General features: G+C 36.0%; 399 protein-coding genes and 3 tRNA genes (2 of these 402 cut by a window edge). 262 read left to right on the top strand and 140 right to left on the bottom strand.

Translation table 11 applies throughout. From position 1 onward, the window contains the following. The 17 genes in view from rfbB to RNZ47_RS02675 are tightly spaced (at most 43 nt apart) and all read left to right on the top strand, a layout consistent with a single transcriptional unit that may run on beyond the window. Nucleotides 1-85, top strand: the 3' end of a protein-coding gene (gene rfbB / locus RNZ47_RS02755; RefSeq protein WP_311936013.1) for a dTDP-glucose 4,6-dehydratase. Its footprint begins 923 nt before the window's first position; the window shows 85 of its 1,008 coding nt (coding positions 924-1,008); the start codon falls outside the window, past its left edge; the stop codon is at nucleotides 83-85. Between the two features lie 43 nt (nucleotides 86-128). Continuing rightward, nucleotides 129-989 (top strand): glucose-1-phosphate thymidylyltransferase RfbA, encoded by an 861-nt coding sequence (rfbA, locus tag RNZ47_RS02750; protein WP_311936010.1) that lies wholly within the window; start codon nucleotides 129-131, stop codon nucleotides 987-989. A gap of 1 nt (nucleotide 990) precedes the next feature. Further along, nucleotides 991-1,539 carry a dTDP-4-dehydrorhamnose 3,5-epimerase gene (rfbC, locus tag RNZ47_RS02745; RefSeq protein WP_311936008.1) on the top strand — a complete coding sequence of 183 codons (549 nt, stop codon included), beginning with the start codon at nucleotides 991-993 and terminating at the stop codon, nucleotides 1,537-1,539. Next, nucleotides 1,532-2,317, top strand: a complete 786-nt coding sequence (gene rfbD, locus RNZ47_RS02740) for a dTDP-4-dehydrorhamnose reductase (protein ID WP_311936005.1) — start codon at nucleotides 1,532-1,534, stop codon at nucleotides 2,315-2,317. Before rfbC ends, rfbD begins: the two co-directional genes overlap by 8 nt. Nucleotides 2,318-2,330: 13 nt before the next feature. Then, entirely contained in the window at nucleotides 2,331-4,145 is a 1,815-nt protein-coding gene (asnB, locus tag RNZ47_RS02735; protein WP_311936002.1) for an asparagine synthase (glutamine-hydrolyzing), read from the top strand. Between the two features lie 14 nt (nucleotides 4,146-4,159). Beyond that, the gene (locus tag RNZ47_RS02730) at nucleotides 4,160-4,597 is read left to right on the top strand and encodes an FAD synthase family protein (protein ID WP_311936001.1); all 438 of its coding nucleotides are present in this window, start codon (nucleotides 4,160-4,162) and stop codon (nucleotides 4,595-4,597) included. A gap of 38 nt (nucleotides 4,598-4,635) precedes the next feature. After that, on the top strand, nucleotides 4,636-5,889 hold the full coding sequence (locus tag RNZ47_RS02725) for an oligosaccharide flippase family protein (protein ID WP_311935998.1): 1,254 nt from the start codon (nucleotides 4,636-4,638) through the stop codon (nucleotides 5,887-5,889). Nucleotides 5,890-5,897: 8 nt separating this feature from the next. Further along, nucleotides 5,898-7,103: a CDP-glycerol glycerophosphotransferase family protein gene (locus tag RNZ47_RS02720; protein ID WP_311935995.1), complete on the top strand. Its 1,206-nt coding sequence runs from the start codon at nucleotides 5,898-5,900 to the stop codon at nucleotides 7,101-7,103. Between the two features lie 26 nt (nucleotides 7,104-7,129). Then, nucleotides 7,130-8,398 carry an O-antigen ligase family protein gene (locus tag RNZ47_RS02715; RefSeq protein ID WP_311935992.1) on the top strand — a complete coding sequence of 423 codons (1,269 nt, stop codon included), beginning with the start codon at nucleotides 7,130-7,132 and terminating at the stop codon, nucleotides 8,396-8,398. Continuing rightward, nucleotides 8,385-9,632: an O-antigen ligase family protein gene (locus RNZ47_RS02710; RefSeq protein ID WP_311935990.1), complete on the top strand. Its 1,248-nt coding sequence runs from the start codon at nucleotides 8,385-8,387 to the stop codon at nucleotides 9,630-9,632. Before RNZ47_RS02715 ends, RNZ47_RS02710 begins: the two co-directional genes overlap by 14 nt. Then, nucleotides 9,629-10,672, top strand: coding sequence for a glycosyltransferase family 4 protein (locus RNZ47_RS02705; RefSeq protein WP_311935987.1), 1,044 nt, complete (start codon nucleotides 9,629-9,631; stop codon nucleotides 10,670-10,672). Before RNZ47_RS02710 ends, RNZ47_RS02705 begins: the two co-directional genes overlap by 4 nt. After that, entirely contained in the window at nucleotides 10,669-11,817 is a 1,149-nt protein-coding gene (locus tag RNZ47_RS02700) for a glycosyltransferase (RefSeq protein WP_311935984.1), read from the top strand. Before RNZ47_RS02705 ends, RNZ47_RS02700 begins: the two co-directional genes overlap by 4 nt. A gap of 1 nt (nucleotide 11,818) precedes the next feature. Next, nucleotides 11,819-12,853, top strand: coding sequence for a GDP-mannose 4,6-dehydratase (gmd, locus tag RNZ47_RS02695; RefSeq protein WP_311935981.1), 1,035 nt, complete (start codon nucleotides 11,819-11,821; stop codon nucleotides 12,851-12,853). Next, a complete protein-coding gene (locus RNZ47_RS02690; protein ID WP_311935979.1) occupies nucleotides 12,837-13,733 on the top strand; it encodes a GDP-mannose 4,6-dehydratase in 897 nt (298 codons plus the stop codon). Before gmd ends, RNZ47_RS02690 begins: the two co-directional genes overlap by 17 nt. A gap of 18 nt (nucleotides 13,734-13,751) precedes the next feature. Further along, nucleotides 13,752-15,152, top strand: coding sequence for a nucleotide sugar dehydrogenase (locus RNZ47_RS02685; RefSeq protein ID WP_311935976.1), 1,401 nt, complete (start codon nucleotides 13,752-13,754; stop codon nucleotides 15,150-15,152). A gap of 5 nt (nucleotides 15,153-15,157) precedes the next feature. Beyond that, the gene (locus RNZ47_RS02680) at nucleotides 15,158-16,144 is read left to right on the top strand and encodes a UDP-glucuronic acid decarboxylase family protein (RefSeq protein ID WP_311935974.1); all 987 of its coding nucleotides are present in this window, start codon (nucleotides 15,158-15,160) and stop codon (nucleotides 16,142-16,144) included. 2 nt (nucleotides 16,145-16,146) lie between these two features. After that, nucleotides 16,147-17,499: an undecaprenyl-phosphate glucose phosphotransferase gene (locus RNZ47_RS02675; protein WP_311935973.1), complete on the top strand. Its 1,353-nt coding sequence runs from the start codon at nucleotides 16,147-16,149 to the stop codon at nucleotides 17,497-17,499. Here RNZ47_RS02675 and RNZ47_RS02670 read toward each other — a convergent pair. From RNZ47_RS02670 to RNZ47_RS02660, 3 genes are read right to left on the bottom strand one after another with little or no spacing between them, the layout of a single operon-like run. Then, nucleotides 17,496-18,659, bottom strand: coding sequence for a glycosyltransferase family 4 protein (locus tag RNZ47_RS02670; RefSeq protein WP_311935970.1), 1,164 nt, complete (start codon nucleotides 18,657-18,659; stop codon nucleotides 17,496-17,498). The two genes, RNZ47_RS02675 and RNZ47_RS02670, sit on opposite strands and share 4 nt — an antisense overlap. Further along, nucleotides 18,660-19,754, bottom strand: coding sequence for a non-hydrolyzing UDP-N-acetylglucosamine 2-epimerase (gene wecB / locus RNZ47_RS02665; protein ID WP_311935967.1), 1,095 nt, complete (start codon nucleotides 19,752-19,754; stop codon nucleotides 18,660-18,662). Continuing rightward, entirely contained in the window at nucleotides 19,751-21,070 is a 1,320-nt protein-coding gene (locus tag RNZ47_RS02660; RefSeq protein ID WP_311935964.1) for a phenylacetate--CoA ligase family protein, read from the bottom strand. Before RNZ47_RS02660 ends, wecB begins: the two co-directional genes overlap by 4 nt. A gap of 92 nt (nucleotides 21,071-21,162) precedes the next feature. Here RNZ47_RS02660 and purD point away from each other — a divergent pair, with 92 nt between their 5' ends. Next, nucleotides 21,163-22,434 (top strand): phosphoribosylamine--glycine ligase, encoded by a 1,272-nt coding sequence (purD, locus tag RNZ47_RS02655; protein ID WP_311935961.1) that lies wholly within the window; start codon nucleotides 21,163-21,165, stop codon nucleotides 22,432-22,434. A gap of 1 nt (nucleotide 22,435) precedes the next feature. Here purD and RNZ47_RS02650 read toward each other — a convergent pair whose 3' ends face one another. Then, entirely contained in the window at nucleotides 22,436-22,663 is a 228-nt protein-coding gene (locus RNZ47_RS02650; RefSeq protein WP_311935958.1) for a DUF6341 family protein, read from the bottom strand. Between the two features lie 70 nt (nucleotides 22,664-22,733). On the opposite strand from RNZ47_RS02650, the gene RNZ47_RS02645 reads away from it, so the two are divergent. Beyond that, on the top strand, nucleotides 22,734-23,657 hold the full coding sequence (locus tag RNZ47_RS02645; protein WP_311935956.1) for a DUF6427 family protein: 924 nt from the start codon (nucleotides 22,734-22,736) through the stop codon (nucleotides 23,655-23,657). Here RNZ47_RS02645 and upp read toward each other — a convergent pair. Then, a complete protein-coding gene (gene upp, locus RNZ47_RS02640) occupies nucleotides 23,646-24,305 on the bottom strand; it encodes a uracil phosphoribosyltransferase (RefSeq protein WP_311935951.1) in 660 nt (219 codons plus the stop codon). The two genes, RNZ47_RS02645 and upp, sit on opposite strands and share 12 nt — an antisense overlap. A 75-nt stretch (nucleotides 24,306-24,380) precedes the next feature. Between upp and RNZ47_RS02635 the strand changes: the two genes are divergently transcribed. After that, a complete protein-coding gene (locus RNZ47_RS02635; protein WP_311935949.1) occupies nucleotides 24,381-24,989 on the top strand; it encodes a DUF4254 domain-containing protein in 609 nt (202 codons plus the stop codon). A 67-nt stretch (nucleotides 24,990-25,056) separates the two neighbouring features. Beyond that, a complete protein-coding gene (locus tag RNZ47_RS02630; RefSeq protein ID WP_311935947.1) occupies nucleotides 25,057-26,079 on the top strand; it encodes a glycosyltransferase family 9 protein in 1,023 nt (340 codons plus the stop codon). A gap of 179 nt (nucleotides 26,080-26,258) precedes the next feature. Here RNZ47_RS02630 and RNZ47_RS02625 read toward each other — a convergent pair whose 3' ends face one another. Continuing rightward, nucleotides 26,259-27,317 carry a 2Fe-2S iron-sulfur cluster-binding protein gene (locus RNZ47_RS02625; RefSeq protein ID WP_311935945.1) on the bottom strand — a complete coding sequence of 353 codons (1,059 nt, stop codon included), beginning with the start codon at nucleotides 27,315-27,317 and terminating at the stop codon, nucleotides 26,259-26,261. A 120-nt stretch (nucleotides 27,318-27,437) separates the two neighbouring features. Between RNZ47_RS02625 and RNZ47_RS02620 the strand changes: the two genes are divergently transcribed. The 12 genes from RNZ47_RS02620 (at nucleotide 27,438) to atpG (ending at nucleotide 38,783) form a co-directional block, all read left to right on the top strand. Beyond that, nucleotides 27,438-28,916, top strand: coding sequence for a DUF5687 family protein (locus RNZ47_RS02620; protein ID WP_311935942.1), 1,479 nt, complete (start codon nucleotides 27,438-27,440; stop codon nucleotides 28,914-28,916). Between the two features lie 11 nt (nucleotides 28,917-28,927). Next, nucleotides 28,928-29,635: an ABC transporter ATP-binding protein gene (locus tag RNZ47_RS02615; protein WP_311935939.1), complete on the top strand. Its 708-nt coding sequence runs from the start codon at nucleotides 28,928-28,930 to the stop codon at nucleotides 29,633-29,635. A gap of 301 nt (nucleotides 29,636-29,936) precedes the next feature. Continuing rightward, nucleotides 29,937-32,495: a type IX secretion system periplasmic lipoprotein PorW/SprE gene (gene porW, locus RNZ47_RS02610; RefSeq protein ID WP_311935937.1), complete on the top strand. Its 2,559-nt coding sequence runs from the start codon at nucleotides 29,937-29,939 to the stop codon at nucleotides 32,493-32,495. A 13-nt stretch (nucleotides 32,496-32,508) separates the two neighbouring features. Continuing rightward, a complete protein-coding gene (locus RNZ47_RS02605) occupies nucleotides 32,509-32,940 on the top strand; it encodes a bactofilin family protein (protein WP_311935934.1) in 432 nt (143 codons plus the stop codon). After that, the gene (locus RNZ47_RS02600) at nucleotides 32,888-33,139 is read left to right on the top strand and encodes an AtpZ/AtpI family protein (RefSeq protein ID WP_311935932.1); all 252 of its coding nucleotides are present in this window, start codon (nucleotides 32,888-32,890) and stop codon (nucleotides 33,137-33,139) included. The genes RNZ47_RS02605 and RNZ47_RS02600 overlap by 53 nt, the downstream gene beginning before the upstream one ends. Next, complete coding sequence (locus tag RNZ47_RS02595; RefSeq protein ID WP_311935928.1) at nucleotides 33,140-33,538, top strand: hypothetical protein; 399 nt, start codon at nucleotides 33,140-33,142, stop codon at nucleotides 33,536-33,538. A gap of 127 nt (nucleotides 33,539-33,665) precedes the next feature. Next, on the top strand, nucleotides 33,666-34,751 hold the full coding sequence (gene atpB, locus RNZ47_RS02590) for a F0F1 ATP synthase subunit A (RefSeq protein WP_311935924.1): 1,086 nt from the start codon (nucleotides 33,666-33,668) through the stop codon (nucleotides 34,749-34,751). Between the two features lie 20 nt (nucleotides 34,752-34,771). Further along, nucleotides 34,772-34,978, top strand: a complete 207-nt coding sequence (atpE, locus tag RNZ47_RS02585) for an ATP synthase F0 subunit C (protein ID WP_007647348.1) — start codon at nucleotides 34,772-34,774, stop codon at nucleotides 34,976-34,978. A 173-nt stretch (nucleotides 34,979-35,151) separates the two neighbouring features. Beyond that, entirely contained in the window at nucleotides 35,152-35,646 is a 495-nt protein-coding gene (locus tag RNZ47_RS02580; RefSeq protein WP_311935918.1) for a F0F1 ATP synthase subunit B, read from the top strand. Between the two features lie 7 nt (nucleotides 35,647-35,653). Next, nucleotides 35,654-36,190 (top strand): ATP synthase F1 subunit delta, encoded by a 537-nt coding sequence (gene atpH, locus RNZ47_RS02575; protein ID WP_311935914.1) that lies wholly within the window; start codon nucleotides 35,654-35,656, stop codon nucleotides 36,188-36,190. Nucleotides 36,191-36,232: 42 nt separating this feature from the next. Next, on the top strand, nucleotides 36,233-37,813 hold the full coding sequence (gene atpA, locus RNZ47_RS02570; RefSeq protein ID WP_311935911.1) for a F0F1 ATP synthase subunit alpha: 1,581 nt from the start codon (nucleotides 36,233-36,235) through the stop codon (nucleotides 37,811-37,813). A gap of 109 nt (nucleotides 37,814-37,922) precedes the next feature. Further along, nucleotides 37,923-38,783, top strand: a complete 861-nt coding sequence (gene atpG / locus RNZ47_RS02565) for an ATP synthase F1 subunit gamma (protein WP_311935907.1) — start codon at nucleotides 37,923-37,925, stop codon at nucleotides 38,781-38,783. Between the two features lie 81 nt (nucleotides 38,784-38,864). Here atpG and RNZ47_RS02560 read toward each other — a convergent pair whose 3' ends face one another. Further along, nucleotides 38,865-39,329, bottom strand: coding sequence for a hypothetical protein (locus RNZ47_RS02560; RefSeq protein ID WP_311935903.1), 465 nt, complete (start codon nucleotides 39,327-39,329; stop codon nucleotides 38,865-38,867). Between the two features lie 260 nt (nucleotides 39,330-39,589). Between RNZ47_RS02560 and RNZ47_RS02555 the strand changes: the two genes are divergently transcribed. The 7 genes from RNZ47_RS02555 to RNZ47_RS02525 all read left to right on the top strand — a co-directional run bounded on the left by RNZ47_RS02555 (nucleotide 39,590) and on the right by RNZ47_RS02525 (nucleotide 46,628). Beyond that, nucleotides 39,590-40,096 (top strand): hypothetical protein, encoded by a 507-nt coding sequence (locus tag RNZ47_RS02555; protein WP_311935900.1) that lies wholly within the window; start codon nucleotides 39,590-39,592, stop codon nucleotides 40,094-40,096. A 58-nt stretch (nucleotides 40,097-40,154) separates the two neighbouring features. Continuing rightward, nucleotides 40,155-41,615: an oligosaccharide flippase family protein gene (locus tag RNZ47_RS02550; protein ID WP_311935897.1), complete on the top strand. Its 1,461-nt coding sequence runs from the start codon at nucleotides 40,155-40,157 to the stop codon at nucleotides 41,613-41,615. Nucleotide 41,616: 1 nt separating this feature from the next. Then, nucleotides 41,617-42,051, top strand: a complete 435-nt coding sequence (gene dut / locus RNZ47_RS02545) for a dUTP diphosphatase (RefSeq protein ID WP_311935894.1) — start codon at nucleotides 41,617-41,619, stop codon at nucleotides 42,049-42,051. A gap of 107 nt (nucleotides 42,052-42,158) precedes the next feature. Next, nucleotides 42,159-43,178, top strand: coding sequence for a sugar phosphate nucleotidyltransferase (locus RNZ47_RS02540; protein WP_311935891.1), 1,020 nt, complete (start codon nucleotides 42,159-42,161; stop codon nucleotides 43,176-43,178). A 92-nt stretch (nucleotides 43,179-43,270) separates the two neighbouring features. After that, nucleotides 43,271-44,632 carry a tetratricopeptide repeat protein gene (locus RNZ47_RS02535; protein WP_311935887.1) on the top strand — a complete coding sequence of 454 codons (1,362 nt, stop codon included), beginning with the start codon at nucleotides 43,271-43,273 and terminating at the stop codon, nucleotides 44,630-44,632. Next, nucleotides 44,632-45,399: a lipoprotein insertase outer membrane protein LolB1 gene (gene lolB1, locus RNZ47_RS02530; protein WP_311935885.1), complete on the top strand. Its 768-nt coding sequence runs from the start codon at nucleotides 44,632-44,634 to the stop codon at nucleotides 45,397-45,399. Before RNZ47_RS02535 ends, lolB1 begins: the two co-directional genes overlap by 1 nt. 2 nt (nucleotides 45,400-45,401) lie before the next feature. Then, nucleotides 45,402-46,628, top strand: coding sequence for a murein hydrolase activator EnvC family protein (locus tag RNZ47_RS02525; protein ID WP_311935883.1), 1,227 nt, complete (start codon nucleotides 45,402-45,404; stop codon nucleotides 46,626-46,628). Between the two features lie 45 nt (nucleotides 46,629-46,673). Here the strand turns inward: RNZ47_RS02525 and RNZ47_RS02520 are convergent, their stop codons facing one another. Then, nucleotides 46,674-46,886: a DUF6515 family protein gene (locus RNZ47_RS02520; protein WP_311935881.1), complete on the bottom strand. Its 213-nt coding sequence runs from the start codon at nucleotides 46,884-46,886 to the stop codon at nucleotides 46,674-46,676. Between the two features lie 232 nt (nucleotides 46,887-47,118). On the opposite strand from RNZ47_RS02520, the gene RNZ47_RS02515 reads away from it, so the two are divergent. The 3 genes from RNZ47_RS02515 to RNZ47_RS02505 all read left to right on the top strand — a co-directional run bounded on the left by RNZ47_RS02515 (nucleotide 47,119) and on the right by RNZ47_RS02505 (nucleotide 54,572). Further along, a complete protein-coding gene (locus RNZ47_RS02515; protein ID WP_311935878.1) occupies nucleotides 47,119-47,820 on the top strand; it encodes a CoA transferase subunit A in 702 nt (233 codons plus the stop codon). Between the two features lie 97 nt (nucleotides 47,821-47,917). After that, nucleotides 47,918-48,577: a 3-oxoacid CoA-transferase subunit B gene (locus RNZ47_RS02510; RefSeq protein WP_311935876.1), complete on the top strand. Its 660-nt coding sequence runs from the start codon at nucleotides 47,918-47,920 to the stop codon at nucleotides 48,575-48,577. Nucleotides 48,578-49,262: 685 nt separating this feature from the next. Next, nucleotides 49,263-54,572: an immunoglobulin-like domain-containing protein gene (locus RNZ47_RS02505; RefSeq protein WP_311935873.1), complete on the top strand. Its 5,310-nt coding sequence runs from the start codon at nucleotides 49,263-49,265 to the stop codon at nucleotides 54,570-54,572. 75 nt (nucleotides 54,573-54,647) lie between these two features. Here RNZ47_RS02505 and RNZ47_RS02500 read toward each other — a convergent pair whose 3' ends face one another. The 12 genes from RNZ47_RS02500 to RNZ47_RS02445 form a co-directional block, all read right to left on the bottom strand. After that, nucleotides 54,648-55,586 carry a 2-hydroxyacid dehydrogenase gene (locus RNZ47_RS02500; RefSeq protein WP_311935870.1) on the bottom strand — a complete coding sequence of 313 codons (939 nt, stop codon included), beginning with the start codon at nucleotides 55,584-55,586 and terminating at the stop codon, nucleotides 54,648-54,650. A 58-nt stretch (nucleotides 55,587-55,644) separates the two neighbouring features. Then, the gene (locus RNZ47_RS02495) at nucleotides 55,645-56,010 is read right to left on the bottom strand and encodes a cupin domain-containing protein (protein WP_311935866.1); all 366 of its coding nucleotides are present in this window, start codon (nucleotides 56,008-56,010) and stop codon (nucleotides 55,645-55,647) included. Nucleotides 56,011-56,214: 204 nt separating this feature from the next. Then, on the bottom strand, nucleotides 56,215-57,588 hold the full coding sequence (mgtE, locus tag RNZ47_RS02490) for a magnesium transporter (protein ID WP_311935863.1): 1,374 nt from the start codon (nucleotides 57,586-57,588) through the stop codon (nucleotides 56,215-56,217). Between the two features lie 60 nt (nucleotides 57,589-57,648). Continuing rightward, the gene (gene rsmA / locus RNZ47_RS02485; protein ID WP_311935860.1) at nucleotides 57,649-58,446 is read right to left on the bottom strand and encodes a 16S rRNA (adenine(1518)-N(6)/adenine(1519)-N(6))-dimethyltransferase RsmA; all 798 of its coding nucleotides are present in this window, start codon (nucleotides 58,444-58,446) and stop codon (nucleotides 57,649-57,651) included. A 146-nt stretch (nucleotides 58,447-58,592) separates the two neighbouring features. After that, entirely contained in the window at nucleotides 58,593-58,850 is a 258-nt protein-coding gene (locus RNZ47_RS02480) for a hypothetical protein (RefSeq protein WP_311935857.1), read from the bottom strand. Between the two features lie 9 nt (nucleotides 58,851-58,859). Continuing rightward, nucleotides 58,860-59,183 carry a DUF4286 family protein gene (locus RNZ47_RS02475; protein ID WP_311935854.1) on the bottom strand — a complete coding sequence of 108 codons (324 nt, stop codon included), beginning with the start codon at nucleotides 59,181-59,183 and terminating at the stop codon, nucleotides 58,860-58,862. A 49-nt stretch (nucleotides 59,184-59,232) separates the two neighbouring features. Continuing rightward, nucleotides 59,233-59,745 (bottom strand): GNAT family N-acetyltransferase, encoded by a 513-nt coding sequence (locus tag RNZ47_RS02470; RefSeq protein ID WP_311935853.1) that lies wholly within the window; start codon nucleotides 59,743-59,745, stop codon nucleotides 59,233-59,235. 68 nt (nucleotides 59,746-59,813) lie between these two features. Then, entirely contained in the window at nucleotides 59,814-61,583 is a 1,770-nt protein-coding gene (locus tag RNZ47_RS02465) for a tetratricopeptide repeat protein (RefSeq protein WP_311935850.1), read from the bottom strand. A gap of 338 nt (nucleotides 61,584-61,921) precedes the next feature. Then, nucleotides 61,922-62,047, bottom strand: a complete 126-nt coding sequence (locus RNZ47_RS02460; RefSeq protein WP_311935847.1) for a hypothetical protein — start codon at nucleotides 62,045-62,047, stop codon at nucleotides 61,922-61,924. A 254-nt stretch (nucleotides 62,048-62,301) separates the two neighbouring features. Beyond that, nucleotides 62,302-63,573: a serine--tRNA ligase gene (gene serS, locus RNZ47_RS02455; RefSeq protein ID WP_311935845.1), complete on the bottom strand. Its 1,272-nt coding sequence runs from the start codon at nucleotides 63,571-63,573 to the stop codon at nucleotides 62,302-62,304. A 414-nt stretch (nucleotides 63,574-63,987) separates the two neighbouring features. After that, entirely contained in the window at nucleotides 63,988-65,298 is a 1,311-nt protein-coding gene (locus RNZ47_RS02450; protein ID WP_311935842.1) for an HTTM domain-containing protein, read from the bottom strand. Continuing rightward, entirely contained in the window at nucleotides 65,288-66,226 is a 939-nt protein-coding gene (locus tag RNZ47_RS02445; protein WP_311935839.1) for a bifunctional riboflavin kinase/FAD synthetase, read from the bottom strand. Before RNZ47_RS02445 ends, RNZ47_RS02450 begins: the two co-directional genes overlap by 11 nt. A gap of 83 nt (nucleotides 66,227-66,309) precedes the next feature. On the opposite strand from RNZ47_RS02445, the gene RNZ47_RS02440 reads away from it, so the two are divergent. Then, the gene (locus RNZ47_RS02440; RefSeq protein WP_311935837.1) at nucleotides 66,310-69,375 is read left to right on the top strand and encodes a reprolysin-like metallopeptidase; all 3,066 of its coding nucleotides are present in this window, start codon (nucleotides 66,310-66,312) and stop codon (nucleotides 69,373-69,375) included. 180 nt (nucleotides 69,376-69,555) lie between these two features. Here the strand turns inward: RNZ47_RS02440 and pth are convergent, their stop codons facing one another. The 3 genes from pth to RNZ47_RS02425 all read right to left on the bottom strand — a co-directional run bounded on the left by pth (nucleotide 69,556) and on the right by RNZ47_RS02425 (nucleotide 72,127). Further along, on the bottom strand, nucleotides 69,556-70,122 hold the full coding sequence (pth, locus tag RNZ47_RS02435) for an aminoacyl-tRNA hydrolase (protein ID WP_376717808.1): 567 nt from the start codon (nucleotides 70,120-70,122) through the stop codon (nucleotides 69,556-69,558). Nucleotides 70,123-70,510: 388 nt separating this feature from the next. Further along, the gene (locus tag RNZ47_RS02430; protein WP_311935832.1) at nucleotides 70,511-71,158 is read right to left on the bottom strand and encodes a 50S ribosomal protein L25/general stress protein Ctc; all 648 of its coding nucleotides are present in this window, start codon (nucleotides 71,156-71,158) and stop codon (nucleotides 70,511-70,513) included. A gap of 27 nt (nucleotides 71,159-71,185) precedes the next feature. Continuing rightward, the gene (locus RNZ47_RS02425; protein WP_311935829.1) at nucleotides 71,186-72,127 is read right to left on the bottom strand and encodes a ribose-phosphate pyrophosphokinase; all 942 of its coding nucleotides are present in this window, start codon (nucleotides 72,125-72,127) and stop codon (nucleotides 71,186-71,188) included. A gap of 144 nt (nucleotides 72,128-72,271) precedes the next feature. Between RNZ47_RS02425 and RNZ47_RS02420 the strand changes: the two genes are divergently transcribed. From RNZ47_RS02420 to RNZ47_RS02345, 16 genes are all read left to right on the top strand, one after another. Then, nucleotides 72,272-72,353 (top strand) — tRNA-Leu (locus RNZ47_RS02420). A 242-nt stretch (nucleotides 72,354-72,595) separates the two neighbouring features. After that, entirely contained in the window at nucleotides 72,596-73,843 is a 1,248-nt protein-coding gene (locus RNZ47_RS02415) for a site-specific integrase (protein WP_311935826.1), read from the top strand. A 346-nt stretch (nucleotides 73,844-74,189) separates the two neighbouring features. Further along, the gene (locus RNZ47_RS02410) at nucleotides 74,190-74,477 is read left to right on the top strand and encodes a helix-turn-helix domain-containing protein (protein WP_311935823.1); all 288 of its coding nucleotides are present in this window, start codon (nucleotides 74,190-74,192) and stop codon (nucleotides 74,475-74,477) included. Nucleotides 74,478-74,544: 67 nt separating this feature from the next. Continuing rightward, nucleotides 74,545-75,750, top strand: a complete 1,206-nt coding sequence (locus RNZ47_RS02405) for a primase-helicase family protein (RefSeq protein WP_311935820.1) — start codon at nucleotides 74,545-74,547, stop codon at nucleotides 75,748-75,750. Between the two features lie 209 nt (nucleotides 75,751-75,959). Beyond that, on the top strand, nucleotides 75,960-76,814 hold the full coding sequence (locus tag RNZ47_RS02400) for a DUF8464 domain-containing protein (protein ID WP_311935816.1): 855 nt from the start codon (nucleotides 75,960-75,962) through the stop codon (nucleotides 76,812-76,814). Then, nucleotides 76,798-77,313 carry a mobilization protein MbpA gene (gene mbpA / locus RNZ47_RS02395; protein WP_311935813.1) on the top strand — a complete coding sequence of 172 codons (516 nt, stop codon included), beginning with the start codon at nucleotides 76,798-76,800 and terminating at the stop codon, nucleotides 77,311-77,313. The genes RNZ47_RS02400 and mbpA overlap by 17 nt, the downstream gene beginning before the upstream one ends. Next, the gene (locus RNZ47_RS02390) at nucleotides 77,310-78,170 is read left to right on the top strand and encodes a relaxase/mobilization nuclease domain-containing protein (RefSeq protein WP_311935809.1); all 861 of its coding nucleotides are present in this window, start codon (nucleotides 77,310-77,312) and stop codon (nucleotides 78,168-78,170) included. The genes mbpA and RNZ47_RS02390 overlap by 4 nt, the downstream gene beginning before the upstream one ends. 16 nt (nucleotides 78,171-78,186) lie before the next feature. Continuing rightward, nucleotides 78,187-78,498: a DUF6730 family protein gene (locus tag RNZ47_RS02385; RefSeq protein ID WP_311935806.1), complete on the top strand. Its 312-nt coding sequence runs from the start codon at nucleotides 78,187-78,189 to the stop codon at nucleotides 78,496-78,498. 177 nt (nucleotides 78,499-78,675) lie between these two features. After that, nucleotides 78,676-81,402: a hybrid sensor histidine kinase/response regulator transcription factor gene (locus RNZ47_RS02380; protein ID WP_311935803.1), complete on the top strand. Its 2,727-nt coding sequence runs from the start codon at nucleotides 78,676-78,678 to the stop codon at nucleotides 81,400-81,402. A 353-nt stretch (nucleotides 81,403-81,755) separates the two neighbouring features. After that, entirely contained in the window at nucleotides 81,756-83,084 is a 1,329-nt protein-coding gene (locus RNZ47_RS02375; RefSeq protein ID WP_311935800.1) for a sugar porter family MFS transporter, read from the top strand. Between the two features lie 4 nt (nucleotides 83,085-83,088). Continuing rightward, entirely contained in the window at nucleotides 83,089-84,708 is a 1,620-nt protein-coding gene (locus RNZ47_RS02370) for a glycoside hydrolase family 32 protein (RefSeq protein ID WP_311935797.1), read from the top strand. Nucleotides 84,709-84,719: 11 nt separating this feature from the next. After that, nucleotides 84,720-87,821: a SusC/RagA family TonB-linked outer membrane protein gene (locus RNZ47_RS02365; protein ID WP_311935794.1), complete on the top strand. Its 3,102-nt coding sequence runs from the start codon at nucleotides 84,720-84,722 to the stop codon at nucleotides 87,819-87,821. 18 nt (nucleotides 87,822-87,839) lie between these two features. Continuing rightward, nucleotides 87,840-89,537: a RagB/SusD family nutrient uptake outer membrane protein gene (locus tag RNZ47_RS02360; RefSeq protein ID WP_311935791.1), complete on the top strand. Its 1,698-nt coding sequence runs from the start codon at nucleotides 87,840-87,842 to the stop codon at nucleotides 89,535-89,537. A 19-nt stretch (nucleotides 89,538-89,556) separates the two neighbouring features. Continuing rightward, nucleotides 89,557-90,972, top strand: a complete 1,416-nt coding sequence (locus RNZ47_RS02355) for a DUF4960 domain-containing protein (protein WP_311935787.1) — start codon at nucleotides 89,557-89,559, stop codon at nucleotides 90,970-90,972. Nucleotides 90,973-90,981: 9 nt separating this feature from the next. Beyond that, nucleotides 90,982-92,523, top strand: coding sequence for a glycoside hydrolase family 32 protein (locus RNZ47_RS02350; protein WP_311935783.1), 1,542 nt, complete (start codon nucleotides 90,982-90,984; stop codon nucleotides 92,521-92,523). A gap of 146 nt (nucleotides 92,524-92,669) precedes the next feature. Next, complete coding sequence (locus tag RNZ47_RS02345) at nucleotides 92,670-93,554, top strand: carbohydrate kinase family protein (RefSeq protein ID WP_311935780.1); 885 nt, start codon at nucleotides 92,670-92,672, stop codon at nucleotides 93,552-93,554. 470 nt (nucleotides 93,555-94,024) lie between these two features. Here RNZ47_RS02345 and RNZ47_RS02340 read toward each other — a convergent pair whose 3' ends face one another. Next, nucleotides 94,025-94,936 carry an ABC transporter ATP-binding protein gene (locus tag RNZ47_RS02340; protein WP_311935777.1) on the bottom strand — a complete coding sequence of 304 codons (912 nt, stop codon included), beginning with the start codon at nucleotides 94,934-94,936 and terminating at the stop codon, nucleotides 94,025-94,027. Nucleotides 94,937-95,035: 99 nt separating this feature from the next. Continuing rightward, the gene (locus RNZ47_RS02335) at nucleotides 95,036-97,192 is read right to left on the bottom strand and encodes a prolyl oligopeptidase family serine peptidase (protein ID WP_311935773.1); all 2,157 of its coding nucleotides are present in this window, start codon (nucleotides 97,190-97,192) and stop codon (nucleotides 95,036-95,038) included. A 93-nt stretch (nucleotides 97,193-97,285) separates the two neighbouring features. On the opposite strand from RNZ47_RS02335, the gene RNZ47_RS02330 reads away from it, so the two are divergent. Further along, on the top strand, nucleotides 97,286-98,242 hold the full coding sequence (locus RNZ47_RS02330; RefSeq protein ID WP_311935769.1) for a M28 family metallopeptidase: 957 nt from the start codon (nucleotides 97,286-97,288) through the stop codon (nucleotides 98,240-98,242). An 11-nt stretch (nucleotides 98,243-98,253) separates the two neighbouring features. On the opposite strand, the gene RNZ47_RS02325 is transcribed toward RNZ47_RS02330, so the two are convergent. The 5 genes from RNZ47_RS02325 to RNZ47_RS02305 form a co-directional block, all read right to left on the bottom strand. Further along, complete coding sequence (locus RNZ47_RS02325) at nucleotides 98,254-100,707, bottom strand: MG2 domain-containing protein (protein WP_311935766.1); 2,454 nt, start codon at nucleotides 100,705-100,707, stop codon at nucleotides 98,254-98,256. A gap of 181 nt (nucleotides 100,708-100,888) precedes the next feature. Continuing rightward, entirely contained in the window at nucleotides 100,889-101,878 is a 990-nt protein-coding gene (locus RNZ47_RS02320; protein WP_311935764.1) for an aspartate-semialdehyde dehydrogenase, read from the bottom strand. A 135-nt stretch (nucleotides 101,879-102,013) separates the two neighbouring features. Beyond that, nucleotides 102,014-102,415 carry a large-conductance mechanosensitive channel protein MscL gene (gene mscL / locus RNZ47_RS02315; RefSeq protein WP_311935761.1) on the bottom strand — a complete coding sequence of 134 codons (402 nt, stop codon included), beginning with the start codon at nucleotides 102,413-102,415 and terminating at the stop codon, nucleotides 102,014-102,016. Between the two features lie 70 nt (nucleotides 102,416-102,485). Beyond that, on the bottom strand, nucleotides 102,486-103,592 hold the full coding sequence (gene alr, locus RNZ47_RS02310; RefSeq protein ID WP_311935758.1) for an alanine racemase: 1,107 nt from the start codon (nucleotides 103,590-103,592) through the stop codon (nucleotides 102,486-102,488). Further along, nucleotides 103,585-104,232 (bottom strand): thymidine kinase, encoded by a 648-nt coding sequence (locus RNZ47_RS02305; protein WP_311935755.1) that lies wholly within the window; start codon nucleotides 104,230-104,232, stop codon nucleotides 103,585-103,587. Before RNZ47_RS02305 ends, alr begins: the two co-directional genes overlap by 8 nt. A gap of 105 nt (nucleotides 104,233-104,337) precedes the next feature. On the opposite strand from RNZ47_RS02305, the gene RNZ47_RS02300 reads away from it, so the two are divergent. From RNZ47_RS02300 to RNZ47_RS02285, 4 genes are all read left to right on the top strand, one after another. Further along, nucleotides 104,338-105,096: a DUF8457 domain-containing protein gene (locus RNZ47_RS02300; protein ID WP_311935751.1), complete on the top strand. Its 759-nt coding sequence runs from the start codon at nucleotides 104,338-104,340 to the stop codon at nucleotides 105,094-105,096. Between the two features lie 134 nt (nucleotides 105,097-105,230). After that, the gene (gene rsmI / locus RNZ47_RS02295; RefSeq protein ID WP_311935748.1) at nucleotides 105,231-105,902 is read left to right on the top strand and encodes a 16S rRNA (cytidine(1402)-2'-O)-methyltransferase; all 672 of its coding nucleotides are present in this window, start codon (nucleotides 105,231-105,233) and stop codon (nucleotides 105,900-105,902) included. A gap of 45 nt (nucleotides 105,903-105,947) precedes the next feature. Further along, nucleotides 105,948-107,048, top strand: a complete 1,101-nt coding sequence (locus RNZ47_RS02290) for an alkaline phosphatase (protein WP_311935746.1) — start codon at nucleotides 105,948-105,950, stop codon at nucleotides 107,046-107,048. A 26-nt stretch (nucleotides 107,049-107,074) separates the two neighbouring features. After that, the gene (locus tag RNZ47_RS02285) at nucleotides 107,075-107,650 is read left to right on the top strand and encodes a uracil-DNA glycosylase family protein (protein ID WP_311937471.1); all 576 of its coding nucleotides are present in this window, start codon (nucleotides 107,075-107,077) and stop codon (nucleotides 107,648-107,650) included. 96 nt (nucleotides 107,651-107,746) lie between these two features. Here the strand turns inward: RNZ47_RS02285 and kbl are convergent, their stop codons facing one another. Both kbl and RNZ47_RS02275 read right to left on the bottom strand, forming a co-directional pair. Beyond that, nucleotides 107,747-108,943, bottom strand: coding sequence for a glycine C-acetyltransferase (kbl, locus tag RNZ47_RS02280; protein WP_311935743.1), 1,197 nt, complete (start codon nucleotides 108,941-108,943; stop codon nucleotides 107,747-107,749). Nucleotides 108,944-108,949: 6 nt separating this feature from the next. Beyond that, nucleotides 108,950-109,909 carry an NAD-dependent epimerase/dehydratase family protein gene (locus RNZ47_RS02275; RefSeq protein ID WP_311935740.1) on the bottom strand — a complete coding sequence of 320 codons (960 nt, stop codon included), beginning with the start codon at nucleotides 109,907-109,909 and terminating at the stop codon, nucleotides 108,950-108,952. A 167-nt stretch (nucleotides 109,910-110,076) separates the two neighbouring features. On the opposite strand from RNZ47_RS02275, the gene RNZ47_RS02270 reads away from it, so the two are divergent. The 6 genes from RNZ47_RS02270 to RNZ47_RS02245 all read left to right on the top strand — a co-directional run bounded on the left by RNZ47_RS02270 (nucleotide 110,077) and on the right by RNZ47_RS02245 (nucleotide 117,615). Next, the gene (locus tag RNZ47_RS02270; protein ID WP_311935736.1) at nucleotides 110,077-110,538 is read left to right on the top strand and encodes an Lrp/AsnC family transcriptional regulator; all 462 of its coding nucleotides are present in this window, start codon (nucleotides 110,077-110,079) and stop codon (nucleotides 110,536-110,538) included. Nucleotides 110,539-110,741: 203 nt separating this feature from the next. Then, nucleotides 110,742-112,445 carry a GMC oxidoreductase gene (locus tag RNZ47_RS02265; RefSeq protein WP_311935734.1) on the top strand — a complete coding sequence of 568 codons (1,704 nt, stop codon included), beginning with the start codon at nucleotides 110,742-110,744 and terminating at the stop codon, nucleotides 112,443-112,445. A gap of 4 nt (nucleotides 112,446-112,449) precedes the next feature. Next, the gene (locus RNZ47_RS02260) at nucleotides 112,450-113,007 is read left to right on the top strand and encodes a gluconate 2-dehydrogenase subunit 3 family protein (RefSeq protein WP_311935731.1); all 558 of its coding nucleotides are present in this window, start codon (nucleotides 112,450-112,452) and stop codon (nucleotides 113,005-113,007) included. A 10-nt stretch (nucleotides 113,008-113,017) separates the two neighbouring features. Next, on the top strand, nucleotides 113,018-114,592 hold the full coding sequence (locus RNZ47_RS02255; RefSeq protein ID WP_311935728.1) for a discoidin domain-containing protein: 1,575 nt from the start codon (nucleotides 113,018-113,020) through the stop codon (nucleotides 114,590-114,592). A 314-nt stretch (nucleotides 114,593-114,906) separates the two neighbouring features. After that, nucleotides 114,907-116,856, top strand: a complete 1,950-nt coding sequence (locus RNZ47_RS02250; RefSeq protein ID WP_311935725.1) for a sensor histidine kinase — start codon at nucleotides 114,907-114,909, stop codon at nucleotides 116,854-116,856. A 3-nt stretch (nucleotides 116,857-116,859) separates the two neighbouring features. Further along, nucleotides 116,860-117,615, top strand: a complete 756-nt coding sequence (locus tag RNZ47_RS02245; RefSeq protein WP_311935722.1) for a LytR/AlgR family response regulator transcription factor — start codon at nucleotides 116,860-116,862, stop codon at nucleotides 117,613-117,615. A gap of 288 nt (nucleotides 117,616-117,903) precedes the next feature. On the opposite strand, the gene RNZ47_RS02240 is transcribed toward RNZ47_RS02245, so the two are convergent. Further along, complete coding sequence (locus RNZ47_RS02240) at nucleotides 117,904-118,794, bottom strand: DUF6607 family protein (RefSeq protein WP_311935720.1); 891 nt, start codon at nucleotides 118,792-118,794, stop codon at nucleotides 117,904-117,906. A 104-nt stretch (nucleotides 118,795-118,898) separates the two neighbouring features. On the opposite strand from RNZ47_RS02240, the gene RNZ47_RS02235 reads away from it, so the two are divergent. Genes RNZ47_RS02235 through RNZ47_RS02225 form a run of 3 tightly spaced genes read left to right on the top strand, consistent with a single transcriptional unit; the run spans nucleotide 118,899 to nucleotide 122,081 of the window. Continuing rightward, on the top strand, nucleotides 118,899-120,983 hold the full coding sequence (locus RNZ47_RS02235; RefSeq protein WP_311935717.1) for a TonB-dependent receptor plug domain-containing protein: 2,085 nt from the start codon (nucleotides 118,899-118,901) through the stop codon (nucleotides 120,981-120,983). A 13-nt stretch (nucleotides 120,984-120,996) separates the two neighbouring features. After that, complete coding sequence (locus RNZ47_RS02230; RefSeq protein ID WP_311935714.1) at nucleotides 120,997-121,629, top strand: HmuY family protein; 633 nt, start codon at nucleotides 120,997-120,999, stop codon at nucleotides 121,627-121,629. Nucleotides 121,630-121,631: 2 nt separating this feature from the next. Beyond that, nucleotides 121,632-122,081, top strand: a complete 450-nt coding sequence (locus tag RNZ47_RS02225; RefSeq protein ID WP_311935711.1) for a DoxX family membrane protein — start codon at nucleotides 121,632-121,634, stop codon at nucleotides 122,079-122,081. A 150-nt stretch (nucleotides 122,082-122,231) separates the two neighbouring features. Here the strand turns inward: RNZ47_RS02225 and RNZ47_RS02220 are convergent, their stop codons facing one another. The 11 genes from RNZ47_RS02220 to RNZ47_RS02170 all read right to left on the bottom strand — a co-directional run bounded on the left by RNZ47_RS02220 (nucleotide 122,232) and on the right by RNZ47_RS02170 (nucleotide 134,742). After that, nucleotides 122,232-122,858: a carbonic anhydrase gene (locus RNZ47_RS02220; RefSeq protein WP_311935708.1), complete on the bottom strand. Its 627-nt coding sequence runs from the start codon at nucleotides 122,856-122,858 to the stop codon at nucleotides 122,232-122,234. Between the two features lie 2 nt (nucleotides 122,859-122,860). Then, complete coding sequence (locus RNZ47_RS02215; RefSeq protein WP_311935705.1) at nucleotides 122,861-124,726, bottom strand: SulP family inorganic anion transporter; 1,866 nt, start codon at nucleotides 124,724-124,726, stop codon at nucleotides 122,861-122,863. Between the two features lie 123 nt (nucleotides 124,727-124,849). Continuing rightward, a complete protein-coding gene (locus tag RNZ47_RS02210) occupies nucleotides 124,850-125,131 on the bottom strand; it encodes a hypothetical protein (RefSeq protein ID WP_311935703.1) in 282 nt (93 codons plus the stop codon). Between the two features lie 62 nt (nucleotides 125,132-125,193). Continuing rightward, nucleotides 125,194-125,952: a tetratricopeptide repeat protein gene (locus tag RNZ47_RS02205; protein WP_311935700.1), complete on the bottom strand. Its 759-nt coding sequence runs from the start codon at nucleotides 125,950-125,952 to the stop codon at nucleotides 125,194-125,196. A 52-nt stretch (nucleotides 125,953-126,004) separates the two neighbouring features. Beyond that, nucleotides 126,005-127,777, bottom strand: a complete 1,773-nt coding sequence (locus tag RNZ47_RS02200) for a BatD family protein (protein ID WP_311935696.1) — start codon at nucleotides 127,775-127,777, stop codon at nucleotides 126,005-126,007. A gap of 183 nt (nucleotides 127,778-127,960) precedes the next feature. After that, nucleotides 127,961-128,794: a tetratricopeptide repeat protein gene (locus tag RNZ47_RS02195; RefSeq protein ID WP_311935693.1), complete on the bottom strand. Its 834-nt coding sequence runs from the start codon at nucleotides 128,792-128,794 to the stop codon at nucleotides 127,961-127,963. Nucleotides 128,795-128,974: 180 nt separating this feature from the next. Further along, nucleotides 128,975-130,009, bottom strand: a complete 1,035-nt coding sequence (locus tag RNZ47_RS02190; protein ID WP_311935690.1) for a vWA domain-containing protein — start codon at nucleotides 130,007-130,009, stop codon at nucleotides 128,975-128,977. 73 nt (nucleotides 130,010-130,082) lie between these two features. Continuing rightward, the gene (locus tag RNZ47_RS02185; RefSeq protein WP_311935686.1) at nucleotides 130,083-131,087 is read right to left on the bottom strand and encodes a vWA domain-containing protein; all 1,005 of its coding nucleotides are present in this window, start codon (nucleotides 131,085-131,087) and stop codon (nucleotides 130,083-130,085) included. Then, the gene (locus RNZ47_RS02180; protein ID WP_376717814.1) at nucleotides 131,087-132,721 is read right to left on the bottom strand and encodes a BatD family protein; all 1,635 of its coding nucleotides are present in this window, start codon (nucleotides 132,719-132,721) and stop codon (nucleotides 131,087-131,089) included. Before RNZ47_RS02180 ends, RNZ47_RS02185 begins: the two co-directional genes overlap by 1 nt. 74 nt (nucleotides 132,722-132,795) lie before the next feature. After that, a complete protein-coding gene (locus RNZ47_RS02175) occupies nucleotides 132,796-133,662 on the bottom strand; it encodes a DUF58 domain-containing protein (protein WP_311935681.1) in 867 nt (288 codons plus the stop codon). Between the two features lie 78 nt (nucleotides 133,663-133,740). Beyond that, the gene (locus RNZ47_RS02170) at nucleotides 133,741-134,742 is read right to left on the bottom strand and encodes an AAA family ATPase (RefSeq protein ID WP_311935677.1); all 1,002 of its coding nucleotides are present in this window, start codon (nucleotides 134,740-134,742) and stop codon (nucleotides 133,741-133,743) included. Nucleotides 134,743-134,975: 233 nt separating this feature from the next. Here RNZ47_RS02170 and RNZ47_RS02165 point away from each other — a divergent pair, with 233 nt between their 5' ends. Continuing rightward, nucleotides 134,976-135,728: an SDR family NAD(P)-dependent oxidoreductase gene (locus RNZ47_RS02165; protein ID WP_311935674.1), complete on the top strand. Its 753-nt coding sequence runs from the start codon at nucleotides 134,976-134,978 to the stop codon at nucleotides 135,726-135,728. 42 nt (nucleotides 135,729-135,770) lie between these two features. After that, nucleotides 135,771-136,904 carry an ATP-binding protein gene (locus tag RNZ47_RS02160; protein WP_311935671.1) on the top strand — a complete coding sequence of 378 codons (1,134 nt, stop codon included), beginning with the start codon at nucleotides 135,771-135,773 and terminating at the stop codon, nucleotides 136,902-136,904. 207 nt (nucleotides 136,905-137,111) lie between these two features. On the opposite strand, the gene amaB is transcribed toward RNZ47_RS02160, so the two are convergent. Next, entirely contained in the window at nucleotides 137,112-138,665 is a 1,554-nt protein-coding gene (gene amaB / locus RNZ47_RS02155) for an L-piperidine-6-carboxylate dehydrogenase (protein WP_311935667.1), read from the bottom strand. Between the two features lie 121 nt (nucleotides 138,666-138,786). Between amaB and RNZ47_RS02150 the strand changes: the two genes are divergently transcribed. Beyond that, complete coding sequence (locus tag RNZ47_RS02150) at nucleotides 138,787-139,836, top strand: isoaspartyl peptidase/L-asparaginase family protein (protein ID WP_311935663.1); 1,050 nt, start codon at nucleotides 138,787-138,789, stop codon at nucleotides 139,834-139,836. 210 nt (nucleotides 139,837-140,046) lie between these two features. Continuing rightward, entirely contained in the window at nucleotides 140,047-140,421 is a 375-nt protein-coding gene (locus RNZ47_RS02145; RefSeq protein ID WP_311935659.1) for an endonuclease domain-containing protein, read from the top strand. Between the two features lie 140 nt (nucleotides 140,422-140,561). On the opposite strand, the gene RNZ47_RS02140 is transcribed toward RNZ47_RS02145, so the two are convergent. Beyond that, nucleotides 140,562-141,047: a CAP domain-containing protein gene (locus RNZ47_RS02140; protein ID WP_311935656.1), complete on the bottom strand. Its 486-nt coding sequence runs from the start codon at nucleotides 141,045-141,047 to the stop codon at nucleotides 140,562-140,564. Between the two features lie 351 nt (nucleotides 141,048-141,398). Here RNZ47_RS02140 and RNZ47_RS02135 point away from each other — a divergent pair, with 351 nt between their 5' ends. Beyond that, nucleotides 141,399-146,969, top strand: coding sequence for an alpha-2-macroglobulin family protein (locus RNZ47_RS02135; protein WP_311935652.1), 5,571 nt, complete (start codon nucleotides 141,399-141,401; stop codon nucleotides 146,967-146,969). Between the two features lie 138 nt (nucleotides 146,970-147,107). Next, the gene (locus RNZ47_RS02130) at nucleotides 147,108-148,163 is read left to right on the top strand and encodes a glycosyltransferase (protein ID WP_311935649.1); all 1,056 of its coding nucleotides are present in this window, start codon (nucleotides 147,108-147,110) and stop codon (nucleotides 148,161-148,163) included. Here RNZ47_RS02130 and RNZ47_RS02125 read toward each other — a convergent pair. Next, nucleotides 148,137-149,174, bottom strand: coding sequence for a sensor histidine kinase (locus RNZ47_RS02125; protein WP_311935647.1), 1,038 nt, complete (start codon nucleotides 149,172-149,174; stop codon nucleotides 148,137-148,139). The genes RNZ47_RS02130 and RNZ47_RS02125 overlap by 27 nt on opposite strands. 12 nt (nucleotides 149,175-149,186) lie before the next feature. Beyond that, entirely contained in the window at nucleotides 149,187-149,867 is a 681-nt protein-coding gene (locus tag RNZ47_RS02120) for a response regulator transcription factor (RefSeq protein WP_311935644.1), read from the bottom strand. A 205-nt stretch (nucleotides 149,868-150,072) separates the two neighbouring features. Between RNZ47_RS02120 and RNZ47_RS02115 the strand changes: the two genes are divergently transcribed. The 4 genes from RNZ47_RS02115 (at nucleotide 150,073) to RNZ47_RS02100 (ending at nucleotide 153,214) form a co-directional block, all read left to right on the top strand. Then, nucleotides 150,073-150,414: a T9SS type A sorting domain-containing protein gene (locus tag RNZ47_RS02115; RefSeq protein WP_311935641.1), complete on the top strand. Its 342-nt coding sequence runs from the start codon at nucleotides 150,073-150,075 to the stop codon at nucleotides 150,412-150,414. Between the two features lie 106 nt (nucleotides 150,415-150,520). Beyond that, nucleotides 150,521-151,435, top strand: coding sequence for a T9SS type A sorting domain-containing protein (locus RNZ47_RS02110; RefSeq protein WP_311935638.1), 915 nt, complete (start codon nucleotides 150,521-150,523; stop codon nucleotides 151,433-151,435). Nucleotides 151,436-151,556: 121 nt separating this feature from the next. Next, nucleotides 151,557-152,537, top strand: coding sequence for a LuxE/PaaK family acyltransferase (locus RNZ47_RS02105; RefSeq protein WP_311935635.1), 981 nt, complete (start codon nucleotides 151,557-151,559; stop codon nucleotides 152,535-152,537). A 38-nt stretch (nucleotides 152,538-152,575) separates the two neighbouring features. Continuing rightward, nucleotides 152,576-153,214 (top strand): hypothetical protein, encoded by a 639-nt coding sequence (locus tag RNZ47_RS02100; protein ID WP_311935633.1) that lies wholly within the window; start codon nucleotides 152,576-152,578, stop codon nucleotides 153,212-153,214. A gap of 119 nt (nucleotides 153,215-153,333) precedes the next feature. Here RNZ47_RS02100 and tyrS read toward each other — a convergent pair whose 3' ends face one another. After that, nucleotides 153,334-154,629, bottom strand: coding sequence for a tyrosine--tRNA ligase (tyrS, locus tag RNZ47_RS02095; RefSeq protein ID WP_311935631.1), 1,296 nt, complete (start codon nucleotides 154,627-154,629; stop codon nucleotides 153,334-153,336). A gap of 155 nt (nucleotides 154,630-154,784) precedes the next feature. On the opposite strand from tyrS, the gene RNZ47_RS02090 reads away from it, so the two are divergent. Continuing rightward, nucleotides 154,785-155,792, top strand: a complete 1,008-nt coding sequence (locus RNZ47_RS02090; protein ID WP_311935629.1) for an NAD-dependent epimerase/dehydratase family protein — start codon at nucleotides 154,785-154,787, stop codon at nucleotides 155,790-155,792. On the opposite strand, the gene RNZ47_RS02085 is transcribed toward RNZ47_RS02090, so the two are convergent. Genes RNZ47_RS02085 through RNZ47_RS02075 form a run of 3 tightly spaced genes read right to left on the bottom strand, consistent with a single transcriptional unit; the run spans nucleotide 155,761 to nucleotide 158,458 of the window. After that, nucleotides 155,761-156,381, bottom strand: a complete 621-nt coding sequence (locus RNZ47_RS02085) for a DUF4296 domain-containing protein (protein WP_311935627.1) — start codon at nucleotides 156,379-156,381, stop codon at nucleotides 155,761-155,763. The genes RNZ47_RS02090 and RNZ47_RS02085 overlap by 32 nt on opposite strands. Next, nucleotides 156,378-157,724, bottom strand: coding sequence for a dihydroorotase (locus RNZ47_RS02080; RefSeq protein WP_311935624.1), 1,347 nt, complete (start codon nucleotides 157,722-157,724; stop codon nucleotides 156,378-156,380). The genes RNZ47_RS02085 and RNZ47_RS02080 overlap by 4 nt, the downstream gene beginning before the upstream one ends. An 11-nt stretch (nucleotides 157,725-157,735) precedes the next feature. Then, nucleotides 157,736-158,458 (bottom strand): polyprenol monophosphomannose synthase, encoded by a 723-nt coding sequence (locus RNZ47_RS02075; protein ID WP_311935621.1) that lies wholly within the window; start codon nucleotides 158,456-158,458, stop codon nucleotides 157,736-157,738. Nucleotides 158,459-158,577: 119 nt separating this feature from the next. On the opposite strand from RNZ47_RS02075, the gene RNZ47_RS02070 reads away from it, so the two are divergent. The 3 genes from RNZ47_RS02070 to RNZ47_RS02060 all read left to right on the top strand — a co-directional run bounded on the left by RNZ47_RS02070 (nucleotide 158,578) and on the right by RNZ47_RS02060 (nucleotide 160,415). Then, nucleotides 158,578-159,222 (top strand): DUF4271 domain-containing protein, encoded by a 645-nt coding sequence (locus RNZ47_RS02070; RefSeq protein WP_311935618.1) that lies wholly within the window; start codon nucleotides 158,578-158,580, stop codon nucleotides 159,220-159,222. A gap of 26 nt (nucleotides 159,223-159,248) precedes the next feature. Beyond that, nucleotides 159,249-159,998 (top strand): uroporphyrinogen-III synthase, encoded by a 750-nt coding sequence (locus tag RNZ47_RS02065; RefSeq protein ID WP_311935614.1) that lies wholly within the window; start codon nucleotides 159,249-159,251, stop codon nucleotides 159,996-159,998. 102 nt (nucleotides 159,999-160,100) lie between these two features. Continuing rightward, nucleotides 160,101-160,415 (top strand): hypothetical protein, encoded by a 315-nt coding sequence (locus tag RNZ47_RS02060; protein WP_311935612.1) that lies wholly within the window; start codon nucleotides 160,101-160,103, stop codon nucleotides 160,413-160,415. 71 nt (nucleotides 160,416-160,486) lie between these two features. Here the strand turns inward: RNZ47_RS02060 and pckA are convergent, their stop codons facing one another. Together pckA and RNZ47_RS02050 are read right to left on the bottom strand one after the other, a co-directional pair. Then, nucleotides 160,487-162,103 carry a phosphoenolpyruvate carboxykinase (ATP) gene (pckA, locus tag RNZ47_RS02055; RefSeq protein WP_311935611.1) on the bottom strand — a complete coding sequence of 539 codons (1,617 nt, stop codon included), beginning with the start codon at nucleotides 162,101-162,103 and terminating at the stop codon, nucleotides 160,487-160,489. A gap of 60 nt (nucleotides 162,104-162,163) precedes the next feature. After that, nucleotides 162,164-162,562: a DUF423 domain-containing protein gene (locus RNZ47_RS02050; RefSeq protein WP_311935609.1), complete on the bottom strand. Its 399-nt coding sequence runs from the start codon at nucleotides 162,560-162,562 to the stop codon at nucleotides 162,164-162,166. Nucleotides 162,563-162,742: 180 nt separating this feature from the next. On the opposite strand from RNZ47_RS02050, the gene RNZ47_RS02045 reads away from it, so the two are divergent. Continuing rightward, nucleotides 162,743-164,107: a saccharopine dehydrogenase family protein gene (locus tag RNZ47_RS02045; protein WP_311935607.1), complete on the top strand. Its 1,365-nt coding sequence runs from the start codon at nucleotides 162,743-162,745 to the stop codon at nucleotides 164,105-164,107. A 13-nt stretch (nucleotides 164,108-164,120) separates the two neighbouring features. Here RNZ47_RS02045 and dinB read toward each other — a convergent pair whose 3' ends face one another. After that, complete coding sequence (dinB, locus tag RNZ47_RS02040) at nucleotides 164,121-165,218, bottom strand: DNA polymerase IV (protein WP_311935604.1); 1,098 nt, start codon at nucleotides 165,216-165,218, stop codon at nucleotides 164,121-164,123. A 75-nt stretch (nucleotides 165,219-165,293) separates the two neighbouring features. On the opposite strand from dinB, the gene RNZ47_RS02035 reads away from it, so the two are divergent. The 3 genes from RNZ47_RS02035 to RNZ47_RS02025 are packed head-to-tail and all read left to right on the top strand — an operon-like array spanning nucleotide 165,294 to nucleotide 167,213. Continuing rightward, the gene (locus RNZ47_RS02035) at nucleotides 165,294-165,764 is read left to right on the top strand and encodes a CYTH domain-containing protein (RefSeq protein WP_311935601.1); all 471 of its coding nucleotides are present in this window, start codon (nucleotides 165,294-165,296) and stop codon (nucleotides 165,762-165,764) included. A gap of 19 nt (nucleotides 165,765-165,783) precedes the next feature. Further along, the gene (locus RNZ47_RS02030; RefSeq protein WP_311935598.1) at nucleotides 165,784-166,338 is read left to right on the top strand and encodes a YciI family protein; all 555 of its coding nucleotides are present in this window, start codon (nucleotides 165,784-165,786) and stop codon (nucleotides 166,336-166,338) included. Beyond that, on the top strand, nucleotides 166,338-167,213 hold the full coding sequence (locus RNZ47_RS02025; protein WP_311935595.1) for an endonuclease/exonuclease/phosphatase family protein: 876 nt from the start codon (nucleotides 166,338-166,340) through the stop codon (nucleotides 167,211-167,213). The genes RNZ47_RS02030 and RNZ47_RS02025 overlap by 1 nt, the downstream gene beginning before the upstream one ends. Before the next feature lie 58 nt (nucleotides 167,214-167,271). Here RNZ47_RS02025 and pbpC read toward each other — a convergent pair whose 3' ends face one another. The 4 genes from pbpC to RNZ47_RS02005 all read right to left on the bottom strand — a co-directional run bounded on the left by pbpC (nucleotide 167,272) and on the right by RNZ47_RS02005 (nucleotide 171,330). Beyond that, nucleotides 167,272-169,623 (bottom strand): penicillin-binding protein 1C, encoded by a 2,352-nt coding sequence (gene pbpC, locus RNZ47_RS02020; protein ID WP_311935592.1) that lies wholly within the window; start codon nucleotides 169,621-169,623, stop codon nucleotides 167,272-167,274. 170 nt (nucleotides 169,624-169,793) lie between these two features. Next, nucleotides 169,794-170,153 (bottom strand): endonuclease domain-containing protein, encoded by a 360-nt coding sequence (locus tag RNZ47_RS02015; protein WP_311935590.1) that lies wholly within the window; start codon nucleotides 170,151-170,153, stop codon nucleotides 169,794-169,796. A 121-nt stretch (nucleotides 170,154-170,274) separates the two neighbouring features. Beyond that, entirely contained in the window at nucleotides 170,275-170,589 is a 315-nt protein-coding gene (locus tag RNZ47_RS02010) for an antibiotic biosynthesis monooxygenase family protein (RefSeq protein ID WP_311935588.1), read from the bottom strand. A 15-nt stretch (nucleotides 170,590-170,604) separates the two neighbouring features. Then, on the bottom strand, nucleotides 170,605-171,330 hold the full coding sequence (locus RNZ47_RS02005) for a YqjF family protein (protein ID WP_311935586.1): 726 nt from the start codon (nucleotides 171,328-171,330) through the stop codon (nucleotides 170,605-170,607). A 268-nt stretch (nucleotides 171,331-171,598) separates the two neighbouring features. On the opposite strand from RNZ47_RS02005, the gene RNZ47_RS02000 reads away from it, so the two are divergent. Both RNZ47_RS02000 and RNZ47_RS01995 read left to right on the top strand, forming a co-directional pair. Beyond that, nucleotides 171,599-173,401, top strand: coding sequence for a T9SS type B sorting domain-containing protein (locus RNZ47_RS02000; RefSeq protein ID WP_311935584.1), 1,803 nt, complete (start codon nucleotides 171,599-171,601; stop codon nucleotides 173,399-173,401). 301 nt (nucleotides 173,402-173,702) lie between these two features. Beyond that, a complete protein-coding gene (locus RNZ47_RS01995; protein WP_311935582.1) occupies nucleotides 173,703-175,064 on the top strand; it encodes a Kelch repeat-containing protein in 1,362 nt (453 codons plus the stop codon). On the opposite strand, the gene RNZ47_RS01990 is transcribed toward RNZ47_RS01995, so the two are convergent. From RNZ47_RS01990 to RNZ47_RS01980, 3 genes are all read right to left on the bottom strand, one after another. Further along, nucleotides 175,053-175,448, bottom strand: coding sequence for a hypothetical protein (locus tag RNZ47_RS01990; protein ID WP_311935580.1), 396 nt, complete (start codon nucleotides 175,446-175,448; stop codon nucleotides 175,053-175,055). The two genes, RNZ47_RS01995 and RNZ47_RS01990, sit on opposite strands and share 12 nt — an antisense overlap. Nucleotides 175,449-175,500: 52 nt before the next feature. Then, nucleotides 175,501-176,520 carry a phenylalanine--tRNA ligase subunit alpha gene (pheS, locus tag RNZ47_RS01985; protein WP_311935578.1) on the bottom strand — a complete coding sequence of 340 codons (1,020 nt, stop codon included), beginning with the start codon at nucleotides 176,518-176,520 and terminating at the stop codon, nucleotides 175,501-175,503. Between the two features lie 141 nt (nucleotides 176,521-176,661). Further along, complete coding sequence (locus tag RNZ47_RS01980) at nucleotides 176,662-177,018, bottom strand: hypothetical protein (RefSeq protein WP_311935576.1); 357 nt, start codon at nucleotides 177,016-177,018, stop codon at nucleotides 176,662-176,664. Nucleotides 177,019-177,083: 65 nt separating this feature from the next. Here RNZ47_RS01980 and RNZ47_RS01975 point away from each other — a divergent pair, with 65 nt between their 5' ends. The 13 genes from RNZ47_RS01975 to RNZ47_RS01915 all read left to right on the top strand — a co-directional run bounded on the left by RNZ47_RS01975 (nucleotide 177,084) and on the right by RNZ47_RS01915 (nucleotide 200,951). Then, a complete protein-coding gene (locus RNZ47_RS01975) occupies nucleotides 177,084-177,599 on the top strand; it encodes a CvpA family protein (protein WP_311935574.1) in 516 nt (171 codons plus the stop codon). 313 nt (nucleotides 177,600-177,912) lie between these two features. Beyond that, a complete protein-coding gene (locus RNZ47_RS01970) occupies nucleotides 177,913-180,744 on the top strand; it encodes a GEVED domain-containing protein (protein ID WP_311935572.1) in 2,832 nt (943 codons plus the stop codon). Between the two features lie 341 nt (nucleotides 180,745-181,085). Continuing rightward, the gene (locus RNZ47_RS01965) at nucleotides 181,086-183,875 is read left to right on the top strand and encodes a helix-turn-helix and ligand-binding sensor domain-containing protein (protein WP_311935570.1); all 2,790 of its coding nucleotides are present in this window, start codon (nucleotides 181,086-181,088) and stop codon (nucleotides 183,873-183,875) included. 215 nt (nucleotides 183,876-184,090) lie between these two features. After that, on the top strand, nucleotides 184,091-187,108 hold the full coding sequence (locus tag RNZ47_RS01960) for a SusC/RagA family TonB-linked outer membrane protein (protein WP_311935568.1): 3,018 nt from the start codon (nucleotides 184,091-184,093) through the stop codon (nucleotides 187,106-187,108). A gap of 5 nt (nucleotides 187,109-187,113) precedes the next feature. Beyond that, nucleotides 187,114-188,670 (top strand): RagB/SusD family nutrient uptake outer membrane protein, encoded by a 1,557-nt coding sequence (locus RNZ47_RS01955; RefSeq protein ID WP_311935566.1) that lies wholly within the window; start codon nucleotides 187,114-187,116, stop codon nucleotides 188,668-188,670. A 23-nt stretch (nucleotides 188,671-188,693) separates the two neighbouring features. Next, nucleotides 188,694-190,478 (top strand): LamG domain-containing protein, encoded by a 1,785-nt coding sequence (locus RNZ47_RS01950; RefSeq protein ID WP_311935564.1) that lies wholly within the window; start codon nucleotides 188,694-188,696, stop codon nucleotides 190,476-190,478. A gap of 159 nt (nucleotides 190,479-190,637) precedes the next feature. Next, the gene (locus RNZ47_RS01945) at nucleotides 190,638-192,014 is read left to right on the top strand and encodes a glucoamylase family protein (protein WP_311935562.1); all 1,377 of its coding nucleotides are present in this window, start codon (nucleotides 190,638-190,640) and stop codon (nucleotides 192,012-192,014) included. After that, nucleotides 192,011-193,378 (top strand): glucoamylase family protein, encoded by a 1,368-nt coding sequence (locus tag RNZ47_RS01940; protein ID WP_311935560.1) that lies wholly within the window; start codon nucleotides 192,011-192,013, stop codon nucleotides 193,376-193,378. Before RNZ47_RS01945 ends, RNZ47_RS01940 begins: the two co-directional genes overlap by 4 nt. 54 nt (nucleotides 193,379-193,432) lie before the next feature. Beyond that, complete coding sequence (locus RNZ47_RS01935) at nucleotides 193,433-194,185, top strand: carboxylesterase family protein (protein ID WP_311935559.1); 753 nt, start codon at nucleotides 193,433-193,435, stop codon at nucleotides 194,183-194,185. Nucleotides 194,186-194,191: 6 nt separating this feature from the next. Further along, a complete protein-coding gene (locus tag RNZ47_RS01930) occupies nucleotides 194,192-196,450 on the top strand; it encodes a glycoside hydrolase family 3 N-terminal domain-containing protein (RefSeq protein ID WP_311935558.1) in 2,259 nt (752 codons plus the stop codon). A gap of 79 nt (nucleotides 196,451-196,529) precedes the next feature. Further along, nucleotides 196,530-197,444: an alpha/beta hydrolase gene (locus RNZ47_RS01925; protein ID WP_311935557.1), complete on the top strand. Its 915-nt coding sequence runs from the start codon at nucleotides 196,530-196,532 to the stop codon at nucleotides 197,442-197,444. Next, nucleotides 197,444-199,111 carry a sulfatase family protein gene (locus RNZ47_RS01920; protein ID WP_311935556.1) on the top strand — a complete coding sequence of 556 codons (1,668 nt, stop codon included), beginning with the start codon at nucleotides 197,444-197,446 and terminating at the stop codon, nucleotides 199,109-199,111. The genes RNZ47_RS01925 and RNZ47_RS01920 overlap by 1 nt, the downstream gene beginning before the upstream one ends. Beyond that, nucleotides 199,101-200,951, top strand: a complete 1,851-nt coding sequence (locus RNZ47_RS01915) for a family 43 glycosylhydrolase (RefSeq protein WP_311935555.1) — start codon at nucleotides 199,101-199,103, stop codon at nucleotides 200,949-200,951. Before RNZ47_RS01920 ends, RNZ47_RS01915 begins: the two co-directional genes overlap by 11 nt. Nucleotides 200,952-200,958: 7 nt before the next feature. Here the strand turns inward: RNZ47_RS01915 and RNZ47_RS01910 are convergent, their stop codons facing one another. Continuing rightward, nucleotides 200,959-202,062, bottom strand: a complete 1,104-nt coding sequence (locus RNZ47_RS01910; protein ID WP_311935554.1) for a formylglycine-generating enzyme family protein — start codon at nucleotides 202,060-202,062, stop codon at nucleotides 200,959-200,961. Nucleotides 202,063-202,252: 190 nt separating this feature from the next. On the opposite strand from RNZ47_RS01910, the gene RNZ47_RS01905 reads away from it, so the two are divergent. From RNZ47_RS01905 to nadD, 3 genes are all read left to right on the top strand, one after another. Further along, complete coding sequence (locus tag RNZ47_RS01905; RefSeq protein WP_311935553.1) at nucleotides 202,253-203,110, top strand: YicC/YloC family endoribonuclease; 858 nt, start codon at nucleotides 202,253-202,255, stop codon at nucleotides 203,108-203,110. Between the two features lie 78 nt (nucleotides 203,111-203,188). Next, entirely contained in the window at nucleotides 203,189-203,776 is a 588-nt protein-coding gene (gmk, locus tag RNZ47_RS01900; protein WP_311935552.1) for a guanylate kinase, read from the top strand. Nucleotides 203,777-203,853: 77 nt separating this feature from the next. Then, on the top strand, nucleotides 203,854-204,432 hold the full coding sequence (nadD, locus tag RNZ47_RS01895; RefSeq protein ID WP_311935551.1) for a nicotinate (nicotinamide) nucleotide adenylyltransferase: 579 nt from the start codon (nucleotides 203,854-203,856) through the stop codon (nucleotides 204,430-204,432). Nucleotide 204,433: 1 nt separating this feature from the next. Here the strand turns inward: nadD and RNZ47_RS01890 are convergent, their stop codons facing one another. Then, nucleotides 204,434-205,045 carry a hypothetical protein gene (locus RNZ47_RS01890; RefSeq protein WP_311935550.1) on the bottom strand — a complete coding sequence of 204 codons (612 nt, stop codon included), beginning with the start codon at nucleotides 205,043-205,045 and terminating at the stop codon, nucleotides 204,434-204,436. Nucleotides 205,046-205,264: 219 nt separating this feature from the next. Between RNZ47_RS01890 and RNZ47_RS01885 the strand changes: the two genes are divergently transcribed. The 4 genes from RNZ47_RS01885 (at nucleotide 205,265) to RNZ47_RS01870 (ending at nucleotide 208,550) form a co-directional block, all read left to right on the top strand. Next, complete coding sequence (locus RNZ47_RS01885) at nucleotides 205,265-206,002, top strand: lysophospholipid acyltransferase family protein (protein ID WP_311935548.1); 738 nt, start codon at nucleotides 205,265-205,267, stop codon at nucleotides 206,000-206,002. 11 nt (nucleotides 206,003-206,013) lie between these two features. Then, the gene (locus RNZ47_RS01880) at nucleotides 206,014-207,006 is read left to right on the top strand and encodes an acyl-ACP desaturase (protein WP_311935546.1); all 993 of its coding nucleotides are present in this window, start codon (nucleotides 206,014-206,016) and stop codon (nucleotides 207,004-207,006) included. A 67-nt stretch (nucleotides 207,007-207,073) separates the two neighbouring features. Then, complete coding sequence (locus RNZ47_RS01875) at nucleotides 207,074-207,733, top strand: HD domain-containing protein (RefSeq protein WP_311935544.1); 660 nt, start codon at nucleotides 207,074-207,076, stop codon at nucleotides 207,731-207,733. A 274-nt stretch (nucleotides 207,734-208,007) separates the two neighbouring features. Next, a complete protein-coding gene (locus tag RNZ47_RS01870) occupies nucleotides 208,008-208,550 on the top strand; it encodes a CIA30 family protein (RefSeq protein ID WP_311935542.1) in 543 nt (180 codons plus the stop codon). A 26-nt stretch (nucleotides 208,551-208,576) separates the two neighbouring features. Here the strand turns inward: RNZ47_RS01870 and RNZ47_RS01865 are convergent, their stop codons facing one another. Further along, complete coding sequence (locus tag RNZ47_RS01865; protein WP_311935540.1) at nucleotides 208,577-209,650, bottom strand: PA0069 family radical SAM protein; 1,074 nt, start codon at nucleotides 209,648-209,650, stop codon at nucleotides 208,577-208,579. Between the two features lie 231 nt (nucleotides 209,651-209,881). Between RNZ47_RS01865 and RNZ47_RS01860 the strand changes: the two genes are divergently transcribed. From RNZ47_RS01860 to RNZ47_RS01845, 4 genes are read left to right on the top strand one after another with little or no spacing between them, the layout of a single operon-like run. Next, nucleotides 209,882-210,835, top strand: coding sequence for a DNA adenine methylase (locus tag RNZ47_RS01860; RefSeq protein ID WP_311935538.1), 954 nt, complete (start codon nucleotides 209,882-209,884; stop codon nucleotides 210,833-210,835). Between the two features lies 1 nt (nucleotide 210,836). After that, nucleotides 210,837-211,613 (top strand): DpnI domain-containing protein, encoded by a 777-nt coding sequence (locus RNZ47_RS01855; RefSeq protein ID WP_311935536.1) that lies wholly within the window; start codon nucleotides 210,837-210,839, stop codon nucleotides 211,611-211,613. Then, nucleotides 211,610-211,783 (top strand): DpnD/PcfM family protein, encoded by a 174-nt coding sequence (locus RNZ47_RS01850; RefSeq protein WP_311935534.1) that lies wholly within the window; start codon nucleotides 211,610-211,612, stop codon nucleotides 211,781-211,783. Before RNZ47_RS01855 ends, RNZ47_RS01850 begins: the two co-directional genes overlap by 4 nt. A gap of 26 nt (nucleotides 211,784-211,809) precedes the next feature. Next, nucleotides 211,810-212,628, top strand: coding sequence for a DNA-methyltransferase (locus RNZ47_RS01845; protein ID WP_311935532.1), 819 nt, complete (start codon nucleotides 211,810-211,812; stop codon nucleotides 212,626-212,628). Between the two features lie 81 nt (nucleotides 212,629-212,709). Here RNZ47_RS01845 and RNZ47_RS01840 read toward each other — a convergent pair whose 3' ends face one another. The 5 genes from RNZ47_RS01840 to RNZ47_RS01820 all read right to left on the bottom strand — a co-directional run bounded on the left by RNZ47_RS01840 (nucleotide 212,710) and on the right by RNZ47_RS01820 (nucleotide 217,659). Further along, entirely contained in the window at nucleotides 212,710-213,492 is a 783-nt protein-coding gene (locus RNZ47_RS01840) for an enoyl-CoA hydratase/isomerase family protein (RefSeq protein WP_311935531.1), read from the bottom strand. After that, a complete protein-coding gene (locus RNZ47_RS01835; RefSeq protein WP_311935529.1) occupies nucleotides 213,479-214,984 on the bottom strand; it encodes a sensor histidine kinase in 1,506 nt (501 codons plus the stop codon). Before RNZ47_RS01835 ends, RNZ47_RS01840 begins: the two co-directional genes overlap by 14 nt. 128 nt (nucleotides 214,985-215,112) lie before the next feature. Then, on the bottom strand, nucleotides 215,113-215,673 hold the full coding sequence (locus RNZ47_RS01830) for a CopD family protein (RefSeq protein ID WP_311935527.1): 561 nt from the start codon (nucleotides 215,671-215,673) through the stop codon (nucleotides 215,113-215,115). A 3-nt stretch (nucleotides 215,674-215,676) separates the two neighbouring features. Continuing rightward, entirely contained in the window at nucleotides 215,677-216,708 is a 1,032-nt protein-coding gene (gene hemH, locus RNZ47_RS01825; RefSeq protein ID WP_311935525.1) for a ferrochelatase, read from the bottom strand. Between the two features lie 51 nt (nucleotides 216,709-216,759). Beyond that, nucleotides 216,760-217,659, bottom strand: a complete 900-nt coding sequence (locus RNZ47_RS01820; protein WP_311935524.1) for a helix-turn-helix transcriptional regulator — start codon at nucleotides 217,657-217,659, stop codon at nucleotides 216,760-216,762. A gap of 188 nt (nucleotides 217,660-217,847) precedes the next feature. Between RNZ47_RS01820 and hemA the strand changes: the two genes are divergently transcribed. The 21 genes from hemA (at nucleotide 217,848) to RNZ47_RS01715 (ending at nucleotide 235,218) form a co-directional block, all read left to right on the top strand. Further along, complete coding sequence (gene hemA / locus RNZ47_RS01815; RefSeq protein WP_311935522.1) at nucleotides 217,848-219,113, top strand: glutamyl-tRNA reductase; 1,266 nt, start codon at nucleotides 217,848-217,850, stop codon at nucleotides 219,111-219,113. Further along, entirely contained in the window at nucleotides 219,106-220,683 is a 1,578-nt protein-coding gene (gene hemC, locus RNZ47_RS01810) for a hydroxymethylbilane synthase (protein WP_311935521.1), read from the top strand. The genes hemA and hemC overlap by 8 nt, the downstream gene beginning before the upstream one ends. A 105-nt stretch (nucleotides 220,684-220,788) precedes the next feature. After that, a complete protein-coding gene (hemE, locus tag RNZ47_RS01805) occupies nucleotides 220,789-221,820 on the top strand; it encodes a uroporphyrinogen decarboxylase (protein ID WP_311935519.1) in 1,032 nt (343 codons plus the stop codon). A 120-nt stretch (nucleotides 221,821-221,940) separates the two neighbouring features. Then, on the top strand, nucleotides 221,941-222,699 hold the full coding sequence (locus RNZ47_RS01800; protein ID WP_311935517.1) for an EI24 domain-containing protein: 759 nt from the start codon (nucleotides 221,941-221,943) through the stop codon (nucleotides 222,697-222,699). Beyond that, nucleotides 222,689-223,231, top strand: a complete 543-nt coding sequence (locus RNZ47_RS01795) for a GNAT family N-acetyltransferase (RefSeq protein ID WP_311935515.1) — start codon at nucleotides 222,689-222,691, stop codon at nucleotides 223,229-223,231. The genes RNZ47_RS01800 and RNZ47_RS01795 overlap by 11 nt, the downstream gene beginning before the upstream one ends. Nucleotides 223,232-223,233: 2 nt before the next feature. Further along, entirely contained in the window at nucleotides 223,234-224,136 is a 903-nt protein-coding gene (hemF, locus tag RNZ47_RS01790) for an oxygen-dependent coproporphyrinogen oxidase (RefSeq protein WP_311935513.1), read from the top strand. Between the two features lie 61 nt (nucleotides 224,137-224,197). After that, on the top strand, nucleotides 224,198-225,190 hold the full coding sequence (gene hemB / locus RNZ47_RS01785) for a porphobilinogen synthase (protein WP_311937469.1): 993 nt from the start codon (nucleotides 224,198-224,200) through the stop codon (nucleotides 225,188-225,190). Between the two features lie 98 nt (nucleotides 225,191-225,288). Further along, complete coding sequence (locus tag RNZ47_RS01780) at nucleotides 225,289-226,578, top strand: serine hydrolase domain-containing protein (RefSeq protein WP_311935510.1); 1,290 nt, start codon at nucleotides 225,289-225,291, stop codon at nucleotides 226,576-226,578. A 46-nt stretch (nucleotides 226,579-226,624) separates the two neighbouring features. Further along, nucleotides 226,625-227,743 carry a CNNM domain-containing protein gene (locus tag RNZ47_RS01775; protein WP_311935508.1) on the top strand — a complete coding sequence of 373 codons (1,119 nt, stop codon included), beginning with the start codon at nucleotides 226,625-226,627 and terminating at the stop codon, nucleotides 227,741-227,743. Nucleotides 227,744-227,827: 84 nt separating this feature from the next. Beyond that, entirely contained in the window at nucleotides 227,828-228,310 is a 483-nt protein-coding gene (locus RNZ47_RS01770; protein WP_311935506.1) for a methylated-DNA--[protein]-cysteine S-methyltransferase, read from the top strand. Between the two features lie 53 nt (nucleotides 228,311-228,363). After that, nucleotides 228,364-229,521: a serine hydrolase domain-containing protein gene (locus RNZ47_RS01765; protein ID WP_311935504.1), complete on the top strand. Its 1,158-nt coding sequence runs from the start codon at nucleotides 228,364-228,366 to the stop codon at nucleotides 229,519-229,521. After that, the gene (locus RNZ47_RS01760) at nucleotides 229,511-230,224 is read left to right on the top strand and encodes a 3'-5' exonuclease (RefSeq protein ID WP_311935502.1); all 714 of its coding nucleotides are present in this window, start codon (nucleotides 229,511-229,513) and stop codon (nucleotides 230,222-230,224) included. The genes RNZ47_RS01765 and RNZ47_RS01760 overlap by 11 nt, the downstream gene beginning before the upstream one ends. 22 nt (nucleotides 230,225-230,246) lie before the next feature. After that, the gene (locus RNZ47_RS01755; RefSeq protein ID WP_311935500.1) at nucleotides 230,247-230,657 is read left to right on the top strand and encodes a response regulator transcription factor; all 411 of its coding nucleotides are present in this window, start codon (nucleotides 230,247-230,249) and stop codon (nucleotides 230,655-230,657) included. Between the two features lie 77 nt (nucleotides 230,658-230,734). Beyond that, nucleotides 230,735-231,106: a VOC family protein gene (locus RNZ47_RS01750; RefSeq protein ID WP_311935498.1), complete on the top strand. Its 372-nt coding sequence runs from the start codon at nucleotides 230,735-230,737 to the stop codon at nucleotides 231,104-231,106. Nucleotides 231,107-231,269: 163 nt separating this feature from the next. Further along, a complete protein-coding gene (locus RNZ47_RS01745) occupies nucleotides 231,270-231,731 on the top strand; it encodes a DUF4199 domain-containing protein (protein WP_311935496.1) in 462 nt (153 codons plus the stop codon). 5 nt (nucleotides 231,732-231,736) lie between these two features. After that, a complete protein-coding gene (locus RNZ47_RS01740) occupies nucleotides 231,737-232,201 on the top strand; it encodes a DUF1801 domain-containing protein (RefSeq protein WP_311935495.1) in 465 nt (154 codons plus the stop codon). Continuing rightward, nucleotides 232,198-232,584 (top strand): VOC family protein, encoded by a 387-nt coding sequence (locus RNZ47_RS01735; RefSeq protein ID WP_311935493.1) that lies wholly within the window; start codon nucleotides 232,198-232,200, stop codon nucleotides 232,582-232,584. The genes RNZ47_RS01740 and RNZ47_RS01735 overlap by 4 nt, the downstream gene beginning before the upstream one ends. Before the next feature lie 157 nt (nucleotides 232,585-232,741). Next, a complete protein-coding gene (locus tag RNZ47_RS01730) occupies nucleotides 232,742-233,506 on the top strand; it encodes a sulfite exporter TauE/SafE family protein (protein ID WP_311935491.1) in 765 nt (254 codons plus the stop codon). A 118-nt stretch (nucleotides 233,507-233,624) separates the two neighbouring features. Beyond that, nucleotides 233,625-234,086, top strand: coding sequence for an NINE protein (locus RNZ47_RS01725; RefSeq protein ID WP_311935490.1), 462 nt, complete (start codon nucleotides 233,625-233,627; stop codon nucleotides 234,084-234,086). Between the two features lie 181 nt (nucleotides 234,087-234,267). Further along, a complete protein-coding gene (locus RNZ47_RS01720; protein ID WP_311937466.1) occupies nucleotides 234,268-234,591 on the top strand; it encodes an ArsR/SmtB family transcription factor in 324 nt (107 codons plus the stop codon). Nucleotides 234,592-234,696: 105 nt separating this feature from the next. Continuing rightward, nucleotides 234,697-235,218 (top strand): DUF6428 family protein, encoded by a 522-nt coding sequence (locus RNZ47_RS01715; protein ID WP_311935488.1) that lies wholly within the window; start codon nucleotides 234,697-234,699, stop codon nucleotides 235,216-235,218. 131 nt (nucleotides 235,219-235,349) lie between these two features. Here RNZ47_RS01715 and RNZ47_RS01710 read toward each other — a convergent pair whose 3' ends face one another. The 3 genes from RNZ47_RS01710 to RNZ47_RS01700 are packed head-to-tail and all read right to left on the bottom strand — an operon-like array spanning nucleotide 235,350 to nucleotide 238,958. Beyond that, a complete protein-coding gene (locus RNZ47_RS01710; RefSeq protein WP_311935486.1) occupies nucleotides 235,350-237,179 on the bottom strand; it encodes a lysophospholipid acyltransferase family protein in 1,830 nt (609 codons plus the stop codon). Between the two features lie 22 nt (nucleotides 237,180-237,201). Further along, nucleotides 237,202-238,452 carry an aspartate kinase gene (locus RNZ47_RS01705; RefSeq protein ID WP_311935484.1) on the bottom strand — a complete coding sequence of 417 codons (1,251 nt, stop codon included), beginning with the start codon at nucleotides 238,450-238,452 and terminating at the stop codon, nucleotides 237,202-237,204. A 23-nt stretch (nucleotides 238,453-238,475) separates the two neighbouring features. Then, nucleotides 238,476-238,958, bottom strand: a complete 483-nt coding sequence (locus RNZ47_RS01700) for a GNAT family N-acetyltransferase (protein ID WP_311935482.1) — start codon at nucleotides 238,956-238,958, stop codon at nucleotides 238,476-238,478. A gap of 120 nt (nucleotides 238,959-239,078) precedes the next feature. Between RNZ47_RS01700 and fbp the strand changes: the two genes are divergently transcribed. Further along, nucleotides 239,079-240,086, top strand: coding sequence for a class 1 fructose-bisphosphatase (fbp, locus tag RNZ47_RS01695; protein ID WP_311935481.1), 1,008 nt, complete (start codon nucleotides 239,079-239,081; stop codon nucleotides 240,084-240,086). Nucleotides 240,087-240,270: 184 nt separating this feature from the next. On the opposite strand, the gene RNZ47_RS01690 is transcribed toward fbp, so the two are convergent. After that, nucleotides 240,271-241,737, bottom strand: coding sequence for a glutamate synthase subunit beta (locus RNZ47_RS01690; RefSeq protein WP_311935480.1), 1,467 nt, complete (start codon nucleotides 241,735-241,737; stop codon nucleotides 240,271-240,273). A gap of 4 nt (nucleotides 241,738-241,741) precedes the next feature. Next, entirely contained in the window at nucleotides 241,742-246,256 is a 4,515-nt protein-coding gene (gltB, locus tag RNZ47_RS01685) for a glutamate synthase large subunit (RefSeq protein WP_311935478.1), read from the bottom strand. A 457-nt stretch (nucleotides 246,257-246,713) separates the two neighbouring features. Between gltB and RNZ47_RS01680 the strand changes: the two genes are divergently transcribed. From RNZ47_RS01680 to RNZ47_RS01670, 3 genes are read left to right on the top strand one after another with little or no spacing between them, the layout of a single operon-like run. Then, nucleotides 246,714-247,763, top strand: coding sequence for an outer membrane beta-barrel protein (locus RNZ47_RS01680; RefSeq protein WP_311935476.1), 1,050 nt, complete (start codon nucleotides 246,714-246,716; stop codon nucleotides 247,761-247,763). Nucleotides 247,764-247,823: 60 nt separating this feature from the next. Further along, entirely contained in the window at nucleotides 247,824-248,162 is a 339-nt protein-coding gene (locus RNZ47_RS01675) for a P-II family nitrogen regulator (RefSeq protein WP_311935474.1), read from the top strand. A gap of 27 nt (nucleotides 248,163-248,189) precedes the next feature. Continuing rightward, nucleotides 248,190-249,494, top strand: coding sequence for an ammonium transporter (locus RNZ47_RS01670; RefSeq protein WP_311935472.1), 1,305 nt, complete (start codon nucleotides 248,190-248,192; stop codon nucleotides 249,492-249,494). An 87-nt stretch (nucleotides 249,495-249,581) separates the two neighbouring features. On the opposite strand, the gene RNZ47_RS01665 is transcribed toward RNZ47_RS01670, so the two are convergent. After that, nucleotides 249,582-250,037, bottom strand: a complete 456-nt coding sequence (locus RNZ47_RS01665; RefSeq protein ID WP_311935470.1) for a GNAT family N-acetyltransferase — start codon at nucleotides 250,035-250,037, stop codon at nucleotides 249,582-249,584. A 47-nt stretch (nucleotides 250,038-250,084) separates the two neighbouring features. Continuing rightward, on the bottom strand, nucleotides 250,085-252,676 hold the full coding sequence (locus RNZ47_RS01660; RefSeq protein WP_311935468.1) for a phosphoenolpyruvate carboxylase: 2,592 nt from the start codon (nucleotides 252,674-252,676) through the stop codon (nucleotides 250,085-250,087). 282 nt (nucleotides 252,677-252,958) lie between these two features. On the opposite strand from RNZ47_RS01660, the gene RNZ47_RS01655 reads away from it, so the two are divergent. From RNZ47_RS01655 to nadB, 3 genes are read left to right on the top strand one after another with little or no spacing between them, the layout of a single operon-like run. Next, nucleotides 252,959-254,773, top strand: coding sequence for a hypothetical protein (locus RNZ47_RS01655; protein WP_311935466.1), 1,815 nt, complete (start codon nucleotides 252,959-252,961; stop codon nucleotides 254,771-254,773). A gap of 36 nt (nucleotides 254,774-254,809) precedes the next feature. Then, the gene (nadA, locus tag RNZ47_RS01650; RefSeq protein WP_311935464.1) at nucleotides 254,810-255,736 is read left to right on the top strand and encodes a quinolinate synthase NadA; all 927 of its coding nucleotides are present in this window, start codon (nucleotides 254,810-254,812) and stop codon (nucleotides 255,734-255,736) included. 5 nt (nucleotides 255,737-255,741) lie between these two features. Beyond that, on the top strand, nucleotides 255,742-257,298 hold the full coding sequence (gene nadB / locus RNZ47_RS01645) for an L-aspartate oxidase (RefSeq protein WP_311935462.1): 1,557 nt from the start codon (nucleotides 255,742-255,744) through the stop codon (nucleotides 257,296-257,298). A gap of 47 nt (nucleotides 257,299-257,345) precedes the next feature. On the opposite strand, the gene RNZ47_RS01640 is transcribed toward nadB, so the two are convergent. Further along, nucleotides 257,346-257,678 (bottom strand): single-stranded DNA-binding protein, encoded by a 333-nt coding sequence (locus tag RNZ47_RS01640; protein ID WP_311935460.1) that lies wholly within the window; start codon nucleotides 257,676-257,678, stop codon nucleotides 257,346-257,348. Nucleotides 257,679-257,857: 179 nt separating this feature from the next. Between RNZ47_RS01640 and RNZ47_RS01635 the strand changes: the two genes are divergently transcribed. Together RNZ47_RS01635 and RNZ47_RS01630 are read left to right on the top strand one after the other, a co-directional pair. Next, complete coding sequence (locus tag RNZ47_RS01635; protein WP_311935458.1) at nucleotides 257,858-258,388, top strand: GNAT family N-acetyltransferase; 531 nt, start codon at nucleotides 257,858-257,860, stop codon at nucleotides 258,386-258,388. Between the two features lie 36 nt (nucleotides 258,389-258,424). Next, a complete protein-coding gene (locus RNZ47_RS01630; RefSeq protein WP_311935456.1) occupies nucleotides 258,425-258,775 on the top strand; it encodes a hypothetical protein in 351 nt (116 codons plus the stop codon). 5 nt (nucleotides 258,776-258,780) lie between these two features. On the opposite strand, the gene RNZ47_RS01625 is transcribed toward RNZ47_RS01630, so the two are convergent. Then, nucleotides 258,781-259,248 carry a CBS domain-containing protein gene (locus RNZ47_RS01625; protein ID WP_311935454.1) on the bottom strand — a complete coding sequence of 156 codons (468 nt, stop codon included), beginning with the start codon at nucleotides 259,246-259,248 and terminating at the stop codon, nucleotides 258,781-258,783. 167 nt (nucleotides 259,249-259,415) lie between these two features. On the opposite strand from RNZ47_RS01625, the gene RNZ47_RS01620 reads away from it, so the two are divergent. Beyond that, complete coding sequence (locus RNZ47_RS01620; protein WP_311935453.1) at nucleotides 259,416-260,129, top strand: tetratricopeptide repeat protein; 714 nt, start codon at nucleotides 259,416-259,418, stop codon at nucleotides 260,127-260,129. A 72-nt stretch (nucleotides 260,130-260,201) separates the two neighbouring features. Here RNZ47_RS01620 and RNZ47_RS01615 read toward each other — a convergent pair whose 3' ends face one another. Then, on the bottom strand, nucleotides 260,202-262,292 hold the full coding sequence (locus tag RNZ47_RS01615; RefSeq protein ID WP_311935452.1) for a M13 family metallopeptidase: 2,091 nt from the start codon (nucleotides 262,290-262,292) through the stop codon (nucleotides 260,202-260,204). A gap of 119 nt (nucleotides 262,293-262,411) precedes the next feature. Beyond that, nucleotides 262,412-262,936 carry a hypothetical protein gene (locus RNZ47_RS01610; protein WP_311935450.1) on the bottom strand — a complete coding sequence of 175 codons (525 nt, stop codon included), beginning with the start codon at nucleotides 262,934-262,936 and terminating at the stop codon, nucleotides 262,412-262,414. A gap of 156 nt (nucleotides 262,937-263,092) precedes the next feature. On the opposite strand from RNZ47_RS01610, the gene RNZ47_RS01605 reads away from it, so the two are divergent. Both RNZ47_RS01605 and RNZ47_RS01600 read left to right on the top strand, forming a co-directional pair. After that, on the top strand, nucleotides 263,093-264,055 hold the full coding sequence (locus tag RNZ47_RS01605; RefSeq protein WP_311935448.1) for an NAD-dependent epimerase/dehydratase family protein: 963 nt from the start codon (nucleotides 263,093-263,095) through the stop codon (nucleotides 264,053-264,055). Between the two features lie 71 nt (nucleotides 264,056-264,126). Beyond that, the gene (locus RNZ47_RS01600) at nucleotides 264,127-264,717 is read left to right on the top strand and encodes a HupE/UreJ family protein (RefSeq protein ID WP_311935447.1); all 591 of its coding nucleotides are present in this window, start codon (nucleotides 264,127-264,129) and stop codon (nucleotides 264,715-264,717) included. A gap of 190 nt (nucleotides 264,718-264,907) precedes the next feature. Here the strand turns inward: RNZ47_RS01600 and RNZ47_RS01595 are convergent, their stop codons facing one another. Continuing rightward, nucleotides 264,908-265,501, bottom strand: coding sequence for a TPM domain-containing protein (locus RNZ47_RS01595; protein ID WP_311935445.1), 594 nt, complete (start codon nucleotides 265,499-265,501; stop codon nucleotides 264,908-264,910). 364 nt (nucleotides 265,502-265,865) lie between these two features. On the opposite strand from RNZ47_RS01595, the gene RNZ47_RS01590 reads away from it, so the two are divergent. From RNZ47_RS01590 to RNZ47_RS01580, 3 genes are all read left to right on the top strand, one after another. Further along, nucleotides 265,866-266,297, top strand: coding sequence for a deoxycytidylate deaminase (locus tag RNZ47_RS01590; protein ID WP_311935443.1), 432 nt, complete (start codon nucleotides 265,866-265,868; stop codon nucleotides 266,295-266,297). Continuing rightward, complete coding sequence (locus RNZ47_RS01585; RefSeq protein ID WP_311935442.1) at nucleotides 266,297-267,889, top strand: S41 family peptidase; 1,593 nt, start codon at nucleotides 266,297-266,299, stop codon at nucleotides 267,887-267,889. The genes RNZ47_RS01590 and RNZ47_RS01585 overlap by 1 nt, the downstream gene beginning before the upstream one ends. A 103-nt stretch (nucleotides 267,890-267,992) precedes the next feature. Then, the gene (locus RNZ47_RS01580) at nucleotides 267,993-271,217 is read left to right on the top strand and encodes a T9SS type B sorting domain-containing protein (RefSeq protein ID WP_311935440.1); all 3,225 of its coding nucleotides are present in this window, start codon (nucleotides 267,993-267,995) and stop codon (nucleotides 271,215-271,217) included. 2 nt (nucleotides 271,218-271,219) lie between these two features. Here the strand turns inward: RNZ47_RS01580 and RNZ47_RS01575 are convergent, their stop codons facing one another. The 3 genes from RNZ47_RS01575 to RNZ47_RS01565 form a co-directional block, all read right to left on the bottom strand. After that, complete coding sequence (locus RNZ47_RS01575) at nucleotides 271,220-271,825, bottom strand: NAD(P)-binding domain-containing protein (protein ID WP_311935438.1); 606 nt, start codon at nucleotides 271,823-271,825, stop codon at nucleotides 271,220-271,222. Nucleotides 271,826-271,982: 157 nt separating this feature from the next. Continuing rightward, complete coding sequence (locus RNZ47_RS01570; RefSeq protein ID WP_311935436.1) at nucleotides 271,983-272,186, bottom strand: hypothetical protein; 204 nt, start codon at nucleotides 272,184-272,186, stop codon at nucleotides 271,983-271,985. A gap of 62 nt (nucleotides 272,187-272,248) precedes the next feature. Then, entirely contained in the window at nucleotides 272,249-272,836 is a 588-nt protein-coding gene (locus tag RNZ47_RS01565; protein WP_311935435.1) for a MarC family protein, read from the bottom strand. A 273-nt stretch (nucleotides 272,837-273,109) separates the two neighbouring features. Between RNZ47_RS01565 and RNZ47_RS01560 the strand changes: the two genes are divergently transcribed. The 5 genes from RNZ47_RS01560 to RNZ47_RS01540 all read left to right on the top strand — a co-directional run bounded on the left by RNZ47_RS01560 (nucleotide 273,110) and on the right by RNZ47_RS01540 (nucleotide 278,239). Further along, nucleotides 273,110-273,673: a DUF3109 family protein gene (locus RNZ47_RS01560; protein ID WP_311935433.1), complete on the top strand. Its 564-nt coding sequence runs from the start codon at nucleotides 273,110-273,112 to the stop codon at nucleotides 273,671-273,673. Between the two features lie 402 nt (nucleotides 273,674-274,075). Beyond that, nucleotides 274,076-275,350, top strand: a complete 1,275-nt coding sequence (locus RNZ47_RS01555) for a ribonucleotide-diphosphate reductase subunit beta (RefSeq protein WP_311935432.1) — start codon at nucleotides 274,076-274,078, stop codon at nucleotides 275,348-275,350. 2 nt (nucleotides 275,351-275,352) lie between these two features. Continuing rightward, entirely contained in the window at nucleotides 275,353-277,146 is a 1,794-nt protein-coding gene (locus tag RNZ47_RS01550) for a ribonucleoside-diphosphate reductase subunit alpha (RefSeq protein ID WP_311935430.1), read from the top strand. A gap of 112 nt (nucleotides 277,147-277,258) precedes the next feature. After that, nucleotides 277,259-277,786, top strand: a complete 528-nt coding sequence (locus tag RNZ47_RS01545) for an RDD family protein (RefSeq protein ID WP_311935429.1) — start codon at nucleotides 277,259-277,261, stop codon at nucleotides 277,784-277,786. Nucleotides 277,787-277,801: 15 nt separating this feature from the next. Then, nucleotides 277,802-278,239: a nucleoside deaminase gene (locus RNZ47_RS01540; protein ID WP_311935427.1), complete on the top strand. Its 438-nt coding sequence runs from the start codon at nucleotides 277,802-277,804 to the stop codon at nucleotides 278,237-278,239. Between the two features lie 6 nt (nucleotides 278,240-278,245). On the opposite strand, the gene RNZ47_RS01535 is transcribed toward RNZ47_RS01540, so the two are convergent. Beyond that, the gene (locus RNZ47_RS01535) at nucleotides 278,246-278,965 is read right to left on the bottom strand and encodes a DUF6503 family protein (protein WP_311935425.1); all 720 of its coding nucleotides are present in this window, start codon (nucleotides 278,963-278,965) and stop codon (nucleotides 278,246-278,248) included. A gap of 267 nt (nucleotides 278,966-279,232) precedes the next feature. Between RNZ47_RS01535 and RNZ47_RS01530 the strand changes: the two genes are divergently transcribed. Next, complete coding sequence (locus RNZ47_RS01530) at nucleotides 279,233-281,002, top strand: Na/Pi cotransporter family protein (protein WP_311935422.1); 1,770 nt, start codon at nucleotides 279,233-279,235, stop codon at nucleotides 281,000-281,002. A gap of 181 nt (nucleotides 281,003-281,183) precedes the next feature. Here RNZ47_RS01530 and RNZ47_RS01525 read toward each other — a convergent pair whose 3' ends face one another. Further along, nucleotides 281,184-283,547: an inorganic phosphate transporter gene (locus RNZ47_RS01525; RefSeq protein WP_311935420.1), complete on the bottom strand. Its 2,364-nt coding sequence runs from the start codon at nucleotides 283,545-283,547 to the stop codon at nucleotides 281,184-281,186. Between the two features lie 69 nt (nucleotides 283,548-283,616). Further along, complete coding sequence (locus RNZ47_RS01520) at nucleotides 283,617-284,813, bottom strand: porin (protein WP_311935418.1); 1,197 nt, start codon at nucleotides 284,811-284,813, stop codon at nucleotides 283,617-283,619. Nucleotides 284,814-285,210: 397 nt separating this feature from the next. Here RNZ47_RS01520 and RNZ47_RS01515 point away from each other — a divergent pair, with 397 nt between their 5' ends. Next, the gene (locus RNZ47_RS01515; protein ID WP_311935416.1) at nucleotides 285,211-285,534 is read left to right on the top strand and encodes a toxin-antitoxin system YwqK family antitoxin; all 324 of its coding nucleotides are present in this window, start codon (nucleotides 285,211-285,213) and stop codon (nucleotides 285,532-285,534) included. Nucleotides 285,535-285,666: 132 nt separating this feature from the next. On the opposite strand, the gene RNZ47_RS01510 is transcribed toward RNZ47_RS01515, so the two are convergent. Both RNZ47_RS01510 and RNZ47_RS01505 read right to left on the bottom strand, forming a co-directional pair. Further along, nucleotides 285,667-286,875, bottom strand: a complete 1,209-nt coding sequence (locus RNZ47_RS01510) for a beta-helix domain-containing protein (RefSeq protein ID WP_311935414.1) — start codon at nucleotides 286,873-286,875, stop codon at nucleotides 285,667-285,669. 42 nt (nucleotides 286,876-286,917) lie between these two features. Next, nucleotides 286,918-289,761, bottom strand: a complete 2,844-nt coding sequence (locus tag RNZ47_RS01505; protein WP_311935412.1) for a TonB-dependent receptor — start codon at nucleotides 289,759-289,761, stop codon at nucleotides 286,918-286,920. 159 nt (nucleotides 289,762-289,920) lie between these two features. Here RNZ47_RS01505 and RNZ47_RS01500 point away from each other — a divergent pair, with 159 nt between their 5' ends. From RNZ47_RS01500 to RNZ47_RS01485, 4 genes are all read left to right on the top strand, one after another. Beyond that, on the top strand, nucleotides 289,921-291,261 hold the full coding sequence (locus tag RNZ47_RS01500; protein ID WP_311935410.1) for a deoxyguanosinetriphosphate triphosphohydrolase: 1,341 nt from the start codon (nucleotides 289,921-289,923) through the stop codon (nucleotides 291,259-291,261). Between the two features lie 239 nt (nucleotides 291,262-291,500). Continuing rightward, nucleotides 291,501-292,178: a tRNA (guanosine(46)-N7)-methyltransferase TrmB gene (gene trmB / locus RNZ47_RS01495; RefSeq protein WP_311935408.1), complete on the top strand. Its 678-nt coding sequence runs from the start codon at nucleotides 291,501-291,503 to the stop codon at nucleotides 292,176-292,178. Further along, a complete protein-coding gene (locus RNZ47_RS01490; RefSeq protein WP_311935406.1) occupies nucleotides 292,178-292,807 on the top strand; it encodes a LysE family transporter in 630 nt (209 codons plus the stop codon). Before trmB ends, RNZ47_RS01490 begins: the two co-directional genes overlap by 1 nt. A 2-nt stretch (nucleotides 292,808-292,809) precedes the next feature. Further along, entirely contained in the window at nucleotides 292,810-293,139 is a 330-nt protein-coding gene (locus RNZ47_RS01485) for an MGMT family protein (protein ID WP_311935404.1), read from the top strand. 52 nt (nucleotides 293,140-293,191) lie between these two features. Here the strand turns inward: RNZ47_RS01485 and RNZ47_RS01480 are convergent, their stop codons facing one another. Next, a complete protein-coding gene (locus tag RNZ47_RS01480) occupies nucleotides 293,192-294,514 on the bottom strand; it encodes a Fic family protein (protein ID WP_311935402.1) in 1,323 nt (440 codons plus the stop codon). 220 nt (nucleotides 294,515-294,734) lie between these two features. On the opposite strand from RNZ47_RS01480, the gene RNZ47_RS01475 reads away from it, so the two are divergent. From RNZ47_RS01475 to RNZ47_RS01465, 3 genes are all read left to right on the top strand, one after another. Continuing rightward, the gene (locus tag RNZ47_RS01475) at nucleotides 294,735-295,871 is read left to right on the top strand and encodes an Mrp/NBP35 family ATP-binding protein (RefSeq protein ID WP_311935400.1); all 1,137 of its coding nucleotides are present in this window, start codon (nucleotides 294,735-294,737) and stop codon (nucleotides 295,869-295,871) included. Nucleotides 295,872-295,874: 3 nt separating this feature from the next. After that, nucleotides 295,875-296,120, top strand: coding sequence for a NifU family protein (locus RNZ47_RS01470; RefSeq protein WP_311935398.1), 246 nt, complete (start codon nucleotides 295,875-295,877; stop codon nucleotides 296,118-296,120). Between the two features lie 79 nt (nucleotides 296,121-296,199). Then, nucleotides 296,200-296,532, top strand: a complete 333-nt coding sequence (locus RNZ47_RS01465; protein ID WP_311935396.1) for a 2Fe-2S iron-sulfur cluster-binding family protein — start codon at nucleotides 296,200-296,202, stop codon at nucleotides 296,530-296,532. 78 nt (nucleotides 296,533-296,610) lie between these two features. Here the strand turns inward: RNZ47_RS01465 and RNZ47_RS01460 are convergent, their stop codons facing one another. The 7 genes from RNZ47_RS01460 to RNZ47_RS01430 form a co-directional block, all read right to left on the bottom strand. Then, on the bottom strand, nucleotides 296,611-297,813 hold the full coding sequence (locus tag RNZ47_RS01460; RefSeq protein ID WP_311935395.1) for a glycoside hydrolase family 18 protein: 1,203 nt from the start codon (nucleotides 297,811-297,813) through the stop codon (nucleotides 296,611-296,613). An 11-nt stretch (nucleotides 297,814-297,824) separates the two neighbouring features. Next, a complete protein-coding gene (locus RNZ47_RS01455; protein ID WP_311935394.1) occupies nucleotides 297,825-298,733 on the bottom strand; it encodes a metallophosphoesterase family protein in 909 nt (302 codons plus the stop codon). A 117-nt stretch (nucleotides 298,734-298,850) separates the two neighbouring features. Further along, the gene (locus tag RNZ47_RS01450) at nucleotides 298,851-300,029 is read right to left on the bottom strand and encodes an acyl-CoA dehydrogenase family protein (protein WP_311935392.1); all 1,179 of its coding nucleotides are present in this window, start codon (nucleotides 300,027-300,029) and stop codon (nucleotides 298,851-298,853) included. A gap of 119 nt (nucleotides 300,030-300,148) precedes the next feature. Then, complete coding sequence (locus RNZ47_RS01445) at nucleotides 300,149-300,862, bottom strand: tRNA1(Val) (adenine(37)-N6)-methyltransferase (RefSeq protein WP_311935391.1); 714 nt, start codon at nucleotides 300,860-300,862, stop codon at nucleotides 300,149-300,151. 81 nt (nucleotides 300,863-300,943) lie between these two features. Then, nucleotides 300,944-301,468, bottom strand: a complete 525-nt coding sequence (gene rimM / locus RNZ47_RS01440) for a ribosome maturation factor RimM (RefSeq protein WP_311935389.1) — start codon at nucleotides 301,466-301,468, stop codon at nucleotides 300,944-300,946. Between the two features lie 173 nt (nucleotides 301,469-301,641). After that, the gene (locus RNZ47_RS01435) at nucleotides 301,642-302,160 is read right to left on the bottom strand and encodes a 30S ribosomal protein S16 (RefSeq protein WP_311935387.1); all 519 of its coding nucleotides are present in this window, start codon (nucleotides 302,158-302,160) and stop codon (nucleotides 301,642-301,644) included. Between the two features lie 144 nt (nucleotides 302,161-302,304). Beyond that, nucleotides 302,305-303,366 carry a lactonase family protein gene (locus RNZ47_RS01430; RefSeq protein ID WP_311935385.1) on the bottom strand — a complete coding sequence of 354 codons (1,062 nt, stop codon included), beginning with the start codon at nucleotides 303,364-303,366 and terminating at the stop codon, nucleotides 302,305-302,307. Nucleotides 303,367-303,535: 169 nt separating this feature from the next. On the opposite strand from RNZ47_RS01430, the gene dnaE reads away from it, so the two are divergent. Together dnaE and RNZ47_RS01420 are read left to right on the top strand one after the other, a co-directional pair. After that, nucleotides 303,536-307,924, top strand: a complete 4,389-nt coding sequence (gene dnaE / locus RNZ47_RS01425) for a DNA polymerase III subunit alpha (RefSeq protein ID WP_311935383.1) — start codon at nucleotides 303,536-303,538, stop codon at nucleotides 307,922-307,924. A 23-nt stretch (nucleotides 307,925-307,947) separates the two neighbouring features. Then, nucleotides 307,948-309,621 (top strand): ATP-dependent nuclease, encoded by a 1,674-nt coding sequence (locus RNZ47_RS01420; RefSeq protein WP_311935381.1) that lies wholly within the window; start codon nucleotides 307,948-307,950, stop codon nucleotides 309,619-309,621. A 9-nt stretch (nucleotides 309,622-309,630) separates the two neighbouring features. On the opposite strand, the gene RNZ47_RS01415 is transcribed toward RNZ47_RS01420, so the two are convergent. From RNZ47_RS01415 to RNZ47_RS01385, 7 genes are all read right to left on the bottom strand, one after another. Next, nucleotides 309,631-310,236, bottom strand: a complete 606-nt coding sequence (locus tag RNZ47_RS01415; protein ID WP_311935379.1) for a MarR family winged helix-turn-helix transcriptional regulator — start codon at nucleotides 310,234-310,236, stop codon at nucleotides 309,631-309,633. A gap of 55 nt (nucleotides 310,237-310,291) precedes the next feature. After that, on the bottom strand, nucleotides 310,292-310,555 hold the full coding sequence (locus tag RNZ47_RS01410) for a DUF2024 family protein (protein ID WP_311935378.1): 264 nt from the start codon (nucleotides 310,553-310,555) through the stop codon (nucleotides 310,292-310,294). Between the two features lies 1 nt (nucleotide 310,556). Beyond that, nucleotides 310,557-310,793, bottom strand: a complete 237-nt coding sequence (locus RNZ47_RS01405; RefSeq protein WP_311935376.1) for a hexameric tyrosine-coordinated heme protein — start codon at nucleotides 310,791-310,793, stop codon at nucleotides 310,557-310,559. Further along, on the bottom strand, nucleotides 310,794-311,510 hold the full coding sequence (locus RNZ47_RS01400) for a hypothetical protein (RefSeq protein ID WP_311935374.1): 717 nt from the start codon (nucleotides 311,508-311,510) through the stop codon (nucleotides 310,794-310,796). A gap of 141 nt (nucleotides 311,511-311,651) precedes the next feature. After that, a complete protein-coding gene (locus tag RNZ47_RS01395) occupies nucleotides 311,652-311,885 on the bottom strand; it encodes a thioredoxin family protein (RefSeq protein WP_311935372.1) in 234 nt (77 codons plus the stop codon). A gap of 231 nt (nucleotides 311,886-312,116) precedes the next feature. After that, on the bottom strand, nucleotides 312,117-312,440 hold the full coding sequence (locus RNZ47_RS01390) for an ArsR/SmtB family transcription factor (protein ID WP_311935370.1): 324 nt from the start codon (nucleotides 312,438-312,440) through the stop codon (nucleotides 312,117-312,119). Beyond that, complete coding sequence (locus RNZ47_RS01385; RefSeq protein ID WP_311935368.1) at nucleotides 312,430-312,861, bottom strand: SRPBCC family protein; 432 nt, start codon at nucleotides 312,859-312,861, stop codon at nucleotides 312,430-312,432. Before RNZ47_RS01385 ends, RNZ47_RS01390 begins: the two co-directional genes overlap by 11 nt. Before the next feature lie 341 nt (nucleotides 312,862-313,202). Here RNZ47_RS01385 and trxA point away from each other — a divergent pair, with 341 nt between their 5' ends. The 5 genes from trxA to RNZ47_RS01360 all read left to right on the top strand — a co-directional run bounded on the left by trxA (nucleotide 313,203) and on the right by RNZ47_RS01360 (nucleotide 317,266). Next, nucleotides 313,203-313,520, top strand: a complete 318-nt coding sequence (trxA, locus tag RNZ47_RS01380) for a thioredoxin (protein WP_237240951.1) — start codon at nucleotides 313,203-313,205, stop codon at nucleotides 313,518-313,520. 84 nt (nucleotides 313,521-313,604) lie between these two features. Continuing rightward, a complete protein-coding gene (locus RNZ47_RS01375) occupies nucleotides 313,605-314,144 on the top strand; it encodes a ClpP family protease (RefSeq protein ID WP_311935364.1) in 540 nt (179 codons plus the stop codon). A 94-nt stretch (nucleotides 314,145-314,238) separates the two neighbouring features. Next, a complete protein-coding gene (locus RNZ47_RS01370; RefSeq protein WP_311935362.1) occupies nucleotides 314,239-315,168 on the top strand; it encodes a DUF58 domain-containing protein in 930 nt (309 codons plus the stop codon). 194 nt (nucleotides 315,169-315,362) lie between these two features. After that, nucleotides 315,363-315,436: transfer RNA gene (locus RNZ47_RS01365), tRNA-Asp, on the top strand. A 327-nt stretch (nucleotides 315,437-315,763) separates the two neighbouring features. After that, nucleotides 315,764-317,266 carry a hypothetical protein gene (locus RNZ47_RS01360; protein WP_311935361.1) on the top strand — a complete coding sequence of 501 codons (1,503 nt, stop codon included), beginning with the start codon at nucleotides 315,764-315,766 and terminating at the stop codon, nucleotides 317,264-317,266. 334 nt (nucleotides 317,267-317,600) lie between these two features. On the opposite strand, the gene RNZ47_RS01355 is transcribed toward RNZ47_RS01360, so the two are convergent. Both RNZ47_RS01355 and RNZ47_RS01350 read right to left on the bottom strand, forming a co-directional pair. Continuing rightward, nucleotides 317,601-318,152: a hypothetical protein gene (locus RNZ47_RS01355; protein WP_311935359.1), complete on the bottom strand. Its 552-nt coding sequence runs from the start codon at nucleotides 318,150-318,152 to the stop codon at nucleotides 317,601-317,603. A gap of 229 nt (nucleotides 318,153-318,381) precedes the next feature. Continuing rightward, nucleotides 318,382-320,307: a helix-turn-helix domain-containing protein gene (locus RNZ47_RS01350; RefSeq protein WP_311935357.1), complete on the bottom strand. Its 1,926-nt coding sequence runs from the start codon at nucleotides 320,305-320,307 to the stop codon at nucleotides 318,382-318,384. 366 nt (nucleotides 320,308-320,673) lie between these two features. Here RNZ47_RS01350 and glgP point away from each other — a divergent pair, with 366 nt between their 5' ends. Then, complete coding sequence (gene glgP / locus RNZ47_RS01345) at nucleotides 320,674-322,317, top strand: alpha-glucan family phosphorylase (RefSeq protein WP_311935355.1); 1,644 nt, start codon at nucleotides 320,674-320,676, stop codon at nucleotides 322,315-322,317. Nucleotides 322,318-322,481: 164 nt separating this feature from the next. Here the strand turns inward: glgP and RNZ47_RS01340 are convergent, their stop codons facing one another. Then, on the bottom strand, nucleotides 322,482-324,632 hold the full coding sequence (locus RNZ47_RS01340) for a prolyl oligopeptidase family serine peptidase (protein ID WP_311935353.1): 2,151 nt from the start codon (nucleotides 324,630-324,632) through the stop codon (nucleotides 322,482-322,484). Nucleotides 324,633-325,238: 606 nt separating this feature from the next. On the opposite strand from RNZ47_RS01340, the gene RNZ47_RS01335 reads away from it, so the two are divergent. The 11 genes from RNZ47_RS01335 (at nucleotide 325,239) to RNZ47_RS01285 (ending at nucleotide 338,133) form a co-directional block, all read left to right on the top strand. Next, on the top strand, nucleotides 325,239-325,724 hold the full coding sequence (locus RNZ47_RS01335; protein WP_311935351.1) for a sensor histidine kinase: 486 nt from the start codon (nucleotides 325,239-325,241) through the stop codon (nucleotides 325,722-325,724). After that, nucleotides 325,700-325,993, top strand: coding sequence for an ATP-binding protein (locus RNZ47_RS01330; protein WP_311937463.1), 294 nt, complete (start codon nucleotides 325,700-325,702; stop codon nucleotides 325,991-325,993). Before RNZ47_RS01335 ends, RNZ47_RS01330 begins: the two co-directional genes overlap by 25 nt. Nucleotides 325,994-326,055: 62 nt before the next feature. After that, complete coding sequence (locus tag RNZ47_RS01325) at nucleotides 326,056-329,418, top strand: PAS domain S-box protein (protein WP_311935349.1); 3,363 nt, start codon at nucleotides 326,056-326,058, stop codon at nucleotides 329,416-329,418. A gap of 66 nt (nucleotides 329,419-329,484) precedes the next feature. Next, a complete protein-coding gene (locus RNZ47_RS01320) occupies nucleotides 329,485-329,877 on the top strand; it encodes a response regulator (protein WP_311935347.1) in 393 nt (130 codons plus the stop codon). A gap of 5 nt (nucleotides 329,878-329,882) precedes the next feature. Beyond that, the gene (locus RNZ47_RS01315) at nucleotides 329,883-333,977 is read left to right on the top strand and encodes a sigma 54-interacting transcriptional regulator (protein ID WP_311935345.1); all 4,095 of its coding nucleotides are present in this window, start codon (nucleotides 329,883-329,885) and stop codon (nucleotides 333,975-333,977) included. Between the two features lie 184 nt (nucleotides 333,978-334,161). Beyond that, entirely contained in the window at nucleotides 334,162-334,575 is a 414-nt protein-coding gene (locus tag RNZ47_RS01310) for a DUF7793 family protein (protein WP_311935343.1), read from the top strand. Then, complete coding sequence (locus tag RNZ47_RS01305; protein WP_311935342.1) at nucleotides 334,575-335,000, top strand: DUF7793 family protein; 426 nt, start codon at nucleotides 334,575-334,577, stop codon at nucleotides 334,998-335,000. The genes RNZ47_RS01310 and RNZ47_RS01305 overlap by 1 nt, the downstream gene beginning before the upstream one ends. Continuing rightward, entirely contained in the window at nucleotides 334,987-335,421 is a 435-nt protein-coding gene (locus RNZ47_RS01300) for a PAS domain-containing protein (RefSeq protein ID WP_311935340.1), read from the top strand. The genes RNZ47_RS01305 and RNZ47_RS01300 overlap by 14 nt, the downstream gene beginning before the upstream one ends. Nucleotides 335,422-335,472: 51 nt before the next feature. Beyond that, nucleotides 335,473-337,317 carry a PAS domain S-box protein gene (locus tag RNZ47_RS01295; protein WP_311935338.1) on the top strand — a complete coding sequence of 615 codons (1,845 nt, stop codon included), beginning with the start codon at nucleotides 335,473-335,475 and terminating at the stop codon, nucleotides 337,315-337,317. Then, nucleotides 337,314-337,757: a response regulator gene (locus tag RNZ47_RS01290; RefSeq protein WP_311935336.1), complete on the top strand. Its 444-nt coding sequence runs from the start codon at nucleotides 337,314-337,316 to the stop codon at nucleotides 337,755-337,757. Before RNZ47_RS01295 ends, RNZ47_RS01290 begins: the two co-directional genes overlap by 4 nt. A gap of 232 nt (nucleotides 337,758-337,989) precedes the next feature. Then, nucleotides 337,990-338,133: a DUF5679 domain-containing protein gene (locus tag RNZ47_RS01285; protein ID WP_311935334.1), complete on the top strand. Its 144-nt coding sequence runs from the start codon at nucleotides 337,990-337,992 to the stop codon at nucleotides 338,131-338,133. A 203-nt stretch (nucleotides 338,134-338,336) separates the two neighbouring features. Here RNZ47_RS01285 and RNZ47_RS01280 read toward each other — a convergent pair whose 3' ends face one another. The 6 genes from RNZ47_RS01280 to RNZ47_RS01255 all read right to left on the bottom strand — a co-directional run bounded on the left by RNZ47_RS01280 (nucleotide 338,337) and on the right by RNZ47_RS01255 (nucleotide 349,724). After that, nucleotides 338,337-339,434 carry an acyltransferase family protein gene (locus RNZ47_RS01280; RefSeq protein WP_311935332.1) on the bottom strand — a complete coding sequence of 366 codons (1,098 nt, stop codon included), beginning with the start codon at nucleotides 339,432-339,434 and terminating at the stop codon, nucleotides 338,337-338,339. Nucleotides 339,435-339,437: 3 nt separating this feature from the next. Beyond that, nucleotides 339,438-340,160: a LytR/AlgR family response regulator transcription factor gene (locus RNZ47_RS01275; protein WP_311935331.1), complete on the bottom strand. Its 723-nt coding sequence runs from the start codon at nucleotides 340,158-340,160 to the stop codon at nucleotides 339,438-339,440. Next, nucleotides 340,157-341,221 carry a sensor histidine kinase gene (locus RNZ47_RS01270; protein ID WP_311935329.1) on the bottom strand — a complete coding sequence of 355 codons (1,065 nt, stop codon included), beginning with the start codon at nucleotides 341,219-341,221 and terminating at the stop codon, nucleotides 340,157-340,159. Before RNZ47_RS01270 ends, RNZ47_RS01275 begins: the two co-directional genes overlap by 4 nt. A 46-nt stretch (nucleotides 341,222-341,267) precedes the next feature. After that, the gene (locus RNZ47_RS01265) at nucleotides 341,268-344,573 is read right to left on the bottom strand and encodes a VCBS repeat-containing protein (RefSeq protein WP_311935327.1); all 3,306 of its coding nucleotides are present in this window, start codon (nucleotides 344,571-344,573) and stop codon (nucleotides 341,268-341,270) included. Nucleotides 344,574-344,677: 104 nt separating this feature from the next. Further along, the gene (locus tag RNZ47_RS01260) at nucleotides 344,678-346,591 is read right to left on the bottom strand and encodes a SusD/RagB family nutrient-binding outer membrane lipoprotein (protein ID WP_311935325.1); all 1,914 of its coding nucleotides are present in this window, start codon (nucleotides 346,589-346,591) and stop codon (nucleotides 344,678-344,680) included. A 13-nt stretch (nucleotides 346,592-346,604) separates the two neighbouring features. Continuing rightward, nucleotides 346,605-349,724, bottom strand: a complete 3,120-nt coding sequence (locus RNZ47_RS01255; RefSeq protein WP_311935323.1) for a SusC/RagA family TonB-linked outer membrane protein — start codon at nucleotides 349,722-349,724, stop codon at nucleotides 346,605-346,607. A gap of 555 nt (nucleotides 349,725-350,279) precedes the next feature. Between RNZ47_RS01255 and RNZ47_RS01250 the strand changes: the two genes are divergently transcribed. From RNZ47_RS01250 to RNZ47_RS01235, 4 genes are all read left to right on the top strand, one after another. Further along, nucleotides 350,280-351,287 (top strand): LacI family DNA-binding transcriptional regulator, encoded by a 1,008-nt coding sequence (locus RNZ47_RS01250; protein ID WP_311935321.1) that lies wholly within the window; start codon nucleotides 350,280-350,282, stop codon nucleotides 351,285-351,287. Nucleotides 351,288-351,673: 386 nt separating this feature from the next. Beyond that, nucleotides 351,674-351,826, top strand: coding sequence for a hypothetical protein (locus RNZ47_RS01245; RefSeq protein WP_311935320.1), 153 nt, complete (start codon nucleotides 351,674-351,676; stop codon nucleotides 351,824-351,826). A 114-nt stretch (nucleotides 351,827-351,940) separates the two neighbouring features. Further along, a complete protein-coding gene (locus tag RNZ47_RS01240; protein WP_311935318.1) occupies nucleotides 351,941-353,776 on the top strand; it encodes a tetratricopeptide repeat-containing sensor histidine kinase in 1,836 nt (611 codons plus the stop codon). A gap of 10 nt (nucleotides 353,777-353,786) precedes the next feature. Next, nucleotides 353,787-354,461, top strand: a complete 675-nt coding sequence (locus RNZ47_RS01235; protein ID WP_311935316.1) for a response regulator — start codon at nucleotides 353,787-353,789, stop codon at nucleotides 354,459-354,461. 275 nt (nucleotides 354,462-354,736) lie between these two features. On the opposite strand, the gene RNZ47_RS01230 is transcribed toward RNZ47_RS01235, so the two are convergent. Continuing rightward, nucleotides 354,737-355,240 carry a DUF456 domain-containing protein gene (locus RNZ47_RS01230; RefSeq protein ID WP_311935314.1) on the bottom strand — a complete coding sequence of 168 codons (504 nt, stop codon included), beginning with the start codon at nucleotides 355,238-355,240 and terminating at the stop codon, nucleotides 354,737-354,739. Between the two features lie 140 nt (nucleotides 355,241-355,380). Between RNZ47_RS01230 and RNZ47_RS01225 the strand changes: the two genes are divergently transcribed. The 4 genes from RNZ47_RS01225 to RNZ47_RS01210 all read left to right on the top strand — a co-directional run bounded on the left by RNZ47_RS01225 (nucleotide 355,381) and on the right by RNZ47_RS01210 (nucleotide 360,088). Beyond that, nucleotides 355,381-355,746, top strand: a complete 366-nt coding sequence (locus RNZ47_RS01225; RefSeq protein WP_311935312.1) for a BlaI/MecI/CopY family transcriptional regulator — start codon at nucleotides 355,381-355,383, stop codon at nucleotides 355,744-355,746. After that, nucleotides 355,743-358,199: an energy transducer TonB gene (locus tag RNZ47_RS01220; protein ID WP_311935311.1), complete on the top strand. Its 2,457-nt coding sequence runs from the start codon at nucleotides 355,743-355,745 to the stop codon at nucleotides 358,197-358,199. Before RNZ47_RS01225 ends, RNZ47_RS01220 begins: the two co-directional genes overlap by 4 nt. A 2-nt stretch (nucleotides 358,200-358,201) precedes the next feature. Then, nucleotides 358,202-359,344 carry a tetratricopeptide repeat protein gene (locus RNZ47_RS01215; RefSeq protein ID WP_311935310.1) on the top strand — a complete coding sequence of 381 codons (1,143 nt, stop codon included), beginning with the start codon at nucleotides 358,202-358,204 and terminating at the stop codon, nucleotides 359,342-359,344. Between the two features lie 267 nt (nucleotides 359,345-359,611). Next, entirely contained in the window at nucleotides 359,612-360,088 is a 477-nt protein-coding gene (locus tag RNZ47_RS01210) for a hypothetical protein (RefSeq protein WP_311935309.1), read from the top strand. Between the two features lie 193 nt (nucleotides 360,089-360,281). Here the strand turns inward: RNZ47_RS01210 and RNZ47_RS01205 are convergent, their stop codons facing one another. The 3 genes from RNZ47_RS01205 to RNZ47_RS01195 all read right to left on the bottom strand — a co-directional run bounded on the left by RNZ47_RS01205 (nucleotide 360,282) and on the right by RNZ47_RS01195 (nucleotide 363,322). Next, on the bottom strand, nucleotides 360,282-361,148 hold the full coding sequence (locus tag RNZ47_RS01205) for a hypothetical protein (RefSeq protein ID WP_311935308.1): 867 nt from the start codon (nucleotides 361,146-361,148) through the stop codon (nucleotides 360,282-360,284). A 78-nt stretch (nucleotides 361,149-361,226) separates the two neighbouring features. Continuing rightward, nucleotides 361,227-362,351, bottom strand: coding sequence for a glycosyltransferase (locus tag RNZ47_RS01200; protein WP_311935306.1), 1,125 nt, complete (start codon nucleotides 362,349-362,351; stop codon nucleotides 361,227-361,229). Nucleotides 362,352-362,353: 2 nt separating this feature from the next. Then, on the bottom strand, nucleotides 362,354-363,322 hold the full coding sequence (locus RNZ47_RS01195) for a lysylphosphatidylglycerol synthase domain-containing protein (RefSeq protein WP_311935305.1): 969 nt from the start codon (nucleotides 363,320-363,322) through the stop codon (nucleotides 362,354-362,356). A gap of 40 nt (nucleotides 363,323-363,362) precedes the next feature. Here RNZ47_RS01195 and RNZ47_RS01190 point away from each other — a divergent pair, with 40 nt between their 5' ends. The 8 genes from RNZ47_RS01190 (at nucleotide 363,363) to RNZ47_RS01155 (ending at nucleotide 369,192) form a co-directional block, all read left to right on the top strand. Continuing rightward, nucleotides 363,363-363,992, top strand: a complete 630-nt coding sequence (locus RNZ47_RS01190) for an outer membrane beta-barrel protein (protein ID WP_311935303.1) — start codon at nucleotides 363,363-363,365, stop codon at nucleotides 363,990-363,992. Beyond that, entirely contained in the window at nucleotides 363,992-364,546 is a 555-nt protein-coding gene (gene ruvC / locus RNZ47_RS01185) for a crossover junction endodeoxyribonuclease RuvC (RefSeq protein ID WP_311935301.1), read from the top strand. The genes RNZ47_RS01190 and ruvC overlap by 1 nt, the downstream gene beginning before the upstream one ends. Further along, nucleotides 364,546-365,691, top strand: a complete 1,146-nt coding sequence (gene hemW, locus RNZ47_RS01180) for a radical SAM family heme chaperone HemW (RefSeq protein WP_311935300.1) — start codon at nucleotides 364,546-364,548, stop codon at nucleotides 365,689-365,691. The genes ruvC and hemW overlap by 1 nt, the downstream gene beginning before the upstream one ends. Nucleotides 365,692-365,703: 12 nt before the next feature. Beyond that, nucleotides 365,704-366,453, top strand: coding sequence for a cyclase family protein (locus tag RNZ47_RS01175; protein WP_311935298.1), 750 nt, complete (start codon nucleotides 365,704-365,706; stop codon nucleotides 366,451-366,453). Then, nucleotides 366,454-367,062 carry a DUF4230 domain-containing protein gene (locus tag RNZ47_RS01170; protein ID WP_311935296.1) on the top strand — a complete coding sequence of 203 codons (609 nt, stop codon included), beginning with the start codon at nucleotides 366,454-366,456 and terminating at the stop codon, nucleotides 367,060-367,062. It abuts the gene before it with no gap. Between the two features lie 82 nt (nucleotides 367,063-367,144). Further along, nucleotides 367,145-367,507 carry an MmcQ/YjbR family DNA-binding protein gene (locus tag RNZ47_RS01165; protein WP_311935295.1) on the top strand — a complete coding sequence of 121 codons (363 nt, stop codon included), beginning with the start codon at nucleotides 367,145-367,147 and terminating at the stop codon, nucleotides 367,505-367,507. Between the two features lie 182 nt (nucleotides 367,508-367,689). Then, a complete protein-coding gene (locus RNZ47_RS01160) occupies nucleotides 367,690-368,490 on the top strand; it encodes a hypothetical protein (RefSeq protein ID WP_311935293.1) in 801 nt (266 codons plus the stop codon). A 123-nt stretch (nucleotides 368,491-368,613) separates the two neighbouring features. After that, nucleotides 368,614-369,192: a PhnA domain-containing protein gene (locus tag RNZ47_RS01155; RefSeq protein WP_311935290.1), complete on the top strand. Its 579-nt coding sequence runs from the start codon at nucleotides 368,614-368,616 to the stop codon at nucleotides 369,190-369,192. A gap of 55 nt (nucleotides 369,193-369,247) precedes the next feature. On the opposite strand, the gene RNZ47_RS01150 is transcribed toward RNZ47_RS01155, so the two are convergent. Both RNZ47_RS01150 and RNZ47_RS01145 read right to left on the bottom strand, forming a co-directional pair. After that, entirely contained in the window at nucleotides 369,248-369,391 is a 144-nt protein-coding gene (locus tag RNZ47_RS01150) for a hypothetical protein (protein ID WP_311935288.1), read from the bottom strand. A 1-nt stretch (nucleotide 369,392) separates the two neighbouring features. Beyond that, nucleotides 369,393-370,238 carry an AraC family transcriptional regulator gene (locus tag RNZ47_RS01145; RefSeq protein ID WP_311935286.1) on the bottom strand — a complete coding sequence of 282 codons (846 nt, stop codon included), beginning with the start codon at nucleotides 370,236-370,238 and terminating at the stop codon, nucleotides 369,393-369,395. Nucleotides 370,239-370,433: 195 nt separating this feature from the next. On the opposite strand from RNZ47_RS01145, the gene RNZ47_RS01140 reads away from it, so the two are divergent. From RNZ47_RS01140 to RNZ47_RS01105, 8 genes are all read left to right on the top strand, one after another. Further along, nucleotides 370,434-371,360, top strand: a complete 927-nt coding sequence (locus RNZ47_RS01140; protein WP_311935284.1) for a dihydrodipicolinate synthase family protein — start codon at nucleotides 370,434-370,436, stop codon at nucleotides 371,358-371,360. A gap of 164 nt (nucleotides 371,361-371,524) precedes the next feature. Further along, on the top strand, nucleotides 371,525-371,788 hold the full coding sequence (locus tag RNZ47_RS01135) for a DUF1272 domain-containing protein (RefSeq protein WP_311935282.1): 264 nt from the start codon (nucleotides 371,525-371,527) through the stop codon (nucleotides 371,786-371,788). Between the two features lie 35 nt (nucleotides 371,789-371,823). Then, nucleotides 371,824-373,407 (top strand): aldehyde dehydrogenase (NADP(+)), encoded by a 1,584-nt coding sequence (locus RNZ47_RS01130; RefSeq protein ID WP_311935280.1) that lies wholly within the window; start codon nucleotides 371,824-371,826, stop codon nucleotides 373,405-373,407. Then, nucleotides 373,408-374,418 carry a 4-hydroxyproline epimerase gene (locus RNZ47_RS01125; protein ID WP_311935277.1) on the top strand — a complete coding sequence of 337 codons (1,011 nt, stop codon included), beginning with the start codon at nucleotides 373,408-373,410 and terminating at the stop codon, nucleotides 374,416-374,418. An 88-nt stretch (nucleotides 374,419-374,506) separates the two neighbouring features. Next, nucleotides 374,507-376,765: a S9 family peptidase gene (locus RNZ47_RS01120; protein WP_311935274.1), complete on the top strand. Its 2,259-nt coding sequence runs from the start codon at nucleotides 374,507-374,509 to the stop codon at nucleotides 376,763-376,765. Further along, the gene (locus RNZ47_RS01115; RefSeq protein WP_311935271.1) at nucleotides 376,766-378,013 is read left to right on the top strand and encodes an NAD(P)/FAD-dependent oxidoreductase; all 1,248 of its coding nucleotides are present in this window, start codon (nucleotides 376,766-376,768) and stop codon (nucleotides 378,011-378,013) included. It begins immediately after the preceding gene. 3 nt (nucleotides 378,014-378,016) lie between these two features. After that, entirely contained in the window at nucleotides 378,017-379,309 is a 1,293-nt protein-coding gene (locus tag RNZ47_RS01110; protein WP_311935269.1) for an aminopeptidase P N-terminal domain-containing protein, read from the top strand. A 9-nt stretch (nucleotides 379,310-379,318) separates the two neighbouring features. After that, nucleotides 379,319-380,539: a M24 family metallopeptidase gene (locus RNZ47_RS01105; RefSeq protein ID WP_311935266.1), complete on the top strand. Its 1,221-nt coding sequence runs from the start codon at nucleotides 379,319-379,321 to the stop codon at nucleotides 380,537-380,539. Between the two features lie 5 nt (nucleotides 380,540-380,544). Here RNZ47_RS01105 and RNZ47_RS01100 read toward each other — a convergent pair whose 3' ends face one another. Further along, on the bottom strand, nucleotides 380,545-381,612 hold the full coding sequence (locus RNZ47_RS01100; RefSeq protein WP_311935264.1) for a proline racemase family protein: 1,068 nt from the start codon (nucleotides 381,610-381,612) through the stop codon (nucleotides 380,545-380,547). After that, nucleotides 381,605-382,564: a bifunctional Delta(1)-pyrroline-2-carboxylate/Delta(1)-piperideine-2-carboxylate reductase gene (gene lhpI / locus RNZ47_RS01095; protein ID WP_311935262.1), complete on the bottom strand. Its 960-nt coding sequence runs from the start codon at nucleotides 382,562-382,564 to the stop codon at nucleotides 381,605-381,607. The genes RNZ47_RS01100 and lhpI overlap by 8 nt, the downstream gene beginning before the upstream one ends. Nucleotides 382,565-382,701: 137 nt before the next feature. Between lhpI and RNZ47_RS01090 the strand changes: the two genes are divergently transcribed. After that, complete coding sequence (locus tag RNZ47_RS01090; RefSeq protein ID WP_311935260.1) at nucleotides 382,702-384,024, top strand: S28 family serine protease; 1,323 nt, start codon at nucleotides 382,702-382,704, stop codon at nucleotides 384,022-384,024. 6 nt (nucleotides 384,025-384,030) lie between these two features. Here the strand turns inward: RNZ47_RS01090 and RNZ47_RS01085 are convergent, their stop codons facing one another. Together RNZ47_RS01085 and RNZ47_RS01080 are read right to left on the bottom strand one after the other, a co-directional pair. After that, nucleotides 384,031-384,504, bottom strand: coding sequence for a GNAT family N-acetyltransferase (locus tag RNZ47_RS01085; RefSeq protein ID WP_311935257.1), 474 nt, complete (start codon nucleotides 384,502-384,504; stop codon nucleotides 384,031-384,033). A gap of 3 nt (nucleotides 384,505-384,507) precedes the next feature. Next, nucleotides 384,508-384,939 carry a YybH family protein gene (locus RNZ47_RS01080; RefSeq protein WP_311935255.1) on the bottom strand — a complete coding sequence of 144 codons (432 nt, stop codon included), beginning with the start codon at nucleotides 384,937-384,939 and terminating at the stop codon, nucleotides 384,508-384,510. Between the two features lie 214 nt (nucleotides 384,940-385,153). On the opposite strand from RNZ47_RS01080, the gene RNZ47_RS01075 reads away from it, so the two are divergent. Next, the gene (locus RNZ47_RS01075) at nucleotides 385,154-385,441 is read left to right on the top strand and encodes a hypothetical protein (RefSeq protein WP_311935253.1); all 288 of its coding nucleotides are present in this window, start codon (nucleotides 385,154-385,156) and stop codon (nucleotides 385,439-385,441) included. Between the two features lie 3 nt (nucleotides 385,442-385,444). Here the strand turns inward: RNZ47_RS01075 and RNZ47_RS01070 are convergent, their stop codons facing one another. From RNZ47_RS01070 to RNZ47_RS01050, 5 genes are all read right to left on the bottom strand, one after another. Further along, nucleotides 385,445-386,545, bottom strand: a complete 1,101-nt coding sequence (locus RNZ47_RS01070) for a DUF4407 domain-containing protein (protein WP_311935251.1) — start codon at nucleotides 386,543-386,545, stop codon at nucleotides 385,445-385,447. Between the two features lie 140 nt (nucleotides 386,546-386,685). Beyond that, complete coding sequence (locus RNZ47_RS01065; protein ID WP_311935249.1) at nucleotides 386,686-389,109, bottom strand: M56 family metallopeptidase; 2,424 nt, start codon at nucleotides 389,107-389,109, stop codon at nucleotides 386,686-386,688. Nucleotides 389,110-389,112: 3 nt separating this feature from the next. Next, complete coding sequence (locus tag RNZ47_RS01060; RefSeq protein ID WP_311935247.1) at nucleotides 389,113-389,478, bottom strand: BlaI/MecI/CopY family transcriptional regulator; 366 nt, start codon at nucleotides 389,476-389,478, stop codon at nucleotides 389,113-389,115. A 121-nt stretch (nucleotides 389,479-389,599) separates the two neighbouring features. Then, nucleotides 389,600-390,463: a DMT family transporter gene (locus RNZ47_RS01055; RefSeq protein ID WP_311935245.1), complete on the bottom strand. Its 864-nt coding sequence runs from the start codon at nucleotides 390,461-390,463 to the stop codon at nucleotides 389,600-389,602. Between the two features lie 183 nt (nucleotides 390,464-390,646). Further along, nucleotides 390,647-392,035, bottom strand: coding sequence for a dipeptidase (locus RNZ47_RS01050; RefSeq protein ID WP_311935243.1), 1,389 nt, complete (start codon nucleotides 392,033-392,035; stop codon nucleotides 390,647-390,649). A 116-nt stretch (nucleotides 392,036-392,151) separates the two neighbouring features. Here RNZ47_RS01050 and RNZ47_RS01045 point away from each other — a divergent pair. Further along, a tRNA-Leu gene (locus tag RNZ47_RS01045) sits at nucleotides 392,152-392,233 on the top strand. 149 nt (nucleotides 392,234-392,382) lie between these two features. On the opposite strand, the gene RNZ47_RS01040 is transcribed toward RNZ47_RS01045, so the two are convergent. Beyond that, the gene (locus RNZ47_RS01040) at nucleotides 392,383-393,540 is read right to left on the bottom strand and encodes a baeRF7 domain-containing protein (RefSeq protein WP_311935241.1); all 1,158 of its coding nucleotides are present in this window, start codon (nucleotides 393,538-393,540) and stop codon (nucleotides 392,383-392,385) included. A 499-nt stretch (nucleotides 393,541-394,039) separates the two neighbouring features. Between RNZ47_RS01040 and RNZ47_RS01035 the strand changes: the two genes are divergently transcribed. After that, nucleotides 394,040-396,379, top strand: coding sequence for a patatin-like phospholipase family protein (locus tag RNZ47_RS01035; protein WP_311935239.1), 2,340 nt, complete (start codon nucleotides 394,040-394,042; stop codon nucleotides 396,377-396,379). Nucleotides 396,380-396,503: 124 nt separating this feature from the next. Here the strand turns inward: RNZ47_RS01035 and RNZ47_RS01030 are convergent, their stop codons facing one another. The 6 genes from RNZ47_RS01030 to RNZ47_RS01005 all read right to left on the bottom strand — a co-directional run bounded on the left by RNZ47_RS01030 (nucleotide 396,504) and on the right by RNZ47_RS01005 (nucleotide 403,237). Further along, nucleotides 396,504-397,676, bottom strand: coding sequence for an MFS transporter (locus RNZ47_RS01030; RefSeq protein ID WP_311935237.1), 1,173 nt, complete (start codon nucleotides 397,674-397,676; stop codon nucleotides 396,504-396,506). 110 nt (nucleotides 397,677-397,786) lie between these two features. Then, nucleotides 397,787-399,034: an amidohydrolase family protein gene (locus tag RNZ47_RS01025; protein WP_311935235.1), complete on the bottom strand. Its 1,248-nt coding sequence runs from the start codon at nucleotides 399,032-399,034 to the stop codon at nucleotides 397,787-397,789. Between the two features lie 205 nt (nucleotides 399,035-399,239). Next, nucleotides 399,240-400,124, bottom strand: a complete 885-nt coding sequence (locus RNZ47_RS01020) for a pirin family protein (RefSeq protein WP_311935233.1) — start codon at nucleotides 400,122-400,124, stop codon at nucleotides 399,240-399,242. Between the two features lie 51 nt (nucleotides 400,125-400,175). Continuing rightward, nucleotides 400,176-401,111, bottom strand: coding sequence for a ClpXP adapter SpxH family protein (locus RNZ47_RS01015; protein WP_311935231.1), 936 nt, complete (start codon nucleotides 401,109-401,111; stop codon nucleotides 400,176-400,178). Nucleotides 401,112-401,196: 85 nt separating this feature from the next. Beyond that, nucleotides 401,197-401,580, bottom strand: a complete 384-nt coding sequence (locus RNZ47_RS01010) for a nuclear transport factor 2 family protein (RefSeq protein WP_311935229.1) — start codon at nucleotides 401,578-401,580, stop codon at nucleotides 401,197-401,199. Between the two features lie 145 nt (nucleotides 401,581-401,725). Further along, nucleotides 401,726-403,237 (bottom strand): catalase, encoded by a 1,512-nt coding sequence (locus RNZ47_RS01005; RefSeq protein ID WP_311935227.1) that lies wholly within the window; start codon nucleotides 403,235-403,237, stop codon nucleotides 401,726-401,728. Nucleotides 403,238-403,655: 418 nt separating this feature from the next. On the opposite strand from RNZ47_RS01005, the gene RNZ47_RS01000 reads away from it, so the two are divergent. The 13 genes from RNZ47_RS01000 (at nucleotide 403,656) to RNZ47_RS00940 (ending at nucleotide 420,498) form a co-directional block, all read left to right on the top strand. Next, the gene (locus tag RNZ47_RS01000) at nucleotides 403,656-406,442 is read left to right on the top strand and encodes an aconitate hydratase (protein WP_311935225.1); all 2,787 of its coding nucleotides are present in this window, start codon (nucleotides 403,656-403,658) and stop codon (nucleotides 406,440-406,442) included. Between the two features lie 25 nt (nucleotides 406,443-406,467). Beyond that, nucleotides 406,468-406,851 carry an arsenate reductase family protein gene (locus RNZ47_RS00995; RefSeq protein WP_311935223.1) on the top strand — a complete coding sequence of 128 codons (384 nt, stop codon included), beginning with the start codon at nucleotides 406,468-406,470 and terminating at the stop codon, nucleotides 406,849-406,851. Between the two features lie 135 nt (nucleotides 406,852-406,986). Further along, on the top strand, nucleotides 406,987-408,327 hold the full coding sequence (gene mgtE / locus RNZ47_RS00990) for a magnesium transporter (RefSeq protein ID WP_311935221.1): 1,341 nt from the start codon (nucleotides 406,987-406,989) through the stop codon (nucleotides 408,325-408,327). A 256-nt stretch (nucleotides 408,328-408,583) separates the two neighbouring features. Then, the gene (locus tag RNZ47_RS00985) at nucleotides 408,584-410,071 is read left to right on the top strand and encodes a potassium/proton antiporter (RefSeq protein WP_311935220.1); all 1,488 of its coding nucleotides are present in this window, start codon (nucleotides 408,584-408,586) and stop codon (nucleotides 410,069-410,071) included. A gap of 139 nt (nucleotides 410,072-410,210) precedes the next feature. Next, nucleotides 410,211-411,665, top strand: coding sequence for a cardiolipin synthase (gene cls, locus RNZ47_RS00980; protein WP_311935219.1), 1,455 nt, complete (start codon nucleotides 410,211-410,213; stop codon nucleotides 411,663-411,665). Between the two features lie 155 nt (nucleotides 411,666-411,820). After that, a complete protein-coding gene (locus RNZ47_RS00975) occupies nucleotides 411,821-412,660 on the top strand; it encodes a helix-turn-helix domain-containing protein (protein WP_311935218.1) in 840 nt (279 codons plus the stop codon). A 419-nt stretch (nucleotides 412,661-413,079) separates the two neighbouring features. After that, nucleotides 413,080-414,678 (top strand): histidine kinase dimerization/phosphoacceptor domain -containing protein, encoded by a 1,599-nt coding sequence (locus RNZ47_RS00970; RefSeq protein ID WP_311935215.1) that lies wholly within the window; start codon nucleotides 413,080-413,082, stop codon nucleotides 414,676-414,678. 373 nt (nucleotides 414,679-415,051) lie between these two features. Next, nucleotides 415,052-415,450 (top strand): GlcG/HbpS family heme-binding protein, encoded by a 399-nt coding sequence (locus RNZ47_RS00965; RefSeq protein ID WP_311935213.1) that lies wholly within the window; start codon nucleotides 415,052-415,054, stop codon nucleotides 415,448-415,450. 110 nt (nucleotides 415,451-415,560) lie between these two features. Beyond that, nucleotides 415,561-416,556 (top strand): NADP-dependent oxidoreductase, encoded by a 996-nt coding sequence (locus RNZ47_RS00960; RefSeq protein WP_311935210.1) that lies wholly within the window; start codon nucleotides 415,561-415,563, stop codon nucleotides 416,554-416,556. 3 nt (nucleotides 416,557-416,559) lie between these two features. Then, the gene (locus tag RNZ47_RS00955) at nucleotides 416,560-417,069 is read left to right on the top strand and encodes a GreA/GreB family elongation factor (RefSeq protein ID WP_311935208.1); all 510 of its coding nucleotides are present in this window, start codon (nucleotides 416,560-416,562) and stop codon (nucleotides 417,067-417,069) included. 182 nt (nucleotides 417,070-417,251) lie between these two features. Further along, the gene (locus RNZ47_RS00950; RefSeq protein WP_311935205.1) at nucleotides 417,252-417,719 is read left to right on the top strand and encodes a Dps family protein; all 468 of its coding nucleotides are present in this window, start codon (nucleotides 417,252-417,254) and stop codon (nucleotides 417,717-417,719) included. Nucleotides 417,720-417,803: 84 nt separating this feature from the next. Further along, complete coding sequence (locus tag RNZ47_RS00945; RefSeq protein WP_311935203.1) at nucleotides 417,804-418,940, top strand: universal stress protein; 1,137 nt, start codon at nucleotides 417,804-417,806, stop codon at nucleotides 418,938-418,940. 472 nt (nucleotides 418,941-419,412) lie between these two features. After that, nucleotides 419,413-420,498, top strand: a complete 1,086-nt coding sequence (locus tag RNZ47_RS00940) for a mechanosensitive ion channel family protein (RefSeq protein ID WP_311935200.1) — start codon at nucleotides 419,413-419,415, stop codon at nucleotides 420,496-420,498. A 31-nt stretch (nucleotides 420,499-420,529) separates the two neighbouring features. Here RNZ47_RS00940 and RNZ47_RS00935 read toward each other — a convergent pair whose 3' ends face one another. After that, nucleotides 420,530-421,162 carry a response regulator gene (locus RNZ47_RS00935; protein WP_311935198.1) on the bottom strand — a complete coding sequence of 211 codons (633 nt, stop codon included), beginning with the start codon at nucleotides 421,160-421,162 and terminating at the stop codon, nucleotides 420,530-420,532. A 131-nt stretch (nucleotides 421,163-421,293) separates the two neighbouring features. Next, nucleotides 421,294-424,332 carry a two-component regulator propeller domain-containing protein gene (locus RNZ47_RS00930; protein ID WP_311935197.1) on the bottom strand — a complete coding sequence of 1,013 codons (3,039 nt, stop codon included), beginning with the start codon at nucleotides 424,330-424,332 and terminating at the stop codon, nucleotides 421,294-421,296. A 152-nt stretch (nucleotides 424,333-424,484) separates the two neighbouring features. Between RNZ47_RS00930 and RNZ47_RS00925 the strand changes: the two genes are divergently transcribed. From RNZ47_RS00925 to RNZ47_RS00900, 6 genes are all read left to right on the top strand, one after another. Further along, nucleotides 424,485-425,357 (top strand): SDR family oxidoreductase, encoded by an 873-nt coding sequence (locus RNZ47_RS00925; RefSeq protein WP_311935194.1) that lies wholly within the window; start codon nucleotides 424,485-424,487, stop codon nucleotides 425,355-425,357. Nucleotides 425,358-425,616: 259 nt separating this feature from the next. Next, complete coding sequence (locus RNZ47_RS00920) at nucleotides 425,617-426,552, top strand: nuclear transport factor 2-like protein (RefSeq protein WP_311935192.1); 936 nt, start codon at nucleotides 425,617-425,619, stop codon at nucleotides 426,550-426,552. 93 nt (nucleotides 426,553-426,645) lie between these two features. After that, nucleotides 426,646-427,167: a RidA family protein gene (locus tag RNZ47_RS00915; protein WP_311935190.1), complete on the top strand. Its 522-nt coding sequence runs from the start codon at nucleotides 426,646-426,648 to the stop codon at nucleotides 427,165-427,167. 23 nt (nucleotides 427,168-427,190) lie between these two features. Then, entirely contained in the window at nucleotides 427,191-427,601 is a 411-nt protein-coding gene (locus tag RNZ47_RS00910; RefSeq protein WP_311935188.1) for a nuclear transport factor 2 family protein, read from the top strand. 371 nt (nucleotides 427,602-427,972) lie between these two features. After that, on the top strand, nucleotides 427,973-428,218 hold the full coding sequence (locus tag RNZ47_RS00905) for a hypothetical protein (RefSeq protein WP_311935186.1): 246 nt from the start codon (nucleotides 427,973-427,975) through the stop codon (nucleotides 428,216-428,218). Nucleotides 428,219-428,258: 40 nt separating this feature from the next. Then, nucleotides 428,259-430,301, top strand: coding sequence for a protein-disulfide reductase DsbD family protein (locus RNZ47_RS00900; protein WP_311935184.1), 2,043 nt, complete (start codon nucleotides 428,259-428,261; stop codon nucleotides 430,299-430,301). Between the two features lie 132 nt (nucleotides 430,302-430,433). On the opposite strand, the gene RNZ47_RS00895 is transcribed toward RNZ47_RS00900, so the two are convergent. Both RNZ47_RS00895 and RNZ47_RS00890 read right to left on the bottom strand, forming a co-directional pair. Further along, nucleotides 430,434-432,566, bottom strand: a complete 2,133-nt coding sequence (locus RNZ47_RS00895) for an FUSC family protein (protein ID WP_311935182.1) — start codon at nucleotides 432,564-432,566, stop codon at nucleotides 430,434-430,436. A gap of 219 nt (nucleotides 432,567-432,785) precedes the next feature. Continuing rightward, nucleotides 432,786-434,375: an FMN-binding glutamate synthase family protein gene (locus RNZ47_RS00890; protein WP_311935181.1), complete on the bottom strand. Its 1,590-nt coding sequence runs from the start codon at nucleotides 434,373-434,375 to the stop codon at nucleotides 432,786-432,788. Between the two features lie 395 nt (nucleotides 434,376-434,770). On the opposite strand from RNZ47_RS00890, the gene RNZ47_RS00885 reads away from it, so the two are divergent. The 28 genes from RNZ47_RS00885 to RNZ47_RS00750 all read left to right on the top strand — a co-directional run. After that, entirely contained in the window at nucleotides 434,771-435,604 is an 834-nt protein-coding gene (locus RNZ47_RS00885; RefSeq protein ID WP_311935180.1) for an META domain-containing protein, read from the top strand. A gap of 49 nt (nucleotides 435,605-435,653) precedes the next feature. Continuing rightward, complete coding sequence (locus tag RNZ47_RS00880) at nucleotides 435,654-436,466, top strand: SDR family oxidoreductase (RefSeq protein ID WP_311935177.1); 813 nt, start codon at nucleotides 435,654-435,656, stop codon at nucleotides 436,464-436,466. Nucleotides 436,467-436,516: 50 nt separating this feature from the next. Then, complete coding sequence (locus RNZ47_RS00875) at nucleotides 436,517-437,578, top strand: 2,3-butanediol dehydrogenase (RefSeq protein WP_311935175.1); 1,062 nt, start codon at nucleotides 436,517-436,519, stop codon at nucleotides 437,576-437,578. 34 nt (nucleotides 437,579-437,612) lie between these two features. Continuing rightward, nucleotides 437,613-438,086, top strand: a complete 474-nt coding sequence (locus tag RNZ47_RS00870) for a Dps family protein (RefSeq protein WP_311935173.1) — start codon at nucleotides 437,613-437,615, stop codon at nucleotides 438,084-438,086. 51 nt (nucleotides 438,087-438,137) lie between these two features. Continuing rightward, nucleotides 438,138-438,443 carry an HPF/RaiA family ribosome-associated protein gene (locus RNZ47_RS00865; RefSeq protein ID WP_311935171.1) on the top strand — a complete coding sequence of 102 codons (306 nt, stop codon included), beginning with the start codon at nucleotides 438,138-438,140 and terminating at the stop codon, nucleotides 438,441-438,443. A gap of 160 nt (nucleotides 438,444-438,603) precedes the next feature. Beyond that, on the top strand, nucleotides 438,604-439,422 hold the full coding sequence (locus RNZ47_RS00860) for a universal stress protein (RefSeq protein WP_311935169.1): 819 nt from the start codon (nucleotides 438,604-438,606) through the stop codon (nucleotides 439,420-439,422). Between the two features lie 51 nt (nucleotides 439,423-439,473). Then, nucleotides 439,474-440,112: an HdeD family acid-resistance protein gene (locus RNZ47_RS00855; protein WP_311935167.1), complete on the top strand. Its 639-nt coding sequence runs from the start codon at nucleotides 439,474-439,476 to the stop codon at nucleotides 440,110-440,112. 7 nt (nucleotides 440,113-440,119) lie between these two features. Continuing rightward, nucleotides 440,120-440,560, top strand: coding sequence for a GNAT family N-acetyltransferase (locus RNZ47_RS00850; protein WP_311935166.1), 441 nt, complete (start codon nucleotides 440,120-440,122; stop codon nucleotides 440,558-440,560). A 178-nt stretch (nucleotides 440,561-440,738) separates the two neighbouring features. Further along, nucleotides 440,739-441,641, top strand: coding sequence for a DMT family transporter (locus RNZ47_RS00845; RefSeq protein WP_311935164.1), 903 nt, complete (start codon nucleotides 440,739-440,741; stop codon nucleotides 441,639-441,641). A gap of 231 nt (nucleotides 441,642-441,872) precedes the next feature. Then, complete coding sequence (gene ureA, locus RNZ47_RS00840) at nucleotides 441,873-442,175, top strand: urease subunit gamma (RefSeq protein WP_311935162.1); 303 nt, start codon at nucleotides 441,873-441,875, stop codon at nucleotides 442,173-442,175. A gap of 16 nt (nucleotides 442,176-442,191) precedes the next feature. Then, nucleotides 442,192-442,566 (top strand): urease subunit beta, encoded by a 375-nt coding sequence (locus RNZ47_RS00835; protein WP_311935160.1) that lies wholly within the window; start codon nucleotides 442,192-442,194, stop codon nucleotides 442,564-442,566. Further along, entirely contained in the window at nucleotides 442,563-444,290 is a 1,728-nt protein-coding gene (ureC, locus tag RNZ47_RS00830; protein ID WP_311935159.1) for an urease subunit alpha, read from the top strand. The genes RNZ47_RS00835 and ureC overlap by 4 nt, the downstream gene beginning before the upstream one ends. 25 nt (nucleotides 444,291-444,315) lie before the next feature. Then, the gene (ureE, locus tag RNZ47_RS00825; protein ID WP_311935157.1) at nucleotides 444,316-444,822 is read left to right on the top strand and encodes an urease accessory protein UreE; all 507 of its coding nucleotides are present in this window, start codon (nucleotides 444,316-444,318) and stop codon (nucleotides 444,820-444,822) included. A gap of 65 nt (nucleotides 444,823-444,887) precedes the next feature. After that, nucleotides 444,888-445,607 carry an urease accessory protein UreF gene (locus tag RNZ47_RS00820; RefSeq protein WP_311935155.1) on the top strand — a complete coding sequence of 240 codons (720 nt, stop codon included), beginning with the start codon at nucleotides 444,888-444,890 and terminating at the stop codon, nucleotides 445,605-445,607. Between the two features lie 19 nt (nucleotides 445,608-445,626). Further along, nucleotides 445,627-446,268, top strand: a complete 642-nt coding sequence (gene ureG, locus RNZ47_RS00815; protein WP_311935153.1) for an urease accessory protein UreG — start codon at nucleotides 445,627-445,629, stop codon at nucleotides 446,266-446,268. Further along, nucleotides 446,268-447,068, top strand: a complete 801-nt coding sequence (locus RNZ47_RS00810; protein ID WP_311935152.1) for an urease accessory protein UreD — start codon at nucleotides 446,268-446,270, stop codon at nucleotides 447,066-447,068. Before ureG ends, RNZ47_RS00810 begins: the two co-directional genes overlap by 1 nt. 4 nt (nucleotides 447,069-447,072) lie before the next feature. Then, nucleotides 447,073-447,774: an urease accessory protein UreH domain-containing protein gene (locus RNZ47_RS00805; protein WP_311935151.1), complete on the top strand. Its 702-nt coding sequence runs from the start codon at nucleotides 447,073-447,075 to the stop codon at nucleotides 447,772-447,774. A gap of 375 nt (nucleotides 447,775-448,149) precedes the next feature. After that, nucleotides 448,150-449,454, top strand: coding sequence for a Na+/H+ antiporter NhaA (gene nhaA, locus RNZ47_RS00800; protein WP_311935150.1), 1,305 nt, complete (start codon nucleotides 448,150-448,152; stop codon nucleotides 449,452-449,454). A gap of 207 nt (nucleotides 449,455-449,661) precedes the next feature. Further along, nucleotides 449,662-450,144 carry a GbsR/MarR family transcriptional regulator gene (locus RNZ47_RS00795; RefSeq protein ID WP_311935149.1) on the top strand — a complete coding sequence of 161 codons (483 nt, stop codon included), beginning with the start codon at nucleotides 449,662-449,664 and terminating at the stop codon, nucleotides 450,142-450,144. A gap of 12 nt (nucleotides 450,145-450,156) precedes the next feature. After that, entirely contained in the window at nucleotides 450,157-451,299 is a 1,143-nt protein-coding gene (locus RNZ47_RS00790; RefSeq protein ID WP_311935148.1) for an efflux RND transporter periplasmic adaptor subunit, read from the top strand. 39 nt (nucleotides 451,300-451,338) lie between these two features. Beyond that, nucleotides 451,339-454,470 carry an efflux RND transporter permease subunit gene (locus RNZ47_RS00785; RefSeq protein ID WP_311935147.1) on the top strand — a complete coding sequence of 1,044 codons (3,132 nt, stop codon included), beginning with the start codon at nucleotides 451,339-451,341 and terminating at the stop codon, nucleotides 454,468-454,470. 25 nt (nucleotides 454,471-454,495) lie between these two features. Next, nucleotides 454,496-455,908, top strand: a complete 1,413-nt coding sequence (locus RNZ47_RS00780) for an efflux transporter outer membrane subunit (RefSeq protein WP_311935146.1) — start codon at nucleotides 454,496-454,498, stop codon at nucleotides 455,906-455,908. Nucleotides 455,909-456,062: 154 nt separating this feature from the next. After that, nucleotides 456,063-457,157 carry a sensor histidine kinase gene (locus RNZ47_RS00775; protein WP_311935144.1) on the top strand — a complete coding sequence of 365 codons (1,095 nt, stop codon included), beginning with the start codon at nucleotides 456,063-456,065 and terminating at the stop codon, nucleotides 457,155-457,157. Between the two features lie 2 nt (nucleotides 457,158-457,159). Beyond that, nucleotides 457,160-458,488: a sigma-54-dependent transcriptional regulator gene (locus RNZ47_RS00770; RefSeq protein ID WP_311935142.1), complete on the top strand. Its 1,329-nt coding sequence runs from the start codon at nucleotides 457,160-457,162 to the stop codon at nucleotides 458,486-458,488. A gap of 512 nt (nucleotides 458,489-459,000) precedes the next feature. Then, on the top strand, nucleotides 459,001-460,299 hold the full coding sequence (locus tag RNZ47_RS00765; RefSeq protein WP_311935140.1) for a Glu/Leu/Phe/Val family dehydrogenase: 1,299 nt from the start codon (nucleotides 459,001-459,003) through the stop codon (nucleotides 460,297-460,299). A 26-nt stretch (nucleotides 460,300-460,325) separates the two neighbouring features. Beyond that, complete coding sequence (locus tag RNZ47_RS00760; protein ID WP_311935139.1) at nucleotides 460,326-460,745, top strand: GreA/GreB family elongation factor; 420 nt, start codon at nucleotides 460,326-460,328, stop codon at nucleotides 460,743-460,745. Nucleotides 460,746-460,756: 11 nt separating this feature from the next. Further along, the gene (locus tag RNZ47_RS00755; protein WP_311935137.1) at nucleotides 460,757-461,176 is read left to right on the top strand and encodes a hypothetical protein; all 420 of its coding nucleotides are present in this window, start codon (nucleotides 460,757-460,759) and stop codon (nucleotides 461,174-461,176) included. A gap of 70 nt (nucleotides 461,177-461,246) precedes the next feature. Continuing rightward, nucleotides 461,247-461,373, top strand: the start of a protein-coding gene (locus RNZ47_RS00750; RefSeq protein ID WP_311935135.1) for a hypothetical protein. 203 nt of this gene lie beyond the right edge of the window; only the first 127 of its 330 coding nucleotides appear in the window; it begins with the start codon at nucleotides 461,247-461,249; the stop codon falls past the right edge of the window.

The following is a 461,373-nucleotide window of genomic DNA, read 5'->3' as shown; positions in this document are numbered from 1 at the left end:
CGAACTGGGTTGGCAAGCACACGAAAGTTTTGAAACCGGCATACTTAAAACCATTAATTGGTATATTAAGAAATACAACGTTTAATTTAAAGAGATTTCCACTTTCGTGGAAATGAAAAAAATAATTGATGAAGGGTATCATTTTAGCAGGAGGTTCGGGCACGCGTTTGCATCCACTAACCAAAGTGGTTAGTAAACAACTTATGCCTATTTACGATAAACCCATGATTTATTATCCGCTTACCACGTTAATGTCTACGGGAATACAAGAAATTCTAATTATTTCCACTTCAAAAGACACCCCAAAATTTAAGGAATTATTGGGCGATGGAAGCGATTACGGTTGTCATTTCCAATACGCCATTCAAGAGGAGCCAAACGGATTGGCCGAAGCATTTATTATTGGAGAAGAATTTATAGGAAACGATAGCGTAGCCCTTATTTTAGGCGATAATATATTTTATGGTTCAGGTTTAAACAGCATTTTACGAGCTAGCGTTAATCCAATCGGAGGTATTATTTTTGCGTACCATGTTAACGATCCACAGCGCTATGGCGTTGTTGAGTTCGATGACCAAAACAAAGCGGTTTCAATTGAAGAAAAACCAAAACAACCAAAATCTAATTTTGCGGTTCCGGGCATATATTTTTATGATAATAATGTAGTTGAAATTGCAAAGAACATAAAACCGAGCCATAGGGGCGAACTAGAAATAACAGATATTAATAAAGCTTATTTAATTAAAGGAGCGCTTAACGTAGAAATTTTAGATAAAGGCACAGCTTGGTTAGATACTGGTACTTTCGCATCGCTCATGCAGGCTTCTCAATTTGTACAAGTTATTGAGGATCGCCAAGGTCAAAAAATAGGATGTATTGAGGAAGTGGCATATAAAATGGGATATATTGACAGTATTCAACTAAATAAACTAGCACAGCCACTACTTAAAAGCGGCTACGGCGAATACCTTCAACAATTAATAGATTAACATGACGGTTGAAGAAACAAATTTAAAAGGCTGTTTTGTAATAGCGCCTAATGTAATTGAAGACGAAAGAGGTTATTTTTTTGAAAGTTTTAACAAAGCTCAATTCGAAGCTAAAACAGGAATTGCCACCAACTTTATTCAAGATAACCAATCGCAATCCTCAAAAGGGGTTTTAAGAGGACTGCATTTACAAACTGGAGCGTTTGCTCAAGCCAAACTTGTTAGGGTAATTAAAGGCAAAGTTTTAGATGTCTGTGTAGATTTAAGAAAAGATTCGCTAACCTTTGGAAAACACTTTTCAATAGTTTTAGACGCTATAGAGCACAATCAACTTTACATTCCTAAAGGATTCGCCCACGGTTTTTTAGTTTTGGAAGACCAAACTATTTTTTCTTATAAATGTGATAATTATTATAATAAAGCTTCAGAAAGAGGCATTATTTATAACGATAAAACATTAAATATCGATTGGGGTTTCCCAACGGAAAACTTAATGCTTTCAGAAAAAGACAAAGCGCTACCAACACTAGAGGCTTACCTAAATGAATAAACGAGTTTTAGTAACAGGAGCCAATGGGCAATTAGGAAAAACCACTAATGAGTTATTCGCTAAAAACGAATACGGCCTAGAATTTACTTTTGTTACTAAAGCAGAATTAGATATTACCAAAGAAGCCGATTTAAAACCGTTTTTTAAAAATAACAAGTTTGATTATTGTATAAATTGTGCCGCTTACACCAATGTGGAGCAAGCAGAAAAAACACCTGAAATAGCCTATAAAGTAAATGCCGAAGGTGTAAAGTATTTAGCTGAGGCTTGCAAAGAAACCGATACGGTATTAATCCATATTTCAACAGATTATGTTTTTGATGGCGAGAAAACAGAGCCTTACACAATCAAGGACATCCCAAATCCTATTAACGAATATGGTAAATCAAAACTATTGGGCGAGCAACATGTTCAAGATATTTTAGATGACTACTTTATAATAAGAACCTCGTGGCTGTACAGTAAACAATACGGACATAACTTTTATAAAACCATTTTAAAAAAGGCTAAAGCAGGAGAAGCTTTACTAATAACTGATGATCAACTAGGTTGTCCAACAAACACTGAGAACCTAGCAAAATACATAATAAGTCTAATTGCAATCAAATCAAAAGATTACGGAATAAAACATTTTTGTGATGAAGGAGAAATGACTTGGTATGGTTTTACAGAACAGATTTTAAAAGAAATTGGTTTGTTTAATAAAGTAAACCTTGCCAAGGCAAAGAATTATCGTACTTTTGCACGCAGACCAAAAAGAAGTGTTTTATTAAAATAAATTTTTAGATTTAATGTGCGGAATAACGGGAATCTATTCTAAAAAAAATATTCAAAATATTAAAGAAAGAGTTTTAAGGATGAATACCTCTATAAAACATAGGGGGCCTGATGCCGAAGGAGTTTATGGAGATGATAATCTTGTACTTGGGCACAGACGATTAAGTATTATAGATACAAGAGAGGTTTCTAATCAACCAATGCATTCCAACTCTAACTATTGGCATGTAGTGTTTAATGGAGAGATTTATAATTTTAAAAAAATAAAATCAAAGCTTAATTACAGTTTCAAAACAACCTCAGATACAGAGGTCATTTTAGCGGCCGTAGAAGAAAAAGGAATTGATTGGTTTATTGAACAAGCTAATGGTATGTTTGCAATTGCTTTGTATAATTCTGAGACTAAAAATTTGTACCTAGTAAGAGACAGGTTGGGGATAAAGCCCCTTTACATTTATAATGATGGCGAACATTTAATTTTTTCATCAGAGATAAAAGCCATCCTGTCTAGTGGCTTGGTGGATGCACAATTTAACGAAGAAGCAGTAGACGAATATTTGGCAAATAGGTACATACGCTCCCCTTATACATTCTTTAAAAACATCTTTCAAGTACAACCCGGAACATATTTACTGGTTGATAAAAACCTGTCTTCAATTGAAAACAAATATTGGGACATTCCACAAGTATTTAATATGTCCAAGGAGTATAATGAGGGTAGAATTCTAAGTGGGTTAGACGAAGAGTTAAATAAAGCGATTAAATATAGGCTTATTGCCGATGTGCCATTAGGAACTTATTTAAGTGGAGGAGTTGACTCTAGTGTCATTACTGCAATTACGGCTATAAATAAAAAGGAAAAAGTTAACACGTATACAATTGGATTTAAGGAAATTAATGAGTTTGAGTATGCAAAGATGATTGCTGAAAAATATGATACCGAACACCATGAAATCTTAATGCATAAAGAAGATTATATGTCTAATTGGGAGCGCCTAATTAAATTCAAAGATGCACCACTAGGTGTGCCCAACGAAATCCCGTTAGCTGTAATGTCTAGTAAACTAAAAGAAAAAATTACTGTTGTATTATCGGGCGAAGGAGCAGACGAATTGCTAGGAGGATATGGTAGGATTTTTAGATCACCATTTGATTATTCCAATAAAGAAACTAATAAATCATTTTACGATTACTTTATTTCAAAATACGAGTATGTACCCAGGTCTATGCGAGATGAATTAATTAACACACCTAAAAACTACAGACACAAGTTTGATAAAGAAATAAAGGAAAGTTTTGATTCTAGCTCTAAAGAAGAAAGTGTTTTCAAGTTTTTTCATAAATACCATGTAAAAGGATTATTACAGCGGGTTGACATGACAACGATGCAAACCTCAGTAGAAGCTAGAGTACCCTTTTTAGATCATAATTTAATTGAATTTTCATATCGTAATATTCCTTACGATATGAAACTACGTTGGATAAATGACGAAGCGGAGAATAAAGCAAAGTCTATGAGTGCTGATCAATATAGCGAAACCTTGGACACACCAAAATATTTACTCAGGAAATTATCTTACAAATATTTGCCCGAAGAAATCATTGAGCGAAAAAAAATAGGATTTCCTGTGCCTTTAACAGAATGGTTTGATAACCTAGAATCTCTAGCCAAAGAGCTTTTACCAAAAGCCAATTGGTTAAAAGAGGGTGTTGTTAACGATTTAATAGAAAAAAGTAAAACCGAATCTAGAGCAGGACAAATACTCTGGATGTTTATTAATATAGAATTATTTAAAAGTAACTACTTCAATAAGCAGTGGAAGTGGTAATATAACATTAGCTTATGTACAAAAGAGGAGACGAAAAAACAACGATAGGATACACGTCTGGGGTGTACGACTTATTTCATATTGGACATTTAAATTTAATAAAAAATGCTAAAGGATTATGCGACAAGCTAATTGTTGGAGTAACATCTGATGAGTTAGTTGCTTATAAAAACAAAAAAGCCGTAATAGGCCACCAAGAGCGCATGGAAATTGTTAGAAACATTAAACATGTTGACGCAGTTGTTCCCCAAAACGATATGGACAAATTCAAAATGTGGGAACGCCTAAAGTTTGATGTCATGTTTGTTGGCGATGACTGGTTTGAGAGTGAAAAATGGAAAGAACTTGATGAAAAATTTAAGGCCGTTGGAGTAAAAATTGTGTACTTTCCATATACCAAAGGAACATCTTCTACTTTAATAAACGAAACTTTAAAGAAGCTAAGAGAGTAGGTTTTTTCATGCAGGAGCTATAAATTTAACTTATTAAAATGAAGCTTGTAACATTTAAACATGTTTTAGTAAAAAATTTTTTAGCTCTTTCTACTTTACAAGGAGTTAACCTTATTCTACCATTTGTAACTTTGCCCTATTTAACTAGAGTGCTAGGGGTTTCTAATTATGGGGTTGTGGTAATGGTTTATTCTATTATGCAGTTTTTAAATGTGATTTGTGATTATGGTTTTAATTTATCAGCTACAAAAGATATTTCATTACACAGAAATGATAAGTTAAAAGTTAACACTATTTTTAGCAGTATCCTAATTATTAAAGTATTGTTGCTAATAATATCATTGGCTATTTTATTAATATTAACCAATCTTATACCTGTTTTAGCAGGGAATCGATTGGCCTATTTTTGGGGTTTTGGTATAGTAGTTGGCCAAGCAATAACGCCAACATGGTTATTTCAAGGTATGGAAAAAATGAAATATATTACCATAGTTAATTTAGTTTCTAAGTCGCTTTTTACACTTTTAATTTTTGTATTTATAAAACATTCAAGCGAGTTTATATTCGTACCCTTATTGTATTCTATTGGGTTTGTTCTTGCAGGAGTATTATCATTATTTTTTGCTTATAAAGAATTTGGAGTTTCCTTTTATTTATCTAAATGGAAAGATATAAAAGAAGAATTAAAAAACAGTACCCAATACTTTTACTCTAGGGCTTCGGTTGCTCTATATACCTCAAGTAATAATTTTATTGTAGGTTTAGTTCTTGGAGAATTTTATGCAGGAATTTTTGGAGTTGCTGAAAGGTTGTTTACAGCAATGACAGTAATTTATAGCCCATTATCTGATGCAATTTACCCATATATGGTTAAAAAAAAAGACTTAAAACTGTTTAAAAAAATATTTATTTCTGCAATGGTTTTTAATCTACTAGTTTGTTTAATTACCGTAATTTTTTCTTCCGAAATAGTTAATTTTGTTTTTGGAGAAGGATACCAAGAAAGTGCTATGTTGTTAAAATATTTTTGCTTTTTAGCATTAATTATTGTGCCAGCGACTTTTATTGGTTACCCATTACTTGGTGCATTTGGTTTTGAAAAATACGCCAACTATAGTGTTGTTGTAGCATGTATAATTCATGTAACTATTTTAATTTTTATAGCTTCTTTCCTTACTATATATTCAATGGTATTATTATTAATTTTCACTCAAGTTATTGTTTTAAGTATAAGATCTGTAGGTGTTATTAAACTTTTTAAATTAAATTTATTAGGTAATAAAAAAAACTAGATGTTTTAATGAAAACAGCTCTCAGACGATTAAAGATAATATTAAAAACAGTGATAGGGCTGCCTATTTATTATATTTCTATTTTTTTTCCAAAGAAAAAAGGTCTAATTGTAATCGGGTCTTCATTAGGAAAATATTTTGCAGACAATTCAAAGTATTTTTACTTAAAGTACTATAACAGAGACAAGAGTGGTTTAAATCTAATTTGGCTAACAAAGAGCAGAGATGTTGTTAGAGAACTAAATTCAAAAGGTTTACCAGTAAAATTCTTATATTCTTTTGGAGGCGCTTATACAGCCTTAAGAGCGTCAAAAGCCTATTTGTCTCACCAATTAGACGATATTAATGGAGCCTTAATTGGAGGAGCAAAAATTGTTCAATTATGGCACGGGATGCCGTTAAGAAAAATTGGGTATGGAGGGGATTGGATGGACGACAATCTTTCTGGCAAAGTAAAACTTTTTATTTCCAAATGGTTGCCATATGCATATTATATGAAGTGCGATGTTTTAATGGCACCCTCTAAAAGAGCAAAGGATAATTATGTAGAACCATTTTCTAAGTCATTTAGAAATAATAAGATAGAAGATAATATTGTATTATCGCAACAGCCTAGAACATTCTGTTTTGAAGAAACCTTTGAATTAAGCGAAACTTTCTTTCCAGAAAAGAAAATGCTTTTAGAGCTTAGGAGTAAATATAAATGCATTATTTCATGGTTGCCAACCCAAAGAAAACAATTTAATAAAACAATAATAGACGTAATTAAAGACTCTGGGTTGAACATGAAAAAAATGGATGCTTTTTGTAGAAAAACGAATAGTATATTTGTGATTAAAGCTCATTTTTTAGATTTTGACTTACTTAAAGGAATTACAAAAGGATTTAACAATATTTTAATATACCCAAACTCTGACCCATATCCGTTACTTAAATTTACTGATGTATTAATAACTGATTATTCAAGTGTTTTCTTTGATTTTTTGTTATTGGATAGACCAATAATATTTATGTGTCATGATTTAGAAGAGTACACCAATAAAGCTCAGTTTTACTATGACTTTGAAACCTTGGAGATTGGGCCAATATGTAGGTCATGGAAATCAACAATCAAAGTTATCTCAAATATTTCTGAAGATAACGATGATTTTGCAAAAAAAAGGAATAATAAATTTAATATGTTTGGATTTGTGGAATACTTTGACACTGTATAGTAAAAAAAATATTTAATAAGTCAATAATGAAAGTCAAAATTGCTACATTTTTTTGCTTGTTCTTGTTTTTCCTGCCTTTTACGCAAGCTCTTACACTGAATGTGGGATTCCCTTTAAAAGTGTCAGAAATATTACTAATAGTAATGATTGGAATATACTTTTTTATTGGGTATGTGCCTAAAGAATATTTACACTTTATTATAAATAACAAGGCCATATTTCTTTTCTTATTATGGGCACTTCTGTCATTTATGATAAATAGCTTCTGGCAGTATGATTATCCTTTAAAACAGATACCATTCAGAATAAGTGCTATTGGAGATAGTTTTTTAAGGTTTTGTTATATAATTTTAAATATAACAGCTTTTTTTATTAGTATATATTTTATTTCAAGAAACAAAAGGATTTTAAAGTTTTGGGTTTTAGGAGCTGTTATTGCAAGTTCATACTCATGGTATTTGTTTGTTTTTTCAGCGCTCGGGTTACCTTATATAAAGCTATTTGGGATGGAATCAAATCCCCAAAATTTATTTGGGATAATTAGATGTGGCACTTTTAAAGAAGGTAATTTTTTCGGCCTATTTTTAATATTATCTTCATTAATTGCCTTTTTTAGAGGTAAAACAAAAGTAGGTTGGTTTTTAATGTTTACAATTATTACAACTATGTCCACGATTTCTATTGTAAGTGGGTGTTTAACATTGGTTTATATTTACAGAAAAAAAATGTTCACAGGCAAAATTTTGATTGTTTACCCTTTAATTTTAATGGCGGTTATTTTTTCTGCAAAAACAGAGTTTTTTCAGCGTTATGTTAAAGGAAAAATATTTCAACCTGTTAGTCATCTTACTAATGATAACTTTTCTAAAGTAGATAGATATCTTACTGGTAGAATTGCTTTTAAACAAGGTTTATATAACCCATTTATTGGTGTAGGTCCATATAACTATGCGCTTCATTATGATTATTATAATGATTATGAAACCGTAGTAAAAAACCCATCTAAATGGTTTGATAATTATATTGCAAGAACTAATAAGAGGGCTATAACAAACAATGTATATTTAGAAGTATGGTCTGAGTATGGTGTAGTTGGGTTTGTTTTTTTTATGTTTTTTTTAGTAAAAACCTTATTTGTGGCAATCAAAAATAAAAATGATTTTATAACTGGAGGAGTTATTGCTATTTTGATTTCTTTTAACGCATTTCCTTCTTTTATAATGTTATTCATTTGGGTTTATTTAGCTATACCTTATGCATTTAACTATAACAAACGGGTAAATGAAAATCCCTAACTACGTATTAAAAGCAAGCAAGATATTCTTGTACTTGTTAGCTCTACTTCCTTTACTCTCTTTACCTTTGGTTAGTATAGCAATCATGCTGTTCGTTTTTTTTTCTATAATTTCTTTTAGATTAACTAACCAAGAAAAAAACACAATGGTCAAAAAGGAATGGTTTTTGTTTTTTTTATTTACAACTCCTTTTTTGTTTTATTTGATTGCTTTAATTTGGACTGAAGACTTATCACTCGGCATTAAACTAATTGAAAAGAATTTATCGTTTTTAGTAATTCCGTTTACGGTTTTTATTTTAAAACCCTTTAAATCACATCTGCAAATAAAAAACTTCATTAAAACGTATATTATATCATGTTCTATTTCTGTAATTTTTACAATATTATATATACTCATTAATCTTAAAAGTATTTATAATCAACAAAACACTTATTTTATAAATATAAAACTTAGAGAGACTATTGAATTGACGCCAATTATTGGAGAACATGCTATATATTTTTCACTAATTTTAGGAATAGGATTATTATTGCTTTTTTACAACAGATTCAAAAATCGTAGACTTAATATTTTTTTGTTTTTGATGTTAACAATTGGAATTGTTATTGCGAGCTCTAGAGGCGTGATTATAGCCATATTGATTGTTGGGGTTTTATTAGCTTATCAAGAAATCAAAAATAAAAGGAAATTAGTTATAATAATAGTGTTGTCAATCTCAGGTTTTGCTGTTTTAGCTTACGTATCTCCTATTAAAAAACGAGTAATTGAAATTGTTAATACCAAGTACATTTATCCTAAAGGAGACTACTATAATTCGTTTAACTTAAGGATGGCCATTTATAATTGCTCCTTGTCGTTAATTAATGAATCGGCAATTATAGGCTTTGCTCCAGCCGATTTACAGCAAAAATTAAATGAGTGTTATAAGAAATTTGATACTAGTGCATTTCAAAAAACTAATTACAATACCCACAATCAGTATCTAGATTATATTTTATCATTCGGAGCAATAGGTTTTATTTTAATTTTATTCTCATTTGCATATTTTTTAAAAATTGCAATTGTAACCCAAAACAATGAGTATTTTAATTTTTTAATCTTAATGTATATTGCGTTTTTAACTGAAAATATATTAGTTAGAAACACGGGGATAGTTTTATTTGTAATGTTTAATTGTTTATTTGCTTATTCTACTTTATTAAAAAATTTTAATTTAAATATCAAACAATGATAGTGATTAATGCTAGGTTTTTAACTCAAAAGATGACAGGCGTTCAAAGATATGCTTTTGAAATATGCAATTTGTTACCAAAAAAAATAGGAAATAAAAAAATTGTTTTGGTTGCTCCAAAAGCCACAATAATAAATAAATTAGATAACGATATAGATATTGTTTTTTATGGTAATTTAAAAGGGCAACTTTGGGAACAGATTAGTTTACCAATATTTTTAAACAAGAATAAAAACCCCTTGTTAATTAATTTTGTTGGTATAGCACCGGTATTTTATAAAAGGAAAGTAATGTTTTTATACGATTTAGCTTTTAAACATTATCCAGAATGGTTTTCTTATTCATTTCAAAAACCATATAATCTTTTGATACCCTTAAGTTTAAAGAACTCTTTGAAGATTATTACAGACAGCAATTATGTTAAAGAAGATATACATAAAGTATACAAGATTAGCAATGATAATATTTATGTTATATATGCAGCACCTTCAGTCAAGTTTAAGAATTTGAATTTAAAAAAAGAAAAATTTATTTTAACCGTATCTTCAATCGATCCTAGAAAAAATCTTCAAAGAGTTATCAAAGCATTTAATGAATTGAATTCAGACTATAAACTCGTTATTGTGGGATCAAAAAGCAAAACGTTTTCAAATATTGAATTAAACGAAAAAAAGTATAATAGAAACATTATCTTTACAGGCTATTTAAGTGATGAAGATTTAATTAAACTTTATAATAGAGCGGAAGTATTCATTTATGCCTCTTTGTTCGAAGGTTTTGGCATTCCTCCATTAGAGGCTCAAGCCTGCGGGACTGTTTGTGTTGTATCTAACACAACTTCATTACCAGAAGTATATGAGGATTCAGTAGAATACTGCGATCCGCATTCTATTGAAAGTATTAAAAACGCGATTAAAAAACTATTAATTGATTCGAATAGAAGAAATCAATTAAAGAAAAAAGGAGAAAAGAATGTTAATCGATTTAGTTGGAATGATTCGACAAATAGGTTAGTTAAAAAAATAGAAGGCATTTTATGAAAAAAGCATTAATTCACGACTGGTACACCGTATATGGCGGAGCAGAAAGGTGCGTTGAGAGTTTTACGAATATTTGGAGTGATTTTGATCATTTTTCTTTAATTGATAATTTATCACAAAAGCATAGAGATATCATTTTAAAGGGTAAACAGACAAAAAATTCTTTTATCCAAAAGCTTCCATTTGGAAAAACAAAATATAGGAGCTATTTACCATTTTTTCCTCTTGCGATTGAGCAGTTAGATTTAACAGATTATGACTTAGTTATTTCTTCCTCATCTTCCGTTGCAAAAGGAGTTTTAACGAGACCTAATCAACTACATATATCTTATGTTTATTCTCCTGTAAGATATGCATGGGATTTGTACGCACAATACATCAAAGAGGCCAAGTTAGATAAAGGAATTAAAGGGTTCTTTGCTAGATATTTCTTGTTTAAATTAAGACTATGGGATTATTCGACAGCAAATAGACCAGATCATTATATAGCAATCTCTAATTATGTAGGAAAAAGGATAAAAAAAATTTATAATAAAGAATCTATTGTAATTTATCCACCAGTTGATACAGAATCGTTTACAATAACTAAACAAACTAGTGACTATTATATTACATGCTCAAGAATGGTTCCTTATAAAAAGATTGATTTAATTGTGGAGGCTTTTTCTAAGACGGATAAAAAATTAATTGTTGTTGGAGATGGTCCTGACTACAAAAAAATAAAAAAACTAGTAAGCCCAAATATTAATCTAAAAGGATACGTTGAAAAGGAAGAGATGCAAGAATTGATTAAACGAGCAAGAGCCTTTATCTTTGCAGCTGAAGAAGATTTTGGGATTGCTCCGATTGAGGCTCAGGCTTGTGGAGTTCCTGTAATTGCCTTTGGAAAAGGGGGAGCTCTTGAAACTATTAAGGGAGTGTTTCCAAGTGAAAGCATGATTTCCGAAACTGAGACTGGAGTATTTTTTGACAATCAAAAGGTAAACTCACTTTTAGAAGCTTTAAATTATTTTGAAAAAAACGAATCATTGTTTAATAAAGAAGTTATAAGAAAAAATGCGGAGCGATTTAGCATTAAAAGATTTGAAAATGAATTTAAAGAAACAGTAGAAAGATTATATAATAATTGGAAAGAAATAAAATAAAATGAAAAAAGCATTAATTACCGGAATTACAGGTCAAGACGCTGCATATTTAGCTGAACTTTTACTTGACAAGGATTATAAAGTTTATGGGACATATAGAAGGACAAGTTCGACTAACTTTTGGAGAATTGAAGAATTGGGCATAGACCAACACCCAAATTTAACCTTATTAGAGTACGATTTAATTGATTTATCTAGTGCGTATAGAATAATTTCAGAAATCGACCCAGATGAAATTTATAATTTGGCCGCACAGAGTTTTGTGGGTGTTTCTTTTACACAACCAATTGCCACAGCTCAAATTACAGGGGTTGGAGCTATGAATTTACTTGAAGCTATAAGAACAATTAACCCTAAAATTAAATTTTATCAAGCCTCAACATCTGAAATGTTTGGAAAAGTCCATGCAATTCCTCAAAATGAGAATACACCATTTCACCCAAGAAGCCCATACGGTGTTGCAAAAGTATTTGCGCATTGGGCAACACTAAATTATCAAGAGTCTTACGGTTTATTCGCCACTAGCGGTATTTTATTTAACCATGAATCTCCATTAAGAGGTAAAGAGTTCGTAACAAGAAAAATTACTGATGCAGTAGCAAAAATTCATTTAGGAAAACAAAGTCATTTAGAATTGGGTAATTTGGATGCTAAAAGAGATTGGGGATATGCTAAAGAGTATGTTGATGGGATGTATAAAATGCTACAAATTGACGAACCAGGAACTTTTGTGTTAGCTACAAATAGAACGCAAACTGTTAGAGATTTCGTTTCATTAGCCTTTAAAGCTATTGATGTGGATGTTGAATGGAATGGAAAAGAAGAAAATGAAATTGGTCTAGATGTAAATACTGGTAAAACACTAATTAAAGTAAATCCAAAGTTTTACAGGCCAGCTGAGGTGGATTTGCTAATTGGAGACGCCTCTAGAGCCAATGATAAACTAGGTTGGAAACCTAAAACAACGCTTCAAGAACTTTGCGACATGATGGTTAAGAAAGATATTGAAAGAAATCAAAATGGAGGAACGTTCTAAGAAAAAAGTATTTATAACAGGTATTAATGGTTTTACAGGACTTCATCTAGAAAAACATTTATTGGAAAAAGGATTTGAAGTTTTTGGAACTACATTTAGAAAAACAGATAATCCCAATCACTATCCTTGTGATATTTTAAAAGAGGAACGGATTAGTGATATTTTGGTGACGATTAAACCCGAATATATTATTCATTTGGCAGCTATCTCCTTTGTTGCTTCTAAAGACAAACAAAACATTTATAATGTTAATGTTTTTGGCACTATAAATTTACTCGAAGCAATAAATAAATTAGACTATATTCCTAATAAAATTCTAATTGCAAGTAGTGCTGCTGTTTATGGTAATATTGAAGGTGAATTAGATGAAACTTTATGCCCGCAACCCGTTAACCATTATGGGAACAGTAAATTGGTTATGGAAAATATGACAAAAGCTTATTTTAATAGTCAGAACATAATTATAACTAGACCTTTTAATTATACAGGTGTAGGGCAAGAGTCACATTTTTTAGTTCCTAAAATTGTATCGCATTTTAAAGAAAAAAAAGCTAATATTTCTTTAGGAAACATAGATGTTTATAGAGAGTTTAATGATGTCGATTATGTTATAGAATGTTACACAAAGCTTTTAATCTCTAACTTAAAATCAGATATTATTAATGTTTGTAGTGGTAAAGCAGTAAATATAAAGTATATAATTAGCGCAATGGAAAATTTGGCGAATTATAAAATAAACGTCAATGTAAATCCTGATTTCATTAGAAAAAACGAAATAAAAACACTTACTGGTTCAAACAAAAAATTAATTTCAGTTATTGGAGATTTTTCAAATAATTATCAAATACAAAACACATTAAAAAAAATTTACAAACATTAAAATTTTTATTTAATTAAGATGAAAATAAATAACATCTGCTGTATAGGCGCAGGTTACGTAGGTGGCCCAACCATGGCGGTAATAGCCAAACAATGCCCAAACATAAAGATTACCATTGTAGATGTTAACGAAGCAAGAATAGCGGCTTGGAACTCCAAAAACCTTGATGAGCTACCCATATTCGAACTAGGTTTAGCCGATATTGTGAAAGAAACCAGAGGCAAAAACCTTTTCTTTTCTACAGAAATAGATAAAGCCATAGATGAGGCCGAAATGATATTTATATCGGTAAATACGCCAACTAAAACCTACGGTAAAGGAAAAGGGATGGCGTCCGATTTAAAATATATTGAATTGTGTGCCCGACAAATCGCCAGAGTGGCGAAACAAGACAAAATTGTTGTAGAAAAATCTACACTTCCCGTAAGAACAGCATCTGCCATAAAAAGTATTTTAGATAATGTGGGTAATGGTGTTCAATTTCAAATTTTATCTAATCCAGAATTTTTAGCCGAGGGTACTGCGGTGCAAGATTTATTAAACCCGGACCGTGTACTAATTGGGGGAGATGAATCTACGAAAGAAGGAGAAATAGCCGTTAAGGCATTGGTAGATATTTATACCGAATGGGTCCCTAAAAACAAGATTTTAACAACAAACGTATGGTCTTCAGAGCTTTCAAAACTCACTGCTAACGCCTTTTTAGCGCAGCGTGTTTCATCAATAAATGCCATGTCAGAAATTTGCGAGAAAACTGGCGCAGATATTAAAGAAGTTTCAAAGGCTATTGGAATGGATTCTAGAATTGGGCCTAAATTTTTAAATGCTTCGGTTGGTTTTGGTGGATCATGCTTTCAAAAAGATATTTTAAATCTTGTGTATATTGCAAAAAGTTATGGATTGAACGAAGTGGCAGATTATTGGGAACAGGTCATTATTATGAATGACCACCAGAAAAATCGCTTTTCTGATAACATTGTAAGTACATTATACAATACCGTTTCCGGTAAAAAAATAACCTTTTTAGGTTGGGCGTTTAAAAAAGATACGAACGATACCCGTGAGTCCGCTGCCATAAAAGTAGCCGATAACCTTTTAAATGAGCAAGCTAAAATAGAGGTTTATGATCCTAAAGTTTCCGAAGAAAGAATCTATGCAGATATAGCTAATTTAAATACACGATCAGCAAAAGAAAACAAAACCTTGTTAACAGTAAAAAAAGATCCCTATCAAGCTTGCAATGACGCACATGCCATAGCTATTTTAACTGAATGGGATGAATTTAAAAACTATAATTGGGAAAACATTTATAATAACATGCCAAAGCCGGCATTTATATTTGACGGAAGAGGAATTTTAAATAAAGAGATAATTGAGGGTATTGGTTTTATCTACTACAAAATAGGTAGCGGAAATTAAATAACATGAAAAAAGTTTTAATAACAGGTGCGGCGGGATTTTTAGGCTCTCATTTATGTGACCGATTTATTTCTGAGAGGTATAAAGTTATAGGAATGGATAACTTTATTACTGGCGACAAAAAAAACATACAGCATTTAGATTCTAATCCAAACTTTGAGTTTGTTGAACACGATGTGACCCAGTTTATCAAAATTGAAGGCGAATTAGATTACATTCTACATTTTGCATCTCCGGCTAGTCCTATCGACTATTTAAAAATTCCAATACAAACCCTAAAAGTGGGGTCTTTAGGAACGCATAACCTGTTAGGATTGGCTAAAGCTAAAAAGGCACGAATACTCATTGCCTCAACATCAGAGGTATATGGCGACCCTTTGGTACATCCGCAAACCGAAGATTATTATGGTAATGTAAACAGCATTGGCCCGCGAGGTGTATATGATGAAGCAAAGCGCTTCCAAGAATCAATTACTATGGCATATCATAGATTTCACGGATTGGAAACACGGATTGTTCGTATATTTAACACCTACGGACCAAGGATGCGACTTAATGACGGACGAGTTATTCCCGCGTTTATGGGGCAAGCTTTAAGAGGAGAGGATTTAACCGTTTTTGGCGATGGTATGCAAACCCGTTCGTTTTGTTATGTTGATGATCAAGTTGAAGGCATTTACAGGTTACTGTTAAGTGATTATGCCTACCCTGTTAATATTGGAAACCCTAATGAAATTGCAATTAAAGATTTTGCCGAAGAAATAATTAAACTAACAGGAACAGCACAAAAAGTGATTTATAAGGACCTGCCAGTAGACGACCCCATGCAACGCCAACCCGACATTACTTTAGCAAAAAAACTATTGGGATGGGAGCCGAAAACAGGAAGAGAAGAAGGTATGAAAATAACTTTTGAATACTTTAAATCTTTATCAAAAGAAGAATTATTTAAAAGCGAGCATAAAGATTTTAAAGGTTATATTAATAAGTAGCAATGGATTATAAACGTGGTAGATATTCAAATTTAATGAAACCATTATTTGGTTTTATAGATTTAAGCATTATTATTTCTACTCTTTTATTTTTTGAGTTAAACCTAACAAACATTTACCTTTTTGTAGGCTATTTGTCTATGCTATGGATAATCATTTCTTTTAAAAATCATTTTTATGAAGTCCAAAGGCACACTAGAATAATTCAGGTTATACCGCTTTTGGTAACACAGATGCTTTTTTTTGCCGTAATTATGTATGCTTACATAGGTGTATTTAAACAACCCAATATAAGCAGATTAGGATTGGCTCAATATTTGGCTACGGTTTTTGTGTTAATCTCGGTGGTTAAAATATTGACTTTTATTTTACTTAAAAGATATAGATCTGTTTTAAGAGGAAATACCAGAAATGTTATCGTTATAGGAAAAAACGAAAAAACCAGACAGTTAATAAAAACGTTCAATAATAGACTTGATTTTGGATACAAGTTTATGAAGCAGTATAATACAAATAAAGAAGGGTTTTCACTGCACGAATGTTTTAATTATGTTATTGACAATGATATTGACGAAATATACTTTTCAATAGCAGAACTCTCTAATAAACAAATAAATAGATTGATCGATTTTGCTGATAATAACTTGCGGGAGTTAAAGTTTATTCCTGACAACAAAGATATTTTTACTAAAAAACTTAAGTACGAATATTATGATTACATCCCAATTTTATCTTTACGGTCTATACCTTTACAGGAATCTTTAAATAAATTTATCAAGCGTTTATTCGATATTTTATTTTCTTCGTTTATCATTGTTTTCGTCTTATCGTGGTTAACCCCGATTTTAGCCATTTTAATAAAGCTTGAATCTAAAGGGCCTGTGTTTTTTAAGCAATCTAGGAATGGCTTTAATTATGAGGAGTTCGATTGCTATAAATTTAGGTCGATGACGCCAAATAAGAACGCTCATTTGCATCAAGCCACTAGAGGCGATCAGCGAATTACCAAGATTGGAAAATTTATTCGCAAAACAAGTATAGACGAATTGCCCCAGTTTTTTAATGTATTATTTGGCGATATGTCTGTTGTTGGTCCACGACCTCACATGGTTAGCCATACCAATATGTATGCCCAAAAAGTTGATAAATTTATGGTTCGTCATTTTGTTAAGCCTGGAATTACTGGATTAGCGCAAGTAAGCGGATTCAGGGGAGAAATAGAAAAGGATAAAGACATTATAAACAGGGTAAAATATGATATTTTTTATATAGAAAACTGGTCGCTGCTATTAGATATAAAAATTATTGTTCAAACATTTTTAAATGCCTTGAAAGGGGAAGAAAAAGCATATTAAACATGCGCCACTAAATGGTTTAACTGTGTGTTAAAGTCAAAGTTTTTAAGAGCTGTTTTCTTTATTTTTTGCTTTAGTTCTAAATCTATTTCAAACGGTTTAATCTTTGCAATTATTCTATTCAAATCATTATAATTACCAGGTTTTGCAATACAACCTAGCGCGTTATCTTTAATAATGGTTTCGCCTTCACCGCCACCAAAGTAAATTATGGGCAAACCTAATCGCGCATATTCAAATATTTTTGAAGGCATCGAACCATAAATTCTGTTTAGTAACGGAATGATGGTTACATCATATTGTAACAATGCCTTGTGAAGCTTATCTCTAGCTACTTCACCATGGTAAAAAATGGGAAGGTTTGGGTTAGAGTTTAAAAAGCTTTTAATTTTGTCTTGTTCTGAGCCGTTGCCATAAATATGAAACTCGATATTACTATAATCTAGATGCTTTATAAGCTTATAAATACCTTGGGCAACACCAAGCAACCCAGCATATACCAAGGTCAATTTTTCTTTAGATATTTTTTTTTGAATAATTTCAGGAGGCGAAAAATCTGGGTAATTTCGATACAAAAAGGTTTCTTTCTTTGGGAAAATAGATTTTACATGTGCAATAATTTCTTCGCTTTGCCCTAGAATCAAATCAGCATTGTTATAGTTGAATCGTTCAATATATTCAAGGATTTTGTAGCTAAAATTCTTTTTTAAAGCACCCAGTTCCAAGCCAGCAATAGGCCATAAATCGCTTACATTCAAAATGATCTTGCGTTGTTTTGACCCTAAAAATAACACGCTAGTAAAGGCAACTAGCAAAGGCGGAGATTGAATAATGACGGTTTTCGGTATTTTATTCCACATAAAAAACCAAATTAAACTAAAACTGTAAGAGAGCATTGCTAACAATCGCAACACCTTGTTTTTTGAGTTGCTCGCGTAAATCCATAATCTAAAAATTTTAACACCTTTTTCAGTTGAAATATGCTTAAACTCACCTTTGTAGTCGTTGAATATTTTCCCGGTAGGATAATTGGGCAAAGGCGTAATTACCGACACGTTAAAGTTGCGCTTTTGAAGCCCATCGGCTAAATGAAAAATTCTATTGGATGCCGCACCGGTTTCTGGAGGGTAATAGCTGGTTATTATTAGAATATTCTTCATTTATAGGCTATAAATTTCAACCAAATGATTTACAATTCGTTCGGCAGCTTTTCCATCCCAAAGTTCTGGAATTTTACTTTGTTTCCAGTTACCAGAAAGCAAATTCTCAAAAGCAGATTTAATTTTTGAGGGATCATTTCCAACTAAAACATTTGTACCTAGCTCACAAGTTTCGGGGCGTTCGGTGGAATTCCTAAGCGTTATACAGGGCACATCCATAACCGTAGTTTCTTCGGTTATGCCACCTGAATCTGTTAAAACACCAAAAGCGTTTTTTACCAAATAATTAAACTCTAAATAACCCAAGGGTTCAATATAATGCAGGTTTTCAAAATTCAGCTTAAGCCCTTGCAGTAACTTTTTTGTTCTAGGATGCACAGGGAAAACAATAGGAAAACCTTTTCCTAAGGTAGCAATTTGTGTAATTAGGTTTTTTAACTGTATTTCTTCGTCGACATTATTTGGCCTATGAAGCGTCATCACCAAATAATGCTTTTTCTTTAAGTTTAAATCTTTCCAAATTGAAGGTTGTTTCAGCCTGTTTTCGTTTTTACGTAAAGTATCAATCATCACGTTTCCAACAAAAAAAATATTTTTTTCCAATACGCCCAACTGCTTCAAGTTGTTATTTGCGTATGTTGAGGTTGTAAAAAAATAATCAGTTAAGCTGTCGGTTACAATCCTGTTTATTTCTTCGGGCATATTCATGTCTCCCGACCTAATACCAGCTTCAACATGTGCTACTTTTACGCCTGCTTTTTTAGCCACAATGGTACAGGCCATGGTTGATGTAACATCGCCCACAACCATCACCAAATCGCATGGATTTTGTTGTAATTCCTTTTCAAAACCAATCATAATGGCCGCGGTTTGTTGGGCTTGCGTGCCGCTTTTCACCTCTAAATTTGTATCTGGAAAAGGAATATTAAGTTCCTCAAAAAAAGTATCGCTTAAATTTTTATCATAATGCTGACCGGTATGGACTAATCTGTAATTAATATTAAAACCTTCTTTTTTTTTCTGTTTTATAGCTTTAATTATAGGTGCAATTTTCATAAAGTTTGGGCGTGCGCCAGCTACAATAGTAATGTTCATTGTTTTTTTGGTATTAAAGATGAAAACTGTTTGAGCTTACCACTTTTTGAGCGTTGTAAATGCGTTTTCTTTTCAAAAAATATATGCAATCCTTTTTCAAGATAACGCTCCATTTCTGTTATAATTATAGCTTCTTTTTCTTTTGAAAGAGTCTTATCGCTCACATACAAAATTTTAAACGTATCAAGCTTTTGCTGCTCAATTACAAACTCTTTTACATGGCCATCGTCCTGAATAATGCTTTTGGTAATATAGTAAAAAGTAAGTCCTGCCGCTTTTTTTCCGCTGGGTAAAATAGCCATATCATTGGTTCTGCCCACTAGTTTTTCAAGAATGGGCTTTTTAAAGGTGCTTTCTTTTGAAAGTATGCCAATATCGCCAATATCGTAACGAATAAATGGTTGCGACTTATTGTAAAGTGACGTGATAACCAACCGGCCTTCTTCACCTAATGGCAACACGCTATTCTGTTCGTCTAAAACCTCTACAAAAAGGGTTTCGCTATTCACTTGCCATTCGTTTTTTGGGTTTTCAAAAGCAATTAAATCCAATTCAGAAGCCCCATATTCATTAACAACAGGCACTCCAAATTGGGTTTCCATAAGTTGTTTATCGTCATCAAAAAGCATTTCGGAAGTTACAATACAAACTTTTATGGAACCGCAAACGCTTTTTAATACCAGATTTTTGCCTTGTAAATATTTAGCAAACTGTACAATGGGGTTGGTATAGCCATTTATATATTCAATAGGTTTTGTCTTAAAAGTTGATAGCCATTTATAAAAAGCCGCTTCGCTTAAATCGAACACATTAAATCGAGTTCTGTTGCTTACAAAATCTTTTAATTTTTCTGTGTAATATCCTTTTTTATCTAACGGAATACCGTAAAATCGCGCTTGCTTCGAGGTGTTGAAATCAATATGATACCAGCCAAATCTATCTTGAATAACAGCCCAAGTTAAGGCATGGCAAAACTTGTCTTTTGAAAAAACAAACGGTGTTCCCGAAGCGCCGGATGTTTTATCGATATAAATATTGTTTTTTGAAAAACCATCAGATAAAAGCGATGGTAAAGGCTGCTGCAAATCCTGTTTGGTCATCACGGGAATGCTATTCCAATCCAATGGATTAGCATTTTTTGCAAAGTTTTTATAAAACGAATTGTGTTTTAAATGATATGATACAATATCTTGTTTTCTGGTTTCCAGATAATCTTTAAAGGCATTATCATCTTTATTTTGAATAAATTTTAAATGATTTTTAGCTTCCTTTATGGGGAAGCCTTTTAGTTTTAACGAAAGATCGAATAGTTTCAAAAGAAAAGATAATTTTTGTAAAGTAAATAAAAAAAAGTCGTGTTTTAGTAGCATTAGTTTTATTTTTGTTTTCGAAAAAAAACCACACCACGATGAACATTTTAATATTAGGTTCTGGCGGAAGAGAACACACTTTTGCTTGGAAAATCGCCCAAAGTCCGTTATGTCAAAATCTTTTTGTTGCTCCCGGAAACTCCGGAACCGCGAAAATAGCAACCAATGTAAATATTGGTGTAACCGATTTTGAAGCCATTAAAACTTTGGTTTTAAATGAAAATATCGATATGGTCGTTGTTGGGCCAGAAGACCCTTTGGTTAAGGGTGTTCACGATTTCTTTTTGAACGACGCTAGCGTAAAACATGTTTCGGTTATTGGTCCACAACAAAAAGCGGCTGAATTGGAGGGCAGTAAGGAATTTGCCAAAGAATTTATGTTTCGCCATAATATTCCAACAGCAGCCTACCAGAGTTTTACAAAAGATTCAGTGGAAAAAGCTTATGCGTTTTTAGAAACCTTAAATCCGCCTTACGTTTTAAAAGCCGACGGATTAGCGGCGGGAAAAGGCGTGGTTATCCTTAATGATTTGGACGAAGCAAAAGCCGAACTAAAAAGCATGCTTGTTGATGCTAAGTTTGGTGCGGCCAGCACAAAAGTGGTTATCGAAGAATTTTTAGACGGCATCGAGTTGAGCTGTTTTGTGTTAACCGATGGCAAAAACTATAAAATCTTACCAACCGCTAAAGATTACAAGCGCATTGGCGAAGGCGATACAGGCTTAAATACAGGCGGTATGGGCGCGGTGTCTCCAGTGCCTTTTGCTACAGATGAATTCCTGAATAAAATTGAAGAGCGCATCGTAAAACCAACTATTAAAGGATTTAAAAAAGACCATTTGCCCTATGTTGGTTTTGTGTTTATCGGTTTGATAAAAGTTGGTAATGACCCCAAAGTTATTGAGTATAATGTTAGAATGGGCGACCCGGAAACCGAAGTGGTATTACCGCGTTTAAAGAATGATTTTGTTGAAATCCTTCAAGCGATGGCAAATCAAACATTAGATAAAATAAATATTGAAATTGACGAACGTGCGGCAACAACCATCATGTTGGTGTCTGGTGGTTATCCGGAAGCTTATGAAAAAGGAAAGGAAATTTCTGGTGTTGAAAACATAACTGATTCCATACCTTTTCATGCGGGCGCCATTATTGAAAATGGTAAAATAGTAACCTCAGGCGGACGGGTTATGGCTATTACATCATACGGAAACACCTATAAAGAAGCCATAAAAAAATCTTACCAAAGTATAGAAAAACTACATTTTGATAAGATGAATTATCGTAAAGATATTGGTTTCGATTTATAAATTATAAATACGAATGCGAAGAGATGCTTTTATCTTCTTCATTATTATCATTAAATATTTTAAGTTGCTTCATCCAGTAAAGCATGGCAACAAAACATATTACGATAAAAATCCAGGATACAATATTTGCCATCCACCAATTGTCTAGCTCCAAAGCTCTTAAAGCATCGAAGGGTGCAAAAAGCACATCGACAAATAAATCTTGTATAGCGTAAAAGAAATCTTTCATGTGTATTTTATTATTTTCTAACCGAAAATTTAGTTAGTATATTTACATAGCAAAAATACAAAAACAGTTAATGATTACAAGCCTTTTTAAAAAATCTAAGCCAATTAATTTTGCTATTGTTTTTTTTATTATGCTTTTTGCTTTCATTGTACTTAACATAAAGTACGTAAAAGCACCTGTTACAGGGACTTTCTTTATAAAAGAAACATTTTTGTTTTTAGTGAGTTACGTGTCTGTTTTGGCCCTTAGTTTTATTGTTGGCAAAAATAGTTTGACCCAAAAGAGCAATTACGAAATTGTATTGTATAGCTTGTTTTTGTTGGCTCTTCCGCAAACGGTAAGCCATCCGGATATTATTTACGCTAACTTTTTTGTGCTGCTTGGTTATAGACGAATTATAAGCTTACGCTCTCAAATAAACGTCAATAAAAAATTATTCGATGCGGCCTTTTGGATTGCCATTGCAGCTCTGTTTTACTTTTGGGCCATATTGTTTTTTGTGCTTATTATTATCACATTGCTTCTATACACCGATAACAATATTAAACATTGGCTGATTCCTTTTACCGGATTATTAACCGTTTTTTTAATTTCAATTAGTGTTTCGATAATTTGGGACGACAGTTTTTTTGGAATTTTCAGTAGTTTACCCGAATTGAGTTACAATTTTAACAATTACAATTCAGCGCAATATGTAATTATAATAACCATGCTTCTTTCTTTTGGGGTGTGGGCATCCATTTTCTATATAAAAAACATAAAGCAGAAAAAGAAAGCGTTGAGGCCTTCGTTTTACGTGGTGCTTTTTGCGGTACTTATTGGGTTTTTAATTATAGTTTTTGCACCAAATAAAGACGGCAGTGAGTTTTTGTTTTTATTTGCACCCTTAGCGATTATAATTGCCAATTACATTGAAATCATTCAAGAAAAATGGTTTAAAGAGTTGTTTCTTTCAGCTATAATTTTAGTGCCTTTTGTAATTTTATTGCTGTAGTTTTTTGCCAAAAGCCAAATCGCCGGCATCACCGAGCCCCGGAACAATATAACCTTTTGCGTTTAAGGTTTTATCGATGGTCGCAATCCATAAATGGGTGTTTTCATCAAAGGATTTCGAAACGTAATCTACACCTTCTTGAGCGCCAATAACGCTAACCAAATGGACTTCTTTAGGCGTGCCAAAAGGCTTTAAGGCCTCAAAGGTAGCAATCATGGACTGACCCGTTGCCAACATAGGATCGGCAAGAATTAAAGTCTTGTTTTCCAAATCTGGGCAGGCTAGATATTCCACAATAATCTCAAAGCTTTCAGGGTTTTCTTTGTGGTGTCTGTAAGCCGAAATAAAAGCATTTTCAGCTTTATCAAAATAGTTTAACAGCCCATTGTGCAAAGGCACTCCAGCTCTTAAAATAGAGCACAAAACAACATCATTTTCCAACAAATCCATAGTGCTACTCGCTAAAGGGGTTTCAATTTCTGAAGCTTTATAATTTAAAGATTTACTCAATTCGTAAGCTAAAACCTCGCCTGTACGTTCAATGTTACGCCTAAAACGCATGCTATCTTTTTGAATATTAGCGTCTCGCATTTCAGAAATAAAAGTATTTAATATAGAGTTCTGTTGCGATAAATCATGAATATGCATCGTGTGTTTTTTGTGGTTTTCAGGTAGTAAAGTTAATTATTTAGAAGTATATTTACACTTTAAAATCAATACATTATGTTTACAAGTAAAGCCAATAAAATTTTTAAGGAAGTTATAGAGAAGTACCACATTATCAATACGGTTGATCAACCTTTTGAGAACCCGTACAACAAAGATTCGCATTTAATCGAACATTTATTGTACAGAAAAAGTTGGATTGATACTGTGCAATGGCATTACGAAGATATTATTCGCGACCCACAGATAGACCCTGTTGCAGCATTGACACTAAAGCGTAAAATTGATGCATCAAATCAAGACAGAACCGATATGGTGGAATACATTGATAGCTATTTTCTTGAAAAATACAAAGATGTTACCGTAAAAGACGATGCCACGATTAACACCGAAAGTCCTGCTTGGGGCATTGATAGGTTGTCTATTTTAGCTTTAAAAGTATACCACATGAATGAGGAGGCTACGCGTAATGACGCTTCCGCGGAACACAGAGCAGCTTGTCAAACAAAATTAGACGTATTGTTAGAGCAACGTGTGGATTTATCAACGGCTATCGATACGCTTTTAAGCGATATTGAAAAAGGCGATAAATACATGAAGGTTTACAAACAAATGAAGATGTACAATGACGATGAATTAAACCCTGTGTTGCGTTCGCAGAAATAGAGCAACATAGCCAATTAAAATCGTTATGTCAGTCTGAGCTTGTCGAAGACTTTTTCTATTGAAGCTCATGTCTAATAAACTAAAACACATCCTGGTTATTCGTCTATCGGCCATGGGCGATGTGGCTATGTCCGTTCCGGTTTTACGCGCTTTGGAACAACAGCATCCCGAAGTTAAAATAACTGTTTTAACAAAAGCATTTTTTAAACCTTTTTTTAGGGATTTACAAAACGTTACTGTTTTTCCGGCTGATGTTAAAGGTGAACACAAAGGCGTTTTCGGACTTTATAAATTAGCGCGACAACTCAATAAAGACAATCGTTTTTATGCCATTGCGGATTTACACAGCGTTTTAAGAAGTAAGATTTTAAAAAAGTTTTTGCACTGCAAACGTTTTGTTTCCATTGACAAAGACCGAAAAGAAAAACGACTTTTAACCAAAGGAAAAATATTCAAACAACTTAAAACCACACACCAACGCTATGCCGATGTTTTTGAAACCTTAGGCTTTCCGTTGGATTTAACAAACCCTAAATTTCCTGAAAAAGCGGCATTAAATAGAAAACTCCAAAATATTTTAGGAGATGTTTCAAAGAAAAGGATTGGCATTGCTCCTTTTGCAACCTACGAAAGTAAAATGTATCCTTTGGACGCCATAAAACAAGTGATTGAAACGCTTTCAAAAGATTATAAAGTGATTTTATTTGGCGGTGGAAATTATGAAACCGAACTTTTGAATACGTTTGAAACCGAGTTTGACAATACTGTAAATGTCTCAGGGAAATTGACACTTGATGACGAAATGGATATCATTTCAAATTTAGACGTGATGCTTTCAATGGATTCGGGTAACGCCCATATCGCCGCTATGTTGGGCATAAAGGTGGTTACCATTTGGGGTGTTACGCATCCGTTTGCCGGTTTTGCACCGTTTAATCAACCTGAAGATTATGCATTACTTGCAGATAGAAACCAATATCCAAAAATACCAACTTCTATTTACGGGAATAAATACCCGGAACATTACAAAGAAGCCTCACGAAGTATTGCTCCAAAAGAGATTACTGAAAAAATCAAATCTATCATCTAAATGTGATTTGCCATTCCTGCGAATCCCGTTAGCTATCGGGAAGGAATCTATTTTAAATTTTCTAACGTCTAAGAGCGAAGCGGTCTAAAGTCTAGCGCTTTTAAATTATAGTTAACAAAATTAAGTCCGCGATTTAAGTTCTCACCCTTCGGGGGAGATGTCCGCAGGACAGAGGGGGCTTAAACATCATCATAATCAACAGTTAATGTTGGCGTTGTAGGGTGCGCTTGACAGGTTAAAATTAAACCTTCGGCAACTTCACTTTCGGTTAGAATATTATTTTGTCGCATTGTGGCTTCACCTTCTTTTATGCGCGCTAAACAACTGCTGCATATACCGCCTTGGCAAGAATAAGGCGCATCTAAATCTTCATCCAGCGCAGCTTCGAGTACGCTTTGTTTGGCAGACATTTCGAAAGTCGTCGATTCATCATCAACAATAACGGTAATTTTTGTCTTTCCGCTTGCGGTAACCGCTTCTTCTTCTATTTCGGCAGGTTTTGCTGCTTTAAATAGCTCGAAATGAATGCGGTCTTTGTCAATATGGTGTTCGGTTAAAACATCTTTTACCGTGTGAATCATAGCTTCTGGTCCACAAAGATAAAAGGCATCAACCACAACATGTTTATGCTCGTTTTTCATCACATAATTAACCGTGCTTTTTTCAATTCTGCCAAAAATAGCATCATCTTCATCGGCTTGACTAAACACAAATTGTATTGAAAAACGGTCTTTGTATTGGTGCTGGAGCTCTAAAAGTTCGTTTAAAAACATGGTGTCTTTTGTGGTTTTATTGCCAAAGACCAAAATAACCTTGCTATAAACCTCTTCTTCCAAAGCGCATTTTATAATGCTTAAAATGGGCGTAATACCGCTTCCTGCCGCAAAAAGCGCGATGTTTTTGGTTTTGGAATCGTTGGGCACAAAAACAAATCGACCCTTTGGAGGCGCAACCTCTAAAGTGTCACCGGCTTGTAATGTGGTGTTGGCATAGGCCGAAAAGGTACCGTCTTTAACCTCTTTTACCGCTACTTTTACCTCGCCACTTTTAGGCGAAGAACAAAGTGAATAATCGCGACGTACTTCATGGCCGTCAATCTCCGATTTTAGAGTAATATATTGCCCCGCTTTAAAAGCAAACGTTTCTTTTAAGTGCTCTGGGACATTAAAACTAATGCTTATCGCTTTAGAGGTTTCCCTTTTTATTTCTTTTATGGTGAGTTTATAAAATGATGACATATATAAATTTTTGACAAAAATAGTGAAGTTGGTTTTTAAATTTTAACTTTATTTGTAACAATTGCGATAAAAGGCTTACTAACCCATTGAACCAAATTTAAAAATATAACCAGCCAAACTATGATTAAACATTTTATAAATTTAGAATGGAAAGCTTTTTTTAGGTCTGCCAGCTTTGGCAAAAGTTTAGCCATTAAAATATTAATGGGCTTTTTCACGCTGTATTTTATGGTTATGTTTCTGTTTATAGGATTTTTGATGGATAAAATCTTAAAGGAAATATATCCGGATTTAGATCCGTTGGTTGCTTTTAACGGCTTGTTGTTTTTCTGGATAATTGGCGATTTGTTGATTCGATTCTTTTTTCAAAAACTACCGGTAATGAGTGTTAAACCTTTACTGACACTGCCCGTTAAACGAAAATCTGTGGTCAATTTTGTTTTGGGAAAATCGGCATTGTCATTCATTAATTTTTTACCATTATTCGCCATTGTTCCTTTTGGGCTCAAATTAATAGCAAACGATTACAACACATCAGCCGTTTTAATTTGGATGTTTGTTATTGTGCTCATTACGCTAATAAATAACTTTTTAAATTTTATTATTGAAAGCTTATCGGCTAAAACCGAACTGTCATTTTTACCCATTATTGTATTTGCTGGTGCTTTGTTCGGTTTAAATCATTTTAATATTATAAATATTGCGGGAGCGCTTTCAAATGGCGTCACTTACATAACTGAAAATCCGGTTTTATTAATCGTTCCTATTTTATTACTGACAGCCTTATACGCTTACAATTTTAAAATACTAAAACAAAAACTGTTTTTAGACAGCGGATTAAAAGCTAAGATTAAAGAGGTAAACACCTCAAATATGGAGTGGACCAAAAACTTTGGCGACATTGCCCCTTTTATGCAACTGGATTTAAAACTGATTTGGCGCAACAAGCGAACAAAATCCTCGGTTTGGATGGTTTTAATTGGCCTTTTGTACGGTTTGTTTTTCTATCCGCAACCCACCTATCAAAACCTACCTTGGTTTTTTATGTTTATTGGTGTGTTTTCAACGGGTATCTTTTTAATCAATTTCGGGCAGTTTATTCCCGCTTGGGATAGTGGTTATTATAAACTCTTGATGAGCCAAAACATTAAATACGAGCAGTATTTAAAATCGAAATTTACCTTAATGGCGGTAAGCGTTATTATTTTGTTTGTTCTTGGTATTCCGTATGTCTTTTTCGGATGGAAAATTTTATTGGCTCATTTTGTAGCTGCCATTTATAACATAGGTGTTAATACGCATGTTATTTTGTACGGCGGATCTTTTAACCGCAAGAAAATCGATTTAAACCAAAAAGCAGCCTTTAATTATCAAGGTACAGGTGCGGTACAATGGCTTATTGGCATTCCGCTTTTAATATTGCCAATGGGTATATTTGCGCTATTTTACTTTTTAATAGGGTTTGAAATAGCTTGTTTGGTACTCGCTTTATTGGGCGTTATTGGTATTGTTTTTCATCAAAAATTAATGAAAATCATTACTCTGAAATACACAAAATCAAAATACAAAATGATCAATGCCTTTGATCAAGACAACTAAAAGAAAACATTATGATTACAACATCAAATCTTTCAAAAAAATACAGCAACAATATTGTTTTAAATATTGAAAAATTAGACATTCCCAAAGGCCAAAGTTTTGGATTGGTAGGAAACAATGGCGCTGGAAAAACCACGTATTTTAGTTTGCTGTTGGATTTAATTCAGCCCACAACCGGATATGTTAAAAACAACAATATTAAGGTAAATGAAAGTGAAGATTGGAAACCCTTTACATCAGCTTTTATTGATGAAAGTTTTTTAATTGGTTATTTAACGGCCGAAGAATATTTTTACTTTATTGGTGAATTACGCGGACAAAACAGAGCCGATGTTGATAGATTGGTAAGCCAGTTTGAAGATTTTTTCCACGGGGAAATCCTCGGGCAGAAAAAGTATTTACGCGATTTAAGTAAAGGCAATCAGAAAAAAGCAGGCATTGTTGCGGCACTTATTGGCAACCCGGAAGTTATTGTTTTAGACGAACCTTTTGCAAACCTGGATCCCACAACACAAATTCGATTAAAAGGCATTATTAAGGATTTAGCCGAAAAACAAGGCGTAACCGTATTAATTTCCAGTCATGATTTAATGCATGTAACCGACGTTTGCGAACGCATTGTAGTACTTGAAAAAGGCGAAATAGTTAAAGATTTAAACACAAGCGAAGCCACTTTAAAAGAACTTGAAGCACATTTTTCGGGAACTGAGGCTGTTTAAAATTATAACACGGAGTCCCGCTGGGTTTTCGCAGAGATACACGGAGCGTTTTCAGAATGTTATCAAAATCACTGTGTTAATTCATGTTTTACTATGTATTCCTCTACGAGTCTCTGTAAAAACTTTGTGTGTCTCTGCGAAACAATCCATAATCATACAGTGTCCACTTTGCGCCTTAGCGTCTTTGCGCGAGCATTTTATAACTGCAATTTATAGCTAAATCCAAAAAGATGCTTATTTTTACGGTTACATATAATAATAACTAGAGTTTATAGTTATTTATTAGACTAAATAACCACCGTTGAAAACATCTATCAAAGCCATACTACTTATAGTTTTTTCTACTGTTTTAGCAACCAGTTGTTCTAGAAAAAAAGACAATTTTGTTAGCCGAAATTATCACGCCGTTACTGCCGAATTCAATGCGCTTTACAATGGCTATTTAGCTTTAGAAGAAGGCAGAAACACCCTTAACGAAGGGTACGCCGATAATTATTGGGACGTGCTTCCCATCGAGCGCATGCAAATTCAAGAAGACATTGTATTGCCCGGGCAGTCTAAAAACGAGAACTTTAATAGAGCCGAAGAAAAGGCGGTAAAAGCCATTCAAAAACACAGTATAAATATTGATGGCAAAGAAAAAAATCCGCAAATAGATGAAGCGTATTTGCTTTTGGGAAAAGCCCGTTATTTCGACCAACGCTTTGTTCCGGCATTGGCGGCATTCAATAATATTCTGAATAAATACCCAACGAGCGACAAAATAAATCAAGTTAAAATTTGGCGCGAAAAGGCCAATATCCGGTTGGACAACAATGAAGTGGCCATAAAAAAGTTGAAACGGTTGTTGGCCGATGAAGAATTAAACGATCAAGATTTGGCCGATGCCACGTCTATTTTGGCACAAGCGTATTTAAACACCAAATCTGTTGACAGCGCCATTACGCAATTAAACATTGCCGCAAACGCCACGAAAAACAACGACGAGCGCGGGCGTTATCGTTTTATCCAAGGGCAACTATACAATCAATTAGGTTATAAAGACAGTGCCAACATCGCGTTTGATAAGGTTATAGGGCTCAATAGAAAAACACCGCGTATTTACATGATAAGTGCCCATATTGAAAAAGTTAAAAATTTCGATTATGAAAACGGAAACAAACTGGCGCTTTTGGAACACCTTACGGCACTTGAAGAAAATAGGGAAAACAGACCCTTTTTGGATAAAATTTACCATCAAATTGCCGAATATCATTTAAATAATCAATCGGATTCTTTAGCGGTAAACTACTATAATAAATCTTTGCGCACCAATTCGCAGGATAAATTGTTGAGAGCTAAAAATTACCAAACTTTGGGCGACATGAATTTTGATACATCCAAGTATGAAATCGCAGGTAATTATTACGACAGCACGATGACGAATTTGGAGTTAAACTCCAAGCCCTATCGCATTATTAAAAGGAAACGCGATAATTTGGAAGATGTTATTTATTACGAAAACATAGCCCGTGTTAACGATAGTATCTTGCAATTAGTGAATTTTTCGGAAACCGAACGATTGGAGTACTTTGAATCCTTTGTTGAAGCTTTAAAAGAAAAAGCCGAAGAAGATGAAAAACAAGCCGAAGCTGCCGAACGGAATACAGGTTTGGCTACGGTTAACAATACCATTGGTGGACAGTCGCAAAACAGGGGAACACCAAACGAAGCGACCCTATTTTATTTTTACAACCCAACCACGGTGGCCTATGGCAAAAACGAGTTTATTAAAATTTGGGGCAACAGAACTTTAGAAGACAATTGGCGATGGTCCAACAAAGCAAATTCCAACACCGGAAATAGTGCTTCGGATGTTAATATCGTTGATTTGGCTTCAGATGAAGAACGGTTTGATCCGCAGTTCTATATCTCTAAAATTCCTTCCGAAGAAAAGGCCATCGACAGTATTTCAAAAGACCGGAATTTTGCCTACTATCAATTGGGTCTTATTTACAAGGAAAAATTCAAAGAATACGATTTAGCAAAAAGCAAGTTCCAAAACCTAATGAATAGCCAACCGGAAGAGCGGTTAATAGTGCCTTCAAAATACAATCTATATAAGATTTATGAATTGTTGGGCGAAAACGATGAGGCTTCCATTGCCAAAAACGAGATTATTACAAACCATCCGGAATCGCGCTACGCCACCATTTTAAACAACCCGGATTTAGCGAATTTAAAAGACGAGCAGAGCCCTGAGCGGGTTTACGAAAAGCTGTTTGCGCAACATGAAAATCAGGAATATGCTACAGTCATTTCAGCATGCGAAACCTATATCAATGCCTTTGATGGCGATCCCATTGTGCCAAAATTCGAGCTTTTAAAAGCCACGGCCATAGGCAGGTTGTTTGGTTATGAGGCTTACAAAAGAGCCATTAATTATGTGGCGATAACCTTTGCCAATACGCCAGAAGGCCAGCAAGCCGAAAAAATGGATACAGAGATTTTACCAAAAATGGCGAGCTCCGATTTTATTGAAGAAACCGATGATGCTTCAACCAACTTTAAAGTGGTTTATAAATTTGAAAACACAGAAATTGATGAAATTGAAGCGTTCCAAAAAACTTTGGATTCTGTTTTAAAAAACATAAAATATTACGATTTAAAAACATCGGTCGATGTTTACAGCCCAAATACAAGACTCGTTGTTATTCATGGTTTAAAAAGTGCTCAAGTTGCTAAAACTTTCGACCAATTATTAACCAAAGAAGACAGCCGAAAAATAACCGAACCTTATTTTGCAATATCATCTGCAAATTATCAAATCGTTCAGATTCATAAAAATCTGGATACGTATTTAAACATTAGTAATAATTAAAATTAATAGCATTATGTTCTCTGATAATAAAAAAGACAAACACATGGTAGAAGGAACATCCAGTCAAAATATAATATCCCAAGGCACTAAAATTGTTGGCGACTTTAATAGCGAAGGCGATTTTAGGGTAGATGGAATTATAGAAGGAAATATAAAAACCACAGGAAAAGTAGTTGTGGGTAAAGCAGGTTTTATAAAAGGCACCCTGCAAGGCACCGATGCCTATTTTGAAGGTAAATTTTCAGGAAAATTATCGCTGTCGGGCACCCTTACATTAAAAGCAGCAGCACACATTGAAGGCGAAGTGGTTGTTGGCAAACTAGCCGTTGAACCAGGGGCAACCTTTAATGTAACCTGTGTTATGAAGGGCTCTGTAAAAGATATGAACAAAAGTGGACAAGGACCGCAACAACAAAAAAAGTCAGAACCAGAAAAAACAGCTTAATACTTACGCGCGTTATTCTAGTATTGTTTTTCAAATGTTTGCCATTATTGGCATAGGTGCTTTTGTTGGTGTAAAACTCGACGATGCATTTCCAAACAAGCATAACCTTTACACTATTATTCTATCTTTAGTGTTTGTAATTTTTGCGATTGTTTTTGTAATAAGACGTATTATTGCAATCTCAAAAGAAGAACAATAAATGAACAATCTTTTTAAAAAGAGAGAGCTAAACTTTCTGGTGCAACTCATAGTGTTGAGTGCTTTGTTATTTGGTATCCACGCCTATTTAAACTTGCATTTTGCAAAAAACGCTGTTTTGTTTTTTCCGCTATGGCATATTTATATGTTTCATTTGGTTACCGTTGTAATAATCTATACGCTAATTAACTACCGCGAATCGATTGGCAAAATCGAAGTGTTCAATGCATTTGTTTTGGGCATGCTATTAAAAATGGTGTTGGCCATGGTGTTTTTGTTGCCGTGGATTTTATCAAAACCTGAACAAAAAGCATACGATCTCGCCAATTTTTTTGTTCCCTATTTTATTTTTCTTGCATTTGAAGTGTATGCTGTAACTAGATTACTTCAAAAAAAGTAGGCGTCCACCGCTAATTTTCAATAAAAAACCGTATTGACAAATAATCATTAAATTATTATTTGTCAATTAACTTTATGTGCGTACATTTGCACGGAATTTAAAGCAAGGTATTTTTAATCAAAATAGAATGACATTAAACACCTTTAAAAGCGTATTTTTTTCTGCATTATTTATGGCCACATCATTTGGTGGCTATGCGTCGGAAAACCAAGAGAACGAGAACGATAAAGAGTTCAATGCCAAAGAGATGATTATGCATCACGTTAAGGATGCTCATGAATTTCATATTCTTGATTGGAATGGGAAGCCAATTTCGATTGCTTTGCCTATTATTTTATGGACAGACCAAGGTTTGGTTACCTTTATGTCCAGCGAATTTCATCATGACGACTCTGGGTCGCACATCGTTGAAAAAGACGGTTTGAGATTTGTAAAATACCACGAAAAAATTTATCAACTAGATGCCAACGCACAAGCTGTAGCTTTTGATGCCGAGCATCACCCTACAAACGCTAGCAAGCCAGCGGATTTTTCTATCACAAAAAACGTGTTCATGATGTGGGTGTCGGTTATCGTATTATTGCTCGTGTTTATTTCTACCGCTCGGGTTTATAAAAAATCTAGCACTAAAATCCCAACAGGAATTGCAGGTTTTATGGAACCTTTAATTGTTTTTGTTCGCGATGAGATTGCAAAGCCTATGATTGGCGATCATAAATACAAAAAGTACATGCCCTATTTATTAACCGTATTTTTCTTTATATGGCTTAATAATATTTTTGGGTTAATACCTATTGTTAACGGTGCCAACGTAAGTGGTAATATTGCCTTTACATTAACTTTGGCGGTGTTTACCTTTTTGGTAACAAACTTTAGCGGCAACAAAAACTATTGGAAACATATTTTCTGGATGCCCGGGGTTCCTGTGCCAATGAAAATTTTCTTAATGCCCATAGAAATTGTGGGGATGTTTGTAAAACCAATCTCGTTAATGATTCGTTTATTTGCAAACATTACAGCAGGACATATTATTATTTTAGCCTTAATGTCCTTAATATTTATTTTTGAGACCACATGGGTATCTCCGGTATCGGTAGCGTTCTCATTATTTATCGGATTAATAGAAATTGTAGTAGTAGCAATTCAAGCATATATATTTACCGTGTTGTCTGCCCTGTATATTGGCATGGCAACCGAAGAAGCACATCATTAATTAATTTAAATTTTATAACTATGACTATTACAGGAATCGCAGCAATCGGAGCTGGTTTAGCAGCAATTGGAGCTGGAATGGGAATTGGAAGAATCGGTGGTTCTGCTATGGATGCCATGGCACGTCAACCGGAAATCCAAGGAAAAATCCAAACTTCAGCGCTTATTTTAGCAGCTTTCGTAGAAGCAGTAGCACTATTTGGTGTTGTTGCTGCATTAATCGTTTAATTATGATTACAAAGTACAGAGGTAACGGTTGGTTGCCTCTGTATTTTAATTAAAGCTTCTATAACCTTAAGGTTTATCCGTAAGGAACAACATGGAAAATAATTTTTAAATTTGGGGCAATCCTCAAAAAATGAAACCCATACGTGGGATTATAAAACTAAATAAATTAAGAAATGGATTTAATTACACCAGGTTTAGGACTTGTATTTTGGACAGTAATTACATTTTTGTTTTTACTTATTATCTTAAAAAAGTTTGCTTGGAAACCTATTCTTGGAGCGGTTAGCGAAAGAGAAGAAGGTATTAAAAAAGCATTGGCTTCAGCTGAAGATGCTCGTAAAGAGATGGAAAACCTTCATGCCGATAACGAACGCATTTTAAAAGAAGCACGAGCAGAACGCGAAGCTTTGTTAAAAGAAGCGCGCGATATTAAAAATAAAATGATCGACGACGCCAAAGGCGAAGCGCAAAACCAAGCGGATAAAATAATTACCCAAGCTCAAGCTGCAATTGAAAGCGAAAAGAAAGCCGCTATGGCAGAACTTAAAAAACATGTTGCGGATTTATCCATTGAAATAGCTGAAAAAGTAGTGCGAAAAGAACTTTCCAACAAAGACAAACAAGTTCAATTGGTTGAGTCTATGCTGGTTGAAGCAAAATTAAACTAATAGTATCATGGCAGGAGCAAGAGCAGCAATACGTTACGCAAAAGCAGTTTTAAGTTTAGCATCTGATAAAAATACAACCGAGGTTGTAAATAAAGACATGAAGCTAATAGCCAAAACTATTGCAGAGAGCACAGAGTTAAACAATGCGCTTCAAAATCCTGTAGTGAGTTCTTCAGTTAAAAAAGCCATTTTATTAGATGTTTTTAAAGGTTCTAATGAAATGACAAAAAATTTAATCGATACCCTAATTACAAATAAAAGATTACCGCTTTTACAAGAAGTCGCTTTAAAATACAATCTTTTATTCGACGAATTAACAGGAACTCAAGTGGCCCAAGTAACTACCGCTATACCTTTAACAGACGATTTAAGAGTTAAGGTGTTGGCTAAGGTTAAAGAGCTTACAGGAAAAGATGCTGAAATTAAAAGCATTATAGACGAAAGCATTTTAGGAGGCTTTATCTTGCGTGTTGGAGATATTCAATACAATGCAAGTATTGCAAACAAATTAAATAAGTTAAAAAGAGAATTTACATTAAACTAAAATAATTCAGAGTTCTAAATTCTGGGTTCAAAATTAATAAAGATGGCAGAAGTAAAACCAGCTGAAGTATCAGCAATCTTAAAACAACAACTGGCAGGATTCAAGGCTACAGCATCTTTAGATGAAGTAGGAACAGTATTAACTGTTGGTGATGGTATTGTACGTGCCTATGGACTTTCAAACGCTCAATATGGTGAGCTGGTAGAATTTGATGGCGGTCTTGAAGGTATTGTACTTAACCTTGAAGAAGACAACGTAGGTATTGTATTATTAGGACACTCTAAAGCAGTTGCCGAAGGTTCTACGGTAAAACGTACGGGCAGAATCGCTTCTATTAACGTAGGTGAAGGTATTGTTGGTCGTGTTGTTGATACATTAGGGACACCAATAGATGGAAAAGGCCCTATTGCCGGTGAAACTTACCAAATGCCCTTAGAGCGTAAAGCGCCTGGGGTTATTTATCGTGAACCGGTTACCGAGCCCTTACAAACCGGAGTTAAAGCAATTGACGCAATGATTCCTGTTGGACGTGGACAACGTGAGCTGGTAATTGGAGATAGACAAACTGGTAAAACAGCCGTTTGTATTGACACCATTATAAATCAAAAAGAATTTTACGATGCAGGCGAGCCTGTATATTGTATATATGTTGCAGTTGGGCAAAAGGCATCAACAGTAGCTTTAATAGCTAAAACCCTGGAAGAAAAAGGAGCATTAGCTTATACTACTATTGTTGCTGCAAATGCATCAGATCCTGCGCCAATGCAAGTTTATGCACCAATGGCCGGAGCTGCAATCGGTGAGTATTTTAGAGATACGGGTCGTCCAGCTTTAATTATCTATGACGATTTATCTAAACAAGCGGTAGCGTATCGTGAGGTATCTTTATTGTTACGTCGCCCACCAGGACGTGAGGCGTACCCTGGAGACGTTTTCTATTTACACTCACGTTTATTAGAGCGTTCTGCAAAAGTGATTAATGATGATGCGATTGCTAAAGAAATGAACGATTTACCAGATAGCTTAAAGCCCATGGTAAAAGGTGGAGGTTCGTTAACCGCTTTACCAATTATTGAAACGCAGGCAGGTGACGTATCAGCTTATATTCCAACAAACGTAATTTCCATTACCGATGGACAAATTTTCTTAGATGGTGATTTATTTAACTCTGGTGTTCGTCCGGCAATTAACGTAGGTATTTCGGTATCTCGTGTTGGTGGTAACGCTCAGATTAAATCAATGAAAAAGGTATCAGGTACTTTAAAATTAGACCAAGCGCAATTCCGTGAGTTAGAAGCTTTCGCAAAGTTTGGATCTGATTTAGATGCCGTTACTTTAAACGTAATCGAAAAAGGAAAACGTAACGTTGAAATTTTAAAGCAAGCACAAAACGATCCGTTTACAGTTGAAGACCAAGTAGCTATTATTTACGCAGGGTCTAAAAACTTATTGAAAGATGTTCCTGTTGAAAAAGTTAAAGAATTCGAACGTGATTATATAGAATTCTTAAACGCAAAGCACAGAGATGTTCTAGATACTTTAAAGGCAGGTAAATTAACTGATGAAGTTACAGATACATTAACAGCTGTGGCTAAAGATTTATCGGGAAAGTATAGAAATTAATAAAAAGGCCCATCGCAGCCTCCCCGAAAGGGAAGAGTTGTGAGATGGTGCTTGTATTTTAACATAATCAATTAATCCCTTCCCTTTGGGGAGGTTAGGTGGGGCTAATATGGCAAACTTAAAAGAAATACGTAACAGAATATCCTCGGTATCTTCAACGATGCAGATTACCAGTGCCATGAAAATGGTATCGGCTGCAAAGTTAAAGAAGGCACAAGATGCTATTACCGCAATGCGCCCTTATGCAGATAAGTTGACTGAGCTTTTACAAAGCTTAAGTGCCACTTTAGATGCAGACTCTGGAAGCAAATTTTCCACGCAACGCGAAGTAAACAATGTTTTAATTGTTCCTATTACATCCAATAGAGGCTTATGTGGCGCTTTTAATTCTAATATTATTAAGCAAACACAACATTTAATTAGCAATGTATACGCTGGTAAAAAGGTTTCGGTAGTTGCAATTGGAAAAAAAGCAAACGATGCGTTTGTAAAACAAAACATGGTTATCGCCAATAAAAGTGAGGTTTTTGATGATTTGACTTTTGATAATGTGGCAGAAATCGCTGAATCGTTAATGGAGAAATTTGTTGCCGGTGAGTTCGATAAAATCGAAATTGTTTACAACAAGTTTAAAAATGCGGCAACTCAAATTGTAATGACTGAGCAATTTTTACCAATTGTTCCTATTGAGGGTGAAGCAAATAACAATTCAGATTATATTTTTGAGCCATCGAAAGTTGAAATCGTTGAGGAGTTGATTCCTAAATCGTTAAAAACACAATTGTATAAAGGTATTAGAGACTCTTTTGCAAGCGAACACGGTGCGCGAATGACAGCAATGCACAAAGCAACGGATAACGCCACAGAATTAAGAGACCAGCTTAAATTAACGTACAACAAAGCGCGTCAAGCTGCAATTACCAACGAAATCCTTGAAATTGTTGGAGGTGCGGAAGCTTTGAATAATTAGATTACGATTTTTTTATTCACAACATTATAGACCTTTCATTAACATTTAGTGAGAGGTTTTTTTATTGCTGTTTGATTTTGATTAACACTTATCGCTTGCCAGTGTGCAACGTTTACGCCCATGTTTTTTTACAAGGCTACACCATTTTCCAGTTTTACTCTTACAGTAATCATTCTGCAAGACATCATCTACCTCGTGGCAACATTTGTCATTGCTTAAAGCTAGAAACCCTATTTCTTTAGCTAATGCTATTGCATTTGCTGCCTTATGCCCAACATCTTCTATTGTACAGGCAAACAATTCTCTTATTGTAACTTCCCCAGCATCAATCATTAAATTTTTTAGAATCTCGAATACCTTGCTATCTGGTGCAGCATCTTCAAGGCTTTCATAAAGTTCGCTGTCTGATACACCCCGACACTTGCATGCAGAATTAGAAGTATTACCTGATTGACCATTGTTTCGTGCGTAAGCTACTTTTTCCTCCACATGTTGAAGACGTACCGTCAATTCACCAATGTCTTTCCCTATTTTGTACTTTCCCATAATTAAAAATTTGAATTAAAATAAAGTGTTACCATATTTTTGAAGAGGTAGCCATGTCTAGATTATGGGAATAAAGCAACTCTTAAAATTAAGAAATATATTTCAATAAATAAATAACTATTTGATTATTATGTGTTTAAATGCCGGTATTTAGTTTTAAACATTTCGACTGACTCATTTTTCTTTCAAAAATCCAGTTTTCTGATTTTTTTTATGGCATCAATTTTGAAACCGTATCTTTATAATTCTATAATTAAGCCATGAAACTTTTAAAGCATATTTTATTCTCATTTTTATTGTTGGTCATGATGTCTAGCTTTTCGCAATGTTCCGGTGTCCCAAAGCTAGAAAAGAAAACCTCAATAAATTTTGGAGATGTGTATTCTCAAAAATGGACCTCAGGCATTAAAGAAGGTGGTTCGGGCATCAAGTTGTTTATTCCAGTTACAAAGTCAAATAAAAACCTGCAATTAGACTCGGTTTATTTTAGAGGAAAAGTTACAAAACTCTTATTGTCGCATGACGGTTTGCGTTATGTTGGCATATTCAAAAAGAAAGAAAAACGGAGCTACAATGTTGTAATGAGCAGCGATCCACTTGAAGAATACGGCAACGAAACACCACCAATACCAAAGAAAATCCCGTTTGACTTAAAAGCAAGCGAATGTATTGTAAGTTATAAAGAAAATAAGAAAACCAAATACATTAAAATCGATCAGATTAACGAAAAACCAATGGCATCATATCCAAGCGTACCGCCGCAATAATATATCTTTGGTTTACGTTAGCTAAAAACGTATTTTTAGCCCTATAAATAACCAATCGTTGAGCGGACTCAAATCACTTTTTAAGCAAACATTTATCTACGGATTAGCCACAGTGCTACCCAGAATGTTGAGTTTTTTATTGGTAAGGTTGCACACTGATGAAAGCGTTTTAAAATCGGTTGCCGACTATGGCGATGTGTCCCTCATATTTTCCTATTTTGTATTATTCAATGTGGTTTTAGCCTATGGCATGGAAACCGCCTTTTTTAGGTTTTTCAATAAAGAGGACGATAAATCCAAAGTCGTCGGAACCTCTTCCGTATCCTTAATAATTACGTCTTTGCTCTTCTTTGTTTTGGCCATAGCTTTTCAAAACCAGATTGCAAATGCTATTGATATTAAAGCAGAATACATTCATTTAGTCATTTGGATTTTATTGTTAGATGCTTTGGTTATCATCCCTTTCGCTTGGTTACGCGCCAAGGCCAAACCAATAAAGTACGCGGTAATTAAAATATTGAACATAGTGATTAACCTGGGATTGAACCTATTTTTGCTATTATGGTTAAAAGATTTAGCTACGGAGTCTTCTGTATTCGCATCGGTTTATCAACCGAATTACGAAATTAATTACATATTCATTGCCAATTTAGTGGCTAGTGCGGTAACGTTGTTATTGATGCTTCCGTTTTATTTTAAAGTAAAATACACTTTCAACACAGCGCTTTGGAAACAAATGATGCGTTATGCTTTTCCTGTTTTAATTGCTGGAGTAGCATTTTCGGTGAACGAAACTTTTGATAGAATTTTATTGGATAAACTATTGCCCGAAAACATAGCCAAAACCGAAATTGGAATGTATTCGGCCTGTTATAAATTGGCGTTGTTTATGACGCTTTTCGCAACAGCTTACAGATTAGGGATTGAACCCTTCTTTTTTAGTCATGCCAAAACAGAAAACCCACAAAAAAACTATGCCAAAATCTTGGAGTTCTTTGTTATTTTTGGTTCGGTAATTTTATTGACGGTGGTTGTTTTTGCCGATGTTTTAAAAGTTATTTTTATTGGAGACGAGGCCTATTGGGAAGCCATGTGGATTGTACCCATTGTTTTGCTGGCAAATTTCTGTTTGGGTATTTACCACAATTTATCGGTGTGGTACAAGATAACCGATAGAACAAAATTCGGGGCGTACATTTCGGTTTTCGGAGCTGTATTGACGCTTTTGCTCAATTTCTGGCTCATACCAATAATAAGTTACAAAGGCTCTGCAATTGCAACCCTAGCCGCCTATGCTTGCATGATGTTGGCATCGTTTTATTTCGGAAGAAAATATTACCCCATTCCTTATAATTTGAAAAAAATCGGAATGTATTTAGCGCTTTCCGTTGGGTTATCAAGTCTATCATTTTATCAATTTAGAGAAAATTATAGTGTTGGAATAGCATTGTTAATCGTATTTTTGACAATCATTTATTTTTCAGAAAAAAATCAAATTAAACAATTATTAAAGCGTTGATATGCAAATTAAAATAATAAACAAATCCAATCACGATTTACCGCACTACGAAACCATAGCATCGGCAGGCATGGATTTACGCGCAAATATTTCAGAATCCAGAACATTAAAACCCTTGGAACGCAGTATTGTTGGCACAGGTTTGTTTATAGAACTGCCTATTGGTTTTGAAGCTCAAGTGCGTCCGCGGAGTGGGTTAGCAGCAAAAAAAGGCATTACCGTTCTAAATGCTCCGGGAACCATTGATGCCGATTACAGAGGCGAAATTGGCGTGATTTTAGTAAATCTTTCAAATGAAGACTTTGTTATCAATAACGGCGAGCGAATTGCGCAATTGGTTATAGCAAAACACGACCGTGCCGAATGGATTGAAGTCGAAGAACTTTCTGAAACCTCTCGTGGCGAAGGCGGTTTTGGGAGTACAGGAACGAAGTAATTGACGAATTACGATTAACGATTTTTGATTTCAAAACAGGAAAACATTCGTGTATTCGTGGCTAAAACAAATTAACAACTAAACAAAAAACGACTTAACTCTAAAAGATGAAAATAATAGTTCCCATGGCAGGGCGAGGTTCTCGTTTACGCCCACATAGTTTAACCGTTCCAAAGCCTTTAATTCCGGTGGCAGGGCAACCCATTGTGCATCGCTTGGTTAAAGATATAGCTAAAATTTTAAAACAACCTATTGAAGAAATCGCTTTTGTTTTAGGCGATCCAGCTTGGTTTGGCGACGATGTTGTGAAAAGCTTGGAAGCATTGGCAGAAAGCTTAGGCGCCAAGCCTTCTATTTACCGTCAGGATTTGCCTTTGGGAACCGGTCATGCCATTATGTGCGCAAAACCATCACTTTCGGGGCCGGCAGTTATCGCTTATGCCGACACTTTAATTAGAGCCGAATTTGATTTAGACCCTAAAGCAGATGCCGTTATTTGGACCAAACAAGTTGAAAACCCGGAAGCTTACGGTGTGGTAAAACTCAATGCCAAAGAAGAAATTGTTGAGCTTGTTGAAAAACCCAAAACCTTTGTAAGCGACCAAGCGGTTATTGGCATTTATTATTTTAAAGATGTTGGTGTTTTAAAAGGAAAGCTACAAGAAATTCTTGATGAGAACGTTATGAATGGTGGCGAGTACCAAATTAATGATGGTATAAAACGCATGATGGCTGAAGGGAAAATATTTAAAACGGGCACTGTTGACGAATGGATGGATTGCGGCAATAAAGCCATAACTATAGAAACCAATCAGCGGATGCTAGGGTTTTTAAAAGCTGATGGCGACGAGCAATTGGTATCAAATTCAGCCAAATTGGAAAACTCAAATATTATCGAACCATGCTTTATTGGCGATAATGTAACGCTTAAAAACAGTACGGTTGGACCATTTGTTTCCATTGGAAACGATAGTGTTGTTGAAAATTCAACCGTTAAAAATAGCTTAATTCAAACCCAAACAAGCATTAAAAATGCTAATTTAGACCATGCCATGATTGGTAACCACGTAAAGTACGATGGTAATTTTACCAGCATAAGTATTGGCGATTATTCCATATTGGAATAAATTCCTGTGTAAACAGGAATCTTATAAAACTGACTTTGGAATACTATTTGGAAACACAATGTTATGATGAGCGCAATCGAAGCATCTTTCTTATGAAACAAAAATTACACATATTGGTTTTCATTTTCGGATTGTTTCTCTTTCCGCAGGTAAATTACGCCCAAGTCGATTTTAACAAAAAACCAGATGACGATTTAGGCAATGTAGATGATAAATTTCAGGAATTGTTCTATGAAGCTTTAAAACAAAAAGGTATCGAGAATTACGACCGATCTGTTGAAGCGTTGTTAAAATGCATCGAAATAGATAATTCTGTACCCGTTTTATATTTCGAATTGGGTAAAAACTACAACAAGCTTAAAAACTTTGGTGCGGCTGAAGATGCGCTTAAAAAAGCTGTAAAAATAGAACCCGATAACGAATGGTTTTTGGATGAATTGTATGGGTTTTATGCTTCTCAAAACGAGTACGATAAGGCAATAAAAACAGTAAAGCAACTGGTTAAATACCACCCCGATTACAAAGAAGATTTGGCATCGTTGTATGTGCAGACAAAAAAGTATAATGATGCTTTAAAGGTTTTAGATGAATTGGATGCCGAGTTTGGAATATCGGTGGCCAGAGACCTGATGCGCAATCAAATTTACGAGGCAACGGGGCGCAAAAAAGACCAAATTAAAAACTTGGAATCCCGCGTTGAAAATAACCCAGACAAAGAATCGAATTATTTAGCGCTTATTTTCCGATACAGCGAAAACAACGACAAAGAAAAAGCATTTGAAACAGCCAAGGAATTGCTTAAAATAAATCCGAAATCGCAAATAGTACATTTAGCCTTGTACAAATTTTATTTAGATGATAATGCTACCGATAAGGCCATTGAATCGATGAAAATAGTTTTAAAAAGCAGCCAAATAAAACCGGAGGCCAAACTTAAAGTGTTGTCGGATTTTGTGAGTTTTGTTCGTGAAAATCCGGAATATGAATCCGATTTGGTTGAAGTTACCGCTTTGGTTGGCGATAGCAATAATGGTAAAACCTTGGTTGAATTGGCACAGTATTATTTAAAAAAAGGCGATAAAACAAAAGCCTTAAAATACTACGAGGATGCTTTGGCTTTGGAAACCAATAACTTTCAAATTTTGCGTAATGTGTTACTGCTTTATATCGATTTGAAACAGTTTGATTTGGCTTCGGAAAAAAGCAGTAAAGCTCTGGAAAAATATCCGTCGCAACCCATATTTTATTTAATAAATGGCGTTGCCTTAAATGGATTGAGTCAATCTGAAAAAGCAGTAGAAATTTTAGAATCTGGATTGGATTATATTATTGAAGACACCAAAATGGAAGCCGATTTTTACAGTCAATTAAGTAAAGCTTATACCTCATTAAACAATACAGCTAAGGCAAAAACGTTTGCTGATAAAGCGAAACAATTAGAAACTTCAAATTAATGCACAGACCTACTTATATTATTTTTACGCTGGTTACATTGTTAATGTTTAGCTGCAAATCGAGCAAAACAATTAGTACTGGTGAAGCAAATTATGACTTATCCACAAGGCAATTAATAAATGAAAACGCCAAACAAGCAGCGCGTTTTAAAACACTGCAGGCAAAACTTAAAATAAGCTATTTTCAAGACCAAAAAGAACAAACGCACGCGGTTTCGTTTAGAGCGAAAAGGGATGAGGTGTTATGGATAAGCGCCACTTTTTCGGTTATAAGGGCCAAAGTTACCCCGGAAAAAGTAAGTTTTTACAATAAGTTGGATAATACGTATTTTGAAGGCGATTACGAGTATTTAAGTGATTTATTGGGAACGGAACTGGATTTTAAAAAAGTACAGAATCTGTTGCTTGGCGAAGCGTTATTTAATTTAAAAGAAGAGGCTTATAAGTCCAGTGTAGATAATGGCGTTTACGTGCTTCAACCAAAAAAACAACGCGAATTATTTGAGATTTTCTTTTTGTTGGATCCGTCGTATTTTAAGGTAAAATCACAGCAAATTTCACAACCAAAAACATTTAGACATCTACAAATAGATTATTTGGCGTACCAAGAAGTTAATGGACAAACGCTTCCGCTACACACCAAAATTATTGCTGTTGATGCGAATGAAGAAACCATTATTAAATTGGAATTTAAAAACGTATCGTTAAATGAAGACTTGCGTTTTCCGTTTAAAATACCATCTGGTTTTAAAGAAATTAAGTTATAACATTGAACACAAAAAAAACATATATATTTTTAACTCTGCTGGTTTTTTGCCTGTGCTGTGCTTCGGGGTTTTCTCAAAATAACAAACAAAAAGAACTGGAAACACGCCGTCAAGAATTAAGGCGCGAAATCCAAAAAATCAATGAACTGCGCTTAGAAAACAAGTCAAAAGAAAAATCGCAATTATCGTTAATTGAAGATTTTAATTATAAAATAAACGTCCTAAACAACTTAATTAAGGTTACCAACCAGCAAGCCAATTTAATTACCAGGGAAATTAGTTCAAATCAAAAGAAAATTACAAAGCTTAGAGACGAATTAAAACAGCTTAAAGAAGATTATGCGGACATGATTGTAAAGTCGTACAAAAGCAAAAACCAACAAAGTAGGATTATGTTTTTGCTGTCTTCAAACGATTTTAAACAAGCTTACAAACGACTGCAATACATAAAACAATATAGCGACCACCAAAAGCAACAAGGCGAAACCATAAAAGCGAAAACAAAAGAATTACAGGATATTAACACCAATTTGTTAAAGCAAAAAGAAGACAAACAAAAGTTAATTGCCGAAAATAAAGTAACTCAAAAATCATTGGAAGCCGAACGCAAACAGCATCAGGTTTTAATGCAATCCATTAAAAACAACATCAATCTTTATACAAACCAAATTAATAATAGAGAGCGTGAAGCCAGAAAAATTGATGCCGAAATAGATAAAATCATAAAAGCTGCCATTGCAAAATCGAATAAAAAGGCAGGCAAATCCTCTAACTCAAAAACCTTTGCCTTAACCCCAGCCGGTAAAGCTTTGGCTAAAGATTTTGAATCGAATAAAGGCAAGTTGGGTTGGCCTGTTGAAAAAGGCATTGTAAAAGTACGTTACGGCACGCAACCCCATCCTATAAATAGATCGTTAACCATTAAAAGTAACGGGGTTAGAATTGCCACCGAAAAAAACGCTAAGGTTAGGGCTGTTTTTAGTGGCGAAGTAATTGGTGTTGTTGCCATGAAAAACATAAACCCGCTGGTTATGATTCGCCATGGAAACTACATTACCACCTACAAAAACCTATCTAAAGTTTATGTAAAAGAAGGTGATAAAGTTACCACTAAACAGGAAATAGGCGAGGTTTTTACCAATAAAAGAACCGGTGAAACGATATTGAGTTTTAGTATCTCGAAAGAAAGCAGCACCCAAAACCCAGCGTCTTGGATTTATAAAATGTAAAACGGTCGTCATGCTGCCTCAATAGTTCAGCCTCATTTTATTTGCTTACACTCTAACAATCACAAATCCTTTTCTTGTTTTTCTGTAATGGTTTCCGTTCCAAAAATAGTAGCGCTTGCCTTTTACCCTTACAATTTTGTAATGTTTTGGCGCCTTTTTAATAACCGTAACCTTTGCAGGTCTGGTTTCTACATAGGTTGCACACGATGTTGCACTTAGCATAAATAATACTGAAAATAAAATAACTGAAGTTCTCATAGCAATAGAGATTTTGGGTTAATAGTATTAATTGGACTTGCCAAAAGTTTAAAAGTTTAATAGGAAGGTTTTTTGAAAATTATAATCAACTCCTTAAGCCCAACCTTGTGTTAAAGCTAAAATTTCTACCTGCATAACATAAGTCGTATAAAAACGATATGGTAAAAGAATGGCTATTATTTAATATTATTATTCAATTATTCGTAATTTTAGACGACAAAAATTATTGATAATGATAAATAAAAAAGTGGCTAATGTTCAAGAAGCACTTCAAGGCATCAAAGATAATATGACTTGTATGTTTGGAGGTTTCGGACTTAGCGGAATCCCTGAAAACGCCATAGCTGAAATAGTAAAAATGGGCACCAAAGGATTAACCTGTATTTCCAATAATGCTGGAGTTGACGATTTTGGATTGGGCTTATTGTTGCAAAAACATCAAATAAAAAAAATGGTGTCCTCTTATGTGGGAGAAAACGATGAGTTTGAACGACAAATGCTTTCAGGCGAATTGGATGTAGAGTTAATTCCACAAGGTACATTGGCAGAACGCTGCAGAGCGGCGCAAGCGGGTTTCCCTGCTATTTACACCCCAGCGGGATACGGAACAGAGGTTGCCGAAGGCAAAGAAACCAGAGAATTTAACGGAAAAATGTATGTTTTGGAACATGCTTTTGATGCCGATTTTGCCTTTATAAAGGCTTGGAAAGGCGACGCGGCAGGCAATTTAATTTTTAAAGGCACTGCTCGAAATTTCAATCCTAATATGTGTGGCGCTGCAAAAATAACCGTCGCTGAAGTTGAGGAATTGGTCCCATTGGGAACTTTGGACCCCAATCAAATTCATATCCCTGGAATTTTTGTACAACGCATATTTCAAGGTGAAAGATATGAGAAACGGATTGAGCAACGCACCGTTAGACCAAAAAATTAAGTGATGTTATTCCTGCGAAAGTAGGAATCCACTTTTTAAAATTTAGATTCATTTAAAAAGATTCCCATTTCCATGGGAATGACAAAATAAAATATAGATGTTAGATAAAACAGGTATTGCAAAGCGAATAGCCAAAGAAGTGAAAGACGGCTATTATGTTAACTTAGGAATCGGGATTCCTACTTTAGTGGCCAATTATGTAAGAAACGATATTGAAGTTGAATTTCAAAGTGAAAATGGCGTATTGGGTATGGGACCATTTCCTTTTGAAGGCGAGGAAGATGCCGATGTAATTAACGCGGGCAAACAAACCATTACCACTTTACCAGGAGCTAGTTTTTTTGATTCTGCCTTAAGCTTTTCCATGATACGGGGGCAACATGTAGATTTAACCATTTTAGGCGCTATGGAAGTTGCAGAAAACGGAGACATTGCCAATTGGAAAATTCCGGGACGTATGGTAAAAGGCATGGGAGGCGCTATGGATTTGGTGGCAAGTGCAGAAAATATAATTGTTGCCATGATGCACACTAATAAAAAAGGAGAGTCTAAATTGTTAAAAATATGCTCGTTGCCATTAACCGGTGTGGGTTGTGTAAAAAAGATAGTAACTAATATGGCCGTGTTGGAAGTAACCGAAAAAGGCTTTAAACTTTTAGAACGTGCACCGGGAGTTTCAGTTGAAGCGATTAAAAAGGCTACTGAAGGTACTTTAATTGTTGAAGGCGAAATACCGGAAATGATTTTCGATGAATAAAAACAATAGATAAAACGCATTAAATGTTAAAATAAATTGCATTTCGTCGAATTAATGTGTTTTTAATCTGATAAATTAAAAATTTGTTCCATATTTACATCAGCAAATTTACCAAATCAATTTATATAGATTTTTCCAAATCTACCATAAACTTAACCTAAATAATTATGGAATCAAATCTACCTGAACAACCCACTTTTAGAGATAGTAAACTAAAAGAAGCGCTCCAAGAAAATTTGCGGTTTTTAAAAAGTTTGCTTTATCTAACAAAAAAAATATTTATGCTTTAGCATAAATATTTTTTTTTGCCCAATCTGTATTAGTTTTTCTTCATCTGTCAATTTCTTCATTTCTCTTTTTATTTAAGATAGTTATTTGATTTCATCACCAATCCGGTTTATTTCAATAACAGGAATATAAGGGTTATCAATTCTTAAAAACACCTTTTTTTGGTAGTAGCGCTCAAGTAATATAAGCCATTTTTAACTCCAATTCACTGTGTTACAACCCAAAAGACCTAAATCAAAATTATCCTTCAAAAGGACAAAGTAAGTTGTTTCTTCAAAAGCGTTATGGGTAATCCGTAAAAAACTACATGAAATGAAGATTGTCTATAAAAATCACTTTTAGTCTTAAAAAAACATTTATTTTTCAGAGCAATTTTTAATCAAATAACCAAACCCGAATGAAAAAACTATTACTATCACTCCTAATTCTATTCAATGTTACTTTTGCTTTTTCTCAAAGCAATGATGTACAAAAAGCAGAAAAATACTTATCTACTAAAGGTGAGTTAACATTTACTTTTAAAGTTAATAGCCAGAAAGAAATCGACAATTACTCAAAGGATTTTTCTATAGTAAATTACGATTCAAAAACCAAAACCGTTAAAGCTTGGGCAAACAAAAATCAGTTTAGAGCCTTTCAAGCTAAACATATACCTTTTCAAGTTCCCGAGAGCGAAAATGAAATGGATGCAGATTTAATTTATGATAGTAAATCTAAGAATTCAAAAGGTAGTCTTTCAGCAAAAGGACTTGCTAATACACTTAGCTTTCCGGTTGCTAATTACCCAACCTATGCCCAATATGCCCAACAAATGCAGGATTTTGAAAACGACTACCCTACTTTGGTTGATAAATTCAGTATTGGAACAACCACTCAAGGTGATAAAGAATTACTCTTTGTAAAAATTTCTGATAATGTTGGTACCGATGAGCAAGAGCCTAAACTTTTGTTTACCTCTTCAATGCACGGCGATGAAATTGCAGGGTATCCTATGATGTTAAGTTTAATAGATTATATTTTAACGGTATATTCCAATCCTGGACATGCCGATCATGCCAGAGTGAAAAACTTGGTAGAAAATACTGAAATATGGATAAACCCTAACGCCAATCCAGATGGTACTTACCACAATAGTCCATCAAACACCTCGGTAGCAAATGCTAGAAGAGGTAATGCCAACAATGTGGATTTAAACAGGAATTATCCAGATAATGTACAAGGGGCACATACCGATGGCAATGCTTATCAAACAGAAACCTTGGCTTTTATGGCTTTGGCCGATGCCAATCATTTTGTGATTTCAGCGAATTTTCATGGTGGGACTGAATTGGTAAATTATCCTTTCGATAATGCCTATGTAAGTCAGTACACCCACCCTGATGGAAATTGGTTTGAATTTACTGGTGTAGAATACGCAATGCATGCCCAAAATGACAGTGATGCCTTAGGCGATACCACTTACATGACCGCTGATGATGACAGCAATGTTTATCCGAGTCCGGGTGTAACTCATGGTGCTGAATGGTATCGTGTTTACGGTGGCAGACAAGATTTTATGAACTTTTACCATCAATGTAGAGAGATTACCGTTGAATTATCGGACACTAAAATTTTACCCGAAAGCCAATTGGTAAACTACTGGCTTTACAACCGCGATGCCTTGCTAGATTACTTAACCCAAGGCACCTATGGTTTTAGGGGCACCGTTAAAGATGCTAATACTAACAATCCTATTGATGCAACAGTAACCATTGTTGGCCATGATGCTTATGGGTCGCATACCGTAACAGATATTTCTCATGGGGATTATTACAGACCGATAAAAGCAGGGACTTACGATATTCTTTTTGAAGCACCTTGCTACCAACCGGTTACTTTAACGGGGCAAACCATTTCAGATTACCAAACGCTTGCATTGGCAGATGTTTTGCTAACTCCAATTGGTGCTGTTGCCCCTACAGGCTTGTCCGCTTCTAATTTAGGAGCAACCACAGCGTCTTTAAGTTGGGACGCTACCTCTGGGGCAACTTACGATTTAAGGTATAGAGAGGATGGGAATTCAACTTGGACAGATGTTAATGGGCTATCTAGCGCCTCTACCAATTTAACGGGATTAACTGCTTTAACACAATACGAGGCACAAGTAAGAAGTAATTGTAATGGCGGGAGTAGTTCCGCTTATAGTGCTTCCATAAATTTTACGACCACAAATGTACAGTTGAATTATTGTAATTCTGCAAGTACAAATGTTAATGACGAATATATTGGTAGGGTTCAGCTAAACACCATTGACAACAGCTCGGGTGCACAGTTTTATACTGATTTTACAAGTGTTTCAACCACATTGACGAAAGATACGCAATTTACAATAACAGTAACACCAACTTGGACGGGAACAACTTATAACGAAGGTTATTCCGTTTGGATTGATTATAATATTGATGGTGATTTTGATGATGCAGGCGAACAAGTTTGGACTAATGCTAGAACTAAAACAACACCAGTAAGCGGAAACTTTACCATACCATCTACAGCGGTTGAAGGCTCTACAAGAATGCGTGTTTCCATGAAGTATAATGCAGTTCCAACCTCTTGTGAAACATTTCAATATGGTGAAGTTGAAGATTATACCGTAGTTATTCAAGGATTGGTTGACACCACCGCACCGGTAATCACCTTAAACGGAGCAGCGACCATTAACTTAAACGTTGGCGATGTTTACACTGAACAAGGTGCCACAGCGAACGACAATAAAGACGGTGATATTTCGGCAAGCATTGTTGTAGGCGGCGATGTGGTTGATACCAACACAGCGGGCACTTATGTTGTGACCTATAACGTAAGCGATGCCGCAGGAAATGCAGCCACCCAAGTTACCCGAACGGTAAACGTAATTCCCGATACCACCGCACCGGTAATCACCTTAAACGGAGCATCGACCATAAACTTAAACGTTGGTGATGTTTATAACGAACAAGGTGCCACGGCAATTGACAATAAAGATGGCGATATTACGGCAGGCATTGTTGTAGCCGGCGATGTGGTTGATACCAACACAGCGGGCACTTATGTTGTCACCTATAACGTAAGTGATGCCGCAGGAAACACAGCGACCCAGGTTACCCGAACGGTAAACGTAATTCCCGATACCACCGCACCGGTAATCACCTTAAACGGCGCATCGACTATTGACTTAAATGTTGGTGATACGTACACTGAACAAGGTGCCACGGCAAGTGACAATAAAGACGGCGATATTACGGCAAGCATTGTTGTAGCCGGCGATGTGGTTGATACCAATACCGCGGGCACTTATGTTGTTACCTATAACGTAAGCGATGCCGCAGGAAATGCAGCGACTCAGGTTACCCGAACGGTAAACGTAATTCCCGATACCACCGCACCGGTAATCACCTTAAACGGAGCATCGACCATTAACTTAAACGTTGGCGATGTTTACACCGAACAAGGTGCAACAGCGAACGACAATAAAGACGGCGATATTTCGGCAAGCATTGTTGTAGGCGGCGATGTGGTTGATACCAACACAGCGGGCACTTATGTTGTGACCTATAACGTAAGCGATGCCGCAGGAAATGCAGCCACCCAAGTTACCCGAACGGTAAACGTAATTCCCGATACCACCGCACCGGTAATCACCTTAAACGGAGCATCGACCATAAACTTAAACGTCGGTGATGTTTATACTGAACAAGGCGCAACAGCGAACGACAATAAAGACGGCGATATTACGGCAAGCATTGTTGTAGCCGGAGATGTAGTTGATACCAACACAGCGGGAACTTATGTAGTAACCTATAACGTGAGCGATGCAGCAGGAAATGCAGCGACTCAGGTTACCCGAACGGTAAACGTAATTCCAGATACCACCGCACCGGTAATCACCTTAAACGGGGCATCGACCATCAACTTAAACGTCGGCGATGTTTACACCGAACAAGGTGCCACGGCAATTGACAATAAAGATGGCGATATTACGGCAGGCATTGTTGTAGCCGGCGATGTGGTTGATACCAACACAGCGGGCACTTATGTTGTCACCTATAACGTAAGCGATGCCGCAGGAAATGCAGCGACTCAGGTTACCCGAACGGTAAACGTAATTCCCGATACCACCGCACCGGTAATCACTTTAAACGGAGCAGCGACCATTAACTTAAACGTTGGCGATGTTTACACCGAACAAGGTGCAACAGCGAACGACAATAAAGATGGCGATATCACCGCAAGCATTGTTGTAGCCGGCGATGTAGTTGATACTAATACCGCGGGAACTTATGTAGTAACTTATAACGTAAGCGATGCCGCAGGAAATGCAGCCACCCAGGTTACACGAACGATAAATGTAGCAGAGGTTCCTAATGGATGTACAGGAGGTATTTCGTCATTTCCATATACGGAAGGTTTTGAGAATACTTTAGGCGCATGGACACAATCGACATCCGACGATATAAACTGGACCGTTGATGCCAACGGCACACCATCAAATAACACCGGACCAGCTAGTGCGGTTCAGGGTAGTTATTATGTGTTTGTAGAAGCTTCATCACCTAATTATCCTAGCAAAAGAGCTATTTTAAACTCACCATGCTTTGATTTGAGTGGATTAACAGAAGCCACATTCAGCTTTAAATATCATATGTATGGATCTTCAGATATGGGAACCATAGACTTGGAAGTTAGTACCGACGAAGGTAGTACTTGGACAAGTATTTGGAGTCAAACAGGCAATAAAGGAAACTCATGGCAAACTGCAAATGTCGATGTATCGGCTTATACAGGTGGCGGTATTCAATTACGATTCAACAGATTTGTTGGAGGCACTTGGCAAGCAGATATAGCTATTGATGATGTTAGCATGGTTGAAGGAGGCATAGTAGTATCGGCATGTTCTGGCGGAATAACGTCGTTCCCTTATACCGAAGGATTTGAGAATACTTTAGGTGCATGGACACAATCCACATCCGACGATATAAATTGGACCGTTGATGCCAACGGTACACCATCTGGAAGTACAGGACCAGCGAGTGCTGTTCAAGGAAGTTATTACATTTTTGTTGAAGCATCGGGCAATGGCACAGGATATCCTAACAAACAAGCCATTATTAATTCGCCTTGTTATGATTTAAGTGGGCAATCTTCAGCTACATTTAGCTTTAGCTACCACATGTATGGTGCTTCTGACATGGGAACCATTGCTTTAGAAGCAAGTAACGATAATGGCCTAAGTTGGACAAGTATTTGGAACCAATCTGGTAACAAAGGCAACTCGTGGCAAACGGCAAACGTAGATTTAGCTGCGTATGTAGGCAACAGTGTTCAGTTACGTTTTAACCGAGTAACGGGAAGCACTTGGCAGGCCGATATTGCTTTAGACAATATTAACTTAACCGCATCATCAGCCTTGGCCAAAAACAATTTAAACGATAAATTGTTGGATGTAAATACCAATACTTTAAATACGTTTAAGCTGTTTCCAAACCCAGTAAAAGGAGATGTATTGAACATCAAACTATCAAAGGGAACAAACCTATCCTACAAAATTATAAATATGTTGGGACAGGTTGTCAATACAGGCAAAACCACTAAAGAAGTTAAGGTAAACAACTTAGAGGCTGGTGTGTATTATATAGAAGTAAATGATGGTAATACAACCATGACAAAAAAGTTTATAAAGCGTAAATAGCTTAACCTTTTTAACCTTGGGAAAAGTCCAGATAATAGTTTTTATCTGGACTTTTTTTATTTTAAGAAATCTTAGTTAAGAAAGTGTAAAGGCTTTAATTTTATCGACAATGGTTTGTGCCAATTTTTCTTTGCTTTCAACCGTCCAACCCGCGACGTGTGGTGATAATAAAACGTTTTCAGCTTGTATTAAATACCGAAACGGTTCTGGCATGGTTGAAGAAAACAGGTTTTCGAACGATGCTTTTTCGTACTCTAAAACATCCAGTCCCGCGCCTAAAACCTTACCCGATTGTAATGCGGAAACCAAATCTTTGGTCACGACACTTTTGCCCCGTGCCGTATTAATTAGCCAAAACGGTTTTGTAAATTGATTGATAAAAGCACCATCAATCATATTAATGGTTAAAGGTGTTTCCGGTGTGTGCAAACTTAAAACATCGGCACGTTGTTGCAGTTCTTTTAACGAAACCTGTTTTGCATTTTTATCGGCGACATGGTCTTTAATATCGTAACATAAAACCGTAACATCAAAACCAAGTAGTTTTTTTGCAAAAGCCTTACCCATATTGCCGTAGCCAATAAGACCAACCGTTTTTCCGTCGAGCTCTAAACCACGGTTTTCTTCGCGCAACCATTTGCCTGCTCTAATTTCTTTATCGGCTTTATTCAATTTATTAAATAACGCTAGCAACATGGCTAAGCTGTGCTCACCAACGGCATTTCTGTTGCCTTCGGGTGCGGCTATTAATGCAATTCCTTTTTGTTCGGCATAATCGCAATCTATATTTTCCAGACCTGCACCAACACGACCAATAAACTTTAAGTTGGTTGCGGCATCTAAAAACGATTTGTCGATTGAAAACCGACTTCGAATAATAAACCCGTCGTATTGATGGATTTTGGCTTTAACGGCTTCTTTTGATGAGGTATAATCTTCATGGTTTGTAAAGCCCAAATCGTTGAGTTGGTTAATTAATAGTTCGTGATTGGTGTCTAAGTGTAGAATTTTCATTTTAAAACATTAAAAGAAGATGCAACATCCCGATAGCTTTCGGGCGCGCATGACGTTACTATATTTTTGGATATTCGGTTTGAGTTTTTTCGTGTTGTACGTTTCCAGTGTGCGCCGTATTTAGTTTTTCGAATAGTAGCACATGGACTTCTTCGTTGTTTTTTGTACACGGATTGTGCTCTACGCCTTTTGGAACCACAATAATTTCGCCGGTATTTACAACTTCGGTTCGGTCTCTAAATTGCATGTATAAGGTGCCTTTTATAACTTGAAAAAGCTCGTCTTCATTGTCGTGGCTGTGCCATACAAATTCGCCTTTAAGTTTTGCCAATATAACCTGCATATCGTCGACCACGGCAATTTGATGTGGGTGCCAGTTTTTTAAAAATTTTGAAAACTTTTGTTTGATATTTATTGCCTTCATTCTACAAAATTACGATGTTTTGCGTTAGGGATTGATGCGGCATCCTTTTTTGTGCTTAACTATAAAGTTTAATATAAAATTTACTTTAAAATATATTGAAATATTTGATGAGATACTGAAACAATTTCGGCACAAGAAAGATATAGCGGAAAGCCCGACCACGTGCCCTGAGCGCAGTCGAAGGGTTGGGGTAACGCCCAAAGACTAAAACCCCAATATTAATTTGGCTATTAAAAAATACATTAAAATACCAAACACATCGTTGCTTGTTGTAATAAAAGGGCCTGTGGCCACGGCGGGGTCTATGCCTCTTTTATCTAAAAAAATAGGTATAAATGTGCCAATTAAGGCTGCCATAATAATGACCGAAATTAGCGCGATACCAATAGTGATTGAAACAATGTACGGTGTGCCAAATAAAAAATGGGTAATAATTAGTGCGATGATGGCAATGGCGAAACCGTTAACAACGCCCAGAAAAAATTCTTTAAAAAGCCGTTTTATAATGTTGCCGTCCACACTGTCGTTTGCCAACCCCTGTACGACGATGGCTGACGACTGTACGCCCACGTTTCCTGCGGTTGCCTGTATAAGCGGCACAAAACTGAGCAACACGATAAACGAGCCCATGGCTTCGTTAAAATACTCGATGATGCTGGCTGCTCCCAAACCACCAAACATGCCTATAAGTAGCCACGGTAAACGTGCTTTGGTTAGTTTTAAAATGCTATCGTCGGCCTCCACATCTTGGGTAATACCAGCTGCCAATTGGTAATCTTTTTCGGCTTCTTCTTTTAATACGTCTACAATATCGTCAATGGTGATTCTGCCTAATAATGTTTGTTTATCGTCTACCACAGGAATAGCTTCCAAATCGTATTTTGCCATGATTTTTGCTACATCTTCTGCGTTGTCGTGTACATTGACATAATCGACATTGACTTTTACCAAGTCTGATATTTTTTGGTCGCTTTTGGCGACTATTAAATCTTTTAACGACAGACGGCCAATGAGTTTTTCTTCTTTATTGACCACATAAATGGAATGCACCCGTGTAACTTCTTTGGCTTGCCCTCGAATTCGGCGCATGCATCCGGCAACGGTCCAGGTTTCGTAAACTTTAACCAACTCTTTTGCCATAAGCCCACCGGCTGTATCCTCATCGTAAGCTAAAAGTTCTGTGATTTCCGCTTTGTGCTCAAGGTCTTCAATCCTGTTGATAACTTCTTGCTGACGCGCTTCGGGAAGTTCTGAGATAATATCTGCGGCGTCATCGGTGTCTAACTCCTCAACTTCTTCGGCGATTTCTTGTGCCGATAGATTTTTTAATACTTTTTCCCGATTGTCTTCATCAAGCTCCATCAGTATTTCTGAAGTCGTTTCAGAATCCAACAGCTTAATAACATACATGGCTTCTTCCAGATTTAATTCATCTAGAATTTCGGCTATATCGGCGTAGTGAAACTCATTGAGTAGCTTGCGGAGTTCCTTATCGTTATTAACTTCAATAAGTTGTTCTACTTGCCCAACAAGTTCTTTTGTTAGCTCAAATTGTATGTTTTCTTTTTCTTCGGACATGAGATTTAAAACTTCTCGATACTATTTCAAAACTCATTTTGAAATCACTCGAAGTGACATTTAACTTTTATCGTTTTCAATTAATAGCGTAAGCTCAATAAAGGCTTCTACACTTAATTGTTCCGGACGCTTGCCAAATATAACATTTGCTTTTAAATTATCGGATAAATTGAAGATTTTTAAACTATTGCGAAGTGTTTTTCTGCGTTGTTGAAAGGCTGTTTTTACTGTTTTAAACAGTAATTGTTCGTTACAGGGCAGTGCGTAGTTTTCTTTTTTTGTGAGCCTTAAAACCCCGGATTCTACTTTTGGTGGCGGATTAAAAACCGATGGCGGAACGGTAAACAAATACTCGGCACTATAAAAGGCTTGCGTTAAAACCGAAAGAATGCCATAAACTTTACTGCCTTCTTTTGAGCAGATGCGTTGCGCCACTTCTTTTTGAAACATGCCTGAAAACTCTGGAATTTGGTCGCGCATTTCCAACGTTTTAAAAACGATTTGCGTTGAAATATTATAGGGAAAGTTACCAATAATAGCAAAGGGCTGGTTTTTAAAAACGACGTTTAAATCGAATTTTAAAAAATCTTCTTCTATGATTCTTGGTGCTAGATTTAGGTAATTGGCTTGTAAATATTCAACCGATTCGGTATCGATTTCTATCACATAGGTTTCAATCTCTTTTTTAAGCAAATACTTGGTTAAGACGCCCATTCCCGGGCCAATTTCAAGAACTTTTTTATAGTCTTTCAACGATAAAGTATCCGCAATTTTTTGTGCCACAGATTCGTCTTTTAGAAAATGTTGCCCTAAATGTTTTTTTGCTTTTACTTGATGTTGGTTTGGTTTGTATGCCACGAATTTGCGAATGTTTTTATGTTGTTTACGAAGATAGAAAACTATGTTTCGAAAAGCTTAATGCACATGAAGATTTTTTTGTCTCGCAAAGACGCAGAGACGCAAAGTGTAATATTTAATAGATTTCTATTATTTTTTTTAAAAAATCAGTTAGTGGTTTCGTATAACTTGGGGTTAAACCCAGCTATTGTAGAAACAATAATAACTAAAATTATAAAAAATGTGATTCCTAAATAAAAAGCTTTATATCTATGTTTTTTTAATCCCGTTTTTGGATTTACTTCATTTAAAATATCTGAATAAGCAATCTTTCTTCCCTTAATTTTATAATATAAATACAAAATTGTTCCTCCCGTATATGTTATAATTAATTGTTTTACAACGATATTGTATAATTGCTCCATTAATATTATCTACTTAAAATTAACCGTATATTCATCTACAATTTGTAGCTCGGTTCTGAAAGCCAGCATTTTATCTCCGAATTTCTTTAGGCCCTCAATCCTAAGTTTTTCAGCATCGTCTCGATAATAGGCATCTAAAGCTTCGCGCGAATACGAGCGGTATTGAATGGAATAGGTTTGTCCGCCCATGTCTTCTTCAACCAAAACCTTGGTTAAGGTAGCTTTTTCAAATTTCCCAGTGCCCAATACTTGCGGAATGTGTGCTTTAATCCACAGCAACCATTCGTCGTGAATGCTTTCGTCTATATTTACGGTTACGTTGTATATATACATTTTTATTCGGTTTTGGATTCCTGCGTCTGCAGGAATGACAGCGTTTTGTTTATATTGTTTTTGCAAATAACAGGAGTTCTTCGTCATCATCAAAAGGATTTACCCTTTTTTCGAAAAGCAGCCCTAGTTTTTCTAATAATTTAATTGAATTCCGGTTATCTGGATTTGTTATGGCTACAATTTTTTTAAGATTGAATTTAAACTTGGCAAGTTTTATAATTTCAACCGATGCTTCAAAACCCAAACCTTGGCCTTCGTAGTCTTCCAAAAATGCAAATCCAATATCAACATCATCTAATTTATCGCGTTTCGCCAAGCCACAAGTGCCAATGGGCTTGTTGTTTTTCTTCAGGGTTAGTTTATAAAAACCAAAGCCGAAATCTGCATAACTTTTTATGGTTTTATCTTGTAAATACAATTCGGTATCGGCAATATTTTTAAGGTTTTTATCCCCAATATATTTTAGGCAGTTGGGTGAATTTGCCAATTGCAAAAAGAAAGGCGCATCAAAAAGTGTGAATTTTGAAATCAATAAGCGTTCTGTTTCGGCTATAATCATCATTAATTTAAAATTCCAAAGTTGGCTGGTTTTTAGTTTTTGGGATTTGGAATTTGATCATTGGGTTTTATTCAATTTATGGCATCGCCCCGTAATGCGCGGTATTTTTTTCGAGCTTCAACAAAATAAATACTATCGGCATGATTAAAAATAATTTGCTCGTATAAGGCTTTTGCTTTTTCCGGTTCGTTCAAATATCGCTCATAAATATGTGCTAGTTTATAATAGGCATCGTCCACCAGAATACCGCCTCTGTAATTGGCGATTATTAATTCGTAATTGGCCTTTGCATTTTCAAATTCTGCCTTTTTTTCAAATAATTGAGCTTGTTTGAAAAGCGCCTGAGCGATGATAGGCTCGGTTTTATGGTTTTCCAAAATGGTATTTAAAGTAGAAATGGCTGTATCGTTTTTGTTTTGAAATTCCAGTAAATCGGCTTTCGCATATAGTTTTAATGCCGTATGTAGGGAGTCTTCGTATTTATTATCAGTAATCAATAATTTTAAATCGAGCGCATCGTTGGCAATAAGTTGCGAGGTTGAGGCTTTTAAAATTTTAAGCTGTGATTCGGCCCATTTAAAATCGCCCTTATAATAACTGGTTTTGGCCACTTTATACCGCGCTTCCTGCGAAAGCGTGCTGTTTTTTAGGTTGCGCTGTATTTGGGTGTAATAAATCAATGCTTTGTTAAATTTTTCCTGAAGCACTAAAACATCGCCCAGTTCCAGTTTTACCTCGCCCTTTTCAAATTCGGTAAGTGGAAGTTCTAGCGTGTTTTCTAAAAACTCGATGGCCGTTTGGGCTTCGTCTTTATAAAAGGCTAAAAAATGCGCATAGGAAATCTGTAGTTTTAAGGTTTGCGGAAACATGCCAAATTCCTTAAACAATGCTAAATATGTATGGTTTATAGCCTCGTAATCATCAGGGGTACTTGCTTTGGTTTCAAGCTGCAACAGGCTGTAATGGGCATGTAGTTGGGTTTCTAAATCTTGGGCGGTTTCAATTAAAAACGTATAGATTTCTTTGGCAATTTCGTTGGCGTTTTCATTGGCGGCAATACTTGCCAATTCTTCAATTCTACTTAAGCTTTCCGGTTGTCGGTTAAAAATGGCTTTCTCTTGGATAAATGCTTTTTTAAAATCTTTTTGCTGAATAAATAACCAACTCAACATTTCGTTCCAAAGTAAATTGGGCTGTTGTTGGGATTTTTTAAGTAGAATTTTTTTGAATAAAATATTGTTTTCATTCGCACTGTTTTCACTTATAAAATCGTTGATAAACCGTTTGATGTTATTTAAAGCCACAGGATTTTTTTCGGCAAATTCAATATAGCTGACAAACATTTTTTCAACATTTCCTTGTTCGCCGTATATTTTGGCAAGCTGAAATTTAAAATTTAATTCCGGCTTTAAAACCATGGCCTTTTCGTACACCGTAATGGTTTCGTTTAACAACGTATGGTTTTGAAAACTGCGCGCCACCGAAAATGCATTATTTACGTTGTTATCTAAACTATTGATGGCCTTTTGATAGAATAAATTTGCGTTTTCCAAATCGTTTTTAAGTTGGTAATTATATCCCAACTCAACAAAAAAAGCAGGGTAATTTATGCGATTTATTACGCTTAAAAGAAACTCTTCGGCTTCGTTGTATTGCTCTAATTGCTGATGCGTACTTACAAGTTGATTGATGTAATTTATGTTTAAAGGCGATTGTGCATATAATCGTTTATACTCGTAAAGCGCTTTTTCAAAATCCCCTTTATTAAAATAGTCTTTTGCCAAAACATCCTCTTGCGAAAACAGACTGGTGCAAAAAAGTAAACATAAAATAAAAAGCATCCTCATGACGTAAATATAGCGAATGTGATGGTTAGTAATTGTTGAAGTTTTCTTAAATTTTATATTTGGTTAAAAAGAGGAAGAACTTTTAAGAGATCCCGATTCTCATCGGGATTAATTCAACTAACTGATTTTTGGTCGTTAAAAAACCTCCATAAATTAGAGTTTCATTAAAAAAATGCCCGAATAAAAATTCGGGCATAAACCAATCAACAATACCTTTGCTATTAACAACCGTTAATTTGAAAGTAATATTACTCAAGATTGGGGACTGTCTTTAATTCTCGAAAAAACGAGAACGACTACTAAAAAGAAAATTTAGTTTTTTAAGCAAATATTTACTTGCTTACCACTGCCGCAGTAGCCTTATTTTCAGTTTTAATTATTTCGAAATCTGAAAATAATACTTTACCGGCAACCAAAACTAATGCAATTAAAAGCAATAAGCGTTTAATATTTTTCATGGTAGGTTAAGTTTAATTTTTTGGTTGAAGCTAACTTCTATAATATATTTCGATTTGCAAAGAAAATCCATGTAAATTCGTTAAACAACATGAAATATTTGCATTTCGTCGAGTTATTTTAAAAAATGAACTTCAATTTGTAGGTTTTTATTTATATTTCTAGATTAACGTTTATTATATAGTTCTCGATACAATTCCAATTAAAAAATTGGAATCACTCGAACTGACAGCTGTCTATAAAATCAAAACTGATTTTAATCAATAATCGAAAATCCGGTGTACGATTGCAACACTTCAGGAATTACAATACCGTCTTTGGTTTGGTAGTTTTCTAAAATGCCGGCAAGTACTCTTGGTAACGCTAAAGCACTTCCGTTTAGTGTGTGCGCCAATTCGTTTTTTCCATCACTGTATTTAAAACGCAATTTTAAACGGTTGGCTTGAAAGGTCTCAAAGTTAGAAATAGACGAAATTTCCAACCATCGGTCTTGCGCTGTTGAGAATACTTCAAAATCGTAAGTCAATGCCGCTGTAAACCCTAAATCGCCACCGCAAAGCCTTAAAATCCGGTACGGTAATTTTAACTCTTGCAAAATGGTTTTTACGTGGTTTACCATGCCGTCTAATGCTTCGTAAGATTTTGTTGGATGCTCAACCCGTAAAATTTCAACTTTATCAAACTGGTGCAATCTGTTTAAACCTCTAACATGTGCGCCATAACTTCCGGCCTCGCGACGAAAACACGGCGTGTAACCAGTAATGCCAATTGGCAATTCGCTTTCGTTTAAAACCACATCTCTAAAAATATTGGTTCCCGGTACTTCGGCCGTTGGTATCAAATACAAATTATCCTCGGTAACGTGGTACATCTGCCCTTCTTTATCGGGGAGTTGCCCCGTACCAAAACCAGAAGCTTCGTTAACCAAATGTGGCAATTGATATTCCGTGTATCCAGCCTCGGTATTTTTATCTAAAAAATAGGCGATTAAAGCGCGTTGTAATCGGGCACCTTTTCCTTTATAAACCGGAAAACCTGCGCCCGTAATTTTATTTCCAAGTTCAAAATCTATAATGTCGTATTTTTTGGCTAACTCCCAATGCGGCAAGGCGCCATCGTGTAAAACCGGTATATCGCCTGCTTTAAAAACCTCTTCGTTATCTTCATCTGAATTTCCAGATGGGACAATCTCATTTGGTACATTCGGGATTTTATATAACAACTCATTTAATGCTTCAACTTTGTTATTAAGTGAATCATTAAGGGTTTTGGATTTATCTTTTAACGCACTCGTTTTTTCTTTCAGGGCATTTGCCTTTTGCGCTTCGCCAGATTTGTATAAGTTCCCAATTTCTTTTGATAGCGCGTTCGATTCCGCCAAAGTATTGTCCAATTCAGTTTGAATACGTTTTCTGTCTTCATCAAAAGCAATAACCTCATCAATCATTTTTGAAGCATCAATGTTTCGTTTTGCTAATCGTGCAATTACCAAATCTTTGTTTTCTCTAATAAAAGGGACTTGTAACATGGGTGAAAAATTTAAGGGACAAAAGTACATGATTTTTTTCATTTTTTAGTTTCTTAAAACCAAATGAAATAAAATTATGTACTAATAAAATGGTTACTAAAGTAAAGCTGAATTTTGTACTTTTTTAAGACAAAAATTTAGCATTTTACTGAAGAAATTTAATGAATTACAGATAGAGTAAAACGATGTTTTTCAGATGATTTTTTTGGGCGTTACCCCGAAAAAGGGGTCGGGCTTTCGGCAGTCGCTTCCTCCTGCGTCGGCGAGCTCCAACAAATGCCTCAATCCCTAACGCGAGACAGTCTACATTGGGCAGTTATCAGTAAGCAGTCAGGTATAAAATCTCAAATGTTTTAGCTTTTTTCTTTTTCCATGAGTAGCTATCCCTCCCCTTTGGGGAGGCTAGGAGGGACTTTACTTATAAGGTAAAATCCAATCGTTGTGTTTAAAATAATTCCAAGGCACATGGGCCAAATCAACATTTGGGTTTATGAGTTGTTTATATGGTTTTCCGTTAACGCTCACTTTACAATTTACGTAAACAGCAACCTCTTGTCCGTCTTTTTTAAACAGGGCCTTTAGTTTTTGCGAAAACTGCCAAATAGCATCTGGTTTTGTGCTTGCCAAACGTTTTTGTTTTGGGCTTAAATAATCGTCTAAATTTACGGGGTAACTTTTGCCGGTATTCTTGTTTTCAACCCGGTATGTTGTGCTTCCGCTTTTGGCCCTAAGCATCATGCGCCACGACAGGCGGTGCCCTTCTTCGGTCCAAAGTACATCGTCTTTTATAAAATGATGCCGCAGCGGCAATCCTATTTGAATCAAAAAATATATGGCAAACAACGTAATAAGTTGGGTTTTGTATTTAGGCATGATAACCTCGTTCAATTCATAAAAAACCTTCTTTTTAAAAAATAACTTTTGAATGGTTTTCGGGTCGAAAAAAAACACGGTAAAAGCCAATGCCAAATACGGAAAAATGCCAATTTGAAACACAAACGAGTTAAACAGATGAAAAAATATAGCTGTTATAAACGCCCATTTTCTGGTGGCTTTAAATAATAGCAACGGAATAATTAAACCATCGAACACAATACCGCCGTAAGCCAACACAAAATGCATCCATTTTTGTTGGAGCAGTTCACCTACTAAAACATAGTTCTGTTTGCTTTTCATGAGCAATTCCATAACCGAAGCATCCAACCAATCGGGGTATAATTTGGCTGCCGACGCATAGGTATAAACAATAAAAAGTTGAAGTACAAACACCCATTTGCACCATTGGGGCATGGCATAACTTTTAAGTTTTGGGTTTTGTTTGACATCGATTGAAGCATACCTATTTGCGGGCATAAAAACCATAATGCTACTTATAAGCATCAATAAATAATAATGGTTATTGTACGACGATTTTTGCATGAAATACGTTGCAGACCACATAATTGTAAAACCTAAAATGCTTAGGCGATATTTGTAACCCAGCATGATGCCTAAAGCAAATATGCTCATTACGGCATAATACCAATACATACCGCTACCCGGTAAGGGTTGCAACCACTCGAAACTGATAAACGAAAACGTGAATTTGGGGTCGATAAAAACCCGTTTTACCCAACCAGTATAAATGGCGCCAATAGATTCTATAAAGCAAAGCAGCCCAAAAAAGATTCTAAAAATGATTAAAGCCGAATTATCAATATGTTTAAATAGCCATTTATCTAGCATGATGTTTCGCAATATACACCAAGGCGGTTTCCCTATCTTTTGCCAGTTGGTTTTTTAAGGCCTCAACCGATTCGAATTTTTGTTCGTCGCGAATGCGTTCGTACAGATCTATTTGGATGGTTTTGTTATAGATATCTTTATTGAAATTGAAAAAATGCACTTCAATGCTTTCGGTATTTCCAGCTACAGTTGGATTCATGCCTATATTCAGCATGCCGAATACTTTTTTGTTGTTGATGGTTGAACTCACAATATAAGACCCGTATTTTGGTATGAGTTTATAGTTTTCTTCAACCTTAATATTTGCGGTGGGGAATCCTAATTTCTTGCCTAAACCCTTGCCTTTAACAACGGTTCCGGTAATCATAAAATTATAGCCTAAAAACATATTGGCTTTTGCCATTTGGCCTTCGTTTAAAGCTTTTCTGATTTTGGTTGAACTTACGGCCACATCGTTAATGTCTTGTGCTGAAATTTCCTCAACTTCAAAATCATATACTTTTCCAAAGCGTTTTAAATCGTCGATATTGGCATTTCTGTTTCTGCCGAATCTGTGGTCGTAACCAATTATTACTTTTTTGGCATGTAGTTTATCGACCAGAATTTGCTTAACAAAATCCTCGGCGGAGAGCCTTGAAAACTCTTTGGTAAATTTTTTAATAAGCAAGTAATCCAATCCTAAGGCGTCTAATATGGCATGCCGCTCATCAATGGTGTTAATTAATTTAATAGAAGAATCTTTTTGCAAAACCATACGCGGATGCGGAAAAAAAGTAAGGATTACAGATTTTAAGCCTTCTAATTTCCCAGCATTAATTAAGCGCTTAACAATTTTTTGATGCCCAATATGTACGCCATCAAAAGTACCAATGGTAACAACTGTAGGTGCCTGTGCCTTATATGATTCAATATTATTTACACTGTTCATTTAACAAATAAAATTGCAAATCCCATCTTAAAAAATTAGATTTGTTAGCAATCCGATAAAAAAATTGCTCGAAAAAAATGTTTATGAAAACAAAACTACATTATGTTTTATCAATAGCAATACTTTTGTTTATATTTTCGGCTACGGCCCAAAATACGACATGGAAAAAAATTGAGCATATTGAAAACTCAGAAAGTTTAACAAAACTTAATCTAAATAATGATACCGTTCATTTATTCGAACTGAATGCTTCGTTATTGCACCAAGAGGTATTATCTACGCCGTTACGAAACGCCCAAAAAAAGGCATCGGCTAAAACAATTAGTATTCCTGGTTTAAACGGGGAACTTGAAAGTTTTAGCCTTTTTGAAGCTCCTGTTTTTTCACCAGAGCTTACCGCAAAATACCCTAACATTAAATCGTATTTAGGGGTGAGCACTAAAGACCCTAAAACGCGATTGCGTATGAGCGTTTCCCCTCAGGGTGTTCAAACCATGATATCTTATGTTGATAAACCAACGGTGTTTATGCAACCCGTTAAAAAGGGAAGTAATGAATATGTTTTGTATGCAAAACATTCTAAAAACAAATCGACCGACCGTTTTGAATGTAATACCATTGATGAGTTAAATGAGACGTTTAATAAATCGAGTAAATCCAAAGTCAACGAAGGTGGAGCGAATAACCAAACGTTGCAAAAATTTAGAATAGCCGTGTCAACCACTGCTGAATATACAAACTACCACGATGATGGAATCCCAGGAAATGGAAATGCCGTTGCCGATGCGCTTGCTGCCATTAACGCTACTTTAACACGGGTAAATCAGGTTTTTGAAACTGATATGGCGGTAACTTTTGAGCTTATTCCAAATAACAACTTAGTTGTTTATACAGATACCGCTACAGACCCCTATTCTGAAGCGAATGTAGGTGCAGACTCAGATAATTCAAACAACTTAAACGGATGGAGCCTTCAAGTTCAAAACACATTAACCACGGTACTTGGAAATTCAGCTTACGATATTGGCCACTTATTTGGCGCTTCTGGTGGCGGTGGTAATGCGGGTTGTATTGGTTGTGTTTGTAGAGACGATACGGCCAGCACAACAGACAAAAACAAAGGCAGTGCTTTTACTTCTCCATCTAACGGCATACCGGAAGGCGATACTTTTGATATTGATTATGTAGCCCACGAAATAGGCCATCAAATGGGGGCCAACCACACATGGGCTTTTTCTACGGAGGGAACTGGAGTAAATTCAGAACCCGGCAGCGGCACAACTATAATGGGTTATGCCGGAATTACAGGTGCTGATGATGTTGCCCTAAACAGCGACGATTATTTCCACTACCATAGCATTAAGCAAATACTGGATAATTTAGCCACAAAAAGCTGCCAAACTACCGAACCTATTACTAACAACCCACCAATTGCAGATGCTGGGAACGATTACAATATTCCCAAAGGTACAGCCTATGTTTTAAAAGGTGCTGCAACCGATGCTGATGGGAGTGATAACCTTACCTATTGCTGGGAACAAATTGATAGCGGGGTAACAAATTATCAGAATTTTGGCCCAACATTACCTGGTGGTTCTATGAATAGGTCCTTACCTCCAACTGGATTTGCCGACAGATATATTCCTAAATTTTCGAGTGTAGTTAGCGGTAACACAACCCAAACAGACCCTGTTTTAGGGAGCGATTGGGAAACCGTTTCAACAGTAGCAAGAACTTTAAACTGGGCACTAACAGTAAGAGATAGATCGCCTTCATCTGCTGTTGGCGGACAATCGAGCTTCGATACAATGCAAATAAATGTTGAAGATGTGACCCCTTTTACGGTAAACAACCCCGTTGCATGGACACAAGGTACCAGCCAGACGGTAGAATGGGAAGAAGGGCAAACAACAAACGGCACTATAAATTGCCAAACGGTGAATATTAAATTATCTACTGATGGTGGCCAAAAATTTTTAACAACTATAGCTACAAATGTGCCCAATAACGGATCGTACACTTTTACGGTTCCGGCAGTTGCCAATACCGATGAAGCAAGAGTATTAGTAGAGGCTGCCGATAATATTTTCTATGATGTTTCTGATTTTGATTTTTTAATTTCAACAGATCCTGATTTTTTAATGGTAAATGAAACGCTAAGCCCTATTGCCTGTAGCGACAACTCAGCTACTTTTACTTTTGATTTTGTTGCTACCAATGGTTTTTCGGAAAACACGGTGTTTAGCGCTTCAGGAAACCCCGGGGCTTCAACCGTTTCCTTTTCGCCAACGACCAGGAGTTCTTCTGGGCTTGTAACCATGACCGTTTCCAATTTAGATGTACCGCAGAATGATTATACCATAACCATAACGGGAACACCTAGTGTATCTTCTCCTAAAAACAAAAATGTTGCGCTTCCGTTTTATAATGGCAATTGTACATCTGTAGCGAATACAGATTTTGATACGAGTACTACTTTAGTAGAGTTTAATGCCATTAATAACGCTTCTACAAAACCTTCGGGTTATTCTGATTACACTTCTATGTCCACAAATGTAAATAGAAATAGTAGTTACAATTTAACCGTAAACGTTAACACTGCAGGAAGTTATACGACGAATACTACGGTTTGGGTGGATTGGAATCGTGATTGTGAATTTGATGATATTACTGAAGGCTATGACTTAGGAACGGCCAATAACGTAACTGATGGAGTCACATCAAATTCAGCATTAAGCATAACAATCCCCAATGATGCTGTTTTGGGTAATACCCTAATGCGCATATCTACAAAATGGGATGGCGAAGGGATTCCTGTGGCATGCGAAAATGGTTTTGATGGCGAAGTGGAGGATTATATACTTAACGTGCAAGCATCGTTAGCTGTTGAAGAATTTGGGTTTGAAAATTTCATGGTTTTCCCCAACCCAAACATAGGCGAGTTTACCATAAAACTGAACAGCTCGCTATCTCGTAATGTTGATATTGAGGTTTATGATTTAAGAGGACGAACAATTTATAAAAGCACCTACAAAGATGCTGGCGATTTTAATAAAAAAGTGAATTTGAACAAGGTTCAATCTGGAATGTATATTTTGAATGTAAGCGATGGGTTACGAACATCTACTAAAAAGATAATTGTTGAGTAAATAAAAGTCAATTCATAAAAAAGGACTGACACTGAAAAGTCTAATTCTTGGTTATACGGAGTACTTCGACTGCACTCAGCACAAACTTTGTCCAAATATTTTAACTTATTGACAATCAAGATCGGTTTCGACAAGCTCAACCTGACCAATTAAATTAAAAAGACATTTTAGACAGCTTTTTTATTTTCCATTAAATGAATTCATGGTATGGTTAACACCTGCCAACACAAAAGATTTTATGAGCTCAACGGATTTCTCTAAACGCTCATTGAGGTTTTTGTTTTCATCGTCGGTCCATTCGCCCAAAACATAATCTACTTGCCGGCCTTTGCTAAAAACATCGCTTATGCCAAACCTAAACCGGTTGTATTTTACGGTGTTTAATTTGTCTTGAATATCTTTTAGTCCATTATGTCCGCCATCGCTTCCCTTGGTTTTTAAACGGATGCTTCCGAAGGGTAAATTTAAATCGTCGGTTATAACCAGTAGGTTTTCTAAAGGGATTTTCTCTTTTGTTAACCAATACAAAACGGCTTTTCCGCTTAAATTCATATAGGTATTGGGTTTTAAGAAAATAAATGTTCTGCCTTTTAATTTGTATGTCGCCATGTCTCCCAGTTTATTGGTTTCGAAAACCAAGTTTTCTTTATCGGCAAAATAATCCAAAACCTTAAAACCAATGTTGTGCCTGGTATTTTGATATTTTTCGCCAATATTTCCTAAACCTACTATTAAGAATTTTTTCATGGGATCTTGTTGTGCTGTTTTGCTTTTCTTTTTAAATATGTTTGATAAAAACTGCCACATGCTATTTTTATTTTTTAGCTAAAATACATAAACATGCCAAAATATGGGTGGTTACTTTGTTTTGGGCTGATTTGCCCGCGTTAGGGATTGATGCGGCATCCTTTTTTGTGCTTAACCAACCATAAAGTTTGTTTTAAAACGTTTTTTACAATGTGGGAAACAAACTTGATGAGATACTGAAACAAGTTCAGCACAAGAAAGATATAGCGGAAAGCCCGACCTGCCACCTTGAGCGGAGTCGAAAGGCAAGGGTAACGCCCAAGTTTTAAACATAAAAAAAGCACCCTGAACGAAACAGGATGCTTGTAAGGATTATGTTTAAAGTAATTTATTCTTTTGCTGCAGCAGCATCGTCGGTTTCGGTTGCCGGAACATCTCCTGCTTCTTCGCCTTCTGCTAATTCTTCATCATCTTCTTCGTCTTCGATAGCTACTCTGGATGTGCTTACTCGACAAACAACCGTGTTGTCGTTATGTAAAAAAGTGTACCCGTCGGTTGGTAAATCGCCAACTGCAATTTTATCGCCAATTTTTAGAGGTGTGATATCTATTTCTATAAAATCGGGCAAGTTTGCTGGAAGTGCTTTAATACGTAGCTTTCTGTTGGTTCTTCTTAAAACACCACCGTTTTTAACACCTTTTGAGTTACCCACAAGTTGTACGGGGATATTAAGGGCAATTTCTTTGTCTTCGAATAACTGATAGAAATCTACGTGTAAGATTCTGTCTGTTACCGGGTGAAATTGAATGTCTTGAAGTACTGCGTTTAAAGTTTCTCCGTTGTCCAACTCAATCACAACTGTATGCGCATTTGGCGTGTATACAAGTTTAGAGAAGGCTAATTCTGGTGCAGAGAAATGCACTGGTTTGTCTCCTCCGTATAGTACGCAAGGAACCTGACCAGCATTACGTAAGGCTTTTGTTGCTTTTTTGCCCACGCTTTCTCTTTGAGATCCGTTGATTGTAATTGATTTCATTTTTCTATTTATATATTAATTATTAATTTACATTACAAATTGAGAACTAATGGATTTATTATGATGCACTTTATGCATAACGTTTGCAAATAAATCGGCACAGGTTAATACCCTTACTTTATTACTTTTTTGTGTTAAGGGAATTGAATCTGTTACTATTAATTCTTCTAATTTTGAATTTTCTATTTTATTATAAGCGTCACCAGATAAAATAGGATGTGTACAAATGGCTCTTACACTTAAAGCACCACGCTCCATCATTAAATCTGCTGCCTTGGTTAGTGTTCCTGCTGTATCTACCATATCGTCAACCAGAACCACGTTTTTGCCTTCCACGTTACCAATGAGTTCCATATGGGAAATTACATTAGCCTTTGCGCGTTGTTTGTAACAAATAACCACATCGCTTTCTAAAGCCTTGGAATAGGCATACGCTCTTTTTGAGCCACCCATATCTGGCGAAGCGATGGTTAAATTAGGCAGATTTAAGCTCTTTAAATAAGGCAGGAAAATGGTAGATGCAAATAAATGATCTACGGGTTTTTCAAAAAAGCCTTGAATTTGATCGGCGTGCAAATCCATTGTTATAATTCTGGTAGCGCCTGCAGCTTCAAGCATTTTAGCTATTAATTTTGCTGCAATTGGCACTCTGGGTTTATCTTTTCTATCTTGTCTTGCCCAGCCAAAATATGGCATTACTGCTGTAATGTGTCTCGCCGATGCGCGTTTTGCAGCGTCGATCATTAACAGTAATTCCATTAAATTTTCAGAACTCGGATTGGTAGATCCTATAATGAAAATTCGTGTCCCTCTAATCGATTCTTCATAAGAGGGTTGAAATTCGCCATCGCTGTAAGTTGAGGTAATTACATTTCCTAAACTTGTGCCATAGGCTGCAGCAATATTTTTAGCTAGTCCTGTGCTTTGTGAACAGGTAAAAATTTTAGCTTCGGTAATAGCGTCGGGCATGGTTAACTTATTGTTTTATAGCGCAAAAACGGCACTTTATTTTTAACGAGGTGCAAATTTATGCATTTATTTTAACCTAAAAAGTATATTGTCGAGTATTTTTATGAATTATATGGAAAATATATATATTTTTGCGGTCTAAATGCTCAAGTGGCGGAATTGGTAGACGCGCTGGATTCAAAATCCAGTTTCTTCGGAAGTGTGGGTTCGATTCCCACCTTGAGTACTTTTTAAACACCAAATTATAATAAAAAGCCTGTAAATCAATGATTTACGGGCTTTTTAATTTTATTTGATGTCATATAATAGCATAAAATACCATTTAAAAAGGGGCTAATTCGGTGTCACTAAATTTGATTTTTCAACTGACACCGAATAGCTTATAAGCGTTTGTATTTCAGTTAATTATGAAAAGTATTGTTTGTTGAATTTTTAGTATATTAAAGTCTAAAATAACAACTGACACCGATGAACAATTCATTATCAATTTTGTTTTACATTAAAAAGAGTAAAGCGGATAGCCTTGGGAAGGCTAATATCTATTTAAGAATAACGGTTGATGGTAAACGAGCGGAATTTAGTATTCGACGCAAAATAACCCCAGCTAGATGGAGCAATGAAACAGGCTTAGCCAAGGGAAACTCTAGTGAAACGCAGGAGCTCAATAGATATATTTCGTCAATAAAAAACAAATTATATCAATGCGAACAGCGTTTTATTGACAAGGGAATACCAATTACATCTAAAAAATTACGTGATGCCCTTTTAGAAAAGGAGACCAAATTTAAAATGCTGATTGAGGAATTTGAGAATCATAATAACCAAGTTGAAAAACTAATAGGGATTGATTTTGCTCCAAATACATTGATAAGATATAAAACAACGTTAAATCACTTAAAAAAGTTTCTGTTAAATGAGTATAACATTAAGGATATTGCATTGAATCAAATAGACAATGTCTTTATTAATAGATTAGAATATTATTTTAAAACATCGGAAAATTGTGGACATAATACCACATTTAAATATATTTCAAATTTAAAAAAGATTGTCAGGATCGCATATAATAATGGTTGGATTAAAAAGGATCCTTTTGTTCATTATAAAACAAAGTACAAAACTGTAGATAGAGAGTTTCTAACGGAACAAGAAATTCAAACCCTGATTGAAAAGGATTTCAGAATTGAAAGACTGAATCAAGTCAAAGATATTTTCATATTTTGTTGCTATACAGGTTTAGCATATATTGATGTAAAAAAATTAGTGAATAGTCACATTGTTTTAGGAATTGATGGAGAATATTGGATTAATACAAAAAGGACTAAAACAGATAGTAAAATAAACATTCCACTTCTTCCAAGCGCCTATAATATTATTAAGAAGTATCAAAATTTCTCTGAGATTATAGATGATGACAAAGTTCTACCAGTATTAAGTAACCAAAAAATGAATGCATATTTAAAAGAAATTGCTGTTATCTGTGAAATAAATAAAAACTTAACATTTCACTTGGCACGACATACTTTTGCAACTACTGTAACGCTTACTAATGGTGTTTCAATAGAATCGGTAAGCAAAATGCTTGGTCACAAATCATTAAGAACTACCCAGCACTATGCCAAAATTCTTGATAAAAAGGTAAGTGAGGATATGAATGCATTGAGGATAAAAATGAGTGGAGTAAAACAAACAAACTCTAATAAATCAATAAAATAATGGGTAACTATAAATGCCACAATAGAAATTAATAGTAAATCTGCGTTTTTCTATTCCATTATTTACAAAAATCCTCGAATTCCATTGTTAATAACTCAAAACACCCTCAAATCGGTCATTTTCTGATATTTAGTTTGATGTCATTTGATATCATATAACATCAAAAAAAAATAGAGAATAATCTTATGATGGTATATGGTCTAATTTGTTGTTTTATAATTAGTTGTGAATAACTAATTGAAATTCTTTTTTCTTTCAATAGCCACGTTTTCTACCTTTATTTCTATAATCCCATAAGGGAAAACAAAAGCGCTTTTGTTCATTTTATTAACCTAAAGCAATAAAAATGGACACTATTTTAATTCTTGAACGATTGGATCGTTTAGAAAAACTACTCATAGGAAGTAAAGAGGTATTGACCTTTGATGAAGCCAGTGATTATACGGGCATATCCAGAAGTTATCTTTACAAACTCACAGCTTCTAAAAAAATTCCACACTCCAAACCCAATGGTAAGATGGTTTTTTTTGATAAAAAGAAACTTGTGGATTGGTTACTCCAACATAAGCGAGAACCCGAACTAAAAATAAAGGACAACAACCAAGCAGGTAATCTAGCAAAAAAGAATGTCTAAACTTTTTTAAGACAAAATCAAACGGTCTAACAATCTGCTGTGATTTCTCATGGCATAAACACTTCTTATGAAACAGATACCTTATATACGTGTGGGAACGTCCTATTATAAACGCGTGAAAGCCCCAACTATAGCTGGTCACTTCAATGAAATCTTGGTGCATTGGAACATGGAGACCATCAAACAGGACCATGGCAAAGACCACTTAAGCAAAATCCCAAAATATGATGGCTTTACCTGTATTCCAAGCCATGTAGATTTCAAACAGGAATATTTAGGGTTCTATAATATCTATTCCCCGTTGGGTAAAGCGCCCAAAGAGGGAAATATTACGTTGTCCCTCAAATTCGTAAAACACATTTTTGGAAAGCATTACGAACTGGGATTGGACTACCTCCAATTGTTATATCTAAAACCCATCCAAGTACTTCCCATATTATGTTTGGTCTCCAAGGAACGCTCCACGGGAAAAAGTACCTTTTTAAAATGGCTCAAGGAAATCTTTGAGAACAACCTGACCTATTTGACCAATGACAGTTTTAGCAGCCAGTTCAATGCCGATTGGGCAAACAAGCTGTTGATATGCATCGATGAAGTTCTGTTCAATAAGGAAGAGCTCACGGAACGCATCAAATACCTAAGTACCACCAATATCAATAAATTGGAGGCCAAGGGCAAGGATAAGCGTGAAGTTGAGTTCTTTGGCAAGTTTATCCTGTGCAGTAACAATGAAGATAGTTTTATAAAGATAGATGCCAATGAAACCCGGTTTTGGGTAATCAAGATACCATCAGTGGAAAAAGAACAAACCGACTTTCTTGAAAATCTGGTTGAAGAGATACCTGCTTTCCTTTATTATCTAACAAACAGAAAATTACATTCAAGGCACTTAACCCGGATGTGGTTTACGGCCCAACAAATCAAAACAGCGGCCTTGATAAAGTTGGTCCAGAATAACCGCAACCGGGTTGAAAAGGAACTGGCAAGTATTCTGATCAGCGTGATTGAAAAATTTGATTTGAACGAAGTACACCTCTGCCCCATAGATGCCCTTTACGTTCTGAACAAGACACGGGTGAAAACAGATTTGACGCAGCTTCGAAAATTGCTGAAAATAGATTGGAAACTTACTAACCAATCCAATTCGAATAAATATCAAAAAATGGTCATTTGGAGTGATGGAGATATCAATCTAACAGATGGAAAAGGACGCTATTTTACGGTGAAAAAGGATTTCTTGACCAAAAATTTTGATGACACGATGACGGAATGAGCTAACACCACTGTTTATAAGGGCTAAGGCTGTCATCAAACCGTCATCAAACTGTCATCAAAAAAAATAATGATGACGGAAAAACGATTAAAAAACACTTAAATGATGATGTGATGACAAAATGATGACAAGGAAAACCCAGTAAGGATAAGGGTTTAGAGGTTGCTGTCATCATATCATCAAAATAACACCTAAAAACACATTGGCTTATGAAAAGAAAAATAAATTGTGAAACAGCCCGTAATTTTCCAGTGGAAAAAGCACTGGAAAAATTAGGGCACTTTCCCAATCGCACAACGGAACAAGAAGCTTGGTTTCTGAGTCCATTTCGGTCAGAAACCCAAGCCTCTTTGAAAGTCTCCAGAACTAAAAACAGATGGTACGACCACGGCGAAGGTGTAGGTGGTAATGTAATTGATTTGGTATGCAGGATTTTAAGATGTACAATAAAAGAAGCGCTGTCCTTTTTAGATGATGATAATGCTATCGGTTCTATCAAACGGCACCCCTTTGGCAATACCTTGGAATACCAGATTCAAATTATAGAAGTGAAGGAATTAGAACATCTTGCCCTGCTCCAATATTTAAGTTTAAGAAGTATACCCATAATAGTTGCCAAAACCTATTGCAAAGAAGTATGGTATAACTATAGGGATAAAACGTTTTTTGCTGTGGGCTTAAAGAACCATAAAAGCGGCTGGGAATTAAGAAACAGGCTTTTTAAAAATAGTAGTAGCCCAAAATCCTATACAATCATTCAAAACAAAAACAAACAACTAATTCTATTGGAAGGAATGTTTGACCTATTGTCCTTGGCTACTTTGGATACAAAACTTTTGAACACCTCGGATATACTCGTTTTAAATTCCCTGGCTTTTATTAGGGACGCTGAAAAATATTTTGAAACATATGATTTGGTACACCTTTATTTGGATAGGGATGCAGCTGGACTTAAGGCTACCAAGTATATAATTGATAAGCACAATCATGTTTTGGATAAAAGTAATAGATATGAAAACCATAAAGATTTAAACGACCTATTAAGCCATGAAAAAGGAAGATGAAAATGATTTTTATTTTAAAGAAGAAACAACACGGACACTAAAGATTCCTACTGAAGTACTCGGTCAATCTGATAGTTTGGAACTTGATTTGGAAAAAGATCTATCGGAAAACGAAAAGCTTTTGGGTAGGAATTCGAGATGTGTGCCTGTGGACACATTCTCGTTTGCTCCCCTTGGTCGCAAAGTAAAAAAAGTGTTTAAGGGGAAAGGTGACCTCGTTAAGTTTCGATGTTCCGTATATGAAAAAAAGCTGCTAAAAGTAAAGTCAAGTCGTAGTGGATTGACCTTAAGCGAATATATCCGACGTAGCTTATTTGGTCAGGAAATCACGGAACGATTTTCAGATGAACATATTGAAATATATAAAATGCTTATTAAATATCACAATAATTTTAAGTCCATTGGAAACATGTACAAAAAACGAAATCCGAAGCTTACCCAAGAAGTATATGATTTAGCAAATGACATCAAGAAACATCTTAAAAAATTTCAACCATGATAGGCAAAGGCAAAAGCATATCACACACCATGGCATCCATGTCCTATGGATGGAATCAGGAAAAGGATGCTGAAGTGGTCCTCAAAGAATTTCTGCATGGTGATACACCCAAAGAAATCACCCAAGAGTTCAAAATGCTCCAGGACCAAAATTACCATTGTACAAAAAACACCTTGTCTTTTGTTTTAAGTCCGACCATTCAAGATGGCAAACGGTTGGGAAAGGAAGAGCTGCATGCCATTACCAAACGCTTTATACATGAAATGAAATTGGGGGAACGACAAGCCATCGCCTTTGTACATCAGGACAAAGAGCATAAGCACATCCATCTATACGTCAACCGTATTGATTTTAGAGGGGCTGCCTATAACGATAGCTTTATTGGGAAACGGAGTCAACAGGCTGCTGAGAAAACTGCGGAACACATGGGATTGACCACCGTAAAACAGATCCAATTTGAAAAGGAGTTCAATCTAAAGGAAATACGAACTGAAATCAAGCGGCGGCATGATCTGACCATGAAACAGTTCCAGCCCAAATCCTTTGATGATTATGTAAAAGCCATGCAGGTAAATGGGGTTAAGGTCATCCCGACCATTAATAATCAAAACAAGCTACAGGGCTTTCGGTTTGAATTTGATGGTCATAACTTAAAAGGTAGCGAAGTACATCGTAATATGTCTCTTGGTAATATTGGAAAACAGATATCAGGTATCCACGGGGCAAGAATATTAAAGGAAAACAATGTAAGCGTCACACTAGCTAGTAAGGTGGTTGATTTGACACCGAGTTTGGCTCTTAAAATCACCAAGTTCATTATTAAAAAAGCCATCAAAGGGATGGATATAGGCTATTAAATAAAACAGGATAATCATGACAAAACTAGAAGAATTATCTGCTTTATTGGTCAACGAGCTTCATGAATTTAATAAGAACATTGAAAAATTGGAATCAATCAGCCAGCAATTAAATGACCTGAAAATCCAAATGGATATGTCGGAATATAAAACTCTCTTTGCTGACCATCAAAAAGAAATAACGACACATAAAAGCATGATAGAAGGTTTTGAAAGCCGCTTTAATGATAAAATTAAGGAGGCTAAAATTTATCCTACTTGGGCGGTGGTGGTTTTTATAATTGCCCTGTTGTTTGGTTTTTGTTCAATAATTTACGGAGCTATCTAAAAAGTGTTTAACAATTTATTGTTTTTTTAAACATCTTTTTAGATGTTATGATTCATAATTGTCAATATAAAAGGGGTAGTGTTAAAAATACTTTTATTAATTTTCGAATAAAATAAATATCAGGGAATAGTTCCACTAAATATTTTTTACATTCGATAAACATACCATAATAAAAAAATGAAAGAGATTAACTTGTCAAATATTTCAAAATCAATCTTTCTTATAGCTGTAATTTTAATTTTAGGATGTTCTAAAGGTTCAGAACCAAAAAAGTACAAAATAGGATTTTCGCAATGTATTAGTACTGATGATTGGAGAAAATCAATGGATCATGAAATGAAAGTGGAAGCTTCATTAAATGAAGAAATAGATTTAAATATTTTTCAAGCTAATGGAAATATAGAACTTCAAAAATCACAAATTGAGTTCATGATAAGTAATCGTTTTGATGTAATTATTGTTTCTCCTCTAAGTTCAGAACCATTAGTTCCAATAATTGAAAAAGCTTATGATAAAGGGGTTCCTATTATTATTGTAGATCGTAAAATTAATTCACAAAAATTCACAGCATATATTGGAGCCAATAACATTGACGTTGGTCGTACTGCCGCAAATTATATAGCTTCACAAAATGAAAAAAAAATCAATGTTTTAGAATTAAGAGGAGGTGATGATTCTTCACCAGTTATAGAACGACATTCTGGGTTTAATCAAGTAGTTAACAATGAGCCAAATATAACTGTTTGTTGTAGTATTAAAGATGGAGATATTGGCCGAAGAATACCTCAAATCATAGATTCTTTAAATGTGAAACCAATTAACTATGTCTTCGCATTTAATGATGGAATTGCTTACAATACTTGGAAAATTTTTAAATCTAAAGGAATTGAAAAAACTATCAAATTTATTGGTGTAGATGGTTTAAATGGTGAAAATAATGGTATTCAATTAGTACAAAAAGGGATATTGGCTGCAACTATATTATATCCAACAGGTGGTGATGAAGCCATAAAAATTGCCATAAAAATTTTGAGAAAAGAAAAGGTTCCCAAAAACAATATATTGAGTACCACCGTAATTGATTATAGAAATGCTGAAATTATGAAAAATCAGTATGATAAAATTAATAAACATCAAAATGACATAGAAATTCAACAAGAAAAAATAAAAAAACAAGAACAAACATATACCACGCAAAATAAAACATTGAAATTGGTTCTAGGATTGTTAATCATTAGTATATTTTTAATAATACTTACTATTTATTCATGGAGTTTGATTAGAAGAAAAAAACGCCAATTAGAAATAAGCAATAAAAAGATTCTAGTTCAAAGAGATCAGATAAAGACCAGTAATGATGCTCGGTTAAATTTCTTTACAGGATTATCGCATGAGTTTAAAACACCAATTACTCTTATTTTATCATCTATTGAATCCATAATTGAAGATAATATTAAGAGAGATTTTAAACTAAAAAACGAATTGGGTTTAATTTTTAATAATTCCAAGAGATTACTTAGACTAATTAATCAATTATTGGACTTTAGAAAAGTTGAAGACAGAAAATTTATTTTAAGAGCCTCAGAAACAAATATCTTCAATTTTACTAATAGTATCTATAGGGATTTTGAGCGTGAAGCCATAAAGCGTAATATAGATTTTCAAATACATAGTAATAATGAAGATTTGCTTGTTTACATAGATAGAAATCTAATGGATAAGGTGTTTTTTAATTTGTTATCAAATGCCTTTAAATTTACCCCAAATAATGGGAAAATTTCTATTGATATTATAGATAATAAGACTACCAATTTTGTCAATATTCATTTTAAAGATTCAGGAATAGGTATTCCAGAAAATGAACTAAAAAATGTTTTCAAACCCTTTTTTCAAGGTTCAAATAATAATAATCTTAGTTCTGGTATTGGATTACATATTTCTAAAGAGTTTATTGATCTTCATAAAGGAAAGATTGAAATCAAGTCTAATAATGGTGTTGAGATAATTATAGTGCTTTATAAAGATAGAACTCACCTCAATAGTAATCAAATTGTTTTTGAATCCGATAACCTTGAAAGTCCTAATTTAAATTTTATTACAGATTATGATGATGATTTTACACCTATAATCCTCAATAAAAATGAAAGCGAGAGATTTAGTATTTTGATTATTGAAGATAATTCTGATTTAGTAAAGTTTTTAAGAAATAAACTATCACAAGTATATGAGATACACGAATCGGATGGTCATGATGGAATTGAGAAAGCTTTCGAAATCATCCCCGATATTATAATTTGTGATGTTAACTTACCTATTAAAAATGGTTTTGAAATTTGTGAAATTTTGAAGAAAGATTTAAGAACTTCTCATATCCCAACCATTATTCTAACAGCACTAAGCAATAAAGAATCATATATTAAAGGTTTAGAGTCAGGTGCAGACTTGTATTTAACTAAACCGTTTAGTTTATCTATACTGTTCCAATCTGTAAAAACCTTATTGTATAATAGAGAAAAACTAAGATATTATTATATTAATAATATTCATAAGTTAAATGAGAACCATGATTTTATTGCAACTGAACAGGATTTCCTTCATAAAATGAATGCTATAATAGGTGTGAACCTTGATAACTCTAATTTCACAGTTGAAATTTTAGCTGAAGAACTTGGAATATCAAGAGTGCAGTTATACAGGAAAATAAAAGCTATTTTGGATATTAAAGTTAGTGATTATATCCAAAATATAAGATTAGAAAAAGCAGAGGAAATGCTAAAGAATAATTTAGATCTATCCATTTCTGAAATTGCTTATTCTACAGGATTTTCTTCTCAGACTTATTTTTCTACCAGTTTTAAAGTCAAATTCGGGGTAACACCTAAGCGTTTCAGAGATAAGTTATAAACCAATTTTAACTTCAAATTATATATTCAATACTATTTGAGCTATTTGGGTTGTAAGTTATTATTTTGATTAAGATTAATTGAGGGTTCAATAACATCTAGGTCAAAATTTTATCATATTATAATTTCCTGTTATTACTTCTATGTAACATTTCTTTAAAAACCACTTTAGAAATGTAAAAAAAGTATCTTCTAAAACATGTTTTTAATTAGTAACTAATTGTTTTTTAGGTAGTTGTGTTTTTTTTATTAAATTTTTATTCTATGTAACAAATTTTAACCCTATTTCATTTATGGCTGCATAAATTGCCATTGGGAAATCAAAATCCCAAATAACTAAACTAAATACACCACATGAACAGAAAGATATTGATATGGTCTATTACCGCAGCTTTGGCTGGTTTCCTTTTTGGATTTGACACAGTAGTTATATCGGGCGCAGAAAAAAAATTACAACTATTATGGGGTTCTTCAGATATGTTTCACGGTGTTATTGTTATAGGAATGGCACTTTGGGGGACTGTAATTGGAGCCTTTTTTGGAGGAATACCAACTAATAAATTAGGAAGGAAAAACACCTTAATCTGGATAGGTGTACTATATACCATTTCAGCCATTGGTTCTGGTTTAGCAAACGACCCTTGGACATTTGCTGTTTTTAGATTTATTGGAGGCTTAGGCGTAGGAGCTTCAACTATTGCGGCACCAGCATATATATCTGAAATTGCGCCAGCGAAGGATAGAGGTAAACTAGTGGGTCTTTATCAATTTAACATTGTATTTGGTATTCTTATAGCCTTTTTATCAAATTACTTATTAAATAATGTGGGCGAAAACGCTTGGCGTTGGATGATAGGTGTCGAAGCTTTTCCTGCTGCTATTTACACAATATTTGCTTTAACAATTCCCAAAAGCCCACGTTGGTTACTTACCAAATTTAGAAATAGCGAAGCTATAGGAGTACTTAAAATTATTAATCCAGATCAAGATCCAGAAAAGCTCATGTTAGAGATTAAGGATGAGATGGAAAACACCGTGCCTAACGAAAATATATTTCTTAAAAAATATAGATTCCCTTTGATTTTGGCTTTTTTAATAGCTTTCTTTAATCAACTATCAGGTATTAACGCATTATTGTATTATGCTCCAAGAATTTTTGAAGAAGCAGGTCTTGGTGAAAGTACAGCCTTATTAAGTAGTATAGGAATAGGAGTTACCAATATGATTTTTACACTGTTAGGTATTATTCTAATAGACAGATTAGGACGAAAACAATTAATGTACATATGTTCATTTGGTTATATAATTTCATTGAGTCTAGTTTCTGCTGCCTTTTTTTTTAGTTGGGAAGGTAGCATTGTACCCATATTACTGTTCATGTTCATAGCATCACATGCTATAGGACAAGGAACTGTGATATGGGTATTTATTTCAGAAATTTTCCCTAACCATCTAAGAGGCTTTGGGCAATCATTTGGTAGTTCAGTGCATTGGGTGCTGGCAGCAGTTGTGCCTTCTTTGGTCCCCATATTATTTTCTACCATTGGAGCAGGCATGGTATTCTTGATTTTTGCCATAATGATGGTACTACAATTACTATTTGTGATTTTTATGATGCCAGAAACTAAAGGAGTATCTCTGGAAGAATTAAGCAATAAACTAATTAAAGAACGAAATATATAAGCCTATGAAACGTATTAATAATCCAAAATTTGTCATAACTATTTTGTTGTTATCATTATTTGTTAGTTGTAAAAATAAGACAGAAGAAAGTCAAATTACAGAAAACAAATCAGATAAAACAACATATTCAGAAGAAGATCTTTATCGCCCAAACTTTCATTTTACACCTAAAAAAGGTTGGATGAATGACCCAAATGGGATGTTCTATAAAGATGGGTTTTATCATTTATATTTTCAGCATTATCCAAATGGAAATACTTGGGGGCCTATGCACTGGGGGCATGCCATAAGTACAGATATGGTAACATGGAAAGAAATGCCTATAGCAATATACCCAGATGAAAAAGGGTATATTTTTTCAGGAAGTGCTGTAGTAGATATTAATAACAGTTCAGGGTTTTCCAAAGATGGTATTGTGCCTATAATAGCTATGTTTACATATCATGACATGGATGCTGAAAAGGCAGGAAAGACAAATTATCAATCTCAAGCTATTGCATATTCTTTAGATGAAGGTCAGACTTTTATCAAATATTCTGAAAACCCAGTAATTAAAAATCCAGGAATAAGAGATTTTAGAGATCCTAAAATGGTTTGGGATTCAATTCACGAAAAATGGCTAATGGTATTGGCTGCTGGGCAAAAAATTATGTTTTATAGCTCTCAAAATTTAAAAGATTGGAAACAGGAATCGGATTTTGGTACTGGTATAGGCGGACATGGTGGTGTTTGGGAATGTCCAGATTTCTTTCCCTTGAAAGTTCAAGGAACAAATGAGGTTAAATGGGTGCTGTTAGTTAGTATTAATCCAGGTGGTCCAAATGGCGGAAGTGCCACTCAGTACTTTGTGGGCGATTTTGATGGTAAACAATTTAAAATAGATCCATCATTTAAGAATGACTTAAATAAAAAAGAGAACAAATCTATTTGGATAGATTATGGAAGAGATAATTATGCAGGAGTTACATGGGCCAATATCCCAGATGCGGATGGTAGAAAATTATTTATGGGATGGATGTCTAACTGGGAATATGCCAATGCAGTACCAACTGAAACATGGAGAAGTGCTATGACGGTGGCAAGGACAGTTGAACTTCAAAAAGTAAATTCTAGTTATAAACTTTTGTTTAAACCTGTTAAGGAGCTAACCAATTATAGAGGCACTAAACTTGAAATGGAATCAGTAACAATAAATGGAAGTACCAAAATTATTGATTCAAAGTCAATCAATTTATCAAGTGCAGAAATTTATTTTCAAATTCCAGACTTAAAAAACAGTAGTTTCACCTTTAAGCTTACAAATATACAAGGGGATACTTTGGCTTTCGGTTATGATAATAGTAATAAAAACTTTTTTTTAGATAGAAGTAAATCTGGCAAAACTGAATTTTCAGAAAAGTTTGCAAATCGTTTATCCATGGTTAAACGAACATCGCTAAATCCAGATTTGTTTGGTACAATTATCCTCGATAAAACATCAATTGAATTATTTTTTGATAATGGAGAAACAGTAATGACAGAAATATTTTTTCCGAACTCTCCATTCGAAAAACTAAGTATAGAATCTAAAGACCAAGAGTTTACTCTTGGCAGCATTGAAATTCACAAACTAAATATTAACTAAATTAAATTAAAATGAAATTAAAACAACTTTTATTTCTGCCTGTATTTGCTCTTATGAGCGTTTGGGCACAAGCTCAGGTAAAAGGTACTGTTACCTCACAAGAGGACGGAATGCCTCTACCCGGAGTGTCTGTTATTGTATCTGGCACTACGCAAGGAGCTGCTACAGATTTTGATGGTAATTATGTGTTGGAAAATATTGATACAAATGCGATATTGGTTTTTAGTTATATAGGCTATAAGACAGTCAATATTCCAGTAAATGGGCAAAAAACAATTAACATTAAGTTAGAAATAGATAAAAATGAGTTAGATGAAATTGTAGTTGTTGGGTATTCAAGCCAAAAGAAGGCAGACATTACTGGTGCTGTGGCGGTAGTGGATATGGAAGAACTTAATAAACAAGTTGAACCAAACCCAATAAAAGCATTACAAGGACGGATTCCTGGGGTTCAAATTAGCACAGATGGATCACCTAGTGGGGGAAATACAGCCATATTAATTCGTGGTGTTGGAACTCTAAATAATACATCACCCCTATTTGTTATAGATGGTGTACCTACAAAATCTGGTATGCATGAGTTAAATCCTAATGATATAGCTTCCATACAGGTTTTAAAAGATGCTTCTTCTGCGAGTATTTATGGGTCAAGAGCATCCAATGGCGTCATTATTATAACGACAAAGCAAGGTAAAAGTGGAAGGGTTAGGATTGAATTTAGTTCATTCCTAACAGCATCTTCTTATGCTAATAGACTAGATGTTTTAAATTCTAAAGAATACGGAGAAGTGCTTTGGCAAGCCAATATAAATGATGGATTAAATCCTAATAATAACAATTTGAGTTATCAATTTGATTGGAGTTTTGACTCAGATAATAATGCTGTATTGGATTTTATTTCAGTCCCGGAGTTTTTGGATGATGAACAAACTTTAAAGTCAGCTGATACAGATTGGTATGATGAAATATCACAAACAGGGATTGCTAATTCTTATAATTTAAATGTTTCCAATGGAACTGAAAAAGGAAATTATTTGTTCTCAATAGGATATTTAGATAATGAAGGTATTGTAAAGAATTCAAATTTTGAACGTATTTCTGCACGTCTAAATACCAGCTTCAAACTTTTTAATAATAAACTTGAAATAGGCGAGAATTTATCTATAAATAAAACAGAAGAACTTCAAATCCCTGGAGTATTAGATTTAGCGTTGAAAGCATCTCCTATTATTCCAGTAAGAACTGTTGATGGTGAAGGATGGGGTGGCCCAGTTGGAGGTATGAATGATAGACAAAACCCTGTACGTTTGTTGGATGCCAATAAATATAACGGTTATGAATATCATAGATTATTTGGTAACGTTTTTGCTAATCTGCAACTCGCAAAAAATTTAAATTTCAAAACTAATTATGGATTGGATTATAGCAATTTCTATAAAAGATCATTACAGTTTAGTTATGAGTCAGGTTATTTAAGGAATGACCAAAATGCAGTTAACATTGAGAACTTTAGAAGCTCCAAGTTTACATGGACTAATACGTTAAATTATAAGATTAATTTAAAAAAGCATAACATAGAAGCTTTTATTGGTACAGAAATGTTTAAGGATAAATTTGAAAATCATTTTTTAAGAGCTGAAGATTTTACCATTGAAACTCCTGACTTTATGTTCCCAGATGCTGCAACTGGAGAAAAGTTTAATACTGGGTCAGCCACAGCATATACTTTATTGTCATATTTTGGAAAAATAAGTTATGATTTTGATGGAAAGTACCTATTTTCTGCAACCATAAGACATGATGGGTCGTCAAGGTTTGGAAAGAATAATCAGTTTGGAACATTTCCAGCATTTTCCGCAGGTTGGAGAATTAGTAATGAAACATTTATAGAAGATAACTTCTCCAAAATATCTGATTTAAAATTAAGAATGGGATGGGGGCAGACTGGAAATCAAGAAATAGATAATAGTGCTATCTATTCATTATATCTTGCAGATTATGCTGGAGGGGATCCAACATGGTCAACTTCTTATGGAACTGCTTATGATATTTTTGGGCAAGGAACAGGTTTGTTACCATCAGGGTTTAGATCAATTCAAATTGGTAATGACAACTTAAAATGGGAAACTACTACTCAAACAAATTTTGGTCTTGATTTTGGTTTTTTTAATCAAAAACTCTATGGTTCAATAGATTATTACAAAAAAGAAACAGAAGATATTTTGGTTTTACCACCGTATCTAGCAGCAATTGGTGAAGGTGGAAATAGATGGGTAAATGGCGCCAGCATGGAGAATGAAGGTCTTGAATTTTCAATAGGTTATAGAAATGAAACTTCGGGAGGTTTTACTTATGAAATCAATGCAAATATTTCTTCCAATAAAAATAAAATAACCAAGCTTCCAGAGGAGGTGAAAAATAATTATGGTGGCAATGGCGGTGATGATAATATTTTAGGTAGACCGTTAAATTCCATGTATGGTTATGTTGCAGATGGATTGTTTACAACTAATGAACAGGTGTTGAACTCTGCTGAACAACAAGGAAAAGGTTTAGGGCGCATTAGGTATAGAGATTTAGATGGCAATGGTGTTATTAATGATGACGATAGAACATGGATAGGAGTACCATATGCAGATTTTGCCTATGGCTTTAACATAAATCTGGAATATAAAGATTTTGATTTTACTATGTTTTGGCAAGGTATTGGAGAAGTTGATATTGTAAATCAGCTAAAGTATCAAACAGATTTTTGGAGTGTAGATGATATTGGTTCAAACAAAGGTTCTCGTCTTTTAAATGCTTGGTCACCAAGTAATACCAATTCTACTATACCAGCATTGACAACTATTGATTCAAATGCTGAATCTCGTTTCTCTACCTATTTTATAGAAAATGGCAGTTATCTTAAGTTAAGAAATATTCAATTGGGATATTCTTTACCTAAAACTATTTTGGATAAGTATGCAGTTAACAAATTTAGAATTTACCTAGGGGTTCAGAATTTGTTAACAATAACATCTTCTGGTTTCACTGGTGTTGATCCTGAAAATGCTGGGTTTGGATACCCATTACCTTTAACATCAACCCTTGGTTTTAACATAACATTTTAAACAATAAAAATATTAATCATGAAGAATATAAAATATTTATTTGGACTTATTCTATTAGTTACGGCTAATGGATGTTCCGATTTTTTAGAAGAAAGTCCAAGATCGGTTTTATCTGAAGAAGATTTAGTAACTCCAGAAAATATTGATGGTTTTGCCACTGCAGCTTATGCGGCATTAGGTAACGATCACTATGATATTCCATTCAGTTTATGGCCTTATGGAAATGTAAGGTCTGATGATGCCTACAAAGGAGGCAGTGGACCTAATGATATCCAAGTATTTCATTTTTTTGAAATATCTGAAAATATACGTACGGACTTTGGAGAGTTAGATAGATTCTGGTTTAATAGCTATATAGGCATTTCTAGAGTTAATCGTGCAATCAGAAATTTAGAAAGTATTAGTGAAAGCGATTTTCCTATGAAAGAAACTAGGATTGCTGAAATGAAATTTTTAAGAGGACATTTTTATTTTATGCTAAAGATAATGTTCAAATACGTACCCTACATTACTGAGGATGTGCCGGTTGAAGAATACGGTTCCATATCCAATAGAGATTTAACCAATGATGAGTTGTGGGATGCGATTGCGATGGACTTTGAAGCTGCAAAAGATGGACTTCCAGTGTCTCAACAGGAAATAGGTAGAGCAAATAGAACTGCTGCATATGCCTATTTGGCTAAGGTGCGATTATATCAAGCTTATGAACAAGATGAAAACCATAATGTAACTGGTATCAACCCATCTAAATTACAAATGGTAATTGATGCTACTAATAATGTGTTAGGTCAGGGGGCTCTTGAGTCGGATTTTGCAAATAACTTCTTGCCAGGAGAATATGAAAACGGGGTAGAATCAGTTTTTTCCATTCAGTTTACTGACAGTGATAACACGTTGCATGGCAGGCTAAATTATTCTGATGTATTGGCAACGCCACAAGGCTTAGGGTGTTGTGATTTTCATAAGCCTAGTCAAAACTTAGTTAATGCTTTTAAGACAGATGCTAATGGTGTTCCTTTATTTGACACTTACAATGAATCTAATGTTGACTACGATAATTTAAATAATGTACAGGTAGATCCTCGTTTGTATCATACTGTGGCCATACCTAATTTACCATTCAAATACGACAATGACTACATATACATGGAAGGCTGGAATAGAACCCCAAGCACATACGGTTATTTTGCTTCATTAAAAGAAAATGTGTCCCCTAACTGCGGAAGTTGTTTTGTTAATATAGACCCATTTTATGGTAACTCAAAAAACAGAATTCAAATTAGATATGCTGATGTTTTACTGATGCGAGCTGAAGCATTAATTGAACTTGGGCAGCACAATGAAGCTTTACCTATAATCAATCAAATAAGAAGTAGGGCTTCGCAGAGCACAAACTTTATTGGTTATGCAACAAATTTAAATATAAGTCCATATATAGATGGCGTTAACTGTACATGGACCCAAGAGTTTGCAAGAAAAGCATTAAGGTGGGAACGCCGTTTAGAGTTTGCCATGGAAGGTAGTCGTTTCTTTGATTTGGTTAGATGGGGAATTGCAGAAGAGACTCTTAATAAATACTACTTAGAGGAAAGTGAGGAAGTAGAGTATTATGAAGGTGCAAATTTCAACTCTGGCGTAGAAGAATACTGTCCAATTCCTCAGGCACAAATTAATTTCAGTCAAGACGTTTACAAACAAAATAAAGGATATAATTAATCTATTAAAAAATAATATTATGAAACATACATTAAACATAATAAAGATAACAATACTAAGCTTATTTATTATTATAAATTATTCATGCTCTCAAGATCGTGAAATAGAAGCTGCTGCTGATGCTATAGTTCCTTCAGTAGAAAATTTAAATGTTGAATTAGTTGGTGATATTGCTACCGTAACATGGAGTAATCCAACATATACAGGAAATGTTACGACAGTATTAAAACACAACAACGGATTGGAATTACTCGATTTTTCAAAATCAAGTTATGAATTTGAAATTCGTGAAGTTAATATAGAATACTTTTTTACTCTAAAATTAAAAGATAATGATACAGGAAACTTCTCGTTAGGAGAAACAGTTAGCTTAACCAGAGAAGGACCACAACCAGTTTTAAATTTTGCTGGCACACAAGAAGAAACTAACGTTATTTTGACCTGGGGTATCCAAGACACCAATATTACTGGTATAAAATTAACAATTGATGGTTCTGAAGTGATTGATTTGCCTAGTAATGCTACAACATACACACTTGAAAATGCTGAGCTTAGAGAATATAGTTTTAGAATAAACACGATTAATTCACAAAATCAAGAATCACCATCTAGAAACTTAATTTTTAAGGTTGGGAAAACTAAAATAGGTTATCTAGGTTTAGCAGCAGATGTTGCTTCAATTAGTGATGATGATGAAATGGCATCAGCTGCATGGCTTTTCAAAAATTATCCGGATGCGGAATATATCTCATTTGCAGATCTAGAGGCAGGAAAAGATTTAAGCGATTTTAGAGTGCTTTGGTGGCATTATGACAAAGATGATAACAACCCAGAACTTCCAGCTGAAGCGTTAACATCAAATGTGGTTTCTGCAATTACTAATTTTCATGCTAATGGTGGTGGTCTTTTACTTAATACCCATGCTATTGAATATTTATGGACCATTGGAAGAATTACAGATAATATAGGGAAACTTAAAGGAGCAGGTGCTGGATTTTCTAATGGAGACACATGGTCTGTTGGGATAAATATTGGTCTTGTGCATGATGAAAGCACTCATCCGGTTTATCAAGGATTAGATATTATACAACCAGATGAGCGTAAAATCATTCCATTAATAGGGCCAGGATACAGAGAGGATCATAATTTCGTGTTATGGATAGGAGATTATTATGGTATAGGCAATGCTAATGAGCAGGTGTATGCGAATTTATTTAATGACGCAAAACTTAGAATTCTTGGAGTTTGGGATGGCATTAGAGATTATTGGATGATGGCTAATTTTGAAGCAATGCCAAAAGCCGAATTTGAGGGCACTGCTATTGCTATTGGAATAGGTGCTTTTGAATGGAATCAAAACGACGGAACAAACCTCTATCAGGATAATATTGAGACTATAACAAAGAATGCATTAGAATACCTAAAAACTAAATAACTAACAACTATGAATTTAAAGAAAGTATTTAGTGCTTCAACACTGTTTTGTTGTTTACTAATGTTAATGAATTGTGATAACAATGATGATTTTTCGTCAAATTCAACAGCGCAGTTAGTAACTGTTGGGGATGAAACATATCGACCTGAATTTCACTATTCACCAGAGGAAAATTGGATGAACGATCCAAACGGTATGGTTTATTATAAAGGAGAATATCATTTGTTTTATCAGTATAATCCAAATGCTACAGTTTGGGGGCCAATGCATTGGGGTCATGCTGTTTCTACAGATTTGGTTAACTGGAATGAACTTCCAATTGCATTGTATCCTGACGATTTGGGTAATATTTTTTCTGGAAGTATAGTTGTCGACAAGAACAATACTGCTGGTTTTAAGACAGGCAGTGAAAGTCCTTTGGTAGCGATTTTCACCCACCAAAACCCATTGAATAATGAGCAAACTCAAAGTTTAGCTTACAGTAATGATAGAGGGAGAACTTGGGTGAAGTATCAAAATAATCCCGTTTTAGTTAATAATGATATTGTTGACTTTAGAGATCCAAAAGTGTCCTGGCATCAAGAGACACAAAAATGGGTTATGGTTGTAGCTGCTGGTGATGAAATTTTATTTTATTCATCACCTAATTTAATTGATTGGGAATATAAGCAGGGTTTTGGAATTGATTTAGGTGCGCACGGCGGTGTATGGGAGTGCCCAGATTTGTTTAAGATCAAGGATGAAAATGGACAGGAAAAATGGGCATTATTGGTTAGTATTAATCCAGGAGGACCAAACGGAGGTTCTGGAACTCAATATTTTTTGGGTGATTTTGATGGAGAAATATTTACCACCACACAAGAAAGTACTTTGTGGTTAGATTACGGAACGGACAATTATGCTGGTGTAACTTGGAGTAATGAGCCAAATAATAGAAATTTATTCATGGGATGGATGAGTAATTGGTCATATGCTCAAAATGTTCCAACCTATAGTTATAGAAGTGCAATGACATTCCCAAGGACGTTACATTGGCAAAAAAATAATGGGAAAAGCATAATTGTAAGTAAACTGCCAACGGAGATGATCTATGCAATTGGTGGTAAAGTTGTTGAAAACAATAATGCTGGAAGTAGATTTGAATTGCTGAATGATGAAACATTGGGAGAAGGTAAATTCTACCTAGAAACTACTATAGATTTTAGTGCTATTAATGAAGCAAAAATTGAATGGGGTAATAAAAGCTCAAGCGTTGTTATAAAATATAACAAAATTAAAGGTGAATTAATCTTAAATAGAGCAGAATCTGGATACAAATTTAACAACTTGAATAGTAATATTTTAAAATGTCCATATGTGTTACCTGATTCGAATCAGTTAAAAATAAATATGCTGGTCGATAAGTCTTCAATGGAAATTTTTCTTAATGATGGTGAACGGGTTATAACAGCTTTGGTATTTCCATTAGCACCTTTTAAAAATTTAGAGATTACTGCTAACGAGGAAATACAATTTATTGAACAGATTAAAATTAATAAATTGTCAAAGTAGCCTTGCTTAAAAAGGCAGCATTAAAATATTTACCGTTAAAAGAACAAAGTAATAATATAGAGTTTGAGTTAGTTTTTTTATTTAGTTATTTAAATTCCAGAAGATATTAGTGGTTTTAATATCTTCTGGATTAAATTAATATTGATATGTCAAAAATCACATGTTTCGGAGAAGTGTTGTGGGATGTATTCCCAACCCATAAAAAAATAGGAGGTGCACCTTTAAATGTTGCAAATAGATTGCAATCATTAGATAATGAGGTTACTATGATCAGTGCTATAGGTAATGGAGAAAATGGTGCTAAATTGCTTAACTATATTAAAGATGTTGGTATTGATTCAAGTTGTATACAAGTACATAATGAATATAAAACCGGAAAAGTAAAAGTGATGCTGAACGAAAAGGGGTCTGCTTCTTATGACATTAAATATCCAAGAGCTTGGGACAAAATCAGATTAACAGAAGTGAATAAAAAAGCTGTAAAAAGCTCGGATGCATTTGTTTTTGGGAGTTTAGTGGCAAGAGATGATAGTTCTAGAAGCACCTTATATGGCCTCATTGAGTTAGCGAAATACAAAATATTCGATTTAAATTTAAGACCACCTTACTATACAAAAGACGTTTTGTTTCATTTAATGGATAAGGCCGATTTTATTAAGTTTAATGATGATGAACTTTTTGAGGTATGTAAATACATGGGCTCTAAATTTAATTCGCTGGAACAGAATCTTATGTTTATTTCAGAAAAAACAAATACAAAACAAATCTGTGTAACAAAAGGGTCGCATGGAGCTGTTTTGCTATACGACAATAAATTATATTACAATAGTGGTTTTCTTGTAAAAGTTATTGATACTGTAGGTGCAGGAGATTCATTCTTGGGCACTTTAATCAGTCAATTATTAAATAATGTAAATCCTCAAAAAGCAATAGATTTTGCTTGTGCCGTAGGGGCATTGGTGGCGCAAAGCGAAGGTGCGAACCCAGTTTTGTCGAGATCTGATATTGATGCTTTTATAAACCCACATTGATAACTGATTAAGTTCAGAATTAAATACAAAAATGATTTCTTAATAGAAAAAAGAAAAAATTTAGCTTAGCTCAGACAAACGAAGAACCTTATCCAAATTATCACAGGTATTTTAAAATATTATTATAATTAAGTTTATAACAGAAGGATGCAAATTCAATTAAAATCATGTCAAATTCAACTAAATGAGTTAAATTATTGTTAAAAAGGGGCTAATTCGGTGTCAGTAAATTTCACACCCTCTTAAAGACCTTTAAAAACACAGGTTTTCCCATTTTTGGTTAGTTCCACCTTGAGTACCAAAAAACCCTGTTAACATTTTGTTTTACAGGGTTTTTGCTTTTTATAAAGTTGCAATGTAGTAACATTTCCGCATAATATTTTGTTTTGGAGGGTATGCCTAAATCAAAAAAAATCAATATTTTCTTGCTATAACAGAGGGTTGGCATAAACTAGAACATGTTTTAAAGACTATGAGGATGTTAACAGGTAGACAACTTGATTTGCGTTTAGCTGTATTTCACTTTCAAAAAACACAGTGTCACCGTTAAAATCGGCTTCAATCAAATAGCAATAGCCTTTAAAATAGCTTTGTTTTACGGTGGCTTTTAAATCGGATTTATCCACCACTTTAAGCTGATGCGCGTAAACAAAGGCATCGTCTATAACATTAAATTCATCGAAAAAAGAAGCGATTAATTTATTTTGAGGCGTTTTGTACAACTGTTGTGGTGTATCGTTTGCCATAATGCTAGTGGCATGCAAAACAATCATACGGTTCGAAAAAGGCAATACATCATCTTTATCGTGGGTAGCCACAATGCAAGCGATGTTTTTTTCTTTTAAATATTTAAATAAACTTCGGCGTAAAGACTGTTTTTTAAAATTATCAATGTGGCTAAATGGTTCATCCAACAAAATAATTTCGGGCTGTTTCGCAATGGCCCTTGCCAAAGCGACGCGTTGTTTTTGCCCGCCACTTAATTCTTTAACCAAAATGTTTTTAAAGGCTGTTAATTCAACAACCTCTAAAAGCTCATCAATCCGGTTCTTTTTTTCTTCGGGATAAAAGTTTGAAAGATAAGCGCCAATGTTTTCGGCTACGGTAATAAACGGCATTAAATCGAATTCTTGGGCGACGTATTTCATGTATTCCGGACCAATAACAAGATTGTGTTTCGGCCCCAGAATCTCTTCATCTTTCCAAAATATTTGTCCATCGTTTAAATCGTAGGTACCGTACAACAACTTTAACAGCGTACTTTTGCCCGAGCCGCTTTCACCAATAATAGAAACGTGTTCACCGGGGTTTACTTTAAAAGAAATGCCTTTTAAAATGGGTGCTTTTTTATATGAAAATGTTATGTTTTTAACTTGAAGCATAGCGCAAAAATAACATAAAAACCGTTCCTCTTTTTAGAAAAACGGTTTTTGATTAACTTTATAATGAGACACTTTGGTTACGCTTAGCGTGACACCTAATTAGCCTTTTATTTTTTCTTTGGTTTTACTTGGCAACACATCAAAGCCCATGTTGTAAAGCGTGAAGCCGAAAATGTCGGCATACTGCTCAATGGTTTTGCTAACCGGTGTTCCCGCACCATGGCCGGCATCGGTTTCAATACGAATTAACGTTGGGTTTGTTCCCGCTTGTTTGTTTTGTAATTCGGCAGCAAATTTAAAACTGTGCGCCGGCACCACCCTGTCGTCATGATCGCCAGTGGTTATTAAAGTTGCTGGGTATTTTACGCCTTCTTTTACGTTATGTAATGGGGAGTAACCTTTAAGATATTCAAACATGTCTTTACTTTGTTCGGCCGTTCCGTAATCGTAGGCCCAACCTGCTCCAGCTGTAAATGTATGGTAACGCAGCATATCTAAAACACCAACGGCAGGTAATGCCACTTTGGCTAAATCCGGGCGCTGTGTCATAACCGCACCAACCAATAAACCACCGTTTGAACCACCACGAATGGCCAAATAATCAGATGAGGTATAGTTGTTTTCAATTAAATATTCACCTGCAGCTATAAAATCGTCAAATACATTTTGCTTTTTCATTTGCGTGCCTGCATCGTGCCAAATTTTACCGTATTCGCCACCTCCACGTAAATTAGGAACAGCAAGTATGCCGCCTTGTTCCATCCAAACGGCATTGGCAATACTAAACGACGGTGTTAAACTGATATTAAATCCGCCATAGCCATATAAAATGGTTGGGTTTTTACCATCGATAATCAGGTTTTTATGATGTGTGATCATCATGGGTATTTTAGTGCCGTCCTTTGAGGTGTAAAACACTTGATTGGACACATAATCGTTACTATCAAACGCAATGGACGGTTTCCAATACGATTGGGTTTCACCGGTTTCCGGATTGAATTTATAAAGGCTTGAAGGTGTATTGTAATTGGTAAACGAATAATATAATTCCTTGTCCTTCTTTTTGCCTCCAAAACCATTTACAGTACCCAAACCTGGCAGTTCAACATCTCTTATTAACTCGCCTTTATAGTTGTATTGTTTTACTTTAGAAAGCGCATCAACCATATATTTGGCAAAGAAATACCCGCTTCCGGTTGAAGGGTTTAAAACGTTTTCAGTTTCAGCGATAAAATCCACCCAGTGCTCTGGTGTTGGATTAGAGGCATCAACCATTACTATCTTTTTGTTTGGTGCATTTAGGTTTGTTACCAAAAATAGCTTGCTATCTTCGTTTTCAATAATAAAAGTATCGCTATCGGTATGATCTAAAATGGTAACAAGTTCACTTTTAGGATTAGATAAATCCTTTATAAACAACTTGTTTCCAGAAGTAGATACTTTAGCCGAAATAATTAAATAGCGGTTGTCCTCGGTTACGCTGCCCGAAACATATCGGTGTTTTTCTTCTGCTGTTCCACCAAAAATTAAAGCATCTTCTTTTTGAGGAGTTCCTAATTTATGGTAATATAATTTGTGCTGATCGGTTTTGGCAGAAAGTTCGCTGCCTTTGGGTTTATCGTAACTTGAATAGTAAAACCCTTCATTTTTATACCACGAAATACCGCTGAATTTTACATCTTTAAGCGTGTCTTCAACCACTTCTCGTGTTTCAGGATTCATAACAATAATTTTCCGCCAATCGCTACCACCTTCAGAGATGGAATAGGCCAGCATATCACTGTCTTTTGAAAAGCTTAGGCCACCTCCCAATGAAATGGTGCCATCTTTAGAAAATGTATTCGGGTCTAAAAACACCTCGGCTTCTTCAACGCCTTTTTTTCTGTAATAAACATTTTGATTCTGTAAACCGTTATTTTTTGAAAAATACGTGTATTCGCCTTCAATAAACGGGGCGCCTATTTTTTCGTAGTTCCATAGTTCAGATAAACGCTCTTTTAATTCGTCCCTAAACGGAATGTTATCTAAATACGCATAAGTACTTTGGTTTTGCGTTTTTACCCATGCTTCGGTTTCTTCACTTCTATCGTCTTCCAACCAACGGTACGGGTCTCTAACTTCTACGCCAAAGTATGTGTCAACGGTATCTACCGTTTTTGTTTCAGGATAATTCACAACTACATTTTTTTCTTCTTTTCCATTTTTACAACCTACAGTAAGTGTAAGTGTGCAAATAATAACTAATATTTTTTTCATGATTGATAAATAATTAATCTCCAAAAATAAGCAAAACAAACCAAAGTTTATGGCTACTTGTTATATATTTGAAGCTATTAAAAATGAGAGATTATGAATAAGGTTTTACTGTGTTTATTGATTGGCGTTTTAAGCGTAAGCGTGTTTTCACAGGCTGAAATCACAGAAAAGGAATTAAAAGACCACATGTTGTTTTTAACATCTGAAAAAAATGCAGGTCGATATCCCGGAGGAAAAGCCAATAGACGCGTTGTTAATTACTTAAAAAAGGAGTTTAAAAACATAGGTGTTACACCTTTTGATATGGGTTATAAGCAACCTTTTAATGCGACGTTAAGAGTTGAAAAAGGTGTGGATAAAAAGCCAGTTGTGAAAACGTGGAATGTGGTTGGTTTTATTGAAGGTAACGATGCTACGCTTAAAAATGAATATATTGTTTTGGGCGCACACTACGATCATTTGGGTTTGGGTGGTCCATCGTCAAAATCCGATAAAAAGAATACCATTCATTACGGTGCCGATGATAATGCAAGCGGAACAGCAGCCTTATTGGAAATTGCCGAAAAAATTGCAAGTCAAAAACAGCTTTTAAAACGCAGTATTATTTTTATTGCTTTTGGTGCCGAAGAACAAGGGTTGTTAGGGAGCAAGTATTTTGTTGATAATCCTCTAGTGCCATTATCTCAAATTAAATTAATGATTAACATGGATATGGTTGGCAGAATGAATAAAGAAAAGCACGTTTATATGGGCGGTGCGGGTACATTTCCCGGTGGTGTTAATTTTATGCAAACCTTGGGCGAATCCTTAAACTTAACACCCATTGTGCATGCCGGTTCTGTTGGCGGATCCGACCATGTGTCGTTTTACAAAAAAGGCATTTCGGTTTTAGGGATGCATACGGGCGGACATCCGCAATACCATAAACCAGAAGACACGATTGATCTAATAAACTTCGAAGGCCAAAAACAGGTGTCCGAATATATTTTTAAAACGATTATGAAGCTTGCTACTACCGATTATAAAATGGAGTTTTTCAAGCAAGATTAAATATCAACAATTCATTTAACATCAAAATAGGCTTCAGCTTTAAAAGGCGTTCCCTTGGATGTAATGCCTTCTAACAAAATCTTATAAGTTGCCGATTTATGGCCGGTTTTAAATGCTATTTTACACGAATGGGATGGTTCCAGTTTTAAATCAGGATTCCAATAGAGTGTAGATGAGTCATTTTCATCTTGATTAAACTTTCTAGCTTGGTAATAGCCTGGGTGATAAAAACTAATCGATACATTTCTATTATTTGGGATATCATTTTCTTCTGAGCCGTCAAAGGTATAAAAAGCTATAACACCAACACCGCCTCTCACACCATAAATAGCAGCTTGAGAGGGTTGTATAATATCAACGAAATCTATATCCTGAATTGACATTGAAGTAACAAAATCATAATCTGTAGGAAACCCATCGACTAAAAACAACGGTCTTGGGTCATTATATTCTTCTTTTTCTTCTCCAGGAGTACCGATTTTGAATGGGTCTACTGTATCAACCATATTTATGCGCCTCCCTCTAATTATTATAAAATTACCAATTACATCAAACCCTGGGATTCTACCTTGTAAAGCATGAAGTGGATTTGTAGCTGTTGGTGAAATGCGCAAATTTTTAAAATCTAAAGTGCGCGATGGGCTTACATATAAAGCTGCCTTTCTTTTTTCAGCATATCTATCCAACCGTTTTTTTTCGGCAATTAGCTTTATTTCGTTTAATTTAATTTCGCCTTTTCGTGGCGCAAATTCAGTATTTCTATGTTGTTTTATTTTAGGCTCTAAAAGCGCATTGCCCTTGGTTGTTGTTTTTTCGGGAATAGGCTTTATGTGCACCGGGGGCGGGATAAATGAGTCCAACTCAACAATAAAGTCCCTGCTATAATTTCTGGCATTTAATCTTTTGGCTTTTACTGCAACAAAAGTCCGTTGGTCAAAATTAAGGTCATTGAAGCTAAAACGACCTAAACTGTCCGTTATCGTTTTATCGTGTCCAATCTCATTGCCGTTTTTATAGGTAACCGTTACATGGGCTTTTACCGGTTTGTTTTTGTGCACTTCTTTAACCGTTCCTTTTAGGCTAAAACCGGATTCGGGCAAAAATTTCAAGTCATTGCCCCCAATATTGTCTTTGGAAAAAAGTTGGTTGCTCTTTTGAGCTATTAATATTTGGTGTACGGTTTTTTTGCTTACTGAATCGTTGGCGAAATAAGAACCAAACCGCTCAAAATCGTCTCTTATTTCGGGATTGAAAAGTAATTGGGATTTTATGTCCGGGCCCGAACCCTTGTTTGTTTCGGGATTGACTTCGGTAACGGAAACGGACATGTCCGCCTTTAGGCTTTCGTCCAATAATTGATCGAAACTTATTTCAATTTCGGCCAGCTCATGGGCTTCATAGGTTTTTTTTGAGGGCGTAACAATTGCTTTTTGTTCTAGATTTTCAGAATCGATAAAGGCGAGTTCTTCGCTTAAAACCGTTCCGTTTTTATCTACAAGCTGGAACCGGATTAAGCCGTATTCTACATCGGATTTTGGCAAATCAACGGCGGCCACGGCGTTATTCCCATTTAATCTGGCTTGACAAATAATTTCCCCTTTCTGAAAGCCCGACAGTTCGAGGCCGTCCATACCATTGGGCAATGACGAATACACATTTGCCCTGTAGCTATTATGTGTTTCATCGATTCTAATGGTGGCGCCGTGGTCCTTAACGGGCGGCAAAGGGTAGCCGTGTTTTACGCCATTATGGGAAACGATTGCGGTATAGCTCCTGCCCTTTTGGGGGATAAACTGGAAGCTTCCCAACCCGAATTTAGTGGTTTCAAAATGTAGGGTTTTAGTATTGGTGTCATCAAAAACATCGCCTTTTACATGCACACCTTTTTTCAAAGAGTTGGTTGCTTTTACAACGATTCTATTTAAAAAACCGCCAATCATATTGCCGCCTTCCGGGGAAAAAGCAATAAAGGGTGTTGCCGTTGCCATATGGGTGTTAAAACCATTATTTGGCCCTGTGACGTTCACGTAAATGTTTTTCCTAAAGAAATGGGAGCCATCAAAATTCCTCATAAAATTGGTATAGGCCCTTATGGTATAAGCGCCGTCCATGGCATCTTCGGGCAATTTAAAATCGCCCTTTCCGGCACCTTCGTTCATCTTAATTGTTTTAGAGTCAATTATGGTGTTGTTTGGGTCTATCAAATCTACGTAGGTTACTTTGCTTGCAGTTCGGGGCGCATGGTTTTTGGTGCCGACCAAATATACTTTGTACCAAATGTTTTCACCTTGATTGTAATGGGTTTTGTCAAAATGGATGTATATGTTTTCTTTTGAAACCGAAGCAGCTTTGTACTTGATATCGGCAACCAAAAATCCGGTGTTATTTGGAAAAACGGTTAGTGATAACAGAATGACAAACAGGTTGATACTTATCGGGCCTAGAGAAGCGAAGTGTGGTTTCATTGAACGTGTTTTTTGGCTTGGATATGGTTATTGTACTACAAAAATAGTTCCGAAAAAAAGTACGGTAAAAGGTTGATTTTTAATACAATTATGTCTAAATATATCGAATTTATTTTTATTAAAAAAGTCCTTGTAATTTTTACAAGGACTTTTTTAATAATATAATTTTAAAGTTAAAAACCTAAACCAGCTTGTTTTCAACTAAATATTCAGCAATTTGAATGGTATTGGTCGCAGCGCCTTTGCGTAAGTTATCGGCAACAATCCACATGTTTAAAGTGTTTGGTTGCGTTTCGTCCCTTCTCAGTCTGCCCACAAAAACATCATCTTTGTCGTGTGCATAAATTGGCATAGGGTATGTGTTCGTATCTGTGTTATCTTGTAAAATGATTCCAGGAGTTTCGTGTAGCATTTTACGAACATCGGCCAAATCAAAATCTTTTTCAAACTCCACATTAACCGCTTCCGAGTGTCCACCGGACGTTGGAATTCTCACCGCCGTAGCTGTTACGGAAAAGGTTTTGTCGTTAAATATTTTTTGAGGCTCGCGGGCTAGTTTCATTTCTTCTTTGGTGTAACCGTTGGCTTCAAAAACATCGCAATGTGGCAAGGCATTTCTTCCGATAGGATACGGATAAGCCATTTCGCCATCAACACCGGCAATTTCGTTTTCCAACTGTTTTACGGCTTTTACGCCCGTGCCAGATACCGATTGATACGTAGAAACCACAACACGTTTCATTTTATATGCGTTATGTAGTGGTGCCAATGCCATCACCATTTGAATGGTTGAGCAATTGGGGTTTGCAATAATCTTATCGGCTTTGGTTAACTCTTTGGCATTAATTTCCGGAACCACTAATTTTTTGGTCGGGTCCATTCTCCAAGCCGAAGAATTATCGATAACCGTAGTGCCCGCTTCTGCAAATTTTGGAGCCCACTCCAAAGAGGTTTCGCCTCCGGCAGAAAAAATAGCGATATCTGGTTTGGCTGCCAAGGCATCGGCTAAACCAATAACGGTGTGCTCTTTATCTTGATATCTTAGTTTTTTGCCCACAGAACGTTCTGAAGCAACCAACAACAATTCACTAATTGGAAAATTACGCTCTGCTAATACTTTTAGCATCACTTCGCCAACCATTCCAGTGGCGCCTACAACAGCTACTTTCATTTTTATTTTTTTAAAATAATGACTGCGACAAAATTAAGTATTAATTCTATTTTAAAACATATAAAAAGCCTTTGTTTACATAAAACAAAGGCTTTTTGACAACAAAAAACAAAATGTTACTTATTTAACAATTTGTTATTTTTTTAGCAAATCTCTGATTTCAGCTAATAAATCTTCTTGCGATGGTCCTGCAGGAGCTTCTGGAGCAGGCTCTTCTTTCTTCTTCATTTTATTCACACCTTTTACAACCATAAACATAACGAAGGCTACGATAATGAAATCGATAACATTGGTTAAAAAAGTACCGTATTCTAAAAACACTTCGCCAACGGTTTCGCCAGTATCGTTAACTGTGCCGTCTTGTAATTTATAGCGTAAATCTTTAAAGTCGGAATTGAAAATCAAACCGATTAAAGGCGAAACTATGCCTCCCGTAAAGGCGGTAACCACTTCTTTAAACGCAGCACCCATTACAAAACCTACCGCAATGTCTATAAGGTTGCCCTTCATTGCAAATTCTTTAAACTCTTTTAACATAATTTTAAATTTTTAGTTAGTAGGTTACTAATTTAGTTAAAAAAATTAAATGTTAACAAATGTTAAAAATCTATTGAATAATAACGCGTTTAATTCTTTGCGAAATGGCCGTTAAAAGCTCATAAGAAATGGAGTTTGTAGTTTCGGCTAAATTTTCGGCGGTGTGTTTTCCATCAAAAACAATTACTTCGTCGCCTTCTTTACAATCAATATTGGTGATGTTTACCATAATCATATCCATACAAACATTGCCAATAATTTCGGCTTTTTGCCCGTTTACGGTTACAAAACCTTTGCCGTTACCGTATTGTCTGCCAATGCCATCGGCATGACCAATAGGTAGCGTTGCCGTTTTTAAAAAGGCATCACTTTTAAAGGCCCGATTATAACCTACGGATTCCCCTTTTTCAATCGAATGAATTTGAGAAATAACCGTTTTTAAAGTCGCAATGGGTTTTAAATACTTGTTTTCTTTATTCGAATTTCCAAAACCATACAATCCAATGCCGCTTCGTACCATATCAAAATGGGCTTCGGGATAATTTAATAGACCCGAGGTATTGCAGACATGAAGTATCGGTTTGTAACCCATAGTATTTATGAAGTTTTCAGAAATCGATTTGAAGCTTTCAATTTGATTTAAGGTGAATGCTTTTTCATTAAAATCCTCACTGGCGGCTAAATGCGAAAAAATGGATGTTACTTTTACCGAAGGCGATTCTTTTAATTTTGATGTGATATAATCTACATCATTTTCCCAAAAGCCCAATCGGTTTAAACCCGTATTAAACTTAATATGAATGGGATAGTTGGTTTGTTTTTCCGCGGAAGCGATAGCTATAAATTCGTTTAAAACCTTGGCATTGTACAAGCTAGGTTCTAAGCCATGTTCAATTAAGGTTTTAAAATTCACAGCCTGCGGATGCAATATCAAAATGGGTTTTGTAATGCCCGCATGCCGCAATGCCACGCCTTCGTTTACGTAAGCCACGGCAAAATAATCCACATGGAGTTCTTGCAGGCAATTGGCTATTTCGCAGGCATCGCTACCATATCCAAAAGCTTTAACAACAGCTAAAAATTGAGTGTGCTTATTAAGTTTCGATTTTAAATGCTTAAAGTTGTGTTTAAGGGCTTTTAAATCGATTTCAAGTAGGGTTTCTTGCGCTTTAGGCATTGGAGTTTTTGGGTTTAGAAGTAATTTCCTCAGCGTCGTTAACCTTCATGTTTCGCACTTTATCGCGCATCATGGCTTTGTAATATGCGGCTCTACTTAAGGGCTCATATTCATCAACTTCGCCTAAAAGTACCAGGCTATCGCTTTTGGCTTTCCGGTAACTGTATTGTGCCAAATTCCCCGTTCGGGTGCAAACAGCGTGTACTTTGGTAACATATTCGGCCGTTGCCATAAGATTTGGCATGGGCCCAAAAGGGTTGCCCTTAAAGTCCATATCCAATCCGGCAACAATAACGCGAATGCCTTTATTGGCCAAATCGTTGCAAACACGTACAATTTCATCATCAAAAAACTGGGCTTCATCAATACCAACTACATCGCAACCATCGGCCAAAATTGGGATGTTGGCTGCGGCAGGAACCGGTGTAGAGCGGATTTCGTTCGCATCGTGAGACACCACCATAGCATCGTCGTAACGCACATCGATAGCGGGTTTAAAAATCTCCACTTTTTGTCGAGCAAATTGCGCGCGCTTGAGCCTTCGGATGAGTTCTTCGGTTTTTCCAGAAAACATGGAGCCACAAATAACTTCAATCCAACCAAATTGTTCTTTATGATTTACTGTATTTTCAAGAAACATTTCGTAATTTTAACACTAAAACAAAGGAATTTTTCGTTTGTATAAAGGTGGCGCAAATTTATTAAAAATCAAAAGGCTAAATAGCAATAATTTTAAAAAATATAAATGATGAAGAAGAAGTTAGAGTCGGATCTCATTAGTATAGCACATAGAATTCTTAAATTAAAAGGAAAGGAAGACGTTTTAAAAATGCACGCAGAAGCCGTTGCACTTTGCGAAAAACTGGCGGTTTTAAAGTTTGCACACGAAAACTTTGAGGACGATATCCCGTCCATTGGCAACGATTCCTCTTTTTTCGATATGTTAGATACGGCGTTTAACAATAAGGTTAGCGACAATATTGAGGTAGAAGACAAGGTATACATTAATCTCGATGACTATGAAAACGAGGCCATTACAGAGCCCTTAATGGAGACCATTAAAGATATGGTGGCGCATATGCCACTGGAGAGTTTAGAAGTCGATCCGGTTTTTGAAGAAGCCATTCCGCCTAAGCCATCTGTAAAATCGGCAACCCAACGCGAAAACGATTTTGAAACCATAACCTCTGGTTTTGAAGAAACACCGGTTTTCGAGCCCATTTCAAAATCGCAAAATGGCGGCGAAAAAAAATCGTTAAACGATAAGCTAAAAAATGGCGGGCTCAACATTGGGCTAAACGACAAAATAGCTTTTATCAAGCATTTGTTTAACGGCAAAAGCGAAGATTACGATCGCGTATTGTCGCAATTAAACACAACCGCATCCCTTAGCGATGCCAAACGATTTATTGAAGATATTGTAAAACCAGATTATAACTTTTGGGTAGATAAAGAAGAGTTCGAAGCACGATTTATGGAAATTATAGAAAGTAAGTTTCTTTAAAATTTGGGTGTACCCACGCCAAAAAAAGCGTGGTCGCGCTTTCGGTAGTCGCTTTTTTGTGTTGCATAGGTGCAACAACACAAAAAGAGCTCCAACAATACCTTAATCCCTAACACAGCAGCAACGATTATTACATGAGTAAACTATACATCGTACCAACACCCATAGGTAATTTAAAAGACATTACATTTCGAGCTATCGATGTTTTAAAAGCAGCCGATTTAATTCTCGCCGAAGACACGCGTACTTCAGGGAAACTGTTAAAACATTACGAGATTGGAACCCACATGCAATCGCACCACATGCACAACGAGCATAAAACGGTAGAAAGCGTCATTCAAAAAATAAAAAGCGGCACTACGGTAGCACTAATTAGCGACGCCGGAACACCGGCCATTTCAGACCCCGGGTTTTTGTTAACCCGTGCTTGTATCGAGCATAATATTGAAGTGGATTGTTTGCCCGGAGCCACCGCCTTTGTACCGGCTTTGGTAAATTCAGGATTACCAAACGACAAGTTTGTTTTCGAGGGGTTTTTACCCGTTAAAAAAGGCCGGCAAACCCGATTATTGCTTTTAGCCGAAGAAACCAGAACTATTATTTTTTACGAAAGTCCGCATAAATTGGTTAAAACACTGGGTCATTTTTGCGCGTATTTTGGCGAAGACAGGCAAGTATCGGTGTCACGAGAATTAACGAAACTGTACGAAGAAACCATTCGCGGAACCGCTAAAGAAGTTTTAGAATATTATACCAATAAGCCTCCAAAAGGCGAGATTGTTATTGTAGTTGGCGGAAAGAAATAAAAACAAAAATTTAATATTTATTATAAAATTCAAAACATAAAACCCATGAAATATTATAAAATATCGTCTGTATTGTTAATTGTTTTTGTGTTTACAATTGGTTTTAAGCCCGTAGAAGTGGAGCATAAGAAAACAATTAAAACACCTAAAAATGTTATATTGTTAATTGGAGACGGGATGGGGCTAACCCAGGTTTCAAGTAGTTTTTATTTTGGTAATGAAAGCTCAAGTTTTGAGCGCTTTAAACAAATAGGGTTTATCAAAACGTCTTCCAAAAGCCACTTGATTACCGATTCGGCAGCTGGAGCCACGGCTTTTTCAGCAGGTATAAAAACCTACAATGGCGCTATAGGAGTAGACCAAGACGCTTTGTCAGTACCGTTAATAACCCATAAAGCCGCGCAAGCAAAAGTAGTAACCGGGGTAATAAGCACTTCTTCGATAACGCATGCAACACCTGCTTCATTTTTCGCTCATGTTAAAAGTAGAAATATGCAAGAGGAAATTGCGGCTCAACTACCGGGGTCTGAAATAGATTTTTTTGCGGGAGCTGGTAATGATTTCTTTTTTAAAAGAAAGGATAACTTAGATTTGGGAGCACTTTTTTCTGAAAACGGATTTATTGTCGATACCGTTTCTTTGCAAAAACCTCAAAATTTTAATTTAGATAAAAAATACGGCTATTTATTGGCACCAAAACATATGCCCAAAATGAGTGAAGGTCGTGGTGATTTTTTAAGTCAAGCCACCCGATTAGGTGTCGAGTATTTATCTCAAAACAATCAAGGTTTTTTCCTTATGGTAGAGGGCTCCCAAATAGATTGGGGCGGACATGCCAACGACTCCGAGTATATTGTTGAAGAAGTAAAGGATTTTAGCAAAGTTATTGGTGAAGTCCTTGATTTTGCAGAGAAGGATGGCAACACGCTCGTTATTGTAACTGCAGACCATGAAACGGGAGGTTATACACTTGCTTCCGAAAATGGAGATTATAATAAAATTAAAGGAAGCTTCTCAACAGGAGGGCATTCGGCTACTTTAATTCCAGTGTTTGCGTATGGCCCCGGTTCAGAGAGCTTTCAAGGTATTTATGAAAACCATGCTATATATCATAAAATTATTCAATTAACCAATTGGGGTAAATAAGCGAACAATTAATCAATTTAATCATGATGGATGTTTTATTGAACAATATAAAACAATGCACCATTTGTAAAGCCCATTTGCCATTGGGACCACGCCCTGTGGTATCGGCACATCCAGATTCTAAAATCGTGATTATCGGTCAAGCTCCGGGAATCAAAGTGCACAGTACTGGAATTCCGTGGGACGACCCAAGCGGCAAACAATTACGGAAATGGCTCGATGTTACCGATGAAGATTTTTATGATGAAAAAAAATTTGCCATTATCCCCATGGGATTTTGTTATCCGGGAAAAGGAAAATCGGGCGATCTGCCACCACGACCAGAGTGCGCACCACAATGGCACAAGCTCTTGTTTGACGAACTTAAAAATGTAGAGCTTATTATTTTAATTGGCATGTATGCCCAAAAGTATTATTTGCAAAAAGACGCAAAGAAAACATTAACCGAAACGGTTAGAAATTATAGAGAGTATTTACCCAAATATTTGCCCTTGCCACATCCGTCGCCGCGAAATCGGTTTTGGCTAGCGAAGAACCCGTGGTTTGAAGTTGAGGTATTGCCGGAGTTGAAAGAACGGGTAAAACACATATTGACAACTTGATAAATATTCAAAAAACATTATCAATACGTGTTTGTTTTTCTGCTTTTAAATAAATTACAGTTTCCTGTTTAGCCAACTTAATTAAACTGTTTGTATTTAATTTATTACCCCTAGTTTTTTGCCCACTTTTGTAAATGCTTGTATGGCTTTATCTAAATGTTCTTTGGTGTGTGCTGCCGATAATTGCACTCGTATTCTCGCCTTGTTTTGTGGCACAACGGGATAGAAAAATCCAATAACATAAATACCTTCTTCCAATAATTGATTGGCCATAACTTGAGAAAGCTTTGCATCATACAACATTACAGGAACGATGGCGGCGCCGGCACCTACCAAATCGAAACCGGCAGCTTCCATTTGGCTTCTAAAATAATTTGTGTTTTCTTCTAGCTTATCGCGCAACGAGGTGTCTCTTTCCAAAATTTCAAAAACCTTCAATGAAGCGCCAACTATAGCGGGCGCCAATGAATTTGAAAACAAATAAGGCCTTGAACGTTGACGCAGCATTTCTATAATTTCCTTTTTACCTGTTGTAAATCCGCCCATGGCACCTCCCAAAGCCTTTCCAAGAGTTCCGGTAATAATATCCACTCGTCCGAGTACATTTTTTAACTCTATGGTACCACGCCCTGTTTTACCAATAAAACCAGAAGCATGGCATTCATCAACCATTACCAAAGCATCATATTTATCGGCTAAGTCACAAATTTTATCTAATTCCGCCACAATCCCATCCATGGAGAACACACCATCTGTAACAATTATTTTAAAACGATGGTTTTGCTTATTGGCTTCAATTAATTTGGCCTCCAAATCTTCCATATCATTATTGGCATATCTGTATCGAGCTGCCTTACACAAACGAACGCCATCTATTATTGAAGCGTGGTTTAAAGCATCTGAAATAATGGCATCTTCATGCGTTAACAACGGCTCAAAAGCACCGCCATTGGCATCAAAAGCTGCAGCGTAAAGAATGGTGTCTTCACAATGGAAAAACTCAGCTATTTTGGTTTCCAACTGTTTGTGTATATCTTGGGTTCCGCAAATAAAACGTACGGACGACATCCCAAAACCGTGCGTATCCAAAGTGTCTTTGGCGGCCTGAATCACTTCTTTGTTATTGGATAAGCCCAAGTAATTGTTAGCACAAAAGTTAATAACCTCCTGTCCTGTTGAAATCTTTATAACGGCATCTTGTGGTGTTGTTATAATGCGCTCTTCTTTAAATAAACCCGAGTCTTTTATATTTTGTAATTCTTTTATTAAATGATCCTTAATGCTTCCGTACATACTTGGTTATATTTTAGTTGTTAATTGGTAATAGGTTTTTATGTTTTTAATCATTTCTTTGGTTATTAAAGATAAGTCATATTTTGGTTTCCATCCCCAATCTTTTCTAGCTGCAGAATCATCGACACTATCTGGCCATGATTTTGCTATGTCCTGTCTGAAATCCGGTTTGTAGTTTATTTCAAAATTCGGATAAATCTCTTTAATCGAATAGTATACTTGTTCCGCTGTAAAACTCATTCCCGCAAGGTTATACGAAGTTCTTATTTTAATATCTTCGGCAGGAGCGTCCATGAGTTCAATAGTAGCTCTAATGGCATCGTCCATAAAAATCATGGGTAACATGGTTGTGGCTTCTAAGAAGCAGTCAAAACACTCTTCTTTAACGGCTTTGTGGTAAATGTCTACGGCATAATCCGTTGTGCCGCCTCCCGGTAGCGACTGGTAGCCGATAACCCCCGGATATCTTAAAGAACGTATGTCCATACCATACTTTTTATGGTAATAATTCACCCAGTTTTCTCCGGCGGCTTTACTCATTCCATATACTGTTAAAGGTGTTAAATTTGATGCTTGTGGCGTATTGACACATTCAATCTCATCACCAAAAACAGCAATTGAACTTGGGTAAAATATCTTGTTAACACCGTGTAATCTAGAAACCTCTAAAACGTTGAACAAAGTACTCATATTGATGTCCCACGTTTTTAGTGGAAACTGCTCTCCTTTGGCCGATAAAATAGCCGCTAAATGATATACTTGGGTTATGCCGTATTTTGATACGCAGCCTTGAAGCGCATCAAAATCTGTGACATCCAAAACCTCGAAACATCCTTCAAAATTCGGACTTTTTCTTAAATCTGAAGCAATTACATGATCAAAACCGTATTTTTCTTGTAAAGCTTTTGTTAGCACCGTACCTAATTGGCCACTAGCACCTGTTATTAAAATTCGCTCTGTTTTCATTTTGACAATTTTAAGCAGGGTAAAATTAATAAAAACAGCAATAATAAGATTGAAACACCTGTGTTTTGGGTTGAAATAAGTAATTTTAACTTCAATTATAAATTATCGCCTTTCTTTTATCTTTATTTTATATTTTTAAACCTTTAAAAAGTAATTTTATCTGCCTTATGGAAAAACTTGACGATATAGACCTTAAAATTTTAAGAATCCTTCAAAAGAATTCCAAAAAAACAACCAAGGAAGTTGCCCAAATGCTAAACCTCACTGCATCCCCGGTTTATGAGCGCATAAGGCGATTGGAAAACAAGGGTTATATAAAAAAATATGTGGCGCTGCTTGATAAAATTCAATTAAACCGACCTATTACGGCCGTGTGCATGGTGTCATTACGGTATCATAATGAGGGATTTATTGATAAATTTGAAAGCCAAATTAAAGAACTCAAAGAAGTTCAGGAATGTTATCACATGGCAGGAAAAGTAGATTTTTTTCTAAAAATAAACCTTCAAAGCTTAGATGCCTATCATGAGTTTGTAAGGCTTAAACTATCCAAGATTGAAAACATTGGTGTACTTGAAAGTTATTTTGTTTTAAAGGAAATCCATTCCACCACCGAATTTTTCATATAATCACAAATAGTATTCATTTTATAACTTTTTTGGTGCTTTCTAATTTCATTTAATCTTTTCATTATTATAAATATTTTCAAGCTAGGGTTGTTAATGTAAAAGGTTCGGTTTTGGTGATTTTAAGTAGTATAAAATTCCTATTTTTAGACCTTCATAATAATATTTGGAAATAGAGTTGACATTACCATTTAATTACAAACAGAATGCCCTATAGTAATACTAATAATACTTTTGACGCCATAGTGATAGGCACAGGGATTTCTGGTGGATGGGCAGCAAAAGAGCTTTGCGAAGGCGGATTAAAAACCCTTGTTTTAGAGAAAGGCAGACCTGTTGAGCATATTGTTGATTACCCTACCGCCAACAAAGAAACATGGGAATTAGAGTTTAGAGGAACCCCCAGTTTAGAAGACCAAAAAAACCAACCCAAACAAGCAAGAGCGGGATATGTTACAAATCAAGGCACTAAGCATTGGTTTGTTAACGACTTAAAACATCCTTATAACGAAACCAAAAGGTTTGATTGGATTAGAGGCTATCATGTGGGTGGCCGCTCCTTAACTTGGGGACGACAAGCTCTAAGATTGAGCGATCTCGATTTTAATGCCAACAAGCTAGACGGTTTTGGTGTCGATTGGCCCATACGCTATAAAGACATTGAGTCTTGGTACACCTATGTTGAAAAATATATTGGCGTATGCGGCGAAAAATTAGGCTTACCGCAATTACCGGACGGTTACTTTTCCCCACCCATGGCACTTAATGTGGTTGAAGAAGAATTCAAATCGCAAATTCACAAGCATTATACCGATAGGACTTTAACGATAGGGCGGTTTGCGAATATTACTGGAAATGAAACCTACGAAGGCAGATACAATTGCGCCTATAGAAACAAATGCATGAGAGGTTGCCCTTTAGGGGGTTATTTTAGTAGCAACGCTTCAACCTTACCGGCAGCCGAAAGAACCGGAAACATGACTTTGAGACCATATTCCAATGCCTATGAAATTATATACGATGAGCGCTCTAAAAAAGCCATTGGAGTTAAAATTATAGATACCCAAACCAAAGAAAAATTAACGTTTTATGCGAAGGTTGTTTTTTGTTGTGCCTCTACGGTGGCGTCAACGAGTATTCTGCTTCAATCGAAATCCAAAAGATTTCCAAATGGGTTAGGCAACGATAGCGGCGAACTGGGGCACAATTTAATGGATCATCATTTTAGAGTGGGCGCTACCGCAGATTACGATGGTTTTAAAGATGTAACTTTTGTTGATAATAGACCGGCAAGTTTCCATATTCCTCGATTTCAAAATCTGGGAGATAAAGCGACTAAAAAGGATTATTTGCGAGGTTATTTTTTTCAAGGAACAGCAACTAGAGGCGATTGGCGTCGAGCTATAATGGAACTCAGTTATGGGCTTGATTTAAAAGAAACGCTTAAAAAACAAGGCCCATGGCAAGTTGGTATGACGGGGTTTGGCGAATGTTTGCCGTATCATGAGAACAAATTAACGCTCGACTATAACAAAACAGACGCATGGGGATTGCCCACTGTAACCTTTGACTGCGAGTTTAAGGAAAACGAAAAATTAATGCGGGCACACATGCAGTCCGAAGCCGTAGAAATGCTAACCAAAGCTGGGTTTAAAAATGTAAAAGGATACGATGGAGCTTTTGCGCCCGGGCATGCCATTCACGAAATGGGAACCGCCAGAATGGGTAAAGATGCAAAAACATCGGTATTAAATAAATACAATCAAATTCATGCCGTACCTAATGTTTATGTAACCGATGGTTCTTGCATGACCTCTTCCGCAAGTCAAAACCCGTCATTAACCTATATGGCATTAACCGCTAGGGCAGCGCATCACGCCATAGCCGAATTTAAAAGCGGTAAATTTTAAGGATATGGATAGAAGAAAAGCAATAAAAAATATAGCACTGGCTTTTGGCTGTACCGTGGCAACGCCAACTTTACTGAATGTTGTAACTGCCTGTACCGATAACTCGGTCACCACAAATTATTTGTTTTTATCTAAAAGTGAAGCGGAATTGGTTAAGCGTTTAACGGAAACCATTATGCCTAAAATGCATTTTCCATTAGTTGAAACAATGAATCTCACGGTATTTTTAGACCAGATGTTTTACCACACCGAAAACGATAAGAGCAAAGAAAACTTCCGAAAAGGCAGTAAAGCATTCGAAAATGAACTATCGCTTAATCACAACAAAAAAGTAAATAAAATAAGTGACGAAGACTTTATAGCATCGTTTAAAACATATTTTAATCCTGAAAAAGAAGATGCTGTTTTCAATTTATTAAACGATGATATTAATGAGCTAAGTCCCGGTAAAAAAACAGAATATACTATGTACACCTTTCTAACAAAAGTGCGTAATTATTGCCTGTTTGGATATGCTACTTCTGAAGCTTTTTCAAGTGAAACTAATTTTTACACCACATAGATCATTTAAAATGAAAAAACCTATTATTCTATTAATAATCCTTGCTACATTAACGTTTTATGGATGTCCAAAAAACATCCAAAACGCAAAGGATACCACTTCAGGAGTCAATTTAAAAAACACTACAAGAACGGATAACGAATGGAGGAATCAAGCCAACAAATTAAATGTTATTTATTGGGTACCAAAAGGCGTAGATACCGTTCCTGGGTATTCTAAAAGAATAAGCGACATTCTACTTGATTTCCAAGAATATTGCGCCAATTATATGGAAAAGGAAGGCTTTGGGAGGAAGTCTTTTGGATTGGATTTAAAAGAGAATAACCAAGTTAATATCATAACCATATATTCTAAAAATGGTAAAGAAACCTATCCATATAGAGGCGGAGGTTCTGTTATAAACAAAGAGCTACAGGCGTATTTTATAGAAAACCCAGATAAAAAACACAGCGATCACTCTTTAGTCATTTTACCTTCAATATCCGGAGACCCATTAAACCCCGGCGGCGTTCCTTTTTATGGATTGGGCACCTTTTGCTATGCGCTTGATTATCCAGAAATGAAATTGGAGCACTTGGGAACATCCGGTAAATATGGCGCATTGGCAACCAAATGGATTGGTGGCTTGTACCACGAATTGGGCCATGGTTTAAATGCGCCGCATAATAGTGAAAAAAAGAGTGAAAGAGACTCTAAAGGTACGGCATTAATGGGTGCCGGTAATTACACTTATGGTAAATCGCCCACATTTATTACAGGAGCTACTGCGGCAACATTTTCTAATAGTCAAGCCTTTAGCAACGAGGTTCGCACAGATTGGTATGGTCCAACCAAAAATAAACTCACACAACTAAAAGGTAAAGTAGAAGATGGAAAAATTATTATTTCCGGTAATTTTAAAAGTGATGTGCCCGTTACAGACATTGTGGTTTGGCACGACCCTTACCCAGCAGGAGGCAATAAAGATTATGATGCAATTGCGTGGAACACAAAACCCGTTGGTACGGACAGTCTGTATGTAGAAAATTCATTATCAGAATTTTTTAAATTGGAAGGCGAATACCAGCTCAGAATCCGTTTTTATCACGAAAACGGAACGCAGAACACCTACAGTTATGAGTATGAATTTAAAAATGGTGTTTCTAATATAGAAGTCATCGATAGCAAAAAAACAATCCATCCAACAAACTGGAAAATTATTGAAGTCAACAGTCAAGAAGAAGATGGACCAGCAAGTAATATATTAGACGGTTACCAAGATACCTTTTGGCATACCGAATATAGAAATAGCCTACCTAATTATCCGCATTATTTTGTTTTAGACAGAAATGAAACCACTGCCATAAATGGTTTTGCTTTTGGCAATCGGGACAATTTAAACGGCGTTATAAAAGACTTCGAAATTTGGGGTAGTAACACCAATGGTAACTGGCAAAAAATAGGCGATTATAGCTTGAAAAGACAACAAAACCACCAATTTATAGACTTGCCAGATAACACTACTTATAGGTATTTTAAAATAAAAATTATAAACGGCCATGGCGATTTTAAATACACGCATTTGGCAGTTTTAGCTACTTATTAATCAAGTCATGTAATACTTAAACACATTTAATAAGCTGATTGAAAAAATTTTTGAATTTAATTTGTCAGGTTGAGTCTGTCGAAACCGAACTGGATTATCAATACGTTAAAATATTTCGACAAAGCCTGTGTTGAGTGCCGTTGAAGTACTCAATACGATATAGAATTAGACTTTTCAGACAGCTTCTTTTATATGCCTATTAACATTAAGAATCTATGCAACTTACCACACTTGTTTTGCAGTTTGCCCGAAACTGGTTTTTTAAAACCAACCGTTACCGTTCTTTTGTGGTGTAAACAAGTGAATATGTCATTATGAAAAGAATAATAGCACTTATTTTAATTTTTGTTGTAACCCAACTAATTATTCAGTCAAACAATCGATTATCATTGTCTAATAGAGTGGCAATTGAAAATTATAAAAACCCCAAAGATGATAATTGGGAATATATAAAATATCGGCTATTTGATGGAAAAACAGAGTCTGTTTATAAAATTAATCCTCTTATGGATGATGGGCCAATATTATTAGAACTTAACAGAGCTACAAAACTAGATAGTATTGCTGTACAAGAAATAATGGAAGACTTAAGGGCTCTACTTCCGCTCAAAACTATTGAATATTTAGATGATTATGCAGGCGAAAAAATTTCCAATACAAGTAAATATAAAAATGATTGGGAGAAAAAAATTAAGGATATTCCGTACCATAGATTACGATATTCTGTTGTACCATTAAGTTTTGAAATAGCAGATAGGTCAACATTTGGTGCCAAAATAAAAACAGTATTATCCGATGGAAGTAGCATTGAAAGGTCTAATAAGATTAAAGAAGAAGGTTTTAAAAGAGAACCTAATAGTGTTTGGTTCTTTTTTAAAGATTCTATTTCATACGAAAAAAGAAAACAATACATACAATATGAGTTTTTGAGAACGCTTTGTTTTATTCATCCTAATGATTTAAATTCATATGCTGATATTGCTAATAAGGGGGTGTATTTTTCTCAAGATTATGTGCCTCAATACGCTAAATTTAATGAGCAAGATAAATTTTTACTTCAAAAGCTATATTCAGAAAATTTTAATGAACAATTCAAGGAGTATATGTACGCAAATTATCCTTGGAGGTATGCGAGTAATTTTTTAAACAAAAAATTAACGAAAGCAAAAGCGTTAATAATCATTGTAGGAGTAGGAATTTTGGTTTTCATCTTACTCTTTGGGTATTTTCAAAATAAGAAATTCAAGTATTCGTTTTTAAATTATTTTTATCCGATATTATTTATAATGTTGAATCTTGCGTATTTCATACAAATTTATGGTTATATAATAGATATAAACTCTACAATCACCTGGATAGAATCTCTATATATGATTGTTGGTGCAACTGTCTTTACTGTTATAATTTCTTTATCATTATGGTTATTTGACAACCTCATAAAAAAGCAAAATCTGAATTTCACTTTACAATTGGTTTTAAAAGTTATATTTACTTTTGTTGCTTTTAATATTCCAATGTTAGCAGTTGGAAAAGGTATTATACAAAACTTTCAATTTCAAGAATCTTATGCTCCAATACTATTTATATGGATTGCACTAGCTTTTGGAAGAGGTTTACTCATCTACCTAAATCACATGGCCCAATCTCTAGTAAACGAAAAAGACGTAGAATTAAGCCGATTAAAAGAAGCAAACACCCAATCGGAATTAAAATTATTACAATCGCACATCAATCCGCATTTTTTGTATAATGCTTTAAATTCCATTGCAGGTTTGGCGTATAAAAGCCCGGAGAAAACAGAAAAAATGGCCTTGTCCTTATCTAATTTATTTCGCTATTCCATTAATAAAAAAGGGCAACAAATGAGCACCGTAAAAGAAGAAGTGCTTATGGTGCAAAACTATTTAGAGATTGAAAAAATCCGTTTTGGCGAGCGATTAACATTTATTTTAGAGGTTGAGAAAACGCTGGAAAATGAAGCAATACCCATGTATATTTTACAACCTTTGGTTGAAAATGCCATAAAACACGGTGTGTCCCAAATTAGAGGCGAAGGCCTTATTGTATTGGAGATTAAACAGGAAGACGACAATTTATTAATTCGAGTTATCGATAATGGTCCTGATTTTGAAAATGGATTGGTAAGTGGCCACGGCTTGCAAACGGTTTACGATTTATTGCGTTTAAGTTATGGCGACAAAGCATCTTTACATTGGGAGAATGCACCTGCAAAACATATCTCGATTATAATTCCAAAAAATTAAATAATGCAAAAAATATATAAAACCATTATTATTGACGATGAGCCACCAGCACGGGAACGCTTGCTGAAATTATTGAAAAGTTTCCCAGACACCTTTCAAGTCATCGCCCTTGCAGAAGATGCTATTGACGCTCAAGAAAAAATTGAAGTGCTAAAGCCAGACCTTATTTTCTTGGATATTGAAATGCCAGAAGTATCGGGTTTTGATTTATTGAAGCGTTTAAAAACCATTCCAATCGTTATCTTTTGTACGGCTTACGACCAGTATTCCTTAAAAGCGTTCGACACCAATAGTATCGATTATTTATTAAAACCCGTAAGTTTGGAGCGATTGCAACAATCGGTCAACAAATTAAAACTGTTTAGTGACCATACAACCTCGCAAAATGTTTTGGCTTTATTAGAAGAATTAACGTCTAAAAAAGAAGCCAAAAAAATGACTTCCATTACCGTAAAAAAAGGCGATACGCTCATTATTATAAAACTGGAACATATCAGCTATTTTAAAGCAGACGACCGCTATGTGGCGCTGCATACCAAAGATGGGCGTTATTTAATTGAAGATTCTTTATCGGGTTTAGAACAAAAACTACCGGACTATTTTTTAAGAGTGCACAAGGGCTTCATTATTAATACGGAGTTTGTAAAAAACGTTCAAAAATATTTTAATAGCAGATTCATTATCACCTTAAGTGATTCAACAGCCATAACCACGGGCAGAAGTTATAATGATGCTGTAAAACGTTGGATGAATTTGTAATATGACCTCAAAATCATCCCAAATAAATAATCAGAATGATTGTCCGTAATGTAACATAATTAGTTCGTCACCCTGAACTTGTTTCAGGGTCGCATGCCACAAATAGCATGGTTTTTTGCCACAAATACACGAATAAAACCAAAAATAATTATTCGTGTATTGGTGGCATTTTTAAAACCTTTTACAGCATACCTTTCCATGTTATAATAATTCCAAAATAATATATTATAAAAGATGGTATTTACATCTTCCCAATGGTGAAAATATGCTGCTTCAAGATCAACTAAACTAATTCAAAAACGTATTGATTATGGCTCTAATATCTTTTCTGCTAGCCTTATTATCTAAAGCGAATAAATGCTGATGCAACATTTTGCCATCAACTTTACTTTTTAATTTCACTTCCTTGTTTTCCGCAAAAACCTTATCCCATTCTTGCTTTACTTTTTTCCAAACTTTATTGTTTTCTTTCCACCAATCTCTGGCAACTTTACATTTTTCATCAGCTACTTTGGTGTATATATTATAGCCTTTTTCTTGGGCTAAAAGGATGTCGTCTTTACCGGTTTCCCTTATAATTTTGTCGTTATCTTGTTCGTGCAACCAACCATAGTCTGTAAGTTTTACGGCATTGCCTCTGGCCAAAATGTTGTAATCGCTTCTTTTTGAGTATTCACGTCTGGGAAGCGGTGCATCGGTTCTGTTTTCCCAAAAACGCTTTCCATCAACATGAACCCAAGTAGCCGATCCGGAATACCTCGGGCTATCATCTACTTGATACACTTTTTGTGCCCATTGCCCCTTTACCTGTTCTTCTGAAAGTTCTTTAACGCGCCATGTGTTTTTGGCGGTATAATCAAATACGTTTTGGTTTTGAAACTGCCAATCTTGTCGCCAATGTTTTATAATCATGGTATCGTTTACAACCAACAAGTGCTGTATGCTTATTTCATCATCTTTATCGGTTATCAATTCTGCCCATTCTAATGCGTGGGCTCTGTAATCATAAGCTTTTTCGTAGGCGATATCCGGTGAAAACGTTTCGGCGTATTTAAACTTAATTTCATAGCAACCGCACATATCTTTTATCGCTTTCTGGTCTTTTTCTTTTTTGGTTTGCCCATATGTTACTAGAGAAAATGTTAAAAGTAATAATGGTAAAAGTGTTAATCGTTTCATTTTAAATGGTTTGTTTTTTATGATTAAAAAAAATTGAAAATTTATTTATTCTTATTTAGACTGAATAAAAATAACCTATATATTTGCGACAAATTTAATCAAGAATGATTCTAAATAAAAAATATTTTTGCATTTATTTTTCGCTTTTTTTTCTCAGTTATTCGGTTTCCCAAGAATCCATAAACGTTTTAACCGATTCAACTAAAACTGAAAATTTAGATGAGGTTATTATCACGGCTACAAGAACCATTAGGCAATTATCGTCGTTACCAATGCCTGCACAAATCATTTCGAAAAAAGACATAAAGCGCTCAAATTCAATACGATTAAACGATATTTTAAACGAGCAAACCGGACTGATTACCGTTCCGGATTTTGGTGGTGGAGAAGGGATTCAACTCCAAGGTTTAGACTCGCAATACACCTTAATAATGGTTGATGGTGTACCACTTGTTGGGCGATCTGCCGGGACTTTAGACCTTAGTAGAATTACCGTTGGCAACATCAAACAAATAGAAATCGTTAAAGGGGCATCGTCCAGTTTATACGGTAGCGATGCGCTTGGAGGCGTTATAAATATTATTACCGAAACGCCAAAAACAGGTTTTAAAGGTGATATAAATTATAGGATAGGCACGTTTAATACCAACGATTTAAGTACTACAATCAATTACAAAAACAAGAAACTTAAAGCTGGTATTTTTTTAAACAGATACATTAGCGATGGTTATGATTTGAATAAAAATGATGATTTAAACACTGTTGATCCATTTAAAAATTACACTATAAATACCAAAGTGACTTTTGATTTTTCTGAGGCGACCAACCTGTTTATCGCTGGTAAATATTACACCCAAAATCAAGATTACAACGCATCATCAACCTTAAAGGGCGAAAGCGCTATAAACGAGTGGAATACGCATTTGAAATTAAGCCATGCCTATTCTGAAAAATGGAGCAGTTATTTTGAATTTTATACCACACAGTATAAAGCTAAAGATTTTTTGAATGACGAAAACGGTAGCAGGTTTAGCGATAGTTATTACAACCAATTATTAATTCGCCCTGAAATTCGAAGCACTTATAAGCTAAACCATGCAAATAACTTTATTGGCGGTTTGGGGTTTAATCACGAAACTTTAAATAGAACCGGTTTTATGGTGCAACCCGAGTTTAATTCGCCATATGTTTACCTGCAATATGACGGCGATTTAACCGAAAAGCTCAACCTTATTTTGGGCGCACGTTTTGATAGCCACAACAAATACAAATCGCAATTTAGTCCCAAAGCGGCGATACGCTATGAGATAAACGATAAGTTCGCTGTAAAAAGTTCGGTTGGATACGGTTTTAAGGCACCAGATTTTAGGCAACTGTATTTTAATTTTACCAATGCCACGGTGGGCTACACGATTTTAGGATACAACGCCGTGTCTACAACCATTCCAGAGTTAGAATCGCAAGGTGAAATAGCGAATATTGTTGTTCCTATTTCAGAATTTGAAGCGGAATTGCATCCAGAAAATTCAATAAGCATAAATGTTGGGCTTGATTATAAACCATCTTCTGCCATTAAATTGGAATTAAATCTGTTTAGAAATCATATTGACGATTTAATCGATACCCGGGTTATTGCAACTAAAACCAATGGCCAAAATGTGTTTAGCTATTACAATGTGAATCAGGTTTATACCCAGGGATTAGAATTTAATGCCACTTGGAAACCCGTAAATCAAATAAAAATATCGGGCGGTTATCAATTATTATTTGCCAAAGATGAAACTGCCGAAAAAGCATTTAAAAACGGACAGGTTTTTGCCCGCGAAAATCCCAGCTCGCCATCGTTTCAACTTAAAAAGCAGGATTATTTCGGTTTGTACAACCGCTCCCGACACATGGCAAATCTTAAGCTGTTTTATAACATACCCCAATGGGATTTAGACACCAACATAAGAGGAACTTACCGAAGTAAATACGGGTTGTTTGACGCCAACGGGAACACCTATTTAGATGTTTATGACGATTTTGTTGATGGCTATGCCATTATCGATTTCGCTCTTAACAAAACCATTTATAAAAACTACCAATTAGGTTTTGGGGTTGATAATCTATTCAATTTTACAGACACACAAAACATCAGCAATATTGCTGGCAGAATTATATACGGAAAATTAAATATTCAATTTTAAATACATAAACACTATGAACACCATTAAAACAACTCAACTCGTAATTTTATTAACAATATTTATAGGCTTCACATCTTGTAGCGATGATGATTCCCCACCATTATTAGAGGTAGCATCCGAAAGCGTTACCAATTTACACGCCCCACAAACAGGTGGTCAAGGCCAACCCGTTTCGGGCACATTTACAAAGTTTAATTTTGCAACAGGACAAACAACAACTAGCGATACCAATTGGGATATTGCCTTTAGAGGCACTTCGATTATTGTAAATGGCGGAACAACTTTAGGAACAACCGACGAGCCAAACCGTACAGGAAACGCAGCGGTGTACATTGCCAACGGAACCATGGCTTCTGTAACAAATGTTGACACAGCTTTATTTGAACAAGATTCCGATACGGGTTATGCCATTTCAACAGGAAGCGGCAATAGCTGGTACACTTACGCTGGTCCGCCAACACATTTGATTACGCCAACACCAGGGAAAATATTGGTTTTTAAAACGCACAATGGGCTTTACGCCAAAGTTGAAATTTTAAGTTATTATAAAGATGCACCGGCAAACCCTGATGCTTATGCAGATGAAACACCGTACTATACTTTCAACTATGTTTTTCAACCTAATACGGGTGTAACTACTTTTTAAACATGAAAAAATCAATTAATATTTTAGTTATTGCATGTCGTCTTTTTTTAGGAGGATTTATGATTTATGGAGGGATTCAAAAATTCAACAAACCAATGCCCGAACCCATTGAAGTTGTTGAAAAAGCTCAAAAATTTGCAGCACCTGAAAAGGTTAACACCCTGCAAAAAATCCTTTATATAAATGGCGCAAAACAAACAGGCTATTTTTGGGAAGTTTTAGGTATTTGCGAATTATTATTCGGATTGCTTTTAATTATTCAAGGCACAGGATTTATTGGCGCTTTGTTTTTGTTGCCGATAACCTTGCACATTTTCTTATTTCATTTGTTTTTAGAACCAGATGACATTGAAGAGCTTGTACAAACGGGTGCTTTGTTTGCCATTAACATTGGTTTGGTAATGCGCGAAAAAGAAAAATGGAAACATTTACTTTGGATAAAACCCATTTAAGTTAATCATAAAGAGGCTGCCTGAAAAGTCAATTTCTACTCTTAATGTCACATTGAGCGCAGTCGAAATGCATTGGTTTTTATATCATTAAAACTTCGACTGCACTCAGTTTGACACAAAAAAACCACTCGAAAGAGTGGTTTTTTTGTTTTAATCTAAATGATAAATTTCCATAATATCCTTTAAATATTTTTCGAAGTCAATCTTCAAATCAATGAGTTTTCCAGTGCTAATATCAAACACCCAACCATGTACTACCAAGCCTCGATCTCTGAACGCCTTTTGTACGGCTGCTGTTTTAATTAAATTAACACATTGTTCCTGTACATTAAGCTCTACAAGTCTGTCATATTTTTTATCTTCATCTTCTATGGCATTTAATTCGTCTTTATGAATTCTATACACATCGCGAATGTTACGCAACCAGGGGTTTAAAATACCTAAATCTGCCGATTGCATTGCCGCTTTTACACCACCGCAAGCATAATGCCCGCAAACTACAATTTGTTTAACTTTTAAATGGTTAACCGCATAATTAACAACCGACATTACGCTTAAGTCTATGCTTATAACCATATTGGCTATGTTGCGGTGTACAAAAACCTCGCCCGGACCAAGTCCCATTAAATCTTCGGCAGTAACCCTACTATCGCTGCACCCTATATATAAGAGTTCTGGGGTTTGGCCTTTACCGAGTTCTTCAAAATAATTGTCTTGAACATTTAGTTTATTTTTAATCCACTTTTCGTTGTTCTCAAATACTTTTTTTAAATCCATTATTAATAGTTTTTTTCGTTAACATTTTGTTTGATCCATTTCACACAGTCTTCAAATTTAGGGAAAATATGTGCTTCTGGAATAAAGTCCGGGATAATATCAATACGTTCCATCATATATCGTGGCTGTTTCAATAAGCCCACAAAAAGAACTTCAATATTTTTCTTTTTTAAATCTTGCAGCATGTCTTCCATGGCATATAATCCCGATTGATCCATGTACTGCATGCGCCCTAATCGCATAATAACATAAGTTGCCGTATCTGGAATTTGCAAGGTAAGTTGTTGAAATTCGCTTGTGGATCCAAAAAACAAGGGCCCTTTTAAATGTTTGATAAATACGTGTTCTTTTAAATGATCTGGAAAATTAATTTCGTCTTTCCACACTTCTTCTTTAAGTGTTTTTACATCGCTTCGGCCAGCCGTTAAATCGCCTATTTTTTTCATAAACATCAATGAGGCAATTACCAACCCAATACCTACGGCGTAAACCAAGTTCCAAAAGGTTGAAAGTAACAATACGATTAACATTATTACCACTTCCGAGCTTAGTTTTAAGGTGCCTAGTTTTATGTCTTTTGGCAAACTTGGTATGGCTTTTAAGCCTTTATAATCCATCACGCCAATACCTACGGTAATTAAAATTCCTGCTAAAACCGCTGCCGGAATTTGTGATGCAATGGGGCCTAAACCGAGTAAAATAATAAACAGCAAAACACCGGCAATCATGCCCGATAGTTTTGTTTTTCCACCCGAAGTAATATTTACTACCGTTCTAATTGTTGCTCCAGCCCCAGGAATCCCACCAAATATAGCGGCAACACTATTACCAATACCTTGACCGACCAATTCTTTATTCGGTTTGTGTTTGGTTTTGGTCATATTATCGGCAACCACACTTGTAAGCAACGAATCAATGGCACCTAATAATGCCAATGTAAGTGCTGTAAAAATATACGGTGAAATACTGTTGAATGTAAAGGATGTAAATATTTCTAAGTTTGGTACAGGGAGGCCGCTTGGGATTTCTTCAATTGGTCTGTAATTTAAGCCAAAGCCAACTGCTATTCCAGACATTACAATTAAAGCAACCAATGTACTTGGAACAGCTTTTGTAATGCGCTTAAACCCGTAGATTATAAAAATGGTTCCTAAGGCTAAAAGCAATTCTAACCAATTTATGTTCTGTAGCGCACGAGGCAAGGCTTTAATAGCGCCAAGTGCACCTGATGCTTCTTTGGCTGCAAGTGTTTGCGATTCTTTTAAAATAGCCTCTTGCGAAACCTCTCCCGCTCTTGCAATGGTTTCTTTAAAATCCTCGAGAACCAAAATACCCTCGCCGGCTTCTTCCTTTAAAATGTTTTCGAGAATAACCTCTTCGGCCTGTGGTTTAAATTGGTTTACAAATTCTACATCTTCTTTTGGATAATAACCTATAGACGGTAAAATTTGAGTGAGTAAAATAATAACCCCGATGGCTGTCATAAATCCGGAAACTACCGGATACGGAATGTATCTAATGTACTTTCCAAGACCCAAAGCACCTAAGCCAATCTGCATTAATCCCGCAAGTAAAAATACGGTTAAAATAACGGGTAAAGCTTTGTTTACGTCACCATCGTTAGTAGCGATAATACCTGCAATTACTACCATACTTACCGCCGTCATTGGTGCTGTTGGTCCAGATATTTGGGTGTTTGTTCCGCCAAAAAGAGCGGCAAAAAAGCTGATAAAAATGGCGCCGTACAATCCAGCTGTTGGCCCTAATCCTGAGGAAACCCCAAAAGCCAGAGCTAATGGTAAGGCTACAATTCCGGCCGTAATACCGCCAAAGGCATCACCTTTAAAATTTGAAAAAAAGTTTTTCATTGTTTTTTATAATTGATTTACTTTTTAGTAAATATTTTGATTACCGTGGCTACTATCAATAAAATATGATAGCTATTTCCATGGTTGTTTGTTTGAACAAGGTTTTGTTCTGAAATTAAAAAACTATGAAATAAACTCGGGAGGTGGAGAAATAAGGTTTAAGTGTGGTTTGGGGTAGTTTTTAAAGTAATACCCTAAATTGTTTTCAATGGAAGTAAAAGCTAAGTCGGATTCGTTGCCTTTTTCATTTGAAAATACAATTTTGAATCCTTTTTCCTCTTCTTCAGCAGTCGAGAAAATTATGGAAACATCAATAGTGTCATCAACTATGGTTATAACCGTTGGTGCAGCTATAAACGCTATAAAGATTATTGAAAAAAATATTGATATTCCTTTTTTTGACATTCAAATGATGCTTTTATGGGCGCAAATATAGCCTTTTTTACTTTTATTTTGTTTTATATAAATTAAAAATCATTCAACAATTTAATATCGTTGGAAGAAATCCATCCAGTTTTGCCATCGGCCAGTTTAATTTTTTTCCATTCATTTACGGTATCTAAAACCTGAACTTTAGTGCCTTCGTGCAGTCTAAAAGATTCTTCGCTTCTGGAGTTCGGCTCGCTTTTTACTTTGCTTTCCTGTGCAAAAACAATGGCGGGTTTATTCTTTTTATCGATATTAAATTTATGAAAGGCAAACGTTAAAGAAACACACATTAAAAACAAACTGGTTAAACTGCCTATAAAAGCGAGACGTTTGTTTATGGTTGAATACGCAAAATAATAGATTAAAAATAGTATGACAAAACAGAGCACCAAAGCAACCGATATTTTTGCCCAAACATCGTAAGCCATCATGTTTGTTGTGCTTTTGATGAATTTGGAAATACCGGATTCCGGAACAACATCAATAGCATCAATGGTCATGTTTTTTGCAAAAGCCATGTTGTTTTTTATTTCATCGTCATGAGGCGACAGCAGTAAGGCTTTTTCGTAAAAGTAAATACTGGGCGCTATGTTATTTAATTTATAATGCGCATTGGCTAAGTTAAAATACAGTTCGGTAGAGTGGTTTCCCGTCTCTAAAATGGCGGTGTATTTATCTATGGCTTCGGCATATTTCCCTTGATTGTACAGGGTATTTGCTTCCTCGAAAAGTACGTTGTTTTGAGCTACTGAAACTACAGATAGTAAAAATATTAGTATGTGAATTAGTGGTCTCATTTATAATTTTATAATAAAAATGGATTCCTGCCTTCGCAGAAATGACAAATCTTTATCTAGCTTGTTTATCAATTAACGAAATGGTTTTTGCGGCCTTTTCATAATCTTGCTGCATTTCTACATTGGTAATTGGTGTGTAACGTGCCAATTCGCAGTTTTTAATAATGCTTACAAAATCTGAAATTACAATGTCATCTACTTGTTTGTCTTTTAATAAATCAATCACTTTATCTTTACTCAAATCGCTGGTTTCTATATGCAATTTGGCTTTCAAATAATTGTGCAACGCTTTTTCCAAGGCAATATAAAAAGCTTCTTTATTTCCCAATGCTTTTTTGGCATTGCCTAAATATTTTTTGGCTAATCTATCGGCTTTTCTTATTCTGTTTCCGTAAACATCGGCATCTCGGGTTGCTTTTTTCTTTCTGATAATTATGGCCAACGGAATGGCTAAAAACGGCAACAATAAGGCACTCCAAAATAATGGTGTTTTAAAGAAATATGTCGATTTTATAGATGAAAAACTCGTATTTGTTTTTATAAATGCGAATTGGTCGTTGTTTAAAACTACACGCTGTTTCCCTACATTTATACTAGTTGTATTGGAATTTGAATCGTTATTAAGCGGACCTTCCAAAACGTCGATTATAATTTCATCAGAGGATAATCTTTTATAGCTTTCGGTCTTTAAATCGAAATATGAAAATGAAATACTAGGTATGGGATATTTACCTTTATATTGAGGCACAACAGTGTAACTGTCGGAGATATTCCCTTGCATACCAGACAGGTTTGTTTTAACATTTTCGGTGTGTTCTGGCTCGTAAACCTCTAATGAACTTGGTAATGATACTTTAGGTAATTTAAACAATTTTAGGTTGCCTTTTCCGCTTACACCAACCTTTACTTGAAACGATTCTGAAGCATCCAATTCGGTTTTTGAAGCCGATACATTAAAGTTAAAATCACCAACTGCTCCAGTAAAATCTACTGGTTTTCCTTTTTCCGGTAAGGGTTTAACATGGATTGTTTTACTACCGGCCGAAACGGTTCTATGTGCCCGTGTCATTAATCGACTTCCAAAAATGTCGCGTCTATTTGTTGGCACTTGCACCGTAATATCCAAACTTAAAGGCTCTAAGTTTAATTTACCTGTTTTCTGTGGATAGAGTACTGTTTTACGTAACACTAAAAAGCGATAATCTTCACCTTTATACGTGCCATTTTGGACTTTTTGCCCTTTCATGTCTATGTTCTGACTCCAAAAATCGTTATATCTTGGGCTATCAATTTCGCGCCAATTATCCACGCCTGTGTTTGGTGAAACATACAATTTGTAAACAACCGTAATGGCTTCGTTTAAATACGGGTTTGTTTTCGAAATTTCGGCGACCAAATGGATGTTTTCCGAAGCGACATAATTTGGGTCGTTAGGGTCTTTGGGTTTATCAACGGCGGCCGTAACTACAATGTTTACGGGCAAGGTTTTATAGGTCTCGTCATCAACAGAAATCGTGGCTTGATTAATTGTAAAATTGCCCTGTTTTTTAGGCGCCAAAAAATAGCTGTATGTTTTTTTATACGATCGAACGCCATTAATCCACGAGTTGCTTACCGATTGGTTTGGACCGCCAACAACCGTAAACCCACTAAAGCTTGGCGGGTTAAAGTTGTCGCCATCTTGATTCATTTCAAAATCGACACGCAAACGCTCGTTTACGCCTAATTTCTTTTTACTAACCTTGGCTTCAAACTTTACCTGCGAAAACGTAAAGCTTGTAACAAACATTAGTATTAAAATGGATATGTATGTTTTTAATTTCATTTTTCTTTTCAAAATGGATTCCTGCCTGCGCGGGAATGACAATAATGATTTACTGTTTCTTTAATCGTTTCAACTTCGGTCATGCAACTTTTAACTTTTTCATACCTACAAGGTTTTTAAAACCTTGCAGGAAACGACCACTAAAAGCAGGTTTCAACTTCCAGCTACCAACTTCTAGCTTCTTTACCAGTCCTTTTCGGTTTTTACTTTAACGCCTTTCTGTTTTTCGGCATTCATTTTTTCTTGCACCTTTTTTTCTTGGTTATTCATGGCCTCCAATAAACTCTTTATTTGTTGTGGCGATAATTGTCCGGGTTGCGGCTTCGGTTTTTGCTGTTCTTTTTTCTTGTCGTCTTCTCCTTTTCCTTTGTCTTCTTTTTCGTCTTTAGGCTTTCCTTCGTCGTCTTTTTTGTCGTCGCCTTCTTTTTTATCCTCGTCGCCTTCGTCTTTTTTATTGTCTTTGTCTTCGCCCTCTTTATCCTTGTTATCTTCGTTCTCTTTCTTTTCCTGGTCTTTGTTCTCGTCTTTGTTATCCTTGTTTTCGTCGTCTTTATTCTGGTCTTTTTGCTGCTCTGCACATTCCTTTGCCAATCCTAAATTATAGCGTGTTTCATCGTCGGCAGGGTTGTTTCTCAAGGCACTTTTATAGGCCTCAACCGCTTCTTTGCACTTTTTGTTCTGCATTAAAATATTGCCGATATTATGAAATGCCTTGTGCTTTTCGGCTTTCGATTCTGCATTTTCGGCCGCTTGTTGATGACGGTATAAGGCTTCCTCATAATTCCCTTTTTTGTAATACGAATTTCCTAAGTTGTATATGCCTGCAACACTTGTTGGTTGCTCCGATATGGCTTTTCTGTAGGCCATTTCAGCCGAAACAAAATCGTCTTCATTTACTAAGGTATTGCCTTCGTACACATAGTTATTGGCTTTTTTTAATGCCATTAACTGCTCTTTTTCCTGTGCAAAAGAAAAGGCTGTAAACAAGGTTAATATAAATATGGTTATGTGTTTCATTTTTATCGATTCTAAATTCTAATATAGAAAACCTTTCAGTTTAAGTTCGTTAAAAATTTTATAAATGTTTATTAATAATAGCTTAATTCATCTGGTTTTCGCTTTACTGAAACAAGTTCAGCACAGGTCGTGGAAATTACAATTTCAACGGCTGATTTGAAACATGTTTCAAGCGATACTTTACAAGTTTTCGTTAAACAGATTCAATTTTTTCAACCATGCTGTTTTGCGTTCTAAAAGAAAAATATCCAAAAGCAAAAAGAAAATACCAAAGCCCAAAAACCATTGAAATTGGTCTTTATATTCGGAAAATTGTTTGGCTTCAAACTCGGTTTTATCCATTTTATTTAGTATTTCCCTAATGTTTTCAACCACATCGCTGGTGTTTTTTCCGTTAATATAAGCGCCTTTGGCTTCTGCGGCAATGTTTTTAAGCGTTTCTTCGTTTAGCCGTGTAATAACCGTTTCGCCTTGGCTATCCTTTTTATAATTTAAAATAATACCATTGCGTTTTTCGGGAATGGGACCGCCCTTTACATCGCCAACGCCAATGGTAAAAATCCGAATACCTTCTTTATTAGCTTCTTCGGCAAGTGCAACGGCACCTTCGCCGTGGTCTTCGCCATCCGAAATAATAATGAGTACACGGTTGGTTTGCTGCTCGTCATCAAAATAGGTTTTCGCCAATTTAATGGCCTCGTCAATGGCCGTTCCCTGCGATGATAGCATATCGGTATTCATGTTGTTTAAAAACATTTTGGCCGAAGCATAATCTGTGGTTATGGGCAATTGCGGAAATGCTTTTCCAGCGTAAGCGATAATACCCACGCGGTCGCTTGCCAAATTATTTATGATTTGCGTAACCAATTGTTTCGATTTTTCCAGTCGGTTTGGAGCAATATCTTCGGCGAGCATACTTTTTGAGACATCGACGGCAAAAACAATATCGACACCTTCGCGTTTAACGGTTTCTAACTTTGTTCCGATTTTCGGGTTTACCATAGCCAAGGTCAAACATGCAAATGCCAAACTTAAAACCACTATTTTTAAAATGGATTTGAACAACGACCTATTTGGACTTAATCTTTTAAGCAGCTTTTTGTCGGCAAACCTATTCTGTGCTTTGTGTTTCCAGATTTGAAGCACAAAAAAGAACAGGATTATTACCGGAATAATTCCCAGTGCCCAAAACCATATTTTTTCTTCTAACTGCATGCTTTTAAAAATTCCAATAATTAAATTCCAAATAACAAAAATTTAAAGGTTTTCGCTTTCGCGGAAACAAACTCTATACAAAACTTCTAAAAAAGGTAAAGCGCAATAGCAATTCCAAAAGCAATAATGCTCCTGCTAAAAGGACTAATGAACGATACTTTTCTTCGTAATTATAAAATTTGAACTCTTCAATTTCTGTTTTTTCAAGCTTGTTTATTTCACTATAAATTTCTTCTAACTTCTTGTTGTTGGTCGCCCTAAAATATTTTCCGCCCGTAACTTGGGCAATTTCTTTGAGCAATTCTTCATCTATTTCAACTTGTGCACGTGCATATTGAAAATTACCATTTGATAATATACTCACGGGAGTTAGCGCGGTGCCATTGGTTCCTATACCAATCGTGTATGTTTTTATATCGTATTCCAAGGCTAATTCGCTGGCTATTTTTGGGTCTATAAACCCGGAATTGTTAACGCCATCGGTTAATAAAATAATAACCTTACTGGAAGCTTTACTGTCTTTTAACCTGTTAACCGAGGTTGCCAACCCCATGCCAATGGCCGTGCCACCTTCAATAATCGTATTGTATTTTATATCTGCCAAGGACCTTAGTACTATCGATTTGTCGCTTGTAATGGGTGTTTTGGTAAAGCTTTCGCCGGCATATTCAACCAAGCCAATTCTGTCATTTGGTCTGCCTTTAATAAATTCGGCTGCTACTTTTTTTAAGGCTTCCAATCGATTTGGCGATAAATCTTTAGCCAGCATACTTGCCGAAACATCAATGGCCATCACAATATCAATACCTTTGGTGGTTTTCGTTCTTGTTGATACATCAACCGTTTGCGGTCTAGCAATGGCAGTTATTAATAAGGCCAAGGCAATCAATCTGAAAACAAATAGCAAATGCTTTACTTTTGGCAACCACGAATTTGTGGTTTTAAAACCTTTTAAGCTCGATATTTTTAATTCGGCTGTTTGCTTTTTATGTTTTAGCACATACCACAATATGGCTAAGGGCAACAGTAGCAGCAACCAAAACAGTTCTTTATTTAAAAATTGAATTCCCTCAAACATTATTCTTCTGCTTCTTTTAGTTCTACTGAATTTAAAATACGCTCAACCATTTGGTCTGCATATGTATCATTTTCTGCGCTTGTAATTATAATTTGTTGCAAAACGCTATTCGAGGCAAACTGAAGCATGGTATAATTTCCACTTTGAAGTTTTTCAGAAGTGAGGCTTGGTATTTTTAATGTCCCCGATGTTTTCAATCCTTCGGCACCGTTTGGCGTTGTAAATTTATCTCTTAAAACCACAATGTCTTTGGCGCCTTTTGCTTCAAAGCCTTTAAGGCTGTTTTCTGAAACCTTTTCTAAATCTATGTTGTTTTCTCCAGCATTGTTCAACACGGTTGTACTTACGGTTACCGAAAAGAAATCCAAAAGCGTACCGTAGCTAAACGCCGAAACGGACACGTTGCTTTTTTCTTCCTCGGTCATAGGCACCTCAACGCGCTTTAAAACTTTAGGAGTTGAAATGGTTATTGGCGGAAACCCGTAAGCGCTGGTTACCCAATTACCTTCTAAAAGCTCTTTGCTTTCGTGCCCGATAATGGTGTCTTTAACATAGCTGAAACCGTATTTTAAGCCAAAACCAACAAAGGTTGCCATGAGTAAAAACACGCCAATAGCAATGGTAACCATAACTTTTTTACGCTTCTTTTTGCGCTCTTGTTCTTCTTTATATTTTATATCTAGCAGCTTCTCTTCTTCGGTTGGTTCGGGCAATGCTTCCTTAACATTATCAATTTCAATATCAATGGTATTTCTATCTAATTTAGCCAATTCAACGTCTGGAGCGGATTTAGCGAATTTTACTAAATCGGCACGTTTTAAAATGCTTTCAAGTTTTTTAATATCGTCTTTACTAATATCAACCTGGTTGCCATCTTTTAGTAAATTAAGTCGGCTTATCAATTCGTCCGTGGTGCTTTCTAAAGCGCGGTCGTAAACTTTTTCATCAAGATATTTTCTGATGATAAATGTGAGCTCAGAATAGTAATCCTTAAAGTTTTCGTGTTCTAAATAATGGCTTTCGTCAAGCTTTTTTAATGCTAATTTTGCTCTGTCGTAAGGTGGCAATAAGGCAATTTGTTCTTCCTCTGAAAGTGGTTTTTTCCGCCAAATAAACCAATAGATTAAAAACCCGATAATGCTAATTATGAGAAGTGTTAGCAGTACATATTTCCACCAATTACTTCCGCTTTTATACACCTCAATAATGGGTTTGATATCGTACAAGCCTTGTTTTGTGGTATCGACAACAATATTGTGCACCTCAACTTTTAACGAATCGGTAAAAATGGTTTTATCGCCAATAATAATTTTTTGCCTCGGAATGGTGTACGAGCCCGAATCGAATTGTGTTAAACCGTATTTTTTTATAAGATTGAATTTGTCGTTGTTTTTTAAGGTATCCACTTTATAGGATTCAATCATTTCCAAAGGCGAAAAGGTTTGGCCTTCGGGAAACACAACTAATTTTGTAGAGTCGGTTTCCACTTGAATACTGTAAGTGATTTGCTCTCCGATTTTTATAGAAGTTGAATCGATTGCCGAAGTAACTTGGGCAAAAGTGAAAAAAGAGCATAGAAAAAAGAAAAGAAAGCTAGAAACTCGAAGCCTGAGGCCTGAATTTTTCTTGCGCATATCTTTTATATTTATCTTAATTTTATTTTCCATTTTTGCTTTCTTCATGCTTGTTGCTTCGCATTTCGTGCCCATTACCCTCTTCTTTTAAAATAGCCCAACAACTTTTTTACGTAGCTTTCATCAACACGACAATCAATTATTCCTGCGCCCGATTTAGTAAAGGCATCCGTATAATAATCTACTTTTTCCTGATAGAACTTTCCGTAATTACGTCTTACTTTTTTTGATGCCGTATTAACCAGCATCAACTCGCCTGTTTCTTCATCCTGCATTTGTACCATACCTAAATTCGGCAGGTCTTCTTCACGTTTATCGTACACGCGAATGCCAGTAACATCGTGTTTTCCAGAAACAATTTTCATGGTTTGCTTATAGTCGTCTGCAATAAAATCGGACAGCACAAACACAATGGCTTTCTTTTTCATTACGTTCGATAAAAATTTTAAAGCCTCAGCAATATTAGTTTGTTTGCTTTCTGGTTTAAATTCAATCAATTCGCGAATAATGCGCAACACATGCGAACGTCCTTTTTTTGGCGGAATATAAAGCTCTACTTTATCCGAAAATAAAATGAGCCCAATTTTATCGTTATTTTGGGTTGCCGAAAACGCCAAAGTTGCTGCAATTTCGGTAACTACTTCATTTTTAAACTGCTCTTGCGTACCGAATAATTCGGAGCCCGAAACATCAACCATAAGCATCATGGTGAGTTCGCGCTCTTCTTCAAAAACTTTTATATAAGGTTCGTTGTAACGCGCGGTTACGTTCCAATCGATATTTCGAACATCGTCTCCAAATTGATACTGGCGTACTTCAGAAAACGTCATACCGCGCCCCTTAAAGGTAGAATGGTATTCGCCTCCAAAAATATGATCAGACAACCGCCGTGTCTTAATCTCAATTTTTCGTACTTTTTTTAGTAATTCTTTAGTATCCATGTTAGATATTCAAGGTTAAATATTAAAAGTTCAAGGTTAGGCTAACTTTAAACTTTGAATTTAAAACTTTGAACTTTTTTAAGGTACCTCAATCTCGTTTACAATTTTGTTGATGATGTCTTCTGAAGTTACGTTTTCGGCTTCAGCTTCGTAAGTAATGCCAATTCTATGCCTTAAAACATCATGCACAACGGCACGAACATCTTCAGGAATTACATAACCACGACGCTTAATAAAGGCGAAACATTTTGCCGCTGTTGCCAAATTGATACTGCCACGGGGCGAGGCTCCAAAAGAGATTAGTGGTTTTAAATCGGCGAGCTTATATTTTTCAGGATAACGCGTCGCGAAAATGATATCGAGGATGTATTTTTCGATTTTCTCATCCATATAAACCTCACGCACTACCTCTTGGGCTTTTAATATTTGCGCTACCGAAACCACAGGATTCACTTTATCCCAAGCGCCTTTTAAATTGGCGCGCATAATAAACTGCTCTTCGTTTAATTTGGGGTAATCTATAACGGTTTTTAGCATAAAACGGTCTACCTGAGCTTCTGGCAACGGGTAAGTTCCTTCTTGTTCAACCGGGTTTTGTGTTGCCATTACCAAGAATGGTTTATCTAAAATAAACGTTTCATCGCCAATGGTAACTTGCTTTTCTTGCATCGCTTCCAGTAAGGCCGATTGCACTTTTGCCGGTGCTCTGTTAATCTCATCGGCTAAAACAAAGTTTGCGAAAATAGGCCCTTTTTTAATCGAGAAATCGCTAACCTTCATGTTGTAAATTAAGGTTCCCGTAACATCGGCCGGCAATAAATCTGGTGTAAATTGTATTCGGCTAAAACTGCCATCAACCGCCTGTGACAACGTATTAATGGCCAATGTTTTTGCTAATCCGGGAACACCTTCAAGCAGAATATGCCCTTGGCCCAATAAGCCAATTAGCAAACGTTCAACCATGTGCTTTTGGCCCACGATAACCTTGTTCATTTCCAGCATCAGCAAATCAACAAAAGCACTTTCTTTTTCAATTTTCTCGTTAATTGTTTTAATATCAATTGTACCTGTCTCTTCCATTATTTTGTTTTTTAAAAACTCGAATATACCATTCTTATTTTGAGCATTGCAAATTGTTAAAATTTTTATTGTAATGCTGTTAAAAATTGGTTAAAAGTTCAGCCAAATGTAATGATTACGGCGTTTAACATATAATTATGATAAGTTTATTGTAAATGTTGCTTTTCAACTAAAGTCTATTCAAACTGTTTAAGTATTTTTATAGATGAAAAACGCAAAATATCTTACTTAAAATGACAAAAACAGCCCTAATTACCGGAGCAACAAGTGGTATTGGTGAGGCCACGGCTTACGAATTTGCAAAACACGGCATTCGTTTAGTGCTTTGCGGAAGACGATTAGAACGCTTAAACACCATAAAAAAAGCATTGGAACGTTTAACCCATGTGCATATTTTAAATTTTGATGTTCGCGATAGAACCGAAACGTTGAAGGCCATCGAATCGCTTCCAAAAGAATTTAAAACCATTGATATTCTTATTAATAACGCTGGAAATGCCCACGGATTGGATCCTATTCAATCTGGGAGTATAGACGATTGGGATGCCATGATGGACATTAACGTAAAAGGTTTGCTTTATGTGAGCAAAGCCGTAATTCCGCAAATGACCGAAAGACAATCGGGACATATTATCAATATTGGCTCATCGGCAGGTAAAGAAGTGTATCCTAAAGGGAATGTGTATTGTGCCAGCAAACATGCGGTTTTGGCCATTACCGAAGGCATGCGTATTGATTTGAATCCGTTTGGAATAAAAGTAGGCGCTATAAATCCGGGTTTGGTTGAAACCGAATTTTCGCTGGTACGATTTAAAGGGGATGCCGTTGCCGATACCGTGTACAAGGGCTACAAAGCCTTGCAAGCCGAAGATGTTGCTGAGATTATATATTTTACCATTTCGCGTCCGCCACATGTAAATATTGCCGATTTGTTGGTGTTTTGTACGGCGCAGGCGAGTTCAACTCTGGTAAAAAAAGAACTTTAGAATTTAAACAATGAGATTCCCGCTTTCGCGGGAATGATAGCTATGATTAACAAACGTCTCCTTATAAAACACCTTTTGGCTCATAACGATGAGAACAGTTTTTACGATAAAAAACGTAAAATTGATATTAGCCAAAAAGAAGGAAAAGCGAAATTTTTAAAACACATTTGTGCGCTCTCAAACAGCAATCCAAAAAACAACTCGTACATTGTAATTGGTGTTGAAGATGAGGACAATAATATTGTTGGAGTCGATTTTTTTGACGATAGCAAAATCCAAAACCTTATTAATGCCTATTTAAGTCATCCGCCCATTGTTCAGTACGAAAACATTCCGTTTCCGCATTTGCCCGACGATAAAGTTGTGGGTTTGGTAACCATTCGTCCTACCGGAAAAATCACCTCTTTGCGCAAAAACATTTGGAAATATTATGGCGGTTCGGTGTTTTTTAGAGATGGCAGCATGAGCATGCCTAAGGTTTTTGATATTGAAATAAAAGACATCAATTCTAAAATTGTCGAGGCTATCGAGAACCATGCGCAAAACAATATTGAACACACGCTCGATGCTGTTTTTCATTTTATGAACACGCGAAAAGACTACAATGCGCAATATAAAGTGTTTAAAGAGTATTTTGTGGTGTGTTGGTCTGCCCAAAAAAAGCTAGTAAAAGGCGAAGCTTTTTTTTCACGGGTTGATATTGAATTGATTAACGAGCAAGTGCGTTTGTTTTTTTCGGTGTTGGATGAGGTTTCAATTTCTATTGATTCGAATAGTTTTAAAATTATTGAATATGTAAACCTTGGGCTTCAAAACACCAACAAATATTATCCGTTGGAAGAAACCATCATAAGTTTTGAAGATAATGCCAATTATAATATTGAAACCAAATTATTGTTCGAGCCACCACAATTTGACAAAAAAGTATTGCATCATATTTACAATGCCAATAATGCCATTTTGGAAAAGCTTAAAAAAGGACTTCCGTTTACAAAAAATGAAGAACAGGATTTAAAAAATTTACCGGTTACGTATTTAATTTGTTACCTCAATCTTTTCCATGACGCTATTGATAAACTAAACGAAGTAAAACCCTACCTTAGAGCCTATAGTGAAGAATTATACAGCCTTTATAAAGAGTCGTTACGGATTTTAAGAAAGGTGAAATACAGTTAATTATCTGTTGATAAAATTAATGTTAATTTAACTTTCAGCTCTTGTATAACAGATTATTTATAAGCATTTTTGCGGTGCTATTAATCTTTAATTAGATATAAACCTTGTTTCTGTCAGAAAATTTCTGGAATTGAGACAAGGTTTTTTTTTAAACAAAAAAAGCTGCATTTAAATGATGCAGCTTTTACTTTATTAGTTGTTTATTGCTTAAAGATCAAACTTAATTCCTTGCGCTAAAGGCAATTCATCAGAATAGTTTATGGTATTTGTTTGGCGTCTCATGTACACTTTCCAAGCATCGGAACCCGATTCGCGTCCGCCACCGGTTTCCTTTTCGCCTCCAAAGGCACCACCGATTTCAGCACCCGAAGTCCCTATATTTACATTGGCAATACCACAATCTGAACCAGCATACGACAAGAATTTCTCTGCTTCTTTCAGTTCGTTTGTCATAATGGATGAAGATAAACCTTGAGCAACACCGTTTTGTTTTTCAATGGCATTTTCAACATCCCCAGAATATTTCATTAAATATAAAACGGGCGCAAAGGTTTCGTGCTGCACAATTTCAAAATGGTTTTCGGCTTCAATAATGGCGGGTTTTACATAGCATCCGCTTTCGTAACCTTCGCCACTTAAAACACCTCCTTCAACCAACACGTTTCCGCCTTCAGCTTTTGCTTTTTCAATAGCAGCTAAATAGGTAGTAACGGCATCTTTATCAATTAAAGGGCCAATATGATTTTTTTCGTCTAACGGATTTCCAATGGTTAATTGTTTGTAAGCACCAACAATGGCGTCTCTAACTTTATTGTAAACCGAATCGTGAATAATTAAACGACGCGTTGATGTACAACGCTGTCCGCAAGTCCCAACAGCACCAAATACAGCACCAGGAACTACCACTTTTAAATCGGCCGTTGGTGTGATGATAATGGCATTGTTACCTCCCAATTCCAATAACGATTTACCAAAACGTTCGGCAACTGTTTTTCCAACAATGCGTCCCATTCTAGTTGAACCCGTTGCAGAAACCAACGCGATTTTTTTATCGGTTGTCATAAACTCGCCCACTTTGTAATCGCCATTTATAATACACGAAATACCTTCGGGCAAGTTGTTGTCTTTTAAGATTTCTGCAATAATATTTTGACAAGCCACAGCGCATAACGGCGTTTTTTCTGAAGCTTTCCAAACGCAAACATCGCCACAAATCCATGCTAAAGCGGTGTTCCACGCCCAAACAGCAACGGGGAAATTAAATGCCGAAATAATACCAACCACACCTATGGGGTGCCATTGCTCGCGCATAACGTGCCCTGGACGTTCCGATGGGATGGTTTGGCCGTTTAACTGTCGAGATAATCCAACCGCAAAATCACAGATGTCTATCATTTCCTGTACCTCACCGTAACCTTCTTGCAAAGATTTACCCATTTCGTAAGACACCAATTTTCCTAAAGGCTCTTTTAAATCCCGTAATTTGTTTCCAAATTGACGCACAATTTCTCCGCGTTGAGGTGCAGGTACGTCTCTCCAAATTTTAAAAGCCTTGGTTGCAGCATCCATGACTTTGTCGTAATCTGCTCGCGATGTCGTTTTTACTTTTCCAATTAATTTTCCATCAACTGGCGAATAAGATTCTATTATTTCACCGTTGGAAAAATGATTTGAACCTGTAGATGTGCCATCATTTACTGCATGTACACCCAATGTTTTTAGCGTTTCTTCAATTCCGAAATCAGTTATCACCGCTCCCATATATTTTTGTTTTAATATTATTATTCAAATTATTTGCGAATATACTAATTTCTAGTGTTTGTTTTCCTCAATTTTATATTAAAATACTATCTTTAAAACCACTCAATACATCTATATCGTTATGAAAAAAATCATCTTTTTATGGTCTGTTTTATTCATTCTTAGTGCTTGCAAAAACGCCGAAAATAACACGGAAAAAACCACTGAAACTCCCAAACAAGAATTCGCTATAATCATTCACGGTGGTGCGGGCACAATTTTAAAAAAGAACATGTCTGCCGAAATGGAAACCGCTTATAAATCAAAATTAGAAGAGGCAATTCGCGTGGGTTATGATATTTTAAAAAATGGCGGAAGCAGTTTGGATGCCGTAACCAAAACCATAAATATTATGGAAGATTCGCCGCTTTTTAACGCGGGGAAAGGGGCTGTTTTCACGAATGAAGGAACGAACGAACACGACGCATCAATAATGGATGGAAAAACCTTAAATGCTGGTGCTTCCGCTGGAACAACAACGGTTAAAAACCCCATTGATTTGGCACGGGCGGTTATGGATAAATCGCCTCATGTGATGCTGTCTGGAAAAGGGGCGGACACTTTTGCCGAAGAACAAAGTTTACAAATTGTTGACCCAAATTATTTTTATACCGAAAGCCGATTTAAATCCCTTCAAAATATAAAAGACAAAGAAAAAACAGAATTGGATCACGACGGTAAAATTTCGTTTTATGATGCCGATATTAAAAATTCAAAATTTGGAACCGTAGGTTGTGCGGCACTCGATAAAAAGGGGAATTTAGCTGCCGGAACTTCAACGGGTGGCATGACTAACAAACGCTGGGGGCGTATTGGCGATTCGCCCATAATTGGCGCTGGCACTTATGCCAATAATAATACCTGCGCCGTATCGAGCACGGGTTGGGGCGAGTATTTTATTCGTGGCATGGTGGCTTATGATATTTCTGCGCTTATGGCCTATAAAGGCTTGTCGCTTAAAGCCGCTTCAAAAGAAGTCATTCAAAATAAACTAACTAAACTTGGTGGCACTGGCGGTATTGTTGCCATCGATAAAAACGGAAATATGGTTGCCGAATTTAACACGGCTGGCATGTACAGAGCGACGATGAATGATAAAGGGGAGTTAACTATTGGGATTTATAAAGAATAATCTGTAGCCTTATAGATTTAGCAAGTGGCTTTTATAACTACAAAAACCCACCCCTAGCCCCTCCTAGGAGGGGAACTTGTCAAACATATTATTATTATTATTAAGTTCGTTATGAAAATTTGTAAATTACTGTACTAAAAAAAACAAAACTCTAAAACTTCCCATAAAGCTTTTCCCCTCCTTGGAGGGGATTAAGGGGTGGGTCATAAAATGAGAAAAATAATACCCTACAATCCAAATTTAGTTCCACTTGCGAAAAACCTTCGCAACAATATGACTTTGGGAGAAATAACCTTATGGCGTGAAATAAAGCGAAGAAAGACAGGGGTAAGATTCAGCAGACAAATTCCCATAGATAATTTTATAGTTGATTTTTATTGTAAAAATCTTATGTTAGCAATTGAAGTAGACGGTTCTATCCATTTTGAAGAAGGTCATCAAGAAAATGATGCTGAGAGACAAAAGCGTTTAGAGTCACTTGGAATTACAATGATTAGGTTTAGTGATTTAGATGTTAAAAACAATCTTGGTTGGGTGCTAACTGAAATTGAAAAAACAATTGAGGCGTTAAAAACCCACCCCTAACCCCTACGAGGAGGGGAACTTGTCAAGCATAGGATTAAGTTCGGTATGAAAATTTGTAAACCCCCCACATGGCTTTTTCCCTCCTTGGAGGGGAGTCAATCTTAATAGGTTATTAATATTAATGTAAAACTTTTAAAACGTTACTGTTTTAAAAAAAGCTGGGTGTAATAATACTGTCCAACATCATTTTTAACGGCACTAATACCAATATGTGTAAAATCGCCTTCAATATTTTCGCGATGCCCGCTGCTATTTAACCAAGCTTCCATAACATCTTTTGCAGACCTTTGTTTTGCTGCAACATTTTCGCCTGCGCGTTTAGCGTTTTCCTCATCAAACAATCTATTGGCCCTATCATCAAAATGGTCATGGCTTATATCGCTTTGCGTTATCATATAGCGGGTGTGTTCTTCGGCTAATTCCCTGGCTAGGTAATTTATAGCAAGTGGTTCTTTACCAATATCCGCCCTATGCGAATTAACTAATTGGAATATATTTTCTTCAATGGTAAGTGCTTCAAGCCTTTCATTAGCTTCTGCGGAATCATCTTTGGAGCATGAAACCGTGCAAGCTAATACTGCAAAACACAGCAAAACAAACCAGTTTCTTAAATAGTAGGTTTTCATTAAAATACAATTTTGGGTATTTCAATATACGGTAATTGTTCGTTTAAAGGTTGCTAAGCGGTAAAAATTCGAATGATAATTTCCAAATACGTGACGTTTATCGTGTGTTTTGTTTATTTTTCGAAACATCAACCTAAAAACCTTAAGACTTATTTAACATTTTTAAAAAGCCTAAACACCAAAAATTGAACGTAACTTTATTAACGAGAAACATCGTATGTGAAAAATATCTTTATCCTACAAAAGCTATTTCGATGTTACATTTGACAGATAATATCATTAAGGATCTACAAATGAAACTGCTTACGCTTTCTTTTTTAGTTATTTTGTTCATTTAAAATCCATCAATCTATGTCATTAAAAAAGCTTTTTGCTATCGTATTGATTCTTGCGTTAGCGGCATCCTGTAAAAAGAAAGTAGTTGAAACCGATAATCTTTTCAAATTTCGAGATTACATAAGTTACACCACGTCGGGCATTGCTTCGGTTGCAAATCCCATTCAAATTAATTTAGCTAACGAGGTTGAGGGTTGGGAAATGGGTGCGGAAATCACAGATAAAATTGTGATCATAAAACCGCATGTTGAAGGCAAATTAACGGTTGCCAATAAACACACTTTACTTTTTACACCGGACGAACATTTAGAGCCCGCAACAGAATATACCGTAATGGTAAAACTTAGGGATATTTATAAAAATATGCCCGATGGTTTTAAGGATTACACGTTTCAGTTTAAAACCATTACGCCCAATTTTAATGTGGTCACCAACCATTTGCAATCGTACAGCAAAAATTGGCAATACCTTGAGGGCGTTATAAAAACTGCCGATGTTATATCGATTAACGATGCAAAAACCTTGGTTGAAGCCTCTCAAAACGGTAAAAAACTAAATCTTGTTTTTAATGAAGCGAATGAAAATTCTAAGTTTTTCGAGTTTAAAATTGATAGTATTAATCGCCAAATTGAAGACAGCAAAATTGATATAACATGGAACGGAAAATCTATAAACGCATCAAACAAAGGTAAAAACACGATTGCGATTCCGGGAATAAATAATTTTACGATTGTAGACGTCAATGTGATTCAATCGCCAGAACAACATCTATCCATCAACTTTTCCGATCCGCTTAAAAAACAACAAAATTTTGATGGTTTAGTTAGCATTCAAAAGATAAAAAACCCGAAATACATCGTTGATGGCAATGTGCTAAAAGTGTATCCGGACAGCAAATTGGTGGGCAATATTCAAGTGGATGTATTCCAAGGTATCAAAAATACCGACGAGTATAAATTAAAGAACCCCTTTTCAGAAATTATTGCTTTTGAAGATTTAAAACCGCAAGCTCGATTGATTAGCAACGGCACCATTTTACCCAATTCCGAAGCCTTAAAATTCAATTTTGAAGCCGTTAATTTAAGTGCTGTTGATGTTAGGGTAATTAAAATTTTTGAAGATAATGTGCTTCAATTTCTACAGGATAATAATTTAGACAGCGACAATAAATACGACATAAAAAAGGTTGGTCGCCGTATTGCAAAACAAACCATTCAATTGCAAACATCGGCCGAAAATACAGGGAAATGGAAGGCGTACAGCATCGATTTATCAAAGTTTTTTAAGGCCGATGCCGGCGCTATTTATCGTGTGGAATTGAGTTTCAACAAAAGCTATTCGTTATACGACTGCGAGGCAAATGCTAACATTACAAATACCGAAGATGATGAATACGACGATTATTACGAAGACGATTACTATGAAGCTGATTTTAACGAAATATCGCCTGAAGAAGAAGATTTAAAAGAGGAAGCCTATTGGGACAATCTCGCGTACCGCTACAAAAACTACTCCTATAATTGGCGTGAGGAAAACAACCCATGTCACGATGCCTATTACAATGAGCGCAAAATAGTGTCTCAAAATTTATTGGCTTCAAACCTTGGAGTCATTGCAAAACGGGGTTCGAACAACTCGTATTATTTTGCGGTGACCAATATTTTAAATACCAACCTCGAGGCCAATGCGAAAATTACGTTATACAATTTTCAGCAACAGGAAATCGCCAGCAGAAACACCGACGAACAAGGTTTAATTACCATCGACTCTGAAAAACATGCAAATTTCGCCATCGTTTCAAAAGGACAAAACACCACCTACGTAAAACTACAAGATGGCAATTCGTTGTCGTTAAGCAAATTTGATGTTTCCGGAAATCGTTTGCAACGTGGACTCAAAGGCTACATTTATGGTGAGCGCGGGGTTTGGCGACCGGGAGACAGCTTGCATTTAACCTTTATGCTAAATGATACCGATAACAAACTTCCCAAAGGACATCCGGTTAAAATGGAAATTACAAATCCCAACGGGAAATTGGTTTATAAAAACGTAACCAACGATAATCTCAATAACTTTTACAAATTCACTGTTCCCACTTCAACCGAGGATAAAACAGGCAATTACAACGCCAAAGTTTCGGTTGGTGGCGCCATATTTTACAAAGGATTAAAGGTTGAAACCGTTAAACCAAACCGATTAAAAATCAAGGTAGATTTCGATAATGAAGTTCTAACCAATGATGCCCCACTAAAAGGAACTTTAGATGTAAAATGGCTTCACGGTGCACCCGGAAAAAATCTTAAAGCTGAAATTAAGGCGAAGTTTACACCATCGTACACCAGTTTTAAAAACTATAAAAATTACGTTTTCAACGACCCTACGCGTCAATTCAGTACCGAGGAAATCAATGTTTTTGAAGGCAATGTTGATGCCGATGGTTTAGCAAAAATAAACAGCAAATTAAATGTTGGCAAAAATGCCCCGGGCATGTTAAACGCCCAATTTTTAGTGCGTGCTTTCGAAAACGGAGGCGATTTCTCGATGGATGCCTTTACAAAACCCTACGCGCCTTATAAGTCGTTTGTCGGTTTGCGTTCACCCGAAGGAAACGCCTATGGTTCGTTTTTTACAGATGAAAACCAAACCTTCGATGTGGTGGTGGTCGATGCTTTTGGCAAGCCCATAAAACGCGACAACCTCGAAGTAAAAGTCTATAAAATTGAATGGCGTTGGTGGTGGAATTCCTCTTACGATAACCTATCAAGTTATGTATCCAGCAGTTATCACAAACCGTATTTAAGCTCTAAAATAAATACAGATGCCAACGGAAAAAGCACCTTAAACATCAACATTCCCGATAACGATCGCGGGCGCTATCTGATACGGATTATCGACCCCAAAAGCGGTCATGCCACAGGAAGAACGGCGTATTTCTACAAAAACTGGTGGACCAATTCCAGTTCCGGCGATAAAGAAGCAGCAAAAATGCTTGTGTTTTCCGCCGATAAAGAAACATATAATGTTGGGGAAACGGCAAAAATCACCTTTCAATCGGGTAGCGAAGGTCGTGCTTTGGTAAGCATTGAAAATGGTACCGAAGTGTTGGATTACAAATGGGTAAAAACACAGCAAGACGAAACTACGGTTAATGTGCCCGTAACTCCAGAAATGGCCCCCAATGTATTTGTAAATATTTCACTTTTGCAACCGCATGCTATTTCGGCAAACGATTTGCCCATTCGCTTATTTGGTGTAATTCCAATTATGGTCGAAGATCCAAACACCAAATTGGAACCGCAGCTAAAAATACCCGATGTGCTGCGCCCAAAAGAAACATTTCAAGCAAATATTTCAGAAAAAAACAACAAAGCCATGACTTACACCATTGCCATGGTTGAAGAAGGTTTGCTCGATTTAACACGCTTTAAAACCCCAAATGCTTGGGACGAATTTTACAAACGTGAAGCCTTGGGTGTAAAAACCTGGGATGTTTTTGATGATGTTATCGGTGCGTATTCAGGTAGTATCGACCAAGTATTTGCCATTGGTGGCGACGGCAATGCGGCTGGCGGAAAAAACAAAAAAGCGAATCGGTTTAAGCCCGTGGTTACCTATTTAGGACCTTTTCATTTGAATGCGGGCGAGAAAAAATCGCATACCCTAACACTGCCAAATTACATTGGCGCAGTGCGTGCCATGGTTGTTGCTGGCGATAATAAAAACGAGGCTTACGGAAGCACAGATAAATCCGTTGAGGTTAAAAAGCCTTTAATGGTTTTGGCAACGCTTCCGCGGAAATTAAGCCCGGGTGAAAAAGTAACGCTTCCTGTTACCGTTTTTGCGATGGAACCCAAAGTAAAAAACGTTGCTATTAGTTTGAAATTGAGTGATGGCATTTCAGTTGTTGGTGAGAATTCAAAAACTTTAAGCTTCGCAAAACCAGACGAGCAAATGGCCTATTTTCAACTCGACGTTAGCAAAGCAAAAGGCATCAATACCGTTGAAGTTATTGCCACGGGAAATGGCGAAAAATCAACTTATAAAGTAGAATTGGATGTCGTAAACCCAAACCCGATTACATCAAAACCCATTGATAAAGCTTTAGCTGCGAACGCAACTGAAACTCTAGCGTTTTCAACCTTTGGTGTTGTTGGGACAAACTCCGCTACTTTAGAGTTTTCAACCTTACCGCCAATGGATTTTTCACGCAGGTTGCAATTCCTCATTCAATATCCGCATGGGTGTTTAGAGCAAACCACATCGAGTGTGTTTCCGCAGTTATTTTTAACCGATATTTTCGATTTAACACATCAGAAAAAGCAAGAGATTCAAACCAATATTGAAAATGGTATTAAACGATTGGCACATTTTCAAAAACCAAATGGCGGCATGAGTTATTGGATGGGTGAAAACATTGTAAATGATTGGAGCACCAGTTACGCGGGTCATTTTATGATTGAGGCTGAAAAGAAAGGATTTGCTTTACCGCTAACCTTTAAAAGCAACTGGATTGCTTATCAAAAACAAGCGGCGAGCCAATGGCGACCAACTTACCGAACTTATAATTCGGATTTGGCGCAAGCTTACCGATTATATACCTTGGCTTTGGCAGGAAATCCGGATTTGGCAAGTATGAACAGACTTCGCGAATTCACCGAAATATCGAACGAAGCCAAATGGCGACTCGCGGCGGCCTATGTTTTAGCGGGACAAAAAGAAGCAAGCGATAATATTTCGCAATCCGCTAATATCGAGTTTAAACCCGTTAAATATAATTATTATACCTATGGTTCGAGAGACAGAAATCGGGCCATGGCCTTAGAAACCATGGTGCTTACCAAAAATCCAAAACAACGTGAATTAGCAGAGTACATCGCCAAGGTCTTATCGAGCAACCGTTGGATGAGCACGCAAACCACAGCCTATAGTTTATTGGCGATGGCAAAAATGGTAAACGCCAATGGCGGAAAAGCCTTAAATATAAATTACACCATTAACGGTAAAATAGAAAATATCGATACCAAAAGTGCCATTGCACAACGCGAATTGCAAGCAAACGATGGTTCGAATAACCTGTCTTTTACAAATCAAAAGGACAATGTGGTTTATGTGCGTGTTTTAAATTCAGGGAAATTACCGCTTGGGCACGAGCTTGCCGAACAACGTGGTTTAAGCGTATCGTACGCCTACAAAGATTTAAAAGGCAACAACATTGATGTTTCCAAACTGCAACAAGGGCAGGATTTTGTGGCCACAGTGCGTGTTAGTAATTTGAAAAATGAACAGGTTAACGATGTGGCATTAACGCAAATTTTTCCTTCGGGATGGGAAATTGTGAATACCAGATTTACCGCTTTTGGCAGCAGCACGACAAGCCAAGCGCGATTTACAGATATTCGTGATGACCGCGTAAACTTTTATTTCGATTTGCCCGAAAAAGGAAAACACAGTACGAAAACCTTTAACGTGATGCTGAATGCAGCCTATTTAGGCACCTATTATTTACCAGGGATTCAAGCGGAAGCCATGTACGATAATGAGTATTTGATTAGGACTAAAGGACAATGGGTAATTGTTGAGAAATAAAACACTCACAATCGTTACGGACGAGAACAAGAATCTGTAATTGTTATAACAACCAAAAATAACTTGATCAAAATTAATATGGCTAATATGTGGGTTCGGAATTGCAGTCGAAGGATTTAAGCAAAGCCAAAATAAAAAATGAAAAAACGAATATTGGTTGCACCGTTAAATTGGGGTCTTGGGCATGCCGCCAGATGCATACCCATAATTAAGGCGTTAATAGCTTCTGGTTTTGAGCCTATTTTGGCGAGCGATGGTAATGCGTTATTGCTTTTACAAAAGGAATTCCCAGATTTAATTCCCATAGAATTGCCAGCATACCATATTACTTATGCTAAAAAAAAGCAGCATTTTAAATTGAAGCTGTTAAGGGATGCGCCAAAGCTTATCAAAACGATTAAAGCCGAAAAAAAAACCATTGCACAAATTGTAGATAGCCATCAAATTTCGGGGATTATTTCCGATAATCGATGGGGTGCTTATTGCGAAAAAATACCATCGGTTTTTGTAACGCATCAACTGAATGTTTTAAGCGGAAACACAACCTGGTTGAGCACTAAAATGCATCAGAAATTGATGCGAAAGTTTGATGTATGTTGGGTTCCCGATACCGCAGAGGCTATTAATTTAAGCGGAAAGTTAGGGCATGCAGACGCGTTTAATTTTCCAATTAAATATATGAGACCGTTGAGCCGATTTGAAAAACGGAATGTTCCCATTACAAACGCTGTTTTGCTACTGCTTTCTGGCCCTGAACCTCAACGCAGTTTACTTGAAAAGCAGCTTCTTCAAGCATTTAAAAACTTTGATAAAACCATTGTTTTTGTAAAAGGCGTTGTTGAAAAAGAGCAAACCATTCAAGTTATTGGAAATATGACGATTTACAATTTTATGACTTCCGAATTGCTCGAAAAAACCATAAACGAAAGCGATTTGGTGATTGCCAGATCGGGTTACACCACCATTATGGATTTGGCTAAGCTCGATAAAAAAGCTTTTTTTATACCAACGCCGGGGCAATTTGAACAGGAATATTTAGCGAAACGATTAACCGATTTAAACTTGGTACCAAGCTGTAATCAAAAAGATTTTAAAATAGATAAGCTTAAGAGTGTTGAAAATTTTAAAGGCTTAAAAACCTTAAATTACAACACAGATTTTAAGGATTTATTTAGCCTTTTCGAGCGTAAATGAAAACTCGCTGCCAACACCAAATTCGCTTTCAACATATATTTTTTCGTTGTGCGCTTCAATAATATGCTTTACAATAGATAAGCCCAAGCCAGAACCGCCAACTTTTCGGTTTCCGGTTTTATCGACTCTAAAAAACCGTTCGAACAAACGGGAAACATGCTTTTTTTCGATGCCTTCGCCATTATCGGTAATGCGCACAATAGCCTTGTTTTTTATTAAATTTTCTATACTAACCTCAGTCGTGCCTTTTTCTTTGCCGTATTTTATGGAGTTTACAATAAGGTTTGCCAACACTTGCTGTATACGTTCCTTATCGGCTTTAACTAATACAGGTTTTGTATAATCGGTATCGAACATGAGGGTGATGTTTTTTTTGTGTGCTCGCATTTCAAACATATCAAACACATTGTTTACCAATTCTACAATATCGAACACTTCAAGATTCAGACTTAAATCGCCAATTTCCAATTTGGTAATCATGTCTAAATCCTTCACGATATAACTGAGTCGTTCCACACCTTTATTGGCGCGTTCCAAATATTTTTTTCGTATGTTTTTATCATCAATAGCGCCATCTAAAAGCGTTAAAATATAACCCTGAACTGTAAATAAGGGCGTTTTTAACTCGTGCGAAATATTGCCCAAAAACTCTTTGCGGTATTTTTCTCGAACTTTTAGCGTTTCTATTTCCAGTTTTTTATCGCGTGCAAATTTATCTATCTCTTTGGTAAGCGTGCCCATATCGGTAGTGATAGAGCCTCTGGTTAAACTGGCCGATTCCAAAAGCGTTAAGTCGTCGTATATTTTTTTTACGCGCCTATAGATAAAGCGTTCAACGCGTAATTGAATCACAATAAACGAAAACACATAACTGGCCGAAGCAAATGCCAAAATAAGCACCCAATTAATGGTGTAAAAGGCAAATAAAAAAACACTCAATAAGAGCGTTATAAAAAATGTAATAAACAGCGATGTTTTAATCGCAAAACGATATGTTCTTTTTAATTTCAAGTACTAAAAGTATTAATCTACAAACTTATAACCAACACCTTTAACGGTTTTAAAGCTATCGTCACCTATTTTTTCGCGTAGTTTACGAATGTGCACATCTATGGTTCTTCCGCCAACCACAACCTCATTGCCCCAAACTTTGTCAAGAATCTCGTCGCGCTTAAAAACTTTTCCTGGTTTTGAGGTTAATAAAGATAGCAATTCAAATTCCTTTCGGGGTAAAATAATTTCCTTTCCTTTTAAAATAATTTTGTAGGCATCTCTATCAATTACCAAATTACCAATTTTAACCTTAGCAGTTTTGGTTTCTTGTTTAAACCTGCGCAAAAGAGCTTTTACCTTGCTTATTAAAACTTTTGGTTTTATGGGTTTTGTAATATAATCGTCGGCACCAGCATCAAAACCTGCAACTTGCGAATAGTCTTCGCCCCTTGCCGTTAAAAAGGTAATAATGGTGTCTTTTAAATCTGGGTTTTTTCTGATGATTTCACAAGCCTCAATGCCGTCCATTTCGGGCATCATCACATCTAAAATAATTAAATGGGGAAGCTCTTTCTTAGCTTTTTTTACGGCTTTTGCCCCATTTTCGGCGGTTATAACTTGATAGCCTTCATTTGATAAATTATAGCCAACAATTTCTAAAATGTCGGGCTCGTCATCAACTAAAAGTATTTTTAAATCCTTTTTATTCATTGTAAAAACAATAGATTATATGATTAAATCGGAGTAAAGATAAAACTAATAACGTAACATTATTGGTTAAGCAAAAATTAATAACATTTAGATAATCTATAGTTTACACGGATTTAACCTTTCGATAAAAGGGTGAAATCTTTAACACTTTTTTGGTATGGATTTTGACGTAAATTGTTTAATTTTATAAGATTGAAAGTTAACTATGGAAAAAAACTACTTTTTTACTACACTTTTTGTTTTAATGTTTTTTGTAACCCAACCAGGGTTTGCACAAGCGGGCAACACTAATTTACCTGCGCAACAAAACATTGAAGGACTTTCTATTTACCCTAATCCTGTTAATAACGGTAAGCAGTTTATATATATTACATCAAAAAACAGTTTAACTAAGAAAATTGAAATTTTTAATGCCTTAGGCAAGCGAATTTTATCGGCTGTATTAATTGGCAAGGAATTAAATATCTCGAAATTGAGTACAGGCGTTTATATTTTAAAAATCACCGAGGGCAACATAAGCGAAACCCGAAAATTAGTGATAAAATAATTATAATGTTATTTCATCGAAAAAAATCAACCTATTAGGTTGATTTTTTGGTTTATACGCAAAAGTCTTTTTATTTTAATAAACTAATTAATTAATCCCTTTTATTATGAAAAAACTTTACTTTTTATTTTTATTATTTTGCTCTTTCTGTTTTGCGCAAGTAACTTTACCACATAACGATGGTTTTGCCTATGCAGATGGCAGTCTTATTGGAAATGGTGGATGGGTTAATCATAACGGTACATCTGGTGACCTTTTGGTTTCTGCTGGTAAGGCTATAGTTCAACATGGAGCACCCAGTGAAGACGCAAAAATTGATTTTACAGCTGTTTCTGGATGTGTTTATTTCGGGCTGGATTTTTCGGTTGACGATTTAGGAGCGCCATACAGCGGTGCAGACAATGAATACTTTGCACATTTTATGGTTGGAACAGGTAGCTTTAGAGGTCGTCTCGATATTGTGCCACCTTCAGCTAGTGGAGATTATTCTGTGGGTATTGCAACGTCAAGTGGTACAGCAGATGCAGTTTGGGCTACAGATCTCACTTTTGGCGTAACATACCGCGCCATTGTTAAATATGACCAAGATTCTAATCAAGCACAACTTTGGATTAACGCCACATCTGAAGGCGATACGTCTATATTGGGAGCAGATGAAACTGATCCCGGTAATGCCATAAACGCATTTGGACTTCGTCAATCTGATTCTTCTGAAAACGAAACTGTTCGTGTTGATAATCTTTATTTAGGAGCAACATTTGGTGCCGTTTTATCAGCTAAAAACAAACAAATAGAAGGTTTCAGCATGTATCCTAATCCAACAAATAAAGGTTATGTAAACATGTCTAGCAGAAGCAACTCAATTATGGAAGTATCGGTTTACGATATTCTAGGGAAACAAGTGGTTAATACAACTGTAACCAATAAAGGATTAGACGTTTCCAGTTTAAATGCTGGCGTTTATATTATGAGGGTGGCTCAAGACGAGGCTTCAATCACAAAAAAAATTGTAATACTATAAACGTTTAAACTTATATTTTAAAAGCGTTGCAAGTAGCAACGCTTTTTTATTTTATATACTTTTGCCTAGGTTTTCGATATAAAAATTATAAAACCATTTTACTCGAACTTACTATAATTAAATGATAGACCATAACGCCATTTTTAATATTAAAAATCAAACAGAGTTTGAAGATTTGGCATTGCAAATTTTTGGGCATCAGTTTAAAAACAACCGTGTTTATCGCTCATTTTGCGATTTACTTTACAAGCATCCTAGTGACGTTAAAACCATTCGAGACATTCCTTTTTTACCCATTCAGTTTTTTAAATCGCACAGCATATTAAGCAGTAAAGCCCATATTGAAACCAGCTTTACAAGTTCGGGCACTACAGGGAGTTTAACAAGTAAACACCATGTAACCAACTTAAAAGTTTACGAGCAAAGTTTCACAAAAGGTTTCCATCAGTTTTATGGCAATATTGAAGATTATGTGGTTTTAGCTTTACTGCCTTCGTATTTAGAGCGCGAAGGTTCCTCATTAATTTACATGGTTAATACCATGATTTCGCAATCCAACCACGCTGAAAGTGGTTTTTATCTCAATAACTTTTCTGAATTAAAAGACACCTTAATTAAGTTAAATGCTGAAGGGAAAAAAGTACTGTTAATTGGAGTTTCTTTTGCTTTATTGGATTTAATCGAAACCTATCAATTCCAACTTAAAAACACCATTATTATGGAAACAGGTGGGATGAAGGGCAGACGAAAGGAATTGATTCGGGCCGAATTACACAAAAAATTAAAAGCTGGTTTTGGCGTTAAAACAATACATAGCGAATACGGCATGACCGAACTTTTAAGTCAGGCTTATTCTAAAGGTGAGGGTGTTTTTAATTGCCCCAATTGGATGCGGATATTAACACGAGATACCGAAGATGCTTTGACTATTCAAAAATCCGGAAAATCGGGTGGCATAAATGTTATAGACTTAGCCAATGTAAATTCCTGCGCCTTTATTGCGACCCAAGATTTGGGAAAAACTTTTAGCAATGGGTCTTTTGAAGTGATTGGACGTTTTGACAACTCCGATATTAGAGGTTGTAACTTGATGGTGTTATAACTTTATTTTGTGTATTAAACCTTACTTTTTTAATTCAAATGAAAATAGTATTATTCATATCTCTTTTTTTGTTTTCAATAATTGGTTATTCACAAAAGAAGCTTGTGAAATATTATAATGAAAAGGGTGTCGAAGTTTCAAAAAGTATATTTAAAAAAAGCATAAATTATAAGGTAAACTTAGATGCTTATTTTGAAAATGACACTACTAAAAACTATATTTTAATACCAAGATCTGTTGTTGGTAAATTAAATCCTAAAGAATTTATTGCTCTTAAAAATCATTTAAATAGAATAAGTCGTTTTAAGTTAGACACAACTAAGTTTATTGTAATCAATTACTTGTCTTCAATACCAAAAAAATCTAAAAACACTAAGCCAAACCCTTATTGGAATGCATTTGGTAAGGAGTATTTAAGAAAAATAGATAGGATTGATAACATTCAACAATACTCAATTTACAATCCAGAAAATGACCATTTAAAGTACTTCCATAAAAATAGATTTAATTGGTTAGCAGATGAGCATGATTTTATAAAAAACATGTTTTTTCCTTATGATGTAATGTATGGGAACTTCCTAATTATAAGACCTAGTGGTGTTTTTGTTTACTATTTAGGCGAGCATAGTGAGTATCAGATTTTAGAAACCACAAAGAAATTTTTAAATAAAGACTAGTTTTCTGTAAGATTACCGCAGTTATTACGACCAAACCGACAGCTAAGAAAAAGAAAAATTTAGTTTTTTAGTTGGTTGGTTAAAGAAAGCCTAGGTTTTATCCTAGGCTTTCTGTTGTTTTATACAATTCGCAAAACAAAATAATTCTTCTTGCCACGTTGCAGCAATACAAATTTGTTGTTAATCAAATCTATTGCGGTGATTTTGTAATCGTCTTTCACCTTTTCTTTATTTACTGCAATAGAGTTTTCCTTTAAAGCCCGACGCGCTTCCCCATTAGACTTTAAAAACCCGCCTTGTTCTGCCAATGCCGCAATAATATCCAAGCCGTTTTCAATTTCAGATTGTGCGATTTCTGTTTGTGGCACACCATCAAAAACATCTAAAAAAGTTTGCTCATTCAATTGCTTTAAATCTTCGCTTGTAGATTTTCCGAACAATATGGCGCTGGCTTTTATGGCATTGTCTAAATCGTCTTTAGAGTGTACCATCGTTGTTACTTCTTCGGCCAAACGTTTCTGTAAAACCCGTAAATGTGGCGCTTCTTGATGGGCTTCAATTAAAGCTTCAATTTCTGCTCGGGTTAAAAAAGTAAAGATTTTAATATATTTTTCGGCATCAACATCGCTAGTGTTCAACCAGTATTGATAGAATTTGTATGGCGAAGTTCTTTCGGCGTCAAGCCAAATATTTCCGCCTTCGGTTTTTCCAAACTTGGTGCCATCGGCTTTGGTAATTAATGGCCATGTTAAGGCGTATCCTTTTCCAGAATCAACACGACGGATTAATTCTGTACCCGTGGTGATATTGCCCCACTGGTCGCTGCCACCCATTTGAAGGGTACAGTTTTTATCTCGGTAAAGGTGTAAAAAATCGTAGCCTTGTACTAATTGATAAGTGAACTCTGTAAAACTCATACCTACCGATGACTCTGATGATAAACGCTTTTTCACCGAATCTTTGGCCATCATATAATTTACGGTAATATGTTTACCAACATCGCGAATAAATTCCAAAAAAGAAAACTCTTTCATCCAGTCGTAATTATTAACAATAATAGCGGCGTTTTCAGCATCGCTATCAAAATCCAAAAATCGCGACAATTGCTCTTTAATAGCGTTTTGGTTATGTAAAAGTGTTTCTTCGTTAAGTAAGTTACGCTCTGCCGATTTCCCCGAAGGATCACCAATCATGCCCGTAGCGCCACCAACTAGCGCAACGGGTTTGTGTCCCGCCAATTGAAAATGTTTAAGCCCCATAACACCCACCATGTGCCCAATGTGTAAAGAATCTGCCGTTGGATCGATGCCCACATAAGCCATACGCATGGCCTCTAACAAATGTTCTTCTGTCCCAGGCATACTGTCTTGTATCATGCCTCTCCACGTTAATTCTTCAACAAAATTCTTTCTCATTACTCTATATATTTTATAAACTTTGGCAAAGATAAAAATACGTGCATAATTACGCTTGTATATTGAATAATTCTTTGGATTAAAAGACGGAAGACCAATGACTGAAAACTAATTTATTCCCGCTATCTATTTGAATTATTCATTACTTTAGTGCCATGATATTAGTTACGGGTGGCACCGGTTTGGTTGGTGCACATTTACTTTATAAACTGGTTAGTAATAACGAATCGGTTCGCGCTATTTACAGAACCGAGCGTAAGCTTAACAATGTAAAACAGGTGTTTTCGGGTTATACCGAAGCATATGAATCGTTGTTTAATTCCATTGAATGGGTTGAGGCCGATATTTTGGATATACCCTTATTATCCGATGCTTTTGTGGATGTTACCCATGTTTACCACTGTGCCGCTTTTGTGTCTTTCGAACCCAATAAATATCACGAGTTACGGCGTACAAATATTGAAGGCACTGCCAATGTTGTTAATCTTTGTATCTCGAATAACATAGAAAAATTATGCTACGTAAGCTCTATTGCAACTATAGGAAAAGCTTTGAATAATGAGCCAATTACCGAAGAAACCCATTGGAATCCCGAAGGCGATAACAGCGTTTATGCCATTACAAAGTATGGGGCCGAAATGGAAGTTTGGCGTGCCACACAAGAAGGTGTCAACGTGGTTATTGTAAATCCGGGCGTTATTTTAGGCGCGGGTATTTGGCGTTATGGCAGTGGCAGTTTATTTAAAAAAGCTCATAAAGGATTAAAATACTTCGCCGCCGGAACTATTGGATTGGTTGATGTGAAAGATGTTGTTTCCATAATGATTGCACTTTTAAAAAGCGATATTAAAAACGAACGCTTTGTTTTGGTTGCCGAAAATTGGACTTACAAACAGTTTTTACAAACTATGGCAAAGGCCGTAAACGCAAAACCGCCCAAAAAAGAAGCTAAACTTTGGTTGTTGCAACTAGCTTGGAGAATGGATTGGTTAACCCATAAATTAACCGGAAAAAGAAGGCAATTAACAAAGCAGATTGTAACCTCGTTGCATTCTGAAACCAATTACAGCAGCGCTAAAATTAAACAGGCCATGGCTATTGAGTTTACACCAATTGATAAAAGTATTGCTACTATTGGAAATCTGTATCTGAAACAGGTGTAATTAGCAGTTCATCAGATTTTGAGTTGAGTTTAAATCTGGTAACAGAATCTTTTTTAATCAGTATATTTAAAGAATCCTTCAGCTTTATCAATCGCAAAGAATCCTTTTTAATTAAAGGACTTACTGAATCTTTTTTTACCAAAACACTAAGGTGTTCTTTTAGTTTTAAAATGTGCGTTGAGTCTTTTTTAATAATGCCTTGGATAGAATCCCTATACTTTTTTTCCTCTTCTTCTTTTAGTTGTAAATCGGCGTACTTGGTTTTCAAAACATCAAAACTATCTTGTACCTTTTCATAAATAGCTTTATAATCTTCAACATAGTACGCGTAATAATCGTTGCTTAAAGCAAACTGTAAACTATCAATCCCGTACTTTTTGTACACATAGGTTTCAGCTTGCAAATTGTTATTATCCAAGATTGTTTTGTTCGTTCCATTTGCAGAAGATAGCAGCCTAACATCCATGATAATTTGCACCATTTTTTCCTTCGGAATTAAATTCTTCGGTTTTTTGGGCTTATCATATTTATAGCATGCCGTTGCTATGAATAAAATTGTAAAGTATGTAAATAACCGTTTTAAAATCATCTGTTAAAAGTTAATCGTTTTGCAGCATTAACATCATGAAACTTAAAGTTTTTATAGGCCAAACTTCCGTTTACAAAGGTATGGGTTATTCTCGATTTAAAGGTTGTGCCCTCAAACGGAGACCACCCGCATTTGTATAGGATATTCTCTTTTTTAACCGTCCACGGATGGTGCAGGTCCACCAAAACCAAATCGGCAAAATAACCTTCTCTTATAAATCCGCGTTTTTCAACCTGAAACAAAATAGCCGGATTATGGCACATTTTCTCTACTATTTTTTCAATTGAAATTTTATTTTTATGATGCATCTCCAACATAGCGGGTAAGGCGTGTTGCACCAATGGGCCGCCCGAAGGTGCTTTGGTATAAACGTTATCTTTCTCTTCAATGGTATGTGGTGCGTGGTCGGTAGCGATAACGTCAATTCTATCATCAAGCAAAGCCGCCCACAATTGGTCTTTATCTTTTTTAGATTTTACCGCTGGGTTCCATTTAATAAACGTGCCTTTTTCATCGTAATCTTTATCGGTAAACCACAGATGGTGAATGCAAACCTCGGCAGTAATTTTTTTATCTTTTAAGGGTATTTTGTTATCAAATAAAGCGGTTTCCTTTCCTGTTGAAAGATGAAACACATGCAATCGAGCGCCCGTTTTTTTAGCTAGTTCGATGGCTTTTGAAGAGGATAAATAACAGGCTTCTTCACTTCGAATTTCAGGGTGATATTTAATGGGAATTGCATCGCCGTATTTTTCAAAATACGTTTCAAAATTGGCTTTTATTGTGCCTTCATCTTCACAATGCACAGCGATTAACAAGTTGGTTTTTGAGAAAATATTCTCTAAAACCTCAGGATTATCAACCAACATATTCCCTGTTGAAGACCCTAAAAACAGTTTTAATGCCGCCACATTTTTGGCATCAACTTTTAAAATTTCATCTAAATTATCATTGGTGCCACCAAACATAAACGAGTAATTTGCCGATGATGTTTGGGCAGCTATCTCAAATTTTTCTTCTAATTTTTCAATAGTGGTTGTTTGCGGGTTGGTGTTTGGCATTTCAATAAACGAAGTAATACCACCAGCAATGGCCGCTTTAGATTCGGTTTCAATATTCGCTTTGTGCGTTAAACCAGGTTCTCTAAAATGCACCTGATCGTCAATAACACCGGGAAGCAGATATTTTCCTTCGGCATCAAATATGTGCACATCGGCAGTTTTTGCACTTATCGATGTGCTGATTTCTTTTATATATTCACCTTCAATTAAAATATCGCCCATAAAAATTTTACCTTCATTTACTATGTTGGCATTTTTAATAAGTGTTGTTTTCAAGGTCATTTTTCTGCTTTTTATTTTTTAAACAAACTTTTTAGCTTCATCGAAATTACGCCAAAAACAGCTTCAGAAATAATTCCTGAGCTCAATTTGGATTCGCCTTTTGTTCTATCGGTAAATATTACAGGCACTTCAATTATTTTAAATTGCTTTAAATAAGTTTTAAATTTCATTTCTATTTGAAACGCATACCCAATAAATTTAATTTTACTTAAATCGATGGTTTCCAACACCTGTCTTTTGTAACACACAAAACCCGCGGTGGTATCGTGAATGCGCATACCCGTAATAATACGCACGTATTTTGATGCCAAATAAGACATGAGCACGCGTGCCATAGGCCAATTTACAACATTTACGCCCTTAGCGTAGCGCGACCCAATGGCTAAATCGGCGCCATCATTTTTACAGGCATTATAAAGCTTGATGAGGTCTTTTGGGTTGTGTGAAAAATCGGCATCCATTTCAAAAATATATTGATACGATTTTTCTAAGCACCAATAAAACCCATGGATATAGGCCGTACCTAAACCTGCTTTTTCTTTACGGATTTCCAAAAATAAGCGATTCGGAAATTCTTCTTGAAGTTCCTTTACTTTTAAAGCGGTTAAATCTGGGGAATTATCATCAACTACGAGAACGTGAATATTATCCGATTGCGAAAAAACGGCTCTAATAATAGCTTCAATATTCTCTATTTCGTTGTATGTTGGAATTATAACAACCGTATCTTGCATTTGAAATATATTGTAATCGTAATATTTTTAGCAAATGTACATTATTTAAAAGTTTATTTTTTTTAAATATTCCTTAATATTTATGGACAAAGTGTGAATAATTATAATAATTTTAGGGCATGTATCGCGACATCATCTCAAACGAACTTTTTACCGTTTTAATGGTTATCGGGCTCGCCATTATTGCAACAGCAAAATTGGTGGCACCGCAGCGGTTCAATGATTTTTTTTATGTTTTGGTCAATTCAAAATACCTTAAAATATACGTTAAAGACCAAAAATTCTTAGATAAGTTTGATGCTTTGCTTTTTTCTAATTTGGTTATTTCGGTTTCTGTTTTTTGCCATTTGATTTACCAATATGCCCATGATTCTAAAATAGTTTCGGTTAATCTGCTTTTTAAATTGGTTTTCGGTATCGGCACGTTTATACTCATTAAGGTGCTTATTGAACGCTTAATTGCCAGCCTTTTTGAGATGGATAAATTAATGGACCAATACCTTTTTCAAAAAATAACTTATAAAAATTATTTAGGCTTGTTATTGCTGCCCATTAACGCCTTATTGGTTTTTTCAATAGAGCCCACATTGCCTGTTTTTTACACTATAATAGCGCTTTTGTTGATCGTTAATATTTCTGGCGTAATCACTTCATTTAAAACACATCAAAACACGATAAAAGGCAACTTATTTTATTTTATTTTGTATCTTTGCGCTCTCGAAATCGCACCTTATGTTGTTTTATATAAGGTATTAGTTTCGTAACGTAACTAAACAAACTACTTGTGTACATGAAAGTGAAAACAATTTTAGTATCTCAGCCAGAACCTAAAATAGAGAACTCCCCTTATTTTGATTTACAGGAAAAGCAAAAGGTAAAAATAGATTTTAGACCTTTTATACATGTTGAAGGTGTTCCTGCGAAAGAAATTAGGCAGCAAAAAGTAGATTTAAACAACTACACTGCCATAATTTTAACAAGTAGAAATGCCGTTGACCATTTTTTTAGAGTTGCTGAAGAAATGCGTTTTAAAGTTCCAGACTCTATGAAATATTTTTGCCAGTCTGAAGCAGTAGCCTATTATCTTCAAAAATATGTGGTTTACAGAAAACGAAAAATTTATGTGGGTAAACGTACTTTTTCTGAACTTTCGCCTTTAATCAAAAAGTATAAAGATGAAAAGTTCTTACTCCCAAACACCGATAAAGTGAAGCCGGAAGTGCCCAGTACGTTAGATGCTCTTGGTGTAGATTGGAAACAAGCTACTTTTTACAAAACGGTAGTTAGCGATTTATCCGATTTGGAAAACGTAACTTACGATGTATTGGTGTTTTTCAGTCCGTCCGGAATCGAGTCATTGTTTAAAAACTTCCCGGATTTTAAACAAAACAATACACGTATCGCTGTTTTTGGAAACACCACAATTAAAGCGGTTGAAGAAAAAGGCTTACGCGTAGATATTGCTGCTCCAACACCCGAAACACCATCTATGACGATGGCGCTACAAAAATATATCGATAAAGCTAATAAAGGGAAATAAACACTATTACTTATTACTTATAAAACAAAAAAGGGATGATATATATCATCCCTTTTTTGTTTTTAAATCGTATATTTAAAAACACATTCTAAATTTTTGAAGATGAAAAACAATATTCTATGTTTAATACTAATAACATTATTGTTTGTTATGTCTCCCAACTCGGTAATGGCTACCGAAAAAACTCCAACATATACCGCTGTTGAGGCTAATGAGATTCCTCCAGAAATTAAATCAATGATTGATAGAATAAATGAAATAAAGAGCATGAATAAATCATCTTTGACTCGTGCTGAAAGAAAAGAATTACGAAAAGAAGTTCGTGCTATGAAGAAAAGCGTTAGAGCATCTGGAAATGGTATTTACATATCAAGTGGAGCAATAATTATAATTTTACTTTTAATTATTATTCTTTAATATTTAAATCATTAAAAAAAGGGCAATTTTTAAATAAATTGCCCTTTTTTATTTTGAATTAGTCTTTGTTTTTAAAACGCATAACGCTGCGGTCCGCCACGTCTAATTTCTTCATTACAATGTGCTTCAAACTTTTTAAAGTTTTCCCTAAACGCATTGGTTAATTTGAATGCTGTTGTGTAATAGGCCTTATCGTCGTTCCAAGTGGCACGCGGACTTAAAACTTCCGTTGGAACACCGGGACACGATCTTGGTTGTGCTACGCCAAAAACCGAATGAATGTGGTAATCGTCGTAATTATACAATCCTAAATCGCCATTTAATACCGCAGTAATCATGGCGCGTGTGTATTTTAGTTTCATTCTTGTACCAACACCGTAAGGGCCACCGGTCCAACCCGTATTAACCAGCCAAACGTTTACTCCAGATTCCTTCATCTTTTTGCTTAACATTTCGGCATATTTTGCTGGATGCAGCGGCATAAAAGGGGCGCCAAAACAGGCTGAAAAAGAGGGCTGCGGCTCAACAACGCCGGCCTCGGTTCCTGCCACTTTTGCGGTATAACCCGAAATAAAATGATAGGCGGCCTGACTGGGTGTTAACTTGGAAATTGGAGGCATTACCCCAAAAGCATCGGCCGTTAAAAAGAAGATGTTTTTTGGGTTTTTACCAATAGAAGGTTGTTTTATGTTTTCAATATGATAAATGGGATAACTCACCCTTGTATTTTGGGTGATTGAAATATCTCCAAAATCGACATCACCATTTTTACCTAAAATCACATTTTCAAGAATGGCGCCTTTTTTAATGGCATCATAAATCTCTGGCTCTTGCTCCCTCGACAAATTAATCACTTTCGCATAACAGCCACCTTCAAAATTAAACACGGTGTTTTCGTTGGTCCAACCATGTTCGTCATCGCCAATTAAACTTCTGTTGGGGTCTGTGGACAATGTGGTTTTTCCCGTTCCAGATAAACCAAAGAAAATAGCAGTATCCCCTCCTTCGCCAACATTGGCACTGCAATGCATGGGCAAGGTATTTTTAAATACGGGCAGAATAAAGTTTAAGGCCGAAAAAATACCTTTTTTAATTTCGCCGGTATAACCAGTTCCGCCAATTAAGGCTATTTTTTTGGTGAAATTTAAAATGGCAAAGTTGTGTTGGCGTGTGCCGTCTTCTTCGGGAACGGCCATAAAACCCGGAGCGTTTACTACTGTCCATTCTGGATTAAAATCTTTTAATTCTTCGTCCGTTGGGCGCAAAAACATATTGTATGCAAACTGGTTGCTCCAAGCATATTCGTTGATAACTCGAATATTTAATTTATAGTTTTCGTCCGCGCAAGCGTAACTATCCCTTACAAAAACTTCTTTGTTGGATAAATAATCTACAACCTTATTATATAAGGCATCAAACTTATCGGTTTCAAATGGAATATTTATATCGCCCCACCAAACACGATCTTTGGTAACATCGTCCTTTACAATAAATCGATCTTTAGGTGAACGTCCTGTAAACTCGCCGGTATTAACCGCCAAAGCACCAGACGAAGCCTCTTTACCTTGGCCTTTCTCAATAGCAATATTATGAAGTTGTTCGGGCGAAAGTTGATAATTTACTTTGGCATTTTTTATACCGTAAGATTCTAACGAAATCGTTTTCGTAAATTGGTTATTATTTCCCATTTTTTGTTATAAAATTATTTATCTGGCAAAAATAAACATTATTTTAACCTCGCAAATTATTTAATTATCATTTTTTGACTTTAATTTTAAGAAATCTTTAAATAAAAAGCCCCAAGCTAAGATTAAAAGTAATCCGCCAATTGGGGTTATTAGCGCCACCGTTCTAAAATCGAAGGCTGTTAATAGGTTAGTTGCCAAACCATAGATAGATCCAGAAAAGAATATTACGCCTACCAATACGAAGTAAAAAACCAGTCGTTTTGTGTTTTGGGCAATTAACGAAGTGCTTCCAACAAATAGCAATAATATGGCATGATACATTTGATAACGAACACCTGTTTCAAAGGTTTGTAAAGATTCCTCCGAGATTAATGCTTTTAATCCGTGAGCGGCAAAAGCTCCTAAAATAACACTGGTTAAACCTAAAAGTGATGCTGTAATTAAAATTTTCCTGTTCATATTTATATAAATTATTCGTAAAAAATCCTTTTTATATTTACTAAATTCGCAAAATTAATCTGCTTAAAAACGGACTTAATAATAAAATGATTTTCAAGATAAAATCTTGAAAGCACATAAAAACTGTTATTCTCGCAAATGCGGGAATCTAAAAAACAAAATTACTCAACAAATCCCACTATGCGAAAAATTTTAGTTATTGGTTCTGGAAAATCAACATCATACCTTATAAAATATTTATTAGACAAGTCGACTTCTGAAAATTTACACATAACTATTGGCGACATCAATTTAGATAATACCAAAAAGCTCATTGGGAATCATGAAAATGCCACAGCAATTACATTAGATATTTTTAACGAAAACTCTCGCGTTGAAGCTGTTAAAAATGCTGATATCGTGGTGTCCATGCTGCCTGCACGATTTCATATTGAAGTTGCGAAAGACTGTGTTACCTACAAAAAACATATGGTAACGGCATCTTATACAAGTCCGGAAATGCATGCTTTAGATGACGAGGCAAAAGCAAATGGGGTTGTTATAATGAAAGAAATTGGGGTCGATCCCGGGATAGATCACATGAGTGCGATGCAGGTTTTAGATCGCATTAGAGATAAAGGCGGCAAAATTATTTTGTTTGAATCGTTTACGGGCGGACTTGTAGCACCGGAAAGCGACAACAATCTATGGAACTATAAATTTACTTGGAACCCAAGAAATGTGGTGGTTGCCGGACAAGGTGGCGCTGCCAAGTTTTTACAAGAAGGCACGTATAAATATATACCGTACAACCTGTTGTTTAGGCGCACCGAGTTTTTAGATGTTGATGGTTTTGGACGTTTTGAAGCCTATGCAAATCGCGATTCTTTAAAGTACCAAAGCGTTTACGGGTTGGATAATATTAAAACCTTATACCGAGGCACGATACGTCGTGTTGGCTTTAGCAGGGCGTGGAATATTTTTGTAGCCTTAGGAATGACTGATGATAGCTATACCATTGAGGATAGCGAAAACATGAGTTACCGCGATTTTGTAAATGCCTTTTTGCCGTACAGCCCTTCAGATTCTGTAGAGTTAAAATTAAGGCATGCCCTTAAAATCGATCAAGACGATATTGTTTGGGATAAATTGGTTGAACTCGATATTTTTAATGCTGAAAAGAGGGTAGAACTTAAAAAAGCAACACCGGCCCAAATTCTTCAAAAAATATTAATGGATAGTTGGACGCTTGAAGAAAACGATAAAGACATGATTGTGATGTACCATAAATTTGGGTACGAGCAAAACGGTAAAAAGCATCAAATAGATGCTACTATGGTTGCGCTTGGAGACGATCAAACCTATACCGCTATGGCAAAAACCGTGGGTTTACCGGTTGCCATGGCAACTTTGGCTATTTTAAACGGTAAAATTAAAACCCCAGGTGTGCAGATACCAATCACTAAAGAAGTTTACGAGCCTATTTTAAAAGAATTAAAGGATTTTGGGATTCAATTTAACGAAAAAGAAGTGCCTTATTTGGGTTACAATCCTTTAAATAATTAGTGTTTTGTAGCAGCTAAAACTCAAATTTTAACTGTACGCTTACACTTTGGCGTTCTGGTTTTTTCTTGGTTTCGGTATTTAAATTCGATAAAGAAATACCCAATAATCTAACCGAGTTTTTTAGTTTTTCTTGATACAATAAATCTTTTGTGGTTTCTAAAATTAAACCACTATCACTAATAAAATAAGGCAAGGTTTTGCTTCGGGTCTGCAAAGTGAAATCGCTGTATTTTATCTTTAAGGTTATTGTTTTGCCAGCAACTTTACCTTTGTTTAAACGCCGCGACACTTCATCTGCAATATGATGTAACTTTTCGAGCATAAAAATTTCGGATGATAAGTTTTCGCTAAACGTACGTTCGGCAGCCAAACTTTTTCTAATCCTGTCGGGCTTTACTTTACTGTTGTGGATGCCTCGTACAATATAGAAATAGGATTTTCCGGACTTGCCAAAATTTGCTTCTAAATATTCGGCAGATTTCGATTTTAGGTCTTTGCCCGTAAAAATGCCTTTTTGGTACATTTTTTCAGCGGTTACTTTCCCAATACCATAAAATTTGCGAATGTCCAATTGCTCTAAAAAATCTAAAACTTCCTCAGGATTTACGGTTTTTTGTCCGTTGGGCTTATTGTAATCGCTTGCTATTTTAGCTATAAATTTATTGATGGAAATCCCCGCCGATGCCGTTATACCAACCTCGTTAAAAATACGCGCTCTAATTTCTTCAGCGATTAACGACGCACTCGGGTTTCCCTTTTTGTTTTCGGTAACATCTAAATAAGCCTCATCTAGCGAAAGCGGTTCAACCAAATCGGTATAATTATAAAAAATGGCTCTTATCTTTTTAGAAATTTCAGAATAGCGTTCAAAACGAGGTCTCACAAAAATTAAATCGGGACACAGTTTAGCGGCTAAATTTCCAGCCATCGCACTTTTTACACCAAATTTTCTAGCTTCGTAACTCGCCGCACTTACCACACCACGCTTACCACCACCGCCAACAGCAAGGGGTTTACCCTTTAAATCGGGGTTATCCATTTGTTCAACAGAGGCATAAAACGCATCCATATCCACATGAATAATTTTTCGAATTGGTAAATCGATAGACATGCTGTAAATTTAGGCATTAAATGCCTTTTAATTATATTTACTCTTGCGGTTATTAAATTTAGATTAGGACAAATAATGATAGAAATAGAACGCAAATTTTTAGTAACCTCAAATGCTTTTAAAGACCAAGCCTTTAAGAGTACGCGCATTGTTCAAGGGTTTTTAAATCGAGATCCCGAGCGCACCGTTAGGGTTCGATTAAAAGGGAATAAAGGTATTTTAACCGTAAAAGGCCAATCGTCAAACAATGGTTTGTCGCGGTTGGAATGGGAAAAAGACATTGAAAAACAAGAAGCCGAATCGCTTTTAAAACTTTGCGAAAAAGGCATTATTAAAAAAATTCGACATGAAATTGAAGTAGGAAACCATATTTTTGAAGTGGATGAATTTTTTGGAGACAACCAAGGTTTGGTCATCGCCGAAATAGAGTTACAACACGAAAACGAAACCTTTGAAAAACCAATTTGGTTAGGTAAAGAAGTTACTGGGCATATAAAATATTATAATTCGCAATTAAGCAAACAACCTTATATTAGCTGGAAATAGCTAATAAAAATTTAAGATTATGAAAAAAACAATAACTTTTATTCTGTTTATTTTTGTTATTATTTCTTGTAAAGATGAAGCAAAAACACCCGTTAAAGAAGTTGACGAAAGAGCTGTTGAAATTGTAGAGCAACCCATAGATTCAATAATAGAAGTTGAAGTTTTAGATGAAATTCCTGTTAAAAAAACCACAAGGCAGATTAAACAAGAATTAACCGCCAAAGGCTATAAAACTTTTGACTATGTTGACGAAAAAACACAAGACACCATTTTAATGCAGCAATATTTTATGGCTTTTTTAAAACGTGGACCAATTCGTGGTCAAAATGAAGAGGAAGCTGCAGATTTACAAAAAGAACATTTAGCACATTTAAGTAAAATGTACGAGTTGGGCTATGCCGATATTTCTGGACCTTTTGGAGACGATGGCGACATTCGTGGTATTACCATTTACAATGTGCCCACGCTAAAGATGGCAGATAGTTTGGCCAAATCGGACCCGATGGTACAAGCTGGGCGATTGGAAATTGAAATACATCCTTGGTGGGCTGCAAAGGGCTTTCCGTTACGATAATGCTAAAAATAATTCGAGTCCTATATCTGTTTTTAAACATTGTAATTATTGGTGCGTTATTGGCTATTCACTTTGTTTTTAAAGAACATAGTTACCAAAGTTCGTTGCTGTATTACACGTTTCCCCTACCGGTTATTATTCTTGCCGTTTTATTGCTTTCCATTTTTTTAAATAGAAAATTTAAGAAGTTAAACCTTATTTTAGCGGGATTATTATTGTTGATTTGGTTGGGAAGGAGCTTTAAAATTAGTTTTCCTGAAACCATTAATGAGACCGATTTAGAGGTTGTTTTTTGGAATGCGGCTAGAGAAAATAATTTTCAAGCGGCCTTAAATAAAAATGGTGATATACCAGATGTTTTGGTTTTAGTAGAAACTGGAGAATATAGCATTGAGGAGTTTCAGCAAAAGTACCCTAATTATTATTTTTTTACATCTGATAGAGAGATGTTTATTTTCTCGAAAACCCCTTTGGAAATTAAAAGTGAAAACACTTCAAAATTTAAAACAACGGTGATAGAATTTAAAACTGCTGGAATTAATTTTTATGCCGTTGATGTTACTGGAAGCCCTGATGTTCCTAGAGAGTGGGAACTAAGACATGTAAATGAATTTGTTAAGAGAACACATAACACCATCGTTTTGGGAGATTTTAATGCGCCTTATGAATCTAAATATTTAAAGCAGATTAAGAAAAATTTTAATCAAGCATTTAATGAAAAAGGGAATGGTTTTAGAGAAACATGGTTTTGGAACATCCCGTTACTTTCTTTAGATCATATTTGGGTTTCAAAAGATTTAAAGGTTTTAAAAACAAAGAAGTTTTACTCCAAAGTATCAGATCATTGTATGCTTAAAACTTACGTTAGAAAGTGAAAATGTTTGTGTTTTTCTGCAAGGTTTTTCCAACCTTGTAGGTGTAAATGTTCTACTATTATTCCGAAATCTCAATCCAACGTTTGGCTTCATTTCCAAATTCATCAACCACGGTAATGATATGTTTTCCTGTTTTGGGTTTCATGGCAAACTCGTGGATGTCTTTGGTGCTTCCTAAAAAACGACTGTTCAAATACCAAAATAATATAGATTCGGGTTTAGAATGCGCCATTTTTAAAACGAGGTCGTTGGTGTTGCCATCAAAATCTTTTGGTAAAAAAATACTGTTGCTTTCTTTCGGATAAATAAACTGCATAGACATGGTATTATCACCCAAACAATCACTTCTAAATTTGGGCAACGGGTTGTAAAACGGATTTTTGGTTTTGTAGTAATAGGCCATTAAAGGCGGTAAAACAAACCAAGATTTATGGGCGATATTATCAATGGTTTCACAGGATGAATTGACTTGAAAGCTTTCATTTTTATCCAAATGAATTAAAACATGATAGGGGCAAGGTTGCGTTTTTAAACCACTTATTTGAATAAATTGCGTTGCTGTATTTTTGCAATTTTGAGAGGCGCGATGGCCGCTTTCTTTACAAATTTCAACAGCTTGCATTTCATCAAAAGGTTCAGCAAACCAATCGCTATTTGGCAACACATCAAACACATCAAATAAAATAGGGGCAGCGGTTTCTACGCCAACTAAACCGGGGCGTCCTTCGCCATCGGCATTGCCTACCCAGACCCCAACCACATAATTTTTGGTCGTACCAATGGCCCAGGCATCGCGAAAACCAAAACTGGTTCCGGTTTTCCAAGCGATTTGTTTCGAGCCGTCAAAAAAAGCCCAACTCTCATCGCTTTCGGGTCGGTTTACTTCTTTTAAACTGTTGTAAGTTAAATAAATTGAAGCGGCATCAAATAAGGTTTTATCGGTTGTTTTCTTTCCAAAACCAACAACCTCGGAAGCTATAAAAGTAGGTTCGCAAAATTCATTTGAATAATATTCGCTGGATGTTTCAGAAAAATGATTTAAGGTTGACGACAAGGCCGCATAACTTTTACACAAATCCCACAAATTACTTTCGGCACCGCCAAGAATTAAAGACAACCCGTAATGATTGGCATTATATTTTAAATCTTTTAATTTAAATTCTTTTAAATAATGATGGAATCTATCCAAACCAAACTCCTGCAACATTCTAACCGAAGGTACATTCAAAGACCGCGATAACGCACGACTTGCTGGCACAACGCCATCATAAGATTTATTGTAATTTTCGGGGTTATAACTTCCAAATTGGGTGGGCACATCTGCCACCAAAGTGTGGGGTAAAATATCGCCAGCGTCCAACATAGCGGTGTACAAAAAGGGCTTTAAAATACTGCCCGTGCTTCGGGGTTTATCAATAATATCAACATGATTTTGATGTGTTTTATCTGTTGGTGTATTGCCCACGTAAGCTAAAACCTGTCTGGTATTTACATCTAAAACCAAAACAGCGGCGTTGTAAATTTCGTTCTGGCTTAGTTTGTTGTAATGATTTTTCACAATTTCATTTACTTGCTTTTGAAGTTGTACATTTATAGTCGTCTGGATGTGTTTCCCATAAAAAGACTTTACCGTCTTTTGTAACAAATGTGGTGCCGTTTGTGGTAGCGGATAAGGTTTTTGTGGCAAGCCTTCTACAATTGATAAATTATAAGTAAGCGAATCTATTATGTTTTTATCCAAAAGTTTTTTTAAAAGCCGATTGCGTTTTTTTAGTAATCGCTCCTGATTTTTCCCCGGATAAATTAAACTTGGTGCGTTGGGTAAAACCGCTAAAGTGGCGTTTTCTGCCCACGACAAATGGTTGGCATTCCTATTAAAATAACGCCAAGATGCAGCATCGAGCCCCACAACATTGCCGCCAAAAGGTGCATGACTTGCATAATAAGACAAGATCTTGTTTTTAGAATCTCGAAACTCCAATCTGGTGGCCAGAATAATTTCTTTAAATTTTTCAAAATAGGTGCGCTCTGTGCCTTTTCTTGACAATCGAATGACTTGTTGCGTAATGGTACTTCCGCCACGGGTTACTTTGCCCGATTTTATATTATCGCGCAGCGCTTTAAAGATTGAAATGGGATTAAATCCGGGATGCTTATAAAAATATTCGTCTTCAAACTGAATGATGCAGGTTTTAAATTTTTCTGGAATGGAATCACTTTCCGGAAAGCGCCATTGCCCGTCTTTAGCGATTTGTGCCCCTAACAATTCATTGTTGGAGCTTGTAATTACGGTTGAAGTGGGATCTTTAAAAAGTTGGTTTGGTAAACAAAAATAATAGACAACCAAAAGTACAGCAATGATTACTGATTTAATTTTATGGCGTTTTATGTAGTTTGTTAATCGTGTCACTTAAAAATATATACTCTAAGCTATTGTGTTTAGATGTGTTTTAAGATAATTTTAACCCTTCTGCCTTCCGATTATTATCGGAAGCCACCTTCACTTATTAAGGGAAGGAGTTTTGTGTATTGTTTAAATTTTAAATTTAGTTGAATTATAATGTTATGACGAGGTGGTTATTAATTTTTAAAACAACTACTAATTTCCTCTAGCACATCTGTAATATTCTCAAAAATTAATTTGTTTTCAAATCTAATTACTTTAAAACCCAATTTTTCTAAATTCTGTGTTCTTTCGTAATCATAATTTTGTTGGGCAAAATCTAGATGGTACGCACCATCTAACTCAATAATCAGCTTTTCAGATGCGCAATAAAAATCGACAATATAATTTAAAATACTATGTTGTCTTCTAAATTTTCTTCCTTCAAGTTGCTTTCCTTTAAGATATCTCCATAATGATGCTTCAGCAGAAGTTAAGTTTTTTCGCGATTCTTTACGGCGTTCTTCTAAGTATTTATGATTGTGAATTTTGTTCATATTTTTTTTACCCTTCCGACTTTCAATTCTAAATTTAGTTCTAATTATTAATATGTTTTCTATTTTAATCTCTCCTCATTTCAAAGGAGGAGTGGATTCAGATTTCTTAAAAATCTGAAGACTAGGTGGCTTTAAAGTCATACTCGCGTTCTACTTTGCAAATTTTAACGTTATACCAACTGTACCAATCTTGGCGTCCTTTTAGTTGGGCTTGTAAATGGTCACTTTGTTGTTTCCAGTTTTTTATAGCTTCCAAAGTGTCCCAATAACTCACGGTAATCCCAACGGTATTTCGTGCGCTATCCATTCCTAAAAAACCGTTTTGTTGTTTGGCCAGGGTTTCCATTTTTTCTGACATTTCAGAATAGCCGTCCAAGTTTTTATTTTGTGTTGAAGTGAAAATTACGGCGTAATAGGGTTTAAATTCTGTTTTCATTTTTTTTCTAACTTTTTAATGTATTGGCAATTTTTTCTTATTCCAAGTCAACACTTGAACCCCTTTTGAATAATGAATTCTATCGGGTTTGTTATTAATAAGATGATTAAATCTCGGGTAGTCAATTTTTAGGTTTTCTAATATTATATTTTGCATGGGCCATTCCACATGGTGCACATCGTATTCAATAATATGCTTTTTATATTCTTGAAAAACAGCGTAGCGTTCGGTAAGCCATACATCGGTTTTGTCCTTTTTAACAGGACCACCTTCTAATCGGTATTTAAGGTAAAAAGCATCATTAAATACGGCGTTTTTCGAAATAAAATCACCTTCATTTCTTTTCATTTTTGAATAGCGATACGGGAATTTTGACAATGTTTTTAAAACCTTACAAGACGATCGTTTACTGCCTTCCATACTTAAAAAATAAACGCTCGGTTTATTATTGCAAACCACGTAAACACGAATGTTTATTTCATAAAAATCAGAAATATGAGGCACTTTCGGAAAACTTTTTACGCCAATATTATTCATGTTAAAAGCGACAAGACTTACCAATGTTTTACCGTTAATGGTATCCAATTGAATGTTTTTTGGAAGCAAGGGTTTTATCAATGTTTCCTCAACTTCCCAATGTAAAAAAACAGCTTTGTTCCATTCTTGGTAGAATTTCCATGGGCGCTTGGGGTATTCAAACGGTCGGTGCAGTTTCTGATTTAATATGTCAGTCGATTTCATCTAATTAAAATTTAAACCCTTTTTTTACGAATATAGTTCGCTTTATTCATTTTTTAGGATTTTATACGTCGAGGTTTGTTTCGTTTTTTATTCATTTCCGAATTTAGTTATTGCCTTTTTGGAATATTAATACCTCGTGGGCTTGCACCAAGGTAGTTTATTGTTATTTTTAGCATCTTAATAATTAAATATAAAAATTATCAATAGGAAAACCCAAATACTCTTTTTAGCTTTTTTTACCCTAGCGGTTTTAAAGTTACAAGCCCAATTGGGGTTTTGTAGCGGAAATTCCGGCGATCCTATTTTTACCGAAACTTTTGGCACCGGAACAACAAGTTCGCCATTACCCGCAGGAACAACATCGTATACTTTTGCAGGAGGATCGCCCAGTGATGGATTTTATACCGTATCGAGCAACACTAATTTTTTTGACTGGCATGATATTGACGACCATACGCCAAACGATACAGACGGAAGAATGCTTGTTGTTAATGCAGATTTTACCGCTGGCGAATTTTACAGAACCACGATAACCGGATTATGCGAAAACACCACTTACGAGTTCTCCTCGTGGATGATTAATTTATTGCCCAGTACCACGCAATGTGCCAATGGTGGCATTCCCATTAACGTGAAATTTGAAATTTGGGACAATACGGACACCAATCTTTTAGCAAGCGGGGATACAGGAAATATAAACGGAACATCGAGCCCCAATTGGGTGCAATACGCTTTGGTGTTTCAAACCTTGCCAGCCCAAACATCGGTTATTTTAAAGATGCTGAACAATGGTGTTGGCGGTTGCGGAAACGATTTGGCTATTGATGATATTGTGTTTAAATCCTGTGGCGATGCCGTGTTGATTGAGGACACAGCAAATAACATGAATACCTATGTGTGCGAAGACCAATTACCATATTCCACGCAATTAACGGCTGTTCCTGATTTTACTATTTTTTCCACTCATTTTTATCAATGGCAAGAAAGTACAGATGGAATAAACTGGACTGATATTGCCGGAGAAAACAACCAAAGTTACACCACATCACCTATAAATAACACCACCTTTTATAGAGTTAAAATTGCCGAAGATGCTATTAATTTAACTAACGATTCGTGTAATTCTACTTCCGAAATATTTGAAATTCAAGTTATTCCGCTTCCCAGTGCACCAATTAGTAATGGCGATTTAATGATTTGTGAAAATGACGACACGCCACTCTCGGTAACCGTTCCAACTGGTGTATTGGTTAATTGGTATGATGCTTCCGTTGGAGGAAACCTGCTTCAATCCAATAACAGAAATTTTAATCCTAATGGCTCGGGAATTTATTATGCCGAAGCCGAAACCGTTAACGGCAATTGTATTTCATCATCAAGAACCGCTGTACAAATCAACTATTATCCAATTCCGCAAGTACAAGACGAAACTGTCGAGTTTTGCGAGAACACGAGCGTCGATTTACACGCCAATGCCAGTAATGCCACAGCATATTTGTGGAGCACAGGCGATGCTACCGAAACCATAACCGTTGCTGCTCCCGGAACATATACGGTACAAGTAACCAACATTAACTGCTCGGTTACAAAAACCATAACCGTTACACAAATAAACAATCCGGTAATAGAAAATGTGACATCAGATGGCAACGATATTGTTGTCACTGCCACCTCAAACACCGGAAATCTGTTGTTTTCATTAAACGGAAACATCTTTCAACCCAACAACACTTTTTTCAACGTTGAGGGCGGTTTATATACCGTTTATGTAAAAGACCGCGATTGCTCATTCATCGCTTCGCAAACCTATTTGCATTTTTATATCCCCAAGTTTTTTACGCCAAATAACGATGGCGAGAACGACGCGTTTAACTTAAAAGGCATCGAATATTACGCAAGTTCGCAAGTCTACGTTTTTGATAGATACGGAAAACTTTTAAAAAGTTCCAGAAACACTGCGTTTTCATGGAACGGCACGTTTAACAACCAACAATTGCCAACCGACGATTATTGGTATGTTGTTGTAATCGACGGGCAAAAATTTACGGGACACGTTACTTTAAAGCGCTAAATTATTTTGGGCGTTACCACAACCCTTCGACTGCGCTCAGGGCAAGTGGTCGGGCTTTCCGCTATATCTTTTTTTACGTCATAGCGAGGAAGAACGACGTAGCTATTTTTTAAATTTTAGCTCTAAATAAAATGTATTTTCCTTCTTTCAAAAAAAAGGATGAGTTTATCCTGAGCTTGTCGAAGGGCATCAATCCCTAACGCAACCGGAATCAATTAAAAAGACGGCTTAATTTTTGATGTAAATTACGGACAAGAAAGCCTCACTTCAAAACAATGATAGAACCTATACATTTACACATATGAAATTAGTTATACTTCTATTCTTTTCAACATTTATTTTACTCGGACAAAACGCTAAGGGCGTTGTTTTAGATGAGCAAACAAAACACCCTTTAGAACATGTTCATGTTTTTATAAATCACTCAAAAACAGGAGCTGTTTCTAATAAAAATGGCGAGTTCATTTTAAAAATAGAGGTTAATCGAAACGACACCATTAGTTTTTCTGCTATTGGTTATACGTCAAAAAAAATTCTATTTTCCGAACTAAAAAACAGTGATAACATTGTTTATCTTCAGAAAAAAATCGAGAATCTAAAAGAAGTAATTGTAGCTTCAAATAAAGAATTAAATTCCAAAATTCGTTTTAAAAAATTATCTTCTTTAAAATTAGGCATACACTCGTTCGCCTCAGTATTAATAGGCTCTAAAATTTACGTAATTGGTGGTGATGCGTCAAATATAGTAGATGCTCCCAGAAAAGTCTTAAACGATTTAAGACACAAAACTGATGCCTCAATAAATGATATAGTTAATGGCTTAATCGAGAATCCTTCTTTGGATAATTATAAAGGTGATTTAAAGGTTTATGATGTAGCCCAGGATACTTGGTTGAAATCAGATTTAAAATTTAGAAAACGCGCTTATAATGCGTTAAATTATGACAACAATACAATATATGTTTTAGGAGGTAAAAGATTATCTAGAAGCAGAAAACATGAGTATTTAGACGATAAAATTGAAGTTTTTGATTTAAAAAACAACACGATTACAATCGATGATACAAACCCTCATCAAGCAGTAAATTTTGGGTCTTTCACTTATAATAATAACATTATTGTTATGGGTGGTTCTATCAAGTTAAATAAAGATGGCAGTAAGGTTTACACTAATAAATCACATATTTACAATCTAAAAACTGGTTATTGGTATGCGTTAAATGAAATGCCAAAAGCAAAGGAAGTAAAAGGAATTTTAGTTGAAAACAAAATATATCTTATTGGCGGATTTAATGACAAACCTTTGTCTGAAATAGAATGTTATAATATAACAAGTGGAGAATGGAAAAAAGAAGGCAAATTGTTTTATGGGATGGAAAAGCCTGCTTTGGCGTATAATGATCGTATAATTTACATATTTGAAGATGGCAAAATGTTGACTTACAATATTGATACAAAAGTGTTAAATGAATATGACATAAATTTGAATTTAAAAGCTTCTGAGCTTTACTATTACAACAAAAAAATCTATTTACTTGGTGGTTATTTTGAAGACGAATTCTCTAAATCTCCAACATCTCGTTTGTATAGTTTAGATTTGAATGAGTTTGCTAAAACTAAAGTTAAAAACACTAAAAAAGTTGACGAAAAATTACTTCACTAAAACACCTTTTGCTTCCATTAAAGGAATAGGCTGCAACGCTTTTAAATTAATCGTGTTTTTTCTGAACAAATAAGTTTTATCGAACATGGTATGGCCTTCAAAAAAAGAGACTTTAAAAGTATTGTTCAGCGCAAATAGTTCTTCTTGCATCAACTCGATTTTAGCATAGCTTTTTTTAGGCAGTTTATCTAGTTTTTTTCTGAAAACAGAAGTTGTTTTATCTTTTGAATAGCCGCTTGTAACAATAAGTACCATCTCTAAATCAACCTCTTTATCGTTGATGATGTAAGCGTTCCAATCTTGGGTGTTGTAAATGTCGTTGTATTCGTTTACAATGGCGATATAAACGTTTTTTACTTCGGGGATAATAATATCGTCTTTCATAACAAACTTAGAAATTCAATTGGAAAGATTCCTGCCTTCGCAGGAATGACAATTATAAAGCCGATTTAAACTGCTCTAAAAACCTAACGTCGTTTTCGCTCAATAGACGAATATCGCCAATTTGGTGCAATAACATAGCGATACGGTCGATGCCAACACCAAAGGCAAATCCGGAATACTGAGTGGAATCTATTTTACAGTTTTCCAATACATTGGGGTCTACCATTCCGCAACCACCAATTTCAAGCCAACCGGTGCCTTTTGTAATTTTATAATCGGTTTCGGTTTCCAGTCCCCAATACACATCAATCTCGGCGCTTGGTTCTGTAAACGGGAAATACGACGGGCGCAAACGTATTTTGCTTTTGCCAAACATTTCGGTTGTAAAATATTGAAGGGTTTGTTTCAGGTCGGCAAAACTTACGTCTTTATCAATATACAAACCTTCCACTTGATGGAAAAAACAGTGCGAACGTGCCGAAATAGCTTCGTTTCTGTAAACGCGCCCCGGAGAAATGGTTCGAATGGGCGGTTTGTTGTTTTCCATGTAGCGTACTTGTACCGAACTGGTGTGCGTACGCAGTAAAATATCGGGATTGGTTTGAATAAAAAACGTATCCTGCATATCGCGTGCCGGATGGTATTCCGGCAGGTTTAGCGCCGTAAAGTTGTGCCAATCGTCCTCGATTTCGGGGCCTTCGCTAACATTGAATCCAATGCCCGAAAATATATCGATAATTTGATTTTTTACGATAGAAATAGGGTGGCGGGCACCAATTTGAATAGGTTCGCCGGGGCGCGATAAATCGCCAAAAACACCTTTTACTTCCTCTTTGCTTTCCAACTCTTCTTTTAAAGCGTTTACTTTATCTTCGGCCGTTTTTTTTAGGGTGTTTATGGTTTGGCCAAATTCTTTTTTCTGGTCGTTTGCCACGTTTTTAAGTTCGCTATAAAACCCTTTTAGCAGCCCTTTTGAGCCTAAATATTTTATACGGAACGCTTCCACCTCTTCCTTTGATTGGGCTTTAAAGGCTTCGGCTTCGGCTATAAGTGCTTTTATCTTATCTATCATAACGTCATTTAAAAAATGAATGCAAATTTACTATTTTTTACGTGAACTGCGTTAGGGATTGCAGAGGAAATCCTTTTTGTGAGGCACGAGCAAAAAGATTGAAACGAAAAGCCCGACCACTTGTGGTAACGCCCAAATAATTTACACGATATAATGGGTTTCCAGAAAATAGTTTACAATGGCTTCTTTCATTAAAATGCTTTGTTCGCCTGCTTTTAAGTGCGGCAGGGCTTCTAAGGTTTTGTAATGTGGCCAGCCCTCTTCATCTACAAAATCGAGTTCGTAATAGCCATAGGGCGTTAGTAACTTGCAAATGGCAATGTGCATTAAATCGAGTTTTTGGTCTTTTTTAAAGGTTCTGTCTAACTGCCCCAGCTCTTGCACGCCAATTAAATAAATAATGGCGTCGAGGTCTAGAAGGTCTCCATCGGCAAACTGGTCGGATAGTTTTTTAACCACCAAACTCCAGCGTTCTTTTAATTGTTCGTCTCTTGACATAATATTTTTAAAGTTGCAAAGTTAATAAACCTAAGTGTTACTATATTTGTTAAAATTCTTTATTTATGGGCGTTATCGATATTGTTTTGGGTGCTTTAATACTATTTGGGCTGGTTCGTGGTTTTTTGAAAGGCTTTTTTGTTGAGGTGGCATCGCTTATTGCCTTGGTTGCCGGAGTTTATGGCGCCATACATTTTAGCAATTTCGCTGCCGAATTTTTACAGACCAAAGTAGATTGGAGCGAAAAAACGATAAACATTACTGCTTTTGCCATCACTTTTGTTGTTATAGTTCTGGCTATTGCCTTGGCAGGTAAGGCACTTACCAAATTAGCCGATTTTGCTGCGCTAGGAATCATCAACAAATTTTTAGGTGGCGTTTTTGGAGCTTTGAAAATAGCGCTTATTTTGAGTGTGGTATTGAATATTTTTGATAAAATGAATAGCACCGTTACGTTTGTTGACGAAGAACAAATAAATGACACCGTACTTTATGAGCCCGTAAAGGGTTTGGTGCCAATGATTTTCCCGAGCATATTAACGCTTAAGGAAGAGGCCACGACTTCTGAAAGTGAAGCTTAAGAATTTTTAGGTTTTTAGTGTTTTTTCATTTAATATATTTTGGGTTATGTGAAGTTTGATTGCACTAATCCTTTCCATTGAATGGTTTTATATAAAACCTTCACAACATGCCTCCTATAATTTAGAAACAGCAATTCATCGAAATATTTGCGCACAATATCGATGAGTGATGAATTCCTGCTGTAAACAACTCCCTTTTTTGACTAAAATTTACACCTAAAAACGAGGTTTAATATCTAATTTTGAGAAGATTGTATATTATGTTATACATAATACATGATATAATTATAAACTCACTTTTAAAAAACACAAAATGATGAAAAACTACATTAAAACATTTGGCATAATGGTCGCCTTGCTCTGTGCAAGTGTATCTTATGCGCAGTATTGCACTCCCACGGTTCCTCAAACCGCTTCAAGCTTTATTAATAATTTGCAGCTTAATAGCGGTGCTGTACTAAATCGTGCATCTACAAATATGGGCTACGAATATATTACGGATACCGAGATTAATTTAATTTCCGATACTTCATATCGATTTGATATTGGGGTTGGCGACCCTGGCTTAACCACCCATAAAAGAGTTCATGTATGGATTGATATGAACAGAGATGGTGATTTTGATGATGCTGGCGAATTAACGTTTAGTTGGAGCGGAGCCAATACCGGTTCTAATCTCGGATTTTCAAATAAAAACATAGGTCCGGTTATTTCGGAAGGAGAAACCAGGATGCGAGTGGCTATGGTTGCCGCAAATGGTACCATAGGCCCTATATCACCATGTGATAGTTTTACTGGCGGCGAAGTTCAAGATTATAAAATAAGTATTTTTTTAACGCCACCACCAACGTATTGTGAGCCTACAATACCCGTATCGTCAACAAGCTATATCAATAATTTTAAAATCTCTACTGCAGGTACTGGCGATGGTGCTTTTATAAATCATGCCTCTACAAATGTAGGTTATCAAAATATTACAAGTACTGATGCAGCATTAATGACCGATACCTCATTTGCCTTTAATATAGGTGTAGGAAACCCAACAGCCACTACGCATAAAAGATTGCATGTATGGATTGATATGAATAGAGATGGCGATTTTGATGACGCAGGTGAATTAACTTTTAGCTGGGCGGGGGCTAATACGGGCGCAGACCTTGGCTTTTCGAGTAAGAATATAGGGCCAGTAATAGACGCAGGATTAACTAGAATGCGGGTAGCTTTGGTTGCTGCAGACGGTGCTATATCAGCAATAGGGCCTTGTGATAATTTTACCGGTGGTGAAGTTAAAGACTATAGAATAAACCTTGAGCTTCCTCCTGCCGGTCCTTGTTATCCAACATCAATGACGGCATCGACCACAAGCTTTTTAGATTATTTTAAAATTACCGATGTAACTGATGGTGACCTGCTAAACCATGTTTCTGCAAATGTGGGTTACGAAGATGTCACTGATAGTAATGTAGCTTTTAATGCCGAAAAATCATATCGATTTAATTTTGGTGTTGGCAACCCGAGTGCAGGAGCCAACAAGCGTGTGCATATATGGATTGATAAAAACCAAGATGGTGATTTTTCTGATGCAGGAGAAAGTGTGTATACCTGGACAGGTGCAAATACAACCGATGACCTTCAATTTTCAGGCGTATCAATTGGTGAATTTACCCTATTAGGAAATACTACCATGCGAATTGCTATGCGTTCTTCCAATAGCACTATTCCAGCAATGGGACCGTGCGATACATTTACAGATGGAGAAATTGAAGATTATTCTGTGATTATAGGAGAAGCCATTCCTCCATTAGAGGAGTTGACTCCTGAAGTCGATATTGATTTGTACGTAGGTGACCAAGTACCATTTTCAAGTAATGGTACGCCGCATACATATAGAATTCCTTCATTGGTAACTTCAAAAGCTGGAACATTACTGGCTATTACAGATGTTCGTTATGAAAATTCCTCTGATGTTCCTGGTGTAATAGATATGGCTGTTAGAAGAAGTACAGATAATGGTGATACTTGGGGTAGTGCTATAACCATTGAAACAGACCATGGAGGTGATGCCTGTACTGTTGTTGATAGAGATACAGGTAGAATTTTTATTTTTTATGCCTATTCTACAAATAGTACTATATGGAATTCAGATGGAGACCATACTAGCCCTAATTGTTTAAGATCTCGATACGTGTATAGTGATGATGACGGTTTAACTTGGTCTGCGCCTGTAGATTTAACGGAAGCGCTTTATCAAACAGGCGATAGGTCATACTGGGCATCGGCAGGTACAGGTATTCAGTTAAGAAATGGCACTTTGGTAATCCCAATAGGCGTGGTAAGAGGCAGTAATGCGAATTTTATATATGGCGCATTGCTTTACAGTACAGACCATGGTGCAACATGGAATAGATCGGCTACCAATAGTTTTGATAAGTTTGATGAAAATACTTTGGTGGAGCTAAATGATGGACGCATCATGGTAAATTCAAGAAACCACTATGGAACAGGTACTCGTCTTGTTACTTACACCTCCGATTTAGGAACTACCTGGGAACCATATACGTTTGATTCCACACTAATAGACCCTATTTGTCAAGGAAATATTTTACGATACACATCAACATTGGATGGGTATAATCAAAACAGAATATTATTTAGCAATTCTGCAAGTGCATCTGGAAGAAAAGATGGTGCATTGAGAATAAGTTATGATGAAGGCCAAACATGGGCATATTCAAAATTGTATCAACCGGGTTTTTCGGCCTATTCATCTCTTGCTATTACTGCTGATGGAAAAATAGGAGTGCTATATGAATCCGACGGATATACTAAAATTAAATTTAAAAGATTTAATTTGGAAGATTTAACTGATAGTGCTGATTCTTTTGTTGCTTTGGATGTTGAGGAAATATCAGCTTCTAACAATGGAACAAAGCTGTTCCCTAATCCTGTAAAATCGATATTAAACATATCTGCTTCACTAAAATCGGAAGTTAAAATTTACAACGTTGTTGGCAAGCTAGTTTTTGATGCTGAGGTAAGTGTTGAGCGAAAAGAAATAGATGTATCTCATTTTAATAATGGGCTTTACTTTGTAAAAGTTAAAAATGACTTAGGGACTAGTAACTTTAAAATCATTAAAAAATAGAGCTAATTTCTTTGTTAATAACCCTTAACAGAGACATAATTTAAACTGAAAATAGCAATTTTAAAACGCCCTCAAAACAACAGTTTTGAGGGCGTTTTTGTTATGGGAATATAGCCCAATTTATTAACTCTTAAAGGTTTTACAGATTCATCTTTATTTCTCGAATAGTATCACTTAAAAACAGGTAGTGGCATCATATTGTAAACCCCGTAGATTGACTGCAATTACCATTAATATCTTTGCAAATTACCAGTGCTTTTTTTATTAAAATAAATTGTTTTAAAATTGATTAGATTTGTTTGAATCAAATTTTTCTTCATTTAAGTTATTAATTAGTGGTTTTGGTAAAATTTAAAAGCGCATTCTTTTTAATCTTAATAGTATTATTTTTTAATAATTCTTACGCACAATATGCGCCGTTTTTTCAAAATTATACCCTAACGGAGTTTAATGCAGGAAACCAAAACTGGGGCATATCATTTGCCGATAACGGAAAGCTTTATGTTGCCAACGACAAAGGCTTGCTTGAGTTTGATGGCCTAAAATGGAATTTCTATCAGCTTCCAAACAAAACCATTATCCGGTCTGTAATGGCATACAACGGTGTTATTTATACGGGATCTTACGAGGAGTTTGGATATTGGACAAAAAATAAAAAAGGTGTATTGGTTTACACGTCGTTGAGCAATTTTCAAGAACAGGAAAAATCTTTAGATGAAGAGTTTTGGCAAATATTACACCACAACGGTGCCATTTTGTTTAGGTCATTTGCAAATCTATACATTTATAAAGACGGAAAAATATCAAAAGTAAGGCCAGATTCCACCATAATTTCATGTAGCGTTGTAAATAACAAGGTATATGTTTCAACTTTAAAAGGTGGCATATATATGTTACAAGATGATGCTCTGGCGCCGTTTGTTAATTCAGATATATTATACGACACAAAGGTTGTTTCCATTTCAGCGTTTAAAAATAAATTGCTTATTACCACGGCATTAAAAGGATGCTATTTGTACAGTAACAATACATTGGAGGCATGGGAACCCCAAATAAATGCCATAATTAAAGAGCAACAACTCAATAGTTTTTTAGAATTGGATAATGGCAATATGGTTTTCGGAACCATTAAAAACGGTGTTTACATAACAAATAGTTTAGGCAATGTATTGTTTCATATTAGTAAAGAAAATGGGTTGTTAAACAATACGGTTTTAAATCTTGGACTGGGAAAAAACAATAAATTATGGGTAGGTTTGGATAACGGTATTGCACTTGTTGATTTAAATTATAACCATGTGCTGTATAATGACAATTCTGGCGAATTAGGCGCAGTTTACGATGTTATAAATTATAAAAACGTTCTGTATATAGGCAGCAATACAGGGTTGTTTTATTTAGATGAAGGTGATGATAAACTAAAATTTGTTGAGAACTCACAAGGGCAAGTATGGAATTTAAAGGAAATAAATGGTGAACTGTTTTGTGGGCATAACGACGGTACTTTTCTTGTGCAGGATAAAAATCTGAAAAAAATATCAAACTCAACAGGCGGATGGGTCATTAAAAAAGTTCCAGAAGCCATGAATACATATATACAGGGCACCTATGCGGGTTTGGTGAGATATAAATATGATAATGCTGATTGGCAAGCAGTGCATTTAGGCGGAACCACTATACCAATTAAGTATTTGGTTTTCGAAGATGCTTATACGGCTTGGGCAGCTCATGCCTACAAGGGTTTGTATAGATTAAAATTTGATGAAACTTATGAAAAAGTAGAGGTTGAAGATTATAAAAACAAAGGACTTTGGTCCGATTATAATGTACGCGTTTACAATATAAAAAACGATATATGTTTTAAAACCAATCAAGGATGGCAAAAATACGAAGCCTTAATAGATAGCATTGTGCCCAACACTTTATTAAACGATACTTTTGGGCAAGACACCGATATTATTTCAGAGCCTTATTTAGACTTGTTGGTAACAAAAAATAAAACGGACAGAATTAGTTTTGTTTCCATGGAAAATGGCAATACTAATTTGGAGTTGCCCAATAAGATATTTAAGGACCGACTGGTAGTTGGTGGAGAAAGCATTTCGCAAATAAACGATTCCATTTACGCTTTAAACCTTTATGATGGATTCATGCTTATCAATAAAGCCCAAAATGTACGCCAAACCACATTGCCACAAAAACCGATTTTAGAACGTATTGAAGTAGATAAACAGTTAGTTGATATAAATACGGCCGATACTTACGAGCTCCCGTTCAATCAAAAAATTAGTATATCGGTATCGTCACCAAATTCAAGCAATCATTTTTTCGAGTATGCAATTTCCAATTCAGACTCCTTAAGTTGGTATCAAATGGATAGCGAAAGGCTAGAATTGTCTAATTTAAGTAATGGTGATTATAGTGTGCATTTTCGGGCAACTAACCTTTCTGGCGATGTTTCTTTGATTAGAACCCTAAAATTAAAAGTGCTGCCGCCGTGGTACAAAAACAGCTTGTTTTTTCTTTTTACGGCACTATTGATTAGCATATTGGTTTACGGGCTTCATAAACGCAAAATCAACAAAGAGCAAAATGCGCTTCATGAAAAACTAAAAATTGAACAAGAAACCTTGCTAAAAGAAAAGGCTATTGAAAACGACAAAAAAATAGTTCAGTTAAAAAATGAATCGTTAAAAAATGAAGTAAAACTTAAAAGCAAACAACTGGCAAATACGGCAATGTCCTTAGTTAAAAAGAATGAGTCTTTGCTTGAAATTAAAAATGAAATTGCTAAAAATAAAACAGGTTTTGAAAACAGTTTGGCCTACAAAAGACTATTGAGAAAAATTGATAATTCCATTGGACATGAAGATGAATGGCAACTGTTCGAATACAACTTTAATCAAGTACACGAAGAATTTTTTAATGAATTAAAAAGCAAATACCCCCAGCTTACTCATAAAGATTTAAAGATATGTGCCTACATTAAAATGAATTTGCTAACCAAAGAAATTGCGCCATTGATGAATGTGTCAATAAGGGGGCTGGAAACTCATAGATATCGATTAAAACGCAAGTTAAATCTAGAAAACGATAAATCTTTAGCAGATTATTTGCGAAATTTCCAATAAGGCACGGTTTAACACCTCTCTATTCGCTACGTCAATACTACGTCATTTAGCATTTAAACCCTTTATAATTAGTTAAAGTCATTCATCATATCATACGTCAATAAGCGTTTTTTGTTATTTTGTGGATTTATGACGTATTTTTTGTGTAAGCCATTTTTTGAATTGCGCTCATATAGTTTATAATTTAGTAGAAACTAACATTCAAAACAAACTATATGAAAACAAGATTTACTTTATTACTAATTTTTCTATTTTCAGTTCATGCTTTTGCACAAGAAATATTAGTTAACGGTACCGTAGTAAGTGCCGAAGACAATATACCCGTGCCAGGTGTAAGCGTAATAGTAAAAGGTACAAGTAGAGGTGTAAGTACAGATTTTGATGGTAATTATTCTATTAAGGTACAAAGCGGCGAAGTTTTAGAGTTCAGCTTCCTTGGTTTTAAACCACAATCTGTAACTATCCTAACCCAAACAACGGTAAATATTTCGCTAGAACCAGATATTGCTTCGCTTGACGAAGTCGTTGTTATTGGTTACGGGCAGATGAAATCAAAAGATCTTACTTCTGCAATTACTACAATTAAAGCAGAAGAACTAGCAACAGTACCAACAGGATCTGCGATGCAGGCCATGCAAGGTAAGGTTCCTGGATTACAAATTGTAAGCAACGGTTCGCCCGGGCAAGGACCAACTATTAGGGTGCGCGGTATTGGCTCTTATTTAGGAGGTGCATCAAATCCTTTATTTGTGGTTGATGGTATGTTTTTTAATAACATCGATTTTTTAAACACTTCGGATATTGCATCCATTTCGGTTTTAAAAGATGCATCGGCTTCAGCAATTTACGGTGTTCGTGCCGCTAATGGTGTGGTTTTAATTGAAACTAAATCCGGAGGATTTAATAAAAAGGCTGAAATCACTTACGATGGGTATTCGGGTTATCAAGTGGCCCAAAACGTCCTAAAGGTTGCCAATGCAGAACAGTTTACAACTTTGGCTTTAGAGTCCGGTTCTGCTCCCGATGCGCAATTCATTTTAAATGCCATGCAACGCTATGGGCGTAGTAGAGTCAACCCAAATATTCCCGATGTAAATACCGATTGGTATGATAAAATTATCAGATTAGGCCTTATTCAAAGCCATAGCATTGGTGTTACCGGTGGTGCTGATAATGTAAAATATTCTGTTGGAGCAAATTATTTCGGACAGGAAGGTATTCTAAAAATGAAAAACGAATACGACCGTTTTAATTTAAGAAGCAAAATTGAGTTTAAAGCTAACGATTGGCTAAAAATTGGAGCCAATACCGTATTGAGTAATGCCACTCGATACGATGGCGAAAATTCGGCGTGGAGAACCGCTTATTTTGCCGTTCCCATAATGCCCGTTCTCGATCCTAATTTACTTAACGATCCTAATGTGTTTCCAAAGAATTATGCAAATGCACAAGATTTAGGTTACCGAGGTGGTCAAAACCCATTCCCATTGATGGATCTTAGCGAAAACAGAACTAAAATTAGAAACGTACTCGCTAATTTTTATGCTGAAATTAGTTTAATTCCAGAAAAATTAACGTTTAAAACAGCATACAATCATAATTTCGAATCCTTAGAATCCAGGAATGTTGATTTACCATATTTTATTGGTAATAATTTTAAAAGAGACGATGCCACTTTAAGGAAATCAAATACTACCATCTCAAATCAAATATGGGATAATACTTTAACTTACAATCAAATTTTTGATAAACATGATGTAACTGTTTTAGCCGGTGCTTCATTTAGAGACGAATCTTTTCAATCTATAGGCGCTACAGGGCTTAATTTCCCTTTAACCGGTGATGAAGCATATTACTTGGATCAGGCACAAACCATAGTAGAATCAAGTGTTGGTGATGGTGGTTCGAGAGAATATGGGCTGTCTTACTTCGGAAGAGTGTCTTATAGTTATGACGATAAATATATACTTTACGGTACTTTTAGAGCGGATGGTGTTAGAAAATACATCGAAAAATGGGGCTACTTTCCAACTGTAGGATTAGGTTGGGTAGTTTCCCAAGAAGGTTTCATGAAAGAGAATGGCGTACTGAGTTTCTTAAAACTACGTGGTAGCTGGGGGAAATTGGGTAACGACAAAGTACCTTCTCAATCTGGGGCTATCACCAGTTCTGTGGTAACCACCGCTCTTGGCGATACCTTGTTTAGCGGACTATTAACGAGCAGTGATTTTTCCGCATTAAAATGGGAAGTTACCGAAGAAATCAATGTGGGCTTAACAGCGCGTTTATTGGATGATAACCTTTCCATTGAAGCCGATTATTATATCAGGGATACCGAAGATGCTGTGATACCCGTTGAAAGGCCTTTAGTACCCGGAGTAACTTTGCAAAACGTAGGTGAGATAAGAAACTCAGGATTAGAGGTTTCACTCAATTGGAGCAAACGTGTTTCTGACGATTTTAGTTATAACATTGGCGGGAATTTTTCAACCTTAAAAAATGAAGTTTTAAACTTAAGCGGACAACCGCATTTAGATGCTGGTTCTGCGGAATTTAGACAACGCTCTATTGTGGGCGAACCCATATTTGCATTCTTTGGTCGCGAAGTTGATGGCATTTATCAAAACAATGCCGAAATTCAATCTGACCCTGTTGCAGTAGCTAATGGGCTCGTACCTGGAGATTTTAGGTATAAAGAAAACGGCGGTGATCCAGACACTATTGATGACGATGATAGAGTCGTGTTGGGGTCTTATTTGCCAACATACTCGTATGGGTTTAGCTTAGGCTTTAATTACAAAAATTTCGATTTCACCTTAACAGGAACAGGACAGGGCGGAAACAAAATTTTAAACCGCAAACGATTAGAAGTCATTTTTACAAGTGATACCAACTGGGACCGCGATTTTGCAATAAATCGTTGGCATGGAGAGGGCACTACAAACTCTTATCCATCATCGGCAGCGGTTAGAAAAGGATGGAACCAGCGCTTAAACGATTACTATGTTGAAGATGGTGATTATTTCAGATTGCAAAACATTACCTTAGGCTATACCATAAACAAAAACAGGAATAATGAAAGTATGCCTCAAGTCAGAATTTTTTTAACGGCAGAAAAACCGTTAACCATTTTCAATTACAACGGATTTAATCCGGAAGTGTCAAACGGTGTAGATAATCAAACATACCCAGTTCCTGCTATCTACACAATGGGAGTTAACATTAAAATTTAAAAGCTATGAAAAAACTATTTATAATAAAAACGACCAAGTTTGCTATAACAATGATTTTATTGATATTGGCTACGCTTGGGTGTTCGGAAAAGTTAGATTTACCACAAGAAAACAACAATTTTGCGGGCGCAACAGATTTTACAAAAACCGAAGACATGCAACTATCTCTTGTTGGTGTCTATGCAGCATTTCAATCCCGAGGATGGGAACAACCGTTGTTAATTTCGGTAAGGGGAGACGATGTTAATGCAGGCGGTTTGGGCGATCAACAAGATTTTGCAGAAACCGATCTTTTTAATTACAACAAAGATTACTGGATGTATAACTCCTTATGGGAAAATGTTTATGTCGATGTTATTTCGGCACACACCGGTATGGAGCAAATAGCAAGATACCAAGAGTTTGCTGATGACGCAGGAATTGCTTTAGGGAACCAATACATTGCCGAAGCCAAAGTGCTTAGGGCTATTATGCTTTTCGATATTTCGCGGGTTTGGGGCGATGTGTTTATTCCGCAATCTTCTGATACGGGTGAACTTTTAGATGTTACCGAAGTGCCAACCAAGGCCCAGGTTATGCAACATATCTCTGACCAAATGGACGAGGCGATTCCGCTTTTACCGGATATGCGTCCAAACGAGCGCACCGATTTACCCGGAGGCGTTACCAAGTACACCGCTTTGGCAATAAAAGCTTTAGCAAATCAGGAGTTAAAAAACTATCAAGCAGTGGCCGATGCTACGAGCCAAATAATAAATTCCGGCAAGTTTAGTCTGTTTTCCGATTTTTACGAACTATTTAAAACCCCGGGAAAACTAAGCAACGAAAGCATTTTGGATTTACAATATTCCGATTTCAACCAAGGTGAAGGCGACAGAGAAGGTCATTTATATGCGCCTTATGGCCCTCAAGGATGGACGCCCGCAGTGGTTGGTGCCAGCAGCGGTTGGGGTTTTTACGAACCAAGCATGAAATTTATTAAGTTTATGTTAGATCGTGGCGAAACGGTTCGTTTGGAAACCAGTGTACTGTTTACCGATAGAGGTATAGCTGAAATTCAAACCGATCCTACCTACGCCGTGTTACCAGCTTGGATTTCAAACACGACAAGAGACGGCGATGTAATTAACGATTATGCCCGTGCATTATTTGCCAGCGGAAAACATTATTTACCATCAAATCAATTAATTCCTGGCAGAACGGCTTACGGTAGTAATAAAAACTACAATATTATTCGCTATGCCGAAATATTGTTAATGCACGCCGAGGCCATTGCCCAAGGTGCCAGCGGAACAGGTTTAACGGCCACTCAAGCGGTTAATCTAGTTAGGGATAGAGCTGGTTTAACAGCGTTACCAAACGTTACTTTAGATGATATTTTAGATGAAAAGTTTGCCGAACTAGGTATGGAATGGGGCAAGCGTTATTACGATATGATTCGATTGGAAAGATATAACGAATTGAGTTACGATGGCAGAACATTTTCAGTAGATAAAGCGTATTTACCTTATCCGCAAGGACAAGTAGATCAATTTCCAATCTTAGCGAAGGAATCTATTTAACACTAAATTAAAAGCTTAAAAAAATGAAAACATTTAAAAATAAATTTATTGTATTGTTGTCCTTACTGCTGGTTTATTCTTGTGATAATGGTATCGATCCAATAACCGAAGTAGATCCCGGTGCGGATGCCAGTGCACCACAAATTAACCTTAAATACCCAACTGACGGTACAAAAATTAAGGTAAACGAACCCATTGCGTCTATAAATATCGAATTCGAGGTAACTGATGATATTGAAGTCGCTAATATTGATGTCCTTATTGATAACAATCAAGTGGCTACGATGAACGATTTTAAGGATTACAGACGTGTTTTGGCCGATGTACCTTTTAACAATGTAACCACAGGCGTTCATGAACTTAAAATTGTAGCAACCGACCTTGGTGGGCAAACTACTACCGTAACAGCAAACTTCGAAAAAGAGCCGCCTTATGTACCCATTTTTGCAAATGAGGTACTATACATGGATTTTGAAAGCGATTATACCGAGTTTATTAGTGTAACCAAAGCTACCGCAGTTGGCAATCCAGGTTTCGCAGGAGAAGGTTTGGCAAGTAATAATGCTTATGCAGGTGCCGAAGATTCGTATTTAACATTACCTACAAGTACTTTACAATTGGGTACGGAATTGTCAGCTGTTTTTTGGCATAAAGTAAATGCCTCACCGGATAGAGCCGGAGTATTGGTAATTGGCCCACCAGATGTGGATAATGCTAATTATCCAGACGTACAGAATAACAGAAAAAACGGCTTTAGGTTTTTCAGGGAAAATGCTGGAGGTAACCAACGCTTTAAACTTAATGTTGGTCGTGGTGATGGAGATACTTGGGTAGATGGCGGTGCTGCGGCCGATGTCGATCCCGCCAAAGGTGAATGGGTTAATATGGCATTTACAATATCTGCCACCGAAGCACGTGTATACATAAACGGAGTTCTGGTTAGAGAAAGTGCTTTATCAAGTCCGGTTGATTGGACAGGCTGTGATGTTTTATCCATCATGTCTGGAGCACCACGCTTTACAGGTTGGAATCATAAATCCGATCAAAGTTTTATGGATGAACTGCGTTTGTTCAATGTTGCTTTATCGCAAAGCGAAATTCAAAACATTATTGGCGTTACCAACCCATATACTCCAGCCGATGGCGAAACCGTTTATATGCCATTTGATGGCGATAATAAAAACTGGGTAACTGGTGCAGCGGCAACAATAGTTGGCACACCCGGTTTTGCTGGTGAATCAAGAAAAGGTGCCGATGCTTACGCTGGTGCCACAGATTCTTATTTATCAGTTCCAACCACAGGCTTGTTGGGCGAAAGCTTTAGTGCAACCATGTGGTATAAAGTCAATGCAACACCAGACCGTGCAGGAGTTTTGGTTATTGGACCGGAAGACACAGAAAACGCAGGTTACCCAGATACTCAAAATAACAGAAAAAGCGGATTTAGATTTTTTAGGGAAAATGCTAGTGGTATGCAACGTTTTAAATTGAATGTAGGTAATGGAACTGCTGATACATGGGTAGATGGTGGTACTGCCGCAGATGTCGATCCCGCGACTGGAGAATGGGTGCATTTGGCATTTACCATTTCACCAACCAAAGCCATCGTTTATATAAATGGCGAAGTGGCAAAAGAAAGCGATATAACGGGTGTAGATTGGACAGGTTGCGATGTTATGTCCATTATGTCCGGAGCACCTCGTTTTACAGGATGGAATCACAAGTCCGATTTAAGCTTTTTAGACGAACTGCATACTTACAATAAGGCCCTTACTCAATCAGAAATTCAAGCCATAATGGCTGATTAATAGCAATTTTTTGAGTTAGTTTTTTTTTAATTTAGTTGAATTTTTAGCTGCATTTATCAAAAGAACTTTTCTTGGCATCAGCCAAGAGATTTCCGCTGAAATTGTCATTCCCGTGAAAACGGGAATCTAAATGCAGCTAAAATTAATGAGCATATCCCTATGAGATTTTTTCAGAATAAGAGTTCTTTTCCATTATTTTTATTGATTATATTTTTCGTCTTTAGTTGTAAAAACAATAACAAAAATGCTGAAATTAAGCAGGCATCTACAAACAACAATCTTTGGTTGAATGATGACGCCTTATTGGATTCCATTCAAAAGCAAACCTTCAACTATTTTTGGGAAGGCGCAGAACCCACTTCAGGTTTGGCCCGCGAGCGTTTACATATGGACGATATTTACCCAACATCGCCCAAGCACACCGTTACAACCGGAGGGAGTGGCTTTGGACTAATGGCGATATTGGTTGGTGTAAAACGAGGCTTTATTACCAAAGAAGAAGCGCTTTTAAGATTTGAAAAAATAGTGGATTTTCTTGATAAAGCAGACCGTTTCCATGGTGCGTGGTCACATTGGTTGGATGGACAGACCGGTAAAGCAATGGCATTTAGTAAAAAAGACAATGGCGGCGATTTGGTTGAAACCGCATTTTTAGTACAAGGCTTGTTAACGGTAGCCGAATATTTTAAAGATGGCAGCGAAAGAGAACAGACCCTTGTTGCCAAAATAGACAAACTTTGGCGCGAAGTAGAATGGGATTGGTACACCAAAAACGGTGAAGATGTACTGTATTGGCATTGGTCTCCAGAATTTGGTTGGGACATGAATTTCCCTGTTGGGGGCTATAACGAATGTTTAATCATGTATGTTTTGGCAGCATCGTCGCCCACACATCCTATAAAACCTTCGGTCTATCATAAAGGATGGGCACGACATGGCGATATTGTTTCAAACGAAAAATTTTACGGCGAAGATTTGGTTTTAGATTATTACGAACACGACAAATCTCCTGTTGGCCCTATGTTTTGGGCACATTATTCGTATGTGGGATTAAACCCCAAAGGGCTTTCAGATAAATACGCCGATTATTGGAAACTGGTCCAGAACCAAGCCAAAATCCATTATAAATATGCCATCGATAACCCTAATAACTATAAAGGTTATGGCGATAGCCTTTGGGGTTTAACCTCAAGCTATTCGGTAAAAGGCTACAAAGGACACAGACCCGATAAAGACTTTGGGGTTATTGCGCCCACAGCTGCTTTGTCGTCGTTCCCCTATACCCCTAAAGAAAGTATGCAAATGCTAAAAAAAATGTATAAAGACCACGATTCCTTAATAGGAAAATATGGACCGTACGATGCTTTTAGCTTAGAGCATAATTGGTATTTGCCGCGTTATCTGGCTATCGACCAAGGACCAATTCCCGTGATGATAGAGAATCACCGTTCGGGTATGTTATGGGATTTATTTATGAAAAACCCCGATGTTCAATCAGGGCTTGATAAACTAGGATTCAAATACAATAAACCATGAAGATGAGGTTTTGTTACATAGTATTTTTTATTTTGATACTATCCTGTGGCGGGAATGACGGCCCGGGATATCAAGAACCTTATATTCCTAATGACGACGACCCTGTAGTTGAAAAACTAACAGATACCGAAATGATGGATTTAACCCAAAAAGAAACCTTTAAATATTTTTGGGATTTTGCCGAAACAAACTCTGGTGCGGCTAAAGAACGTTACCATCCAAAAGAACCCACTTTAAATCAGAATGTTGTAACCACCGGCGGTTCGGGTTTTGGTTTGATGAGCATTTTAGTGGGTATTGAAAGAGCTTATATTACCAAAGCAGAAGGCGTTGCAAGATTGAATAAAATATTGGGCTTTTTTGAAACTGCCGACCGTTTTCACGGCGCATGGCCACACTGGATTAATGGAAGCAACGGTAGCGTTATACCTTTTAGCACCAAAGATAATGGTGGCGATTTGGTAGAAACCGCTTTTTTTGCACAAGGCTTAGTATGCGTAAAAGAGTATTTTAAAAACGGTACAACAGAAGAAAAAGCACTGGCCGATAAAGCAAATGCGCTATGGAAAGGCATCGAGTGGGATTGGTACACACAAAACCAAAACGCTTTGTTTTGGCATTGGAGCCCCAATTACGGGTTCGATATTAATTTAAAACTTCGAGGCTATAACGAGGTGCTGATTACGTATATATTGGCGGCAGCATCACCAGATTATAGTATCACCAAAACCGTGTATGAAGACGGGTGGGCAAACAACGGTAACATTGTCTCTTCGGCTTCGCAATACGGTTTTCCTTTGGTTTTAAATCACGCCGGTGGTTCCAGTTTTGGCGGCCCCTTGTTTTTTAGCCATTATTCATTTTTGGGTTTAAATCCTAAAAACTTAACCGATCAATACGCTAACTATTGGAACCTTGCCGTAAATCACACTAAAATCAACCGTCAATATTGCATCACCAATCCTAAAAACTATGTCGATTACGGTGCAGACTGTTGGGGATTAACTGCAAGTTACTCCAGAAATGCGGATGGCTCAAGAGGATATTCGGCGCACAGTCCATCAAACGATAAAGGTGTTATATCACCAACGGCAGCCATAAGTTCGATACCTTATACCCCAGCAGAATCTTTAAAAGTTATGCATTATCTTTATCAGAACAAAGATAAATTATTGGGGCCGGCAGGATTTTACGATGCCTTTAGTCCGCATTATAATTTTTGGGTAACCGATACCTATTTAGCCATAGATCAAGGGCCTCAAATTATTATGATTGAAAACCACAGAACAGGTTTGCTGTGGAATTTATTTATGCAAAACACCGATGTAAAAAACGGACTGGATAAACTAGGATTTAATTATTAAAGCACAATAGGCATTATGGGTAAATATTCAAAATACATTTTAATATTGGTTTTTATGGGTACAGCAAATATGCTTTCTGCTCAACACGAAGCTTTGTATTCAAAAGAACTCTATATCAATCAATCCGATACGTTGCAATATCGCCTTATGATGCCTAAGGATTTTGATGATTCCAAGCAATATCCCGTAATATTATTTCTTCATGGTGCCGGTGAGCGCGGAAGCGATAATAAAGCGCAATTGGTACATGGCAGTAAATTGTTTGCTTCTGAAGAAAACAGAGCACATTTTCCGGCCATTGTTATTTTTCCGCAATGTCCAAAAAACAGTTATTGGGCAAACGCCCGAATCGATAGAACCTCAAATCCATTAAAAATCGAATTTCCGCTAGATATCGAGCCGACAAAACCGCTAAACTTGGTGATGCAATTAATGGACGAGATAAGCACCAAACCCTATGTAAATAAAAATAAAATATACGTTGGAGGTTTATCCATGGGCGGTATGGGCACTTTCGAAATGGTTTACCGAAAACCACAGTTTTTCGCTGCGGCCATTAGCATTTGTGGTGCCGGAAATCCAGAAGCTACAAAAGTGTATGCTAAAACAACGCCTTTTTGGGTGTTTCATGGCGCAAACGACAATGTTGTAAACCCAATATCATCGGTTAATATGGTTGAAGGATTGCTTAAAAATGGTGGCAAACCAAATTTTACTTTATACGCTAATGATAATCATAATAGTTGGGATTCTGCCTTTGCTGAACCTCAATTTTTGCCCTGGCTATTTTCAAATATAAAACAGTAACTAATAATGAAAACACTAACCAAAACAACGCTTTTTATAGGAACTATTTTTTTATTCCTTTTAGGATGCAATACTTCAGAAAACAAAAAAAACAATGCAACTACAGAAACCGTATTTCACGCTAAGGTCGATTCTTTAATGGGCTTAATGACCTTGCAGGAAAAAGTCGGTCAAATGGTTATGTACAGTGGCAGTGGCGCAATTACGGGGCCAACGGTAAACACAAATTTTAGAACCTATATAAAAGAAGCCAATGTGGGTGCGATGCTTAATGTGTATTCGGCAAAAGCCACGAGGGATTTGCAAAAATTGGCAGTAGAGGAAACCCGTTTGGGCATTCCGTTGTTGTTTGGTTACGATGTTATCCACGGATTTAAAACCATATTCCCCATCAATTTAGGGTTGGCTGCCAGTTGGGATTTAGACGATATTGAAAAAGGCTCGCGCATTGCTGCCGAAGAAGCCTCGGCCGTTGGTATCCATTGGACCTTTGCGCCCATGGTAGATATAGCCAGAGACCCACGTTGGGGGCGTATCTCAGAAGGTATGGGAGAAGATGTGTACTTAGCAAGCAAGATAACCAAGGCTTACGTTAGGGGGTTTCAGGGCGACGACCTGTCTAAAACCAACACTATTTTGGCCTGTGCGAAACACTTTGTGGGCTATGGGGCTGCCCAAGCCGGAAGGGATTACCACACGGTAAATATGGGTGAGGAAGAACTTAGAAATGTTTATCTCCCGCCTTTTAAAGCTGCTGTTGACGAAGGTGTAGAAACCTTTATGACGGCTTTTAACGAAATTAACGGCGTGCCTGCCACGGCGAATAAATATATTTTTAAGGACATTTTAAGAGATGAATGGGGTTTTAACGGATTTGTGGTGACCGATTATACCGCCATTAACGAATTGGTAGACCACGGTTTTGCCAAAGATGAAAAACATGCCACAAAGTTGGCCATTGAAGCGGGTATAGACCAAGATATGATGAGTAGCGCCAACAGACTTTATTTAGAGGAATTGGTTAATGAAGGCGAAGTGGATGTGGAATTGGTAAACGAGGCTTGCCGAAGAATCCTTTTGGCAAAATTCAAATTGGGCTTGTTTGACGACCCTTATAAATATTGCGATGAGCAACGCGAAAAAGAAACCATTTATAAACCAGAATTTTTGGAAGCGGCAAGACATTCCGCAGCCATTTCATCGGTGTTGCTTAAAAATGATGATAAAGCGTTACCGCTGACTTCAGAAAAAACTATAGCCTTAATCGGGCCATTGGCAAAAGACAAAGAAAATATTTTAGGAAATTGGGGAGCAGCGGGTGACCGCAGAGGAAAAGCCATTAGCGTACACCAAGGCATTCAAGAATATGTTAACGATGCTAAAATAAATTATGCGAAAGGATGCGAGATTGAAGGGGATGATGAAAGCGGATTTAACGAGGCTATCAAGGTTGCCAAAAAATCAGATATTGTCGTTATGGTTATGGGTGAAGATTACGATATGAGTGGTGAAGCTGCCAGCAGAACCAATATAAAAATACCGGGCAGCCAAACCAAATTGATAAAGCGTATCCGCGAAGCCGTACCAAACAAAAAAATCGTGTTGGTTTTAATGAATGGGCGTCCACTCGATTTATCAGAGGAAGATACTTTAGCCGATGCCATTTTAGAAACTTGGTTTCCAGGCACTATGGGCGGGAACGGTGTTGCCGATGTGTTATTTGGCAAACACAATCCATCGGGAAAATTAACCGTAACCTTTCCTAGAAATCTTGGACAAGTACCCATTTATTACAACATGAAAAATACAGGCAGACCCATTCCCGCCAACAACCCAAAAGAGGATTACAAATCCAATTATTTGGATGTACCAAATACACCACTTTATCCTTTTGGACACGGATTGAGTTACACCACTTTTGAGTATTCTAATTTTAAGTTATCGGCAGAAACCACTGGCTTTTCAGACACCCTTACAGCAATGGCAACCATTACTAATACAGGTGATTACGATGGGCATGAAGTGGTACAGCTTTACGTTCACGATAAAGTAGGAAGCATCACCAGACCGGTAAAAGAGCTTAAAGGTTTCGAAAAGATATTCCTTAAAAAAGGAGAAAGCAAAACGGTAAGTTTCGATTTGTCTGTTGAAGATTTAAAATTTTACAACAGCGAAATGAAATTTACGGTTGAACCCGGTGAATTTGAAATAGCCATTAAGGGTACTTCAGATTTCGATTTTGAACACGCATTCACTTTAGAATGATTAATAGCAACTAAACCCACAAGATTTCTTATGAAACCTTGTGGGTTTTAAATTGAGTTTTATGTTAAATGAAACACAGATGAGACAACCAAACATAAAGTACAAACTTTTCATACTAATATTTGGCATAACCAGTTTTGTTTGGTCTCAAAATAAAGCCACGTACACCTATGCTATTAAAGGCTCGGATACTTTAAAATTGGATGTTCACAGCCCCGAAAATATGAAACCAAATGATAGTTTACCCGTGTTGCTTTGGATGCACGGTGGCGGTTTCTCAGGAGGAACAAGAGATAACGCACACCACGAGCAAAAGCTGGCAGAATATGTTACCACAAAGGGTTATATAGGCATTTCAATATCGTATAGGTTGCTGCGAAAAGGTACCGAAACCGGCTTTGGTTGCGATTGCCCAAAAGCAGATAAACTGGAAACCTTTAAGCAAGCGGCCATCGATTATTTGGATGCGACTAAGTTTGTTTTTGATAATAAAACGGAACTGCAAATCGATCCCACAAAAATAATAGCAGGTGGCAGTAGCGCTGGTGCCGAAGGTGTTTTGAACGCGGTGTATATGAAATCGTTTTTTATTGATGATTTAGAGCATTACAAAGACGTTAGTTTTGCCGGAGTGTTTTCGTTAGCTGGCGCCTTAGTTAACGCAGAATATATTACTAAGCACAATGCATTGCCAACGGTTCTGTTCCACGGGACGGATGATAATTTAGTCCCTTTTGCAAGCGCACCGCATCATTATTGCAGTCCGGAAAAACCAGGGTATTTACTTTTAGATGGTTCAGAAACCATTGCTGTAAAGTTGGATGAGTTGGAGACGTCTTATTATTTACATAAAGTTATTGGTGGCAGGCACGAATTATCTTCCATTCCGTTTGATGAACTGGATGCGGTTTTTGAATTTTTCAATAAAACCGTATTACACGATGAAGTCATTCAAACCAAAAAAATCATTACTAAAAAATCAAACCAAAACTAATGCAGAGAATCCTATTATATGTGCTTATTGCTGTTGCTTTTCAATCCTGTAAAAATGAAAAAAAAGACGAACTTGCTGAATCCACAAAGCAACGTCCTAATATTATTTTCATCATGGCAGACGATCACGCAACGCAAGCCATTAGTGCTTATGGACATCCCATCAGCCAATTGGCACCAACACCAAATATTGATAGGATTGCCAACGAAGGCGCTATTTTTAAAAATAATTTCTGTACCAATTCCATTTGTGGACCAAGTCGTGCGGTAATTCTAACGGGAAAACACAGTCATGTTAACGGTTTTAGAATGAACGGAAACCGTTTTGATGGCAGCCAGCAAACCTATCCAAAACTGCTGCAAAAAGCGGGTTATAAAACCGCCATGTTTGGCAAATGGCATTTACACGGCGAGCCAGAAGGCTTCGATTATTGGAACATATTGCAGGATCAAGGCAATTATTATAACCCTAATTTTATTTCTGCAAACCCCGAAACCAAAACAGTGGACACCACGATGGTTGAAGGTTACGCCACCGATATTGTTACCGAAGATGCGCTACGTTATTTAGATAAAATTAAAAACAATGAGCAACCTTTTATGCTCATGGTGCAGCACAAGGCACCGCACAGAAACTGGATGCCTGCGTTGCGCCACCTAAATAAATATGATGAGGTTACCTTCCCCGTACCCGATACTTATTTTACAACGCACGAAGGTTCAACGGCCTCAAAGGAGCAGTATCAAACCATTTACAGGGATATGTACGAAGGTCATGATTTAAAAATGACCAAAAAAAAGGGTAGCCTGGAATTGGCACACAATCCGTGGAAAACAGATTTTGAGCGTATGACACCTGAACAACGCACGGCATGGGACAAAGCCTATCAGCCAAAAAACGATGCGTTTCACGATGCGCATTTAAAAGGCAAAGATTTGGATTTATGGAAATTGCAACGCTATCTGCAAGATTATTCGGCCACCATTGCCGCGGTTGATGAAGGTGTTGGAAGAATTTTGGATTACTTAAAAGCAAATAATTTAGAAGATAATACCATAGTGGTTTACACCACCGACCAAGGGTTTTATTTAGGCGAAAAAGGCTGGTTCGATAAGCGTTTTATGTATGAAGAATCATTGGCAATGCCTATGTTAATGAAATATCCGAAGCTTATAAAACCGGGAACCGAAGTTACGGCATTGACCCAAAACCTTGATTTTGCCCAAACTTTTTTAGATTTTGCACAAGTGGATATTCCAGAAGATATGCAAGGAAAATCTTTAAAACCATTATTAACCAACGCTGTTGAAGATGCCGATTTTAGAGATGCTTTATACTACCATTACTATGATTTTCCTGCCTTTCACATGGTTAAAAAAATGTACGGAATAAGGACCGATCGTTTTAAGCTGATTCATGTTTACGATGATATTGACGAATGGGAATTGTACGATTTAAGAGAAGACCCATCAGAAACGAACAATGTCATTGATGAGGATATTTATAATGAAATTGAACATATTCTGCGACTGCGATTAGCTGAATTACAAGAGCAGTATCAAGTCACCGAAAAAGAATTTGAACGCGCCAGTCCGGAATCCATTAAACGCGCCTATAAAGGTTTTGAACGATTAAGGGGCCAGCCCATGAAAGCTTATGAACACTAAAAACTTTAAAATACTAGTAGCCTTATTGTCTTTAATGGCCATGTCATCTTGTAAAAACAATAAGAGCGACACGCCTGTTTTAGAAACAGAAGCAACCGAAAAGAAGAACCTTAAAACCTATTGTAATCCTTTGGATATAGATTACACCTATATGGTTTACAATTCTAGCAAAAATAAATCGTACCGTTCCGGAGCCGATCCTGCCGTTATTGAATTTCGGGGTGAATACTACATGTTCGTTACACGTTCGTTTGGCTATTGGCATTCCAAGGATCTCGTAGACTGGAAGTTTATCAAGCCAAAGCAATGGTTTTTTGAAGGAAGCAATGCCCCTACGGCTTTCAATTATAAAGATTCGTTGGTGTACTTTGCGGGCAATCCTGCTGGTTACGGGAGTATTCTGTACACAGACGATCCGAAAAAGGGAACTTGGACTCCAACGGCATCCATTTCCCATAATATTCAGGATTCGGAATTATTCATTGATGATGATGGCAAAACGTATCTTTATTGGGGCTCTTCCAATGTACATCCAATTCGTGTAAAAATGCTGAATAAAGACGACCGTTTTCTGGAAACCAGTGTTAGAAAAGAATTGATTAACCTTAATGAAGAAAAACACGGATGGGAACGTTTTGGCGAAAACAACTATCACCCAACTTTAAAGGAAGGTTATATGGAAGGGGCATCCATGACAAAACACAACGGAAAATACTACCTACAATATGCCGCTCCGGGAACTCAGTTTAATGTATATGCAGATGGTGCTTATATTGGAGAAACTCCACTTGGACCTTTTACTTATATGAAAAATAATCCTATGAGCTTTAAACCTGGAGGATTTACCAATGGTGCGGGACATGGAATTACCGTAAAACAAACCAACGGACAGTATTGGCATTTTGCTACTATGGCACTAGCCTCAAACGCACAATGGGAGCGTCGCTTATGTATGTTTCCTACGTTTTTTGATGATGAAGGTTTAATGTACAGCACTACCGATTATGGAGATTACCCCAGGTTTGCGCCCAATCATCCCACAAAAGCAGGTCAGCATAATGGTTGGATGTTGCTTTCATATAAAGGTAATGTTACCGTGTCATCGGCATTAACCCAAGTCATGAAATTTACCTCAAATGATGATGATGTAAAAATCACGGAACTACCAACTGAAAAGGATGCAGAGGGGCATATTATATCCAAGGTTTTAACCGATGAAAACCCGAAGACCTTTTGGGTTGCTGAAAAAAATGACGACAAACAATGGATTGCCATTGAATTGAAAAACGCTGGAAACATATACGCACTTCAGCTAAACTTCCACGACCACGAATCGGGAATTTACACACGTGTAGACGGATTGAGACATCGTTTTACTATTGAAACTTCCGAGGATGGTAAAAACTGGCAAATGGCAGTAGATAGAAGTAAAAGCAACTTGGATGCACCTAATGCGTATATCGCTTTAGATAAACCTGTTAATGCGAAGTATGTACGCTACAACAATGTGGAAGTACCCGGAGCCAACTTTGCCATGTCAGAGATTAGAGTATTCGGATTGGGGTTAGGCGAAAAACCAGATGCGGTTACGGGATTTGAAATTAAAAGAGAAGAAGACCGAAGAGATATCTCATTTTCTTGGAACCCCGTAGAAGGTGCACAAGGTTATAATATCCGTTGGGGCATTGCTCCAAACAAACTTTACCAATCGTGGCAGGTTTACGATACCAATGCGCATTTTATGCGCTGCCTCGATAGAGATACGCCCTATTATTTCACTATTGAAGCCTTTAGCGAAAATGGTATTTCTGAAAAAAGCGATGTGTTGTTTACAGAATAAAATCGCATTAATTAGTCATCAACATTTCAGGGGTTACAACCGTTCTAAACCCAATATGCTCCGATGAGGAATCTGTACTCGAACCCATTTTAGATGAAATTCTGTAACTGGCGCAATAGGTGTAACTACATAAAAAAGAACCGCCTTTTATAATTTTTTCCTGCACATACGGGTTGTTGGGATTGTAAGCTTCAGTTGCACCTTTAGGATTGATTGCCGGGGTATTTTTCGAAGCTAATTCTTTATAATAATTTACGTTGTACCAATCGCTGGTCCATTCCCATACATTACCCGCCATATCGTACAATCCAAAGTCGTTTCCTGGATACGATTTAACGGGCGCCGTTCTTTCAAAACCATCTTCCAAAGTGTTAAACACCGGGAATTCACCTTCCCAAGTATTGGCTTTTTTAGACAATAAGCTTACATCGTTGCCCCAAAAATAAGTGGTGTTTTCGTTTTGTGCTCTGGCAGCATATTCCCATTCTGCTTCGGTTGGCAAGCGTTTTCCTGCCCATTTGCAATAGGCTTGCGCATCTTCAAAAGAAATATGGGTTACGGGATAATCTTCTTTTCCTTCTAAAGTCGAGTTTATTCCGCTTGGTTTTTTCCAATTCACACCAATCACCCAGCGCCACCATTGTGAAAAGTCGTATAAATTAGGAACCGATGTTTTTGTTTTTTTAAACATTAAAGACCCCGGTTGCAAAATGGTATCGTGTGGTTTTGGCGTACCTTCGGGCAGTTGCTTTTTCATCTCTTCCCAATCAATTTCACGTTCGGCCGTAGTAATATAACCGGTTTCATCTACAAATTTTGAAAACTGAGCGTTTGTAACTTCGGTTATATCCATAAAAAAACCATCAACGGTTACAGCATGTTGTGGCTTTTCGTGCGCCATGGCAATTTCGTCTTGCGGTACAGCACCTTGTAAAAAAGATCCTTTAGGAATCCAAACCATGCCTGTTGGCGGGTGTTTAATTAAGCTGTCTAATGTGGTTGTATTTAGGCTATTGTTATTTTCTTCAATGGTTTCCGTTTTTTGTTTTTTACAGCTAAAAACGGCTAAAAAACAAAAACAAAAAATAAAGCAATATAAAGGGGTTTTCATTGAAATTCGGTATCAAATTAATCGTAAAAATATTAATTTACTTTTACTAAATCTGTATGATTATGCTAAAAGTCTTCACTTTACAAATCGGTTAAAAAATGAAGTTTTATAAAACCTAACTAATTGTAAACAATACATTTTCTAAACCTTAGCTTTTACTTACCTTTGCACAACTTAATATATTTTGAATATGATACATTCAATGACAGGTTACGGAAAATCTGTTTTACAATTACCAACCAAAAAAATTACGATAGAGCTTAAATCTTTAAACAGCAAAAATTTAGATTTAAACGCCAGAATGCCCTCCATTTACAGGGAAAAGGAACTGGCCATAAGAAAGCTTCTCGCCAAAAAATTAGAACGCGGTAAAATAGATTTTTCAATTTATGTTGAAACCACTGCAGAAGATACGTCAACACAAATTAACGTGCCTGTTGTAAAACAGTACATCAATCAATTAAAAAAAGTGGTTGATGGCGACGACATGGATTTGCTTAAAATGGCAGTTCGTTTTCCGGATGCTTTAAACACCATTCGCGAGGAAATTGATGAAACCGAATGGCAATCCATTTTAAATGAAATTCACACTGCGATAGAAAATTTAACAAGTTACCGTTTATCCGAAGGCAAGGTTTTAGAGCAAGATTTTAATAATCGTCTCGTTAGTATTGCCGATTTATTGGAACAGGTTATAGTTATGGATCCCGATAGAATTGATGGGGTTCGCGAGCGTTTATCAAAAGGCATTGAGGAGTTAAAAGAGAAATACGACGAAAATCGTTTTGAGCAAGAGCTTGTTTATTACATTGAAAAATTTGATATCACCGAAGAAAAAGTACGCTTGAAAAATCATTTGGATTATTTTGCTGAAAGTTTAAACTCTAAAGATTCAAACGGTAAAAAATTAGGATTTATAAGTCAGGAAATGGGCAGGGAAATAAACACCATTGGCTCAAAAAGTAATTATGCGCCCATGCAACAATTGGTGGTGCAAATGAAAGATGAATTGGAAAAAATTAAAGAACAGTTATTGAATGTGCTTTAAAAGAAAGCCAATTAAGAAAACAAATGTCACACTAAGCGCCCTCGAAGTGCTTTCGAAGCGTTTTTAAAAAGTATAAACTTGGTTCAAAACAAAAAAAACAAAGGTAAATTAATAGTATTTTCGGCACCATCGGGTTCTGGCAAAACAACCATAGTAAGGCACTTATTGGGGATTGATAATTTAAATTTGGAGTTCTCGGTATCGGCAACATCACGGGCAAAACGCGGCGCGGAAATCGATGCCAAAGATTATTATTTTTTATCGGCAAAAGAGTTTAAAAACAAAATTAAAAACGACGAGTTTTTAGAGTGGGAAGAGGTGTATCGCGATAATTTTTACGGCACTTTAAAAACCGAAGTCGAACGCATTTGGGCCAAAGGAAAACACGTTATTTTCGATATCGATGTATCGGGAGGGCTACGTATAAAACGCAAGTTTCCGGAAGAGACTTTAGCTGTTTTTGTGAAGCCACCAAGCATTGACGAGCTTAAAATCAGATTAAAAAAGCGCAAAACCGAAAGCGACGATAAAATAAATATGCGCATTGCAAAAGCCTCGGCAGAATTGGCAACCGCACCTTTATTTGATGTGATTATTGAAAACGATAATTTGGAAAAAGCACTTAACGAAGCTGAGGTTTTAATAAGTGATTTTGTATCCCGATAATTATCGGGACTTAAATATAAACATAAAATCCTGCAAGGTTTTTAAAACCTTGCAGGATTAAAATTAATTTCTTTCAAGTGAAAATTGGTTTATACTTTGGTTCTTTTAACCCCATACACATTGGGCATTTGGTGATTGCAAATCACATGGTAGAGCATAGCGATTTGGACCAAATATGGTTTGTGGTAACACCGCACAATCCGTTTAAAAAAAAGAGCAGTTTATTGGATAATTACCAACGGTTGGAAATGGTTTATCGCGCCACAAAAGACTATGCCAAACTGCAACCCAGCGATATAGAATTTAATTTGCCCCAACCCAATTACACCATAAATACGCTGGTTTATTTACAGGAAAAACATCCGGATTATGAATTTTCGTTGATTATGGGCGAAGACAATTTAAAGAGTTTCCACAAGTGGAAAAACTACGAATTGATACTGGAAAACCATCATATTTACGTATACCCACGACTTTCAAACGGGCATGTTGAAACCCAGTTCGATAATCATAAAAAAATCCATCATATCGATGCACCCATAATGGAACTATCTTCAACCTTTATTAGAAACGCCATTAAAGCGGGCAAGAACATTCAACCTATGTTGCCACAACATGTTTGGCAATATTTGGATGAAATGAATTTTTATAAATAAATTAATAAGCACCTCCACCATCTTCATCACCATCTGTTTCGCAATCTTCTAGATTAGCTTCTACAAACATTGCCCAACTGTTTCCAGTAAAACTTTCACCTTCTGCCCAAGCTGTTTCTTCTGAAGAACCGCTAACCTCTGCATGTGCTGCAAAACAAAACTGTTCTGTAACATCGCTTAAATTTATTAGATAAATAACTTCCGTTATATTATCGGCATGCGTACTAGCATATTCAAAATTTCCAATTTTAGGATTGTTACTTTTTGTGGTTGGAAACCCATCTACTTCACAGTTTGTAATATGTAAATGAGTAGCATTAATAGTCCAATCAGAGTTGCTCGTGTATGTAACAACCAAGTTATCTCCGTCAACATCTATACTTACGGTTCCGGCAATATGATTTTGACCAGCAACAAGATTAATTGTTTTACAGTGTTCTACTGTACCATTAGATGTTGGGTTAGTACTTTCTGAAATTACTACATTAATGTTTTTTACGTTGCTCTTTTTTTCTTGAAGGGTTAATTGCTCGCTTTGAGCCTCTTTAATGCTTTCAACATTACAACTTAAAAATATAGAAACTAGGCATAGGGATAATAATAAATTTTTCATAACTTCATTATAAATAGGTTAAGAAGGTGAATTTAGACATTTAAAGGATTATTTCCGTAATTTTTCGACGAAATACGAAATAAAATTATATTTGAAAGAAAAAGAATATGTTTTTATTTTGTGTATAGCATGTTGATTAGTAGTAAATCCACTAATAAAATCAATAAAATAATGTAAACTTACTAACCACCAAAACTAAGTTTTTACGTATTTTTGGGCATGCTAAAACTATTATCATACCCTTTAACGGCTATCTATTTGGTCTTTTTTTTGGTCACATTATTGGTGTTCCATCCCATACAATGGTTTTGTTTTAATGTTTTTGGATACCAAGCGCATAAAAAAAGTGTCGATTGTTTACAGTTTTGCTTAATGCGGTGCATGAATATTTTGGGCACGCGATTTACCTTTAACAATCCACATCAAATTGACACCAATCAGCCTTTAATTATTGTAGCAAACCATCAAAGTATGTACGACATATCGCCCATAATGTGGTACATGCGAAAACACCACCCCAAATTTATAAGCAAAATAGAATTGGGCAAAGGCATACCAAGCGTGTCGTATAATTTACGCCATGGCGGTTCGGCATTAATCGACAGAAAAAATCCGCGTCAATCCTTGCCCGCCATCATGAAATTTGGTGAGTATATTGAAGAAAACAAACGGGCAGCCGTTATTTTTCCCGAAGGCACACGCAGTAAAAACGGCGAACCAAAACCATTTCAAACCAAAGGATTGGAAATTCTATTTAAAAAAATACCGTCGGCTTTGGTGGTTCCTATTTCCATAAATAACTCTTGGAAAACCTTGCGCTATGGTAAATTCCCCATGGGATTGGGCACTCATATCACTTTTACCGTGCATAAGCCTATAAAAGTTAGTACCTTTACAGATAAGCAAGCGCTTATAAATAGTGTTGAAACCACTATAAAAGAACATATTCACCCTTAAAAATAAAAATGATGTCTGCGAAAAATGTGAGATTAGAGGTAATGCAGTTTTTAGAAAAAGACGTAGAATCTTTAATAGAAAAATACCTGATTCCGATAGATAAGATATGGCAACCCACCGATTTTTTGCCGAATTCTGAAGGGAATCATTTTTTTGAAGAAGTTAGAGAAATAAGAGAATTATCAAAAGAATTGCCCTATGATTTTTGGGTGGTTTTGGTGGGCGATATGATTACCGAAGAGGCTTTGCCAACCTACGAATCGTGGTTAATGGATGTTGAAGGCGTTAACCAAGTGGACCGAGAAAACGCTTGGGCAAAATGGGTACGCCATTGGACCGGTGAAGAAAACCGCCATGGCGATGTGCTGAACAAATACCTATACCTTTCCGGTCGTGTTAACATGCGCGAAATTGAAAAAACCACGCAACACTTAATTGCCGATGGTTTTGATATTGGCACCGATAGAGACCCGTACAAAAACTTTGTTTACACCAGTTTTCAGGAGTTGGCAACCTATGTGTCGCACAATCGGGTGGCAAAACTGGCTAAAGATAAAGGCAACAAGCAATTGGCTAAAATGTGCAAGATTATTTCGGGCGACGAGATGCGACACCATCACGCGTATTCTGAGTTTGTGGAGCGTATTTTTAAAGTCGATCCCAGCCAAATGATGATGGCGTTTCATTATATGATGAAACAAAAAATAACCATGCCAGCGCATTTTTTAAGAGAATCCGGAGATAAAATAGGTACTGCTTTCGAGGAGTTTTCAAATACCGCGCAACGTATTGGGGTGTATACCTCAAGGGATTATGTTGATATTTTGCAAAAGCTAATCGATCGTTGGGAAATTGATAAAATTACCAACCTTACCGATGAGGCCGAAAAAGCCCGGGATTATCTAATGAAACTTCCAAGTAGAATGTTGCGATTGGCAGACCGTATTAAAATCCCGGAAAACTCATTTGAATTTAAATGGGTGGAGCCTGCGGTTATTAGATAACGCATTATCTTTATTCAATTTATAATCAATTCCTTTCTTAGTTGAAAGGAATTTTTATTTTTACACCATGCATGCTTCCGAAGAACTCATAAACAAAACCAAAACCTTTGTAAAAGACACACTTGCCGATGCCGAGGGCGGACACGATTGGTTCCACACCCTAAGGGTGTACCATAATGCTTTGCTCATTTCAAAAAACGAAAATGTAAACACTTTGGTCGTGCAATTGGGCGCGTTGCTTCACGATATTGCCGATAGTAAATTTAATAATGGCGACGACACCATTGGCCCCAAAATAGCGCGGGAGTTTTTGTTTAAATTGAATATAGACTCTGCGATTATCGAGCATGTTGTAAAAATTATTGAAAACGTTTCTTTTAACAAATCACTTGAAAAAGGGCAAAAATTCAATTCATTGGAATTGGAAGTCGTGCAAGATGCCGATAGGCTCGATGCCATTGGCGCCATTGGCATTTCCCGTTGCTTTAACTACGGTGGCTTTAAAAACAGGGCGCTTTACAACCCGGAAATTAAGCCAAATCTGAACATGAGCAAAACGGAATATAAAACCTCAAATGCGCCAACCATCAATCATTTTTACGAAAAACTATTGCTGTTAAAAGATAAAATGAACACCCAAACCGGGAGACGAATAGCACAAAAACGACACGATTATATGCTCGGTTTTCTCAATCAGTTTTATGACGAATGGAACGGTAAAATCTAAACGGTTAAGTTTCTTTTAAGGTTCAGGTGGTTTAATGTTGGTTCGATATAAATGCTCATCATTTTTGCACGAATAAGCAATAAAATAGTGTGTTGTCACCTTGAGCGCAGTCGAAAGGTCTTTAAAAGTCTAACACCTTAAAAGGTTTCGACAGAGCCTGTTCTGAGCGCAGTCGTAGTACATAACCTGACAAAAAAATTTAAATAATCAACATATTATATGATTGTTAGGTCGAATTTACCATATCTAATTATTTTACATTAGCTTTAAGCTTATGAAAACAGCATTTATACTTATGGCACTTCTTTCCTCTGCTTCGGGCATCGTTTTTAATTTTGGGACTCAACATAATACTGAGAATTGGCGCATTGTTAACGATGGGGTTATGGGTGGCGTATCAACATCAAGTTTAATCGAGAATGATAACGCGATACTTTTTAAGGGAGAAACATCATTGGATAATAATGGTGGTTTTGCTAGTATCCGTACACTTATTGATAAAGGTCGTTTAAAAGACTGCAAAACCATGACGATACGCTTTAAAAGCTCGAGCACTCACAGAACGTTTGGATTGTCGCTTAAAACATCGCAACGTTACTACATACCTTATCATAAATTTACGTTTACCCCAAAATCAACCGATTGGGAAGAATTAAAAATTAATATTACGGAATTTAAACATTACCGAATTTCAGAAATAATAGGCGAAAACATGCCGTTAGAAGTATTAAAGGAAGTCTTTAATATTGCATTGATTGTTAGCGACGGTAAAGCTGGAGATTTTAATATCGAAATTGATTATATAAAGTTTGAGTAGCTTATTTAATAAAACCGAGCCCATTTTTAAAACAACTTTAACTGTCCATCTTTAAACGCTTCATGCAAATCGCAGTTTAGTTTGGGCATGGTTTTGTTTTTAAAATACTTTTTTCTGGCCAAATCCACCAACATATTTATCTGTTCGGCAATTTTACCTTCACCGTGCATGCGTGTGCCGTAACGGCTATCGTTTAATGTGCCGCCGTGGCAACTGGCTATTTGGCGCAGCACTTTATCGGCGCGATCGGGCATGGTTTTTTTAATCCAATCGGTAAAAATTTCGCCAATGGCACCATTAAGTCTTACAATGGTATGTGCAATGCCCAAAGCGCCATAATCCGATGCGGCCTTTGCCAAGGGTAAAATTTCATGGCTGTTTATTGATGGAATAATGGGCGCCAACATCACGTTAACGGGAATCCCGTGTTCGCTTAGGGCTTTAACGGTTTCCAAACGTTTTTTAATAGTGGCCGTTCGGGGTTCTAAAATACGTCGTGTATCTTCATTCAGCGATGTAATCGATAGGTTTACGCCAATTAAATGATCTGCGGCCAGTTGTTTTAAAATATCCAAATCCCTTAAAATCAAAGCGTTTTTTGTAATAACGGCCACCGGGTGCTTGTATTTTAAAAACACCTCCAAACACTGTCGGGTTATTTCAAATTGCTTTTCGGCAGGTTGGTAACAATCGGTATTTCCGGACATCACGATGGGGTGCGCTTTCCAACTTTTTTTAGTAATTAAAGCTTCCAATACTTTTGGCGCGTCCTTTTTTACCATAATGCGACGCTCAAAATCCAATCCCGCGCTATAGCCCCAAAACTCGTGCGAATTTCGGGCGTAACAGTAAATACAACCGTGTTCGCAACCTTGGTAGGCATTCATGGAGTAGGCCATACCAATATCGGGGCTCTCCACTTTATTGACTATGGTTTTAGGGAACACCTCTAAATATAGCGTTTTGTTTTTATCGCTGGCTTCGCCTTCCTTTTGGCAGTACTCCAAAAAATCGTCACGTATGTCGTGGCGCAATTCGAAAAACCGATTGGGTACATTTTGCTGCGCACCACGCCCTTTTATGGTAGATTTTGGATTCATTACAGAAAATTATAGCCCTTTAAAATTAGGTATTATTTGTTTTGGAAAGTGTTAAAAGTGGGATGGGTTATTAACAAACTTGATATGTTGAGATTTTATTAGAAAGCTTAGATGATAAATTAGTTTTTTGCAACTAATAACATCACTTTATAAAAGCTAAAAGGACTAAATTTTTCCAACACTCGATTTGAAATTAATAATGTATTTTTACAGTAAAATGAACAGATAAATATGGCAAATATAGTTGCAAAACCATTTTTAAAATGGGCTGGTGGAAAAACTCAACTGATTGAACAAATTGAAAATCAATTACCTGAAAATATACTTGAGAATAATTTTACTTACATAGAGCCATTTGTTGGAAGTGGAGCAGTTTTGTTTTGGATGCTGGAACAATTTCCAAATATGGAAAAAGCAGTTATAAATGACATAAACACAGACTTAACAAATTGCTACATCTCAATAAAAGAAGATGTTGAAAATATTATAAATATTCTTTCAGATTGGCAAAGTGAATATTATCTTTTATCTCAAAATGATACAGAGAAAAAAGAATATTATTACGAAAAAAGAACACTTTTCAATTCAAGAACTTCAAATCAAATAACACAAAGTGCTTTATTTATTTTCTTAAACAGAACCTGTTTTAATGGACTTTTTCGAGTAAATCGTAAAAACGAATTTAACGTTCCAATTGGAAGCTACAAAAAACCATTAATTTGCAATAGCGAAAATTTAAGAGCAGTTTCAAAAGTTTTACAAAGAGTAGAAATTTTAAATGGTGATTATTCAGAAACACTAAATTTCGCTACAGAAAATACTTTTTTCTACTTTGATCCACCATACAAACCATTAAGCGAAACTTCAAGTTTCAATTCTTATGCAAAGGACGAGTTTAATGATGCTGAACAAATACGTTTAAAAGATTTTTGTACTGAATTAGACAACTTAAATCATCAATGGATTTTAAGTAATTCAGATGTTAAAGGAAAAAACCCAAACGACAACTTCTTTGATGATTTATATTCAGACTTTAATATTCATAGAGTAAATGCTCGAAGAAGTATAAATGCAAATAATATTTTTTTGGGCGTTCCCTTCGGTCGGGCTTTTCGTTCCAATCTTTTTGCTCGTTTCTCACAAAAAGGATATCCTCTTCAATCCCTAACGCAATTAGCTGCGTAAAATGAATTTAGCTTTCAACACAAAATTAGCAGACGGCTATTCTAATAATTCTCAAATTGCAAGAGTATTAACTGAAGATTGGGTTAAATCAAACAGCTATTGCCCAAATTGTGGTGAATTAAAATTAGAAGAATTCACAAATAATAAACCAGTTGCGGATTTCTATTGCAAACAATGTAATAGTGAATATGAACTAAAATCTAAAAACAGTAAATCGATTGGAAAAAAAATAGTGGATGGAGCATATTCAACAATGATTGAAAGAATAAACTCTGACAATAACCCTAACTTTTTCTTTTTGACATATGATAAAATAAAATGGGAAGTAAAAAACTTTCTAATTATTCCTAAACACTATTTTATTTCAGAAATAATTGAAGAGCGAAAACCATTAGCACCAACAGCAAGAAGAGCTGGCTGGATTGGCTGTAATATTGATTTGACTAAAGTACCTGATAACGGAAGAATCTATTTAATTAAAAATTCTGAAATAATACCTAAAGAAAAAGTTCGTGCAAAATGGCAAGGAACAGAATTTTTAAAAAACAAAAAGGGAGTTTCAAAAGGTTGGATTTTGGATGTTATGAATTGTGTTGATATAATTAAAAAAGATTCATTTTCATTAAAAGATATGTATCAATTTGAAGAAGTGTTAAAGTTAAAATATCCTGATAACAATTTCATCAAAGACAAGATAAGACAACAATTACAGTATTTAAGAGATAAAGGGCTAATTGAATTTAAAGGTCGAGGAAATTATAAAAAAATAAAATTATGAGTACAGAGATTTTCAAAATAGAAGTTCTAGAAACGCTTTCAGAAACTATCGAAATAGAAGCAAAGGATTTGAACGAAGCTATTTTAAAAGCAAAGAAAATGTATAATGATGAGGAAATAGTTCTAGGAGAACAGAATTATATAAATACTGAATTTAAAATATATGAATAAAATTCTGTCTCTTAAAAGGAGATTCAATGGAATTGTTACCGAAAATCAATCATAAATTTGATATGGTTTTTGCCGATTCACCTTATTTTTTATCAAATAATGGGTTGTCAATTCAAAGTGGTAAAATTGTTTCAGTAAATAAAGGAAAATGGGATAAATCACTTGGAACAGAACATATAAACAAATTTAATAGACAATGGCTTTCATTAATTCGAGAAAATATGAAAGAAGATGCTACAATTTGGATAAGTGGAACAATGCATAATATTTTTAGTGTTGGACAAATTCTTACAGAGTTAGACTTCAAAATATTAAATATTGTTACTTGGCAAAAATCAAATCCACCACCAAATTTTTCTTGTAGGTATTTCACACATTCAACAGAACAAATAATTTGGGCAAGGAAAAACGAAAAAACACCGCATTATTTCAATTATGAATTAATGAAACAACTCAATGGAGACAAACAAATGAAAGATGTTTGGAAACTTCCTGCAATAGCACCTTGGGAAAAAAGTTGCACCAAACATCCAACTCAAAAACCTTTGTCAGTTTTAACTCGTTTAATTTTAGCTTCAACAAAACAAAATGCATGGATTTTAGATCCTTTTACTGGAAGTAGTACAACAGGAATTGCAGCAAATTTGTCGAATAGACGTTTTTTAGGAATAGACCAAGAACAAGAGTATTTAGAAATTAGTAAAAATCGGAAACTTGAAATTGAAAACCCGAAAATTGCTTCTAAATACAGACAAAAATTACAAGGATTTAACAATCAAAAAGAATTGGATTTATTTTTAGCGAAAGAACCAGAAACAGAATACGTAACAGAATTAGTTCTTTAAAGTAAATTCATAAACTATCCTGATAATTGTCTCAAATCCTAAATCAACGTTGAAACTACACGCTAAAAGTTAAATCAAACCCTACTCCCCCACAAAATCCGCCTTTCGCTTCTCTAAAAAAGCCGTAGTCCCTTCGGTAAAATCTTGCGTATCAAAACAGTTTCCAAATTCGGAAACTTCAACTTCAAAGCCATTTACACCATCTTTATAATTCGCGTTAATGGCTTTTATGGCGGCACTGATGGCCACTGAGGAGTTTCGGGCTATTTTACTGGCTATTTTTTCGCAAAGTGGTAATAAATCTTCGGCTGCGGTTACGTGGTTTATCAAACCGTAGCTCAGGGCTTGATTGGCGTCAATCATACCTGCGGTCATAATCAGTTCCATGGCGCGCCCTTTACCAATAAGTTGCGGTAAACGCTGTGTGCCACCATACCCCGGAATAACACCAAGCGACACTTCGGGCAAGCCCATTTTGGCATTGTTGCTGGCTACTCTAAAATGGCAGGCCATGGCCAGTTCCAATCCGCCACCAAGCGCAAAACCGTTAATGGCAGCTATGGTTGGTGTGCCTAGGTTTTCAACAAAATCGAACAATAATTCCTGACCTTTTTTTGCCAATTTTTTCCCTTTTTTAGAATCGAAATGGGCAAATTCCGATATATCGGCGCCCGCCACAAAGGCCTTTTCGCCACTGCCCGTTACAATAATAACCTTGGTGTTTTTATCGGTATCGGCCTGTTTAAAAGCCTCGTGCAATTCTTTAATAGTAGCCTTGTTTAAAGCGTTTAATTTACTGGGGCGGTTTATGGTAATGGTTGTAATGCCTTGGTTAAATGCGGTTATAATGTTATCGTAATTCATGGTGTAATGCTTTAGGAAATGTTACTGTAAATGTTGTGCCTTTATTTTTTTTAGATGTAAATGTAATGCTGCCGTTGTAGGTTTCCACGATGTTTTTTACCATGGCCAATCCGAGGCCCATGCCACTGGTTTTTGTGGTGAACTTGGGCTCGAAAACCTTGGTTTTATTTTCTTCTGAAATGCCTTTACCGTTATCGGAAACCACAATGTTTATATGATTGTTTTCGGACGCAACCTTAACCACCACGCTAGGGTTCTCGCTATCTTCCGGAATGGATTGAATGCCGTTTTTAACTAAATTGGTAACCACTCGAATAAGTTGTGTGCGGTCCAGTTTGGCAACAATCTCATCTTGGTCGGCTTGAAAATGAATGTAATCTTCGTTAAAAATATCCAAGGCCAGCTTAACGATTTTTACCACGTTTAGGGTTTCGTTTTGTTGCGCCGGCATTTTGGCAAAGTTTGAAAATGCCGATGCAATTGAGCTCATGGTATCGATTTGCTGGATTAAGGTTTTGCTGTATTCATCAACTTTTTTATCGATATTTTCGTCGTGCGGATTAAACTTGCGTTGAAAGTTTTGAACCGTTAAGCGCATAGGGGTTAATGGGTTTTTAATTTCGTGTGCCACTTGTTTTGCCATTTCCCTCCAAGCTTGTTCGCGTTCGCTTTTTGCCAATTGTATGGCACTTTCCTCAAGCTCGTCAATCATGCTGTTATACGATTTTACAAGGGTTGAAATTTCTTCGCTGGTATTTTCAATCACGATTTTTTCGTTGCGCTTTTCCAGTCGTGTGGTATTTATTTTATCGCTAATGGTTTTAAGCGATTTTGTAATGTATTTTGATAGTAAAAAGGCAACACCGATGGCCATAAGCAACACAAAGGAATAGGCGTAGCCAATACGCTCTAAAAACTCGTTGAGTTCTTTTGTTAAGAAATCGTCGTTCTCTAAATACGGTATGTTTAATATGGCTAAGGGTTTGGATTTGTTGTCGTTAATATAGGTGTACAACGACTGGAAGGTCTCCCCGTTTTCCTTATGATAATCTACAAACCTGTGTTCCGGGGCATTGGTTATGCTGTTTATTTCTAGGGTATGCGATAGGTTGTTTAAAATTTCGGCAGCGATGCATTGTTCCTTTAAACTGGGTTGTAAATTGGCTTTTGATGAGATTAAAAGTCCGCCCTCTAAATCGTACAAATTAATTTGTAATCGGTGTATTTCGGCAATATTCCCGATTTCTTCCTTAAAAATCAATGGGATGTTTTCGGTTTTAACTTCCCACGTGTTTTGGCGGCTATTTAAAACCCTACTGATATGGGTTTTTATATTTTGCTCTTTACGCTCCAAGCGTTCTTTGTGGTAGTCTTTAGTTTCCTCGCGATACTGATAAATGGCTACGGCAGCAATTAAAATAGAGGCCAACAGTACCAAGAGTATCATGGTTAAAAAGATGCGTGTTCGTAAAGAGAGTTTCTTTATTTTCATTTGAAGGAATAATGCATAAATATAGCAATAATCAAACCAAAAACACGATGTGTAAATTCCAAAATTAAAAACCCAAATTCCAATGTGTTCATTTTGGAATTTAGTCTTTGAAAATTGGAATTTGCATTTTAAGCTTCCGGATTCTTTTCCCTGATATTTTTGTACAGTTTAAAACCGAGCATGATCAAAATGCCCAAAACGACAATGCCAACAACGCCAAACACCCAATTTATGGCGCTTTTTAAAATGACCAAAAAGATGACGGCAAACAGGATAAAGGTGGCACCTTCGTTCCAGATGCGCATAAAACTCGATGTTTTGTTTACCACATCGTTCTGTAGTTGTTTAAAATATTGATGGGTTTTTAGATGATAAATTATGAGGAGCACAACAAAACCTAGCTTAACCTGCATCCACGGTTGATGCAGTAAAGCTGGGTTTAAAACAAATAAGATGATGCCAAAAAGCGTTGCTAAAATGGCTGATGGCCAAGTGATAATTTGCCACAACCGTTTTGCCATAAGTTTGAGCTGTTTGCCTAAAATATCCTTATCTGGCGCGGGTTTTTGCGACGCTTCTATTTGGTACACAAACAAGCGCGGGATGTAAAATAAACCGGCAAACCAGGTGATTATAAAAATAAGATGGAATGCTTTTATGTACTGGTAGTAGTCTAAAAAATCATCCATAAACTATGCGGTTTCAAGCTTTTTCTCTGCCCATGCGTTTATCCAATTCGACAGCAAATCAACAAACTCTTGGTCGTCGTTTAAACACGGAACTGTGGTGAAATCTTGTCCTCCCATTTCATGGAAAATCTCTTGACCTTCCATGGCTATTTCTTCCAAGGTTTCTAAACAATCGCTAACAAATGCCGGGGTTACAATAGCCATATTTTTAATGCCTTTTTTGCCTAAACGCTCAATGGTTCTGTCCGTGTACGGCAACAACCAAGGGTCGAATCCCAAACGCGATTGAAACGATGTGGAATAGCTGTTTTCCTTTAATTGTAGTTTTTCGGCAACCAATCGTGTAACTTCCAAACATTGGTGTCTGTAGCAAAACTCGTGGGCTTTACTTGGGGTTACGCAACAGCTTTTGTCTATTTTACAATGCGATTTTGTAACATCGCTTTTTCGGATATGACGCTCGGGCACACCGTGATACGAGAACAGCAAGTGTTCGTAATCAATACCTTTTAAATGGTTTTTTATGGAGTTTGAAAGCACCTCGATATAATCGGGCTTGTTGTAAAACGCCGGAACAGATTCAATAGAAATATGAGGAAAATGCTGTTGACGCAATTCTTCGGCTAATACCGTTATGGTTTCGGTTGTTGCCATGGCAAACTGCGGATATAGCGGAAAAAGCAATACCTCGGTAACGTCTTTGTCCACCAATTCCTGTAGCCCTTTTTTAATGGTCAAGCTGCCGTAGCGCATGGCTAAAGCCACGGGCATACTTGTTTGTTTTTGTATTTTTTTCTGCAATCGTTCAGACAGCACAATTAACGGAGAGCCTTCGTCCCACCATATTTTTTTGTAGGCCGCTGCCGATTGTTTGGGGCGTGTTTTTAAAATAATACCTTTTACCAAAGCAGTTCTGGCCACAAGCGGAATATCGATAACCCGCTCGTCCATTAAAAATTCGCCTAAATATTTTTTTACATCTTTTGGGGTTGGGCTATCTGGAGACCCGAGGTTTACTAATAAAATTCCTTTCATTTACATTTCATTTTTTTAAACCTACAAGTTTTTTAAAACCTTGCAGGACTTTTATGCCTGAGACATTAAATATTTTTTTGGTGTCGTGCCGTATTTCTTTTTAAAAGCAGCGATAAAATGGCTGGATGTGCTGTAGCCTACTTTATGCCCAACTTCGGTAACATTGTGGTCGCCGGTTTCCAATAATTTTCTGGCGAACTCCATTTTGTAATCAAATAAAAAGCTAAAAACCGAATCGCCATAAATTTGTTTAAAGCCTTCTTTCAGCTTTTTTAAATTCAATCCTATTTCATCGGCAAGCTCTTGTAAACTTGGTGGTTCGGCCATTCTGGAAATAATAATATCTTTTGCTTTACGTATTTTAATAACGTTGGTTTCATCCACTAAAAACGGACATTGTTCAATATCGGCATCTTCACTTCTATTAAAGTACAAACTTAATAATTCAAAAGCTTTTCCTTTAAAATAAAGACTTTTTATAGATTGATTTAGATTGAAACTTATTAACTGGTTTAAAACAATGGCCATTGATGGCGAAATAACACCGTCTTTATAGTATTTTTTATCTCGGTTATCTTCATTTAAAAATGAAATATAATCGGCTTCTTGAGAGAACAAACCATGAAATTTTTTAATTGAAATCATTAAAGATACCATCCACGAATTAGGATTCACCTCTAAATTGATGGGTAAATCGCGTTGCGGATTGTAAAGCAACAACGAGTTTTCTTCCTGAATATTTAAAGCATATCGGCCTTCGTTAAAAAGAAACTTACTTAGCCCCTTTACACAAAAATGAAATTGAATGTAATCGCAATCAATAGCTCGGGTAACTTTTTCAACTTGGTTGCTGTCATTTTTATAGGTAAAAACTAAAAAGCCATCATCTACTTGAGTCTCGGTAAAAGATCTTTCAGCGACATTTTTTTTTGCAATTTCTTGGTTATTCATTCTACTTTATTTAGATTCATTCTAAACTAATTGGTCAAAACCCATTGATTTCACTGCAAAAATATGATATTTATCATATAATTTTTAAAAAAACGGTTAAAAAACCACAAACGATATTAAAAGTTCTTTTAGCGTTGTTTTTATTCTAATCATAAATATACATTTGCTAAGGAAATTACAAAACACTAATGCAGAAATACAATATATCAAGAAGTAGCTACTTTTATTCCATTGGGTTAAGCTATAAAAAAGCCGATGCCGAAATACGAGGGCGTTTTAGTTTGGACGACGATGCTAAAATAGCATTGATGAACCAAGCTAAAGCCAATGATATTGAGAGTTTAATAGTAACTTCTACGTGTAACCGAACAGAAATCTATGGTTTTGCACAACATCCTTTTCAACTTATCCAATTGCTTTGCGATAATACGAGGGGGACTGTTGACGAGTTTCAAAAAGTAGCTTACGTTTATAAAAACAAAGAAGCCATTGCGCACATGTTTCGTGTGGGCTCGGGCTTAGACAGCCAAATTTTGGGCGATTTCGAAATTATTAGTCAGCTTAAAAAAAGCGCGAAACTGTCCAGGAAATTCGGGTTGTTCAATCATTTTTCAGAGCGTTTGGTAAATGCTGTTATTCAAGCGAGCAAGCGTATTAAAACCGAAACCAATATTTCGTCCGGTGCTACTTCGGTGTCATTTGCTTCAGTTCAGTATATTTTAAATACCATTGAAAACGTTTCAAATAAAAATATCTTGCTTTTTGGAACCGGAAAAATAGGCAGAAATACCTGTGAGAATTTGGTTAAACACACCAAAAACGAGCAAATCACCCTAATTAACAGAACGAAGGATAAGGCCGAAAAAATTGCAGGTAAGTTTAATTTGGTGGTTAAGGATTATGCCAATTTACAGGAAGAAATTAATTCTTCGGGGATATTGATTGTCGCTACCGGTGCGCAGCGTCCAACTATAGATAAACACCTGATTAACACCAACAAGCCGCTTTTAATTTTAGATTTGTCGATTCCTAAAAATGTGGATGAAAACGTAACCGAATTGGAAAATGTATCGCTGGTGCATTTAGATCACTTATCAAAATTAACCGATCAAACCTTGGAGGAAAGAAAAAAGCACATTCCATTGGCTGAATCTATTATTGAAGAAGTTAATACCGAATTTAATGATTGGCTGGAAACCCGAAAATTTGCACCAACAATTAAAGCTTTAAAGCATAAGCTTAACGATTTTAAAGTGGCCGAATTGGATACGCAACGTAAAAAACTATCGGACTTTAATGAAAAGCAAGCTGAAATAATTAGCAATAATATCATTCAAAAAATTACAAATCATTTTGCGCATCATTTAAAAGATGACAGCATTTCTACGGACGAGAGTCTCGACCTTATTAAAAAAGTATTTCAGCTAGAAGAATCTACAAAAACAAATGTCTAAAATCATAAAAATTGGTACGCGCGATAGTGAATTAGCACTATGGCAAGCTAAATCCGTACAACAACAACTCGAAAATTTAGGTCATAAAACAGAATTGGTGCCTGTAAAATCTACAGGCGATTTGGTTTTAGACCGACCCTTATATCAATTGGGCATTACGGGTATTTTTACAAGAACCCTAGATATTGCTATGTTGAATAACGACATCGATATTGCCGTTCATTCCTCAAAAGATGTGCCTACCTTGTTGCCAAAAGGCATCGTACAGGCCGCCGTAATAAAGCGCGGTAACGTTAACGACACCCTGGTTTTTAAAAACAACGAGGAGTTTTTAAGCGCCAAACACGCCACCATCGCAACCGGTAGTTTACGCCGAAAAGCGCAATGGCTCAACAGATATCCAACGCATACCATTGCAGACATTCGCGGTAATGTGAATTCCCGACTGCAAAAACTTAAGGATAACGAGGATTGGAACGGTACTATTTTCGCAGCAGCAGGTATTGGGCGTATTGGCGTAAGACCCGAAGAAGCCATTAATTTAGATTGGATGATTCCTGCGCCGGCACAGGGCGCTATAATGATTACGGCTTTGGAGGACGACGAAGAAGTTAGAGCCATTTGCAGAGAACTTAATCACGAGGAAACTGAAATTTGCATCAATATTGAACGTGAGTTTTTAAATAGACTCGAGGGAGGTTGTACAGCACCCATTGGCGCACTCGCATATATAAAAAACGAAGAAGTTAATTTTAAAGGCGTACTGCTAAGTGAAGACGGCACCAAAAGAATTGATGTTACCCGCGTTAAAAAATTGGGAGAGCACGAAGACATGGCAAAGTATTGTGCCGATTTTGTTATCGAGCGTGGTGGCAAACGCTTAATGGACACCATTAAACGGTCTACCAAAAAAACCAACGTTTATTCCACCAAATCGCTTACCGAAAGCCAGCGTCTTTTGTTTCATCAAAAAGTAAAGGCCGAAAGCATCGATTTTATAAAAATAAGCCTAAACAGAATTCACCCAAGGCTTTTAAAGAATGAAATTGAAAATGTAATCATCACTAGTAAAAATGCCGTTGAATCTTTAATTACCAACTATTCAGCAGCCGAATTACAGTTTAAAAATATTTATTGTGTGGGCAGACGCACCAAGCGTTTGGTAGAACAGAAAATTGGTAAAGTAACCCATTCCGAAAAAAACGCTAAAGCCCTAGCCGAATATTTAGTGGAATTTATGGATGGTACCGAAGTTACTTATTTCTGCAGTGATTTAAGATTGGACGATTTGCCTAATATTTTGGAGGAAAACAACATTGAAGTTAACGAAGTTGAAGCGTACCAAACCAAATATGATGGTGTAAAAGTTAACGATTCTATTGAAGGCGTTATGTTTTATAGCCCTTCAACCGTGCAGGGTTTTGTTAAAGAAAACAACGCCGAAGTCATTGCATTTTGCATTGGCCAAAGCACAGCAAAAGAAGCGAAAAAACACTTTAACGACGTTAGGGTTGCCAAAGTACCAACTGTTGAAAGTGTGATAGAGTTGGTAAACGAGCATTATGTTTAACATATATCCTGCAAGGTTTTTAAAACCTTGTAGGTATGATAAAAAGAATTCCTTTCCATCCCGATAATTATTGGGAGTAATCGGATTCGCAGGAATGAAAAAACCATGATAAAAAACGATTTATTTTTAAGAGCATTAAAAGGAGAAACTGTTAATCGTCCACCCGTTTGGATGATGCGTCAAGCCGGAAGGTATTTACCGGAATTTATGGCCATCCGAGAAAAGTACGATTTCTTTACAAGATGCCGAACGCCAGAGTTGGCCAGCGAAATTACGGTACAACCCATACGCCGTTACGGTATGGATGCCGCCATTTTATTTAGCGACATTTTGGTTATTCCGCAGGCCATGAATATCGAGGTGCAAATGAAACCAAATTTTGGCCCGTATTTACCCAATCCGGTGCGTACCCAAAAGGATGTCGATAATGTTATTGTACCCGATGTTACGGTAGAATTAGACTATGTGTACCAAGCCATAAAAGCCACTAAGGAATTATTGAATAACGATATTCCGCTAATAGGTTTTGCAGGCTCACCATGGACCATTTTGTGCTATTGCGTGCAAGGTCAAGGTAGCAAAACCTTCGATAAAGCCAAAGAATTTTGTTTTACAAATCCCGTGGCGGCACATCAATTATTGCAAAAAATCACCGATACCACCATTGCATATTTAAAAGAAAAAGTAAAAGCAGGTGTTAACGCCGTACAGATTTTCGATTCATGGGGTGGCATGCTATCGCCAACCGATTATCAAGAATTTTCGTGGCAGTATATCAATCAAATTATTGAAGCCTTAAAAGACGATGCGCCGGTTATTGCCTTTGGTAAAGGCTGTTGGTTCGCACTTGGCGACATGGCAAAATCCAACGCATCCGCATTGGGTATCGATTGGACCTGCTCGCCACAAAACGCGCGTTATTTAACGGGCGGAAACATTACGTTACAAGGTAATTTCGATCCGTCGCGTTTGCTATCGCCACCGGCTCTAATCAAGAAAATGGTGCACCAAATGATAACCGATTTTGGCAAAGACAAATACATTGTAAACCTAGGTCACGGTATTTTGCCACACATTCCGTTAGATAACGCCAAGGCGTTTATAGATGCCGTAAAGGAATATAAAAGCCCCTCTTAATCTCCCCGAGGGGAGAAACCACAAAGCGTGGGTGTAACGTCAATTAATTGGTTTTTATTATTTTAATAGCTTTAAACGTAATTAATTCCCTCTCCAAAGGAGAGGGCTAGGGAGAGGCCTATGATAAAAAATATTATTTCAAGCATTAAAGCATACTTCGGTGCGTTTAGTTTAATATCCAAGCTAAAACTCTGGAAATATTTTGCCGTACCAATGCTTATTAGTTTTTTAACTGCTACAGTCTTCATTTGGACAGCGTTTAGCTATTCAGATAATATTGTGGATTATATTACAAGTTTAATTCCTGGATGGAGCACATCAATAGGTTGGGTTTCTAAAATTTTTTATTTTGTATTTGCAATAGCAATTTTAGGAATTGGTTTTATCCTTTACAAACACATCATAATGGCATTATCGGCACCATTTATGAGTCCCGTGTCCGAAAAAATCGAAGCATATCTAACAGGAAAACAAGAGCATTCACACAGAAACACATCGTTTTTTCAGCAACTTTGGCGCGGTTTACGTATTAATATTCGTAACCTGTTCATGGAAATTATTCTAACTATTTTAATATTAATCATCAGCATAATTCCTGTTATTGGTTGGATTACCTCTATATTGCTCTTCGTCGTTCAAGCGTACTATGCAGGATTTGGTAATATGGATTACACCTTAGAACGCCATTATAAATACGCAGACAGTGTAAAATTCGTTCGCAAGCATCGTGGTTTGGCTATTGGTAACGGCTTGGTTTTTATGGGGTTTCTTTTTATTCCGGTAATTGGTGTTATTTTAGTGCTGCCTTTATCGGTAACCGCAGCTACCCTAAAAACCGTTGAAGCCTTGCAACCTAAACAAATTGAACGTGCTATTTGATTTAGAATCATATTATCTCCAACCGATTAAAACCCGAGACGCTTGGGCACTTTGCGATTTTATAATTTCAAATGAAGACCGATTAAAACGCTATTTCCCTAAAACCTTAGAACAGAATTTAACACCGGATTTGTCGAAGGTTTTTGTTGAAAAAAAAGTGAAACAATTCCGATTAAAAGAAGAGTTTTTATTCACTTTAAAAGAAAAAAGCACCCAGCAATTAGTAGGCTTAATCTATATAAAAGAAATCGATCCCATTAAAAAACAAGGGGAGTTTGCTTATTGCATCGGTTACCCGTTTGAAGATAAAGGGCTAGCGAGCAAATCGGTAAAATTATTAACGGAATTCGCTTTTAAGGATTTGGGTTTAAAAACGCTCCAGATTATTGCACATAAAACAAATTTAGCAAGTGTTAAAGTGGCCGAAAACTGTGGTTTTATTTGGAAAAAAACACTTAAAAATGAGTTTACGCCAAGTGGTGAATTACCTTTAGATATGGAGCTTTATGAGCTTTATTTTGAAAATGAATGAAAATGAAAAACAAATTCTACCAATACATACAAGATTTACAAGACACCATGACGTCAAAGTTAGAAGCTATTGATGGCAAAGCCAAATTTCAAGAAGATATTTGGAAACGACCGGAAGGCGGCGGCGGACGAACACGCGTTATCGAAAACGGTCATGTTTTCGAAAAAGGCGGAGTAAATATTTCGGGTGTACATGGCAAATTACCCAAATCGATGCAAGCTTATTTTAAGGTTGGCGATGTCGATTTTTTTGCCTGCGGACTAAGCTTGGTTTTACATCCTGAAAATCCTATGGTGCCAACCGTACATGCCAATTGGCGCTATTTTGAAATGTACAATAAAGACGGTGACATTATTGATAGCTGGTTTGGTGGCGGACAGGATTTAACGCCGTATTACCTATTTGAAGCAGATGCAAAACACTTTCATCAAACCTGTAAAACAGCCTGCGATAATCACAATCCGGAGTTTTACCAAACCTACAAAAAACGTTGCGATGAGTATTTTTATAATGCCCACAGAAATGAAGGTAGAGGTGTTGGCGGTTTGTTTTTCGATTATTGCAAAGCTTCAGAAACCATGACCATGGAAAATTGGTATAACTTTGTTACCGAAGTTGGCGATAGTTTCCTTGAGGCATATGTGCCCATCGTTGAAAAACGAAAAGATTTACCATACACAAAAGAACAACGCAATTGGCAGGAAATTCGTCGCGGGCGTTATGTGGAGTTTAATTTGGTACACGACAAAGGCACGCTTTTCGGATTAAAAACCAACGGCCGCATAGAAAGTATTTTAATGAGTTTGCCGCCGCATGTACAATGGGTCTACGACCACCATCCGGAAGCTGGAAGCGACGAGAAAAAATTAATTGAAGTGCTTAAAAATCCTAAAGATTGGGTTTAACACAAATTAAAAATCAAATGTCAGGTTGAGCGCAGTCGAAACCTATCAAAATATAAAAACCATGTACCCATTAAGAAGAAACCGAAGATTAAGAACCAACGAAGCCATTCGTAGCTTGGTTCGTGAAACCATAATCACGCCAAACGATTTTTTAGTCCCACTTTTTGTTGTTGAAGGCAAAGGCATTAAAGAAGAAATCGCATCGATGCCCAATTACTTTCGATATAGTTTGGATTTATTGGAAAACGAAGTGAAAGACCTTTGGAAACTGGGATTAAAATCGGTGCTGCTTTTTGTGAAAGTGCCCGATAATTTAAAAGATAATAAAGGAAAAGAAGCTTTAAACAAAAACGGATTGATGCAACGCGCCATTAAAACCGTAAAAAATGTGTGCCCCGATATGTTGGTCATGACCGATGTGGCACTCGACCCATATTCCATGTACGGGCACGATGGCATTATTGAAAACGGTGTTATTGTTAACGACGACACCGCGGAATTTCTCGCAGAAATGAGCATTTCACACGCCAAAGCCGGTGCTAATTTTGTGGCGCCAAGCGATATGATGGACGGGCGCATTTTAACCATTCGTGAAGCTTTGGAAGAGGAAGGGTATCCGGACACCGGTATTATGAGTTACTCGGCAAAATACGCCTCGGCATTTTACGGCCCTTTTCGAGATGCTTTGGATTCTGCTCCGGTAGATTTAAAAGATATTCCGAAAGACAAAAAAACCTATCAAATGGATGTTGCCAATCGGCATGAAGCACTTAGGGAAACCGAAATGGATATTGATGAAGGCGCCGATATTGTGATGGTAAAACCCGGTATGGCTTATTTAGACATTTTACGCGATATTAAAAATGAATTTGATGTGCCGGTTGCCGTATATCAAGTTTCGGGCGAATATGCCATGATTAAAGCTGCTGCCGAAAAAGGTTGGTTAAACCACGACCAAATTATGATGGAAACCACCACCGCTTTTAAACGCGCTGGCGCCGATGTGATTGCAAGTTACTTTGCAAAGGATATAGTTAAACTCATTAATCGATAACATAAATTATAAATTAATCCATTATTTTGTTACCCTGAGCGCAGTCGAAGGGTTGTAAAATTGATTTCGTAACTTTCAAGTCCATAATTTGTTTTCATATGATTCGTTTTAAAATTTTATCGCTGTGCTGCTTTTTATTTGGCATGCAATCAATAAATGCCCAATTAAGCTACGATACGCCAGAATCTGTTGGGCTCGATTCAATTTATATAAAAACGAATGTCGACTCTATAATGCGCGATGCCATTATTCAAAAAGCATTCCCAGGTGCACAACTACTGGTTGCCAAACAAGGTAAAATCATATTCCATGAAGCTTACGGGTTTCATACCTACGACAGCATTCAAAAAGTAAATTTAAACGATGTTTACGATTTAGCATCGGTTACCAAAATAGCAGGCCCATTACCGGCTTTAATGAAGCTTTACGAAATGGGTAAATTAGATTTAGATGCGCCTTTTAGCACCTATTGGAAAGACTGGAAACATAAAAAGGATAAAAAAGATATTACGCTCAGGGAACTGTTGGCACACCAATCGGGTATAAAGCCTTATATCGTTTTTTTAGCTGAGGTTTATAAAAACGGTAAAGTGAAAAAGCGATTCATTAAAACCGAAAAAAGCAAACGTTTTTCAAGCCAATATTACAGCGATATGTATGTGAAAAACAGGTTCAAAAATAAAATTTACCGACATATAAAACGGGTTAAGGCCGATGGCAAAAAAGAGTATTTATACTCGGGTGTTGCCTCATTGATTTATCCGCAAATAATAGAAGACATTACGGGCGTGCCTTACACAACATATCTTCAAGATAATTTTTACAAACCGTTGGGTTGCACGACGCTTGGGTATCTTCCAAAAGAGAAAAACTTTAAAAACGCCATTGTTCCCACAGAAATCGATACGGTGTTTAGAAAAACCTTGGTAAACGGTTGGGTGCACGACGATAATGCAGCACTTTTAGGCGGTATTTCCGGTAATGCGGGCTTGTTTGGTAGCGCAACCGATTTGGCTAAATTTATGCAAATGCTGGTGCAAAACGGCACTTATGCCAACAAACAGTATTTTAAACCCGAAACGGTAAAGGAGTTTACCCGAATTCAATATCCGGAAAATAACAACCGCCGAGGCCTTGGGTTCGATAAACCAATAATTGGTAACGATACGTTGAGTATTAAAGAGGCTTATCCTGCGCCACAAGTAAGTCCGGAAAGCTTTGGTCACGCCGGTTTTACGGGTACTTTTGTTTGGGCAGACCCTAAAAACGAGCTTGTTTTTGTATTTCTTTCCAATCGGGTTTATCCAAGCCGAACGCATCGAAATATTTACACTTTAAATATAAGGCCCAAATTGCAACAATTATTTTATACAGCTATAAAAGATTAAACCAAAACTCATAAATTATTAGTACTTTAGACCTTTAATTTATCTTATGGGATTACTTCTGTTTTACGCTTTTATTTCGGTGTTTTTTTCGTTTTTATGCTCCATTTTAGAGGCTGTTCTATTAAGCGTTACGCCAACATTTATTAATGTAAAAAAGCAAGAGGGTAAAGATTACGCCTTTGCTTTAGAGGCCTTAAAAAAAGATGTAGACAGACCGTTAATTGCCATTCTTACCCTAAATACCATTGCGCACACCGTAGGTGCAATTTTGGTTGGGGTGCAAGCAAAAGCAGCTTATGCCGAAATATACGGTTCGGAAACAAAATCCATTTTTGGCTTTACATTTACCGAAGATTTAATGGTTGGCATAGTTTCTACAATCATGACGATTTTAATATTAGTGGCTTCAGAAATAATACCAAAAACCATTGGTGCAACCTATTGGAAATCATTAGTTAATTTTACCACCAAAGCCTTAAGGGTTTTAATATTTCCTTTAAAATATACGGGCCTACTTTGGTTGCTCCAACTCACCACAAAATTAATAGGAGGCAAAGGCCACGGTAGCATTTTAAGTCGGGAAGGGTTTATAGTTATGACCGATATGGCACACGAAGAAGGCGTTTTTCATGAATCGGAAAGCAAAGTCATTAAAAACCTGTTGACCTTTAAAGAAATTAAGGCCAAGGATGTGATGACGCCGCGAACGGTAATGAAAACCGAAAACGGAAACACCACGGTTGAAGATTTTTTCAATCAGAATTTAAACCTTCGTTTTTCACGGGTTCCCATATTTATTGATACCGAAGACAATATTAAAGGTTTGGTATTAAAGGACGATGTGTTTAAGGAAATGGCGCTTGGAAATGGCCATAAAAAGCTTTACGAACTTAAAAGAAGTATCATTGTTGTTACCCGAAACATGGCTATTCCAACCCTGTTTGAAGAGCTTGTGGAAACCCGAAACCACATGGCTTTGGTAGTTGATGAATACGGTACCGTAAGCGGATTGGTAACCATGGAAGATGTTATTGAAACCTTATTGGGTCTGGAAATTATGGACGAAAGCGATAACGTATCCGATTTACAAGTACAAGCCAGAAAAAATTGGGAAGCCCGAGCCAAAAAACTAGGTATTTTAGACGATATGAATTCCGGGAGTTAATGAAACATACGTTCTTAAAACACGAATTGAAAATATATTTAAAATGAATGTGGCATCTGACAATTATAAAATAAAAATAATCAGATGAAAAGTTGCATCATCAAATCGCCTTTAGGATACACTAAAATAGTTGGTGACCATGATGGTATTACTTCGGTTACGGTTCTAAATAATAAAGATTCAGAAGAAAAAATCACCGATATTATTCCTGTTGAATTAGAAGATTGCGTTATTCAGCTTAATGAATATTTTGAAGGGTCTCGAAAGCAATTCGATTTAAACCTCAACCCAAAAGGCACCGATTTTCAACGGAAAGTTTGGAAAGCATTAGAGCAAATTCCTTACGGTAAAACCCTTTCATATTTAGAATTGTCAAAACAATTGGGCGATGTAAAAGCCATTCGCGCCGTTGCCAATGCCAACGGCAGAAACCCACTCTGGATTATTGTTCCGTGTCATCGTGTTATTGGTAGCGACGGTAGTTTAACCGGTTATGCTGGCGGTTTACATCGAAAAAAATGGCTGTTGGAACACGAAAGTCCGTATAAGCAACAATCGTTATTTTAGTTTACTTAAAACATAAAATTTTTCCTATATTTATTTCAACTAAAATTCTTAAAATGAAATTCCTGAAAAAATTCTTAAAATGGATAGCCATCCTGTTTGGTTTATTGATAATTGTACTTTATGCCACCGATACCGATTATTTGCTTAAAGCGGTTAGAACCATTTACCTTACTGGACATTCTACGGCATATTTAGAAGATTACAAAAAATTCGACAACCAAGTGGTTGAAAACGGCACACCGCAACCCTGGCCAAACCATAAAAATTACAATACCGTTCAAGAGTCCGAAGGTTTAAAACAAATCAACAAAGCCAATGGCACCATTGCTTATGTGATTATAAAAAACGATAGTATTTGGTTTGAAAATTATTACGATGGTTTTAATGAAAACTCTAAAACCAACTCATTTTCCATGGCTAAAAGTTATGTGTCTGGACTTATGGGAAAGGCCATTCAAGAGGGTTATATTAAAAGCTTAGACCAACCCGTTTGCGATTTCTTGCCAGAATTTTGCGAAGGAAAAGCCGCTAAAATGACGGTTGGCGATTTATCTTCCATGGCCTCCGGTACAAATTGGGACGAGCATTATTATTCGCCTTTGTCCATTACAACAAGGGCCTATTTTGATGATGACTTAGAAAAAGTCATGCTCGGTTTAAAAGTGGTTGAAGAACCCGGAAAAGCTTTTAAATATTCAAGTGGCGACACCCAAATGCTGGCTATGGTTATTGAAAAAGCTACAGGTAAAAAACTGTACGATTACTTAACCGAAAGTTTTTGGAAACCTTTGGGAAGCGAAAACCCAACCCTTTGGCAAGTGGATAGTGAAGCGCACGATTTAGTTAAGGCCTATTGTTGTATTGCTAGTAATGCCAAGGATTTTGCACGTTTTGGAAAACTGTATAAAGACCACGGGAAATGGAACGGTAAACAATTGTTGGATTCTGCTTTTGTGGCAAAGTCTATTAAACCCCGATTTAAAAATTACCCGATGTATGGATATGGCATTTGGTTAAAAACCATAGGGAGCAAAAACTTTTTTATGATGCGTGGGCACCTTGGGCAATACGTAATTGTTGAGCCTAATGACAATATCATCATCGTCAGACTTGGACATTCCAAAGGAAACAACAACAAGGTCGGGCAATTTACAGGCGATATTTTTACTTATATTGAAGAAGCTTATAACATGTTGGGTTATGATCTCTAAACTAAACTTAGAAAACATTTTATTTCTGGACATTGAAACTGTTCCAGAGCTACAGCATTTTTCTGATTTAGACGACACCAAACAAGCCCTTTGGGAACAAAAATCGCAGTACCAACGCAAAGACGATTTTACCGCGGAAGAATTTTACGAGCGTGCCGGCATTTGGGCAGAGTTTGGTAAAATAGTTTGTATTTCGGTGGGCTATTTTACACATCAAGGCGATAGCAGAACATTTAGAGTCACGTCTTTTTACGGTGATGAAATTAAAATTCTTAAAGATTTTAAAAACCTTTTAATTTCTCATTTTAGCGAAACCAAACACTTGCTTTGTGCGCACAATGGTAAGGAATTCGACTTTCCGTACATCGCGCGACGCATGATAATCCACAACATCGAGTTGCCGTACAAACTAAATCTGTTCGGCAAAAAACCATGGGAAGTGCCGCATTTAGATACACTGGAGCTCTGGAAATTTGGCGATTACAAAACCTATACCTCTTTAAAATTACTGACCAATGTTTTGGGCATCCCTTCGCCAAAAGATGATATTGATGGAAGCGAAGTCTATCGGGTGTATTATGAAGAAAACGACATAGACCGCATTATTATTTATTGCGAAAAAGATACCATTGCCGTGGCCCAAATATTTTTAAGGTTACGCGGCGATGCGCTTTTGACTGATGATGAAATTATTCATGTTTAAATAGGATTTTCAAAGGTTGTAGATGAAAAAAACCATTGTCATATTTGCACTTCTAATTTTGGCATTGTTGTTAGTGTTTCAAATTGGTAAATACGCCATGGTTTCAGGAGATTTAAAAACAGAAATAGTAGTAGCCGGTATCGCCATTGTTTTCTTTTTTGTTGGAATTTACATAAACAAAAAAAGCCTTCAGAAACAAAACACACCATCAGAAGAAATCAACCATAAAAAAATTGAAGCATTGGGAATCACCAATCGCGAATACGAAGTTTTACAACATATTTCCTTAGGCTTATCCAATAAAGAAATTGCCGATAAATTATACCTTTCAGAAAGCACCATAAAAACGCACGTCTCAAATTTGCTGGTAAAATTAAATGCAAAACGACGCATCCAAGCAATGCAAATCGCAAAAAAATTACAGATTATTTAAAATTCGTACTTTAGTATGAATTCTAAAAAAGAGGGTTAAACTACTTTTAGGGCGATATTAATATTAAAATAAAATTTATGGAATTAGGAGCATTTTCTGCAAGCTTAAATGTGAAAGACATTAATAAATCTAAATCATTTTATGAAGCATTGGGGTTTTCTGTTTTTGCCGGCGACATTGAAATGAATTATTTAATCATGAAAAACGGCAATGCTTTAATTGGTCTTTTTCAAGGCATGTTTGAAAACAACATTTTAACTTTTAATCCTGGTTGGGACGAGAGTGCAAACAAATTGGAGGGGTTTACCGATGTTCGCGAGATTCAAAAACACCTAAAAAGCAAATCCATTGAACTGGAAAGAGAGGCCGACGAAAACACCCAAGGTCCCGCAAGTATTGTGCTGTTCGATCCCGATGGCAACACCATTCTTATCGATCAGCATGTTTAACCCTTACATCAAAAAATGAAATGAACATGAATTTTTTTAATCAAAAAATACACACAGTGTTATGATTAAAACAAATTCATGAGAGAACGAGTGTAGCGAGTGGTTACATCAGTTCTTAAATTTTTAAACAACTTAATAACAGTAAGTTAAAAATTTTAAACAGATGAAAACGACAATAATTAAATACGGGCTTTTTGGCGGCATAACGGGGTTTGTCATTTTTTTATCGCATTTAACATTCGCAAAACATTTAAGCTTTGACACCTTAGAAATATTAGGTTATATTTCAATATTCATTTCATTGTCATTCATTTATTTTGCGATAAAACACTACAGAGATCATGTAAATCAGGGTGTTATTTCGTTAGGAAAAGCGATAACCGTTGGCTTGCTGATTTCAGTTTTAGTGGGAATAGGCATTGGGCTTGCCGATTTTATTTACACCAAATTTTTAAATCCCAATTTTTTTGAGGATTACGCGCAAATGCTAATCGACCAAGGAAGAGGCGATGAGGTTATCGAAATAACAAGCGTCATGGGAGCATTGTTTATGCTGGCATTGGTAACCGTGATTGGGTTTATTATCTCCCTAATTTCAGGATTGATATTACAACGTAAAAATTAAGAATTATGCAATCAAAAGCAACCACACCACAACAGTATTTAGACGAACTTCCAGAAGAAAGAAAAGAAGCTATTGAAAAATTAAGACAGCAAATTTTAAGCAACCTTCCCAAAGGCGTGGAAGAACAAATGAGCTATGGTATGCTGGGTTATGTTATACCACATTCGGTATATCCAGAAGGTTACCATTGCGATACCAGTTTGCCTTTGCCGTTTATGAGTTTAGCATCGCAAAAAAACTTTATAGCCGTTTACAGCATGGTTATTTATGCAAAAAAGGACATTTATGATTGGTTTACAAAAGAATATGCCAAACGCTGTAAGTATAAATTGGATATGGGCAAGAGTTGTATTAGATTAAAAAAAATGAACGATATCCCATATGAACTTATTGGGGAATTAACCGCGAAAATGAGTACCGACGAATGGATTCAACTGTACGAAGACGCGATAAAAAACAGAAAAAAATGAAAAAACGAGTAACAGGAATAGGCGGGTTGTTTTTTAAAACCAAAGACCCAAAAGCATCTAGGGATTGGTACAAAAAACACTTAGGTTTTAATACCGATGATTATGGCTGCACCTTTTGGTGGAAGGATAAAGACGGAAATGATTGCACAACACAATGGAGTGCTTTTGCAGCAGACACCAAGTATTACGAGCCATCAAAAAAAGACTTTATGTTTAATTACAGGGTTGAAAATTTACATGAACTTTTAAAGGTTTTAAAAGAGGAAGGCGTTACTATTGTGGGCGAAGTTGAAGAATACGAATACGGAAAATTTGGCTGGATTTTAGATAACGACGGCAACAAAATAGAACTTTGGGAACCTGTAGATAGTGCTTTTTTGTAAATGCTAAAAAGTTACTTTTAGCGAATAAATTTCCGTTGTCCCGAAGTGTTGGGGTGCATTCCCGAGTGGTCACTGAGCAAAGTCGAAGTGAAATCGGGAAACCTTTATCCGTATTTGAAAAATTCCCGTAATTTGCCTTTTTATTATTTAGACTATATTGACTTATTTAGAAATACTTCAATCATATCATTTAACTGCATTGCAATGGATAGCCATTGGTTTTGCAGTTTTTTTGTTGGGCTTATCTAAATCTGGAATTAAAGGGATTGGGATTGTAATTGTTGTTATACTCGCCTTTGTTTTTGGCGAAAAAGCGTCAACGGGCATTTTGCTTCCCATGTTAATCTGTGCCGATGTTTTCGCTGTAGTTTATTACAACAGGCACGCCCAATGGCATATTATTAAAAAGCTTATCCCATGGATGATAGTTGGTGTTTTAGTGGGCGTTTGGGTTGGTAACGATATTTCCGAGGTCCTTTTTAAAAGGCTCATGGCAATAATTATAATTGCCTCGGTTATTATTATGTTTTACTCAGAAAGCAGAAAATCCAATAAAGTGCCAACCCATAAATTATTTTCAACAGGAACTGGTTTTTTAGCTGGCTTTACAACCATGATTGGTAATTTAGCAGGCCCAATTTCAAACATTTATTTTTTAGCGATGCGCTTTCCTAAAAATGAATTTATTGGTACAGCGGCGTGGTTATTTTTCATTATAAACATCTTCAAACTTCCTTTTCATATTTTTATTTGGAAAACCGTAACTTTAGAATCATTGGTTTTAAATTCGGCGTTAATCCCAGCAGTTATTATAGGGTTTTTCTTGGGCGCATATATTGTCAAGTTAATTTCAAACATAAAATACAGACGCTTTATTTTAATTGTTACAGCAATTGGCGGTGTTATTATGTTGTTTAGATGATTTGTTATTTAAAAGTGATTTGTAACAATTAGCGTATTTTAAATACTAATAGTTTAAGAAATAGTTAATAATGCATAAATTTATTAACTTTATGGTCTAACCAAAATTATTAAATAAAATGTCCGACGAAAAAAATTTAAGCGACGACCTAAACGATATGTTAGGCGATGCTAAAGAAGGTGCAAAAAAAGCTGCCGATAAAGCAGGGGAATTTGCTGAAGATGCTAAAGAAAAAGCAAAAAAACTTGCTGAAGAAGCTAAAGAAACAGCCTCTGAGTTTACCGATAGTGCCAAAGAAACATTTGCTTCCGGTGGAGAAAACAAAAAAATATTGGCAGGAATTTTAGGTATTCTTTTTGGCGGATTGGGAGTTCATAAATTTATTTTGGGTTATAATAAAGAAGGTGGAATCCTTTTAGGAGCAACATTAATAGGTATTCTTTTATCCTGTGTTGGCGTGGGGCTTTTAATTGTTTGGGTGCCCGGTGTTGTAGGTTTTATCGAAGGTATCATTTATCTAACAAAATCTGATGAAGAGTTTTATAACACCTATCAAGTAGGAAAAAAACCTTGGTTTTAATTGAAAAGTAATTCCTCGTTTTTTTAACGAGGTTTCCGTTGAAATTGTCATTCCCCTGAAAACGGGAATCTTAATAAATAAATCTTTAATAAGTTAATTGAAACAAAAAAGCCAAAAAAAATCAATTTTGGCTTTTTTAATTAAATTTAACATCGTAATATTGCAATATATAGATAATGAAATGGGAATTACAAAATCACAGATATTTACCGAACAACAAAACGATTTAGCACAGTTCTTTAAAGTGCTTGGTCATCCTGCGCGTATAGCAATTTTGCAATATATAAGTAATCAGAACGCATGTATCTGCAACGATTTGGTTGAGGAAATCGGGTTAGCACAAGCTACTATTTCTCAGCATTTAAAAGAACTAAAAAGCATTGGTTTGCTTAACGGGGAAGTAGAAGGGAAGAGCATGTGCTATTGCATTAATGTTGACCGATGGAACGAGTTACAAAATCAATTAAATACATTTTTTAACACCACAAAATCCAATTGTTGCTGATGGACTTTAGTTGTCATTCCTGCGCTGTCAGGAATCTTCAAAATTAAAAAGAGAAAATGAATGGATTTCCTCCTTCGAGGGAATGAAAATAAAAATCACTTAATTATGAAAACACAAGAATTATTTAAAATTTTAGAACAGAACAAAGACAAATCTTTGTTATTTGAATACGCGCCAAATAAATGGGTTGGCGCCAACTACCATATTACCGAAGTAAAACATGTTACAATAGACTCTGTAGATTGCGGTGCCCAAACCGATGCTTGGAGAGAAACCATTATACAACTATGGGAAAGTCCGAAGGAAATTGGTAAAACAGAGTACATGTCGGTTTACAAAGCCATGGCCATTCTTAACAAAGTTGGTAAAATGAAACCTTATGCTTTAGAAGCCGAGGTAAAATTTGAATATAGCAATGCAACGTTTAATACAGCACAATTGTTTGTAAACGATTTCGAAATACGCAATAACGACTTAATAGTTAAATTAGCCATCGAAAAAACCGATTGTAAAGCCAAAAGTACTTGCGGTGTTCCGACTGAGCTCAACAGAACCGTTTCTGAAGAAAAGGAGCCGGTTTCAGCTACCGAAGAACCTTGTTGCACACCAAGTGGTAATTGTTGTTAAGTTTAAACGGTTTGCGACCCTACGAATGAAAACTGTTCGTTCTACCTGAATTAAAAAGCAACGCGCTTAAAACAAAATTTTTTGTAGCTGTGAAAAGTTTGTGGGAACATGCAAGGAATATTATCACTTGATTAACCCCCATTATTCTCCATAAACTTACGCTCCAATTCCGCTTGAAATTCTTCCATCACAGGGCGAACGGTGCTTTCGGGTAAGTCGGAAATTTTAATGTACATTAAGCCATCAACAGCGTTGTTAAACAGCGGATCCACATTAAAAGCCACCAATCGGGCATTTTGTTTTATGTACTTTTTAAGCAGTACGGGGAGGCGCAATGCACCGGGTTCTACCTCGTCGATAATTTTATCGAATTTGTTTAAATCGGCTTCGGTTTCATCAAAAACAAACTCTTTATCGGCATCTTTCAGTTTTACCTTAAATTCTTTTTTTGGATGCACATATTGCGCGATATACGGGTCGTAATAATGCGATTTCATAAACTCGATCATTAGCGATTTTGAGAAATTTGAAAACTGATTACTAATACTAACGCCACCAATTAAAAACTTGTGTTCGGGGTAGCGCAATGTGGTGTGCACAATACCTTTCCAAAGTAAAAACAAGGGCATGGGTTTTTGTTGATATTCCTTTATAATGAAAGCACGCCCCATTTCAATGGATTGGCTCATCATTTTATACAACTCGGGCTCAAACCGAAATAAATCCTGCAAGTAAAAACCATCTATCCCGTAGCGTTCAAAAATCTGCGAACCCAATCCCATTCTATAAGCACCGGCAATTAAATTGCTTTCGTTATCCCATAAAAACATGTGGTGGTAATAGGTATCAAAACCATCCAAATCGATAGATTCGTTGGTGCCTTCGCCCACCTCGCGGAACGTAATTTCCCGTAGGCGACCAATTTCCCTTAATATGTTCGGGATACTTTTGGCTGGCGCTAAATACACCTCGTAATTCTTACTTATTAGCAATCTGCAATCTTCGTTTTTAAGGGCTTCAACCTCAGAAATCATGGTTTCCGAATCAACTGGCGTTACTATTTTTTTAGGAACTTTTGGGGCTTTTAGCGTTGATGAAATATTATCTAAAATCTTAGATTTATCTTCAAAAGCATTGGATAGCATATACGTTTTTCGTCTTAAAAATCCAGAAAACTCATCAAGGGTTGTGTGTTCTTTTTGGTCGTTAACCGAAATGGCTTTACCAATTCGAACTTTAATAACCCGACGTTTTTGGGTTAAAAGCTCCGACGGTAATTTTGCGGTTCTAAAGGTATCGCTAATTTTAGAAAGCTTGTAAAACAACTTGCTGTTCTTGGCATGAAAATAAATAGGAACAATGGGCACTTCGGCTTTTTGCGCCAGTTTCATGGCAGCTTCCTCCCAGGGTTTATCCACCACCAATTTGCCATCGCGATAGGTTGAAACCTCTCCGGCTGGGAAAATACCAAGCGGATGCCCATCCTTTAAATGGCGAATTGCGTTTTTAAAACCGGCTATACTGGATTTGGCGTCTTTCCGGTCTTCAAAAGGATTTACAGGCATAATATACGGTTTCATCGGCTCGATGCGATGCAACAGAAAATTGGCTATAATTTTGAAATCGCTGCGTTGTTCCAGCATTAATTTTAAAAGTAAAATCCCATCAATGCCTCCAAGCGGATGATTGGATACGGTAATATAAGCACCGTCTTTTGGCAAGCGTTTTAGGTCTTCTTCGGGTATTTCAAACTTAATTTGAAATTCATCCAAAATCCCATTCAGAAATTCCAAATGGCTTAAATGCTTATTTCTATTGTATATTTTGTTGAGTGTAGATATTTTAAGCAGTTTCATTAAAACCCAACCCAAAAACGTACCAATAAACCCATACTTGTCCAATTGTATGGCTTTGGCTACTTCTTTGGCGGTTACCAATCCTGTATTTTGTTGTTTGGTCATGAGTGTAAATGTACTAAATAAACTATTTAGTTACTACTTGAATGGTTTCTTGTGTTAATTGTTTTAATAACACGGTTTTACCGGTTTCAATTTGCTTAATAGCACCATCGGTATAATGCCGAATGGTGTAAAGCGATACGTTTTTGTTGCAGGTGACTTTAAATTTTGCTTTTAAATGATGTAACAATTCTTCGAGATTGTTATAAATATTATCCACGCAAACCGAAAAGCTGATGGCCGAATTTTGAATCACATCTACCTTCATTTTATATTGGTGCAAAAGTTTGAAAATATCACTGATATTATCTTCAACAATGTACGAAAAATCTAAAGACGATAGGGAAATAAGCACTTGGTTTTTTTTAACGATAAAACAAGGAATCATAGGCTCTAAAGTGGTGTCTTTGCCAACCATGGTACCATCTTGTTCCGGATTAAAAAAGGATTTTACGTAAAGCGGAATCTCCTTTCTTTGTAAAGGCTGTAATGTTTTTGGATGAATAACCGAAGCCCCGTAAAAAGCCAATTCAATAGCTTCGCGATACGATATTTTATTAAGTAATTGTGCGTTTTCAAAATACCGTGGATCGGCGTTTAAAACACCCGGAACATCTTTCCAAATGGTTACACTTTCAGCATTTAGGCAGTACGCGTAAATGGCTGCGGTATAATCGCTGCCTTCTCTACCAAGTGTGGTTGTAAAATTATTGGCATCGCTTCCTAAAAAACCCTGTGTAATATTTAAAACGTTTTTGTTGAATTGCGCGGTAATTAAGTGTTGGGTGTCGTCCCAATTAACATGGGCACGCCTGTAATAATTATCGGTTTTTATTTGATTCCGAACATCTATCCAATTGTTTTTTATACCAATAATGTTTAAATATTCGCTGATGATTGTAGTTGAAATAAGCTCGCCAAAACCAACGGTTTGGTCGTAAACAAAGTTGTAATCTGGTGATTTATTGGTTTTTAAAAAGCTGTTTAGCTCATCGAAAAACAAGCTTATTTTTTTAAAAACAGGATGGTTTTCATCTTCAAATAAATCTAATAAAATTTGATTGTGAAACTTTTTAATCTCTTGAATTGAGCTTTGTAACTGGGCTTTATTATTAAAATAATTTTTTAAAACCAACTCCATGACATTGGTGGTTTTGCCCATGGCCGAAACCACAATCAAGGTGTTTTTATAACCTGTTTTTTGCAACACCGCCGCTAAGTTTTTAACACCATTGGCATCTTTAACCGATGCGCCACCAAATTTGAATACTTGCATGTTTTGAGTCCCTTAATAACGGTTTATCCTAACTTCGAAATATAATCTTTTATAGCTTGTTCGTTTAAATGCACCACACACCAATTGCGCTTAACGTCGGCGCCCTTTTTCTTATAAAATGCAATGGCAGGTTCGTTCCAATCCAGCACTTCCCAATTAACGCGTTTTACACCCAATTTATAAGCGTATTTTATCACTTCATCTAAAAGTGCGGTGCCCAAACCAGAGCCTCTCATTTTCTCGTTAACAATTAAATCTTCCAAATGAATGGCTTTTCCTTTCCATGTCGAATAGCGATTATACACTAATGCGATGCCTTCAATACGGTTATTGACTTCGGCAACAAAACAGTGAAATTGCGGGTTTTCTCCATAGCCGTCTTTTTGTAATTCTTCAACAGTTACTTCAACAGCATCAGCTTCTTTTTCAAAAAGCGCCAATTCTTTTATTAAACGCAGCACTTGTGGCATATCGTGCGCTGTAGCGTTTCTTATTTTGTAAGTCATAGTGTTAAAATAAATTCAAATATAGTTTAAAGTTAAATATATAAACCCATTAATCTTTTACGAAAACGTTGTAGTTGGTTAAAAATTAATTGATATTTGCACAAACAAAAAATCGTTTTCATGACTAGAAAAAACCAAACTTTAGGAGAGTTTATTATTGAAAATCAAACATCGTTTAAGTATAGTTCGGGCGAGTTATCCCGACTTATTAATTCCATACGATTGGCGGCAAAGGTAGTAAATCACGAAGTTAATAAAGCTGGTTTAGTTGATATTATTGGTGCCGTTGGCGATACGAATATACAAGGTGAGGATCAGCAAAAATTAGATGTTTACGCGAACGAAAAATTTATACAAACCCTAACCAAAAGAAACATTGTTTGCGGTATTGCCAGTGAAGAAGAAGACGATTTTATTTCGATTAACAGTCAAGATGAAAACAACCAAAACAAATATGTGGTTTTAATCGACCCGTTAGATGGCTCTTCAAATATCGACGTTAATGTTTCGGTGGGTACTATTTTTTCAATTTACAGACGCGTAACTCCGGTGGGAACTCCGGTTACTTTAGCCGATTTTTTACAAAAAGGAAGCCAGCAAGTAGCTGCGGGGTATGTGGTTTATGGGACATCAACCATGCTAGTTTACACCACAGGAGATGGCGTAAACGGGTTTACCTTAAACCCTGCCATTGGTTCTTTTTATTTGTCGCATCCCAACATGCAATTTCCTGAAGACGGGAATATTTATTCGGTAAATGAAGGGAACTATATTCATTTTCCGCAGGGCATAAAAAACTATATCAAGTATTGCCAACAAGAAGAAGGCGACAGACCGTACACCTCGCGTTATATTGGTTCTTTGGTGTCCGATTTTCATAGAAATATGATTAAAGGCGGCATTTATTTATATCCGCAAAGCTCTAAAAACCCCAATGGGAAACTACGATTGCTTTATGAATGTAACCCTATGGCGTTTTTGGCTGAACAGGCCAACGGAAAATCGAGTGATGGTTTTATAAGAACATTGGATGTTGAGCCCACCGAATTGCACCAACGCGTGCCCTTTGTTTGCGGCAGTAAAAATATGGTTGAAAAATGTGAGGAATTTATGAGAAATTCACAATAAAAAAGAGGTTGTCTAAAAAGTCTAATTCTATGTCATATTGAGTACTTCGACTGCGCTCAGCACAGGCTTTGTCGAAATATTTTAACTTATTGACTATCAAGATCGGTTTCGACAAGCTCAACCTGACAAATTAAATTCAAAGGACTTTTTAGACAGCCGCTTTTATAGCATATATATAGATTTATTAATGCACACCAACTAAATCGCCATCGGCATTTTTAGTGGCTAAATCCGATTTGCCCATCAAATAAATATCAACTTGTCGTGCTGCTTCCCTGCCTTCAGAAATGGCCCAAACAATTAATGATTGTCCACGACGCATATCGCCAGCGGCAAATATATTCGGAATATTGGTTTGATATTTCTCGTATGATGCTTTATAGTTTGAACGAGCATCTTTTTCAATACCAAGTTTATCGGCCAAAGTGCTTTCGGGTCCTGTAAACCCTAAAGCTAAAAGGGCCAAATCGCAAGGCCATATCTTTTCGGTACCTTTAATTTCTATAAGTTTTGGGCGTTCCCCAGGAATCATTTCCCATTCGACATTTATGGTTTTTAAAGCCGTGAGTTTTCCGTTTTTATCCGTTATAAATTCTTTGGTGTTAATTAACCAGTTACGCTCAACACCTTCTTGATGAGAAGACGATGTTTTTAACTGCAAAGGCCAATATGGCCACGGAGTAGTTGGCGAACGATGCCCCGGAGGTTTTGGCATAATCTCAAAATTCACGACCGATTTTGCTCCGTGACGGTTCGACGTACCAACGCAATCCGAACCTGTATCGCCACCACCAATTACTATTACGTTTTTATCGGTTGCCAATACTTGATTTTCTACTTTTTTACCAAATAACACTTTGGTTTGCTGGGTTAAAAAATCCATGGCTTGCACCACGCCATCGGCATCAATACCGGGAGTTGGTAAACTGCGTCTTTCGGTTGCGCCACCACATAAAACCACAGCATCAAATGCTTTGAGTTTTTCCACATCATAGTTTACGCCAACATTGACGTTGGTTTTAAAAATGATGCCTTCGGCTTTTAAAATGGCCAATCGTCTATCGATAATTTCCTTTTCCATTTTAAAATTAGGAATTCCGTAGCGCAATAAGCCTCCAATTTCATCATCACGTTCAAAAACGGTTACGACGTGTCCTGCTCTATTTAGTTGTTGTGCCGCAGCTAAACCAGCTGGCCCCGAGCCAACAATGGCAATGGTTTTTCCGGTTCTAACTTTTGGCGGCTGAGGTTTAATCCAGCCTTCTTTAAAGGCACGCTCAACAATATTTTTTTCGATATTTTCTATAGAAATAGGGTCTTCAATTATACCCAAAACGCAAGCTTGCTCGCATGGTGCAGGACATAAGCGTCCTGTAAATTCAGGAAAGTTATTTGTGGAATGTAGTATCCACGAGGCTTTTTGCCATTCGCCTTGATGCACCATGTGGTTAAAATCTGGGATTAAATTCCCTAATGGGCAACCACTATGGCAAAATGGAATGCCACAATCCATACAGCGCGAACCTTGTTTTTTTTGTTCCTCTTCTGAAAGCGGAATTGTAAATTCCTTGTAATGTTTTACACGATCCTTTACAGGTGTGTATGTTTCGTCTTGTCTTTCAAATTCTTTAAAACCTGTTATTTTTCCCATCGTATTATGCTGTTTCTAATGCTTCAACTAGTACTTCTCCTTTTTCCAAACGCTCTAAAGCTTTCTTATATTCGATTGGCATTACCCGAACAAAATGTTTTAAGCTGGCATCCCAATCGTTTAATAATCTTTTACCAAGTTTACTGTCTGTATATAAAACGTGTTTTTCAATAAGTTCTTTTAAATCCTTGGCATGCTCTTCTAAAATATCCTCAAACTCAATGGTTTCGGTATTACACAATCCGTTAGTGAATTTGTTTTTAGGATCGTAAACATAGGCAATGCCGCCACTCATACCTGCGGCGAAATTCCGTCCCGTTTTACCTAAAACAACTACCTTTCCACCGGTCATATATTCACAGCAATGGTCGCCAACGCCTTCAACTACGGCGGTTGCGCCCGAGTTACGCACGGCAAAACGCTCGCCTGCAATCCCGTTAATATAGGCTTCACCTTCTACGGCACCGAACAAACAAACGTTCCCAACAATAATGTTGTTTTCCGCGATAAAGGTTGCTTTCGCTGGTTTCTTCACAATTAATTTAGCTCCAGATAGTCCCTTTCCTAAATAATCATTCGTGTTGCCATCCAATGTAAACGTCAATCCGTTGGCTCCAAAGGCACCAAAACTTTGACCCGCTGACCCTGTAAAATTGATGTTTAAAGTATCTTCCGGTAATCCTAAATGCCCGTATTTTTTAGATATTTCGTTACTTACAATAGCGCCAACCGTTCGGTTTATGTTATTGATTGGATAAGCTAAAGTCATTTTTTCTTTACGGTATAAGGCACGGTGCGAATCTTTCAAAATTTGAAAATCCATAACGTTATCAATACCATGGTCTTGTTTTTCAGTATTCCGAACTTCCATTTCTCTGTAAACTGCTGGCCTGTACAATATTGAAGATAAATCCAAGCCTTTAGCTTTATAGTGTTTTATGGCTTTATTGGCGTTTATTTTATGGGTTTGACCAATCATTTCGTCCATGGTTCTAAACCCTAATTGCGCCATAATGCCTCGTAATTCCTCAGCGATATAATAGAAGAAATTAATAACGTGCTCTGGTGTGCCTTTAAAGTTTTTACGTAGTTCTTTATCTTGGGTAGCGATACCAACCGGACAGGTGTTTAAGTGGCATTTACGCATCATGATACAACCCGAAGCCACCAATGGAGCTGTGGCAAAACCAAATTCTTCGGCACCCAATAATGTTGCAATGGCTACATCGCGTCCTGTTTTTAACTGGCCGTCGCATTCCACAACAATTCTACTTCTTAGTTTGTTTAAAACCAAAGTTTGTTGTACTTCGGCTAAACCTAATTCCCATGGAAGTCCGGCGTGTTTTAAAGAGGTTAAAGGCGATGCGCCCGTGCCACCATCATAACCAGCGATTAAAACCACATCGGCTTTGGCCTTTGCAACACCCGCTGCAATAGTGCCAACACCAACTTCTGAAACGAGTTTTACGTTGATTCTGGCTTCGCGATTGGCGTTTTTTAAATCGTAAATGAGTTGCGCCAAATCTTCAATGGAATAAATATCGTGATGCGGTGGCGGCGAAATCAAGCCCACAAAAGGGGTTGAGTTACGTGCCGCGGCAATCCATGGCAATACTTTTTCGCCCGGTAATTGTCCGCCTTCGCCCGGTTTTGCACCCTGCGCCATTTTAATTTGAATCTCTTTGGCGTTGGTTAAATAATGCGAAGTCACTCCAAATCGGCCAGACGCTACTTGCTTGATTGCCGAGTTTCGGCTGTCTCCATTTACATCGGGTTGAAAACGGTTTCTGTCTTCGCCACCTTCACCGGAATTGGATTTTCCACCAATACGGTTCATCGCAATAGCTAAATTTTCGTGCGCTTCACGCGAAATAGAGCCATACGACATCGCCCCTGTTTTGAAGCGTTTTACGATTTCCGTCCAAGGCTCGACTTCATCTAAAGGAATCGGGTCTAAGTTGTCAAATTCAAATAACCCACGAATGGTCATTAAATTTTCAGACTGTTCGTTAACGGCTTTGGCATACACATCGTAGCTGGCTTGGTCGCTCAGCCTAACGGCTTGTTGCAATTTTGCAACGGTTGTTGGGTTAAACATGTGGCGTTCGCCATTGCGTCGCCATCTGTAATCGCCACCAATGTTTAAGCCTAATCGTTTGTCTATTAATTTATCTGGATAAGCGTATTTGTAACGCTCGTTAATTTCTTTTTCAATTTCGTATAATCCAATACCTTCAATTCTTGACGCGGTATATGGGAAGTATTTTTCAACGAAATGGGAGTTAAACCCAACAATTTCGAATATTTGAGAACCTCGGTACGAATGTAAGGTAGAGATTCCTATTTTGTTCATTATTTTTAGGATGCCTTTTCCGATGGCTTTATTAAAGTTATCGACCGCTTTTTGCTCGTCCATTCCCGTTATGAAGCCTTCTTTTACTTGCATTCTAATGATTTCGTTTACCATATAAGGGTTTACGGCACTGGCGCCATAACCGAACAAGGTTGCGAAATGATGCGGCTCGCGAGGTTCGGCAGATTCGATAATAATATCGAAATACGAACGCTTGCGCAAGCGATTCATTTGATGGTTAACATACGAACACGCCAATAAAGCCGGAATAGGTGCCAACTCTTTATTAACGCCTCTGTCTGACAAAATGATGATGTTTGTTTTTCTGTCGAGTGCTTTTTCAATTTGAACGATAATATCGTCTAAAGCATCTTCAAGTCCGTTTAGTCCCTGTGCTTTTGGATAGAGCATTTCAATGGTTTCAGCTTTAAAACTTTCAACGGAGATGCATCTTATCTTTTCTAAATCGGCATTGGAAATTACAGGGTTCTGAATTTTTAATTTTCTACATTGTCTTTCCGAAATACTGAAAATATTACGGTCTTTGCCCAAATTTAAACTGATATCGGTTACGATTTCTTCGCGAATACCATCCAAGGGCGGATTGGTAACTTGGGCGAATAATTGTTTGAAGTAATTTGAAATAAGTTGTGGTCTGTCCGATAAAACAGCCAAAGGCGTATCGATGCCCATGGAGCCTAAAGCCTCTTTGGCGTTTACTGCCATTGGGGTGATAACTTCCTGAATATCCTCGAACGTATAATTGAATAAACGCTGGCGGGTTTTTAAATCGATGGTTTCAATCGGGCAGGTTTCGTTGTTATAGGGAATATCCTTTAAATGCAAACGGGTTTTGTCCAACCATTCTTGATAGGGTCTTTCCGAAACAATTTTACTTTTAATTTCTTCGTCATTAATAATACGTCCTTCGTTCATATCAACCAGAAACATTTTTCCTGGTTCTAAACGACCGTGGCTTTCAACATCTTCGGGAGCAATATCGACCACCCCAATTTCAGACGACATAATCAGTTTGCCACTTTTGGTAACCGTGTATCGCGAAGGTCTCAATCCGTTTCTGTCCAATAAGGCGCCAATATAATTGCCGTCTGTAAAAGGTACCGATGCGGGCCCATCCCAAGGCTCCATAATACAAGCATTGTATTCGTAAAAAGCTTTGCGTTCTGGCGACATGGTTTTGTGTTTTTCCCAAGCTTCCGGAATCATCATCATCATGACTTCTGGCAACGAGCGTCCGGTGTGGGTTAACAATTCAACTACCATATCCATGGAAGCGGAATCTGATTTTCCGGGTAAAATAATGGGGAACAGTTTATCAATTTGAGGACCGAAAACCTCACTTTTCATAATTTCTTCGCGAACACGCATTCTGCTAACATTGCCACGAAGAGTGTTTATTTCTCCGTTTTGGCACATAAACCTAAACGGTTGTGCGAGTTCCCAGGTAGGCATTGTGTTGGTAGAAAAACGCTGGTGCACCAATGCCAATCGGGTAACCAAATCGGTTTCTTGTAAGTCTTTATAATATGGACCAATGTCTTCGGGCATAATAATACCCTTGTAAATCAATGTGGTTGTTGATAAACTTGACACATAAAAATACGAGCTTTCAGACATTTTGGAATTGGCTATAATATGCTCGGTTATTTTGCGGGCCGCATATAATTTTGCCTTGAATACATCTTCAGAAACATCGTTGGTTTTTTCGATAAATATCTGCTCTATATTAGGTTCGGACGCTAAAGCAATCTCGCCCAATTGTGAAGAATCAACAGGCACTTGTCTCCAGCCCAAAACCGATAGGCCTTGGCCCATAATTTCTTTTTCGAAAGTGTCTTTACAAAATTTATATTGATTTACGTTTTTTGGCAAAAACACCATGCCCACGGCATATTTTCCTTGTACCGGAATTTTAAAATCGCAAACCCTTTTAAAATAGGCATGCGGAATATCGATTAAAAGTCCTGCGCCATCGCCTGTTTTTCCATCGGCACTTACGCCACCTCTGTGTTCTAGTTTTACCAGAATTTCTAAGGCATCGTGTATAATTTGATTGGTTTTTTCTCCCTTTAGATTACATATAAAACCTGCACCACAATTTTCGTGTTCAAATTCAGGCAAATAAAGTCCTTGTTTCTTCAGCATAATCAACAAATTTTAAGTTAAAAATAGGTGTTGAAAAGCTAAGATATGCACTAGAGTTTGAATAATAACAAGGGTTGAATCATTATTCCGATTTTGAAAATTTAGTCAACGCAAAACTAATTATATATCAATTAAACAAAAATATTTTAATAAATACTCAATTCATAAAAACTAGTTTTAAATGCAAAAGCATGAATTAATGTTAATGAATCGTCATTTGTTTAAAATTAAAATCAATTAAAAAAGAGAAAGGCTAATAATAATTCAAAATTGAAATTAAAAATACTCAAAAAAATCAAATTCAAATCTTCATACCCATAAAAAAATAGGGTTGAAATGTAAATATTAATAAAAATGAATTAGTTAACCCTATTTTTTATGGGGGTAAAATATTTTTTAAATAGTTTTGACCTGTTCTAAAAAAAAATAATAGAACGAATAACTAAAATTGAAACTTATGAAAAAAATTACGACCCTTTTAATGTTTTTTGTGGCAACCGCGATGTTTGCTCAAGAAGAAGCACCGGCTCCAAAGTTTAACTTTAGCGGTAGTGTTGATGCCTATTATAGAGCCAACTTTACGGCACCAAACGATGAAAACCATGTTGCGCCGGGGTCTTCATTTGCTAATTTGCCTGGTTTTGCCTTAGGTATGGTAAACCTTGTTGCTAGTTATGAAGGTAAAAAAACAGGTTTTGTTGCCGATTTAATGTTTGGTCCAAGAGGGACGGACGCCATATTTAACTCTCCAATGTACCCTGTGGGAAATGAGGAAATTGGCACGGGTAACATCGTGGCGCAATTATATGCTTATTGGAATGTGAGTGAATCCGTAAAACTCACCATAGGTAATTTCAATACTTTTTTAGGCTATGAGGTTATTTCGCCAGTTGTTAACTTTAACTATAGCACGTCTTACCTGTTCTCCAATGGGCCGTTTACCCATACAGGGCTGAAAGCCGACTTTACTTTATCTGAAGATTTTAGCTTAATGTTGGGCGTTATGAATGATACTGATATAACTGAATTCAATCCAACCGGCGATTACGCATTTGGCGCACAATTAGGATATTCAGGGCAGTTCCTTAATGTATTGGTAGATCCCTCTTTCTTTGAAATTGATTTCACTGGCGGATTTGATTTATCTGATACTTTCTTCTTAGGAATTAATGCTGCACATTTAAGTTACGAAGATAATGGCGGTTCATTTACAGGTGGAGCAATATATCCGCAATATTCAATAAGTGAAAGCTTTACCGCTGGTTTAAGAGCTGAGTATTTTTCTGAATCTGATTTTGGCGCAGGAGGTATCGGAGCGTATGATGCCAATGGAGACGGTTCGGTATTTGCACTTACGTTAACAGGCAGCTATGCCATTGAAAACTTAACCATAAAACCAGAAATAAGATTGGATTCTACTAGTGAAGAAGGGGCCTTTTGGGATAATGACCTAATGCCATCAAAAAGCTTGGGTTCTTTAGTATTGGCAGCCATCTATTCATTCTAAAATAATAAATAATATGAGATTTCCTCTTACGAGGAAATGAAAAAAAACAAATATATAATCATGAAAAAAGTTGAAGCAATTATTAGAAAATCCAAGTACAGCGAAGTTCGAGATGCGTTGCACGAGGTAGGCGTAAATTTTTTCTCTTACTGGGATGTAACCGGATTGGGAAACGAAAAAGAAGGTCATGTTTACAGAGGGGTGTCCTATAGCACGAGCGATATTCAGCGCAGGTACTTATCCATTGTAGTTAACGACGATTTTGAGGAAATAACCGTACAGACCATTTTAAGAGTAGCACGAACAGGTGATGTTGGAGATGGGAAAATATTTGTTTCCGATGTCCAGGAGTGTTACAGAATACGAACAGGAAAAAAAGGCGGAGATACCTTAAGATAATCAGCATCATTTAAACATTAAAATATTATGGAATTACTTACTACAAACAATGTATGGATGATGATCTGTACGGCACTCGTTTTCTTTATGCACATGGGTTTTGCGCTTTTGGAAATAGGATTAACGAGACAAAAAAACACATTAAACATTCTTTTTAAAAACATTTTTATTATTACCGTTGGCTTGCTTTTATACGCTCTGGTTGGGTTTAACTTAACGTATCCAGGGTTTGGGCCCGATGATTGGGGCGTATTTGGATTTGCCGGATTTGGGTTGGATTCGCCACTAACCAATGCCGGAACCTTGGACCTCACATATAACGAAGGCTACACCTATTGGACCGACTTTTTATTTCAAGGCATGTTTGCGGCAACGGCAGCGACCATAGTTTCGGGAGCCGTGGCAGAACGCATGAAGATTGGGGCGTTTATGATATTCGCTGTAATTTATGTAGGGTTTGTTTATCCTATTGCGGGTTCATGGAAATGGGGCGGCGGCTTTTTGGATCAATTGGGCTTTTACGATTTCGCAGGGTCTACTTTAGTGCACTCCGTTGGTGGCTGGGGCGCATTGGTGGCTGTATGTTTATTGGGCGCTAGAATAGGTAAATTCAAAAACGGAAAAATACAGGCCATTCCAGGGCATAATATTCCTTTGGCTACGGCTGGTGTATTAATCCTTTGGTTAGGTTGGTTTGGTTTTAATGGCGGTTCTGTACTTTCTGCAGATCCGGGATTAACATCCTTGGTTTTGGTTACCACATGTTTAGCCGCAGCAAGTGGTGGGGTTGTAGCTGCCATTGCCTCAACAGTAGTTTACAAAAACTTAGATTTAACCATGTTCTTAAATGGTATTCTTGGAGGCCTTGTGGGTATTACCGCTGGGGCAGACGTGATGTCGCCAACAGCGGCCATAATAATAGGAGCCGTATCGGGTGTGCTTATTGTTTTTGCGGTTGGTTGTATTGACAGGTTAAAGTTAGATGACCCTGTTGGAGCCATTGCCGTACATTTAATTTGCGGTATTTGGGGAACGCTGGCCGTTGGTATGTTCGGGTTTAGTGCCGTTACCAATGATGCAGGTGATTTTTTAAACGCCAATGGCGAAGTGGTTGCAACGATCTCTGAAGCTGCAAATGCATTATCATTTTTACCTCAATTATATGGTGTACTGGCTTATGCGGCCATTTGTACCATCTCTACGTTTTTGATTGTTTTTGTGTTGAAGAAAACAATGGGTATCAGGGTTTCTGAGCTTGAGGAAGTTGAAGGTTTGGATTCTCACGAACACGGTATGGATGCTTATCCGGATTTTAGATTGAATGAGCATTAAACATAAGATGAGTTTAATTTGAATAAAAAGGGTGCTTTACTTTGTTTAAAGCACCCTTTTTTTATAGGATTAAATGCAATGTGTTTTTTAACGAAAGTGTAATTTCATCCCTTCGTGCGACGCTTTAAAACCCAAGTCTTCATAAAACTTAATGGCATCGGGTCTTTTTTTATCGGTCGTTAATTGCAGTAAATGCGCGTTTCGTTCTTTAGCTTTGTTAATGGCCCATTTAAACATGGTTTTTCCTAGGCCAATGCCTCTTTTGTCCTTTCTAATTCTTACCGCTTCAATTTGTGCCCTTATGCCACCGCGGTAAGTTAGGTACGGAATAAACGTTAATTGCAAAGTGCCAATAACGTCTCGATGTTCATCTTCAACAACAATGAGCTCTTGATTTTCATCAGCATTTATTTTTTCAAAAGCATCTAAATATGCTTTCGGAAGTGGTATTTTAAATTGTTCTCTCGTTTTGCCAAGGTCGTCATCAGCAATCATTTCCACAATTTTCGGAACATCTTCTATGGTTGCTTTTCTAAATACCATTTAACTGTTGCTGTTCAGTTGTTTTAAGATAAAAACGGAAAACCAATTTAAGCCGAATTCCTACTCGCATTAATATTCCCGAACAACGATCGGGTTACTATTTTTTCATAGATTTTCTTTTCTTCATCATCATCGCTAACCCCGGCTTTTTCCAGTTCTTGAATTTTTTTAAGTGCATACTGTTGTATGGTCAGTAATGGCAAAACAATAGATTCCCTAACCTCGATTGAGGCTTTTCCTGTGGGTTCGTTTTCCATTAATTCGGCATAACCAGTAAGCTTTAAAAGCAATCGTTTGGTAATTGTGTATTCATCGTGAATGATATTCCAGAAATCGCCAAATTCTTCGTCATTAGACATGTATTTTGTTAAATCGAAAAACGATTTTGTTAAAGACATCATACTGTTTTCCAATAAGGTTTTAAAGAATTTTGAGTTTTTGTAAAGTGCTTCAACTTTATTAAACTCACCGGCATCTTCATATTTTTTAAGCGCGGTTCCCACGCCAAAAAATCCCGGGACATTTTGTTTTAATTGGCTCCATGAACCCACAAACGGAATGGCTCTTAAATCTGAAAATACCAATTTATCTGAAGTGCCTCGTTTTGATGGGCGGCTACCAATATTGGTTTTTGCATAGTATTTTAAGGTGCTCATACGCTCTAAATACGGAATAAACATCGGGTGGCTTTTAAAATCCTTGTACGTTTTATAACTGGTTTCGGCCAAATCCGTCATAACTGTTCTGTCGTCATCAGATAGTTTGTTGCGTCCTCCAGAAATTCTGTTGTCTATACCAGAACTGATAAGCTGCTCTAAGTTATATTGCGATGAATCCAACGTGCCAAAATTAGAGCTAATGGTTTGCCCTTGAATGGTAAGCTGTACTTCTTTGTCCTCAATAGTTGGACCTAAAGACGAGTAAAATTGATGCGTTTTACCTCCGCCTCGTGCCGGTGGTCCACCACGACCATCAAAAAATATGGCCGTAACATCGTATTTTCTAGACATTTCGGTAAGCAATTCCTTGGCTTTAAAAATACCCCAATTTGCCATTAAATAGCCACCATCTTTTGTTCCATCAGAAAAACCAAGCATAATGGTTTGTTTGTTGCCTCGGCTTTTTAAATGGGCTCTGTAAGCCCGATTTGTATACAACTGCTCCATAACTGCCGGTGCATTTTCCAGATCTGTAATGGTTTCAAAAAGCGGTACAACATCAACGGTTAAACGCGTTTTAAAAGCAACTATTTTAAGCATGGCGAAAAGCTGCATTACATTTAAAGCCGTTTGGTTGTTGCTAATTATATAACGGTTGGCTCCGCGCTCGCCGTTCGTTGCTTGAATATCTTCAATGGCTTCAATGGTTCTTAAGGTATTGCGCACCATTTCGTCTTCAAAAGCATCAATATCTATGGCTTCGTGCTTCGCTTTTGATAATATTTTTATTTGCTCGTCTTCACTTAACTCGTTATAATTTTTCGGGAACGAATCACTTCCTTTTTCAATTAAATGATTGATAACTGTAGTAAAAACATTGTTGTGTATTCGGCTGTCTTGCCTGATATCCAAAGTGGCAAAATGGTATCCAAACAAATGGATTCTGTTTATTAAATTATGTATTTCGCTAATGTATAACGACTGGTGTTCTTTTACAATATAATTTCTTATGCTTAATAATTCCTTGATAAGCTCTTTTGAAGAAATGGTTTTTTTAGTGTTTAAATTGATGCTATAATTATATAAAATAGTCTCTAATTTAATAATCCGCTCTTCTACGTCTTTAAAGGTAAGTTTGCGCCTTAAAGCTTTAAGGTCTTGATAGTATTTTTTAAGGATGGCTTTTTTTAATTTTTTAGCCACTTTCAAGGTTGTTTTCGGTTTTACATACGGGTTTCCGTCGCGGTCTCCACCGGGCCAAAATCCAATATTTATAATTTCGTTGTGCTTTTTGCCATCGTCGTAAATGTTTTGTTGAATGTAATTGTAAATTTCTCCAAACGAGGTGTAAAACACGTTCTCTAAATACCAAATTAGGCTTTTTGCTTCGTTATACGGTGTGGGTTTAACGCGTTTAAAAAAGGGTGTTTTTCCTAATTGGGCGAATAAATTATTGATTTCAGTCAGGTTGTTGTCTTTTATGGCCTCGGTTAAATCAGTAATAATGCCCAAAACCGAACCTGGGTAAAATTGCGTTGGATGCGCCGTTAAAACAATACGCACTTTAAATTCTTCGAGATAGGCTTTTAAGTCTTCTAATCTGTTTTCTGCCGTAGCCGATTCTTTTAGGTTTCTTAAAGTGCCAATACCTTCCATATTATTCACAATCGGGAATGCGGCATCTTCAATAGCATCAAATAATACAACCTGCCTTTCAATGTATTGAATGAAACGGAACAGTAAATTTATTTGGCTTTGCTTATTGCGGCGTGCTTGGTATTTTTTAAAAAACGAATTTACAATGGTTGTGGGATCCTCTTCGTGCGCAAACCCTTTTTTACAGGTTTCATGAAATAAGGGTAGTAATGCTCCTGTTTTTGTAACGGTATCAAAAGGCAGCGTCATAAATACACTGTTGTAAATTTGGTATTTAGACAGTACGTTTTGCTTAAATCTAACTAATTTTGGTTCTACAGACATAATAGCAATCTAATTGAGATTAACCGTAAAAATACTAAAGGTTTAACGAAAAGGCATAGGTGCATTTAAGTTTTATCGATTTTTATTGTTCTACCGATTCTTATTAAGAATAATTAAATAAAACGGGAGCTATCCTTACATCTTTATAATTGGTAGTGCTAATTTTTTGAGAAGTAAAATCTGCGACATTCTTTTTATAAACAATGCAATTCAAAAAAGTATGATAATTATCATATTCGGTGGATTATCAACTCAATACCTTTGCCGATTAATGCAAGATGTATGAAAAAAGCACACTCGTTTCACATTCCGGTAATGGGAATTGGATTCACAATAGATACACCTTTAAAGGTGGCCCAATACGGTATGGACTCTGTAATTTCTTTAGTTGATGATATTTTACTTGAGAAATTAAGAAAAATGTACAGCGAAAAATTCAAGATGCCCTACAGCGAAATCACCGATAAGATAGATGATTTTAGAGCCAAAAGAATTACCTCGTATTTGAATTTGATAAGCGATTTAGCCGATAAAAAGTTTGAATCGTTAAAACAGTTAACCACCGAAAAAAGCGACGATTTATTGGCCTACATCAATATGCTGCCGGATGGTTCGAAACTAAAGTCTGAGTTTAAGAAATTAACGTCAAAAGAATTTCATTTCTCTGATATTAAAAAATGGGCAAACAGCAATTTGTCAATGGGCAGTATTGATGTTAATATCATGACCAAAGTTGATAAAGACAATTATAAAAAGAACGAAAAATTACCGACCGAATATAACGATGCCCACGCTGCTTTACGAGGTTTTGCCAATAGTAAATTAAATTCCTCGGTGGTGCTTTCTGCAGGTATGAATCCCAGACTATATACCTATATGTCTCAGTTTAACGATTTTTTTCCAGATGAAAACGGCACCTTTAAAAAGAGAATTATTTTAAAAGTAAGCGATTTCAGATCGGCTCTTATTCAAGGGAAATTTTTGGCCAAAAAAGGCTTGTGGGTTTCAGAATATAGAATTGAATCCGGTTTGAATTGCGGCGGGCATGCCTTTGCCACAGACGGGTATCTTTTAGGGCCCGTTTTGGCCGAATTTAAAGAAAAAAGAGACGCCTTAAAAACAGATATTCAAACACTTTTAAATCAAGAGCTTAAAAATCAAAATCGAGTGGTGCCAAACAAAGCACTGCCTATTCAAATAACAGCGCAAGGTGGTGTGGGTACTAAAGAAGAACACGAGTTTTTAATAGACCATTATAATTTAGACTCGATAGGTTGGGGCTCTCCTTTTTTACTCGTGCCAGAGGCTACAACCGTTGATGACAAAACCTTGCAAAAATTAGCAAAAGCTAAAGAAGAAGATTTGTATTTAAGCGATATTTCGCCTTTGGGTGTGCCGTTCAATAATCTTAAAGACAACACCAAAGATGCTGAAAAACAAGTTTTAATTAATAAGGGAAGACCGGGAAGTTCCTGCCCTAAAAAGTTTGTAGCGCTTAACAAAGAATTTAAGGAAACCGGTATTTGTACGGCATCAAGAGAGTATCAATATTTAAAAATAAAGGCTTTAAACGAACAGCAGCTCGACAAAGAAACACATGAAAAACAATACCATAAAATTATCGAAAAGTCTTGTACTTGTGTTGGTTTAGGGACATCGGCCTTATTAAAATACAATTTGGATACCAAAGTTGAAGGCGAAGGTGTTTCCATTTGTCCCGGGCCAAATATGGCGTATTATTCTAAAGTTATGAGTTTAAAAAACATAACCGATCATATTTACGGAAGAGCCAATATGGTAACCCGAAACGACCGCCCCAACTTATTTATTAAAGAGCTTCAAATTTATATTGATTTCTTGAAAAACAAATTGGAGGACGCTAAAGTATCGTTTAATAAAAAAGAAGAAAAATACCTGTTCACGTTCACAAATAACATGAAAGAAGGGGTTTTGTATTATCAAAATCTGTTTCAAAACACAAAGCATGTATTTGAAGATTTTAAATCAACGGTTTTAAATGAATTAAACCAAAGTGAATTAGCACTAAATACAATTTATTCAGAAATTGAGACTTTAGCCATTAAGGTTAAGGCGTAGTCTGATTTTTTTGAATACGAACTAAATGGTGATACAATGGATTTAGTTAAAGAGATACACCGCCTAAAAAAAGAGAAGAATGCTGTAATTCTTGCGCATTATTATCAAGTGCCGGAAATACAGGATATTGCAGATTATGTTGGCGATAGTTTAGGGCTATCGCAAAAAGCCGCCGAAACCGATGCCGACATTATTGTGTTTGCCGGTGTGCATTTTATGGCAGAAACCGCTAAAATATTAAGCCCCAAAAAAACGGTGGTGCTGCCCGATTTAAATGCAGGTTGCTCGTTGGCAGATTCCTGTCCGCCAGAGGCTTTCAAAGCATTTACCGAAGCGCACCCCAATCATGTGGTGATTACCTATGTGAATTGTTCGGCAGAAATTAAAGCGTTAAGCGATATAGTTTGCACCTCTTCCAACGCCTTAAAAATTGTAGAATCTATCCCTAAAGAAACGCCTATTATTTTTGCGCCCGATAAAAATTTAGGGGCTTACATCATCAAAGAAACAGGACGCAATATGTTGCTTTGGGATGGCAGTTGTTTGGTGCACGAAGCGTTTTCAATGGATAAACTAATCGAGCTTCATAAAAAATATCCCGATTATAAAATCATAGCGCATCCAGAATCCGAAGAGCATATTTTAAAAACGGCAACATACATTGGTTCAACCGCAGGTATGATAAATTATGTAAAACAGCATCAAGACCAGAAATTTATTGTGGCAACCGAAGCTGGTATTTTACATAAAATGAAAGAAGCCATGCCCAACACGGAATTAATTCCTGCACCGGCGAAAGAAGATAATACCTGTGCGTGTAGCGAATGTCATTTTATGAAAATGAATACACTTCAAAAATTATGCGATTGTTTACTTAACGAATCGCCAAAGATTGAAGTTGACGAAACCATTATTGAGCGTGCTTTATTGCCCATTGAGCGTATGTTGGAATTATCTAAATAATAACAATGACAACAGATTATCTGGTAATTGGTTCGGGTATTGCGGGTTTAACGTTTTCGGTTAAAATTGCAGAAGCATTTCCCGGTAGAACCGTAACCATAATCACAAAAGCCAACGAAGAAGAATCCAACACAAAATACGCCCAAGGCGGTGTAGCTGTTGTGTTAAACCGTGAAAAAGATTCTTTCCAAAAACACATTCAAGACACTTTAAATGCCGGCGACGGACTTTGTGCTGTATCTGTTGTTGAAATGGTTGTAAAAGAAGGCCCTAAACGCTTGGAAGAACTCATGGCTTGGGGCGCAAATTTTGATTTTGATACGCTCGGAAATTTAGATTTAGGTAAAGAAGGCGGTCACTCGGAATACCGTGTGGCGCACCATAAAGATATTACGGGCGCAGAAATTGAGCGCGCTTTATTAACCAGGGCGCATCAACTTGAAAACATTAGCATTTTACCGCATCATTTTGCCATCGATTTAATTACAAATCACCATGTAACGGGTAAAAAACCTAAAGCAAATGCCTGTTACGGGGCTTATGTTTTAAATCAAAAAACCAAAACTATTTTCACGTTAAAAGCCCATAACACGGTGTTGGCTTCCGGCGGTATTGGTTGGGTTTACGGGCACACGACCAATCCGGTAATTGCAACTGGAGATGGCATTGCCATGGCGTACAGGGCCAAAGCTAAAATTTCGGACATGGAATTTGTGCAGTTCCATCCCACGGCTTTATTTGAGGCTGATGGCGAATCGTCGTTTTTAATATCCGAGGCGGTTAGGGGTTTTGGTGCCTATTTACGTAATAGAAGAGGTGAGCGTTTTATGCGAAATTACGATAAGCGGGCAGAATTGGCGTCCCGTGATATTGTATCGCAGAGTATTGATAGTGAATTGAAGAAAACGGGAGATACCCATGTGTTTTTAGATGGTACGCATTTGGATATGGCGGCGTTTAGAAAGCACTTTCCTAATATATATAAAAAATGTAAAGCGCATCATATTAATATTAAAACCGATTGGATTCCCGTAGTGCCGGCAGCCCATTACTTATGTGGTGGTATTGAGGTTGATACGGACGGAAAAACGTCTGTCCCAAATTTATTTGCCTGTGGCGAGTGTACCAGAACAGGTTTGCACGGCGCCAACCGATTGGCCTCAAATTCGTTATTGGAAGCTTTGGTTTATGCACACAATATTTTTAAATATTTAAGAAACGATAGTTGTAAATCTATAAATTTGAATATTCCAGATTGGGATGATGAAGGCACAAGCACGCCAAAAGAACACGTTTTAATTCAGCATAATTTACGGCAATTGCAAGCTTTAATGCGCGATTATGTGGGGATAGTGCGTAGTCAAAGCAGATTGAAAAAAGCGATAAAACACCTCGATTTGATATATAATGAAGTTGAATATTTTTATAAAGCCTCGAAAATATCCACACCACTCTGCGAATTAAGAAACATGATTAATGTGGCACATTTAATTATTAATCAATCTTTAAAAAGAAAAGAAAATAAGGGAGGCTATTTTAATGTGGATAATGTAAAAAAATAAACAGGCCTTTTTTAAGAGACCTGCTTATTTTTTGGGCAAAAAATGGTTTATTTTCCAAGCATCAATAACTCACTACAAACCACTTCGGTAATATAGCGCTTGTTACCATCTTTATCGTCATAGCTACGCGATGTTAATTTCCCTTCAATGGCAACCTCTTTTCCTTTGGTTACGTATTTTTCAATTATTTGAGCCGTTTTTCCCCAGGCCACAATATTGTGCCATTGGGTATCTGTAATTTTTTCACCTTTATTATTGGTGTAGCTTTCGTTTGTGGCCATATTAAATTTAGCCAATGTTTTTCCTGATTCAAGATTGATGATTTCCGGATCGTTTCCTAAGTTACCAATCAACTGTACTTTGTTTCTAAGTGTGTTCATAATTTTAAATTTACGTGTTAAACAGTTAATACTATCGAAGTCTTATGTTTCGACACTGCAAATATGCGACGGCATCCAAAAGTTATTCGGTTATTACTTATTTAAATTCGTTTGTAAATGTTTGTAGTCGTTTGTAAATGGATAAATTTTACTATATTTAGGGAACTTTTAAGCCATATATGACATTCAACATAGAAACCGAAAGACTTATTTTAAGAGAACTCAGACCAACCGATTTAAACGGTATGTTCGAGTTAGACTCCAATCCGGAGGTGCATAAATATTTAGGAAACAAACCCGTTAAAACCATTGAGGAGTCTCAAAAAATACTGGATAGTGTTTTTAAACAATATAAAGAACGCGGTATTGGAAGGTTTGCCGCTATTGAAAAACACACGGGCAATTTTATTGGCTGGTCGGGCATTCGATTAAACACCGAATACAACATGAACGGCCATACAACATATTACGATGTAGGCTATAGGTTTATACCAAAATATTGGGGTAAAGGTTATGCCACCGAGTCTGGGAAAGCGTCAGTAAATTACGCCTTTAATGTTTTAAAATTACCGGAATTGTATGCGACAACCCATTTGGAAAATGAAGCATCGCACCGTGCACTTTTAAAAATTGGAATGAAATATGTGGAAGATTTCTATTTTGAAGAAGAACAACTAAACTTGCGTTGGTATAAAATTGAAAGCCCTTAAAGGGCATTAATTAAAAAATATTATAAATTTAAATTGATGGAAAAGAAATGCCCCGAATGTGGCGATAAAATTGTAGGCAGAATTGATAAAAAATTCTGTAGCGATGCGTGCAGAAATGCCTATAACAACAATATTAATAAAGACCACAAAAATTTAATAAGAAACACCAATAATAGGCTCAGGAAAAATTATAGGATATTAGAGGCCTTAAACCCAATAGATAAAACCAAAACCTCGCGCGCCAAACTTATTGAAAAAGGATTCGATTTTAATTACTTTACCAGTATATACACCACAAAAAAAGGAACGGTTTATTACTTTGTTTACAACCAAGGCTATCTGCCATTAGAGGGCGATTATTATGCTTTGGTAAAAAGAGAAGGATAAAAAACCTATTTCCAAGTTTGCCCTTTAAGTTTCATAGCGGCCTTTAGTACATCTTTTTGGCTAATCTGTCCCACTAATTTACCGTTTTCAACTATGGGAAACCTACGGTGTTTGGTTTTTAAAAATTCATTGGCGGCATCAAAAATATTCATGTTGCCATCAATGGTATCTACATTTTGGGTAATAAAATTTTCAATGGTTTTATCTTGCATCGGCATATTGTAATAACGGCTTTCGCTGATTTGTTTAATGCAATCACCTTCAGAAATTATTCCAATCAGTTCATTTTTTTCATTTACCACGGGGCCACCGGAAATACGGTTCTTAATTAACGATTGCATCACACTTTCAATGGTTTGCTTTGGTGTAAACGTAATTAAATCCCGTGTCATATAGTCACTAACCTTTAAAGGTGTGTTGTCTTCAGCATTTGCTTGCTGCCTTCTTGCGCCTTGGAAACTTTTAATTGCCATAAAAAATAAAATTAAAGTAATCTTAAATATAATTATTTTTTTTGAATTTTCCTAGAAACAAGAGGCAACTTTAATTTTCAGATCATAAAAAATGAAAATAATTAGCATTGTTTTAAGACATTACATGCTATTTTTTTATAGTTTTAGCGAAATTTAAAAAAGTAGAAATGAAACGATTTTTAATGTTGGCTTTAGTGGTAGGCTGTTTTCAGTTAAAAGCACAGAGCAGCCCAGATTTAATTAAGCACTACGAGGCTTATTACAACCAAATGAAAACACAAGGCGATATGCAGGGCATAATAAATGCCATGACGCATTTGAATGTGTTGTCGCCATCTGTGGCAAGGCAAGACACTTTGGCCTATATTTATATGAGCGAAGGCAAATATGTACAGGCTTTAAATACGATTGGTATTGAAAGAAATGTTGGCGATTCCGATATTGCCGTTGAGGTTAAAGCGTTGTCTTTAAAATCGGTAAAAAGACCAGCTTTGGCTATAGGCCATTTTGAGGAGCTTTTTAAAAGAAACCCAAACGCCCTTATCGCTTATGAGTTGGCCGAATTAAACTTGCAAACCCAAAAACTGGATGAAGCTTTAAAACATATTAATTATGGTCTTGCTAATGCTAAAGATGATATGACCAAAGCGTTTTACGAAACGCAAAAACCATATCAAGTGTCTTTAAAAGCAGCCTTTATGTATTTGAATGCTTTAGTGGTGTATAACCAAGATACCAAAGCCAATATTGATAAAGCAGTTGATATTTTGGATGCCACCCAAAAAACGGCACCTAATTTTAATTTAATTCAATTGACAAAATCTGAATTGTTAAGACAGAAACAAGCTTTGACACAAGCTGCCGCTCAACCCAAAAATTAGATTTAAAAAGAATAAAAAAAGCGCAGATTCCTAATTAGGAATCTGCGCTTTTTTATTGAGAACTATTTGGGATTACCAGATTTTTACACGGTCTTCCGGTTTTAAATACATGGCGTCTCCTTCTTTAATATCAAAAGCTTCATAAAAAGCATCCACATTTTTAAGAGGCATAACGGCACGATACATACCCGGAGAATGCGTGTTGGTTTTTATTTGATTGCGTAACGCATCATCAGTGTATTTTGTTCTCCAAATGGTTGCCCACGATAAAAACAAACGTTGCTCTGGTGTGTAGCCATCAATGTTTTCTGGTCTGCCATGTTCAGCCATATATAATTGCAAACCATCGTACGCGGCATTAATTCCTCCTAAATCTCCAATGTTTTCACCTAAGGTAAACTCACCATTTAAAAAAGTTTCAGGTAAAGCTTCAACTTCGCTGTATTGCTCGGAAAGTTTTTTCCCTAAGGTGGTAAATTGCTCTAAATCTTCATCGGTCCACCAATTGTTTAGGTTTCCGTCAGCATCGTAACGCGACCCGGAATCATCGAAACAATGTGATATTTCGTGACCAATTACAGCGCCAATGCCGCCATAATTTACAGCTTCATCGGCTTGATAGTTATAAAAAGGCGGTTGTAAAATAGCCGCAGGAAAAACAATTTCGTTATACGGTGGCATAAAATAGGCGTTTACAACTTGAGGTGCCATAAGCCATTCGCTTTTGTCAACCGGTTTTCCGAGTTTATTTAAGCCATCTTTAAAATTCCAAGCTCTTACATTTTGCATGTTGCTAAAGTACGAGCCGCCATTTTCAACACTTTCAACATCAAGATCAGCATAGTCTTTCCATTGGTCTGGATAGGCTATTTTAACATTCATTTTTTGTAATTTCTCCTTTGCTTTTTCTTTGGTTTCAGGCGTCATCCATTCGAGGTTGTCGATTCTTTTTTCAAAAGCCAGCATAATGTTTTTAATCATTTTTTCGGCTTTGGCTTTAGCCTCTGGCGGGAATTTTTTATCCACATAAAGTTTTCCTAAAGCTTCACCAATAGTGCCGTTTAGTGTTCCTAAAGCACGCTCTTCCCGGTCTCTTTGCTTTTTTGAACCTCTTAGTTCTTTACTGTAAAACTCCCAATTGGCTTTATCGATTTCGGTAGATAATAACCCGGAATTTCCATCAATTAAAGTCCAACGTAAATAATTTTTCCAATCGTTAACATTGTTTTCTTTTAAAATGCCCTCTAATGCATTAAAGTATCCGGGGTCTGTAACAATAACGGTGTCCAATTCCTTAACGCCAATACCTTTAAAGTAGGCGTCCCAATTGATTGAAGGCGTCATTTTTGCCAAATCGTCCATCGATTTAGGATTGTATCTTTTTCTGGCATCACGCCGGTCTTCTTTAGTCATTCTGGGTTTAGCCATTCGGGTTTCGAAAGCTAAAATGTTATCGGCATTTGCTTTGGCCTCTTCGTCCGAATCACCGATAAAATTTAACATACGGGCAATGTGCGCACGATATTTTTCTCGTTTAGCTTTAGTGTCGTCATCCTCATCAACATAATAATCGCGACTTAAGCCCAATGCGCCATTACCTAAATAACCTGTGTTCAGATTGCTGTTTTTAGGATGTGCGCCTACGCCAAAGCCAAAAAAAGCGCGACCGCCTTTTGGAGCTGTTTCAATTAAAAAATCTTGTAAATCGGTACTGTTTTTAATGTTATCGATTTTAGCCAATACCGCTTCAATAGGCTTAATACCTTGGGCATCTCTGGTAACGGTATCCATTATGGATTGGAAGAGAAATACCGCTTTTTCTTGATCTGAACCCGGTAAAACCTCAATGGTATTCAAATCTTTGTCGGTTGCCATGGCCGATTTTAAAATGGCTAAAGCATCTTCGTCTGTTTTTTTTCTGAGTTCATCAAAACTTCCCCAACGGGTTCGGTCTGAAGGAATGTCGTTATTGTCCAGCCAAGTACCATTTACGTGTCTAAAAAAATCATCATTTGGTTTTACATTGGTGTCCATGTATTCTAGGTTAATACCTGGTACGGTTTCCATTTGTGCGGTTTCTTTTTTGGCATCGTTTTTACAGGCAACGAGCCCTAAAAAAGCCAATCCGCTAAATAGAAATAAAGAATTTAATTTGGTTTTCATGTGTTTGTAATTAGTGATTTAGTTTTAAAAAATTGTTGCACAAGGTACTATTATTTAGCACTTTCAAAATGCTATTTATAACAACCTTAACAAAAGATTAAGAAAATAAGACCTGTGTTTTACTGGGGTTTTTGAATGTTTCTGCTGTCTTTCTCCAGCTTTTTATTCATTTGGAAGTTTAAGTTTGACACCGCCACCAAAAACTCTTTTACGGTAGCATTAAGCTCCGATTTTGATGTGGTGGATAGGTTATATAAGCTTTCCAACTTTAAAACCTTAGTGTCTAAAACCTGTAATCTGGCCAAGGTGGCCGAGGTATTTACTGGCGCAGGAATATTCTTTTTTAAATCGGTTAAAAGCGTTTTAATGGCTTCCTCATTATTGCTGAAATAAATTAAATCGCCTTTTTTTACATTGTTTACAATATCTTGAAGTTGGTAGTATTCTTGCCAGTTTTCAATGGCGCGCTCTGTTTTTTCGTCTAAGCCAAAATCAGCAAAATCAAGTTTTGCGATGTCACTTTCAGATAATCCCTGACTCTTGATTTCTGTATCGTTAACTTCCTCAGGATTGTTTTCTTCCGTTTTTTTACAAGAAGACACCATCATAAAAATACAAATGAGGCTTATAAGTTTAAGGTTCATACAACTACATGTTTTTGGATGCTTTACAAAGATATAGCAATAGTTTGTTTAATGTGAAATAATCAATCGTGTTCTTGAAAAATTTTCATCTTTAAAATGAAATATTATCAATATAATCTTATTATTTTTGATTTATTCTTATAAACCGTGTTTTAAATGAACCCAAAAATATTGATTATTGGTGCTTGCGGACAAATTGGTTCGGAATTAACATTTAAGCTTAGAGGCATTTATGGCGATGAAAATGTAATTGCAAGCGATATAAGCTATAGTAATTTAGATATTGTTAACTCTGGGCTTTTTGAAATTGTTGACGCCCAAGATTATGCCAGCATTAATATGTGTATTGAAAAACACAACATCGACACCGTTTACTTAATGGCAGCCATGTTGAGCGCCACGGGAGAAAAATTCCCGATGAAAGCTTGGGAGTTGAATGTGAATTCGCTGTTCAACGTTTTAAATTTGGCAAAAGCAAAGTTTATAAAACAAGTGTTTTGGCCCTCTAGTATTGCCGTTTTTGGCCCCTCTACGCCATCTGAAAATACGCCGCAATATACGGCCATGGAACCCACAACCGTTTACGGCATTACCAAACAAGTTGGCGAACGTTGGTGTGAATACTACAACCAAAAATACGGTGTAGATGTTAGGAGTTTGCGCTACCCGGGCATTGTGAGTTGGAAAACACAAACCGGTGGCGGCACAACAGATTATGCGGTAGATATTTACCACAAAGCCATTACCGATAAGAAATTCGATTGTTTTTTATCTGAAAACACGAAGCTGCCCATGATGTATATGGACGATGCCATTAAGGCCACCATCGATATTATGCGGGCCGATGCCGATACCATAAAAATACGGTCGTCTTACAATTTGGCTGCCATAAGCTTTACGCCAAAGGAAGTGGCACAATCGATAAAAAACCACATTCCGGAATTCGAAATAAGCTACACGCCCGATTACAGGCAAGCCATTGCCGATAGTTGGCCAAAAAGCATAAACGACGATGCGGCACGACAAGATTGGCATTGGAAACACGCCTTTTCGCTCGAAGCCATTACCAAAGAGATGCTTTTTCAGTTGGATAAAAAATATAATACTGAGGTAAAATAATAGAATTACAGCCAAAACCTGCCTTTATTCGTATATTTGACATACCCAATTAACCCTAAATCTTAATTAAAATGCTTGACAATTTTTTATTCAACGTAAAATACGGCATGAACCACGTGCTGGATATAAATGCTTACGACCACGTTTTATTTCTAATCGTACTCACCATTCCCTATGTTTTTAAAGACTGGAAACGGGTTTTACTGCTCGTAACCGTATTTACCTTGGGGCATACCTTGTCGCTTGTTTTGGCGGCCTACAATGTAGTAAGCGTTAACGCTCAAATGGTAGAATTTTTAATACCTATAACCATTTTAATTGTGGCGCTGTACAATGTGTTTACCGCGGGCAAAGGCGCACAAAAAGAAAAAATAGGCGTCCTGTTTTTAACCACCCTGTTTTTTGGATTAATACACGGTTTGGGCTTTGCACGCGAGTTTCATATGCTTTTGGGAGCCACCGACAGCAAACTGGTTTTACTGTTGGAGTTTGCTTTAGGCATTGAAATTGCCCAAGTTATTATCGTGTTTGTCGTGCTGTTTTTAAGCTATGTGGTGCAAACCATATTTAGGTTTACCAAGCGCGATTGGATTATGGTGATATCGGCAATCGTAGTTGGTTTGGTTATCCCCATGTTGCTTAACAACGACTTTTTGGCTTAAATAATTATTTGGGCGTTACCCCCTGAAAAGGGGGTCGGGCTTTCCGCTATATCTTTTTAAACGTCATTGCGAAGGAGGAACGACTGTGGCAATCTGTTAAATTTTAGTTCTTATTAAACTTTATTTTTCTCATTTTTAAAAAGGATGCCGCTGCAATCCCTAACGCGGGCTAATTTGGGGTAAACTGTGGTTATTCCCAACGTTTCATCAATTCCTTTAACCCACTTTCAATGCCATTGTAATATTTACCTTTTTTAAATTCGGGAACAATAGTACTGTCAATTACCTTTTTGCAGATTTCATCAGTTAGTTTTTGCTCTGTGCCTGTTCCCGTTGCAATTCTAATTTGTCGTAAATTTTTACTGAATAAAATTATAAGTCCGTTGTCCTTTTCTGGCTTTCCAATTTTCCATTCATTTGCCAAATCCGTTGCATAATCCTTTACGTTTTCGTAGGGTTCAATTGAGCTAATCGTAACAATTGCAATTTCTCTTGTCGTTTTTTGTTCGTAATCAATGATTAATTTAGTCAGATGTGAAATTTGCCGCTCACTGAATATTTTTTCATAGTCAGATACATAACCAATTGGCAAAGGAAAATTACCAATACTGTCTAACACCAAATTAGATGATTTGGATTCCGAATAGTCTTTTTCGTTTTCAGTCCAAACCTTTTTTGAATGGTATGCGGCTAAAGGTACAGCAACAAATTTTGGTAAAACAAATGCCAAAAGAATGTATAAAATTCCTATCGAGCCAGTTATTATTAATACCTTCTTCTTCATTTAAGTTTTTCTTTGTTTTGCGTGCAACATGTAAATAATAAGTTTTTTGCTATTGCTACACCGTAAAGATAATCTTTTTACTACATCATTTAAAACCTATTTGGTTTATTGTAAGGTTTATAGGTATTTTAAAATGTTGCGCACCCATATCAAATTTTCGCAAAAGTTTAACGAACTTGCGTTGCAATTAAAATACGAACCGAGTATATTCGTTATATTGATTCGCGTTAAGGATTGTAGTGAAAATCCTTTTGCTTTTTTGCAAAAGATTGTAGCGAAAAGCCTGACCTTTTGCGATCCTGCAAGGTTTTTTTAACCTTGTAGGTATGAGTAAAAGGTAACGCCCAAATTATAAAATAAATTAATGCCAGAACATAAACAACTTAAGTACGATAAGGCTTATTTAAGAATTGCCAAAGAGTGGGGAAAATTATCGTATTGCAAACGCCGTCAAGTTGGCGCACTTATTGTAAAGGATAGAATGATAATATCCGACGGGTACAACGGTACGCCTTCGGGTTTTGAGAATTTTTGCGAAGACGAACAGGGTTACACCAAATGGTACGTGCTGCATGCCGAGGCCAACGCCATTTTAAAAGTAGCGGCATCGACCCAATCGGCAACAGGGGCAACCTTGTACATAACCATGTCGCCCTGTAAAGAATGTAGCAAATTAATACATCAAGCGGGCATAGTAAAAGTGGTGTACAACCAAGCCTATAAAGACGATTCCGGACTGCGCTTTTTGGAAAAAGCAGGTGTTGAACTTAAATTAATTGAAGAAATAGACAAATAATGCCATATCAAAAAAAATATTTACCCTTGGTTTTAGGTGTTGCTATTGCAGCAGGCATTTTTATTGGCGGCAAGTTGAATTTTACCGATGCGCCAGACCGCCTGTTTTCAACCAATAGCAAAAAGGACAAACTAAACCGACTTATCGATTATATTGATTACGATTATGTTGATGAGGTAAACACCGATAGTATTGTTGATGTTACGGTTAATGGCATTCTGGATAATCTGGACCCGCATTCGGTGTACATTCCCAAAGAAGATATGGAGCGTGTTGCCGAAAACATGAAAGGTGATTTTGTGGGCATAGGCATTAGTTTTTATCCCTTCAGGGATTCCATTGCGGTAATTAGGCCTATTGAAAACGGACCAAGTGCCAAAGCGGGCATTAAAGGTGGCGACCGGATTATTATGGCCAACGGCGATTCGCTTTATGGAAAAAAATTACAAGACGGCGAGATTATTAAAAAACTTAAAGGCCCCATTAACAGCAAAGTAAAATTGAAAGTTTACAGAAAAGGCGAACCAAAGCTTTTGGATTTTACGGTTAAACGTGGGCACATTCCCATTAAAAGTGTTGATGCCGCATATATGTTAACCGAGAAATTGGGTTATATCAAAATCAATCGGTTTGCTGAATCTACCTATAAAGAGTTTAAAAAAGGATTGGAAAAACTTATTGATCTTGGTGCCACGGAAATCGCGTTGGATTTGCGCGACAACCCAGGCGGTTTTTTAGGGATTGCCGAACAGATTGTAGATGAGTTTTTAGAAGACGATAAACTTATTTTGTACACAAAAAATAAGCGCGGCAGCATCGAAAAAAGCTTTGCAACAAGTAAAGGGAATTTTGAAAAAGGCCATGTGTATGTGCTGATTGACGAAAACTCGGCATCGGCAAGCGAAATTGTTGCCGGCGCATTGCAAGACAACGACAAAGGCACCATAATCGGGCGACGCTCTTACGGCAAAGGCCTCGTGCAACGCGAAATGGATTTAGGCGATGGCAGTGCGGTGCGCTTAACCGTATCGCGTTATTATACGCCAACGGGTCGCTCTATTCAAAGGCCGTACAAAAATGGGCATAAAGACTATTACGACGAGTATTTTGAACGATTGGACAGTGGCGAACTTTTGGATCCGGAAAAAATTCAAGTGGCCGATTCGCTAAAATTCACCACACCAAAAGGTAAAATTGTTTATGGCGGCGGCGGTATTATCCCCGATGTGTTTGTGCCCATTGATAACAGTATGCACAACGAAACCCTTTCTCAATTATTTCGACGTGGTTTTATAGGTAATTTTGTGTTTAGGGAATTGGATAAAGACCGAAGTGTTTTCAGTAATATGTCTAGGCAGGATTTTATCGATAATTTTGAAGTTGAGGAAGATTGGGTTTATGCGATACAGGATTATGTAAACCTTAGGCTGAATTCTAAGATAACCTTTGTGGCATACCACGACGAAGTAAAACAATATATTAAAGCCACTTTGGCCGATCAACTTTTTGGCAATGGTGCTTTCGAAGAGGTGTTCAACCAACGCGATATTATGATTGAAGAGGTGGTTAAGTTGAGTGATGGGGAGCAGTAATTTAAGCGACTATTTATTTTTTTATATCGAATATCTCATAATTAATACTACTTATCTTACTTGTTTTTATATTTTAGATTTCTAAATCTAAATTCTGTTATAGTTGTATAGGTCAATTTTACTTTTTATCATTTTACTTTTTGGTGATTTAATATATGCTCAATGTCCTACAGGAACTGTTAATTTGAATAACCAAAGTGCAGTTGAAGATTATATTGCAAATTTTGGAACTTGTGAGGTTATTAATGGCGATTTAATAATTGGGGATGCTACTGATATTTCTGGAATAACAGCAATAAAACGAATAGAAGGGTCATTAATAATTAATTATTCTGAAATCACAAGTGTATCAAATTTCAGTAATTTAGAATACGTTGGAGGAGATTTTGAAATTGATCAAAGTCATTTAATTGAAACTATTGAGGGTATTGATAAACTGCATACAGTAGGCGGAGATTTTTTAATTTCCCAAAACTATAGCACTTTAAAACATATTAAAGGATTTAGTGCTTTAGAAAAAATTTTAGGAAATTTTCAAATGTCTGAGAATTATTCTTTGGAAACAATATCCCCTTTTGAAAACTTACAAAGTGTAGAAGGGTGGTTTTTGATAAGAACATGTAATAAAACGGAAAAATTAAATGGTTTTAATAAACTAGCAAAAATTGGAACTGTGTTTAATAGTTCATCTTTTAAAGGAAATCTAAGTATTGAGAAAAATGACGCCCTTACTGAAATAAATGGGTTTAATTCATTAATTGAGATTGCAAGGAATATCGAAATAATAGTGAATAATGATTTAACAAAAATTATTGGTTTTGCAAGTTTTGAAAAAGTATCATATCGAATGGTTTTTAGCGGGGCTTCTTTAATAGAAATCCCAATGTTTGATAATCTCGTAACAATCGGGAGTGGTTTAGAAATTACTAAAACAGGATTAGAAGATATTAAGAGTTTTAACAGTGTTAAAATTATAGGAGATCTGGATCCTTCATGGGGGAACTTATATATATATGATAATAATAATCTTGTTGAAATAACAGGCTTTGCTAATCTTGAAAAGTTAGAAGGAGAATTGGGTATAACTACAAATGACAAATTAACAAGCTTAATTGGTTTCGGCAATTTAATTGAGGCGGAAGGTTTACAAATCACATATAATGATTCACTATTAAACTTATCTGGACTAGAAAATCTCTTCACTGTTGGGGTTATTGGTCTTTTTTTAAGATATAACCCATCACTTTCAGATTGTTCAGCAATATGTAATTTACTTACATATGGAAATGTTTATGGCATTATTAAAATTATCGGTAATCCATCAAAATGTAGTAGTGAAAAAGAAGTGAGAGAAGAATGTATTCCAGACTTTGATGGCGATGGTATTTTAAATGATGATGATTTAGATGATGATAATGATGGCATTCTTGATGCTGTTGAACAAAATGGAAACCCTACAAGGGACACAGATAATGATGGCAAACCAGACCATCAAGATTTAGATAGTGATAATGATGGCTGCTTTGATGTAATAGAAGCTGGCTTCACAGACAATGACCAGAATGGCACTTTAGGAAATGCACCGGATACTGTGGACGCAAATGGGTTAATTATTGGTGAATCTGATGGATATACGGTGCCTCTTGATGATAACAATGATGGTATTTTTGATTTTCAGCAAGCAAACATTTTAAGCGCAGGAGAAGATGGCAGTTTAGAAATATGTATAAATAATAGCTCTGTCAACTTATTTGACAGCTTAACAGGCACGCCACATGCAGGAGGCATTTGGACACCAAGTTTATCAAGCGGAACGGGTGTTTTCGATCCTTATACGGATTCAGCAGGGGTTTATACTTACATGGTTGTCAATGGTGCTTGTGGTTCGGATACCTCGGAGGTCAGCGTTGCAATTGATGTTTTACCAGATGCTGGATTAAATGGTAATTTAGAAATATGTATAAACAGTAATGCGGTTAATTTATTTGACAGCTTAACAGGTGCGCCAGATGCAGGAGGTATTTGGACACCAAGTTTATCAAGCGGAACAGGTGTTTTCGACCCTTCCGCAGATTCAGCAGGGGTTTATACTTACACGGTTGTCAATGGTGCTTGTGGTTCGGACACTTCGGAGGTCAGCGTTGCAATTGATGTTTTACCAGATGCTGGATTAAATGGTAATTTAGAAATATGTATAAACAGTAATGCGGTTAATTTATTTGACAGCTTAACAGGTGCGCCAGATGCAGGAGGTATTTGGACACCAAGTTTATCAAGCGGAACAGGTGTTTTCGACCCTTCCGCAGATTCAGCAGGGGTTTATACTTACACGGTTACCAATGGTGCTTGTGGTTCGGACACTTCGGAGGTCAGCGTTGCAATTGATGTTTTGCCAGATGCTGGATTAAATGGTAATTTAGAAATATGCATTAACAGTAATGCGGTTAATTTATTTGACAGCTTAACAGGTGCGCCAGATGCAGGAGGTATTTGGACACCAAGTTTGTCAAGCGGAACAGGTGTTTTCGACCCTTCCGCAGATTCAGCAGGGGTTTATACTTACACGGTTACCAATGGTGCTTGTGGTTCGGACACTTCGGAGGTCAGCGTTGCAATTGATGTTTTGCCAGATGCTGGATTAAATGGTAATTTAGAAATATGCATTAACAGTAATGCGGTTAATTTATTTGACAGCTTAACAGGTGCGCCAGATGCAAGTGGTATATGGACACCAAGTTTGTCAAGTGGAACAGGTGTTTTTGATCTTTCAACAGATTCAGCAGGGATTTATACTTACACGGTCAACAATGGCGTTTGTGGTTCAGATACCTCAGAAGTTGATGTTACAATAACGAGTGTGACGCCAATTTCCGATTATGAAATTAAAATTAAGGAGTTTAGTAATAACAATATGATAGAGGTTATTATTAATTCCAATTTAGAATATGTATTCTCATTAGATGGGATGAATTATCAAAATAGCAATGTGTTTAATAACTTAAGCGGAGGAGATTACTCAGTATATGTTCAAGAGATTAACGGATGTGGAATTTTAAAAGAGAAAGTTACTATTTTAGATTACCCAAATTTTTTTACGCCCAATGGAGACGGAGTTAATGATTTGTGGAAATTAAAAGGACAAACATCACGAAGGTATTCCATATTTATATATGATAGATTCGGAAAGCTTTTAAAACACTTACCGTATGATAGTCATGGATGGGATGGAACTTTCAATGGGAATAAGCTTCCGGAAAATGATTATTGGTTTCAAATTGTTTTTGATGATGGAGAAAAGCAATTAGGGCACTTTTCTTTAAAACGATAATTTTAAACAATCTTATCATGCACCTTAGTGTGTTTCCCACCATTCCAAAGCGTTAAAATATCGGTCGCCACATGTGCGCCACTACCCGAAGCTATGGCAAACTGACTGCGCCAACCGGCCAATGTACCGGCAACATAAAGGTTTTCTTCAATTAAATGATTGGTATTTTTTAACCAAATACAGTCTTTTTCAATCGCTGCTTTTGGATGTGGTTCTATATAACTTTCCAAACCTTTTATCCGCATTAAATTGGTGTAACCCACAGCGATAACCACCAGTTTGGCTTCGTAAGTGTTTTTGTTGGTTTTAACTTTAAAGTCGTGAACGGATTTAGAAATAGCAGATACTTTTTCGTTTTCAATTTGGGCAACGTGCGGATATAAATCGCCTAATTGCTTTTTGCCTTTTTCTAAAATTGAGGCACCGGTGGTTCCGGGTTCTAAACCTAAAACATTATTAAATAAAGCATTTTGTAAATGCGATGTTTTTTGATGTGTAATAATAGCAATCTGTTTGTTTGCTGCAAAAGGTTTGTTTTTTGCAGACCCCAAAACCAAGGCGCAAGATAAGCCCGCAGCGCCACCACCAATAATTAAAGCATCGTACATCAAAATCACTGAGTTTTAAAATTAAAAAAATCGATTTGTTTTTTTTGATAGGTAAAGATCAAAAAATAAAACCATAGCCTAAGTAACGCTAATTGTGTTTTAGGCTAAATAGGAGAAAAAGAAACAGCTAAAGTGTCTTTTTAAAGTTAAATAGACGTTAACTATGTTTTTTTGCCTTTTGCTCTATACGTTTTGAGATTCGTAAAATCCCCATCATGATGATAACGCAAATCGCTGCAACTATCGCAATTAACGCTATAATGCTTTCGCCCTGAAAAGGGGCATTGAAATCTACTTTTGTAACGTTAAAAATAATAAGTCCTAAAGCTGCAATACTAAGTATTATGGTTAAAAGTTTCATGTATTTAAAATTTTAATCGTTTTGTAATAATCTTTAATTTACCTGCTACCCATTACGGGTTTTTATACCACATCAAACAACGCTTTAATGTTATGGGCAAATAATTTTACGGCAATGGCTAATAGTACAACGCCAAATACCTTACGTACAATGTTAATGCCATTTTGCCCTAAAAAACGTTCTATTTTCGAGGATGTTTTAAGCACAATATAAATAATAATTACGTTTAATAAAACCGCAACAATAATATTTTCAATTCTAAATTCGGCACGCAACGAGAGTAAAGTGGTTAAACTGCCTGGGCCGGCAATTAACGGGAATGCCAACGGAAAAACAGCCGTAGTCATAGCATCGTGCTCTTCTTGCTTATAAAGTGTTATGCCCAAAATCATTTCCAAAGCAATAAAGAATAAAATAAAGGCACCAGCCACGGCAAACGAGTTTACATCAATTCCAATTAGGTTTAAAATGCTTTTTCCCAAAAACAGAAACACAATTAAAATAACCCCAGCAATAAGTGATGCTTTCTCGCTTTGAATATGTCCTACTTTTTTACGTAAATCGATTACAATTGGCACGTTACCAATAATGTCGATCACCGCAAACAACACCATAAAAGCGGTGAATATTTCTTTAAAATTAAGTTGCATTTTTTAAAGGTTTAAATTCAAAAATATGTCGCAGCTTGCTGCGTTTTTATATCATTTGTCATTCTCGCTAAATCGGGAATCTAAAAAATTAATAATCACTAAAAATAGAGGTTCTTAATTTTTCGGCAAAAGTAGATGATTATAACCGATTTATAACATTATATTAATGTAAAGTTTCTATACTTTTGCCTACTCAATTACAACTGATAAAAAAACAAATGTTTTCCAATAAAGCGTAAAACATTTTTATAAAAGTAGGTTAAATAGTAGAATATGTTTCAATTAGGAAAAACCATAGTTTCGGAAGATATTATAGAAAAGGATTTTGTGTGCAACCTATCGGCCTGCAAAGGCGCGTGTTGTATTGATGGCGATGCCGGTGCGCCACTTGACGAAGATGAGGTTCAAATCCTAAAAGACATCTATCCGAAGGTGAAACCTTTTTTGCGACAAGAAGGTATTGAAGCTATTGAAAAACAGGGCACGCATATTACTACGGATTTTGGTGATTTTGAAACCCCTTTGATTAATAATGCCGATTGTGCCTATGTGATTTTTGATGAAAAAAACACAGCACTTTGCGGTATCGAAGAAGCTTATAATCAAGGAGAAATTTCTTGGAAAAAACCAGTATCTTGTCATTTATACCCCATTCGGGTCAAAGCATATTCTGAATTTTCGGCGGTAAATTATGATAAATGGGACATTTGCGATGATGCCTGCACGCTTGGTAAAGAACTGCAAGTGCCGGTTTACAAATTTGTAAAAGAAGCCCTGATTCGAAAGTTTGGGGAAGACTGGTATACGGAGCTGGAAAAAGTTGCAAAAACTTTATAAAATAACCATCTTGAGCACCAGCAAAACAAGGGTTTTTTGATAAAAAAATCTTCACTTTTTATGTTCACTTTTTAAGCAGTCAAAAATATTAAAATACTGATTTCCAGTACATTGCTAAAATTTTGTGTAAACTTCTTGTTTTCAGCGCTATTGTTTGTTTGTTAAAAACTTGTTGATAAGGTTTACAAAACACCCTTTCTTTTTTGAGAACAATTGCCAACCTTTGTTAAGAGCAAATAAAGTTAGATTTTCTGTTTCATTATATCAAAATAAAACGATGGGGAATCTGATTTTTTTTGGAAAACACACGCTATATTCTTTCTTAAAAAAAGAAATAATTTAGATTTTTTTTTTTTTGGTTTTACACCGGTCTTGCAACCAACTAGCTATTAATTATAAAATATGGAGATTACACACATTATTAAAAGAGATTACGAAACAAGCCCTTTTGTTTTAAAAAAGATTTCTAATGCCATTGAAAAAGCCATGCTTTCTGTTGGTAACGGCACTAAGGAAGACGCCAACACCATTGCCGTAAATGTTTTAAAAGCCTTATTGAACAGAAAGGAAAAAGATTATAAGTATGTGCCAACCGTGGAGCAGGTACAAGATCTTGTTGAAGAAAAATTAATGGAAAGCGCATTTCACGATGTGGCTAAAGCCTATATTTTATACAGAGACGAGCAGGCTAGAAACAGAAAGACCAATATTTTTGAAAAGCGCATAAACCTAAAACCTTACGAGTATCCTGCGCTTAACGATTATGTTGATGCCATAAGACATTCTTATTGGATTCATTCAGAGTTTAACTTTACCAGCGATATACAAGATTTTAAAACCAAGCTTACCATAGTAGAGCAAAATGCGATAAAAAACACCATGCTTGCCATTTCTCAAATTGAAGTGGCGGTTAAAAGTTTTTGGGGCGATCTTTATAATAAAATGCCTAAACCGGAAATTGGGTCGGTGGGAGCTACTTTCGCAGAAAGTGAAGTAAGACACCAAGACGCCTATTCGCATTTACTTGAAATTTTGGGTTTAAACAACGAGTTTAAGCACCTAAAAAAGAAACCCGTAATCATGCGTCGTGTGCACTATTTGGAAACCGCATTAAAAAACGCAAAAAGTGAAGATAACAAGGAGTTTTCAGAGTCTATTTTATTGTTCTCACTCTTTATAGAGCATGTTTCTTTGTTCTCTCAGTTTTTAATAATTATGGCTTTTAATAAGCATAAAAACATGCTTAAAGGAGTTTCAAACGTTGTTGAAGCAACCTCTAAAGAAGAACAAATCCATGGCGATTTCGGGATAGATGTTATCAGAATTATAAAAGAAGAAAACCCAACTTGGTTTGATGACGAGCACGCCAAATTAGTACAAGAATTATGTAGAGAAGCCTTTGAATCTGAAAGTAAAATAGTAGACTGGATTTTTGAAGCGGGAGAATTGGAATTTTTACCAAAAGATGTGATTAACGAATTTATTAAAAATCGTTTTAACAACTCCCTAGAAAGTATTGGTATTGAAAAAGTATTCGAGATAGACCAAAAATTAGTTGAAAAAACCGAGTGGTTTGACGACGAAATCATAGGCACAAAACACGGGGATTTCTTCGTAAAACGATCTATAAACTACAGTAAAAGAACAAAAAGTATAACCAGCGACGACCTATTTTAAAAATGAGCAACTACACCAACAAAACTACAGCAGAAAATTTACATCAAGAAGCAGCGCCTTCAAAATTCAACGAATTAATTAATGCCAGAACCGAAGCAATAAAAGAAGCTAGTAAGAAACCGGAAATAAAATGGTTAACAGAAAACAGTCGTAAATTTTTAGCATCAGGTTACTTAACTGACGACACAACACCCGAAGAGCGCATTAAGGAAATTGCGCTAAGAGCCGAAGAAATCTTAAAAATTGATGGATTTGCCGATAAGTTTTATGGGTATATGGCAGAAGGTTATTATTCGCTAGCTTCACCGGTTTGGTCTAACTTTGGTAAAAAAAGAGGTTTGCCCATTAGTTGTTTTGGTTCGCACATATCAGACGATATGGGAGATATTCTGTACACCCAATCCGAAGTTGGCATGATGTCTAAGTTAGGTGGCGGAACTTCCGGGTATTTTGGTAAACTACGGCATAGAGGTGCGCCTGTAAAAAACAATGGTGAATCTTCAGGAGCGGTGCACATCATGCAGTTGTTTGAAAAAATGGTAGATGTTGTAAGTCAAGGTTCTGTGCGACGCGGTCGTTTTTCGCCATATTTACCCATAGAGCATCAGGATATTCATGAGTTCTTGGAAATTGGTACAGAAGGAAACCCCATTCAAGAATTAACACATGGTGTTACCGTTGGAAACCAATGGATGGAAGAAATGATTGATGGCGATGCCGATAAAAGAGCCATTTGGGCAAAGGTATTGCAACGCCGAGGCGAAATAGGGTATCCTTATATTTTCTTTAAAGACAATGCCAACAATGCGGCGCCAGATGTATACCAAGACAAAAAGCATGAAATCTACGCTAGTAATTTATGCTCAGAAATCATGTTGCCAACAAACGACAGATGGTCTTTTGTATGTGTGCTTTCTTCAATAAATTTATTGCATTACGATAAATGGAAAGATACCGATGCCGTTGAAACCATGGTGTACTTTTTAGATGCCGTTTTAGAGGAGTTTGTTACCAAATTGGAAGTATATAGAGATTCTACAAATCGCGACGACCAGCAAACATTCCTCTTTATGGAAAAGGCCTATAATTTTGCCAAGGAAAACAGGGCTTTAGGTATGGGCGCTTTAGGATGGCACTCTTTATTACAATCTAAAATGTTGGCTTTTGATAGTCAGGAAGCTTTTAATTTGAATAGTGAAATATTTAAAACCATTGGTGAAAAATCTAAAAAAGCATCTGAAGAATTAGCCAAATTATTTGGAGAGCCCGAAGTATTAAAAGGTTACGGAAGACGAAACACAACATTAAATGCCGTGGCACCAACAACCTCTTCAGCATTTATTTTAGGGCAAGTGTCCCAAGGTATCGAACCCATTTGGTCTAACAGTTATGTAAAGGATATTGCCAAAATTAAAACCACAATTAAAAACCCGTTTTTAGTCGATCTTTTAGAAGAAAAGGGATTAAATACAAGCGACATTTGGAAAAGCATTCGCGATTACGATGGTTCTGTACAGCATTTAGAAGAGCTCACAGACCATGAAAAGGACGTGTTTAAAACCTATTCCGAAATCGATCAAATGACCATTATTTACCAAGCGGCAAATAGGCAAAACCATATAGACCAAGGGCAATCCTTAAATATTATGGTACACCCAGATATGCCGGTTAAAGACATTAACAAACTATATGTTACAGCTTGGAAATTGGGAGTAAAATCGCTGTATTACCAACATAGTATGAATGCGGCGCAGAAGTTTAAGCAAAAGAAAGAATGCACAAGTTGCGAAGGTTAATTTATAATTAATTTTAAGTGTACAAAATGCCACCTCAATTGGGGTGGTTTTTTGTTTGCTTACCATTTGTAAAAAAATGTTATTTTTAGGTTTTCAACTTAACCACCTATTTATGACAAATCAAAATTTTAAAGTTACCCCAGATTTATATGCAACAAAAGGAAATCGTTTTGCAAATTACATTGTAGATTTATTGGCCATAATATTGGTGTTTTGGATCGTTGTTTTCGGAGCATTTTATTTGTTCTATTCTTTTGCTACGGATACAACGCCAGCAGACAACCTTATTTTTTATATGGAAAATTTAAATCCATTATTGGACAGATTGATAACAGCCATTGTTTTGGCATTTGTATATTTTTCAATAGAAATGCTAACCAAAGGAAGAAGTATAGGAAAGTATATTACAAAAACAAAAGTTGTTTTAGCAGATGGTACTAAACCAACGGCATCAGACTATTTAAAACGTAGTTTTTCAAGAATGATACCTTTTGAAGCCTTATCTTTTTTAGGGTCACAAAGCAGAGGTTGGCACGATACAATTTCTAAAACCTTTGTGGTAAACATTGATAAGTTTGAAGCTAAAAAGAAAACCTTCAATGAGCTAGATCAAATTGGAGTAGCGCAAGAAACTGAATAAGTTTAAATTTTACTTATGGATAAATTTTTAGAAACAGCCATTGAAGAAGCAAAAAAGGGACGGCTTCAAGGCGGTATACCTATTGGATCGGTTATTGTTTATAAAGGCGAAATAATTGGTAGAGGGCACAATAAGCGTGTGCAAAACGGAAGTGTGGTTTTACACGGCGAAATGGATGCTTTTGAAAATGCCGGACGACAGCCTGCGAGCGTTTATAAAGCCTGTACTTTGTATACCACACTATCACCTTGTTCGATGTGCTCTGGGGCGATTTTGCTATACGGTATTCCAAAAGTTGTTATTGGTGAAAATAAAACCTTTTCGGGCGACGAAGCCTTATTGAAATCCCGTGGTGTTCAAGTAGATGTTGTAAATAATAAAATATGTATCGACTTGATGGAATCTTTCATTTCTGCCCATCCGGAATTGTGGAACGAAGATATTGGTGAATAACTTGTTTTAGTTTAAAATATCGGTACCCAAATACGCATCATCTTTATTGTAAAACCAAGCTCGGGTTTTCGGCATTTTTATACCGTTAACAATTTCTTCATCAGTCAATAAAATATATTCTCCGCTGTCTTTTTTAATAGACCCTTTATCGTCGGTTTTATAAAATTGATATACTTCCATGGCGTATGTTTTAGGGTTGAAATAAAAATGCCAAACATCTTTTCCAACGGAAACATCATAGGTTACCTGTATTACTAAATAGGCTTTTCCTTTGAATGATTTTTGCTCAACCACGTCGTTAATTATCGTGCCTTCATCTTTAAGTTTCATGGGCAAACCGTATAAATAAGTGTAGTAGTTTTTATATAAATAGGCGCGTTCACAACTTAAATTATGAGCTTTTAAAACCTGGTTCGATAAATCGGTGTTGCCGTTTAAGGTATTGGTACATGCCTCTTTTTTTACATCGTACTCGGTTACTACCGTGTCTTTTTTTGCTTTTAAATAGAAGTGCTCTTCGGGTAAATTGATACTAATTTTTGAGTTTCTATTTGAACTATTGGGCGTTTCCATGGTGACATGAAACGTACCATTAAATGTTTCCCATTTGTGTTGCGGGTCGTGGTATTTAATGGCTTTATCAAGTAATTCCGAACCTTTAATTTGTTGGCCAAAAGACATTATACCGAATAACAAAAAAAGCGAAGTAGTAAATAAAGTCTTCATGTTTTTTATGCTAAAATACAAGCTTTTTTTGATGGTTTCCGTAAAATGATTTTCATTTAAAATAAGGAAACACTTAAACCTCCTTTTTTTGGTTTTAAATTTAGAATCGATTAATTTAACAAAATCATTACAAGTGTGGTCTATAAACTAAATTATGAAACACCAAATTTATACGATTTTACATGCTGTACGATCAATGCGATTTTCTGGATTACACCTAATTTCAAGACGCTTTATTTCTGATAAAAACTATAATAAGTTAGCGCTATGATTAGAAAAACAATATTTGTTGTGCTTTTAATTATCATAGCGATTCTTCTGTTTTTTAATCCCAATTTTAAAACTATTTCTGCTGGTGTAGCCATTTTGCTTTTCGGGATGATTATGCTGGAAGAAGGCTTTAGGGTTTTTACCAAAGGCCCGCTTCAAAGTATACTAAAAAAAGCAACAAACAAGCTTTATAAAAGCATTACTACCGGTGCTTTGGTTACGGGTTTAATCCAATCCAGCTCGTTGGTATCGGTAATTACCATTTCGTTTGTCAGTGCAGAGTTAATCACTTTAGCAGGCGGTATAGGACTGATTTTTGGCTCCAATATCGGCACTACGGCCACGGCGTGGTTAGTGGCAGGTTTTGGGTTGAAAATCAAGGTGTCTACCTTGGCAATGCCCATGTTGGTTTTCGGAATTATTTTTGCATTTCAAAAAAGAACAGCTTTAAAAGGGGTTGGAAATGTTTTAGCGGGTTTGGGCTTTTTCTTTTTGGGAATTCATTACATGAAAGAAGGTTTTGATGTTTTTAAAACCTACTTCGATTTGTCCCAATTTGCTGTTTCCGGGTTTTTAGGCGTGTTTATTTATACCGGATTGGGAATTGTTATCACTACCATTTTACAATCTAGCAGCGCCACTTTGGCTTTAATTTTAACGGCGCTTGCGGCGGGACAGATAGAGTATGAAAACGCCCTGGCCTTGGCCATTGGCGCAAATGTGGGTACAACCATTACGGCCGTTTTGGGGTCGTTGGGCTCAAATACGGCTGGCAGAAGATTGGCCGGAGCGCATTTTGTTTTCAATATTACAACAGGGTTAATAGCCATTGTATTTATATTTCCGTTGGCCCGATTGGTTAATAATTTGTCTGAAGTTTTACAAATAGCAGACACCAATTACACTTTAAAACTAGCGTTGTTTCATACTATTTTTAATGTTGTGGGCGTGCTGGTAATGATTCCTTTTATTAAAAAACTTGAAGGTTTATTGCAACGGGTTGTAAAGGAAAAACCGGATAAGGACAAAGATGTTGATGAACCAAAATATTTAAACTCCGCTGTATTGAAATTTCCGGGAACGGCTATTTCAGCATTAATTAACGAATCGAGATATCTTTATAAAAACAGCATTTTCGAAATTGTGGCGCACGCATTAAATATTCATAGAGAAGACATAAAATCCAATGAAAAAATAAAGAAGATTGTAAAAAAATCCGATATAGATTTTAAAACAGATGTGGAAGGGTTGTACTATACCAAAGTAAAAACCATTTACAGCGAAATAATTAGGTATGCCACCACGGCACAAAGTGATTTAAAACTAAACAAAAGACAAATCAAGGTGGTTTCTGATATAAAAATAGCGAACAGAAAGATGGTTGAAATTATAAAAAGCGTCAAGGAGCTGAACAAAAATATCACCATGGCGTCGGCATCAAACAACAAACAACTGCAAAATGAATACGATGGCTTTAGAAAAAAACTAACCAAAGTGTTGAGGGTTATCTATTTGTTTAGAACGGAAACAGATCACGCAGAATACGCTCGAAAACTTAAGCAATTAAGAAAAGAAGCCAAAGCAAATATAAGGCAAAGTAACACCTCTATTGATCGATTGATTAGAGAGGATTTAATTACGGCTAAAATGGCGTCGTCGCTTTTTAACGATTATGCCAATGTAAACGATATAATAGACAAGCTCATTGAAATTGCCGAATTGTTATATGGTAAAAAGGACACGCTTTTGGAGAATAAAACGGAATAAAACCTGTATAAAAGATGCCGTTTTTGTTCTTCTGAATGCCCTCAAAAACCTAGATGCTCGCAACTTAAGCTGCTTCACTGAGTAACATTAAAGTTCCCGAAACCAAAATTCATTTGGCTTTAGGAATTTCAATGCGACATGCTTTATTCAATGATTCTTTTCAGACTAGCTATATTAAGGTTTAGTTGTCCTTTTTCTTTTTGTCTTTGTCAGATTTACTCCCAACTTGCAAAACGTCATCTACCACACTAATAGTGGCTGGTTTTACAGAGGCATCATGCGAGTTGTAGTATTCATCTAAAAGATTCATGGTAGCCGTTAACAAATCCTTGGTTTCCAATAATAAACTAAAATATAACGTTGTGTTTTTTGGGCTAGATTCCTCTGTTCTTGTTCTAGAGACTTGCTTTGCGATTTTATCGGTTACCAAGTCGTACACCTCTTTTTTACGTTTAATAATTTCGCCTATTTGCTCGAATGAGTGCGAATCGAAAGCCGCTTTGGTATCGTTAAACAAGGTTTCAAGGGTGTTGTCAACATCTTTAAGTTCTTTAATTTGGCTAAATTTAAGTTTCTTATGGTTGTTGTTAATGTGTTTATGGCTCACTTTTGATATGTATTCCAACGATTGTGTCATATCTTGTAAATAGCCTAAAATGTTAATATAAAAACTACTTGCACGTAAACTGGTTTCATCTAAATTTTTAATAAAATAGAATATGTTATCCCTCAACTCATCAACTTCGGCCGTTAGTTTATCAACTTGTTTTTTATTCTTTTTAAGTAGTGTTAAATCCTGTTTGGCCAAACCTTTTACGGCATTGCTGTAAATCCTGTTTCCGCGTTTTACAACATTGGCAATATTGCCGGCACTTTCGTGAATAACACCTTGTACCGATCTGCTCCCTGTTTTTTTCAGGCTGTCCTCGGCCTTTACTTCATTAGATTTTTTATTGTGTGCCACTGTGCTTCTTATCAGCAAAGCTATGGCTACCAATAATAAAATAGGGAACATAACTTTTATGTTTAAGTTTAATAAGTAAGCTACCAAAGCAGCTGCAGTAAAAGCGCTAAATGCAGTGAAGAACCAACCGCCAATAACGTTGATTACACCAGCTACCCGATATACGGCACTTTCTGCGCCCCAAGCGCGATCTGCTAAAGAGGTACCCATAGCCACCATAAATGTTACATAGGTTGTAGATAACGGCAGTTTGTACGATGTTGCAATAGAGATTAATACCGCAGCTACCATTAAGTTAACGGCGGCTCTCACTAAATCGAAAGCTGGGAGCTCCTTGGCTTTGTCTTTTGATACCTTTGCTACGGGAGCTTCAAATTGTTTTTCTATTTTATCCTGCCAAGGTTTAGGTAGAATGTATTCTGACATTTGAGACATTAACATAGCCGATCGTACAAATCCGCGCGATAAAAAATTAGGTTGAAAACGTTCTTTTGTTTCACCTTGGCTGGATAAATCCAAAGAGGTTTTTACAACATTTTTAGCCTTGGTAGAAAACCATAGAGTTAATACCATAATCATACCTGCCCCAAATAATAGCCAATTGTTTGTGGGTACTTTTTCAGCCAGTATTTCCATAGAAAAGTCTGTGGCCAAAGTTCCTGAACTTAAAAACGAAGCGCTCCATGCTTCGTAGGCATTGTACGCTGCGATTGGCACACCAATAAAGTTTACTAAGTCGTTGCCGGCAAAGGCCAATGCCAATGCAAAGGTGCCTACAATAATAATGAGTTTGTAAACATTAGTCTTAAAATAATGTATTAATGCATAGGCTAAGAGCGACCAGAAAACGAGACTCACTAAAGTGATAAATAGTACTTGGCTTTCTAAAAAATTATTCATGGTTTCGCCACCAAGAATATCAAATGATTCTTTAGCATAGGAGGTGCCTTTTAACCCTTTCATAAAAATGAAGTAGGTAATAGCCGTTAAGGCTAAACCACCAAATAAAGCGCCAACCCAAGCCGCTTTCTTTTCAAAATTATAAGATAGTAATACCCTTGCCACCCATTGAACCACGGCTCCAATAGTAAAGGCAACGACGACCGAGAGCAGGATTCCGAATATAATCTGGGAGGCTTTTGATGTGTTTATGTAATTGATGACATCACTAAAATTACCACCATCGGCACCAATTTTAATTAAAGCCATGGCAACAGCTGCCCCCAATAACTCAAATACAATAGAAACAGTAGTCGAGGTGGGCATCCCAACAGAATTGAAAAAATCTAACAATAGGATGTCTGTTATCATTACTGCCATGAAAATAATCATGATCTCATCAAACATAAATTCTCCCGGGTTAAATATCCCTTTTCTCGCCACTTCCATCATTCCGCTTGAAAATACGGCTCCAACGGCAACACCAATACTGGCAACAATCATAATGGTTTTAAAAGAAATAGCTTTAGAGCCAATGGCAGAATTTAAAAAATTTACCGCATCATTACTTACTCCTACAACCAAATCAGCAATGGCTAAAAAGGCTAGGGCAATAATCATATATAAGTATATATTTTCCATAATTTAGATTAAAATTGATTGCAAATATCTTTAGACTTTTGTGTTATAATGTTATCGAATTGTTATGTTTTAAAAATGAATATCGAATTGTAATCGCCACATCAATTCGTTATTACCGCCTTGAACTTCTAAATGACTGATATCGGTTTGAACTTTTAAATTGTGTCCAACAATGTATTTTGAAACACCCACGGTGTATTGGTTTTCTGGATTTTTCCCCGTAATATTTTGGTCTAATGTTATCGTGGTATAGCGTCCAGAAATTTCCCAGTTGTTTTTACATAAAACTCCTGTTTGAAGGTTTAGGCCTTTACCAACCTGCACTTCATCGCCGGTTAAGGTGCCATCAGAGTTTTTTGCCAATGGGTCTTTGGCGTCCCTATCGGCATATTCTGCCATGAATGAAAAACCTTGGTATTTAAACATCGCATCAATGAAAAGGGTGTTGATGTTGGTTTGGTAAAAATCCGTATCACCATCAATAGTCATATAAGAGCCTTGATTGCTTCTGGTTTTAACCGCATTGTTATTATGGTCGTAACTTACTCCAAAAGCTAATTTTGGGCTTTGTTCCCTTTTTAAGTCAGCACCAACATAGTCGCCTTTACTTGCAAAATTTCCAAAGGGTAATAATTCAATACGACCAGTGTATTGATGGCCGCCTAAATTTCCTGTGGTAATATTTCTTCCTTCGCCTTGTGCTATAGAAAATATCTCTTTTACAACAAAAGAATCAGATAAATAAAAATGATGTCGTAACTGTAAGCCTAAATCTCTATCAATATTAAAACGGCTATTTAAAAGCGAGCGATCTACTTGTTGAAGACTGGCCGATGAAATGACACGCTCCCTATTCCCCGGAAGTTTAGCTTGACCAAACCAAAGCTCGAAACTTGGTGCAAAATGCCATTTCATCACTGCATCAATAATATACCGAGGCGCATTGCTTGTAAACGGCGAAGCACCGGAAATATCCCGATTGGATAAACCTAACTCTAATTTATATTCTAGTTTGGGTGTAAATGCGTAACCGTCAAATTTTAAACGGGCACGACGTACTAAAAAATTCGATTCGTTATTTTGCCTATCTTCCCAGGTTGAAATAGCCAGAAATTGCATTCTGGCACCTATTTTCATGGTCCAACTGCTATCTTGACCAACTAAGTTAAAAAGACCTTTACCAAATTTCGGAGATGTAACGTCTTGAGAATGTGATGCCACTATTGCAAAATAGCAAATGACCGCACAAATAATCTTAAGTTTCATTATAATGTTTTTAGTTTTTGTCGCCGCAAAGAACTGAAACTAATGTTAACTTAATGTTTCCTAAAGATTAAGTTTTTAAATAAAAAAAAGACTGCCCTGGCCTAAGGCAGTCTCATTAGAAATCATAATAATGTAGTCGACAAAAACTAATAGATTATATGAAATACTAATTGTTTGGTCTTAAGACCTAGCAAATATCTTGGTTTAAGTTGAGGTTTATGTAATCTTAGTATTAAGTAATTATTAAACTTTCCAATGTTAAATCTTTATGTAAAAAATAACTATAAAACGATAAAAAACAGAGAGTTACTGTTTTAATGTTATCATAATGTTAAGCGAAGGTTGTTTTAATGTTACCTAATTTGTATATTTGAGATATAATGTTAAACCCATAATTATGAAGAAATCAATTTTATTGCTTTTCACCTTTTTAATTACTGTGGTATCTATTGCTCAAGAAAAGCAAAAGAGAGATTTAAAACTTAACAAAGACACAAACTTAATTGATGTTGTTTATTATCATGACAATGGTGTTGTAAGCCAGAAAGGGTCTTACACAGTAGATGGTAAATTACAAGGTGAGTGGTTAAGCTTTAACACAGCAGGTGAAAAAATCGTTTCTGCAAATTATGATAATGGTAAAAAAGTCGGCAAATGGATTTATTGGATTGACGGAATTAAAAAAGAAGTCAATTATGAAAACAACGTCGCTTCGTTATAGTTTATATGGCAAAGTGAATAATAAAAAAGCATCCTAATTTTTAGGATGCTTTTTTATTATTTTAATGTCTGGTCTTGAACTACTGATACACTAAAACACAAGTGTAATGAAAAGATCAGACAACATATTGAGTTAGTTTCCTACCGTCCAGTTTGCGCCCCATGTTGCATAGTCCGTCCCTGTTCCCTGACCTTCACCTGAGATGAAATCTGTTTCAGAAAAAGTATCGCCAGTATCATTTTTGGTTTTTGTGGTTACATCGATAAAGGTAATGTTTGTAACATGTAAATCACCGTTAATAACTCCGGTTCCAGTGGGATTGTCGCTATTGGCACCCGCATCGCCATCAAGGTCGAACCCCTCGGCAAAGCCTTCAATTAGAATATTGTTAAAAATTCCTTGGGTACCAGCTCTTAACCTAATGGCTTCGTTTCCTTTTGACGAACCCAAACCAACAATTGTGGCATTGGTTACGGTGGGTTTAGACCAAAATTTAGGATTAGAAAGATTCCCAATGTCAGTGTTGTAGCCATCGCATTCAAACCCTTTATCATGGTCTGCTCCGTGTTTAATGTAAGCATTTGTAATAGACCCCGTAAACCCTTCAGTCCAATCAATTGAATCATCTTGACAATTAATTACAACGGCATAAGACACTTCTGCTGTTCCGCCGAAAAACTCTATCCCGTCATCAGCTCCTTCGTAAGCTTGAATATATTCAATTGTTGTTCCTGCGCCAACACCATAAAAAGAGAATCCGTTGTTTTCTGAAGAGCCATCAGCGGCTCCGCCCGAATATTCAACACGTACATAACGTAAAACACCTGAATTATCGGCCGAATCTGTTCCGCCGTAAGGCAAACTTCCAATTTCTGACGTTGATGTTGCACTGCCGGTAACAGAGTTAATAGGTGCTTTTCCTAGTACTATTAAACCGCCCCATTGTCCAGCCGCCGGATTTGAATTTCCAGAGGTCATTACAATAGGTTTTTCGGCTGAACCATTAGCTATAATTTTGGCGCCTTGGGAAATTGCAATGTAAACATCGGCACCCGTTGCAATGGCTTTAATTGTTACACCTTCGTTTATAGTCAGTGTAGTGCCTTCAGCCATTATTACTGGACCACTAATGGTGTAGGTTCTATTGGCTTCCAATGTTAAGTCTGAAGAATATTCCGCGGCACCAATGGCGATTTCTTCATCATTGCTACCAGTGTTTCCACCGCCATTGTTATGAATAACGCTGTTATCCGTGATGTAAATATCGGCTGTGTCGTCTGTAGCACACGAGTTAAAAAGCAATGCTATGGTTGCTAATCCTAATACTAAATTGTTTTTCATCATTTCTAAGTTTAATTTTTATTCGTTCTTTAATTAATGGTTTTAAAATTTATATTTTAATTGGAGTCCAATGTTCATTCCTTTTTTATAGTTTGAAACATCTTTTCCGTTAGGGGATGTTACCACTATAGCGCCTTGGGTTGTTTCTCTAATATATTTTATACTTGGATTTAAAAGGTTTTTTGCGTCGACATTGATTTCAAACGTTTTGCCTATTTTATTTTTTAGAATAAAATCTAAAGTTGGAATCCCTTTTTCAATAACATTTCCTAAATGACCAGATCCTAAAGCATCAATTCTATCTGAAAAATAAGAGAATGATAAGGTTGCGTTGGGTTTGTAGTGTTCAAAAGATGTTGGTGAATAGTTAATATCTGCATTGATAATTAATGGCGAAGCGCCTTGTAATGCCTCTTTGTCATTTACAAAACTTACATTAAAATTGCTGCCAACGATGTCTTGATACAAATCTTGTTCAGTATACATATACGTGGCATTTAGCCCCATAGATAGTTCTGCTTTGTCATCTTCGTTAGTAATGATGTTTTTTCTAATCTCTGCTTCGATGCCATAGATTTGAGCTTTTTCACCCGTTCTGAAAAAACGTTGTGTTCCTGTAGCGTCAAACGCTACAACTTGATTAATTGGATCTTCAATTTGTTTGTAGAATGCACCGAGTGAGATTAATTCTGATGTTGTTACAAACCATTCATATTTTAAATCGACATTTAAAATTTTTGAGTACGATACATCTTTTACATTAGTATATGAATCTCCTGCTTTTTGTCCCAACAGATCTGGATTTCCACCGATACGCTGCGATACACTTTCATAAACAAAAGGCGCCACTTCTTTAAATTCTGGAAGAGAAATGGTTTGACTTGCCGAAAAACGTAAATTTTGATCTTCGGTTATAGCATATTTTGCACTTAAACTCGGCAAATACAATACATCTGAAGCTTCAATATTATCGTTGCCATTTACACCTAAATTAATAACATCGTACTCAATGTATTGCTTAAAAGATTCTACCCTAACCCCTGGAATAATTAGCCATTTTTCATTTAGATTAATCTCAGCATTTAAGTAACCCGCGTAAATATCTAGTTTACCTTTATAGGTGTTTTCAGATAAACCCGGTCTGTTTGTATTACTAAGATTTGGATATGGTTTTATTACTTTAATCTCGTAAGTGCCTTGATTATCATTTAGATTTAAGTTATCTAAAGTGAAAAAGCTATTTAAATTATTAACGTTTTCAATTCCGCTGTTATCAATAATATCATAGCCATATCTAATATTGTCAAAACGACGTTCTTTAGTTCGCGCATTATAACCAACATTAATTTTAATGTTTTCAGAGGGTTTGTAAGCTAAGTTTAAACGACCGTTTAACTCTTCATCTTCGATGTTTTGGAAATAACGCTGATTATCAAAATCTACATTACTATAAAAAATAGGTTGAGTATTAGGGTCATTGTCCCAAGCATATTGATAGTTTTCAAAATTTAAACGTTTTCTATCTGGTTCATGCGCAGCAACATAGTTGTGACCAAAGCCCCAATCTAATTCAATCTTATCAAATTTATGAGTTCCTAAAAGTTGATTAACATAAATAAGATTTTCATTAAATTGAATATTCTGCTGATAAAACCCTTCGTCTGTATTGGCTATAGCATCTCGATTTCTACCTTTACCATCAATACCAAAGTAGCCTATTTTGTCTGACGAACTGTTTACAAATAAAGCGTTAAATTTAAGGATGTTGCTCGTATCCATTCTATAAATGATAGATGCCATGGCTGTCGTGGTGGTGCCGTATTCAAACTCTTCAGATTGCTCAAAGGCTTTTTTCTCAACATTGGTGTAATCTATTGAAGAGCCTTTTCTGTACTGGTAATCGTTTTCAAACGAACCAGTAGCGTAAAAACTAAGTTTTGATCCGTTTTCAAAATTGAATGATTTTCCAAAGGCACTATTAACACTTGTGTTTATTGGCATGCCAGCATCAACAGGGTCGAATCCGTGAGATAAAATAACGGCAAAAGGGTTATGCGCATATCGGTTATAAAACCCAAAATGACCTGCCCCTTCGCTCCTTACAAAATCTTTACCGATTGCATTGGTGTTAATTTCGGAGCCGATTCCAAAGTCAAAGAAACCTGAGCCTTTATAATCTTTTGAGGAAATATCTACATTTCCTGCAGCAAAATCACTATAGAATTTTGAAGAATACGCTTTGCTAATCGATACGTTCTCAATGATATCAGAAGAGAATAAATCTAAATCAATATTCTTTTTGCTAACATCGTTGGATGGTAAAGACAACCCATTCATTGTGGTATTCAAATATCTATCTCCTAAACCACGCACATAAACATTACTGGAGCCTTCTTGTTTTGATACACCAGAAATTTTAGAAACTGCAGCGGCGGCATTACCAATACCTTTTCTCGATAACTCTTCAAAACCAATACTTTGTTTAATTTCAACGGCTTTTTTTTGCTCTAAGAGTAGTGCTGTTTCGCTTTCTCGTTTTGTAGTTGTGGTAATAATGACTTCGTCTAAAGAAGCTGCACTTGCAGCCATAATTACATTTAATTCTGTCTTTTTACCAGCTACAATGTCAACACTAATCTCTTGTGTTTTGTAACCCACAAAACTAAAAACTAAAGTGTAACTTCCGGTTTCTAAATTTTCAAAAGCATATAAACCATCAAAGTCTGATGTTGTTCCCGTAGTCGTACCTTTTATTAAAACATTGGCAAACGCCAAGGGCTCATTATTAAACTCCTTATCGGTTATTTTTCCGGCCACTGAACCGGTGTTTTGGGTGTGTGAAAATGTTGCAGTAAGTAGTGTAAATAATAGTACTATATGTTTCATTATTTTTTTTAGTTTGATGCTGCAAAGAAAGGTTGTCAATGTAAAGGCGGTGTTAAGTAAGAATTAAACAACCGTGATGAAAATGTTATGCTAATGTTACCAGATTTTAGGTTTGTTTTTATCGAATTTACTTATCTTGCTTGCTCTTAAAAATGCAACATGAACTGGGAACAACTACTATCTTTAAAACGCTCTGGCGACACCAATAAACGCATACGAAAAGAACAAGACGAGACACGTTTGGGGTTTGAAGTGGATTACGATCGTATTATTTTTTCATCAGAATTCAGAAGCCTACAAGACAAAACCCAGGTTATTCCATTGTCCAAAACCGATTTTGTGCACACCCGATTAACACACAGTTTAGAAGTTAGCGTTGTGGGGCGTTCTTTAGGCAGGCGCGTGGGGCAAAAACTGCTGAAAAAGCATCCGCATTTGCAAAGCGTTCACGGGTATCAAGCTAACGATTTTGGCGCCATTGTTGCCGCAGCAGCTTTGGCGCACGATATTGGCAATCCGCCCTTTGGCCACTCCGGCGAAAAAGCCATTGGCGAGTATTTTAAAACAGGCGAAGGCCAAAAATATAAAGACCAACTAACCGAAAAAGAATATCAGGATTTATGCGATTTTGAAGGCAATGCGAACGGCTTTAAAATTTTAACCGAAGACCGCGCAGGACGCAACGGCGGCTTGCGACTAAGCTATGCCACATTGGGGGCGTTTATAAAATACCCAAAAGAGTCGTTGCCCAAAAAACCAACCCAACATATTGCCGATAAAAAATACGGCTTTTTTCAAAGTGAAAAAGAAGCGTTTAATGATGTTGCCAAAGAACTCGGATTATTAAAAAGAAGCGACAAGCACATCAGCTATTCGCGGCATCCATTGGCATTTTTAGTAGAGGCCGCCGACGATATTTGCTATACCATAATCGATTTTGAAGACGGTATAAACCTCGGGCTCATTCAAGAAGAATTCGCGCTGGAATACCTTTCAAAAATCATTAGGGATAATATAAAACCAGAAAACTATTATGCGCTTTCAACCAAAGAAGACCGCATCGGATATCTGCGTGCCTTGGCCATAGGAAGCCTTATAAACGAAGCTGTCGATATTTTTATGGCGCACGAAGAAACCATTTTGAGTGGCGATTTTAATAGTGGTTTGTTAGACAAAAGCAAATACGATGCGCAAATTAAGGATATCATAAAAATCAGCATCGAAAACATATACCAATCCACCGAGGTTATCGATAAGGAAATCGCGGGTTACGGCGTCATAAACACCTTGCTAAACACCTATACAACCGCCGTAAACAACACGTTTCACAACACCGCCTCCAATTACGATACCCTCATTTTAAAAGGCCTGCAAAAAACCATTAAAACCAATACATCCAGTTTGTACCATCGCTTAATGGGCGTATGCTATCACGTGTCGCTGCTTTCGGATAGCAAAGCCATTCTCGATTATAAAAAAATTAAAGGTATAGAATTTTAAGCCCATAATTTGGGCGTTACCACAACCCTTCGATTGCGCTCAGGGCAAGTGGTCGGGCTTTCACTACTCAATCCCTACTGCGTCGGGGATTTCAAACATTTAGCCTGCGGTAAGCGCAGTCTAACCGTTCAATCCCTAACGCGCTTTTTTGCTAATGTGTAATATAAGCATGAGCGCTCTCGTATATTTGCTTAATTTTGTCAAAATAATTAATAGTAATAAGAAATAGTAAATTACCTGTGGGAAGTAAAAACAAACTTAAACGCTTTAAAGAAAACGAAACCTTCAAAAATGTTTTCCAACCCAAACGGGACGAATTGGTTAATTCAAATTTCAATTTAAAAGGAAATTGGAGAACAACAGTCTTTAAAAACGATAATCCATTAATTTTAGAATTAGGTTGCGGAAAAGGCGAATATAGCGTCGCTTTGGCCCAAAAATATCCCAACAAAAACTTTATTGGCATCGATATAAAAGGTGCGCGTTTTTGGAGAGGCGCAAAAACGGCCATTGAAGAAAAAATAGATAATGTTGCCTTTCTTCGCACGCAAATCGAACTTATAGATTATGCCTTTGCCGAAAACGAAGTGGACGAAATTTGGATAACCTTCCCCGATCCGCAAATAAAATACAAGCGCACCAAACACCGCATGACCAACACCGAGTTTTTAAAGCGCTACAAGCAAATATTAAAACCAGAAGGCGTGGTAAACCTAAAAACCGATAGCGAATTCATGCACGGTTACACCCTTGGTTTATTGCATGGCGCTGGGCACGAAGTGCTTTACGCAAACCATAATGTTTACAAACAAGAAGGCAGTCCAGAGGAGGTAACAAGCATTCAAACTTTTTACGAATCGCAATATTTAGAGCAAAACAAACCAATTACGTATATTAGGTTTAAAATTAACGGTTAGTGGATATTACTTTTATCTTTTTTTTAGGGTTAATTATAGCGTTGGTTGGCGTAATTCCGCCAGGGTTGTTAAATATGACAGCCGCTAAAATAAGCCTAAAAGAAGGGCACTCCAGAGGTATTGTGTTTTCCATCGGGGTTTGCGTTATTGTTACGGCCCAAACTTATATCGCCGCTATTTTTGCACGGTATTTAAGTAACCACCCCGAAGTTATCGATGTGTTGCAACGGGTTGCATTTGTTATTTTTGTTCTTATAACCGTGTATTATCTGTTTATTGCCAAAACACAACCCAAAAAACAAGCATCGCCCAAAATAAGAAGCAAGCACAGTCGTTTTTTTCACGGGGTGTTTTTGTCGGCAATCAATGTGTTTCCAATTCCGTATCAAGCGTATATGACCATTACTTTGGCATCGGTTGGCTGGTTGGATTTTGATAAAATAAGTATTATTTCGTACGTTGCCGGCGCCACCACGGGAACCTTTGTAATGCTGTATATGTATATTTTCTTTTTCGATAAAATAAAGGAAAAGTCTGTTACCTCTCAAAAAAGCATGAATCTTATTATTGGAGGTATAACTGGGGTAATTTCCATAGTAACGCTAATAAATATCATAAAAGAGTTGTAGTGATGAAACCAGAAACTTTAAATTTCTTCGATAAAGTTTACGAAGTCGCTCGATTGATTCCCTACGGAAAAGTAACCAGCTACGGAGCCATAGCGAATTATTTGGGTGCAGCAAAAAGTGCGCGAATGGTGGGTTATGCCATGAATGGTTCGCATGGTAAAGATGTGCCGGCGCACCGTGTTGTAAACCGTAAAGGCTTGTTAACGGGAAAACATCATTTTGATGGCACCAACCTCATGCAGCAACTTCTGGAGAGCGAAGACATTGAGGTTGTTGACAACCAAATCCAAGATTTTGAATCTGTTTTTTGGGATCCTGCAAAGGAACTTTAGCATCATTCTGTATTTGCTTGTACTTAACTTGTTTCAGTATTTCGGAATCCCATCATAAAAATGTGGTATCAAATTTATCGCCTTTCCAATAATTAAAGGTCTTTTTATTAATCGCTATTTTCTTTAAAAATTCACGAGCAACCAATTCTTCAATATCGGTTCTGGCAGTTTGATTGGTAATGTTAAAGGTGTTTTCAATTTCTTTTACAGTAAAAAAACGATTGTTGTCATCTTCAATTTTTTGAAGAATAATGGCTTGTCGCTCGTTTATACCATCTAGTTTTAAATATTTTGAAAGTTTCGATTGCTCTTTCTTTTTCTTAGCGACGTAAGTTTTTAATTCCTCAAAAGCGCGCATTAATACTTTTACTTGATAATGAATAAAATAGGTGACATCCATATCATCAATTTCTGTATATAAATAGGCTTTTTCATATTGTGTTTTGGTTTTCATAATCACTCTTGAAATAGATAAATATTCCGTTAACCAATAGCCGTTTTTTAATAAATACCAATAAAAAATAGCACGCGCTGTTCTTCCGTTGCCATCAACAAATGGGTGAATGTAACCCATTAAAAAATGTAGAATACTCGCCTTTACAATGGGATGAATAAAATCTTCTTTTGGGTTGTTATTAAAAAATTCACAAAACGATTGCATCAAAGCATCAAGTTCTTCAAATTTTGGCGGCGTATGAACAATTTCTCCAGTTATTTCATTCATCACATGAACTTCGTTGGTGTTTCTAAAAACGCCAACGTTTTCAGCTTCTAAAGTGTTTTCGGTAACTAAACGATGAATATCATATAATTTTTCAATAGAAATATTATCATCTTGATATTCGCTTATATATTGAATGGTTTTATAGTTATTCAATATCATTTGCTCAGATTTGTTTTTAGGCTTTTTATTTTTACGTAACATGTCTTTAGCCTTAACCCGCGTGGTCGTTGCGCCTTCAATCATAGAAGAAAAAATGGATTCTTCCATTAAAGCATTATTGAGATAGCTTTGTTTATCTAAATCTGAAAGCAGTTTTTCTTTTTGTAAACCTGCACCGAAATTCGTGTCTAAATAATGTAGTTTTTGAGTTAGAAATTGATTAATATTATAATTTAACCATATAGTTTCATTTAGTTTTTTTGATTTAAGTGTAATACTTTTTAAGTTGAGGTATCTTTTAGTTTTTAAATTTTCCCAAACTTGTTCTGGAGTTATGTGGTTGTATTTTAAATATTTAATTTTATCCCAATACAAATATTCATTTTCAATTTTACTAAAAACTTCAGTATTTAAACTTCGAGGAATATTTAAAAATCCTTGCTTTAGTATTGTTTCTGAATCTATTTTAAAATCTGGTGCTTTCTCAATCATAATTAACTAATATTTCCTAATTTCTGTAAAATTTACAAATATTATCAAATATACAAAATATATAATTATTTCCTAATTTTTCAAAAATTTACAAATAATCACAAATTGCGTCTCGTATAAACACACCCAAATAACACAAAAATCATTTCAATAAAACCGCTTTAAAATCTAAACAATTCACTGTATATTTGTACTTTAGAATAAATCTAAATTGAAAGCTGTGAAATTAAACAAACAAGATATATTAAAAGCGCTCGAATCCATTACCGTTCCTGGTGAAGGCATGAATATGGTGGAGAGCAAAGCCGTAAAAAACGTCATCACTTTTGGTGATGAAGTTATCGTAGACATTACCATTGCAAACCCGAGTTTGCAGGCCAAAAAACGTGTTGAGGTCGATATCCTAAAAACCATTCACGAAAAAGTTTACGAAAAAGCTAAAATTACCGTAAACGTAAAAGTGGATGTGCCCGTAAAACCAAAAGCGAACGTTATAAAAGGTGCTGCGGTGCCTGGTTTAAGAAATATTATAGCCATTGCTTCCGGAAAAGGAGGCGTTGGAAAATCTACCGTTACGGCAAATTTAGCGGTGACTTTAGCCAAAATGGGCTTTAAAGTTGGGGTATTGGATGCCGATATTTACGGGCCATCAATTCCTATTATGTTTGATGTTGAAGCAGAACGTCCTTTGGCAGTGAATATTAATGGAAAATCTAAAATGAAACCTGTTGAGAATTACGGTGTCAAAGTATTGTCGATTGGCTTTTTTACCAAACCCGACCAAGCAGTTGTTTGGCGCGGGCCAATGGCGGCGAAAGCGTTAAATCAAATGATTTTTGATGCGCATTGGGGCGAACTCGATTTTATGCTAATTGATTTACCACCGGGAACCGGAGATATTCATTTAAGTATCATGCAATCGCTACCAATCACTGGTGCAGTTGTAGTTAGTACGCCGCAAAATGTAGCCTTGGCCGATGCTAAAAAAGGTGTGGCCATGTTTCAACAGGAAAGCATAAATGTGCCGGTTTTAGGTATTATTGAAAATATGGCTTACTTTACGCCAGCTGAACTACCGGATAACAAATATTATATTTTCGGAAAAGAAGGAGCCAAACATCTTTCAGAAGATTTAAAGGTGCCATTTTTAGGCGAATTGCCTTTGGTACAAAGTATTCGGGAAGCAGGCGATGTTGGTCGTCCAGCAGCTTTACAAACGGCAACCCCATTAGAGCAAGCTTTTGAAAAGTTAACTCAAAATGTAGTTCAAGAAGTGGTAAGGCGAAATGACGATTTGCCACCAACCGAGGCTATAAAAATTACAACAATGGCTGGATGTTCAGCAGTTAAAAAATAGGTTATGACATCAGAAGAACTTAAGTTAAATGTAGAAAAAGCACTGGAGGAGATTCGTCCGTTTTTGCAAAGCGATGGTGGCGATATTTCGTTGTTGTCCATCGAAGAAGACAACACCTTGGTTAAGGTTCAGTTGCAAGGTGCTTGTGTGGGCTGTAGTGTAAATCAAATGACACTTAAATCTGGTGTAGAAATGACTATTAAAAAACATGCGCCACAAATTAAGCAGGTTATAAATGTTGAAGCCTAATCAATTTTCATAAAAATTTATTAAAAAGTTAAAATAGGGGATGCTTTATAAACATGCCCTATGGTATTGAAATTACATCATGGAACAGGACATAAATATAAAAATAACAGATAGAGATGGCGTTACGCACGAGGTTGTTGCCCCAACCGATATGGCCATGAACCTTATGGAAGTGGTTAGGTCTTACGAGCTTGCACCAGAAGGCACCATTGGTGTTTGTGGTGGTATGGCTATGTGCGCGTCCTGCCAATGTTATGTTATTTCAGAACATGAGCTTCCCGAAATGTCAGATGATGAGGAAGCGATGCTTTCTGAAGCTTTTGATGTTAAAGACAATAGCCGTTTGGGGTGCCAAATACAAATGACACCAGACATGGAAGGGTTGGTCGTGGAGCTGGCTCCGGAGAGTTAATTTTTACCCGATAGTAGAGATTTCATTATTTCAAGGTTTTTTAATCTCATTCTTTATAAATATAGCGTTGGCTTATTCTTAGGGCAATTCACTGGCCTTATAAATAGCATTTAAAAGACTGTTTTTTTCTTTTACGTCCTGCCCAAGCTGCCAAAACATAATACCACCTAATTTTTCTTTTTTGGCATATTTTGTTTTAAGTTTTACCGATACCGTATCATCAAAAGTAATAAAAATGCTATCAGTCGCATTGAATAAATATGGTGCTTTGGCCACAGCATCCCAATGCCTTTTATAATTTTTGTCGCTTTCGTATTTTTCTCTAATATCTTTGTAAACAATGGTAGCATAGGCTCCTTTATTGGCTTGATACAGTCCATTGTTAATTGAAGCAACGCCTTTCCAAGCTTTACCGTAAAAAGCCGCACCAATTACAATTTGCTCGCGCTTTACGCCTTCTGAAATACAATAATCAACTATCATTTCGGTTGAATTCGGCTCGTATTCCGTATTATATTTAGTACTTCTTTTTTTCATTTCTTCATAAAAATCTGAAACTAAAGAATCTTTTAAGTGTTCCGTTTTAATCCAGCCCAATGGAGTGTGATGCCCTGTAAATGGGGCGTTTCCACTAACTTGATCGTAAGTCATGATATTCATAAAATCAACATGTTTCATAACTTCAACAAGCTCAATATTATCGTAATACCGTTTCCAACCCGCCGATGCAAAGGTTAGGGTTTGTGTTCTGTCTAAAGTATTTAATGCTTCCCGGAGTTCTTTCATTAAAAGTGTAAAATTTTGCTTGTCTTCCGGTCGTGCTTTAGTGTTGGCGGCAGGAATTCCAGGGTATTCCCAATCTATATCTAAACCATCTAAACTATATTTTTTATTAAAACGAACAACGCTTTCCACAAATTTACGCCTGTTTTCCGGGGTATGTGCCATATCCGAAAATCCTTTAGAACCCCAGCCGCCACAAGCAATCATCACTTTAAGGTTGGGATGATTTTTTCTTTGCTCTACTAATTGATGCAGTTTTTTGCCATACGAATCGTTGTTAAATTTCATCTCGTTATCAATCACCTTAGTGAACGAAAAAATAATGTGGGTGAGCTGATTTAATGGTAAATTTTCAGGGTTGTAATCTTTTTCGGGAACATAATATGCCATTACAGCAATGGTTTTTTCGGTTTGGTTTTCATCTAAAACGGAGTTGGTATTTAGAGAAAAAGTGATTAGTGAAAAAATAAAGACGAGACCATATTTTAATAAATTCATAGCTTTAGTTTTTATAAGATTGATTCTGTTTTATAGTCAATTAATCTTTTTGGGCCTTCGAGCAAGACCCTTACAATTTGAAGTGTGCCGTCTTCTTTTGTGGCAATTTGCCACTTAATTAATGAAATTTCACCATGTTCAATTTCAATGCCCGTAATACTTCGCGGATGCACACAGCTCCCATCGTTAAAAAAAGCAATATCTCCGGGTTCGGGAAAACGCGGTCTGTGGGTATGCCCAACAATGGTTAGCAAGTTGTTGTTTTCTGCAATCCATTTTTTTGTTCTGCGCTCTACTTTAATCAGTTCGGTATAGTTTTTTGCGGGACTTGTAGGGTCGGCAATTCCCATAACATTTAAGGGCTTCCACAGCACCCGAACCATAAATCGGCTCCATTTCCAAAATAAATAATTCCACCAATCGGCTTGATGGCCGTGGGTTAAAAATAATTCCTGTCCAGTTCTTGAATGTTTTAAAACGATACCTTCATGATACCTTATGTCGCCAAAAAGCTCTACATCTTCTCCAACTTTTGGGTCAAAATAAGTTGATAAATGCTTTTTTACGTATTCCGGATTTCTGTAAACCATGTCGTGGTTTCCCCAAATCATGTGTAATCGATTGGCTTTATGAAACAGTTTCATAAGCATATACACGTTTTTATGAGCGTTTAAAATAGCTTTGAACGATATGTTTTCCCAAAGTTCGTCGCCGTCACCAATTTCACAATATTGAAAACCCTCGGCATAATAGTGTTTTAACGCATGAAAATAAATATTTCTGTTATTGGCAAAATCGTCTGCAAAGCTATTGTCACCACGGTGGCAATCGCTAAAAAGAATAAACTTGCTATCGTCATCAAAATCAATGACTTTAGCACTTGCGTACGCGTTATCTAATCTTTTTTTAGATGAAAACATAAAAGTAAATGTAAACAAATTTCAATAAAAAAATGCTTCCCAATTTATGAGAAGCATTTTTATGATTCTTAAAAATGAATTACCCACAAGAGTGAGCTGCCAAATATCGCTTAGCGATTATTTAAACGCGTTAAGTCCTGTAATGTCTAAACCGGTAATTAATAAATGAATATCGTGTGTGCCTTCGTAAGTAATCACACTTTCTAAATTCATGGAATGGCGCATAATGGAATACTCGCCGGTAATGCCCATTCCGCCTAACATTTGTCTGGCTTCGCGGGCAATGTTAATAGCCATATCCACATTGTTGCGTTTCGCCATCGATATTTGTGCTGATGTGGCTTTATCCTCATTTCGCAGCACACCAAGTCTCCAAGTTAAAAGTTGGGCTTTGGTGATTTCTGTAATCATTTCAGCTAATTTTTTTTGTTGCAGTTGAAATTGCCCAATGGGTTTCCCAAACTGGATGCGTTCTTTGCTGTACCTTAAAGCCGTATCGTAACAGTCCATGGCAGCACCAATAGCGCCCCAGGCAATGCCGTAGCGAGCCGAATCCAAACAACCAAGTGGTGCGCCCAGACCAGATTTGTTAGGTAATAAATTTTCTTTTGGCACTTTAACATTATCGAAAATAAGCTCGCCCGTGGCACTCGCACGAAGCGACCATTTATTATGGGTTTCAGGCGTTGAAAAACCTTCCATCCCACGCTCGACAATTAATCCGTGAATCCTGCCTTCTTCGTTTTTTGCCCAAACCACGGCAATTTCTGCAAAAGGCGCATTGCTAATCCACATTTTGGCTCCGTTTAAAAGATAGTGGTCGCCCATATCCTTAAAGTTGGTAACCATACCGCTTGGGTTACTGCCATGGTCGGGTTCGGTTAAACCGAAACAGCCAATCCATTCGCCACTAGCCAGTTTTGGTAAGTATTTTTTACGCTGCACTTCGTTGCCGTATTTCCAAATAGGATACATTACCAAAGAGGATTGCACCGACGCCGTACTGCGCACACCAGAATCACCGCGTTCAATTTCCTGCATAATCAATCCATAAGAAATTTGGTCTAATCCAGCACCGCCATATTCTTCGGGAATATAGGGGCCAAAAGCCCCAATTTCCGCCAATCCGTTTACGATTTGGTTTGGGAATTCCGCTTTTTGGGCATACTCTTCAATTATTGGAGACACATCGCGTTTTACCCATTCTCTAGCGGCATCACGCACTAGTTTGTGTTCTTCGGTTAAAAGCTCGTCTAAGTTGTAATAATCTGGAGCTTCAAATAAATCTGGCTTCATTTTAGATTCGTTTTTATGTTAAAAAAAGCAGCCCATTAATATATCTTAACTACGGTTCGCTTTTTTTTAATATTTTATCATTTTAAGTCCTCAAATTTAACTAATCCATATTGAATGGGTTACATTTTTATGTAGAAATCTTTTGTTAAATTGATGTATTCTTTGGTGTATTGATGTCTCTCGGTTTCAATAATTAATGCGTCTGTTTTTATAGCGCTTTCGCGGAAAGAAAACTCGATTAAACTACGTTTGATTTCAGAATTTGGGTGACCTTTTACGTGCAATAAATTATTGGGGAAAAGATGGGCTCTTGAAGCTAATTCAATAAGTTTTGATTCTTCTTTAAAAGGAATAATTACAGAGAAGGTGCCATGTTCTGAGAGTAATTTTGAAACGCTATCAACAAGGTGCTCAAACGGCATAGCATCGGTAAATCGGGCTAAATCACGTGCTTTTTTTTCTGTTTTGTAATCTTCAGAATAGAATGGCGGATTGGATACTATTACATCGTATTTATCTTCAATTTCTTCTGTAAAAGCTTCCAGTGAGGCGTGGTAACAAAACAATCGGTCTCCCCACGGAGATGCTTCAAAATTATCAACACATTGTTCGTAGGCGTTATCGTCAATTTCAATGGCATCAATCAATTCAGCGTTGCTGCGTTGTGCCAGCATAAGTGAGATAACACCGGTGCCGGCGCCAATATCTAAAACAGAAAACGGATTGTTTTTTAATGAACACCAAGTACCGAGCAACACGCTATCTGTACCAATTTTCATGGCGCATCGGTCTTGGTTGATAGTGAATTGTTTGAATTTGAAGGGTTTATTCATGGCTGTCATCCTGAACTTGTTTCAGGATCTCATAATTATAAGATGTGATGCTGAAATAAATTCAGCATGACGTTACGTTTACTACAGATACAAATCAATCAACCCCTCAGGGGTTTCAACAAGAATCGTTTTGTTTTCTCGATCAACTTTTAAAATAAACTCATCATTCATTGGTATTAATATTTCAATACCATCCCTGTCAATTTCAAAAAGCGACTGCGCTGTAGAATCATTAATGCTCGTTAACTTACCAACTTTACCATAGTTTTTATCTTCAATGGCAAACCCAATAACTTCGTGAAAATAAAACTTGTCGCCTTCTAGTTTCGGCAATAGGTCGAGCGGTAAATACAAATGGCTTTTCATAATGGCATCTGCATCGGCTTCGGTATCTACATCTTCAAATTTAATACGCAACAATTCAGATTTGTGTAGCTGTGAGCTTTCCACAAAAAAAGGAATTAGGTTGTTTTTAAGCTCTAAAAAAATGGTGTCTAAATGTTCGTAAATTTCAGGCTGATCGGTATCTAGTTTTGCTAAAACCTCGCCTTTAAAACTGTACTTTTTTACAATTTTACCTAAATAAAAACAGTCTTCTTTTGTCATTGAAAAGGCATTTTTTGTTATTCCCGCGAAGGCGGCAATCTATTTCAAGTTTATTCAAAGTTAATGAGATTCCCATCTTTATGGGAATTATTTAACCAAACTTTTAAAAGTGTGGTTAAATAAAAAACTCCGATAGAAGCTATCGGAGTTTAAAAGTATAAAAATAAAAGTTTTTATTCTTCTTCGTTTGAAGCTTCGGCCTCAACAGCAGGAGCAGCATCTTCAGCTACTTCTTCTTCAACAACAGGAGCAGCCGCAGCTATTCTTGCTTCGTTAACCGCTTTTTCAGCAGCTAATGCATCCGCTTTCGCTTTCGCTTCTGCTTCAGATAAACCATCAGTTTTAGCTTGTACTTTTCCAGCTTTTTCTTCTAACCAAGCTGTGAATTTTGCTTCTGCTTGCTCTTCGGTTAAAGCTCCTTTTTTAACACCACCTGCAAGGTGATTTTTTAGTAAAGCACCTTTGTAAGATAATAGGTTTTTAGCGGTGTCAGTTGGTTGTGCACCATTCTGTAACCATTTTACAGCACCATCAACATCTAATTCAACAGTTGCTGGATTTGTGTTTGGGTTGTAAGCACCTAATTTTTCCAAGTATTTACCATCTCTTTTTGAACGTGAGTCTGCTGCTACGATCCAATAGTAAGGTTTTCCTTTTTTACCGTGTCTTTGTAATCTAATTTTTACTGGCATAATAATTAATTATTTGAGGTTCTCGACCTCGGTTATTAATGAGGGCGCAAAGATACGTAAAAAGTTAAAAGTTAGAAGTAATAAATTAAAAGTTTTTTTAAAACTATTTGCACGAGGGAATTTAGGATAAAAACAGCAAACTTTTTAAAACAGCAAACAAACGGGTGTGGGCAATGGAACTTCGTTCAAAAATGAGAGGAATCCGGTTTGGGTATTCACTTTAAAAACAGAAATATTATTGCTTTTTTGATTAGCCACCAACAAGAATTTACCCGATGGATCTATAGCAAAGTTTCGTGGCCAATCGCCATGAACACTCATGTTTTGGATTTTAGTGAGTTTGCCGGAAGTAGTATCACGCTTAAAAACAACCATGGAATTTTCACCGCGATTTGAACCATATAAAAATTGCTCGTCTTTGGATAAATGGATATCGGCACAGTAGCTTTTTCCTTTAAAATCATCATCTAAAGTTGAAAGCGTTTCAATAAATTCAAACCCATTTTCTGTTTTTTTAGCTGACGTAATCGTGCTGGAAAGTTCGTTTATTATGTAAATGAATTTCCCATCTTTTGTCAACGAAAAATGTCTGGGGCCAGAACTGTCTTCCAGTTTTACAATTGAAGGAGTAATCAGTTTATAGTTATTGTTGGCTAAGCGATAATTAAAAACGGCATTGCGCCCTAAATCCGAAACCAATAAATCATCTTTAAAAAATTGAGCTGAATGTGCGTGTGAAGCAATGCTATCGGTTTTATGGTTTAAAACCTGAAATGCTTCATTTAAAGCGCCATCATTTTTAATATTATGTAACGAAAAATTGCCGCCGGTATAATTTGAAACAACGGCTTTATCGCCTTGTTCGTTAATTGCAACATGGCAAGGGTGCGCCCCTTTTGTACTCACTTTATTTATGAATGTTAGGGTTTTGTCGTCTTCCACTTTAAAAGCCGAAACACTGCCATTTTCATTTTCATTAACGGCATATAAATAATTTTTATCGGGTGAATAAGTTATAAATGAAGGGTTCTCTGAACTTGTTGCCAATTGTTTATTGGTCAATGCGCCAGTTTCAGAATTAAACTCAAATTGATAGATGCCTTCGCTTTCACCATTTGTGTAGGTGCCAACATATAAAGTGGTGTTTGGATTGGTACAGTTAAAAAGGATAGCGGTTAGCACAAATACTAATAATTTTGATTTCATAAGAAAATATTAATCCTCTAAAGTAGTTTATTTTATCGAAATGCAAATATGAAATTTTGTTTACAAGTGTTTATAACTTCACTTTAAAAAAGTATAAATTCTATGTATTTTTATAGGCTAAGTTTTGTTTTTTCTAAACGACTTAAACACAACCATCTAAACTTCAAGAATGTACTTAATTTTCGATACCGAAACCACAGGATTGCCAAAACGTTGGGACGCGCCCATTACAGATACTGATAATTGGCCAAGGTGTATTCAAATTGCATGGCAATTGCACGATGCTATGGGGAACTGTATCGATCATCAAGATTATTTGGTGCAACCGGATGGATTTAACATCCCTTATGATGCCGAAAAAATCCATGGTATTTCTACCGAATTGGCACAGGAACAAGGTGTGCCTTTAGCTGAGGTTTTAGAAAAATTCAATGAAGCTTTGGGTAAAACCAAATTCGTGGTTGGGCAAAACGTTAAGTTCGATTTAAATATAATGGGCGCCGAATTTGTACGTGGCGATGTGGTAAACCCATTACAGGAATTACCCGTTTTAGATACTTGTACCGAGCACACCGCGCAATTGTGCCAAATCCCCGGCGGGCGTTATGGTAAATTTAAATTACCAACCTTAACCGAACTTCACGAATTTTTATTTAATAAACCTTTTGCCGAAGCCCACAACGCTACTGCCGATGTTGAGGCGACCACACGCTGTTTTTTCGAATTGATTCGATTGGGAGAATATACCAAAGAACAATTGGATGTTCAGCCCGATTATTTTCAAAAATTCTCGGAAGCCAATCCGCGAACCATTCAACTTATTGGTTTAAAGCACATCAATCTAAAAAAGGAAAGTGCTAAGATTAATGTGCGTTTGCAAAAAGCACAGACCGCTGATATTTCTTCGGCAGAAATCAAACAAAACGTATCCGAATTAAAGGAAGTCGATTTTGTGCATTTGCACAATCATTCCCAATTTTCGGTATTGCAATCCACCATGAGCGTGTCCGATATTGTTGCCGCCGCCGCCGAATACAACATGCCCGCTGTGGCGTTAACAGACCACGCCAATATGATGGGCGCTTTTCACTTTGTGAATGCAGTAAATAGACATAATAGTGGTGTTAAGGCTAAAATTAAAGCCGCCAAAGAAACAGGCGAAACGGTTACCGCCAAAGAAATAAAACCCATTATAGGTTGCGAGTTTTTTGTTTGCGAAAACCATTTGGATAAAACCAGAAAAGATAATGGCTACCAAATCGTACTATTGGCCAAAAACAAAAACGGCTATCATAATTTGGCTAAATTATCGTCGCATGCTTTTGTTAATGGTTTTTATTATTTACCTCGAATCGATAAAAAACTCATTCAAGAATATAAAGAAGATTTAATTGTATTAACGGGGAATTTATACGGCGAAGTCCCAAGTAAAGTATTAAATATTGGCGAAAATCAAGCTGAAGAGGCTTTGCTGTGGTGGAAAAATGAGTTTGGAGATGATTTGTATGTCGAGCTAATGCGCCACAACCAAGAAGATGAAAATCGCGTTAACCCCGTATTAATTCAATTGGCAAAAAAGCACGATGTTAAGTTGGTGGCCTCCAACAACACCTATTACAGAAAGCAAGACGATGCCAATGCACACGATATTTTACTCTGTGTAAAAGATGGCGAAAAGCAAGCCACTCCCATTGGTCGCGGTCGTGGGTATCGTTACGGATTGCCAAATCAAGAGTACTATTTTAAGTCTTCTGACGAGATGAAAAATGCCTTTAAAGATGTGCCCGAGGCGATTACAAATATCCAAGAGGTGGTCGATAAAGTGGAGGCTTATCAATTGGCGCGCGATGTGTTGTTGCCAGCCTTCGATATTCCCGAGCAGTTTAAGCACGAAGACGATTTAAACGATGGCGGAAAACGTGGTGAAAACGCGTATTTACGTCATTTAACTTACGAAGGCGCGAAAAAACGCTATGGTGAAGATTTAACGGAAGAAATTAAAGAGCGACTCGATTTTGAGTTGAGCGTTATTGAAAACACAGGGTATCCCGGATATTTTTTAATTGTAGAGGATTTTATTCGCGAGGCCCGAAATATGGATGTGTCCGTTGGTCCTGGTCGTGGTTCGGCAGCAGGTTCGGTAGTGGCATATTGCCTTTGGATTACCAATATCGATCCGCTTAAATACGATTTACTTTTTGAGCGTTTCCTAAATCCAGACCGTATTAGTATGCCCGATATCGATATTGATTTTGATGATGAAGGCCGAAGTCGCGTGATGGATTACGTGATTGAAAAGTACGGAAGCAACCAAGTGGCGCAAATCATTACCTACGGTACCATGGCGGCAAAATCGTCTATTCGAGATACGGCGCGTGTGCTCGATTTGCCTTTGTTTGATGCCGATAGAATTGCAAAACTTATCCCGACCATGTCTAAGCTCGGAAAGATTTTTGGGTTGGACGAAAAGGAATTGGCTAAAAAATTCAGGGCTGAAGATCTGGAAAAAGTCAATCAACTTTTAAATATTTCTGAAGGTGAGGATTTGGAAGCCGAAACCGTAAATCTTGCCCGAACGCTTGAAGGTTCGGTGCGAAATACCGGAATTCATGCCTGTGGGGTTATCATCACTCCGGACGATATTACCAAGTTCGTGCCCGTTGCAACAGCAAAAGATTCCGATTTATATGTTACCCAATTTGATAACTCGGTGGTTGAAGATGCTGGTTTATTAAAAATGGATTTCTTGGGATTAAAAACGCTGACTTTAATTAAAGACACCGTTAAAATTGTAAAGGCAAAACACAATATTCAACTCGATCCGGACTCATTTCCTTTAGATGATGAAAAAACATATCAATTGTTCCAACGCGGGGAAACCGTTGGGGTATTCCAATACGAATCTCCCGGTATGCAAAAACATCTAAAAGATTTAAAGCCAACGGTTTTTGAAGATTTAATTGCTATGAATGCCCTGTATCGTCCCGGGCCTATGGAATATATTCCGAGTTTCGTTCGCAGAAAACATGGCGACGAAGCCATTGAGTACGATTTACCAGCGATGGAAGAATACCTCAAGGAAACATACGGAATCACCGTATACCAAGAGCAAGTGATGCTACTTTCGCAAAAACTGGCCGGATTTACCAAAGGTGAAGCCGATGTATTGCGTAAAGCCATGGGGAAAAAGCAAATTGCGGTTCTCGATAAAATGAAGCCTAAATTTATCGAGCAAGCCAGCGCAAACGGACACGATGCCAAAATTTTGGAAAAAGTTTGGAAAGACTGGGAAGCCTTTGCGAGTTACGCATTTAACAAATCGCACTCCACATGTTATGCGTGGATTGCTTATCAAACGGCTTACTTAAAAGCCCATTATCCTGCAGAATATATGGCTGCTGTGTTATCCAATAACATGAACGATATTAAGCAGGTCACCTTCTTTATGGAAGAGTGTAAACGTATGAAACTAAACGTGCTCGGACCCGATGTAAACGAAAGTTATTATAAGTTTTCGGTAAATCAAGATAATGCGGTGCGTTTTGGCATGGGCGCCATAAAAGGGGTTGGCCACGGTGCGGTGATGACCATTGTTGAAAACAGAAAAGAAGATGGCCATTATAAATCTATTTTCGATTTCGCAAAGCGGATTGATTTACGAGCAGCCAACAAAAAAGCATTTGAAAATCTAGCATTAGCAGGTGGTTTTGATAGTTTGGCCAACACCCACAGAGCGCAGTATTTCCATGATGATGGTGATGGCATTACGTTTCTTGAGAAAGCTATAAAGTATGCCCAAAAACACAAAGAGAACGAAAACTCTGCACAGGTAAGTTTGTTTGGAGAGGCGAGTGAAGTACAAATTGCCGAACCCGAAGTGCCACCATGCGAAGAATGGGGCACGATGGAAAAACTGAGTAAAGAGCGCGAAGTTGTTGGCGTCTATATTTCTGGGCATCCCTTAGACGATTTTAAGATCGAAATGAAAACCTTTTGCAACGGTACGGTTGCCATGTTTAATAATTTAGAGCCTTACGTGAACCGGGAAATTGTTTTTGGCGGTGTAGTAACCGATGTGCAGCACCGTGTGAGCAAACAGGGTAAAGGATGGGCGCTATTTACCATTGAAGATTATACCGATAGTTTTGAGTTCAGGATTTTTGGGGAAGAGTATTTAAAGTACAGACATTTTTTACTCAAAAACAGTTTTGTGTTTGTAAAAACTTTTGTGCGCGAAGGTTGGATGAATAAAGACACGGGAAAGAAAAGCGATCCAAGATTGCAGTTTAACAGTTTCCAGTTGTTGCACGATGTGATGGAAAATTATGCAAAAAAGCTGTCTATTCAAGTGGATATTAAAGACCTGAGTGAACAAAAAATTATGGCATTAAAAGAATTGATAAACATGCATCCGGGGAATCAAGCTCTTAATTTTTTAGTGTACGATACCAAAGAAAAAATTAAATTGACCATGCCCAGTAGAAAGCAAAAAGTAAAAGTGTGCCAAGAACTTTTGGGTGAATTGGAGGCGCATGATGTTAGGTTTAAATTGAATTAGAGTGAAAAACAGAAAATAACTTAATGATAATAGATAGTAAAATCATCGTTAAAAACTATAAATGTTTTGATTCGGATGTTGGGGGTGGTTTTAATAAAATAGTTCCTATTAATTTAATAATTGGCAAAAATAACTCGGGGAAGAGCAGTCTTATTGATTTAATACAATTTTTAATTGATGGGAACGAAATATTTATAAATACTGGAAGAGATTCAAAATCTGCTGAAGTTATAGTTGATTATATCTTAAATGAAAAAAGTGTTGTGAGAGCCTTTCCTGCAAATACAGGTGGAGGTGGGATACCAGGAAACCATCTTGAGTATGGTAGACAATTCATTGGTAAGAAATATACCTATAAGCTAATTGGTAAAGGGCAAAAGTCTTTCGTTAATATTGAAACTGATTTTGTTAGTAATGCATACAGTTATTTCAACCAATTAGCTAATATCATAGAGCTTCCATTTGCAGGCAAAGTATTTTGTAATATTTCTGCAGAAAGAGATATTATTCCTGAACTATCGGAAGACAAAATTATTTTTTCATCCAATGGTGCAGGCACCACTAATGCTATTCAAGGAATATTAAATAGAACAGATAAAGATAGCAGGTTGGTCGAAAAAACGCTATTAGATGAATTAAATAAAATAGTTAATCCTGATATTTTATTTACTCGAATTTTAGTTCAATTAGACAAAGGTTATTGGGAGTTGTTTTTTGAAGACAATAAACAGAAAAGAATATCACTTTCTAAGATGGGGAGTGGTGTTAAGACTGTTTTATTAGTTCTGTTAAATTTAGTTGTTAGACCAAAAATTGAGAATAAAAACCCTAGTTCATATGTTTTTGCATTTGAAGAATTAGAAAACAATCTACACCCGTCATTACAAAGAAGACTATACGATTATATTAAAAAGTACTCTAAGAAACATTCTGCGTATTTTTTTCTTACTACTCATTCTAATGTAGTGATTGATTCTTTTGGGACTGATGAAAATTCACAATTAATACATGTTTCAAATGATGGAGATAAATCAACATGTAAAACCATCTTATCATATAATGATGCAAAACAAATTTTAAATGATTTAGGCATAAAAGCAAGTGATATTTTGCAAAGTAATGGAGTTATTTGGGTTGAAGGTCCAAGTGACAGGAATTTTATAAATAAATGGATAGAAATTTTAAATCCAGAACTTAAGGAAGGGTTACATTATGTTATAATGTTTTATGGTGGAAAATTATTATCCAATTTATCTTTTGATTTTGAGTGGTTAAAAAAAGAAGTTATACCATTATTGAAGATAAATCGTAACGCTTATGTTGTAATTGATAGAGATGGTAAAAATATTAACGCTAAGCTAAACGAAACAAAAATCAGAATTCAAGAAGAAATTGGAGAAGAAAGGTGCTGGATTACAAAAGGTCGAGAAATTGAAAATTATTTATCTGATGCAACTTTAACTAATTGGTTTAGAAACAAACATAAAGTTAAGGTAGAAATAATTAATAAAAAAGATATTAAACTAGAGGATAACATATTAAATACGGATACTAAGGTTAAATTTAAATACAATCTTAATAAGACAATTCATTCATCTGAGATTGTTGAATTTATAGATGAAAGTTCTTTGGATGTTCTTGATTTGAAGCAAAATTTGAATCAATTAATAGAAGCAATAATGACTTGGAATGAGTAATCTGATTTATCAAACCTTATTTTCAAACTCCTCACAATCAATCCGAATTTCAGAATTCAACAATTCCTTTTCCAATAAATTGCAATAATGTTGATTGTTGTTTTTTTGATAGAACTTGCAAGCATAACACGTGCGTTGCACCGTTAAAACACCTATTCGATTTAATTTATAAATGAGTTTGCTGAGCGTGTTGAAGGTGGATTCTAAATCGGCATCACTAATACCGTTTAATTGATTTTTTAAAGGTTGCGCAAAATTCTCGGTTTCTAAAATTATGGTTTTACCAGAATCTGTTAATTGTACCGCGTAGCTTCTACTATCGGAAGTGGAGAACACTTTTTCAATCAACCCTTTATTTACCAAAACCTTTACAGCATCACTAATTGTGGGTTTTGTAACGTTGAATTCTTTGGCCAAATGGCTCACATTACAAAACTCAATTTTGTGATAATTTATAAAAATGAGTATTTGAATTTGAATTGGGCTCAAACCTAAAAGCTTTGCCTTTTCCCAAAGCAATACTTTAAAGGCTTCGGAAATGCGCTCTAAACCAGCAACGATTTTGCTGGAAACATCAGAGATTTGCTGATTGGGATTAAAAATACTATCGCTCATAATAAAATGCCTGCCAATATTAGGTTGACAGGCAAAGTTAGTAATCCTAATTAAGTTAGTTGCAATTTTCCATTTCAATAATCGAAAATCCTTTGCTTTGGATGTCTTTTATAACGGCATCCGTAGCCTGTTCAATATGACAAAAATTACAGATTTTAGACGAGATGCTTTCAGTTTTAAAAGCTTTACTTTTTAAATAACTTGTACCGTAATTTAAAATGGTTTGCTCATCTTGTAAGCTGTTTGGCACCAGAATATCAAAATGCATTAACTTACCGTCGTCTCTTTTTACATAGGTATCCCAAACTGAAACTTTCATATTAACTTTTTTTAGATTTCCAATAGTTATTTGCTTTGGCAACGGTTTGATAATTTATAGCAACGACTTGCGATGCCGCTATTAAAAATTGGGCGTTATCCTCGTAAGCTTTTCTTCCGCTTTTTAGTTTTTCCATATCAGGTTGTGTGTATTTTACACCCATTCTCGACATTTTTATAGCAAGTTCAAACCCGTCTTGAGGTGTTTTTGTTATTAAAGTTGTTAACCAAATATCCATTTATTTTACTTTATAAGGTAATGATAAATCGCCACTCGCCACACTATACACCTCGTAAACGCCAAGCATGGGCGTATTTTCTATACTGGTGTTCACTTTCATGAAAGCCGTAACAGCATCAAAGGAAAAATCGGTTTTGTTATTGATTCTATAATCTGGAACAATTACTTTAATGGTGTTTGCTTTTGTAACAACAGGATACCCCGGAGAATCCATATACATGGGCATGCCTGGGTTTGTGGGCGGTAAAACCACAGACTCATCGTCTTTTTTAAATTGCTTCACCGAAAGTCCGCCTTTTACGCGTTTGTCTTCAACCAAAATCACCCAATGCGGATGCCATATTACACCGTCGTTGTCGTAAATAGCATCTGAGTTTTCATCCCAAAGTGGGGTGTCATCAAAGTCTGGATGAGAGGTAAGGGCAAGCGCAACAATACCTTCGGTTGCGTTAAAACCTACGTCTGTTGGCTTTAAATTTGTTGGGAATACATAGCCTAAAACGGGAGCGCCATCTAATTGGCCTGCTTTTTTAGGTGTTGTTTCGCCAGCATTACCTTTTACTGCAATTTCCCAAACGGTAATGTTTAAATCTGAATCGTGGGTAACATGCGTAGAGGTAATTGCGAAATTGTCGCTTTGGTATTGATGGTCTTGCCCTTGGATATTTGCTGTGTATAGAAACACAGCTGCTATTAATAATACTATTGATTTCATGCGTTTATTTTTATTGTTTTTTTAATTGTCACATGCGACATCCATTTAATCATTTCCTTGGGTATCAAGTTTTAGTTACGGATGTTTCATACATTTGATAGGTTTAAAAATTAGGATTCCTAACCAAATAGGTTAAAAAAATTAACCTTTTACCGCTTCCATTGAAGCGCCAAAGTTAATGTGAAGTACATTTCCGTTTGGTGTTACCAACGCTGGAACCGATTTTACACCAGCCTTTTCAGCTTCTGAAATTCTTGAACTGTCTTCGCCAAAATGTACAATGTCTACATTTTCTGCTCCTATTAAATTAACAATGTCGTGTTCTGCGCTTACACATACAGGGCATCCTGCGTGATAAAAAATTGATTTACTCATAATATTTGGTTTTAAAGATTTATTAGGATGTAAATATAGTTAGGATTCCTAACTAAATAAAATATTTTAACATTTATTTTTAATTTTAGTGCGATTCTGAGCTTTTTCATTAGAAAGAAAACGGGAACCTGTTTGTCGAATGCTTTAGGTTTTTAACGTACAATTAAAAGATTGCCACACTTCAACTGCGCTTAGTGCAGGCTATCTTCGTCCTTACAATTGCGGTATCAATTATACCTTATTATCTAAGTAGTCGCCTAAATCACTCAATTTATCATCCCAGAATTGCTCGTAAAACTTCAACCATTTATTGACTTTTTGAAGCTCTTTGGGGTTGGCGTTACAAAAGCGTTCCCGACCTTCGGTTTCAATGTAAACCAATCCTGCGTCCTCTAAAGTTTTAATGTGCTTGGTAACCCCTTGCCTTGTTATTTCAAATTGATTTGAGATTTGGGTAATAGACAGTGCTGAGGTAGCAAATACCAAGGCATGAAAAATATCACGCCTTGTGGGATCTGCTATAGCTTTAAAAAGTTTGGTGATTTTATCCTGCATTAACCTCTTGTTTTAAATAAGTGGTTAATCCGGACATACAATTATCCCATCCGCCGTTAAAGCTTTCAAACATGGCAATGGCGGTTTCGCCCGGGTAATTCGAAATATTGGAATGCTCTAATGTTAGCTTTGTGCCGTTTTGGGTGGCTTCCAATTCCCATTTTACGGTGGTCTCGACTTTGGTGTCGCCAACTATCCAAGTATATATTAACACATACGGATTTGCTTTTTTTACTTCGCCACTTATAATCGTGCAACCTTTTTCGTTTGGCGGCGATGTAAAGGTGTATTGGTATCCGGGTTCGGCTTTAAAATCGGCCGGGATAAACCAGGTTGATATTTCTTCGGCTTTTGTAATGGCATTCCAAACCACATCGATATTGTGATTTAGCATGGTTTCTTTTTTAATAACATCATTCATAATTGTTTGTTTTTTGATTAATATGCAACTTTGTGGTTGCTAAATTATGATAAATATTTTTAATATGCAACTTTTTGGTTGCGTAAATGAATTTTAAAATGGCGTTCGGTATTGCGCAAGGGATAGTAGCGGCATCCTTTTTTGCCATTAAAGCAAAAAAGATATAGCGGATAGCCCGACCTCCCGATAGTTATCGGGAGTGGTTGCGCCCTAAAAAAATTGAAATAACCTAAACCAATATGGTTATAAATAAAACAAATTGTTGGTTTGTAAGCTATAGAGAATATTTTGACTAAATTTGTAAATAAATTAAAAAGTAAAACCTATTAAAATATAAAATTATGGCATTAGAAATAACAGATGCGACGTTTGAAGAAACAGTTTTAAAAAGCGATAAGCCCGTACTAGTTGACTTTTGGGCAGCGTGGTGCGGACCATGTAGAATGGTTGGGCCGGTTATTGAAGAAATTAGCGGCGAATACGAAGGTAAAGCTGTTGTAGGTAAGGTTGATGTTGATGCAAATCAGGAATTTGCCGCAAAATACGGTGTACGTAACATCCCTACGGTATTGGTTTTCCAAAACGGAGAAGTTGTTGGAAGACAAGTTGGTGTAGCACCTAAAAATGCCTATACTGATGCTATTGATGCGCTTTTGTAACAGATAATTAAAAAGAAAAACGAAAAGGTTTGCCATTTATGGTGAACCTTTTTTTATTTTAGATGCAAAATTAAAATACAAATTATGGGCAAAAATAAAGTTCAGGATGCTATTGATAGCAAATTAATTGAAGCGCGCAAAGTGTTTTTGTGGGGACAGGTTGATGACGATTCTGCAAAACACGTGATAGACAGGTTACTGTATTTGGATGCTTTGGAAACCAAGGATATACATTTGTACATAAATAGCCCGGGCGGTTACGTAACCTCAGGTTTTGCTATTTATGATTGTATGCAATCGTTAAACAGTGATGTTTCAACAATTTGTACAGGTTTGGCGGCATCAATGGGTTCTATTTTACTATCGGCCGGCAAAAAAGGCAAGCGTTTTATACAACCGCACGCGCGTGTAATGATACATCAACCCAGTGGTGGGGCACGCGGACAAGCTTCGAACATAGAAATTCAAGCAAAGGAAATACTTAAAACAAAAGAACTTGGAGCTCAAATTTTAGCTGATAATTGCGGGCAATCGTTTGAAAAGATAATGAAGGATTTTAATCGCGATTATTGGATGGGTGCCGAAGAATCGGTTGCTTATGGGATTGTGGACGCGGTTATTTAGAAAATAGAAGATAGAAAAGAGAAAAAAGAAGAATTTTGAGTTTTTTTAGTCTTGTTTCTTGACTCTAACAGCGAAGCGGTCTAACATCTTAAACATGGATTTACAGCACGAACTTAATAAAGCCAGTGGATTTAAAAACCTCGAATTACTTGCAAAACAAGTGGTTGAGGGGTTTATTGCTGGGATGCACAAGAGTCCGTTTCATGGGTTTTCGGCCGAATTTGCCGAACATAAAATTTACAATCAAGGCGAAAGCACACGGCACATCGATTGGAAGTTATTTGCAAAAACCGATAAACTTTATACTAAGCGGTACGATGACGAAACCAATTTGCGCTGTCATATTATTATAGACAACAGCAGCTCGATGCATTATCCGGAAATGGATGATTTTTCAATAGATAAACTTAATAAAATAGGATTTTCGGTATTGGCTTCGGCAGCTTTAATGCACATGCTTAAAAAACAGCGTGACGCTGTGGGTTTGAGTATTTATAGCGATAGCTACGATTATTATGCCCCGGAAAAAGGGAGCGAACGCCACCATCAAATGTTATTAAATCAACTTAGTGATGCCGTAGTTTCGAAACCTTTGAATAAAACCACCGAAACGTATCGGTATTTGCATCAAATAGCGGAAAAGATTCATAGGCGCTCTATGATTTTTCTGTTTACGGATATGTTTCAGACTTCGGAAGATGACAGTAAATTGTTTGAAGCCTTGCGTCATTTAAAATATAATAAGCACGAGGTTATTTTATTTCATGTGATTGATAAAGACAAAGAGTTAAAGTTCGATTTTGATAATAAACCCAAGCGATTTATTGATGTTGAAACCGGAGAACACATTAATTTGTATGCCGATTCTATTAAAGACAATTACCATAAAGCCGTAAGCAGTTATTTTGATGCATTACGCTTAAAATGTGCGCAATACAAAATTAAATATATTGAAGCAGACATCAATAACCATTTTAACGATGTGCTGACCACGTATATGGTGGAACGCCAAAAATTTGTTTAAGTTGCCCGCCTTTCCGATAGGTATCGGGACTACCCAAAGGGGAGTAACGAATAGCTTATAAATTAAGCACTTATAAAACTATTGTTTGTTTGCTGGTTCCACCAGTATTTTTTTATAAAATTTATTTAAAAAACTTCAAAAAACATTTGAGATATAAAAAAAGGCGTGTATATTTGCAACCGCAATAATGCAACGGTCTGGTAGTTCAGTTGGTTAGAATGTCGCCCTGTCACGGCGAAGGTCGCGGGTTCGAGTCCCGTCCAGACCGCAAAAAAATTGCTATAAGAAAGCTCTGAGAAATTAGGGCTTTTTTTGGCAATAGCAAGATGTTGTGTTGTTCCTAGAGGAATCTAGGACGTAGTTATACCAAAGTTAATTTGGTATTCCAATGAGAAGCTTTCCTTTTTTCTGAATAAGAAGATTGGGATGCTTTTTTGTTTTAGAGTCTTTTTTGATATTAAGTTCTTTTAATGATGAGTATTTTTTACTTTAAGCTAGTGTAATTTAAAGATAGATTGTGTTATACTCAATTTGAGTATTGCTTAAGTTGCGATATTATTATAATTTCAAAGGTTTTAACCAACAATCTCCACTCATGAAAAATTTCTTAAAGTCAACCCTTATAATTTGTTTATTAATTATTATTAACTCCTGTTCTAAAAATGAGAGTGTAAATGATGAATCTAATGAAGTTGTAAATGATCCTAAATATGGTATTTCACAAGATGCCTCAAACTCATTAATATTTAGGACATACACAACAGAAGGAGATGTTAGTTTTTATGGAACTAAAGATAGTGATGGAACTGTAATATCTGTAGATTACGTAATGGTTAAAGTTGAGGAATTTGATGACCCAATATTAATTGATCTTTTAGAAAATGGAAGAATAGAATCAATATCAAGCCCAAATGGGGAGTATATAGGTATTGAATGGTTAAATGAAACTGAAATAAAACTTTTAGCAATTTCGGAAAATGGAAACCAAGTATATTTTCAAACAAATTTAAATTCACCTTTGGAAGAAGGAGATGAAATTACCTTTTTATCTAAGGGAGTTAAAACAAAATCAAAAAAGAATAATTCATTAAAATCAAATATAAAACCAGGTGCAAATTTAAAAGTAAGATTGAGAATGGATGGACAGCCATTTGATGATGCGAATGTAATTGTTGAAGCAAGAGGAGTAGATAATAAAGGAGACCTAATGAACTATAGTTATAAAGCTAAGCCTCAGTCAATTGAAAACGGAGTTTTTTCATTTTATATTTCAGAACCTGTTGCTGAAGAAATTGATTTTAATAAAGTTTGTTCAAAAGCGGAAGATGTATTAGGTACGTTATGCTCAGGAATTGAACCATTAATGGCATCTGGAGCTGTAGCTGGGACTACTTATTTGTGTTCACAGGTTGGTGTAGCTTTTAATGTTGCAGGTTTGCCCGCTTATGGAACATGCGAGGTTTTAACAAAAAGTTTATTGTTATATTGCTCAACTTTAGGTGCGTCTCCAGCTCCTGGAGCACCGAGTATAGCGTCAAAGATATGTCAACTTATTAATACACCGATATTACCGTCAAAGTATAAATTATCAGTAGGTATTTATATTAATGTAGGAGGAATTTACGTGCTAAATGCTGATCAAGATCAAAATGTTTCTGGTCCATTTGGTGATATGATATTTGAAATCCCTGAAAATGAATTGTTCAAAATATACGCGGGTCAATATAATGGTTATTGGTCGGGGAATATAATATCGCAATCTTATTTAAGTAATAATATTGTTACTCAAGAATGGTTTATTTGGCTTAGTATCCTTGAAAATGGGGAAGTGCTTTATAATTTTAATGAGTGGACAGTTGCTCCATTTTGGGGTGCTGGAGCAATTAGTAAGGGATCAAAATTATCTGGTACAATTAAAACAATATATTCAACTAATGAATTTGGTGAGTTCGTAATTGATGATACTTCTTCCATTATTAATACTGGTGGTGCCTATACTTTAGGGTTGGATGGTATTGAAACTTATCTAGGGCCACCAATATCAGCATTTGTTAGGACAACTATAGATAAATCATATATTATGTCTAAGTCTAAATAGTAGTATGAAATGGTAATAGTTTAGGTAGTTAAACCAATGGAAAGCTTTCCTTTTTTTCTGAATAAGAAGATTGGGATGCTTTTTTGTTTTAGAGAAGTTTTTATTTTTTCCTTATCCTACTTTTAGAAGTATTTACGCCCTCTAGTTCAATGCTTAATGGCTTAGGCTTGTCAAGGCCTTACTTTGAAAATGAAGATTATTTTAAGAATATTGGATGCACGCATTGAATTAAATATCATTCTATTTCGGTACTAAATTACTGCCAATAACATTGGTTCGTTTAATAATCAGGTCATCTATTTAATTAATTTTATACGTACATCCAATTTTTAATTTACTTATTGGGTAATTTCAGGATTCCTCTCCAAACATGGTCTGTTCTGTGTTCAGGTAAAAAATTACCATCATCATCAAGCAGGTCTACAAAACTATCTGTATAGCCCTCGCCCGTGGCCCCAGCAAATCTACCAGTACCGCCATTAAAGGAGAACTTGTCCTGAAATTGAAGTTCATATAGTTCATGATTTTCTTTGGGATAAACCTCTCCAATTTCACCTTCAGCAGGAATTTTTATATATAATTTATCTCCATTTGCGGCAACAAATGTACCTATACCATTTTTGTAAAAAGGGGTGCCCTCAATTCCACAAAAAGAGATGGTGACATCCATGGATCCTAGGAGTGTTGCTTTACCTTTTCCAACTTGGTAGTTAAAACCTAGGTAAGGGTCTTCCGTACAAACTCCTTCTCCTGTATTATCATAATTTCGGTCTGTATAAAAATTTGCCTTAAAAGGAACTGTTATAGCTCCATCTCCAGAAGGGATGCAAGCAGAAAAAAGTGTCATACTCAAGATACTGAGTATTATGGTTTGAATTGTTTTCATGACTTTTGTTTTTTAAAAGGTTAATAAATTTTGTGGTTTTTGCTGCCATAACTTGGTTAACAAAATGATTGTGATGACCATCCGAGTAAATGGTTTATTACAAATATGGAAGAATTTTTAAAGCAATGTGTATCAATCATGTTGCGAAAAGCTTAAACTTTTCCAAAAATTATGTTGCTTTTTTTGGTAATTTGAATTCAAACGTGAAGTAGCAAAGTACATGAAAGCCTTAGTGTTCCAAGTGGGAATCAGGTTTCCAAGGGAGGTTCATTTTTTTCATTAAGGCTATAAATCGAGGCATCTCATGTAGTTTTTCTGAAGGGTACCAGTAGGGTACGTCTTCCATTCTGCTGCCATTAGCGTATGCTGTTTCAAGATAATCCAAGGCTTCATTGTATTTACCTGCAAAAACATAACAGTGGGCTTTCCGTAATAAATCTCCTGTAGAATCAACGACCCATTGCAGCAATCCATTTCGCCCGGAGGTATTGTAAATACTGTCCAAAGTTTTAGGTGTATATGCAATATCATTCATTTCAGCGAGTTCCCTAAGGCTCTTTAAAACAAGTCTGTCGTCATTTTTTTTTAGGCATATAAAAAATTTATACCACTGTGGGGTCTCGTGGATTTTGTTTAATTCTCCGGCTAGATGTGATTCGCTAAGCGCTTTATCAAATTCTCCCCTGTTTAAATAGAGTTTTGCACTAACCTCCCTTACAATAAAGGATAACGGGTCTAGCTCTAAAGCTTTGTTAATGTGATTTCTAGCTTCAAGATGTCTTCCGGTCGTACTTAAATGTTCTGAATAGCGATGGTGAAGCGTAGAATAGTTTTTGTTAAACCGTAAAGCATGTAGGAACATATTTTCTGCTTTTTCCCATTCCCAATCTATAAAAAAATAAAGCGTAGCTAAAACCGTATAGGCTTCAACAAGGTTTGGATCAAGTTTTAAAGCTTTTAGTGCCAGTGCTTCTGCCTTGTTTCTAAGGGTTATCATTTTCTCGTAATCCTCAGTGTACCAAATCATTAAAAAATGAGTATCGGCTAAACCGGCATAAGCTAAAGCGTAATTTGGGTCTTCGGCAATAGCTTGTTCAAAATAGTTGATGGCTGTAGCATATTCATTATATACACGTTTGCCCCAATAATAACGCCCAAGTTGGTAGAGTTCAAAAGCTTTAACATTATCGGTTTGGTTTTTTTTTATGTTGAGGGCCTGTTTTTTTGTTAGAATAGTACTTAATCCAGAGGCAACCTCTATGGCAATAGCACTTTGTATTTTAAAAACATCTTTAAAATCTTCATCAAATGTTTTGGTCCACAAGTGGTCGTCTTGTTTTGCATCAATTAATTGAACTGTAATTCTAGCTTTATTTTCATGTTTTTGAATGCTGCCTTCAATGACATAGGAAACGTTCAATTCCGAAGCAATATCAGACACCTTTTTGTCCGGGTCTCTATGTCGATACGTATCGGAAGAGGTTCTGGAAATAACCTTAAACTCCGGGACCAATGATAGCCGATTGAGTAAATCTTCTACTAGGCCATCTGCAAAGTGTTGATTCTGCGCATCGGTACTCAGGTTTTTAAAAGGTAATACAGCAATCGATTTTTCTTTTGGAGAAGTAGATCTATTGTGGTTAATTACATAAATTGCAGTGAGGCTTATCAGAAAGACTAAAATGGCTAGAGCAGTAAATTTAATAAGTGATGCTCGTTTTTTTCTATTGGTTAAATGCTTTATTGATTGTTTGTCAATCACTGAGGGTTCAAAAATAGATTTGCTTTCTACTTCATTTCTTTTGGTCTCATGTTGTTGTTTCTTTGAGTATATATGTTTGGCCTCACTTGGTGGATAGCCATAAAAGTCCAAAAAGCATTTATGAAAATAAGAGCTGCTATTAAACCCTACCTTATAGGCGATCTCTGAAGTCGTAGCAGCATCTTGTTGCAATAATTCCAAGGCTTCTTCAAGTCTAATTTCCCTAATAAACTGGCTAATGGATTGGCCTTTTAGCCGTTTTAGCTTTCTGTGTAGTTGTGAACGACTTACTGCGGCCAATTCTGATAATTCCTGTACACTAAAATGTTCGTTTTCAAAGTTGTTAAGTACAACTTGCTTCAGTTTATTCAGCAACTGTTCATCTTTATTCATTTTTAAGCGTAACAGAAAGGTTGGTTCGTAGATTAATCCTACTCTAATCTAAAGGTACAATTTTGTACGTAAAATTGCAATCTTTTGAATAACAATATGATAGGTGTAAAATAATGGATTTTTCTGATTTTTTTAAACATATAGAAAATTGGAATATTTTTTTGTTTTCTGGAAGGTCTATTTATTAAAATCTTAAGATTAAAATCATTTTTGATTTCTTTCTGATTTTTATCATAAAATATTAAAAACTAACAAATTAAGTGAAATTAATAGTCGATATAAATTAACAATTCGTTGTGGTTTAATAGATGATAAAACATCTATTTTAGCTACATTTATAGTTTAATTTTTTAAACACATTTTTTTATGGAACATATATATAGTAAATGGTACCATCCTTACACGCCGGCAAAAAAATATAAAAAGAAAGTAGCCTATTTTAGTATGGAATTTGGCATAGACCAAACATTTAATATTTACTCTGGAGGCCTTGGGTTTTTGGCAGGATCGCACATGCGTTCTGGTTTAGAGTTAAAACAGAATATGATTGGGATTGGCATGCTATGGAAGTATGGTTATTACGATCAGGCGAGAAATGAAGACCAAACATTAAAAACAGAATTTAACGTAAAGCATTTTGATTTTTTAGAAGACACCGGCATAGAAGTAGAGATAAAGCTTCATGATAATCCGCATGTAAAGGTTAGGGCTTATGTTTTAAAACCTGAAGTTTTTGGAACCGTACCCATGTATTTTTTAAGTACTGATGTTGATGGGAACGACCATTTATCAAGAACAATTACAAATCACCTATACGATCAAAACCCAGTAACAAGAGTCTCCCAAAGTATTGTGTTGGGCATTGCAGGCGCTAAAGTTGTTGAAGCTTTAGGGGGCGCAGATACTTATCATTTAAATGAAGGGCACGCATTACCGGCATTTTATTATTTAAGAGATAGAGGTGTAACCAAAGCGCAAATGGTGTTTACTACGCATACACCCGAAAAAGCAGGAAATGAAGAACGAGATGCAAGACATTTAAACAGATGTGGTTTTTTTGGTAGAACACTTTCCGATGAAGAGTTACATCGTGAAATGGTAAACGGAGGAATGATTAATTATACCGTTTCGGCATTACGAATGGCTAGAAAGGCAAATGGAGTATCAAAACTTCATGCTATAGTTGCTAATGATATGTGGAAGGATTATGATGATATTTGTGAAATTATTCCGATTACCAATGCTCAAAATCAAAAATTTTGGCAAGACGAAATAATCAAGAAATCTTGGATGAAAGCGGATGCTGTTATTTACAAAGAAAGAAAAACGCAGTTAAAAAGCGAACTTTTTGAAGAGGTTTACAAGCAAACGGGAAAACGATTTGACCCTAACGTATTAACTATTGTATGGGCAAGACGTTTTGCAGCCTATAAAAGAGCAGATCTACTCTTGCGTGATTATAATCGTTTTAAAAGATTAATTTCTAACAATACGCACCCTGTACAGATTATTTGGGCAGGAAAACCATATCCTTTTGATTACAATGCCATAGATGTGTTTAATCATTTGGTGCATCAGTCTAAGCATGAGCCAAATCTCGCCGTGCTTATTGGTTACGAAATAGACTTGTCTAAAAGATTAAAATGTGGTTCAGATGTTTGGTTAAATACACCTAGAATTACTCGCGAAGCTTCGGGCACAAGTGGTATGACGGCTGCAATGAATGGTTCTGTAAATGTATCGACAGACGATGGTTGGATTCCCGAATTTAAGAAAGATGAACAAAATTGTTTTGTATTACCGGCATTGGACCATCATTCGCCAACTTGGGATCAGGATAATTTAGATTCAGATAATTTATACCATATTTTAGAAAATAAAGTTATTCCAACCTATTATGATAATCCTGATAAATGGCAGGACATTGTGTTTAAAGCTATGGATGATGTTATCCCTGAGTTTACAACGCAAAGAATGGCAGATGATTATTATAAGAAGCTGTTCAATTAAAAATTGTATCGATTAAAGTGTTCCTTTTTTCTTTATAGAAAATTGGAATGCTTTTTTGTTTTATAGCCTTTCGTAGTGTAAACCGCTAGCACTTTTCTGCGCAAAACACCGACAAGGGCAATGTATTGATTTACATGTGAAAGCTTTTGTGTTTAAAGCAATCTTTAAAATAACTGGTCATACAAAAAAGCATATTTGTAAAGTTCGGCCTCAATCCAATCCTCGGGTGTTAATGCCCCTCCATGACCAGATCCAGGGATTACATACATCCCATAAACAGACGACGGATGTCTGAGCTCTTGAAGTGTTGCTAAAAATTTATAAGAATGAAAAGGAGGTACTCTATCATCCTGATCACCTGTTATTAATAGAACATTTGGATAAACCACATTTTTTTTAATATTATGTAAAGGCGAATATGATATTAAATTTTTAAAATCTGTTGAGTCTGATACAGTACCAAACTCGTTAATATTGGTGCTAACAGAACCTGCCGTATAATTTCCAAAGCGCAGCATATCAAATGGGCCTGCTTCAGCCACAGCGGCTTTAAACAGTTCTGGTCTTTGAGTTAAGGCCGCACCTACCAATAATCCCCCATGAGACCTTCCGTTAATGCCTAAATGTTTTGAATTTGTATATTTTTCGCTGATGAGAAACTCGGCAGCGGCAATAAAGTCATCAATAGCGTTTTGTTTTTTCAACCTTCTTCCTGCAATACTCCATTCCGCGCCTTTTGCACCTCCTCCTCTTATATTAGGAATAGCAATAACCCCACCATGAACAAGCCAAAGTGCAAGTGATTCATCAAATGCAGGCTCTACTGTTATGCCATATCCGCCATACCCATAAAGTAATGTTGGGTTTTTGCCATTTAATTTAGTGTTTTTTAAACAGGTAATGTACATTGGGATTTTAGTTCCGTCTTTTGATGTGTACGTTACATATCTGGTCTCTATAGACTTGGGATCGTAGGGAACCGATACCGATACGCTAGGTTTAAAGGTTAAATCTTTTAATGATAGTTGATACCAAAGATTGGGATGGTAAAACGATGAAGTACAAAAATCCGTATATTCAACATCATCATTATTTTCGTATAAATAGTTTACTTTTTTCCCGTCGGGAAAATCTATTTTCTTTAGTAAGTTTCCTTTTAAATCAAAAATCAACGCTAAGTATTTGCCTTCGTTTCTATAAATACATGCAATTTTTTCTTTTCCTAGACGGTTAACATTTGTTAATATAACATCATATTCAGGGATTATTTCCACGGGTTTATTTGGTATATTTAAATCTACCATAAGTACTCGTCCGTTAGGTGCAAACCAATTGGTTTTCAAAATTATAGTATCCCCGAAAGCAGCTTCTATTTCAATGTCTATTTTATTGTCATTAGGATAAACAAGAAACTTTTTAAGAGAAAAAGAATCAAGACTTTTATTTGTAACTGAAAGAGCTTTGTAGTATTTATTGTTGTGTTTGAATTTGTGATAAAAAAATAGTTTATCATTCAATTTAAAATAATGAAACTGATGTGTACCCGTGGTATCTGGGTTTTTATAGACCAAAATATCTTCTGATTGAGGCTGCTCTATTTTGTGGTAGTATAATTCCTGGCCTACAGCCTTATCTAAAAGTTCACGGCCTTTTACAGGCGCTCTATATCTGTCGTAATAAACAGCTCTTCCGTCCCATATTATTTGACTGCCTGTTCTTAAAAAATTAAGAGAATTATGAATTTGTTGTCCGTTCTTTAAATTATAAAAATAAACTTCTCTCCAATCGTTTCCGTTACGAGACATTTCAATGGCAACCAGGTCTTCTTTCTCGTTTACATACCGATTGGTAATTGATATATGGTCGTTCTTATCGTGTAAAAGCTTTTTAACATCAACTAGCATCTTATAATTGCCTTTCTCCCTTGGTCTAAAAAGCAAATTACCAGACCGATTTGTACTTTGCCACTTGTAATAAAATTGATATTTACTTTTTAAAGCTTTGTCTTTTATTACGTAGCCGTTTAAAGTCTCCTCTTTAGTGCCCCAATACATGGCGCCTACTTGCCCTTTTAAATTATAAGTTTTTAGATATTTATTTTTTATTTTGGTTTTTAGCTTTTCTTGAGATTCAAGCCATGTTTGTAGTCTGGCGTCATCAGGGTTCTCCATCCATTGATATGGGTCTTTTACAACCGTGTTAAAATATACATCAACAATAGAATCTTTAGGCGCGACAGGGTAATTAAGGGGTCTTTGGGCAAATGAATCAAATAAAACAAAAACGAAAATAAAGTTAAGATAAAATTTAATCATAGGTTTTGAATTTAAATACTGTTACATTTTGTATAGATTCATAGCTGTTTTAATATTGCGATTTAAATATATAATTTTAATTACAATTAGCAATTTGGAAGAATTGAATAATGTGTTGGTGTTTTAAGGGGAAGCTTTACTTTTTTCCGAATACGAAAATTGGAGTGCTTTTTTTTAAGTATTTGTAATCTAAATGTGACCTTTCATAAACATTTGTGTCCAATAAAGAGCTATTAATCAATAAAGAGAGTTTCAAGAAATTGCGGCTCTTTTTTATTTTTTGGCAGATTTTAAAAAATCGGATATTTTATGGTATTGGTTAAAATGAAAACGGTATCTGATAATGGTTTTAAAACTAAAACATAATAATTATCTGGTAATAAAAAGCTTACTGTTTTTTTGTTATATTTATTGTGTTTAATCGTTTTTCTTAAAATTTACAATCGTACTAAAATACACCCAAGTGTGTTTTAGTAATTCCTCTCTAAGTATTTTTTTAAGACCATCGCTAAGATGAATTACTAGATGTGCTATCTGTAAGTTAATTATTGTTTCTAAGAACTGTAAGGGCTAAACAAGAAAAGCATTTAAGGAAATAAATATTGTATGAACATTTACACCATTATAATTACTGAGTTTTTACTTTTGTCTTCCAGTATACTTCTATTATTTAGATTAAGAGCAAGACTAGGTTTAGCCCCACATTATATTCTTTTAGGGGCAGTTCAATATTTGCAAGCCAATTTGGGGAGTTCCCTTAGTTTTATTTTTTTCGACGATTATCTCATTTACCATGGTTCCATAATTTTATTTAGTGGGGTATTATTTACTGTTTTATTAATTTATATAAAAGAAGGCGTCGCTAGTGCAAGAGCACTTATGTTGGTGTCATTATATCCTTTTAATAATGTAAGTTCTCTTAATAATACCGTAAGTTTTTTACAGCCACAAGCTCAAACTAAGGGTCTTAGTATGGTTTTGGAAATCTCAGAAAAAGAAATTAATCTCATTAGTGATGAAAGAAGAGTTGAGCAAATTCTATTAAATTTACTCTCTAATGCTATCAAATTTTTAAACAAGGAAAAATATTAGTAAAAGTAGATGTATATAAAAATGTATTAACCACTCAAATAATAGACAACGGAATTGGTATAAGCAAAGAAGATCAAAACAAATTACTCATGCCTTTTATACAGTTAGAAGGCGGATTAAATAGAAGTCATGAAGGAACAGGTCTCGGATTAGCTATCACTAAGAACTTAATCGAAAAATTAGGAGGAACAATAAACGTAGAAAGCAAAATAGGTAAAGGAAGTAATTTTATATTTACATTACCAATAGAAAAAATGGATAATATTTGAAAATCAGAAAAAAAATACAAATTAGATTTTTTGGCATTGCTTTTATACTCGCGGTAAGCCTTATGAGCATTGTCTATTTTTCTATGGTGTCACATTTTGAGCGTCAAGAAGGTGATAAGCTAAAAAACAATGTAATACAATCAGCAAAATCTATTGATAATTTTATGTTTACAAGGGTAAAGGATCTAAATATCTTAAGCAATAACCCTTTGTTTAGTACAAGTTCTAATACTACAATTTCAAATTATTTGTCTAGAGTAGTTGAGCAATATCCTTATTACGACAACATTACTTTTATAAACACAGAAGCTATTATTTTGGCATCTTCTTCAAAAGAGCATATAGGCTTAAATATCATAGATATTGAGCCAGATATTGAAGAAGAATTTTACAAAACACTAAATGGTGGAGATGACGATGTATATATTTCAGATATAGCTAAAATTTCACAAAAAGAAATTAATGAAAATTTGCCATTAGATATTGAGTTACTCAGCAATGTAATTGATTTAGACGGAAATGTAATTGGTGTATTAGTAGGGTTTGTTAATGTTCAATTTATAAAAGATATAACATACGACATTGACAACAGAACCATAGGTAATGAATACGCATATTTGGTTAACAGCACTGGAGATGTCGTAATTTCAGCAAATCCTAAAACTGTAATTTTACAACCTCACCCAGATTTATCTTTTAAAGAGCTGCAACGAAAACTAAAAAATGAGGAAAATGGGTATATTATATATAAAAACTCTAAAGGCAAAAAGGTAATTTCAGGGTTCTCAGATTTATCCGAATATGGTACCGATAAAGTTGGGAACTGGTCATTGATTTCTACAGCTCCTTATGATGACATAATGGTGCCTATTTATCAGATACTTTACAAAGAATTAATCACTTTTGGCGTTATTCTTTTGCTTTTATTTTTATTAACCATTAACCTTTCCCGTTCATTATCAAAACCCATAACTCAACTACAAAAAGCTGTTTCTAAATTTGATATTAATAATAAACCACTTGAATTAAAAATTGATACAAAAGACGAGGTAGAAGAACTTAGTTTATCGTTTAATACGATGTCAAAAAACATTTATAATTCGTCTGAAGAAAGAAAGCGTATTGCCAATCTTTTAAATGAAAGTAAAGAACAATTAGATAATATTATTAATAATATCGGCGACCCTGTTTTTGTAAAAGACGATCAAAGCAGATTGCTCATTGTAAATGATGCTTTTTGTAATATTTTCAACCTTTCTAAACCTGATATAATAGGTTTAACCCTTGCTGAACATGTAACCGAAGAAGAACGAGAAAGTTTTTTAAAGATTGATAAACAAGTTCTTGAAGATGGTATCGAAAACACTAACGAAGAAAGTCTAACAATAAAAGACCATGAAACTCGAATTATTTCTACTAAAAAAACAAGGTATATTGATAAAAATGGTACTAAGTTTTTAATTGGAGTTATTAGAGATATTACAGATAGGAAAAAAGTTGAAGAGAAAATTTTAGAAATACAGCAAAAGTTAGAAGCTGCCATTAGAATTGGAAACATTGGCTATTGGAGTTGGGATATTATAAATGATAAAGTGGAATGGTCAGATTTAATGTATGAAATATATGATGTTGACCCAAATACACCATTAAAATACGATACCGTTTTAAGTTGTGTACATCCAGATGATAGGGAGTTTCATAATAGATTAGTTGAACAACGCATAAAAAATAAAGACAATTCACCTTTTGAATATCGCGTGCTTTGTAAAGACAATACCATTAAATATGTAATGGTACAAATGGAAGTGGTAGAGAATAACCAAGGCGAAGCAATTGCTTTTCAAGGAACGGTAATTGATATTTCAGAAAGAAAAAAGGCTGAAGCAAAACTTATTGAAAGTGAAGAATACCTCGATAACATTATAAATAATATTGGAGACCCCGTATTTGTTAAAGATCATAAAAGCCGTTTTCTCATAGCAAATGATGCTTTTTATAAATTATTTAATAGGGAGAAAGACGAAATATTAGGTAAAATTTTTGCTAATAGTGTCCCTCCAGAAGAAAGAGAAAGGTACCTAAAGGTGGATAATCTAGTCCTATCTGAAGGAATTGAGGACGTTAATGAAGACAGCGTTAATGTTGAAGGAGGAGAAACGCGATTTATTTCTACAAAAAAAACCAGATTCATTGATGAGAAGGGTAATAAGTACCTTATTGGAGTAATAAGAGATATTACTGAACGAAAGAAACAGGAAGAAACATTAAAAGAGAGTGAGGCTAAATTTAGAGCCATGGTAGATGCTTCACCCATAGGAATATTTTTTGTAAATCCCGATGGAAATGTAACCTATGGTAATGCAGCCGATATACGCATGATAGGATTAACCCAAGAAGAAGCACTAGGTTTAAACTGGGTTAATGCCATACACCCTGAAGATAGAGAAAGAGTTACAAAAAAATGGGTAGATGCCATGGAAGCAGGGATACCATATAAAGATCAAGGGCGTTATTTACATAAAGATGGTAAAATTGTATTTTGGGATGTTATTACAGCTCCGGTTATCATTGACAACGAAATTACTGGGTATATAGGTATGGTTGTTGATATTACCGAAAAAGTAAAATCAGAAGAGGAAATCACAAAATATAAAAACCATCTAGAAGAATTGGTAGAATTAAGAACAAACCAATTGGAAAAAGAGAAAATAAAAGCACAATCGGCCGATTTAATGAAGTCTGCATTTTTGGCAACCATGTCTCATGAGTTAAGAACACCCATGAATTCAATAATTGGCTTTACTGGAATATTATTAAAAGAAATAGCGGGACCACTTAATGAGGAGCAAAAAAAGCAACTAGAAATGGTTAAAAATAGTGGCGAGCATTTATTAGGTTTAATTAACGATGTTTTGGATATTTCTAAAATTGAGGCAGGTAAATTAAAGGTGTCATTTTATCCTTTTAATTACTTATCATGTTTAGAAAAAACCATAGAATTTCTATTGCCACAAGCTTCAAAAAAAGGGCTAGATATTAAAACAGAAATTTCTAGTATGGATATTACTTTAGTAAGTGATGAACGAAGGATTGAGCAAATTCTATTAAACTTACTGTCTAATGCCATTAAATTTTCAAAAACCGGAACTGTGCTTGTAAAAGTAGCTGTTAAAGATAAAACACTTGTTACACAGGTAATAGACCAAGGAATCGGAATAAGTAAAAACGATATTATAAAATTATTTATGCCGTTTATTCAACTTGAAGGCGGGCTTAGTAGAAACCATGAAGGTACTGGTTTGGGGCTAGCAATTAGTAAAAATTTAATCGAAAAATTAGGAGGTTCCATTCATGTAGAAAGCGAGTTGGGAAAAGGGAGTAATTTTACCTTTAAATTACCATTGGAACACTCCAATAATAAATAATGTCAATTATCAAACAATTAACTAATTAAAAGTAATATTTTACAAACATAAACCATTCATTATTATATGCAAAACAACAAGGAACCATCTGTTTTAATAATTGAAGATAACGAGCAAAATATGTATATGTTAACGTATTTACTTAAAAACAGTAACTACAATGTCCTTAATGCTTATAATGGTGTTGATGGATTGAATTTAGCTCATGAAAACCATCCCGAAATTATTTTAATAGACATCCAATTACCAGATATGGATGGCTATGAAATATGTGCCAAATTAAGGCATAATGGTTTGCCAAAAAACACCACAATTATTGCAGTGACATCATATGCCATGGGAGGGGACAAGGAAAAAGCTATAGAAGCAGGAGCCGATGGATATATAGAAAAACCTATTAATCCCGATACTTTTGTTAAACAAATGGAAAGTATACATGATTTAAAAAATCAGAATTAACTAGAATGAAAACGATTTTAATAGTAGATGACATATTAGAAAACCTATACTTGCTCAGGGTTATACTTGAGAAAGCAGATTTTACAGTAGTTGAAGCTAAGGATGGTGAGGATGCTTTAAAAAAGCTACATAAAACTCGTGTAGATCTTATTATTTCGGATATTTTAATGCCCGTGATGGATGGCTATATGTTTTGTCAGGCATGCAAAAAAAATGAATTATTTAAAAACATCCCTTTTGTTTTTTACACATCTACTTACACTGAAAAATCTGATGAAGATTTTGCTTTAAAACTTGGTGCAGACCGTTTTTTAAGAAAACCAACAGATCCAGACAAAATATTACAGGTGGTTCAAAAACTATTGGCTTTAGATAATCCTCCGGTAAAATCTAAAGGAGGAACACAATTTACAGAAAAAGAAGCTTTAAAACTTTATAGTAATAGACTGATTAGAAAGCTAGAGAAAAAAAATTTAGATTTAGAGAAAGAAATATTTGAACGCGAAAAAGTAGAGCAAAAATTAATTAATGAAAACCACGTATTAGATTTAATAGCTAATAATACATCCATTAAAAAGGTGTTTGACCACATCATAATTAATTACGAATCGCTTTACCCAGAGTCCTTTGGATCGATTAGTTTATTGCATGACGACGGTATACATTTGGAGCTTATTTCGGCACCAAACACTCCTAAACCGTACAACTCAGCTATTAAAAGCGCAGCAATAGGTAAAAACGTAGGGTCTTGTGGTACAGCAGCATTTATTAAAAAACCAGTAATTGTTTCAGATATTAGTACAGATAAATTATGGGTAGATTATAAAGATATTGCATTAAAACACAATTTAAAATCGTGTTGGTCTATTCCAATACTTTCTGAAAAAGGTATGGTTTTAGGCACGTTCGCAATTTATAGTAATGCCATTAAAACACCTTCTTTAAAGGAAATAGCAGAATTAAATTCTGCTGTTAGTTTAGCAAAAATTGCCATTGTAAAATTTAAAATAATTGCAGAAGTAAAAAAGAGAGATGAATCCTATAAATCATTAATTAACCAAGCTAGTGATGCTATCCTTACATATTCATTCGATGGAACTATTTATAGTTTTAATAAAGCAGCCTACAGCATATTAGGATATACTAAAAAAGAATTTTTAAAATTAAAGCTACAGGAAATTATAGTAGGCGATGTGATTAAAAGTCAAAATAAGTATGAAACGTTGCTTAAAGGAAAACCTGTAATTTTTGAAAGACAATTAATTTGTAAAAACAGAACTTTAGTAGATGCAGAAGTCTCGGCAAAACTACAAACTGATGGAAAAGTACTGGCAATAATACGTGATATTTCCGAGCGTAAAAAAGCCGAGACTAATAACCAAAGGTTACTTTCTTTAATAGAAACTAGTAACGATTTTATTGGTTTAGCATCTTTAGAAGGCACACCAATTTATTTAAATAGTGACGGTAGGAAAATGGTTGGCATAAAAGCTAATGCAGAATTGCCTGCTAGTATTTTAGATTTTTTTCCAGAAGAATACCATGATGTTATAGTAAATGAACACATGCCAAGTATTAATACAAAAAACGCGTGGCATGGCGAAGTTCTATTTAAAAATTTTATAACAGGCGGTCTTATTCCTATACAAATGTCTGGTTTTTTAATTAGAGATAGTATTTCCAATAAACCGTTAGCTCTGGGTATTATAGCCACAGATATCACTGAACGTAAGAAAGCGGAGCTGAAACTGCAAAACAGCGAAAAATCATTAATTGAAGCTCAAAAAATAGCAAAAATCGGTAATTTTAATCTTGATTTAAAAACCCGAAAAATAGAAGGCTCAGCTGCTTTTATGGAGATATTGGGCATTGATAAAAATATCGAATTTACAGCTGATATTTGGAAAACACTCATATACTCTGAGGACGTAACGGCAAATCTGGAAAAATTTAAAAAATGTATAGAAACGGGCAATAGCTTTGATATGGAATTTAGGATTCTTACCAAAAATAAAAAGACCCTAAAATGGATTCACGGATTGGGTGAAATTACATTTGTAAATGGCGAACCCATAAATTTCTTTGGTACAGCTCAAGATATTACAGAACGTAAAGAAGCTGAAATGGCCTTAATAGCAGCTAAAGAGTTTACAGATAAGCTTGTTATGTCTATGCAAGAAGGCCTGTTAATTGTTAATCTGGAAGGTGAAATTATCATGGTCAACGATTCAATCTGTGAAATTCTTGGTTATTCCAGAGACGAGCTCATTGGCATAAATCTACCTTATCCATTTGCGAAAAAGGAAGATTTGGAATTTATGTTAAATACCAAAGAGGAGGTGGCACAAGGAGAAGCAAGGTCTTTTCAACTTGAGTTTATTAAAAAAAACGGCAATAAATATTTAGTATCATTTTTATCTGGAAACATAAAAAATGATAAAGGCGAAGTGATTGCTTTGTTTGCTACTTTAAAGGATATTTCGGAAGAAGAAAAAGCCAAAACACTTTTAGAGGAAATTGCTAAAAAATCTACACAAAAGAAGAATGTTATTATGGATTTGTCTGCCCTAGTTGGATCCGATTATCATAAATCATTACTTCAAATAACGGCCTTGTCCGCGACTACTTTAAATGTTGCACGTGTTGGCGTATGGAAATTTAACGCCGACAAAACAAACATCACTTGTGAGAAGTTATTCAATTTAAAAACGGCGGAATATGAGGATGGCGGGGTATTAACCAGAAATGACAACCCAAATTATTTTGATGCTTTAGCTGATAATCTAACGGTAAAGGTTGAAGACGCGGTTAATAACGACATCACTAAAGGATTTGCAAAAAACTATTTAATTCCGTTAGGTATTTCTTCAATGTTAGATGTGTTTATTCAAGGCGCACATGGAATGTATGGCGTTATTTGTTTTGAGCACATTGGAGCCAAAAGAAAATGGTCTGCAGACGATGAAGAATTTGCAACTTCAATTGCCAGTATAGTGTCGCTTATGGTTGAAAGCTCTGAACGCAAGCATGCAGAAAGCAACCTTATTTCAGCAAATGCAGAACTTTCAGAAGCTAATAGGGAGTTGAATAATTTGCGCGAACAATTAGAGCAAGAAAACATTTATCTGCGTGACGAGTTGGCTTTGGTCTTTAACTACGAAGAAATGGTTTATGGCAGTGAAGAGTTTAGCAATGTTTTAACAGAGGTAGAAAAAGTGGCACCAACAAACGCTACTGTATTACTATTGGGAGAGTCCGGTACTGGTAAAGAGTTGTTGGCTCGCGCCATTCATAACACGGGTTTGCGAAATAAAAAGCCATTAATTAAAGTAAATTGTTCCGCAATACCAAGAGAACTAATTGAGAGTGAATTATTCGGGCACAAAAAAGGGTCGTTCACTGGCGCTTTTACTGATAAAATTGGAAAATTTGAATTGGCAGATGGCGGTACTTTATTTTTAGATGAAATAGGAGAGTTGCCGGTAGATATGCAACCAAAAATTTTAAGATTTCTACAAGAAGGAGAAATTGAAGTTGTTGGTGGTACAGACTTAAAAAAACTTGATGTAAGGGTTATAGCCGCAACAAACCGAAACCTTAAAGAAGAGATTGAGAAAAAACAATTTAGGGAAGATTTATATTTTAGACTAAATGTGTTTCCAATAAAAGTTCCTCCTTTAAGAGAACGAAAAGGCGACATCCCTTTATTGGTAGAGCATTTTGTAGATAAGTTTAATAAATCTTACGAAAAGCGTATTAAATATATACCTAGTGAAGCGATGGATAATCTTAAGTCCTATAATTGGCCTGGAAATATTAGAGAACTCGAAAATTTAATAGAACGAGCTGTAATTTTATCAGATTCAGAAACCCTAATGCTTTCACCTATTGGAGAATTTACGGTTTTAAAAGAGTTATTTACGGGCACTTCAAGTTTAACCCTTAATGAAGTACAGCGCAACCATATTATTAAAACGCTTGAAAAGTGCAAATGGAAGATAGATGGCGAAAACGGTGCAGCAAGTTTACTTGATATGAAACCAAGTACATTAAGGGACAGAATGAAAAAACTAGGTGTAAAAAAACCATCCAAAACCTAACGGAATACCGTGGAAATCAATTTGTAAGTAAAACAAACAACGGTATACCGTGGAAAAAATTTTGGAGTTTATCAATCGTTAATTTTTGTAAATAGCTTAAAATCAGAATATTACATTTAATTGTGTAGATTTCAGATGGCTTTGGCATGTGAGTTGTTATTCAGTTTTTAATTGAACAACAGTTATGAGCAATCAAATAGAATGTAATAAAGCTAAATTTTGGTTAGAAGAAGGAATTCTTTTTTGCAAATTTATAAAAGGCAATTGTACAAAGGAGTTTAGCGAGGATTTTCTTGAAGAATATATAAATGCCATTAACACATTATCTGGTGGCAGCTACCTACCATTGCTTATAGATCTTAGGGATTTAAAAGAAAAAGAAGCCTTTTCGGTAACTACAATTATAGCAAACAATACCAAACTTAAATCTGCTTTACTGTCAAAATCTTTCGTGGTCAACTCCTATTATGTACAATTTATACTTGTTGTATTAAGACGGATTCACGACCCTATAATTCCTAATAAAATATTTAGGAATTACGAACGGGCCATTGCCTATTCGTTAGAAACCAACCAAACTTTTAATGCATGTTCTTAATGGGTTGTACAAAAAAATCAATTAAAGTTAGTAGAGCCAAGTTTTGGACAAATTCTCATGGCATTCTGTTTTGCGCATTTAACAATACAAGGCATTATCTCACTTTAGGGGTAGATGTTGCAGAAAAGTATAAGCAAGCCATTTCTACATTGGCAGAAGATAAGCCCATGCCTTTTTTAATTGACTTAAGAGACAATCAAGGCGATTTTAGCGCAGAGGCAGCCAAATTGCTCGCTAGTAGTCCTGCTTTAAATAAAGTAAGAATTTCTGAAGCGTTCGTAATTAATTCCATTAAAACAAAATTATTAATAAGCACTTATAAAAGAATTTTTGAGCCCCATACACCATTTAAAATATTCAATGATTTTGACGAAGCATTAGCCTATTCAATCAACTCAAAAAAGATATTCGATGCAGGCAAATAAACATTATATGTGGCGTATAAATCCAGAGATAGCCATTTTAAAATTCATAAAAGGCAATGTAGCCATTTCGGTCTCTGATAAATTTGGGAAAACCGTTTACGCTAATGATCGTTTTTGTAGAATAACGGGTTGTAATGAAAATGAACTTTTGGGAGCGGTGAATTGCCTGTTCAACCAGGATAATCACAAAGACCCTTGTTGTGAAAATTTATGGGAAACTATAGAAAGAGGTCAGGTTTGGAAAGGAACTTTGAAAAATAAAACAAAAACCGGGGATTCCTTTTGGTTGGAAACCACAATTGTGCCATTAGTAGATGTTGAAGGTAACATTGAAAGTTTTGTGACCATGTATTTAAATGTTTCTAAACCAAACCAGGACATCACGAAAGAAGAATTAAACAACATGCGTAAACAATATTAGTAAAGTCTTTGATTGTTACTTTAAGTCAAAACCAAAAATGTTATGAAATTAATGAAACAACAAATCTGGCGAGAAAACCCAGAAAATATATTAGAACAATTTTTAACCAACGATACGAGCATTTCTATAATTGATATCATTGGAAGAACTATTTATGCCAACGATAAGTTTTCTGAGTTAATTGAAATTCCACATAAAAGAATCATAGGAGAATTAAATATAATTTTAAAATCTGAACGACATGCTAATCCAATTTATAAGGACTTATGGAATGTGATAAGGAGTGGGAGAATTTGGAAAGGAATACTCACCGATTATTCAAGTTCGGGCAAACTGTATCGGGTAGACACAACTATAATTCCCGGAAGAAATGCCGAAGGGGACATTGATAAGTTTGTTGCTTTTTATTTTAATGTAAAACCAAAATATGATGTTAACTTAAACATTGTAGGCAGCAAAACCCCAGATAAAACCTATTATGATAGTATTTCCAATTCGGTACTTACAATTAATGCTTTTGCTGAAATTGTAAACTCAAATCAAGGTTTTGGAAAACTATGTGAGAAAGAAATTGCAGGATGTAATTTATACAGTTTTATAAACCCCATTTTTCACAACAAGGTCAAAAAAATTATAAATAATGTTTTCAATACTGCGAAACCAGATCAATTTGAAACTATAGGTATTAATTCTAACGGCGTAAATGCCATTTTTGTATCGCAAATTGGGCCTGTTCTAAATAACAGAGGCGTTGTTATTTCTGCCACCGTGTCTACTCAAGAGGTGAAAGGTGTTAGTGAGCTTAAACAAGAATTAATGGAGAATGAAGCAAAGTACCATGCTATTTTTCAATCGATGGAAGTTGGTATGGTTGTAGTTGTTGATGGGGAAGGGAAAATTACCGAGTGGAATAAAGGTGCTGAACTTGCCTTTGGATATAAAGAAAGCGAAATAAAAGGCGAGTATTTAACAAAATTAATTGCCAGCAAGAATAGAAAAACCAGTGTGCTTGAATTGATAAACGCGGTAAAAAAACTTGAAGATTTTAAATCGAGCGATACGGTTGAAATGAAATGCCTGAAAAAAAACGGTACGGAATTTCCGGTAGAGTTCGCAATTAGTAATTGGGAAAATGGAGGCTCAAATTTTTATTGTGCCATGATGCTCGACATAACTAACCGAAAAAAAACAGAGAATTGTTTAAAAAGCAAAACAAAGGAATTAGAGTTGTTTCTGTATAGATCTGCACACGATTTAAAAGCGCCATTATCTTCTGCCGAAGGACTCCTAAACCTCATTAAAGAAGAAGATTTAAATGAGTCTGTGTCAAATTTAACATCAATGCTTGATATTACCCTGGACAGAGGCAAAAAGATGATTGATAAATTAATGCGGGCCTCAGAGATTTCAGATAAAAAGAAGGACTCCGTTTTTATCGATTTCAAAAAAATAGTAGGAGATGTTTTAAAATCACTTAAAGGGTTGGAGGGTTACAATACCATTGAATTTAAAATTGATATTTCTGATACCATTCAATATTATTCAAGTGTTGAGTTAATCTATTCTTTATTTCAAAACTTAGTTCAAAATGCCATTATATATACAGTTTCAAAGAATCGTCAAGAAAAATCAATCATAGCAATTGAGGTTAAAGAAACTCCAAATGCCATTAAAATTAAAATAAGGGACAACGGTATTGGTATTTTAAAAAAGAACTTATCAAAAGTATTTAATTTGTATTTCAGGGAAAACATTGAAGATGTTCCGGGTTCTGGACTTGGGCTATATATTGTTAAAAACATTACCGAAGATTTGAATGGAAAAATAAAAGTAACTAGTAAGGTTAATGAGGGGACTTGCTTTAAAATAAAATTAAACAAAGTCAAAAAAGAATGATACCAATTAAAAACATAATGTTAGTTGATGACTGTAGAATCGATTTATTTATCAACCAGAGAATAATAGAAAGGTATAACGAAAACATAAGGGTTATATATTTTAAAAACCCTTTATCGGCTCTTAAGTATCTAAATGTCTCTTTGCACCCAAACAACCTAAATCATTTAACAAGGCCAAATGTTTTAATTTTAGACGTTAATATGCCGGAGTGTAATGGTTTCCAGTTTCTCGATAAGCTTAGCAAACTAGATTTTTTAGAATCACAAAATCTTAAAATATTTATGCTTTCTTCATCCACGAGTTTAATCGATATTAACCAAGCGGAGAGCCATCCTTTATGTTCGGGCTATATAAATAAACCTTTAACCGTAGAAAAACTTCATAAAGCGTTTGGTCTTCATGCCAATAGTTTAAATAAAAAAGCATCTATTAAATAGAGATAAATGTAAAGCCAACAGAATATTTTGTGTTGTTTTAATAGATACAGAAATTGGGAATTGATGATATTAAATTTTCCACAGGTTTTCAAAAAGCGATTGAATAGCAAATTAGCTTTTAAATGAAGCTGTAAATAGTAAGAAAATTGTTATCTTTTTATTTGCTCCCACCCTGGATATAGTTTATCTTTAAGAAGATTAAAGTTTAACAAAACCAAAAAACTAAAATATTATGGAAGGATATTGCGTAAAATGTAAAGAAAAAAAAGAAATTAAGGATGCTGCGGAAGTAACCATGAAAAACGGTAGAAATGCTATGAAAGGTAAATGTCCTACTTGCGGAACGGGCATGTTCAGGATACTAGGAAAATCTTAGCTTAAATTTAAAAAAATTAAAGAGAAAGCATTAGTTTTTTTTTGAAGTGTTAGCGATATAACCACATGTGACTTCTTAAAAAACACAGGGTCTAACTATAGCTATTAATCAATAAAAAGGTTTGCAGGGAACTGCATACTTTTTTTTGAAATGAGAAGCTGCAAGAAATTGCAGCTCTTTTTTTTAATTTAATGCACGTTTATTTAAACCTTTATAAATATCTTTTTCTTGTACAAAACATACCCCAATGCCATGTAAAATAGCACCACGCTTAGGGCATAAAGTAAGGATGACAGCTTATCGGCTAAAAAAGGTTGAACATAAATGGTATGGTACAACCAAGAGTGTATGCTTTGTTCTGGGGTTACTTTTATTAAATAAAAACATTTCGACACAAAACTAGACAAGAAAAATATAGTAATGGCATTGGAGCCCACATACTTAAAAACAGTACCGATTTTAAATTGTAACACATCGGTTAAATAGTAAATAAAAGCTAGAATTAAAGTTGCCCAACCACTGGTAACCAATACAAAACTACTACTCCAAATAGCCTTGTTTATGGGGAACCAAATGCTAAAAACATAACCGGATACTAATAATAATACAGCGGTTATTACCAAATAAGCCAATTTGTTAAAATTCGCCTTTGCAAGGATGCGGCCTACTAAAATACCAGAAATGCAGGTTGCAACAGCGGGTAAGGTGCTTAAAATACCCTCGGGGTCGTAATCTGGTTTCCACATGTGTTTTCCCAGAACGTTTAAATCGATATAATTTGCCCAATTGTTTGGTGCTCTATCAAAGGTTGGCAGCGTGCCATCTGGTAATGGCACAAACCCCAAGAGTAGCCAATACCCGATTAAAATGGATAGCCCGATGGTTAGTAAGGTTTTCCAATTGCAATTCATAAATAAAACCGCGGAAACTAAAAACACAACACCAATTCGTTGTAAAACGCCAGGGAATCTTAAAATTTCAAAATCCTTAACAAACGGCGGATAGGGTAAAAACAGCCCTAAAAATAACCCGAGACCAATGAGTTTTAAACTACGGATGATAATCTTTTTATAAGTATTCGCCTTATTTGGCTTGTTTTTGTAAGCAAACGAAATTGAAATCCCGACAATGAACAAAAAGAACGGAAATATTAAATCTGTTGGCGTTAACCCGTGCCAATTGGCATGAAGCAACGGAGCATATACCTTACTCCATGTTCCGGGAGTGTTTACTAAAATCATTGCGGCAATGGTAAATCCTCTAAGAATATCTACGGATTCAATTCTTTGTTTAACATCCATATCTTAGCTTTCGTTACCTTCTTTAATGTTAAAAATGCGTTCTTTGGTTTGCTTTAAGTAGTTTCTTCCTATTGGAATTCTTCGGCCTGCAATTTCAATGGTATTGCCTTCTAAAGCAGCGATTTTATTTATCGATATATTATAGGAGCGATGCACGCGTATAAAATTTGATTGTGGCAACTCCTCCGAAATAGCCGTTAGCGACTTGTGCACTACGTAATCTCCCAGCGTTGTTGCGATTTTAATATAATCCTTCAAGCTTTCTATAAATAAAATATCGTTGAGGTTAACCTTAATCAATTTTTTATCAACTTTTAAAAAAATATGAGGTTCTTGATTTAATGCAGCATCTCCAGTGGGCGCATTGGTATAGGCGTGCTGATATACCTTATTTATGGTTTTTAAAAAACGATTGAAGGGTATGGGTTTCACTAGATAGTCCAACACATCCAACTCAAAACTTTTTACGGCGTATTCGCGGTAAGCTGTGGTTATTACTATTAAGGGTTTCACATTTAAGTTTTCAATAAAAGTAAAACCGGTCATTTGTGGCATATTGATGTCTAAAAAAACAAGATCGATTTTTTCTTGCTGCAAAACCCCGAAAGCCTTTACCGGATTGCTAAAGGTTTCTACAACTTCAATATTGTCGAAATTTTTTAAATGATTTTCTATAACACTTATTGCCAAAGGTTCATCATCTATTATAACGCATTTAATTTTCATTTTACCGGAATTTTTAAAAAGAGACTATAAACATCGTTATTAACACTGGGCTGTAACACAAAATCTTTCGCGAATAAGAGTTTTAATCGTCTTAACGAATTGGAGATTCCTATTCCTTTTTTTTCATCATTAATTAACAACGGATTAAAATTATTTGAAATTTTAAATTCGAGGTATTTTTTATTAACCATTTCAAAGCTCATTTTTATCGAAATTTTATCGTTGCCTTTTAAACCGTGCTTAAAACAGTTTTCAACAAAGGTAATAAACAATAATGGCGGTACTTTAACATCTTCTAAGTCGCCTGTAATAAGCAATTCTGTGTCAATTCTGTCTTTAAATCTAAGGTTTTCAATATCTATGTAATTGTTTATATGGCTTATTTCTTCAAGTAAATCCGCTTTGGAATCGGTTACATCATAAAGCACATACTCCATCATGTTGGATAATTTTAAGATTAACCGCGGCAAACTACTGGATTTGTTAAGTGATAGCGCGTAAAGGTTATTTAGGGTATTAAAGAAAAAATGGGGTTGTACTTGGGTTCGTAAAAACTTTAGCTCGGTGCTTAATTGTAATTGCGAAAGCTTTTCGTTTCTCTTTTTTTCAATACTCCATTCCACGATGATTTTTATGGCCGTAGCAAACGCAATCACGTAAATCTGACCTATAAATTCTGCTATAAAGTGATTAAACATCGATTGATTGGGCATGGAGGTATACACGCCACCAGACCAAATCTCGTCCGATACAAAAGCTAAATTTAAACCCAGCCTCGAAAAATAGGCCAAAAGCAGTGCGATGAACAGGCTTAGTATAAAAGTAAAGTATTTGCCCTTTAAAATGAATTTGGGAATGAGGTAATAAATATTTAAATAAACCAATACAATATGAATGGGAAATTCTACAAGATTGGATTTTATGGAATATATAAAATCGTCATTATAGCTGCCCCAGCGGATAACATTGAAAACAAAATAGCTAAGCCAAAATATAACGTGATATTTTAACGGAATAGTCGCTTTTACCTTGTTTTTAAATTTGATGAAACTCGTTTTCATGGCAAAGCATCCGTTATTTGTAATGTTACAAAAGACGTGTTATTGATCATTTTTGAACGTTGAACACATTAACTTTATCATTGTTATTTGTGATTAGCAATATGGTGTCATTTTTTTTGTTTATTGTGATAATGTCTTTTGAGTTTCCTTCATTGACAAAACCTGTTTCTTTCAGGTCTAACACTTCAAAGCCTTTATCTTTATAGGATAAAACACTGCCCAACGACGCATCGTAGCGCACCGTTTCAACCTCGGCAAAGTAATGGTTGCCAACAGCAATTATCTCTTTGCGATTATCATTATTGATATCAACAAACTCAAAATCCATAATTGGTGCAATTTGCAACATTTTCGGAAGGCTTTTAATGTTAAAACTGCCATCGCCATTGTTTTCCAAAAACACGCTGTTTAGCATGTGGACTTTAAGGTGCAGCGCTTTATCTAATGCTTCTTTACCGTAGATGTCCTCTAAAGTAGCTTCGGCAAATTCATAAAACGTGGGGAATTTATCTTTTATAAAAGGCATTTGTTGCGACGAACATTCGCGCCCTCTCGATGGTACCAAAGTGCCTTTGTAGTTTGAAGTTAATACAATATCGAAAGTTCCGGAATTATCAAAATCATCGCAAAACACATGGAACGGTTTTTCTGTGCTGGCTTTGTATTTGGTGTTTAATCCTAAATTGCCAACAAAATAATCCATGTCGCCATCGTCGTCAATATCGGTTCCTTTGATACTAAACCAAAGACCTTCGGTGTTTTTTAATGAATTGTTAACCACAGGTGTAAACTTTCCGTTGTTGTTTTCAAATATGGTAATTGGCATCCATTCGCCCACAACAATTAGGTCGTTATCATTGTCGTTGTCAAAATCCGTAAATATCGCATCCGTAACAAGGCCAACGTTTTTTATGGCAGGGGCTATTGATGCGGTTTTGTTGTGAAACCTACCGTTTTCGTTTATTAATATATACGATTCGGGCGCATAGGGGTATTTATTGGGTATCACACGACCGCCAACAAAGAGGTCTAAATCGCCATCATTATCAATATCCGAAGCTCTTACAACCTGTCCGCTAGCATTTATTTTTGGCAGTATGTTTTCGCCTTTGCTAAAGTTGCCCTTGCCGTCGTTTATATAAACCCTATCTTGGTAAAGGCTGCTGTTTTCTTCAAATTCGGCACCGCCACTAACAACATAAAGGTCGAAGTCATCATCATTGTCTATATCGATAAAAAGCACACCCAAATCTTCGTATTGCTTATCATTTTGCCAAACCGTTGCAGTTTGTTTTTTGAAGGTTCCGTCGTCATTCTGAATATATAATTCTCCACTTTGGTCTTTAGCGCCACCAATAAAAAAATCTTCTAATCCATCGCCGTTTACATCGGCCTTATCTATAAATGGCCCATTGGTAGATTGACTGTGCGGTAATAGGATTTGTTCTTTAAAGTCGTCAAATTCGTTTTCGTTGTGTTTATAAACGATACCTTGTTCTGAAGGGTTGCCGCTTTTTAAGAACGTTTCAATTTTCTCTAGATTCTTGTTTTCTAGCGGCTTGCCGCTTTCCTGATTGACCGAAATTATTTGATTGGCTTTTACATTGGTGAGTTTGGTAACGTTTTGATTTGGCCATTCAATTAAAATCTCATCGATATTTGTAGCATCGCCTACACCAAAATTCACAATATTTTGTACAGATGATATAAATCCTCTGCTGGTATATAATTCTTGATACTGCTTGATGTTGTTTGCCGTTATGGTTACTTTAGTGCCAATGGCGAATTTATTTTTGGCATCACCATTTAATTTAATTTGTATAAAATTATTTGTGTCGTTGTTTTGGTAAAGTAGGGGTGTGTCGTTAATGTTGTTTATAACCAAATCCAAATCGCCATCATTGTCAAAATCGGCATAAGCCGCACCGTTTGATTGTGTTTTTTCTTTTAATCCCCAATGGTCTGGATTTTTGGTAAACTTAAGGTTGCCTTCGTTTTTAAAACTATAATTGCTAAGTTTTGTAGAGGGTTGCAAATCGGTAATTTCCTGAAAGCTTGGTTTGTTTTTTTCTGAAAACCTTTTACTTAATTCGGTTCTAAAATCTTGATTGGCCATGTCTTTTAGAATACCATTGGAAACAAAAATATCTTTCAATCCATCATTGTCAAAGTCGGCAATTAACGGCGCCCAACTCCAATCGGTTTTGGCCAAACCACTTATTTGTGCTATTTCGCTAAACTTTCCATTGCCTCTATTAAGCTGTAAGGTGTTCACCATGTATTGATGGTGATACCCGTTTTTAACTAAAGCCCAAAAATTTTCGGTATTCATCGAAGCCATATTTTGCTTGCTGCGAACGTGGTCTTCAGAAGCCATTTCCAATACGAACAAATCGGGATGGGAATCATTGTTTAAATCGGCATAATCAGATCCCATACTACTAAATGACGTGTGCTTTATCCTATCTAAAATCTCATTGGTAAACGTGCCGTTTTTATTGTTTATATAGAGCATGTCCGGTGTTAAGAAATCGTTACATACATATACGTCTGGCCAACCATCATTATTAAAATCGCCAATTGAAGCACTCAATCCAAACGTTTTATTAACCATGCCTGCAGGATGTGTAATTTCGGTAAAATGCGTGCCATCGTTTCGGTATAGGATATCGGAGCTGAATCTTGAATAATCTCTTTCTATGCGCATATTAAGGGTACCCGTGTTTTCAAAATCTGGTCTGTGACTTACCAGATACATATCCAAATCGCCATCTTTATCAAAATCGAAAAAATAAGATTGGGTGCTAAACCCCGGGTTGTTAATTTTCCATTCTTTGGCTTGATCGATAAAGGTGTTATTTTTTTGATTAATATAAAGCCTGTTTTCTCTTGATTCGTACTCATTCCGGCTACCAGATTTAGAAATGTATATGTCCAGCCAGCCATCATTATTTACATCGACCACAGAAACCCCATTGGACCAGCCCGTTGCATCTGCTAACCCCGATGTTGCAGTAATGTCCTTAAATTTAAAATCGCCTTCGTTTAAATAAAGCTTATTTGAATTTTGATTGGAAACAAAAAATACATCAACCAAACCATCGTTATTAAAATCTGCGGTAGCAACTCCGCCGCCGTTATAAATGTTTCCAAAATTTAAAAAATTCAAATCTGCAGTTTCTTTTACATTATTCTGAAAATCGAAACTTGTTTTTTCGTTGGGAATTAAAGAAAAAAGAGTCGTGCCATTTGATGGCTTACTTTTTATGGTATGTAAGGTTTTATATGATTTGTTTTGGTTGCAATTAACAAGAATAAAACTTAGGACGGTATAGAGAAAAATTTTTTTCAAAGCACTACTTTTTAATAATTTATTTTAATGATAAATATAAAAAATAAAAAGGGAGAATCTATAAGATTCTCCCTTTTAACAAATTTACTTTTTAATACTGCAATCTAATTTTGTTGAGCCCACCACAATGGTGTATGTACGGTGTCGGGGCCTCCTAGTAATTGTACAGCTTGTGCATGACCAGCAGGTACATTGTTAACAAAAGAAGAAGGGTATTTCATGCGTTGTCCAAAGAAATTTACCTGGTTTGTCATTACGTTTCCAGCATTCAACTGTGGTAAATCCGGAATTGGATTTTCAATCGCAGGGTTTTCAAAGAATGGTAAGCCCAATCTTCTATGGTCATTCCAAATTTCTAGAGGTATCCACGCTTGAGAAGCTATGAATTTTTGCGTAATAATTTTATTTAAAAGGTCGTTTTTAACGGTTCCTCCTTTATAAATAGTATTATTTGGGTACGTATATTCAAAAGTTCCAGCTGCACCTGTATAACCGTCTATGTAATCCATAGTTACGCTAGCAGGAGGCTCTGCGGTATGATCCCAACTTACTGATGTTCCGGCGTTGTTGTAATCTTCAGAAGCAATGTAAGTAGCTACATGTTCCGAAAGGCCATAATACTCAAAACTATGTGCAATTCCAGTTTCGTAAGCTTCTTTACCACTTATTGGTGTCGACCAATTTCTTGCTGCTGCTTCAGCTATTAAGAAGTGTGTTTCCCAAGATGGGAAAAAGACACGCTCAGTGAATCTGCCTTTGCCTCTAAAATCAAGTCCTAAGCGTGGGTAAGTTCCAGAAGATCGTAATTGGTTCTTAGCACCTACATCGCCCCAGTCGCCTGCGGCAAATGCATTATACGTAAAGGCGCAATCTAAAGTTTGTAAAACATCTCCGTTATCATCCAATAAATTTCTTTCAGTTACCGTATGGCCATTACCCCAAGTTGGGAAGTTGCTATACTGCTCATCGTCAAGATTTCCAGGAATTGGATAAGTTTTATAAGCTCTCGGGTCAATAGTGTTTGGTAAACCATCAAACCAGAAACCTTTAGCTGGGTCGTTTGTAAGTTGTGTAAAGTGATCATCGTATTTTAACCCCATATAATTTGCGGGTTTAATATTAATTTGATCGTCAACAGGCAACTGAGCTACAGATGTTACACCACCTAAACCAACCACTGTGTTTCTGTAAGCAGCAGTCATATAATGGCTATTCCATTCTCTCGATTGTACATTGGTAAAACTGCTCCAGCCACCAGTTTCGATAACTCTCATGTCATCAGCAGGTGTGGCAATAATTAGGCCGCTGTTGGCAGCTTCTTCAAAATGTTGTTGTGCTACAGCAGGTGCCACTTCCGATAAACGCATAGCTAAACGCATTCTCATAGAGTTTCCATACTGTTTCCATTTAGTGTAATCGAAGCCAAAAGCTTGATCTAAATCTGCATCTGGTTTAAACGTGTTTGAAGCGTCTATTTTACTAACGGCATCTTTTAATTCCGATAGCATAAAAAGATATACATCTTCTACACTATTATAGTCTGGATTTTCACCTTGAAAACCATTTATGGGAATTGGACCAAATCCATCGGTCATTTCGCTCATAATATAGACTCTCCAAATTCTAGCAATATGCAATAAATTCTCGGTATATTCCTTAACATTTCCTGTGGCAATTTTTTCTTCTGCAACAGTAATGGCAGTCGTAATGTTTAATAACCATTTAGATATGTAACCATTAAAGTAATCGTTAGTCCATCCATCGTTTGAACCACCTTCAGAAAGAACGCCTAACCTTGAGGTTCTTGAAGCATCTTTCCAATATAATACAAATACACGTTCTGCAATGTGTGGATCTTGCTGTGCTGCCCCAATAGAATTGTTGATAAAAAATTCAACCTCTACTTGTTCTGCAGTGGCAGCCAAGGGATCTTTATTGATTTCTTCAAAATCACTACATGAAAAAATCAATAGTGTCGCACAAATTAGTGCTAGTTTTTTACTTAATACTTTTTTCATAATTTTTCTTTTTTTAAAATTTAGCCGCTATATTTAAAAATACAGTTCTTGTTGTTGGTGGTGCTAAGTTCTCAAAGCCGTTGGCGTTAGAGTTTGTCGCATTAACTGCTTCAGGATCTACACCATTTAAATGCTCTGTAATCAACCATACATTGTTGGCCGATACACCAACAGATAACCCTTGAAAAGGTGTTGTGTCTAACCATGCTCTATCGAAAGTATAGGTTAAATTTACATTTCTTAATCTTACGTGTGTAGCATCATATACATTCGCCTCATTAATACCTAAGTTTCCAGAACGACCTGTAATGGCAGCCCAGTAATTTTGAGGAGTAGCTCCAGTTGTGTTTTCGCTTAGGTTGCCAGCTCCATCGTCTACAACGCCATTAAACACAATATCGTTTCTTTCTCCGTTAACCGCTGTAACAGCTGCTAAACCAGATCTTTGTAGTGCATGATTTGTTCCAGAAAAAATTTCGCCTCCAATACTTGCACTAAATAGAAAACTAAAAGAAAAGTTTTTGTAATTAAACATATTTGTAATGCCTAATAAGGCATCAGGCTGTTGAGAACCTAAAATGTGTTTGTCTGTTGATGCTAATGGTAATCCGTCAGCATCTACTAAAATTCTTCCAAAAAATTGGCTAGATTCATCTTCAACTCTTCTGAACTTTGAGCCAACGATAACACCATAATCTCCACCGACATCTGCTCTAATACTAAAGTTGTCAAATCCGCCTAAAGTATATTGTGTTACATCGTCGGCTAATTCCTCAATGGTATTCTCGTTTGATGAGTAATTAACGTCCATATCCCAAGATAATCCATCTTCATTATCTAAAATTTTGGTTTTTAAGGTTACCTCGATACCTTTATTTTGAATATCACCGGCATTTATCAATTTAGAATTGTATCCACTAAAAGGATCTAGAGGAAGCCCGATTATCTGATTGGTAGCATTTGTTTTATACCAAGCCACATCTAAACCTACTCTGTTGTTTAAAAAACGAGCTTCTAAACCTATTTCAACAGATTTAATCAACTCATTTACAATATCTGGGTTTCTTAATGTACTATTTGTACCAGCAGTTGTGTTACCAAGTGGGTCGTTACCTATAGAAAATGCGTTATACAATGAAAAAGGACTTAAATCGTTACCTACCTCGGCATACGACCCTCTTAGCTTACCAAAAGTAAACCAACTCGGTAAATCGCCACCGTTTTTTGTTATCATATCAGAAATAACAAATGATGTGCTTATAGACGAGTAGAAAAATGACCTGTTAGCCTCACTTAGTGCTGACGACCAATCATTACGCCCCGTTACATCTAAAAATAAGTACCCATCATAGTTTAATTGTAATAGCCCATAAGCTGAATTTATCTTTTTTGTGCTAAACCCTTGTGAAACACTTGCTGGGTTAATCCCATTATTTAAGCTAAATAAATTAGGAACCAATAATTCTCCTGAATTACTGCTTATACGGCTACTCTCTGTAGACATTAAGTTACCCCCTAAAGTAATTGAACCTCCAAATTTTCCAAAAATATTATCTTTAGAAGCCGCTATTAAAGCACTGTAATTTTGCTCAATAAAGGTGTTTTTTCCTAAACCATAGGTAGATGTACTTGATGTTCCAGCAAATACTTTTGATTCCGTATTCGTGGTATACAAATCTGCACCTGCTCTAATTTCTGCACTCAACCAATCATTAACCTGATGTTTTAAAGTTCCGTTTATTATAAAACGATCTCTAGAGTCCCAACTCAAACGCCTTTTGTTTGCCCAATATGGGTTGATTTGATTGGATGTTGGGTCGAACCAAATTTGATTGCCAAACTCATCTACTCCAGCAGAATATTGTTCAATATCGCGCGAACGCGGGAAATTGATAATAGTTTGATACTGGCTTAATGCACCAAAACCAGTTCTTGGTCTATTGTTAGCTGTAGTTCTGTTGTACTGTACTTTTGTATCAGCAGTCCATTTTTTATCATTTCCAAATTTAGAAACACCTCTTGCCGTTAAGTTTAAACGTTCTAAAGTAGCTGAAGGCGAAATACCTTCATCATCCAAATAATTAGCAGAAGCATAGAAAGAACCAGAATCTGTTGAATTTTGTAAAGATAGACTGTGGTTTTGACTAAACCCATTTTTATAATAGTTTCCAATATTATCGTAAGCCTTATCAAAAACTACCGATCCTTGCTCTGGACCAGTTTCAGTTTGTCCTTCAATTTTAGGACCCCAACTGGAAGTAGAATATTCATCGTAAGCACCTACAGAACCTTGTCCGAAACTACTCTGTAAATCCGGAACTGAGAAAATGCTTTGAAACCCAGTAGTTGCTGAGTAAGAAATACCTAAGCCTTTACTAGATTTACCGGTTTTGGTTGTGATTAAAATAACCCCGTTACCAGCTCGCGAACCATATAATGCGGCTGCAGAAGCACCTTTTAAAACAGATAAAGTTGCTATATCCTCTGGGTTTATATCGGCTAAACCATTACCTAAATCGGCAGAAGGACTCCAGAAACCTTCATTGGAAGAACCCGTGAAGTTATCTAAAGGAGTTCCATCAACTACAATTAATGGTTGGTTGTCTCCGGTTAAAGAGCTATATCCTCTTAATACAATTTTAGAGGAGCCTGCAGGACCATTACTTCCCTTAATAACCTGTAAACCTGTTATCTTGCCTGATAGGGAGTTAACCATATTTGGCTCTCGCGATTCAGATATAGATGCCCCTTGGATTTCTTGAACGGAATATCCTAACGATTTACGTTCTCTTTTAATACCCAAAGCCGTTACAACAACTTCTTCTAGTTGACTAGCGTCTTCTGATAAGGAAACGTTAATAACCGATTGGTTGTTAACGGCAATTTCTCGATTGGTATAACCTATATAGGAAATAACCAATATAGCCGATTGGCTTGAAACCGTAATACTGTAGTTTCCATCGAAGTCTGTAGAGACACCGTTTGTAGTGCCTTTTTCAACAACATTTGCTCCACCAAGTGGAATTCCAGTTGCACTATCTGTAATAGTACCTGTTATTGTGTTCTGGCCTTGAATACTTTGCATGCTAAACAAGCAAAACACAAACATTAGTTTTAGTAATTTTTGAATCATAATTTTTTTTGATTTAGTTTTTAATTTTGATTGCTTCAAGATTTTTCTTGAGGGTTTAATTAGTTTAGGTGTTAGTTTTTATCATTTATAAATGGTTTAAGTTAATTTTTAATGTTTTAAACATTATATAATATATAAGTATGCAAAATATTTAATAATAGTCTTGATATAAAAAATAATATATATACAACATGTTTTTAATGACGAACAACAATGAACTGCCGATAGATGGTATTAACAAAAATTTAACTAAGAGAACAAAATAATAGCAATTATGCATTTGTATATCACAAAAACCCCAAGTTTAAATATACTAATATAAATTAAATGTAATAAAAAAAGTTTACTTAATGAGTTAAAATTTTAATTAGTAGATATGTTTTTTGTAAAAATGTTACAGAAAGACCAATTTAATTCTCAAAACCTATTAATTCTTCAATTGTGTTTTTGGTTTAATAAAGATGTTTTTTAAAATTAAAAGAACTTCAAGTGTGTTACATGTTGAATCATGTAATTTTGTAAATTGCATTCTTTTAAAATAAATTTTAAAATGTAATGGTTACTTTAAAGCAATTAGCAAAAGAGTTAAATGTTTCAATATCTACGGTTTCAAAAGCATTAAACAATAGTGAGGAAATTGGCAAGGAAACTATTAAGCGTGTCAAAGAACTTGCGGAGCTATATAATTACAAACCCAATAAAGTTGCATTAAGTTTAAAGCAAAACAGAACCAACACCATTGGTGTTATTATACCGGATATACTCAATCATTTTTTATCAAAAGTATTGTTTGGTATAGAGCGCGAAGCTTCATTGCACGGCTATAATATAATGACGTGTATTTCAAACGAATCCTTAGAAAAAGAAAAGGAAAGCTTGCAATTATTGGCCAACGGAAGTGTAGATGGGTTTATTCTATGCGTATCAGAAGAAACCCAAATTAAAAATGAAATTGAACATTTTAAACAAACCATCAAGCAAGGTTTGCCAATAGTCATGTTTGATAGGGTGGCGCACGATGTACTTTGCGATAAAGTAATAGTAGATGATTTTGATGCCACTTACCGGGCTACAAAAAATTTATTAGATGAAAATAGAAAGCAAATAGCATTTATGAGCAATATTGATGATTTAAGTGTTGGTAAATTAAGAGAACGAGGATACAATAAAGCTATATTGGAAAGTCAAGATTACAAACCGTTGGTCTTAAATATTAAAAAAGAAGATAATGCCCAAGATAAAATAATAGCTTTTATGAAAAAGCATAAAAATATTGATGCCGTAATTTCCGCCGATAGTGCTTCGGGTGTTATTGCTATTAATGTGGCCACAAGCCTTGGGCTTAAAGTGCCAAAAGATATATCGGTAATAGGGTTTTCAAGCCAATCTGTATCTAATCATTCCATACCTCGGCTAACTACCATAAGGCAGCATGCTAAAGAAATTGGAGCCAATGCAGCTCAAATGCTCATAAAAAGATTACAGAATATAACCGGCGAACCATATGATTTTAAAACTAAAATTGTTAAAACAAGTTTGGTTAAAAATGGGTCTACTTTATAAATTTTCGACAGATAATCGTATAATAAAGCTACAATGATTTGCTTTTTGTCGATAAAAAACAACATTTCGTCGATTAATTTCTAATATTAAACAATTTCAGATTACTTTAGCCATCCTCAAAATTAGCAACCCAAATCAACTCCCTCAGCTAATAAAATTTATTAATCCATTTTAAAACTTGTTTGTAAAATTTATTTTACAGTAAGAAAAAAATCTATACGCTTTTGTGCGTTTCGATTTTTAAGTTAATTATCCATTTTTTCTCTCTCAAGATTTTGATTTTTTGAAAATCGGGAATCTTGATAATATTTTAATTATTTGAAAATTAATAGAATAAACTGAATATAATAGAAGAAAATAATTTTAACCTAAAAACCGAATTAATTATGAAAGCTTTAAAAATTACTTTATTACTAGCATTACTTTTAACTGCATTTACATCATGTACCAAACAAGATTTAAACGAAGACGATGTTTTAAATGATGGTGACCAAACAGAAGATACGACTCCGTACACAGGAGGTGGAGTAAATGACTAAAAAAATATTGACTATATATTAAAGGTTCTGTCTTATTTAGATAGAGCCTTTTTTTATTGACAAAAATTAAAAAATTATAAATACATTTGATGAAATAGTTAATCCAGCCTTTAATTGAAAATTTTATTTTTTTACATAAGTATTCTTTTTTGTGTAATAGCTGCTAAGGCGCAACAAACCAAAAGTTTTAAAGTAATAGATTCCGTTCAGAAAAATGGGTTAGCCAATCTTCAGGATTCCTTATTATTCGCGAATGCCCATTATAAAATTGGCGAAGGGTATCGGTATAGTGTTTTAGCCGATAGTGCATACTATCATTACCATAAAGCCGAACAAATTTACAGGAAACTTAAAAAGAAATTCAAAATTGCCATAACGCTATATGGTATAGCTGTAATTCAAAAAGACGAAAAAGATTTTACGGGCAGCGAAGTAACCTCTGTTGAAGCTATTGCTTTATTAAATCAATTAGAAAAAACAAATGAAGTAGATAAATATAAATCGTTTTTATTCAATAATTTAGGCTTGGTGTTTGACCAATTAGAATTGTATGACGAATCCATAGCTTATCATAAAAATGCTTTAGCCTTAAAAAGAACACTGAAAGGTAATACAAAAGCAACCATTGATAATTCTAAAAACAATTTAGCATTATCATATAAAAATTCTGGACAATTTCAATTAGCATTGGATTTTTACGGACAGATTTTAAAGAATAAAAACTTGGTTAATGAACGACCGGATTTTTACGCATTGGTACTCGATAATTATGCGCACACTTTATACTTATCAAAAAAAAAGGACGAATTACCAGGATTATATCTAAAAGCCTTAAGAATTTGCGACAGTTTAGATAATAGCGCTGCAAGTTATAATTCAATAGTTATAAATCAACATTTAGCAGAATATTACAATGATAAAAATCAAAAAGACTCAGCAAAATACTATGCCTATAGGGCCAAAGATATTTCTGAACAATATCATAATGATGATTTATTGAAATCACTTTTGTTACTTTCAAAAATTGAAGAAGGAAACGCGGCCGCAAAATATTTAAAAGATTATATAGCACTTAGCGATAGTCTGCAAAAAGCAGAACGAACCATAAGAAATAAATTTGCGAGAATTAAGTATGAAACCAATCAAATAGAACAAGAAAACATCAGAATTGCGCGCGAGCGCCTGTGGCTTTTAATTATTTCAATCATATTGATTATAACGTCCTTTTTAATATATTCTGTGGTAACTCAAAGAAACAAAAACAAAGAATTAAAATTTATACAACAGCAACAAGAAACCAACGAAGAGATTTATAACCTCATGCTTTCGCAACAAGATAATATTGAAGAGGCTAGAACATTGGAAAAGAAACGTGTTTCGCAAGAATTACACGATGGTGTTTTAGGCCGTTTGTTTGGAACCCGGTTAAGCTTAGATAGTTTAAACATGGGCACTAGTGCTGAAGCCATTAATACCAGAAGCCAATATATTAGCGAACTTAAAACCATTGAGGAGGATATTAGAAAAGTATCCCACGAATTAAATACCGATTTTGTTGCCGGGTCCGGTTTTATGGATATAATAAAAACCCTAATAGAAACACAAACCAAAGCTTATGGATTTGATTATGAACTAAATAATAATGAAATTGATTGGGAAGAAGCGTCAAACAAAACTAAAATTCACATTTACAGAATCATACAGGAATCACTTCAAAATATTTATAAACACGCTAAGGCAACCCTTGTAAAAATTAGTTTTGAAGTTAAAAATAACGTATTTTGCTTAACCATAAACGACAACGGTACTGGGTTTGATGTCAATAAAGCGAAAAAAGGCATTGGCTTAAAAAACATAAACTCTAGAGTTGAGGAAATTAAAGGTGATTTAACTATAAAATCAGAATTAAATAAAGGCACAACTATAAAAATAAAGGTTAAAACAGATTAATTATAATTAAATGATTGAGCATATTAAAATATTAATGATTGATGACCACCCCATGATTATTGAGGGCTATCAGAACACATTATTATTTACTAAAAAAGACAACCAGGAATTATCGATTGATATAGCAAATAATTGTGACGAGGCTTTGGCTTTTATGAATAAATCGATTGAAAAAAGCGTACCGTATAACGTTTTATTTGTAGATATTAGCTTACCGCCATCATCGGATGGTACTATGCAATCTGGCGAAGATTTAGCAGAATATGCGCGCAAAATTTTACCAAACGCCAAAATTATTGTGTTAACCATGTTTAACGAATCTTTCCGTATTCATAATATTATAAAAACCATAGATCCGGAAGGGTTTTTAATTAAAAGCGATCTAACATCAAGCGAACTGGCCAGTGCCTTTCAAGCTGTACTTAACAATCCGCCATTTTACAGTGGTACCGTAAATAGGCATATAAGAAAAACGATTACAAGCAATATTGTAATTGATGATAAAAACAGAAAGATACTCCATTTACTATCTCAAGGGGTACGGACAAAAAATTTGGCATCTCATTTAGATATATCCATAAGTGCCATAGAAAAGAGAAAAAAACAACTCAGGGAACTGTTTTCGGTGCACGATGGGCAAGACGAAACTTTAATAGAAAACGCCCGAAAAGAAGGGTTTGTGTAGTTTAAATATTACTTAGGGGCCTTTTTTTGATTTTAATCTCATTTTTTATCATTTTTTTTTGACCTCAAAAGCATTGCTATACTTAAACTCTATCATTTAACCGTAAAACTGCTGTGGGTTTTCCGCAGTTCAAAGCCAATTGTTATATATATATTTGTTCTATCAACACTTCAAATTAATTAATCCCTCAATTTTTTTGTTGATAATAGCAATTTACAAAACCCTGTGGAGGTGAGAGACCCACAGGGTTCTTCTTTTTAAATCAATTCGTTTTTTTAGAATGAAAATAGGGCACTTTTATACTCCCATATAATGCCAATAAACAACCCTAAGTAAATAACGGCCACTATAAACTTTATAAAAGTTGAAGTTAAAAACCCAATAAACGAACCAAATGCTGCTTTAAAAGCTGTTTTAGAATCGGCATTGTTTAACAGTTCGCCAATTAGTGCGCCAACAAAAGGACCAATAATTATACCACCGGGAATTGGGGCAAACAGCCCAACAATTAAGCCCAAGGTGGTACCAATCATCCCCGATTTTGTACCGCCAAAACGTTTCGTGCCAATGGCAGGTATAATATAATCCAGAACCCAAATAAGTATAGCAATAACAAGGGTTATAATTACAAACGACCTATCCATGGGGATGGCCTCTGTTAAATGAACGATTAACAGCCCAATCCAACTTGTTAAAGGCCCGGGTAAAACCGGAAGGAAACTGCCTAATATACCTAAAACTATAAATGAGGCAGCCACAATAACTAAAATAATATCCATAAATGTGTTTAAAATATGCACTAGTATGACGCCAAAATAAGCAAGTTGTTACATTTTTAAACTAAAAAATTAGTTTAAACTAATTTTTTAGTTATATTTGTTTAACTAAAAGTTTAGTTGAATAATGAAATTTGATAAAAATGAAACAACTCACCAAAGCAGAAGAAGATATTATGCAAATACTTTGGCAACTTAAAAAAGCCAATGTAAAAGCCATAATCGAAGAATTCCCGGAACCAAAACCAGCATACAATACCGTATCGACCATTGTAAGGATTTTAGAGAGCAAAGGCTTTGTAGATTACGAAAAACAAGGAAAAGGGCATTTGTATTTTCCAATAGTTCCGCAGCACGAATACAGCAATCAATCCATTAATAAGCTGGTCGATAATTATTTTCAGGGATCGTTTAAAAGCATGGTGTCTTTTTTTGTAAAGAAAAACGATATTAGTTTAAACGAATTGGAATCGGTTTTAAAGGAAATCAATAAAAACAACGAAAAATGATACATTATATATTGCAAACCGTAGCGTTTCAGCTCATCTTTTTATTGGCTTACGATGTGTTTTTAAAAAAAGAAACCTTTTTTAAATGGAACAGATTATACCTTTTGGCCACTGCATTGCTATCGTTAGTCCTTCCGTTTATAAAATTGGAAAGCTTTAAAAAGGTTGTGCCGCAAAATTATATCATCACATTGCCCGAAGTGGTTTTGGGGCAATCTGCTGCAAATGCGAATAACACCATGGCTTTAAACGCGGTGGTTTTAGAGCAGAATACCTTCTCAATTTGGGAGTTGGTATTCTACATGGGTTTATCCGTGGCGTTTGGTCTGTTTGTGTTTAAAATCATTAAAATTGCTGCCTTGGTTATTAAAAACCCAAAACAATCTGTGGGCAATATAGTGTTGGTTGAATTGTTGAACAGCACCGCGGCATTTTCGTTTTTCCATTACATATTTTTAGGAGAAAAGCTCAAAGCAGAAGACAAGGAAACCATTTTAAAACACGAGCTCATCCACACCCAACAAAAACACACTTTGGATTTATTGTTTTTTGAAGTATTGCGCATTGTATTCTGGTTTAATCCTTTCGTGTATATGTATCAAAGCCGAATGGCAACATTGCATGAGTTTATTGCTGATGCCCATGCGGTAAAACATCAAAATAAAGCACAGTACTATCAGAACCTTTTGGCTGAGGTTTTTGAAACCAAAAATATATCATTCATCAATACCTTTTTTAAACAATCATTAATCAAAAAACGAATCGTTATGTTATCAAAAACAAAATCAAAACAAGTTAATTTATTTAAGTATGCACTTTTAATTCCGCTGGTTTTTGGGATGTTGGTTTATACATCCTGTACGCAACCCCTAAATGCACAAAACAAAAAAAGCAACATTAATATTGAACAAAAAAAGGAGAGTCCTTTAATAAAGAAAATAAAAGCGGTAAAAGAGCAAATAGCAGTTCAAGGTCATGTAAATAAAGAAGAAGAAAAAGGTTTAAGTCTGTTACTGGACATCGCAAAGGAAGAAACTTTTAATGCTAATTTGGTAGAAGAAGTACAAAGTTTTACAAATCAAGAATCAAAAACAGAATTGGTTGAAAAAATCTCGGCAGTGTTTGAGCAAATTCAAGTGCAAGGATATTTAAACGATGCGGAAGTAAAAGAATTAAAAAGTTTACTTGTTTTTACAAGTGATGATGGTTTTAACAATCCATTATTTGCTGATGTTTTAAACGATGTTGAAGTCCCATTTGCAGTCATAGACCAAGTGCCAGTTTATCCCGGATGCGAAAATTTATCTAGGGAAGATCAAAAAAAATGCATATCCGAAAACATTTCAAAACATGTACAGCGCAACTTTAATACCGGTTTAGCCAACACGTTGGGTTTAACTGGCAGACAGCGCATCAATGTTATTTTTAAAATTGATACTGAGGGCCAAATTAAAGGTATTCGTTCTAGAGCGCCACACCCCGATTTAGAGGCAGAGGCCATTCGGGTTATTAAAACCTTGCCAAAAATGATTCCGGGAAAGCAAAAAGGTAAAGCTGTAACGGTACCATATTCATTGCCCATAATATTTCAAGTGGCAGATAAAACGGCTGACGATAAAACTAAAACTGTTGCTTATCAAGAAAATAAGAAAAAGGATATTTTTGGAGAAGACCTCGAAGAAGATATAGAAGTCCCTTTTGCAGTTCTCGAGAACGTACCCGTTTATCCCGGTTGTGAGGAAGGAAACAATGCCGAAAAGAAAACGTGCATGAGCAAAAAAATCACCGAATTTGTGAATAATAATTTCAACACTAAAAAAGCAAGTGAATACGGATTAAGTGGCAGACAGCGTATAAATGTTATTTTTAAGATTGATAAAAAAGGCAATATTACGGGTGTACATTCCAGAGGACCTCACCCAGCTTTAGAGGCTGAAGCCATTCGTGTTATTTCGTCGTTGCCAAAAATGAAACCCGGAATGCAAAAAGGCAAAGTAGTTACTGTACCTTACTCGTTGCCCATAATTTTTGAGGTTGAAGATACAGAAATGCTTGATGAATTTATTGTTAACAATGAATCAAATACATCAAATGAACTGCCCTTTGCTATTGTTGATAAAGCACCAACTTTACCAGAATGCAAAGCTTTAGAAACTGAAAAAGAAAGAAGAAAATGTACAACGAATGGAGTTTCAAAGTTTGTAAATAGAAACTTTAATACTGATTTAGCTAAAAGTTTAGGTTTAAAAGGAAGACAACGCATTAATATTGTTTTTAAAATCACAAAAAAGGGAGATATTGTAATTGAAAAATCTAGAGCGCCGCATCCAGATATAGAAGCTGAAGCCATACGAGTAATTAAATCTATTCCTAAATTAATTCCTGGTAAACATAAAGGCAAAAAGGTAGATGTGTCATATTCTTTACCAATAATTTTCCAAGTAGCCGATTAAATATGATTAGACTAATTTTTATATTTTTATTATTAGTATTTAAAACCGAAGCTCAAACTTCGGTTTTAAACATTGCCGATAGTTTATTTGCCCACGGTAACTATAGTAAAGCCATTGCCCAATATAAAGTGTACGATAACCCGCCTGAGGTTTATCATAAAATAGCAAAAGCATATATCGCCATTGGCAATTACGACGAAGCTTTAATTAACTACGAAAAAGGCGTAGAAACCAACCCGAAAAACACCTTGCTGAAATATGATTTTGGTAAATTTTTATACCGAACCGAAAACTTTAAAAGAGCCGCAGAAATATTCAATAAATTGGTTTATACAGATTATAAAAATCCGAATTTCCATTACGAGTTGGGCTTGAGTTTAGAACAATTAAAAGATTCCACGGCACAAAATAGGTTTTTTAGTGCCTTTCAATTAGACAGCACACACCAAAAAGCCATTTATAAAATTGCTAGGCACCATCTTAAAAAAGGGCATAATAAACTGGCAGATAAATACATAGATATTGGTTTATCGTCTTATAAAAACAACAAGCAATTAATAAGTTTGAAAGCGCAAAATTATTATGTGCGAAATCAATATGAAAATGCCATTGTTTGGTTTGAAAAGCTTTTGGAATTAGGCGAATCCTCAGAATTTATACATGAAAAGCTAAGTTTGAGTTATGCCCAATTATATGAATTTGAAAAAGCAATAATACAACGAGAATTAGCTTTACAATTCAGCCCGAAAGATGCCACGTCCATTTATGTGATAGGGACCTATTACGAAAAAATAGATGATTTTAAAAATGCAGAAAAGTATATTTCGAAGGCGTTATCCATATTAGACAAACCACTGGATGCCGAATATGCTAAATTAGCAACGGTTTTAAATCGGCAAAAAAAATACAAAGAAGGCATTGAAGCTTTAAAAAAAGCCGTTAAGGAAAACCCCGCCAACGAGTTTTCTAGTTTTCATTTGGCCATAACGCTGGAAGCTTATTACGCCGATTACGATGCCAAGATTAAAGGGTATGAGGATTTTAAGAAAAAATTCCCAAATAGTAAATTGAAAGCTTATGCAGATGAACGGATTTCAAGCCTTAAAAAGGAAAAGTTTCTTAAAGTAGAAAAGAAAGCAGATTAAAATATTAAGCCACGAATTTCATTGATTAGACCTAACAGGTTTTAAAAACCTGTTAGGTCTAGATGATTTCAGGTTTTTAATTTTGCTGACCAATGTTTCTTTTAAGAAGGCAAGATTTTCGGCTAAAAATAGGGTGTTGATTTTAATGCGTTTTTCCTAATTAAAATGTACTAAAACTTTAGTGTTGTTTTAATTTGGCATAATATCAATACTAAACTAGATATTAAAATCTAAAAAAATTGTACTTTTCGGTTTCAGTTTTAATCCATGAGACAAATTTGTGTTTTTCTGTTTATTTTAACGCTTACATCTTGCGAGTATTTTAAGGTAAAAAAAACATCTTCTGAGGCTATTTTAAAAGAAGAATTGCAAACTTTTAATTGGAACGATGTTGATGCCTATCCAAGTTTTTCGGTTTGTGATTCCTTAACGCTTAAAGAAGAAAGGAAAGCCTGTTTTCAAGAGGTTTTAACAACTCATATTTCTGAATTTTTACAGGATGAAATTATTATTGTAACCAAAGATATTAGTGACACGATCGTGATTAATTTTCGAGTGTCTGAAACGGGGGATTTAAAATTAATGGATGCCAAAATAGATTCGTTGACTATGGCCGAAATCCCGAATATTAAACGTTTACTTACCAAAAGTCTGGATTCGCTTCCTAAAATTTTTCCGGCCTCAAAACGCGGGCAGCAAGTGACTACGGAATTTAAACTGCCCATAATTATTAAGGTGAATTAGCAGATTTAATGCAATTTGGATTCGGGTAATGCCAATGGTGGATAGTGCGTTAGGGATTGCAGTGGAAAGCCCACAGCGAGGCACGAGCGAGGACTTGCAACGGAAAGCCCAACCCGACGGTCGCTGAGGTACTCGAAGCGCAGGGGAACGCCCAAAAACTTACAACCAAACGACCGTTTTTATAATAATTATACTATAAATTAAACTTGTAGCCAACAGCAAAATCGACCGGAAAATGCTTGTTATTATCTGTAAATATGGCAAATAATTCGTTGTAGGCCAGTGTAATAAAACCGGTGTTGCCAATTTTAATATCGGCTCCCAAACCGAACGCAAATGGCGTTTTAAAGGTTGAATTTTTTACAACTTCATGGGGCAAACCGATTAATTCGATGGTGTTTTTTGAGACATTATAAGTGCCCAAAAGGGCGTTTCCGTAGATATTAAACGCTGGTTTGTTAATAAAACGGTACCGATAACCCAAAGCGAGTTGCGTGCTTGTGTATTTAAAATCCGTGTTGTCCAAAGCGTGCTCGACACTAAAAAAACCAGCATGCCTTGAGGTTTTAAGTGACGATATTATTTCGAGTTCGGCACCAAAAAATGGCACTGTGGTATTGTTGGGGTTGCTTACAAAAGGATGGTTTGTAATGCCGCCAAATAAGCCCAAACGCGATTTTAGGGTTGGTTTTTCGTCGAGATACGCCGAATCTCCAACGGCTGTGTTGTACTGTTTGATAAACTGCGTTAAATCGGTTAATGTGAATTTTAAATCGTTTACCGAAATTGAGGTGTTTTCGGTTAGGTTTTTAAGCTGTGTTTTGTATTCTTCGTTAAAGTTGTTGTTTGAATTTTTGGTGTTAAGTAGTTCGGAAATGTTGCCATCGCCGGTTTTTACAAAGTACCTAAATTGTTTGTCGACGGTGTTCCAAAGTAAATCCAAATGGCCTTCAACGGCGGTTTTAAGCTCATAATTTTTTCCGTTAATGGTGTATTGTTGTTGTGCGGATAGTGACAAATATGAGGTGGTTAACACAAGTAAAAAAAGTATCTTTTTCATAGGTTTATAAGATGTGGGTTATACTTTAACTGCGCTAAGCACAGGTATGTAAAATTACTAAAAATAAATCAATCGTATTTATTTTTTAGAATCCCGACCTTTCCATTTGTAACCTTTAAATAGCGAAACAAATGCGATATAAACGCTAAAGAACGGATAGAGCAAAAATCCGAAAACATAAGTGCTTAAAACCTGTTTTTGATTAAAGAATGTAGCCGATTTAAAAATCAATAAATAATCGATGCTAAATTTGATTATTAAAAGATAAATAAAGATTTTAATGCCGAATACGTATAGTAAAACCCATGGTAAGAGTGACATAATTAAAGCATTCATGAGGAACACCATTACCCCTGTTAACTTGCCAAATAGATTGTTGTAAGCACTGGTTTTTGCTGCCCACCGGATGCGTTGTGCTTTTAAAGCCTTCCAATTTGGCTGTGCATTTGTGGTAACAATGGCTTGTTCGCATTTTAAATAATTAAGGTTTTTAGGGTGTTTTTTTACAGCCTTTTCCAAGAGGAAAATATCATCGCCACTGGCTATATTTTTGTTACCGTCAAATCCGTTTAATTCAATAAACAATGCTTTTTGATAGGCAAAATTGGCGCCATTGCACAAAAAGGGTTTTTTAATGCCAAATCCGCCAATGGTGGCACCTTGTAAACTTAACATATCGAGTAATTGAAACCGATTTAAAAAGCCGCTTTTAGCATGGAAAGTTACGGGGGCAACAATACATTTACTTGTTGTGGTTTGAATGCATTCATCAAAACTATCCAGCCAATATTTGGGCAAAATGCAATCGGCATCGGTCGTGATAATCCAGTCGTTTCTAGCTTGACTTATAGCTGTGGTTATCGCATCTTTTTTTGGGGAATTTGATACTCTTTTGTTTGAAATTACTTTGATGTCATTTCGAACATTAGTGAGAAATCTCATAATTATATCAACGGACTCATCATCCGATTCGTCATCAACAAAAATAATTTCATATAAATGATTCGGGTATGCCAAAGCATCGATTGAAGCTAATAAATGTGGTAAATTTTCAGCTTCATTTCTAAAAGGAATTATTACGGAAAAAGTGGTTTTCGCTTTAATGTCCTTCAGCTTAAAAACAGGGACTTTATCAAATCCAATAACAAAACTTCCTATTAAAACTAAGTATAAAAGTGTTATAATAATACTGATTAAAACCATAATTAATCTTCGGTTTTTGGTAGATTAAAATTGAGCACATAATAGCTTCCAAATACACTTGGCAATACAAAATTTAACAGCCACATGATGGTAATTATGCTTAAAATAGTGAGTTCGTTTACGTTAATAAAAGCAAACAAATATAGGGCGACGCTTCCTTTTATAACCACATCAAAAATAAAAATAGACGGAACGACGGATGCCAATACATACATAGAAGTGATTATTGCCATGGCATTAAAATATGAAATTTCAACCCCAAAAAGTTGTAATAAAAAGTAAAACTGAAACGAAAAAATAAGGTAGCGCAATAACGAAAGTAAAAACCCAAGCACGATTTTTTCTTTGGGAAATTTTAAAATGAATTGTTTCACCTTTTCCAACGAAAACCCTTTGATGGTGAACTTGCTTTGTTTTACGCCAAAACCTATTAAAAACACGAGTATTAAACCAATGATCAAGACACTTGCTAATTTGTGATAATCTACATTTACCTCATAATTAGTTGCAAGAAAATATAAACCTATCACACCAAAAACAATGGTTACAGCCATTTGCAATAGGTTGCTTAACAGGTTAATGAGTACGATACGTTTTCTGAAATTTGGGGTATAGTAAATGGCTTTTGCACCGTATTCTCCAATTCTATTTGGTGTAAATAACGAGGCTGTTAAGGCGCCTAAACTTTGCTTGAAAGCATGTTTAAAAGTGGTTTTTTTAACAAAAGAGACTAAAGTTTTCCATTTTAAAATTTCGAAAAACCAATTAAAACCACTTAAAAAAAGCAATAAAATGATGTTTTTTGAAGTAAAAACGTTCTTTTTTGATAGAAAATCAACAAAATTGGAAAATTGTAAACCCTCGTTGTTTGCCAATTTATTATAGATAAAATAAAATGCGCCAACTACAACACTTAATTTAATCAGCACAAAAAAGAATTGCTTAGTTTTGTATGGCAGCGTTTTATTCATAATTATAAAAGGGTACAGCAAATTAAACCAATATTATTTTATGCCTCTAAAATTTAAACCGATATTATTTTCAATACTCTTTACTTGTTTTAGTTTTTTTACGTTTTCACAAAGTGATACAAGTACGATTAAAGCGCAGTTTGCATTGGGTGTCAATAGTCCGTCGGCAAGCGGCTTTGTTACAAATTTTGAGGCTAAATCTGTGAATTTCCCAAGTATTAATTTAGGTGTTCAATATATGTTTAAACCAAAATGGGGCGCGAAATTGGATTTTGGTTACAACCGCTTTTCTAATATGGACAACACAGCGGAATTTAAAATAAACTATACACGGCTTAATGCACAATTGGTTTACAATGCAACGAGTGTATTTAGCTTTTTGCCACAGCGCATGGGCACGTTTTTACATGCTGGTCCAGGTTTTACAAGCATTAAACCATTGGGGAATTATACCCAAAACGACACCTCATTTTTAAATACGATGGCAGGCATTGAGTTTCATTATGGTGTTTCGGATAAACTTTCAGTGTATTTTGATGCCTCTTACATATTGGGATTTGGAAAAGATTTTAATCCTGTTTCAAGTGGATTTGGATCGTTTAACGGAAACCTGTTAACCTTGACTATTGGCGCATCTATTTCGCTTAGTGGTTGTCAATATTGCGATTAATGAGCAAAGAAAAAATTATTTTAGGCATTGACCCAGGGACGACTATTATGGGTTTCGGACTTATAAAAGTGGTTGGAAAGAATATGGAGTTTATGCAGCTAAATGAATTGGATTTGAAAAAATATAGCGATCATTATTTAAAGCTGAAACTTATTTTTGAGCGCACCATAGAACTTATCGACACCCACAATCCAGACGAAATAGCCATTGAAGCCCCGTTTTATGGTAAAAACGTGCAAAGTATGCTCAAGTTGGGTCGCGCACAAGGTGTTGCCATGGCTGCGGGATTAAGTCGCGAAATTCCGATTACCGAGTACCTTCCGAAAAAAATAAAAATGGCCATTACCGGTAATGGAAATGCGAGTAAGGAACAGGTTGCTAAAATGCTTCAAAGTTTATTGGGATTAAAAACCTTGCCCAAGAACTTGGATGCGACAGATGGTTTAGCGGCAGCCGTTTGTCATTTTTACAACTCAGGAACAATTACGGTTGGTAAAAGTTATTCGGGGTGGAGTGCTTTTGTTAAACAGAATGAATCTCGTGTAAAAAAATAATGGCAGGAATATACATCCACATCCCGTTTTGCAAGCAAGCTTGTTTTTATTGCGATTTTCATTTTTCAACATCTTTAAAAAAGAAAGATGAATTGATTCAATCTTTGGTAAAAGAATTGGAATTACGAAAAGACGAGCTTAAATACCAATCTATCGAAACCATTTATTTTGGTGGCGGCACACCTTCTTTATTGCCTGTTGAAGAATTACAATTGATGATTGATGCAGTTTATAAAAACTATCAAGTCGTTGAAAATCCGGAAATCACTTTAGAAGCAAATCCAGACGATTTATCTAATAATCTAATAATCCAACTATCTAAAAGTCCAATTAACCGCCTAAGTATCGGTATTCAATCGTTTTTTGAAGACGATTTAAAAAGCATGAATCGCGCGCATAACGCCCATGAAGCCAAAGCATGTTTGCAAGAAGCAACGCGGCATTTCGATAATATCACCATCGATTTAATTTACGGCATCCCCAATATGAGTTTGGAAAAATGGAGCGAAAATTTAGAAATCGCTTTTGGTTTTGGGATTAAACACATTTCAAGTTATGCCTTAACCGTCGAGCCAAAAACCGCTTTGGACGCCTTTATAAAAAAAGGAACCTATCCGCCAATAGACGAGCGTTTGGCTTTACAGCATTTTAATCATTTAGTAGAAAAAACAAACGCACAAGGTTTTGTGCATTACGAGATTTCCAATTTTGGTAAACCCAACTATTTTTCAAAGCACAATACCAGTTATTGGCAAGGGAAACCGTATATAGGCATTGGGCCTTCGGCGCATTCATTCAATAATAATCAGCGTAGTTGGAATGTATCAAATAATTCAAAATACATTCAATCCATTCAAAACAATGCGTTGCCAAATACTGTTGAAACGCTTTCTGTAAAAGACCAGTATAATGAATATATTATGACGGGTTTGCGCACCATTTGGGGCGTTTCTTTAAGTAAAATTGAATCCGATTTTGGCAAAGAGTATTTAACTCATTTAAAAAAGACTTCAGAAAAATTTATAGAAAAAGGTTTGCTTGTTATTGCGAACCCTAATGAGGAATCTCAGTCTTCAATTTTAAAAACCACCCAAAAAGGAAAATTTTTAGTTGATGGGATGGCCTCGGAATTGTTTATGATTTGATTATATTTGAATATGATCGCAACAATACAATACAAATCAAAAAAACTTCAAATAGATTTAACACAGCCCATAGATATTTCAATGCCGTTACGAGCTTCGAAAGACAATGTGAATGCTTGGTATGTGGACCCTCCAAAAATTGAACCGGCAACCGATGGCGAATGGATTGCCGCTGTAAAAGAGGGGGCTTGCATCAATTTCAATAATATCAATTTTAATCCGCATGCCCACGGAACCCATACCGAATGTGTTGGGCATATTACTGAAGAAATGCATTCTATAAACCAGAATTTAAAGCAGTTTTTCTTTTTTGCAGAAGTGCTTACTGTTGCTCCCGAAAAGCTGAAGGGTGATTTTGTAATTTCGAAAAAGCAATTGCAATTTGCTATCGGAAATAAAAAACGCGATGCTATTGTTTTAAGAACGATACCTAATACAAACGAGAAATTATCGGCGCAATATTCGCACACCAACCCACCTTATTTATTGGAAGATGCCGCTATTTATTTACGTGAAAAAGGCATAAAACATTTGCTGATAGATTTGCCAAGTGTAGATAAAGAAAAGGACGATTGCCAATTATTGGCGCACAACGCCTTTTGGAATACTAAAGGTAAACTAAGATTAAACGCAACCATTACCGAATTGATTTTTGTGCCAAACCATGTTGCCGACGGGACTTATTTTTTAAACCTTCAAATTGCACCTTTCGAGAATGATGCCACACCAAGCAAACCTGTTTTGTATAAAATTATTGAGTAAATGGAAGTATTTTTAGGAATCATTGTTGGGATTTTGGTCAGTTTAGGCGTTGTAACCTATTTAAAATCGCTAAAGAAAAAGCAATTGGTAAATGCCCAATCGGTACTGCTTTTAGATAAAATAAAAACCGTTTGTAAGTTTATAACCGTTGAAGGCGATTTTGCTGAGATATATCATTATGAAGATGTAAAACAACGGTTTTTAAAACTCATTTCCAGCAAAAAGAAAGCATTGGTGGTTATAAATGCCAAGGCTTATGTGGGCTACGATTTGAATAAAATTCAGCTTAAACCCGATAAGGATAAAAAGAAAATTATACTAGAACATTTTCCGCAACCCGAAGTGTTGTCCATCGAAACCAATTTAAACTATTACGATAAATCGGATGGCTTGTTCAATAAGTTTGAAGCAGCAGATTTAACAGGATTGCAAACCGAATCTAAACAACACATTAAAGATAAGATTCCAGAAAGTGGTTTAATTGAAATTGCGCAAAAGGAAGCCTTGGATACCATTTTGCTCATTGAAACCATTGTTGAAACCATTGGTTGGACATTGGATTATTCGGCTTTAAAAATTGAAGAAAGTAAAATAAAGAAACTGAAATAACATTGAGGTTTGTCATTCCGGAGTTTATGCTGAGCGTAGTCGAAATAAAGGCAGAAATTCACTATTTATATATTTTATTTTTATGAACATCGAACAACTCCGCAACTATTGTTTAAGCAAAAAAGGAACCTCTGAAGGATTCCCTTTTGACGATAACGTTTTGGTGTTTAAAGTACTGGGGAAAATGTTTGTGCTTACAGGATTGCAAAGCTGGGAAAAAGGCGAAGCGGCTATCAATTTAAAGGCAGATCCCGATTACTCAGAAGAATTACGTACCGAGTTCAGCAGCATCCGACCAGGGTATCACATGAGCAAAAAACATTGGAATACGGTATATATTGATGAAGGTGAACTGGAAACCAAACTCGTTTTAAAGCTCATCGATCATTCTTATGAAATGGTTGTAAAAACCCTACCTAAAAAATTAAGAGACAACTTAGTTTAGCGTAAAAGTTAATTATTTAACAAAAAAATAGATTTTTGTTGTATATTTGATACTCTCACTAAACCCATACTTATTTAATTATTAGCGAATTATAGGTTATTCCAAATCTTGTTTATTGCTCCATAATCTTGATATAGTATTTTATTATTAATCATTTATATTAATTAAATTTTTTAAAGATTATGAAAACAACCAACCAATTTCTCACAGCAATAGTACTAGCACTATTGTTAATTAGTCCAACAACAATTTTAGCCCAAGATGATGCTCCTAAAGGGCCGGAATACATTTCAGTAACAAAAATGTATTGGAATAAAAACTATGAAGGCACTCCAGAAGAGTGGAGAGCCAACGAAAAAGAATACATGGATAAAGTCACCAAAAAGAATGAATATGTAATTGGTGCAGGGTATTATACGCATCTATTTACAGAAAACAGTAATGAGGTTCTTTATGTGCAATCTTACCCAAATTGGGAGGCTTTAGATAAAGCTTCAGCTAGGAATAGTGAACTAGAAAAAGAAGCATGGCCAGATGAAGAAGCTAGAAAAGCCTTTTTAAAGAAATTAAACGGAGCATACTCCATTTTTCATTCAGATGAAATTTACGCAACCATGGATGGTGCTAAGCATATGGAAAAAGCGCCCGAAAAAGATATGGTATTGTATTTACGACAAAGCAAAATGACCTATACTCAAGATGGTACTTTTAAAGAATTTCAAGCATTACGTAAAAAACTACTTGATGGCGTAATTTATAAAAATGAATTTATTAAAGCGTATTACCCGTCAATACATGCTTGGGGAGCAGATAGAAGAGACATGAACGAAGCCATAATTTTAGAGTCTTTGGGCGATTTACATAAATTGTTCGATAGAAATGTAGAGTTGATGAAAGAAGTTTTTACCGAAGAAGAATCAAAAGCATTTGGTAAATATTTTAAAAGCCATGGCGATTACCTTTATACGATAATAAAGCTTTAAGAAAAGTTAACAGTTTCACCATAAAAGGATGCCAAATGGCATCCTTTTTATTTGTTAAAATCCAAACTTGTAGAACCTCTTATTAAAGCGTATTTTTGCAAAACCAAAAACCATTAATAATCCATGAGTTTATTAGATACACTTAAAGAAAGAAGCAACAATGCCTGCGAATTATGTGCAGCTACCGAACATTTAGAGATTTACGAAGTACCACCCGTATCAACCGCGGGAGTCGACGGCAGTTTATTGGCTTGCAATACCTGCGTTTCTCAAATAAACAATCCTGAAACGACCGATGCAAACCATTGGCGCTGTTTAAACGATAGCATGTGGAGCGAGCATCAAGCCGTAAAAGTGGTAGCATGGAGAATGTTGAGCAGACTAAAAAAAGAAGGTTGGCCACAGGATTTGTTGGATATGATGTATTTGGAAGACGATGTTTTAGAATTTGCAAAAGCGACTGGTGAAGGTGTTGAAGAAGGCGATAAAATAATTCACCGTGATGTAAACGGCGTTATTTTAGAAGCTGGAGACTCGGTGGTTTTAATAAAAGATTTAAAGGTGAAAGGCTCAAGTATGGTGGCCAAACAAGGCACTGCCGTAAGAAACATTCGTTTGGATCGGGACAACGATAAGTATATCGAGGGTAAAGTGGGCGCGCAACAAATCGTTATTATTACCGACTATGTAAAGAAGGTTTAATCGAAAAGAATTCCTCGAGGCTCTGCCTCTAGGATAGTTTGTTTCAAGAATTTTTTTATTCGCTTTTATCCTTTTTTCTAAACCAACCAAATCCCAAAGGGATTAATAAAAGAACAAAAAGATACTTTCCCGTTATAATGCCAATAAGGGTAATTATAAGCGCAAGAATTAATATCATATTTGTGTATTTTGTTTTCATTTTAAAGAGCCTGTTTTCTAAATTCCGAAGGGTTCATATTTTTAACAACCTTAAACTGCCTGTTAAAATTGGACATGTTATTAAACCCCGATTTTTCGGCAACCTCAGAAACTGTTAAATCCTTGTTTGATAACAAAAGCTTGCAGGCGTGCTCCAAGCGCAATTCATTTAAAAACTGAATATAGGTTTTGTTGGTCCGTTTTTTAAAGTATTTACAAAACGCATTTTTAGTCATGTTTGCAACTTCGGCAATGGTGTTTAAAGTTATGTCGCTTTCAAAATTATCCATGGTGTACGTAAATACATTTCGCATTCTGTGACCTTCGTTATCCGAATATTTTTTATCATAAATAAAAGAAGATAAACTTTTATAGTTACATGTTGAACCCAATTTTAAAAGCTGGAGAAGGATAATAAACTGGTTTAATTTGGTTGAATTTTCAATTTTGAGAAACCAATTTTTAAACTGATTTTTTTTCGATGTAACTTTGAAACCATGTTTGGCGCGCTTAAAAAAAAGTCCCAATTCATTTAAGGTATCCAATTTAAAAAAATGAGATCCAAAAGACTGTTTGCTAAAAAATAAAGACAGCATGTGCGATGTGCCCGAAGCATTCAAATCGCTTTTAAACACATGCGGAATGTTGCTGCCAATTACCAAAACATCATCTTTAGTATAGTAATTTATGGTATCGCCAACAATTAAAGTGCCCTCGCCCGCAACAATAAAACTTATTTGTATCTCTTCATGTTGGTGCAATTTATCGTAAAACGCATCGGCATAATCTACCTGAAAAATAAAGGCATCATTTTCTGGTTTTGGTATTTTAAATGGTAAAACTTTCAATTTTAATTATGTTTTGTTTTATCCCTTTTGGAGAGATGACTCAATAGAAATAGAGCGCATAAAAATACATAAATACTATTCTAATATCTAATTTAAAAATAATTTTTGGATAATAAAATATCAATGTTGGATAAACACATATTATCAATCAAGCAAAACAAATTATAATTTTGGTAAAAATTAAATAATTAAGCAATGAGTTTAAAATGGGAAGGCATTATGCCAGCAGTTACAACAAAGTTTACAGATGGTGATACTTTGGATTTAAAAATGTTCGAAACCAACATTAAAGCACAATTAAATGCCGGCGTGCACGGTATTGTATTAGGCGGCACATTAGGTGAGGCCAGCACGTTATTAGATGAAGAAAAAAGTATTTTAACCAAAACAACGGTCGATATTGTAAAGGGGCAGGTTCCTGTGTTAATTAATGTGGCCGAACAATCTACAAAAGCGGCTATCGCAGCAGCTCAAAAAGCCGAAGAGGACGGGGCAAGCGGATTAATGCTCTTGCCGCCTATGCGTTACAAATCTGGAGACCGCGAAACCGTTGAATATTTTAAGGCCGTGGCGAAGAGTACATCGTTGCCTATAATGATTTACAATAATCCCGTAGATTATAAAATTGAAGTGACTTTGGATATGTTTGAAGAACTCCTAGAATGCGATAATATTGAGGCCGTAAAAGAGTCCACCAGAGATATTACCAATGTGACCAGAATTAAAAACCGATTTGGCGACAGACTAAAAATCATGACAGGCGTAGACACCATCGCCCTAGAAAGTTTGCTTATGGGCGCAGACGGTTGGGTGGCCGGTTTGGTGTGTGCATTTCCCGCCGAAACCGTTGCCATTTACGAGCTTCAAAAAGCAGGAAAAATTAAAGAAGCCATCGAGATTTACCGTTGGTTTATGCCATTGTTAGAGCTGGATATAAATCCAAAATTGGTACAAAATATCAAGCTCGCCGAAGTGTACACAGCCATTGGGACCGAAAATGTTCGCGCCCCGCGTTTACCACTTCACGGCAACGAAAGGCAACACGTAATAAGCGTAATCGAAGCCGCATTAAAAGTACGGCCAACACTGCCAAATTATAAAAATTTAAGTACTTTAGTCTAAATAATTTGGGTGTTACCGCTTAAAAAAAAGCTGTCGGGCTTTATACAATATCTTTTGTTTTTGTCATTCCTGTAAAAGCAGGAATCCACTAATAAAAATGGAGTTTTTATAAGAGCGGTTTTATGTTTTTAGTGTTGTTTTTTTTATAAGTGAAAATCAAAAACATGTTACAAATAAGACCAACTTGCGAAAACTGCAACAAATCAATGCCTTACCATTCCAGTGAAGCAATGATTTGTACATTTGAATGCACCTTTTGTAAAGATTGCGTAAACCATGTTTTAAAACACGTTTGCCCAAACTGCGGAGGTGGCTTCGAAAAACGCCCCATTCGCCCAAAAAATTTATTGGAAAAATATCCAATATCAACAAAAGTGGTTCACAATCCAATAGATGTTAAAGCACATTTAAAAAGAATTAATAACTAAAAACAGCCCTCTTTAAGAGGGATAAAGGGAGGAAAATGATAACAGGAAAAAACTATATCGGCAATCAACTATCGGCAACAGGCGATAAAATCTTTAAAACTTTTAACCCGTTGTTGAATATTGAAAATGATTGGGATATCACCGAAGCTTCAAAAAACGAGGTTAATCAAGCAGTGCAATTGGCTTCAGAAGCATTTAAAACCTATTCTAAAATTTCAGGCGCCAGAAAAGCAACATTCCTTAGAGAAATTGCTAACGAAATTGAAGCTTTGGGCGACGCATTGTTACAGGTGTATTCCTCAGAAAGCGGGTTGCCAAATGGAAGAGCAATGGGCGAACGCGGTAGAACTTTGGGGCAATTACGCGCTTTTGCAAACCATGTTGAAGAAGGCAATTGGGTCGATGCATCTATCGATACCGCACAACCAGAGCGCGAACCAATACCAAAAGTAGATTTAAGAAAAATGAATATCGCATTGGGTCCCGTTGTGGTTTTTGGAGCCTCAAATTTTCCTTTAGCCTTTTCAACTGCGGGTGGCGATACCGCTGCGGCATTGGCAGCAGGTTGTCCCGTAATTGTAAAATCGCACCCCATGCATGCAGGCACTGGCGAAATGGTAGCATCGGCAGTGATAAAAGCAGCAGAAAAAACAGGCATGCCAAATGGCGTGTTTTCAAATTTAAACAGTAGCGGTATCGAAGTTGGCCAGACTTTAGTGCAGCATCCAAAAGTAAAAGCCGTAGGTTTTACGGGAAGTATCAAAGGCGGTCGAGCGCTTTATGATTTAGCGGCAAAACGCGACGAACCCATTCCTGTATTTGCGGAAATGGGAAGCATAAACCCAGTTGTTTTGTTGCCAAAGGCGTTAAATAACAGAGCTGATGCCATTGCCAAAACCTATGCGGGCTCCATTACATTGGGCTCGGGTCAGTTTTGTACAAATCCTGGATTAATCATCGGGATAAAATCTCAGGGCTTAACTCGTTTTGTAAATACCTTAGCCGAAGATATTGTAAAAATAGAACCGTCGTGTATGCTGCATCCAAATATTGCAGGGGCTTATGAAACCAATAAAGAAAATGCCTTGGCTCAAAGCGGACTTAAAGTTTTGGCTGGTTACGAGAACAGCGTAGAACCCAATTATGCCAGACAAGTTGTAACAACTGTTGAAGGCGATACATTCCTAAACAACCCCACATTACATCACGAAGTTTTTGGTCCGTTCTCATTAGTCGTTCAATGTGAAAATAAAGCGCAATTGGAATCCATTATTTCAAAATTAGAAGGGCAACTCACAGGAACAATTATTTCTGATGAAAACGAAATTTCAGAATATTCCAATGTTGTCAATACCCTACAAAATAGAGTGGGACGTATTATTTTTAATGGCGTACCAACCGGTGTTGAGGTGTGCCCGTCCATGCAACATGGAGGCCCGTATCCGGCATCAACCGATTCGAGGTTTACGGCAGTTGGCGTAGATTCCATTAAACGTTGGGTGCGTCCATTTAGTTATCAAGATTGGCCGAATGAGCTGCTTCCCGATGAATTGAAAAACGAAAACCCTTTGGGTATTTCCAGATTGGTTAACAATGTGAAAACCACAGCTAAAATCTAAATGGCACGCACAAAGTTTGTTTGTATTGATGCGCATACCTGTGGTAATCCGGTAAGGGTAGTTACCCAAGGGCATCCAAAATTAGTTGGCAAAAACATCAATGAAAAACGCCAACATTTCTTAAAGGAGTACGATTGGATTCGTAAGGGTTTGATGTTTGAACCTCGGGGACACGATATGATGAGTGGCAGTTTTTTGTTTCCGCCGCATAACCCGGAAAATGATTTTGCAATTCTTTTTATTGAAACTTCCGGTTGTTTGCCCATGTGCGGTCACGGTACCATAGGCACCATTACAATTGCTATTGAAGAAGGTTTGATTACACCAAAAACACCAGGAAAAATCAGGATGGAAGCACCAGCTGGTTTGGTTGAAATTGAATATAAACAGACCAACAATAAAGTAGAGTGGGTAAAATTAACCAATGTAAAAAGTTATTTGGCAGCGGAAAATTTAACTGTTGATTGTCCCGAATTGGGCGAAATCACTTTTGATGTGGCTTATGGCGGAAACTATTACGCGATTGTAGATCCGCAGAAAAACTTTTCGGGCGTTCAGGATTTTTCAGCTTCAAAAATTATTCAATATTCGCAAGTGGTCAGGCAACGTATCAACCAAAAGTATCCTGATTTTTTTATTCACCCAGAAAACGAAACGATTAAAGATGTCAGTCATATGTTATGGACGGGAAACCCCATAGACTCAAATTCATCTGGGAGAAATGCCGTGTTTTATGGCGATAAGGCTATCGACAGAAGCCCTTGTGGTACAGGGACATCGGCACGTTTAGCACAATTGTATGCCAAAGGGAAATTAAAACTTCACGAGCCATTTATCCACGAAAGTTTTATAGGCAGTAAATTTATTGGTCGTGTTGAAAAAGAAACTAATTTAGATGGTAAATTAGCCATTGTTCCGAGTATTCAAGGTTGGGCGAAAATTTACGGTTACAACACGATTTTTATAGATGATGAAGATGACCCCTATGCACTTGGGTTTCAAGTGATTTGATTTTGTCATCTGGAGCGCAGTTGAAGTACAGAGTCAAATCATTCCAAACTTATTTTGAAGTCTTAGGAATTAAAAACAATAAAATAACATGAAACAGATTTCAATTTTACTATTTGCATTAATGTTAGCTTCCGCACCTTTTTGTGCACAAGAAGTTACGCAAGAAGATTATAAACGTGCGGTCGGTTTTATGTATAACAACTACAATAATAAAACGGCATTCAACCTCCATACAAATGTACATTGGTTTAAAGATAATTCTGGAGTTTGGTTGATAGATTATGGTAAAGACAAGAAAACCTATAAAACGGTAAATTTCAAAAACTACAAAGTAGTCGATTTATTTAATCATGAAAAGCTGGCTAACGCGCTGAGTGAATTATCTGAAAAATCTTTTGAGGCGCATAATCTTTCATTTTCAAATATTGAAAGAATAAAAGATGGAAACCTAGATGTAAACTTTGAAGGAAAAACATATACCTTAAATTTAAAATCTTATGAGCTTCAATTAAAGGAGGAAGAAAAAGAAGAAGAGCGCAATGAATTCGAATCAAAATCTCCAGACAAAAAATGGATTGCTTATACCAAAAATTATAACTTGTTTATTAAATCAACCGAAACTGGCGATGTCCATCAATTGAGTTTTGATGGGAAAAAAGGTTACGAATATGCAACGTATTATGGCTGGTATGATATTATGGAAGGTGAAAATGCCGAACGCCCAAAGCGCTTTAGTGTAAAATGGTCGGACGATTCGAAGTGGATTTCAGCACATATTGTCGATTTTAGAAATGCTGAAAAAATGTATTTGCTAGACCATAGTATTGATACACTTTATAAATCAAAATTACTTTCTTATTATCGCGGATCGCCAGGCGATACCACAATGGTGCACGTTACGCCTGCTTTTTTTAATGTTGAGACTAAAAAAGAAGTAAAAACAAATTTGCCGACGGGAACTCACATTAACTCCGTTGCTACAGAGTGGATGAAAAATCCAGGAGAGTTTTTAGCGAACTATTCAGAACGAGGTTATAAAAAGGAAATCCTTAAATATGTTAATTTGAATAATGGAACGGAAGAAACATTAGTAGAAGAAACCAGTGAAACCAATATCGATAATTTTTGGTTTAAAAAACTCGATGATACACAAAAAATTATTTTTTTATCCGAACGCAGTGGTTGGAGACAACTGTACATGGTTGATGTAAAAACCAAAGAAACAAAAGCTTTAACTAATGGTAATTATTATATTAATTCGATTGTTCACACTAACGAGGATAAAGGCGACATATACTTTTTGGCATCTGGAAAGAACAAGGAAATGAATCCTTATTATCAGCAACTTTTTCGAGTTGATTTTAAAGGAAAGATGACGTTGTTAACACCTGAAAACACACATCATAGTATTAATTTTTCAAAAGATGGAAAGCATTTTATTGATAATTATTCAACTATAAATATTCCAACCAAAACGGTTTTACGGTCTTCAAAAAACGGTAAAATCTTAGCCGAATTAACACAGGCAAATGTTGATGAAGCACTTTCAAAAGGATGGCAATCTCCAGAAGTTTTTGAGCTCACCGCTAAGGATGGAAAGACCACCATTTATGGAGCGATGTGGAAGCCAACGAATTTTGATTCCAATAAATCGTATCCAATCATTGACGCCACTTACACTGGGCCTCATACGCAAGTTTTTCCAAAATCGTTTGATCGTGCTTTTAATAACCAATCGTTAGCGGAATTTGGATTTATTGTCATTGGAGTTGATGGCTTGGGGACTTCGGGTCGTTCAAAAGCTTTTCATAACCATTCATATAAAAACATGGAAAACAACCTTGAAGATCATGTGTTGGCCATTACGTATTTAGCAAATAAATATGCTTGGATAGATATTGATAAAGTAGGGATTTTTGGTCATTCAGCAGGAGGTTATGATACTGGAAGAGCCATGTTAGGGTTTCCGGATTTTTATAAAGTAGGCGTTGCTAGTGCTGGCGATCACGATTTTAGAATGGAAAAAGCGTGGTGGCCAGAAATGTATCAAGGTTGGCCGGTAGACGATACGTATGAAAAAGTATCTAATATTACGAATGCCAAGAATTTAAAGGGCAAATTATTATTGGTTCACGGCGGTATCGACGAAAATGTAAACCCTTCAGCAACCTTTAAATTAGCTGAAGCTTTAGTGAATGCCGATAAAGATTTCGATTTGTTAATTTTGCCAAGTCAAAGACATGGTTTTCAAGGTAAAGCGAGACATTATTTTATTAAAAAAAGGTGGAATTATTTTATCGAACACCTTTTGGATACAAAACCAATTTGGGATTTTAAATGGGAATAAATGAGTAAAAGTGTTTTAGTAATTGGCGGCGGCATTATAGGTTTATGTTCTGCCTACTATCTTCAAAAAGAAGGGCATCAAGTTACTATTGTCGATCAGTCAAATTTAGATTCCGGTGCTTCATATATTAATGCGGGTTATTTGGCTCCTAGCCATATTATCCCGTTATCTGCTCCGGGTGTGATGAAAAAAGGGCTGAAATGGATGTTTAATAAATCGAGTCCACTTTATATAAAACCGCGGTTAGATCTGGATTTTTTAAAATGGACGTTGGCTTTTAATAAATCGTGCAACTCAAAACACGTTGAGAAAGCCATTCCAACAATCAAAGCCATTTCGCTTTTAAGTCAAGATTTATACGATGATATTAAGCGCGATGAAAACTTTTCATTTCATTACGAAAAGAAAGGCTTGCTTATGCTGTGCCAAACCGATAAAGCCTTAGAGGATGAAATTAAAACAGCAAATATAGCAAAGCAAGAAGGTTTGGATGCCCAAGTTTTAAAGCTTGAACAATTAAAACAATTGGAGCCTCATGTTGAGTTGAATGTTAAAGGAGCGACCTATTATAAATGCGATTCGCATACCACGCCACATGAGTTTATGGGCGACATGAAAACCTATTTAAAAACCAATGGTGTTGTTTTTTATACAAATGAAAAGGTTGAGGACATAGACTTTAAAAACCATAAAATTTCAGCCATTAAAACGAACAAAAAAGTTTTAGAGGCCGACGAATTTGTTTTGGCAACAGGTTCTTGGAGTACTTTTTTAAATAAAAAATTAGGACTGAAATTACTGGTTCAAGCAGGAAAAGGTTATAGCATAAATACAACAAGGCCAACCCGTATTTTAATGCCGGCCATTTTAACCGAAGCCAAAGTAGCCGTAACCCCTATGCATGGATTTACACGATTTGCCGGCACCATGGAAATAGCTGGGATTAACCACAAAATAAATAAAACACGGGTTGAAGCTATTGCTGATGCCGCTAAACGATATTACCCCGAAATCAATTTAACATCAGAAGAAAAAAACCATGCCACTTGTGGTTTACGCCCTGTGTCTCCAGATGGTTTGCCGTATATTGGTAAATCATCAAAATGTAAAAATTTAACTATTGCCGCTGGTCATGCGATGATGGGTTGGAGCATGGGAACGGCAACCGGGAAACTGGTTTCTGAAATTATTTCAGAACAAAAACCTTCATTGGAATTAGCTCATTATCATCCCGATAGAAAATTTTAAATTATGCGATACAATCAAATTTCAAACGCCTTATTTATTAAAAACAGAACACGTTTTTGTTATAAAATGAATTCAAACACCATTGCCATTTTAACATCAAATGATGTGCAACACAACAATGCTGATGATGTGATGGGATTTACCCAAAACAACGATTTGTTTTATCTTTCTGGAATTGACCAAGAGGAAACCATTTTGGTTTTATATCCGGAAGCTTACAAAAAAGAAAACCGGGAAATTTTATTCATAAAAGAAACCAACGAACATGTTAAAATTTGGGATGGTGAAAAATTAACGAAAAAACAGGCTACTGAAATCTCAGGGGTTAAGCGCATAGAGTGGATTCAGGATTTCGAAATGGTGTTGCAATACATGGCTTTTGAGGCCGATGGGTTTTATTTAGGCCATAACGAACATGCAAAGCGCGTAACCAAAAACCAGCAAACACAGCAAGATAGAATGATTGCTTGGTGTAAAGAAAAATACCCTTTGCACGATTGTTTTAGGGCTGCTAAAATTACAAGAGCGTTGCGTCAAATTAAATCTGGTGTAGAAATTGAATTGATAAAAAAAGCTGCGGATATAAGTGTTGAATCCTTTAAACGTGTTTTAAAAACTTGCAAACCCAATATTAAGGAATACGAATTGGAAGCCGAATTAACTTACAATTTAATTAAGTCTGGTGCGAAAAGACACGCTTTTCAACCCATTGTGGCCTCGGGTAAAAACGCTTGTGCACTGCATTACAACACCAACGATGCGACTTGTAAAGATGGCGATATGATTTTAATGGACTTTGGTGTTTGTTACGCCAATTACAATAGTGATACGACGCGTTGTTTTCCTGTAAACGGTAAGTTTTCCAATAGACAAAAAGAAGTGTATGCCTCGGTTTTACATTGTTTAAAGGTTGGTAGTAAATTGTTGAAACCAGGGGTGATACCATCTGAATATGAGCAACAAATGGCCAGTTTAATTGAAACGGAACTGATAAAATTAGGCCTGTTAAATGCCGAAGATGTTTTAAAACAAGACCCGGAAAAACCCTTGTATAAAAAATATTTTATGCATGGTACTGCGCACCACATTGGGTTAGATGTACATGATGTTGGTTTGTACTCGCGCCCCTTTGAAGCGGGCATGGTGTTAACCTGCGAACCCGGAATTTACATTGCAGAAGAAGGCATTGGTTGCCGTTTGGAAAACGATTATTTAATCACGGAAAACGGAAACATTAATTTAACCGAAGCGATGCCTATTGAAATTGAAGCTATTGAGGCTTTAATGAATAATTAAAAAGATGATATGATGAATACAAAAGGAATTGGCGGATCTACCATTGAAGCCGAATTAGATGCCATTACCCCTAAGGCACATTTAGTAAAACCCATTCAAAAAGAAGAATATCAAGCTCGAATAAATAAAGCGTGCAAACTTATGCAAGCCCAAAATGTTCAAGCGGTTTACCTGAATGCAGGAACCAGTTTGTATTATTTTACTGGAACGCGTTGGAATCCCAGCGAGCGAATGGTTGGTGCATTATTGTTTCCAAATGGAGAAGTTCACTACATAGCACCTCTATTCGAAAAAGGCACTGTTTTAGATTTTATGATTATTGAAGGCGACGTCCATTGTTGGGAAGAGCACGAGAGCCCTTTTCAATTATTTAATCAAATTCTTAAAAATAATGGTGTGGCAAAAGGCACTATTTTAATTGATGAAACAACACCTTTTTTTATTGCCAACGGTATTCTAAAAGCAACAACTGATTACACGTTAAACAATGCAAAACCCATTATATCGGGTTGTAGAATGATTAAGTCGGATGCAGAAATAGCCATTATACAACATGCCATGAACATAACTTTAGAGGTTCAAAAGGCAGTGGCTAGAATATTAAGGGTTGGCATTAGTACAAAGGAAGTCACGGATTTTATCAATGAAGCCCATAAACGCTACGGCATTCCATCGGGCTCTTATTTTTGCATCGTGCTTTTTGGTGTAGATTCTTCATTTCCGCATGGTGTAAAGTCGCCAAAAAACTTGGAAATGAACGATATGGTACTTGTCGATACGGGCTGTATGCTACATGACTATTTATCCGATATTACCCGAACTTATGTTTTTGGAGAAGCGAATGATTTGCAACGTCGCATTTGGCATATAGAAAAAGAGACGCAACAAGCCGCTTTTGATGCTGCTAAGTTGGGAAGCACCTGCGCTTCCGTAGATTTGGCATCCCGAAAAATGTTGGAATCTTATGGTTTGGGACCGGGTTATAAACTTCCGGGATTGCCGCATAGAACAGGTCATGGCATAGGTTTGGATATTCATGAATACCCATATATTGTTAAAGGCGATGAAACTGTTTTAAAACCAGGAATGTGTTTTAGCAACGAGCCCATGATTTGCGTTCCAAATGAGTTTGGTGTTCGTCATGAAGATCATATTTATATGACCGAAGCAGGCCCAAAATGGTTTACAAAGCCCATGCATAGTATAGAAAATCCGTTTGGTATATCGTAGTTCGTTCACCTTAAAATAAAACCGTCTTTCATCGGGTCGTTGGGGTCAATAACAAAGGTCTGCATGCCGGTAATATGCGCTGTTCCTTCAACTTGAGGAATAACGGCTTTAAAAGGGCCGTAATCTTTCTCTGAAACGAGAGAGCCTTTAAACACGGAATCCGTAATGCTTTCAATGGTCATGGTTTCGCCAAAATCGATTTCATTTCTTAATCTATGAATGGCCATTCTGCCCGAAACGCCTGAGCCTGTGGGACATCTATCGACTTCGCCTTCGGCAAAAACACAAACATTTCTGCTGTCGTTGCCCGACATCTGTTTTTTGTTGTCTATAAAAATAGTGCCATATAGAAAACTTAAATCGTCTTCAAAAGGATGTAAAATTTCTTTATCCGCTATCATAACGGCACATTTAATAGCCATTCCCTTTGCAATTAAAGAACGGTAAGATTCTGGTTTTAAATTGAAATTAAAATCATTTTTAGCCATATCGACATAGGCGTAAAAAGCACCGCCATAGGCCAAATCGTAAGTTACTTTTCCCAAGCCTTCAACATAAACCGTTCTGTCCAATCCAACCACAAAACTGGGCACACAGTGGAACCGAACTCCAGTTACCTTTCCGTTTTTAACATGTGCAAACGACGTAATCCTGCCACAAGGCGCATCAATTTTAATCAGGTTATCGCCTTCTTTTACGGCAATCCATTGCATCTCGACAGCCAAGGTGGAAATGGCAATAATGGCATGCCCACACATGGTGGAATAGCCCTCGTTATGCAGAAAAATAATTCCGAAATCACCATCATCGTCGTTTGGTGGCAGTAAAATACAACCGTACATATCGGCATGCCCACGCGGTTCAAACATTAAGGTAGTACGTAAATAATCAAAATTTTCTTTACAATATCTACGGTATTCTAAAACGGAATTGCCTTTTAATTCGGGGAAACCATCCACAATAACTCGTAGCGGCTCGCCTCCGGTATGCATATCGATGGTTTTAATTTGCAACCAATTTTTTGGGGGTTCAAAATTGGTTTTATCTAAAATATTTTGATAGGTGTTATTCATTTTTAAATTTATTGAAATAATACCCAGCGGCGACTAAATCTTCGAGGGCGTGACCAACCGATTTGAAAACGGTGATTTCTTTTTCAGAAGTGCGACCGTTTTTTTTATTTGAACACAACTGAAATAAATCTGCTTTTATAGCTTCTTTGTTAAGAACGCCATTTTCTAACGGGATAACAATATCGCCACTTTCTTTTAATCCGCCCTGAAATGTATCAATAAAAACGGAGGCTTTGCTAATGGTTTCATCATCGGCTTCGCGCATATCTTTTTTATAGGCGCCCACCAAATCAATATGTTGTCCTGCGTTTAAATATTTACCAAAAACCAATGGTGTTTTTGATAGTGTGGCACTTGAAATAATATCGACTTCAGCTATTTTTTCTTCAATGGTTTCAATGGCGTGTACGCTAAAGTTTTCATTTTTTAATGAAGATGCGATGGCTTGTGCTTTTTCTAAATTGCGCCCCCAAATAAACACTTGTTTTATGGGGCGCACCGCTGCATGGGCTTTGATGAGGTTGATTGATAATGCACCCGTGCCAATCATTAACATGGACTTTGAATCTTTTCGCGATAAAAACGATGATGCTAAAGCCGATGCCGCAGCCGTTCGTTTTACGGTTAAACTCTTAGCTTCTAAAATGGCTTTTATACTGCCTTTTACGGCATCAAAATAAATGTATGTGCCTTGAATTGACGGCAAATTAAACTGTCCGTTTTCTGGACTTACCGTAACTATTTTTACACCGGCATCCTTACTTGGGTTCCATGCGGGCATTAATAACAAGGTAGAATCGGCATTAACTTCTGGGTTCGGGAAATCGTGATGATGCCGCATGGGAATCATGGTGTTATCGTTACAAAATCCTTTTTTTAATGCTTCAATTAACTCAGAAAACACCGTGTTATTTTCAATAAAATCGGTGTCTATTTGTAAAATATTTTCCATAAGTTAAAAATAACCAAATTCGGTATCTTAATTCAATATTATTTATCAATCTACTAAAATCATACTTGTTTTGGATAATATAGTACAGACATCTACTTTTTATAATAGCTTATCTTTAAAACTTAAAACGATTAACAATGCATGCCATAAAAAAAATACTCATTCTGTTTTTAGTAAGTTTAGCTATAAATTCCTGTAAAGAATCTGGAGTTAAATTAGAAGGATTGGCTTTCGAAGAACAGTTAAAAGTGTTATTTCCTTCAGCAGAAATCAGTCCAATAAAAGTTGAAGACCATTTTAAAAAAGCCTATCAGCTTATTATAAAGCAACCTTTAAATCATAATAATTTAGAAGCGGGCACTTTTAATCACTATGTGTATGTGTCGCATACCGATTATTCGAAACCTACCGTTTTAGTGACTGAAGGCTATAATGCAAAACATAAAACGTACGAGTTGAGCAAGGTTTTACAATCCAATCAGGTTATGGTTGAGTATCGGTTTTACGGAAAATCCAGACCAGAACCCATTCCGTGGCAGTATTTAAAAAACGATCAAGCGATTGAAGATTACCACAGCATCGTTTCGAAATTAAAACAGCTTTACACAAATAAATGGATTTCCACAGGCATAAGTAAAGGCGGCGAAACGGTTTTAATATACAAATCAAAATACCCAAACGATGTTGATGTAGCGGTGCCTTACGTAACGCCCTTAATAAACACCCAAGAAGATATTAGAACTGAAAATTTGATAAATTCTGTCGGAACTGATGAATGTCGAAATAAGATTGTAGCATTTCAAAGAGCTATTTTAAAACAAAGAGACACTGTTTTAAAAGCGTTGAAAGCTTACGCTGAAAAGGAAGCCATGCAATTTACCAAAGTACCTATGGAAGAAGCTTTGGAATATGCGGTGTTGGAATTTCCGTTTTCGTTTTGGCAATGGGGCGGTAATTGTGAGGATATTCCAACTGAGGCGGCTACGGCAAACGAACGTTTTCAGTATTTAATTAAAATTTCCGGCATGGGTTTGTATAACGATAAAGGGTTCCATCATTATTTGCCTTCTTTTTATCAGCACATGGTAGAATTGGGCTATTATGGTTTTGATTTAGAGCCTGTAAAGGATTTGCTTAAAGTTGTAAAATCGTCTTCAAATATGCGATTTGCGCCAGATGATGTCGATTTAACCTATAATCCGGAATACATTAAAAACGTCAGGGATTTTGTTGAAAACAAAGGCGATCATATTTTATATATTTATGGGGCTAACGACCCTTGGGGTGCCTGTGCGCCAACGCCAAAACCCAGTGTTGATGCTTTAAAAATGGTTTTGGAAGGCGGGCATCACGGAACTAGAATTAAAGATTTTTCAGAGAACGACAAACAAAAAATATATGATAAACTAAGCGCGTGGTTGGGAGATGATGTGGAGATATATCCTTTAAAAGAAGACTAGCGGCTGTTATAAATCCAAATCCGTAATATCCAAGCGCATATTAATCATGTGTTTTTTAAAGCCTGCTTTTTCATACGCTTTAATTGCCGGTATATTATCTTGATACACATCCAATTTAATTTCGAAAACATCACGGGTTTTACACCATTTTAATAAGGCATCAATTATAAGTTGGTTAAGCTGTTTGCCTCTGTGTTTTTCCGAAACAAACATAAACCCCAAATACCCTTGCTTTTTATGTTTCAAGTACTGCCTATCCGTTTTAATTTTGGCATAGCCGGAAGCCACAATGTCGTTCTCAATTTCAACAACAAAAACAGCGGATGTAGGGCTTGTGATTAATTCAGGAATGTTGTAATAAGTAATATGATCAGTTTTTATGGTGGGGTCAAAAGGTCTTTCGGCTTCAATAACACCTTGTTCAAACTCTAATAAAAGAGGGACATCTTTTAAAGTCGCTTTTCTAACTATTGGGTGCATAATTTAACTCGATGTATCGGCAATAATTTTCCATTCCCCATTGATTTTTTTAAATATTACCATAAAAATCCCGGTAGCGTTTCCAACGTTTCGCTTTAAATGATATTCGCCCAAAACAAAATATGCGCCGTCGTTTATTTTAGAAATATCGTTTAATTTAAAACTTAATTTGCCGGTGTGGTCTTCGGTTGGATAGGCTTTTTTATAGCGATCTAAAGTATCGTACCAGCCATAAGTTACACCGTTTTTGCCATAGAATTTAAGCGAATCGCTTTTCCAATAGCCCTCCATAAACTCCTCGATATTATTTTTAGACCAGGCAATTCTTTGCTTTTTTAAAACTTTTTCAATGCTTTTTTTGTCTTCATCTTCTGTTACTTGTGCAGTGCCATTCAAAAATGAAACTAGGCATAACAATAATATAATATGTTTCATAAAAGTGTTTTTTATAAGAGTAAAAATAGCAAAATCTTATTTTAAAAGTGGTTGCTCGTCGATTATTTTGACATTTATTATATTTTTATCTAAAGTTGAAATCTATTCATCGATTAAATACTGCAATTCCGTTTAAAGTTATATACTTTTATTTGATAATCAGTTAATTAGTCTCCCTCAGATTTATTGTTTAACTACTTAAAACAACTTAGTTATGGAATTGGAAATTACAAGCTACAACAACTTTTTTAAAATGAAAGGCATTCTTAATAAACGCAACTTAAATGTGTTTAAAAGTGCGTTTGATAATGTTTTTGAACGCGTAGACGCCCTTACTATTAGTATTGAAAAGATTGAATGGATGGATAAATACGGTGTTGATGCTTTGGCGCAATTGCATTACCAAGCCTTATCCAAAAACAAGAAAATGTCGATTATTGGTTTGGGTTGCAAGGATTTATACGAGCATTTTAAATCGGACGCTCCAGATACCGCAGCATAGTTGTCATAGCGCATTTTTTTGATGCTTAATAAAAGCATCGGCTTGAAGCTGCATAAGTTCTCTCGCTTTTTTGAGCTTGTAAGTGTATAATTCTTCCTCATTTTCTAAATCTGTATAAATACGATCATTAATCGTAGAATCTGTTTTCAACAAGGTTTCGCGTTGGTTTTTATTTTGAAGCACTGTGGTTTTTATGGCGGTTTCCTGGTCTTCAAGTTTAAAATCGTAAGCCCCTTTTGGCGATAACAGCTTTGCGAAAATAGGTGAGGTTTCAATAGCTAAAAACAATAGGAATATAAAAAAAGAGGGCAGCCAAGGCAGCTCGCCTAAAGCGTTGACGCTCGCCATTAAACCATCAAAATTGCTAATTATGGGTTGGGTGCTTGCAACCTGTGTTTCATAAGTACCCTTAAGTGTGGCAATTTCATTTTCAATGTTGGCAATTTTGGCTTTGTTCTCGGTTTTTAACTGTTGTAATTCCGCTAATAAAGCATCGTGTTTTTCCCGCTTCTCTTTATAAACCGGCCCTTTGCCCAATAGTTTGGTGCCTGCTGTTCCTTCGGCCTCGGTAATATACGTGTCGTAAAGCGCATTAACCTCGGCTTCTTTGGTGTCTATTTGCTGCTGTAAACTTGTTATGTCGCTTTGGAGTGCTGCGATATTTGGCGTGAATAGTTGTGCTATTTGATTTTGATTTGCTAAAGTGAGTTCGTTTTTTTGTTCCAATAGCACTTGATTGATTTCTTTTTCGAAAATTTTTAATTCTAAAGGTTTTGCAATCACAATGGCTATAATAATGGCCAAAATAATTCTGGGTGAAGCTTGAATAATTTCATCGATAACATTTCCGGTTTTTTTAATGGTTGAAACAATATAACGGTCTAAATTAAAAATGAGCAAGCCCCAAATGATGCCAAAGAAAACGGCTGTATAAAGGTTGTCGAAAACCGTGTAAAGTGCATAACTGCCCGCAATAAACGCCATAACGGCTGTAAAAAAAACGGTAGCGCCAATGCCGGCGTATTTGTTTTGTTCGCCAACCGAACAGGAATTTAAAATATCGGTATCGCTGCCCGAGCAGATAATAAAAAAGCGCTTTAACATGATTTGATTGATTTTTTGATTGATGCTTATTAGAACGCAAAAAGTATGGTTTTGTTACATGTTTTAACAAAAAAAGCCTGTTAGATTTATAAACTAACAGGTCTAGTGTTTATTTGTTTTGATTAACCTATTGGTTAATCTTAATTTCTTTCCGTTAGAAAACTTGAGTAAAGTTTTTCTAATTTTTTGTATTCTTTTGCCGAATAAAATCTTCTACCTTCAGATTTAGCTTTTTTATTTATACTGTTTAAATGTTCGTAGATTTTTTTAGTTTGTTCTTCTGTTAAACTATTTAACCGTAAGATATAATTGTCGATGCTGCTTGGGGATTCAACTTTGGTTTTTTTTAAATCGGACATTTTATTATAAAGTAACCTTAAACGCAACATGTTATTTTCTCTATTTGTAGGAATAAATTTGGTTCTTAGCGCTAGGCTATTGTAAGTAGAAATTGAGTCCATTGTAGGCGGCGGTGGCGGTACCGTATGTGCCTTTTCCTTTTTTGCAATGTCATGGTAGGCATTGTAAAGTTTCATAACTTCTTTATATTGTTCTTTTAATGCACTTATTGTGCCTTCTTTATTTTTTAAATAATTATTTACAGCATTTCCATATTTATCGCCTTCTGTTTTAAATGCTTTCCATGCTTTTTGTAATTCTTTAGAATGATTGCTCATATTGTCATCCGCAGTTTTCATTACTGGAGGAGGCGGTGGCGGAACCTCGGTAATTTCTCTTGCTTTTTCCGATTTTGGAGGCTTTGGAGCGTGTGGTGGAGCCACTGGGACTTCGGCATTTTCTGCTTTCGCGGGTTTTGGAGCTGGTGGGGGAGGTGGTGGTAACAAAGATAAATCTGGGTAAGGTTCTGCTTGTTCTTTTTGGCTATCACTCATTAAGCTAAAAAGATGTTTGAGCCTTTTTACTTGTTGGAGCTTGATGGTGCCTTTGTTTTTTATCTGTTTGCTCATGTGTTTTGCTAGCTTGTTGTATTCGGCAATTTGTTTTGGAGTTGCTTGTTGTTGATAAACAGATGATTGCTTTTGTGGGGTTACCTCTTTAACACCATATTTCTTAATCTCAGCATTAGAAAGTTTATTGTAAGCTTTATTCAATCTAACCTTTAAAATCCGTAATTCAGAATCATCCTTCTTGCCAGAATTTATAAATTCTTTTTCAGCTTTTAAATAGTCGTTTTTCAGACTGTTATAATGAGCTACATTCTTTTTTAAATAAGATGCTTCAAAACCTTTTTTTGTGTATAAATGATTTTGATAGGGTTGAGGGAATTTTTCGCTTCTAGCATTATTATATACAAAACTGCTGGTGTAATATTTAAAATCTGAAGCTTTGTAATTGTTTAAAGTTTCATTGGGTACATGTTTGCTATCAATCCAAATGGCAAATTCTGTTTTGTTTTTCCATGAATTGAATAAGGCTTCGGTTGGGATTTTTGATTTTATCGTGGCCAAATTAGCAAGCGGCGATTCTGGATATTTTTTAACGGTTGCGCGTTGTTCGTCCGTCATTAAATCATAAATGGCAATAGCTCTATTTAATTTAGGTGCCCAAACAGTATTTGTTTTTTCAAATTCGGTAATAAACGCTCGGTATTCCGTTATCATAGCTTCGGTAGCACCTTTTTTGGTTTCCTGGGTCGTTAAGGTTTCAAATGAAGCTACTTCTTTTTCAACAATTTCTTTTTTGCTGAAACCATAAATTAAAATAGCGAGAATGGGCAAAATAAGTAATCCTTTAAACCAAAAGGCTTTTTTTGATGTTTGTGTTTTCATAACTGTAAATCGTTTTTTGATTAATGAATAATTGATGGCATTTGCTAGCTGATTAGTTCTAGCATTCCGATAGTTATTGGGAGATGAGTATGCGAGCAATAACTGTTGATAATTTTTAGTGTCGATACCCTGTTTTAAAACGGCCTGATCTGCTAAAAACTCATGATTGAGTTTGATGTCCTTTTTTATATAATAAAGCAACGGATTAAACCAAAATATAATATGGAGCAGTTCAATACATAAAATATCCAAAGCGTGTTTTTGTTTGGCGTGCGTTTGCTCGTGCCATAAAACTTCCTTTGGAATACGATTGTACTCGTATTTGTTTTTATTTAAAAAGATGTAATTAAAAAAGGTATGCGGATGTACTAAATCGACCAATAAAACATTAATGAAATTTTGATTTTTAAATTTGGGATTGGTTTTTATTTTTTGGAATAATTGAAATAGATTTTTTAAGAACCGAATTGAAAATATAATGACTCCTAAAACATAAATACTCCATAAAATGTTTGGAATATACTCTTGCCATGTCGTGTTTTTTTCAACAACAGCATCGGTAAATGCTATGGGTTGAAACGGCATAAATTCTTGAACGGGTTCAACTTGAACATATTCTGTAAAGGTAATAAACGGAATAACCATGGAAACCAACAAAGCACCCAAAAGATAAAAACGTTTAAAATGATGCACGCTTTCTTTTTCAAGAAACAACTTGTAAAACAGCATAAAAACAGCTAAACAGGCACTGGATTTTAGGATGAATAATACCATAATTTACTTCTTTTTAATTTCGCTATCAATTAGGGCTTTTAAATGCTCTAATTCTTCTTTCGATAAATTCGTCTCTTTGGTAAAAAACGATGCAAACTGACTTGCGGAATCGTTAAAAAAGTTTTTAATCAGTCCGTTTACATGTTTTGAGAAATAGTCTTTCTTTTTAACCAACGGATAATATTCGCGAGATTTTCCAAATAAGTTATAAGCGATAAAACCCTTGTCTGTCATCCGTTTTAAAAGGGTGGCGACGGTTGTGGTTGCTGGTTTTGGCTCTGGATAAGCGTCCAGTAAGTCCTTCATAAAAGCTTTTTCGAGCTTCCATAAATAATTCATTAAATCTTCTTCGGTTTTTGAAAGTTGCATGTTCTACACTATTAGAGTTAACTCTACAAATGTAGAATAAAAATTTTAATTCTACAACTGTAGAGTAAAAAAAACATGGTTTATCATTGGAAAAAGACCTGTGGGATTTGAAGTAGGATATCTATTTTCTGCTTGATCTCACACTTTCAATAGCTACGGTTGAAAGAATAATGAGTCCGCCAAAAAAGGTGTTCCAAGTTGGTATTTCATTTAAAAAAATGAAAGCAATTACAATTCCTAAAATGGGTTGAATGCTGCTAATTATGCTGGCGGTACTTACCGTAAAATGTTTTAAACTATTAACCAACATGCTATGCCCAATGGCGGTAGTTAAAATAGCTAAAGTTAAAACATAGGGGTACTGAGTTATTATACCGGAGGTGTCCATAAAAACCAAAACAGGGGACAAAACCAAAGTAACAATACCAATTTGATATAGCATTATTGAGGTGCCATGGTACTGATTGCTTATCAGTTTTTTTGAAACAATATTGCGCAACGCATACATTAAGGCCGAAACCAACCCGAATAAAATACCTTTTACGTGTGTGCTTTCCAAATCAAATTCTGGAGCTAATATATAAATACCAACGAGCACCAAAATTCCGAGGAATATATAAATGGAATCGAATTTTATTTTAAAGAATAGCGGTTCTAAAAATGCCGTAAGTATTGGATAAACAAATAATGATAGCATACCAATGGCGACGTTTGACAGTTTTAAGGCATAGAAATACGTAAGCCAATGCCCTGCCATAAGTAGGGCGCTTAAAATAAAAAGAACTAGGTCTTTTTTTGAATTTATTTTTAAACTAATTTTTTTATATCTGCAAAACACATATAGAATAACCCCGGCAATACTGGCACGCCACCAAATAATAACAGGAGTTGGCATATCGATATGTTTGCCCAATGCGCCCGAAGTACTTATAAAAAGTGTTGCTAAAACAAGTAGAAAAAGATGTTGGTTGTGTTGGTTTTTCATTAGGTAATGGCTGTCGTGTTAGCGATTGAAACGGCATCCTTTTTAAAAATTGATAGTAAACAAGTTAGCATAAAACTAAAATTAAGCAGATTGCCACAGATGTTCTTTTTTCGCAATGACCTTTTAAAAAGATATAGTGGAAAGCGCGACCCCGCCATTAAAAGCGGGGTAACACCCAAAAAATTATTTAGATAATTCGGTGAAATATTTATAAAACAATGGGATGGTTTCGATGCCTTTTAAATAGTTGAAAATGCCGAAATGTTCGTTTGGTGAATGGATGGCGTCGCTGTCTAGCCCGAAGCCCATTAAAATGGTTTTGCTTTTTAATTCCTGCTCGAACAGCGATACAATGGGGATGCTGCCGCCGCTGCGTTGCGGAATTGGGGTTTTGCCAAACGTGTCTTGATAGGCTTTGCTTGCCGCCTGATAACCGATGCTATCGATTGGGGTAACGTACCCTTGCCCGCCGTGGTGCGGCTTTACTTTTACGGTTACGCCTGGGGGCGCTATACTTTCGAAATGGGTTTTAAACAGTTGGGTGATCTCTTCCCAATTTTGATGGGGCACTAAGCGCATGGATATTTTGGCAAAAGCTTTACTGGCAATTACGGTTTTGGCGCCTTCGCCCGTGTAACCGCCCCAAATACCGTTAACATCTAGGGTTGGGCGGATGGAATTGCGCTCGTTTGTGGTGTAGCCTGCTTCGCCGTAAACCGCATTTATATCCAATGCTTTTTTATATTCTTCTAAATTGAAAGGTGCTTTTGCCATGTGCTGGCGTTCTTGTTTAGAGAGTTCTTCAACTTTATCGTAAAATCCCGGGATCGTGATGTGATTGTTTTCGTCGTGAAGCGATGCAATCATTTTAGCCAATACATTGATAGGGTTTGCCACGGCACCGCCATACAAGCCTGAGTGCAAGTCGCGGTTTGGGCCCGTAACTTCAACTTCAACATAGCTCAACCCTCGAAGTCCGGTTGTGATGGATGGTACATCGGGCGCAATCATTCCCGTATCGGAAATAAGAATGACATCGTTTTTTAATTTCTCCTGGTTTTCTTTTACAAATATGGCAAGGTTTGAGCTGCCCACTTCTTCTTCGCCCTCAATCATAAATTTAACGTTGCAGGGCAGTTGGTTGGTGGTAGTCATAAACTCCATGGCTTTTACGTGCATGTACATTTGGCCTTTGTCGTCGCAAGCGCCTCGCGCAAAAATAGCGCCTTCGGGGTGTGTTTCGGTTTTTTTGATAATGGGCTCAAAAGGTGGTGAGTGCCATAAATCTAAGGGGTCTGGTGGTTGCACATCGTAATGCCCGTAAACCAGAACGGTTGGTAAATTCTTGTCTATTGTTTTTTCGCCGTAAACTATGGGGTAGCCCGCGGTTTTGCAAATTTCCACATGGTCGCATCCCGCTTTTTCAAGACTGATTTTAATTTCGTCTGCAGTTTTAAGTACATCGTTTTTATAGGCTGAATCTGCACTAATCGATGGGATTTTTAACAGCTCGATAAGTTCGTTTAAAAAGCGTTGTTTATGTTCTTTAATGTATGATTTTACGTTGGTCATAGTGAGTTTATAAAGTTATTTCCAAAAGTATAAAAAAAGAATGTTTTTAGTGGTAAAGAAGTTTGCAATTTAAAAATCTTGTTTATATTTGCATCCCGATATTTATCGGAGTAAAAGCGGGCGTGGTGGAATTGGTAGACACGCTAGACTTAGGATCTAGTGCCGCGAGGTGTGGGAGTTCGAGTCTCCCCGCCCGCACTTTTTAACTGCAAGTTTGTGGTTTTAAACCTCTCAGAAATGAGAGGTTTTTTTAATTGGGTATAACTTTAGGTGCGGTGTGGAATTTTTTTTGTGACAGAATCGGTTTTACTATAAACCCTATCTTTTGGATACATGCATTTCAATTCCTAATATCTATACAAAGCATTGACCCTTGAATTTGGGTTTGGCATGTCTTCCTTATCCAATAAATAAACCTCGCCACCGTTTAAAAAAGTTTTTATGGCAGCAACATTCATCAAAGAAATGGTGTTGTCGCTTTCCTCACTTTGGGTAACGGTTATGGAGTTGTTTTCTTCTAAGCAGTTACCAAAAATATCTGCCTTGTTTTCGCAAAATAGGGTGTCTACCTTTCCGTCAAAAGCGGCTGGTATAATTTTATCAATTCCTATAGCTGTTTTTCCGGTGCCCTGCTCCTCAAGGAAACGTGCCATTTTATCCTTTCTTTTTTGGTCGAATACCGGAGCCATCATTTCCCAAGCTTGTTCGTGGGCATCAAAAATATCGGTATCGCTAAAATCTGTGTTTAAATTCTCTTCTTTTAAATCTGAATAAGTGTTTACTTCTTTGTAGATATCGAAAATAAAATCTTGTGCTGCTATTAACAATGGCATGTTTTCTTCCCTGAAAATTGGGGCAATTCCATCATTTATAGCCCTTAAATACTTTTTTATTTCATTTTTCCGTTTTCCCGTAGCTGCTTCTTGTCCATGATACATGGCATAACCAGAACCTGCCTGTCCGGTTCTAAATTGCAGGTTTTTTTCTTCATAATCAAAACCTACACGGTCTCTTTTGCTTTCTGGTATCAGGTCGTCAATAATAATTTCAGTAAAGCTATGTTGCGTGCATTCGTATAGTTTTACATTACGCCTTTCGAGCATCAATAAATAAAAACTTCCATCACCAACAAACATGGGCATCAAAGGCTTTAAATAAAAAGAATTTGAGATATAATTAAATTCCTTGAAGTGCACCGGTAGCGTATAGGTTTTTGCGAAACCATCGGCTATAAATATGGCAAGGCCATCGGATTGCTCGCGCCAAAACGAACTGTTATCAATTAGTTTTTGAACCGGTTGTGTTCTTTTGTTAATGTCATCAGAACTAAGCTCTTTTTTGCCCAACTTGTCTTTAACAGCTTTCAGTTGGTTTTTTAACGCTAAGGCATCTTCTTCTTGCAAAACTTTTTTACCCGCTCTATGTGTAGGAATAAAAATTGAAATGCAATTATCTTGATTTATATCGTGCAATTCTGCTATTTCTTTTTTGGTTATTAATGACATGGTTTTCTGTTTAAAGTTAATGACTGAAAAATTTTATAAATTCTGTATTTATATCAAAAAATCACTTTAAAAGTAACGGTTGAGATATAATGCAGAATCTCTTAAAGATACTAAATTATTAACGATTTACCTAGTAGGATTTTATAACATCTGTTCTTTAGGAATAAGAGACAGAACCTTATCGGGTAGATTAAGATTGTAAGATTTTGAAGCCTAATAATCCGATAAAAGTAGGTTGGCCAAATGTGCTTTTTCCTTTTTGAATAGTCTTTAGTGTTATTTTTGAAATCTGATTACAATTAAAAAAATCACTTTCTTTTCTCGTATATTATGAATACTGACAGCTAAAGTGGATTGTATTTGTGTTTTTATGCAATAAACACATGCGTATACTCAAATGCTTAGGTTTTTATAAAATATTATTACAAGTATTTTCCCTTTGCAATGGTCTGAATATGTTATTTTTGAAATGGTAAGGTTATAACAAACACTTTGGCGAATGATTAAAGTTTTACAATCACAAAATTATCTGTATTTATTATTGTTAATTTTTTGTTTAACATTTTCACAACTGATTTTTGCTCAAGAAAAAAAGCCAAAAGTGGCATTGGTTTTAAGTGGAGGCGGTGCAAAAGGCGTTGCGCATATCCGGACACTGCAATTATTGGATTCTTTACATATAGTGCCAGATTTAATAGTAGGCAACAGTATGGGAAGTATTGTTGGTGGACTATATGCCATGGGTTATTCTGGCGATAGTATTGCAAGTCTTACAAAAAATGCCAATTGGGAAAAATTATTGGGAGGACGTGTTTCGCTTAACAAAGTGGGTGCAGAAGAAAAAAGTGAATATGGCAAGTATCTTATTGAATTGGATTTTAAAAATGGCAAAATTAGCACAGGAGCCTATCTCCTTAACGATCAAAAATTGAGGGAGTTTATTGCGCTACTTGCCGTTCCTGTTTATGGAATAGATGATTTTGATGATCTGCCCATACCATTCAGAGCCGTAACAACAGATATTTTAAATGGTAAGGAAGTGATATTAGACCAAGGTTCCCTTGCCACTGCAATGCGAGCCAGTATGTCTATTCCTGGTGTTTTTTCGCCGGTTCGTTACGAAAACACACTCTTGGTAGATGGTGGATTGCTCAATAATTTCCCTGCAGATATTGCCAAAAATTGGGGAGCCGATTTTATTATAGGAAGTGATGTGGGTGACAATCCTCAAACTATCGAAAGTCTAAATAGTATTAGTTCGTTACTATTTCAAGGGAGTATGATGAACAGTAATACAAAACGGCCAGCAAACCGGCTGCTTTGTGATATACTTATTGATCATGCGCCATATTTAACCTATTCCACTTCAGATTTTTTTAATGCCAATGAGATATATGAAGAAGGAAAAATAGCGACCGATCAACAAATTGATGCTTTTGTTAATCTATCACAAAGCCTGAAAAATTTTGAACAACGGAAGCATGAACTGCCTGAAGCACAAACCAAATTCACTTTTAACACTATTGAATATCAAAATATTAGCAAATCAAATCTAGCACTTGTAAAAGCTAGAACAGCTATGAAGCCTAATGTAGAATATACAACACAAGAGATTGAAGAAGGCTTAGGCAGAGCAATGGGCACAACAATTTTTAAGGATATCGAATTTGCACCGAATAGGGAAAATGACAAGTTAGGACTTATTTTAAAGGGTGTTGAAAAATCAAAGCATCAAGTTAAAGGGGCATTGCACTTTGATAGTTATAGAGGCGCAGGACTTATTATTAATTACACAGGCCGAAACGTTCTTGCTGATGCATCACGTTTTTTAGTGACTTTAGATATTGCAGAGCAACCAAAAGCAAGGATACAATACCAGAAAAATTTTGGTAATGATCGTGATTGGTGGTGGAAAACAGAAGTTTTGGGCCAACTCCTTCAACAGAAACTATTTATTGAAGGAAGAAATGTTGATGAGGTTAGATTCTCCTATTTTGAGTTTGACAACCAAATTAATAGAAATTTAAGCGCGCTAAAAAGTTATACTGGTTTGGGTTTAAAATATGAATCTTCCAAACTAAAACCCAAAATAGACCCTAACGTTAATAATAACATTTTAAGCTTAGAACAGTATAATTTTACAATTTATGAGTTGTATGCACAGTTTAAACACAATAGTTTAAATGATGTGCATTATCCTACTCATGGCACGCAAATCCAAGCAATGCTATCAACATCATTTCATAACAATATTAAAACATCTTATATAGACCCAAATATCAGTAATATTGATGCGTCTGCCAACAACTATACAAAGTTAAGTCTCGGCTTTGAAGAAAGAATTTTAATCACCCCAAATTTAACGGGAATTACCAGCCTAGACTCTGGCTTCATGTTTGGGGGAAATAGTAGAGACAATGACTATCTTTTTACTACGCTTGGTTATGGCGCCAAATATTTTTTAGGCGGAAATATTATAGATCCAAGAAATGATAATTATACATTTTCAGGATTAACCGAAAGTGCATTAGCGGTAAGTCAGTTTATAAAAGTTGGGCTTGGTGTCCAATTAAAAACGATCCGTAATTTATACGTTACACCTCACATTGATATGGCCTCAGTAGGTTTTGGGAATTTTGATGATTATATACCCAAAGCATTTTTACCAAAAGACAAATGGACAAATTACGAAAACCCAAGTTTTTTAGCTTCTATTGGCACTACAGTTTCATACAAATCGCTTCTTGGACCCATAAATTTTGATGTTTCGTGGGTTAATAACACTGATGATATTAGGGTTTTCATTGGAATTGGTTTTCCCATAAACAGCTCAAATTAATATAGCTACAGTGAGTCGCTAATCTATCAAATTAGCGCTAAAAGGATTCATAGAAATCTAAAAAAAGACTGTAATCGCATTGAGAACAGTCTCTTTATTTTAAACTAAATATCCTGTGCAAACATCACCCCAAAGTCTTTTTCGAGAAAAAGGCAATTACCATTCCTGGAATTGACAAAGCAATGGCAAAATACACCAAACTCATGGGCGAATATATCCCGAGCAACAATCCGGCAACCGAAGATGCAATCATAATGGATAAGTTGAAAACCGAAGATTGGACCGAAGTGGCTACATCTTTGGCAGTTTCTACCTGTCTACTTACAGCTGCTTGTAATAACGTTACCAGTGGCCCAAATGACAGTCCCCATAAAAAGAAGGCAAAATGGCCCATGCCTTTTGTTCCGCCAAACATTAGAAATATAACCATGGAAATTATTAATAAAACAAACATTAAAACCGTTAGTAACCTCAAGTGTTTATCGGTGTATTTTATGGCTAACAATACCGAAATCAATGAACCGATTCCAAAAAACAACAGGGCACTTTCAACGCCTCCGGCCAATTGAATTTCATCAACAAGACTTGTGATATACACATAAACACCATAATGTGCGATGACGCCAAGTAGCGTAAGCAATAGCACCAATAAAACGGCTGGGATTTTTAACAGGGCAAAAGGGGATGAGCCCTTAGTCAATTTCTCTCCTGGTATTGAAGGCAATGCAAAAAAACTAACTGAAGCAATAAGAATAATAAAGCCACCAAGTCCGATGAATTCCGTTCGCCAGCCATAATCATTACCAATAGCGGTCATTATGGGCATTCCAATACTTATACCTAAAGTAGTTCCCGCCATAATTACTGCAATGGCCTTTCCGTGGTTATCTTCATCTACCAGTCGCATACCGTAGGCTGCAATCATTGGCCACATCACACCGGCACAAATACCACCAATAATCCTTAAGACAATAATAATGGTATAATCGTAAACAAGCCCCGAAATAATATTCGAAACAGCGAATCCACCGAGTAAAATCATCAACAAATATTTTCTATTGAATTGCATGGTCATTGAAATAAGAGGAATTGCAAAAATGGCCGAAGCAATGGCGTAGTAACCCACCAGATTTCCTGTTTGCACTTCACTGATATTTAAATCGTTCATCATGAGTGGAAGTACACCAGAAGGCATTAACTCAGACAGTATCCCTACAAAAGTTACGGAGGACATTAAAATCATGATCAGCCACGGAAAGGCACTTTTGACCTGTTGCGCAATGTTTTGTTTGCTCATAGAATTATCTTTTTAATACTATTGAAAGTTGCCGAAGCGTTTTGGTTTTTTAAGAAGTAACCAAAGAAACCTCGGCTATAGTTTCCCATTGTTTGGGCTATAAAATAAGTTTAAAGACTCAAAGGAACATCATATTGCATTTCCTTTCTTCGGAACAAAAATTCTCCTTTACGCACTGAAGCCAACACATCTACTCTCCTACGAATCGCATCGTAAACCGAAGTTTCATTTAAAACGATGAAGTTTGCAGCCTTGCCAACCTCTAAACCATAACTGTCTTGGATATTTAAGCAACGTGCACCATTATAAGTAATTAAATCGAAATTGGTTTCCACATCTTTTTTGGACATAATTTGCGCTAGGTGGATTCCATTGTCCAGAATATTCATCATATTGCCATTACCCATTGGGTACCATGGATCGTTTATAGAATCCTGGGCAAAAGCCACATTTATTCCAGATTCAATAAACTCTTTAACCCTGGTTAATCCGCGTCGTTTTGGGTAAGTGTCTTGACGACCTTGTAAATACACATTTTCAGTTGGGCAAGAGATAAAGTTTATATTGCTTTTCTTGAATATATCCATCATTCTAAAGGCATAAGAATCGTCGGCAGACCCAAAGGAACAGGTATGACTTGCGGTGGTTTTATTACCATAGCCTTCCAAATAGACAAGCGCATTCAATAACTCTAAAAAGCGTGAATGTGGATCATCGGTTTCATCACAATGCACATCGATTAATTTATCGTATTTTAAAGCAAGCTCCACGGTATCATGTACCGATTTTTCACCAAATTCTCTTGCAGGTTCGTAATGCGGAATGCCGCCTACAACATCAGCTCCCATTTTAAGGGCTTCTTCCACCAAATCGCGTCCACCTTTATACATGTACATACCTTCTTGTGGAAATGCTACAATCTGGATATCGACGATATCTTTTAAATCTTGTTTCATTTCCAACATGGCTTTTAAGGCCGTAAAGTTGGGGTCGGTCACATCAATATGTGTGCGAATGTGTTGTACACCTTGAGAAACCTCGTCTTTAATTCCTTTCATGGCCAAACGTTTCACACTTTCTACAGTTAGTGTTTTTTTGAACTGTGGCCAAAGCTCAATTGCTTCAAAAAGTGTCCCAGAGCCAGCGCCTTCTTGCCCGAGTTCAGATAAGGTATACACATAATCCAAATGTAAATGTGGATCTACATAAGGTGGCAACACGAGTTTACCATTAAGATCGATTTCTTCGTCACATTTGGGTAAATTGGTTCCTATATGAGTAATTTTTCCATTTTCTACAATCATTTCGGTTGCGGCATCGTTGCGATAAATTTTCGCATTATAAAACTTTTTTTTCATTCTGGATTAATTTTCGGGTTAATACTATTACTTAATGATTTCAGTGTTTTTTCATGTTTTTCGAACATAGGCCTTTTAATTATCAATACTCGTAAAATATTGTTAATAAGTGTTTTGAAACGAAAACCGAAAGTACCTTCAATTTGTCAAAAATGAAATGATATAGATCAGCGCAGTGATAATTAAAAAGCTATAAAGACTTTTTTTATTTTCTACTGAATGTTGGATAAGGAATATATTCAGATTCATCGCCTACAATTTTAGGAAATTCCTTTGCTTTCCATTTTTCTTTGGCTTTTTCAATAAGCGTTTTACTTGTCGATACAAAGTTCCAATCTATAAAGCGTTCTTCGGGAAAAGGTTCCCCGCCAAAAATATATATGGTGCTGTTTTCTTTAATGGTAAATTCGCAAAGTGTACTGTCTTTAGCTACCAATAATTGCTTAGGCTCGTAAATATTCCCTTCACTTTCAATAGCGCCTTTAAGGATATACAACCCCGCTTCACCATAAAGTTCATGACCAATATTTACAACCTGTTTTGTTTTGCTTTTTATTTCGAGCATAAATAATTTGCTAAAAACCGGAACCGGCGATTTTCTACCAAAAGCTTCGCCAGCTACGAGTTTAAATTGCAGGTCGCCGTCGGTCCAACTTGGAATTTGTTTCTCCTCAATATGAGAAAATCGGGGTTTCATTTGCTCCAGGTTTTTTGGCAATGCCACCCAGATTTGCAGACCGTGCATGTATAGCGGAGAATCCCGTAAATAGTCTGGTGTACGTTCGGAATGCACAATGCCTTTTCCTGCGGTCATCCAATTAACGGCACCGGGTTTTATTTCAATTTCGTTTCCAAGTGTGTCGCGATGCATAATGCTGCCTTCAAATAAAAAAGTTAGGGTTGAAAGCCCGATATGTGGATGCGGCAACACATCAAAATTCTCCCGTTCATTTAATTTTACGGGTCCCATGTGGTCTATATAAATAAAGGGGCCAACCATTCGTTTTTGACGGAATGGCAATAAACGCCCCACCATAAACTTACCAATGTTGGTGGCTCTTTCTTCTATAATGAGTTTGATGTTTGACATATTGTTTTTTTAATTTATCTTTTTACTAATAGTTAAGGCGTTATGTTGCTTTTAATGGCTCGTGTTTTTCTTAATCCAAATCGAGCCGTTTTTTGTTGTCAATTTTTCCAATGTGCCATTTTTTGAAAGTTCGTTCAAAACATTTTCACTGTCGTTTCGAGGTGTTCCCGAAAGTTCAGAATATTCTTTTGCTGTAAGCGAAGGATAAATTGAGAAGAGGTTTTCCCATTTTTTACTGTATTCGCTTTTTGTTGCATTCGGATCCAGTTTTAAAATGGCCATTTCGTAAAAAGCATAGGGTCTTGCACCATAAACAACTTCTTTATTGTCCGTTTCAGTTAAAAAGAAAATAGTTGGAAATCCACTTACGGCCAACTCTCTTCCTAATTTCAAATCGTCTTCAAACAACATTTTGGCTTTGCCTTCAAAATCAGCTTTCAATTGCTCTAAATTAAGTCCAACAATTTTGGCCGCAGCAGCTAAATGCTCCCACTTGGTAATGTTTTTCTTTTTTAAAAAAACCATTTCGCGAATTTCCCGCATAAATAAGAGTGCCTTTTCTTTGTCTTGCATCTGTGCCGCTTTAAAGGCTATGGATGGTGGGTAAGATGAATCTAAAGGGTCTTCTAACCACACATCGCCATCAATGGGCATATCGTAATGAACGCTGACTTCGTCCCAGTGCGTTGCCACATCTGATGGTTTACCAATGCCGCCGCTGTTGTAATTCCAATCGGGTAATAAACCACCCATTCTGTATTCAATATCAACGGCATTGCCGTATTCTAATTTAAGTTTACGCAATTGCGGTTCTATGCCCCAACAGGAGGAGCAAATCGGGTCTGTGTAATAAATGGCCTTTACGGATTTTTTTGCCGATTGCAAATTGTTTTGAGATGCGGTGTCGGTATTATCATCGGTTGTTTCGCACATTCCGGTTTCTATGTCGCATAAAAGCGGATTATTTTTTAATGATTCCTTATCCATATGTTTTATATTTTATTCCTGTTTAGCTGTGATGCCAAACGAAGAAAGTTAATCATTTTGACGAATGATTTTAATTACTATAATATTATTTGGTAACTTCTGCTGAAGTGGCAAACTCCTCCATTCGGGTAATCAAATCGTTTTCAACCGTATATATCTGAACCCATTTTTGCTTTAGTTCCCTGCCTGATCGTTTTACTTTTTGATGTTCCCGACCAAGCACAACAACCATATTTCCTTCAACGATATATTGCTGAGGTTCAAAATTGATGATTTCCGTTCGTTCCATAATATTTGTGAAAAATGTTCTTACACCTTCCTTTTTTTCAAAAGTTCCGGCCGGAATAATCTGTGTGCCGTGATAAATCCATACGGTGTCTTCGGAAACTGTTGCCACAAATTTATCTGCATCGCCACTGCTAAATGCAGCGAACATATTTTCTACTACTTTTTTTGCTGAATTTTTCATGGTAATAAATTTTACATTTTTTGTAAATACCTATATATACCCTGTGGAAAATGCTCCAGAGATGTATTTAATTATAAAACCAAAAGTCCATCATTAAACACTTAAAACAACCGTTAATTAGTTGGTTATTTTTAAGAAAATTTATTTATTTGGAAGGTCTCGGCGCCCATTTATCAAAAGGTGTCATGTCGAAGCTGTTTACTTCAGCCATCGTTAAACCAAGTGCTTTTGCTACACCTTCACCATATTCCGGGTCGGCCTTAAAACAGTTTCTTATATGGCGGATTTGTATAAATTTCTCGGCACCACCCACTTGGGCAGCGGTATTTTTAAATAATACATCTGCTTTTCCATCCGCTTTAATAATCCGAAATAAGTCTCCTGGCTGTGTGTAATAATCTACGTCATCATCCCTAAAATTGTGTGCATAAGCAGAGCCATCCATTTCTAAAGGTGGTTCTTTTGCATCCGGCTGTTCTTGCCATTCGCCATAACTGTTGGGTTCGTAATGTAACGTCCCTCCATGGTTGCCATCTACACGCATGGTGCCGTCTCTATGATTGGAATGATAAGGACAGGTTGGTTTATTTACAGGAATTTGATAATGGTTTACACCCAATCTATAGCGTTGTGCATCGCCATAGGAAAACAATCTTCCTTGAAGCATTTTGTCCGGTGAAAATCCCATTCCCGGAACAATATTGGTGGGGTTGAAAGCGGCTTGCTCGACATCTTGAAAATAGTTTTCGGGGTTTCTGTTCAACTCAAATTCACCAACGGGAATCAACGGAAAGTCTTTTTTATACCACACTTTAGTCAGGTCAAAAGGATGGAAACGGTACGTTCTTGCTTGCTCTTCCGTCATCACCTGAATAAACATTTTCCATTTCGGGAAATCCTTTTTTTCAATGGCATCAAAAAGGTCTCTTTGTGATGATTCCCTATCCATACCAACTACTTTTGCAGCTTCTTCATCCGATAGGTTTTCTATGCCCTGTTGTGTAACAAAATGAAACTTTACCCAATGCCTTACATTATCTTTATTTATAAAACTAAAGGTATGGCTTCCAAAACCGTGCATATGTCTGTAGCCTTTCGGAATACCTCGATCGCTCATGGTTATGGTTACTTGGTGTAATGATTCGGGGAGCAGTGTCCAGAAATCCCAATTATTATTGGCGCTTCTTAAATTGGTTTTGGGGTCTCGTTTTACAGCGCGATTTAAGTCCGGGAACTTCAAAGGGTCGCGAAAGAAAAATACGGGTGTGTTATTGCCTACCACATCCCAAATGCCTTCTTCGGTATAAAACTTTAGGGCAAAACCTCTAATGTCCCTTTCGGCATCGGCAGCGCCTCTTTCTCCGGCAACGGTAGAAAACCGACAAAACATTTCGGTCTCTTTGCCAATTTCATTAAAAATTTTGGCCTTCGTATATTTCGAAATATCGTGGGTAACCTTAAAAGTACCAAAAGCCCCCGAGCCTTTGGCGTGCATTCTTCTTTCCGGAATAACCTCGCGGTCAAAGTTTGCCATTTTTTCAAGAAACCAAGCATCCTGCATCAACATAGGTCCACGTGGTCCAGCAGTTTGTACATTTTGATTATCCCCAACTGGTGCCCCAGTTTGTCTGGTGAGTTTTGATTTTTTTTCGTCCATTGTTCTCCGGTTTTAAAAAATTAATGTAGCCAATGAAGTTACAATATTTTCTTTACTTATTGAAGATATTAAATAGGTTTTTAACTACAAGGCAACCGTTATTAAACTACAGGGTTGCTTCTGTATAAAGTTTGTGTTATAAGTCTATATCTACGGAAAAAAAATAATCTCATTTGTTTTTATGGCTACGTCTGTCATGGTGAACAACAAATGCTAATCATTTAACAAGTGGTTCGTTTTTTTAGCGCTATATTTTTAAACAAGCACATGGAATCGTTAGGTTAAAAATTTAGAATATTTCATTACCTTAGCAGTAAGCTGACCTTAATCAAATCAATTCCTATTTTAAGGCGGGTTTTGGGAACAGAATTAATCAAATAATTCTTTTTAAAAATAGATACCTAAAAAATTTAAGCATATGAAAATCAATAAAGATTCTTTTAAAAGCGCCCTATCAGTACAAAATCGTAAATTAAACATCATCAGTTTAGAAAAAGTGGCGGAGACATATCCGCGTATACGACAGTTGCCGTTTTCAATTCGTATTCTGTTAGAAAATGCTTTGAGGAATTTTGATGGATTTCTGATAAACGATGAACATATTGAAAACCTGATACAATGGGATCCTAAAGGAAGCGATGCATCAGTGCCCTTTAAGCCTGCACGCGTATTGATGCAGGATTTTACAGGGGTGCCCGCTGTGGTTGATATTGCTGCGATTCGTTCTGAGGCCATCCGAAAAGGTAAGGATGGTTCCAAAATCAACCCTAAAGTACCCGTAGATTTGGTTATCGATCACTCCGTGCAAGTCGATTTTTTTGGTACCGATTATGCTTATAGAAAAAATGTAGAGTATGAATATAAACGCAATAGCGAACGATATGAATTGTTAAAATGGGCTCAAAATGCGTTTGATGATTTTACCGTCGTGCCCCCCGGAATGGGGATTTGCCATCAGGTTAACCTTGAGTATCTGGCAAAGGGCGTTGTTGAACGCGACGGTTGGGCGTATCCCGATACCTTGGTGGGAACCGACTCGCACACCCCTATGGTGAACGGCATTGGAGTGGTAGGATGGGGTGCCGGAGGTATTGAGGCCGAAGCGGCTTTATTGGGGCAACCAATTTATTTCTCCATGCCGAAAGTTATCGGGCTGCAGCTCAAAGGAAAACTTCCCGAAGGTATTACAGCTACCGATATGGTGCTTGAAATTACAAACCGACTGCGCAAATACGGTGTAGTGGGCGATTTTGTTGAGGTTTTTGGCGATGGCTTGGACTATTTATCGGTGCCAGACCGTGCTACCATTGCTAATATGTCGCCTGAATTCGGTTGTACCATTACGTATTTTCCAATTGACGACCAAACCCTAAGATATATGGTTAAAACCAACCGCGATCAAGCACAGGTCGATTTGGTGGAGCAGTATTGCAAAAACAACCTTCTATGGCGAACCGGCGATGAGAAAATGGAATACTCCGATGTGGTTACGGTGGATTTATCAACTTTGGAACCCTCGGTTGCCGGACCAAAACGCCCGCAAGATAAAATTAGGGTCAAAGATTTAAAAGTACAATTTGGAAGCCTGTTAAAAGATATACACGGTCGGGATTATGTGCCCCTGGAGGAACGTGAGACTTGGTACGGCGAAGGTGGTTCGGGCACCCGTTTCAACCAACGTTTAAAGGATAGAAAAATGGCCGAGGACGTCGAGGTTAAGGTTGAAAATAAAAATGGCGATGCCTTACATTCCGTAAGGATCAGTCAAGAAAATCAGGAATACGCCATTAGCGACGGCTCCATTGTGATGGCTGCCATAACGTCCTGTACAAATACCTCAAACCCTTCGGTTATGTTGGGCGCAGGACTAGTTGCCAAAAAAGCGATAGAAAAAGGGATAGACGTTAAACCTTGGGTGAAAACCTCGTTGGCTCCCGGCTCAAAGGTTGTGACCAATTATTTAAAACGCTCCGGGCTTTTGCAGCACTTGGAAGCATTGAAATTTCATGTGGTGGGCTACGGTTGTACGACTTGTATAGGAAATTCGGGGCCGCTGGCCCCTCATATCGAAAAAGCCATTGACGAATGCGATTTGGTGGCTGCTTCGGTGTTAAGTGGAAATAGGAATTTTGAGGCAAGGATTCATCCTAAGATACAAATGAATTTCTTGACATCGCCCATGTTGGTGGTTGCCTATGCCATTGCTGGTAGGGTGGACATCAATTTAATGGAAGATCCGCTGGCCCAGGATGCTAACGGACGCGATGTTTTTTTAAAGGATATTTGGCCAACCCAAGAAGAAATTCAAAATGCTATTGAAAGTGCCACCACCAAAGAAGATTACGCAAAAGAGTACAGCGTAATTTTTGATGGGGAAGAGCAATGGCAGAACCTGCCCGCACCAACTGGATTGGATTATGAGTGGAAAGACAATTCCACCTATATCAAAGAAATTCCATTCTTTAAAGATATTAGTGTGACGCCAGAACCTTTGCGAAACATTCAAAAAGCAAGAGTGCTTATGAATTTAGGAGATTCGGTGACCACTGATCACATTTCGCCAGCAGGTTCCTTTTCCGAAGATAGCGCTGCGGGTCAATACTTAAAATCCAAGGGCATTGAGCGTGCCATGTTCAACTCGTACGGCTCCCGCAGAGGTAACCATGAAGTGATGATGCGCGGTACTTTTGCCAATGTGTATATTAAAAATAAAATTGCCACAAAACAAGGCGGATATACCACTTATTTTCCTGAAAACGAAGAGTTAAATGTTTATGACGCCGCCATGAAATATATGAAGACCGATACGCCATTGATCGTATTGGCAGGTAGCGAATACGGATCGGGTTCATCACGAGACTGGGCTGCAAAGGGTGCCAGTTTATTGGGTGTAAAAGCGGTTATTGCTAGTTCTTACGAGCGTATTCACCGTTCCAATTTGGTAGGTATGGGCGTACTGCCTTTAAAATTCAAACAAGGCGAAGATGCCGATAAACTTGGTTTAAGCGGGAAAGAACACATAGCAATTTCGGGAATAGAAGAAGGGTTAAAACCAGGCAAGGAACTAACGGTAACCGCCACAAAAGAAGACGGTTCTGAAACTACATTTAAAGTGATAACACGTTTGGATTCAGCCATCGAAATCGAGTATTTAAAACACGGTGGGATTTTACAATATGTGTTAAGGCAGTTTTTAGAAGTATAATTTAATCATCACAAATACTATAAAAATGCGCAGTTCTATAAATAAGGGAGTCATAGCTACGTCGGACAGACAGATTACCTTGTACTATAATTCCAGATCCCGAATAGGAAAACAGGCATTGGCATACGCCAAAACACATGGGCTTCCTATCGAGGAAGTAGATATTTTAAAAACGCCGCTCACTGGCACTCAAATTACCGAGTTGGCTGGTCGGTTGGGGATTAAAATCAACGAGCTTGTAAATCAAGAACACTACAAATACAGAAAAAAATTTACGGCTAAATGTTTCTCTTCAGAAGACTGGATAACCATGATACAGAACCATCCCGAAATCATGAAACAGCCCATAGCGTTGCGAGGCGAACGAACTGTTTTGGTGAATACGCCAACGGATATTATTCGGATTTAAAATCGATTTGTTGTGATTAAGCAATCCGTTGAAATAACCTTGAAGCATACTTTGAATCGATAAAAACGGAGTGCAAATTTTAATGCATTTAAATACCAACTTCGAAATTGAATAAATTATTGACGCCACACTTTTATGATTGAAACAGAAACAAACCTCCTTGAGCTTATCGAAAATAATGATTGGAAAACAGCAAAACGCTACTTGAATGAGTTGGATGCTAATGAGGTAGTTCGAGTGTTGCAAGATGCGCCAATACGTGAAAAGATAATTCTGTTCAGACTGCTAACAAGAGAGCAAACCAAGAAAGTGTTCAAACTGCTGTCGCCTTCCGACCAAAAGGACATAGTTGAAGCTTTAGGCAGCAAGCCCCAAAAAGTAGCCAATCTTCTTAACGATATTGAACCGGACGACCGAACAACGTTTTTTAAGGAACTGCCAGAACATGTGGCAAAACCCTTGATTCAATTATTGTCGCCTGAAGAACGAAAGATTGCCGACTTACTCTTAAGCTATCCTAAAGACAGTGTAGCTCGATTGATGACCCCGGAATTTGTTGCTATTAAACCCAATTTTTCGGTGGAGACTTCCTTTGAGTACATCCGACAAAACGGACGCAATTCGGAAACTTTAAATGTGATTTATATTGTAGACCACGAGGGTAAAATGATTGATGATATCAGGATAGGAGCCTTACTTCTGGCATCACCAAAACAACTGGTGGAAGAATTGATGGATTATCGTTTTGTGGCTCTAAACGCGATGGACGACCAGGAAACCGCCGTAAAGTTATTTAAGACCTATGATAGGGTGGCATTGCCTGTGGTTAACGAGCAAGGGGTGCTGTTGGGCATTGTAACCTTCGATGATATTATGGATGTGGATGAACAAGAATCTACAGAAGATTTCCATAAATTCGGCTCTATTCAAAGCGCCATAACCGACCCCATAAAGGCGAAGGTTTACGACTTGTATAAAAACCGCATTGTTTGGCTGTTCATTTTGGTTTTTATGAACGTTTTTTCGGGAGCGGCCATGTCTAATTTTGAAGAAGTTATTCAATTGTACGTGCCTTTGGTTTTCTTTTTGCCTCTTTTGATAGATAGCGGCGGAAATGCAGGCTCACAATCGGCGACCCTAATGATACGTTATTTGGCGGTTGGAGGCGTAAAATTGAACGATTGGCATAAATTGGTTGGTAAAGAATTTATCGTATCCTTTTTTTTAGGAATTACTATGGCGGTTGGCGTAGCGGCAGTAGCCAGTTTTAGGGCTCCTGAAATTGTTATTGTCGTGGGGCTGTCCATGATTTTAACGGTAATGATTGGTAGCTTAATTGGTCTGCTTTTGCCATTTATCTTTACAAGGTTAAAGTTAGATCCGGCAACGGCAAGTGCGCCCTTGGTAACCTCATTGTCCGATATTTGTGGCGTAATCATTTACTTTTCCATAGCGTCGTGGTTTTTTGGGTTTTAAAAAAGATGCATGGTAAAAAGCTACAAAATCATTTTATTTTTTGCTTTCCAGTACAGCTTCGTATTGGCTGAAATTCATAAAAAAACAAACAAAAATACAATCATAAACACCTCAGGTTTTTTCAATTTAAAAAAGGAATAACAGCTCTTTTAATAGAAGAAATCATGACAATTAAGATGATTTATATTCTTTTTATCTTCGAGATTTCCGTAATTTGGAACTCAAAATAACCATCACAAACCAATAAAACATACGGATGAATTTAACAATTGAAAACATTCTGCTCGTTGGCTCAATCTTACTTTTTATAAGCATTATTGTTGGGAAAAGCTCTTATAAATTTGGAGTTCCCACATTAATAATCTTTTTAGCCATAGGCATGTTGGCGGGTTCCGATGGTATAGGCGGTATCATTTTTAACGACCCCAAAACGGCGCAGCTTATAGGAATTGTTTCACTAAATTTTATTTTGTTTTCTGGAGGGCTCAATACAAATTGGAGCAACATAAAACCTGTTCTTAAAGAAGGCATTGCGTTGTCTACTATGGGCGTTTTGCTCACAGCGCTATCGCTTGGCACATTTGTTTGGCTCGTTACAGATTTTACCATTTACGAAAGTATGTTGTTGGGTTCCATCGTTTCATCCACCGATGCGGCCGCTGTATTTTCAATTTTACGCTCTAAAAATCTTGCTCTGAGAACCAATCTGCGTCCAACCTTGGAGCTGGAAAGTGGAAGTAACGACCCCATGGCTTATGTGCTTACCATTATGTTTTTAACCTTGGTAGTCAATCAGGATCAAAGCATTGTGTCTATTTTACCCATGTTTTTTCAACAGATGATTGTGGGCGCTTTTGCCGGTTTCGGTTTTGGAAAACTCAGTAAAATAATCATCAATAAAATAAACCTTGATTTTGAGGGGCTTTACCCTGTATTGGTTATCGCTTTGATGTTTATTACCTTTTCGGCAACCGATTTTGTTGGCGGCAACGGGTTTCTTGCCATTTACATTTGCGCGGTTTTTCTGGGCAATCAAGATTTAATACACAAAAAAACCATTTTAAGAATGTACGATGGTTTGGCGTGGCTTGTGGAAATTGTGTTGTTCCTTACTTTGGGCCTTTTGGTTTTTCCGAAGAAAATCGTGCCATATATTGGTGTAGGATTACTTATATCCTTATTTTTAATAGTCATTGCCCGCCCTTTAGGCGTTTTAATAAGTTTAATCTTTTTTAAGATGAAATTTAGACGGCGACTGTATATTTCTTGGGTAGGTTTGCGCGGTGCGGTGCCCATCGTGTTTGCCACATATCCGTTGTTGGCCGGCGTTGAAAAAGCCGATATAATTTTTAGTATCGTTTTCTTTATCTCTGTAACCTCCATTTTAATACAGGGCACAACCCTTACTATTTTCGCAAAATGGCTGAATGTTGGTATGCCCGAAGAAACCAAAAAGAAAACCGAAATAGACCAGCTCTTGTCAAATCTTCCTAAATCTTCTTTGGAAGAATTTGAGATTTTACCCGACCTTTTTTCAGAAAACAAAAGAATTGTCGATTTAAACTTCCCGAAATCAGCCTTTATTGTCATGATTAAACGCGGTAAAGAATACATTCGACCCGGTGGTTCTACCGAAATTAAAGCAAAAGATATTTTAATGGTTCTGGCGGATAGCGAGGAAGATTACACAAAAGTAAAGGATTGTTTGTACAGGCGCGATACAACAAAAAAGACTGAAGCTTGATAAAACGGGTTGCGTCATTAAATTCCTGATTTTTTTCGGCTTTATATAAATGAAACCGAGCCACACATGGCCTCGTAATTAATCTTTTGATGGATTAGATAAAATATTTAATTTAACGGCACAATAAACCCAGCCTTATATGAATTGGATTTTAATCGGCGAAACCGCATACATACTGTTGGTCGTTTTTGTCATTTTTAGGGTGCTGCGCGATACCCGGAGCAGCACAAAAGCATTGGCTTACATCTTGTTTATTGTATTTGTTCCGTTTTTTGGTATGATTTTTTACTTTTCCGTAGGTATCAATTACAGAAAACGAAAGTTATATTCAAAGAAAATAGTGGAAGACGAACCACTTCGGCAACGCATCAGAAACAGAATGAATGCGTATTCTAAAACCGTGGGTAAATCAGGTTTAACCGCCCATAAAAGTGAAACTTTAATTGAATTTATTCGTCGGTCGAGCAGCAGTCCGTTAACGGCAAACAACGAAGTGAAACTCTTAATAAATGGCGAGGAAAAATTTCCGGAACTGTTAAAGGCTTTGGAAAACGCAACGCATCACATTCATTTTGAATATTATATTTATGAAAATGATATTACCGGAAACCAAGTTGCAGACGTGCTTATAAGAAAAGCAAAAGAAGGTCTTGAAGTACGTTTTATGTACGATGATTTTGGAAGTCATGGCTTAGGAAAACCGTTCATTAAAAAACTACAGGACGCCGGGGTACAAACCGCACCTTTTTATAAAATACGATGGTATGCTTTTGCCAATCGACTTAATTACAGAAACCATAGAAAAATTGTGGTTATCGATGGGATGGTTGGTTTTGTTGGCGGTATTAATATGAGCGATAAATACCGAAACGATTTAAAGGTTGAAAACCATCTGTATTGGCGCGACACCCATTTAATGATTAAGGGGCAAGCCACGGCCTATTTGCAATATTTATTTATGGGCGATTGGAATTTTTGTAGCACAACACCTTTTGAGTATTCCGAAACCTATTTTATTGACAGTACAAAACAAGACATTATTAAACCCGAAGTAGTGCAGATTGCGGCATCGGGACCAGACAGTCAGCAGCCCGTAATTTTTTATTCCCTTTTAGAAGCCATAAGTTCAGCCAAAAAAAGCATATACATTACAAGTCCTTATTTTATTCCAGACGAAAGTTTGATGGATGTTTTAATTATTGCCATTCTCGGCGGATTGGATGTTAAAATTTTAATTCCAGGAGTGTCAGATTCCAAAATGGTTAATGCTGCGGCAAATGCCTATTACACCGAGTTGCTTCAGGTTGGCGCAAAGATTTACAAGTATAACAAAGGATTTGTGCACGCAAAAACTATGGTGATTGATGATGATTTGGCAATTATAGGTTCAGCTAATATGGACTACAGAAGTTTTGACTTGAATTTTGAAGTTAATGCCATGGTTTATAGCAAAAACATTGCAGCAAAACTTACAGAGGCTTTTGAAAATGACTTAAAAGTATCCACATTAATTGATGCGGAAGCATGGTTAAACAGACCAAAGTATATTCATTTATGGGAACGATTGGTACGATTAACATCTCCATTTTTATAACTATTCATAGTGCCTATCGAAATATGAAAAACGCTAAAAGACGGTTTAAAAAGTAATGGCTAGGGTACATTTTTATATATTTATGAAAGCGATTCATTTTATAAACGATCTTTTTTATACAGAAACCCATTGCCAGAACCTTTAAAAAATAATACATGCCCATAGAAAACATACCCGAAATTTATTTTAAAGATTCAAAAGTAAATCCAGACGTGTTTGTTTACGATTTTAAAATGAACAATAATGTGGTAAAAAGCAAAGTCAATTTAAGTATGCACATGTTCAGTTTTTTACAGGTGGGAAAAAAACAGGTGCATTTTGCAGATACTGCCGTGGCGGTAAACAAAAATCAGTCTTTACTTCTTAAAAAAGGAAATTGGTTATGGACAGAATTATTGGATACCGATGCCGTTTATTATTGCAAACTGTTGTTTTTTTCAGAAACTAAACTTTCAGAGTTTTATAACAAACATGTAAATAATTTAGAACCAAGTAAAAATGAGGTTGGCTATTTTGTGATTGAAAACGATAGCTATATCATGTCTTATCTAAATTCATTGGCAACAATAAACGAAGCACCGGCTATCTTTAAGTACAATTTACTTTCGGTAAAATTTGAAGAACTGATGCTGTATCTTATTAATAAATACGGATCTAAATTTGAATTATTTCTACAGTCTTTAATCTCAAAACAAATATCGCCGTTTAAAAAGGTTGTTGAAAACAACGTGTATTCCAATTTAAAGTTAGAGGAAATTGCGTTTTTATGTCATATGAGTTTATCCACTTTTAAACGTCATTTTATCAACGAGTATAAAACGTCTCCCGGAAAATGGTTGCAGGACAAACGGCTATTAAAAGCTAAAGAAATTTTGAAAGAAGGCCAATTAAAAGCTTCGGATATTTATTTAGATTTTGGCTACAATAACCTTTCTAATTTTAGTATTGCTTTTAAGAATAAATTTGGTGTTAGTCCAACAGATATTACCAATTGAGCATGTATACCATATATAAAAACAGCTATAGCACCCGTTAACTAGCTTGTTAAAGGAAATGTATTTTTTTTGTATGAAAAATATGTATATTTTGTATCATAGTAAAGATTGTAAGAATATAGTTAAAACTCGAATCTAATAATTTAGATGTAGCCTAAACCTTTTCAAAAAACCACTTATTTAGCCTGAAAAATATCAAAAAAAAAAGAACATTTAATCTACGTTGTTTAGTGACTCTTTTTTATATCATTAATTATAATCATCATTTTTTACTTTTCTAAATTTAAGTGTTTGAGTCACTAAACATGGCTTGTATATGAAATATTTGACCCTTAAAACCAAAACAAGTCTAAAATTTAAAGTAACTTTGTTACCAATACGGTCCCAAATCTTTTTTAAGGTTTTTACTACTACCACTCATGATTATTAGTAAGCGCTTGATAGTTATTGTTTTAACTCTTATTTTAGGAGGAGTATTGCTTCAGCAATTCATTTCTTCATACCAAGAATTAGAGCGAAAAAAAATACAAGATAAATTAGAGAAAACACATTCGGACGCCATGATTAGAGCGAAAGCAGGAATTGACGTCTATGCCGCTTTAGTTTCTTCCTTAAAAAGTCATTTAAAAAACACTCCAACTTTTCCTACTGAAATTGAGTTACAAAAGTATTTGAACGATTTACTTGGTGAAATTAAATTTAACGATTCAATAGTCGTAAGTTATATGGATACAAACCATGTTTTTAAGTATGTTTTAACTCCAAAAACAATTGATGCACCAGGGCTTAAGGGAGTTTCTTTAAAAGGGCTTCTTGATAAAGAGAGAATAAAGGCCTTAGATAAGCTTATGACCACTGATAATATACGCATCTTTACGCCAATTAATCTTAGAGAGGGATGGGTTGGGTTTCCATTTAATTTTACAGTTCATGATAAGCAAAATAATGTTTTGGGTTATATGGCCCCAGTAATTAACGCTAAATATCTATTAGACTATTTTTATGAAGAGACTTCCAAACAAGAGTTTGTACACAAATTTATTGTAAAGGATACAGTTGATTTAACAAGGGAAGTGGTTTACAATAAAACCAAGATTTATAATAATAACAGAGACCCAGAATATTATAAGAATTTTAAAATTTCTGAGGATGACTTTATTTATTCCAACATCAATGTTTTTGGTTTAAATTTAAAAATAGGAAGTGCCTACAAAGAAAAAACTGAAATTTCAAATACAATAGTCTACTTAGCTTATTTATGGTACTTTATTATTTCTTTAGCGATCATAATAATCTTTTATCTTTTTTTAAAAAACAAAACATTAAATAGAAATTTAAATCTTGCAAACACTCAAATTAAAACCAAAAACACTGAATTAGAAAAAAGCCTATTTAAAATAGAAACCCTTATTAAAGAAATACACCATAGAGTTAAAAATAATATGCAAATGATTTCTGGAATATTAAGTTTGCAACAAGAAGAAAGCAATGATGAAGCTGTTAAATCTGCGCTAGAGCAAAGTAAATCCAGGATACATTCTATGGCCTTAGTACATGAAAAACTATATGGAAGTGTTTCTCTTAAGGATATCAAAACAAAAGAATATACCAAACAGCTATTAGATTTCGTGGAAGAAATTATAGGTGTGAAGGATTTAAATTTAGAAAAGACCGTTAAAATAGATGATGATTTAATCTTTGATGGCGATACCACATCAAACCTTGGACTAATTCTTAATGAATTAGTAACCAACTCTTTTAAGCATGCTTTTAAAATGGATAAAATAAATTCTTTAGAAATTTCTATTTTAAAGAAAAATGATCACTACCTTTTGGTCTACTCAGATAGTGGCCCAGGACTTCCTGAAAATTATAATTTTGAGGCTTCTGAATCTTTAGGGATGCAACTCATTTTAATTTTGGCAGATCAACTAAATGGAGAAATGAACTATTCAAATGATGGCAAAAGCACTTTTAAAATACAATTTAAACCCATTGAGGTTAGTTTTTCTGATTAATTAAGTATATGGATAACCTCCTATTAATTATAAGTGAAGTCATTTCAATTATGGGTTTGCAAAATATTATTAATCAGAGAGAATCCTATGTTTAAAAGCAACATGTCTACCATATAGTTCTGATTTTTGAATAATAAATTCCGAATCTAGAAAAGCATTAGATTTTAATATTGGCTACAACAACCTTTCTAATTTTAGTATTGCTTTTAAGAATAAATTCGGATTCAATCCGAGTGAAATAACGACGTAATTTATTTTTATAGTTTTAAATTTTGACCTTACTTCATAAGTTGTTGAGCTGATTTAGTAACTCGTTACCTAAATTCTCAACCTATATTTGCATCAGAATAATAACAATACTAAAACAAAAATTATGAATATTACATTAGAACAGGCAGAAAAAGCAATTGCAGCAGCAAAACAAAAATCTACTGCAATAGATACTAAAATGAATATTGCCATTGTTGATGTAGGTGCAAATTTAGTGGCATTTGGAAGAATGGATGGTGCATGGTTAGGCTCATTGGATATTTCAATAAAAAAAGCTAAAACAGCACGTTATTTTGATATGAATACTGGAATTATTGGCGAATTATCGCAACCAGGTGGTTCTTTATATAACATAGAGCATTCCAATAATGGATTGATTACGTTTCCCGGAGGTATTCCAATAAAAAACGCGAAAGGCGAAATAATAGGAGCCATTGGCGTAAGTGGAAGCTCGGTTGAAAACGATCATACCGTTGCAGAAGCTGGAGCAACAGCCATCTAAAAGCATACTAATTAACATAGTAAGAGGATAATTAGTATTAATTATCCTCTTTTTTTTTGAATATAAATTGAACACAGTTTATTGAAAAAAGTAAGTAACACCTTTAGATTATGAAAGCAGTACAACATATAGCATACAATGAAATTTCAGAAAGCATCAAATTTTCTGATATTGAAAAGCCAACCATCAACAAGAATGAAGTCTTAGTTGAAACTTATGCGGCGAGTGTAAATCCGTTAGACATTAAAGTGATTACCGGTAAATTAAAAATGCGCAGAAACTACACTTTGCCGGCTACAATGGGATACGATGTAAGCGGTAAAATTATAGAAAAAGGTGAAGCTATTACCAATTTCAATATTGGAGATGAGGTATATGCCTATGTAGATACGCAAGGCACTTTTGCAGAGTACGTTTCAATAAAACAAAACATTGTAAGCTTAAAACCAAAGAACACAACCTTTGAGGAAGCGGCAAGTTTGCCATTGGTTAGCCTTACCGCTACACAAGCATTGCGACGAGGTAAGCTTAAATCTGGCGATAAAATATTAATCCATGCGGGCTCAGGCGGTGTGGGGTCGGTAGCAATCCAAATGGCAAAAACATTAGGCGCTTATGTTTACACAACCACAAGTACCGATAACGTACAATGGGTAAAAGCACTGGGAGCAGATCGTGTCATTGACTATAAAACCGAAGACTACAAAACCATTGTAAAAGATGTTGATATGGTTTTAGACACACTTGGAGATGATTATACCGAAGATGCCTTTAAAGTGATTAAAAAAGGCGGAAAAGTAATAACCCTGGTTGGTCCGGTTGATAAAGAAACTGCAAACAGAATGAAATTGAACTTTTTTGCCAAAACCTATTTAGCTTGGAAAAGAAGGAAGATAACAAAGCGAATTTCTGAAAAAGCGGCATACTATAGTCTCGTACTTTTACGCCCCAATTCGAGACAGCTTAATGAAATTACAAAATTGGTAGAATCGGAAAAAATTAAAACCAATATTGAAAAGGAATACCCTTTTAAAGATACATTAAATGCTGTGCTTCATGTGGCAAACGGACGAACCAAAGGGAAGGTGGTTATTAAAATTAAATAAATCATGAGTAGAGGATTTGTAAAAGAAGAAGATCAAGAGGAGATACCAATTGTACCTCCCAGAGCCGATTTGCCTGAAGGTGTAATCAATTACGTCACACAGGTTGGCATGCAAGCGCTTTTAAACGAAAAAAAGGAGCTTATAAATGACTTGGAACATCTGGATACTACCAATGAAAACGAAAGACGAATTGCAACAAATCACATAAATGCGAAATTGCAATTGCTGAATCAGAGAATTTCAACGGCCAAAATAATTGACTTGGAAACACAACCACAGGATGAAATTCGATTTGGTGCAACCATTACGCTTAAAATCGATGCTGTAAAAGATGTTCAAAAATACCAGATTGTTGGCGTTGATGAGGCCGATATTTCCAAAGGAAAAATTTCCTTTGTGTCGCCAATAGCGAAAATATTGACTCATAAAAAGGTTGGCGACAAAGCCATTTTAAAACTGGCAAACGCAGAACGGGTTTTTGAAATTTTGGACATAGCCTACATCAAAAAATAAGCCCATATTAAGGCAAATTGAAACTTGTTTTTGGAAAAAAACGAGAACCCTTTTAGCCTAACGAAAACACCATAATTACAAGGCTGGTTTTTGTTTGTTTTTTCAGTCAAAACTGATATGTGTCATCCTTATTTAGAAAAAATAAGCTTATATTTGAGATTAATCGAAAAACATAAAAAAACATGAAAAATTTAGTAGGAATAGATAGAAAAAAAGCTGAGAAATTAGTAGTTGAGCTGAATATTTTATTGGCGGATTATGAGATTTTCTATCAAAATTTAAGGGGATTCCATTGGAATATTAAAGGCAAGGAATTTTTTGAATTGCACGATAAATTTGAAGAACTATACAACGATGCCTTTGTGAAAATTGACGAAATAGCAGAACGTATTTTAACGCTTGAAGGCGAGCCTTTGCACACGTATACCGATTATCTTAAAACAACCGAAATACAAGAAGCAAAAAGCGTTGCAGACGGCAACAAATGTGTGGAAATTATTGTAAAGAATTTTTCGACTTTAATAACTAAGGAACGTCTCATTTTATCGCTTGCTGCAGATGCAGATGATGAAGGAACGGTAAGCCTGATGAGCGATTACATTTCTGAAACCGAAAAAACACTTTGGATGCTGAATTCTTATTTAAAATAGTATTTAAAAATACAAAACACGAAGTACCAAATATTGGTTTTTTATTCTGAAAACCAAATTGTTAAACACATAAATTGAAATATCATGAAATTACTTAAAAGTATTTTAGTTGCCATCGACTTTACGGAGTCTTCTGATCACGTTTTGAAAAACTCCATAAGTTTTGCCAAAACTTTCAAATCTAAAATCACGCTTATCCATATTTTACCTGATGATATTGACAATGAAAAAGTGAGCCTTCTGCTTAAAACAGCTGCAACTACAAAGTTGAATGAGATAAACCAAAGTATCACCAATGAAGGTCTTGAAACAGGCACTCCAATTTTAGAGTACGGAAATTATTGCGATAAGGTTGTTGGCGCTGCAGACCATATTAATGCTAATTTATTAATAGTTGGCTCTGGTAATAAGTTAAAGGATGATGCTTTTCAATTAGGTAGCACAGCAGAAAAAATTATCAGAAAAAGTAACAAACCGGTTTTTGTTGTAAAAGATGGTCAAACACTGGATATTAAAAATATAATTTGTCCGGTAGATTTTTCCAAAGAATCCAGCCATGCCCTGAACAGTGCCATTATCATATCCCGAATGGTAGATGCGAAGTTGGTAATTCTTAGCGTATATCCGTACTTTAAGTACAATTTCTCAAAACTTGATGCCGCCCAAATAAATGAAGCCAGACATTTGGAGCACGAAAAAGAGTTCAAAGCATTTTTAGAAGACTTTAATTTAATAGATTTAAATTACGAGACCCAAGTTATGGGTGGCGACCCTTCGGAAAAGATTCTTAAATCCATTAAGAAAAATAAATCGGATTTGCTTATTATGGGCACCACGGGAAAATCTGGTATCAGTAAGATATTAATGGGCAGCGTTACCGAAAAGGTAATCAGGGAAGTACCCTGCTCGTTCATTACTTTAAAAGACGAAGATGTGGTGGTTTTGGAATTGGAGTCTAAAATTCAAGATATTGAAAACCATTACAATCTGGCCCTAAAACTTTTTAAAAACGGCTTTTTTCAAGAATCTATCCAACAGTTTAAAATTTGTTTGGACATTAATTTTATGCACATACCTTCCTTAAAAGGCATTGCCGAAGTTTATGAAAAGTTGGGAGATACCGATAACACCAAAAAGTACAAAGAAATGGCGGAGCGCGTTTTGGAACGTATTGAGAATATGAGAATTGAAAATGAAGTGCGTAAACAAATAAAACGCTAAAATCAATTACAAATTTAAAAAAGAGGCTGTCTGAAAAGTCATTTGAATTTAATTTGCAGGTTGTGCCTGTTGAAACTAATCTTGATAATCTAAAGTCAAAATATTTCGACAAGCTCAATATAACAACGAATTCGACTTTTCCGACAGCCTCTTTTTATTGCTTAACCGCGAGGTCTATTTCATTTTAATCCGTTCGGAATTTATATCTTTTGCAACCCCATATATACTCTCGTTTTTATTGGTTAATTTACTAACCCTTAATTCGTTTTAGTAAAAAATATCTCGAATAAATTGTATGTTTGTTTTAAAACCATTTTAGACATTACGCATAAATCATTAATAAAACAGCACCTGCAAATAGTTTGTTTATCAAATGGATTGCTGTGATTACAAGTAAAATTTAAACACCAAACATAATGTCCGTATTGAATTTTATGGTACTCTTTTAAGGTAAATTGAAAACATATTAAATATGATAGAATTTTTAGAAACCTATAAACAAACTATTATTTACGGTGTAATAGTCATCGCTGTAATTATAGTTTTGCGCATATTAACCAATAAACTACACCATTGGCTCTCCAAAGAAAAGCAGAGAAAGTTCCCGGGAGAACCTTCAAAACCTTTAAATGTTTTAAAACGTATTCTCAATACATTATGGGTTGTTTTGGGTTTAATTGCTTTAACTTTCCTAATCGTAGATGAAACCCAGCAAAGCATGTTGGCCAACGAATTTAAAACCGCACTCCATATAGGTGTGGTTTTGGCACTTACCGTAATAGCGGCCTCAACTTCCAATATGTGGTTTAAATACGACATTAAAAAAAAGATAGAAAACGAACAAGATCCAACCAGTTTTCAGTTTTTACGATACGTTGTCCTTGTCGTAATTTATTTTGTTGGCATTCTGCTGTGTCTCTTGGCTTTTCCTTCGCTTAAAGGGGTTGCCCAAACGGCTTTAGGAGGCGCAGGTGTTATGGCGCTTATTGCGGGACTTGCGGCACAAGAGGCCTTGGCAAATATTATAGGCGGTTTGTTTATTATTACCTTTAAGCCTTTTAAAGTTGGTGACCTCGTTAAAGTTACAGACACGATGGTGGGTAGGGTTGTAGACATTACACTGCGGCATACCGTTATTCGTAATTTTGAAAATAAGATGATTGTTATTCCAAATGCTATAATCAATAAGGAAAAACTCATAAATTATGATATGGGCGAACTTAAATGTTGCGAACGTATAGAAATTGGAATCTCGTACGACAGTGATGTTGATTTGGCTAAAAAAATCATGCAAGAAGAATGTGAAAACCATCCGTTGATTTTAGACAATCGGACAGAAGAGGATATACAAGAGGGCAAACCCATAGTAAGAACTGCATTGGTAAAACTTGATGACTTCTCAGTAATCATAAGGGCTTGGACTTGGGAAAGAAGTTATAGCGATAGTTTTCAACTTAAAGTTGATGTACTGGAAAGTATAAAAAAACGCTTTGAAAAGGAAGGGATTGAAATCCCGTTCCCGTACAGAACCATTGTTATGAAAAACAACAAAGATTAATTTGGGTTAAGCATCCAATTTAAAAAAGAATTTAAAGCTCGTTATCATAAGATTTTTTAATTAACTCAGCTTTACAATTAATCTCAAGTGTTTTGTAAATATTTTTGATGTGGCTTCTTACGGTATCGAGCGAAACAAACAAATCGTCTGCAATCATTTTATAACTTTTCCCCGCTACAATACCGGCAACAATCTCAGTTTGTCTTGGCGTTAAAATTGATTTTTTATTGCGTTTTGGGGCATACCTATTTACAATTTTACGAGCTATGGATGGCGACATATACGAGCCTCCATCGTAAACCACCTCAATAGCTTCCTGTATTTTTTTCAAAGGTGTTTTTTTTGATAAATAAGAGCAAGCTCCGGCGCACAAGGCCTTAAAAATACTATCGGCGTCCTCAAATGTTGTAAGCATAATAATATCTGTATTTGGCCACTCATTCAAAATTAAAGGAATGCCTTTAATACCGGACATGCCCAAAAGATTAATGTCCAACAATACAATATCCGGTGTTTTTTTTAAGCGCTTTTGGTCTTTAAGAAACCCTTCAACGGAAGCTGAAATAAGCAAACATTCCATATGTGGTAATACCTCAAAAAAATCCCTGAGACTTTCCTGTACTATGGCATCATCCTCAATAATGGCTATGTTTATGTGTTTCATGCCGATGCTACGAATTGTGGGATTTAAAAATAAATATTTATCAGTTATAAAGTTAGGTTTTTAAAACCATTATGCAATCACATTATGATGTGGTTTCTTTTGTTTATTACGATGAGTAATGGCAAGTAACTTTACAAATTAAACGGTAAATTGAGAATAACACCAAAACCATTATCGGTTTTAAAAACTAATTCCGATTTTATATCCTCTGCTCGCAGCTGCATATTAGACAGCCCCAATCCGGTAGATTTATAACACGCTTTCTTGCTTCCGTTGTCTTTTATGCTAAACTCACAAATTTTATAATGGTTTGTGATGGCTATGGTTACATGTGTCGCATCGGAATGGCGAATAATATTCGTGATAGCTTCCTTATAGATTAAAAAAATATTTTGTTTTACCTGGGCCCTTAGTTTCCGGTTTGGGTATTTTACCGATGCACTCTCCATGGTGAACGAAATCCCTTTGGGCAACAACAATTCTTCTGCCAATTCTTGCATGCGTTCTATTAAATCGTTGGTTGTTTCGCGCCTGCTATCAATGCTCCAAACCAAATCTCGCATTTGTGAAATGGCCTTTCTGCTGATGCCCGCAATTTTTTGTAATTTGGACTTGTCGGCTTTACTCGCATCCATTTCCATAAGTTCGGTTTGCATGGCCAAACCAGAAAGTAAAGAGCCTACATCGTCGTGCAGGTCTCTGGAAATTTTAGAGCGAAGCCGTTCCATGGCTATGGCTTGCTGGAATCGATATCTGAAAATAGCATACATAATACCAATAATTACCAATAATACGAGTGCTATAAACCACCATTTTTTATAAAATATCTGCTTAACCGTTATGGGGATGGATAACATGGATGCGCTCTCGTTTCCTCTAGAGTCCTTGCCTTTAATTTTTAGTTGATAATCACCAGCGGGCAATAAATTGTAGCGTATGGATGATGCACTGCCTTGGTAAAACCAACGGTCGTCAAAACCTTCCAACATGGTGCTGTACGTGTTTTTTTGATTTTGAAAGTAACTGGGCATGGTCCAACTGATTTCAAAATACTGGTCATAAGGTGATGCCGTAAAGGTTTGGAGTTCTTTTTGGGCATAATCAAAGGTAAAACTCTTTTTTGTTTTGCTGTTGTAGCCTGAAATCGTTAATAGTTTTAAATCTGGTGGTCTTACGGATTCCTGCAATTCATCAGCATTAAAAACATTAATACCGTTCATGCCACCAAAATAAAACAATCCTTGGCTATCCTTAAAAAATGAAGAATAGTTGAACTCATTATGAGACAACCCATCCTCGGTGTAAAAATTCTGGAATTCCTTGGTGGCTTTATTAAATAACGTGAGTCCGTTGTAGGTGCTAATCCAAAGCTTGTTCTCACCATCTTGTAAAATAGCCACCACATTATCGTTTGGTAAACCGTCGGTTTTTGTATAGGTTAATATTGTTTTTCCATCTGCTGAAATATGACTGAGCCCACCGCCGTAAGTTCCCAGCCACAAGCTGCCGTCGGGGTCTTCTTCAAGACAGAGGACATGGTGCTTGTCCAATTTAGGTGTTGTGTTAGTGTTGAATGATTTTAGGATGTTTCCGTTGAGGTCTATTTTTAATACCCCATCGTTTTTTGTGCCCACCCAAATACTATTTGGGTCATTGCTTTCCTCAAAAAACTGAAGGTCTGCAATATTGGTTTGCTCTGTAATATTCTTAAAAATTAATTGACTTGTTTGAGTTTCAGGATTAAATAAGGTGAGCAAATCCAGAGTGTAACCAAACAATAAACGACCATCTTTTAATTTTAGTAAGGCATTTGGACCATAGATTTTATTGTTAGTGCTGAACTGATCATAGATTTTAGTCTGTCCCGTTTGTAAATCAATTTCAGAAATACCTTTACCAATGGCATAAGCATGCGTTTTTTTGTTGTTTGTAACCAAAAAACTGGCATCGTACATGAGTGAAAATGGTATTCCAGATGTGGTTTTTAGGGGCAAGGAATCGATTTGTCCGTTTTTGCTTTTAAACCAAATTTGATGCTTGCTTTCGCAAAGTGAAAATATACGTCCTTCGGCATCTTCAAAAATGCCTCGCATGGAATTTCCCCAACCTTCTTTTTCTGATTTAAAAAGGTTTGTAAACAACTGTTTCTGGGTTCTTATCTTAAACAAACCGTTATCGGTAGCTACCCAAAGCAAACTGTTTTGGTCGATGTAAAGATTGTTGATTGTAGAATAGTCTAATTTCGATTTAAGTAAAGGGGTGTAATCGCTAAAATTCCCATCGGTATCCATCCGGTACAGGGTTTTATAACCTGCAAACCAGATGTTTTGGTCTTGATCTTCTATAGCATATCTTATAACATCACTCTTATCGAAAACACGTTTTGATGTTTTGGTTGATGCATCGTAAACATTGATGCCGCCTTGAGACGACGGAAAATAATAGTGTGTGTTGCTACTGCTAAAAAACAAGGGCACATAATGAATTATATCGCCATTCCAATCATAAGTATCTAAAATGTGCGATTCCAATAGGTTGCCATCAACCGTATATTTATAAGTGCCGCTTGTTGTTGCCCACCATATAAAATCTTTGGCATCCGAGGTTATTTTGTTAAAACCACGCTTGTACCTATCCATGGCAACCATAACCTTAAAACTCCCATCTACCAGTTTTTGAAGGTATTGTTTGGCAGTTCCTTTTTCAACGTTCCAATAATCATCGGTAACCACCCAAATCGAATTGTCCGGAGCCTTAAAAATATCTAGCACCATGCCTTTTAGGTTGTGGCTTTTATCAAAAGAAAAAATAGAATCGGTTGGTAATTCCAGCTGAAACAATTCGTCGTTAGCTAAAAACCACAGGGCATTGTCGCGCTCGTTATAAAGCAGATTGGACTTTATAAAATCCTCTTCGAGAAAAAACGGGTTTTTTGGATCGCTGGTATAAGCCTTAAAGTTATGTCCATCGTAACGGTTAAGCCCTTGGTTGGTACCAATCCACATTAACCCTTTATCGTCTTGTACAATGTTGGATACATCCCGAAACAACAAACCATCTTCAGTGGTTAATATGTCTATTTGCGATGGGTTTTGGGCATAAACACCCAGGCTTAACAACAGGAAAGTCAATGGCAGAACAAAAACGAGTAGTCTTTTAATGAATTTCAATTGGTTGGTTTTGTTGATAATAGCTTAGTATCAAATATACAAAAAGTTATCAGGCAATTTCACATGAATATGTGGTTGACCGCATTGTTGTAATATAATATCTTGCTTATATCAATTTCTTAAGAGTTCTATTAACCAAAAAATAAAGTATTATGAAACATATTTTAATCACAGGCTGCAGTTCGGGCTTTGGGCTTATGGCTGCCAAACATTTGGCTAAAAAAGGGCATCACGTTTATGCGTCCATGCGTAATGTGAAGGGGAAGAATGCTGATAAGGCTTCAGAGCTATTAGATTATTCCACCTCAAATAACCTTAACATCGACGTGGTTGAAATTGATGTTACCTCAGATGAAAGTGTGAACAAAGCAGTCTCTCAATTGGGTAAGGTAGATGTGCTTATCAACAATGCAGGTCGCGGCTATGGCGGCCCAATTGAATCATTTTCTTCTAAACAGTTTATGGATCAATTGGATTTGAATATTGTGGGTACGTTTAGGGTGGCCAAAGCGGTGTTGCCTAAAATGCGCGCCCAAAATGACGGGCTCATTATCCAGATAAGTTCTATTGCAGGTCGTTGCTGTTCACCTGGTTTTGGTGTTTACCATGCCAGTAAATGGGGGCTGGAAGGCTTAAGCGAATCCATGCGTTACGAATTGGCACCTTTGGGTATTGATGTGGTTATGGTACAGCCGGGGCCTTTTGCTACCGATTTTTTCAATACGGTGATTCCTGCTGAAAACGAAGAAATAGCTAAGGCATATCAGCATGTTGCAGAGTTTAGTGAAGGCTTTGGTAGTCAGGTACAAGCCGCTTTCGAGGACAGCAACGCACCAACCGACCCCATGCTTGTTGTTCAGGCATTTGATGATTTAATCGAGATGCCACATGGCAAGCGGCCTATACGCACTATGGTTGGATTGGATTTTGGTCTGCAAGCCATTAACGAGGTTACAGAACCAATTAGGCAAAGCCTCTTGGGAGTTTTCGATATTACCGATTGGGATGGCCCAAAACGAATGTAGAAAGAAACTAAAAGAAACCGTTGTGCATTTTGAATGGAAAAATGTCAATATGTCAATTCGAGTGATTTTGAGGTACGAAAAATTGTATCGAGAATCAATTTCAAGTTAAAATTCTTATTCTCGATACAAATTTTACTTATTCCAATCGTAAAATTCACTCGAATTGACAGAATTTTTTCAAAATGCACAGCGGGTTAAAAAAACTAAAAGAAAACAGAAATATAATTTTTAACCAATCATTAATTTAAAACCAAACACAATGAAAAAAGTAATTTTAATGCTCATTTTTATGGGCTCAATTTTCGCATTTGCCCAAAAAAAGAACGGAACGGTTTATTTAGAGCATCCAGCTATTGATGTTGTTGAAGCCTACACCAAAGCTTTTGTAAGTGGCGACACCACAAAAATAGCAAGTTTGTTAACCGATGACTTTAAAGCCTATAACGGTCTTTCTACCAACCCGAATGCAAAAGGAAGAGGCAAAGCTTCCTTTATTAAAGGGGCATATCGTTGGTCGCAAGAATTGGATTATTTTTCCATCGCCGATTTCCCTGGGGCTTATCCAGATGCCATTGAGTACAAAAAAGACAATAAAGACGAAGTGGTGTGGGTGCAAACCTGGGATATGCTTAAAGGTGTTCATAGAAAGACCGGAGTGAAATTTTCTTCACCTATGCACCGACTTTTTGTAGTGACAAAAGACACGAAAATTAAAATGATTATCAATTATTTTAACGAGGGCATTTTTAATGAATTAAGACAAAGTTTCACCGACCGAACCAACGGTACCATGTACAACCATCACGATAATATCAATACCGTGCGTAAAGTGGTTTATGCTTTTGAAAATTCAGACTTGGAAAAAGCTTTAGGATTTTTTAGTGAGGATGCTCGGTTTTTTGATATCAATGAAGATTTTGATAAGCCAGACCCCATGGATGTTATAAAAGGAAAGCGTCAGGGATTTCTCGACAGTTTTGAGGTCAAGAATATAGAAATGGTTGGCTATCCGGATTATTTGGAATACGAATTGGGCAACGGCAGGTCTGTGCTGTCATGGTGGAATTTCCACTTGACCAGAAAATCAGATAAAAAAGAAATAAAACTTACCGTACACATGAGTCATGATTTTGATAAAGATGGTGTCATCGTTTCAGAGACCCTTTATTACAACAAAGGCTTATTGGAAAATTAAAAACCATGCAGTGAGGTGATATATTTCACTTCACTGCTTAAATGTAAACCAACCTTTCAAATTGCATAAAAACATATTTAAAGTATAAATATCATGTTGAATAAAATAACAACAAAAATCCTGATAGGAATTTTATTTATAATTACAGTAGCTAGTTGTAATGACAAACCAAAAACCGAAACTACTGAAGAGAAATCAGAAATAGTTAAACACAAAGCAAAAGCTGAAACACCAGAATACTTTATGTTACGTCCAGAAGTTGAAAAAGCCTATGGCTATTCGCATGCCGTAAAAATTGGGAATGCCATAAAAGTTTCCGGAGCGGTAAGTATGGACGATGAGGGCAACCCAACAGCCATCGGCGATCTAGAACAGCAAATGAAAAACTGTTATGCCGATTTGGAAAAAATATTAAAGCATTATGGCTGCACGTTTAACGATGTGGTGGCAGAAAATATTTTTACCACAAACATGCCCAAGTTTTTAGAAGTTGCTGGTTACAGAACAGAGATTTATAAAAACCAATTCCCAACCGGCTCTTGGCTTGGTGTAAAGGAATTGGCGATTCCCGAATTTCTTATTGAGATAGAACTGGAAGTACACAAAACGAATTAAGGCCTTAACCTAAAACAACAAGCATGAAAAACAATCAAAATATTCAAGTTATCGACAAGCTATATGGTGCATTCGCAACAGGCGATATGCCCAATGTTCTGGGAGCTATGCATCCTAAAATTGTATGGAACGAAGCCGAAAGCAATAGGCTGGCAGATGGTAATCCCTATATTGGTCCAGATGCTATTTTAAACGGAGTATTTGTACGAATAGGAGATATGTACGAATCATTTGCGTTAAAAAACATTGAACTTCATGACATGATGCATAACAAAGTGCTCGCGACTTTGCGCTATCATTTTAAAGTGAAAACAACGGGTAAGCAAGAAGATGCTCAAGTGGCACATTTGTGGACACTCAATGATGAAGGTAAAATAATTGGCTTTCAGCAATATGTTGACACTAAGAAATTGGCTGACGCTGAGAAAGAATAGTTTTAAGCTAAAAACTTTTTCAGATTAATACTCTCAATTTATTCAGATGAATGCACAAGGTAATAAGTTGAATTACAAAGTGCCTTGGTCATTTAATTCAAAACCAATTTCGCCCATTTCAGCTTTAAATATCCAGTTGTTAAGTTGAGTTAGTCTTCAAAAAACAACCTTTTAAAGCATCTTTTGCATGAAAACCAGAGCCTTAATATGCTCTGGTTTTTTTATGCTTCTATGTGTTTCATTATTCAAAAAAAATATTCAGGAATTATAACGGTGTCCAATCATAAAATTATCATAAAAGCATAATAAAAATAAGGGTTTATACGTAAATTGCGCCTTTTTATAAAACCTTCTTTTTTAAAGCAAATGCTATGAAAAAAATGACATCTGTTTTACTATGTTTACGCCTTTTAAATCGTGGCGCGCAGGAGGTGGGTTTTAAAAATAACCCTTTGGCACGAAAGCGTGCGTGTGTTTTAGGCTTAAGATATATGGATAACCCTAAAAATTTCGATAATATTGTAAAAACAATTAAAGCAGAAGATATGAAGCTGTTTGCTAAAAAGTTAATGGACAAGGTTATATCTTCCGAAATCGTCGTCAAGCCTTTAAAATAAAAATATTAAAAAACCGATCCTAAATCATAAACAAAATCAAATGAAAAAATTAATCTTAATTCTAGCATTGGCTTTTGGTTTTAATGCCTTCTCCCAAGTATTTGACCCCGTTAAATGGAGCACATCCGTTGAAAAACTGTCAGATACCGAATACGTGCTAATTGTGGATGCCGTTATAGACAACGGTTGGCATTTGTATTCGCAAAATGTACCGGAAGACGGCCCCATTCCAACCACATTTGCTTTTGAGACCAATGCGGATTACGAATTAATTGACAAAGTGGCTGAAGAAGAAGGGCACACGATAAATGACCCGGTTTTTAATATGCGCATTAAGTTTTTTGACAATAAAGCGGAATTTAGGCAACGCATTAAGGTTTTAAACCAAGAACTGTCTATAGTGAAAGGTGAAGTTGAGTTTATGGTTTGTGATGATACACGTTGTTTGCCACCGAATTATGTGGACTTAGAATTTAACCTTTCGGGAACCACCGAAGCCAAAACAGTAGTAAAGGAAACCACATCCCCGGAAACAGCTACAACGGAAACTGCAACAGCCGACCCAATGGTAGATTTCCAGGAGCCTGAAAAAAAATCGACAACCCAGGCCGTTAAGCAAGTAAAAAAGGACAATAAAAAACAAGAGACAAAAGGTCTTTGGGCTATTTTCATCATTGCCTTTCTATCGGGATTCGCAGCATTATTAACGCCTTGTGTATTCCCGATGATTCCCATGACGGTGAGCTTCTTTACAAAACAAAGTAAAACCAAGGCCAAAGGCGTAAAAAACGCCATTATATATGGTATCAGCATTATAGCCATTTATCTTATTTTGGGTATAGCGGTTACGGCTATTTTTGGCGCAGATGCGTTAAATGCCATGGCAACAAACGTTTGGTTTAACCTTATTTTCTTTTTACTGTTAATAGTATTTGCAGTATCGTTTTTGGGCGCTTTTGAGATTGTATTACCGAGCAAATGGGTTAACAATGTTGATAAACAAGCCGATAGGGGCGGATTAATTGGTATCTTTTTTATGGCCTTGGCACTGGCTTTGGTCTCGTTTTCCTGTACGGGTCCTATTGTAGGCACGCTGTTGGTTGAAGCCGCATCAAAAGGAGGCATTGCCCCAATAGTGGGCATGTTGGGCTTTTCGTTGGCCATAGCTCTGCCATTTGGATTGTTTGCGGCATTCCCGGGCTGGTTAAACTCATTGCCAAAATCCGGAGGTTGGTTAAATACCGTAAAAGTGGTTTTAGGGTTTTTAGAGCTGGCTTTGGCATTCAAATTCTTGTCGCAAGCCGATTTGGTTTTACAACTTCATTTCTTGGAGCGCGAGGTGTTCATCGCCATTTGGATTGCCGTATTCGGAACATTGGCATTATATCTTTTCGGAAAAATCAAATTACCCCACGATTCGCCATTAACCCATATTTCCGTTGGTCGATTGAGTTTGGGGCTAATCGTACTGTCGTTTACCATTTATATGATTCCGGGGCTTTGGGGCGCACCATTGAACTTAATTAGCGCGTTTCCGCCACCATTGGATTATGCAGAGTCGCCTTATGGGGTAGGGAACTCTAAAACCGGGGGCGGTATTATGTCCAATGCAGAACAAGACTTGCCGGAAGGTGCGCATTTGTTGGCGCCACACCAGATTTTAGCCTTCAACGATTACGACAAAGGTATGGCCTATGCAAAAAAAGTAAATAAACCGGTTATGCTCGATTTTACAGGTTGGGCCTGTGTAAATTGCCGTAAAATGGAACAGAACGTTTGGGTAAACGACCAAGTGCTCAATGTGCTTAAAAACGACGTGGTATTGATTTCATTATACGTAGACGATAAACGAAAACTTCCGGAAAATGAAATTGTCGAATCTAAATTAAGGCCCGGAAAGAAACTAAAATACATTGGGCAAAAATGGAGTGAGTTCCAAACCATAAAATTCAAAACCAATACCCAACCGTTTTATGTGCTTATGGGACATGACGGTGAAAACCTTAACGATCCGGTGGGCTATACACCCGATGCAGAGGAGTATTACGATTGGATGAAAGTAGGGTTGAATAATTTTAAATAGCGAATCACGGAAAGTTTTAGTGTTATTGTGATTGCTGTTTAACAATGAGCCACTTTGGGAAACTTAAAGTGGCTTTTTTATTGGGATATCTAAATAAGCGTACTAAATTCTATTTATCGGCTTGGACCTCTTTTAATCCGTCTTGAATTTCGATGTTAATTTCAACATCTTTTCACTTAACGAAAACAACCAGTACATCTGTTCCCATATTAAGTGTGCTTCCTTGTGAGCACGTACGTTGTCTGTTTTTGAAATGGCTTCATTTGTAAGCTGGTCTATGGAAAATTTAAGCTTTTCAGATTGATTTTCCAATTCCAAAAGACTGGTTTTTGGTTTTGGAGCTTCAAAATTTATGGTTTTTAACTGCTTACAAACCGTATCGAGGTTTTCTTGAATTTTTTCGGAAATAATTTTGAATTCTTTTGAGGCTTCCGTGGTTTTATGATTTTGAATATAGGAACTCAAGGATGCCAATGAAGCTAAAAAATTATGGTTTATTTCAACGAGTTCATAAATGTCATCCATATGGTTTTGCTTCGATTCCGGTTCTTGTGCCATACGCTGAAATGCTGAACTTAAGTTGGACATTTGCACAAATGCTTTTTTCCGGTTTACTTTTAAACTTGTTGGCACTTTTCCTTTTTGTTGGTAATAACTGCTAATCGATTTAAAAAAAGCGGTATTTGCATTCAAACCATCTTTAATATTATCGCCAATTTCCATGAACGACCACGCTGGCCAAAGCCAACGCATGGCCATATAAGAAAGAATGGCTCCAATCATGGTGTCTATAACCCTAAACTGAATCACCTTTAAAATATCTGGCTGTAAAATGGCATAAATAAAAATAACACTTAGCGTAATAAATGTTGCCGAGGCCTTGAAATTTTTTTGAATCATGGAAAAGGCAATCACTAAAGACAGTACACCCAGTGCGCCATAAACATACGTGTTGCTTATTAAAAACACAACGCCACTAGCCAAAACGGCGCCAATTAACGTGCCAATAACACGGTCTTTAGAGCGCGTTTTTGTAAGTCCGTAACTGGGGCGCATGATTACAATTATGGTCAATATAATCCAATACGAATTTTGTAAATCGAAATACAAACCAATGCCATATCCCAGCATAACCGTAACGGCCAATCGTAGGGAATGCTTAAAAATAGTGGACTTAAAGCCTAGGTTTCTAAGGATTAATTTGGGATCGTAATCCTGTGCGTGTATAAAGCGATTGAGATAATCTTTAGTCATTAAATCATCCGAAGTTAATTCAGGTTTGCCCAACAACCATTTTATTTTTTTAAGCTTTTCAAATTGTTTTTTTTGATAATCCAAGAAATTCTGAAGCATTAAATAGCGTTCGTAAGTTTCCGGTTCTTTTTCGATTTTTAACTTCAGAATATCATTTTCAATTTTTTTAAAAGCCTCATTTAAAACTTTGTTTGATGGAAATTTATTCGAATTGTTAATGTGGTTTGCAATACTGCGCAATTGCGATGAAAATTCAGATATCAGCATCTGAAAATCGGTTTTAAACTCAGGATGTATTTTTAAAAGCGCATCCATTTTGTTGTAATTTACAGGGTTTGCAATGGCCGTTTCCAACAATTCCACCAATTGTGTAAATACCAATAAACGCTTACCGTGGTAGAAAGATTTGCCCGATTTTTTACGGTATGAAATTAAAACTTCGCGTAGCGTATCGTGATGCTCGGTGAGTTCAACCTTTATAGCCATGAGTTTTGTTTGCAGGGTGTCTCTGGTTTGTTTCTCGCCAAAAAGCTGATTTCTGGTATCTAAAAAATCAGCAGTTAGTAAAAAGATATCGTTCAACGTTTCTTCGGTATGTGCTTTTGGGTTGAGGTAAAACCAAATGGTTGATAACAATAAGTACCACATTCCTCCAGCACCAATCCATAAAGCGTATTGATATACTTCTAAATTTTCAGAAGTGTGTGCAAAACTCAGCACCAAAGCCAATAGTCCTGAAAAACTTATCATTGAGGCCCTAAACCCATAAATGGAAATAAAGGCAATGCTAAAAGTAAGCAGGCCTAAAACCGGAAAGAGGAAATAATTTGAAATTTCGAGATAGCCACCAATAAAACTGATAAGCACAACCAAAAACGAAGAAAAAAGAATACCGACTTGCTTATGCTTTAAACTCCCTGCCACATCACTTGGTGAGCACCAAAAGGCACCAAAACAAATGGCAAGTCCAATTTCAAAATAATTGGTTGCAAGGCCAAAAATTATGGGCAAAGTAATGGCAACACCAACTAAAACGGCTTTGGAAAAACTGGTGCTTTTTAAAAACTCTACTAATTCTTTGACGTTATTTGTTATAAAATTTGAAATAGGAGTCTAGATTTTACAATTAACCACAAAGATACTGTTTGAAAAAAGAAGCACGTTCTTTTATTAGCATAAGATAATTTAGAAAGCCATTGCACATCCTACATTATCAATAATGCTTCGTCGTTATTTCATAATGCGCGTAAGATGGAAAAATCGCTTATAGCTTTCTGGGATTGTATTAATGTTTAACAAACTACCTTCCTGCATAGGCGGATAAATTTCATCATAAGTCTGTACCGTATACAAACCTACTCTTTTGCTAATATGTTCTCTTCTTAATTCGCTAGGGTCGTTAAGGCCAGCTGCTGCAACAAGCTCTAAAAAGCTATGTATGGTAGCTTCGTGGTATCTATATGCCCGTGGTGCTTTATCTTCTACATCCAAACCTTTTACCAATGATGGGTTTTGGGTAGCTACACCAACAGGACAGGTATTGTTATTACACTGCAATGCTTGAATACACCCAATGGAAAGCATCATGGCGCGTGCGCTGTTGCAGCCATCTGCGCCTAAAGCTATGGCTCTTGCCATGTGGAAACCGGTAATGATCTTTCCGGCAACAATAACCTTGATGTCCTTTCGCAATCCAAAACCAACTAAAGTATCGTGCACAAAAATCAATCCTTCGCGCAAAGGCATTCCCATGGAATTTGAAAACTCAACGGGTGCCGCACCAGTACCACCTTCACCACCGTCTACTGAAATAAAATCGGGAAGAATACCCGTATAAATCATGGCTTCACAAAAATCCATAAATTCCTGTTTTCTTCCTAAGCATAATTTGAAACCTATGGGTTTTCCGTCGGATAAATCACGAAGTTTTTTTATAAAATGCATGAATTGAATAGGGTCTGAAAAAGCCGAGTGCGATGGCGGTGAGTGCACCGCTATCCCGGGTTTAATATGCCTAATTCGAGCAATTTCTTCGGTGTTTTTAATAGCGGGCAATATACCGCCGTGTCCTGGTTTTGCACCTTGAGACAGCTTTATTTCTATCATTTTTACTTCAGGGCGTAACGCATTTTCCCTAAAAGTAACCTCGTTAAACGTTCCATCGTCTTTTCTACAGCCAAAATACCCGGTTCCAATTTGCCAAATAAGATCGCCGCCATGTTTTAAATGATAGTCGCTTATGGCACCTTCGCCGGTGTTATGTGCAAAATTACCCATTTTAGCACCTTTGTTTAGGGCCAGAATAGCGTTTTTACTTAATGAGCCAAAACTCATTGCAGAAATATTTAACAAACTTGACGAATACGGTTGCTTACAGTCTTTGCCACCAATAATTAAACGTGGGAATGCACCAATATTCTTGGGGTTGTTTTTGGCATACATCGAGTGTTCCAACCACTCATAACCAGAATGATATATATTTAATTGCGTGCCAAATGGCTCGGTGTCGTTTTCACCCTTAGCTCTTCGGTAAATCAAAGATCTTAGTATACGGTTTAATGGGCGACCCTCGGTATCGGTTTCCACGAAATACTGCATGATTTCTGGTCGAATGGATTCCAGAACATACCTAAAGCGACCTATAAGCGGAAAGTTTCTCCTTATGGTGTGTTTTTTTTGGAGTATATCAAAAACACCCATTGTAATAAGCGGTGCTACCAATAGGAATAACCATAAAATAGGGAGCCAAAATACGGCTATAATCCCTATGGATACTACGACTATGGTTGAAATTAAAATAAACTTTTCACGAACTTTCATACTTTGTATTTATTTTATATTCATAAAGTAACAAATATAAGTTTAGTAAATAGAATCTCAAATTAAAAGATAGGAGTTTGATGTTTTTTTTATAATAATTCCTTTCGCTGTTCTTTTTTTAGAACCAAACTTTAAAACCACATGTGTTTTTATCGAAAAAACGACATCGCCATTACAAGGAAAACGGGATAAAATTAAGGAAATAGATTTACGATTATTTTTGAAACCTACTATAAAATAAGGAAAGTATATCGATTTCAAAAAAAGAATAGCAAAGATTTGAGATGCTAAAAAGTTGAAAAACAAATTTTAACAACACTTTAATACTATTTAGTTCGGAATGTGCCGAACTAAACGTATATTTGTGTAGTAAGATAAATCATAAAAGAATAAATATGAAAACTAAAATAACAACTATCGCACTTTTGGCTGTAACCATATTAAGTTGTAATAATGGAAAAAAAGGAAATTCTGAAACTTCAGAAACAAGCTTGGACCCAACAAATTCAGTGAAAAGTGTATCCATTGAAAATACGAAATGGATTATAGAATCAATAGAAGGAACAAACATAAACAACACAGAGGCCGATGGGGAAGAAATCTATTTCATTTTAAATTCAGAAACCAAGCGTGTTAACGGATACGCTGGTTGCAATACCTTTATGGGAACTTATACCATTGAAAAGGGAAACCGGATTTCGTTTTCACAATTGGCATCCACACGAAAGATGTGCCCGGATTCAAAAATCAACGAATCACAAATTCTAAGCATTTTTGATATGGCGGATAGTTTCATTATTTCTGGAAATAAATTGGCACTGAATAAAGCTAAAAGAGCGCCTTTGGCAGAGTTTAAAAAAGCAGAATCGACTAACCAGCCCATTGTTGAAAAATACTGGAAATTAAAAACCTTGAAAGGCAAGGACGTGGAGATGGCCGAAAACCAAGAGCTCGACATATTTTTTAAACTAAAAACAGAAGACAATCGTGTTGCGGGTTTTGCAGGCTGTAACAGCCTAAGTGGCGAATATACTTTGGAAAAAGGCAATAGAATTCGCTTTAAAAACATGGCAACAACCTTAAAAGCTTGTCCGGATTTTGCAGTTAACGAAGCCGAATTTTTAAAGATTTTTGAGCTTGCGGATAATTTCACGATTAATGACGATGTGTTATCGTTACATGTTGGAAAAAGAGCCCCTTTAGCCGTTTTTGAAGCTGTTTTATTATAAATAAACACCAATCGTAACTTATATAATTAACCATTAAAAATATACAAAAATGAAAGTTCAAAAAAACCTAATAGTTATTACGGGAGGAGCAGGAGGCATAGGTCAAGCTTGTGTAAGAGCTTTTAAAAATCACCCATTGATTTTAACGGATTATTCACAAGAAAGATTGAATGAAACTGTAGAAGTTTTATCAAAAGAAGGATTTAATGTTTCGGGAATAGCCTGCGACATTACATCTAAAAAAGATATTGAAAAGTTAACAGAATTCGTGGCCGATAAAGGTGCGTTAAAAGCGTTTATTCATACAGCTGGAGTTAGCGGAACTGTAAAAGATTTGCATAAAGTTTACACTATTGATTTGGTGGCAACAGAGCTTTTAGTAGATGCATTTTATAAACTAGCAGAAAAAGATTCTGTCGCTATATTATTATCGTCTATGATGGCACATACAGTTCCTGAAAATAAAGATTATGACGAAGCCCTTGCAAATCCGCAAGCACCAGAATCATTTGATACGGTGAGTAAATTTGTAAATAACGATTCCGATCTTATGTACAATTTTGCAAAACGAGGCGTACAATTACTAACCATTAAAAATGCCAATAAATGGGGCGAAAAAGGAGCGCGAATTGTATCTGTTTCACCAGGTGTTATTGAAACCCCAATGGCACTAAAGGCAGCAGAAGAGCATCCAGAACGCATGGAAATGATTAAACAAGCCACACCTTTAAAGCGTAACGGTCAGCCAGAAGACGTGGCCGAAGTTATCCGTTTTTTAACAAGTGATGCGGCACGATTTATAAACAGTACAGATATTTTGGTTGATGGTGGTGTGGTTCACAATATTAAAAAAATGGGATAATCGCACTGGTATTAAAATCAAAAAATAAATAACATTAAAAATATTATATTATGGAAACAATGAAGGCAGCTCGCTGGTATGCAGCGAAAGATATTAGAGTTGAGGAAACTAACGTTCCAAAACCAAATGACAATCAAGTAAAAATAGAGGTGACGTTTGCGGGTATTTGTGGTTCAGATTTGCACGAATATAATCATGGTCCACAACTAATTCCTGGCGATAAGCCTTATCCTTTAAATGGGCATCAAGGTGTAACCACGCTTGGTCACGAATTTTCAGGAGTTGTTGTTGAAACAGGAAAAAATGTAACGAAAGTAAAAAAAGGCGACCGTGTTACCGTCGAGCCTATATTTAGAAACCCAGAAAGTCCATTTGTGCCTAAAGGAGAATATAACCTATCGGAACCATTAGGATTTGTTGGTCTTACCGCCAATGGTGCTTTTGCAAAATATGTTGTTGTAGAAGAATATATGACCCACAAAATGCCAGACAACATGACTTTTGAACAAGGTGCAATTGTTGAGCCAGCTGCTGTAGCAGCTTATGGTTTGCAGCAAGGTGGCATGAAAATGGGAGATTCAGTTTTAATTACCGGAGCTGGCCCTATTGGGTTGCTTACACTTCAGGTTGCTCTGGCTAGTGGTGCGTCGCAAGTATTTATTACGGATATTTCTGAAAGTAGATTGGCAAAAGCAAAAGAAATTGGTGCAACACGAACTTTTGATGCCAGAGATAAGGATATTCCTAAAAAAATAAAGGACTTAACAGGAAATGGAGTTGATGTATTTATCGATGCTGCAGGCGTACAAGTGTCTTTTGATACTGGAATTGCCAGTCTTCGTAACGGTGGAACAGGAGTTTTGGTTGCACTTTTCTCAAAAGATATTACGCATGATGCCCTCGACCATGCTTTAAGGGAATTAACCATAAAAGGTATTATTGGCTATCGTAATATTTTTCCAGAAGTACTTGCGCTAATCAATAGTGGAAGACTACCTGTAGAAAAGTTAATCACAAATGTTATTCCTTTAGAAGAAATCGTAGAAAATGGGTTTGACGCATTGATAAAAGACCCATCGGAGGTAAAAGTATTGGTTGATCTTAACCTATAATAAATCAAAATGTAAAACTAAAAAATATATAAAAATGACAAATTTAAATTCAATCGGATTGGATGTAGAAAAATCCAAAATATTAGCAGAAAAATTAAACGAACTTTTAGCAGACTATTCAATATTTTATCAGAATATTAGAGGCTATCATTGGAATATAAAAGGCGATAAATTCTTTGAATTGCACGATAAGTTTCAAGAACTTTATGAAAGCCTATTTGTAAAAATTGATGAAGTAGCAGAGCGAATTAGAACGTTAGGCCATACACCAAATCACCAATTTTCGGTATATCAAAAAGAAGCGAAAATAAAAGAAAGTAATGAGGTGTCTAATGGAATAAAGGATGTAAAAGACACGCTTGAATCATTGAAAATTATTATTACACTTCAACGCGAAATTCTCGATTTATCGGCAGATGCGGAAGATGAAGGTACCAATGCATTAATGAGCGATTATATTAGAGAACAAGAAAAACTGGTTTGGATGTATTCAGCTTATCTTAAATAAGATATTCAAATCTTTTATAAAAACATTCAGTTGAATTTTAAACAAAATATTATGAAATACACAGACAATATTACAGGAATAAAAATTAACGTTCAGGCCGTAGATATCACTATTGGCGATGAGGTAAAAGATACCATTCGCAAGGCCATTTCTCGTCTTGACCGTGTTTATGGTAGAATAGAATGGGCAGATGTTTATTTGGAAGATAAATCGGAAAAAAAGACCGAACAAAAGCAGGTCAGTATTCGTCTTGGCGTACCGGGAAAGGATCCCTTTGCTTCAGATTATGGTGATAATTTCCACGCGCTTCTTACAAGTGTTGAAGATAAACTACGAAGACAGTTAGAAAAACTATAACTTTTTTAGCGGGCATTGTGCGTTTTATAATGCCCGCAGATATTTTGGTGAATGGTGGCGTTATCCGTAACATTTAAAAACGGGTAAACAGGCATGCGTCGTAGCTGTAAAAAAATTATGCTACTTTTAAAAAAAATATTAACGATTAAAAAACACAACCATGGAAAACATAATCATACCAATTGATTTTTCACAGCAAGCAGAATATGCCCTTCAAACGGGTGCCATATTGGCGAAAAAACATAACGCCACACTACATGTATTGCATATGTTGGAATTGTCGGACTCTTTAATTACCTTCTCAAATAGAGCTAACAATAGCGAAATGCTGTTTTTGTTAGCCTATGCAAAAAAGAGATTTGAATCCTTTTTGGATAAGGACTATTTAAAAGGCGTTAATGTTGTGCCTGTAATTAAAAAACATAAGGTTTACAAAGAGGTTGATGCGGTGTCCAAAGAATTAAATGCAGATTTAATTATTATGGGCTCACAAGGCCTTACGCTTCAAGATGGCATATTTGCGGGTTCCAACGCAGAGAAAATGGTGCGCCATAGTAGTGTGCCGGTTTTAATTGTGAAAACAGAACCCAAAGATTTTAGCCTGGACAATGTGGTTTTGGCAACAGATATGAGTGCGGAAAGTGTACAGGCATATAAGAAAGCAGTAGACTTGTTTTCAAAATTGGGAAGCCATGTCGATCTTGTGTTTGTTAATAGACCAAATACCGGATTTGTCAGCTCTAAAGTTTTTAATAAAAGAGCAAAAGCATTTGCCGAAGCAGGCGGCTCAAAAAAAGTTGAGTTTATTGCTGGATACACCATTGAAGATGGAATTATTCAATATGCCGACGACACAAACGCCGATGCTATTGCCGTAATTACTAATGCAAGAAGAGGATTAAACCACTTAATAAAAGGAAGTGTTTCTGAAGATCTTGCAAACCATTCAAGACGTCCGGTTATTACTTTTAAATTATAATTAATCGTCTTTCTTTTCAATTAAAATTATGAATCATTAAAACACTTAATAATGGAAACTTCATTTTTAAAAACAATAAAAAGCACCATTAAACATTGGTATATTCCTTTACTAGTGGGCTTGTTTTTTGTAGTTGTAAGTATTGTGGTATTTGCTTCGCCAGAAGGTTCGTTGCGAGCATTATCCTTACTGTTTGCATTGTCATTTTTGTTAAGTGGACTTTTTGAAGGCGTTTTTGCGCTCGCAAATAAAGACCGTTTGGAAAATTGGGGTTGGTCGCTGGCATTTGGTATCATCACTTTAATGGTAGGTGTATTGTTATTGTTAAAACCAACCTTATCGATTACGGCGTTAGCTTTTTATATTGGTTTTGTTATCCTATTTCGTTCCATTTCAACTATTGGTTTTGCTATGGACGTTAGAAAATACGGTAGTAAAAATTGGGGCCGACTTTTAGTCTTGGGCATTATTGGTGCCATTGTATCGTTCATTCTTATTTGGAACCCGATTTTTGCTGGCTTGAGTGTTATCATATTGGTGGCTTTAAGTTTTTTGTTTGCAGGACTTTTTAATATTTTCTTTGCTTTACAGTTAAGGAAATTGCATAAAACGTCTAAAAAAATATCTGCGGAATTGATAAAACGATACGACGATTTGATGATAGAAATCCGAAACGAGTGGCATGATTAACAAAAAAATGACAATAAATAAAGCCAAATTACAAGACCTTGAGAGCATTATTGCTATAGAGCAACAGGTTTTTAATACCGATAGTTACCCTGCTTTTGTACTGAGACAATTATTCGATATTTCCGGCGATTATTTTATAGTCGCCAAAGAAGATGATAAAATCCTAGGCTATGCTTTGGGAGGTTTAAATACACAGAAAAAACAAGGTTGGATATTGTCTCTTGGAGTGCATCCTGATGCCAGGGGAAAAGGATTGGGCAAACAACTAACCCAAAGGTTAATTGAAGTTTTAAAAGCTGAAAACACAAAGGAAATTGCCTTAACCGTATATCCAGATAATACGTCTGCCATAAAAATCTATAAGGATTTAGGATTTGAAGGCAATGAAGTTTTAGACAACTATTTTTTTGATAATGAAGACCGAATTGTCATGAAAAAAATGAATTAGTAAGAATAGGAAGTGTTAGAAAATAAAACAGTCATTAATAATAGTGATGCCAAAAATGGGTAAGTGGGCAAACCCTATTTGTAAATGGTGGTGGAGAACAAACATTGGAGTGATTTATAAAAAAATTAGTTTTTAAAAAAGCAGTTATTCAAAAATAACTGCTTTCATATTTTTTGCCATGAGACAATTTTTCAATAACCGTTGGGTATTATTATTGGTCATCACATTAACTTGGGGGAGCTCGTTTATGCTGATAAAAAAATCACTCGTCGCATTTACGCCCTACGAAATTGGTGCCATTCGTATTGTTGGTTCTGGGCTGTTGTTGGCAATTATCGGTATTCCGGCTATAATTAAAATGTCGCATAAAACCTTGCTTTGGGTAACTGTAGTTGGCTTTTTCGGTAATTTTTTACCCATGTTTCTTTTTCCTATGGCACAAACTAGAGTAAGCAGTTCTTTGGCAGGAATTTTAGATTCCTTGGTGCCGGTTTTTGTGCTGGTATTCGGATTTTTGCTCTTCGGAATTAAGAGCCAATTATCTCAAGTTGTCGGTGCAATCATCGGTTTTTTAGGTGCAGCAAGTTTAATCTATTTTTCGGATGCCAATACAGAAGGATCACAATTTGGATATGCCATGCTAATCGTTTTGGCGGGTGCATCCTATGGCATAAATGCGGTGGTAATTACAGAGCGAACTTCAAAAGTAAAAGCCGTAGAGTTAACCGCAGCGGTGTATACCATTTGGGCGATTCCGGCCATGGTTATATTGTACTTTACGGGATTCATTCAAAGTTTTGAAATAAAACCAGAAAACATACAGCCATTAGGTTATTTGGTGTTTTTAACCACTTTCGGTACGGCCATTGCCATGTTACTGTATTATAAATTAATACAGAATACCTCTGCGGTTTTCGCAAGTACGGCAAGTTATTTATTGCCGGTTGTAGCGGTAATTTGGGGCATTATTGATGGTGAAAAATTTACATTTTGGTATGTTTTGGGCGGGGTATTGATTTTAATTGGCATCTATCTAATTCGAGAAAAAAAGAAAAATCCCAAATTGGCACCTCGTACCTAATTCAATGGTCTAAATATTTCCGGTCGGTCGTTTTATAATTTAAGGTTAAGCTTATAACATCTTTCGTAAGTGAAGTGGGTAAAGAAACAAAAATTGGCGTAATAGATTAGTTTTAATATATTTAAAGAAATTAAACTACCATGAAGCGATGTCGTGATAAACATTATCGTTCCCTGGAATGATTAATTGCTAGCAACATCTTAACCATTAATAACCTTAAAAGATAAACGCATGAAACTAACTTCAAGAGAAACAGAAAAACTCATGCTCTTTTTAGCAGGAGAACTTGCAGAAAAACGAAAAGCAAGAGGCCTAAAATTAAACCATCCAGAATCCATAGCCTTAATAAGTTCAAGATTGCATGAATTGGCCAGAGACGGAAAAAAAGTGGCAGAATTAATGCAAATTGGCGCCACATTTCTTACTAGGGAAGACGTTATGGAAGGTGTTCCTGAAATGATTCAGGATGTGCAAATTGAAGCCACTTTTCCAGACGGAACCAAACTCGTTACAGTTCACAATCCAATTCGTTAATAAAACAAAGAGCAATATGATACCAGGGGAATATATTTTAAAAGAAGAAAAAATAGTGTGTAATGCCAAACATGAAAGTATTACATTAAAAGTGATTAATACTGGTGACCGACCGGTTCAAATTGGTTCTCACTATCATTTTTTTGAAGTTAACAAAGCCATGGCTTTTGATCGTGAAAAAGCATTTGGAAAGCGCTTGGATATTTTGGCAGGAAATGCACTGCGTTTTGAACCGGGCGAATCTACCGAAGTGCAACTTATAGATATAGAGGGAAGCAGAAAAGCTTATGGTGCCAGTAACTTAACGCAAGGCGATACAACCTCAAAAGAGAGTTTGGAGAAAGCGATGAAGAAAATGCAATCTGAAAATTTTAAAAACACTAAATCATGAGCTTTAAAGTAAACAGAATTAAATACGCCAATATATACGGCCCCACTGAAGGAGATAAAATTCGTTTGGGAGATACCGAGCTGTTTATCCAAATTGAAAAAGATTTTAATAAAGACCACTATGGTCAAGAAAGCACCTTTGGTGGCGGAAAAACCGTGCGAGATGGTATGGCACAATCGTCAACCAAAACTAGAGATAAAAATGTTCTCGATTTTGTTATTATAAACGTTATAGTCATCGATCACTGGGGCATTGTTAAAGGTGATGTGGGCATTAAAGATGGCAAAATTGTAGGTATTGGCAAAGCGGGTAACCCCGATACTATGGATGGTGTTGCAGATAATATGATTATTGGCGCATCCACAGAGGTACATTCCGGAGCAGGTCTTATTTTAACGGCTGGAGGCATAGATACACATGTTCATTTTATCAGTCCACAGCAGGTAGAGCATGCATTATTTAGCGGCGTTACTACCATGATAGGTGGCGGGTCCGGACCTGCGGATGGTACCAGTGCAACCTTGGTTACGTCTGGGGCTTGGAATTTAGAAAAAATGTTTCAGGCCACCGAAAATTTCCCGATGAACGTGGGCTTTTTTGCAAAAGGAAATTGTAGCACAACAGCGCCTTTGGAAGAGCAAATTGAAGCTGGAGCACTTGGCTTAAAGGTGCATGAAGACTGGGGAGCTACCCCAGCGGCACTCGACGCGGCGCTTAAAGTTGCCGATAAATATGATGTTCAGGTTGCGCTGCATGCCGATAGTTTAAACGAAGCCGGATTTTTAGAAGATACGGTTAAGGCTATAAATGGAAGAACCATACATACCTTTCATACCGAGGGCGCGGGTGGTGGACATGCACCGGATATTATGAAGATTGCTTCGCATCCTAATGTGCTTCCTAGTTCAACCAATCCAACCAGGCCATACACCATCAACACGATTGATGAGCATTTAGATATGCTTATGGTAGCGCACCACTTAAAAAAATCCATTCCCGAAGACGTCGCTTTTGCTGATTCAAGAATCAGAAAAGAAACTATGGCTGCCGAGGATATACTTCATGACTTAGGGGCCATTAGCATGATGAGTTCAGATTCTCAAGCCATGGGAAGGGTAGCCGAGGTTATTATAAGAACATGGCAAACCGCGCACAAAAATAAGGTGCAACGTGGCTATTTAAAAGATGATGCAAAAATTGAAGCCGATAATTTCAGGGCTAAAAGATACATTGCTAAGTACACCATTAATCCAGCGCTTGCGCATGGTATTTCCAAATATGTGGGCTCTGTTGAATCAGGAAAAATGGCCGATTTGGTACTGTGGAAACCAGCATTTTTTGGCGTTAAACCAGAAATGGTAATTAAAGGAGGCATGATTGCAGCAAGTAAAATGGGAGATCCCAACGCTGCTATTCCCACACCGCAACCCGTTTTAATGCGAAAAATGTTTGGAACCTTAGGGACTGCTGTTCAAAAAACGGCGGTAACTTTTGTATCTCAAGCAGGACTAAATAACAACATTGCTGAAAAATACGGTGTTAAAAAGGAATTATTAGCTGTTGAAGGTTGCAGAACAGTGGGCAAAAAAGACATGATACACAACGATGCAGTACCACATATTGAGATCAATCCTGAAAATTATGAAGTAACAGTCAACGGGAAAGTCATTACCTGTGAGCCTCTTGAAGTAGTTCCATTAGGACAGCGCTATTTTCTTTTTTAATCGTGTTTTTTTATAAAATAAAACTATGATCTGTAAAGAAGTAATTGGCAATTTAGAAACATATTCCATTGGTAACAAGACTAAAGATATCCTAAACCTGCAATGGTTTGAGGCTACAAAACGTATTATGCGTAAGCGTACGGAGGCAAATCAAGAGGTTGTTATTAAATTTTTAAAGGAAGGAAACAGGCTAAAAGAAGGGGATATTCTTTATGTAGATGAAGCGAAAATTGTAGTCGTAAATATTTTGCCATGCGATGCTATACAAGTAACGCCAAGGTCTATTTACGAAATGGGTACGGTTTGTTATGAAATTGGGAATAAACACCTGCCCCTTTTTATTCAAGACAATCATGTGCTTATTCCCTACGAAAAACCGCTGGAACGTTTGTTAGTAGCTACGGGTTACGAGGTTACAAAAACGCATTGCAAGCTACTCAATATGTTAAAGGCCAATGTAGAGCCGCACCAACACGGAAGTGTGGGAAGCTCACTCTTTTCAAAAATTCTTGAATTAACCACTAAAGAATAGAACAAATTTGAACTGCTGCTGCCACACAAGTTATTTAAAGACAGCAGTAGTTAAATAGGTAACCAATGAAAAAAAATAATAACATAAGTGAAACAACAAAGCTCGGGTCGCTTTTGGAAATACTTCATATTACCGACCCAACACTTCCCATCGGTGGGTTTTCGCACTCAAATGGTTTAGAAACCTATGTTCAGCAAAACTTAGTGCATAATGTTAGCACCACTAAAAATTTTGTTGAAAGCATGCTTAAAAACAATTATACATACAATGATGGACTTGCGGTTAAATTAGCTTATGATTTTACCATTGAAAATAACTTGGAAGAACTCCAGAATTTAGACCTCGAATCTCATGCCTTAAAAGCGCCTTTTGAAGTTCGCGATGGCAGCGTGAAATTAGGAATCCGACTAATAAAAATATACAGCAAGTTATTAAATAACCCTTTTTTAAATACCATTAATACCTGTATTTTAGAAAACAAAATGCATGGGCATTACGCTGTGATTTATGGAATAATAACGGCATTGTTAAAAATAGACCAAGAAAAGGCAATCTGCGCATTTTTATACAACGCCGCGGTAGCTATGGTAACCAACGCAGTAAAGCTTGTTCCATTGGGGCAAACGGATGGGCAGCAAATAATCTATGATGTTCAAGGTCTTATTGAAAATCAAACATCAGAAATAATAAAGCTAGAGCGAGCAATGTACGGCGTTTGCAATACGGCCCTGGATATAAGGTGTATGCAGCATGAGCATTTATATTCAAGGTTATTTATGTCGTAAACAAAACAAAACAAAAACAATGGAAGAAAGAAAATATATTAAAATAGGCGTTGCAGGACCCGTCGGTTCCGGAAAAACAGCCTTGATTGAAAAACTAACAAAAAGAATAGCGAAAGATTATAGCATTGGCGTAGTAACCAATGATATATATACAAAAGAAGATGCCAAATATCTTGAAAAAAACTCGTCATTGGAGGCCAATAGAATAATAGGTGTTGAAACTGGCGGGTGCCCACATACGGCAATTCGAGAGGACGCCAGTATGAATCTTGAGGCGGTTGACGAACTCATCATCAGACATCCAAATATTGAGATTGTCTTTATTGAAAGCGGCGGCGATAATTTATCTGCGACCTTTAGTCCGGATCTTGCCGACGTTACCATTTTTGTGATTTCGGTTGCCGGAGGAGCTGATATTCCCCGAAAGGGAGGCCCAGGTATTACCCGTTCAGATTTATTGGTGATTAACAAAATGGATTTAGCACCTTATGTGAATGTTGATTTGAAGGGAATGGAAGATGATGCTCGTAAAATGAGAAATGGCCAACCTTTTATTTTTACTAATTTAATGAAAGATGAAGGTTTGGAAGGGGTGTACCAATGGATTAAGCATTATGCGCTGGTAGAAGAACAGGCTGAAGAACCTCAAGTACTAAAATAATGGAAAGATACAGTCTTACAACTGGGTTAAGGGAGCAAACCATATTGAAAGATGTTTACTTTACCGCGCCATTTAATTTAGTGGAAGTTAGGGAAAACAAGAAAAACCAGTTGTTGGAGATGATGGTGATGTCTTCGTCACCCGGACTCTTAAACGATGATTGTTACGATATTAATATTGAGGTTATCGATGGATCTGCTTTAAACTTACAAACCCAATCGTATCAGCGCATTTTTGTTTCTGAAAAAGGGACAAACCAAAACATGAAAGTTTCGGTGGGTGAATCTGCTTATTTTAGCCATGTACCACATCCGGTAGTGCCTCATAAGGGCGCAAAATATACAGCGAAAACTACCATTCACCTTAAAAAAAGCAGCACGCTTTTGTGGGGGGAAATATTAACATGCGGACGAAAATATATGGCCGAAGGTGAGCAGTTTCAATTCAAAAAGCACCATGCGATTACAGAAATATATCAAGAAGGTATTATGATTTTTAAAGACAATCTCTATATTGTTCCTAAAGAAATAAACCTTGAAGAATTTGGGCAATACGAAGGATTTACCCACCAAGGAAGTTTGTTTTTTGTTACGCCACAAATCGATGTCGCTCAGCGCATGGAACATATTTCCAAAAGGCTATCAAAAGAAGAAGGCATTACTTTCGGTATTTCTAAAGTGATGGATAACGCCTATGCGCTCCGTGTTTTAGGAAACGAAGCGGAACAGCTTTATAAGCTATTCACCCAAATTAGAAAAGAAGAAGATAATGCAATTAACCAAACTTTAGGCATCAATTAACCACATGGAAACAGAACTAAGCATTTTATTATTTACGGCTATTTCGGTTAGTGTACTGCATACGGTTTCGGGTCCCGACCATTACATTCCCTTTATAGCCATAGGCAAGTCAAAAGGGTGGAAACTGCCAAAAATAGTTATGTGGACAGCCATTTGTGGTTCGGCGCATGTATTGGCTTCGGTATTATTGGCCATAGGTGGCGCTGCTATAGGGTTTTCTTTAGGGAAAATTGATGGATTAAACGAGGTAAGAGGCGGTTTGGCAAGTTGGGCTATTTTTATATTCGGAATTCTATATTTTTTGTATGGCCTTTACAATATATATCGAGATAAAAGGCACAAGCATTTTGATGTTTACGATGACGGTTCGGTATATGTTTTTGAGCACAATCATAAACAAATGACTTACCCTACAAACAGAAGAAAAGTAACACCATGGATTCTTCTTTTAATATTTCTATTGGGCCCTTGTGAAGTCTTATTTCCTTTGCTGACTTATCCGGCGGTAGAACAATCTTCGTTTACTATGTTTTTACTAATTGGCACGTTTTTGCTCACCACGGTTTCAACCATGATGTTGGTAGTTATGTTGCTGTATTATGGGTTCAGTTTTGTAAAAACCGAATGGTTGGAAAAAAACATTACACCAATTTCGGGGCTGTCCATTGCCATATGCGGTATTGGTATGGTTTTTTTAGGGTGGTAAACTTTCTTTTTTTAAAGCGTGGCGTTTTACTGAATTTCCAGAAATATTTGGCAAATGCTATTCCAAAACCATGGCAATTTTACAAGTGAATTATAAAGCGGTTATTCCCGTTTATGCACTTTTGTGAATGTTACAAATTGGTTAATATTAAATGGAGGCTTTAGCTTTTAAAACGACGATAAGTGCCTAAATACAAATGTGATATTCTTATTTTCAATCACTTGTAATTCTTTTTTTAATGAGTTTTAATGGGGCTGCAATCGCTCCAATCTGTTTTGCAGGCTGTGCTTATTTTAATAACTAATTGAAAATCGCAACTTATTTAATGATTTTTCTTGTGATGAAATCTTATATTTGACCAAATTAAAAAGGCATATGATAAAAAAGGTTTTCCTTACACCATTTCAAAAATTCGTAAAAATTGAAAGCTTTAGTGGTATCTTACTGCTGTTGTCAACCGTTGTTGCGCTTGTTTGGGCTAATTCATCTTTTGGCGATTTTTACCGAGAGCTTTGGCAATACGATATTGGAATAGTAACGGAAACTTTTGAATTTAAAAAACCTTTAATCCTTTGGATTAACGACGGCCTAATGGCCATATTTTTCTTTTTAATAGGCCTAGAAATAAAAAGGGAATTGTTGATTGGTGAGCTCAATTCTGCCAAAAAAATAGCCTTTCCGTTAGTTGGGGCTTTAGGAGGTATTTTGGTGCCGGTAATTTTCTTTGTTGTATTAAACCAAAACCCTGATACTGCCAAAGGTTGGGGCATACCTATGGCAACAGATATTGCGTTTTCCTTGGCCATTTTAAATGTGTTGGGAAAACGTGTTCCTTTAAGTCTAAAGATATTTTTAACAGCTTTTGCCATAGTTGATGATATTGGCGCGGTATTGGTTATCGCCTTGTTTTATAGCGGAACCATTAATATGAGCTTGTTGTTGGTTGCCATGGTGCTGTTGGGAATTTTATATGTTTTCTCGTTTAAGGGATTTTATTCGAGTTACGTGTTTTTCTTTTTCGGAACACTCATTTGGTTCTTATTTTTAAAATCGGGTATTCATCCAACGGTAGCGGGAATATTAATGGCGTTTTCGGTGCCGATAAGGCAAAAAATTGATACGTCAACATTTATCGAGCAATTGGAAAACGTGTTTAAAGATATTAAAAGTGCCAGTGTTCTTAATGAGCCAATTCTATCCACAGACCAAATTCGGCATATTGATGATTTAGAAGATTGGACTTCTAAATTCCAGTCGCCTTTACAGCATTTAGAAAATAATTTACACGGTTGGGTGGCTTATTTTATTATTCCAATTTTTGCTTTTGCAAATGCAGGAGTTTTAATTAATGGTTCAGAAAACCTGGACACAGCCTTGGTTACCAATATCGTAATCTGTTTAATTTTGGGCAAGAGTATTGGAATTACCTCACTGGTTTTGTTGGCTAAAAAATTTAAATTAATTACCATTCCAAGTGATATTAGTTTCAAACAAGTTATAGGCGTTGCGTTTTTAGCGGGTATCGGGTTTACCATGGCTATTTTTATCTCAAGTTTGGCTTTTGCTTCGTCTCCGGAATATATAGATTCTGCTAAAATTGGAATTCTTATTGGATCTTTTATTTCAGCTATAATTGGCTTTATCATCTTACGATTTAATTCTAAGAAAATAGTCACCTAAGAAACAGTAATTCAATACGTTTTGTTTTCTTTCTTTATAATTTCCCTATTTTAAACATCTAATGGATTTGTTTTAATCGACTGATTTTTAGTTAATTGATGGAATTATGACTTTCTTTCATTTTTTAACAAACACTTAACATTGATTAGTTCGGTATGAATCGAACTAAGTGTATATTTGCACTATTAATTTAAATGATAATCTAAAATGGAACAGTCTCAGCAAAAGCAACAACTCATTGAAGAAGTGGGTGTTCATTTAGAGGAACGTGCAAACCTTTCGCCTTTGGCTTCACGCATTTATGCTTTGCTTATTCTTTCGTCACACGAAGGCATGAGTTTTGAAAGCATTGTAAGCACTATGCAGGCCAGCAAGAGTTCTGTGTCTAGTAATATTAATGTGCTATTGCAGTTAAGTTATATTGAGTATCATACAAAACCCGGCGACCGGAAGCGCTATTTCCGAACATCAGATTTCTATATTAAAAACGCCTTGGAACAACAAAGTCATCTTTTGGAAAAAGGGCTTAAAATTGTTCAAAAAATCAATCATTTTAATGAAGACCATAACCCGGAAAAATTTAAAAATGAAAAAACACTTGGCTTATTGTATGAGAACCATTTGAATGAACAACTGCAAAAAATACATCAGACATTAATTGAAATTGAAAAATTAAAAAAGCAAGCTTAAAACACTAAAAACATGAAATTTATCACTAAAAACGTATTGCCACTGTTATTACTTTCTTTAGTCGTTTCTTGTGGAAACGACCAAGCATCTCAAAATTCTGCAGCAAATAAACAAAGCGCCATGGCTTTACCCGTTGTTGAGGTGCCAACCAAAACGGTTACCACATTTACAAACTTCCCAACTAGTATTGAGGGTGTTGTAAGTAGTGAGGTACGAGCTAAAATTTCTGGTTATATCACAGATGTTTTGGTGGACGAAGGACAAAAAGTACGCAAAGGTCAAACCTTATTCAGGCTAGAAACACAAGCCATGAACCAAGATGCCGCTGCGGCAAAAGCCAATGTAAATGCGGCGCAAGTAGAGGTGGATAAATTGATTCCTTTAGTAGAAAAAAACATTATTAGTTCGGTGCAATTGGAAACGGCCAAAGCCAAATTACAACAAGCCAAAAGTGCTTATAACAGCATTGTTTCAAACATTGGCTACGGCACTATAAAAAGTCCGGTTGATGGCTATATTGGCGATATACGTTTAAGAAAAGGTTCGTTGGTTAGCCCGTCCAATCAAATGCCATTAACAACGGTTTCAGACATTAGTAGCGTATTTGCTTATTTTTCAATGAATGAACGCGAGTATATCGATTTTATTCAGAATGCAAAAGGCAATTCAAAAGAAGACAAAATTAAAAATCTTCCTGAGGTGACCTTAATTCTTGCCAATGGTAGCGAATATTCAGAAAAGGGAAAAATTGAAACCATCAACTCGCAAGTCAATAAGCAAACAGGAACCATTTCGTTTAGAGCCTTATTTAACAACGCAAACGGCATTTTAAATAATGGAAATAGCGGAACGGTAAAAGTGCCAAAAGTTTACGAAAATGCTTTGGTGGTACCTCAAATAGCGACATTCGAAAATCAGAATAACAGGTTTGTTTACACGCTTAAAAAGGATTCAAATAATGACACGGTTGCCATTTCAAAAGCCATTCAAATAAAAGGAAAGAGCGGTAATTTATATATTGTTGAATCAGGTTTGGAAAAAGGGGAAACCATTGTTGTAAAAGGAGTAGGGAAATTACGTGATGGTACTTTGGTGCAACCTCAAAAATCAGATTTTGATAGCATTTCACAACCTATTAAAACAGAATTTCAATAATACATAGCGTTTCATTTCGAACACTAAACACAAGCAATCATGTTAAAAACATTTATAACGAGACCTGTACTTTCTACGGTAATCTCCATCATTATAGTCATTTTGGGTATTTTAGGGTTGCAATCCCTTTCGGTAACGCAATATCCAGATATCGCACCTCCAACCATCCAAGTATCCGCTTCGTACCCGGGAGCAACTGCTGGAACGGTTTTAGAGAGTGTTATCATTCCTATTGAAGAGCAAATTAATGGGGTGGAAGGGATGACTTACATTACTTCTACCGCAACCAATAACGGTACAGCAAATATTACGGTGTATTTTGAACAAGATGTCGATCCGGATATTGCAGCGGTAAACGTGCAAAACCGTGTGGCGCGCGCCAACCCTTTACTGCCGGCAGCTGTAAGGCAGATAGGCGTGGTGACCCAAAAACAGCAAACCAGTGCCTTAATGTTTATTAGTTTTTTTAGTACCAATGAAGCCTATAATGATACCTATGTTCAGAATTATTTAAAAATTAATGTTGTACCGGCATTTCAGCGTGTTAATGGGGTAGGAAACGTTTCTGTTTTTGGAGGTAAGGATTATGCCATGCGTGTTTGGTTAAAACCAGATAAATTGGCTGCTTACGGGTTGGCGCCTTCAGATATTACGGCTGCCATTAATGAGCAAAGTCAAGAAGTAGCAGCAGGTACTTTGGGCGAAAATAACGGTGAAGCCTTTTCGTACGTGATTACCTATGATGGACGTTATAAAAACCAAGAACAATATGAAAATATCATCTTAAAATCGTTAGGCGAGGGTAATTACCTCAGATTAAAAGATGTTGCAAAAATAGAATTGGACGCGCAGTCGTATGCGGGTAGTGCAAAAACCAACGGAAACCCGAGTGTTGCCATTGGGGTTTTTCAAACCAAAGGATCGGATGCACAGGCTATTATTGAAGAAGTAAAAGCAGAATTGGACCTATTGTCTCAAGATTTTCCAGAGGGTATTGATTATTTAATTCCTTATGATACCAATGAGTTTTTAAATGCTTCTGTAAACAAAGTAACCACCACGCTTATTGAGGCGTTTATACTGGTATTTATTGTAGTATTTATATTCTTACAGGATTTTAGATCTACCTTAATTCCAGCAATAGCGGTTCCAGTATCCATTGTTGGTACGTTTTTCTTTCTGAATTTATTCGGGTATTCCATCAACTTACTAACGCTATTCGCACTGCTTTTAGCCATTGGTATTGTTGTAGATGATGCTATTGTTGTGGTGGAAGCGGTTCATGCAAAAATTGATCAGGGCGCAAAAGATGTGCAAAAAGCAACCATAACGGCCATGAGTGAAATCTCTGGTGCCATCGTCTCAATTACTTTGGTAATGGCTGCAGTATTTGTTCCCGTAACCTTCATTACCGGCCCAACAGGTGTTTTTTACGAGCAATTTGGTGTAACGTTAATTGTAGCAATTATAATTTCGGCAGTAAACGCATTGACTTTAAGTCCAGCACTGTGTGCCATATTTTTAAAACCACATTCAGACGAAGAAAAGAAAAGAACCTATTTGCAGCGTTTTTACAAAGTGTTTAATACAGGTTTTAGTGCCTTGACCCAAAAATACGGACAGTCTTTACATTTTTTATATAAGCATAAATGGATTAATGCGGTCATACTTTTAGCTGCAGTAGCTGGTATTTGGTATGCATCTTCAGCTACCCCAACTGGTTTTGTGCCAGATGAAGATAGAGGTATTGTGTTTGTGAATGTGGAGTTACCACCTGGAGCATCAGTTGATAGAACCGCGGAAGTGAATAATAGTTTACGCGATAAAATTACGGCTGTTGAGGGCGTTGAAGGTGTAACACTGATTAACGGTAGAAGTTTAATAAGTGGAGCGGGTAGCAACTACGGTTTAGGGTTTGTTAAGCTGAAAAATTGGAGTGAACGTACCACGGAAGAAACCTCGTCTAAAGCCATAATTGGCAAATTGTTTGGGATGGCAGCATCCATTCCGGAAGCGAATATTATTTTCTTCTCCCCACCTAGTATTCCAGGTTTTGGAAACTCGGCAGGTGTTGAGGTGAATTTATTGGATCGTACGGGGGGCGATTTTGCTTCATTGGATCAAGCGAATCAAGATTTTATTTCCAAATTGAGTCAACGACCGGAGTTTCAGTATGCCAATTCCTCATTTAGCACAAAATATCCGCAATATAAAATGGAAATCAATATGCCATTGGCAAAGGAATACGGGGTAAATATCAACAGTATTTTTAGCACCATGCAAGGTTATATTGGTAGTGTTTATGCGGCAGATTTTTCGCGCTTCGGAAAGCAATTACGAGTTTATGTTCAAGCCATGCCAGAAGATAGAGCAGTTGCACAAGATTTGAATAATTTTTATGTGAAAACAGACTCCGGAGACATGGCGCCAATTACCCAATTTGTGACTTTAGAACGCGTTTTTGGTCCACAGTCCGTAACACGTTTCAACTTGTTTAACTCCACATCCATTACAGGAGCTTTAAACCAAGGTTATAGTACAGGAGATGGTATTGCGGCCGTGGAGGAAGTTGCAAAATCGTTGCCAAGTAATTATACAACAGTATATTCGGGCTTAACCCGTGAAGAGCTGGCCGCAGGAAATCAAACAACCATGATTTTAATTTTGGTGATCGTTTTTGTGTACTTTTTGTTGGCTGCCCAATATGAAAGTTATTTAATTCCGTTTGCGGTATTATTTTCGTTGCCTTTGGGAGTTTTTGGTGCATTTATTTCTACAAAACTAGCCGGTTTGGAAAACAATATTTATTTCCAGATTGCACTCATAATGCTAATCGGTTTATTGGCTAAAAACGCCATTTTAATTGTAGAGTTTGCGATTCAAAGACGCCGACAAGGCGCAACTATTTTAAATGCGGCCATTGACGGTGCAAAAGCGCGTTTACGACCAATTTTAATGACCTCCTTAGCCTTTATGTTTGGTTTAACACCATTGGTTTTAGCCACAGGAGTAGGAGCTGAAGGAAACCGAGCCATTGGTACCGGAGCCGTTGGAGGCATGTTGATAGGAACGGTTTTGGGTGTGTTTATCATTCCAATTCTATATATTTTGTTCCAGTGGTTGCACGAAAAAGTGAGTTCTAAACCAATTGCAGTTATAGAGGAAGCCTAATTTTCAATTTGAAAAGTTTAAAAAAATGAAAAAATCAATAATCATAAAATTCAGTTTTGTAATCGTATTGATGCTAACGCTTCAATCGTGTTTTGTAGCCAAAGAGTACGCGCAGCCCGAATTAACGGAATTGAATATCGATGAAGCTAAATTTAGAACCGATAATATTCAAGAAGATAGTTTAACGATGGCAAACGTGTCATGGAAAACCTTGTTTACCGATCCTGTTCTCACTCAATACATTGAAAAAGGTTTGGAAAACAATATAGACATTCGTGTGGCATTACAGCAAATTATAGCTTCTGAAGCCTATTTTAAACAAGGGAAAGCGGGGTATTACCCAAGCTTTTCTGCCAATGCGAAATACACCCATCAAGAGCTATCCGAAAACAGTCAATTTGGTACGGCTTTTGGGAGTTCATTGGATCAGTACGAATTAACGGGAGCCTTATCGTGGGAAGCCGATATTTGGGGTAAAATCAGATCGAGTAAACGTGCATCCCAAGCGGGTTATTTGCAAACCATTGCTGCCCACAAAGCGGTGAAAACACGGTTGATTGCCAATATTGCCTCGGTATATTATCAGTTGTTGGCCGTAGACGAACAAATTTTAATCACCCAACAAACCATTGAAACAAGAAGCCATGGTTTGGAAACCTCTAAAGCATTAAAAGATGCCGGAAATGGAACCGAAGTTAGTGTAAAACAAACCGAAGCACTGCTTTATACCGCTCAGGCTATTTTGGTCAATTTAAAAAATCAATCCCATATTTTAGAGAACACGCTGGCTATTCTTTTAGGCGATATGCCAAAGGAAATGCAACGTTCAACTTTAGAAACACAAGTTATTACAACAGATTTGCCCTTGGGAGTTCCTGCGCAATTATTGAGTAACAGACCAGATGTTATTGCCGCAGAATACAATTTGAGACATGCTTTTGAATTGACCAATGTAGCAAGAAGCAACTTTTATCCGTCGTTAACCTTGTCTGCCAATGGTGGATTTCAGAGCTTGGATTTGGATGATTTATTTAATGCCAATTCACTGTTCGCAAATATGGTTGGCGGATTAACCCAGCCTATTTTAAACGGAAGAAAAATTAAAACAGAATTTGAAGTTTCGCAAGCCAGACAAGAGCAAGCGCGATTAAATTTTGTGCAATCGTTGTTGGTAGCTTCAAAAGAAGTGTCCGATGCTATGTTTGCCTACAATTCGGCATCCCAAATAATTGAAATCAAACAAAAGGAATTTGATGCTTATAAGTTAGCAACAGATTATTCCGAAGAATTATTAAACAACGGTATGGCAAATTATCTCGAAGTATTACGAGCTGAAGAAAATGCACTAAATTCCAGTTTAAGTTTGGTAAACGCAAAGAATAGCCAATTGCAAGCTGTTGTAGATTTGTATCAAGCCCTTGGTGGAGGTTGGAAATAAAAACGATTGTCCCTTCAAACGGTATTATTAATAAATAAAATTAATAAATTGAGATTTCGAAAAAATAAATGGGAGTGCGTATTTTGCGTTTCCAATTAGGTTTTCCGCAGGGTCAATGAAAAATAAACCTGTAAATTAATCGATTTTGAACGCCATGGGCAATAAAACAGAACAAGCATTACAAGAACGCATTAAGGAGTTAACCTGCCTTTACGAAGTGTCGTCCATTATCGTTAATGCCAATGCCGAACTTTTACAAGATACCATAAAAGCCATAGCGAGGAGCTTAAAAAAAGGCTTTCAGTATCCAGACAAAACAGTTATTACCATAACGAGTGGTGAATTTTCAGCTCGAACCGGTAAATGTTCGGAAGACGCTGTAGCGATTCAATCCGATATTAGTATTTTCAATGAGGTTCAAGGCGAAATAAAAGCCTGTTTAAACGGGTCTGAACTTGAAAAAGACAGTTTTTTAAAAGAAGAACAGTTGTTGCTTGATAACGTAGCCTTAAAAGTGGGCAATTTGCTAGAGCATATTGAAATTCAAAAAAGGGAAGCTTCTTTAAAAAGACAAATGGAGCATGCGGGCCGATTGAGTATTTTAGGTGAAATTACCGCAGGAATTGCACACGAACTCAATACACCATTGGCCAATATTTTGGGCTTTGCCGAATTGTTAAAAACGGATTTAAAAGACAACAAAACAGGATTGGTGGATTTGGATAAAATTATCCAAAACGCTATTTTTTCGAGAGAAGTGGTTAAAAAGCTCATGTTTTTTGCTTGCGAAATGCCACAGGAAATGAAACGGGTAAATATCATTCCCAATATTAAAAATGCCATTCATTTATTAGATGCGACATTCAGGAAAGAGCAAGTAAAATATGTGGTAAAGATAGAAGATGACGAGCTATGGTTGCGTGCAGACCCGATTCAGCTCACCCAAATTATTTTTAATCTTTTAATGAATGCGATTTATTTTTCGCCAAAAGACGGCTTGGTAACTGTTGAGGCTCTTCAAAATAAAAAAGAAGTGATTCTTAAAATTTCCGATGAAGGTAAAGGCTTTACGCCCGAGGCTTTGGAAAAAGTGTTTCAGCCATTTTTTACCACCAAACCAACCGGTGATGGTTCCGGGTTGGGTTTAAGCGTGGTTCATGGTATTGTGGCCTCGCATAAAGGCACGGTAACGGCGCAGAATAACCCAAATAAAGGTGCTATATTTACAATTACTTTACCAAAGTCTTAATTATGCAATTGCGCAAAGAAAACATACTGATAGTTGATGACGATGTTGATATTTTAGAGCTCATTCAGCGCCATTTACAGTCGTGGAACTACCATACTTTTAAAGCGATGTCGGTTAAAGAAGCTGTAACCATTTTGCGCGATACCAAAATAGATTTGTTGATTACGGATTTGAAAATGCCCGAAATCGATGGCTCAGAACTCATAAAATTCGTGTCCGAGCATTATCCCAAATTACCAAAATTGGTGGTAACGGGCTATCCGTCGTTTCAAGACGCGTTGTCAACCATTAAATCTGGTGCGGTTGATTATTTAACAAAGCCCTTTACAAAAGACGAACTAAAAGCAGCCATAGACCATTCGCTTTTAACTTCGGAAAAAGACCCTCGAAAACCGGTTAATGTTTCAAAAGAAAAAAATGGAGTTTACGGTGAGATAATTGGAAATTCGGAAAAAATCAATAAAATCATTGAGATTATTGAGCGTGTAAAAAACAATAAGGCTACTGTTTTTATAAAAGGCGAAAGCGGTACGGGTAAAGAGTTGGTTGCTCGCGCCATACATTACCAAGGTAAGTTTGCAAGAGCGCCATTTATAGCGGTAAACTGTGGCGGTATTCCTGAAAATTTATTGGAAGCCGAACTATTTGGTTACATTAAGGGGGCTTTTACAGGAGCCGAAACCAATAGAGACGGTTTTTTTCAAGCCGCCAACGGAGGCACTATCTTTTTAGATGAAATAGGTAACGCTTCACTTGCGGTACAATCGCGTTTATTACGGGTGTTACAAGAGAAAGAAGTGGTTAAGGTTGGCGCCACGAAACCCGAAAAAATAGATGTTAGGATTATTGCCGCAACCAATAGCGACTTGCAGGAAATGATGCAAACAAAAACGTTTAGGGAAGATTTGTATTACCGATTAACCGTTGTTGAGATTAATGTTTCGCCATTGCGAGAGCGAAAAGAGGACATTCCGTTGTTGGTAGACAAATTTCTTTTTAAATACGGTATCGAATATAAAGACCGTTTTATGAAAATAACACCCCAAGCCTCGGCAATTTTACATCGTTACAATTGGCCCGGGAATATTCGTGAGCTGGAAAACATAATTCAACGTGCGGTAATTATGAGCGATAAAATTGTTGATGTTGAGCAGTTGCCAGAGCACTTAAAATACAGCTTAGAGTTTTCTTCAGAAGAATTGTTGCCACTTAAAGTCATCGAGAAAAAATACATCGAAAAAGTATTGCGGGCCACAGGAAACAATAAAACCAAAGCGGCAGAAATTCTTCAAATAAGCAGAAAGACCATTCGTCAAAAACTTTCAGAATAAGCTTTCACTGATGCATTTTTACCCAACTGGGTAGTTTTGTACCACTTTCAATTTAGTTCAATTTATAGTATTACCATTTTAAACCCTTGCTTATAAAGGGTTTGTTGGTTTTGTGTGGCCTGCCCAAAATGTTTTGGCACAAGCATTGCCTTTAGTTATGTGAAATTGAAAAAAATAGATATGAAAACGAATCACTTTAATATTTGCCCCAGTTGTATACATCGTAACACATGTGTATTAACCACGCAGAAAAATAAAGTTTGGTCTTGTAGTGAGTTTGAGGAAGTTCAATCGAACACCGATTATGTTAAAATCATGGAACAACCACAGTTAAAGCTACAGATGGTTTAACGTATTTTAATTATGATTTTCAGTGCATTGATAGGTCAATCTATAAGCGCCTTGAAAGAGAGGAGACGATTGCAAAAAAAGCAACAGTATTGGACTAGTAACCATCAAACAAAAACAGAAAAAACAAATCGTATTTAGCAACAATCCCAGATATATTATAAATGACAGTTACCGCAGAAATAAAAAAAGTTAAAAAACAACCTGTTCGTGGTATGATGGAGAATGTGATGCAGCAATTTAATAAGGCTGCAGACCAAATCAATCTTCACCCAAGCATCAGAAAAATTTTAAGCATCACCAATAACGAGATTATTGTCAATTTTCCAGTTAAAATGGATAATGGCGAAGTTGAAGTTTTTAGAGGCTATCGTGTGCAACACAATAGCGCTTTAGGCCCGTACAAAGGAGGTTTGCGCTATCACCCTACGGTAGATATTGACGCCGCTAGAGCGTTGGCCATGTGGATGACCTGGAAAACGTCGTTGGCAGGATTGCCTTACGGTGGCGGAAAGGGAGGTATTCAATTAGATCCTTCAAAATATTCGAAAGATGAATTAGAGCGAATTACTCGTCGATTCACCTTTGCTTTAGCAGATAACATAGGGCCTGAACACGATATTCCGGCGCCAGATGTAAATACCAATAGCCAAACTATGGCGTGGATTGCAGATACGTATATGAGTACGCGTCCGCCCGCAGAACGTACAGCAAATCAGCATGTTGTTACGGGTAAACCGGCTGGTAGTGGTGGTTTGGAAGGCCGCGACAGAGCAACGGGCTACGGCGTATACCTAACCATTAAGTTTTGGGCAGAAAAGAAAAACATAAGCCTTAACGGTAAAAAGTTTATTGTACAAGGTTTTGGAAACGTGGGGTATTGGACCGCTTCTTTTTTAGAAAACGAAGGTGCAAAACTGGTAGCGGTTCAAGATGCTTACGGAAGTATAGAAAACCAAAACGGTATTAAAGTTGAAACCCTTTTTAATTATACCAATAAAAATAAAGGCAGTATAGTTGGTTTTCCAGAAGCTAATGCTTTGAGCAACGATGATTTTTTTGCAACGGCATGCGAAATTTGTATCCCTGCGGCATTGGGGAATCAAATTACCAAAAACAATGCTTCTCAAATTAAAGCAACGTTAATTGCAGAAGGCGCGAACGGACCAACAAATGTAGAAGGCGAAAAAATTCTTTTGGATAGAGGAATTACCATTATCCCCGATATATTATGCAACTCTGGTGGCGTTGTTGGAAGTTATTTTGAATGGTTGCAAAACCGAAACGGAGAGCTTTGGCAACTGGACGAAGTTATGGCCAAACTAAATAAAAAATTAAAAGAGTCCTTCAATAAAGTTTATGAATATTCTGAACAAAATGGGTTGGATATGCGCACTGCGGCATATTGTATAGCCATTCAGCGCATAGAAAGAGCTTATATTGAAAGAGGGATTTTCCCATAATAATAAAATATTTAAAAATTTACACAATGAAGTACGGAAGTTTAATATTGGAAAAGAAAGAGTATGTGTATTTAAAACGCATACTTAATATATCGGGATATGTAGGGGATTTTAATACCCAAAAATCGTTACAGGAATTAACTGAGCAACTTAAAACCGCTCACATATTGGATGAAAACGAAATGCCCGATGATGTTGTTCGGTTTAACTCAAAAGTTACGGTAGTATCAGATAAAGGCTGGGAAAAAACCCTGCAAGTTGTGATACCTATGGACAAGGATATGAAGCAGAACAAAATTTCAATACTTACACCAATGGGGTCGGCTCTTTTTGGGTATGCTAAAGATGATGCCATTCTTTGGGAATTTCCGGCAGGTAAACAACAACTAAAGATTTCTGATGTAAGTCAAGAAGAAACTTTCAGTGGAATGGATTTAGTGGTATAAAATTAACAGTCATGCAAAATCAAAATACTCAAATATTCTTTAATGATTCAGATGTAGATGTTACGCATAAAATCAACACGATAGAGCTGGACAATTGGATGAGCCATTTAAAATACATTAAAAAGGAAATTACCAATCTAGTAAACTTGTGCAACACAGATTTAAGCTTGAAACTAAAGCAGGATAATGTGCAAAAAAGTCTTCAAATTAAAGAAGTTGAAAACGAAGCATTACTTGCCGCCTTTAATAGATATGCAATTTCCCGAACGGACATTATAGAGTGCGAAGACACGCAATGCGATATGGTTTACATTACGGAACACGAGGGTTACAGAAGAAGATATTTGCAGCATATAGAAGCATACAGAAAATTAAAAAACGAGTTTTTTAACAAGGTACAGGGTACGTTTACGCTTACCAAAAAGCATTAATTATTTTTTATTGAATTCAACCTTATCACAAAAAATAGAGACTCAAAGGCAGTTATGCATCAAAAAGGATTTGAACGAGTTAAATCTGTGGATAAGCACCTTAGAGGAACTTAATAACGAATTGAATTACTTTAATGTTATTGAAAAACAACTTGTTAAAAAAGGTTCTGTCTCAAATTCAATTCAAGGGTTGCGCC

It is taken from the genome of Hwangdonia seohaensis (assembly GCF_031932625.1).
GTDB classification, from domain to species: domain Bacteria; phylum Bacteroidota; class Bacteroidia; order Flavobacteriales; family Flavobacteriaceae; genus Hwangdonia; species Hwangdonia seohaensis.
Note: the sequence above shows the minus strand (reverse complement) of the source record. Positions and strands in the feature narration are given on the sequence as shown.

Excerpts from the sequence above, each read along its gene's own strand:
- RNZ47_RS00890 (WP_311935181.1), bottom strand. The coding sequence starts at position 434,375 with ATGAAAGTTCGTGAAAAGTTTATTTTAATTTCAACCATAGTCGTAGTA.
- RNZ47_RS01925 (WP_311935557.1), top strand. The coding sequence starts at position 196,530 with ATGAGACAACCAAACATAAAGTACAAACTTTTCATACTAATATTTGGC.
- RNZ47_RS02110 (WP_311935638.1), top strand. The coding sequence starts at position 150,521 with ATGAAAAAACTTTACTTTTTATTTTTATTATTTTGCTCTTTCTGTTTT.
- hemF (WP_311935513.1), top strand. The coding sequence starts at position 223,234 with ATGAAAAACAAATTCTACCAATACATACAAGATTTACAAGACACCATG.
- RNZ47_RS01995 (WP_311935582.1), top strand. The coding sequence starts at position 173,703 with ATGAAATTAGTTATACTTCTATTCTTTTCAACATTTATTTTACTCGGA.
- RNZ47_RS01680 (WP_311935476.1), top strand. The coding sequence starts at position 246,714 with ATGAAAAAAATTACGACCCTTTTAATGTTTTTTGTGGCAACCGCGATG.
- RNZ47_RS02450 (WP_311935842.1), bottom strand. The coding sequence starts at position 65,298 with ATGCTAGATAAATGGCTATTTAAACATATTGATAATTCGGCTTTAATC.
- RNZ47_RS01930 (WP_311935558.1), top strand. The coding sequence starts at position 194,192 with ATGAAAACACTAACCAAAACAACGCTTTTTATAGGAACTATTTTTTTA.
- RNZ47_RS01880 (WP_311935546.1), top strand. The coding sequence starts at position 206,014 with ATGTCTGCGAAAAATGTGAGATTAGAGGTAATGCAGTTTTTAGAAAAA.
- RNZ47_RS01100 (WP_311935264.1), bottom strand. The coding sequence starts at position 381,612 with ATGAATAACACCTATCAAAATATTTTAGATAAAACCAATTTTGAACCC.
- RNZ47_RS01820 (WP_311935524.1), bottom strand. The coding sequence starts at position 217,659 with ATGAATAACCAAGAAATTGCAAAAAAAAATGTCGCTGAAAGATCTTTT.
- RNZ47_RS02100 (WP_311935633.1), top strand. The coding sequence starts at position 152,576 with ATGAAAATAGTATTATTCATATCTCTTTTTTTGTTTTCAATAATTGGT.
- RNZ47_RS02330 (WP_311935769.1), top strand. The coding sequence starts at position 97,286 with ATGAATAAGGTTTTACTGTGTTTATTGATTGGCGTTTTAAGCGTAAGC.
- RNZ47_RS02650 (WP_311935958.1), bottom strand. The coding sequence starts at position 22,663 with ATGAAAGATTTCTTTTACGCTATACAAGATTTATTTGTCGATGTGCTT.
- RNZ47_RS01405 (WP_311935376.1), bottom strand. The coding sequence starts at position 310,793 with ATGGATATTTGGTTAACAACTTTAATAACAAAAACACCTCAAGACGGG.
- RNZ47_RS02510 (WP_311935876.1), top strand. The coding sequence starts at position 47,918 with ATGTTAGATAAAACAGGTATTGCAAAGCGAATAGCCAAAGAAGTGAAA.
- rfbA (WP_311936010.1), top strand. The coding sequence starts at position 129 with ATGAAGGGTATCATTTTAGCAGGAGGTTCGGGCACGCGTTTGCATCCA.
- RNZ47_RS01615 (WP_311935452.1), bottom strand. The coding sequence starts at position 262,292 with ATGAAAACCAAATTAAATTCTTTATTTCTATTTAGCGGATTGGCTTTT.
- RNZ47_RS01445 (WP_311935391.1), bottom strand. The coding sequence starts at position 300,862 with ATGAATAAACCCTTCAAATTCAAACAATTCACTATCAACCAAGACCGA.
- RNZ47_RS00995 (WP_311935223.1), top strand. The coding sequence starts at position 406,468 with ATGCGCAGTTCTATAAATAAGGGAGTCATAGCTACGTCGGACAGACAG.
- atpG (WP_311935907.1), top strand. The coding sequence starts at position 37,923 with ATGGCAAACTTAAAAGAAATACGTAACAGAATATCCTCGGTATCTTCA.
- RNZ47_RS02080 (WP_311935624.1), bottom strand. The coding sequence starts at position 157,724 with ATGACCTTGAAAACAACACTTATTAAAAATGCCAACATAGTAAATGAA.
- RNZ47_RS00850 (WP_311935166.1), top strand. The coding sequence starts at position 440,120 with ATGACAATAAATAAAGCCAAATTACAAGACCTTGAGAGCATTATTGCT.
- RNZ47_RS00940 (WP_311935200.1), top strand. The coding sequence starts at position 419,413 with ATGATAGAATTTTTAGAAACCTATAAACAAACTATTATTTACGGTGTA.
- amaB (WP_311935667.1), bottom strand. The coding sequence starts at position 138,665 with ATGGGAGCGGTGATAACTGATTTCGGAATTGAAGAAACGCTAAAAACA.
- RNZ47_RS02150 (WP_311935663.1), top strand. The coding sequence starts at position 138,787 with ATGAAAAAAATCATCTTTTTATGGTCTGTTTTATTCATTCTTAGTGCT.
- RNZ47_RS01980 (WP_311935576.1), bottom strand. The coding sequence starts at position 177,018 with ATGTCAAGAGACGAACAATTAAAAGAACGCTGGAGTTTGGTGGTTAAA.
- RNZ47_RS01300 (WP_311935340.1), top strand. The coding sequence starts at position 334,987 with ATGCAGGCAAATAAACATTATATGTGGCGTATAAATCCAGAGATAGCC.
- RNZ47_RS00975 (WP_311935218.1), top strand. The coding sequence starts at position 411,821 with ATGCCCATAGAAAACATACCCGAAATTTATTTTAAAGATTCAAAAGTA.
- RNZ47_RS02705 (WP_311935987.1), top strand. The coding sequence starts at position 9,629 with ATGATAGTGATTAATGCTAGGTTTTTAACTCAAAAGATGACAGGCGTT.
- RNZ47_RS02175 (WP_311935681.1), bottom strand. The coding sequence starts at position 133,662 with ATGGATACTAAAGAATTACTAAAAAAAGTACGAAAAATTGAGATTAAG.
- dut (WP_311935894.1), top strand. The coding sequence starts at position 41,617 with ATGCAAATTAAAATAATAAACAAATCCAATCACGATTTACCGCACTAC.
- RNZ47_RS00790 (WP_311935148.1), top strand. The coding sequence starts at position 450,157 with ATGAAATTTATCACTAAAAACGTATTGCCACTGTTATTACTTTCTTTA.
- RNZ47_RS01760 (WP_311935502.1), top strand. The coding sequence starts at position 229,511 with ATGATCTCTAAACTAAACTTAGAAAACATTTTATTTCTGGACATTGAA.
- RNZ47_RS02520 (WP_311935881.1), bottom strand. The coding sequence starts at position 46,886 with ATGAGAACTTCAGTTATTTTATTTTCAGTATTATTTATGCTAAGTGCA.
- RNZ47_RS01955 (WP_311935566.1), top strand. The coding sequence starts at position 187,114 with ATGAAAAAACTATTTATAATAAAAACGACCAAGTTTGCTATAACAATG.
- RNZ47_RS02645 (WP_311935956.1), top strand. The coding sequence starts at position 22,734 with ATGATTACAAGCCTTTTTAAAAAATCTAAGCCAATTAATTTTGCTATT.
- RNZ47_RS01435 (WP_311935387.1), bottom strand. The coding sequence starts at position 302,160 with ATGCCAGTAAAAATTAGATTACAAAGACACGGTAAAAAAGGAAAACCT.
- RNZ47_RS01340 (WP_311935353.1), bottom strand. The coding sequence starts at position 324,632 with ATGATTAAATTTTATCTTAACTTTATTTTCGTTTTTGTTTTATTTGAT.
- RNZ47_RS01140 (WP_311935284.1), top strand. The coding sequence starts at position 370,434 with ATGAGTTTAAAATGGGAAGGCATTATGCCAGCAGTTACAACAAAGTTT.
- RNZ47_RS01150 (WP_311935288.1), bottom strand. The coding sequence starts at position 369,391 with ATGAAAACAAAATACACAAATATGATATTAATTCTTGCGCTTATAATT.
- RNZ47_RS02355 (WP_311935787.1), top strand. The coding sequence starts at position 89,557 with ATGAAACATACATTAAACATAATAAAGATAACAATACTAAGCTTATTT.
- RNZ47_RS01195 (WP_311935305.1), bottom strand. The coding sequence starts at position 363,322 with ATGAATAAAACGCTGCCATACAAAACTAAGCAATTCTTTTTTGTGCTG.
- RNZ47_RS01230 (WP_311935314.1), bottom strand. The coding sequence starts at position 355,240 with ATGGATATTATTTTAGTTATTGTGGCTGCCTCATTTATAGTTTTAGGT.
- RNZ47_RS01655 (WP_311935466.1), top strand. The coding sequence starts at position 252,959 with ATGAAAAAAGCACACTCGTTTCACATTCCGGTAATGGGAATTGGATTC.
- RNZ47_RS01940 (WP_311935560.1), top strand. The coding sequence starts at position 192,011 with ATGAAGATGAGGTTTTGTTACATAGTATTTTTTATTTTGATACTATCC.
- RNZ47_RS02470 (WP_311935853.1), bottom strand. The coding sequence starts at position 59,745 with ATGATGATTATAGCCGAAACAGAACGCTTATTGATTTCAAAATTCACA.
- RNZ47_RS02480 (WP_311935857.1), bottom strand. The coding sequence starts at position 58,850 with ATGGAGCAATTATACAATATCGTTGTAAAACAATTAATTATAACATAT.
- RNZ47_RS00785 (WP_311935147.1), top strand. The coding sequence starts at position 451,339 with ATGTTAAAAACATTTATAACGAGACCTGTACTTTCTACGGTAATCTCC.
- RNZ47_RS02425 (WP_311935829.1), bottom strand. The coding sequence starts at position 72,127 with ATGCCCGACGCTATTACCGAAGCTAAAATTTTTACCTGTTCACAAAGC.
- RNZ47_RS01225 (WP_311935312.1), top strand. The coding sequence starts at position 355,381 with ATGAAACAACTCACCAAAGCAGAAGAAGATATTATGCAAATACTTTGG.
- RNZ47_RS02145 (WP_311935659.1), top strand. The coding sequence starts at position 140,047 with ATGAGAAAAATAATACCCTACAATCCAAATTTAGTTCCACTTGCGAAA.
- RNZ47_RS00795 (WP_311935149.1), top strand. The coding sequence starts at position 449,662 with ATGGAACAGTCTCAGCAAAAGCAACAACTCATTGAAGAAGTGGGTGTT.
- RNZ47_RS01800 (WP_311935517.1), top strand. The coding sequence starts at position 221,941 with ATGATAAAAAATATTATTTCAAGCATTAAAGCATACTTCGGTGCGTTT.
- RNZ47_RS02555 (WP_311935900.1), top strand. The coding sequence starts at position 39,590 with ATGAAACTTTTAAAGCATATTTTATTCTCATTTTTATTGTTGGTCATG.
- RNZ47_RS00920 (WP_311935192.1), top strand. The coding sequence starts at position 425,617 with ATGAAAAAAGTAATTTTAATGCTCATTTTTATGGGCTCAATTTTCGCA.
- RNZ47_RS02240 (WP_311935720.1), bottom strand. The coding sequence starts at position 118,794 with ATGAAACGATTAACACTTTTACCATTATTACTTTTAACATTTTCTCTA.
- RNZ47_RS01355 (WP_311935359.1), bottom strand. The coding sequence starts at position 318,152 with ATGAAAACAATTCAAACCATAATACTCAGTATCTTGAGTATGACACTT.
- RNZ47_RS02120 (WP_311935644.1), bottom strand. The coding sequence starts at position 149,867 with ATGAATAAAAAGGATTTAAAAATACTTTTAGTTGATGACGAGCCCGAC.
- atpA (WP_311935911.1), top strand. The coding sequence starts at position 36,233 with ATGGCAGAAGTAAAACCAGCTGAAGTATCAGCAATCTTAAAACAACAA.
- RNZ47_RS01115 (WP_311935271.1), top strand. The coding sequence starts at position 376,766 with ATGAGTAAAAGTGTTTTAGTAATTGGCGGCGGCATTATAGGTTTATGT.
- RNZ47_RS02690 (WP_311935979.1), top strand. The coding sequence starts at position 12,837 with ATGGAGGAACGTTCTAAGAAAAAAGTATTTATAACAGGTATTAATGGT.
- RNZ47_RS00755 (WP_311935137.1), top strand. The coding sequence starts at position 460,757 with ATGCAAAATCAAAATACTCAAATATTCTTTAATGATTCAGATGTAGAT.
- RNZ47_RS02195 (WP_311935693.1), bottom strand. The coding sequence starts at position 128,794 with ATGAAACACATAACCATATTTATATTAACCTTGTTTACAGCCTTTTCT.
- RNZ47_RS01640 (WP_311935460.1), bottom strand. The coding sequence starts at position 257,678 with ATGAACACACTTAGAAACAAAGTACAGTTGATTGGTAACTTAGGAAAC.
- RNZ47_RS02560 (WP_311935903.1), bottom strand. The coding sequence starts at position 39,329 with ATGGGAAAGTACAAAATAGGGAAAGACATTGGTGAATTGACGGTACGT.
- RNZ47_RS01110 (WP_311935269.1), top strand. The coding sequence starts at position 378,017 with ATGCGATACAATCAAATTTCAAACGCCTTATTTATTAAAAACAGAACA.
- RNZ47_RS02675 (WP_311935973.1), top strand. The coding sequence starts at position 16,147 with ATGGATTATAAACGTGGTAGATATTCAAATTTAATGAAACCATTATTT.
- RNZ47_RS01270 (WP_311935329.1), bottom strand. The coding sequence starts at position 341,221 with ATGAAAACGAGTTTCATCAAATTTAAAAACAAGGTAAAAGCGACTATT.
- hemE (WP_311935519.1), top strand. The coding sequence starts at position 220,789 with ATGATAAAAAACGATTTATTTTTAAGAGCATTAAAAGGAGAAACTGTT.
- RNZ47_RS01875 (WP_311935544.1), top strand. The coding sequence starts at position 207,074 with ATGCATGCTTCCGAAGAACTCATAAACAAAACCAAAACCTTTGTAAAA.
- nadA (WP_311935464.1), top strand. The coding sequence starts at position 254,810 with ATGGATTTAGTTAAAGAGATACACCGCCTAAAAAAAGAGAAGAATGCT.
- RNZ47_RS02005 (WP_311935586.1), bottom strand. The coding sequence starts at position 171,330 with ATGAAATCGACTGACATATTAAATCAGAAACTGCACCGACCGTTTGAA.
- RNZ47_RS01905 (WP_311935553.1), top strand. The coding sequence starts at position 202,253 with ATGATACATTCAATGACAGGTTACGGAAAATCTGTTTTACAATTACCA.
- RNZ47_RS02115 (WP_311935641.1), top strand. The coding sequence starts at position 150,073 with ATGGAAAAAAACTACTTTTTTACTACACTTTTTGTTTTAATGTTTTTT.
- RNZ47_RS01075 (WP_311935253.1), top strand. The coding sequence starts at position 385,154 with ATGGAATTGGAAATTACAAGCTACAACAACTTTTTTAAAATGAAAGGC.
- RNZ47_RS02535 (WP_311935887.1), top strand. The coding sequence starts at position 43,271 with ATGAAACAAAAATTACACATATTGGTTTTCATTTTCGGATTGTTTCTC.
- RNZ47_RS01390 (WP_311935370.1), bottom strand. The coding sequence starts at position 312,440 with ATGCAGGATAAAATCACCAAACTTTTTAAAGCTATAGCAGATCCCACA.
- ureG (WP_311935153.1), top strand. The coding sequence starts at position 445,627 with ATGGAAGAAAGAAAATATATTAAAATAGGCGTTGCAGGACCCGTCGGT.
- RNZ47_RS01690 (WP_311935480.1), bottom strand. The coding sequence starts at position 241,737 with ATGGGAAAAATAACAGGTTTTAAAGAATTTGAAAGACAAGACGAAACA.
- RNZ47_RS02230 (WP_311935714.1), top strand. The coding sequence starts at position 120,997 with ATGAACACCATTAAAACAACTCAACTCGTAATTTTATTAACAATATTT.
- RNZ47_RS01720 (WP_311937466.1), top strand. The coding sequence starts at position 234,268 with ATGGGAATTACAAAATCACAGATATTTACCGAACAACAAAACGATTTA.
- RNZ47_RS02190 (WP_311935690.1), bottom strand. The coding sequence starts at position 130,009 with ATGCAGTTAGAAGAAAAAATATGGTTTTGGGCACTGGGAATTATTCCG.
- RNZ47_RS02385 (WP_311935806.1), top strand. The coding sequence starts at position 78,187 with ATGACAAAACTAGAAGAATTATCTGCTTTATTGGTCAACGAGCTTCAT.
- glgP (WP_311935355.1), top strand. The coding sequence starts at position 320,674 with ATGGAACATATATATAGTAAATGGTACCATCCTTACACGCCGGCAAAA.
- RNZ47_RS01235 (WP_311935316.1), top strand. The coding sequence starts at position 353,787 with ATGATTGAGCATATTAAAATATTAATGATTGATGACCACCCCATGATT.
- RNZ47_RS02700 (WP_311935984.1), top strand. The coding sequence starts at position 10,669 with ATGAAAAAAGCATTAATTCACGACTGGTACACCGTATATGGCGGAGCA.
- RNZ47_RS01750 (WP_311935498.1), top strand. The coding sequence starts at position 230,735 with ATGGAATTAGGAGCATTTTCTGCAAGCTTAAATGTGAAAGACATTAAT.
- RNZ47_RS01130 (WP_311935280.1), top strand. The coding sequence starts at position 371,824 with ATGATAACAGGAAAAAACTATATCGGCAATCAACTATCGGCAACAGGC.
- serS (WP_311935845.1), bottom strand. The coding sequence starts at position 63,573 with ATGTTACAAGTCCCTTTTATTAGAGAAAACAAAGATTTGGTAATTGCA.
- RNZ47_RS00780 (WP_311935146.1), top strand. The coding sequence starts at position 454,496 with ATGAAAAAATCAATAATCATAAAATTCAGTTTTGTAATCGTATTGATG.
- RNZ47_RS01135 (WP_311935282.1), top strand. The coding sequence starts at position 371,525 with ATGTTACAAATAAGACCAACTTGCGAAAACTGCAACAAATCAATGCCT.
- RNZ47_RS02165 (WP_311935674.1), top strand. The coding sequence starts at position 134,976 with ATGACAAAAACAGCCCTAATTACCGGAGCAACAAGTGGTATTGGTGAG.
- RNZ47_RS02430 (WP_311935832.1), bottom strand. The coding sequence starts at position 71,158 with ATGAAATCAATTACAATCAACGGATCTCAAAGAGAAAGCGTGGGCAAA.
- RNZ47_RS01470 (WP_311935398.1), top strand. The coding sequence starts at position 295,875 with ATGACATCAGAAGAACTTAAGTTAAATGTAGAAAAAGCACTGGAGGAG.
- asnB (WP_311936002.1), top strand. The coding sequence starts at position 2,331 with ATGTGCGGAATAACGGGAATCTATTCTAAAAAAAATATTCAAAATATT.
- RNZ47_RS02495 (WP_311935866.1), bottom strand. The coding sequence starts at position 56,010 with ATGAAGGCAATAAATATCAAACAAAAGTTTTCAAAATTTTTAAAAAAC.
- RNZ47_RS01050 (WP_311935243.1), bottom strand. The coding sequence starts at position 392,035 with ATGACCAACGTAAAATCATACATTAAAGAACATAAACAACGCTTTTTA.
- RNZ47_RS02370 (WP_311935797.1), top strand. The coding sequence starts at position 83,089 with ATGAAACGTATTAATAATCCAAAATTTGTCATAACTATTTTGTTGTTA.
- RNZ47_RS02365 (WP_311935794.1), top strand. The coding sequence starts at position 84,720 with ATGAAATTAAAACAACTTTTATTTCTGCCTGTATTTGCTCTTATGAGC.
- RNZ47_RS01220 (WP_311935311.1), top strand. The coding sequence starts at position 355,743 with ATGATACATTATATATTGCAAACCGTAGCGTTTCAGCTCATCTTTTTA.
- RNZ47_RS02025 (WP_311935595.1), top strand. The coding sequence starts at position 166,338 with ATGCTAAAAATAATTCGAGTCCTATATCTGTTTTTAAACATTGTAATT.
- RNZ47_RS01845 (WP_311935532.1), top strand. The coding sequence starts at position 211,810 with ATGGAATTGTTACCGAAAATCAATCATAAATTTGATATGGTTTTTGCC.
- RNZ47_RS01400 (WP_311935374.1), bottom strand. The coding sequence starts at position 311,510 with ATGAAATCAATAGTATTATTAATAGCAGCTGTGTTTCTATACACAGCA.
- RNZ47_RS01780 (WP_311935510.1), top strand. The coding sequence starts at position 225,289 with ATGATTCGTTTTAAAATTTTATCGCTGTGCTGCTTTTTATTTGGCATG.
- RNZ47_RS02405 (WP_311935820.1), top strand. The coding sequence starts at position 74,545 with ATGAAACAGATACCTTATATACGTGTGGGAACGTCCTATTATAAACGC.
- RNZ47_RS01190 (WP_311935303.1), top strand. The coding sequence starts at position 363,363 with ATGCCTCTAAAATTTAAACCGATATTATTTTCAATACTCTTTACTTGT.
- RNZ47_RS02225 (WP_311935711.1), top strand. The coding sequence starts at position 121,632 with ATGAAAAAATCAATTAATATTTTAGTTATTGCATGTCGTCTTTTTTTA.
- RNZ47_RS01175 (WP_311935298.1), top strand. The coding sequence starts at position 365,704 with ATGATCGCAACAATACAATACAAATCAAAAAAACTTCAAATAGATTTA.
- hemW (WP_311935300.1), top strand. The coding sequence starts at position 364,546 with ATGGCAGGAATATACATCCACATCCCGTTTTGCAAGCAAGCTTGTTTT.
- RNZ47_RS02265 (WP_311935734.1), top strand. The coding sequence starts at position 110,742 with ATGCCCTATAGTAATACTAATAATACTTTTGACGCCATAGTGATAGGC.
- ruvC (WP_311935301.1), top strand. The coding sequence starts at position 363,992 with ATGAGCAAAGAAAAAATTATTTTAGGCATTGACCCAGGGACGACTATT.
- RNZ47_RS02635 (WP_311935949.1), top strand. The coding sequence starts at position 24,381 with ATGTTTACAAGTAAAGCCAATAAAATTTTTAAGGAAGTTATAGAGAAG.
- RNZ47_RS01155 (WP_311935290.1), top strand. The coding sequence starts at position 368,614 with ATGAGTTTATTAGATACACTTAAAGAAAGAAGCAACAATGCCTGCGAA.
- RNZ47_RS00945 (WP_311935203.1), top strand. The coding sequence starts at position 417,804 with ATGAAATTACTTAAAAGTATTTTAGTTGCCATCGACTTTACGGAGTCT.
- RNZ47_RS01395 (WP_311935372.1), bottom strand. The coding sequence starts at position 311,885 with ATGAGTAAATCAATTTTTTATCACGCAGGATGCCCTGTATGTGTAAGC.
- mbpA (WP_311935813.1), top strand. The coding sequence starts at position 76,798 with ATGAAAAAGGAAGATGAAAATGATTTTTATTTTAAAGAAGAAACAACA.
- RNZ47_RS01325 (WP_311935349.1), top strand. The coding sequence starts at position 326,056 with ATGAGCATTGTCTATTTTTCTATGGTGTCACATTTTGAGCGTCAAGAA.
- RNZ47_RS02720 (WP_311935995.1), top strand. The coding sequence starts at position 5,898 with ATGAAAACAGCTCTCAGACGATTAAAGATAATATTAAAAACAGTGATA.
- RNZ47_RS00955 (WP_311935208.1), top strand. The coding sequence starts at position 416,560 with ATGAGTAGAGGATTTGTAAAAGAAGAAGATCAAGAGGAGATACCAATT.
- RNZ47_RS02235 (WP_311935717.1), top strand. The coding sequence starts at position 118,899 with ATGATTCTAAATAAAAAATATTTTTGCATTTATTTTTCGCTTTTTTTT.
- RNZ47_RS01710 (WP_311935486.1), bottom strand. The coding sequence starts at position 237,179 with ATGACCAAACAACAAAATACAGGATTGGTAACCGCCAAAGAAGTAGCC.
- RNZ47_RS01125 (WP_311935277.1), top strand. The coding sequence starts at position 373,408 with ATGGCACGCACAAAGTTTGTTTGTATTGATGCGCATACCTGTGGTAAT.
- RNZ47_RS02595 (WP_311935928.1), top strand. The coding sequence starts at position 33,140 with ATGAACAATCTTTTTAAAAAGAGAGAGCTAAACTTTCTGGTGCAACTC.
- RNZ47_RS02620 (WP_311935942.1), top strand. The coding sequence starts at position 27,438 with ATGATTAAACATTTTATAAATTTAGAATGGAAAGCTTTTTTTAGGTCT.
- RNZ47_RS01835 (WP_311935529.1), bottom strand. The coding sequence starts at position 214,984 with ATGAAAATAAAGAAACTCTCTTTACGAACACGCATCTTTTTAACCATG.
- RNZ47_RS01060 (WP_311935247.1), bottom strand. The coding sequence starts at position 389,478 with ATGCAACTTTCAAAAACCGAAGAAGATTTAATGAATTATTTATGGAAG.
- RNZ47_RS01320 (WP_311935347.1), top strand. The coding sequence starts at position 329,485 with ATGCAAAACAACAAGGAACCATCTGTTTTAATAATTGAAGATAACGAG.
- RNZ47_RS00880 (WP_311935177.1), top strand. The coding sequence starts at position 435,654 with ATGAAAGTTCAAAAAAACCTAATAGTTATTACGGGAGGAGCAGGAGGC.
- RNZ47_RS02135 (WP_311935652.1), top strand. The coding sequence starts at position 141,399 with ATGTCATTAAAAAAGCTTTTTGCTATCGTATTGATTCTTGCGTTAGCG.
- RNZ47_RS01290 (WP_311935336.1), top strand. The coding sequence starts at position 337,314 with ATGATACCAATTAAAAACATAATGTTAGTTGATGACTGTAGAATCGAT.
- RNZ47_RS01000 (WP_311935225.1), top strand. The coding sequence starts at position 403,656 with ATGAAAATCAATAAAGATTCTTTTAAAAGCGCCCTATCAGTACAAAAT.
- RNZ47_RS00935 (WP_311935198.1), bottom strand. The coding sequence starts at position 421,162 with ATGAAACACATAAACATAGCCATTATTGAGGATGATGCCATAGTACAG.
- RNZ47_RS02085 (WP_311935627.1), bottom strand. The coding sequence starts at position 156,381 with ATGATTTTAAAACGGTTATTTACATACTTTACAATTTTATTCATAGCA.
- RNZ47_RS01170 (WP_311935296.1), top strand. The coding sequence starts at position 366,454 with ATGGAAGTATTTTTAGGAATCATTGTTGGGATTTTGGTCAGTTTAGGC.
- RNZ47_RS02680 (WP_311935974.1), top strand. The coding sequence starts at position 15,158 with ATGAAAAAAGTTTTAATAACAGGTGCGGCGGGATTTTTAGGCTCTCAT.
- RNZ47_RS01055 (WP_311935245.1), bottom strand. The coding sequence starts at position 390,463 with ATGAAAAACCAACACAACCAACATCTTTTTCTACTTGTTTTAGCAACA.
- RNZ47_RS01515 (WP_311935416.1), top strand. The coding sequence starts at position 285,211 with ATGAAGAAATCAATTTTATTGCTTTTCACCTTTTTAATTACTGTGGTA.
- RNZ47_RS01915 (WP_311935555.1), top strand. The coding sequence starts at position 199,101 with ATGAACACTAAAAACTTTAAAATACTAGTAGCCTTATTGTCTTTAATG.
- RNZ47_RS01570 (WP_311935436.1), bottom strand. The coding sequence starts at position 272,186 with ATGAAACTTTTAACCATAATACTTAGTATTGCAGCTTTAGGACTTATT.
- RNZ47_RS01765 (WP_311935504.1), top strand. The coding sequence starts at position 228,364 with ATGAAATTCCTGAAAAAATTCTTAAAATGGATAGCCATCCTGTTTGGT.
- RNZ47_RS02170 (WP_311935677.1), bottom strand. The coding sequence starts at position 134,742 with ATGGAAGAGACAGGTACAATTGATATTAAAACAATTAACGAGAAAATT.
- RNZ47_RS01065 (WP_311935249.1), bottom strand. The coding sequence starts at position 389,109 with ATGGTATTATTCATCCTAAAATCCAGTGCCTGTTTAGCTGTTTTTATG.
- RNZ47_RS02340 (WP_311935777.1), bottom strand. The coding sequence starts at position 94,936 with ATGCTTCAAGTTAAAAACATAACATTTTCATATAAAAAAGCACCCATT.
- RNZ47_RS01660 (WP_311935468.1), bottom strand. The coding sequence starts at position 252,676 with ATGTCTGTAGAACCAAAATTAGTTAGATTTAAGCAAAACGTACTGTCT.
- RNZ47_RS00835 (WP_311935160.1), top strand. The coding sequence starts at position 442,192 with ATGATACCAGGGGAATATATTTTAAAAGAAGAAAAAATAGTGTGTAAT.
- RNZ47_RS02670 (WP_311935970.1), bottom strand. The coding sequence starts at position 18,659 with ATGAAGAATATTCTAATAATAACCAGCTATTACCCTCCAGAAACCGGT.
- RNZ47_RS01755 (WP_311935500.1), top strand. The coding sequence starts at position 230,247 with ATGAAAAAAACCATTGTCATATTTGCACTTCTAATTTTGGCATTGTTG.
- fbp (WP_311935481.1), top strand. The coding sequence starts at position 239,079 with ATGACTAGAAAAAACCAAACTTTAGGAGAGTTTATTATTGAAAATCAA.
- pth (WP_376717808.1), bottom strand. The coding sequence starts at position 70,122 with ATGAAAAAATTCTTAATAGTAGGTTTAGGAAATATTGGCGAAAAATAT.
- RNZ47_RS01005 (WP_311935227.1), bottom strand. The coding sequence starts at position 403,237 with ATGGACGAAAAAAAATCAAAACTCACCAGACAAACTGGGGCACCAGTT.
- hemC (WP_311935521.1), top strand. The coding sequence starts at position 219,106 with ATGTCTAAAATCATAAAAATTGGTACGCGCGATAGTGAATTAGCACTA.
- RNZ47_RS01725 (WP_311935490.1), top strand. The coding sequence starts at position 233,625 with ATGTCCGACGAAAAAAATTTAAGCGACGACCTAAACGATATGTTAGGC.
- RNZ47_RS00905 (WP_311935186.1), top strand. The coding sequence starts at position 427,973 with ATGAAAAAAATGACATCTGTTTTACTATGTTTACGCCTTTTAAATCGT.
- RNZ47_RS02475 (WP_311935854.1), bottom strand. The coding sequence starts at position 59,183 with ATGTATATATACAACGTAACCGTAAATATAGACGAAAGCATTCACGAC.
- rfbC (WP_311936008.1), top strand. The coding sequence starts at position 991 with ATGACGGTTGAAGAAACAAATTTAAAAGGCTGTTTTGTAATAGCGCCT.
- RNZ47_RS01205 (WP_311935308.1), bottom strand. The coding sequence starts at position 361,148 with ATGAAAAAGATACTTTTTTTACTTGTGTTAACCACCTCATATTTGTCA.
- RNZ47_RS01830 (WP_311935527.1), bottom strand. The coding sequence starts at position 215,673 with ATGGATGATTTTTTAGACTACTACCAGTACATAAAAGCATTCCATCTT.
- RNZ47_RS01735 (WP_311935493.1), top strand. The coding sequence starts at position 232,198 with ATGAAAAAACGAGTAACAGGAATAGGCGGGTTGTTTTTTAAAACCAAA.
- RNZ47_RS01850 (WP_311935534.1), top strand. The coding sequence starts at position 211,610 with ATGAGTACAGAGATTTTCAAAATAGAAGTTCTAGAAACGCTTTCAGAA.
- RNZ47_RS01560 (WP_311935433.1), top strand. The coding sequence starts at position 273,110 with ATGTTTCAATTAGGAAAAACCATAGTTTCGGAAGATATTATAGAAAAG.
- RNZ47_RS02415 (WP_311935826.1), top strand. The coding sequence starts at position 72,596 with ATGAACAATTCATTATCAATTTTGTTTTACATTAAAAAGAGTAAAGCG.
- RNZ47_RS01920 (WP_311935556.1), top strand. The coding sequence starts at position 197,444 with ATGCAGAGAATCCTATTATATGTGCTTATTGCTGTTGCTTTTCAATCC.
- RNZ47_RS01505 (WP_311935412.1), bottom strand. The coding sequence starts at position 289,761 with ATGAAACATATAGTACTATTATTTACACTACTTACTGCAACATTTTCA.
- RNZ47_RS01420 (WP_311935381.1), top strand. The coding sequence starts at position 307,948 with ATGATAATAGATAGTAAAATCATCGTTAAAAACTATAAATGTTTTGAT.
- ureC (WP_311935159.1), top strand. The coding sequence starts at position 442,563 with ATGAGCTTTAAAGTAAACAGAATTAAATACGCCAATATATACGGCCCC.
- rimM (WP_311935389.1), bottom strand. The coding sequence starts at position 301,468 with ATGACAAAAGAAGACTGTTTTTATTTAGGTAAAATTGTAAAAAAGTAC.
- dnaE (WP_311935383.1), top strand. The coding sequence starts at position 303,536 with ATGTACTTAATTTTCGATACCGAAACCACAGGATTGCCAAAACGTTGG.
- RNZ47_RS01700 (WP_311935482.1), bottom strand. The coding sequence starts at position 238,958 with ATGACTTACAAAATAAGAAACGCTACAGCGCACGATATGCCACAAGTG.
- RNZ47_RS01605 (WP_311935448.1), top strand. The coding sequence starts at position 263,093 with ATGAACCCAAAAATATTGATTATTGGTGCTTGCGGACAAATTGGTTCG.
- RNZ47_RS00775 (WP_311935144.1), top strand. The coding sequence starts at position 456,063 with ATGGGCAATAAAACAGAACAAGCATTACAAGAACGCATTAAGGAGTTA.
- kbl (WP_311935743.1), bottom strand. The coding sequence starts at position 108,943 with ATGTACGGAAGCATTAAGGATCATTTAATAAAAGAATTACAAAATATA.
- RNZ47_RS01975 (WP_311935574.1), top strand. The coding sequence starts at position 177,084 with ATGGGCGTTATCGATATTGTTTTGGGTGCTTTAATACTATTTGGGCTG.
- RNZ47_RS02180 (WP_376717814.1), bottom strand. The coding sequence starts at position 132,721 with ATGCGCAAGAAAAATTCAGGCCTCAGGCTTCGAGTTTCTAGCTTTCTT.
- RNZ47_RS02515 (WP_311935878.1), top strand. The coding sequence starts at position 47,119 with ATGATAAATAAAAAAGTGGCTAATGTTCAAGAAGCACTTCAAGGCATC.
- RNZ47_RS01970 (WP_311935572.1), top strand. The coding sequence starts at position 177,913 with ATGATGAAAAACTACATTAAAACATTTGGCATAATGGTCGCCTTGCTC.
- RNZ47_RS02505 (WP_311935873.1), top strand. The coding sequence starts at position 49,263 with ATGAAAAAACTATTACTATCACTCCTAATTCTATTCAATGTTACTTTT.
- RNZ47_RS01215 (WP_311935310.1), top strand. The coding sequence starts at position 358,202 with ATGATTAGACTAATTTTTATATTTTTATTATTAGTATTTAAAACCGAA.
- RNZ47_RS00865 (WP_311935171.1), top strand. The coding sequence starts at position 438,138 with ATGAAATACACAGACAATATTACAGGAATAAAAATTAACGTTCAGGCC.
- RNZ47_RS01260 (WP_311935325.1), bottom strand. The coding sequence starts at position 346,591 with ATGAAAAAAGTATTAAGTAAAAAACTAGCACTAATTTGTGCGACACTA.
- RNZ47_RS01705 (WP_311935484.1), bottom strand. The coding sequence starts at position 238,452 with ATGCAAGTATTCAAATTTGGTGGCGCATCGGTTAAAGATGCCAATGGT.
- RNZ47_RS02220 (WP_311935708.1), bottom strand. The coding sequence starts at position 122,858 with ATGGATTTAAAAAAAGTATTTGAGAACAACGAAAAGTGGATTAAAAAT.
- RNZ47_RS02290 (WP_311935746.1), top strand. The coding sequence starts at position 105,948 with ATGAAATATTATAAAATATCGTCTGTATTGTTAATTGTTTTTGTGTTT.
- RNZ47_RS01200 (WP_311935306.1), bottom strand. The coding sequence starts at position 362,351 with ATGGTTTTAATCAGTATTATTATAACACTTTTATACTTAGTTTTAATA.
- RNZ47_RS01480 (WP_311935402.1), bottom strand. The coding sequence starts at position 294,514 with ATGATTGAGAAAGCACCAGATTTTAAAATAGATTCAGAAACAATACTA.
- RNZ47_RS00765 (WP_311935140.1), top strand. The coding sequence starts at position 459,001 with ATGACAGTTACCGCAGAAATAAAAAAAGTTAAAAAACAACCTGTTCGT.
- RNZ47_RS01255 (WP_311935323.1), bottom strand. The coding sequence starts at position 349,724 with ATGATTCAAAAATTACTAAAACTAATGTTTGTGTTTTGCTTGTTTAGC.
- RNZ47_RS01535 (WP_311935425.1), bottom strand. The coding sequence starts at position 278,965 with ATGAAGACTTTATTTACTACTTCGCTTTTTTTGTTATTCGGTATAATG.
- RNZ47_RS01910 (WP_311935554.1), bottom strand. The coding sequence starts at position 202,062 with ATGAAAACCCCTTTATATTGCTTTATTTTTTGTTTTTGTTTTTTAGCC.
- RNZ47_RS01165 (WP_311935295.1), top strand. The coding sequence starts at position 367,145 with ATGAACATCGAACAACTCCGCAACTATTGTTTAAGCAAAAAAGGAACC.
- lolB1 (WP_311935885.1), top strand. The coding sequence starts at position 44,632 with ATGCACAGACCTACTTATATTATTTTTACGCTGGTTACATTGTTAATG.
- RNZ47_RS01040 (WP_311935241.1), bottom strand. The coding sequence starts at position 393,540 with ATGTCATTAATAACCAAAAAAGAAATAGCAGAATTGCACGATATAAAT.
- nadB (WP_311935462.1), top strand. The coding sequence starts at position 255,742 with ATGACAACAGATTATCTGGTAATTGGTTCGGGTATTGCGGGTTTAACG.
- RNZ47_RS01455 (WP_311935394.1), bottom strand. The coding sequence starts at position 298,733 with ATGTTTTCATCTAAAAAAAGATTAGATAACGCGTACGCAAGTGCTAAA.
- RNZ47_RS02045 (WP_311935607.1), top strand. The coding sequence starts at position 162,743 with ATGCGAAAAATTTTAGTTATTGGTTCTGGAAAATCAACATCATACCTT.
- RNZ47_RS00985 (WP_311935220.1), top strand. The coding sequence starts at position 408,584 with ATGAATTTAACAATTGAAAACATTCTGCTCGTTGGCTCAATCTTACTT.
- pckA (WP_311935611.1), bottom strand. The coding sequence starts at position 162,103 with ATGGGAAATAATAACCAATTTACGAAAACGATTTCGTTAGAATCTTAC.
- RNZ47_RS02255 (WP_311935728.1), top strand. The coding sequence starts at position 113,018 with ATGAAAAAACCTATTATTCTATTAATAATCCTTGCTACATTAACGTTT.
- RNZ47_RS02725 (WP_311935998.1), top strand. The coding sequence starts at position 4,636 with ATGAAGCTTGTAACATTTAAACATGTTTTAGTAAAAAATTTTTTAGCT.
- RNZ47_RS01335 (WP_311935351.1), top strand. The coding sequence starts at position 325,239 with ATGAACATTTACACCATTATAATTACTGAGTTTTTACTTTTGTCTTCC.
- RNZ47_RS01510 (WP_311935414.1), bottom strand. The coding sequence starts at position 286,875 with ATGAAAAACAATTTAGTATTAGGATTAGCAACCATAGCATTGCTTTTT.
- RNZ47_RS01935 (WP_311935559.1), top strand. The coding sequence starts at position 193,433 with ATGGGTACAGCAAATATGCTTTCTGCTCAACACGAAGCTTTGTATTCA.
- RNZ47_RS01015 (WP_311935231.1), bottom strand. The coding sequence starts at position 401,111 with ATGGATAAGGAATCATTAAAAAATAATCCGCTTTTATGCGACATAGAA.
- RNZ47_RS01625 (WP_311935454.1), bottom strand. The coding sequence starts at position 259,248 with ATGGCAATTAAAAGTTTCCAAGGCGCAAGAAGGCAGCAAGCAAATGCT.
- RNZ47_RS00845 (WP_311935164.1), top strand. The coding sequence starts at position 440,739 with ATGAGACAATTTTTCAATAACCGTTGGGTATTATTATTGGTCATCACA.
- RNZ47_RS02625 (WP_311935945.1), bottom strand. The coding sequence starts at position 27,317 with ATGTCATCATTTTATAAACTCACCATAAAAGAAATAAAAAGGGAAACC.
- RNZ47_RS00910 (WP_311935188.1), top strand. The coding sequence starts at position 427,191 with ATGAAAAACAATCAAAATATTCAAGTTATCGACAAGCTATATGGTGCA.
- RNZ47_RS01350 (WP_311935357.1), bottom strand. The coding sequence starts at position 320,307 with ATGAATAAAGATGAACAGTTGCTGAATAAACTGAAGCAAGTTGTACTT.
- RNZ47_RS01080 (WP_311935255.1), bottom strand. The coding sequence starts at position 384,939 with ATGAAACATATTATATTATTGTTATGCCTAGTTTCATTTTTGAATGGC.
- RNZ47_RS02075 (WP_311935621.1), bottom strand. The coding sequence starts at position 158,458 with ATGCAAGATACGGTTGTTATAATTCCAACATACAACGAAATAGAGAAT.
- RNZ47_RS01245 (WP_311935320.1), top strand. The coding sequence starts at position 351,674 with ATGAAAGCTTTAAAAATTACTTTATTACTAGCATTACTTTTAACTGCA.
- RNZ47_RS02015 (WP_311935590.1), bottom strand. The coding sequence starts at position 170,153 with ATGAACAAAATTCACAATCATAAATACTTAGAAGAACGCCGTAAAGAA.
- gmd (WP_311935981.1), top strand. The coding sequence starts at position 11,819 with ATGAAAAAAGCATTAATTACCGGAATTACAGGTCAAGACGCTGCATAT.
- RNZ47_RS01120 (WP_311935274.1), top strand. The coding sequence starts at position 374,507 with ATGAAACAGATTTCAATTTTACTATTTGCATTAATGTTAGCTTCCGCA.
- RNZ47_RS02245 (WP_311935722.1), top strand. The coding sequence starts at position 116,860 with ATGCAAAAAATATATAAAACCATTATTATTGACGATGAGCCACCAGCA.
- RNZ47_RS01285 (WP_311935334.1), top strand. The coding sequence starts at position 337,990 with ATGGAAGGATATTGCGTAAAATGTAAAGAAAAAAAAGAAATTAAGGAT.
- RNZ47_RS01485 (WP_311935404.1), top strand. The coding sequence starts at position 292,810 with ATGAAACCAGAAACTTTAAATTTCTTCGATAAAGTTTACGAAGTCGCT.
- RNZ47_RS01310 (WP_311935343.1), top strand. The coding sequence starts at position 334,162 with ATGAGCAATCAAATAGAATGTAATAAAGCTAAATTTTGGTTAGAAGAA.
- RNZ47_RS01460 (WP_311935395.1), bottom strand. The coding sequence starts at position 297,813 with ATGAATTTATTAAAATATGGTCTCGTCTTTATTTTTTCACTAATCACT.
- RNZ47_RS02540 (WP_311935891.1), top strand. The coding sequence starts at position 42,159 with ATGAAAATAATAGTTCCCATGGCAGGGCGAGGTTCTCGTTTACGCCCA.
- RNZ47_RS01855 (WP_311935536.1), top strand. The coding sequence starts at position 210,837 with ATGAATTTAGCTTTCAACACAAAATTAGCAGACGGCTATTCTAATAAT.
- RNZ47_RS01035 (WP_311935239.1), top strand. The coding sequence starts at position 394,040 with ATGATTAAAGTTTTACAATCACAAAATTATCTGTATTTATTATTGTTA.
- RNZ47_RS02010 (WP_311935588.1), bottom strand. The coding sequence starts at position 170,589 with ATGAAAACAGAATTTAAACCCTATTACGCCGTAATTTTCACTTCAACA.
- RNZ47_RS01950 (WP_311935564.1), top strand. The coding sequence starts at position 188,694 with ATGAAAACATTTAAAAATAAATTTATTGTATTGTTGTCCTTACTGCTG.
- RNZ47_RS01280 (WP_311935332.1), bottom strand. The coding sequence starts at position 339,434 with ATGGATGTTAAACAAAGAATTGAATCCGTAGATATTCTTAGAGGATTT.
- RNZ47_RS01020 (WP_311935233.1), bottom strand. The coding sequence starts at position 400,124 with ATGTCAAACATCAAACTCATTATAGAAGAAAGAGCCACCAACATTGGT.
- RNZ47_RS01275 (WP_311935331.1), bottom strand. The coding sequence starts at position 340,160 with ATGAAAATTAAATGCGTTATAATAGATGATGAACCTTTGGCAATAAGT.
- RNZ47_RS01070 (WP_311935251.1), bottom strand. The coding sequence starts at position 386,545 with ATGTTAAAGCGCTTTTTTATTATCTGCTCGGGCAGCGATACCGATATT.
- RNZ47_RS02360 (WP_311935791.1), top strand. The coding sequence starts at position 87,840 with ATGAAGAATATAAAATATTTATTTGGACTTATTCTATTAGTTACGGCT.
- RNZ47_RS01670 (WP_311935472.1), top strand. The coding sequence starts at position 248,190 with ATGGAATTACTTACTACAAACAATGTATGGATGATGATCTGTACGGCA.
- RNZ47_RS01595 (WP_311935445.1), bottom strand. The coding sequence starts at position 265,501 with ATGAAGAAGAAGGTATTAATAATAACTGGCTCGATAGGAATTTTATAC.
- RNZ47_RS01770 (WP_311935506.1), top strand. The coding sequence starts at position 227,828 with ATGAAAAGTTGCATCATCAAATCGCCTTTAGGATACACTAAAATAGTT.
- alr (WP_311935758.1), bottom strand. The coding sequence starts at position 103,592 with ATGCCTAAAGCGCAAGAAACCCTACTTGAAATCGATTTAAAAGCCCTT.
- RNZ47_RS01295 (WP_311935338.1), top strand. The coding sequence starts at position 335,473 with ATGAAACAACAAATCTGGCGAGAAAACCCAGAAAATATATTAGAACAA.
- RNZ47_RS02200 (WP_311935696.1), bottom strand. The coding sequence starts at position 127,777 with ATGAAATTAAAAACATACATATCCATTTTAATACTAATGTTTGTTACA.
- RNZ47_RS02605 (WP_311935934.1), top strand. The coding sequence starts at position 32,509 with ATGTTCTCTGATAATAAAAAAGACAAACACATGGTAGAAGGAACATCC.
- RNZ47_RS00885 (WP_311935180.1), top strand. The coding sequence starts at position 434,771 with ATGAAAACTAAAATAACAACTATCGCACTTTTGGCTGTAACCATATTA.
- RNZ47_RS02580 (WP_311935918.1), top strand. The coding sequence starts at position 35,152 with ATGGATTTAATTACACCAGGTTTAGGACTTGTATTTTGGACAGTAATT.
- gltB (WP_311935478.1), bottom strand. The coding sequence starts at position 246,256 with ATGCTGAAGAAACAAGGACTTTATTTGCCTGAATTTGAACACGAAAAT.
- RNZ47_RS02185 (WP_311935686.1), bottom strand. The coding sequence starts at position 131,087 with ATGTTTGAGGGAATTCAATTTTTAAATAAAGAACTGTTTTGGTTGCTG.
- RNZ47_RS01250 (WP_311935321.1), top strand. The coding sequence starts at position 350,280 with ATGGTTACTTTAAAGCAATTAGCAAAAGAGTTAAATGTTTCAATATCT.
- RNZ47_RS01370 (WP_311935362.1), top strand. The coding sequence starts at position 314,239 with ATGGATTTACAGCACGAACTTAATAAAGCCAGTGGATTTAAAAACCTC.
- tyrS (WP_311935631.1), bottom strand. The coding sequence starts at position 154,629 with ATGAGAAAGAATTTTGTTGAAGAATTAACGTGGAGAGGCATGATACAA.
- RNZ47_RS01500 (WP_311935410.1), top strand. The coding sequence starts at position 289,921 with ATGAACTGGGAACAACTACTATCTTTAAAACGCTCTGGCGACACCAAT.
- RNZ47_RS02275 (WP_311935740.1), bottom strand. The coding sequence starts at position 109,909 with ATGAAAACAGAGCGAATTTTAATAACAGGTGCTAGTGGCCAATTAGGT.
- RNZ47_RS01085 (WP_311935257.1), bottom strand. The coding sequence starts at position 384,504 with ATGCACCCAATAGTTAGAAAAGCGACTTTAAAAGATGTCCCTCTTTTA.
- mgtE (WP_311935221.1), top strand. The coding sequence starts at position 406,987 with ATGATTGAAACAGAAACAAACCTCCTTGAGCTTATCGAAAATAATGAT.
- RNZ47_RS02400 (WP_311935816.1), top strand. The coding sequence starts at position 75,960 with ATGAAAAGAAAAATAAATTGTGAAACAGCCCGTAATTTTCCAGTGGAA.
- hemA (WP_311935522.1), top strand. The coding sequence starts at position 217,848 with ATGCAGAAATACAATATATCAAGAAGTAGCTACTTTTATTCCATTGGG.
- lhpI (WP_311935262.1), bottom strand. The coding sequence starts at position 382,564 with ATGGAAAATATTTTACAAATAGACACCGATTTTATTGAAAATAACACG.
- RNZ47_RS01840 (WP_311935531.1), bottom strand. The coding sequence starts at position 213,492 with ATGAATTACGATAACATTATAACCGCATTTAACCAAGGCATTACAACC.
- RNZ47_RS02335 (WP_311935773.1), bottom strand. The coding sequence starts at position 97,192 with ATGAAAAAAATATTAGTTATTATTTGCACACTTACACTTACTGTAGGT.
- RNZ47_RS00950 (WP_311935205.1), top strand. The coding sequence starts at position 417,252 with ATGAAAAATTTAGTAGGAATAGATAGAAAAAAAGCTGAGAAATTAGTA.
- RNZ47_RS02685 (WP_311935976.1), top strand. The coding sequence starts at position 13,752 with ATGAAAATAAATAACATCTGCTGTATAGGCGCAGGTTACGTAGGTGGC.
- RNZ47_RS00810 (WP_311935152.1), top strand. The coding sequence starts at position 446,268 with ATGGAAAGATACAGTCTTACAACTGGGTTAAGGGAGCAAACCATATTG.
- RNZ47_RS02060 (WP_311935612.1), top strand. The coding sequence starts at position 160,101 with ATGAAAAACAATATTCTATGTTTAATACTAATAACATTATTGTTTGTT.
- RNZ47_RS02465 (WP_311935850.1), bottom strand. The coding sequence starts at position 61,583 with ATGCTTTTTATTTTATGTTTACTTTTTTGCACCAGTCTGTTTTCGCAA.
- RNZ47_RS00900 (WP_311935184.1), top strand. The coding sequence starts at position 428,259 with ATGAAAAAATTAATCTTAATTCTAGCATTGGCTTTTGGTTTTAATGCC.
- RNZ47_RS01860 (WP_311935538.1), top strand. The coding sequence starts at position 209,882 with ATGGCAAATATAGTTGCAAAACCATTTTTAAAATGGGCTGGTGGAAAA.
- RNZ47_RS01530 (WP_311935422.1), top strand. The coding sequence starts at position 279,233 with ATGATTAGAAAAACAATATTTGTTGTGCTTTTAATTATCATAGCGATT.
- RNZ47_RS02130 (WP_311935649.1), top strand. The coding sequence starts at position 147,108 with ATGAAAAAACGAATATTGGTTGCACCGTTAAATTGGGGTCTTGGGCAT.
- RNZ47_RS00805 (WP_311935151.1), top strand. The coding sequence starts at position 447,073 with ATGGAAACAGAACTAAGCATTTTATTATTTACGGCTATTTCGGTTAGT.
- RNZ47_RS02205 (WP_311935700.1), bottom strand. The coding sequence starts at position 125,952 with ATGAGACCACTAATTCACATACTAATATTTTTACTATCTGTAGTTTCA.
- RNZ47_RS02390 (WP_311935809.1), top strand. The coding sequence starts at position 77,310 with ATGATAGGCAAAGGCAAAAGCATATCACACACCATGGCATCCATGTCC.
- RNZ47_RS02325 (WP_311935766.1), bottom strand. The coding sequence starts at position 100,707 with ATGAAACCACACTTCGCTTCTCTAGGCCCGATAAGTATCAACCTGTTT.
- RNZ47_RS00760 (WP_311935139.1), top strand. The coding sequence starts at position 460,326 with ATGAAGTACGGAAGTTTAATATTGGAAAAGAAAGAGTATGTGTATTTA.
- RNZ47_RS01025 (WP_311935235.1), bottom strand. The coding sequence starts at position 399,034 with ATGAAAAAAAAGTTTTATAATGCGAAAATTTATCGCAACGATGCCGCA.
- RNZ47_RS01960 (WP_311935568.1), top strand. The coding sequence starts at position 184,091 with ATGAAAACAAGATTTACTTTATTACTAATTTTTCTATTTTCAGTTCAT.
- RNZ47_RS02260 (WP_311935731.1), top strand. The coding sequence starts at position 112,450 with ATGGATAGAAGAAAAGCAATAAAAAATATAGCACTGGCTTTTGGCTGT.
- RNZ47_RS02105 (WP_311935635.1), top strand. The coding sequence starts at position 151,557 with ATGATAGACCATAACGCCATTTTTAATATTAAAAATCAAACAGAGTTT.
- rfbD (WP_311936005.1), top strand. The coding sequence starts at position 1,532 with ATGAATAAACGAGTTTTAGTAACAGGAGCCAATGGGCAATTAGGAAAA.
- cls (WP_311935219.1), top strand. The coding sequence starts at position 410,211 with ATGAATTGGATTTTAATCGGCGAAACCGCATACATACTGTTGGTCGTT.
- RNZ47_RS00820 (WP_311935155.1), top strand. The coding sequence starts at position 444,888 with ATGAAAAAAAATAATAACATAAGTGAAACAACAAAGCTCGGGTCGCTT.
- dinB (WP_311935604.1), bottom strand. The coding sequence starts at position 165,218 with ATGTCTATCGATTTACCAATTCGAAAAATTATTCATGTGGATATGGAT.
- RNZ47_RS01870 (WP_311935542.1), top strand. The coding sequence starts at position 208,008 with ATGAAAACAGCATTTATACTTATGGCACTTCTTTCCTCTGCTTCGGGC.
- RNZ47_RS01540 (WP_311935427.1), top strand. The coding sequence starts at position 277,802 with ATGGATAAATTTTTAGAAACAGCCATTGAAGAAGCAAAAAAGGGACGG.
- RNZ47_RS02140 (WP_311935656.1), bottom strand. The coding sequence starts at position 141,047 with ATGAAAACCTACTATTTAAGAAACTGGTTTGTTTTGCTGTGTTTTGCA.
- RNZ47_RS01545 (WP_311935429.1), top strand. The coding sequence starts at position 277,259 with ATGACAAATCAAAATTTTAAAGTTACCCCAGATTTATATGCAACAAAA.
- pheS (WP_311935578.1), bottom strand. The coding sequence starts at position 176,520 with ATGATAGATAAGATAAAAGCACTTATAGCCGAAGCCGAAGCCTTTAAA.
- RNZ47_RS01865 (WP_311935540.1), bottom strand. The coding sequence starts at position 209,650 with ATGAATCCAAAATCTACCATAAAAGGGCGTGGTGCGCAGCAAAATGTA.
- RNZ47_RS01890 (WP_311935550.1), bottom strand. The coding sequence starts at position 205,045 with ATGAAAAATTTATTATTATCCCTATGCCTAGTTTCTATATTTTTAAGT.
- RNZ47_RS01885 (WP_311935548.1), top strand. The coding sequence starts at position 205,265 with ATGCTAAAACTATTATCATACCCTTTAACGGCTATCTATTTGGTCTTT.
- RNZ47_RS01465 (WP_311935396.1), top strand. The coding sequence starts at position 296,200 with ATGGAACAGGACATAAATATAAAAATAACAGATAGAGATGGCGTTACG.
- atpE (WP_007647348.1), top strand. The coding sequence starts at position 34,772 with ATGACTATTACAGGAATCGCAGCAATCGGAGCTGGTTTAGCAGCAATT.
- RNZ47_RS01160 (WP_311935293.1), top strand. The coding sequence starts at position 367,690 with ATGAAAACAACCAACCAATTTCTCACAGCAATAGTACTAGCACTATTG.
- hemB (WP_311937469.1), top strand. The coding sequence starts at position 224,198 with ATGTACCCATTAAGAAGAAACCGAAGATTAAGAACCAACGAAGCCATT.
- RNZ47_RS02730 (WP_311936001.1), top strand. The coding sequence starts at position 4,160 with ATGTACAAAAGAGGAGACGAAAAAACAACGATAGGATACACGTCTGGG.
- hemH (WP_311935525.1), bottom strand. The coding sequence starts at position 216,708 with ATGAAAGGAATTTTATTAGTAAACCTCGGGTCTCCAGATAGCCCAACC.
- RNZ47_RS01745 (WP_311935496.1), top strand. The coding sequence starts at position 231,270 with ATGAAAACGACAATAATTAAATACGGGCTTTTTGGCGGCATAACGGGG.
- RNZ47_RS01775 (WP_311935508.1), top strand. The coding sequence starts at position 226,625 with ATGGGATTACTTCTGTTTTACGCTTTTATTTCGGTGTTTTTTTCGTTT.
- purD (WP_311935961.1), top strand. The coding sequence starts at position 21,163 with ATGAACATTTTAATATTAGGTTCTGGCGGAAGAGAACACACTTTTGCT.
- RNZ47_RS02270 (WP_311935736.1), top strand. The coding sequence starts at position 110,077 with ATGGAAAAACTTGACGATATAGACCTTAAAATTTTAAGAATCCTTCAA.
- RNZ47_RS02500 (WP_311935870.1), bottom strand. The coding sequence starts at position 55,586 with ATGAAAATTCTACACTTAGACACCAATCACGAACTATTAATTAACCAA.
- mgtE (WP_311935863.1), bottom strand. The coding sequence starts at position 57,588 with ATGTCCGAAGAAAAAGAAAACATACAATTTGAGCTAACAAAAGAACTT.
- wecB (WP_311935967.1), bottom strand. The coding sequence starts at position 19,754 with ATGAACATTACTATTGTAGCTGGCGCACGCCCAAACTTTATGAAAATT.
- nhaA (WP_311935150.1), top strand. The coding sequence starts at position 448,150 with ATGATAAAAAAGGTTTTCCTTACACCATTTCAAAAATTCGTAAAAATT.
- RNZ47_RS01590 (WP_311935443.1), top strand. The coding sequence starts at position 265,866 with ATGCCAGAACATAAACAACTTAAGTACGATAAGGCTTATTTAAGAATT.
- RNZ47_RS01565 (WP_311935435.1), bottom strand. The coding sequence starts at position 272,836 with ATGCAACTTAATTTTAAAGAAATATTCACCGCTTTTATGGTGTTGTTT.
- RNZ47_RS01375 (WP_311935364.1), top strand. The coding sequence starts at position 313,605 with ATGGGCAAAAATAAAGTTCAGGATGCTATTGATAGCAAATTAATTGAA.
- RNZ47_RS01630 (WP_311935456.1), top strand. The coding sequence starts at position 258,425 with ATGGAAAAGAAATGCCCCGAATGTGGCGATAAAATTGTAGGCAGAATT.
- RNZ47_RS01360 (WP_311935361.1), top strand. The coding sequence starts at position 315,764 with ATGAAAAATTTCTTAAAGTCAACCCTTATAATTTGTTTATTAATTATT.
- atpB (WP_311935924.1), top strand. The coding sequence starts at position 33,666 with ATGACATTAAACACCTTTAAAAGCGTATTTTTTTCTGCATTATTTATG.
- RNZ47_RS02630 (WP_311935947.1), top strand. The coding sequence starts at position 25,057 with ATGTCTAATAAACTAAAACACATCCTGGTTATTCGTCTATCGGCCATG.
- RNZ47_RS01635 (WP_311935458.1), top strand. The coding sequence starts at position 257,858 with ATGACATTCAACATAGAAACCGAAAGACTTATTTTAAGAGAACTCAGA.
- RNZ47_RS02090 (WP_311935629.1), top strand. The coding sequence starts at position 154,785 with ATGATATTAGTTACGGGTGGCACCGGTTTGGTTGGTGCACATTTACTT.
- RNZ47_RS01090 (WP_311935260.1), top strand. The coding sequence starts at position 382,702 with ATGCATGCCATAAAAAAAATACTCATTCTGTTTTTAGTAAGTTTAGCT.
- RNZ47_RS01665 (WP_311935470.1), bottom strand. The coding sequence starts at position 250,037 with ATGGTATTTAGAAAAGCAACCATAGAAGATGTTCCGAAAATTGTGGAA.
- RNZ47_RS02445 (WP_311935839.1), bottom strand. The coding sequence starts at position 66,226 with ATGAACAGTGTAAATAATATTGAATCATATAAGGCACAGGCACCTACA.
- RNZ47_RS02440 (WP_311935837.1), top strand. The coding sequence starts at position 66,310 with ATGAAAACAAAACTACATTATGTTTTATCAATAGCAATACTTTTGTTT.
- RNZ47_RS02070 (WP_311935618.1), top strand. The coding sequence starts at position 158,578 with ATGTATCGCGACATCATCTCAAACGAACTTTTTACCGTTTTAATGGTT.
- RNZ47_RS02320 (WP_311935764.1), bottom strand. The coding sequence starts at position 101,878 with ATGAAAGTAGCTGTTGTAGGCGCCACTGGAATGGTTGGCGAAGTGATG.
- RNZ47_RS01675 (WP_311935474.1), top strand. The coding sequence starts at position 247,824 with ATGAAAAAAGTTGAAGCAATTATTAGAAAATCCAAGTACAGCGAAGTT.
- RNZ47_RS01740 (WP_311935495.1), top strand. The coding sequence starts at position 231,737 with ATGCAATCAAAAGCAACCACACCACAACAGTATTTAGACGAACTTCCA.
- RNZ47_RS01010 (WP_311935229.1), bottom strand. The coding sequence starts at position 401,580 with ATGAAAAATTCAGCAAAAAAAGTAGTAGAAAATATGTTCGCTGCATTT.
- RNZ47_RS02250 (WP_311935725.1), top strand. The coding sequence starts at position 114,907 with ATGAAAAGAATAATAGCACTTATTTTAATTTTTGTTGTAACCCAACTA.
- ureA (WP_311935162.1), top strand. The coding sequence starts at position 441,873 with ATGAAACTAACTTCAAGAGAAACAGAAAAACTCATGCTCTTTTTAGCA.
- RNZ47_RS01620 (WP_311935453.1), top strand. The coding sequence starts at position 259,416 with ATGAAACGATTTTTAATGTTGGCTTTAGTGGTAGGCTGTTTTCAGTTA.
- RNZ47_RS01575 (WP_311935438.1), bottom strand. The coding sequence starts at position 271,825 with ATGTACGATGCTTTAATTATTGGTGGTGGCGCTGCGGGCTTATCTTGC.
- RNZ47_RS02350 (WP_311935783.1), top strand. The coding sequence starts at position 90,982 with ATGAATTTAAAGAAAGTATTTAGTGCTTCAACACTGTTTTGTTGTTTA.
- RNZ47_RS01030 (WP_311935237.1), bottom strand. The coding sequence starts at position 397,676 with ATGAGCAAACAAAACATTGCGCAACAGGTCAAAAGTGCCTTTCCGTGG.
- RNZ47_RS01610 (WP_311935450.1), bottom strand. The coding sequence starts at position 262,936 with ATGAACCTTAAACTTATAAGCCTCATTTGTATTTTTATGATGGTGTCT.
- RNZ47_RS02035 (WP_311935601.1), top strand. The coding sequence starts at position 165,294 with ATGATAGAAATAGAACGCAAATTTTTAGTAACCTCAAATGCTTTTAAA.
- RNZ47_RS02345 (WP_311935780.1), top strand. The coding sequence starts at position 92,670 with ATGTCAAAAATCACATGTTTCGGAGAAGTGTTGTGGGATGTATTCCCA.
- RNZ47_RS01415 (WP_311935379.1), bottom strand. The coding sequence starts at position 310,236 with ATGAGCGATAGTATTTTTAATCCCAATCAGCAAATCTCTGATGTTTCC.
- RNZ47_RS00915 (WP_311935190.1), top strand. The coding sequence starts at position 426,646 with ATGTTGAATAAAATAACAACAAAAATCCTGATAGGAATTTTATTTATA.
- RNZ47_RS02710 (WP_311935990.1), top strand. The coding sequence starts at position 8,385 with ATGAAAATCCCTAACTACGTATTAAAAGCAAGCAAGATATTCTTGTAC.
- ureE (WP_311935157.1), top strand. The coding sequence starts at position 444,316 with ATGATCTGTAAAGAAGTAATTGGCAATTTAGAAACATATTCCATTGGT.
- RNZ47_RS00960 (WP_311935210.1), top strand. The coding sequence starts at position 415,561 with ATGAAAGCAGTACAACATATAGCATACAATGAAATTTCAGAAAGCATC.
- RNZ47_RS02380 (WP_311935803.1), top strand. The coding sequence starts at position 78,676 with ATGAAAGAGATTAACTTGTCAAATATTTCAAAATCAATCTTTCTTATA.
- RNZ47_RS02375 (WP_311935800.1), top strand. The coding sequence starts at position 81,756 with ATGAACAGAAAGATATTGATATGGTCTATTACCGCAGCTTTGGCTGGT.
- RNZ47_RS01385 (WP_311935368.1), bottom strand. The coding sequence starts at position 312,861 with ATGAATGATGTTATTAAAAAAGAAACCATGCTAAATCACAATATCGAT.
- RNZ47_RS02030 (WP_311935598.1), top strand. The coding sequence starts at position 165,784 with ATGAAAAAAACAATAACTTTTATTCTGTTTATTTTTGTTATTATTTCT.
- RNZ47_RS00770 (WP_311935142.1), top strand. The coding sequence starts at position 457,160 with ATGCAATTGCGCAAAGAAAACATACTGATAGTTGATGACGATGTTGAT.
- RNZ47_RS02065 (WP_311935614.1), top strand. The coding sequence starts at position 159,249 with ATGAAAGTGAAAACAATTTTAGTATCTCAGCCAGAACCTAAAATAGAG.
- RNZ47_RS02210 (WP_311935703.1), bottom strand. The coding sequence starts at position 125,131 with ATGTCAAAAAAAGGAATATCAATATTTTTTTCAATAATCTTTATAGCG.
- rsmI (WP_311935748.1), top strand. The coding sequence starts at position 105,231 with ATGAGTAAACTATACATCGTACCAACACCCATAGGTAATTTAAAAGAC.
- RNZ47_RS00970 (WP_311935215.1), top strand. The coding sequence starts at position 413,080 with ATGATTATTAGTAAGCGCTTGATAGTTATTGTTTTAACTCTTATTTTA.
- RNZ47_RS02300 (WP_311935751.1), top strand. The coding sequence starts at position 104,338 with ATGATGAAGAAGAAGTTAGAGTCGGATCTCATTAGTATAGCACATAGA.
- RNZ47_RS02460 (WP_311935847.1), bottom strand. The coding sequence starts at position 62,047 with ATGAAAAATATTAAACGCTTATTGCTTTTAATTGCATTAGTTTTGGTT.
- mscL (WP_311935761.1), bottom strand. The coding sequence starts at position 102,415 with ATGTTAAAAGAGTTTAAAGAATTTGCAATGAAGGGCAACCTTATAGAC.
- RNZ47_RS02160 (WP_311935671.1), top strand. The coding sequence starts at position 135,771 with ATGATTAACAAACGTCTCCTTATAAAACACCTTTTGGCTCATAACGAT.
- RNZ47_RS02305 (WP_311935755.1), bottom strand. The coding sequence starts at position 104,232 with ATGTTTCTTGAAAATACAGTAAATCATAAAGAACAATTTGGTTGGATT.
- RNZ47_RS01520 (WP_311935418.1), bottom strand. The coding sequence starts at position 284,813 with ATGAAACTTAAGATTATTTGTGCGGTCATTTGCTATTTTGCAATAGTG.
- RNZ47_RS02615 (WP_311935939.1), top strand. The coding sequence starts at position 28,928 with ATGATTACAACATCAAATCTTTCAAAAAAATACAGCAACAATATTGTT.
- RNZ47_RS01450 (WP_311935392.1), bottom strand. The coding sequence starts at position 300,029 with ATGAAGCCAGATTTATTTGAAGCTCCAGATTATTACAACTTAGACGAG.
- RNZ47_RS00925 (WP_311935194.1), top strand. The coding sequence starts at position 424,485 with ATGAAACATATTTTAATCACAGGCTGCAGTTCGGGCTTTGGGCTTATG.
- RNZ47_RS01715 (WP_311935488.1), top strand. The coding sequence starts at position 234,697 with ATGAAAACACAAGAATTATTTAAAATTTTAGAACAGAACAAAGACAAA.
- upp (WP_311935951.1), bottom strand. The coding sequence starts at position 24,305 with ATGCATATTCATGATTTATCGCAACAGAACTCTATATTAAATACTTTT.
- RNZ47_RS01550 (WP_311935430.1), top strand. The coding sequence starts at position 275,353 with ATGAGCAACTACACCAACAAAACTACAGCAGAAAATTTACATCAAGAA.
- RNZ47_RS02285 (WP_311937471.1), top strand. The coding sequence starts at position 107,075 with ATGGATGTTTTATTGAACAATATAAAACAATGCACCATTTGTAAAGCC.
- RNZ47_RS00855 (WP_311935167.1), top strand. The coding sequence starts at position 439,474 with ATGGAAACTTCATTTTTAAAAACAATAAAAAGCACCATTAAACATTGG.
- RNZ47_RS01305 (WP_311935342.1), top strand. The coding sequence starts at position 334,575 with ATGGGTTGTACAAAAAAATCAATTAAAGTTAGTAGAGCCAAGTTTTGG.
- RNZ47_RS02215 (WP_311935705.1), bottom strand. The coding sequence starts at position 124,726 with ATGAAAAACTTTTTTTCAAATTTTAAAGGTGATGCCTTTGGCGGTATT.
- RNZ47_RS00875 (WP_311935175.1), top strand. The coding sequence starts at position 436,517 with ATGGAAACAATGAAGGCAGCTCGCTGGTATGCAGCGAAAGATATTAGA.
- RNZ47_RS01210 (WP_311935309.1), top strand. The coding sequence starts at position 359,612 with ATGAGACAAATTTGTGTTTTTCTGTTTATTTTAACGCTTACATCTTGC.
- RNZ47_RS01990 (WP_311935580.1), bottom strand. The coding sequence starts at position 175,448 with ATGAAAGACGATATTATTATCCCCGAAGTAAAAAACGTTTATATCGCC.
- RNZ47_RS01410 (WP_311935378.1), bottom strand. The coding sequence starts at position 310,555 with ATGAAAGTTTCAGTTTGGGATACCTATGTAAAAAGAGACGACGGTAAG.
- RNZ47_RS02410 (WP_311935823.1), top strand. The coding sequence starts at position 74,190 with ATGGACACTATTTTAATTCTTGAACGATTGGATCGTTTAGAAAAACTA.
- RNZ47_RS00870 (WP_311935173.1), top strand. The coding sequence starts at position 437,613 with ATGACAAATTTAAATTCAATCGGATTGGATGTAGAAAAATCCAAAATA.
- RNZ47_RS01555 (WP_311935432.1), top strand. The coding sequence starts at position 274,076 with ATGGAGATTACACACATTATTAAAAGAGATTACGAAACAAGCCCTTTT.
- RNZ47_RS01945 (WP_311935562.1), top strand. The coding sequence starts at position 190,638 with ATGAGATTTTTTCAGAATAAGAGTTCTTTTCCATTATTTTTATTGATT.
- RNZ47_RS00965 (WP_311935213.1), top strand. The coding sequence starts at position 415,052 with ATGAATATTACATTAGAACAGGCAGAAAAAGCAATTGCAGCAGCAAAA.
- RNZ47_RS01525 (WP_311935420.1), bottom strand. The coding sequence starts at position 283,547 with ATGGAAAATATATACTTATATATGATTATTGCCCTAGCCTTTTTAGCC.
- RNZ47_RS02715 (WP_311935992.1), top strand. The coding sequence starts at position 7,130 with ATGAAAGTCAAAATTGCTACATTTTTTTGCTTGTTCTTGTTTTTCCTG.
- RNZ47_RS01315 (WP_311935345.1), top strand. The coding sequence starts at position 329,883 with ATGAAAACGATTTTAATAGTAGATGACATATTAGAAAACCTATACTTG.
- RNZ47_RS01600 (WP_311935447.1), top strand. The coding sequence starts at position 264,127 with ATGCTTGACAATTTTTTATTCAACGTAAAATACGGCATGAACCACGTG.
- RNZ47_RS01585 (WP_311935442.1), top strand. The coding sequence starts at position 266,297 with ATGCCATATCAAAAAAAATATTTACCCTTGGTTTTAGGTGTTGCTATT.
- atpH (WP_311935914.1), top strand. The coding sequence starts at position 35,654 with ATGGCAGGAGCAAGAGCAGCAATACGTTACGCAAAAGCAGTTTTAAGT.
- trxA (WP_237240951.1), top strand. The coding sequence starts at position 313,203 with ATGGCATTAGAAATAACAGATGCGACGTTTGAAGAAACAGTTTTAAAA.
- RNZ47_RS00860 (WP_311935169.1), top strand. The coding sequence starts at position 438,604 with ATGGAAAACATAATCATACCAATTGATTTTTCACAGCAAGCAGAATAT.
- RNZ47_RS01430 (WP_311935385.1), bottom strand. The coding sequence starts at position 303,366 with ATGAAATCAAAATTATTAGTATTTGTGCTAACCGCTATCCTTTTTAAC.
- RNZ47_RS01105 (WP_311935266.1), top strand. The coding sequence starts at position 379,319 with ATGATGAATACAAAAGGAATTGGCGGATCTACCATTGAAGCCGAATTA.
- RNZ47_RS02050 (WP_311935609.1), bottom strand. The coding sequence starts at position 162,562 with ATGAACAGGAAAATTTTAATTACAGCATCACTTTTAGGTTTAACCAGT.